The organism is Bradyrhizobium sp. LA6.8, from assembly GCF_040547935.1.
GTDB lineage: Bacteria > Pseudomonadota > Alphaproteobacteria > Rhizobiales > Xanthobacteraceae > Bradyrhizobium > Bradyrhizobium barranii.
Genome location: NZ_JBEPQQ010000006.1, coordinates 57,672 through 508,315 on the forward strand (window position 1 = coordinate 57,672; position 450,644 = coordinate 508,315).

419 protein-coding genes, 2 tRNA genes, 2 pseudogenes and 1 riboswitch (1 of these 424 only partly in view) are annotated in these 450,644 nt (G+C 64.2%); of the genes and pseudogenes, 240 read left to right on the top strand and 183 right to left on the bottom strand.

Going from position 1 to position 450,644, the window contains the following annotated elements; genetic code table 11:
* Both rfbF and rfbG read left to right on the top strand, forming a co-directional pair.
* Window positions 1–27, top strand: partial view of a glucose-1-phosphate cytidylyltransferase gene (rfbF, locus tag ABIA90_RS26795; RefSeq protein WP_354121806.1) — the end only. It extends 744 nt beyond the left edge of the window; only the last 27 of its 771 coding nucleotides appear in the window; its start codon lies off the left edge, out of view; its stop codon occupies window positions 25–27.
* On the top strand, window positions 24–1,097 hold the full coding sequence (rfbG, locus tag ABIA90_RS26800; RefSeq protein ID WP_354121805.1) for a CDP-glucose 4,6-dehydratase: 1,074 nt from the start codon (window positions 24–26) through the stop codon (window positions 1,095–1,097). The genes rfbF and rfbG overlap by 4 nt, the downstream gene beginning before the upstream one ends.
* A gap of 324 nt (window positions 1,098–1,421) precedes the next feature.
* Here the strand turns inward: rfbG and ABIA90_RS45630 are convergent.
* Window positions 1,422–1,905, bottom strand: a pseudogene (locus tag ABIA90_RS45630) (chloride channel protein); the annotation flags it as partial.
* Window positions 1,906–2,738: 833 nt separating this feature from the next.
* On the opposite strand from ABIA90_RS45630, the gene ABIA90_RS26810 reads away from it, so the two are divergent.
* The 8 genes from ABIA90_RS26810 to ABIA90_RS26845 all read left to right on the top strand — a co-directional run bounded on the left by ABIA90_RS26810 (window position 2,739) and on the right by ABIA90_RS26845 (window position 12,973).
* Window positions 2,739–4,928, top strand: a complete 2,190-nt coding sequence (locus tag ABIA90_RS26810) for a hypothetical protein (protein ID WP_354121804.1) — start codon at window positions 2,739–2,741, stop codon at window positions 4,926–4,928.
* A 177-nt stretch (window positions 4,929–5,105) separates the two neighbouring features.
* On the top strand, window positions 5,106–6,338 hold the full coding sequence (locus ABIA90_RS26815) for a class I SAM-dependent methyltransferase (RefSeq protein WP_354121803.1): 1,233 nt from the start codon (window positions 5,106–5,108) through the stop codon (window positions 6,336–6,338).
* Window positions 6,339–6,421: 83 nt separating this feature from the next.
* Window positions 6,422–7,396 carry a glycosyltransferase family 2 protein gene (locus ABIA90_RS26820; RefSeq protein ID WP_354121802.1) on the top strand — a complete coding sequence of 325 codons (975 nt, stop codon included), beginning with the start codon at window positions 6,422–6,424 and terminating at the stop codon, window positions 7,394–7,396.
* Window positions 7,393–7,857, top strand: a complete 465-nt coding sequence (locus ABIA90_RS26825; RefSeq protein WP_354121801.1) for a GtrA family protein — start codon at window positions 7,393–7,395, stop codon at window positions 7,855–7,857. Before ABIA90_RS26820 ends, ABIA90_RS26825 begins: the two co-directional genes overlap by 4 nt.
* A complete protein-coding gene (locus ABIA90_RS26830) occupies window positions 7,854–8,588 on the top strand; it encodes a class I SAM-dependent methyltransferase (protein WP_354121800.1) in 735 nt (244 codons plus the stop codon). The genes ABIA90_RS26825 and ABIA90_RS26830 overlap by 4 nt, the downstream gene beginning before the upstream one ends.
* Window positions 8,589–8,652: 64 nt before the next feature.
* On the top strand, window positions 8,653–9,618 hold the full coding sequence (locus tag ABIA90_RS26835) for a Gfo/Idh/MocA family protein (RefSeq protein WP_354121799.1): 966 nt from the start codon (window positions 8,653–8,655) through the stop codon (window positions 9,616–9,618).
* A gap of 146 nt (window positions 9,619–9,764) precedes the next feature.
* Complete coding sequence (locus ABIA90_RS26840; protein ID WP_354121798.1) at window positions 9,765–11,618, top strand: hypothetical protein; 1,854 nt, start codon at window positions 9,765–9,767, stop codon at window positions 11,616–11,618.
* 29 nt (window positions 11,619–11,647) lie between these two features.
* Entirely contained in the window at window positions 11,648–12,973 is a 1,326-nt protein-coding gene (locus ABIA90_RS26845) for a hypothetical protein (RefSeq protein WP_354121797.1), read from the top strand.
* 69 nt (window positions 12,974–13,042) lie between these two features.
* On the opposite strand, the gene ABIA90_RS26850 is transcribed toward ABIA90_RS26845, so the two are convergent.
* Window positions 13,043–14,359 (bottom strand): hypothetical protein, encoded by a 1,317-nt coding sequence (locus ABIA90_RS26850; RefSeq protein WP_354121796.1) that lies wholly within the window; start codon window positions 14,357–14,359, stop codon window positions 13,043–13,045.
* Window positions 14,360–14,909: 550 nt separating this feature from the next.
* Between ABIA90_RS26850 and ABIA90_RS26855 the strand changes: the two genes are divergently transcribed.
* The 4 genes from ABIA90_RS26855 to ABIA90_RS26870 are packed head-to-tail and all read left to right on the top strand — an operon-like array spanning window position 14,910 to window position 21,897.
* The gene (locus tag ABIA90_RS26855; protein WP_354121795.1) at window positions 14,910–16,604 is read left to right on the top strand and encodes a glycosyltransferase; all 1,695 of its coding nucleotides are present in this window, start codon (window positions 14,910–14,912) and stop codon (window positions 16,602–16,604) included.
* A 31-nt stretch (window positions 16,605–16,635) separates the two neighbouring features.
* Window positions 16,636–18,678, top strand: coding sequence for an asparagine synthase (glutamine-hydrolyzing) (asnB, locus tag ABIA90_RS26860; RefSeq protein WP_354121794.1), 2,043 nt, complete (start codon window positions 16,636–16,638; stop codon window positions 18,676–18,678).
* Window positions 18,665–20,689, top strand: a complete 2,025-nt coding sequence (locus ABIA90_RS26865) for a heparinase II/III domain-containing protein (protein ID WP_354121793.1) — start codon at window positions 18,665–18,667, stop codon at window positions 20,687–20,689. Before asnB ends, ABIA90_RS26865 begins: the two co-directional genes overlap by 14 nt.
* Complete coding sequence (locus tag ABIA90_RS26870) at window positions 20,677–21,897, top strand: oligosaccharide flippase family protein (protein WP_354121792.1); 1,221 nt, start codon at window positions 20,677–20,679, stop codon at window positions 21,895–21,897. The genes ABIA90_RS26865 and ABIA90_RS26870 overlap by 13 nt, the downstream gene beginning before the upstream one ends.
* 106 nt (window positions 21,898–22,003) lie before the next feature.
* Here the strand turns inward: ABIA90_RS26870 and ABIA90_RS26875 are convergent, their stop codons facing one another.
* Entirely contained in the window at window positions 22,004–22,813 is an 810-nt protein-coding gene (locus tag ABIA90_RS26875; protein WP_354121791.1) for a class I SAM-dependent methyltransferase, read from the bottom strand.
* Between the two features lie 455 nt (window positions 22,814–23,268).
* On the opposite strand from ABIA90_RS26875, the gene ABIA90_RS26880 reads away from it, so the two are divergent.
* The 9 genes from ABIA90_RS26880 to ABIA90_RS26920 all read left to right on the top strand — a co-directional run bounded on the left by ABIA90_RS26880 (window position 23,269) and on the right by ABIA90_RS26920 (window position 34,146).
* Entirely contained in the window at window positions 23,269–24,702 is a 1,434-nt protein-coding gene (locus ABIA90_RS26880; protein WP_354121790.1) for a heparinase II/III family protein, read from the top strand.
* Between the two features lies 1 nt (window position 24,703).
* Window positions 24,704–25,978 (top strand): glycosyltransferase family 4 protein, encoded by a 1,275-nt coding sequence (locus ABIA90_RS26885; RefSeq protein ID WP_354121789.1) that lies wholly within the window; start codon window positions 24,704–24,706, stop codon window positions 25,976–25,978.
* A 183-nt stretch (window positions 25,979–26,161) separates the two neighbouring features.
* A complete protein-coding gene (wecB, locus tag ABIA90_RS26890) occupies window positions 26,162–27,283 on the top strand; it encodes a non-hydrolyzing UDP-N-acetylglucosamine 2-epimerase (RefSeq protein WP_354121788.1) in 1,122 nt (373 codons plus the stop codon).
* The gene (wecC, locus tag ABIA90_RS26895; protein ID WP_354121787.1) at window positions 27,280–28,545 is read left to right on the top strand and encodes a UDP-N-acetyl-D-mannosamine dehydrogenase; all 1,266 of its coding nucleotides are present in this window, start codon (window positions 27,280–27,282) and stop codon (window positions 28,543–28,545) included. The genes wecB and wecC overlap by 4 nt, the downstream gene beginning before the upstream one ends.
* The gene (locus tag ABIA90_RS26900; RefSeq protein ID WP_354121786.1) at window positions 28,542–30,668 is read left to right on the top strand and encodes a bi-domain-containing oxidoreductase; all 2,127 of its coding nucleotides are present in this window, start codon (window positions 28,542–28,544) and stop codon (window positions 30,666–30,668) included. The genes wecC and ABIA90_RS26900 overlap by 4 nt, the downstream gene beginning before the upstream one ends.
* Before the next feature lie 340 nt (window positions 30,669–31,008).
* On the top strand, window positions 31,009–32,646 hold the full coding sequence (locus tag ABIA90_RS26905) for a carbamoyltransferase family protein (protein WP_354121785.1): 1,638 nt from the start codon (window positions 31,009–31,011) through the stop codon (window positions 32,644–32,646).
* Window positions 32,647–32,785: 139 nt separating this feature from the next.
* On the top strand, window positions 32,786–33,193 hold the full coding sequence (locus tag ABIA90_RS26910) for a hypothetical protein (protein ID WP_354121784.1): 408 nt from the start codon (window positions 32,786–32,788) through the stop codon (window positions 33,191–33,193).
* 52 nt (window positions 33,194–33,245) lie between these two features.
* A complete protein-coding gene (locus ABIA90_RS26915) occupies window positions 33,246–33,947 on the top strand; it encodes a hypothetical protein (protein ID WP_354121783.1) in 702 nt (233 codons plus the stop codon).
* A 34-nt stretch (window positions 33,948–33,981) separates the two neighbouring features.
* The gene (locus ABIA90_RS26920) at window positions 33,982–34,146 is read left to right on the top strand and encodes a hypothetical protein (protein ID WP_354121782.1); all 165 of its coding nucleotides are present in this window, start codon (window positions 33,982–33,984) and stop codon (window positions 34,144–34,146) included.
* Window positions 34,147–34,230: 84 nt separating this feature from the next.
* Here the strand turns inward: ABIA90_RS26920 and ABIA90_RS26925 are convergent, their stop codons facing one another.
* From ABIA90_RS26925 to ABIA90_RS26935, 3 genes are all read right to left on the bottom strand, one after another.
* A complete protein-coding gene (locus ABIA90_RS26925) occupies window positions 34,231–34,737 on the bottom strand; it encodes a D-glycero-alpha-D-manno-heptose-1,7-bisphosphate 7-phosphatase (RefSeq protein WP_354121781.1) in 507 nt (168 codons plus the stop codon).
* A 100-nt stretch (window positions 34,738–34,837) separates the two neighbouring features.
* On the bottom strand, window positions 34,838–35,458 hold the full coding sequence (locus ABIA90_RS26930; RefSeq protein WP_354121780.1) for a TVP38/TMEM64 family protein: 621 nt from the start codon (window positions 35,456–35,458) through the stop codon (window positions 34,838–34,840).
* A 522-nt stretch (window positions 35,459–35,980) separates the two neighbouring features.
* On the bottom strand, window positions 35,981–37,204 hold the full coding sequence (locus tag ABIA90_RS26935) for a phenylacetate--CoA ligase family protein (RefSeq protein ID WP_354121779.1): 1,224 nt from the start codon (window positions 37,202–37,204) through the stop codon (window positions 35,981–35,983).
* 86 nt (window positions 37,205–37,290) lie between these two features.
* On the opposite strand from ABIA90_RS26935, the gene ABIA90_RS26940 reads away from it, so the two are divergent.
* Entirely contained in the window at window positions 37,291–38,442 is a 1,152-nt protein-coding gene (locus ABIA90_RS26940; RefSeq protein WP_354121778.1) for an AGE family epimerase/isomerase, read from the top strand.
* A gap of 3 nt (window positions 38,443–38,445) precedes the next feature.
* Here the strand turns inward: ABIA90_RS26940 and ABIA90_RS26945 are convergent, their stop codons facing one another.
* The 6 genes from ABIA90_RS26945 to ABIA90_RS26970 form a co-directional block, all read right to left on the bottom strand.
* On the bottom strand, window positions 38,446–39,285 hold the full coding sequence (locus tag ABIA90_RS26945) for an ABC transporter ATP-binding protein (protein ID WP_354121777.1): 840 nt from the start codon (window positions 39,283–39,285) through the stop codon (window positions 38,446–38,448).
* A gap of 146 nt (window positions 39,286–39,431) precedes the next feature.
* Window positions 39,432–40,715 carry an ABC transporter substrate-binding protein gene (locus tag ABIA90_RS26950; protein ID WP_354121776.1) on the bottom strand — a complete coding sequence of 428 codons (1,284 nt, stop codon included), beginning with the start codon at window positions 40,713–40,715 and terminating at the stop codon, window positions 39,432–39,434.
* Between the two features lie 46 nt (window positions 40,716–40,761).
* Window positions 40,762–41,835: a branched-chain amino acid ABC transporter permease gene (locus ABIA90_RS26955; RefSeq protein WP_041960455.1), complete on the bottom strand. Its 1,074-nt coding sequence runs from the start codon at window positions 41,833–41,835 to the stop codon at window positions 40,762–40,764.
* A 3-nt stretch (window positions 41,836–41,838) separates the two neighbouring features.
* Window positions 41,839–42,732, bottom strand: coding sequence for a branched-chain amino acid ABC transporter permease (locus ABIA90_RS26960; RefSeq protein ID WP_354121775.1), 894 nt, complete (start codon window positions 42,730–42,732; stop codon window positions 41,839–41,841).
* A gap of 223 nt (window positions 42,733–42,955) precedes the next feature.
* A complete protein-coding gene (locus ABIA90_RS26965; RefSeq protein ID WP_354121774.1) occupies window positions 42,956–44,887 on the bottom strand; it encodes a long-chain fatty acid--CoA ligase in 1,932 nt (643 codons plus the stop codon).
* Complete coding sequence (locus tag ABIA90_RS26970; protein ID WP_063986231.1) at window positions 44,884–45,705, bottom strand: ABC transporter ATP-binding protein; 822 nt, start codon at window positions 45,703–45,705, stop codon at window positions 44,884–44,886. The genes ABIA90_RS26965 and ABIA90_RS26970 overlap by 4 nt, the downstream gene beginning before the upstream one ends.
* Window positions 45,706–46,042: 337 nt before the next feature.
* On the opposite strand from ABIA90_RS26970, the gene ABIA90_RS26975 reads away from it, so the two are divergent.
* Window positions 46,043–46,717, top strand: a complete 675-nt coding sequence (locus ABIA90_RS26975) for a Crp/Fnr family transcriptional regulator (RefSeq protein WP_028152011.1) — start codon at window positions 46,043–46,045, stop codon at window positions 46,715–46,717.
* On the opposite strand, the gene ABIA90_RS26980 is transcribed toward ABIA90_RS26975, so the two are convergent.
* Complete coding sequence (locus tag ABIA90_RS26980; protein WP_354121773.1) at window positions 46,714–47,964, bottom strand: MFS transporter; 1,251 nt, start codon at window positions 47,962–47,964, stop codon at window positions 46,714–46,716. The two genes, ABIA90_RS26975 and ABIA90_RS26980, sit on opposite strands and share 4 nt — an antisense overlap.
* 290 nt (window positions 47,965–48,254) lie before the next feature.
* On the opposite strand from ABIA90_RS26980, the gene ABIA90_RS26985 reads away from it, so the two are divergent.
* Window positions 48,255–51,575 carry an adenylate/guanylate cyclase domain-containing protein gene (locus ABIA90_RS26985; protein ID WP_354121772.1) on the top strand — a complete coding sequence of 1,107 codons (3,321 nt, stop codon included), beginning with the start codon at window positions 48,255–48,257 and terminating at the stop codon, window positions 51,573–51,575.
* Between the two features lie 21 nt (window positions 51,576–51,596).
* Window positions 51,597–52,277: a redoxin family protein gene (locus ABIA90_RS26990; RefSeq protein WP_071912035.1), complete on the top strand. Its 681-nt coding sequence runs from the start codon at window positions 51,597–51,599 to the stop codon at window positions 52,275–52,277.
* A 17-nt stretch (window positions 52,278–52,294) separates the two neighbouring features.
* On the opposite strand, the gene ABIA90_RS26995 is transcribed toward ABIA90_RS26990, so the two are convergent.
* The gene (locus ABIA90_RS26995) at window positions 52,295–53,134 is read right to left on the bottom strand and encodes a uroporphyrinogen-III synthase (RefSeq protein WP_354121771.1); all 840 of its coding nucleotides are present in this window, start codon (window positions 53,132–53,134) and stop codon (window positions 52,295–52,297) included.
* A 186-nt stretch (window positions 53,135–53,320) separates the two neighbouring features.
* Between ABIA90_RS26995 and purU the strand changes: the two genes are divergently transcribed.
* Complete coding sequence (gene purU / locus ABIA90_RS27000) at window positions 53,321–54,184, top strand: formyltetrahydrofolate deformylase (protein ID WP_028152006.1); 864 nt, start codon at window positions 53,321–53,323, stop codon at window positions 54,182–54,184.
* A gap of 73 nt (window positions 54,185–54,257) precedes the next feature.
* Here purU and ABIA90_RS27005 read toward each other — a convergent pair whose 3' ends face one another.
* Window positions 54,258–54,542 (bottom strand): hypothetical protein, encoded by a 285-nt coding sequence (locus ABIA90_RS27005; protein ID WP_354121770.1) that lies wholly within the window; start codon window positions 54,540–54,542, stop codon window positions 54,258–54,260.
* 523 nt (window positions 54,543–55,065) lie between these two features.
* Here ABIA90_RS27005 and ABIA90_RS27010 point away from each other — a divergent pair.
* The 6 genes from ABIA90_RS27010 (at window position 55,066) to ABIA90_RS27035 (ending at window position 60,897) form a co-directional block, all read left to right on the top strand.
* A complete protein-coding gene (locus tag ABIA90_RS27010; protein ID WP_063982179.1) occupies window positions 55,066–56,256 on the top strand; it encodes an ABC transporter substrate-binding protein in 1,191 nt (396 codons plus the stop codon).
* Window positions 56,257–56,390: 134 nt separating this feature from the next.
* The gene (locus tag ABIA90_RS27015; RefSeq protein ID WP_246918974.1) at window positions 56,391–57,260 is read left to right on the top strand and encodes a branched-chain amino acid ABC transporter permease; all 870 of its coding nucleotides are present in this window, start codon (window positions 56,391–56,393) and stop codon (window positions 57,258–57,260) included.
* Window positions 57,261–57,268: 8 nt separating this feature from the next.
* Window positions 57,269–58,297, top strand: coding sequence for a branched-chain amino acid ABC transporter permease (locus ABIA90_RS27020; protein ID WP_354121769.1), 1,029 nt, complete (start codon window positions 57,269–57,271; stop codon window positions 58,295–58,297).
* On the top strand, window positions 58,294–59,049 hold the full coding sequence (locus ABIA90_RS27025; protein ID WP_071912046.1) for an ABC transporter ATP-binding protein: 756 nt from the start codon (window positions 58,294–58,296) through the stop codon (window positions 59,047–59,049). The genes ABIA90_RS27020 and ABIA90_RS27025 overlap by 4 nt, the downstream gene beginning before the upstream one ends.
* A complete protein-coding gene (locus tag ABIA90_RS27030) occupies window positions 59,042–59,758 on the top strand; it encodes an ABC transporter ATP-binding protein (RefSeq protein WP_063982182.1) in 717 nt (238 codons plus the stop codon). Before ABIA90_RS27025 ends, ABIA90_RS27030 begins: the two co-directional genes overlap by 8 nt.
* 20 nt (window positions 59,759–59,778) lie before the next feature.
* Window positions 59,779–60,897: a cobalamin-independent methionine synthase II family protein gene (locus tag ABIA90_RS27035; RefSeq protein ID WP_028151999.1), complete on the top strand. Its 1,119-nt coding sequence runs from the start codon at window positions 59,779–59,781 to the stop codon at window positions 60,895–60,897.
* Between the two features lie 210 nt (window positions 60,898–61,107).
* Here ABIA90_RS27035 and ABIA90_RS27040 read toward each other — a convergent pair whose 3' ends face one another.
* From ABIA90_RS27040 to ABIA90_RS27050, 3 genes are all read right to left on the bottom strand, one after another.
* Complete coding sequence (locus tag ABIA90_RS27040) at window positions 61,108–61,836, bottom strand: site-2 protease family protein (protein WP_354121768.1); 729 nt, start codon at window positions 61,834–61,836, stop codon at window positions 61,108–61,110.
* Window positions 61,833–62,762, bottom strand: coding sequence for a DUF2167 domain-containing protein (locus ABIA90_RS27045; RefSeq protein ID WP_354121767.1), 930 nt, complete (start codon window positions 62,760–62,762; stop codon window positions 61,833–61,835). The genes ABIA90_RS27040 and ABIA90_RS27045 overlap by 4 nt, the downstream gene beginning before the upstream one ends.
* Before the next feature lie 314 nt (window positions 62,763–63,076).
* Window positions 63,077–64,783 carry a caspase family protein gene (locus tag ABIA90_RS27050; protein WP_354121766.1) on the bottom strand — a complete coding sequence of 569 codons (1,707 nt, stop codon included), beginning with the start codon at window positions 64,781–64,783 and terminating at the stop codon, window positions 63,077–63,079.
* A 166-nt stretch (window positions 64,784–64,949) separates the two neighbouring features.
* On the opposite strand from ABIA90_RS27050, the gene ABIA90_RS27055 reads away from it, so the two are divergent.
* The 5 genes from ABIA90_RS27055 (at window position 64,950) to ABIA90_RS27075 (ending at window position 71,208) form a co-directional block, all read left to right on the top strand.
* Window positions 64,950–66,305 (top strand): hypothetical protein, encoded by a 1,356-nt coding sequence (locus tag ABIA90_RS27055; RefSeq protein WP_038957543.1) that lies wholly within the window; start codon window positions 64,950–64,952, stop codon window positions 66,303–66,305.
* Window positions 66,306–66,367: 62 nt separating this feature from the next.
* Window positions 66,368–67,564 (top strand): methionine adenosyltransferase, encoded by a 1,197-nt coding sequence (metK, locus tag ABIA90_RS27060; RefSeq protein ID WP_166099577.1) that lies wholly within the window; start codon window positions 66,368–66,370, stop codon window positions 67,562–67,564.
* 126 nt (window positions 67,565–67,690) lie between these two features.
* Window positions 67,691–69,112, top strand: a complete 1,422-nt coding sequence (gene ahcY, locus ABIA90_RS27065; protein ID WP_063982186.1) for an adenosylhomocysteinase — start codon at window positions 67,691–67,693, stop codon at window positions 69,110–69,112.
* A 162-nt stretch (window positions 69,113–69,274) separates the two neighbouring features.
* Window positions 69,275–69,592: a nuclear transport factor 2 family protein gene (locus tag ABIA90_RS27070; RefSeq protein WP_354121765.1), complete on the top strand. Its 318-nt coding sequence runs from the start codon at window positions 69,275–69,277 to the stop codon at window positions 69,590–69,592.
* Window positions 69,593–69,741: 149 nt separating this feature from the next.
* On the top strand, window positions 69,742–71,208 hold the full coding sequence (locus ABIA90_RS27075) for a flavin-containing monooxygenase (RefSeq protein ID WP_354121764.1): 1,467 nt from the start codon (window positions 69,742–69,744) through the stop codon (window positions 71,206–71,208).
* Between the two features lie 17 nt (window positions 71,209–71,225).
* On the opposite strand, the gene ABIA90_RS27080 is transcribed toward ABIA90_RS27075, so the two are convergent.
* Genes ABIA90_RS27080 through ABIA90_RS27090 form a run of 3 tightly spaced genes read right to left on the bottom strand, consistent with a single transcriptional unit; the run spans window position 71,226 to window position 73,462 of the window.
* A complete protein-coding gene (locus ABIA90_RS27080; RefSeq protein ID WP_354121763.1) occupies window positions 71,226–72,467 on the bottom strand; it encodes an MFS transporter in 1,242 nt (413 codons plus the stop codon).
* Between the two features lie 32 nt (window positions 72,468–72,499).
* Window positions 72,500–72,736: a tautomerase family protein gene (locus tag ABIA90_RS27085; RefSeq protein ID WP_354121762.1), complete on the bottom strand. Its 237-nt coding sequence runs from the start codon at window positions 72,734–72,736 to the stop codon at window positions 72,500–72,502.
* A 15-nt stretch (window positions 72,737–72,751) separates the two neighbouring features.
* Window positions 72,752–73,462 carry an SDR family NAD(P)-dependent oxidoreductase gene (locus tag ABIA90_RS27090; protein WP_028154477.1) on the bottom strand — a complete coding sequence of 237 codons (711 nt, stop codon included), beginning with the start codon at window positions 73,460–73,462 and terminating at the stop codon, window positions 72,752–72,754.
* A 213-nt stretch (window positions 73,463–73,675) separates the two neighbouring features.
* Between ABIA90_RS27090 and ABIA90_RS27095 the strand changes: the two genes are divergently transcribed.
* Together ABIA90_RS27095 and ABIA90_RS27100 are read left to right on the top strand one after the other, a co-directional pair.
* Window positions 73,676–74,599, top strand: a complete 924-nt coding sequence (locus tag ABIA90_RS27095; RefSeq protein WP_354121761.1) for a LysR family transcriptional regulator — start codon at window positions 73,676–73,678, stop codon at window positions 74,597–74,599.
* A gap of 153 nt (window positions 74,600–74,752) precedes the next feature.
* Window positions 74,753–74,908 (top strand): hypothetical protein, encoded by a 156-nt coding sequence (locus ABIA90_RS27100; RefSeq protein WP_014493894.1) that lies wholly within the window; start codon window positions 74,753–74,755, stop codon window positions 74,906–74,908.
* 16 nt (window positions 74,909–74,924) lie between these two features.
* On the opposite strand, the gene ABIA90_RS27105 is transcribed toward ABIA90_RS27100, so the two are convergent.
* Window positions 74,925–75,533 (bottom strand): hypothetical protein, encoded by a 609-nt coding sequence (locus tag ABIA90_RS27105; protein ID WP_354121760.1) that lies wholly within the window; start codon window positions 75,531–75,533, stop codon window positions 74,925–74,927.
* A 245-nt stretch (window positions 75,534–75,778) separates the two neighbouring features.
* On the opposite strand from ABIA90_RS27105, the gene ABIA90_RS27110 reads away from it, so the two are divergent.
* On the top strand, window positions 75,779–76,708 hold the full coding sequence (locus ABIA90_RS27110; RefSeq protein WP_354121759.1) for an aspartyl/asparaginyl beta-hydroxylase domain-containing protein: 930 nt from the start codon (window positions 75,779–75,781) through the stop codon (window positions 76,706–76,708).
* 64 nt (window positions 76,709–76,772) lie between these two features.
* Here ABIA90_RS27110 and ABIA90_RS27115 read toward each other — a convergent pair whose 3' ends face one another.
* Entirely contained in the window at window positions 76,773–77,600 is an 828-nt protein-coding gene (locus ABIA90_RS27115; protein ID WP_354121758.1) for an amino acid kinase family protein, read from the bottom strand.
* A gap of 13 nt (window positions 77,601–77,613) precedes the next feature.
* Complete coding sequence (locus ABIA90_RS27120) at window positions 77,614–78,426, bottom strand: amino acid kinase family protein (RefSeq protein WP_259256748.1); 813 nt, start codon at window positions 78,424–78,426, stop codon at window positions 77,614–77,616.
* A 131-nt stretch (window positions 78,427–78,557) separates the two neighbouring features.
* Here ABIA90_RS27120 and ABIA90_RS27125 point away from each other — a divergent pair, with 131 nt between their 5' ends.
* On the top strand, window positions 78,558–79,016 hold the full coding sequence (locus ABIA90_RS27125) for a YybH family protein (protein ID WP_354121757.1): 459 nt from the start codon (window positions 78,558–78,560) through the stop codon (window positions 79,014–79,016).
* A 57-nt stretch (window positions 79,017–79,073) separates the two neighbouring features.
* Here the strand turns inward: ABIA90_RS27125 and ABIA90_RS27130 are convergent, their stop codons facing one another.
* From ABIA90_RS27130 to galE, 3 genes are all read right to left on the bottom strand, one after another.
* Window positions 79,074–79,775, bottom strand: coding sequence for a fumarylacetoacetate hydrolase family protein (locus tag ABIA90_RS27130; protein WP_071912070.1), 702 nt, complete (start codon window positions 79,773–79,775; stop codon window positions 79,074–79,076).
* A 37-nt stretch (window positions 79,776–79,812) separates the two neighbouring features.
* On the bottom strand, window positions 79,813–81,615 hold the full coding sequence (locus ABIA90_RS27135; RefSeq protein WP_354121756.1) for an ABC transporter ATP-binding protein: 1,803 nt from the start codon (window positions 81,613–81,615) through the stop codon (window positions 79,813–79,815).
* A 118-nt stretch (window positions 81,616–81,733) separates the two neighbouring features.
* Window positions 81,734–82,747, bottom strand: coding sequence for a UDP-glucose 4-epimerase GalE (gene galE / locus ABIA90_RS27140; protein WP_354121755.1), 1,014 nt, complete (start codon window positions 82,745–82,747; stop codon window positions 81,734–81,736).
* A 126-nt stretch (window positions 82,748–82,873) separates the two neighbouring features.
* On the opposite strand from galE, the gene ABIA90_RS27145 reads away from it, so the two are divergent.
* Window positions 82,874–83,911: a glycosyltransferase family 4 protein gene (locus ABIA90_RS27145; RefSeq protein ID WP_354121754.1), complete on the top strand. Its 1,038-nt coding sequence runs from the start codon at window positions 82,874–82,876 to the stop codon at window positions 83,909–83,911.
* A 219-nt stretch (window positions 83,912–84,130) separates the two neighbouring features.
* On the opposite strand, the gene ABIA90_RS27150 is transcribed toward ABIA90_RS27145, so the two are convergent.
* From ABIA90_RS27150 to waaF, 3 genes are all read right to left on the bottom strand, one after another.
* Entirely contained in the window at window positions 84,131–84,529 is a 399-nt protein-coding gene (locus ABIA90_RS27150) for a hypothetical protein (protein WP_283017097.1), read from the bottom strand.
* Window positions 84,530–84,809: 280 nt separating this feature from the next.
* Window positions 84,810–85,109, bottom strand: a complete 300-nt coding sequence (locus ABIA90_RS27155; protein ID WP_028153513.1) for a hypothetical protein — start codon at window positions 85,107–85,109, stop codon at window positions 84,810–84,812.
* Between the two features lie 254 nt (window positions 85,110–85,363).
* Window positions 85,364–86,413 (bottom strand): lipopolysaccharide heptosyltransferase II, encoded by a 1,050-nt coding sequence (gene waaF, locus ABIA90_RS27160; RefSeq protein WP_354121753.1) that lies wholly within the window; start codon window positions 86,411–86,413, stop codon window positions 85,364–85,366.
* Window positions 86,414–86,587: 174 nt separating this feature from the next.
* Between waaF and rfaD the strand changes: the two genes are divergently transcribed.
* From rfaD to ABIA90_RS27190, 6 genes are all read left to right on the top strand, one after another.
* A complete protein-coding gene (gene rfaD, locus ABIA90_RS27165) occupies window positions 86,588–87,568 on the top strand; it encodes an ADP-glyceromanno-heptose 6-epimerase (RefSeq protein WP_354121752.1) in 981 nt (326 codons plus the stop codon).
* A gap of 13 nt (window positions 87,569–87,581) precedes the next feature.
* A complete protein-coding gene (gene rfaE1 / locus ABIA90_RS27170; RefSeq protein WP_354121751.1) occupies window positions 87,582–89,066 on the top strand; it encodes a D-glycero-beta-D-manno-heptose-7-phosphate kinase in 1,485 nt (494 codons plus the stop codon).
* A gap of 41 nt (window positions 89,067–89,107) precedes the next feature.
* Window positions 89,108–90,358, top strand: coding sequence for an O-antigen ligase family protein (locus ABIA90_RS27175; protein ID WP_354121845.1), 1,251 nt, complete (start codon window positions 89,108–89,110; stop codon window positions 90,356–90,358).
* 97 nt (window positions 90,359–90,455) lie between these two features.
* Entirely contained in the window at window positions 90,456–92,369 is a 1,914-nt protein-coding gene (locus tag ABIA90_RS27180) for an SDR family NAD(P)-dependent oxidoreductase (RefSeq protein WP_354121750.1), read from the top strand.
* Between the two features lie 2 nt (window positions 92,370–92,371).
* Window positions 92,372–93,592 carry a glycosyltransferase family 4 protein gene (locus ABIA90_RS27185; protein WP_354121749.1) on the top strand — a complete coding sequence of 407 codons (1,221 nt, stop codon included), beginning with the start codon at window positions 92,372–92,374 and terminating at the stop codon, window positions 93,590–93,592.
* Window positions 93,589–94,536: an NAD-dependent epimerase/dehydratase family protein gene (locus tag ABIA90_RS27190; RefSeq protein ID WP_354121748.1), complete on the top strand. Its 948-nt coding sequence runs from the start codon at window positions 93,589–93,591 to the stop codon at window positions 94,534–94,536. Before ABIA90_RS27185 ends, ABIA90_RS27190 begins: the two co-directional genes overlap by 4 nt.
* On the opposite strand, the gene ABIA90_RS27195 is transcribed toward ABIA90_RS27190, so the two are convergent.
* Complete coding sequence (locus tag ABIA90_RS27195) at window positions 94,524–95,552, bottom strand: MraY family glycosyltransferase (protein WP_354121747.1); 1,029 nt, start codon at window positions 95,550–95,552, stop codon at window positions 94,524–94,526. The genes ABIA90_RS27190 and ABIA90_RS27195 overlap by 13 nt on opposite strands.
* A gap of 2 nt (window positions 95,553–95,554) precedes the next feature.
* Entirely contained in the window at window positions 95,555–96,514 is a 960-nt protein-coding gene (locus ABIA90_RS27200) for a lysylphosphatidylglycerol synthase transmembrane domain-containing protein (RefSeq protein WP_354121746.1), read from the bottom strand.
* Between the two features lie 221 nt (window positions 96,515–96,735).
* Here ABIA90_RS27200 and ABIA90_RS27205 point away from each other — a divergent pair, with 221 nt between their 5' ends.
* From ABIA90_RS27205 to ABIA90_RS27255, 11 genes are all read left to right on the top strand, one after another.
* Window positions 96,736–97,725 carry an SDR family NAD(P)-dependent oxidoreductase gene (locus tag ABIA90_RS27205; protein WP_354121745.1) on the top strand — a complete coding sequence of 330 codons (990 nt, stop codon included), beginning with the start codon at window positions 96,736–96,738 and terminating at the stop codon, window positions 97,723–97,725.
* A gap of 7 nt (window positions 97,726–97,732) precedes the next feature.
* Window positions 97,733–99,145 (top strand): mannose-1-phosphate guanylyltransferase/mannose-6-phosphate isomerase, encoded by a 1,413-nt coding sequence (locus ABIA90_RS27210; protein WP_354121744.1) that lies wholly within the window; start codon window positions 97,733–97,735, stop codon window positions 99,143–99,145.
* A 181-nt stretch (window positions 99,146–99,326) separates the two neighbouring features.
* Entirely contained in the window at window positions 99,327–100,331 is a 1,005-nt protein-coding gene (locus ABIA90_RS27215; protein ID WP_028153038.1) for a Gfo/Idh/MocA family protein, read from the top strand.
* A 40-nt stretch (window positions 100,332–100,371) separates the two neighbouring features.
* Window positions 100,372–101,523 carry a DegT/DnrJ/EryC1/StrS family aminotransferase gene (locus ABIA90_RS27220; RefSeq protein WP_502916681.1) on the top strand — a complete coding sequence of 384 codons (1,152 nt, stop codon included), beginning with the start codon at window positions 100,372–100,374 and terminating at the stop codon, window positions 101,521–101,523.
* A gap of 230 nt (window positions 101,524–101,753) precedes the next feature.
* Window positions 101,754–103,280, top strand: a complete 1,527-nt coding sequence (murJ, locus tag ABIA90_RS27225) for a murein biosynthesis integral membrane protein MurJ (protein ID WP_354121742.1) — start codon at window positions 101,754–101,756, stop codon at window positions 103,278–103,280.
* A gap of 154 nt (window positions 103,281–103,434) precedes the next feature.
* On the top strand, window positions 103,435–106,242 hold the full coding sequence (locus tag ABIA90_RS27230; protein ID WP_354121741.1) for a helix-turn-helix transcriptional regulator: 2,808 nt from the start codon (window positions 103,435–103,437) through the stop codon (window positions 106,240–106,242).
* 146 nt (window positions 106,243–106,388) lie between these two features.
* A complete protein-coding gene (locus ABIA90_RS27235; protein WP_354121740.1) occupies window positions 106,389–107,375 on the top strand; it encodes an alpha/beta hydrolase in 987 nt (328 codons plus the stop codon).
* A 438-nt stretch (window positions 107,376–107,813) separates the two neighbouring features.
* Window positions 107,814–108,731 (top strand): NADP-dependent oxidoreductase, encoded by a 918-nt coding sequence (locus ABIA90_RS27240; protein ID WP_354121739.1) that lies wholly within the window; start codon window positions 107,814–107,816, stop codon window positions 108,729–108,731.
* 431 nt (window positions 108,732–109,162) lie between these two features.
* Window positions 109,163–109,438: a YjiS-like domain-containing protein gene (locus tag ABIA90_RS27245; RefSeq protein WP_354121738.1), complete on the top strand. Its 276-nt coding sequence runs from the start codon at window positions 109,163–109,165 to the stop codon at window positions 109,436–109,438.
* A 283-nt stretch (window positions 109,439–109,721) separates the two neighbouring features.
* Window positions 109,722–112,031, top strand: coding sequence for a xanthine dehydrogenase family protein molybdopterin-binding subunit (locus tag ABIA90_RS27250; protein ID WP_354121737.1), 2,310 nt, complete (start codon window positions 109,722–109,724; stop codon window positions 112,029–112,031).
* 131 nt (window positions 112,032–112,162) lie between these two features.
* Complete coding sequence (locus ABIA90_RS27255) at window positions 112,163–112,609, top strand: c-type cytochrome (RefSeq protein WP_028153044.1); 447 nt, start codon at window positions 112,163–112,165, stop codon at window positions 112,607–112,609.
* Between the two features lie 135 nt (window positions 112,610–112,744).
* Here the strand turns inward: ABIA90_RS27255 and ABIA90_RS27260 are convergent, their stop codons facing one another.
* Window positions 112,745–113,023 (bottom strand): hypothetical protein, encoded by a 279-nt coding sequence (locus ABIA90_RS27260; protein ID WP_354121736.1) that lies wholly within the window; start codon window positions 113,021–113,023, stop codon window positions 112,745–112,747.
* A 368-nt stretch (window positions 113,024–113,391) separates the two neighbouring features.
* On the opposite strand from ABIA90_RS27260, the gene ABIA90_RS27265 reads away from it, so the two are divergent.
* The 3 genes from ABIA90_RS27265 to ABIA90_RS27275 all read left to right on the top strand — a co-directional run bounded on the left by ABIA90_RS27265 (window position 113,392) and on the right by ABIA90_RS27275 (window position 117,880).
* On the top strand, window positions 113,392–114,675 hold the full coding sequence (locus tag ABIA90_RS27265) for a cystathionine gamma-synthase family protein (protein WP_354121735.1): 1,284 nt from the start codon (window positions 113,392–113,394) through the stop codon (window positions 114,673–114,675).
* A gap of 351 nt (window positions 114,676–115,026) precedes the next feature.
* Entirely contained in the window at window positions 115,027–117,543 is a 2,517-nt protein-coding gene (locus ABIA90_RS27270; RefSeq protein ID WP_354121734.1) for a CHAT domain-containing protein, read from the top strand.
* A gap of 25 nt (window positions 117,544–117,568) precedes the next feature.
* Window positions 117,569–117,880 carry a hypothetical protein gene (locus ABIA90_RS27275; protein ID WP_354121733.1) on the top strand — a complete coding sequence of 104 codons (312 nt, stop codon included), beginning with the start codon at window positions 117,569–117,571 and terminating at the stop codon, window positions 117,878–117,880.
* A 117-nt stretch (window positions 117,881–117,997) separates the two neighbouring features.
* Here ABIA90_RS27275 and ABIA90_RS27280 read toward each other — a convergent pair whose 3' ends face one another.
* Window positions 117,998–118,249, bottom strand: a complete 252-nt coding sequence (locus tag ABIA90_RS27280; RefSeq protein WP_085405857.1) for a DUF1127 domain-containing protein — start codon at window positions 118,247–118,249, stop codon at window positions 117,998–118,000.
* A gap of 170 nt (window positions 118,250–118,419) precedes the next feature.
* Here ABIA90_RS27280 and ABIA90_RS27285 point away from each other — a divergent pair, with 170 nt between their 5' ends.
* Entirely contained in the window at window positions 118,420–119,988 is a 1,569-nt protein-coding gene (locus ABIA90_RS27285) for a winged helix-turn-helix domain-containing tetratricopeptide repeat protein (protein WP_354121732.1), read from the top strand.
* Window positions 119,989–120,077: 89 nt separating this feature from the next.
* Here the strand turns inward: ABIA90_RS27285 and ABIA90_RS27290 are convergent, their stop codons facing one another.
* Window positions 120,078–120,494 carry a CHRD domain-containing protein gene (locus ABIA90_RS27290; protein WP_014493929.1) on the bottom strand — a complete coding sequence of 139 codons (417 nt, stop codon included), beginning with the start codon at window positions 120,492–120,494 and terminating at the stop codon, window positions 120,078–120,080.
* 154 nt (window positions 120,495–120,648) lie between these two features.
* On the opposite strand from ABIA90_RS27290, the gene ABIA90_RS27295 reads away from it, so the two are divergent.
* Together ABIA90_RS27295 and ABIA90_RS27300 are read left to right on the top strand one after the other, a co-directional pair.
* Window positions 120,649–121,578, top strand: coding sequence for a c-type cytochrome (locus tag ABIA90_RS27295; RefSeq protein WP_038944560.1), 930 nt, complete (start codon window positions 120,649–120,651; stop codon window positions 121,576–121,578).
* 245 nt (window positions 121,579–121,823) lie between these two features.
* The gene (locus tag ABIA90_RS27300) at window positions 121,824–122,270 is read left to right on the top strand and encodes an SgcJ/EcaC family oxidoreductase (protein WP_354120707.1); all 447 of its coding nucleotides are present in this window, start codon (window positions 121,824–121,826) and stop codon (window positions 122,268–122,270) included.
* 204 nt (window positions 122,271–122,474) lie between these two features.
* Here ABIA90_RS27300 and ABIA90_RS27305 read toward each other — a convergent pair whose 3' ends face one another.
* The 3 genes from ABIA90_RS27305 to ABIA90_RS27315 form a co-directional block, all read right to left on the bottom strand.
* Entirely contained in the window at window positions 122,475–124,040 is a 1,566-nt protein-coding gene (locus ABIA90_RS27305) for an alpha/beta hydrolase (RefSeq protein WP_354120706.1), read from the bottom strand.
* Between the two features lie 148 nt (window positions 124,041–124,188).
* Entirely contained in the window at window positions 124,189–125,223 is a 1,035-nt protein-coding gene (gene ypfJ, locus ABIA90_RS27310; RefSeq protein WP_354120705.1) for a KPN_02809 family neutral zinc metallopeptidase, read from the bottom strand.
* 378 nt (window positions 125,224–125,601) lie between these two features.
* Entirely contained in the window at window positions 125,602–125,847 is a 246-nt protein-coding gene (locus ABIA90_RS27315) for an Lrp/AsnC ligand binding domain-containing protein (RefSeq protein ID WP_014493934.1), read from the bottom strand.
* Window positions 125,848–125,975: 128 nt separating this feature from the next.
* On the opposite strand from ABIA90_RS27315, the gene thiD reads away from it, so the two are divergent.
* From thiD to ABIA90_RS27335, 4 genes are all read left to right on the top strand, one after another.
* Window positions 125,976–126,776 (top strand): bifunctional hydroxymethylpyrimidine kinase/phosphomethylpyrimidine kinase, encoded by an 801-nt coding sequence (gene thiD, locus ABIA90_RS27320; protein WP_354120704.1) that lies wholly within the window; start codon window positions 125,976–125,978, stop codon window positions 126,774–126,776.
* A 215-nt stretch (window positions 126,777–126,991) separates the two neighbouring features.
* Window positions 126,992–127,804 (top strand): UDP-2,3-diacylglucosamine diphosphatase, encoded by an 813-nt coding sequence (locus tag ABIA90_RS27325; protein ID WP_028153339.1) that lies wholly within the window; start codon window positions 126,992–126,994, stop codon window positions 127,802–127,804.
* Complete coding sequence (locus ABIA90_RS27330; protein ID WP_354120703.1) at window positions 127,804–128,877, top strand: glycosyltransferase family 4 protein; 1,074 nt, start codon at window positions 127,804–127,806, stop codon at window positions 128,875–128,877. Before ABIA90_RS27325 ends, ABIA90_RS27330 begins: the two co-directional genes overlap by 1 nt.
* A gap of 64 nt (window positions 128,878–128,941) precedes the next feature.
* The gene (locus ABIA90_RS27335; RefSeq protein WP_028153337.1) at window positions 128,942–129,925 is read left to right on the top strand and encodes a threonine/serine dehydratase family protein; all 984 of its coding nucleotides are present in this window, start codon (window positions 128,942–128,944) and stop codon (window positions 129,923–129,925) included.
* A 73-nt stretch (window positions 129,926–129,998) separates the two neighbouring features.
* Here ABIA90_RS27335 and ABIA90_RS27340 read toward each other — a convergent pair whose 3' ends face one another.
* Window positions 129,999–131,807: a caspase family protein gene (locus ABIA90_RS27340; RefSeq protein WP_354120702.1), complete on the bottom strand. Its 1,809-nt coding sequence runs from the start codon at window positions 131,805–131,807 to the stop codon at window positions 129,999–130,001.
* Between the two features lie 147 nt (window positions 131,808–131,954).
* Here ABIA90_RS27340 and ABIA90_RS27345 point away from each other — a divergent pair, with 147 nt between their 5' ends.
* Window positions 131,955–132,164, top strand: coding sequence for an RbsD/FucU domain-containing protein (locus tag ABIA90_RS27345; protein ID WP_354120701.1), 210 nt, complete (start codon window positions 131,955–131,957; stop codon window positions 132,162–132,164).
* Here the strand turns inward: ABIA90_RS27345 and ABIA90_RS27350 are convergent.
* Window positions 132,157–132,540 (bottom strand): VOC family protein, encoded by a 384-nt coding sequence (locus tag ABIA90_RS27350; RefSeq protein WP_354120700.1) that lies wholly within the window; start codon window positions 132,538–132,540, stop codon window positions 132,157–132,159. The two genes, ABIA90_RS27345 and ABIA90_RS27350, sit on opposite strands and share 8 nt — an antisense overlap.
* 151 nt (window positions 132,541–132,691) lie before the next feature.
* Here ABIA90_RS27350 and ABIA90_RS27355 point away from each other — a divergent pair, with 151 nt between their 5' ends.
* On the top strand, window positions 132,692–133,051 hold the full coding sequence (locus ABIA90_RS27355) for a hypothetical protein (RefSeq protein ID WP_247309142.1): 360 nt from the start codon (window positions 132,692–132,694) through the stop codon (window positions 133,049–133,051).
* A 138-nt stretch (window positions 133,052–133,189) separates the two neighbouring features.
* Window positions 133,190–133,960: a meso-2,3-butanediol dehydrogenase gene (gene budC / locus ABIA90_RS27360; RefSeq protein ID WP_354120699.1), complete on the top strand. Its 771-nt coding sequence runs from the start codon at window positions 133,190–133,192 to the stop codon at window positions 133,958–133,960.
* A 218-nt stretch (window positions 133,961–134,178) separates the two neighbouring features.
* Here the strand turns inward: budC and ABIA90_RS27365 are convergent, their stop codons facing one another.
* The gene (locus ABIA90_RS27365; protein WP_354120698.1) at window positions 134,179–135,543 is read right to left on the bottom strand and encodes a hypothetical protein; all 1,365 of its coding nucleotides are present in this window, start codon (window positions 135,541–135,543) and stop codon (window positions 134,179–134,181) included.
* Window positions 135,544–135,618: 75 nt separating this feature from the next.
* On the opposite strand from ABIA90_RS27365, the gene ABIA90_RS27370 reads away from it, so the two are divergent.
* A complete protein-coding gene (locus ABIA90_RS27370) occupies window positions 135,619–136,815 on the top strand; it encodes an MFS transporter (RefSeq protein WP_354120697.1) in 1,197 nt (398 codons plus the stop codon).
* Here ABIA90_RS27370 and dgcA read toward each other — a convergent pair.
* Entirely contained in the window at window positions 136,785–137,780 is a 996-nt protein-coding gene (gene dgcA / locus ABIA90_RS27375; RefSeq protein ID WP_354120696.1) for an N-acetyl-D-Glu racemase DgcA, read from the bottom strand. The two genes, ABIA90_RS27370 and dgcA, sit on opposite strands and share 31 nt — an antisense overlap.
* 143 nt (window positions 137,781–137,923) lie before the next feature.
* Here dgcA and ABIA90_RS27380 point away from each other — a divergent pair, with 143 nt between their 5' ends.
* Genes ABIA90_RS27380 through ABIA90_RS27390 form a run of 3 tightly spaced genes read left to right on the top strand, consistent with a single transcriptional unit; the run spans window position 137,924 to window position 140,740 of the window.
* On the top strand, window positions 137,924–139,057 hold the full coding sequence (locus tag ABIA90_RS27380; RefSeq protein WP_354120695.1) for an MlaE family ABC transporter permease: 1,134 nt from the start codon (window positions 137,924–137,926) through the stop codon (window positions 139,055–139,057).
* 2 nt (window positions 139,058–139,059) lie between these two features.
* Window positions 139,060–139,842, top strand: a complete 783-nt coding sequence (locus ABIA90_RS27385; RefSeq protein ID WP_208087736.1) for an ABC transporter ATP-binding protein — start codon at window positions 139,060–139,062, stop codon at window positions 139,840–139,842.
* 16 nt (window positions 139,843–139,858) lie between these two features.
* Window positions 139,859–140,740, top strand: coding sequence for an MlaD family protein (locus ABIA90_RS27390; RefSeq protein WP_354120694.1), 882 nt, complete (start codon window positions 139,859–139,861; stop codon window positions 140,738–140,740).
* 179 nt (window positions 140,741–140,919) lie between these two features.
* Here ABIA90_RS27390 and ABIA90_RS27395 read toward each other — a convergent pair whose 3' ends face one another.
* Window positions 140,920–146,628, bottom strand: a complete 5,709-nt coding sequence (locus ABIA90_RS27395) for an apolipoprotein A-IV repeat region-like domain-containing protein (protein ID WP_354120693.1) — start codon at window positions 146,626–146,628, stop codon at window positions 140,920–140,922.
* A 395-nt stretch (window positions 146,629–147,023) separates the two neighbouring features.
* On the opposite strand from ABIA90_RS27395, the gene ABIA90_RS27400 reads away from it, so the two are divergent.
* Window positions 147,024–147,398 (top strand): Hpt domain-containing protein, encoded by a 375-nt coding sequence (locus ABIA90_RS27400; protein ID WP_354120692.1) that lies wholly within the window; start codon window positions 147,024–147,026, stop codon window positions 147,396–147,398.
* Window positions 147,399–147,564: 166 nt separating this feature from the next.
* Window positions 147,565–147,885 carry a 2Fe-2S iron-sulfur cluster-binding protein gene (locus ABIA90_RS27405; protein WP_014493954.1) on the top strand — a complete coding sequence of 107 codons (321 nt, stop codon included), beginning with the start codon at window positions 147,565–147,567 and terminating at the stop codon, window positions 147,883–147,885.
* A gap of 15 nt (window positions 147,886–147,900) precedes the next feature.
* Here ABIA90_RS27405 and ABIA90_RS27410 read toward each other — a convergent pair whose 3' ends face one another.
* The gene (locus ABIA90_RS27410) at window positions 147,901–148,368 is read right to left on the bottom strand and encodes an acyl-CoA thioesterase (protein ID WP_063982232.1); all 468 of its coding nucleotides are present in this window, start codon (window positions 148,366–148,368) and stop codon (window positions 147,901–147,903) included.
* A gap of 181 nt (window positions 148,369–148,549) precedes the next feature.
* On the opposite strand from ABIA90_RS27410, the gene ABIA90_RS27415 reads away from it, so the two are divergent.
* Window positions 148,550–149,578 (top strand): NAD(P)/FAD-dependent oxidoreductase, encoded by a 1,029-nt coding sequence (locus ABIA90_RS27415; RefSeq protein WP_354120691.1) that lies wholly within the window; start codon window positions 148,550–148,552, stop codon window positions 149,576–149,578.
* A 107-nt stretch (window positions 149,579–149,685) separates the two neighbouring features.
* A complete protein-coding gene (locus tag ABIA90_RS27420) occupies window positions 149,686–150,297 on the top strand; it encodes a DUF2147 domain-containing protein (RefSeq protein WP_028148559.1) in 612 nt (203 codons plus the stop codon).
* Window positions 150,298–150,412: 115 nt separating this feature from the next.
* On the opposite strand, the gene ABIA90_RS27425 is transcribed toward ABIA90_RS27420, so the two are convergent.
* Window positions 150,413–151,513: a hypothetical protein gene (locus ABIA90_RS27425; RefSeq protein WP_354120690.1), complete on the bottom strand. Its 1,101-nt coding sequence runs from the start codon at window positions 151,511–151,513 to the stop codon at window positions 150,413–150,415.
* A 399-nt stretch (window positions 151,514–151,912) separates the two neighbouring features.
* Between ABIA90_RS27425 and ABIA90_RS27430 the strand changes: the two genes are divergently transcribed.
* Window positions 151,913–152,269 carry a hypothetical protein gene (locus tag ABIA90_RS27430; RefSeq protein ID WP_259256789.1) on the top strand — a complete coding sequence of 119 codons (357 nt, stop codon included), beginning with the start codon at window positions 151,913–151,915 and terminating at the stop codon, window positions 152,267–152,269.
* 110 nt (window positions 152,270–152,379) lie between these two features.
* On the opposite strand, the gene ABIA90_RS27435 is transcribed toward ABIA90_RS27430, so the two are convergent.
* Together ABIA90_RS27435 and ABIA90_RS27440 are read right to left on the bottom strand one after the other, a co-directional pair.
* A complete protein-coding gene (locus tag ABIA90_RS27435) occupies window positions 152,380–154,644 on the bottom strand; it encodes a TonB-dependent siderophore receptor (protein ID WP_354120689.1) in 2,265 nt (754 codons plus the stop codon).
* Window positions 154,645–154,911: 267 nt separating this feature from the next.
* The gene (locus ABIA90_RS27440) at window positions 154,912–155,328 is read right to left on the bottom strand and encodes a winged helix-turn-helix transcriptional regulator (protein ID WP_080583959.1); all 417 of its coding nucleotides are present in this window, start codon (window positions 155,326–155,328) and stop codon (window positions 154,912–154,914) included.
* A gap of 230 nt (window positions 155,329–155,558) precedes the next feature.
* Between ABIA90_RS27440 and ABIA90_RS27445 the strand changes: the two genes are divergently transcribed.
* A complete protein-coding gene (locus ABIA90_RS27445) occupies window positions 155,559–156,680 on the top strand; it encodes an L-dopachrome tautomerase-related protein (protein WP_354120688.1) in 1,122 nt (373 codons plus the stop codon).
* Window positions 156,681–156,728: 48 nt separating this feature from the next.
* Here the strand turns inward: ABIA90_RS27445 and ABIA90_RS27450 are convergent, their stop codons facing one another.
* From ABIA90_RS27450 to ABIA90_RS27460, 3 genes are all read right to left on the bottom strand, one after another.
* A complete protein-coding gene (locus tag ABIA90_RS27450; protein ID WP_354120687.1) occupies window positions 156,729–156,998 on the bottom strand; it encodes a hypothetical protein in 270 nt (89 codons plus the stop codon).
* 192 nt (window positions 156,999–157,190) lie between these two features.
* On the bottom strand, window positions 157,191–158,555 hold the full coding sequence (locus ABIA90_RS27455; protein ID WP_354120686.1) for a sensor histidine kinase: 1,365 nt from the start codon (window positions 158,553–158,555) through the stop codon (window positions 157,191–157,193).
* Window positions 158,552–159,232 carry a response regulator transcription factor gene (locus ABIA90_RS27460; RefSeq protein WP_354120685.1) on the bottom strand — a complete coding sequence of 227 codons (681 nt, stop codon included), beginning with the start codon at window positions 159,230–159,232 and terminating at the stop codon, window positions 158,552–158,554. The genes ABIA90_RS27455 and ABIA90_RS27460 overlap by 4 nt, the downstream gene beginning before the upstream one ends.
* Before the next feature lie 348 nt (window positions 159,233–159,580).
* On the opposite strand from ABIA90_RS27460, the gene ABIA90_RS27465 reads away from it, so the two are divergent.
* Window positions 159,581–160,474, top strand: coding sequence for a MipA/OmpV family protein (locus ABIA90_RS27465; RefSeq protein ID WP_354120684.1), 894 nt, complete (start codon window positions 159,581–159,583; stop codon window positions 160,472–160,474).
* Between the two features lie 6 nt (window positions 160,475–160,480).
* The gene (locus tag ABIA90_RS27470) at window positions 160,481–161,221 is read left to right on the top strand and encodes a hypothetical protein (RefSeq protein ID WP_135214561.1); all 741 of its coding nucleotides are present in this window, start codon (window positions 160,481–160,483) and stop codon (window positions 161,219–161,221) included.
* A gap of 17 nt (window positions 161,222–161,238) precedes the next feature.
* On the opposite strand, the gene garD is transcribed toward ABIA90_RS27470, so the two are convergent.
* The 8 genes from garD to ABIA90_RS27510 form a co-directional block, all read right to left on the bottom strand.
* On the bottom strand, window positions 161,239–162,780 hold the full coding sequence (gene garD, locus ABIA90_RS27475) for a galactarate dehydratase (RefSeq protein WP_354120683.1): 1,542 nt from the start codon (window positions 162,778–162,780) through the stop codon (window positions 161,239–161,241).
* 130 nt (window positions 162,781–162,910) lie between these two features.
* A complete protein-coding gene (locus ABIA90_RS27480; RefSeq protein WP_354120682.1) occupies window positions 162,911–164,359 on the bottom strand; it encodes an aldehyde dehydrogenase family protein in 1,449 nt (482 codons plus the stop codon).
* 19 nt (window positions 164,360–164,378) lie between these two features.
* Window positions 164,379–165,722 (bottom strand): glucarate dehydratase, encoded by a 1,344-nt coding sequence (gene gudD / locus ABIA90_RS27485; RefSeq protein ID WP_354120681.1) that lies wholly within the window; start codon window positions 165,720–165,722, stop codon window positions 164,379–164,381.
* A 26-nt stretch (window positions 165,723–165,748) separates the two neighbouring features.
* Window positions 165,749–166,693 carry a 5-dehydro-4-deoxyglucarate dehydratase gene (gene kdgD, locus ABIA90_RS27490; protein WP_063982245.1) on the bottom strand — a complete coding sequence of 315 codons (945 nt, stop codon included), beginning with the start codon at window positions 166,691–166,693 and terminating at the stop codon, window positions 165,749–165,751.
* 131 nt (window positions 166,694–166,824) lie between these two features.
* Window positions 166,825–167,730, bottom strand: coding sequence for a LysR family transcriptional regulator (locus tag ABIA90_RS27495; protein ID WP_354099787.1), 906 nt, complete (start codon window positions 167,728–167,730; stop codon window positions 166,825–166,827).
* 122 nt (window positions 167,731–167,852) lie between these two features.
* Complete coding sequence (locus ABIA90_RS27500; RefSeq protein ID WP_166342637.1) at window positions 167,853–169,208, bottom strand: MFS transporter; 1,356 nt, start codon at window positions 169,206–169,208, stop codon at window positions 167,853–167,855.
* Window positions 169,209–169,526: 318 nt separating this feature from the next.
* Complete coding sequence (locus tag ABIA90_RS27505) at window positions 169,527–171,476, bottom strand: SGNH/GDSL hydrolase family protein (RefSeq protein ID WP_354120680.1); 1,950 nt, start codon at window positions 171,474–171,476, stop codon at window positions 169,527–169,529.
* A 90-nt stretch (window positions 171,477–171,566) separates the two neighbouring features.
* On the bottom strand, window positions 171,567–172,649 hold the full coding sequence (locus tag ABIA90_RS27510) for a lysylphosphatidylglycerol synthase transmembrane domain-containing protein (RefSeq protein ID WP_063982249.1): 1,083 nt from the start codon (window positions 172,647–172,649) through the stop codon (window positions 171,567–171,569).
* Between the two features lie 444 nt (window positions 172,650–173,093).
* On the opposite strand from ABIA90_RS27510, the gene ABIA90_RS27515 reads away from it, so the two are divergent.
* The 3 genes from ABIA90_RS27515 (at window position 173,094) to ABIA90_RS27525 (ending at window position 177,679) form a co-directional block, all read left to right on the top strand.
* A complete protein-coding gene (locus ABIA90_RS27515) occupies window positions 173,094–173,600 on the top strand; it encodes a YciE/YciF ferroxidase family protein (protein ID WP_354120679.1) in 507 nt (168 codons plus the stop codon).
* A gap of 141 nt (window positions 173,601–173,741) precedes the next feature.
* Window positions 173,742–175,160, top strand: coding sequence for an MFS transporter (locus ABIA90_RS27520; protein WP_354120678.1), 1,419 nt, complete (start codon window positions 173,742–173,744; stop codon window positions 175,158–175,160).
* 119 nt (window positions 175,161–175,279) lie between these two features.
* Entirely contained in the window at window positions 175,280–177,679 is a 2,400-nt protein-coding gene (locus tag ABIA90_RS27525; protein WP_354120677.1) for a bifunctional diguanylate cyclase/phosphodiesterase, read from the top strand.
* 3 nt (window positions 177,680–177,682) lie between these two features.
* On the opposite strand, the gene ABIA90_RS27530 is transcribed toward ABIA90_RS27525, so the two are convergent.
* Window positions 177,683–178,117: a hypothetical protein gene (locus ABIA90_RS27530; protein ID WP_166090408.1), complete on the bottom strand. Its 435-nt coding sequence runs from the start codon at window positions 178,115–178,117 to the stop codon at window positions 177,683–177,685.
* A gap of 79 nt (window positions 178,118–178,196) precedes the next feature.
* Between ABIA90_RS27530 and ABIA90_RS27535 the strand changes: the two genes are divergently transcribed.
* Window positions 178,197–178,784 carry a hypothetical protein gene (locus tag ABIA90_RS27535; RefSeq protein ID WP_354120676.1) on the top strand — a complete coding sequence of 196 codons (588 nt, stop codon included), beginning with the start codon at window positions 178,197–178,199 and terminating at the stop codon, window positions 178,782–178,784.
* Between the two features lie 62 nt (window positions 178,785–178,846).
* Window positions 178,847–179,446, top strand: a complete 600-nt coding sequence (locus tag ABIA90_RS27540; protein ID WP_354120675.1) for a YdcF family protein — start codon at window positions 178,847–178,849, stop codon at window positions 179,444–179,446.
* Window positions 179,447–179,516: 70 nt separating this feature from the next.
* Here ABIA90_RS27540 and ABIA90_RS27545 read toward each other — a convergent pair whose 3' ends face one another.
* On the bottom strand, window positions 179,517–180,860 hold the full coding sequence (locus tag ABIA90_RS27545) for an aminotransferase-like domain-containing protein (protein WP_354120674.1): 1,344 nt from the start codon (window positions 180,858–180,860) through the stop codon (window positions 179,517–179,519).
* Between the two features lie 185 nt (window positions 180,861–181,045).
* On the opposite strand from ABIA90_RS27545, the gene ABIA90_RS27550 reads away from it, so the two are divergent.
* Entirely contained in the window at window positions 181,046–181,282 is a 237-nt protein-coding gene (locus tag ABIA90_RS27550) for a DUF1127 domain-containing protein (RefSeq protein WP_038933822.1), read from the top strand.
* Window positions 181,283–181,432: 150 nt separating this feature from the next.
* On the opposite strand, the gene ABIA90_RS27555 is transcribed toward ABIA90_RS27550, so the two are convergent.
* On the bottom strand, window positions 181,433–181,858 hold the full coding sequence (locus ABIA90_RS27555; protein WP_071917342.1) for a universal stress protein: 426 nt from the start codon (window positions 181,856–181,858) through the stop codon (window positions 181,433–181,435).
* Between the two features lie 60 nt (window positions 181,859–181,918).
* Window positions 181,919–182,455 (bottom strand): SixA phosphatase family protein, encoded by a 537-nt coding sequence (locus tag ABIA90_RS27560; protein WP_354097383.1) that lies wholly within the window; start codon window positions 182,453–182,455, stop codon window positions 181,919–181,921.
* 93 nt (window positions 182,456–182,548) lie between these two features.
* Here ABIA90_RS27560 and ABIA90_RS27565 point away from each other — a divergent pair, with 93 nt between their 5' ends.
* The 9 genes from ABIA90_RS27565 to ABIA90_RS27605 all read left to right on the top strand — a co-directional run bounded on the left by ABIA90_RS27565 (window position 182,549) and on the right by ABIA90_RS27605 (window position 196,234).
* The gene (locus tag ABIA90_RS27565; protein WP_354120673.1) at window positions 182,549–183,985 is read left to right on the top strand and encodes an NAD(P)/FAD-dependent oxidoreductase; all 1,437 of its coding nucleotides are present in this window, start codon (window positions 182,549–182,551) and stop codon (window positions 183,983–183,985) included.
* 107 nt (window positions 183,986–184,092) lie between these two features.
* The gene (msrB, locus tag ABIA90_RS27570) at window positions 184,093–184,605 is read left to right on the top strand and encodes a peptide-methionine (R)-S-oxide reductase MsrB (protein WP_071912177.1); all 513 of its coding nucleotides are present in this window, start codon (window positions 184,093–184,095) and stop codon (window positions 184,603–184,605) included.
* 291 nt (window positions 184,606–184,896) lie between these two features.
* Window positions 184,897–187,176: a flagellar hook-basal body complex protein gene (locus tag ABIA90_RS27575; protein WP_354120672.1), complete on the top strand. Its 2,280-nt coding sequence runs from the start codon at window positions 184,897–184,899 to the stop codon at window positions 187,174–187,176.
* A 34-nt stretch (window positions 187,177–187,210) separates the two neighbouring features.
* Window positions 187,211–189,094 carry a flagellar hook-associated protein FlgK gene (gene flgK / locus ABIA90_RS27580; RefSeq protein WP_354120671.1) on the top strand — a complete coding sequence of 628 codons (1,884 nt, stop codon included), beginning with the start codon at window positions 187,211–187,213 and terminating at the stop codon, window positions 189,092–189,094.
* Between the two features lie 20 nt (window positions 189,095–189,114).
* Entirely contained in the window at window positions 189,115–190,989 is a 1,875-nt protein-coding gene (locus ABIA90_RS27585; RefSeq protein WP_354120670.1) for a flagellar protein, read from the top strand.
* Window positions 190,990–191,061: 72 nt separating this feature from the next.
* The gene (locus ABIA90_RS27590) at window positions 191,062–191,844 is read left to right on the top strand and encodes a methylenetetrahydrofolate reductase (protein WP_063982262.1); all 783 of its coding nucleotides are present in this window, start codon (window positions 191,062–191,064) and stop codon (window positions 191,842–191,844) included.
* Complete coding sequence (locus tag ABIA90_RS27595) at window positions 191,834–193,483, top strand: hypothetical protein (RefSeq protein WP_354120669.1); 1,650 nt, start codon at window positions 191,834–191,836, stop codon at window positions 193,481–193,483. The genes ABIA90_RS27590 and ABIA90_RS27595 overlap by 11 nt, the downstream gene beginning before the upstream one ends.
* Before the next feature lies 1 nt (window position 193,484).
* A complete protein-coding gene (locus ABIA90_RS27600) occupies window positions 193,485–194,738 on the top strand; it encodes an ATP-grasp domain-containing protein (RefSeq protein WP_354120668.1) in 1,254 nt (417 codons plus the stop codon).
* The gene (locus ABIA90_RS27605; RefSeq protein ID WP_354120667.1) at window positions 194,735–196,234 is read left to right on the top strand and encodes a pyridoxal phosphate-dependent decarboxylase family protein; all 1,500 of its coding nucleotides are present in this window, start codon (window positions 194,735–194,737) and stop codon (window positions 196,232–196,234) included. Before ABIA90_RS27600 ends, ABIA90_RS27605 begins: the two co-directional genes overlap by 4 nt.
* A gap of 79 nt (window positions 196,235–196,313) precedes the next feature.
* Here the strand turns inward: ABIA90_RS27605 and flbT are convergent, their stop codons facing one another.
* The gene (flbT, locus tag ABIA90_RS27610) at window positions 196,314–196,739 is read right to left on the bottom strand and encodes a flagellar biosynthesis repressor FlbT (protein WP_071912194.1); all 426 of its coding nucleotides are present in this window, start codon (window positions 196,737–196,739) and stop codon (window positions 196,314–196,316) included.
* 322 nt (window positions 196,740–197,061) lie between these two features.
* Between flbT and ABIA90_RS27615 the strand changes: the two genes are divergently transcribed.
* From ABIA90_RS27615 to flaF, 3 genes are all read left to right on the top strand, one after another.
* Window positions 197,062–198,666, top strand: coding sequence for a DUF1522 domain-containing protein (locus ABIA90_RS27615; protein ID WP_354120666.1), 1,605 nt, complete (start codon window positions 197,062–197,064; stop codon window positions 198,664–198,666).
* 244 nt (window positions 198,667–198,910) lie between these two features.
* Window positions 198,911–200,518, top strand: coding sequence for a DUF1522 domain-containing protein (locus ABIA90_RS27620; protein WP_354120665.1), 1,608 nt, complete (start codon window positions 198,911–198,913; stop codon window positions 200,516–200,518).
* 290 nt (window positions 200,519–200,808) lie between these two features.
* A complete protein-coding gene (gene flaF, locus ABIA90_RS27625) occupies window positions 200,809–201,177 on the top strand; it encodes a flagellar biosynthesis regulator FlaF (protein ID WP_014493991.1) in 369 nt (122 codons plus the stop codon).
* A 53-nt stretch (window positions 201,178–201,230) separates the two neighbouring features.
* Here the strand turns inward: flaF and ABIA90_RS27630 are convergent, their stop codons facing one another.
* The 4 genes from ABIA90_RS27630 to ABIA90_RS27645 all read right to left on the bottom strand — a co-directional run bounded on the left by ABIA90_RS27630 (window position 201,231) and on the right by ABIA90_RS27645 (window position 203,754).
* On the bottom strand, window positions 201,231–201,593 hold the full coding sequence (locus ABIA90_RS27630; protein WP_354112780.1) for a hypothetical protein: 363 nt from the start codon (window positions 201,591–201,593) through the stop codon (window positions 201,231–201,233).
* Between the two features lie 159 nt (window positions 201,594–201,752).
* Entirely contained in the window at window positions 201,753–202,250 is a 498-nt protein-coding gene (locus tag ABIA90_RS27635; protein ID WP_028158316.1) for a hypothetical protein, read from the bottom strand.
* Between the two features lie 11 nt (window positions 202,251–202,261).
* Entirely contained in the window at window positions 202,262–202,630 is a 369-nt protein-coding gene (gene flgJ / locus ABIA90_RS27640; protein WP_354120663.1) for a flagellar assembly peptidoglycan hydrolase FlgJ, read from the bottom strand.
* A complete protein-coding gene (locus ABIA90_RS27645) occupies window positions 202,630–203,754 on the bottom strand; it encodes a flagellar basal body P-ring protein FlgI (RefSeq protein WP_354120662.1) in 1,125 nt (374 codons plus the stop codon). Before ABIA90_RS27645 ends, flgJ begins: the two co-directional genes overlap by 1 nt.
* Before the next feature lie 270 nt (window positions 203,755–204,024).
* Here ABIA90_RS27645 and ABIA90_RS27650 point away from each other — a divergent pair, with 270 nt between their 5' ends.
* Window positions 204,025–204,438, top strand: a complete 414-nt coding sequence (locus ABIA90_RS27650) for a flagellar assembly protein FliX (protein WP_063982271.1) — start codon at window positions 204,025–204,027, stop codon at window positions 204,436–204,438.
* Here the strand turns inward: ABIA90_RS27650 and ABIA90_RS27655 are convergent.
* Window positions 204,435–204,806, bottom strand: coding sequence for a winged helix-turn-helix transcriptional regulator (locus ABIA90_RS27655; protein ID WP_071912203.1), 372 nt, complete (start codon window positions 204,804–204,806; stop codon window positions 204,435–204,437). The genes ABIA90_RS27650 and ABIA90_RS27655 overlap by 4 nt on opposite strands.
* A 164-nt stretch (window positions 204,807–204,970) precedes the next feature.
* On the opposite strand from ABIA90_RS27655, the gene ABIA90_RS27660 reads away from it, so the two are divergent.
* Window positions 204,971–205,582: an NAD(P)-dependent oxidoreductase gene (locus ABIA90_RS27660; protein WP_354120661.1), complete on the top strand. Its 612-nt coding sequence runs from the start codon at window positions 204,971–204,973 to the stop codon at window positions 205,580–205,582.
* A gap of 213 nt (window positions 205,583–205,795) precedes the next feature.
* Window positions 205,796–206,161, top strand: coding sequence for an RNA polymerase-binding protein DksA (dksA, locus tag ABIA90_RS27665; protein ID WP_008554760.1), 366 nt, complete (start codon window positions 205,796–205,798; stop codon window positions 206,159–206,161).
* Window positions 206,162–206,458: 297 nt separating this feature from the next.
* On the opposite strand, the gene ABIA90_RS27670 is transcribed toward dksA, so the two are convergent.
* Window positions 206,459–206,857: a winged helix-turn-helix transcriptional regulator gene (locus ABIA90_RS27670; RefSeq protein ID WP_354120660.1), complete on the bottom strand. Its 399-nt coding sequence runs from the start codon at window positions 206,855–206,857 to the stop codon at window positions 206,459–206,461.
* A 93-nt stretch (window positions 206,858–206,950) separates the two neighbouring features.
* On the opposite strand from ABIA90_RS27670, the gene ABIA90_RS27675 reads away from it, so the two are divergent.
* Window positions 206,951–207,979, top strand: a complete 1,029-nt coding sequence (locus tag ABIA90_RS27675) for an SDR family oxidoreductase (RefSeq protein WP_354120659.1) — start codon at window positions 206,951–206,953, stop codon at window positions 207,977–207,979.
* Window positions 207,980–208,075: 96 nt separating this feature from the next.
* Window positions 208,076–208,855, top strand: coding sequence for a 2-keto-4-pentenoate hydratase (locus ABIA90_RS27680; protein ID WP_354120658.1), 780 nt, complete (start codon window positions 208,076–208,078; stop codon window positions 208,853–208,855).
* 147 nt (window positions 208,856–209,002) lie between these two features.
* Here ABIA90_RS27680 and flgH read toward each other — a convergent pair whose 3' ends face one another.
* From flgH to flgF, 4 genes are read right to left on the bottom strand one after another with little or no spacing between them, the layout of a single operon-like run.
* Window positions 209,003–209,767, bottom strand: coding sequence for a flagellar basal body L-ring protein FlgH (gene flgH, locus ABIA90_RS27685; RefSeq protein WP_063982276.1), 765 nt, complete (start codon window positions 209,765–209,767; stop codon window positions 209,003–209,005).
* 3 nt (window positions 209,768–209,770) lie between these two features.
* A complete protein-coding gene (gene flgA / locus ABIA90_RS27690) occupies window positions 209,771–210,913 on the bottom strand; it encodes a flagellar basal body P-ring formation chaperone FlgA (protein WP_354120657.1) in 1,143 nt (380 codons plus the stop codon).
* A 10-nt stretch (window positions 210,914–210,923) separates the two neighbouring features.
* On the bottom strand, window positions 210,924–211,712 hold the full coding sequence (gene flgG, locus ABIA90_RS27695) for a flagellar basal-body rod protein FlgG (RefSeq protein WP_014494004.1): 789 nt from the start codon (window positions 211,710–211,712) through the stop codon (window positions 210,924–210,926).
* Between the two features lie 16 nt (window positions 211,713–211,728).
* Window positions 211,729–212,490 (bottom strand): flagellar basal-body rod protein FlgF, encoded by a 762-nt coding sequence (flgF, locus tag ABIA90_RS27700; RefSeq protein ID WP_135214589.1) that lies wholly within the window; start codon window positions 212,488–212,490, stop codon window positions 211,729–211,731.
* Between the two features lie 381 nt (window positions 212,491–212,871).
* On the opposite strand from flgF, the gene fliL reads away from it, so the two are divergent.
* From fliL to ABIA90_RS27725, 5 genes are all read left to right on the top strand, one after another.
* Window positions 212,872–213,372, top strand: a complete 501-nt coding sequence (fliL, locus tag ABIA90_RS27705; protein WP_208087697.1) for a flagellar basal body-associated protein FliL — start codon at window positions 212,872–212,874, stop codon at window positions 213,370–213,372.
* A 19-nt stretch (window positions 213,373–213,391) separates the two neighbouring features.
* On the top strand, window positions 213,392–214,594 hold the full coding sequence (gene fliM / locus ABIA90_RS27710) for a flagellar motor switch protein FliM (protein WP_071912214.1): 1,203 nt from the start codon (window positions 213,392–213,394) through the stop codon (window positions 214,592–214,594).
* Entirely contained in the window at window positions 214,591–215,037 is a 447-nt protein-coding gene (locus ABIA90_RS27715) for a DUF6468 domain-containing protein (protein ID WP_063982280.1), read from the top strand. Before fliM ends, ABIA90_RS27715 begins: the two co-directional genes overlap by 4 nt.
* A gap of 9 nt (window positions 215,038–215,046) precedes the next feature.
* Window positions 215,047–215,808: a MotE family protein gene (locus ABIA90_RS27720; protein ID WP_014494009.1), complete on the top strand. Its 762-nt coding sequence runs from the start codon at window positions 215,047–215,049 to the stop codon at window positions 215,806–215,808.
* Between the two features lie 663 nt (window positions 215,809–216,471).
* The gene (locus tag ABIA90_RS27725) at window positions 216,472–216,669 is read left to right on the top strand and encodes a hypothetical protein (protein WP_166342607.1); all 198 of its coding nucleotides are present in this window, start codon (window positions 216,472–216,474) and stop codon (window positions 216,667–216,669) included.
* Window positions 216,670–216,691: 22 nt separating this feature from the next.
* Here the strand turns inward: ABIA90_RS27725 and ABIA90_RS27730 are convergent, their stop codons facing one another.
* Complete coding sequence (locus tag ABIA90_RS27730) at window positions 216,692–220,114, bottom strand: VCBS domain-containing protein (RefSeq protein ID WP_354120656.1); 3,423 nt, start codon at window positions 220,112–220,114, stop codon at window positions 216,692–216,694.
* 75 nt (window positions 220,115–220,189) lie between these two features.
* A complete protein-coding gene (locus ABIA90_RS27735; protein ID WP_354120655.1) occupies window positions 220,190–220,372 on the bottom strand; it encodes a hypothetical protein in 183 nt (60 codons plus the stop codon).
* A gap of 80 nt (window positions 220,373–220,452) precedes the next feature.
* On the opposite strand from ABIA90_RS27735, the gene ABIA90_RS27740 reads away from it, so the two are divergent.
* The 5 genes from ABIA90_RS27740 to ABIA90_RS27760 all read left to right on the top strand — a co-directional run bounded on the left by ABIA90_RS27740 (window position 220,453) and on the right by ABIA90_RS27760 (window position 226,623).
* On the top strand, window positions 220,453–221,178 hold the full coding sequence (locus ABIA90_RS27740) for a FecR family protein (protein ID WP_502916667.1): 726 nt from the start codon (window positions 220,453–220,455) through the stop codon (window positions 221,176–221,178).
* A 144-nt stretch (window positions 221,179–221,322) separates the two neighbouring features.
* A complete protein-coding gene (locus ABIA90_RS27745; RefSeq protein ID WP_354120654.1) occupies window positions 221,323–222,096 on the top strand; it encodes a tetratricopeptide repeat protein in 774 nt (257 codons plus the stop codon).
* Window positions 222,097–222,132: 36 nt separating this feature from the next.
* Window positions 222,133–222,327 carry a hypothetical protein gene (locus ABIA90_RS27750; RefSeq protein WP_135214595.1) on the top strand — a complete coding sequence of 65 codons (195 nt, stop codon included), beginning with the start codon at window positions 222,133–222,135 and terminating at the stop codon, window positions 222,325–222,327.
* Between the two features lie 231 nt (window positions 222,328–222,558).
* On the top strand, window positions 222,559–226,305 hold the full coding sequence (locus ABIA90_RS27755; RefSeq protein ID WP_354120653.1) for a tetratricopeptide repeat protein: 3,747 nt from the start codon (window positions 222,559–222,561) through the stop codon (window positions 226,303–226,305).
* Window positions 226,306–226,386: 81 nt separating this feature from the next.
* Window positions 226,387–226,623: a hypothetical protein gene (locus tag ABIA90_RS27760; protein WP_028148501.1), complete on the top strand. Its 237-nt coding sequence runs from the start codon at window positions 226,387–226,389 to the stop codon at window positions 226,621–226,623.
* Between the two features lie 161 nt (window positions 226,624–226,784).
* Here the strand turns inward: ABIA90_RS27760 and fliP are convergent, their stop codons facing one another.
* Entirely contained in the window at window positions 226,785–227,540 is a 756-nt protein-coding gene (gene fliP / locus ABIA90_RS27765; RefSeq protein WP_354120652.1) for a flagellar type III secretion system pore protein FliP, read from the bottom strand.
* Window positions 227,537–228,517, bottom strand: coding sequence for a flagellar biosynthetic protein FliO (locus ABIA90_RS27770; protein ID WP_354102234.1), 981 nt, complete (start codon window positions 228,515–228,517; stop codon window positions 227,537–227,539). Before ABIA90_RS27770 ends, fliP begins: the two co-directional genes overlap by 4 nt.
* 350 nt (window positions 228,518–228,867) lie before the next feature.
* On the opposite strand from ABIA90_RS27770, the gene flgB reads away from it, so the two are divergent.
* From flgB to atzF, 9 genes are all read left to right on the top strand, one after another.
* Window positions 228,868–229,272 (top strand): flagellar basal body rod protein FlgB, encoded by a 405-nt coding sequence (gene flgB / locus ABIA90_RS27775; protein ID WP_063195431.1) that lies wholly within the window; start codon window positions 228,868–228,870, stop codon window positions 229,270–229,272.
* Between the two features lie 94 nt (window positions 229,273–229,366).
* Entirely contained in the window at window positions 229,367–229,792 is a 426-nt protein-coding gene (gene flgC / locus ABIA90_RS27780) for a flagellar basal body rod protein FlgC (protein WP_028148498.1), read from the top strand.
* 16 nt (window positions 229,793–229,808) lie between these two features.
* Window positions 229,809–230,117, top strand: coding sequence for a flagellar hook-basal body complex protein FliE (gene fliE / locus ABIA90_RS27785; RefSeq protein WP_008142413.1), 309 nt, complete (start codon window positions 229,809–229,811; stop codon window positions 230,115–230,117).
* A gap of 172 nt (window positions 230,118–230,289) precedes the next feature.
* Window positions 230,290–230,553 (top strand): flagellar biosynthesis protein FliQ, encoded by a 264-nt coding sequence (gene fliQ / locus ABIA90_RS27790; RefSeq protein ID WP_014494021.1) that lies wholly within the window; start codon window positions 230,290–230,292, stop codon window positions 230,551–230,553.
* 17 nt (window positions 230,554–230,570) lie between these two features.
* Complete coding sequence (gene fliR, locus ABIA90_RS27795) at window positions 230,571–231,341, top strand: flagellar biosynthetic protein FliR (protein WP_028148497.1); 771 nt, start codon at window positions 230,571–230,573, stop codon at window positions 231,339–231,341.
* 7 nt (window positions 231,342–231,348) lie between these two features.
* The gene (gene flhB, locus ABIA90_RS27800; protein ID WP_063982289.1) at window positions 231,349–232,428 is read left to right on the top strand and encodes a flagellar biosynthesis protein FlhB; all 1,080 of its coding nucleotides are present in this window, start codon (window positions 231,349–231,351) and stop codon (window positions 232,426–232,428) included.
* A gap of 154 nt (window positions 232,429–232,582) precedes the next feature.
* Window positions 232,583–235,165: a cell cycle histidine kinase CckA gene (cckA, locus tag ABIA90_RS27805; RefSeq protein ID WP_354120651.1), complete on the top strand. Its 2,583-nt coding sequence runs from the start codon at window positions 232,583–232,585 to the stop codon at window positions 235,163–235,165.
* A gap of 229 nt (window positions 235,166–235,394) precedes the next feature.
* A complete protein-coding gene (locus tag ABIA90_RS27810; protein ID WP_354120650.1) occupies window positions 235,395–236,426 on the top strand; it encodes a Tim44 domain-containing protein in 1,032 nt (343 codons plus the stop codon).
* A 169-nt stretch (window positions 236,427–236,595) separates the two neighbouring features.
* The gene (gene atzF / locus ABIA90_RS27815) at window positions 236,596–237,981 is read left to right on the top strand and encodes an allophanate hydrolase (protein ID WP_354120649.1); all 1,386 of its coding nucleotides are present in this window, start codon (window positions 236,596–236,598) and stop codon (window positions 237,979–237,981) included.
* Window positions 237,982–237,991: 10 nt separating this feature from the next.
* Here atzF and ABIA90_RS27820 read toward each other — a convergent pair whose 3' ends face one another.
* The 4 genes from ABIA90_RS27820 to ABIA90_RS27835 form a co-directional block, all read right to left on the bottom strand.
* On the bottom strand, window positions 237,992–238,717 hold the full coding sequence (locus ABIA90_RS27820; RefSeq protein WP_071917346.1) for a Crp/Fnr family transcriptional regulator: 726 nt from the start codon (window positions 238,715–238,717) through the stop codon (window positions 237,992–237,994).
* Between the two features lie 90 nt (window positions 238,718–238,807).
* On the bottom strand, window positions 238,808–239,647 hold the full coding sequence (locus tag ABIA90_RS27825) for an ABC transporter ATP-binding protein (protein ID WP_354112796.1): 840 nt from the start codon (window positions 239,645–239,647) through the stop codon (window positions 238,808–238,810).
* 20 nt (window positions 239,648–239,667) lie between these two features.
* Window positions 239,668–240,492, bottom strand: coding sequence for an ABC transporter permease (locus ABIA90_RS27830; RefSeq protein WP_354112797.1), 825 nt, complete (start codon window positions 240,490–240,492; stop codon window positions 239,668–239,670).
* A gap of 14 nt (window positions 240,493–240,506) precedes the next feature.
* Window positions 240,507–241,508: an NrtA/SsuA/CpmA family ABC transporter substrate-binding protein gene (locus tag ABIA90_RS27835; RefSeq protein ID WP_354120648.1), complete on the bottom strand. Its 1,002-nt coding sequence runs from the start codon at window positions 241,506–241,508 to the stop codon at window positions 240,507–240,509.
* A 323-nt stretch (window positions 241,509–241,831) separates the two neighbouring features.
* On the opposite strand from ABIA90_RS27835, the gene ABIA90_RS27840 reads away from it, so the two are divergent.
* Window positions 241,832–242,506, top strand: coding sequence for a lectin (locus ABIA90_RS27840; RefSeq protein ID WP_063982296.1), 675 nt, complete (start codon window positions 241,832–241,834; stop codon window positions 242,504–242,506).
* A gap of 200 nt (window positions 242,507–242,706) precedes the next feature.
* Window positions 242,707–243,414, top strand: coding sequence for a glutathione S-transferase (locus ABIA90_RS27845; protein WP_354120647.1), 708 nt, complete (start codon window positions 242,707–242,709; stop codon window positions 243,412–243,414).
* A 17-nt stretch (window positions 243,415–243,431) separates the two neighbouring features.
* On the opposite strand, the gene ABIA90_RS27850 is transcribed toward ABIA90_RS27845, so the two are convergent.
* The 3 genes from ABIA90_RS27850 to ABIA90_RS27860 all read right to left on the bottom strand — a co-directional run bounded on the left by ABIA90_RS27850 (window position 243,432) and on the right by ABIA90_RS27860 (window position 245,173).
* Window positions 243,432–244,106, bottom strand: a complete 675-nt coding sequence (locus ABIA90_RS27850; RefSeq protein ID WP_354120646.1) for a methyltransferase family protein — start codon at window positions 244,104–244,106, stop codon at window positions 243,432–243,434.
* 116 nt (window positions 244,107–244,222) lie between these two features.
* Window positions 244,223–244,393 (bottom strand): hypothetical protein, encoded by a 171-nt coding sequence (locus ABIA90_RS27855; RefSeq protein ID WP_014494035.1) that lies wholly within the window; start codon window positions 244,391–244,393, stop codon window positions 244,223–244,225.
* A gap of 306 nt (window positions 244,394–244,699) precedes the next feature.
* Window positions 244,700–245,173 (bottom strand): hypothetical protein, encoded by a 474-nt coding sequence (locus ABIA90_RS27860; RefSeq protein ID WP_071912253.1) that lies wholly within the window; start codon window positions 245,171–245,173, stop codon window positions 244,700–244,702.
* A 246-nt stretch (window positions 245,174–245,419) separates the two neighbouring features.
* On the opposite strand from ABIA90_RS27860, the gene ABIA90_RS27865 reads away from it, so the two are divergent.
* Window positions 245,420–247,075 (top strand): fumarate hydratase, encoded by a 1,656-nt coding sequence (locus ABIA90_RS27865; RefSeq protein ID WP_354120645.1) that lies wholly within the window; start codon window positions 245,420–245,422, stop codon window positions 247,073–247,075.
* A gap of 43 nt (window positions 247,076–247,118) precedes the next feature.
* Here the strand turns inward: ABIA90_RS27865 and ABIA90_RS27870 are convergent, their stop codons facing one another.
* From ABIA90_RS27870 to ABIA90_RS27900, 7 genes are all read right to left on the bottom strand, one after another.
* On the bottom strand, window positions 247,119–248,138 hold the full coding sequence (locus tag ABIA90_RS27870; RefSeq protein WP_354120644.1) for a DUF3616 domain-containing protein: 1,020 nt from the start codon (window positions 248,136–248,138) through the stop codon (window positions 247,119–247,121).
* A gap of 143 nt (window positions 248,139–248,281) precedes the next feature.
* Window positions 248,282–249,202 (bottom strand): SH3 domain-containing protein, encoded by a 921-nt coding sequence (locus tag ABIA90_RS27875; protein ID WP_354120643.1) that lies wholly within the window; start codon window positions 249,200–249,202, stop codon window positions 248,282–248,284.
* Window positions 249,203–249,216: 14 nt separating this feature from the next.
* Complete coding sequence (locus ABIA90_RS27880) at window positions 249,217–249,513, bottom strand: hypothetical protein (RefSeq protein ID WP_071912259.1); 297 nt, start codon at window positions 249,511–249,513, stop codon at window positions 249,217–249,219.
* Window positions 249,514–249,618: 105 nt separating this feature from the next.
* Window positions 249,619–250,173, bottom strand: a complete 555-nt coding sequence (locus ABIA90_RS27885; protein ID WP_014494042.1) for an inner membrane-spanning protein YciB — start codon at window positions 250,171–250,173, stop codon at window positions 249,619–249,621.
* 12 nt (window positions 250,174–250,185) lie between these two features.
* Entirely contained in the window at window positions 250,186–250,761 is a 576-nt protein-coding gene (locus tag ABIA90_RS27890) for a hypothetical protein (RefSeq protein ID WP_354120642.1), read from the bottom strand.
* Window positions 250,762–250,837: 76 nt separating this feature from the next.
* Window positions 250,838–251,101, bottom strand: coding sequence for a hypothetical protein (locus ABIA90_RS27895; protein ID WP_071912263.1), 264 nt, complete (start codon window positions 251,099–251,101; stop codon window positions 250,838–250,840).
* A gap of 74 nt (window positions 251,102–251,175) precedes the next feature.
* The gene (locus ABIA90_RS27900; RefSeq protein ID WP_354120641.1) at window positions 251,176–252,573 is read right to left on the bottom strand and encodes a carotenoid oxygenase family protein; all 1,398 of its coding nucleotides are present in this window, start codon (window positions 252,571–252,573) and stop codon (window positions 251,176–251,178) included.
* Between the two features lie 106 nt (window positions 252,574–252,679).
* Between ABIA90_RS27900 and ABIA90_RS27905 the strand changes: the two genes are divergently transcribed.
* Entirely contained in the window at window positions 252,680–253,414 is a 735-nt protein-coding gene (locus ABIA90_RS27905) for a TetR/AcrR family transcriptional regulator (RefSeq protein ID WP_354120640.1), read from the top strand.
* Window positions 253,415–253,435: 21 nt separating this feature from the next.
* On the opposite strand, the gene ABIA90_RS27910 is transcribed toward ABIA90_RS27905, so the two are convergent.
* Window positions 253,436–254,041 (bottom strand): hypothetical protein, encoded by a 606-nt coding sequence (locus ABIA90_RS27910; protein WP_502916666.1) that lies wholly within the window; start codon window positions 254,039–254,041, stop codon window positions 253,436–253,438.
* A gap of 161 nt (window positions 254,042–254,202) precedes the next feature.
* Here ABIA90_RS27910 and ABIA90_RS27915 point away from each other — a divergent pair, with 161 nt between their 5' ends.
* Complete coding sequence (locus ABIA90_RS27915) at window positions 254,203–254,757, top strand: SET domain-containing protein (protein WP_354120639.1); 555 nt, start codon at window positions 254,203–254,205, stop codon at window positions 254,755–254,757.
* 150 nt (window positions 254,758–254,907) lie between these two features.
* Here ABIA90_RS27915 and ABIA90_RS27920 read toward each other — a convergent pair whose 3' ends face one another.
* The 10 genes from ABIA90_RS27920 to ABIA90_RS27965 all read right to left on the bottom strand — a co-directional run bounded on the left by ABIA90_RS27920 (window position 254,908) and on the right by ABIA90_RS27965 (window position 264,385).
* Complete coding sequence (locus ABIA90_RS27920) at window positions 254,908–255,306, bottom strand: hypothetical protein (protein WP_354120638.1); 399 nt, start codon at window positions 255,304–255,306, stop codon at window positions 254,908–254,910.
* Between the two features lie 37 nt (window positions 255,307–255,343).
* Entirely contained in the window at window positions 255,344–255,574 is a 231-nt protein-coding gene (locus ABIA90_RS27925) for a hypothetical protein (RefSeq protein ID WP_354120637.1), read from the bottom strand.
* Between the two features lie 384 nt (window positions 255,575–255,958).
* Window positions 255,959–257,014, bottom strand: a complete 1,056-nt coding sequence (locus ABIA90_RS27930; protein ID WP_354120636.1) for a threonine aldolase family protein — start codon at window positions 257,012–257,014, stop codon at window positions 255,959–255,961.
* A 17-nt stretch (window positions 257,015–257,031) separates the two neighbouring features.
* Window positions 257,032–258,669, bottom strand: a complete 1,638-nt coding sequence (locus tag ABIA90_RS27935; protein ID WP_354120635.1) for an ABC transporter permease — start codon at window positions 258,667–258,669, stop codon at window positions 257,032–257,034.
* Window positions 258,666–259,727 carry an ABC transporter ATP-binding protein gene (locus tag ABIA90_RS27940; RefSeq protein ID WP_354120634.1) on the bottom strand — a complete coding sequence of 354 codons (1,062 nt, stop codon included), beginning with the start codon at window positions 259,725–259,727 and terminating at the stop codon, window positions 258,666–258,668. The genes ABIA90_RS27935 and ABIA90_RS27940 overlap by 4 nt, the downstream gene beginning before the upstream one ends.
* Before the next feature lie 4 nt (window positions 259,728–259,731).
* On the bottom strand, window positions 259,732–260,739 hold the full coding sequence (locus ABIA90_RS27945; protein WP_080703959.1) for an extracellular solute-binding protein: 1,008 nt from the start codon (window positions 260,737–260,739) through the stop codon (window positions 259,732–259,734).
* 31 nt (window positions 260,740–260,770) lie between these two features.
* Window positions 260,771–261,949, bottom strand: coding sequence for a pyridoxal-phosphate-dependent aminotransferase family protein (locus ABIA90_RS27950; protein ID WP_354122487.1), 1,179 nt, complete (start codon window positions 261,947–261,949; stop codon window positions 260,771–260,773).
* Window positions 261,946–262,443: a LeuD/DmdB family oxidoreductase small subunit gene (locus tag ABIA90_RS27955; RefSeq protein WP_354120633.1), complete on the bottom strand. Its 498-nt coding sequence runs from the start codon at window positions 262,441–262,443 to the stop codon at window positions 261,946–261,948. The genes ABIA90_RS27950 and ABIA90_RS27955 overlap by 4 nt, the downstream gene beginning before the upstream one ends.
* Entirely contained in the window at window positions 262,440–263,702 is a 1,263-nt protein-coding gene (locus tag ABIA90_RS27960; protein ID WP_354120632.1) for a 3-isopropylmalate dehydratase large subunit, read from the bottom strand. Before ABIA90_RS27960 ends, ABIA90_RS27955 begins: the two co-directional genes overlap by 4 nt.
* A 2-nt stretch (window positions 263,703–263,704) precedes the next feature.
* Complete coding sequence (locus ABIA90_RS27965; protein WP_208087662.1) at window positions 263,705–264,385, bottom strand: RraA family protein; 681 nt, start codon at window positions 264,383–264,385, stop codon at window positions 263,705–263,707.
* Window positions 264,386–264,475: 90 nt separating this feature from the next.
* On the opposite strand from ABIA90_RS27965, the gene ABIA90_RS27970 reads away from it, so the two are divergent.
* On the top strand, window positions 264,476–265,210 hold the full coding sequence (locus ABIA90_RS27970) for an IclR family transcriptional regulator (protein WP_049807412.1): 735 nt from the start codon (window positions 264,476–264,478) through the stop codon (window positions 265,208–265,210).
* Between the two features lie 329 nt (window positions 265,211–265,539).
* On the opposite strand, the gene ABIA90_RS27975 is transcribed toward ABIA90_RS27970, so the two are convergent.
* Together ABIA90_RS27975 and ABIA90_RS27980 are read right to left on the bottom strand one after the other, a co-directional pair.
* Window positions 265,540–266,127 (bottom strand): ANTAR domain-containing response regulator, encoded by a 588-nt coding sequence (locus ABIA90_RS27975; protein ID WP_354120631.1) that lies wholly within the window; start codon window positions 266,125–266,127, stop codon window positions 265,540–265,542.
* On the bottom strand, window positions 266,124–267,299 hold the full coding sequence (locus ABIA90_RS27980) for a transporter substrate-binding domain-containing protein (protein WP_028151205.1): 1,176 nt from the start codon (window positions 267,297–267,299) through the stop codon (window positions 266,124–266,126). Before ABIA90_RS27980 ends, ABIA90_RS27975 begins: the two co-directional genes overlap by 4 nt.
* 409 nt (window positions 267,300–267,708) lie before the next feature.
* Here ABIA90_RS27980 and ABIA90_RS27985 point away from each other — a divergent pair, with 409 nt between their 5' ends.
* The 9 genes from ABIA90_RS27985 (at window position 267,709) to ABIA90_RS28025 (ending at window position 277,188) form a co-directional block, all read left to right on the top strand.
* Complete coding sequence (locus ABIA90_RS27985; protein ID WP_354120630.1) at window positions 267,709–269,109, top strand: amidase; 1,401 nt, start codon at window positions 267,709–267,711, stop codon at window positions 269,107–269,109.
* 17 nt (window positions 269,110–269,126) lie between these two features.
* Window positions 269,127–270,125: an acetamidase/formamidase family protein gene (locus tag ABIA90_RS27990; protein WP_208087657.1), complete on the top strand. Its 999-nt coding sequence runs from the start codon at window positions 269,127–269,129 to the stop codon at window positions 270,123–270,125.
* Window positions 270,126–270,183: 58 nt separating this feature from the next.
* Window positions 270,184–271,401, top strand: coding sequence for an urea ABC transporter substrate-binding protein (locus ABIA90_RS27995; protein WP_084795064.1), 1,218 nt, complete (start codon window positions 270,184–270,186; stop codon window positions 271,399–271,401).
* 98 nt (window positions 271,402–271,499) lie between these two features.
* Complete coding sequence (locus ABIA90_RS28000; RefSeq protein WP_135214630.1) at window positions 271,500–272,366, top strand: ABC transporter permease subunit; 867 nt, start codon at window positions 271,500–271,502, stop codon at window positions 272,364–272,366.
* A gap of 12 nt (window positions 272,367–272,378) precedes the next feature.
* The gene (locus ABIA90_RS28005; RefSeq protein WP_354120629.1) at window positions 272,379–273,452 is read left to right on the top strand and encodes a branched-chain amino acid ABC transporter permease; all 1,074 of its coding nucleotides are present in this window, start codon (window positions 272,379–272,381) and stop codon (window positions 273,450–273,452) included.
* 2 nt (window positions 273,453–273,454) lie between these two features.
* Complete coding sequence (locus ABIA90_RS28010; RefSeq protein ID WP_135214632.1) at window positions 273,455–274,174, top strand: ABC transporter ATP-binding protein; 720 nt, start codon at window positions 273,455–273,457, stop codon at window positions 274,172–274,174.
* Complete coding sequence (locus ABIA90_RS28015; RefSeq protein ID WP_038942017.1) at window positions 274,164–274,889, top strand: ABC transporter ATP-binding protein; 726 nt, start codon at window positions 274,164–274,166, stop codon at window positions 274,887–274,889. Before ABIA90_RS28010 ends, ABIA90_RS28015 begins: the two co-directional genes overlap by 11 nt.
* Window positions 274,890–274,936: 47 nt before the next feature.
* Window positions 274,937–275,698, top strand: a complete 762-nt coding sequence (locus ABIA90_RS28020; RefSeq protein WP_028151197.1) for an SDR family NAD(P)-dependent oxidoreductase — start codon at window positions 274,937–274,939, stop codon at window positions 275,696–275,698.
* Window positions 275,699–275,784: 86 nt separating this feature from the next.
* The gene (locus ABIA90_RS28025) at window positions 275,785–277,188 is read left to right on the top strand and encodes an amidase (RefSeq protein ID WP_354120628.1); all 1,404 of its coding nucleotides are present in this window, start codon (window positions 275,785–275,787) and stop codon (window positions 277,186–277,188) included.
* A gap of 6 nt (window positions 277,189–277,194) precedes the next feature.
* Here ABIA90_RS28025 and ABIA90_RS28030 read toward each other — a convergent pair.
* Window positions 277,195–277,627 (bottom strand): annotated as a pseudogene (locus ABIA90_RS28030) (hypothetical protein).
* A gap of 370 nt (window positions 277,628–277,997) precedes the next feature.
* Between ABIA90_RS28030 and ABIA90_RS28035 the strand changes: the two are divergent.
* From ABIA90_RS28035 to ABIA90_RS28045, 3 genes are all read left to right on the top strand, one after another.
* Window positions 277,998–279,623 (top strand): sugar ABC transporter ATP-binding protein, encoded by a 1,626-nt coding sequence (locus ABIA90_RS28035; protein WP_502916665.1) that lies wholly within the window; start codon window positions 277,998–278,000, stop codon window positions 279,621–279,623.
* The gene (locus ABIA90_RS28040; RefSeq protein ID WP_354120626.1) at window positions 279,620–280,612 is read left to right on the top strand and encodes an ABC transporter permease; all 993 of its coding nucleotides are present in this window, start codon (window positions 279,620–279,622) and stop codon (window positions 280,610–280,612) included. Before ABIA90_RS28035 ends, ABIA90_RS28040 begins: the two co-directional genes overlap by 4 nt.
* Window positions 280,613–280,717: 105 nt before the next feature.
* Window positions 280,718–281,869, top strand: a complete 1,152-nt coding sequence (locus ABIA90_RS28045) for a substrate-binding domain-containing protein (RefSeq protein WP_354120625.1) — start codon at window positions 280,718–280,720, stop codon at window positions 281,867–281,869.
* Window positions 281,870–281,949: 80 nt separating this feature from the next.
* On the opposite strand, the gene ABIA90_RS28050 is transcribed toward ABIA90_RS28045, so the two are convergent.
* On the bottom strand, window positions 281,950–282,744 hold the full coding sequence (locus ABIA90_RS28050) for a DeoR/GlpR family DNA-binding transcription regulator (RefSeq protein WP_085404259.1): 795 nt from the start codon (window positions 282,742–282,744) through the stop codon (window positions 281,950–281,952).
* A 339-nt stretch (window positions 282,745–283,083) separates the two neighbouring features.
* Between ABIA90_RS28050 and deoC the strand changes: the two genes are divergently transcribed.
* From deoC to ABIA90_RS28100, 10 genes are all read left to right on the top strand, one after another.
* Window positions 283,084–284,001, top strand: coding sequence for a deoxyribose-phosphate aldolase (gene deoC / locus ABIA90_RS28055; RefSeq protein ID WP_354120716.1), 918 nt, complete (start codon window positions 283,084–283,086; stop codon window positions 283,999–284,001).
* Window positions 284,002–284,003: 2 nt separating this feature from the next.
* Window positions 284,004–286,394 carry an aldehyde dehydrogenase family protein gene (locus ABIA90_RS28060; protein ID WP_354120624.1) on the top strand — a complete coding sequence of 797 codons (2,391 nt, stop codon included), beginning with the start codon at window positions 284,004–284,006 and terminating at the stop codon, window positions 286,392–286,394.
* 83 nt (window positions 286,395–286,477) lie between these two features.
* Complete coding sequence (locus ABIA90_RS28065) at window positions 286,478–286,933, top strand: RbsD/FucU family protein (protein WP_014494077.1); 456 nt, start codon at window positions 286,478–286,480, stop codon at window positions 286,931–286,933.
* A gap of 5 nt (window positions 286,934–286,938) precedes the next feature.
* Window positions 286,939–287,862 (top strand): ribokinase, encoded by a 924-nt coding sequence (gene rbsK, locus ABIA90_RS28070; protein WP_354120623.1) that lies wholly within the window; start codon window positions 286,939–286,941, stop codon window positions 287,860–287,862.
* A gap of 7 nt (window positions 287,863–287,869) precedes the next feature.
* Entirely contained in the window at window positions 287,870–288,745 is an 876-nt protein-coding gene (locus ABIA90_RS28075; protein WP_063982329.1) for a carbohydrate ABC transporter permease, read from the top strand.
* A complete protein-coding gene (locus tag ABIA90_RS28080; protein ID WP_014494080.1) occupies window positions 288,742–289,779 on the top strand; it encodes a carbohydrate ABC transporter permease in 1,038 nt (345 codons plus the stop codon). The genes ABIA90_RS28075 and ABIA90_RS28080 overlap by 4 nt, the downstream gene beginning before the upstream one ends.
* A gap of 49 nt (window positions 289,780–289,828) precedes the next feature.
* Window positions 289,829–291,268 carry an extracellular solute-binding protein gene (locus ABIA90_RS28085; RefSeq protein WP_321576352.1) on the top strand — a complete coding sequence of 480 codons (1,440 nt, stop codon included), beginning with the start codon at window positions 289,829–289,831 and terminating at the stop codon, window positions 291,266–291,268.
* A gap of 85 nt (window positions 291,269–291,353) precedes the next feature.
* Window positions 291,354–292,445 carry an ABC transporter ATP-binding protein gene (locus ABIA90_RS28090; RefSeq protein WP_354120622.1) on the top strand — a complete coding sequence of 364 codons (1,092 nt, stop codon included), beginning with the start codon at window positions 291,354–291,356 and terminating at the stop codon, window positions 292,443–292,445.
* Between the two features lie 259 nt (window positions 292,446–292,704).
* The gene (locus ABIA90_RS28095) at window positions 292,705–293,526 is read left to right on the top strand and encodes a helix-turn-helix domain-containing protein (RefSeq protein WP_354120621.1); all 822 of its coding nucleotides are present in this window, start codon (window positions 292,705–292,707) and stop codon (window positions 293,524–293,526) included.
* A gap of 65 nt (window positions 293,527–293,591) precedes the next feature.
* Entirely contained in the window at window positions 293,592–294,257 is a 666-nt protein-coding gene (locus tag ABIA90_RS28100) for a DsbA family oxidoreductase (RefSeq protein WP_354120620.1), read from the top strand.
* A 7-nt stretch (window positions 294,258–294,264) separates the two neighbouring features.
* Here ABIA90_RS28100 and ABIA90_RS28105 read toward each other — a convergent pair whose 3' ends face one another.
* On the bottom strand, window positions 294,265–295,434 hold the full coding sequence (locus ABIA90_RS28105; RefSeq protein ID WP_354120619.1) for a GNAT family N-acetyltransferase: 1,170 nt from the start codon (window positions 295,432–295,434) through the stop codon (window positions 294,265–294,267).
* A 157-nt stretch (window positions 295,435–295,591) separates the two neighbouring features.
* Between ABIA90_RS28105 and ABIA90_RS28110 the strand changes: the two genes are divergently transcribed.
* Both ABIA90_RS28110 and ABIA90_RS28115 read left to right on the top strand, forming a co-directional pair.
* Window positions 295,592–296,020: a YeeE/YedE family protein gene (locus tag ABIA90_RS28110; protein WP_039157451.1), complete on the top strand. Its 429-nt coding sequence runs from the start codon at window positions 295,592–295,594 to the stop codon at window positions 296,018–296,020.
* 5 nt (window positions 296,021–296,025) lie between these two features.
* Window positions 296,026–296,493 carry a DUF6691 family protein gene (locus tag ABIA90_RS28115; protein WP_354099762.1) on the top strand — a complete coding sequence of 156 codons (468 nt, stop codon included), beginning with the start codon at window positions 296,026–296,028 and terminating at the stop codon, window positions 296,491–296,493.
* Window positions 296,494–296,552: 59 nt separating this feature from the next.
* Here ABIA90_RS28115 and ABIA90_RS28120 read toward each other — a convergent pair whose 3' ends face one another.
* The gene (locus tag ABIA90_RS28120; protein ID WP_028152664.1) at window positions 296,553–296,882 is read right to left on the bottom strand and encodes a hypothetical protein; all 330 of its coding nucleotides are present in this window, start codon (window positions 296,880–296,882) and stop codon (window positions 296,553–296,555) included.
* A 114-nt stretch (window positions 296,883–296,996) separates the two neighbouring features.
* Window positions 296,997–297,401, bottom strand: a complete 405-nt coding sequence (locus tag ABIA90_RS28125; RefSeq protein ID WP_354120618.1) for a hypothetical protein — start codon at window positions 297,399–297,401, stop codon at window positions 296,997–296,999.
* Between the two features lie 151 nt (window positions 297,402–297,552).
* Between ABIA90_RS28125 and ABIA90_RS28130 the strand changes: the two genes are divergently transcribed.
* Window positions 297,553–297,777, top strand: a complete 225-nt coding sequence (locus ABIA90_RS28130; protein ID WP_085404269.1) for a hypothetical protein — start codon at window positions 297,553–297,555, stop codon at window positions 297,775–297,777.
* The gene (locus tag ABIA90_RS28135) at window positions 297,778–299,826 is read left to right on the top strand and encodes a pyrroloquinoline quinone-dependent dehydrogenase (RefSeq protein WP_354076204.1); all 2,049 of its coding nucleotides are present in this window, start codon (window positions 297,778–297,780) and stop codon (window positions 299,824–299,826) included. It begins immediately after the preceding gene.
* Between the two features lie 48 nt (window positions 299,827–299,874).
* On the opposite strand, the gene ABIA90_RS28140 is transcribed toward ABIA90_RS28135, so the two are convergent.
* Window positions 299,875–300,117 carry a PilZ domain-containing protein gene (locus ABIA90_RS28140; RefSeq protein WP_071917354.1) on the bottom strand — a complete coding sequence of 81 codons (243 nt, stop codon included), beginning with the start codon at window positions 300,115–300,117 and terminating at the stop codon, window positions 299,875–299,877.
* 184 nt (window positions 300,118–300,301) lie between these two features.
* Between ABIA90_RS28140 and ABIA90_RS28145 the strand changes: the two genes are divergently transcribed.
* A complete protein-coding gene (locus ABIA90_RS28145) occupies window positions 300,302–300,595 on the top strand; it encodes an HdeA family protein (RefSeq protein ID WP_014494092.1) in 294 nt (97 codons plus the stop codon).
* A gap of 123 nt (window positions 300,596–300,718) precedes the next feature.
* On the opposite strand, the gene ABIA90_RS28150 is transcribed toward ABIA90_RS28145, so the two are convergent.
* Complete coding sequence (locus tag ABIA90_RS28150) at window positions 300,719–301,183, bottom strand: PaaI family thioesterase (protein ID WP_071912331.1); 465 nt, start codon at window positions 301,181–301,183, stop codon at window positions 300,719–300,721.
* Between the two features lie 363 nt (window positions 301,184–301,546).
* On the opposite strand from ABIA90_RS28150, the gene ABIA90_RS28155 reads away from it, so the two are divergent.
* Both ABIA90_RS28155 and ABIA90_RS28160 read left to right on the top strand, forming a co-directional pair.
* Window positions 301,547–301,843, top strand: a complete 297-nt coding sequence (locus ABIA90_RS28155) for a hypothetical protein (protein WP_081369444.1) — start codon at window positions 301,547–301,549, stop codon at window positions 301,841–301,843.
* 103 nt (window positions 301,844–301,946) lie between these two features.
* Entirely contained in the window at window positions 301,947–302,201 is a 255-nt protein-coding gene (locus ABIA90_RS28160) for a hypothetical protein (protein WP_014494095.1), read from the top strand.
* 3 nt (window positions 302,202–302,204) lie between these two features.
* On the opposite strand, the gene ABIA90_RS28165 is transcribed toward ABIA90_RS28160, so the two are convergent.
* Both ABIA90_RS28165 and ABIA90_RS28170 read right to left on the bottom strand, forming a co-directional pair.
* On the bottom strand, window positions 302,205–302,444 hold the full coding sequence (locus tag ABIA90_RS28165) for a DUF6894 family protein (RefSeq protein WP_028152656.1): 240 nt from the start codon (window positions 302,442–302,444) through the stop codon (window positions 302,205–302,207).
* Window positions 302,445–302,592: 148 nt separating this feature from the next.
* Window positions 302,593–302,781 carry a hypothetical protein gene (locus tag ABIA90_RS28170; protein ID WP_071917357.1) on the bottom strand — a complete coding sequence of 63 codons (189 nt, stop codon included), beginning with the start codon at window positions 302,779–302,781 and terminating at the stop codon, window positions 302,593–302,595.
* Between the two features lie 454 nt (window positions 302,782–303,235).
* On the opposite strand from ABIA90_RS28170, the gene ABIA90_RS28175 reads away from it, so the two are divergent.
* Both ABIA90_RS28175 and ABIA90_RS28180 read left to right on the top strand, forming a co-directional pair.
* Window positions 303,236–303,487, top strand: coding sequence for a hypothetical protein (locus ABIA90_RS28175; protein ID WP_148312138.1), 252 nt, complete (start codon window positions 303,236–303,238; stop codon window positions 303,485–303,487).
* Between the two features lie 93 nt (window positions 303,488–303,580).
* Complete coding sequence (locus ABIA90_RS28180) at window positions 303,581–303,820, top strand: DUF2798 domain-containing protein (RefSeq protein ID WP_247309305.1); 240 nt, start codon at window positions 303,581–303,583, stop codon at window positions 303,818–303,820.
* Window positions 303,821–304,709: 889 nt separating this feature from the next.
* Here ABIA90_RS28180 and ABIA90_RS28185 read toward each other — a convergent pair.
* The 6 genes from ABIA90_RS28185 to ABIA90_RS28210 all read right to left on the bottom strand — a co-directional run bounded on the left by ABIA90_RS28185 (window position 304,710) and on the right by ABIA90_RS28210 (window position 309,823).
* Complete coding sequence (locus ABIA90_RS28185; RefSeq protein WP_354120617.1) at window positions 304,710–304,877, bottom strand: hypothetical protein; 168 nt, start codon at window positions 304,875–304,877, stop codon at window positions 304,710–304,712.
* 248 nt (window positions 304,878–305,125) lie between these two features.
* Complete coding sequence (locus tag ABIA90_RS28190; protein ID WP_085404274.1) at window positions 305,126–305,317, bottom strand: hypothetical protein; 192 nt, start codon at window positions 305,315–305,317, stop codon at window positions 305,126–305,128.
* A gap of 246 nt (window positions 305,318–305,563) precedes the next feature.
* Complete coding sequence (locus ABIA90_RS28195; protein WP_349642920.1) at window positions 305,564–306,001, bottom strand: DUF6894 family protein; 438 nt, start codon at window positions 305,999–306,001, stop codon at window positions 305,564–305,566.
* Between the two features lie 986 nt (window positions 306,002–306,987).
* Window positions 306,988–308,001, bottom strand: coding sequence for a glycosyltransferase family 2 protein (locus ABIA90_RS28200; protein ID WP_063982345.1), 1,014 nt, complete (start codon window positions 307,999–308,001; stop codon window positions 306,988–306,990).
* Window positions 308,002–308,880: 879 nt separating this feature from the next.
* Entirely contained in the window at window positions 308,881–309,084 is a 204-nt protein-coding gene (locus tag ABIA90_RS28205; protein ID WP_354120616.1) for a hypothetical protein, read from the bottom strand.
* Window positions 309,085–309,658: 574 nt separating this feature from the next.
* Window positions 309,659–309,823 carry a hypothetical protein gene (locus tag ABIA90_RS28210; RefSeq protein WP_354120615.1) on the bottom strand — a complete coding sequence of 55 codons (165 nt, stop codon included), beginning with the start codon at window positions 309,821–309,823 and terminating at the stop codon, window positions 309,659–309,661.
* A gap of 783 nt (window positions 309,824–310,606) precedes the next feature.
* Here ABIA90_RS28210 and recA point away from each other — a divergent pair.
* The gene (gene recA, locus ABIA90_RS28215; protein WP_085404279.1) at window positions 310,607–311,695 is read left to right on the top strand and encodes a recombinase RecA; all 1,089 of its coding nucleotides are present in this window, start codon (window positions 310,607–310,609) and stop codon (window positions 311,693–311,695) included.
* A 96-nt stretch (window positions 311,696–311,791) separates the two neighbouring features.
* A complete protein-coding gene (locus ABIA90_RS28220) occupies window positions 311,792–312,787 on the top strand; it encodes a hypothetical protein (protein WP_354120614.1) in 996 nt (331 codons plus the stop codon).
* 152 nt (window positions 312,788–312,939) lie between these two features.
* Here the strand turns inward: ABIA90_RS28220 and gcvP are convergent, their stop codons facing one another.
* The 3 genes from gcvP to gcvT form a co-directional block, all read right to left on the bottom strand.
* Window positions 312,940–315,807 carry an aminomethyl-transferring glycine dehydrogenase gene (gcvP, locus tag ABIA90_RS28225; protein ID WP_354120715.1) on the bottom strand — a complete coding sequence of 956 codons (2,868 nt, stop codon included), beginning with the start codon at window positions 315,805–315,807 and terminating at the stop codon, window positions 312,940–312,942.
* 180 nt (window positions 315,808–315,987) lie between these two features.
* Entirely contained in the window at window positions 315,988–316,356 is a 369-nt protein-coding gene (gene gcvH / locus ABIA90_RS28230; protein WP_247309315.1) for a glycine cleavage system protein GcvH, read from the bottom strand.
* A gap of 11 nt (window positions 316,357–316,367) precedes the next feature.
* Entirely contained in the window at window positions 316,368–317,516 is a 1,149-nt protein-coding gene (gene gcvT / locus ABIA90_RS28235) for a glycine cleavage system aminomethyltransferase GcvT (protein WP_354120714.1), read from the bottom strand.
* A 145-nt stretch (window positions 317,517–317,661) separates the two neighbouring features.
* Window positions 317,662–317,750, bottom strand: a riboswitch (glycine riboswitch).
* Between the two features lie 233 nt (window positions 317,751–317,983).
* On the opposite strand from gcvT, the gene alaS reads away from it, so the two are divergent.
* The gene (gene alaS / locus ABIA90_RS28240; protein ID WP_283017007.1) at window positions 317,984–320,662 is read left to right on the top strand and encodes an alanine--tRNA ligase; all 2,679 of its coding nucleotides are present in this window, start codon (window positions 317,984–317,986) and stop codon (window positions 320,660–320,662) included.
* A 6-nt stretch (window positions 320,663–320,668) separates the two neighbouring features.
* A complete protein-coding gene (locus tag ABIA90_RS28245) occupies window positions 320,669–321,895 on the top strand; it encodes a cyclic nucleotide-gated ion channel (RefSeq protein ID WP_166342523.1) in 1,227 nt (408 codons plus the stop codon).
* 4 nt (window positions 321,896–321,899) lie between these two features.
* Here the strand turns inward: ABIA90_RS28245 and ABIA90_RS28250 are convergent, their stop codons facing one another.
* A complete protein-coding gene (locus tag ABIA90_RS28250) occupies window positions 321,900–322,442 on the bottom strand; it encodes a DUF3455 domain-containing protein (RefSeq protein ID WP_166342522.1) in 543 nt (180 codons plus the stop codon).
* A 97-nt stretch (window positions 322,443–322,539) separates the two neighbouring features.
* On the bottom strand, window positions 322,540–323,751 hold the full coding sequence (locus ABIA90_RS28255) for an NADP-dependent isocitrate dehydrogenase (protein WP_166342521.1): 1,212 nt from the start codon (window positions 323,749–323,751) through the stop codon (window positions 322,540–322,542).
* Between the two features lie 348 nt (window positions 323,752–324,099).
* Between ABIA90_RS28255 and ABIA90_RS28260 the strand changes: the two genes are divergently transcribed.
* Together ABIA90_RS28260 and ABIA90_RS28265 are read left to right on the top strand one after the other, a co-directional pair.
* Complete coding sequence (locus ABIA90_RS28260; RefSeq protein WP_354120613.1) at window positions 324,100–325,299, top strand: TrmJ/YjtD family RNA methyltransferase; 1,200 nt, start codon at window positions 324,100–324,102, stop codon at window positions 325,297–325,299.
* A gap of 140 nt (window positions 325,300–325,439) precedes the next feature.
* On the top strand, window positions 325,440–326,648 hold the full coding sequence (locus tag ABIA90_RS28265) for a tetratricopeptide repeat protein (RefSeq protein WP_354120612.1): 1,209 nt from the start codon (window positions 325,440–325,442) through the stop codon (window positions 326,646–326,648).
* A 165-nt stretch (window positions 326,649–326,813) separates the two neighbouring features.
* Here the strand turns inward: ABIA90_RS28265 and ABIA90_RS28270 are convergent, their stop codons facing one another.
* From ABIA90_RS28270 to mddA, 4 genes are all read right to left on the bottom strand, one after another.
* On the bottom strand, window positions 326,814–328,022 hold the full coding sequence (locus ABIA90_RS28270) for a GGDEF domain-containing protein (RefSeq protein WP_071912364.1): 1,209 nt from the start codon (window positions 328,020–328,022) through the stop codon (window positions 326,814–326,816).
* A 339-nt stretch (window positions 328,023–328,361) separates the two neighbouring features.
* On the bottom strand, window positions 328,362–329,117 hold the full coding sequence (locus ABIA90_RS28275) for a PaaI family thioesterase (RefSeq protein WP_354120611.1): 756 nt from the start codon (window positions 329,115–329,117) through the stop codon (window positions 328,362–328,364).
* Window positions 329,118–329,150: 33 nt separating this feature from the next.
* Window positions 329,151–330,128: an NADPH:quinone oxidoreductase family protein gene (locus ABIA90_RS28280; protein WP_354120610.1), complete on the bottom strand. Its 978-nt coding sequence runs from the start codon at window positions 330,126–330,128 to the stop codon at window positions 329,151–329,153.
* A complete protein-coding gene (gene mddA / locus ABIA90_RS28285; RefSeq protein WP_354120609.1) occupies window positions 330,125–330,874 on the bottom strand; it encodes a methanethiol S-methyltransferase in 750 nt (249 codons plus the stop codon). The genes ABIA90_RS28280 and mddA overlap by 4 nt, the downstream gene beginning before the upstream one ends.
* A gap of 148 nt (window positions 330,875–331,022) precedes the next feature.
* Here mddA and ABIA90_RS28290 point away from each other — a divergent pair, with 148 nt between their 5' ends.
* Both ABIA90_RS28290 and cynS read left to right on the top strand, forming a co-directional pair.
* Entirely contained in the window at window positions 331,023–332,591 is a 1,569-nt protein-coding gene (locus tag ABIA90_RS28290; RefSeq protein WP_354120608.1) for a bifunctional AfsR/SARP family transcriptional regulator/alpha/beta hydrolase, read from the top strand.
* 89 nt (window positions 332,592–332,680) lie between these two features.
* Entirely contained in the window at window positions 332,681–333,169 is a 489-nt protein-coding gene (gene cynS, locus ABIA90_RS28295; protein WP_014494123.1) for a cyanase, read from the top strand.
* Window positions 333,170–333,235: 66 nt separating this feature from the next.
* On the opposite strand, the gene ABIA90_RS28300 is transcribed toward cynS, so the two are convergent.
* Window positions 333,236–333,559, bottom strand: a complete 324-nt coding sequence (locus ABIA90_RS28300; protein WP_014494124.1) for a DUF1476 domain-containing protein — start codon at window positions 333,557–333,559, stop codon at window positions 333,236–333,238.
* A gap of 319 nt (window positions 333,560–333,878) precedes the next feature.
* On the opposite strand from ABIA90_RS28300, the gene purC reads away from it, so the two are divergent.
* Together purC and purS are read left to right on the top strand one after the other, a co-directional pair.
* Entirely contained in the window at window positions 333,879–334,646 is a 768-nt protein-coding gene (gene purC / locus ABIA90_RS28305; RefSeq protein ID WP_172782948.1) for a phosphoribosylaminoimidazolesuccinocarboxamide synthase, read from the top strand.
* 12 nt (window positions 334,647–334,658) lie between these two features.
* Window positions 334,659–334,898 carry a phosphoribosylformylglycinamidine synthase subunit PurS gene (gene purS, locus ABIA90_RS28310; protein ID WP_014494125.1) on the top strand — a complete coding sequence of 80 codons (240 nt, stop codon included), beginning with the start codon at window positions 334,659–334,661 and terminating at the stop codon, window positions 334,896–334,898.
* A 13-nt stretch (window positions 334,899–334,911) separates the two neighbouring features.
* On the opposite strand, the gene ABIA90_RS28315 is transcribed toward purS, so the two are convergent.
* Complete coding sequence (locus ABIA90_RS28315; protein WP_071912382.1) at window positions 334,912–335,928, bottom strand: magnesium and cobalt transport protein CorA; 1,017 nt, start codon at window positions 335,926–335,928, stop codon at window positions 334,912–334,914.
* 167 nt (window positions 335,929–336,095) lie between these two features.
* Here ABIA90_RS28315 and purQ point away from each other — a divergent pair, with 167 nt between their 5' ends.
* From purQ to ABIA90_RS28330, 3 genes are all read left to right on the top strand, one after another.
* Window positions 336,096–336,797 (top strand): phosphoribosylformylglycinamidine synthase subunit PurQ, encoded by a 702-nt coding sequence (gene purQ / locus ABIA90_RS28320; RefSeq protein ID WP_135215410.1) that lies wholly within the window; start codon window positions 336,096–336,098, stop codon window positions 336,795–336,797.
* A complete protein-coding gene (locus ABIA90_RS28325) occupies window positions 336,794–337,780 on the top strand; it encodes a tripartite tricarboxylate transporter substrate binding protein BugD (RefSeq protein WP_354120607.1) in 987 nt (328 codons plus the stop codon). The genes purQ and ABIA90_RS28325 overlap by 4 nt, the downstream gene beginning before the upstream one ends.
* A gap of 212 nt (window positions 337,781–337,992) precedes the next feature.
* Entirely contained in the window at window positions 337,993–338,730 is a 738-nt protein-coding gene (locus ABIA90_RS28330; RefSeq protein ID WP_063982362.1) for a tetratricopeptide repeat protein, read from the top strand.
* Between the two features lie 56 nt (window positions 338,731–338,786).
* On the opposite strand, the gene ABIA90_RS28335 is transcribed toward ABIA90_RS28330, so the two are convergent.
* Window positions 338,787–339,752: a DMT family transporter gene (locus tag ABIA90_RS28335; RefSeq protein ID WP_354120606.1), complete on the bottom strand. Its 966-nt coding sequence runs from the start codon at window positions 339,750–339,752 to the stop codon at window positions 338,787–338,789.
* Between the two features lie 75 nt (window positions 339,753–339,827).
* On the bottom strand, window positions 339,828–340,307 hold the full coding sequence (locus ABIA90_RS28340; protein WP_354120605.1) for a PaaI family thioesterase: 480 nt from the start codon (window positions 340,305–340,307) through the stop codon (window positions 339,828–339,830).
* A 185-nt stretch (window positions 340,308–340,492) separates the two neighbouring features.
* Between ABIA90_RS28340 and purL the strand changes: the two genes are divergently transcribed.
* Window positions 340,493–342,703 carry a phosphoribosylformylglycinamidine synthase subunit PurL gene (purL, locus tag ABIA90_RS28345; protein WP_354120604.1) on the top strand — a complete coding sequence of 737 codons (2,211 nt, stop codon included), beginning with the start codon at window positions 340,493–340,495 and terminating at the stop codon, window positions 342,701–342,703.
* Between the two features lie 121 nt (window positions 342,704–342,824).
* Here purL and ABIA90_RS28350 read toward each other — a convergent pair whose 3' ends face one another.
* On the bottom strand, window positions 342,825–344,012 hold the full coding sequence (locus ABIA90_RS28350) for an acyltransferase family protein (protein WP_354120603.1): 1,188 nt from the start codon (window positions 344,010–344,012) through the stop codon (window positions 342,825–342,827).
* A gap of 180 nt (window positions 344,013–344,192) precedes the next feature.
* Between ABIA90_RS28350 and ABIA90_RS28355 the strand changes: the two genes are divergently transcribed.
* Window positions 344,193–344,366 carry a DUF1328 domain-containing protein gene (locus ABIA90_RS28355; RefSeq protein ID WP_028158427.1) on the top strand — a complete coding sequence of 58 codons (174 nt, stop codon included), beginning with the start codon at window positions 344,193–344,195 and terminating at the stop codon, window positions 344,364–344,366.
* Between the two features lie 36 nt (window positions 344,367–344,402).
* Here ABIA90_RS28355 and ABIA90_RS28360 read toward each other — a convergent pair whose 3' ends face one another.
* Window positions 344,403–345,506 (bottom strand): alpha/beta fold hydrolase, encoded by a 1,104-nt coding sequence (locus ABIA90_RS28360; RefSeq protein WP_354120602.1) that lies wholly within the window; start codon window positions 345,504–345,506, stop codon window positions 344,403–344,405.
* A 58-nt stretch (window positions 345,507–345,564) separates the two neighbouring features.
* Window positions 345,565–345,924 carry a DUF427 domain-containing protein gene (locus ABIA90_RS28365; protein ID WP_014494138.1) on the bottom strand — a complete coding sequence of 120 codons (360 nt, stop codon included), beginning with the start codon at window positions 345,922–345,924 and terminating at the stop codon, window positions 345,565–345,567.
* Between the two features lie 179 nt (window positions 345,925–346,103).
* On the opposite strand from ABIA90_RS28365, the gene ABIA90_RS28370 reads away from it, so the two are divergent.
* Together ABIA90_RS28370 and ABIA90_RS28375 are read left to right on the top strand one after the other, a co-directional pair.
* Window positions 346,104–346,340, top strand: a complete 237-nt coding sequence (locus ABIA90_RS28370) for a BolA/IbaG family iron-sulfur metabolism protein (RefSeq protein ID WP_028147489.1) — start codon at window positions 346,104–346,106, stop codon at window positions 346,338–346,340.
* Between the two features lie 26 nt (window positions 346,341–346,366).
* Window positions 346,367–347,560, top strand: a complete 1,194-nt coding sequence (locus tag ABIA90_RS28375; protein WP_354120601.1) for a low temperature requirement protein A — start codon at window positions 346,367–346,369, stop codon at window positions 347,558–347,560.
* A gap of 226 nt (window positions 347,561–347,786) precedes the next feature.
* Here the strand turns inward: ABIA90_RS28375 and egtD are convergent, their stop codons facing one another.
* Window positions 347,787–348,758, bottom strand: a complete 972-nt coding sequence (egtD, locus tag ABIA90_RS28380; protein WP_063982369.1) for an L-histidine N(alpha)-methyltransferase — start codon at window positions 348,756–348,758, stop codon at window positions 347,787–347,789.
* A 50-nt stretch (window positions 348,759–348,808) separates the two neighbouring features.
* Window positions 348,809–350,107, bottom strand: a complete 1,299-nt coding sequence (gene egtB / locus ABIA90_RS28385) for an ergothioneine biosynthesis protein EgtB (protein ID WP_354120600.1) — start codon at window positions 350,105–350,107, stop codon at window positions 348,809–348,811.
* Between the two features lie 239 nt (window positions 350,108–350,346).
* Between egtB and grxD the strand changes: the two genes are divergently transcribed.
* Genes grxD through ABIA90_RS28405 form a run of 4 tightly spaced genes read left to right on the top strand, consistent with a single transcriptional unit; the run spans window position 350,347 to window position 353,825 of the window.
* Window positions 350,347–350,673 carry a Grx4 family monothiol glutaredoxin gene (gene grxD / locus ABIA90_RS28390; protein ID WP_175618047.1) on the top strand — a complete coding sequence of 109 codons (327 nt, stop codon included), beginning with the start codon at window positions 350,347–350,349 and terminating at the stop codon, window positions 350,671–350,673.
* Between the two features lie 3 nt (window positions 350,674–350,676).
* Window positions 350,677–351,228, top strand: a complete 552-nt coding sequence (locus tag ABIA90_RS28395; RefSeq protein WP_208072079.1) for an O-acetyl-ADP-ribose deacetylase — start codon at window positions 350,677–350,679, stop codon at window positions 351,226–351,228.
* A 46-nt stretch (window positions 351,229–351,274) separates the two neighbouring features.
* Window positions 351,275–352,561, top strand: a complete 1,287-nt coding sequence (locus ABIA90_RS28400; protein WP_354120599.1) for a serine hydrolase domain-containing protein — start codon at window positions 351,275–351,277, stop codon at window positions 352,559–352,561.
* Window position 352,562: 1 nt separating this feature from the next.
* A complete protein-coding gene (locus ABIA90_RS28405) occupies window positions 352,563–353,825 on the top strand; it encodes a serine hydrolase domain-containing protein (protein WP_354120598.1) in 1,263 nt (420 codons plus the stop codon).
* 138 nt (window positions 353,826–353,963) lie between these two features.
* On the opposite strand, the gene ABIA90_RS28410 is transcribed toward ABIA90_RS28405, so the two are convergent.
* The 8 genes from ABIA90_RS28410 to murI form a co-directional block, all read right to left on the bottom strand.
* Window positions 353,964–355,031 (bottom strand): threonine aldolase family protein, encoded by a 1,068-nt coding sequence (locus ABIA90_RS28410; RefSeq protein WP_354120597.1) that lies wholly within the window; start codon window positions 355,029–355,031, stop codon window positions 353,964–353,966.
* 37 nt (window positions 355,032–355,068) lie between these two features.
* Complete coding sequence (locus ABIA90_RS28415; protein ID WP_354120713.1) at window positions 355,069–355,296, bottom strand: type II toxin-antitoxin system RelE/ParE family toxin; 228 nt, start codon at window positions 355,294–355,296, stop codon at window positions 355,069–355,071.
* A gap of 53 nt (window positions 355,297–355,349) precedes the next feature.
* Window positions 355,350–355,577, bottom strand: a complete 228-nt coding sequence (locus tag ABIA90_RS28420) for a hypothetical protein (protein WP_354120596.1) — start codon at window positions 355,575–355,577, stop codon at window positions 355,350–355,352.
* A gap of 114 nt (window positions 355,578–355,691) precedes the next feature.
* Window positions 355,692–356,309 carry a 30S ribosomal protein S4 gene (rpsD, locus tag ABIA90_RS28425; protein ID WP_071912408.1) on the bottom strand — a complete coding sequence of 206 codons (618 nt, stop codon included), beginning with the start codon at window positions 356,307–356,309 and terminating at the stop codon, window positions 355,692–355,694.
* Between the two features lie 199 nt (window positions 356,310–356,508).
* Complete coding sequence (locus ABIA90_RS28430) at window positions 356,509–357,276, bottom strand: acyltransferase (RefSeq protein ID WP_354120595.1); 768 nt, start codon at window positions 357,274–357,276, stop codon at window positions 356,509–356,511.
* 106 nt (window positions 357,277–357,382) lie between these two features.
* Entirely contained in the window at window positions 357,383–357,766 is a 384-nt protein-coding gene (locus ABIA90_RS28435; RefSeq protein ID WP_354120594.1) for a cupin domain-containing protein, read from the bottom strand.
* Between the two features lie 69 nt (window positions 357,767–357,835).
* Entirely contained in the window at window positions 357,836–358,609 is a 774-nt protein-coding gene (locus ABIA90_RS28440) for an HpcH/HpaI aldolase family protein (protein WP_283016989.1), read from the bottom strand.
* A gap of 61 nt (window positions 358,610–358,670) precedes the next feature.
* Window positions 358,671–359,468, bottom strand: a complete 798-nt coding sequence (murI, locus tag ABIA90_RS28445) for a glutamate racemase (protein WP_354120593.1) — start codon at window positions 359,466–359,468, stop codon at window positions 358,671–358,673.
* A 170-nt stretch (window positions 359,469–359,638) separates the two neighbouring features.
* On the opposite strand from murI, the gene ABIA90_RS28450 reads away from it, so the two are divergent.
* Both ABIA90_RS28450 and ABIA90_RS28455 read left to right on the top strand, forming a co-directional pair.
* Window positions 359,639–360,190: a cytochrome b gene (locus ABIA90_RS28450; RefSeq protein WP_354120592.1), complete on the top strand. Its 552-nt coding sequence runs from the start codon at window positions 359,639–359,641 to the stop codon at window positions 360,188–360,190.
* Between the two features lie 148 nt (window positions 360,191–360,338).
* On the top strand, window positions 360,339–360,980 hold the full coding sequence (locus tag ABIA90_RS28455) for a glutathione S-transferase family protein (protein ID WP_354120591.1): 642 nt from the start codon (window positions 360,339–360,341) through the stop codon (window positions 360,978–360,980).
* A gap of 13 nt (window positions 360,981–360,993) precedes the next feature.
* On the opposite strand, the gene ABIA90_RS28460 is transcribed toward ABIA90_RS28455, so the two are convergent.
* Together ABIA90_RS28460 and ABIA90_RS28465 are read right to left on the bottom strand one after the other, a co-directional pair.
* Window positions 360,994–361,800 carry a Crp/Fnr family transcriptional regulator gene (locus ABIA90_RS28460; RefSeq protein WP_071912420.1) on the bottom strand — a complete coding sequence of 269 codons (807 nt, stop codon included), beginning with the start codon at window positions 361,798–361,800 and terminating at the stop codon, window positions 360,994–360,996.
* Window positions 361,801–362,062: 262 nt separating this feature from the next.
* Entirely contained in the window at window positions 362,063–363,175 is a 1,113-nt protein-coding gene (locus ABIA90_RS28465; protein ID WP_354120590.1) for a SecDF P1 head subdomain-containing protein, read from the bottom strand.
* Window positions 363,176–363,423: 248 nt separating this feature from the next.
* On the opposite strand from ABIA90_RS28465, the gene ABIA90_RS28470 reads away from it, so the two are divergent.
* Together ABIA90_RS28470 and ABIA90_RS28475 are read left to right on the top strand one after the other, a co-directional pair.
* Window positions 363,424–365,331 (top strand): acyl-CoA synthetase, encoded by a 1,908-nt coding sequence (locus tag ABIA90_RS28470; protein WP_354120589.1) that lies wholly within the window; start codon window positions 363,424–363,426, stop codon window positions 365,329–365,331.
* A 71-nt stretch (window positions 365,332–365,402) separates the two neighbouring features.
* Window positions 365,403–366,728, top strand: a complete 1,326-nt coding sequence (locus tag ABIA90_RS28475; protein WP_354120588.1) for an LVIVD repeat-containing protein — start codon at window positions 365,403–365,405, stop codon at window positions 366,726–366,728.
* A gap of 69 nt (window positions 366,729–366,797) precedes the next feature.
* Here ABIA90_RS28475 and ABIA90_RS28480 read toward each other — a convergent pair whose 3' ends face one another.
* Complete coding sequence (locus tag ABIA90_RS28480; protein ID WP_354120587.1) at window positions 366,798–368,159, bottom strand: ABC transporter substrate-binding protein; 1,362 nt, start codon at window positions 368,157–368,159, stop codon at window positions 366,798–366,800.
* Window positions 368,160–368,360: 201 nt separating this feature from the next.
* On the opposite strand from ABIA90_RS28480, the gene ABIA90_RS28485 reads away from it, so the two are divergent.
* Window positions 368,361–370,214, top strand: a complete 1,854-nt coding sequence (locus ABIA90_RS28485) for an ATP-binding protein (protein WP_354120586.1) — start codon at window positions 368,361–368,363, stop codon at window positions 370,212–370,214.
* A gap of 67 nt (window positions 370,215–370,281) precedes the next feature.
* On the opposite strand, the gene ABIA90_RS28490 is transcribed toward ABIA90_RS28485, so the two are convergent.
* Together ABIA90_RS28490 and purB are read right to left on the bottom strand one after the other, a co-directional pair.
* The gene (locus ABIA90_RS28490; protein ID WP_085404318.1) at window positions 370,282–371,454 is read right to left on the bottom strand and encodes a M20 aminoacylase family protein; all 1,173 of its coding nucleotides are present in this window, start codon (window positions 371,452–371,454) and stop codon (window positions 370,282–370,284) included.
* Between the two features lie 118 nt (window positions 371,455–371,572).
* Window positions 371,573–372,880: an adenylosuccinate lyase gene (gene purB, locus ABIA90_RS28495; RefSeq protein ID WP_014494164.1), complete on the bottom strand. Its 1,308-nt coding sequence runs from the start codon at window positions 372,878–372,880 to the stop codon at window positions 371,573–371,575.
* A gap of 561 nt (window positions 372,881–373,441) precedes the next feature.
* On the opposite strand from purB, the gene ABIA90_RS28500 reads away from it, so the two are divergent.
* A complete protein-coding gene (locus ABIA90_RS28500; protein WP_354120585.1) occupies window positions 373,442–374,029 on the top strand; it encodes a TetR/AcrR family transcriptional regulator in 588 nt (195 codons plus the stop codon).
* Window positions 374,030–374,453: 424 nt separating this feature from the next.
* On the opposite strand, the gene ABIA90_RS28505 is transcribed toward ABIA90_RS28500, so the two are convergent.
* From ABIA90_RS28505 to ABIA90_RS28515, 3 genes are all read right to left on the bottom strand, one after another.
* Entirely contained in the window at window positions 374,454–375,485 is a 1,032-nt protein-coding gene (locus tag ABIA90_RS28505) for an MBL fold metallo-hydrolase (RefSeq protein WP_354120712.1), read from the bottom strand.
* A 223-nt stretch (window positions 375,486–375,708) separates the two neighbouring features.
* Window positions 375,709–376,359, bottom strand: coding sequence for a response regulator (locus ABIA90_RS28510; protein ID WP_014494168.1), 651 nt, complete (start codon window positions 376,357–376,359; stop codon window positions 375,709–375,711).
* 7 nt (window positions 376,360–376,366) lie between these two features.
* Entirely contained in the window at window positions 376,367–377,737 is a 1,371-nt protein-coding gene (locus ABIA90_RS28515) for a sensor histidine kinase (RefSeq protein ID WP_166342493.1), read from the bottom strand.
* A gap of 200 nt (window positions 377,738–377,937) precedes the next feature.
* Here ABIA90_RS28515 and ABIA90_RS28520 point away from each other — a divergent pair, with 200 nt between their 5' ends.
* The 5 genes from ABIA90_RS28520 (at window position 377,938) to ABIA90_RS28540 (ending at window position 382,286) form a co-directional block, all read left to right on the top strand.
* On the top strand, window positions 377,938–378,708 hold the full coding sequence (locus ABIA90_RS28520) for a MotA/TolQ/ExbB proton channel family protein (protein WP_063982393.1): 771 nt from the start codon (window positions 377,938–377,940) through the stop codon (window positions 378,706–378,708).
* A complete protein-coding gene (locus tag ABIA90_RS28525; RefSeq protein WP_028147462.1) occupies window positions 378,705–379,391 on the top strand; it encodes a DUF2135 domain-containing protein in 687 nt (228 codons plus the stop codon). Before ABIA90_RS28520 ends, ABIA90_RS28525 begins: the two co-directional genes overlap by 4 nt.
* Complete coding sequence (locus tag ABIA90_RS28530) at window positions 379,384–379,989, top strand: hypothetical protein (protein ID WP_354120584.1); 606 nt, start codon at window positions 379,384–379,386, stop codon at window positions 379,987–379,989. The genes ABIA90_RS28525 and ABIA90_RS28530 overlap by 8 nt, the downstream gene beginning before the upstream one ends.
* Window positions 379,990–380,106: 117 nt before the next feature.
* Window positions 380,107–380,847, top strand: coding sequence for a metallophosphoesterase family protein (locus ABIA90_RS28535; protein WP_354120583.1), 741 nt, complete (start codon window positions 380,107–380,109; stop codon window positions 380,845–380,847).
* A gap of 5 nt (window positions 380,848–380,852) precedes the next feature.
* The gene (locus ABIA90_RS28540) at window positions 380,853–382,286 is read left to right on the top strand and encodes a serine/threonine protein kinase (RefSeq protein ID WP_231142281.1); all 1,434 of its coding nucleotides are present in this window, start codon (window positions 380,853–380,855) and stop codon (window positions 382,284–382,286) included.
* Between the two features lie 6 nt (window positions 382,287–382,292).
* On the opposite strand, the gene ABIA90_RS28545 is transcribed toward ABIA90_RS28540, so the two are convergent.
* Window positions 382,293–382,484 carry a hypothetical protein gene (locus tag ABIA90_RS28545; protein ID WP_014494175.1) on the bottom strand — a complete coding sequence of 64 codons (192 nt, stop codon included), beginning with the start codon at window positions 382,482–382,484 and terminating at the stop codon, window positions 382,293–382,295.
* Between the two features lie 500 nt (window positions 382,485–382,984).
* On the bottom strand, window positions 382,985–383,686 hold the full coding sequence (gene rpe, locus ABIA90_RS28550; RefSeq protein ID WP_248878613.1) for a ribulose-phosphate 3-epimerase: 702 nt from the start codon (window positions 383,684–383,686) through the stop codon (window positions 382,985–382,987).
* A 251-nt stretch (window positions 383,687–383,937) separates the two neighbouring features.
* Between rpe and ABIA90_RS28555 the strand changes: the two genes are divergently transcribed.
* Complete coding sequence (locus ABIA90_RS28555; RefSeq protein WP_354120582.1) at window positions 383,938–384,726, top strand: EF-hand domain-containing protein; 789 nt, start codon at window positions 383,938–383,940, stop codon at window positions 384,724–384,726.
* A 213-nt stretch (window positions 384,727–384,939) separates the two neighbouring features.
* Here ABIA90_RS28555 and ABIA90_RS28560 read toward each other — a convergent pair whose 3' ends face one another.
* Window positions 384,940–385,938, bottom strand: coding sequence for a P1 family peptidase (locus ABIA90_RS28560; RefSeq protein WP_354120581.1), 999 nt, complete (start codon window positions 385,936–385,938; stop codon window positions 384,940–384,942).
* A gap of 54 nt (window positions 385,939–385,992) precedes the next feature.
* Window positions 385,993–388,845, bottom strand: a complete 2,853-nt coding sequence (locus ABIA90_RS28565) for a PAS domain S-box protein (RefSeq protein ID WP_354120580.1) — start codon at window positions 388,843–388,845, stop codon at window positions 385,993–385,995.
* A gap of 195 nt (window positions 388,846–389,040) precedes the next feature.
* On the opposite strand from ABIA90_RS28565, the gene ABIA90_RS28570 reads away from it, so the two are divergent.
* Window positions 389,041–389,427: a response regulator gene (locus tag ABIA90_RS28570; RefSeq protein ID WP_354120579.1), complete on the top strand. Its 387-nt coding sequence runs from the start codon at window positions 389,041–389,043 to the stop codon at window positions 389,425–389,427.
* A 74-nt stretch (window positions 389,428–389,501) separates the two neighbouring features.
* On the opposite strand, the gene ABIA90_RS28575 is transcribed toward ABIA90_RS28570, so the two are convergent.
* The 5 genes from ABIA90_RS28575 to ABIA90_RS28595 form a co-directional block, all read right to left on the bottom strand.
* Window positions 389,502–390,620 carry a branched-chain amino acid ABC transporter substrate-binding protein gene (locus ABIA90_RS28575; RefSeq protein WP_028147453.1) on the bottom strand — a complete coding sequence of 373 codons (1,119 nt, stop codon included), beginning with the start codon at window positions 390,618–390,620 and terminating at the stop codon, window positions 389,502–389,504.
* A gap of 159 nt (window positions 390,621–390,779) precedes the next feature.
* Window positions 390,780–391,523: an ABC transporter ATP-binding protein gene (locus ABIA90_RS28580; protein ID WP_247309389.1), complete on the bottom strand. Its 744-nt coding sequence runs from the start codon at window positions 391,521–391,523 to the stop codon at window positions 390,780–390,782.
* Complete coding sequence (locus ABIA90_RS28585) at window positions 391,520–392,365, bottom strand: ABC transporter ATP-binding protein (RefSeq protein ID WP_208072043.1); 846 nt, start codon at window positions 392,363–392,365, stop codon at window positions 391,520–391,522. Before ABIA90_RS28585 ends, ABIA90_RS28580 begins: the two co-directional genes overlap by 4 nt.
* Complete coding sequence (livM, locus tag ABIA90_RS28590; RefSeq protein WP_166091443.1) at window positions 392,362–393,681, bottom strand: high-affinity branched-chain amino acid ABC transporter permease LivM; 1,320 nt, start codon at window positions 393,679–393,681, stop codon at window positions 392,362–392,364. The genes ABIA90_RS28585 and livM overlap by 4 nt, the downstream gene beginning before the upstream one ends.
* A gap of 10 nt (window positions 393,682–393,691) precedes the next feature.
* Window positions 393,692–394,609 carry an ABC transporter permease subunit gene (locus ABIA90_RS28595; RefSeq protein WP_028147449.1) on the bottom strand — a complete coding sequence of 306 codons (918 nt, stop codon included), beginning with the start codon at window positions 394,607–394,609 and terminating at the stop codon, window positions 393,692–393,694.
* Window positions 394,610–394,898: 289 nt separating this feature from the next.
* On the opposite strand from ABIA90_RS28595, the gene ABIA90_RS28600 reads away from it, so the two are divergent.
* Both ABIA90_RS28600 and ABIA90_RS28605 read left to right on the top strand, forming a co-directional pair.
* Entirely contained in the window at window positions 394,899–395,057 is a 159-nt protein-coding gene (locus tag ABIA90_RS28600) for a hypothetical protein (protein WP_166091448.1), read from the top strand.
* A gap of 182 nt (window positions 395,058–395,239) precedes the next feature.
* Window positions 395,240–395,776 carry a hypothetical protein gene (locus tag ABIA90_RS28605; RefSeq protein ID WP_354120578.1) on the top strand — a complete coding sequence of 179 codons (537 nt, stop codon included), beginning with the start codon at window positions 395,240–395,242 and terminating at the stop codon, window positions 395,774–395,776.
* Here the strand turns inward: ABIA90_RS28605 and ABIA90_RS28610 are convergent.
* The 3 genes from ABIA90_RS28610 to ABIA90_RS28620 all read right to left on the bottom strand — a co-directional run bounded on the left by ABIA90_RS28610 (window position 395,738) and on the right by ABIA90_RS28620 (window position 398,357).
* Window positions 395,738–396,130, bottom strand: a complete 393-nt coding sequence (locus ABIA90_RS28610) for a carboxymuconolactone decarboxylase family protein (RefSeq protein WP_039152041.1) — start codon at window positions 396,128–396,130, stop codon at window positions 395,738–395,740. The genes ABIA90_RS28605 and ABIA90_RS28610 overlap by 39 nt on opposite strands.
* Window positions 396,131–396,143: 13 nt before the next feature.
* Window positions 396,144–396,926: a 3-oxoadipate enol-lactonase gene (gene pcaD, locus ABIA90_RS28615; protein ID WP_166091455.1), complete on the bottom strand. Its 783-nt coding sequence runs from the start codon at window positions 396,924–396,926 to the stop codon at window positions 396,144–396,146.
* 75 nt (window positions 396,927–397,001) lie between these two features.
* Window positions 397,002–398,357, bottom strand: a complete 1,356-nt coding sequence (locus tag ABIA90_RS28620; RefSeq protein ID WP_354120577.1) for a 3-carboxy-cis,cis-muconate cycloisomerase — start codon at window positions 398,355–398,357, stop codon at window positions 397,002–397,004.
* Between the two features lie 169 nt (window positions 398,358–398,526).
* Here ABIA90_RS28620 and ABIA90_RS28625 point away from each other — a divergent pair, with 169 nt between their 5' ends.
* The 9 genes from ABIA90_RS28625 to ABIA90_RS28665 all read left to right on the top strand — a co-directional run bounded on the left by ABIA90_RS28625 (window position 398,527) and on the right by ABIA90_RS28665 (window position 406,023).
* Window positions 398,527–398,973: an SRPBCC family protein gene (locus tag ABIA90_RS28625; protein ID WP_063982407.1), complete on the top strand. Its 447-nt coding sequence runs from the start codon at window positions 398,527–398,529 to the stop codon at window positions 398,971–398,973.
* Window positions 398,974–399,122: 149 nt separating this feature from the next.
* Entirely contained in the window at window positions 399,123–399,608 is a 486-nt protein-coding gene (locus ABIA90_RS28630) for a (2Fe-2S)-binding protein (protein ID WP_014494194.1), read from the top strand.
* 32 nt (window positions 399,609–399,640) lie between these two features.
* Window positions 399,641–400,447 (top strand): FAD binding domain-containing protein, encoded by an 807-nt coding sequence (locus ABIA90_RS28635; RefSeq protein WP_014494195.1) that lies wholly within the window; start codon window positions 399,641–399,643, stop codon window positions 400,445–400,447.
* 62 nt (window positions 400,448–400,509) lie between these two features.
* Entirely contained in the window at window positions 400,510–401,418 is a 909-nt protein-coding gene (locus ABIA90_RS28640) for an AAA family ATPase (protein ID WP_014494196.1), read from the top strand.
* Between the two features lie 146 nt (window positions 401,419–401,564).
* Window positions 401,565–402,767 carry a vWA domain-containing protein gene (locus ABIA90_RS28645; protein ID WP_071912469.1) on the top strand — a complete coding sequence of 401 codons (1,203 nt, stop codon included), beginning with the start codon at window positions 401,565–401,567 and terminating at the stop codon, window positions 402,765–402,767.
* Between the two features lie 11 nt (window positions 402,768–402,778).
* Window positions 402,779–403,102, top strand: a complete 324-nt coding sequence (locus ABIA90_RS28650) for an XdhC family protein (RefSeq protein WP_007602422.1) — start codon at window positions 402,779–402,781, stop codon at window positions 403,100–403,102.
* 2 nt (window positions 403,103–403,104) lie between these two features.
* Window positions 403,105–403,806 (top strand): XdhC family protein, encoded by a 702-nt coding sequence (locus ABIA90_RS28655; RefSeq protein ID WP_354076312.1) that lies wholly within the window; start codon window positions 403,105–403,107, stop codon window positions 403,804–403,806.
* Window positions 403,803–405,407, top strand: a complete 1,605-nt coding sequence (locus ABIA90_RS28660) for an NTP transferase domain-containing protein (RefSeq protein WP_354120576.1) — start codon at window positions 403,803–403,805, stop codon at window positions 405,405–405,407. The genes ABIA90_RS28655 and ABIA90_RS28660 overlap by 4 nt, the downstream gene beginning before the upstream one ends.
* A gap of 226 nt (window positions 405,408–405,633) precedes the next feature.
* Window positions 405,634–406,023: a DUF4189 domain-containing protein gene (locus ABIA90_RS28665; RefSeq protein ID WP_071912475.1), complete on the top strand. Its 390-nt coding sequence runs from the start codon at window positions 405,634–405,636 to the stop codon at window positions 406,021–406,023.
* A gap of 130 nt (window positions 406,024–406,153) precedes the next feature.
* On the opposite strand, the gene ABIA90_RS28670 is transcribed toward ABIA90_RS28665, so the two are convergent.
* Genes ABIA90_RS28670 through ABIA90_RS28680 form a run of 3 tightly spaced genes read right to left on the bottom strand, consistent with a single transcriptional unit; the run spans window position 406,154 to window position 407,388 of the window.
* On the bottom strand, window positions 406,154–406,567 hold the full coding sequence (locus ABIA90_RS28670; protein ID WP_354120575.1) for a GFA family protein: 414 nt from the start codon (window positions 406,565–406,567) through the stop codon (window positions 406,154–406,156).
* Window positions 406,568–406,582: 15 nt separating this feature from the next.
* Window positions 406,583–407,056 (bottom strand): SRPBCC family protein, encoded by a 474-nt coding sequence (locus ABIA90_RS28675; protein ID WP_354120574.1) that lies wholly within the window; start codon window positions 407,054–407,056, stop codon window positions 406,583–406,585.
* A complete protein-coding gene (locus ABIA90_RS28680; protein ID WP_011088398.1) occupies window positions 407,053–407,388 on the bottom strand; it encodes an ArsR/SmtB family transcription factor in 336 nt (111 codons plus the stop codon). Before ABIA90_RS28680 ends, ABIA90_RS28675 begins: the two co-directional genes overlap by 4 nt.
* Before the next feature lie 101 nt (window positions 407,389–407,489).
* On the opposite strand from ABIA90_RS28680, the gene ABIA90_RS28685 reads away from it, so the two are divergent.
* The 10 genes from ABIA90_RS28685 (at window position 407,490) to ABIA90_RS28730 (ending at window position 416,940) form a co-directional block, all read left to right on the top strand.
* Complete coding sequence (locus ABIA90_RS28685; protein WP_354120573.1) at window positions 407,490–408,179, top strand: TetR/AcrR family transcriptional regulator; 690 nt, start codon at window positions 407,490–407,492, stop codon at window positions 408,177–408,179.
* Entirely contained in the window at window positions 408,176–409,093 is a 918-nt protein-coding gene (locus tag ABIA90_RS28690; protein WP_354120572.1) for an HlyD family secretion protein, read from the top strand. The genes ABIA90_RS28685 and ABIA90_RS28690 overlap by 4 nt, the downstream gene beginning before the upstream one ends.
* A complete protein-coding gene (locus tag ABIA90_RS28695) occupies window positions 409,090–410,022 on the top strand; it encodes an ABC transporter ATP-binding protein (RefSeq protein WP_208087582.1) in 933 nt (310 codons plus the stop codon). The genes ABIA90_RS28690 and ABIA90_RS28695 overlap by 4 nt, the downstream gene beginning before the upstream one ends.
* Window positions 410,019–411,182, top strand: a complete 1,164-nt coding sequence (locus tag ABIA90_RS28700; protein WP_354120571.1) for an ABC transporter permease — start codon at window positions 410,019–410,021, stop codon at window positions 411,180–411,182. Before ABIA90_RS28695 ends, ABIA90_RS28700 begins: the two co-directional genes overlap by 4 nt.
* Window positions 411,183–411,211: 29 nt before the next feature.
* Window positions 411,212–412,519, top strand: coding sequence for an adenylate/guanylate cyclase domain-containing protein (locus tag ABIA90_RS28705; RefSeq protein WP_354120570.1), 1,308 nt, complete (start codon window positions 411,212–411,214; stop codon window positions 412,517–412,519).
* Between the two features lie 112 nt (window positions 412,520–412,631).
* On the top strand, window positions 412,632–412,829 hold the full coding sequence (locus ABIA90_RS28710; protein ID WP_354120569.1) for a hypothetical protein: 198 nt from the start codon (window positions 412,632–412,634) through the stop codon (window positions 412,827–412,829).
* 119 nt (window positions 412,830–412,948) lie between these two features.
* Window positions 412,949–413,680 (top strand): GntR family transcriptional regulator, encoded by a 732-nt coding sequence (locus tag ABIA90_RS28715; RefSeq protein WP_135215459.1) that lies wholly within the window; start codon window positions 412,949–412,951, stop codon window positions 413,678–413,680.
* A 49-nt stretch (window positions 413,681–413,729) separates the two neighbouring features.
* A complete protein-coding gene (locus tag ABIA90_RS28720; protein WP_085404342.1) occupies window positions 413,730–414,971 on the top strand; it encodes an MFS transporter in 1,242 nt (413 codons plus the stop codon).
* Between the two features lie 22 nt (window positions 414,972–414,993).
* Window positions 414,994–415,893 carry an amidohydrolase family protein gene (locus ABIA90_RS28725; RefSeq protein WP_354120568.1) on the top strand — a complete coding sequence of 300 codons (900 nt, stop codon included), beginning with the start codon at window positions 414,994–414,996 and terminating at the stop codon, window positions 415,891–415,893.
* Between the two features lie 132 nt (window positions 415,894–416,025).
* Entirely contained in the window at window positions 416,026–416,940 is a 915-nt protein-coding gene (locus ABIA90_RS28730) for a PhzF family phenazine biosynthesis protein (protein WP_354120567.1), read from the top strand.
* Window positions 416,941–416,976: 36 nt separating this feature from the next.
* Here ABIA90_RS28730 and ABIA90_RS28735 read toward each other — a convergent pair whose 3' ends face one another.
* Window positions 416,977–417,438 (bottom strand): DUF488 domain-containing protein, encoded by a 462-nt coding sequence (locus ABIA90_RS28735; protein ID WP_354120566.1) that lies wholly within the window; start codon window positions 417,436–417,438, stop codon window positions 416,977–416,979.
* Between the two features lie 9 nt (window positions 417,439–417,447).
* Window positions 417,448–418,284: a DUF72 domain-containing protein gene (locus tag ABIA90_RS28740; RefSeq protein ID WP_354120565.1), complete on the bottom strand. Its 837-nt coding sequence runs from the start codon at window positions 418,282–418,284 to the stop codon at window positions 417,448–417,450.
* Between the two features lie 100 nt (window positions 418,285–418,384).
* Here ABIA90_RS28740 and ABIA90_RS28745 point away from each other — a divergent pair, with 100 nt between their 5' ends.
* The 4 genes from ABIA90_RS28745 (at window position 418,385) to ABIA90_RS28760 (ending at window position 422,031) form a co-directional block, all read left to right on the top strand.
* The gene (locus ABIA90_RS28745; RefSeq protein WP_071912497.1) at window positions 418,385–418,768 is read left to right on the top strand and encodes a hypothetical protein; all 384 of its coding nucleotides are present in this window, start codon (window positions 418,385–418,387) and stop codon (window positions 418,766–418,768) included.
* 148 nt (window positions 418,769–418,916) lie between these two features.
* Window positions 418,917–419,117 (top strand): hypothetical protein, encoded by a 201-nt coding sequence (locus ABIA90_RS28750; protein ID WP_354120564.1) that lies wholly within the window; start codon window positions 418,917–418,919, stop codon window positions 419,115–419,117.
* A 271-nt stretch (window positions 419,118–419,388) separates the two neighbouring features.
* The gene (locus ABIA90_RS28755) at window positions 419,389–420,522 is read left to right on the top strand and encodes a glycosyltransferase family 2 protein (protein ID WP_354120563.1); all 1,134 of its coding nucleotides are present in this window, start codon (window positions 419,389–419,391) and stop codon (window positions 420,520–420,522) included.
* A 6-nt stretch (window positions 420,523–420,528) separates the two neighbouring features.
* The gene (locus ABIA90_RS28760; RefSeq protein ID WP_354120562.1) at window positions 420,529–422,031 is read left to right on the top strand and encodes a glycosyltransferase family 39 protein; all 1,503 of its coding nucleotides are present in this window, start codon (window positions 420,529–420,531) and stop codon (window positions 422,029–422,031) included.
* 199 nt (window positions 422,032–422,230) lie between these two features.
* Here the strand turns inward: ABIA90_RS28760 and ABIA90_RS28765 are convergent, their stop codons facing one another.
* Both ABIA90_RS28765 and ABIA90_RS28770 read right to left on the bottom strand, forming a co-directional pair.
* On the bottom strand, window positions 422,231–424,117 hold the full coding sequence (locus ABIA90_RS28765; RefSeq protein ID WP_354120561.1) for a CHASE2 domain-containing protein: 1,887 nt from the start codon (window positions 424,115–424,117) through the stop codon (window positions 422,231–422,233).
* A gap of 61 nt (window positions 424,118–424,178) precedes the next feature.
* Window positions 424,179–424,703, bottom strand: a complete 525-nt coding sequence (locus tag ABIA90_RS28770) for a FecR domain-containing protein (RefSeq protein WP_063982428.1) — start codon at window positions 424,701–424,703, stop codon at window positions 424,179–424,181.
* A 657-nt stretch (window positions 424,704–425,360) separates the two neighbouring features.
* Here ABIA90_RS28770 and ABIA90_RS28775 point away from each other — a divergent pair.
* The gene (locus ABIA90_RS28775; RefSeq protein WP_354120560.1) at window positions 425,361–426,443 is read left to right on the top strand and encodes a DUF2778 domain-containing protein; all 1,083 of its coding nucleotides are present in this window, start codon (window positions 425,361–425,363) and stop codon (window positions 426,441–426,443) included.
* Between the two features lie 65 nt (window positions 426,444–426,508).
* On the opposite strand, the gene ABIA90_RS28780 is transcribed toward ABIA90_RS28775, so the two are convergent.
* Both ABIA90_RS28780 and ABIA90_RS28785 read right to left on the bottom strand, forming a co-directional pair.
* A complete protein-coding gene (locus ABIA90_RS28780; RefSeq protein ID WP_354120559.1) occupies window positions 426,509–427,330 on the bottom strand; it encodes an SDR family NAD(P)-dependent oxidoreductase in 822 nt (273 codons plus the stop codon).
* Window positions 427,331–427,352: 22 nt separating this feature from the next.
* Window positions 427,353–428,186 (bottom strand): MurR/RpiR family transcriptional regulator, encoded by an 834-nt coding sequence (locus ABIA90_RS28785; RefSeq protein WP_071912511.1) that lies wholly within the window; start codon window positions 428,184–428,186, stop codon window positions 427,353–427,355.
* A 136-nt stretch (window positions 428,187–428,322) separates the two neighbouring features.
* Between ABIA90_RS28785 and ABIA90_RS28790 the strand changes: the two genes are divergently transcribed.
* From ABIA90_RS28790 to ABIA90_RS28820, 7 genes are all read left to right on the top strand, one after another.
* The gene (locus ABIA90_RS28790; protein ID WP_354120558.1) at window positions 428,323–429,615 is read left to right on the top strand and encodes an ABC transporter substrate-binding protein; all 1,293 of its coding nucleotides are present in this window, start codon (window positions 428,323–428,325) and stop codon (window positions 429,613–429,615) included.
* Window positions 429,616–429,718: 103 nt separating this feature from the next.
* A complete protein-coding gene (locus ABIA90_RS28795) occupies window positions 429,719–430,639 on the top strand; it encodes a branched-chain amino acid ABC transporter permease (protein WP_166091617.1) in 921 nt (306 codons plus the stop codon).
* A gap of 3 nt (window positions 430,640–430,642) precedes the next feature.
* Complete coding sequence (locus ABIA90_RS28800) at window positions 430,643–431,686, top strand: branched-chain amino acid ABC transporter permease (RefSeq protein WP_028147413.1); 1,044 nt, start codon at window positions 430,643–430,645, stop codon at window positions 431,684–431,686.
* Window positions 431,683–432,426 carry an ABC transporter ATP-binding protein gene (locus ABIA90_RS28805; RefSeq protein WP_071912517.1) on the top strand — a complete coding sequence of 248 codons (744 nt, stop codon included), beginning with the start codon at window positions 431,683–431,685 and terminating at the stop codon, window positions 432,424–432,426. The genes ABIA90_RS28800 and ABIA90_RS28805 overlap by 4 nt, the downstream gene beginning before the upstream one ends.
* The gene (locus tag ABIA90_RS28810) at window positions 432,423–433,124 is read left to right on the top strand and encodes an ABC transporter ATP-binding protein (RefSeq protein ID WP_354120557.1); all 702 of its coding nucleotides are present in this window, start codon (window positions 432,423–432,425) and stop codon (window positions 433,122–433,124) included. The genes ABIA90_RS28805 and ABIA90_RS28810 overlap by 4 nt, the downstream gene beginning before the upstream one ends.
* Window positions 433,125–433,772 (top strand): ATP-binding cassette domain-containing protein, encoded by a 648-nt coding sequence (locus ABIA90_RS28815; protein ID WP_354120556.1) that lies wholly within the window; start codon window positions 433,125–433,127, stop codon window positions 433,770–433,772. It abuts the gene before it with no gap.
* Between the two features lie 12 nt (window positions 433,773–433,784).
* Entirely contained in the window at window positions 433,785–435,221 is a 1,437-nt protein-coding gene (locus tag ABIA90_RS28820) for an NAD-dependent succinate-semialdehyde dehydrogenase (protein ID WP_354120555.1), read from the top strand.
* A gap of 39 nt (window positions 435,222–435,260) precedes the next feature.
* Here the strand turns inward: ABIA90_RS28820 and ABIA90_RS28825 are convergent, their stop codons facing one another.
* The 3 genes from ABIA90_RS28825 to ABIA90_RS28835 all read right to left on the bottom strand — a co-directional run bounded on the left by ABIA90_RS28825 (window position 435,261) and on the right by ABIA90_RS28835 (window position 437,980).
* Window positions 435,261–436,625, bottom strand: a complete 1,365-nt coding sequence (locus ABIA90_RS28825; protein WP_354120554.1) for a caspase family protein — start codon at window positions 436,623–436,625, stop codon at window positions 435,261–435,263.
* Between the two features lie 110 nt (window positions 436,626–436,735).
* Complete coding sequence (locus ABIA90_RS28830; protein WP_354120553.1) at window positions 436,736–437,374, bottom strand: glutathione binding-like protein; 639 nt, start codon at window positions 437,372–437,374, stop codon at window positions 436,736–436,738.
* A gap of 12 nt (window positions 437,375–437,386) precedes the next feature.
* Window positions 437,387–437,980, bottom strand: coding sequence for a cysteine hydrolase family protein (locus ABIA90_RS28835; RefSeq protein WP_085404362.1), 594 nt, complete (start codon window positions 437,978–437,980; stop codon window positions 437,387–437,389).
* A 127-nt stretch (window positions 437,981–438,107) separates the two neighbouring features.
* Here ABIA90_RS28835 and ABIA90_RS28840 point away from each other — a divergent pair, with 127 nt between their 5' ends.
* The 5 genes from ABIA90_RS28840 to lepB all read left to right on the top strand — a co-directional run bounded on the left by ABIA90_RS28840 (window position 438,108) and on the right by lepB (window position 441,674).
* Window positions 438,108–438,941: a LysR family transcriptional regulator gene (locus ABIA90_RS28840; RefSeq protein ID WP_071912531.1), complete on the top strand. Its 834-nt coding sequence runs from the start codon at window positions 438,108–438,110 to the stop codon at window positions 438,939–438,941.
* Between the two features lie 193 nt (window positions 438,942–439,134).
* A tRNA-Phe gene (locus ABIA90_RS28845) sits at window positions 439,135–439,204 on the top strand.
* A gap of 4 nt (window positions 439,205–439,208) precedes the next feature.
* Window positions 439,209–439,274 (top strand) — tRNA-Asn (locus tag ABIA90_RS28850).
* Window positions 439,275–439,613: 339 nt separating this feature from the next.
* Window positions 439,614–440,765, top strand: coding sequence for a slipin family protein (locus ABIA90_RS28855; protein ID WP_354120552.1), 1,152 nt, complete (start codon window positions 439,614–439,616; stop codon window positions 440,763–440,765).
* A gap of 162 nt (window positions 440,766–440,927) precedes the next feature.
* Window positions 440,928–441,674, top strand: coding sequence for a signal peptidase I (gene lepB / locus ABIA90_RS28860; RefSeq protein ID WP_354120551.1), 747 nt, complete (start codon window positions 440,928–440,930; stop codon window positions 441,672–441,674).
* 175 nt (window positions 441,675–441,849) lie between these two features.
* On the opposite strand, the gene groL is transcribed toward lepB, so the two are convergent.
* Together groL and ABIA90_RS28870 are read right to left on the bottom strand one after the other, a co-directional pair.
* The gene (gene groL / locus ABIA90_RS28865; RefSeq protein ID WP_071912538.1) at window positions 441,850–443,490 is read right to left on the bottom strand and encodes a chaperonin GroEL; all 1,641 of its coding nucleotides are present in this window, start codon (window positions 443,488–443,490) and stop codon (window positions 441,850–441,852) included.
* A 44-nt stretch (window positions 443,491–443,534) separates the two neighbouring features.
* Window positions 443,535–443,849 carry a co-chaperone GroES gene (locus tag ABIA90_RS28870; RefSeq protein WP_008139213.1) on the bottom strand — a complete coding sequence of 105 codons (315 nt, stop codon included), beginning with the start codon at window positions 443,847–443,849 and terminating at the stop codon, window positions 443,535–443,537.
* Between the two features lie 378 nt (window positions 443,850–444,227).
* On the opposite strand from ABIA90_RS28870, the gene ABIA90_RS28875 reads away from it, so the two are divergent.
* Together ABIA90_RS28875 and ABIA90_RS28880 are read left to right on the top strand one after the other, a co-directional pair.
* Window positions 444,228–444,515, top strand: coding sequence for an usg protein (locus ABIA90_RS28875; RefSeq protein ID WP_014494242.1), 288 nt, complete (start codon window positions 444,228–444,230; stop codon window positions 444,513–444,515).
* A 163-nt stretch (window positions 444,516–444,678) separates the two neighbouring features.
* A complete protein-coding gene (locus ABIA90_RS28880; protein ID WP_071912540.1) occupies window positions 444,679–445,218 on the top strand; it encodes a cupin domain-containing protein in 540 nt (179 codons plus the stop codon).
* Window positions 445,219–445,360: 142 nt separating this feature from the next.
* On the opposite strand, the gene ABIA90_RS28885 is transcribed toward ABIA90_RS28880, so the two are convergent.
* Complete coding sequence (locus ABIA90_RS28885; protein ID WP_354120550.1) at window positions 445,361–446,611, bottom strand: NupC/NupG family nucleoside CNT transporter; 1,251 nt, start codon at window positions 446,609–446,611, stop codon at window positions 445,361–445,363.
* Window positions 446,612–446,770: 159 nt separating this feature from the next.
* Between ABIA90_RS28885 and ABIA90_RS28890 the strand changes: the two genes are divergently transcribed.
* Window positions 446,771–448,009 (top strand): MFS transporter, encoded by a 1,239-nt coding sequence (locus ABIA90_RS28890; RefSeq protein ID WP_354120549.1) that lies wholly within the window; start codon window positions 446,771–446,773, stop codon window positions 448,007–448,009.
* 75 nt (window positions 448,010–448,084) lie between these two features.
* Here ABIA90_RS28890 and ABIA90_RS28895 read toward each other — a convergent pair whose 3' ends face one another.
* The 3 genes from ABIA90_RS28895 to ABIA90_RS28905 form a co-directional block, all read right to left on the bottom strand.
* The gene (locus tag ABIA90_RS28895; protein ID WP_354120548.1) at window positions 448,085–448,696 is read right to left on the bottom strand and encodes a hypothetical protein; all 612 of its coding nucleotides are present in this window, start codon (window positions 448,694–448,696) and stop codon (window positions 448,085–448,087) included.
* Window positions 448,697–448,981: 285 nt separating this feature from the next.
* Complete coding sequence (locus tag ABIA90_RS28900) at window positions 448,982–449,740, bottom strand: SDR family oxidoreductase (protein WP_028150002.1); 759 nt, start codon at window positions 449,738–449,740, stop codon at window positions 448,982–448,984.
* Window positions 449,741–449,773: 33 nt separating this feature from the next.
* Window positions 449,774–450,532, bottom strand: coding sequence for a proteasome-type protease (locus ABIA90_RS28905; protein WP_028154691.1), 759 nt, complete (start codon window positions 450,530–450,532; stop codon window positions 449,774–449,776).
* Window positions 450,533–450,644: the final 112 nt, after the last annotated feature.

Here is a 450,644-nt window from a genome sequence, read left to right on the forward strand (position 1 = left end):
AACCGCGCCAAATGGAGGGTCTGGTGACGGATCCGGCATTCTGGCGCGGCAAGAAGGTCTTTCTGACCGGGCATACCGGCTTCAAGGGTGCGTGGGCCTCGCTGCTGCTGCGTCGTCTCGGCGCCACTGTCTACGGCTATGCACTGCCGCCAACGCATCAATCCGCGCTGTTCGTGACGGCGCGCATCGCCGACGACATCAAGCACCGCGTGGCCGACATCCGCGATCTCTCAGCCTTGCGCGGCGCAATGGCAGAGGCCGATCCCGACATCGTCATCCACATGGCCGCGCAGGCGCTGGTGCGCCCGTCCTATGAGGAGCCGGTCGAGACGTTTGCGACCAACGTGATGGGCACGGTGCACGTGCTGGAGGCGGCACGGCAGTTGCGCTCGCTTCAGGCGATGCTGATCGTCACCACCGACAAATGCTACGAGAACAACGGCACGGGCGCGGCCTTCCGCGAGAGCGATCGTCTCGGCGGCGACGATCCCTATAGCAACAGCAAGGCCTGCGCCGAGCTCGTGACGCACTCCTATCGCCACAGCTTCTTCAATGCGAAGGACGCGGCGCGTGTCGCGACTGCGCGCGCCGGCAACGTCTTCGGCGGCGGCGACTGGGCGCGCGACCGTCTGGTGCCCGACGCGATGCAGGCCTTCCTCGCGGGCGAGGCGCTGCGCATCCGCAATCCCAATTCGGTGCGGCCGTGGCAGCACGCGCTCGATCCGGTGCTCGGCTACCTCAAGCTGGTCGAGCGGCTGGCGGGCGACGAGCACTTCATCGGCGGCTGGAATTTCGGGCCCGATGCGGCAAGCGAGGTGCCGGTCGGGACCGTGGTCGAACATCTGATCGCGCTGTGGGGCGACGGCGCCCGCTGGACGGCCGATGCCGGCCCGCATCCGCACGAAGCCGCCTATCTCAGGCTCGACTGCGCCAAGGCGCGCGGCGAGCTCGGCTGGACCCCGCGGCTCGACCTGGCCCAGGGCCTGCGCCTCACCGTCGACTGGTACAAGGCGCTGCGCGAGGGCCGGGACCTGCGCAAATTCTCGCTCGACCAGCTCGATCAGGTTGTCGGCGCGTCGTCGAGGACGGTCGCGTGATGTGACGGCTCGCGGCGGCCGGCGCCGAAGAAAGCGGACCGCCGCGTCTCGACCGATCTTGCGGTGGCGCGAATTCGCAGGAGATCCCTGCGGGCAACCAGGCCGACGAGATGCCCGGTCGCGCGCTCGACGATTTGGCACCCGCCCGACGTCGGCCAGAACCATCCGATCGGCAACATGCGACACGGGCTCGTCGGGATAGCCGAGTGTGAGCGAGCGGTCTGAGGCGCAGTCGAACAGGGTGTCGCGGCCGTTGGCGCTTTCCGCGCGCCACCGCAGGACGTCCGAGCGGCCAACGAGACCGGAGACCCGCCCGCCGGCGTAGATCAACGGATAGGACTTGTGACGTCGTTCTCCGCCGGAGAAGAACGATACCGCTTCGCCGACGGTCATCGTTGCGGGCAGAGTATCGACATCCTTCACCATCACGTCGTTGACGCGAAGCAGGTCGAACGGGTCGATGCCGTATTCGCGCACGACGTGCTGGCCGCGCCGCGCGATCTTTTCGGTGAGGATCGAGCGCTTGAGCAGCAACACGGTGAGCGCATAAGCCGCACTCGTGGCAATCAGAAGCGGTCCAAGCATCGCAAAGTCGCCGGTCAGCTCGACGGCGAACAGGATCGCAGTCAGCGGTGAGCGCATGGTGCCGCCGATCATTGCGGCCATGCCGATGAGCGCCCACGTGCCATGCGCGCCCGGCAGCATGTCCTTCGAGCCAGCCGGCGCAGCCGCCGAAAATGAGAAGCGGCGCCAGGACGCCGCCGGAGGTGCCCGATGCCAGGGCAACGATCCAGATCGCCGACTTCACGAGCAGGATCAGGACCGTCGTGGCGTGGTGTTCGCTCCATCAGATGGGCTTTAAACCAAAGCATGAATCACATAGGATGAGAGATGGACAGCAAGGAATGTCGAGGCAAACGCTTTGACCAGATGCAGGCGTTCCCAATGGCCGCAAGCCTGAAGGCAACTAGGCTCATTGCGCCGCCGATTCTGGGCGGTTTGTCCTCTTGCGTGAACTTAACCCAAGTCACCTCGACTTCGAATGTTCGAACCGGTGCTCCCTGCGCTCGAGACCTCAGTGAGCCACTGCCGACCCGAGAGCCGGTGGGTTCGCCCCGCGTCAGCTGATTCCCGAGCTACGAGCGAAAAAGCATCACGGTAGCGCGGAGTTGCCGGGTGCGCACGCATTTTGTCGTCTCGCTTACCTCGGCGATTAGTCGAAGGTCACACGACCATCGCGGCCTTTAGAGTTGCAATTTCTTCTTGATCAAAGCCGAACTCGGCGAGGAGCTTCGTTGGTCCGCTCGCCGACTTGCGGCGGCGGCGCTACGATCTTGCTCGGCGTGCGCGACAGTGTGACGGACTGGCCGACCGGGCGGATGTCACGATTGTCCGTGGTTGGCACGTCCTGCGCGATGCCTGACCTGCGCGTCCTCGAACTTGGTCGTGGATCGGTCCGCAGGGCACGTCGGCCTCGTTGAGCTCCCTGCCAAGTTTCTGGATGTAACGGCGACCGACAAGACAGCGCATCCCATCGCAATCGTCCTAATACACATGAATAGATCGGGTGCGATCTTGTCGTCGAGGTGTGCTTGACCATTGAGGTATCCTCGACCATTCAGCAGGTTTACCGAGATCAAGGTGAGTATCGAACAGATCGCAAGTCACTACAGTGAACTATGCCGAGAGAGTTATGGTTATGCAATAGCCGCGGCGGACCTTGCATTTTCGCGTGGAAACATCCCATTCTGCCTGTACCAGGGCTTTCACCGACGCATTGAACCAGCCGTGATGAGCCCGGACGAGCGCCAATCTGAGCAGATCTTGTTTGATGTACTTCGCTTCAGCGTATACAGACGCCCGTGGCTCAGAGAGGGTGGTTTAGTGCGCCGATTTTCCTTTTCGTTATCGGTATTCTGGTTGCTTTGTGCAGCCATGGTCCTGATTGGGTACGCTCTTCGGGCGGTGGCTCCCCCAGTGAATCCTGATGTCATTGAGTTGTCGCGCTCGTTGTTGTTGCCCAACACGGCAGGTGTGTTTCCGGAGCCTCAGGATCCATTCCTGTTTGTCGGACTAACTTTGACAGCGGTGCTTCTATTGATCGGCGTTGCGACGGCGTCCGCGCGCTGTCATGGATTTGCCGTTGATCCCTCATCAGTGTTTTGGTCGATCCTGATTGTTGCCGGCGTTGTCCTGATTTCGGAGCGTGCATTTGGGGATAGGCAAAAAATCATCGGTACCGTGCTAGCTCTCATTCTTGCCGGAGCGGCTTACGCGCTTAAGATACCACTGCAAGCGCGATGGGCCCGTCTTGCCATGGCCGCATTACTCTTTGTCGCGGCAGCGCTAATCCTGCTTCAGCGGGTGTGGACCGAGGCCAGCCTCCTTTATAGCGGTCCGATCAGTTCGCACTATGAAGCCGTCACTTCGTCCGTCATCAGAATCGCAGGTGGGAGCACCTGTTTGGCCGAAGTGCTCCCTCAATATGGTTGCTACGGTGAGTTCTTGGCTCCGCTGCTCAAGATGTTTGGTAGCACCATCCCGGTGGTGACTGCCGTTTTTGCACTAGTCCTGATAGTGGCCCTGTGGGCGTTATTTCATTTCGTCGCTGATCTCATTCGTAGTCCGCTGATTCTGGTGGGATGTTCGATATGTCTTGTGATGGCGGCAGCGTTCAATCTGCAGTTCGACAATGTGGATCCTGTTCTTCAGTACTTTCCGCTGCGTTTCTTTTTTCCGGCGCTCAGCCTTCTCGTCGCGGCATGGGTTCAAAGAGTATCGTCGCCTGCCTCCGCGTTTGCTGCCGGAGCTTTCGCTGGCGCAGCACTCGCGTGGAATTTGGAAAGCGGCATTGCTGTCGTGTTGTCCCTGGCCGCGTTCGTGACCCTCGATAGATTTACGGCGAGGCGTTGGCGAGAGCGAGCTGAACTGTTGAGCTCGGCAATGAACCTGACGAGCTACATCGCTGGCGGCGTGCTCTTCGTTGTCGTCTTCATCGCCTACCTTCATCTCAAGGCCGGCAGACCGGTCGAACTGAGCAATCTTGTTGTATTTCAGCAAGTGTTCGCGATGACAGGCTTCGGCATGATTCCTATACCGGCTTTTCCTAGTTATTGGACGATTCACGCCGTCACCCTGTTCGGGACATTGTTTCTCGCCGCCGTTGCGGCAGGACGGGGAGAAACCCGCGACCCCGGCCTGGAGCTGGCGGCCTATCTCGCCACTCTCGGAATTTGCTTGGCCGTCTACTTCGTCGGACGCTCGCACATCTTGGTTCTGCGTCTGGTGATGTGGCCGAGCATCATTCTGATCTTCTTTCTCCTGGATCGAACGCTTCTTTCGGCGTACGGGCAGCTGCAACGTCGCGTCGTTGATGGGGTGGCGTTGCTGTCGGTTGCGATGTCCACCGTCTTTTTTGGAGCATCGCTACCCGGAATCGCCGGAAATGTGATGCGGGCGAGGTCTGCTCCATTGCAGGCGAACAAGGATATCCTGGCAGACATTCAATTCGTTCGTTCAAAAAGCTCTCCTGGCGAACATGTTGGGATCGTGGCCGTGGATCAAGGTGTTCTTTACGGGCAAACGGCCACGAGAGCGGCGCTCGAAGGGCCAGGGGTTGCTGAACTCATCCGCCGCGTCGACCTGGAACGGTTGATGGTGTTCCTGGTGACCCGAGGCCCCAAGAAGCTCTTCATCGGGACGACGCTCGGAAACGCAGCGGAGACTGGCCTGCTGGGAACCAATATTGCGATCGACCTGAGTGCTTTGGAGCGCAGCTACGTCGCGGAAGTCGCTCCTGGCGGCCGATTGATTTATTTGCAACGTCGCTGATGCGGGCAAGAGGGCGCCCAGCGCGGTGCCCGCGACTGCGTCGTCTCGCGGCGGTGTCAGCCGCGCCTTGACGACGCGCTGGTTTTACCGGGGCGGCGATGATATCGAATGGTACGTTTGCAATGTCGCGGACTTCACTTATAAGGCGGCATTCTTCCCCCCGATTTGGAACTGCAGATGGATCGTACAATTAGAGGTTGCGAGGTGTGCGGCGGATCTGAACTCAAGGACGTTCTGGATCTTGGACGCCATCCGCTGTGCGACGATCTCGTGCCGGTCGGGAATCCGGCGATTCCTGAAACATATCCGATAGATATCGTATTCTGTCCGACCTGTAAGACGGCTCACCAGGCGTATCAGGTTCCGAAGCGGACGTTGTTTCCGAGTACATACCACTACAGGGCACGGCATACCGCAGATGTGCTGAACGGAATGCGTCAACTGGTGGAGCGATGCGAAAAGCAGGTCGGTTCACTCAAAGATCTGTTGGTGCTCGACGTGGGGTGCAACGACGGCAGCCTGTTGTCGATCTTCAGGGAGCGAGGAGCGAGAACCGTTGGCGTCGAGCCGACCGGCGCCGCCGCCGACGCGAAGCAGGCCGGCCACACAGTCTATCAAGACTACTTCGCGCCTTCGCTGGCTGAAAAGATTGCGGCGAGCGGCGGTCTGCCCGACATCATCACGTTCACCAACGTTTTCGCGCATATCGAGGATCTGCGCAGCGTTCTCTCGGCCGTCGGCGCATTGATGGGGCCGAACACGCTGCTGGTCATCGAGAACCACTATCTCGGCTCCGTGCTCGACCGCTATCAATTCGATACGTTCTATCACGAGCATCCGCGCACCTATAGTTTGACGTCTTTCCGGTACATCGCCAAATCGCTTCAGGCGCGGATCGAGGCGCTGGAGTTCCCGGCACGCTATGGCGGCAACATCCGCGTCATGATGCGGCGAGGTGACGGTGAGGCACAGGCTGCTCCCGAACTCGCCAAGGTGGACGCCGCGGAGGGCGGTTTCGAGCAGCGCCTGCTCGACATGGCAAAGCGGATACCTGCGTGGCAGAAGAGCAAGCGTGCCGAAATCGAAGCGGCAGTTTCTCGCCCTGGTCCACTCGTCGGCAAGGCCTTTCCGGGTCGCGCGGCTATCCTCGTGAAGTTGCTCGATCTCGATCAGTCCATCCTGCAAGGGGTCTACGAGAAGCCGGGCTCGATGAAGATCGGAAACTACATCCCGGGCACCCGCATCCCGATTCTCTCCGACGACGACTTCGACAAGCGCCCGAACCGGGATGTGCCGCTTCTCAATCTGGCCTGGCACATCTCCGGTGAAATTCACGGGTACATGCGCAAGCAGGGATATGACGGCCAGATCATCGACCTATTTTCGCCAGAGGAGTTTGAGCGGGCCTAGTGCTGCGCGCGACGGGAATGGCTTTGATGGCTGAGACGACGTCAGGGGTGAATGCCGAATCCGCGAATGGGGGACCTGACTCCTTGAGCAGGCCCCTCATTTCGATCATCGTTCCCGTGTTCAATGAAGAAGACAACGTCGACCGGACATATTCGGAGTTGAAGCGGGTTACGGCAGAGCTGAAGGACTATCAGTTCGAATTTCTGTTCACCGACAATCACTCCACCGACTCCACCTTCAGGAAGCTCTCCAGCATTGCCGCCAACGATCCGAGCGTGCGGATCGCCCGCTTTTCAAGGAATTTCGGTTTTCAGCAGTCCGTTCTGACCGGCTATCGGCTGGCGCGCGGAGCGGCCGCGATCCAGATCGACGCGGATCTCCAGGACCCGCCGTCGATGTTCGCTCCCTTTCTGCAGAAATGGCGCGAAGGTTTTGACGTCGTGGTCGGCGTGCGCAGGAGCCGGAAAGAGACTTTGCTCCTGCGGCGCGCCAGGCGGGCCTATTACCGCTTCATGCGGCGGATTGGCGGGCCTCATCTCATTCCGGATGGCGGCGATTTTCGCCTGATCGACCGGTCCGTGATCGAGCGACTCCGTCCGATTCACGAGCCGCATATGTATCTGCGCGGACTCATTTCCTCGCTCGCCAGGCGCCAGACCGGCATTCCCTTCGATCGCGCTGCGCGGTTGCACAACGAGAGCAAGTTTCGATTTGGAAGCCTGGTGCGTCTGGCCATGGACGGCATCATCGCGCACTCGAGCCTGCCTCTGCGGGTATCCTTCTATATCGGACTGGTGATCGCGCTGGCTGCTGTCCTGCTCGCGACTTTCTATCTCATCGTCAGGTTGTTCTCTCACCAGATCGTTCCGCCGGGATTCACGACCACGCAGATCCTCATCCTGTTCGGGATAGGGTTGAACAGCCTTTTTCTCGGCGTGCTGGGTATCTATGTCGGGCGAATTTACGATCAGGTCCGGATGCGGCCGCCGACGATCATTTCCGACCTGATCAATTTCAACGAGCAGATCGACAGCGTCGAACGGAATTTGCTCCGATGAACGGCACCGGCACCACGTCCGGCTTATTCGCGTTGATGACGTCATCCTCCATGCGCCTGATCATGCGCTTTGGCGTGTCGGGGGTGACGACGACGCTCGCGTATTTCGTGCTTACGAACGCGTTCGTGCTCTCGCGCATGATGACGCCGGTCCTCTCGTCGGTGTGCGCGTACGTCATATCGGTCGCCATCTCGTACCTGATGCAAAGCCGCTTCACCTTCCGGGTCGATGGCCATTCCTTTGACCAGGTTGCTCGCTTCGTGGTGATGTCCCTGACCGGCCTTGTGGTTTCCTGGTGCGTGATGGCGCTTAGCGTCGACCTACTGCATTGGCCCTACCTGACCGGTGCAATTGGCGTTTGCGTGATCATACCCGTGCTGAATTTCTTCCTGCTACGCGGCTGGGTGTTCGCCGTCCGCGGCAGGCGCGAGCAGACTGTTGCAACGGGAGAGTCGGAATGACCGAACAGAAGACCTCTCAGGTGACGCAGGCACAGGTCGCGACGGATTTTGACAACGTCGCCGGCGGCTACGAGGACAAGATCAATTCGGCGCTTGCCTTTGCCGGGCGTGAGCACTCGTTCTACATCGACATCAAGCGCGAGCATATCTTGCGGCTCGGCAGGGAGCATTTTCCCGATCTGACAGAGCTGGATGTGCTGGACCTCGGCTGCGGGCTCGGCGCATACCATCCCGGTCTAGAAGGCAAATTCCGTGAGCTGCACGGCATCGACGTCTCGGCGCAAAGCGTCGAGCTGGCGGCAGCCCGGCATCCTTTCGTGCGCTATTCGACCTTTGACGGTGTCCGGCTGCCTTATCGCGACGGGCAATTCTCCATCGTGTTCACCGTCTGCGTCATGCATCATGTGCCGCCGCCGCAATGGACCGAGTTCGTCGCCGACATGTTTCGCGTGACGAAGCCTGGCGGGCTGGTGCTCGTGTTCGAGCACAATCCCTATAACCCCGCGACCCAGTACATTGTGAAGAGTTGCGACATCGACAAGGACGCGGTGCTGTTGCGGCCGGGGCAGCTGCGGCGAATGTTTGCGGATGCCGGCTTTGCCAACGTCGAAACGAAGACGATCATTTCTGTGCCGCCCGCCAATCCATTTCTCAGCCGCCTCGACTCGTTTCTGGGGCATCTTCCGTTCGGTGCCCAATATTATCTCAGCGGCGTAAAACCGTCGTCCTGAACCGGGAGGGACGCATCTGACCGCGATCGCTCTGCAACTGGCCGATTTCTGGCGTGCGGCGGCCTTGCCCATTCCGCTTGTGGTCGTTGGCGGCGGTCGCTGGGGCCGGACTTGGCTTTCGGTCGTCGTCGCCGCGCGCGGTTCTGCGGAAGGTGTCGTTCTGGCTGCCCGCAGCCGGCCCGACGAAGTGCGGACATGGGCCGCCGCGCGCTCCGAGCTTGCAGGCCTGACGGTCCTGCCGACCGTTGCCGAGGCCATGCTTGCCGATCGGCAGCTGCAAGCGGCGATCATATCGAGCCGGCCACGCGATCACATACGCGACGGGATGGACGCGCTCGAACATGGTCTGCACGTTCTTGTCGAAAAGCCGGTCGGCGTCGATCCGGAAAGCGGACGGGCGCTGGTGGCAGCAGCTCAGCACAGGAAGCGTATTCTCGCGGTGGGCACGGAATTCGCCTACCTTCCGGCCTTTCATCAATTGTCTGAGGAATTCGCCGGCGCCGACGGCGCAGATATGACGCTGATATGGGAAGACGTCGAAAACGAAGTGCGACATGGCGCGACGAAGGCCCGGCACGAGGAGACGGGGTTGCTGTACGACTTGATGCCTCATGCCCTTTCGATCTTCCGGGTCTTTGTCCCGAAGGCCGATCTTTGGATTGGTGCAGCGCAGGAAAGTCCGGATGGCTGTCGGGGACATATCGAATTCCGCGACGACCAGGGAGGGCGCCACGAATTTCGCTGTGACACCAAAGCGACAGCGCGTCGGCGGGTGCTGAAGATTCGGACCAAATCCGGTCACGCGTCGGTCGACTTTAGCGGCGCCCATGGGCTGATGACGATCAACGGCCAGCCGCACGCGCTTGATCCGCGTATGTCGATGATGACCAGCACCTTGCGACTGGAGCTTGGAGCGTTCCTGTCTCAGGTGACGGGGGCGACGGACGCAGCGTTACCGGGGTGGGACGTCGCGGGCTTGCTTGCGGTGCAGGAGGACCTGAAACGGGCGCTCGCAACGGCCGGCATCTGACCGGTCTACCACGGCTTGCGATTTATTGATGCAAATGTACTAAGTTCGGCGAAAGGGCCTGTGCACGGGCGATCGCTGCAGAAGAGCCGAATTGATCGACAGTCCGCATTCGCCTCCAACGCTCTTGCCTTCAACTGGAAGTCGACGTGACAAAGAACCGTCCATTGCCTTGCGCTTTGTCGCGAGCTGATTTGTTGGCAGCCGGCCTGGTAGCGACGTTCGTCGGACTCCTGGGGCTTTGGCCGCACCTGCAATTCGCCAGCGAGATTGGCGAGTTTCGGTATTTTCACGGTGCCTATGACGAGGACACCTACGTTCTGAGCTGGTTGCTGGGAACGTTGAGGTCGACGCGCGCTCTGTCCGGCTTTGCGCTCAGCGCCATTTATCGCATCTGCGGATCCTCGCTGGACGCGACGCTGGCCGCATCGGATTTTGTATTTCCGTTCCTGGCGAGCTGCGCCGCCTATTTCGCCGTCAGCCAGGTCGTGTCGAGCCGCCCCGCGAGGGTGCTGGCGGCACTGCTGCTCGTTTTTGCGAATGACCTGTTTTCGCTGGGCAATCTGGTTCTCTGGACGTCGGGCCAGTTCAATGTCTCGCGGTTTTCCCAGGTCGTGGGGTTGGTGCATCCCACGCTTGTCCCGTCCTATGAGACGAGCTTTCTCGCAATCCTCAGGACGCCGGAGCCGCAGGTCAGCTTTGTGCTCATGTTCCTGAGCCTTGGGCTTCTCGCGCGTTTCGCCGTCGTCACTGGACTCCGAGAACGGGCAGCTCTTGTGGCCGCGGTCATGACGTTGTCGCTGCTTCCGATCGGGTACACGTTCGTGACCCTGCCGGTGGCGGCGATCGCCGGCGGATTCCTGCTGGTGCAGGGATATTTCAGGCAGATCTCGGCCATCCCGATTGCAGCCGGTTTGCTCGGAGCGGCACTGGTGTCGCTCAGCGCAGTCTATTGGGATCACAATGGCGGTCAGACAACGACGGGCATGCTCACCGGCCTTACTTACTCGACGCGTCTGCCGATCATAACGCCTGCGGTTATGGGCAGCCTCGTCTTCAGCGCCGCCTTCGGCTTCTGGATGATCTTGCGAGGATGCAGGGAGCCACTGGCTTTTCTGACCTTGGGTTGTCTGGCCATCCCCCTGGTGTTGAGCAATCAGCAGATCGTGACCGGGGTGATGTTCAGCGCTCGGGATTGGGAGCGCACGGTCAGCTATCCGGTACTGCTGTTCGGCGTTGTCGCGGCCCTTTCCGTCATCGCGCCGTCTTACGCCAAGCGGCTGTCACTTCCTGCACCGGCGCTGTGGATAGGCTCGGCTCTCATTGTTCTCGTCGTCGTGCGAGCGGAGCGGACCGCGTTCTCTACCTGGCGGGCCTACAACATGGAGTCCATCGCCATTGTCCGGGCGTTGCAGGCTGTCGACGCCGATACGGCGAGCCGCGCGAGCCTGGTATTGGATGACGCGGGCATTGCGCCGATGCTGCAGGTCAGAACGAACAACCGCTACGATGTCGTTCTGACTTTCTACCGGGTTGCCATGAGCTTCATTCCGAACATGGCGCCGGAGGCCAGGAGCGCCGATCCCAGCCGGTACGAGAATGAGCTGTTCGAGCACTGGTTCCGGACGGACGTGAATCCCGAGATGGCAGAGCAGTTGCTGAGCGCAGAAATCCAGCAGCGGGCCGGACCAAATCTCAGCTACCTGTTCAGCTTTCGCGATGCATGGTATCCGGCAAGCGACAATCGCAGGGTGCGTCAGGCAGAGCTCGCGCAAAGTGTCGGTCCGATCATCGAACGCTATCGGGCGTATCTCGCGTCACCTGCACGATGCAAGGTCTTCGAACGTCCTGCATTGCGGGTACGAACGCGACCACCGCGCGAGATCGTGTCCGGGCCGAGAATCGACAATCAGTATGTTGCGGACGGCAGCGCGGGAGGCGTTATCGCCTACGTCTATCGTCAAAGCAGCCGCGAGCTGCAGTGCGGCGCCAGTCATCAATAGTGTATTTTGAACGGAGAGGGGCTGAACCGTTGCGCGAGGTCATTGCACGACTGGACCGCAGGCCGATCCAGGTCAGGCTGCTCCTGGCGGCTCTGGTGCTGTTTTCCTTTCCGGCCTTCTTTCTTTCCTTGAACAAGGCCGGCAAGCTCGATCATTCCTGGTCCTCTGCCACCATATGGGTGAAAAGCGCCGATTGCGCGCGAACAACGAAGGCGATCCTGGCGATTTGTCAGGGGGACCGTCTCCTGCCTATCGCGGAACTCTCGGCGGGGGATGATCCGGGACCGCCTCTGGTTCTGGATCTCTATGCTGCCCTCAGCGGTGCGGTCGTAACCGAAAACGACGTCTCGAGAGTGAATACGATCCTGAACTATGTCGGACTTGTAGGTCTGGCGGGTCTGCTTTTTCGTCTGCGGTTGCCGTTTCTCTCGTTTCTCGTCCTGACCGTCGGGGCCGTGATCGCCAACAAGCATCATTCGCTTGGGCCACATCCAGGCCACCTGGGTGTCGCCTGTCTGGTGGCATTGCTGCCGTTGGCGATTCTCGGAATTTCATCCACCGGCCCATCGCGCACCAGCTGGTGGCTATGGATGATCGCCGGTCTGCTTGGTCTGGCTGTCGGAATGGTTTTCCGCGAGGCGATCGGGCTTATGGGGGGTGTGGCCGCTCTTCTCGCCCTTGGCGTCAGCTATTTTTGTTCGCTCGTGAAGATGCGGCATGCGGGGCTGGCCCATCTCGTCGTTCTCGTCGCAACCGTTCTGACGATCTCGACCCCATACTCCATCCTTCGCGCTCGCGATGCGGCCTTCGATATCGCGCCGTCCACCCGGATGGAGCAGCACGGTGCGTGGCACAATCTGTATATCGGTCTAGGTGTCGTCGAGAACCCATTCGGAATCGTGTGGAACGATGACGACGGTGTCCGGGCCGTCAAGGAGGTCAGCCCCGGCACGCTGTATCTGTCGGCTGAATATTATTCGATACTGAAGCGGAAGTATTTCGAGATTGTCCTTCACCATCCGATCGAAGTGATCACGATCTATCTGAAGAAGGTGATGAAGGCGCTCACCACCTACAATATGATCTACCTTCTTATAATCGTCTCTGGCGTTTTCGCCTGGGCGCGGCTTTCACTTGCGCGCTACTCTACAGGCTGGTCTTCCTACGATGCGGTATTCAGCGTGAGTGCCGTGTTTGTTGCCACTTTTCTCGGGCAGGCGGCTCTCTTTCACTACACGGAGCTCTATCTTTTTCCGGTGAAGATTTTTCTTGTCTTGCTGTTTGGCGTCATGGTCGAGATTCTTCTCGCCCTGGCAAGAGCCGGCAGGTTCGAGCCGGCCAGCCGACAAGCCTAGATTGCTACGAAGGTTTTTCCCGCTTCAGCGATTTCGCCATGGCGAATCGAGCTTGGGCGCGACCGGGCGTCAATGTTCGGCAGAACCGCCGAACAGCGTTCGCGGGGTCAAGTACCAGAGCAGGAACAGAAGCCAGAGGCCGTGGGTCAGCATCAGCGTCGAGAACGGGACGTTTGTGATGACCTGGGGCACGATGGCCGCGGATATGAGGATGAAACGCTCCGACAGGCCTGCAGATAGCCGGTTGCCGAAACCAATGACCAGCCCGCAGGCGAATGTCACCAGGGGAGCTGCCCAAAGGCCGACGGATGCGATGCCCTCCGTGGCGAACAAGGAAGCATTGAGGAAACCCAGCGGGTAGGTGCTGTTCATCTCGACGGAGATCTGCTGTTTCAGTGCGCAGCTAACGAAGGGCTTCAGGAGCCAGATCTGACAAAAATGGGTCAGCTCGTGCTGGGCGAAGTATTCGTTGTAGACATCCATTGCTACCGACGGAACGCTCAGCATTCTGGCATTGACGATGCCGAAATAGCGCCTCATCGGCTCGCCGATTGTGATGATGAGAAGCACGCCGGCGAGAACCGGCAGAAACAGGGACAGGATCGTTGCGATCCGTCCGAGGAGTATCGAAAGCAGCGTCATGCAAAGCAGCCATGCCGGCGTGAACAGCGCGATCTTGGTGAACGTGCTCGGATAAAATGAGATCGCGATAGCGAGCATCGCCGCTGCCATCCAGTATCGACGCCGCAGGGCGAAGCACGCATAGGCGAACGGGATCAGTACGGTCATGGTCGATGCGATGGCGTAGTTCAGCGCAGTCGGAAACTGCAGCTCGGCGCGATATTGGTAGATGTCGTTGATCGCGACGACGCGGAAGCCGTATGTGGCCGCTGCTATCGACGTTGCGAGACAGAACGCGACGATGACGTAGAGGATGCGCTCGAAGCTTCGCTCCGAGATCTCGATAGGGTGGCCGATCCGGGAGGTGATGAGAAGGGCAGGCAGCAGGAAGGTCAGGCAAGACAAGCCCGCGGAGATACCTGCAGCGACATGGTCGTACTGAAGCTTCGAGAACGAGTTCAGCCAGAGAAAGCCCGCCACCATGGTGAACAGGTAGAATCCGCAGAGATAACCGAAGCTGAAGCGGGTAAAGACGAAGAGCGGAGCAATGAGGCAGAAGATCGCGGTCGCCGCTATCGCGTTTGCGAGCCCCGCCGGGTCGTACATCACATATTCCGATCGATAGAACGGAAATGATATGCGAAGTGAGGCGGCGCAGATGACGATATGAAGACAGATCAGAAGCCCGAGCAGTAGCGGACGCTTTTGCTCTCGATCGAACAGGCCGGCAAGCCCGCGATGCACTGAATTGACGGACTCGGCCATTACTCCCGATCTCACTTCTTCAACAACCCCAAAGCAACGTATCCTGAGAGCTAGGGAAGTTCAACGCGTGCGGCTGTTGAGGTGGTTTGCTGAAGACCTCGTCAACAGCCGCGCAAAGTTGCCGGTCATTTGTCGCGATCGCGGTCAGGATCTGCGGAACAGCACGGCCTGGTGCACTGGCGTCGACGTGCGTCACGATATCCAGGCAATGGCGGGGCAACTCAATTGCCTGGCGTCCGGCTGTTCGCACGATGGCTTGATGTCGTTTCGCCAATACCAGCGATGGCGCGAGACAGTGCGTCTCGGCGACCAAGGGGGACGGCAAGCACGTGGACCGTATTGGCTGCGCTTTAGCGGGGGCGGGCGGGCCTTCGGAGTCCCGGTAGAGTGACGGGAACTGAATGGCTTGGGCCTGCGGTGCGCGAACCTCGCGGGAGGCTCCTGGGCGCTGGTCTTGACGCTCTATTGCTAGTATAGCCTGACTCAGATGTCCAACCCGTCCGCGAAACTAATGCGTCCTGACCTTTCCACAAGACCCAAGCTGATCGTCATGAGCTTCCATCCCGTGACGAGATCGTTTGCCGATCGAATCACGGAGGTCTGCGGACCGGTGGACAGCTACTATGACGCGGCGAACCTGCGCAAATTGTCGCCCGTCGCGGCGATTCGGCAGTTGCGCAGTCTCCGTGCCGATAAGCTGGTCATCGCGCTGGAAAGCGAGGTTTCCACGGCACTGATTGCACCGCTCTCGATCGCGGCTGCATTGACCCGGGTAGGCTCACTTGCGGTTGTCTGGCCCGATTTGCGGGTCGAGGCTCTCGGGCGGCTTGGCGGGCTGCAGAACCTGCTGCAGCTCGGCGTCGATACCCTGTCGTCCCGCCGTGCTCTTGTCCGCCGTTTGCGCAAGGGAGAGGCGATGAGACGGTTGCCGATGCCCCGCCGGGTCCCACCCAGCCGCGGCGCGCGCATTCTCTATCTCGATGCCAACATCTCGCTGGGCGCGGCCGTCGGCGGCTCGGTCGGTCACACGGCTGGCGTCATCGGAGGGTTTCTCGACAACGCCTTCGAGGTGGACTACGCAAGTCTCAAGTCGCTGCCCACGGATCGCGCGGGCGCTCGCTGGCTGAAGTTGCAGCCCGATGGGCTGCTTGCGATGCCGGCAGAGCTGAATTTCTATCCGTATGCGGAGGCGATCGAGAAAAGAATCGTTCCGCTGCACAGCTCCGATCCATGGTCGTTCATCTATCAACGGTTTTCTCTGCACGATTTCACCGGGCCTCACCTGGGGCGCCGCTTGAATGTGCCGGTCGTCGTCGAATTCAACGGATCCGAGGCCTGGGCGTCCGCAAATTGGGGAACGCGGCTCCGCCTGCACGGGGCCGCAGAGAAGGCAGAAGCGGTCGCGCTGGACGCTGCGGATTTGATCGTCACCGTTTCGGACGAGTTGGGGGATGAGCTGAAGCGGCGAGGAATTCCCGATAGCCGGATTCTCGTCTACCCCAACTGTGTCGATCCGGCCGCTTTTGATTCCACGAAATTCTCGACGGGCGATCTCGCCGACCTGAAGCGGCAGTATGGCATCCCGAAAGAAGCGCTGGTCGCTGGGTTCATCGGAACGTTTGGGCAGTGGCATGGCATCGAGTTTCTCGCCGAATGCATCAGTGACCTCGCGCGCAACGACGCCGCCTGGCTCGAGCGGAGCAAGGTGCATTTCATGCTGGTGGGCGACGGTCTGAAGATGCCCGAGGTGCGTCGGCTGGTCGGACCGCCCGAGGTCGCGCGCTTTGTCACACTGACGGGTCTGGTGGCGCAATCGGAGGCCCCCAGATTTCTCGCCTGCGCGGACCTGCTGCTCTCGCCTCACGTGCCGAACGCGGACGGCTCCGGATTTTTTGGATCGCCGACCAAATTGTTCGAGTATATGGCGATGGAGAAGCCGATCGTCGCATCGGCGCTCGGCCAGATCGAGGATGTCATCGCCGGACGCGGTGCCACGCGGCTGGGGGCGTTGCCGCCAGGGGCGGGAGCACCTTGCGGATTCCTTTACGAGCCGGGCAATGCGCAGGCCTTCAAGGACACGTTTCGGCGGGTCGTGGACGACATGCCGGCGGCCGCCGGGGTGGCGAAGGCGGCCCGCGCCGAGGTCCTGAATCGCTATACCTGGAAGCGGCATGTGGATGCTATTCTCGCCGCGATGGCCCGTAACGGGTTGCTCGTGCGCCGGCCGGATCGCGACGCGGCATGATCTCGTCTCCGAACCAAGGGGATTGTTCTGAATGTGCGGAATAGTGGGTTTGCTGTCTTACGGCGACGCCGGCAGGGTCGATCGCACCGTCCTGGATCGCATGCGCGACGCCATGGCGCATCGCGGGCCGGACGGCGGAGACGGCTGGGTTTCGGACGACCGCAGAATTGGGCTCGGTCACCGCCGCCTCTCGATCGTCGACCTCAACGTCGCTGCGACGCAGCCGATGCGCAACGAGGACGGCGCGGTCATCATCACCTTCAACGGTGAAATCTACAATCACGCCAAGTTCAGGCGCGAACTCGTCGCCCGCGGGCACAAGTTCCGTACCGATCACAGTGACACCGAGGTGCTGGTCCACGGCTACGAGGAGTGGGGCCTCGACGGCCTGCTCGAGCGGATCGAAGGCGATTACGCCTTCGGGATCTGGGACGAGCGCAAGGGGCTGCTGTCGCTGGCGCGAGACCGCATCGGCGTCAAACCGCTCTATTTCGCCCGGATTAAGGGATGCTTCGCCTTCGCATCGGAGATGAAGGCGCTGGTGGAGCATCCCGACTTCGTGCGCGAGATCGACCCCTACGCGATGTACCACTACCTTTCGTTCCTGACGACACCGGCGCCGCTGACGATGATGCGCGGCATCTACAAGCTGCCGGCCGGATGCAGCATGACGATCGATCGTTCCGGCAAGGCGACGATCTCGCGATACTGGGACGCGGTGCCCGGACGCGGCATCGACCCGGGCGAGACCGCCAATCTTTCGGAGGCGGCGCTCGAGGAGTTCTACGTCAGCGGCATTCGCGACCGGCTCCGCGCCAGCGTGGAGAAGCGGATGATGTCGGACGTGCCGATGGGCGTGTTCCTGTCGGGCGGCGTCGATTCATCGACCAACGTGGCGTTGATGAGCGAATTCTCCAGCCGCCCCGTTGAGACCTTCACGATCGGATTCAGCGACTACAAGCATCTGAACGAATACGAGCAGGCCAATCAGATCGCACGTCAGTTCGGCACCAATCATCATGAGATTGGGATCAGCAAGAAGGACATGATCAACTACCTGCCGCAGATGCTGCACTCGCAGGACGAGCCGATCGCCGACTGGGTGTGCATCCCGCTCTATTTCGTCTCCAAGCTCGCGCACGACAACGGCATGAAGGTGGTCCAGGTCGGCGAAGGCTCGGACGAGCAGTTCTGCGGCTATTCGGGCTACATGACGTACCTGAAGATGTATCACAAATACTGGGCGCCGTTCCGCAAGTATCTGCCGCGGCCGGCACAGCGCCTTGCGGCGGGCACTGCCAATCTGCTTTCGGGGATTCATCCGAAGCTACCGGTCTATGCTGACGTCATCGATCGCGCGGCCCGAAGCCGCGAGCATTTCTGGTCCGGCGCGATGGTGTTCCCCGATCTGATGAAGAGCCAGCTCGTTGACTCCGCCGCCATCGCGGCCGCCAACGACGATCACGCGGACGCGGCGGGGTTGCTCGATCCCGAATATCTGAAGCTCGACAGCTTCAATATCGTCCGCAGCTTCATGGATCCCCTGGATGCCAAGCTCCCCAACCTTGATCCGCTGACGCGCATGATCCACAGCGAGTTCAGGCTGCGCTTGCCCGAGCTACTGCTGATGCGGGTCGACAAGATCGGTATGTCGGAGTCGCTGGAAGCTCGCGTCCCCTTCCTCGACCACAAGCTCGTCGAGTTCTCGATGGACATTCCCGAGGAATGGAAGACCAAGGGCGGCGAGCCGAAATATCTTCTGAAGAAGGCCGTCGAGGGCCTGATTCCCGACAACATCATCTATCGCAAGAAGATGGGCTTCGGCGCGCCGATGAGTGACTGGATGCGAAGCGATTTCGGCCGCGCGGTCCGTGCGTCGGTGTTCTCGTCAGGGTTGATGCGGCGCGGCTTCCTGAATGCCTCCTATATCGAGAAGCTGTTCGACTGGCACTTCACCGGGCGGACCGATACCAGCCTGTATCTCTGGGCGATCTACAATCTGACCGCCTGGTATGATTTGTGGATCGATCGCAAGGCGGTCGATACGTCGCAGTTGTCCGATGCGGTTGCTTGACGCGGCGCGCCGCGCCAGGAGGATTCTCGGCAAATCTCCGGCCTACGTTGCCAGCCGCGCCTTGCAGGAGGGGGAGCGCGAGCTCGACCGCTGGCTCGCGCCGATGCGGGAGCGAAGCCTCTCGCGCGGGCGGCTGCTTGCGATGGCGCGGGCCTCCTCCATCGATGAATTGTGGACACGGCTGCGCCAGCGCCCCTATCCGGCCTGGACATCGGCGATGGATCCCGCGGCGCTCGACCGCGTCGAGCCGGGCGAGAGCGCGCGGATTCGCGACGCCGCACGCCTTGCTTGCGCACGAACAGTCGACCTGCTCGGGACCGGGCCGGTCGCGCTCGGCAGGCCGATCGACTGGGCCCGCGATTACCGGGTGGGGATGGGGTGGCCGGGAGGCTTCGCGCGATCGATCGACTACGTGAACCGCGATCGTCCCAGCGACGTCAAGGTGCCCTGGGAGATTTCGCGACTGCAATGGCTGATTCCGGCGGGACAGGCCTACCTGCTGGATGCCGACGAGCAATATGCGGTCGCCGCACGCGATATCCTGCAGGAGTGGATTGGCGGCAATCCGCTCGGCTACACCGTGAACTGGTCCTGCACGATGGAAGCCGCGATGCGCCTCTTCACCTGGACCTGGCTGTTTCATGTGTTCGCGAACAGCCCCTCATGGCGTGACGAGGACTTTCGCGCGAAGTTTCTCGCCTGCCTTTACCTCCACGGCGACTTCACGCTCAGGCACATCGAGAACGCCGACGTTAACGGCAACCACTACACCGCGGATCTTGCAGGCTTGGTGATGGCCGGCCACTTTTTCGGCGACGTGGGGAATGCCGGTCGTTGGCAAGATGCCGGCTGGAGCGGGCTACAAGAGGAAATCGAAAAACAGGTCTTCGCCGACGGGGTCGATTTCGAAGCGTCGGTGCCCTATCACCGGTTGGTCTGCGAACTCTTCGTGTGGCCGGCACTGTTCCGCAAGGCCTGCGGCGCCAGCCTGTCGGACAGTTACGTCCAGCGGTTGCGCGCGATGGCGCGATTTGCCGCGGCCTATTCGCGCCCCGACGGCACCAGCCCGCTGTGGGGTGATGCCGACGACGCAAGAGCGTTGCCATTCGGTGGACAGAAACTCGGCGACCATCGCTATCTGGTCAGCCTGATTGCACTCGCATTCGGCGATAGCGATCTGGCGGCGCAAGCGGAGGGGCCTCGCTCCGAACTCGTCTGGGTGGTCGGGCCCGAGTTGGCCGCATCATTCGCGCCAGCCGTTCGCTCGCCGGCGTCGTCCATGGCATTCCCGCACGGCGGTGCGTATGTCCTGCGCGCCGGGGATCATCACGTATTCGTCGATTGCGGCCCGGTCGGCCTCGCCGGCCGCGGCGGCCACGGACACAACGACGCGCTGTCGTTCGAAGCCTGGCTCGCCGGCGCGCCGGTCGTCGTCGACCGCGGCTCGTTCGTCTATACGGCCTCGTTCGAGAAGCGGAACGAGTTTCGTTCGACCTCGTCCCACAACACGCCCGGGATCGATGGCGCGGAGATGAACCGCTTCGACCCCGGCAATCTCTGGAATCTCCAGGACGATGCGCAGGCCGAATGCACGACCTGGCGGACCGGCGACGAGCAGGACCTGTTTGCCGGCAGGCACAAGGGCTACCGGCGCCTCGGCGTCGACGTTGCGCGGGAAATCAGCCTGGACAGGCGATCGGGCCGTGTCGAGATCGTCGATACCATCGACGGCGAAGGCGAACACGAGATCGTCGTACCTTTGCATCTGGCGCCTTCCGTCCGCGTCGACCGCAGCGGAGCCGCGGTCCGCCTTGCTTCAGCGGGACGCCTGTTCTCCCTTTCGGCATACGGTGACGGTTGGGAGCTGACCATCGAGCCCACGTCGATCTCGCCGAGCTACGGCGTTGTCGAGCCATCGCATCGGCTGGTGTGGCGCAGGCAGGGAGCCTTGCCGGCGAGGCTGGCGGTAACGATCATGCCGGAGGGGAACGATATCTCGTGCCCTCCCTGATCCATACCTACGCCGAGATGCTGCTGGCGCGGGGCCTCGCTATCCTCGGCTCGTTCGGCGTGGCGATCCTGACGGCGCGCATGCTCGGTCCCGCCGAGCGCGGGCACTATTACTACATCGTGACGCTCGCTGCGATTGCCCTGCAGATCGCCTCCCTCGGCATTCAGTCGAGCAACACGTACTTGATTGCGCGGACGCCGGCGCTGCTCGCTCAGATCATGGCCAACTCGTTGTGGCTTGCGATCCTGGCCGGGGTTGCGGCGGCGGCGGGCGTCCTTGCAGTCGATCTGGCGATCGGCGGTCCCGAACAAAACGTCATGTTCGTCGCCATCGTGACGGCGCTGACACCGTCGCTGCTCCTGTTCCTTTACCTGTCCAACATCGCGGTCGCTCTTAATCGCCCCAGGACCTTCAACGGTCTGATCATCCTCAACGGCGTCGTTGCCATCGGTGCGGCGCTGCTCGCATGCTGGCTTGCTCCACGGCTTGGGGGCTTCCTGGTTGCTGCGGTCATCGCCTCGCTCGTCGCCTGCGTCGCCGCCTGGGCCGTCCTGGCGAAGGGCGTCGACATTCCGCGGCGCTTCGACTTCGGCCTGTTCCGGGACGGTATCGCATTTGCGCTGCGGGCTCATATCGCGACTCTGCTGGGCTTCGTCATGGGCCGCATGAGCGTCCTGGTGCTCAGGCAATTCGGCGAGTTTGCGGATATTGGTTACTGGTCGATTGCGGCGCAGATCGCCGACGCGTTGCTGATCCTGCCCTCGACGATCGGCCTTCTGCTGTTTCCCGCGCTCGTACGTGCGAAAGGTGCGGCGCGCATGCAGCAGTACAAGGTCGCGTTGCTACAGATCACCTTGCTGATGGCGCTGGTCTGCACAGCCAGCGCCGTGCTGGCGAGCCCGATCGTCACAATCATATTCGGGAAAGCGTACGAGCCGGCCGTGGCCATCATCCTCGCGCTGCTTCCCGGTGTATTCTTCATCGGCGTCGCCTCCGCAGCCTCCCAGTTCCTGTCGGCGAGCGGATTTCCCTGGTCGCAGGTCATGGCCTGGCTCTGCGGGGCGACCCTGCAGGCCGCGCTCTCGGTTGCGCTGTTCGGACAGTTCGGTGCCGTTGGTCTGGCGTGGATTCAGAGTGCGAGTGCCGGATTTGTCTGTGTCTGGCTGCTTCTCAACAGCCTCAGGTCCGGCCTTTCCGCCGATCTCTGACGCAACGAACCGGAGCGAGGCACTTCGGCGCCGTCCGTCTTCCGGATGGCCCGCGGAACCGGCGCTCCAATTCCGACGAAGGCCGCGAGCAAAATATTCCGGCAACCTATTCTGAGGGGCGGATCGCTTCGATCATGAGGTAGAGGCCGAGCTGGCGCGCCACAGCAAGCAGGAGCGCACGCGGCCAAAGGCGCCGGGCGATCGACAGAAGACGTCCGCGATGACGCTGGCCCGTTGCGGCGGAGAGCAAGTCACCCGGGCTCAGTTCGACTTCCATCTTGACCATCTGCAAGCCGCTGGCCTCGACGATCGCGGCCGCCTCCTTCGTCGAGTAGGCCTTGGTGCCGGGGCTTTCGAGGTGGTTCGCATAGATCGAGGCAAGGCTGGACGACAATCGTCCATAGCGAAGCCAGAGCATGAGACCGACGATCGACCACTTGTGGTAGATCATGATCCGCGCAGTGCCCCCGGGCTTCAGCACACGGGCAACCTCCTTGAACGCCTGCGTTGTATCGGCACTGTGGTGCAGAACGCCCCAGCTGTAGACGATATCGAACGTCGCATCCGGAAAAGGAAGCCGTTCCCCGTCGGCCACTCGGAGCTCGGACTCAAGGTGGGCGAGGGCGAGGCGTTCGCGCGTCAGGTCGACGGCGCGAGGGGTCAAGTCAATGCCGCAAAGGCGGGCGGGTCCGCTGCGCGCCCATTGTTCATGGTCGGCACCCATGCCAACGCCGATTTCGAGTACAGCCTGCTCGTGTCCCTCTTCGAAGCGGGCGAAGGGCTTGATGAAGGGCTCGAGCTCGTACCTCGTCTCGCGTTGGCTGGAGAAGCGATTTGAGGCGTCGATGCCGACGGCATAAGCGGCCTCGCCGCAGGCGGCCTCGTTCCAAAAATCGCGGACAACCCTATTGTTCATGGGAGCACTCTCATCATGGCACAACTGTACCGCCCCCATGAGCCTGGCACAAGAATAGGCGCCCGCGATTGCCGATCTGCCGGAGTTCCGCAGCCTCCGGACCGGCAGGGCAAGGCTCCCTCGGCCTTCAAAATCTACCGGCAAGCCGCAAGCGCACTGTCTCGTGCAGGCCGAGCTATTGAACTCGGCACCGGAAATGGTATCAGCGCTTGGGCGAAACACAACCGGAACATGGAATGTTTGGGAAACGATGGGGGGATCCCGCGCGCCTAATCCGAACAGTGCGCCACTTGCGTTCCGAACAGATCATCAATCGCGTCAAGCGCCGAATTCTTCCGCCCAGCATCGCGCATGGACCCGCACCAGGTTTGCGCACGCCGACGGCGAGATGGCGGAATGCTGCGGGCCGGCCGGCCACCATGGTGTCCCCCCGACGCTTCCGGATTCTTGGGCAGGTGGCGGAGCTGCTGGACGGTGCCGGCTGGAACAATCCGGCAATGCCGAAGCTGTGGCTGTACAACCTGCACTATTTCGACGATTTGCGCGCTGAGGCAAGCGAGGCCCGTGCGTCATGGCATCGCGACCTGATCGACGCCTGGATCGCCGAAAATCGTCCCATGACGGGAAACGGCTGGGAACCGTATCCGATATCGCTGCGCATCGTGAACTGGGTCGCATGGGCGCTGGCGGGCAACGACCTGGGCTCCGCCGTGCGCGACAGCTTGGCAACGCAGGCGCGCGCGCTGAACTCCTCGCTCGAGTATCACCTGCTGGGCAACCATCTGCTCGCGAACGCGAAAGCCCTTGTGTTCGCGGGTTGCTATTTCTCGGGAGTCGAAGCAGACCGATGGCGACGCACCGGCCTGGATCTGCTGCAACGGGAGTGGCGCGAACAGGTGCTGTCGGACGGCGGCCACTTTGAGCTTAGTCCGATGTATCACGCCATCCTGCTCGAGGATGTCCTGGATCTCATTCAGCTTTCGAGGATCTATCCGCGCGAGCTTGCTGAAGCGGCGGCGCAATGGCCGGCCTTGGCCGCGCGTATGCTGGCCTGGCTGGGTGAAATGGTCCATCCGGACGGGGAAATCGCCTTCTTCAACGACGCGGCTTTAGGCATCGCGAGGACTTACGGGCAGCTTGCTGACTATGGGGAATCGCTGCACGTCTTGTCGAGCGCGGACGACACTACCGGTCGGCTGGCTGACAGCGGGTATGTGCGGCTGCGCTCCGGTCCCTGGCTCGCGATCCTCGATGCGGCCGAAGTCGGCCCCTCCTATCTGCCGGGACATGCGCATGCAGACACCCTCTCGCTCGAAGTGTCGTTTGGCGATCGTCGGTTGATCACCAACTCCGGGACTTCGTCTTACGCCCACGATGCAATTCGAGATGAAGAGCGTTCAACCGGCGCCCACGCGACTGTCGAGATCGATGCAGAGAATTCAACCGAAGTGTGGGCCAGCTTTCGCGTCGGGCGGCGCGCGCATCCATTCGGCAGATCGGTATCCGTGACCGGCCACATCCAGTCGGCCTCCGCCAGTCACGATGGGTACCGCTGGCTCCCTGGCCGGCCAGTCCACTGCCGCAGCGTCACGGTGTCGCCGACTTCGCTAGTTGTTCGGGACCGCGTCACGGGCGAGGGAAGCCACACGATCATCGGTCGTTTTCCGCTGCACCCGCTGGTCGGTCGTATTTGCCCGGACGGGCAAGGCTGGTCGATCGAGGTGCCAGGGGAGCCGCGGCTTCGTGTGTCAGCGAGGGGAGCGTCGCAATTCCTGCTGAACGACGGGTACTACGCGCCGAGTTTTGGGCAACGAATCTTGCGACCGGTCCTTGCCTGGAGCTATACGGGCGGGCTACCCATGGAAGTCGAAACCCGGTTCGAGCTCTGATTTGCGTATCCTCTTCGTCACCGATCACTATCCGCCTGAGGCGAGTGCGCCTTCCATCCGCTGCAGCACGCACGCGAAGCGTTGGATCGAGCGCGGCCATCAGGTCACCATGCTGACCAATTTTCCAAACCACCCGGATGGCAAGGTGTTCGGCGGCTATCGGCAATCGCTCTACAAACGTGAAATGTACGACAACGTAGACGTTTTACGCGTCCCGACGCTGGTGTTTCCCAATCGTGGCGCAATTTTGCGAATTCTCGACTACCTGAGCTTTGTGCTGACGGCGAGCCTTGCATCGCCTTTTGTCGCCCGGCCGGACGTCGTTATTGCGACGTCGCCACACATATTTGCCGCCATCGCGGGATGGATTGCGAGCCGCGTTCACCGCAGGCCGTTCGTGTTCGAAGTGCGCGATCTCTGGCCAGACTCGATTGTCGCCGTTGGCGCCATGAAGGAAGGACGGGTGGTCAATCTTGTCCGGCGTGTGGAGCGCTTTCTCTACAGGCACTCGGATCTCATCGTTACGGTCACCCATACGACCCGCGACGTGCTGATGTCGCGGGGAATCGATGCCGACAAGATCGTCGTAGTCACCAATGGTGCAGACACATCCAAACTCGCCCCCGGATGCGCGCCATCGTCGTTGCGCGAGAGGCTTGGAACCGAGAACAAGGTAGTCGTTTCATACATCGGCACTGTCGGCATGGCGCATGGGCTACAGCTCATCCTCGACGCGGCAGACGAGTGCCTGACCCGCGTTCCCGAGGCGCAATTTATCATCGTCGGGTCCGGTGCGGAGCGCGAGGAGTTGCAACAACAGGCCCAACGTCGGGGACTGCGGAATGTGCTGTTTGTCGGTCCCGTGTCGCACGATGAGACCATCGACTATTGGCATTTGAGCGACTTCACGCTGGTATTGCTGAAGAACACCCCATTGTTCAGGACAGTGTTGCCATCGAAGGTTTTTGAGGCCTTGGCGACCGGCACGCCAATCATCGCGAACGTACGGGGCGAGCTGGAGCGTCTACTCGAGCCGCTGGATGCAGCGAAGATCATCGAGCCCGACAGCGTGGAGGAGTTGGTGCGCGCCATCGCGGAGCTCGCACGAGATCCGGCACGCCGGCGTTTGCTTGCGGCAAACGCCGCTACCGGGAGCAAACGCTACGAGCGCACAGCGCTGGCCGATAGCATGCTGGAAGCTTTGCAACGCTTGTGCCCTGGGAAACACGAATCGGACCGGTCGGATCGCGATCTCGCTCAGGACAAGACGGGCTAACTGCGCAGGCTGCCGCAACGCTTCTCCAACTGTTTGGAATTTAAAGCTTTTTTGGGGTGGTCGATTCCGGGCGATTCGCCCGGTTCCGGCCCCCTTTGAGTTTGTATATTTCCGCGTGACTGGTTACACAGCGCCGCCGGGGGCTCCCCGGGGTGAGCGTTGAGGCGGACAGCAAACCCGACGATGCGAAAAGTCATTGCAATATTTGGAACGCGTCCGGAGGCCATCAAGATGGCGCCGGTCGTGACCGAGCTGCGGCGCAGCCAAAGCCTCGATCTGCGGGTCTGTGTGACGGGTCAGCATCGGGGCATGCTGGATCAGGTGCTGGATCTCTTCGCAATCAAGCCCGACCACGACCTCAACCTGATGTCGCCCAACCAGGCGTTGGACCAACTTACCGCCAAGCTTCTCACCGGGATCGGGCAGGTGCTGGATCAGGAGAAGCCAAACCTGGTCCTGGTCCACGGCGATACCTCGACCACGCTCGCCGGTTCGCTGGCTGCGTTCTACCGCAGGCTGCCCGTGGGGCATGTGGAAGCAGGTCTGCGATCCGGCTCGCTGTCCGCGCCGTGGCCGGAAGAGATGAACCGCCGGGTCGCAACCCTTGCGACCCGGTTTCACTTCGCGCCAACCGAGCGGTCGCGGCAAAATCTCCTCGCGGAAGCGGTCGATCCTTTCCATATCCACCTGACCGGCAACACCGTCATCGATGCGCTGATGGAAACCGTGGAGCGGCTGAGGAGTGCGCCCTCTGCGGGCGCCGAACTGCGAGGCCGGTTCAGCTACCTCGATCCCGATCTTCCGCTGATCCTCGTGACAGGACATCGGCGGGAGAACTTCGGTGACGGGTTCGAAAATATCTGCAATGCGCTGCTTGACATTGTCACACAGCATAACGTGCAGATCGTCTATCCTGTCCACCCCAATCCCAACGTTCTGGCGCCCGTCCAGCGCGTGCTCGGTGCACAGAAGCGGATTCATTTGATCGACCCGCTGGACTACGAACCATTCGTCTATCTGATGGAGCGTTCGCGTCTCATCATCACCGACTCCGGCGGCGTGCAGGAAGAGGCGCCGTCGCTGGGCAAGCCGGTCCTGGTGATGCGCGAAACCACCGAGCGTCCCGAGGCTGTCGACGCTGGAACCGTGATTCTCGTGGGCACGTCCCGGGAGCGTATTGTCGAAGAGACAACCAGGTTGTTGACCGACCGCGATCACTATGGGCGGATGGCGCAATCGATTAATCCTTACGGCGACGGCCTCGCCGCAAAGCGAATTCGCAAGGTGATCGAGGATCAACTGTGAGCGACGTAAAGCAAAAAGCGATTTGTGTGGTCGGGCTCGGCTATATAGGGCTCCCAACTGCGGTCGTACTCGCCTCGCGCGGTGTTTCGATCGTGGGTGTCGATGTCAGCGAGGCGGTCGTCGCCCAGATCAACCGTGGCCAGGTTCACATCGTGGAGCCCGACCTCGATGCGGTGACCGCGCGCGCGGTTCAGGTCGGAAAGTTGCGCGCGGCGACGAAGCCTGCGCCGGCGGATGCCTTCATCATTGCCGTCCCCACGCCATTTCATGATGGGAAGGCGGACCTCAGCTATGTCGAGGCCGCGGCTGCATCCATCGCGCCGGTCCTGAAGCGCGGCGATCTCGTCGTGCTGGAATCGACCTCTCCGCCAGGGACGACGGAACGGATGGCCGCGCAGCTTGCGGCTCTGCGCCCCGATCTGCAGATGCCCACTTCGGATGTCGAGGATTGCGACGTTCACATTGCCTATTGCCCCGAGCGTGTGTTGCCCGGACGCGTGCTGGTCGAGCTGGTCGAGAACGATCGGGTGATCGGCGGCATCACGACCAAATGCTCGGCGCGCGCCGAGGAGCTCTATCGCATCTTCTGCACCGGCAGCCTGCTGAAGACCAACGTCCGCACGGCGGAGATGTGCAAGCTGACCGAAAACTCGTTCCGCGACGTCGGCATTGCCTTCGCAAACGAGCTATCGATCGTCTGCGACAAGCTCGGCATCAACGTCTGGGAGCTGATCCGGCTCGCCAACCATCATCCGCGCGTCAATATTCTGCAGCCGGGCCCAGGCGTCGGCGGCCATTGTATCGCGGTGGATCCCTGGTTCATCGTCGAGGCGGCTCCACAGGAATCCCGCCTGATCCGCACCGCGCGTGAAGTCAACGACGGCAAGCCGTCTTACGTTCTCGAGAAGATCAAGACCGCCATCGCCGGCGCGCGGTCGGTGGGCGCCTACCCGAAGGTGCTGACGCTCGGTCTCGCCTTCAAGCCCGACGTCGACGATTTCCGCGAAAGCCCGGCGCTCGAGATCGCCGAAGAGGTGGCTGAGTGGAACAGCTGCGAACTGCTGGTGTCGGAACCCTTCGCCGAGCTGTTGCCGGGAAAGCTTGCCACGCACAAGAACGTGCGCATGGTGCATGACGTCGCCGAGGCGATCGCCGAGGCGCATATCGTCGTCATGCTGGTCAATCATCGTGCCTACAACGAAATCGCGCCGGCCGAACTGAACGGCAAGGTGGTAATCGACACGCGCGGAGTATGGTCGTGAAGCAGCTTCTGGTCCGGTCGGGTAAGGTCTTCCTGCAGGACGTCCCGGCGCCCGTCGCCGGCCCGAAGAACGTGCTGGTCCGGGTGGAGCGTTCGTGCGTGAGCGTCGGCACCGAGATGGCCGGCGTCAAGATGTCGGGCCTCCCGCTGTATCGCCGCGCCCTCAAGCAGCCGCACCATGTCAAGCGCGTGCTTCAACTCATGCGCGATCAGGGCGTGGCGCGCGTCTACAAGCAGGTCAAGGGCAAGCTCGATGCGGGACTGCCGACCGGGTACTCGGCCGCCGGCACAGTCATCGCTGTCGGATCGGAGGTCGACGGAATCGCGGTCGGCGATCGCGTTGCCTGCGCCGGCGCGGGCGTTGCCAACCACGCCGAGGTCATCGACGTCCCGGTCAATCTGTGCGTTCCCGTCCCGCAGCAGGTCTCCTTCGACGCGGCCGCCACGGTGACGCTCGGGGCCATCGCGATGCAGGGCGTGCGTCGCGCGCAGCCGACGCTTGGCGAGACAGTCGTCGTGATCGGGCTCGGAATTCTCGGGCAGATCACGGCGCAGCTCCTGACCGCCAATGGCTGCCGCGTCATCGGCACCGACGTGGACAACAAGCGCATTGCGACCGCGCTGGAAAATGGCCTCGATCACGGCATCAACCCGAACGACAGCAATCTGGTCGATAGCATTATCAAGCTGACCGATGGCTTCGGCGCCGACGTCGCGATCATCACGGCTGCCTCTGCCTCCAGCGATATTCTCGCTCAGGCTTTTCAGTCCTGCCGCAAGAAGGCGCGCGTGGTGATTGTCGGCGACGTCGGCCTGAACATGGCGCGATCGGACATCTACACCAAGGAGCTCGATGTCCTGATCTCCTGCTCCTACGGACCCGGACGCTACGATCCCGTCTATGAGGAGGAGGGCGGAGACTACCCGCTCGCCTATGTCCGCTGGACCGAGAACCGCAACATGGGCGAATATCTCCGGCTGCTCGCGGCTGGGCGCGTTCGGCTCGACAACATGTTGCGGGAGCCCTATCCGATCGACCGTGCCGAAGAGGCGTATGGCCGGCTGGCGGGCGAGGGTGAGAAGCCGCTGCTGGTTCTGCTGCAGTATCCGCACCGCGAAGAGGCCGTGCGGTCCGTGCTGCAGATTGCCCCTCCGAAGCCCGTCGATGGCCGCATCAAGATCGCGGTCGTCGGGGCCGGCAGCTTTGCGCAGGGCATGCACCTGCCGAACCTGAAGAAGCTTGCCGACAAGTTCGACCTTCGCAGTGTCGTGAGCCGCACCGGCCTGTCTGCGCGCACGGCCGCCGAGCGCTTTGGTTTCAGCACCGCGAGCACCGATTTTCAGGCTGTTCTCGATGACCCGCAGGTCGATCTCGTCCTCATCGCAACACGGCACGACCTGCACGCCGAAATGACCTTGGCGGCGCTGAAGGCCGGCAAGCATGTCTTCGTCGAGAAACCGACGTCGATGACCGAAGAGGGCTTGGACGCGATCGAGGCGTTCTACGCGGACAACCCGAATGGACCGCTCCTGATGACGGGATTCAACCGGCGGTTCGCGCCGGCTGTCACCGCGGCCCGCGAAGCGATCAAGGGGCGCCTGTCGCCGATGATTGTGAACTACCGCATGAATGCCGGCTACATTCCCTCCGATCATTGGGTGCATGGCCCGCATGGGGGAGGCCGCAACATCGGCGAAGCCTGCCACATCTACGATCTCTTCAATGCGCTCACCGGCAGCCAGCCCGTCGAGGTTCAGGCCCGGTCGATTGTACCGGCCAGCGGCCATTGGCGCCGCGACGACAATTTCGTCGCCACGGTGCGTTACGCCGATGGCTCGCTATGCACGCTGACCTATACCTCGCTGGGCTCGAAGGAGTTCCCCAAGGAGCGCTTCGATATCTTTGTGGACGGGAAAGTTCTCGTGCTCGACGACTACAAGCGATTGGAGGTCACCGGCGCAAAGGGGGGCTGGAAGGGCCTGACCATTGAAAAGGGACAGCTCGAGGAGTTGGTGGCGCTCGCCGAAGCCTTCAAACCGGGCGGCGAATGGCCGATCTCGCTCGCCAATCAGCTGTCGGCGACGCGGGTCAGTTTCGCGGTCGAGAAACAGCTCGCTGAGTGAGGCAGTGCGTTCCGTTGCAGTGCTCGGGACATAGTCGAACGATCGATGTATGCCCCGCGCTCTCCAATTTGGGAATTTCGAAGACGCAGCCCGATCCTTTAGCTCTCGATACGCGCCAAAAGACGGCGGATTTGCGCCCTTGCAGGCTCGAAGCCTCGTTGGTAACTATGCAACCCGCTAGGCCGTTTTCGTCCCATCTCGGTCGCAAGCGGTTCTCGCCTCGGTCTGGAAGGCGAGCACGTCGCGGTAGAACTCGACCATACCATCCGCAGGATCTGAGTTTCTTGTCGGTCTTCTTTGCAGGGGGACTTCTTGAGAAGCGTTTTCGAGGTGTGAACTAATGTACGTGATCGGAATCAGCTCGGGGATCAAGCATGGTCACCATGATGGCGCTGCCGTGTTGTTGCGCGACGGTGAGCTGATTGCTGCCGCGGAAGAGGAAAGGTTCACACTTGCCAAGCACGCGCGCGGCGAGCTGCCGCGTGGGGCGATCGGCTTCTGCCTGAAGCAGGCCGGCATCACCATGCGCGACGTCGACTGGATCTGCTCGCCGCTGAAGACCTACACGAACTACACGCAGCGCCTCACAGAATATTTCAGGTACCAGTTCGGTCACAGCCCGAAGATCGAGCTCTACGACCATCACCTCTGTCACGCCGCGAGCTCGTTCTACGGATCCGGTTTTTCTGAGGCGACCGTCGCCTGCTTCGATTTCTCCGGCGATTCCAGCTCCGGTCTCGTCGCCCATGCCCGCGGTAACGACTTCCGCGTGCTGACGCGGTTCGGCCGCAACAACAGTCTCGGGCTCTATTACGGGATGCTGACCCAGTATCTCGGCTATCAGATGACCAATGACGAGTACAAGGTCATGGGCCTGTCGTCCTATGGCAGCCCCGACTATCTCGACAAGTTTGCGAAATTATTGCGCCCGGCCGGCATCAATTACGAGCTCGATCCCGAGCTCGACAAGCGCCGGCGCGACGCAGAAATCTTCAGCAGCGATTTCTCGACGCGGCAGGAGCGCATCTTCACCGAGAAGATGGAGGAGATTCTGGGGCCGCGGCGCCTGCGTGGTGCGCCGCTCGACCAGCGGTTCACCAACATCGCAGCCAGCGGCCAGAAGCAGCTCGAGATCGTCACCACCGAGGTGATCCGCTCCGCGATCGCCGAGACCGGTTGCGGCGACGTCTGCATCGCCGGCGGCGTCGGCCTGAACTGCAAGATGAACATGGAGATCGCGGCCGAGCCGTCCGTGAAGCGTCTCTACGTTCCGCCGGTGCCGCATGATGCGGGCGTGGCGCTGGGCGCCGCGATGATGAAATGCGCGGAAGCTGGCCACACGATCGCACCGCTGACCCATGCCTATTGGGGACCGGAATATTCCAACGACACGATCAAGGAGACGCTGGACAAGATCGGCGCGCGGTTTGAGCTGCTCGACGATCCCGTGTCGCGCTGCGTCGCCGACCTGACGGAGCAGAGAACTGTCGGCTGGTTCCAGGGGCGCATGGAGTACGGTCCGCGCGCGCTCGGCAACCGCTCGATCCTGGCCGATCCGCGCCATACGGGCATGAAGGACCGCATCAACCTCACCATCAAATATCGCGAGGAGTTCCGCCCGTTCTGCCCGTCGGTGCTTTACGAGCGCCAGGCCGAATATTTCGAGGACACATTCGACGCGCCCTTCATGGTGGTGACGTTCCCGGTTAACGATAAAGTCGCAGAGACCATGCCTGCGGTGGTCCATGTCGACAACACCGCGCGCATCCAGAGCGTCCATGCGGACAGCAATCCGCTCTACAGCCGACTGATCGGCGAGTTCGCGAAAGCCACTTCGTTACCGGTTCTGATCAACACCAGCCTGAACATCAACGAGCAACCGACCGTGAACGCGCCGCTGGAAGCGCTGCACACCTATTTCTGCTCGGGTCTGGACGTGCTGTATCTCGGGCCCTACCGACTATCGAAGCCGCACTAAGCAAGTGGATCGGTCCGGGGGAGCTCAACGGACCGATGATGCAGTTCGTCCGTTGTGGTCGGGGCTTCTCGCGAACCCGCCCGAATTGATGAAGGATCTGACGCCGTTTGTCCGACGAATGTAGTGCTAGAGCGATTTCATGAACTTCAGGAAGATGCGACGGGGCAATCTGGCCGTCGGTGTGGCGGTCTCCGCCTACATCGCGACCTCGGGTACCGCTGCGCTAATTCCGTTTCCTGTTGGACAAGAACAGTTCGGCCAATTGTTCTTTCCTCAGGAAGTTCCTTACGCGTGGATGACCACGCTCGGATCTCCAACTTACTGGCTTTTGTTTCTACTGACGCTCGTCGTTCTGCCGATTGCTGCGATCGCTACCGAGAAGGTCATTGCGTCAGCAACCCTCTCATTTTCCGACGAGGTGCCCCTGTGGATTCCGCTGGTGTTGGCGGGCGCCATGATCGCTTTCTGCGTTTACAGGCTTGCGCAGGCGGGCGGCTTGTGCGCGGCGAGGCGTGGGATCAGAGCCTGTGCTACGAGAAGATCCTGAGGCGGGTCGAATTGTTCAGGCTGCTTGGTAACAAGTACTATTCGTTCGTCTATTGCCCATCATCGGTTGCTATCTGCTGGCGCGGGGATTGCTCAAGCGTGAAAAGGTCAGCCTCGGGGCCTGCGCGGCGCTGAGCGTGATCGTTCTTTGGCTTGATGTCGCAACTATTCAGAAAGCACCGGCGCTTCTCTATGTGCTGGTGCTCGGATGGATGTTGGCGCTCTCTGGATTCGGCCTCGTGCGCAGCGCGGTCGTGACGATCGCGGCAGGAGCAACGATCTACCTGGCCCTGGCTCTGAGCCAATTTTGCGAAGTTAAGAGCCCCGGCCAGACGCTTGTGAGTCCCCCGGGACCGTCGCTCGCGGTTCCGCTGCCTGGTTCGGACTCATCGTCCCCGCTTGGCTCGCCATCAACCGCCGATGGAGAGCCGTCGGAGAGCGGACTCAGTGGAGTGTTGAAGAAGGCAATTTGGATCGTGCGAACGGGCGTATTCAGGATGGCGGTTGGAATTCCATACTATGTGCAGATATTTTCGGATCCCGATCAACGTTGCGGCATAGTGCGGCCGACCTTCAGCGGACTTCTTGCTCCGCAGCCTTGCTATCCGGCCACGAAAGTGTTCGCAGTGATCTATCCCGTCATCACATACACGACGGGTTCGCAACCGGCCGGTGTGAGCCTGTCAGGCTATGCTGAGGGGGGGGGGACTCTTTTACGCTGTCTTGGCGACCGTGATCGCCGGTTCACTAATTAGTTCAATTTCAATCCTTGCGAGAGGCAACGATCCCATGAACATTGCCACGCAGGTGGCAGGCTGCCTCTACGCGTATTACGTGACTCAGGTGCCTCTAACGGCGACGCTGCTGGATAGCTACGGCCTCGTTTGGTTGATGGCTCCGCTTGCCGCAATGCGTGCGCTGACATGGATGATCAGCATCACTCTCCGAAAATGACGCGCCTTGCGTCGCAAGCTGCTTGATGTCGGTCACCTCGATCAGCTTTGTCGGCGTGCTAGACTTGAGTTGAATCGCTCACGCTCAGCGCAAGGAGAGCGCTTGCCGCACGAACGCTTCGAGGTTTCCATTTTGAAACAATAGGCCCCGAATGCCCGCAGATTCGGCCGCCTCCATGTCGCTTGGCTTGTCGCCGATCAGGATGCTTCTGTCGGCGGCCACCGGAAAGCGCTTGAGGAGATCGGTGATCATGCCGGGCGCGGGCTTGCGACGGTCGCTTACGCGTCGATAGCGCTCGATGGCGGCTTCGGGATGGTCGGGACAGTATTCAAATGCGTCGATGTGCGCGCCGATCACCGCCAGCTCCTTCGCGATCCAGCGATGGAGAGTCTGGACGTCGCTCTCCTCGAAGAACCCGCGCGCCACACCCGACTGGTTGGTGACGACAAAGGCAAAATAGCCCGCCTCGTTGACGAGCTTGACCGCTTCACGGGCGCCGTCTTTCCACTCGAACTTGGTCGCCTCGAAGACGTAGCCGTGATCGTGATTGAGTACGCCATCGCGGTCGAAAAAGACCGCCGGGCGCGCCATTGTCACTGTCATCCGCCGCCCCTGAAAAGTTGATATCTCTCCTCACAGCCCTTCAAGTGGTTTGTCAAGGATCCGAAGCAGAGTTGCGCCCCTCTCGATGCTAGCGGATGGAATGACTGCCCTTGTTGGGGCCTTCCGATCGACCGCGCAATCTCAGCAGTTTTTGGACGCGCCACGAAATAAGGGCGATGATCGCAACTGTCACCAAGATTGGCACAACCGTGAGTTCGACGGGCTTGTCCTCGAGTAAGGACGCTCGGCCGGTGGCGCCGAGGAAGGTGAACAGGAAGACCTGCGGGGCACTGAATACCAAAGTGGCCAAGATGAACGACACCAGATGGATTTTTGTAAGTCCGAAAAGATAGTTTTGTAACGCGCTTGGCACCGGGGCACCGAGTCGCATGAGAGCGACGATGCGCCATCCTTCCTTGTCGACAGCTTCGGCTATCGCTTCCAATCTAGATCGTTGTTCGAGCTTTCGTCGTAACCACTCGGACGCGATATGGCGGGCTAGCAGAAACGCCAGCGTTCCTCCCGTTGTGCCGGCCACCAGGATGATGGGAGCCGCACCAATCCCAAATGATGCGCCGGCCGCAACGATAAGGATCGTCCGAGGAAAGACTATCAGCGCCGCCAACCCAAAGAACAGCGCGAGAACGGCACCCGATGTGACGGAAAGATGCCCCAACCCCTCGAATGCCTCGATGATATAATCTGTCATAGGAGTTGCTTTGCGCCATCTGTGCAGACCAATCAACCCACCCAAAAGCCACAAGTGGGTGTATCCGGACCTTAGGCGAGGCCTACTTCTTGATTGACCCCAGCCGTCGCTTAGGGCAGGAGTAGCAACTCACGGTAGTGCATTTTTTGGATAGTAGTGAATTATCGTGGGTAAGGAATTTTCCCGTGCGTGGCAGGTGCGGCGCGCAGCAATTTATTCGGTCGGGATAGCGGGCGGTGTGGGGCTCGCGCTACTCGCCATTTTCGGCCTTTTCGACGATGCGCTTGAGAGCCGAATGTACAGGAATTGCCTGGCGGGCCACGCCGACAGGCCGTTCTTATGCCTAACCGAGGAACGCGCACTACGGCTAAGATTCTACGTGCCTTAATATCCCCGCCGCCAACAACGACCGACGCGCGTCCATGCCAGCAAGGGACCGCGAGAGCATATGCCGTCGCGCCTGCCTATTTGCACCGATTTCGTGCAGAATTCCCTACTACCAGGGAATTGGGGTTTGAGCGCTTACCGCTCGTCCGCGATCACCTTGCCGTCGTTCGGCAGCGCGCCCGGGCTGACCAGCTCGACGTTGCCGCCGAGTTTCGTCACCGCGCGCAAGGTGCCTGCAATTTCCTCGCGCAAGGCGTCGCTCGCGGCCGCAGTTTCCGCTCGCAGCGTCATCGCATCGGCCTCGCCCTGGCGCATGACGACGAGGCGCAGGCGCCCGAGCGCGGCATGGCGCTTGCCGATCTCGGCGACCTGCTCCGGTCGGACGAACATGCCCTTGACCTTGGTGGTCTGGTCGGCGCGGCCCATCCAGCCCTTGATGCGCATGTTGGTGCGGCCGCATTTGCTCGGACCCGGCAACACCGCGGTAAGGTCGCCGAGCGCGAGACGGATCCAGGGATGGTGCGGATCGAGCGAGGTCACTACGATCTCGCCGACGTCGCCCGGCGCGACGGGATCGCCGGTGCCGGGTTTGACGATCTCCATGATGAGATCCTCGTTCACCACCATGCCCTCGCGCGCCTCGGTCTCGAAGGCGATGAGGCCGAGGTCGGCGGTGCCGAAGGCCTGGTAGGCGTCGATGCCGCGTGCCTTGATTTCAGCCTGGAGCGAGGGCGGGAAGGCCGCACCCGAGACCAGCGCGCGCTTGATCGATGAGACGTCGCGCCCCGAGCTTGCTGCGGCATCGAGCAATATCTTCAGAAAGTCAGGTGTGCCGCTATAGCCGACCGGACGGTAGGCCTCGATCAGCTCGAATTGCTGCTCGGTATTGCCGGGACCGGCCGGGATCACCGCGCAGCCGAGCGCGCGGGCCGAGGCATCGAAGATGAAGCCGCCGGGGGTGAGGTGGTAGCTGAAGGTGTTGAGCACGATGTCATCGGGGCGGAACCCGGCCGCGAACAGCGCCCGCGCACCGCGCCAGGGATCGGCCTGCCGCCCTTCAGGCTCGAAGATCGGACCGGGAGAGGTGAAGAGGCGGGCGAACGACCCCGGGGCTGCCGGCACGAAGCCGCCGAAGGGCGCTGAGGCCTTGTGCAGGGCGGGGAGCTCCGACTTGCGCAGCACCGGCAGGCCCGCCAGCGCCGACCTGGAGGTCACGGCGGCCGGATCTATGCCCTTCAGCCGCTCGGCGTAGGCGGGTGCGGCCATCGCGCCGCGCAGCACGTCCGGCAGGCGGGAGAACAGCTCTGCCTCGCGCACGGCCGGTTCGCGCGTCTCGCGGGCGTCGTAATGGGCGGTCATGGCTGGTCTTTCCGGGTTGGCATCCGTTGCACGCCGCCGCTGGCATGGGTATCAGACGGCCAGTGTCGAGGCGTGGAGAGGACGCGATGGCGGACGAAGGCATCATTGCAGCGGGCGAGGCGGCAGACGTCGTCGCGCGCCTGAAGCGCCGCACGGTCGACGAGGCGCTGCCGCTGTGGTCGTCCGTCGGCTGGGACGATGCGGCAGGCGGTTTCGTCGACCGGCTGCACCGTGACGGCACGGCTGACACGGCCGCACCGCGGCGCGTGCTCGTGCAGGCGCGCCAGATCTATTGTTACGCCAAGGCGGCGCAGATGGGCTGGTACCCTGGGGGGCGCGCCATCGCGCTGAAGGGGCTGGAGCATCTGCTCAGCAAAGCGAAGGCGCCCGACGGCCGGCCTGGCTACGTGCACCGGCTGACGCCGGATGGCGCCGTGCTGGACGCCCGGCGCGATGCTTACGACCACGCCTTCATCCTGTTTGCGCTCGCGGCCGTCTACGGGCTCGACCAGGATGCGCAAATTCGCGCCGAGATCGACGCGCTGCTTGCCTTCCTCGACGGACATCTGCGCTCGCCGCATGGCGGTGTGCACGAAAGCCTGCCGGTCTCGCTGCCGCGCCGGCAGAACCCGCACATGCATCTGTTCGAGGCGATGATCGCGTGCTTCGATGCGACCCACGATCTGTCGTTCCAGAACCGCGCCGGCGAGTTCTTCGCGCTGTTCCTCGCCAATCTCTACGACAAGCAGAAGCGGATCCTGACGGAGTATTTCGAGGAGGACTGGTCCAAGATCGAGCCGGTCAGCGTCGAGCCCGGCCATCAGGCCGAGTGGGTCTGGCTGCTGAAAGGGTTTGAACGCATCACGGGTTGCCCGACCGGGCAACGTCGCGCCGAACTGCTCGCGACCGCGCTGCGCTATCGCGACGAGGCCACGGGGTGCCTGGTCGACGAGGGCGATGCCAGCGGCAACATCCGTCGCAGCACGCGCCGGCTGTGGCCGCAGACCGAGATGGCCAAGGCGTGGATCGCGCAGGCCGAGTCCGGCGAGGCGGGCGCTGCGGACGAGGCGCGCGCGGCGCTGGTGCGGCTCGAACGGCATTATCTCAGCCATCCCGTGAAGGGCGGCTGGTACGACCAGTTCGATCGCGACGGCAAATCGCTGGTCGACACCATTCCTGCGTCGTCGTTCTATCATGTTCTCTGTGCAGTCACGGAAGCGGAGCAGGTGCTGAGCTGAGTTTCACAGCCACCGTTTGCGCCGCTTGAAACTCTTGAGGTTCTTGAAGCTCTTGCGCTGATCGCCGGCGCCGCCGAGGTAGAACTCCTTGACGTCCTCGTTGTCGCGCAGCTCGTCCGCGGTGCCGTCGAGCACCACCTTGCCCTGCTCCATGATGTAGCCGTGGCTCGCCACCGACAGCGCGGCGCGGGCGTTCTGCTCGACCAGCAGGATGGTGACGCCGAGGTCGCGGTTGATCTTCTGGATGATCGAGAACACCTCTTTCACCAGCAGCGGCGACAGGCCCATCGAGGGCTCGTCCATCAGGATCATCTTCGGGCGCGCCATCAGAGCGCGGCCGATCGCAAGCATCTGCTGCTCGCCGCCTGAGAGATAACCGGCAAGGCCGGTGCGCTCCTTCAGGCGCGGGAAATAGTTGAAGACCATGTCGAGATCGGCATCGACCTCGCGATCCCTGCGGGTGAAGGCGCCGAGCTTGAGGTTTTCGAGCGACGTCATGTCGGCGACGATGCGCCGGCCCTCCATCACCTGGAAGATGCCACGACGCACGATCTTGTCGGGATCGATGCCGGCGATGGCGGAGCCCTCGAACAGGATCTCGCCACGCGTGACCTCGCCGTCCTCGGTCTTGAGCAGCCCCGAGATCGCCTTCAGCGTCGTCGACTTGCCGGCGCCGTTGGCGCCCAACAGCGCCACGATCGCGCCTTTGGGCACGTCGAGGCTGAGGCCGCGCAGCACCAGGATGACGTCGTCGTAGACGACTTCGATGTTGCGGACGGCGAGGAGGGGCGGTGCGGGCACGGCGCTGGGGGAGGGACGCTCGATGTGAGCCGGTTCACTCATGGCTAGTTACTCTCTCGGTGTCGTCGCCCGGCTTGCCCGGGCGACCCAGTATTCCAGAGACGTCGAAGCTTCACCGAGAGGCCGCGGCGTACTGGATCCCCCGCTTTCGCGGGGGATGACGGTTGTGTGTGTAGGAATAGCCGGGCTCACCACCCCAGCAATTCCGGCTTGCGCGGCAGCTCGACGGTCTTGACCTTCTCGAGCTTGATCGTGCCCTTGGCCATGAGATCATTGAGGTCGCCGTCGGTCGCACCCGCGATCTTGGTGCGATAGAGGTCGACCTTCAGCGTGCCGCGGTGGTCCTTGTCGGTCCAGGTCGAGGCATTGCAGACGCCGTCCATTCCGGCCGGCACCCAGTCCTTCTTCTGGTAGAAGCCCTTGGCGACGTTCTCGCCGGTCGCCCCGCCGTTCTTGGCAGCCCAGTCGAGCGCCTCCCTCATGTAGAGCGCCGAGCAGACCGCCGCGATGTAATGCACGGGCCGGTAGACCTTGCCGGTGGGGTCGGACATCTTGGAGATCTCCATCACCGTCTTCATGCCGGGCGCATCGCCGCCCCAGCTCACTGCGGTGCGCAGCGGGAAGATCACGCCGTTGGCGGCATCGCCGGCGGTCTTGGCGGCGTTCTCGTCCATGCCCCAGACATTGCCGAGGAACTGGATCTCGACGCCGGCGGTCTTGCAAGCCTTCAGGACGGAGATGTTGGAAGCCGCGGTGTTGCCGAGATAGGCGTAGTTGGCACCGGAGGATTTCAGGCTCAGGCACTGCGCGCTGTAGTCACCCGGTGTGAGCGCGAACACCAGCGGCGGCAGCACCTCGAAGCCGAGCTCCTGCGCCATGGCTTCGCCTGCGGCCTTCGGCGCGTTCGGATAGGGGTGGTTGGCGCCCATGTGCACGAACTTCGGCTTGCCGGCCTTGCCCTTGGCCTTCCAGTCCTCGGCCGCCCACATCAACATCGCGCGCAGCGAGTCCGAATAGCTCGGGCCGTAGAAGAAATTATAAGGCGCAGGCTTGGCCTTGCCGCTCACGCCCTCGGGATCGGTGAGGGCTGCGGCATAGGAGCCGGAGAGGTCGGGGATCTTGTCCTGGGCGAGGAAGCCGGTCAGCGCTTCGGTGTCCGCGGTGCCCCAGCCCATGATCGCGGCGACCTTGGAGTCCGGCGCCGACCATTTCTTGTAGAGCGCGATCGCGCGCGGCACCTGGTAGCCGTAGTCGTTGGTATCGACGTTGAGCTGCTTGCCGCCGACGCCGCCGTTCTTGTTGACCCAGGCGAAGGTGTCGGCGACGGCCTGGCCGTAGGGCGTGCCGACGTCGGAGGTGCCGCCGGAATAATCGGCGAGATGGCCGATCGCGATCTGCGCCTGCGCGCCGGCCGAGAATGCGGCGATCGCCAGCGCGAGCGATGCAGTGCTCAAAATGGATTTTGTCTTCATTGGTTGCCTCCTCCTGTTTTTTCGTTGGTTAGAGAGTTGCCCGCGCTCAATGCGAGAACGGGTAGAGTTTCCAGTACGCCTTGATCTGCCGCCAGCGATGCGCGAGCCCGTCCGGCTCGAACATCAGGAACGCGATGATGATCACCCCGATCGCGATCTCGCGCAGGAAGGTGATGTTGGTGTTGAGGGACAGCGCCTTGTCGATCGCGCCGCCCTTCAGGTAGAGGCTGATGAATTCCATCGTCTCAGGCAGCAGCACCACGAAGGCGGTGCCCATCAGCGTGCCCATGATCGAGCCGGTGCCGCCGATGATGATCATGGCGAGGAACAGGATCGAGCGCTCGATGCCGAAACCCTCCTGCGAGACGACGAGCTGGTAGTGGGCATAAAGCGCGCCGGCGATGCCGGCGAAGAAGGCGGCCAGCCCGAACGACAGCGTGCGGTATTTGGTGAGGTTGATGCCCATGATCTCGGCGGAGAGATAATGGTCGCGGATCGCCACCAGCGCGCGGCCATCGCGCGTGCGCATCAGATTGGTGACGAGGACGTAGCTCGCGACCACATAGGCCAGCACGACATAGAAATATTGTCGGTCGCCGCGCAGCGTGAAGCCGAAGATCGAGAACGGATTGGCGCTGGCGGGCACCGAGCCCCCGGTGAACCACTCTGCGCGGGAGAAGAAGTCGAGCAGGATGTATTGCGCCGCCAGCGTTGCGATGACGAGGTAGAGCCCCTTCAGTCGCGCCGCCGGGATGCCGAAGATCAGCCCGACCAGCGCGGTGACGACGCCCGCAAGCGGGATCGCGAAGAACACCGGGATCGGCGCGTTGTTGGAGATGTAGGCCGAGGTAAAGGCGCCGAGCAGGAAAAAGGCGGCATGGCCGATCGAGATCTGGCCGGTGAAGCCCACCAGGATGTTGAGACCGAGCGCTGCGATCGAAAAGATGCCGATCTGGATCAGGATGCTGAGCCAGTACCCGCCAAGGAATTGCGGCACGAGGCAGAGCAACAGCACGCCGATGATCGCAAAGTTGCGGCTGGTCGTGGTCGGGAAGATCGTGGTGTCCGCCGCGTAGGAGGTGCGGAAATCACCAGCAGGGATGAGGGCAGGGCCGGCCATGGATCAGATCCGCTCGATGTCGTGGGTGCCGAACAGGCCGTAGGGCTTGATCATCAGCACGATGATGAGGACGTAGAACGGTGCGATCTCGTAGAGATTGCCCCAGTGCAGATACTCGCTGTCGACATATTGCGCGATGTTCTCGAGCAAGCCGATGATGATGCCGCCGAGCACGGCGCCGCCGACGGAATCGAGCCCGCCGAGGATCGCCGCCGGGAACACCTTGATGCCGTAGGCCGCAAGTCCCGAGGACACGCCGTTGACGACGGCGACCACCACGCCCGCGACCGCCGACACTGTCGCGGAGATCGCCCACGCCATCGCGAACACGCTCTTGACGGAGATGCCGAGCGACTGCGCGACCTGCTGGTTGAACGCGGTGGCGCGCATCGCGAGGCCGTATTTGGAGGCGCGGAAGAACCAGGCCATGCCGATCATCATCGCGACCGAGACCACGAGGCTCATGACATAGACGGTCTGGATCTGAAGCCCGAGCAGGCTGACCGACTGGCTCTCGAACACGCGCGGGAACGGTTGCGGATTGACGCCGAACATCCATTTCAGCGTGGCCTGGAGCACGGTCGAGAGGCCGATCGTCACCATGATCACCGAGATGATGGGTTCGCCGATCATCGGTCTCAGGATCAGCACCTGGATCGCGATGCCGAATATGAACATGAACACCAGCGTCATCGGCATGCCGATCCAGAACGGCACCTGGTACTTCGCAAGCAGCGCCCAGCACACCCAGGCGCCGACCAGCAGCAGTTCGCCTTGCGCGAAGTTGACGACCTGTGTCGCCTTGTAGATCAGCACGAACGACATCGCGACCACGCCATAGAGCGTGCCGACCACGAGGCCGTTGACCAGGAGCTGGATGAGGAAGGCGGTGTTCATGTCGATGCCAGCGCAAAATGCAGAAGCGATGACGGTGCACCCTCTCCCCTTGTGGGAGAGGGTGGCCTCGCGAAGCGAAGCCGGGTGAGGGGTTCTCTCGGCAGCGACGGTGCTGAGAGGGGACCCCTCACCCGGGCGAGGGTGTGGCCAGCGGCGGAGATGCCCTCTCCCACAAGGGGAGAGGGCGCATCGGCTGGCAGCGCGGTCTCGGTTCGAAGCAGGCTCACTCCGCGGCCTCCGCCATATGCCCATGTCCGCCGAGATCCACCACGCGCAGCGTCGTTCGCACGCGCTGCGTGGTGCCGTCCTGGAAGCGGATCACGGTGTCGACGGGGATGTCGGCATCGCCGCGGTAGATCGCGTTGATGATGCCTTCGTATTTCTCGTTGATGACGCTGCGGCGCACCTTTCGGGTGCGGGTGAGCTCGCCGTCGTCGGCGTCCAGCTCCTTGTAGAGCAGCAGGAAGCGCGAGATGCGTTGCGCCGGCGGCAATGTGGCGTTGACGGTCTCGACTTCCTTCTTGAGCAGGGCGTAGACCTCGGGCCGCGAGGCGAGGTCGCTGTAGGTCGTGAACGAGAGCCGGCTCTTCTCCGCCCATTTCGAGATGATGGAGTAACGGATGCAGATCATCGCCGCGAGCGCGTCGCGGCCGGCGCCTAACACCACGGCCTCCGCGATATAGGGCGAGAACTTCAGCTTGTTCTCGATGAACTGCGGCGAGAAGCGCTCGCCGCGCGAGGTCTCGGCGAGGTCCTTGATGCGGTCGATGACGACGAGCTGGCGGTTCGCGTTGAAATAGCCGGCATCGCCCGACAGCATCCAGCCGTCCCTGATGTCGGCAACGCTTGCTTCGGGGCTCTTGTAGTAGCCGAGAAACATGTTGGGGTGCCGCACCACGATCTCGCCGACGCCGTGGACGTCGGCATTGTCGATGCGGATCTCGACGCTGTCGGCCATCGGCACGCCCGTCGTGTCGGGATCGACCTTGCCCTCGGGATGCAGAGTGTAGGCCCCTAGCAGTTCGGTCTGGCCGTAGAGCGTGCGCAGCGGCACGCCCATGGCCTGGAAGAACTTGAAGGTATCAGGGCCGAGTGCCGCGCCGCCGGTCGCGGCCGAACGCAGGCGGGTAAAGCCGAGGCGGTCGCGCAGCGCGCGGAACAGGATTGCGTCGGCAAAGCTCGAACGTTTGCCGTCTGCGAGCGCGGCGAGTCCGCTTTTCATGCCGATGTCGAACAGGCGCTGCTTGAAAGGCGTCGCGTCCATCACCTTGGCGCGAACGTCGGCAGCGATGGATTCCCAGACGCGCGGCGCAAACAGCACGAACGTCGGCGCGATTTCGCGCAGATCGTTCATCATCGTATCAGGCTCTTCGACGAAGTTGATCTTCATCCGGCACAAGAGGCCTTTGCCGAGCACATAGACCTGCTCCATGATCCACGGTAGCGGCAGCACGGAGACGTATTCGTCGTCCGGCCCTTTCGGATCGAAGGCGAGATAGGTCGCGCAATGGCCGAGCACGCGGCCGGCGGCGAGCATGGCGAGCTTCGGGTGCGAGGTGGTGCCCGACGTGGTGCAGAGAATCGCGACATCCTCGCCCTTGGTGGCATCGACGAGGCGATCGTAGAGCTCCGGCTCACGCGTGGCGCGGCCGCGGCCGAGCTCGGCGAACGCTTCCGCCGACATCAGTCTGGGATCGTCGTATTTCCGCATGCCGCGCGGATCGGAATAGATGATGTGCTTCAACCGCGGCACACGCTCGGCAAGCACGAGCAGCTTGTCGACCTGCTCTTCGTCCTCGGCGAAAACGACCTGCGCCTCGCCATAGTTGAGGAGGTAGGAGGCTTCCTCGTCCAGCACGTCGCGATAGAGCCCAAGGCTCAAGCCGCCGATGGCGTGGGTCGCCACTTCCGCCGCGACCCAGTCCGGCCGGTTGTCGCCGATGATGCCGATGACGTCCTCTCGACCCAAGCCCAATTCGATGAGGCCGAGCGCAAAGTCGCGTACGCGGGTGTGGTAATCATTCCAGGTGAAGACGCGCCAGAGCCCGAGATCCTTTTCGCGCAACGCGATCTCGTTGCCGTGCTCCCTGGCATTGAGCCGCAGCATCTTCGGATAGGTGTCGGCCTGCGCGACGCGGCCCGCGTAATCCATCATGCCGCACTCTCCTGTGCTGGCGGAGCATCGTCCGGATCGACCAGCACCTCGTCCTCCTCGCCGAGATAGGCGCGCCTGACGTGGGGATCGGCGAGCACGGCGGCCGGATCGCCCTCGGCGATCTTGCGGCCGAAATCGAGCACCATGACGCGGTGGGAGATGTCCATCACCACGCCCATGTCGTGCTCGATCATCACCACCGTCATCCCGAACTCCTCGTTGAGGTCGACGATGTAGCGCGCCATGTCCTCCTTCTCCTCGAAGTTCATGCCGGCCATCGGCTCGTCGAGGAGAATGAGGCGCGGTTCCAGCGCCATGGCACGGGCGAGTTCGACGCGTTTGCGCAGGCCGTAGGAGAGGGTGCCGGCTTGCGCCTTTCGCACCGACTGGAGATCGAGGAAGTCGATGATCTCCTCGACCTTGCGGCGGTGCTCGAGTTCCTCCTTGCGCGCGCCGGTGAGCCAGTACAGCGATCCCGTGAGGAAATTGTTGTTCAGGAGGTGATGGCGCCCGACCATGATGTTGTCGAGCACGCTCATGTGGTGGAACAGCGCCAGATTCTGGAAGGTGCGGCCGATGCCGAGCGTGGGGCGCGCGTTCGGCGTCAGCCCTGTGATGTCGCGGCCGCGGTAGAACAGCTGGCCTTCGGTCGGCTTGTAGCGGCCGGAAATACAATTCACGATCGAGGTCTTGCCGGCGCCGTTGGGGCCGATGATCGAGAACAGCTCGCCGTCATTGATGGCAAAGCTGACATCGGTCAGCGCACGGACGCCGCCGAATCGCAAGGACACGCCGCGCACTTCGAGACTGGTAGCCACCAAACAAATCCCTCCCGGTGATGGCGCATTCAGCGGCGCTCTTCGTCCGTTCCTGTCGGGCGATCCTAGTACGGCCGTGCCGGTGAGGCCATGCAGCTATTGGTCTCGACCGGCGCCGCGCCACTCTTGCTCCCGATCGGGATCAAAAGCCGCATCGCCCAAGGTGGTCCTCAATAGGGGAAAGCGCTATTTTGAAATGTCTCCCGCCTGACAATTCTGCGACAAAGTTTTTTCAGACGGGAGTGGCCTTCATCTTTCGTCGGATGGTGGTCGAAGTGATCGTGTTGCAGTGCAGCAGAGAGATTGGGTGGCGAACGGTGCGGCTGGCTTCAGCATCATGATTTCAGAGGATCAACTGAAGCGGGTCGCCGCTTGGTCGCGCGAGCTCACGGACGCGGAGATCGAGGTCGCCCGCACCGGGATCACGGAACGGTCCTACCGCACCGGCGAGACCGTGTTCATGCGCGGCGATACGTTCAGCTATTGGGCAGGCATGGTGAGCGGCCTGGCACGGATGGGCGGGGTCTCGCGCGACGGCAAGGAGACGAGCCTTGCGGGGCTGACGGCCGGGGCCTGGTTCGGCGAGGGCAGCGTGCTCAAGAACGAGCCTCGTCGCTACGACGTGGTCGCGCTGCGCGACAGCCGCGTCGCGCTGATGGAACGCAGCGCATTCATGTGGCTGTTCGAGAACAGCGTCGGCTTCAACCGCTTCCTGGTGCGCCAGCTCAACGAGCGGCTCGGCCAGTTCATCGGCATGCTCGAGGTCAACCGCACGCTGGATGCCACCGCACGCCTCGCGCGCAGCATCGCCTCGCTGTTCAATCCGATCCTCTATCCCGAGTCGACCGCGCATCTGGAAATCACCCAGGAGGAGATCGGGGCGCTCTCGGGCATGTCACGGCAGAACGCCAACCGCGCGCTGAACCGGCTGGAGAAGGAGGGGCTGCTGCGGCTCGAATATGGCGGCGTCACCATTCTCGATGTCGAGCGGCTGCGTGGCTACGGGGACTAGCGCGCGTTGGCGGGGGCGTGGACCGGCCAGAGGTCGGCGCGCCAGCGGACCGCGATCGCCAGCATCGCGATGAAGCCCGCGGCGGCGTAGAGCGAGCCCGTCGCGGAATAGCCGATGATGTCGATCAAGCTACCGGCCGCGAGCAATCCGAGTGGCAGGCCGTAGATCACCATCATGCGCACGCCCATCACACGGCCGCGCAGGTGCGCGCTCGCCGTCCGCATCAGGATCACGGCAGCTGATATCATTGACATGCTCTGGGCGATGCCGGCGAGAACGAGGCAGGCCATCGCCACCGGCATAGTCCTGATCTCGACGAACACCAGCAGCATGGCGTACCAGGCCAGCGTCGCGCCGATGAGAAGCCGGGCAATGCGTAGTCCGCTCACCAGGCTGAGCGTGATGGAGCCGATCAGCGAGCCCACGGCGAAGCTCGCCGAGAGATAGCCGAGGCCGGTCTGGTCGGTATGAAAGATGTCCCGCGCGATGTAGGGCAATAGTCCGCCGGTGAAGGGAAAGGCGGTGAGATTGGCCAGGAAGGCGACGCACAGCGCCGCGCGCATTCCCGGGCCGTTCCAGGCATAGACGATCCCTTCCTTGAGGTCGCCCAGCAATCGCGAGACCGCGTGGCTGTTCGCCGGAAGATCGCTCGTCGTGACGGTCCTCTTCGGCCGGGTCAGGCAGAGCATGAGAAGTGCGGCCGCGAAGTAAAGGCAGGCGATCGCCACGTAAACGAGGCCGATGCCGAGGACGGCGAACAGGCTTGCACCCGTCAACGCTCCGGCGATGCGGGCGCTGTCCTGGGTCGTGCGCGCAACGCTGATGGCGCCCACCAGTTGCTCGGGCGGCATGATCTCGGCAAGCAGTGCGCCGCGGACGCCGAGATCCGAGGGGCGGATCAGGCCCATGAGCGCAACGATGATCATCACGCTCAGCGGCGACAAATGACCGGTCAGCGCCAGAACCATGATGGTCGACGAGAGCGCCGTATAGGCAAGGCGCATCACGACCAGGAGATCGCGATGACCCATCCGGTCGCCGATCATGCCGAGCACCGGCGCGACCAGGGTCCCGACGAACTGCAGCGACGCAAGCACGGTGAGCAGCAGCACGGAGCCTGTCTCGACCATGATGTACCAGCCGAGCACCAACGTCTCCACTTCGAACGCCCACGAGGTGAGCAGATCGGACGGCCACTGGAAGCGATAGTTGCGGATGCGGAACGGCGCGAGTGCGGATGTGCTCAAGATGCGATGACGGGTTTCACGGCGATTCCCCCTTGTTTTTGTTCTTCTGTTGGCAGGGTAGCCCCGGCCATGCCCCTGTCAATTGGCGCTACCGCATGCCGCCATGCTTGCCGACGATTTGCGGTGCGCCAGTGCGCCCACAGCATCGCTTCGTCGCCCGGCCGATACGGAGAGGCTGACCAACCGCCGCTTGCTCTTCCCGTGCGACGAGCCCATGCTTGCCAGGTTCCTGGGTCCATCCGGCAGGTCCAGGAGCTCGCGCCATCGCGGCTTCCGCGAGGTCCTGACCCATGAACTGCTCTTGCTGTGGTTTAGAGGTCCAGAGCGGCTTTGCCTTCTGCCCGAAGTGCGGCACGAAGCAGCCGAACGCGTGCCCAGGCTGCGGGTTTCCATGCGCGCCGGATTTCGCCTATTGCCCGAAATGCGGTGCCTTCGTCGCTGAGGTCCCCACCGGCGGGCAGGCATCGACGCGGGCGAGCCCGACGACGCTCCCGATCCGGTCCTCCTCTCCGCCGCTCGTGCCGGCGGAGGAGGCTCAAGCCGCATTTCGAGCTCCGTCGGACAAGATCGACAGCGAGGCGAACCGCCGGACCATCACCGTGCTGTTTGCCGACCTGAGCGGCTTCACTGCGATGAGCGAGCGGCTCGACCCCGAGGTCATGCAGACGCTTCAAAACGAATTGTTCGAGGAGTTGACGGCCGCGGTGCAAAGCTTTGGCGGCTTCGTGGACAAATTCATCGGCGATGCGCTGCTGGCTCTGTTTGGTGCGCCGGCGGCGCACGAGGACGACCCGGAGCGGGCGGTGCGCGCTGCCCTCGACATGATCGGCCGGACGGCGCGCCTCAGCGAACGCGCGAAGGCGTATGCCGGTTCACCGCTGCTGCTCCATGTCGGCATCAACACCGGGCACGTCGTCGCGGGCGGGCTCGGTGCGGGTGTTTCCAAATCCTATTCGGTGACCGGCGACACGGTGAATACCGCCCAGCGGCTACAGTCGATGGCGGCTTCGGGCGAGGTGCTGGTCGGGCCGTTGACCCACCGTCTGACGCGGCATGCGTTCTCCTATGACTCGCTTGGCGAGGTCTCGCTGAAGGGCAAGATGGGCAGCGTGCTGGTCCACCGTCTGAAGGAGCCGCTCGACACGCCCCGTGCGGCGCGCGGTCTCGACACGCTGGGCCTCAATGCGCCGTTGATCGGGCGCGACGCCGAGCTTGCGCGCCTGATCGGCAGCCTTGATCGCGCGTGCGGCGGCGCGGCTCAACTGGTGCGGCTGGTCGGCGAAGCCGGCATCGGGAAAACGCGCCTGGTCAGCGAGTTCGTCGCGCGCATCCGCGACCAGGATCGATTCGCCGGCGTGGCGATCCGGCAGGCGGCGTGCTCGCCGCTCGGCGAACAATCCTACGGCACTCTCGCCGCGGTGCTGCGCAGCGCCTATGGCATCGCGCAGAAGGCGGGCGCCGCAGAAGCGGAGGCGAAGGTCGCAGAAGCGCTGTCGGAGCTTGGCCTCGCGACCGACGAGGCCGACCGCCTGATGCCCCTCTATCTGCACGTACTCGGCCTCGGCGACCCCAACGCCGTGCTCAGGCATGTCGAGCCCGAACAGCTCCGCCGGCAGATATTCTTCGCGATTCGCACCGTGTTCGAACGCCGCCTGGCACTGTCGCCACTGCTGATCATCGTCGAGGATCTGCATTGGGCCGATGCGGTGTCGCTTGAAGCGTTGCGGTTCCTGATGGACCGACTGGAGCGGACGCGGCTGATGCTGCTGTTTACGCATCGGCCGATGCTGGAACTGGACCAGTTCGGTTCGAGCAGGATCAGTCACACAACCCTCCGGCTGCCCCCGCTTGGCGACGCCGACGGACAAAGGCTGCTCGCGGCCTATTTCAGTCACGGTTGGCGTGAACCGCCGGGAGCTCTGTTCGGTCGAATCCTCGATCGCGCCGGCGGCAATCCGCTTTTCCTTGAGGAGATCATACGCGGCCTGATCGAAGCCGGCACCCTGGAGCGCGACGGCGCGCAGTGGCGGATGAAGTCGGATGAAGCCGCCGCCGATATCCCGGCAAGCATTCAGGCGTTGTTGCTGGCGCGTCTCGACCGGTTGCCGCATCAGGTGCGCCGCTTGGCACAGGAGGCTGCGGTAATCGGCCCGCGTTTTGATGCGGCTGCTCTCGGTGCGGCGGCAACCGAGCCGGCAAGGGTTGAAGCAGGGCTCGAACTTCTGTGCGACGCGGAGATCATCGAGGAGATCGCGGGCGCGAACTCGATTTCGCTGCGGACCTACCGCTTCACGCAAACCATGCTTCAGGACGTGATCTATCAAAACCTGCTTCTGCAGCGCCGGATCGAGCTTCATGGACGGATCGGCGGGGCGCTCGAGAGGCTCTATGGCGATGAGCCCGAGCGCCTCGAAGATCTCATATTGCTCGGACATCACTTCAGTCTGAGCGCGAGCAAGCCGAAAGGCGCGCGCTATCTGCGCGCAGCCGGCGATCGCGCACGCGCCAGCTATGCCAACGACGATGCCATCCGTCTCTACCAACAGGCCCTCGCCGTGCTGTTGACCGGCGGCGAACGGGAGCCGGAACGTCTGGTCCTGTACGAGCGGATTGCGGACCTCTGTGCCGCGGCTGGCCGCCGGAACACGGCCGAGGAGCACTATCAGAGCGCGTTGGAGGGGCACCGCGCCATCCAGGACCGGATCGGCGAAGCGCGAATTCTTCGCAAGCTTGGACGATTGCTGTGGGACGCCGGCAAGCGGATCAGGGCAGAGACGCATTACGCCGAGGCGGCCAAACTGCTTGGAGGGACCGACGCGCCCATCGAGTGGGCGCATCTCCTGCAGGAGCGCGGCCGTCTCGCGTTTCGGACCGGCGATCACGTGGCCGCCGCAAGATGGGCAGACGAGGCGCTCGCCTATGCACGGTCCGTACCGGCGGCCGCGGACGAGCAGGCCGGTCTCGAGGCGGCACGCGCCATTGCGGAGGCCCTCAACACCAAGGGCGTTGCGCTGGCGCGGCTTGGACGACACGAGGAGGCGGTGCGCGAGGTGGAGCAAAGTGTTGCAGCCGCCGAAACCGCCGGCCTCCTCAATGTAGCCTGCCGCGGCTACACCAATCTCGGTGTGCTCTACACGATCGTCGACCCGGCGAAAGCCGTGGAGGTCTGCCGGCGTGGACTCGATGTCGCGCGTCGGATCGGGGATCTCGGCTTCCAGGCGCGCCTCCTTGCCAATTTTGCCGTTGCCTGTTGCACCTTCACGGACAGATGTACCGAGGAAGGGGTACCGGCCGCCGAAAAGGCGATCGAAATCGACCGTGCACTCGATCAGCGCGAGCATCTCTCCGTGCCCCTGATCGTTCTCGGGCAAATCCATCAATGCCACTTCCGCCCCGATCTGGCCGCCCTCTGCTACAATGAGGCAATCGAGGTGGCGAACGAAACCGGTGAGCCGCAGCAGCTGTTTCCATGCTATGATGGTCTCGCCACGCTGAGCCTTGATCGAGGCGACATGCCCGAGGCCGACCGATATTTCGCGCTGGCCCATGATGTCTGCGCCCGCCATGGGCTCGATCCCGCCGGGCTGATCGTACTGCCATTTCTTGACTAGGTCATATGAAGGAGTTCAACCATGCCAGAACTTCATGTCGACGGACCGCTTCAGCCGGGCGATCGCGCACCGAACATCGTGCTGGACGCGATCACACGCGATGGGACGATCGCGCTCCAGGATTTTCGCGGGCACAGTCCGATACTGATCGGCTTGTTTCGCGGGCTACACTGCCCGTTCTGTCGGCGCCATATCGCGGCACAGGCGCAACTTGACGCAGCCCTGCGCGACAAGGGCGTCGAAAGTCTCACGGTCGTGAATACGCCCATCGAGCGCGCGCGGCTCTACTTCCGCTATCATCCCTTGCCCAATCTGCTCGCCGCGTCCGACCCCGAGCGGGTCTCGCACCGCGCGTTCGGCCTGCCCACTATCGAGTTTACGGAGAACGAAACCGAGTGGCCGCGCAAGGTGGGTATGAACGTCGTCAAGAGCATGCAGGTGGATGTGCCCGGCGAAACGTCGGGGCCGATGAATCGGCTGGCGGCTTCCGAGTACCTCAACAACAAGGACGGCTACGAGATGATGGAGGCCGATCAGCGCATGGCGGCAACCGGCCAGGGCCAGCTGTTCGGCCAGTTCCTGCTCGATCGCGAGGGGATCGTGCGCTGGACCTTTACCGAGGTTCCTGAAGGCGGCCACCGCATGTTCGGGGCTCCGAGCCCGCAGGAGTTGATGTCGGCCGCCTCGCAGGTGGCGAGCTAGGCATCGTCGGCCGGTGATTAACCCGCCACCTTCGGCCGTTTCTCGGCGAGCGCTGCCGCCATCGCCGAGATCAGCGGGCGCATGAAATAGTGGTCTTCCGCCGGCGCGATGTCCGTGCGCAGGCCATGCGCGGCGAGCTCTCCCGACACCGCGGGGCCCACTGACGCAATCAGCGTCCGCTCCAACCCCGCGCGCAATTTCGCCTCACTGCCATGTGCCTTCGCGGCCTCCACGAGGCGGCGGACCTGGCCAAGATTGGTCAGCGCGATGGAATCGATCCGCCCCTCGGCCACGTCGTCGATGGCGGCGACGATGTTGGCATCCGCTGCCTTGGAATCGTAGGCATAAGGCAGCACGGTATCGACATCTGCGCCTTGTGCGGCAAGCGCGCCGGTCAGTGCGCTGTGGTCCTTGTCTGGATAAAGCTGAAGGCCGACGCGTCGCCCCTTCAGATCGAGCCGGCCCAGCATTTCGATCACGCCCTCGGTGGTCGGCTTCTCCGTGGTCTGCTGCGCATCGAGGGAGATCTCGCGCAACGCCTTACCGGGCTTCGGGCCGCGGGTGAATTTTCGCGATTTGGCGAGGGCTGCGACCAGAGCCTGGTCGAGGCCACGGGTCCGCGCGAGCTTCATGATCCGCCGCAGGCCTTCGCCCGTCATCAGCACGAGGTCGTCAAGGGGCTGGTCGATGGCGCGGCGGATCCAGGCCTCGACCGGGGCGGGATCGGGCGCGTCGTGAATGGTGAACATCGGGCACTGCACGACATCGGCACCTTGCTCCGCCAGAAGCTTTGAAAACTGCGCCTCCTCGCGCGTCTCCAGGATCAGGATGCGGTAGCCGTTCAAGCGGTCGGCCATGGGTGTGCTCCGGTGGTAAATTGCAATGGTCCGTTCATCCTGACTCCGCGCTTTATGCTGACGCAAGTCTTGGGATCACGTCTTGCGATCAAGTCTTGGGATTGGCGGGAGGGCGGGGTCGGTGATAGAGCAGGGCGCAAATCGCGGGTCGTTCCGCAGTCGCTGCCCAAACCTTCATCAAGAGCCATGCCCGATCATCAATATGTCCTGACCCTGTCCTGTCCGGATCGTCCCGGCATCGTCTCGGCGGTGTCGACCTTCCTGGCCCACAACGGACAGAACATTCTCGACGCCCAGCAGTTCGACGACGTCGAGACCAAGAAGTTCTTCATGCGCGTGGTGTTCACAGCGGCCGATCTCGCCGTTGAGTTGTCGGCGCTCCAGACCGGCTTTGCCGCGATCGCGGAGCGTTTCGGCATGGAGTGGCAGATGCGCGACCGTGCTGCGCATCGCAAGGTGATGCTGCTGGTGTCGAAGTCCGACCATTGCCTGGTCGACATCCTCTATCGCTGGCGCACCGGCGAGCTGCCGATGGTCCCGACCGCAATCGTCTCCAACCATCCGCGCGAGGTCTATGCCGGGCTCGATTTCGGCGGCATCCCGTTCCACCATCTGCCCGTCACCAAGGAGACCAAGCGCGAACAGGAGGCGCAGATCCTCGATCTCGTCGCCGAGACCGGCACCGATCTCGTCGTGCTCGCGCGCTACATGCAGATATTGTCGGATGATCTGTCTGCCAAGCTTTCCGGCCGCTGCATCAACATCCACCACTCGTTCCTGCCGGGGTTCAAGGGCGCAAAGCCCTATCACCAGGCCCATGAGCGCGGCGTCAAGCTGATCGGCGCCACCGCCCATTACGTCACGCGCGATCTCGACGAAGGTCCGATCGTCGATCAGGACGTCGAGCGCATCAGCCACCGCGACACCCCGGAGGATCTCGTCCGCAAGGGCCGCGATATCGAGCGGCGCGTGCTGGCCCGCGCGATCCGCTACCACCTCGACGACCGCGTCATCCTCAACGGCCGCAAGACCGTGGTGTTTATGGATTAGCGAATAGTGGAGTGGCGAGTAGCGAATGGAGAGGGTGGCGATATTCGCCACTCCCTATTCGCCATTCGCTCCCCTAGCGCACCGCGCCGCCCGACGTAGTCCCCGTCGCACCCTTCTGCGCCTGCTCTTCCTTCTCGCGATCGGCCGCCGGCAGCAGCCGCTTGCGTTCGCGCTCTTTCATGTAGGCGTCGTATTGGGGCGTGCCGGGCCGCGGCGGTGCGTCGGCTGGCAGGCCGCCGGCCCATTGCGGGACGTAGTCGCCCATGCCGGCGGAGAGCTTTTCGTTGACGGTGCCGCAGCCGGACAGCCCCGCGGCGAGCGCTACGAGGGTGAGGACGGAGCGGAAGGACTTGAGCATTGTGCGCGCGCGAATTCAGTCAGGGTTGGACGCCGGGTTAGGCTGGCGCGGGAAGAGTAGTCTTCAACAAGGTAAAATAGACTTATTCGAGGTAGGTAATCAGCTACCGATTTGCGGGGAACCGAAGCCTCGCCGGTGTCCGAATTTTGCAAAAGAAAGACGAAATTCTCCATCCACGCGGCCGGTCGCTTTCTAGACTGTGGCAAGGGGCACGCGACAAACTGGCTTGGTCGGCGGCGAGGCTTTTTCGTTGACAGGTCCATTTTATTTGTACAATCGTACAAATAGGAGCGACCAGGATGGGGATGCTCGGGTTACCCGGACGTAACCACGGCATCGCTCCCGTCGTCGGCAATCGGGACGCGCGGCTTGCGCCGAATGGTCGCCAAACGTCCGATTGACAATAAGGGCGCGAAAGACGCCATGTGGCGCGACATCGCGCGTGCGTGAGCTAAGGTTGAGCCAAGGACCGGGCACTCGGTCCGGCGCACAAGAGGTCAGGAATGAAGGGGAGGGACATCTGATGTTCGAACGGAAGACGTTTTCTTACAAGGTCTCTTGGACCGCAGCAGCGGCCGCCATCGCGGGCCTTGCGGCCATCGTGCCGGCCAAGGCCGAGGACACCGTCAAGGTCGGCCTGATCCTGCCGATGACCGGCGGCCAGGCCTCGACCGGCAAGCAGATCGAGAACGCGATCAAGCTCTACATGCAGCAGAAGGGCGACACCGTCGCCGGCAAGAAGATCGAGATCATCCTCAAGGACGACGCCGCGATTCCGGACAAGACCAAGACGGCCGCGCAGGAGCTGATCGTCAACGACAAGGTCAATTTCATCGCCGGCTTCGGCGTGACGCCGGCCGCGCTCGCGGCCGCGCCGCTCGCAACCCAGGCCAAGATCCCGGAAGTCGTGATGGCGGCCGGCACCTCCATCATCACCGAGCGCTCGCCCTACATCGTGCGCACCAGCTTCACGCTGGCGCAGTCCTCGACCATCATCGCCGACTGGGCGGTGAAGAACGGCATCAAGAAGGTCGCGACGCTCACCTCCGACTACGCGCCGGGCAACGACGCGCTGAACTTCTTCAAGCAGAACTTCACCGCCGGCGGCGGTGAGGTGGTCGAAGAGGTGAAGACGCCGCTCGCCAATCCCGATTTCGCGCCGTTCCTCCAGCGCATGAAGGACGCCAAGCCCGACGCGATCTTCGTGTTCGTGCCGGCCGGCCAGGGCGGCAACTTCATGAAGCAGTATGCCGAGCGTGGCCTCGACAAGGCCGGCATCAAGGTGATCGGACCGGGCGACGTCACCGACGACGACCTGCTCAACAACATGGGCGACGCCGTGCTCGGCACGGTCACCGCGCATCTGTATTCCGCGGCGCATCCCTCGCAGATGAACAAGGATTTCGTCGCGGCCTACAAGAAGGCCTACGGCAACCGTCCGGGCTTCATGGCCGTGAGCGGCTATGACGGCATCCACCTCATCTACGAGGCGCTGAAGAAGACCAATGGTGACACCGACGGCACCAAGCTGGTCGAAGCCATGAAGGGCCAGAAGTGGGAAAGCCCGCGCGGCCCGATCTCGATCGACCCCGAGACCCGCGACATCGTGCAGAACATCTACATCCGCAAGGTCGAGAAGGTCGACGGCGAACTCTACAATGTCGAGTTCGCGACCTTCGAAGCCGTCAAGGATCTCGGCAAGACCAAGAAGTGACGCGCGAAAAGCGCGTCATCCCCGAGCGCGCTTAGCGCGCATCGGGGATCTCGACGTGATGGAAATGGATTCCGGGTTCAGCGCTGCGCGCTGCCCCGGAATGACGAATGATTACCAGGGTTCACCCGCTTCCGATGACCTCTATCCTCACCAACCTGTTCGATGGCGTTGCCTACGGCATGCTGCTGTTCGTGCTCGCTTGCGGGCTTGCGGTCACGCTCGGCCTGATGAACTTCGTCAACCTCGCCCACGGCGCCTTCGCCATGGCCGGCGGCTATGTCTGCATGGTCCTGGTCAACCGGATGGGCTGGCCGTTCTTCGCCGCGCTGCCGCTCGCCTTCGTCTCGTCGGCTGCGATCGGCATCGTGCTGGAGCGAACGCTTTACCGCCATCTCTATACGCGCAGCCATCTCGATCAGGTGCTGTTCACGATCGGTCTCACGTTCATGTCGGTCGCGGCCGTCGACTACATCCAGGGCTCGTCGCGGGTGTTCATCAATTTGCCGGCTGCGCTCCAGGGCCAGTTCGACCTGTTCGGCGTCGGCATCGGCCGCTACCGGTTGATGATCATCGTGATCTGCGGCCTGCTCACCATTGCTCTCCAGATGGTGCTGGCCAAGACCCGTTTCGGCAGCCGGCTGCGCGCCGCGGTCGATGATCCCCGTGCCGCGAGCGGCCTCGGCATCAACGTGCCGCAGGTGTTCGCCTTCACCTTTGCTTTCGGCTGCGGGCTCGCCGGTCTCGGTGGTGCACTGAGCGCCGAGATCCTCGGCCTCGATCCGTATTTCCCGCTGAAGTTCATGATCTACTTCCTGATCGTGGTCACCGTCGGCGGCTCGTCCTCGATCACCGGGCCGTTCCTGGCCTCGCTCCTGCTCGGCATCGGCGACGTCGCCGGCAAATATTACGTGCCGAAGATGGGCCCCTTCGTGATCTACACCATGATGATCGTGATCCTGATCTGGCGCCCGAACGGCCTGTTCGGCCGCACGGCCGCGCGTTGAGGCCACCGATGAGCGCTTCTTCCGACGTCGGTTATCACGCCCAGCGCCAGGCGCGCTGGCACTATGGCGAAGTCGCCTTCTGGCTCGTCGTGCTGGCCTGCGGCTTCGCATTTCCCACGCGCTATCTGATCATGACCGACATCCTGCGGCTGGCGCTGTTCGCGATGTCGCTCGATCTCATCCTCGGTTATGCCGGCATCGTCTCGCTCGGCCATGCCGCTTTCTTCGGCGTCGGCGCCTACGCCGCGGGGCTTCTCGCCTTGCATGGGATCATCAACGAGCCCGTGCTCGCGCTGATCGTCGCCGGCCTTGCCGCGATGGTGCTGGGTTTCGCCACCAGCTTCCTGGTGATCCGCGGCGTCGATCTGACCCGGCTGATGGTCACGCTCGGCATCGCGCTGCTGCTCGAGGCACTCGCCGAACGCTTCTCCAACGTCACCGGCGGCACTGACGGCCTTCAGGGCATCGAGATGCAGCCGATCCTCGGCGAGATCCCGTTCGACATGTTCGGCAAGACCGGCTTCTTCTACACGCTGGCCGTGCTGTTCCTGTTGTTCCTGTTCGCTCGCCGCGTCGTGCATTCGCCGTTCGGTCTGTCGCTGCGCGCGATCAAGAATAATCCGCTGCGCGCAGCCGCCATCGGCATCCCCGTCAACCGCCGCCTGATCGCGATCTACACGCTCGCGGCGTTCTATGCCGGCGTCGCGGGCGCGCTGTTCACCCAGACCACGGCGATCGCCTCCCTCGACGTGTTCGCCTTCGAGCGTTCGGCCGATTTGATGCTGGTGCTCGTCATCGGCGGGACCGGCTATCTCTATGGCGGACTGGTCGGCGCGGTGATCTTCCGGATGCTCCAGGAAGTGTTCTCCACCATCACCCCGCAATACTGGCAGTTCTGGATCGGCCTCGTGCTGGTCGTGATCGTGCTGGTCGGCCGCCAGCGCCTGCACCGCTGGGTGCTCTATGTGCCGAACCTGATCATCAAGCAGGTTGCCGGACGCAAGGCCGTCGTCGCCGTGCCGGAGAGCGACGCATGACCATCGCGCTCGAAACCCAGAACCTCGAAAAGACCTTTGGCGGCCTCCGCGTCACCCGCGATCTGTCGCTCAAGATCGAGCAGGGCGCCCGCCACGCGCTGATCGGCCCGAACGGCGCCGGCAAGACCACGGTCATCAACCAGCTCACCGGCGTGCTCAAGCCGAACTCGGGCCGGATCCTGCTCGAAGGCCAGGACATTACCGATCTGCCCGTGCACAAGCGCGTGCTGCGCGGCCTGTCGCGCACCTTCCAGATCAACCAGCTCTATCCCGACCTGACCCCGCTCGAGACCATCGGCCTCGCCGTCTCCGAGCGCCTCGGCCATGGCGGCGACTGGTGGCGGCGGATGGGCACGCGGAGCGACGTCAATGGCGAGATCGCCGATCTCCTGAGGCGCTTCCATCTGCTCGACGTCATGAACGAAGAGACCGTGACGCTGCCTTACGGCAAGCAGCGCCTGCTCGAGATCGCGGTCGCGATCGCCGCCAAGCCCCGCGTGCTGCTGCTCGACGAGCCCGCCGCCGGCGTTCCGGAGAGCGAACGCCACGACATTCTCGCCGTCGTAGGCAGCCTGCCGCGCGACGTCACCGTGCTCCTGATCGAGCACGACATGGACCTCGTCTTTTCCTTCGCCGACCGCATCTCGGTATTGGTCTCGGGCGCGCTGCTCACCGAAGGTCCGCCCGACGTGGTCGCGCGCGACCCGCAGGTCAAGGCCGTCTATCTCGGCGAGGAGGCGGTCAATGTCTGACCTGCTCGCGATCGACGCACTTCGCGCCGGCTATGGCGAGGCGGTGGTGCTGCCCAACATGTCCCTGCGCCTCGCCGAGGGGCAGGTGCTTGCGCTGCTGGGCCGCAACGGGACCGGCAAGACCACGCTGATCAACTCCATCGTCGGCGTGACCCGCCGCTTCTCCGGCTCCGTCGCGCTGGCCGGCACCGATGTCACCTCGCTCCGGCCTGACCAGCGGGCGCGCGCCGGCATCGGCTGGGTGCCGCAGGAGCGCAACATCTTCCGCTCGCTGACGGTGGAAGAGAACATGACCGCGGTGGCGCAGCCCGGCCCCTGGACGGTCGAGAGGGTCTACGAGATGTTCCCGCGGCTGAAGGAGCGGCGGAGCAATTTTGGCAACCAGCTCTCCGGCGGCGAGCAGCAGATGCTGGCGATCGGCCGGGCGCTGACCCTCAACCCCAAGGTCCTGCTGCTGGACGAGCCGACGGAGGGCCTCGCCCCCATCATCGTCGAGGAGCTGCTGAAGGCGATCGGCACCATCACCCGGGCGGGCGGCATCTGCTCGATCATCGTCGAGCAGAACGCGCAAAAGATTCTGGGGCTCGCCGACCGTGTTGTGATATTGGAGCGCGGAACGATCGTCCACGACGCCCCGAGCGCCGCGCTGAAGGCCGACCCGTCGGTCCTCGAGCGCCACCTCGGCGTCGCAGGGGCGGCGGCCCACTAGAAATACGGGAGAGACAAGAAATGCAGCGAACCAAAGCCCCCTTCCGCGCCGACGAGGTCGGCAGTCTCCTGCGTCCGGCCAAGATCAAGGAAGCCCGCGTCAGGCTCGAGAAGGGCGAGATCTCGGCTGACGATCTGCGCAAGATCGAGGACATGGAGATCGAGAAGGTCGTGCACAAGCAGGCCTCGATCGGCCTGAAGCTCGCGACCGACGGCGAATTCCGCCGCTCCTGGTGGCACTTTGACTTCCTGGCCAAGCTCACCGGCTGCGAAATGTTTCACCCGGACACGGGCATCCAGTTCGCGGGCGTCGAGACGCGGCATGATGCGGTCCGCGTGATCGGCAAGCTCGATTTCCCCGACGACCATCCGATGCTGGATCACTTCCGCTTCCTGAAGAAGTCCGCCGACCAGGCCCACGTCACCGCCAAGATGACGATTCCCTCGCCGGCCGTGCTGCACTTCCGCGGCGGCCGCAAGGCAATCTCCAAGGACGTCTATCCCGATCTCGACGCGTTCTACGAAGACCTCGGCAAGACCTACCGCAAGGCCGTGAAGGCGTTTTACGATGCCGGCTGCCGCTATCTTCAGTTCGACGACACCGTGTGGGCCTATCTCTGTTCGCAGGACGAATTGAAGAAGGCGCGCGAGCGCGGCGACAATCCCGAGGGTCTCCAGCAGATCTATGCGCGCGTCATCAACTACGCGCTGGCCGAGAAGCCGGCCGACATGGTGGTGACGACGCATGTCTGCCGCGGCAATTTCCGCTCGACCTGGATTTCTTCGGGCGGCTACGAGCCCGTGGCCGAGACCATGCTGGCCGGCACCAATTACGATGGCTACTTCCTCGAATACGACAGCGACCGCGCTGGCGGCTTCGAGCCGCTGCGCTTCCTGCCCAAGGGCAACAAGGTCGTCGTGGTCGGCGTCATCACCTCGAAGTTCGGCGAGCTCGAGAAAAAGGACGACATCAAGCGTCGCCTCGAAGAGGCCGCCAAATTCGCGCCGCTGGAGCAGCTCGCGCTGTCCCCGCAGTGCGGCTTTGCCTCGACCGAGGAAGGCAACATCCTCTCCGAGGAAGAGCAGTGGGCGAAGCTCGGCCTTGCGGTCGAGATCGCCAAGGAAGTGTGGGGCAACTAAGTTTGCCACGTGGCTGCTGTCATTCCCCGCGACCCGGCTACGCCAAGGCTTCGCCGGGGCTTCAGTCTAGCGGCGCCGAAGCTTCAGCGTAGGCGGCAAGCGGGGAATCCAGTGCGCCGGCCCCTCCGTATCTCACCGCTGTCTCTGGAATACTGGATCGCCCGGTCAAGCCGGGCGATGACAGCTGGGGCGAACTCGCGGCGAGCTTGACTACGGCGTCGTCCGCATCATCGGCCCCAGCATCTCGTGCACGTCATAGGTCATGACCGCGAGCAGGGCTGCGAGCGCGAGATAGGCGCCGCCATATTCGAGCTTGGTCTGGAGCGGCACGCCGTAATAGGCGACGTTCTCCGGCGCGTGCGGATCGTATCGCCAGGCGCTGATCAGCTGCGGGGCCGCCAGGATCGCCACGATGAGCAGCATCGGGCTCGGCCGATACAGCATCAAGGCAACCAGGATCGGCACCCCGACGAACCAGATTCGCGGGCCGAGGACGGCCGTCACCCGGCCGCCATCGAGCGGTGAGATCGGCAGCAGGTTGAAGAGATTGAGGAACAGCCCCGCATAGGAGATCGCGAGCAGGAGGGCGCTGTCCTCCGATCTCGCCCACAGATAGACCGCGAGCGCCGCCACTGTACCGACCACCGGACCCGCGATCGCCACATAGGCTTCCGTCTCGACATCGACAGGCTTGTCCTTGAGCGCGATCCAGGCACCGACGAATGGAATGAAGGTCGGCGCGCCGACGTCGAGGCCGCGCTGCCGCGCGGCGACGTAGTGCCCCATTTCGTGCGCGAACAAGAGTGCGATGATGCCCGCGGCGTAGCGCCAGCCCCAGATCGTCGCGTAGACCGCCAGAGACAGCAGCATGGTGCCGCCGCTGGTGGCGAGCTTTCCCCATTTCAGTCCGGAGAACAGCAGCAGGAAAAGCGTCTTCATGCGGCGCCGCCGGCGGAATCGTCGCGCGGCTTGCGGCGGAAGAATTTCATGACGCCGGCACCGGCCACTGCGAGGCCGAAGATGATGACTTTCGCGAATTTCAGCACGAAGGCGAGCGCCAGGGCAAACAGGCCGAGCTTCTTGGCGGCGACGCCGCCGACCAGCGCGAGCAGTCCGTATTCGGCGATGCGGTCGGTCGAGGCGCTGAAATCCTCGTAACGCTTACCGGATTGATAGGAGAGGTTGGCGAGCAGCTCGTGCGCCGCCCCCTTGTCTGTTGCGATCCGGCTCGAGTCCGACAGCAGGTTCAGGCTGAAATACCCGTCGCGCCCCAAAGCGTAGGTGTTGTAGTTGACGTCCTTGCGCGCGTCGTCCGGTGCGCCCTTGTCCTTGCCGAGGATCGACCAGACCAGTCGATGCGCCACGGCATCATATTTCGGCGGCTCGATCCAGCCGATCACCTCCATCTCGGGAAATCCGCGGGCGGCGCGGTCCTTGTTGGACTCTTCGACACCTTCCTTCAGGTTCTTGAGGAGATCGTCGGCGTTCCAGTCCTTGGCGGCATCATCCTTGATGTAGCCTTCCTTGATATAGTTGATCACCACCAGCCAGCGGTCGTTCTGACGGGTGCCGAGCACGAGGCCAACAAAATTCGTTTCGTGAACCGTGTTGCCGAGCGCGCGCATCACCCGCGCCGCTTCGGCCTTCGGCACGAAGAAGTCGCCGGCCGGGATTTTCAGCGTCGCCTGGTCGATCAGGGGAATGTCGGCGGGGCCGGCCGTGCCCGCATTGCCGGCCGCCTGCCATGCGGCGGCCAGCTCTGCTTTGCGCGCTGCCTCGCTGGACGGAGCGTTTTGCGAGAGGCCGGGCTGTGCCCCGAATATGACGGACAGAATGATGCCGACAGCGGCGATGAATTTTCTCACAAGATTCCCCAGCGATCAGTGCACCGATTCTCGGTGTTGCCGGCACTGTAGGATAACGATATGCGACAAAATAGCGCAGCCGTAGGTTGCGGTCGACTATCTCGCGGGTTGTTGCAAATTTGGCGCGTTGGGGCGATGGCAGATGCTTCGTCCTCCGCAGTCATTCCCCGCGAAAGCGGGGAATCCAGTACGCCGCGGCTTCTCGGTGAATCACTGGTGTCTCGGATTACTGGATCGCCGGTCGAGCCGGGCGATGACACCGAGTGAGTGGCGGGCAGCGTCGCACCCTTGAAAGCCAGTGCGCTCACCCGCCCTCACTTCTCCGCCAGGTAAACCTCGCCCAGAAGCGACGAGTTCGACCACGGCACCTGCTTGTTCTTCGTGCTCGAGACCACTTCCGCCCGCACGCGCGTCAGCATCTGCTGCACCTCCAGCCCCGGCGTGCCGAGATGGCGGGAGAGGGCGGCGGAGAACGGCGAGTTGGCGCCTTCGCCGTCGAGCGCGACCTGGCCCGGCGCGGTGGCGAACGCGATCAGCGTGCCCGCGCCTAGCGTTGCACCGGCGCCCAGGCTCGTTGGCGCTGCGAGGCCCGAAGCGCCCTCGATGCCTCGGTTGGTGCCGGCGGCTGCGACCTGCTGCGCCATCGGGTTGTTGCGGCAGGCATCGAAGATCAAAATGTTGGTGCGGACCTGGTCGTCGAGGCCGGCCATGATCGTGTCCATGTCGATCATCGCCTCCGTCATGCCCGCGCCGGGCTTGAGCTCGACGTCGACGGGGATGAGATAGTTGCGGCCGTCGACCTGCACGCCGTGGCCGGCATAGTACATCAACGCGACCTGTGCCCGCGCCGCCTCGCGCAGGAAGTCGCGCGTCACTTTCTGCATCGCTGCGCGGTCGAGATCGATGCCCTCGGACACCGTGAAGCCGATGTCGCGCAGGCTCCTGGCGACGGCGCGCGCATCGTTGGCCGGATTGGGCAGCGCCTTGACATGCGCGTAGGCGCCATTGCCGATCACCAGTGCCAGGCGCTTGCCAGGCGTCGCCGGGGTAGGCGAGGGCGCAGGTGCCGCGCTCGTTTGTTGCGGGGCCGGCTGCGTCACCGGTGACGGCGCATCGCGCGGGATGGGGGTGAGCGCATCCGTCACCAGCGACAGCCGCACCTTGGCGGTCGCCTGGTTGGCCTTGCTGCCGGCATCGGACGCCACGATCGCCAGCGTCGCCTTGTAGTCGTCGCGCGCATGGGCGTAGTCGCCCTTCGCCTCATAGGCCAGCGCGCGGTGGATATAGCCTGATATCAGCACGCTGTTCGGCGGCGTCATGATGTTGGCGGGCGGTTTCTCTTTCGCAAGCCGAATTGCCTCGCTGCTATCGGCAATGGCGCGATCGAGATCGCCCCGCACGCGCCAGATCGCGGTGCGGTTGATCAGCGGCTGCGGCAGTGTCGGGTCGAGCCGGATCGCCTGGTTGATGTCGGCAAGCGCGCCGTCGAGATCGCCGAGCGCCTCCTTCGCAATGCCGCGATTCTGGAACGAGAACGTCGATTTGGGCTGCAGCTTGATCGTGGCATCGTAGTCGGCGATCGCCTTGGCGTAGTCGCCCTTGCCGCGCCAGGCGTTGCCGCGATTGTGGAAGATGGTGCCATCAGGCGGGCCGAGCTTCAGCGCATCGTCGAAATCGGCGATCGCGATGTCGTAGTCGCCCTTGTCGTAATAGGCCGATCCCCTGAGATTGTAGACCGCCTGGCTCGGCTGGAGCCGGATCGCCTCGGTGGTGTCGGCGATCACCTTCGAATAGTCGCCCTTCTTGTTCCAGCCCACCGCGCGCCAGAAATAGATCGTCGCGAGCTGCTCGCCTTTGAACACCTTCAGCGCGACGATCTTGTTGCAGGCGTCGATCATCTGGTCCGGCGGCGTGGTGTCGGTCGTGCAGAGCGGCCCGAGCTGGCTGCGCGCCTGCGCGAAGGCGGGCGCGGCCCACTGGATTGCAGTGAGCAGGCAGAGCGCGACAAGCAGGCGGCGCATGGCGGTGGTCCCATGAAGGAGAGGCGCTTGTTTGTTGTCCGGCGGTGCGCCGGGGTTCACGCGCTCGTCATTGGACGTGGGGTAAAGCCAAGAGAGGGTATTCCCTCAGTGGGCAGATTTTGCTACGACGCTGGTCCCAACAGTTCTGCCCACCGCTTTCCCACTCATGAAGAACGACGAAATCCTCAGCCAAATCACCGAGTTCTGCCGCAAGGCGGACATGGCGGAATCGACGTTTGGCCGGCGCGCGGTGAACGATGGGAAGCTGGTCCATCGCCTGCGCGAGGGAAAGCGCATCACGATCGACACGCTGGAGCGGATCCAGGCCTATATCGCCGCATCGACGACCGGCGGCCTGCCGCCGCCGCGGGGGCTCCAGGTGCCGCCGGAAAAACGCGATCCGCGCGGCAATTTCCGTTTCTTCGAGAACCGGCAAAAATACCTGCTGTTCGTCCATACCTGCAGCGAGAAGCGGGTGGTCGCCGAGCGCGTCGCGCTGGAGCTCGCCAGCATCCATCCGCGCCCGCCGGCGCTGCGCATCTTCGACGCAGGCGTTGGCGACGGCACGGTGCTGGCCCGGGTGCTGCGCGCAACGCACCAGCGCTACCCGCACATGCCGTTCTACGTCGCCGGCAAGGAGCTCAGCCTCGAGGACTTGCGGCTGACGCTGGAGAGGGTCCCGGACCGCATTTTCGAGCATCCGGCGTCGGTGTTCGTGTTCACCAACATGTTCTACTCCGAGGCGCCCTGGCTCACGCCGGCATCGCCCGCGGCGGCGGCGGCCACCGTCTGGCACGAGGTTCCGCTACGGGGCGCCTCATCAGGCGAGTTCGAGCAGCAGATCGCCGAGTTGAGGCCGTTCCTGGAGCAGAACTGGCGCGCCGCGATCAGCCCGCGCACGGCGATGCCACTCTACGAGCGGCCCGTCGTGCTGGTGCTCTACCGCGAGGACCACAGGTTCCTGCTGGATTCGACCATTCCGCGGCCGGGCCAGACCGAGGCCAATTTCGACCTGGTCATTGCATCCCAGCCCTACCGCGCCCTGTCCTCGGTCAATTTCCGGGCAAAGCGGATCATTGCACCGCTGGCGCGGGCGCTTCGGCCGGGCGGGCGCCTGATCGGTATCCACTCCCACGGTCACGATCCCGGCATGGAAATGATCCAGGCGATCTGGCCTGGAGAAAATCCTTTCGCGGTCAGCCGTCATGAGCTATTGCGCGCGGTAAAGTATGAGCTCGGGTCGTTGGGCCGCGACCTAAATTTTAATGCTTATGCGGACAACCGTTCGATCTTCAGGTATGATATGGAAGCGCTGCCCAACGAGGTGACGGGTACCATCGGAACCTCGACGGCCTTTGCAGCGTGGAATGCGGCGGTGTATGTGGCGCAGATCGAGGACGACCGATTGACAGAAATGACTCAAAACGGCCGCACTCTGGATGCCGCCCGGGACGTGCTGCGGAAGTACAACGGGCTCTGGTTTCTCGACGAGTCCTACGTCATCTCGCGACGGCGTGATTGACATAATCCAAGGTTAAACATCGCAAACGCCCGCCAGGTTAACGGCGGAACAAGGGGTTACTGATGCGCGCGTCCTATCTCTTCACCAGCGAATCCGTGTCCGAGGGTCATCCCGACAAGGTCTGTGACCGGATCTCCGATGAAATCGTCGATCTGTTCTACCGCGAAGGGCCGAAAGCCGGCATCGATCCGTGGCAGATCCGTGCGGCCTGCGAGACGCTCGCGACCACCAACAAGGTGGTGATCGCCGGCGAGACCCGAGGTCCCGCATCCGTCACCAACGAGCAGATCGAAGGCGTCGTGCGCGCCGCGATCAAGGACATCGGCTACGAGCAGGACGGCTTCCACTGGGAGAAGGCCGACATCGAAATCCTGCTGCATCCGCAGTCGGCCGACATCGCGCAGGGCGTCGATGCGCTGCAGCCGGGCGAGGTCAAGGAAGAGGGCGCAGGCGACCAGGGCATCATGTTCGGTTACGCCACCAACGAGACGCCTGATCTGATGCCGGCGCCGATCTTCTATGCCCACAAGATCCTGCGCCTCATCTCGGAAGCGCGTCACTCCGGCCGCGAGAAGGTGCTGGGTCCGGACTCCAAGAGCCAGGTCACCGTGCAGTACGAGAACGGCAAGCCGGTCGGCGTGCGCGAGATCGTCGTGTCGCACCAGCATCTGGTCGAGGACATCTCGTCGAAGCAGATCCGCGACATCGTCGAGCCCTATGTCCGCGAGGCGCTGCCGAAGGACTGGATCACGCCGAAGACCATCTGGCACATCAATCCGACCGGCAAGTTCTACATCGGCGGTCCGGACGGCGATTCCGGCCTGACCGGCCGCAAGATCATCGTCGACACCTATGGTGGCGCGGCCCCGCATGGCGGCGGTGCGTTCTCCGGCAAGGATCCGACCAAGGTCGACCGTTCGGCGGCTTACGCGGCGCGCTACGTCGCCAAGAACATCGTCGCGGCCGGTCTCGCCGATCGCTGCACCCTCCAGCTCGCCTACGCCATCGGCGTCGCGCGTCCGCTGTCGATCTACATCGACACCCACGGCACCGGTAAGGTGTCGGAGGACCAGCTCGAGATGGCCGCCGCCAAGGCGATGGATCTCACCCCGCGCGGCATCCGCAGCCATCTCGACCTCAACCGCCCGATCTACGCGCGCACCTCGGCCTACGGCCATTTCGGCCGCACGCCCGACAACGAGGGCGGCTTCTCCTGGGAGAAGACCGACCTGGTCGAAGCGCTCAAGCGCGCGCTCTGATCACCAACGTCGTTCCGGGGCGCCGCGACAGCGGCGAACCCGGGATCCTTATCCATCATGTCGAGATTCCGGGTTCGCCTTTCTAAGGCGACCCGGAACGACCAATTCAACAACAGGACCTCCGCTATGAATGCGAAGCCCGGCTTCACCGACTACATCGTCAAGGACATTTCGCTCGCCGACTTCGGCCGCAAGGAACTCTCGCTGGCCGAGACCGAGATGCCCGGCCTGATGGCCACCCGCGAGGAGTTCGGCCCGAAGCAGCCGCTGAAGGGCGCGCGCATCGCCGGCTCGCTGCACATGACGATCCAGACCGGCGTGCTGATCGAGACGCTGGCAGCCCTCGGCGCCGACATTCGCTGGGTCTCCTGCAACATCTATTCGACGCAGGACCACGCCGCCGCGGCGATCGCGGCCGCCGGCATTCCCGTCTTCGCGGTCAAGGGCGAGACGCTCGCCGAATACTGGGACTACACCGCAAAACTGTTCGACTGGCACGGCGGCGGTCACCCGAACATGATCCTCGATGACGGCGGCGATGCCACCATGTACGTCCATCTCGGTCTGCGCGCCGAGAACGGCGACACCGCGTTCCTCGACAAGCCCGGCTCCGAGGAAGAGGAAGTCTTCTTCGCGCTCCTGAAGAAGCAGCTCAAGGAGAAGCCGAAGGGCTACTTCGCCGAGATCGCCAAGAGCATCAAGGGCGTTTCCGAAGAGACCACCACGGGCGTGCATCGTCTCTATGACATGCAGAAGGCCGGCACGCTGCTGTGGCCGGCGATCAACGTCAACGACAGCGTCACCAAGTCGAAGTTCGACAACCTCTATGGCTGCCGTGAATCGCTGGTCGACGGCATCCGTCGCGGCACCGACGTGATGATGTCGGGCAAGGTCGCGATGGTCGCGGGCTTCGGCGATGTCGGCAAGGGCTCGGCCGCGTCGCTGCGCCAGGCCGGCTGCCGCGTGATGGTGTCGGAAGTCGATCCGATCTGCGCGCTGCAGGCCGCGATGGAGGGCTACGAGGTCGTGACCATGGAAGACGCCGCCCCGCGCGCCGACATCTTCGTCACCGCGACCGGCAACAAGGACATCATCACGATCGAGCACATGCGCGCGATGAAGGATCGCGCCATCGTCTGCAACATCGGCCACTTCGACAACGAGATCCAGATCGCGGGTCTGCGTAACCTGAAGTGGACCAACATCAAGCCGCAGGTCGACGAGATCGAATTCCCCGACAAGCACCGCATCATCATGCTGTCGGAAGGCCGCCTCGTGAACCTCGGCAACGCGATGGGCCATCCGTCCTTCGTGATGTCGGCCTCCTTCACCAACCAGACGCTGGCGCAGATCGAGCTGTTCGCCAACAACAAGGACGGCAAGTACAAGAAGGAAGTGTACGTGCTGCCGAAGTCGCTGGACGAGAAGGTCGCGCGCCTGCACCTCGCCAAGATCGGCGTCAAGCTCACCGAGCTGCGCAAGGACCAGGCCGACTACATCGGCGTGAAGCAGGAAGGTCCGTACAAGTCGGACCACTACCGCTACTGAGATCGCATCCAGCTGCAACACGAAGGCCCCGGAGCGATCCGGGGCCTTTTTTGTAGACTCATTGTGCTACGCTCGGAGGTAGAGCCAAAACAAGCCCGCCACTTCTGAAGCGGGTGGCCGCGTTTCCCACGTTCATTGTCAAATGCATATGGAGGGAATGCGATGTCCAGCGAAGCCAACGTTCAGTTGCTCAAAGAAGCCTATCATCGGTGGAACGACAGCAAAGGCGGGAGCGTCGACTATTGGTTCGACAGCGTCATCGGCCCGCAGATCAAATTCGACTCGCTTCCGCAGGGGGCTCCGGCGGTGCCCTTTGCCAAGTGTTATGACGACCGCGCGCAGCTGCGTGGCTATTTCGACGGTCTGCTGGCTGACTGGAGCATGCAGCACTACACCATGAATGAATACGTCGCGCAGGGCGACGCTGTTTTCGCGCGCGGCTCATGTGCCTGGACCAACAAACGGACCGGGAATCGCTGAGACCCCGAAGGTCGATTTCTGGCGTTTCAAGGATGGCAAGGCAGTGGAATTCTACGAGTATTTCGACACAGCCCTTGTCTACGGTGCTGCCACCGCCTGACGGTTGCAATTCGGCACGGCGTCGCCCATCCTGTGCCGGGGAGAACGCCATGGCTAAAGCCGCAGAACATTTCGACGTCCTGATCGTCGGTGCCGGCCTGTCCGGCATCGGCGCGGGCTATCATCTTCAGAGCAAGTGCCCGGACAAGAGCTACGTCATCCTCGAAGGCCGCGACTGTATCGGCGGCACCTGGGACCTGTTCCGCTATCCCGGCGTCCGCTCCGACAGCGACATGTTCACGCTCGGCTACTCCTTCAAGCCGTGGACCGATCCGAAGGCGATCGCGGACGGGCCGCAGATCCTGAACTACGTGCGCGAGACAGCAGCCGAGAACGGCATCGAGAAGCACATCCGCTTCCGTCATCGCGTCAAGCGCGCGGCGTGGTCGACGCCGGACGCGCGCTGGACCGTCGAGGCCGAGCGCATTACGGGCGAGGGCGCAACCGAGCTCGTGCGCTTCACCTGCAATTTCCTGTTCATGTGCTCGGGCTATTACAAATACGAGGCGGGCTACACGCCGGAGTTTGCGGGCGTGGCGGATTTCGCCGGCCGCATCGTGCATCCGCAGAAATGGACCGAGGACATCGACTACGCGGGAAAACGCGTCGTCGTGATCGGCTCGGGCGCAACCGCAGTGACGCTGGTGCCCGAGCTCGCCAAGAAGGCGGTGCAGGTCACCATGCTCCAGCGCTCGCCGACCTACGTGGTGTCGCGTCCGGCGCAGGACCCCGTCGCCAACAAATTGCGCCGCAATCTGCCGACGCGGCTTGCCTATCATGTCATCCGCTGGCGCAACGTGATGTGGGGGATGTTCTTCTTCCAGCTCAGCCGGCGCCGCCCTGCCAAGGTCAAGGAGCTGGTGCTCAAAGGCGTGCAGATGGCGCTCGGCCCCGACTACGACGTCGCGACCCATTTCACGCCGCGCTACAATCCCTGGGACCAGCGGCTCTGCCTCGTGCCCGACGGCGATCTGTTCAAGGCGATCCGCGAGCAGCGCGCCGCCGTCGTCACCAACGAGATCGACACGTTTACGCGCGACGGCATTCGCCTGAAGGATGGCCGCGAGCTTGCGGCCGACATCATCGTCACCGCGACGGGGCTGGTGCTCCAGGTCGTCGGCGGTCTCGAAATCAGCGTCGACGGCCGCGCCATCGATTTCGCCAACACGCTGACCTACAAGGGCATGATGTATGCCGACGTGCCGAACATGGCGTCGGCCTTCGGCTATACCAACGCGTCCTGGACGCTGAAATGCGATCTCACCTGCGAATATGTCTGCCGTCTCATCAACTACATGGACCGGCACAATTTCCGTCAGTGCATGCCGCACAATGACGATCCTGAAATCACCGCGCAGCCGTCGCTCGATTTCACCTCGGGCTATGTGCAGCGCTCGGTCGCGAAGATGCCGAAGCAGGGCTCGAAGCAGCCATGGCGGCTGTACCAGAACTACGCGCTCGACATCGTCTCCTTGCGCTTCGGCAAAATCGACGACGGCGTGATGCAGTATTCCTGATCACGCAGCCGCCCGCTTTATGCCTTGCGCGTGGTGAGCGCGAGCCCAAGATCGATCGCAAGCGCGAGCACCACGGCGGCGCCGCCAAGTCCGAACAGGACCAGATAGTCGCCGCCGGTCTGCGCGTAGATCCAGGAGAAGCCGTAGGCTGCCGCCGCCTGGAACAGCGCAAAGCTGGTTGTGGCGTGGCTCCATGTCGCGCGCTGCTGCTCGGTCGAGTGCGGCACGAGCTCATGAATGCGCCCGAGCACCAGCGGCACGATACCAGGGGTGAAGCCGCCGACCACCACGCTCGACACGATCAGCGAGAGAGGCGCGGTGCTGACGGTGGGCAGCAGCACGGCGGCCGCCTCGATCAGGAAGGCCGCGCGCAAGGCCGGTCCAAATCCCGAGCGGTCACCGAGATGGCCGGTGACGAGCGGGCCGACGATGGCGCCGAGACCGTACAGCACCCAGTAGCGCGAGCCCGCGGCAATGCCCTGGCCGAGGCCACGCGCCACGAAGTCGACGATGAAGACCATGTGCGGCACCAGGGCCACCGCGTTGAGGCCATACTGGACCAGAAGCGCGCGGACGGCGGGCGAGGCCTGATGGGACTTCGCGTGATACGAAGGCGCGGCATCGCTCCTGGGCTCCGCAGGCCAGTTCCACCAGCTCGCGAGCGTGAGCACGGCGGAGAGCACGCCGAGGCCATACCAGCTCTGCTGCAAGCCCTGTTGAAGGAGCAACGGCACCAGCGTGCCCGATGCCGCGACGCCAAGGCCGACGCCGGCAAAGATCACGCCGCCGACGATGCCGCGCCTCGCGGCCGATACGTGCGGCAGAATGACGGAGGCCGCCAACACCATGATGATTCCGCCGGTGAGGCCCGACAGAAAGCGCCAGGCGAAAAACCAGGTGAACGACACCGGGGTAGAGCTCGCGAAGAAGGAGAGGGTGGCAAGCAGCATCATCGCCCGCAGCGCGCGGACGGCGCCGATGCGGGTGGCCAAGGCGCGTGCGGCGAGCGCGCCGGCGAGGTAACCGGCGAGGTTGGCAGCGCCGAGATAAACGACGTCGGATGCGCTGAACCATTTGGCGGCGATCAGCGCCGGGATCAGCGGCGTGTAAGAAAAGCGGGCGAGGCCGAGCCCGACCAGTGATGCGGACATTCCCGCCACGGCGTATCGCCAAGCCTGCCGCGAAGTCGATTGCGATTCCGATCCCGGCCGCTGATGCGGCCGGGCGTGGTGCCCAGTGTTTGCATTGAGTTCTGTCATGTCATCCTCCTGCGCACACAATGGCGCGCGGATCATCCTGTCTTTGCGGCGCGCTGGCGCCGGAAGTCCTGCACGGGCAGGCCGCCCCAGCCCCAATTGTCGGTGTCGACTTCCTCGATCACGACGAAGGTGGACTCGAGCGGCTTGCCGAGCACATCGAGCAGCAACTGGCTCGATCCCCTGATCAGCGCGGCCTTCTCCTCCGCCGTGAGCGACGCCGCTCCCGGCGTCGTTCCTTCGCGGGTCACTTGAATGGTGACGATCGGCATGGTGTTTCTCCGCGCTCAGTGGCCGGCGCTCTGGCCGCCGTCGACGTGCAGGATCTCGCCGGTGACGAAGCTTGCCTGCTCGAGATAGAGCACGGCACCGACGATGTCGGACATCTCGCCCATGTGGCCGACCGGATGCAGCGCGCCGAGCTGGGCGTGCGTCGCAACGGGATGCATCGGCGACTTGATGATGCCGGGCGCCACCGCGTTCACGCGGATGCCGCGCCTGGCGTATTCGATCGCGAGCGACTTGGTCGCGGCGTTCAGCCCGCCCTTGCTCAGCGAGGCCAGCACCGACGGCACGTTCGAATTGGCCTGATCGGCCAGGGTGGTCGTGATCTGGACGACGTGACCCGAACCCTGCTTCTCCATCTCCGCAATGGCGAGCTGCGTGATGTGGAAAAAGCCTGCGACGTTGGTGCCCATCACCGCCGCATAGTCCTCGGCCGTGTATTGGGTGAACGGCTTTGCGACGAAGATGCCGGCATTGTTGACCAGCGTGTCGACACGGCCAAAGCGCGCGACGGCCTGCGAGACCACGCGTTCGGCGGTGGCGCGGTCGGCGATGTCGCCGGGAACGGCGAGGATGTCATCGTCGCCCGACGGCTTTATGGAGCGCGCCGTTGCGACGACGCGATAGTTGCGATCGCGAAAACCCTGAACCAGGGCGGCGCCGATGCCCTGCGATGCACCGGTGATGATGGCGACCTTCTGCTCGATACCCATGGCGGACTCCTGTTGTTGGCTTTCAGAACCTGCGCCAGCAGCGGCTGGCTCGCGTACTGAGGTACGCCGCGGCGGCCCGGCTGCGAATACACGTTGTCCGGCAGACACTGTTACGTGGTGCGAACGAATGCCGGACCGGCCTTTGGCGGCGGTTGTCGCGGCGGGGGCGAGCGCCTAGCTTGTCACTGGAATTTGATGGGGCGACGGGTAGGCATGGATCGTCTGGATGCGATGAAGGTGTTCGTCCTTGCGGTGGACGAGGGCAGCTTGGCCGCCGCAGGACGCAAGCTCGGCCGCTCGCCGGCTGCGGTCAGCCGCGCCATCGCCTTCCTGGAGGAGCGGGTCGGCGCCGAGCTGCTGCACCGGACGACGCGATCGATCAAGCTGAGCGAGGAGGGCGAGCGCTATGTTGCGATATGCCGCCGCGTGCTCACCGAGCTGGAGGAGGCCGACGACATCGCGGCCGGACCGCGCACGGCACCGCGCGGCCTGCTCACGATCACGGCGCCGGTGGTCTCGGGCGAGATGGTGCTGCGGCCGATCCTCGATGCATTTCTCGATGCCTATCCGACGGTGTCGGCGAAGCTCCTGCTGTTCGACCGTTCGGTCAATCTGATCGAGGAGGGCGTCGACATCGCGCTTCGCATCGGACCTCTCGCGGATTCGGCGATGGTGGCGATGCGGGTCGGCGAGATCAGCCGCGTCGTCGTCGCAGCGCCGCGCTACCTGAAGCAGCACCCGCGCATCGCTGAACCCGGCGATCTCGCCAAGCACCAGATCGTGGCGATGGCGCATCTTCCCAATTCCTGGACCTTTGCGCCACCGGCCGGCTCATCGGCAGCCAGGACAGTCCAGTTCACGCCGCGGCTCGTCGTCAACAGCACCTATGCGGCGGTGGCGTCAGCGGTCGCCGGGCGCGGCGTGGCGCGGATGTATTCGTATCAGGTGGCCGAGCAGGTCGGGCGCGGCGAGCTCGAGATCGTGCTGGCCGGCGATGAGGATCCGGAGATGCCCGCGCATTTGATCTGCCCGCAGGGCCGGCTCTCGGTGCCCAAGGTACGGGCCTTCACCGACTTCGCCGTGCCCCGGCTGAAGAAGCACTTTGCGCAGCTCAAGAAGAGCCTCGGTGCACGCTAGACATTGCGGCGGCACAGCGACTGCCAATGCGTTGTTTTGCGTATACGGCCGCCGGGGTGAATCGGCGATGGTTCCAGAACGGTTAACGCCGATTTAACGGATGAGTCCTAGCCTGTCTCGGCCGGGGTTACTCGCAAGGCCGAGGTGAGCCCAATGGAAGCCCAGAAGATTGCGGTCGACGCCGTCGTCGCGCTGACCGATTGCGACCGCGACGCCGTCATCGCCTTCATCCGCCGGCTCTATCTCGCCGGCGTCACCGACCCGAAGCGCCTGACCTTCAAGGGTCTCCAGGCGCTGTCGCGGGCTTGATCGAACACAATCGAATCTACTTGATGGTCGGATCGCTGATCCGGATCGAGGTGACGCGGTCCTGCCGCACCTCGAATGAGAAGGGCCATGGCTCGTACATCCAGAGCTCCGTTTTCTCCAGCCCGCTAGGCCCGACGTGGAATGGGCCGCCGAACTGCGCCATCAGTTTGTCGGTGCTGTCGCCGAGATTGACCCGGTTGAAGCTGTACGCGGCGACCGGTGCCTCGCCGCTGATCTGGAGCGCGACGGTGCGGTTCGCTTTCACGATGGCGGCAAGATAGGGAAACTCGCCGGTCTTGCCGAGGAAGTAGACATAGGCCGTCGCGTTGTTCGGTTGCGGCAGCCTGCGGTGCGGCTCGCCGAGCACGGCCTTGAGCGAGGTCTCCGAGATGCCGACGCCGAGCGCGCCCATGCGCTGGCAGGCAAAGCTAAGCACGTCGGGATCGGGCGGGGTGATGCGCTTACCGGCTTCGACCTTGCAGGCGAATGTCTGCCCGACCCGTAGCCACTGGCCGCGCAGCTCCGGATCCGGAGGCTTGCCGGCTTGGGGTGACGGCGAAGTGCCTTGGCCGTTCACGGGTGCGAATATTCCAAGCAGAACCAGCGCGAGCGCGGAGCCCGTCAACGACCGCCACATCCCCAAGACGCACCCCGATTTTCCAACCCTGGAACCAGGATAGCACGCCGCAAACCGACCGCAACGCGGGGATTGGCGGCGGGTCAGCTACGATTTCAAATTGTGCGCGGCACGGCCCAAGACGGCCCAATCACAACCTGCGGAACAGCCTCAGGATGCACGCCAATATCTTGCAGCTCGGGCCGGGTCGGAGTAGATCACGTCCCCGGCTGGGTCACTCGGGATTTGGGGAAATGCTGAAACAGCTTTTTGCGCCGCAACTCGTCATTCTCTATGTGCTCGCGGCTTCGACCATTTACGTTCACTTCCGCGGCAAGCAGCGGCTGCGCTTCGCGCGCCAGCTCGGCGATCACTCGACCTATCTCGCGCCCTACAACGTGCTGATGTATGCGGGCTCGGCCGTGCCGAACAAGCCGGTGATCTCGGTCGATCAGTTTCCGGAGTTGAAGCCACTCAGCGAGAATTGGGAGACCATTCGCGACGAGGCGGTGCGGCTGTTCGACGAAGGTTTTATTCGCGCGGCCGCGAAGAACAACGATTGGGGCTTCTACTCCTTCTTCAAGAGCGGCTGGAAGCGGTTTTACCTGAAATGGTATGACGACTTCCTGCCGTCGGCGAACACGCTGTGCCCGAAGACGGTGGAGCTACTCAAGTCGATCCCGAGCGTGCACGGCGCGATGTTCGCGATGCTGCCGCCGGGCGGCAAGCTTGGCGCGCACCGCGATCCGTTCGCCGGCTCGCTGCGTTATCACCTCGGCCTCGTCACGCCGAACTCGAACAAGTGCCGCATCCTCGTCGACGGCGTCGAATGCGTCTGGCGCGACGGCGAGGCCTTCATGTTCGACGAGACCTTCATCCACAGCGCCGAGAATGCGACCGACGTCAACCGCATCATCCTGTTCTGCGACGTCGAGCGCCCGATGAAGTTCGGCTTCATGACCGCGATCAACCGCTGGGTCAGCCATCACATCGTCAAGGCCTCGGCGACCCAGAACGTGGACGGCGAGAGCGTCGGCGTGCTCAACAAGGTGTTCGGCAAGCTCCACGAGATCCATCTCGGCAGCCGCAAGGTCAAGGAGTGGAACCGCAACGTCTACTACACGCTGAAATATTCGCTGACGGCGCTGATCCTCGGTCTCATCGTGATGTCGGCGCTGCGCTAATCCGCCCTACGAAAAACCCCGGAGCAGGCTCCGGGGTTTTGTTTTTGCGGACGTTGCTGCGGCCTCACACCGGCTTCGCGCCAGTGTTGATGATCGACCCCACATGCTGCCCGCGCAGCGCCGCCGCGATCCGGCCGGGAACGAGACCGTTGACGACCTGCACGCGCGTGATGTGCCGCGCGTTGGCCATCACCTCGAGCAGCGCCGGATCGAACGGCAGCGTACCCTTCAGCTTCGCAAGCTCGGCAAAGCTCATCTCTTTCAGCAGCTCGGCCTTCTTGCCATCCGCGCCATTGGGATCGGTCGTGTAAACGCCGTCAACGTCCTCCACGATCGTGAGCCCGGCAGCGCCAAGCGCGTCGGCGAGCAGGAAGGCGCCGGTATCGGCCCGATGCAACGGGATGCGCGCGGTCGGGAATTCATGATGGTGGTAGGGCGGGAACGCGCTGCCGACGACCGCGCGCGCGGCCGTGAGGTGGATGGCGAGCTGGCTCGCGATGGTGGGATGCTCGATGTAGGAGACACCCTCCGGCGCGAGCAGGCTTGCCAGGATGTGGCCGTTTTGGCCGGCCTCGCTGGCGGCGAGCGGTGCGAGCGAACCCACGGGAAGGCCGAGATCGAGGCCGACGCTGTAGAGATGGCGGGCGCGGATGCCGGCGCCGGTCAGGATGAGCAGGCGATGCTCCGGCAAGAGCGACCGCAGCTCGTCGACGAGCGGGAGGATCGCTTCGTGACCGCGGTCCATGATGCGGCCGCCGATCTTGATGACCTGCAGCCAGGGCAGCAGCTTGATCGGACGATTGCCGGCAACGGGGCGGGTGAGATCGCTGTCGAGCAGAGTCTGGCGCGCGAGCGGCGAGGCGACGTGCTTGATCTGGTTGGTATCAGCCATGACGGTGCTCTCTTCAGCTCGCGGTGATGATGGTGCCGACATGCTCGCCCGCAAGCGCGCGGGTGAGATTGCCGGGGACGAGGCCGTTGATGATCTGCACCTGCCGGACATGGCGCGCCGAGGTGAGGAGATCGAGCACCGGGAATTCGAGGATCGAATCCTGTAGGCCCTTGGCCTTCATCTCCGCCACCGAGATCTTCGGGATGAAGGTCGCGTTCTTCGACGTCTTCGGGTTCGCGGTGTAGAGGCCGTTCTCGTCCTTCACATAGATCATCGCTTTGCAGCCGAACTGCTCGGCGACGAGGAAGCATCCGGCGTCGGTCCGGTAAGGCGGAATCACGCCCTCGGCCGCGGGCCGCATCCACAGGCTATAGGGCGGCATGCCGCTGAAGATCACCGCACTCACCTCGGCGAGGAACAGCGGCACGGACGACAGCCCGGCGCTGGAGACGGCGGAGATACCGTGCTTGGCCAGCAGCTGCCCGAGCATCGCGGCGTTCTGGTCGGCGACGGAAGCCCCGAGCTGCGACAGCACGCCGGCGGGCAGGCGGAGCCCGGCCGCGATCGAATACAGATGCCGCGCACGGGTGCCGGCGCCGGTTCCGATCAGGAGCTTGTGCGCCTTGCGGGCGGCGACGATCTCTTCGACGATTGGATAGACCGCGGCACGGCCGCGATCGATCATGCTCTGGCCGCCGATCTTGATGACGGTTGCATCGGGGAGGATGCGGAAGTCCGCTGCCTTCTCCGCTGCGGCCACAAGCTGTGGGTCGGTGAGCGAGCGCTGCATCAGCAGCCCCTCGAGCTCCGTGATCGTGTTCGACATCCGAGACATCCTCTCGTTTTCTGATGCAGTCTCTGCGGCGGACCCTTCAGCCTCGACCGCGAATCTTGCCGCACACTTCAGTCCATGGCAACAAGGTGGCCGCGATTTAGCGGCCAAACATGGAGCAGGCAATGGCCCCGTTGCCACTTGCGAACACCGAGATCGTGCAATTCTTCCGCGCGTGGTTGGATACCTTCTCAGGCTATGTCCGCGAGGTCGACTACGCCTCGGCGCGGCCGCTGTTTCACCCGGACGTGCTCGCTTTCGGCACGCATAACGACGTCATCCCGGGGCTCGACCAGTGGGTTACGACGCAATGGAATAACGTCTGGCCGAAGACGACCGACTTCCGCTTCGTCCTCGACCAGGTCTCGATCCTGGCATCCCCCGACGGCACGATGGCGACGGTGGTCGTGCCGTGGACGAGCACGGGCTACCATCCCGATGGCAGCGCGTTTCCGCGCCCCGGCCGCGCGACGATGGTGTTTTCAAAAAATGGCGACAGCTGGCTGTGCGTGCATTCGCACATGTCGCTCAATCGCGGTGTGCCGCAGGCAAGCCACGCCAATCGGCCGGTGAAGGCCTGGTAGAAATGCAAAAGGCCCCGGACATGTCCGGGGCCTTTCAATTTCCAGATGTCGTTCAGCCTACTCCGGCTGGCCGATGCTCACCTTCAGCGTGCCGACACCGTCGACGCCGCATTCGAGCTTGTCGCCCGGCTGGAGCTGCGACACGCCGGCCGGCGTGCCCGTCATGATGATGTCGCCGGCGGCGAGCTTCACCTGCTGGGAGAGCTGCCAGATGATCTCGGGCACGTTCCAGATCAGCTCGGTGAGATCGCCCTTCTGGGCTTCCTTGCCGTTGACGGTCAGCCAGATCTTGCCCTTGGCGGGATGGCCGATCTTCGAGGCCGGCTGCACTGCGGAGCAGGGCGCAGAGCCGTCGAACGACTTGCCGATCTCCCAGGGGCGCTCCTTCTTGCGCGAGGCGATCTGGAGGTCGCGGCGGGTGAGGTCGATGCCGACGGCATAGCCGTAGACATGGTCGAGTGCCTTGTCGGCGGGGATGTTGAGGCCGCCGCTCTTCATCGCGACGATCAGCTCGACCTCGTGATGCAGATCCTTGGTCAGCGGCGGATAGGGAATGGTGGCGCCGTCGGGCACCAGCATGTCGGCGTGCTTGGCGAAGAAGAACGGCGGGGCGCGCTCGTCGTTGCCCATCTCGCGGATGTGCTCGAGATAGTTGCGGCCGACGCACCAGATGCGGCGCACCGGGTAACGGCCGCTCTCTCCGACGACGGGAAGCGAAGCCTGGGGCGGAAGCGGGATGACGTAGGAGGCGGCGTTCATGGAGCGATCTCGCTGCTCTTGAGGTTGATGAGGAACTCTATGCGGTTGCGCTGATCGGCGCCAGAGCGCCGGCGTCGTGATGTTGCAGGCGGAAGAACGAGGCGTAGCGACCGGAGCTGCGGAGCAATTCGTCGTGCCGGCCCTGTTCGACGATCTCGCCGCCCTCGACCACCAGGATCGCATCGGCGTGCATGATGGTGTGCAGGCGGTGCGCGATCACGATGGTGGTGCGGTTCTGGCAGAGATGCTCGATCGCCTCCTGCACCTGCCGCTCGGACTCGGAATCAAGCGCGGCGGTGGCCTCGTCCAACAGGATGATCGGCGCGTTCTTGATCAGCGCGCGCGCCACCGCGATGCGCTGGCGCTGGCCACCGGAAAGCTGCGTGCCGTGCTCGCCGACCGGCGTATCGTAGCCGAGCGGGAAGCTCATGATGAAATCATGCGCGCAGGCGGCTTTCGCGGCATCAATGATTTGCTCTTCGGTCGCGCCGGGCTTGCCGAAGGCGATGTTGCTGCGGATGGTGTCGCGGAACAGATACACGTCCTGGCCGACATAGGCGGTCTGCGCGCGCAGCGATTTGCGCGAGACCGCGCCGATCGACTGGCCGTCGATCACGATGTCGCCTTGCGTCACCTCGTAGAAGCGCAGCAGCAGCCCCAGCACGGTCGATTTGCCGCCGCCGGAGGGGCCGACCAGGGCGGTGACTTTTCCGGGCTCGGCAACGAAGGACATGCGGTTGAGGACGGTCTCGCCGGTCCGGTAGGAGAAGCTGACGTCGCGCAGCTCGATCTTCGCTTCGGACAGCTTCAGCGCCGGCTTGTCGTCGTCGGAATGTTCGCTCGCCGGGCTGTCGACGACCTCGAGCAGCATGCGGGCGCCGACGAGCTGGCTGTTGAGGTCGATGTTGAGCCGCGCCAGCCGCTTGGCCGGCTCGGTTGCCATCAGGAACGCGGTCATGAAGGAGAAGAACGCGCCGGGCGTGGCGTTGAGCGCAACCACGCTGTAGCCGCCGTAGAGCAGGCAGCCGGCGACCGCGAAGCCGCCGAGCATTTCCATCAGCGGGTTGGAGCGGTTGGCGACGCGGGCCATCTTGTTGGCGTTGCGCTCGACGATCGCGATGTTCTCGTCGATGCGCTTCTGCATCGTGTCTTCGAGCGTGAATGCCTTCACCGTGCGGATGCCCTGGAGCGATTCCTGCATCGTCTCCAAGATGTCGGCGGTGCCGGTGAACTGGTTGAAGGCGAGGCCCTTGATGCGCTTGACCAGCTTGCGCAGCACCAGCATCGCCGGCGGCACCACGACGAGGCCGATGAACGACATCACCGGGTCCTGCCACACCATCACGCCGATCATCGCGAGCAGCATCATGAGGTCGCGTCCGACAGCGTTGACCAGCATGTTAAGCACGTCGGTGATGGATTTGGCGCCGGCCGTCAGCCGCGCCAAAAATTCCGACGAATGCCGTTCGGAGAAGAAGCCGACGCTCTCGCGCATCAGCTTGGCGAACAGCTGGCGCTGGTTGGTGGCGAGGATCGCGTTGGAGATCTTGGTCAGGATCACCATGTGGCCGTAGGTCGCCACGCCCTTGATGAACAGCAGGATCACCGTGATGCCCGAGAACATCGCGATGCCCGGGATGTTCTTGTCGACATAGGCTTGGTTGATGACCTGGCCGAGCACGTAGGTCGCGCCCGCGGTCGATCCGGCGGCAAGCGCCATCAGCGCGAAGGCGACGAGGTAACGCCGCCAGTAGATGATCCCCTGTTCCGTGACCAGGCGGCGAATCAGGATTGCCGCCGTATAGGGATCGTCGGTGATTTTCTTTGGAAACTGGGCCATCCGGTGTCCATTGACGGGGCAAGGAAAAGCCTGCCCGCGCGTCAGGGATCGAAGGGCCTCTGTGCCCGCTAAAGCCGCGCTTTTCAAGCCCAATTAAGGGCTTGCGCTGGGATGGAATCTAGGCCGAGACGGCGTGGCGGAGCTCGCCATGGCGCTCGCGGAACAACTTGTCCTCCCAGGCCAGCGCGTGGGCCGCAATGGTCTCGAGGTCGTCGTATTGCGGCTTCCAGTCGAGCAGGCCGCGGATGCGGCTGGTGTCGGCAACCATGGTCATGATGTCGCCGGGCCGGCGCGGGGCGTATTGCACGGCGAAGCTGCGCCCCGAAACCCGGCGCACCGCGTCGATGGTTTGCAGCACCGAATAGCCGCGGCCATAGCCGCAATTCAGCGTCGTCGAGGCGCCGCCATTGCGCAGGTAAGCGAGTGCCGAGCGATGGGCCTGCGAGAGGTCCGAGACGTGGATGAAGTCGCGGATGCAGCTGCCGTCCTGGGTCGGATAGTCGGTGCCGAACACGTCGATCTTGGCGCGCTGGCCGGTCGCGGCCTCGACCGCGATCTTGAGCAGATGCGTGGCGCCGACGGTGGCCAGCCCGATGCGCGCCTGCGGATCGGCGCCGGCGACGTTGAAATAGCGCAAGGTCACGTATTGCATGCCGTAGGCGGCGGCGACGTCGTGCAGCATGATCTCGGTCATCAGCTTCGACGAGCCGTAGGGCGACAGCGGCCGCGTCGGCGCGTGCTCGGGCACCGGTACCAGGTCCGGATTGCCGTAGACGGCCGCGGTCGAGGAGAAGATGAAACGGCTGATGCCGCGCTTGACGGCGACGTTGAGCAAATTGCGCGCGGTCATGAAGTTGTTGCGGTAGTAGCCGAGCGGATCGCGCATCGACTCCGGCACGACGACGGAGCCCGCGAAATGGATGATGCTCTCGATGTTGTGCTGGGCGATCACGCCTTCGACCAGGTTCTCGTCGCCGGCGTCGCCAATGAACAGCGGCACGCCCTCGGGCAGATAGGCCGAGAAACCGGTGGAGAGATCGTCGATCACGACGACGTCCTCGCCGGCTTCCGCCAGCGCCAGGACCGTGTGACTTCCGATATAGCCGGCGCCGCCGGTGACTAGCACAGTCATGATCTCACCCGTCTTCGATCAACGCGCCACGTTAACGTTTGCGCGGTGAAGAGGGGGTTTCGGCAGCCCTGAACTGGTCACTATGCTTAATGTTGCGTATAGGGGGCTTCCGTAACGGAGCATGACGTGGCGAATTCCCCCGGCGATCTCGAAGTGATCGTGCCAAATCTGCACAGGCGCTATTCCGGGGTCACCGCGACCAACCGGATGGTGGCGCCACGGCTGGCAAAGCTCTATCGCGCGGCGTGGTTCGGCTCGGACGCGCCGGAGGGGATTTCGCGACTGAGCGCTGCCGATTTCCTCAGGCTATGGGGCCGCAAGACGCCATTGATCTGGCATGCGCGGCGCAACAACGAGATGATCGCGGGCGTGCTCCTGCGCGCGCTCGGCTGGCCATTGAAACTCGTGTTCACGTCGGCAGCGCAGCGCCATCACAGCTGGATCACGCGCTGGCTGATCCGGCGCATGGACGCGATCATCGCGACTTCAGACATCTCGGCCTCGTTCCTGAAGGTGAAGGCGACGGTGATCCCGCATGGCGTCGACACTGATGTCTATGCGCCGCCGCCAGATCGCGCCGTGGCCTTCGCGGAAGCCGCGCTGCCGGGCCGCTATGCGATCGGCTGCTTCGGTCGTGTGCGCGCGCAGAAGGGCACGGATGTGTTCGTCGATGCGATGTGCGGGCTGCTGCCGCGCTATCCGGATTTCACCGCAGTCATCGTCGGACAGGTCACGCCGGAGCAGACTCCCTTTGCGAACGATCTGAAGAAACGGATCGAGGCCGCCGGCCTGCAGTCGCGCATCGTCATCACCGGTGAACTGCCGATCGAAGCGGTGCAGCGCTGGTACCAGCGGCTGACGATCTACGCCTTCACCTCGCGCAACGAAGGTTTTGGTTTGACGCTGATCGAGGCGATGGCGGCCGGCAGCGCGCTCGTCGCCACGCGCGCCGGTGCGGCCGCGCTCGTGGTCGAGGACGGCTCGACAGGTGTGCTGATCCCGACTGGTGACGCTGATGCGTTGGCCGCCGCGCTCGAACCGCTGATGCGCGACCCGGACGCCGCGCTCGCCATGGGCGCGCGGGGGCGGGCACGGGTGCTGGCGAAGTTCAGCCTCGATGCCGAAGCGGCGCGGATCGGCGACGTTTATCGACCGCTGCTCTGAACTGCCGCTTTCGCGACCGCAAACAAAAATCTCGAAAACAACCCCATGCAAAGTAGCCGGTGCCAGCGGAATCAACGGGTTGACGGCCGGTGCGATGCGTTGCGGATTTTACGAGGCCGTTTGACACGTCGGGCAAAACAGCGGCACGATGTCATCATCGGCCGCAGTTGCGATACCCGGATCATCCATCCAGGTTCCTTCAAACCGTCGCGGTCGACTTCACATTGGGCAGCGCACATACGGCATTTGCACTGGCACCGGCTCCTTGGAGCTGAGTGTGATATTATTCTCTCCGGAGAATGTCAGGTCGAATGCGACGTCTGAAATCGAGACGCCGTCCGAGCACGACGCGATTATTCGCATATTCGGCCCGTCATCGCGCAACGATTTGACCGTGCATTTTTCAAATGTGCCGGTGACTTGCCTTCCCTGGACGATTAAACCGCCCGCGTGGAGATCAGCATCTTTCTTGAAGGCAAGCCTGTTGTTCTCTTTGGTGAATATTTGGCCACAGGCCGAGGCGTCGATTGTCCAAGCTCCGTTCAAATCCGCAGCCTGAATCGAGGCCGATTGCGTCACGAGAAGTACCAACGTCACCAAAGGATTGAAGGTCCTCATGAAACTCTCCGACTAAATGGTCAATACTGCCAAATCAGCCTCTTCGACGCCGATGGGGGCGCAGCAAGACGCGCCTTCGTATCGGTCTTGAGCAGTATTTGGGTGCGGCGAACTGGCGAAGCTGTTGTTGATCTAAGTCAATAGGCTCTGCAGAGCGCTCGTCTGCTTGAGGCAAAGCGCAGCGTAGCGTGATGACGAGTGCGATCTGTCAGAGCTGGAAAGGCCGCCGCATTTGTCCGGCGGCCTCCGCGCTTGAGTGGCTTGCGGGGCGGCGCCCCAGCTAGAGATCGATGCTAACGGCGATGTTGCGGCCCTGTAGTTGGGAAATCTTCATTCCGTCAGCCTGCACTTGCGCGAACTCCGGGTCGTTTGCCACGGCTTCCTGCACTTTGCCGTAAACTTCCCAATTGGAATAGCGCGTCGCAACCAGCAACTCTCCTGCCCACTGGCCAGTGTGGAAGCGGGAGAGCCGAAGAAATTCGGCGCCGTGTTTCTCAAAGATTTTCTTCGCCTGCCTGACGATCTTGATCATTTCCTCGGGCTTGTCGGTCTTGAAGCGAGTGAATTGAACGATCGGCATGGGGCTACCTCCATAACTGTGTAAAATGTCCAAGAGGCATGTATCGAGCGACGTTTGAGGAGCGAACCTCTTGTTCGAATCTCGATGACGATTCGTCTTTGTCGACGTGATCTTGGTTCAGCCTTCACAAGCGGCAGCGACGCAGCCTTATCCCGCGAATGAACTGACAACGTCACTGACTAAAGCTGGCGGACGGAAAGACCTGCTGTTGGATTCGCTGCCAGTTGCCCGACCAACGCATGGCGTCAATGAGTTCACACTCCGAGCACCCGCTGCGCGATCGCCACGACCTCGGAAGCCGCGATATCCCGCATGCAGCGGTGGTCGTTCATCTTGCAGATAGTGCTCTGGCAGGGCTGGCATGAGAGCACGCTCTTGTCCTGGACCACGGTCGCGGCGAGGCCGTTGAGGGGAGCCCAGAGATAGGGGCTGGTCGGGCCGAAAATGCCCATGGTGGGCGTGCCGAGCGCGGCTGCGATGTGCATCAGGCCGGAATCGTTGGAGATGGCGACGCCGGCCGCGGCCATGGCAAGGACGCCGTTGCGCAGATCGGTGCCGGTGAGGTCCCGCACGCCTGGGCCGCCGGCGGCGACGATCTCCTGGGCGAGGCCCTTTTCGGCGGGGCCGCCGACCACCCAGACCTCCAGGCCGCGCTCGGCCAGCAGGCGGGCAGCCTCCGGATAGTAGGTCCAGCGCTTTGAGACGCCGACTGAGCCGGGAGCCAGCGCGACCGCCGCCCCGGCGCTGAGGCCATTGGCCTGCCGCCAGCGGACGATGTCCTCGGCCGGGACCCGCAATTGCGGCACCGGCCATTCCGGGGGCAGGGGGGCGCCATCGGGCTGGGCCAGGGCGGCGTTCTTGTCGATGAAGCGGGGTAGCTTCTTCTCGCCCCAGCGCCAGCGGTTGAGCAGGCCGAACCGGAACTCGCCGACGAAGCCGACCCTTTCCGGAATCCCGGCCAGGGCGGGCGCGATGGCCGCCTTCCAGGTCCGGGGCAGCACCAGAGCTGTCCCGTAATTCCGCTCGCGCAGGAGCTTCGCCAGGCCGAACTGGCGACCCACGGCGAGCCGGCTGCGCGGCAGGTCCCACACGATGCCATCGCGCACGCCGGGCATGTAGTCGACCAGGGGGGCGCAGAGGGAGGTGGTGAGGAGATCGACCGGCCGGTTGGGCCAGCGTTCGTTCAGGACCCGGACAACGGTGTGATTCCGGACGAAATCGCCGATCCACATATAGGGGACGATCAGGATCGGGCGTGTGTCGCTCCGATCTGCATCTCGACCAAATTGCGAATCTTGGTTCATTGGTTAATAGGACCGGGAACGTGCTGATGTGGCGGTTCGGTTACCCGCTCCGGACCTGCAGGTAAAGCCGGGACAGCGCCGATCCCAAAACCGCTTACACTTTGGCGGATCATGCGCTAGGGCAGGACCGGGCCGTGAAAATCGGGCAGGGCAAAACCTGGCAGGGTAGGTGGAATGTTGCTGGTGACCGGTGGGGCCGGTTTTATCGGATCGAATGTCGTCGCCGCGCTGAACGAGACCGGTCGCAGCGATGTCGTCGTCTGCGATCTCCTCGGGACTGAGGGCAAGTGGCGAAACCTCGCCAAGCGCCAGCTTGTGGATATCGTCCCGCCGGCCGAGCTGCTCGACTGGCTGAAGGGCCGCAAGCTCGACGCCGTGATCCATCTCGGGGCGATTTCCGAGACCACCGCGACCGACGGCGACCTCGTGATCGAGACCAATTTTCGCCTGTCGATGCGTCTGCTGGACTGGTGCACGGCGGATGCGGTGCCGTTCATCTACGCCTCGTCGGCCGCGACCTATGGCGATGGTGCCGACGGTTTTGACGACGACGCCTCGCTGTCGGCATTGAAGAAGCTGCGGCCGATGAATCTCTACGGCTGGAGCAAGCACCTGTTCGATCTCACGGTCGCCGAGCGCGTCGCGCGCGGCGAGAAGCTGCCGCCGCAATGGGCCGGCCTGAAATTCTTCAACGTGTTCGGCCCCAACGAATACCACAAGGGCTCCATGATGAGCGTGCTGGCGCGCCGCTTCGATGATGTGAGGGCGGGCCGTGTCGTGCAATTGTTCAAGTCGCACCGCGAGGGCATCGCCGACGGCGATCAGCGCCGCGATTTCATCTATGTCGACGACGTCGTCCGCGTCGTCATGTGGCTGCTTGCGACGCCGTCGGTGTCCGGTCTCTTCAACGTCGGCACCGGCAAGGCGCGCAGCTTCAGGGATCTGATGCTCGCTGCCTATGCCGCGCTCGGCACCAGGCCCAACATCGAATATGTCGACATGCCCGAGCAGATCCGCGGCAGCTATCAATACTTCACCCAGAGCGAGGTCGATCGCCTGCACCGCGCCGGCTATAACGGCGGCTTCACGACGCTCGAGGATGCGGTGAAAGCCTATGTCGGCGATTATCTCGACCGGCCAGACCGCTTCCGCTGAGGCTTCAAGGACCATGCCGACCCCCATTCTCGATTTCGACGCTCTCGCGCAAGCCATCGCAGACCGTACGGTGCTGTGCATCGGCGACATCATGCTGGACGAGTTCGTCTATGGCGAGGTGTCGCGGATCTCTCCGGAAGCGCCGGCGCCTGTGATCGCCGCCCAGCGCAGCGAGATCCATATCGGCGGCGCCGGCAATGTCGCGCGCAATATCGCCTCCCTCGGGGCGCGCTGCATCTTCGTCGGCCTCGTCGGCGAGGACGATGCGGGCAAGCGGCTCGAAGCGGCACTTGCGGAGCATGCCGGCATCGAAAGCGCGCTGGTGTGCGATCCGTCGCGGCCGACCACGCGAAAAGTCCGCTTCGTCTCCGAGCATTTTTCCACGCACATGCTGCGCGCGGATTGGGAGCAGGCGGTGCCTGCCTCCGACGACATCGAGACCAGGCTGATCGACGCAATCCTGCCGCAGATCGCGCGCGCCGACATCGTGCTGCTCTCCGACTACGCCAAGGGCGTGCTGACCGCGCGCGTGATCCGCCACACCATCGACGCCGCGCGAACGCTAGGCAAGCCCGTGATCGTCGATCCCAAGAGCCTGAACTGGGCGATCTATCGCGGCGCCACGCTGCTCACGCCCAATCGCAAGGAATTTTCGGAGGCGACCCGCAGCCGCGCCGACACGCCGCAGAGCATCGTCGATGCCAGCGAGGACGTGATGCGGCTCGCCGATTGCGAGGCGATCCTGGTCACGCAGGGCGAGCACGGCATGACGCTGGTGCCGCGCAATGGCGAAGCCGTTCACGTTCCGGCTGTCCCCGTGAAGGTGCGCGACGTCTCCGGCGCCGGTGACACCGTCGCCGCGGCGCTTGCGGTGTCGCTCGCGGCGGGTGCGGACTGGGACACGGCCTTGCGGATGGCCAATGCGGCCGCTGCCGTCGCCGTCGGCAAGCAAGGCACGGCCAGCGTGAGCGCGGCCGAGCTGCGGCGGAAGATCCTTCCGCATGCTTATCTCGCGGCCGAGGAGAAGATCGTGCTCGAGCCTGATACGCTCGACGCACAGCTCGCGGAATGGCGCCGGCAGGACCTGCGCGTCGGCTTCACCAATGGCTGCTTCGACATCCTGCATCCCGGCCACGTCAAGGTGTTGACCGCGGCGCGCAGAGCCTGCGATCGCCTGATCGTCGGCCTCAACAGCGATGCCTCGGTGCGGCGGCTGAAGGGCGCCGATCGTCCGGTTCAGGACGAGCGGGCGCGTGCGGAAGTGCTCGCGGCGCTCGAAGCCGTCGATCTCGTCGTCATCTTCGAGGAGGATACGCCGATCGATTTGATCACCCGGATCAAGCCGAGCGCGCTGGTGAAGGGGGGCGACTACACCCGCGAGCAGGTGGTTGGCCACGAGGTCGTCGAGGCCGCCGGCGGAATCGTCGTGCTGGTCGACATCCTCCAGGGCTTCAGCACGACCGCGCTGGTCCATCGCGCGCGGGGAGGGGGCAAGTGACGGACCAAGCGACGACGCTCGCCCGGGAGACGACCGCCCAGATGCTGTGGCGGCGCTTTCGCAGCCCGGCGGCGTGGTGCGAGACGGCCGACCTGTTCGCGATCCTGACCGTGGCCTCGCTGCCCTGGTCGACCTCGCTCGCGGCGATCTTCAACGCTCTGTTCCTAGTCTGCATGGTGCCGTTTCTCGACGTCCGCGCATTCCTGCAATCGCTGAAGCGCCCCATCGCGGCCGCGCCGATCGCGCTGGTCCTGCTCGCGCTGGTGGGCACGCTGTGGTCGGATGCGGCCTGGGGCGCGCGCGTCTATGCGGTCAACCCGACCGTCAAGTTGCTCGTGCTGCCGGTCTTCCTCTATCATTTCGAGCGCTCGTCGCGCGGGCACTGGATGTTCATCGCGTTCCTGGTGTCCTGCGCGCTGCTCTCGGTGATGTCGTGGCTGGTGGCCTTCTATCCCAACCTGACGCTCAAGCCCGATCACCTCGAGCGCGGCATCTTCGTCAAGAACTACATCGACCAGAGCCAGGAATTCGCGCTGTGCGCGGTCGCGCTCGCCTATCCCATCGTGATGCTGCTGCGCGAGAAGCGCTATTGGTTCGCGGGACTATTGATCGCGCTGGCTCTGAGCTTCTTCGTCAACATGGCCTTCGTGGTGGTGTCGCGCACCGCGCTGGTCACCGTTCCGATCATGTTCGGCGTGTTCGCACTGCTGCACCTGCGCTGGCGCAGCATCGCGATCATCTCGGCCGCTCTGCTCGCCGGCGCCGCTCTCGCCTGGCAGGCCTCGCCGCAATTGCGCAAGACCGCGGACACCTTCGCCAGCGACTACACGCGCTATGTCGAAAAGGGCGAGCCGACCTCGCTGGGCCTGCGGCTCGAATTCTGGCGGAAATCGCTCGGCTTCTTCGCGGAGGCGCCGATCAAGGGGCACGGCACCGGCTCGACGCGTGGGTTGTTCGAGCAGGTCAAGACCGGCAGCGGCTACCAGGCCTCCGCCGAGGTGATCGGCAATCCGCATAACCAGACGCTCAATGTCGCCGTGCAATGGGGCGTCATCGGCATCGCCGTTCTCTACGCGACCTGGATCCTGCATCTCCTGTTGTTCCGCGGCGATGGGCTGGCCCATTGGGTTGGCCTGCTGGTCGTGGTGCAGAACGTCTTCACCTCGCTGTTCAACTCCCATCTGTTCGACTTCCACGAGGGCTGGATGTATGTCATCGGCGTCGGCGTTGCCGGCGGCATGGTGATCCGGGCCAGACGCGTCGATGCGAAGGTGGGGGAAGCTGGTTCCTGAACGGCCGCGGCTGGCAAGTCTTGTACTGGCAAGTCTTGTCGAGATGGGCTATCAGCGCGGTCAGGTTGCATCTAACTGGGATTTCATCGGTCGGCGGATGACGCGTCTTTCGCATCTCACCTTGCGCAATTTCCTGATCGCGCTCCACGACCTGCTGGCGACCACGGCGGCGCTGTTCGCAGCCTTCTACCTGCGTTTCGAGGGCGGCGACGGCTTCTTCGATCGCTTGCCGCTGCTGTTCCAGATCCTGCCCTACTTCCTCGCCTTCAGCGTGGTCGTGTTCTTCGTCTTCAACCTGACCACGACGAAATGGCGCTTCATCTCGCTGCCTGACGCGCTGAACATCATCCGGGTCGCGACCGTGCTGACGGTTGCCCTCCTGGCGCTCGACTACATCTTCGTCGCCCCCAACGTCCGCGGCGCCTTCTTCCTCGGCAAGGTGACGATCGTCCTCTACTGGTTCCTCGAGATCGCCTCCCTCAGCGCGTTGCGCATGGCCTATCGCTATTTCCGCTATACGCGGGTGCGGCGGCATGCGAGGGGCGAGGATGCCGCGCCGACGCTGCTGATCGGCCGCGCCGCGGATGCCGAGGTGCTGCTGCGCGGCATCGAGAGCGGGGCGATCAAGCGCATCTGGCCGGTGGGCGTGCTGTCGCCGTCGAGATCCGATCGCGGCCAGTTCATCCGCAACGTGCCGGTGCTGGGCGACTTCGACGACATCGAGGACGTCGTCGGCGACTTCGCCAAACGCGACAAGCCGATCGCACGCCTGGTGATGACGCCGTCCGCGTTCGAGCCGGATGCTCATCCGGAATCGATCCTGATGCGCGCGCGCAAGCTGGGCGTGATCGTCAACCGCATGCCCTCGCTGGAGAGCGGCGACGCGCCGCGCCTCACGGCCGTCGCGGTCGAGGATCTCCTGCTGCGGCCGAGCGAAAAGATCGACTATGCGCGGCTCGAAGCGCTGATCAAGGGCAAGGCTGTCATCGTCACCGGCGGCGGCGGATCGATCGGGTCCGAGATCTGCGAGCGCGTCGTCGTCTTCGGCGCCGCGCGCCTCCTGATCGTGGAAAATTCCGAGCCGGCGCTCTATGCGGTCACGGAAGCGCTCGCTGCGCACGCCGCGGCGGCCGCGATCGAAGGGCGAATCGCCGACATCCGCGACCGCGAGCGCATCATCCGCCTGATGGCGGAGTTCAAGCCGGACATCGTGTTCCATGCCGCCGCGCTCAAGCACGTGCCGATCCTGGAGCGCGACTGGAGCGAGGGCGTCAAGACCAACATCTTCGGCTCGATCAACGTTGCCGATGCGGCGCACGGCGCCGGCGCCGAAGCCATGGTGATGATCTCGACCGACAAGGCGATCGAGCCGGTGTCGATGCTCGGCCTCACCAAGCGCTTCGCCGAGATGTACTGCCAGGCGCTGGACCACGATCTTGCCGCAGCTAGCGGCAGTGCCAGGCCGCCGATGCGGTTGATCTCGGTCCGGTTCGGCAACGTGCTGGCGTCGAACGGCTCGGTGGTGCCGAAGTTCAAGGCCCAGATCGAGGCCGGCGGCCCCGTGACGGTGACGCATCCCGACATGGTCCGCTACTTCATGACCATCCGCGAGGCCTGCGATCTCGTCATCACGGCGGCAACGCATGCGCTCGGAACGCAGCGTCCCGACGTCTCGGTCTACGTGCTCAACATGGGCCAGCCGGTGAAGATCGTCGATCTCGCCGAGCGCATGATCCGCCTCTCGGGCCTCCAGCCCGGCTACGACATCGAGATCGTGTTCACCGGCATGCGGCCGGGCGAGCGCCTGCACGAGATCCTGTTCGCCTCCGAGGAGCCGACCCGCGAGATCGGTGTCGCCGGCATCATGGCCGCGCAGCCGAACGAGCCGCCGATGCAGACGCTGCGCAAATGGATCGCGGCGCTGGAGCAGGCGATCGCGCGGGACGATCGGGCCACGATCAAGACCATCCTGAAGGATGCGGTTCCGGAATTCGGGTCGACCGCGGCCTGACCATGCAGTCTCAAGGCAAGATCGTCGTCGCGAGCCAGCACTATCCGCCTGATCCGAGCACGACCGCCGCGATCATGGCAGAGATCGCCTGCCGCGTCGCCGTCGACCACGAGGTCATCGTGCTGTCGGGCTCGCCCGGCGAATTGCCGGCCTCGCAAACCGGCCCGGGCAAGCCGCGCGTAATTGCCATCAAGAACCGGATGGCGGGAAAGGCGGCGCTGGTGCGACGTGGATTGTCCGAGCTGCTGTTCGCGGCGCGCACATTCTTCGCGCTGATCCGGGAGCTTAAGTCAGGTGACGTCGTGGTCACCGTCACCGCGCCGTTCATGCTGCCTTACGCGGTCGCGGCCGCGGCAAGATGCAAGGGCGCGCGCTCGGCGCTGATCATGCACGACCTCTTCCCCGATGTTCTCGTGATGGCGGAAATCCTGAAGCCCGGCTCGTTGGTGACGCGAACGATGCGCGCGGCCAACAGCCTGATGTTCCGCGCGCTCAATGCCGTCATCACCATCGGCCGCGATGCGGAGCGGCCGCTCTTGAGCTATTCCGGCATGACGCGGAACAAGATCCGCTTCATCCCGAACTGGGCGACGCTCGTACCCGCGGCACGTCCCCTGGCGCAGGACAATCCGTTCCGCAAATCGCTTTCCGCGCGATTCATTGTCGGCCTGTCGGGCAATCTCGGCTTCACCCATGATCCGGAGATCGTGTTCGAGGCGGCACGCCTTTTGAAAGACGAGCCGGACATCCACTTCCTGCTGTCCGGCTGGGGTATCGGCTTCAAGCGGCTGAAGCAGTTGCAGGCCGAAGCGAATTTGCCCAATGTGTCCTTCGTGGCGCGGGTCGCGGATGCCGAGCTCGAGGCGTTCCTGGCGGCAGCCAATCTCTGGATCATTCCGTACCGGAAGGACGTGGCGGGGGTGTCGGTGCCGAGCCGGTTCTACAATCTGCTGGCGGTCGGCCGTCCCGTGGCGCTGGTCTCCGAGCCGGAGGCCGAGGCTGCGTTGACGGTGGTGGAGAACGGGCTCGGCTGGGTCGTGACGCCGGGCCGTGCCGATCAGCTCGCCGACGCAATCCGCGCGGCATCCCGCTGCGACGCCGCCGCCATGGCCGAACGCGCGGTGAAGGCGGCAGCGAGATTCGACCGGACGATCGCGATGAACGCCTATGCCGGGCTCATCGACGAATTGTTGCGCAACCCTGATCTGGCGGAGCAACGATGAGCGAGCGGAAACCGGTCGTGCTGGTGACAGGGGCGAGCGGCTTCGTCGGCCGTGACGTCGCGCCTGAGCTCGCGCGCGAGGGATGGTCGGTCCGCCGCGCGGTGCGCAGCCCGGAGGGAATCGAGGACGAGGTCGTGATCGGATCGATCGGGCCCGATACCGATTGGGAGGCGGCGCTCGAAGGCGTCGACGCCGTGGTCCATCTCGCCGCGCGCGTGCATCACAAGCACGAGGAGCACGCGGTCCAGCTCTACCGCAACGTCAACATCGCCGGCACGCTGCACCTGGCGCGCTCCGCGGCAACGGCGGGCGTTCGCCAGTTCATCTTCGTCAGCACCGTTCTCGTGCACGGCCGCAGCAATGATGGCCGCGCGCCGTTCAGCGAAGAGGACATCCTCACGCCGCGTGGCCTCTACGGCATGTCCAAGGCCGCCGCCGAGGCGGGCTTGAGGACGCTGGCGCGCGACAGCGACATGAAGATCTCGGTGATCAGGCCGCCACTGGTCTATGGCGCGGGCGCCAAGGGCAATTTCGCGCTGCTGACGCGTGCGGTGAATCTGGGACTGCCGCTGCCCTTTGGCGCGATCCGCAATCAGCGCGCGTTCCTGGCCGTGCAGAATCTGTCGTCGTTCATCCTGCGCCGGCTGGCTCACCCCGATCCCACGAGCAATTTCGAGATCTTCCTGGTCGCCGACACGGAACAGGTCTCGACGCCCGAATTCATCGAGCGGCTGGCAAAGGCTGCCGGCAAGACCCCGCGGCTGTTCGGCATGCCGCCGGACCTGCTCTCAACGCTGCTCAGCGTGATGGGCCGGCAGGATACTCATGACAGCCTGATCGGCTCGCTCGAGCTCAACCTCGCCAAGGCAATGGCGACCGGCTGGCAGCCGCAGGTCTCCCTCGACGAGGGCCTGCGGCTCGCACTGTCGGCTCAGGACGCCTGAGGGCGGGAGAAGCGGCGCAGGACGAATCCGATCGCGATCGCGCCCGCGCCGAGCGCGAGCCATGTGACCGAGGTCGAGCTCGCGCGAATGGTGACGATGGCAAGCACAGCCAGCAATAGATTGAGCGCGAACACGTCGCCGATCACGCGGCGGACCGTGAAGCCGTTGTCGGTGGCACGCTGGTAGAAGTGCGAGCGGTGTGCCGACCAGAATTGTTCGCGCCGCGCGATGCGCCGAAACAACGTGACGGTGGAATCCACGAGGTAATAGGCCGGCAGCAGCAGTGCCGCGGCGGGCTGCCCTTGCCAGGCGAGCTCCAGCAGGCACCAGCCGAGCAAGAGTCCGATCGGCAGGCTGCCGACGTCGCCCAAAAACACTTTTGCGACCGGACGGTTGAACGGCGCAAAGCCGAGCATGGCGCCGCACAGCGCCGTGGCGATCAGCGCGGCGGATGGAGAGAGGTCACCCCACCATCCGAGCAACCCGAGCGTGGCCGTTACAGGGACCACCTCCGCCACCGTCATGAGGTCGAGCCCGTCCATGAAATTGACGAGGTTCACGAACCAGACGCCGCCGATGAGAATGAGGGTGCGTTCAACCGCAAGCGGCAGAGCCGGAACGATCCGCAGCGCCTCCGGTGTCGTGAAGACGACGGCGGCCACAGCGCCCGCCTGCAACAGGAGCCGGAGCACGACCGGCAGAGGCCTGACGTCGTCGACGAGCCCAACCAGTGCGATCAGCAGGGCGGAGCCGATCAGAGGCAGCGGAATCGCGCCATGGATCCAGGCGGCCCAGGGCGCCGCGACCAGCAGGGTCGCCGCGATAACCGCGATACCCGCGCCCTGTGGCGTCGGAATGCGATGCGAGGACCGAGCGTTTGGACGCGCCAGCGCATAACGTTGCAGCAGCGGCATGCTCCACCGGGTGATGCACGCCGAAATCGGTGCAGCCAGCACGGCCGGCGCAAGCGCGAACAGCACCAGCCCGGCTGCAACGCCCGGACTCGAGGCGTACATCGTCACTCCGGTACCCCGAGCGACGCCGACCCTTTCGCGGCCTTCTCCGCGCTGAGGATCCAGACCAGGCCGCCGATCGCGCCAACGATGAAGAGCACGGCGCCGAACAGCAGCGAGATGTTGACGCCTTCATTGGCGGAAAGCCCGGCGAAACCGAAGGCCAGGCCCATCGTCGCCTCGCGCACGCCCCAGCCGGCGATCGAGATCGGCATCAGGGTGATTAGCATGATCGGCGGAATGAGGAGGAATGTCTGGCCGAAGCTGACGGGTGCGGCGATCGACTGCACCACGCACCACGCAATGACGACGGCGAGCACGTGAACGAGAAGCGACAGAATTGCGACGATCGGTCCGCGCTTGGCGTTGAAGATCACGCGGTTGGCAATCACGGCGCAGGCGTGGATGTGATGGGTGGCCCACCAGGTCTTCAGCCACGACCATTTCAGCGCGCCGAAGATCAGGAAACCGACGCCGCCCGCGAGCGCGGCGAAATCGACGAGCAGCAGCGCCGAGCGTCCGTGCGGATCGGTGATGAGCTCGTAGCTCCAGGGCAGGCTCGCGACGACGACGATCGCCAGCGCGACGAGGCCGATCGCGCGGTCGACGAAGATCGAGTAGGTGGCCGCGCGCCATCCGGCGCCGGCGCGCGCGACCAGCCACAGCCGGACCGCATCGCCGCCGATCGCGGAGGGCAGCGTCTGGTTGAAGAACGCGCCGATCACGTTGTAGCGCATGGCGCGGCCGAGCTCGAGCGGCGCGCCGCATTCGGCGCTGATCTCGCGCCAGCGGACCACGCCGACGAAGATTTGCAGGAACGTGACCGCGATCGCCACGGCGATCCAGAGCAGGCTGGTCGCGGTGAGGCGCGAAAACAGTTCGGACAGATCGACCTTGCGCAGCGCCAGGTAGAGCAGCGCTCCGGAAATCAGGATTTTGGCCGTCGACAGCAGGATTCGGCGCATCTCGCCCGCATGAACAGGGTTTGCGAAGATTTGAGGCAACCCGACGCGAGGCGTCGAATTCGGCCGCTTTGGTATGGTTTTGGCGCCGATCTTGCAATAGCGCTTATCTGGAGCGGTGATGAATAGCCGCGGGGCTATTGCGACGGCCTCGATACCGCGGCTAAAGAGGCGCCGCGGGGCCGGCTTGGGGACCGCGTGGCAACAGATCGCTTGGGAACAGGATGACGGATCAGGCGATTTTGGTCACGGGAGCCGCCGGGTTCATCGGCTTTCACGTCGCCCGGCAGCTGCTGGCCGAGGGCCGGCCCGTGGTCGGGCTCGACAATCTCAACAGCTATTACGATCCGGCGCTGAAACAGGCGCGCTTGGCGCTGCTTCGGAGCGATTCCCGCTTCACCTTCGTCGAGGCCGATCTCGCCGACCGCGAGACCATCGCGGCGCTGTTCGCGCGACATCGATTTGACAAAGTCGTGCATCTCGCGGCCCAGGCCGGCGTGCGCTACTCGATCGACCATCCGCACACTTACGCCGATTCCAATCTCCAGGGCTTTCTCAACGTGCTGGAGGGCTGCCGCAACAATTCTTGTCGTCATCTCGTCTACGCCTCGTCATCCTCCGTTTATGGCGCCAACACTAAACTGCCATTTGCTGTGCAGGACCGGACCGACCATCCCGTGAGCTTCTATGCCGCGACCAAGAAGGCGAACGAATTGATGGCGCAGTCCTACAGCCATCTCTACCGGCTGCCGGTCACGGGCCTGCGCTTCTTCACCATCTACGGCCCGTGGGGCCGGCCCGACATGGCCCTGTTTCTGTTCGTGAACGCCATCTTGGCGGAGCGTCCGATCCGGCTCTTTAACCATGGCAAAATGCGTCGCGACTTCACCTATATTGACGACGTCACCCGTGTAGTATCCAAGCTCATCGACCGGGTGCCCGCGGATGACCCGGCTGCCGCAAATGCGCCGTCTAAGGTCTACAATGTCGGCAACCACCATCCGGAAGAGCTGATGCATGTCGTCGGGCTTCTGGAGCAGGAGCTGGGTCGGACGGCAATCAAAGAATTGCTGCCGATGCAGCCGGGAGACGTCTTGGAAACGTTCGCGGATGTCGAGGATCTGACGCGCGACACCGGCTTTGCACCGTCAACGCCGATCGCGCTCGGGGTCCGCAATTTTGTCACCTGGTATCGGGACTACTTCAAGGTTTGAAATGACGATGGACAAACGCATTATCCCCCTGATCATGTGCGGCGGTGCCGGCACGCGGCTGTGGCCGGCTTCGCGCGAGGTGCGCCCAAAACAGTTCCTGCCGCTGTTCGGCACGCGCTCGACCTTCCAGGACACGCTGCTGCGCGTGTCGGATGCCTCGCTGTTCGATCGTCCGATCGTCATCACCAATGCGTCCTATCGCTTCATGGTGCTGGAGCAGCTCGCCGAGATCGGCATCGAGGCCGACGTGATCCTCGAGCCGATGCGGCGCGATTCCGGTCCCGCGATCGCTGCGGGCGCGGTGTTCGCGCAGAACCGCGCCAGTGACGCGATCGTGCTCGCGCTCGCCGCCGACCACGTGGTGCAGGACAATGCCGTCTTCGTCGCGGCGTGCCGCGAGGGCCTCACCGCCGCGAGCGCCGGGCGCATCGTCACCTTCGGCGTCAAGCCGGAGCGGCCGGCGACTGAATACGGCTATATCAGCCCGGGCGAGGTGATCTCCGGCGAGGTGCACGCCGTCGCGCGCTTCGTCGAAAAGCCTGATGCCGTGAAGGCGGCCGACTACCTCAGTTCGGGCTATCTCTGGAACAGCGGCAACTTCATGTTCCCGGCCACTGTCCTGCTCGACGAATACCGCAGGGTCGACGCGGCGAGCGTCGAGGCGATCTCCAATGCGGTGAGCAATGCCGGCCGCGATCTCGGCTTCGTGACGCTGGAGCCCGAGGCGTTCGGCGCGGCGAAGGCGATCTCGATCGACTATGCGGTGATGGAGAAGACCTCGCGCGCAGCGGTCGTGCCGGTGTCCTGCGGCTGGTCCGACGTCGGCTCCTGGCACGCGGTGTGGGAGTTGTCGGAGAAGGACGCGCAAGGCAATGCTTCGCACGGCAGCGCGGTGTTCGAAGACTCGCGCAACTGCAACGTCACCACAGATGCAGCGCTGGTCGCGCTCGAAGGCGTCGACGATCTCGTTGTGGTCGCCACCGCGGATGCGGTGCTGGTCTCGCGCCAGAAGGATGCCAACGGCCTGAAGCGCCTCGTGACCAAGCTGAAGGCGGTCGCACCGAAGGTCACTGAGGAGCATCTCAAGGTGCACCGGCCCTGGGGCAGCTACCAGTCCGTCGACAATGGCGAGCGCCACCAGGTCAAGCGCATCGTGGTCAAGCCGGGCGGGCGGCTGTCGCTGCAGAAGCATCATCATCGCGCCGAGCACTGGATCGTCGTCCGCGGCGCCGCCCGGGTGACCGTCAACGAGACCGTCAAGACGGTGCACGAGAACGAGTCCATCTACATCCCGATGGGCGCGGTGCATCGGATGGAGAATCCCGGCAAGATCATGCTGGAACTCATCGAGGTCCAGACCGGAAGCTATCTCGGGGAAGACGACATCATCCGGATTGAAGACGACTATCAAAGGTCGTAACCAGCAAGCTCCGAATCACGCGACCCGGGCCGGAAGGCGCAAGCTTTTGGCGCTAAGGCCCGGGGAACGTGTAACTTTTTGAATCAAATCGTGTCCGGTCAATTCGGCTGACATTCGCCACAAATGTGGCGCCCGTGCTAGAAGCGGCCCGGGGATTTGCGTTGAATCGGGGTTTACTCAGATGAGTTCCAAAGGGTTTGCACCGGCAAAGGCCGGCTTGCGCGTTGGCGTCGTTGGCGCGGGCGTGATGGGCAGCAACCATGCGCGCGTGCTCGCGGGTCTTCCAGGCGTCAGCCTCGTCGGTGTGGTCGATCCGTCGCCAGCGCATCTGACCCGCACCACCGAGCTTGCCAGCTGCCAGGGTTTCGAGACGCTCGACCAGCTCCTCGCCGAAGGCGTCGACGCCGTCACCATCGCCGCGCCGACCCATCTGCATCACGAGGTCGCGCTCGCCTGCATCGCCAGGAACGTTCATGTGCTGGTGGAGAAGCCGATCGCCTCCACGGTCGCGGAAGGTCGCGAGATCGTCGCCGCCGCGCAAAAGGCCGGCGTGACGCTGATGATCGGCCATGTCGAGCGCTTCAATCCGGCGGTTGCCGCCGTCAAGCAGGCGATCGCAGGCGAAGATATTCTCTCCATCGCGATCACCCGCGTCGGCCCGTTCCCGCCGCGCATGTCCAATGTCGGCGTCGTCATCGACCTCGCCGTGCACGACATCGATCTGATCCGCTGGTTCACCGAATCCGACATCGTCGAGGTGCAGCCGCAATTGTCGAGCGCGGTCGCCGAGCGCGAGGACATCGCGCTCTTGCAGTTCCGCACCGCCAACGGCGTGCTCGCGCACATCAACACCAACTGGCTGACGCCGTTCAAGGCGCGCAGCGTCACGGTCGCGACGCGCGGCAAATACGTGATGGGCGATCTGTTGACGCGCCAGGTCACCGAGTGCTTCGGCTTCAAGCCGGACGGCAGCTATTCGATGCGGCATCTGCCGGTCGGCCACGACGAGCCGCTCCGCGCCGAGTTGATCGCGTTCCTGAAGGCCGTCCGCAACGGCGAGACGCCGGCGGTCACCGGCGACGAGGGCGTCGCCAGTCTCGAGATCGCCACGCAGTGCCTGGAAACACCGTCCCGGCCCGCAGCCACGTCGTCCGCCCGCAAGGGTCCGCGCCGCGTCGCGGGCTGATCTCTTCTCCATGTCGACCGCTCAAAACCCGCAAGGCGCCATGAACCAGCATCTGCGTTCCGAACCCATTCCCTTCGTCGACGTCGCCTCGCAGCGCCGCCGGCTCGGCGCCTCGCTCGATGCCGCCGTCAAGCGCGTCCTCGACCATTGCCAGTTCGTCAATGGTCCTGAAGTCGCCGAGCTCGAGAAGCAGCTTGCGGCCTATAGCGGCGCCAAGCACGTGATCGGCTGCGCCAGCGGCACCGATGCGATCCTGATGGTCATGATGGCGAAAAATGTCGGCCCCGGCGATGCCGTGCTGTGCCCGTCCTTCACCTTCATCGCAACCGCGTCGCCGGTGGCGCGCACCGGCGCGACGCCTGTTTACGTCGATGTCGATGAAGCCACCTTCAACATGAGCCCGGAGTCGCTGAAGCGCGGCATCGCGACCGCCCGCAAGGCCGGCCTGAAGCCGGTCGCGGTGATTCCGGTCGACTTGTTCGGCCAGCCCGCCGACCACGATTCCATCGCCGAGATCGCCAGGGCGGAAGGTCTGTTCGTGCTCGACGACGCCGCACAGGGGTTTGGTGCGAGCTACAAGGGCCGCAGGCTCGGCACCTTCGGGCTCGCCACCGCGACCAGCTTCTTCCCGGCCAAACCGCTCGGCTGCTTCGGCGACGGCGGCGCGATCTTCACCGATGACGACGAACTCGCCGCGACGCTGCGCAGCATCCGCGTGCACGGGCAGGGCGTGGACAAATACGACAACGTCCGCCTCGGCCTGACCGGCCGGCTCGACACGATGCAGGCCGCGATCCTGATCGAGAAGCTGAAGATTTTTGACGACGAGATCGCCGCCCGCAAAAAGGTTGCGGAGCGTTACGCGCGTGGCCTGTCGAACGTGGTCACCGTGCCGCGGCTTGCGCCGGGCAACACCTCGGTTTGGGCGCAGTACACGATCCGTCTCCCTGAGGGCACCGACCGCGACGGCTTCGCCGCCGCGCTGAAGGCCCAGGGCGTGCCGACCGCGATCTATTACGGCAAGTCGATGCATCAGCAGACCGCCTACAAGCAGTATCCGGTCGCCGACGGCGGCCTGCCGGGCTGCGAGAACCTGTCGCAGGACGTCATCAGCCTGCCGATGCACGCCTACCTGACGGAAGCCGACCAGGAGCGAATCATCGCCGCAGTCCGCGGCGCGATCGCGGGCTGATTTCGCTGTTTTGCCGCGCTGGTCGTCATGCCCGGGCTTGTCCCGGGCATCCACGTTCTTTGTGTGCGTGGCAAGGCGTGGATGGCCGGGACAAGCCCGGCCATGACGCTGTGGAGACTGTCGGCGCTCCTGGCGCACACCTCATGTGCGATTGCCCTCTCCCGGGAGGGGGCACACCTCTGCCGCGGCTTGCACCTAGACCTAATCGCGCCATGCTCTAAAACAGACGCATGCTCGGACGCATCTTCACAGTTGGTGGTTACACGCTGCTCTCGCGGCTGACGGGATTCGCCCGCGACATCATGCTTGCGGCGATCCTGGGCGCCGGCCCCGTGGCCGACGCCTTTTTCGTGGCGCTGCGGCTGCCCAATCATTTCCGCGCGATCTTTGCCGAGGGCGCCTTCAATGCCGCCTGGGTGCCGGCCTATGCGCATGTCCATGGCGAGCGCGGGGAGGGGGCGGCAAGACTGTTCGCCGATCGCATCTTCACGCTGCTGCTGGCCTCGCAGGTGCTGCTGCTGATCATCGCCTGGCTGTTCATGCCGCAGGCCATGAGCATTCTGGCGCCGGGCTTTTCCGAGGATGCCGAGCAGCGCAAGCTCGCGATCGAGCTGACCCGGATCACCTTTCCCTATCTGCTGCTGATCACGCTGGTGACGCTCTATGGCGGCATGCTCAACGTGATGCAGCGCTTTGCCAGTGCCGCGGCGGCATCGATCTTCCTCAACATCTCCATGATGATGACGCTGGCGCTCGCCGCCTGGTTTCCCAGCGCGGGCCACGCCGCCGCCTGGGGCGTCCTGATTTCCGGCTTCCTGCAATATTTCCTGCTCGCGGGCGATCTCGCGCGCCATGGCGGCCTGCCGCGCTTTGCGCCGCTGAAGCTCGACGAAGACGTCCGCAGCTTCTTCAAGGCGCTTGGGCCGGCGACGCTGGGATCGATGGGCACGCAGGTCGCGCTGTTTGCCGACACCATCATCGCGACCTTTCTGCCGGCAGGCGCGCTGTCCGCGCTCTATTATGCCGACCGCCTCAACCAGCTGCCGATCGGTGTGATCGGCATCGCGATCGGCACGGTGCTGCTGCCCGAGATGTCGCGGCGGATCACCGCCAACGATCATGACGGCGCGATGAAGGCGCAGCGCCGCGCCTTCGATTTCACGCTGCTGTTCTCGGTGCCGTTCGTGGCGGCCTTCATCACCGTGCCCGACGCGATCATGCGTGCGCTGTTCGCCCGCGGGGCGTTCTCGAAGGCCGATGCCGCCGCCGCCGGCGCCACGCTCGCGGCCTATGCCATCGGCCTGATCCCCTTCGTGCTGATCCGCAGCGCGGTCGCGACCTTCTATGCGCGCAAGGACACCGCAACGCCGGTTCGCGCCTCGCTAACCGGCATCGCGGTCAATGTCGCCCTGAAGGTCGCGCTGATGGGATCGCTCGCCCAGATCGGTTTGGCGCTGGCAACAGCCGTCGGTGTCTGGACCAATCTGCTGCTGGTGCTCTTCTTCGCCGTGCGGCGAGGCTTTCTCGTGCTGGACCGCGCCTGGTTGATGTCGCTCGCCAAATTCCTGCTGACCGGACTGATCCTCGCCGCCACGTTCTGGCTGATCGCGCGCTTCAGCGGTTCTATGCTGGGCTCGATGCACTTCCGCGATGAGCTGATGCTGGTGCTGCTGGCCGTCGGAGGCACCATCGTCTACGCGCTCGCGATCCTCATCCTGTTTGGTCGCCGCTGGTTGGTCTCGCTGGTGCGTGGCTAGGCCTGTATCAATCCGACGGGCCAAAGCCTGCTGCAGCAGGCGAGACACGCCGGAAGGAGCCATCACGTATATGGCTCTCCTCTGGTTCCCGGTACATGGTAACGTTTAACCTCGGTCGAGTTCGAAAGGGTGCGGTCTCACCAACGGTTTTGCGATGACCAGACGGGCGAAAAAGGCGACCTCGCCGCGGAAAGGGCGGGTTGGTGCTACCCTTGCGTCCCCCAGTTTGCAGGGTCGCGCGCAGGACATTGCGCTGATCGATCACCTGATCGAACGGATCGACCAAGGTGGATCCACGCTTGTTATCAGCGGTGAGCCCGGCATCGGAAAATCTGCGCTCCTCGATGTTGCCAGGCACAGAGCCAGTGAACGCGGCTTCTCCGTCTTGAGCATGACCGGCGTCCTCGCCGAAGTCCATTTGCCGTTTGCAGCACTTGAACAGGCCTTGCGTCCGCTGATGAAAGGGGCCGAGGGCCTTGTCCCTCGCCAGCGATCGGCCTTGCTGGCCGCTTTTGGCATGCATGACGACGCTGGGCCGCCCGATATCTTCCTGGTTGCGCTCGCGACGCTGTCTCTTCTGAGCGAAAGGGCGACGCGCGAGCCTCTGCTGCTTGTTGCCGACGATGCCCAATGGCTGGATCAGGCGACCTTTGAGGTGCTGGCCTTCGTCTCACGCAGGCTGAGCTCGGACCCGATCGTTCTCGTGGTCGCCATGCGCGACGACTTCAAGAGTTCGCTTGGCGACGCCTCCACCCTGAGGCTGCGCCTTTCAGGGCTCGATCAAGCCGACGCCGAGCATTTGCTGGACGCCAACGCGCCGGGCCTTCCGGCGGAGCTGCGCAGCCGCTTCCTTCGGGAGGCCTCGGGCAATCCGCTGGCCCTTGTGGAACTGCCCCGCGGAGAACGAGCCGCTGGAGATGCGCCGTGGCTTCCGCTGACCGACCGGCTCGAGCGCGCCTTCTCCAGTCGCTTGTCCGACCTCCCGCACATCGCGCAATTGCTGTTGTTCGTGACGGCGGAGAACGACGGGACATCGCTCCACGAAATCCTTTCCGCCGCCGAAGCCGTGTTGGGCGAGCACGTGGGTATCGCTGCCATCGCGCCCGCGGTCGCCGCGAAACTCATCGAGATCAACGGGACGGAGGTGAGGTTTCGGCATCCGCTCGTTCGCTCCGCCATGCACCAGGCCGCCGACCCGGCGACCCGCCAAAGGATCCACGCCGCGCTTGCTGCCGTGATTCACGATCAGCTCGACCGCCAATTGTGGCATCGTGCCGCAGCAACGATCGGACCTGACGACGAACTCGCCGGCGAATACGACCTGATGGCGGCGCGCGCGTTGCGGCGCGGCGCCGTGGCGATGGCGATCGAGGTTCTGGAAAGCGCGGCACGGCTGAGCAGCACGGCGAAGGCGAGAGGCGACCGGCTGTTGCGGGCAGCCGAACTCGCCGCCGATCTGGGGCAGCCGGAGCTCATGGAGCGCCTGCTGCGGCAGGCCGACATCGACGAGACGAACCAGTTGGCGCTGGTCCGGATCGCCTGGTGCCGTGAGATCAGCCAGCCCCCGGCGGTCAACGATCCCGCGAAGATTCTCGCATTGATTGGGTTTGCCGCGAAAGCCCACGCCGCCGGCGCGATCGATCTGGCCGCCAATCTTCTTTGGCGAGCCGCGCAACGTTGCTGGTGGAGCAGCGCAAGCGATGAACTCTGCGCAAGGGTTCACGATGCGGCCGCGCGGCTGGAATTGCCTGACGGGGACCCCCGCCTGATCGCGATATCCGCTTACGTCGAGCCGCTGCGGCGGGGGGCGGACTTGTACCTCAAGCTTCAGGGGCTTGCGGGAACGGCGCACAGCGACTCCACCGTTGCGAGCATCCTCGGCAGCACCGCCAATGTCATCGGGACCTTCGACATCGGCGTGAACTTTCTCGCCGAGTCCAGTGCCGTGCTGCGCATGCAGGGACGGCTCAGCGATCTCGCCCGGGTGCTTTTCGCCCAAGGGTGGGCGGAAATGGAAGTCGGTGACTGGCGGGGCGCCATGAGGGAGGCCGAGGAATCCGCCCGGCTTGCCGAAGAGACCGGCGGGCTTCCGTGGATTGCCGCAGCCACGATCCTGAAAGCCAGGCTCGCAGGAATGCAGGGCAATCTGGAGCAATCCGAAGCGTATGCGGCGCAGGCGGAAGCCCTGGCCCTGTCCATCGGCGCGAGTTTCCTGCTGGCCATGTTGCAGATCGCACGAGGCGTATCCGCAATCGGCGCGGGCCGTCATTGGGAGGCCTTTGAGCATCTGCGACGCCTGTTCACGCCGGCCGATCCCGCTTTCAATTTCGGCCTTCAGTTCTTTGGCCTCGCGGATTTCGTGGAGGCCGCCGTGTCGTCCGGCAATGCGGACGAGGCGAGCCGCGTGCTTGATGAGATCGAGCGCGCCTCGGCTCCGACGCCGGTGCCGTGGGTCGGGACGATGCTGCAATATGGCAAGGCGTTCCTCGCTGCGCCGGAAGACGCCGAGCCGTTCTTCCTGCAAGGTCTTGGACTGCAAGGTCCTGGGCCGGCCGCGAAGAAATGGCCGTTCCTGCGAGCCCGTTTTCTCCTGGCCTATGGCGGATGGCTGCGCCGCCAGCGCAGATCCGCCAATGCGAGGGCTCCGTTGCGCGAGGCACGCGACATGTTCGATGCGCTCGGCGCTTCGCCCTGGAGCGATCGGGCCCGCGAGGAACTGCGAGCGTCGGGCGAAACCAGCCGCCGGCGAACCGAACAGGTGTGGGACACGCTGACCCCGCAGGAGCTTCACATCGCGCAACTCGCCGCTGAAGGTCTCTCGAACAAGGAGATCGGCGCCAGACTGTATCTGTCCCACAGAACTGTCGGATACCACCTGCACCGGATATTTTCGAAGGCCGGAATCACCTCGCGGTCCGGGCTACGCCCCGTTCTCGCAAGCATCAGCCGCCCCGCGGACTGATCGCCGTCCCGTCATCGGACTGGTCATTTGACAGAAGCGGCAGCCCCTCCGCGCGGGCTAGCTGTGCGAGTGCGTCTACCCCCAAGCAAAAGTTGACCATGAAACTGTTCTCTTCACTCGCAATCCTCAGCCTCGGAGCAATCCTCATGACCCAAGCCGCCGACGCGGCCCCAGACGCCGGGACCGACCCCCGGATCGATCCCCAGGTTCGCGCCTTCCTGCGCGAGATCAACAAGGATCCGAGCCCGTTCTGGGAGCTGCCCCAGCCCAAGCCGCAGGACATCCTGACCGAGCTTCAGAACAAGACGCCAGTCGACATGTCGGGGGTGAACACGACCGAGCAGACCATCAGCCAGGATGGTCAGTCCGTGAAAATCTACATCATGAAGCCCGAGCACATGACCGGAAAGCCCGGCGTACTGCTGTTCATTCACGGCGGCGTCTGGATCGTCGGCAATTTCCAGAACCATCAGCGTCTGTTGCGCGACCTGGTGGTCGGCTCCGGCCAGATCGGTGTTTTCGTTGAGTACACGTCCCTGCCGAAGGCGCGCTTCCCCACGCAGCTCGACCAGTCCTATGCGGTGCTGAAATGGGTGGCGAGCCACGCCGAAGAGTTCGGCGCGGACGGTAGCCGGATCGCGGTGGCCGGCAATTCGGTTGGCGGCAACATGACCGCGGCATTGTCGCTGATGGCCAAAGACCGCAGCGGACCCAAGATCAGCTATCAGGTCATGATGATCCCGGCGACCGACGCCAGCGTCGACACCGCATCCTACCACGAATATGGCACGGGACGATTTCTCGCCCGCGCCTTCATGAAATACGGCTGGGATCTGTACGCGCCGGACGCAGCGACGCGCAACAACCCCTACGTCTCGCCGCTGCGCGCCAGCCTGCAGCAATTGAAGGGGCTTCCCCCGGCTCTTGTCATCACCGCAGAGAACGATCCGCTGCGCGACGAAGGCGAGGCTTACGCGCGCAAGCTCAAGGAGGCCGGCGTGTCCGTGATCGCGACCCGCTACAACGGGATGATCCACGACTTCGTCCTGCTGAACGGCATCCAGAGCGACCCCGAGCCCCAGGCCGCGATTCGGCAGATGTCGGCGGAGATCAAGGCACATCTCGCGCCTTGATCTGCCTTGGAAGAGCAGGCGGCGACATTGTCGCCGCCTGCTGTTTGCCGGCCGATCCCGAATTGATGATTGCCGCGCTTTCGCGCAATGCCCCGCTGACTGAATAAGTCCAGTCGGGTGGCGTCTGCAGCAACTTGCCAAGCCCAGTTTTGCGATTCTCGTCGGCTCACAGTCTCAAGGCCGACATCACGGCATCGGTTGGTACAGCCAGAATCCTCAATCTTGGTACTTTTTTATAGCCAGGCGCAACGCATCTACTCGCTACGACCATGGATCGGAGCGAGCCCGATCCATCGGGCTTGGCGGGAGTTCCGATCAGTGCAGACAACTCAATCGCCGACACGGAGACAGGAGTTCCACACTGCCTGGCATTTTGTGGAAAGCCGGCGCGTGCGCGCTCCCTCACATTTCCACCGAAGAGACCAAGGAGAAAATCCCATGAAGGCGATCGTTGTAACGGAGCAAGCCGCGGGAACGGGCGGCATGAAGCTGGTGAACCGGCCCGAGCCGCAGGCAGCGATAAACGATGTCGTCGTCCAGGTTCATGCGTCGAGATTTATCCCGACTGAACTTGCGTGGCCCTCGAGCTGGGCCGATCGTCTTGATCGCGACCGAACGCCGTCGATCCCTGGGCACGAGCTGGCCGGAGTGGTCTCTGCCCTTGGATATGGAACGACGGGGCTGTCGGTGGGACAACGGGTGTTCGGCCTCGCGGACTGGTATCGCGACGGCACGCTGGCCGAGTACGTGGCAATCGAGGCGCGCAACCTTGCGCCGTTGCCGGGCGACGTCGACTTTACCGTGGGCGCGAGCCTGCCGATCTCGGGCCTCACCGCGTGGCAAGGGCTGTTCCAGCACGGTCGCCTTCAGGCGGGGCAGAGCGTGCTGGCACACGGGGCGGCAGGCGCAGTCGGGTCTATGGTGACGCAACTCGCACGAGCGGCCGGAGCTTATGTCATCGGCTCCGGACGTGCCGCCGATCGTCAGACAGTGCTCGACCTCGGCGCGAAGGAGTTCGTCGACCTCGACAACGACGCACTGGAGGACATCGGCGAAGTCGATCTGGTGTTCGATGTCATCGGTGGTGAGATCCAGAAGCGGTCCACAGGACTCATTCGAGCCGGGGGAACACTGGTGTCCATCGTCGGGCCGGTGGAAGCGCGGCCTTCCAACGGGCTGGCGATCGACTTCGTCGTCGAGGCTGATCGTGCCCAACTGAGTGAGATCGTTCAGCGGGTGCGGGACGGACGACTGCGGACTAACATCGGCAACGTCTCGACCCTCGACGATGCCGTCGCCGCCTTAAATCCGACCGAGCGAGGCAAGGGGAATACGATTATCCGCGTTCGTCCCTGAGCGACGCACGTCCGTTGATGCGCGCAGCCGGCCGGCTCGTCCAGGTCGGCCGGCTGTTGAGCATGTCCCCGCGGGTCAATAGCCGCCCTCGCAGAGCGGCCCGCAAACGTCCGCTTTGGAATGCCCCTCGCGTAGGGGGCATGAACCGTCGCGTCGAATGAGCGAATTCGTCGGAGCGAGGGACTCGCCTCCAAGGTGCAACCGACCTCCGCACATCCCTTGATTTTGCACGATTGCCGTGGTATTGGCGCCGCATGATCAAATCGTCGCGCCAATTCAACCGCAACCACATGACCCGCTTCGGCTGGGCCGTGGAAGGAGTCGCGCGCTAGGAATTCGACGACGACATCTTTTCCACCAGGCCCCGCCGGCATCGGACGGGGCCTTTTGTTTGGCCACGCTCCCTGCCGGCACAACAGCAGGAGCATCCGATGCCACCCCAACAGACGGACATCTCATCCGAGATTGAGCGCGATGCCGCGAGGCTTCGGCTCGACCTCTCCATCGTCTTGAGACTGATCAAGCGATACTGGCGTGCGTTTCAGGAGCTGCGGCAGCGCCCGCAGGTCGCATTGCAGGACCTGAGTGACAGGGAGCTGATGGATATCGGCTTGACGCGTAGCGAGATCGACTACATCACGCCTGAACGCGCTATCGATACGCTGAGAGATCGCGCCACGGATCTTTGGAGGCGGGGCGTGATATAGGTGATCAACCGTCAGAAGCGGAGATACGCTTTGCGAACAAGCGGCAGTCAGCACGACTACTTCTTAGGAGTGCACCGCGGGACGAGTTCGGCAACTATCGTGCCATCAACCGGACCGTTCCTCACAGGGAAATGACCAGGCTGCGGCGTTTTCGTCGCATCCCGCTCTGACAGGCGAGGCGCCGGGCGAGTCTTCGCGGCCTGTGCACGCCTAAAGCCGTTTGCCTTGCCACTTTTTCCACGGCAATATGCCCGCAAAACAACCATGAGGACGGGATAAGAAAATGGCGGCTCCCATCAAGTTCGGCGTTGGCCAAAGCGTGCTGCGCAAGGAGGATGACGCGCTCATCCGCGGCAAGGGCCGCTATACCGACGATTATGCGCCGCAGGCCGCGCTTCGCTGCCTGATGCTGCGCTCGCCGCACGCGCATGCCAAGTACACCATCGATGCGAGCCGGGCCCGCACGCTGCCGGGCGTTGCGCTGATCCTGACCGCCGATGATGTGAAGGATCTCGGCAATCTGCCCTGCCTGTTCAATCTCGAGACCGATCCCTTCACCGGCCCGCCTTACCCGATCCTCGCCAAAGACGAGGTGCGCCATGTCGGCGATTCCATCGCCTTCGTGGTCGCCGAGACCATCGACCAGGCCCGCGACGCGATCGAGGCGATCGAGGTCAAGTGGAGCCCGCTACCGGCGGTGACCGGCGTCGTCAACGCGGTCAAGAAGGGCGCGCCGCAGGTCTGGCCGGACAAGGCCGGCAACGTGCTGTTCGACGTCTCGATCGGCGACAAGGCGGCGACCGAGGCTGCCTTTGCGAAGGCGCATGCGGTGGCCGAAATCAACATCGTCAATCCGCGCGTGGTCGCGAGCTTCATGGAGGCGCGCGCGGCCGTCTGCGAATACGACGCCAAGCGCGATCATCTGACGCTGACTGTCGGCAGCCAGGGCAGCCATCGCCTGCGCGACATCCTCTGCCAGAACGTGCTCAACATCCCCACCGAGAAGATGCGGGTGATCTGCCCCGACGTCGGCGGCGGTTTCGGCACCAAGCTGTTTCCGTACCGCGAATACGCCTTGATGGCGGTCGCCGCGCGGCAGCTCAAGAAAGCCGTGAAATGGGCGGCCGACCGCACCGAGCACTTCATGGGCGATGCGCAGGGCCGCGACAACGTCACCACCGCCAAGATGGCGCTGGCCGAGGACGGAAAATTCCTCGCGATGGATTGCGACCTGATGGGCGACATGGGCGCGTATCTGTCGACCTTCGGGCCCTACATTCCGCATGGCGGCGCCGGCATGCTGCCGGGCCTCTACGACATCCAGGCCTTCCACTGCCGGGTGCGCACCATCTTCACCAACAGCGTGCCGGTCGATGCCTATCGCGGCGCGGGGCGGCCCGAGGCCGCTTACGTCATCGAACGCCTCGTGGACGCCTGTGCGCGAAAACTCGACATGACGCCGGACGCCATCCGCCGCAAGAATTTCATTCCGCCGAAGGCGCTGCCGTACAAGACCGCAACGGGCAAGGTCTACGATTCCGGCGACTTCGCCGCGCATCTCAAGCGCGCGATGGAGATCGGCGAGTGGAAGGAATTTCCTAAGCGTGCCAAGGCGGCGAAGAAGAATGGCCTGATCCGCGGCATTGGCCTTGCGAGCTATGTCGAGATCTGCGGCGTGATGGGCGAGGAGACCGCCAATGTGCGGCTCGATCCCAACGGCGACGTCACCGTCCTGATCGGCACACAGTCGAGCGGGCAGGGCCACCAGACGGCTTATGCGCAGATTGTCGCCGAGCAGTTCGGCCTGCCCCCGGAGCGCGTGCACGTGCGCCAGGGCGACACCGAAGAGATCGCCACGGGGCTCGGCACCGGCGGCTCGGCCTCGATCCCGTCAGGCGGCGTCAGCGTCGAGCGCGCCACGCGTGAGCTCGGGCAAAAGCTGAAGGAGATCGCGGCGCAGGCGCTGGAAGCCAGTGCCGGCGACCTCGAGCTCTCCGAAGGCGTCGTGCGGATCGCCGGCACCGACCGTTCGATGTCGTTTGCCGATCTCGCCAAGCGCGGGAGCGCCGATCCATCGAAGCTTAACGGCAGCGCCACCTTTGCCAGCGCCGACGGCACCTATCCGAACGGCACGCATCTGGCGGAAGTCGAGATCGATCCGGCCACCGGCATCATCAAGATCGTCAACTACGTGATCGTCGACGATTTCGGCAAGACGCTCAATCCGCTGCTTTTGGCGGGCCAGGTGCATGGCGGCGCCATGCAGGGCATCGGCCAGGCGCTGATGGAGCAGGTGGTCTACGGCGCCACTGACGGGCAGCTGATCACCGCGACCTTCATGGACTACGCGCTGCCGCGCGCGGCGGATGGTCCGGACTTCGTGTTCGAGACCAGCAACGTTCCCTGCACGACCAATCCGCTGGGCGTGAAGGGGGCGGGCGAGGCCGGCGCGATCGGCTCCTGTCCGGCCGTCGTCAACGCCATCGTCGACGGGCTCTGGCGCGAATACAAGATCGACCACATCGACATGCCGGCCACCCCGGAGCGGGTGTGGATCGCCGTCAACGAGCACCACCGCCGTCACAGCCTTTAATCTCGAGCTCGACCAAATAATCCATAGTGCGACGATCTATCGCCGCGCTTTGGATGGAATGAACTCTGCCAATCGGTGTTGGCCCAATGTGGGGTCAGCACGATCCTGTCTCAGGGAAAGGGATTTTGCGAATGAAGCGAGTGTTGGTTGTTGGGGGCGCGCTGCTGCTCGGCATGGGCGCGGTTTGGGCGCAGCAGGACTCCGTCAAGGAGGTCCAGACCCTCATGAAGGGCAACGGCAAGAACGCCGGCGCGGTTGCGGCGATCGTCAAGGGCGAGAAGCCTTACGACCAGGCCACGGTGGATAGCGCGCTGGCGCAGTTCGCGGATACTGCCAAGAAGCTGCCGAACCTGTTCCCGGCGAGCGCAAAGGGCCAGAAGCCCGAGGGCGACTACAGCGCCTCGCCGAAGATCTGGGAGGACAAGGCCGGCTTCGACGCCAAGATCGCAAGTTTCGCCAAGGTCGTCGGCGAGGCCAAGGGCAAGATCAAGGACCTGGATTCGCTCAAGGCGACTTTTCCCGCGGTCGGCAAGGAATGCGGCGGCTGTCACGAGACCTTTCGTGTGAAGAACAGCTGACGCGGAGCCGGCAAAAAGTGAGGGCGGATGCGCACGGCATCCGCCCTTTTTGCGTTGTATGCGGGCGCCTCGGTTGACTCGTACGCCTTTTCGGTCGGACGCGCATCTGGGCGGATCGAAGGCGAGCGCAATTGCTCAGCCGGCTCCCGAAGCTTTTCGAGCGGCAGGCTTGCGAGTCTCTTTTTCGAGTAACCACCCCAAAGCCTTGGCTGGGTTCAACCAGCGTGCCTCATCGATCTGTTCGGCGAGCGTCAGCGCATGAACGGTCAGTACCTCAATGTCCTGAGGATCGACGTCCGCCTTTTCCAGCACGTGTATGCACCGGTTGATCGCCGCCAGATCGAGCTGAAGTTGCTCGACACTTGAGTGGTGATGTTTGGCCCCCACGACTTTCCATGGTCTCCTTGCGCGCACTTTTTTCTCCCCATACGCGGTCACGCCTTCGTGAGTGCTGTTTGTGGCGGCAACACGAAAATGGATGGACGGAATCGGGGATGTTTGCGGGCGGCCCGTCAAAGGTAGGGCCGCAGCGGGGGAGGCTCGGACCATTGCGTTGAGGTGCCTCGGTGACCGAGGCATCGATTCGTCGAACCACACCAAGGGCAAAATTTGTTGGCGAGGCCTGGCTGATCGCTGTCGGGGCGCCACGTATGAGCTTATCTTCAACCGCAGCCGCTGCGACGTTGACGAGAGTTGTTGGATGCAGGCGCATCCGAGTCGTGTGCTCGATCGCAGAGTTCCAATTCGCGGCGAGAATCTGAATCAAAACAGCGAGGCAGGCCATGGTCAAACCGTTCCCGTCGAAGACGCACATCGGCAACCATATGCTGCATCCTGAAACGCTGATGCTGACCTATGGCTATGATCCGCAATTGTCGGAAGGCGCCATCAAGCCGCCGGTGTTCCTGACCTCCACCTTCGTGTTCAAGACGGCCGACGACGGGCAGGACTTCTTCGATTTCGTCGCCGGCCGGCGCGAGCCGCCGGAAGGGATGGGCGCGGGGCTGGTCTATTCCCGCTTCAACCACCCCAACAGCGAAATCGTCGAGGACAGGCTCGCGATCTACGAGCGCACCGAGAGCTGTGCGCTGTTCTCATCCGGCATGGCGGCCATCGCAACCACGATCCTGGCGTTCGTCCGCCCCGGCGACGTCATCCTGCACTCGCAGCCGCTCTATGGCGGGACGGAAACCCTGCTGACGAACACGCTTGCGCGCCTGTCGATCGGCGCCGTCGGCTTCGCCGATGGCGTTGATGAAGCGGCGGTCAGCCAGGCCTCGGAGGAGGCCATGCGCAAGGGCCGGGTCTCGATGATTCTGATCGAGACTCCGGCCAACCCGACCAACGGGCTGGTCGACGTCGCGATGATGCGCCGCGTCGCCGAAGCCATCGGAAAGACCCAGGGACACATTCCAATCATCGCCTGCGACAATACGCTGCTCGGACCGGTGTTTCAGCGGCCGATCGAGCATGGTGCGGACATTTCCCTGTCCTCGCTTACGAAATATGTCGGCGGTCATTCGGACCTGATCGCGGGTGCCGCGCTCGGCGCGAAGGCGATCGTGAAGGGCATCAAGGCGCTCCGTGGCGCCATCGGCACCCAGCTCGATCCGCATTCCTGCTGGATGATCAACCGCTCGCTCGAGACGCTGAGCCTGCGCATGGAGAAGGCCGACAGCAACGCGCGCCTCGTGGCGGACTATTTGCGCGATCACCCCAAGGTGGCCAAGGTCCACTATCTCGGCCATCTCGAAGAGGCTTCGCCGGCCGGAATGGTGTTCGCGCGGCAATGCCTGGGGGCGGGCTCCACCTTCTCGTTCGACATCGTCGGCGGCAAGGAAGCGGCGGTGAAATTTCTCAACGCGCTGCAAATCCTCAAGCTGGCGGTGAGTCTTGGCGGAACGGAGTCGCTTGCGAGCCTGCCTGCGACCATGACCCATTCCGGTGTTCCCGCCGACATCCGCATGAAAATCGGCGTGCTCGATTCCACGATCCGGCTGTCGATCGGCATCGAAAACCCGACGGACCTGATCGCCGATCTCGCGCAGGCGCTGAGTGGAGCTTAAAGGCGATGGGGTAGCGCAGGGTGCGCACACTGTCCGACGTCAGGGAGCTATGACGGATTCGGCGTCGGGCACCTAGAGATGATTGCCATGGCAGGTTCGTTGGAAATTGTGCGGCGCCAAATGAAGCAAGCAGCTGCTGTTGCAATTGGGCTTTCAGAGCGATCGATGGGTATCGTCTGGTCCGTCCGTCCTCGTAAAGGCGTCCGAGGCTGTCAGGTTACAATCGAGCGGTGAGGGACGACAGGCAGCCATCGTAATAATCAAAAAGCACCGCTCTCCGCCTCATCAGGAGTTTTCTTGCATCCTAAAGTTGCGTATATTCGTACCGCTTCATGAGATTGGGCAATTGCGATGCAAATCCATATTTCCTGGCAACTCCCAGCTTCTTTGGCCAGCGAATTGGGACGGCTAAGCTGGGATGGCCAAATCTATGTTCGATGTTCGCAGTGCCAATTTGAGAGCCGATGCGATCCGGCGTTCATTTCCGAAGACACCAGCATGGAGTTGCGTTGTCCGGGGTGTTCGAAGGAAAAGGTGCTTGAGACAGTCGTACATGCCGTGCTGATCGAAGCAATCTGCAATGATTGCGGTTTCGCCGACGAATACAAGAGTATCGAGTTCGGCTTGGTACGTTGCAGTCGTTGCTTGTCACAGAACGTCTTCGCGTTTCGACGAGGATTTCATCCGTCGTTTCCAAAGGTGTTCTGCGATCTTCTTACTGGTGAGAGGATGGGCGAAGACGCGTCGGCAGATTTGAAGAGGGTGCTCGAAGAACTACAGTCAGTGCAAATACTGCCGGACGGCGTGCAGTACATGCTCGTTGGGGCTCGTTTCATCGAGCGCCTCGCCGACACCAGTTATCACGACGATCGGAGATCGCTCTTCTTCCTGGAGAACGTAAGGGGAAATCTGTATCGAGACTACTTTCGGCGCACTTTTGTTCTGGAGGCAGGGCTTAGAGCCGTTCGATGTTTTGAATCCGCGATTGAGCTCGCTCCAGAGGACGAGATGAAAGCTCCGGTCGAACACAACGTCGCGATGGCCGTCTATAGCTTGATTGCAAAGTACCCAGACGAGGTTGTGGAACTGCTCGACAATCGGACGAAGATACGAGAGCTTGGCATTGAGGCGGCAAATCGAGCCTTGGCTGGATACGCGCGCCAGGTGGATTTGGAAACGCGCTCAAGGGAGCTGGGACGAGTTCATCATCTTCTTGGCGACTTGTTGGCCGCGGGACTCGAGCGTAGCGAAGCTGACCTGCGCGCGTCGATTGTGCATTATAGCCGGGCGCTCGCCTTTTTTCCCGATGGCTCTCGCTTCGCCGTCAATGTGCGAGTCTCCCGTGCAAATGCAATCTGGGAGCTGCCCCAGGCGACCGCAGAAGAAACCCAAACGGCTATCGATGATCTGGAGGCGGGACTGGCGCAGCCTGATGTGCGGCTCTGGCCAGAGCAGCATCTGCCAAGATACATGTTGGGCGCATATTATGCTAAGAACGGAAGAGTTGGCGCAGCTATTCGCGAGCTTGAAAAGGCCTCAGCGCTTGTGTTGTCCGATGCCGGTCGCATGCTGGATGAAGCTCTACTTTATGCGCGCGTCAGAGAATATGTTCCGGTCCTTTCGTGCCTGGCCTGGCTCTATGGAAAAGAGCAGCGGGCGGAGGATGCTTTGCGTGCGACCGAAGCGCTGCGAGCGGCAACTATACATGCAAACACAATGTCGGCCGCCGAAAAGGCGACCCGTTCAGGGCAGGCCATCGAACGGTCGATCGAGCACCTGCTCGGCCTTTATCGTCCGTCAACGCTCAAGCTGCCTAAGGTGAACCAGCAATTGAAACGGTTGCGTTCCTCGTACCCTCAGGCGTCCTACGTCACACTCGACATATACGAAGGAAAAATCACGTGCGTGGCGGATGCTCCAGGGCGATTTTGGCGTCGTCTTCGGTTGATCGAGCAGCAAATTACGGGTGACAGGAAATACATTATTGACATCCTGAAGAAATATCGCCTGGCTTGGGGGGAGCCAAGCGCCTTCCGAGAAAGGAGGCTTTCGAAATTCTTCAGGGAGATGAATCAGTACGTGCTCGGTCCGCTTCGCGACGAATTGATGAGCTTCGGACTTAAGGACCTGATCGTCACGGCCCCTGGTCCACTTTATGGAATCCCCTTAGATGTCCTGGAAAGACCGAACGGTTCCGGTTATCTCGCCTCTGCTGATTTGCGGACCCGATTTGTGCCCTCTCTCTCGGTGGCTTGCGACATTGCCGCGCGGCAGATTTCCGGCACCGGAAAGCTTCTTGCAATTGGTTATTTGGGCACCGACCTTCCAAACGTTAGGAGCGAGATCGGCGCGATCAGGAATGCCTGGGGGAAGAACGCCACCGTGATAGAGGGGACAGGGCTCAACAAGCGCGATGTGCTGGCTGAATTGACCCGAGGCTATGATTTCATCCACTTCGCATGTCACGCGACATTTGATGAACTCGCACCTGCGCAATCTGCGCTACACTTGCTTGCCGATAGCGATAACGACGCGATGCGGATCACGGCTGAAGATCTGCGAGGGCTCAAGCTGGAGACGAACCCGTTGATTACCTTATCGGCATGTTCATCTGGGGTAGCTTCCAGTGATGTAGGCAACGACCTTATTGGACTAAGTGGAGGCTTTCTCAGAGCTGGAGCTGGTGCGGTGATCGGAAGCCGCTGGCCGGTTTACGACGATTTTTCAAGGGCGTTCATGTCCGAGCTCTACGCCGCCTTTAAGAAAAGTCCGCTCGATCCCTCCGGTGCATTCCATGAAGTTAGAAACCGACGAAGCCTGTCGGATCCTTTGGAAAACTGGTGTGCTTTCAGCTACCTGGGACTTTGAAAAGGGCAATACAGGGAGGAGTGCTATGACCGAAGTGAAAGAAATCGAACTCGTTCTACATACCCAAGATGAGCGAATTGTGCAGTCTGCCCAGAGCGCATTGCCGGAAACCGTCACCACGGAGCGTGTGCCGACGGTTCGCATGCTCGACATCGTCTCAATTCTCGTGACTGCCACTGCGGCCGTCAAATTGCTGTCAGCGCTGATTGAACTCAAGAATAAATGGAAGGCGCGCAATGAGACGACGAAGATCGAGGTCAAGAACGAGGTGGGGGATGTGCTGGATTTACTTGATGCGTCAGAGGAGGCGATCAAGCAATTCGTGGGTGCGCCCTAGGAAGTTAGCTGATCGCGCAGCTCTTTTCAGAGAGCAGATCAGCGGCCTGCGCGTCGGCGAGCGTTGCGCAGCTTTCGGTCAGGCTGGTATCCCCTGGCAGGCCGAATGGCTCCGGACTTACGCTCCGCGCGAATGGCTCACGATGTCTCGCGGGTCGATATCGCGGCTGGAGGCAACGTAGTCGATCTCGCCGCGCGTCGTGCCGATGTCCATCAACTCCCGGTCACTCAAGCCGGACAAGGTGCCGCGCAATCGCTGGCGATCGCGACGTGCCTGAAAGACATCCCAGTACTTCCGGATCAGGCTGCGGACATGCCGGGACGATATGGACGCCCGTTCCGGCCACATTGTACCTTGGATCAGGGTCATTGCAGTGCCTTCGGAGGGTGTTTTTCACACCGAGAAGGTGCCCGAAGACCGACGCGCGTGCTTGACCGACAGCTTACATTTTTCCTACCGGCAGCTTATTCTTGCGACGTCCAGCGGGCCCAAAAGCCCACCCCGGTCGCCCCGGAGGGCTCACCCAAGGGATTCGCACCGTGCGCTATCTCTTTGAGGAGTATGCATTCGACGCCGGTCGGCGAGAGCTGCATCGCGGAGCGGATCGGATCTCAGTTACGCCACTGGTGTTCGATCTCCTCGATTACCTGATCCGCAACCGGGAGCGCGTCGTAGGCAAGGATGAACTCATCGATGCCATTTGGCAGGGGCGCTGCGTGTCCGATGCTGCGCTGACGACCCGCCTCAACAGTGCGCGATGCGCGATCGGGGATTCTGGCGAAGAGCAGCGGCTGATAAGAACACTGCCACGCAGAGGCTTCCGCTTCGTGGGTCAGGTCCGGGAAACGCTTGCCGCCGAGGGCGCAGCGGCCGCCGACGGCGGAGCCGAGACGCCGAAACCAGCGCTCTCGCTTCCCGACAAACCCTCGATCGCGGTCCTTCCATTCGCCAACCTGTGCCCGGATCCGGAGCAGGACTATTTTGCCGACGGTATGGTCGAGGACATCATTTCGGGACTGTCGCGTTCGAAGTCTCTTTTCGTCATCGCGCGACATTCGACTCTGGCCTACAAGGGCAGGGCGATCGACGTCAAACAGATCGGTCATGAGCTGGGCGTTCGCTACGTGCTCGAAGGCAGTGTGCGCAAGGCCGGCAATCGAGTCCGAATCGCCGGTCAGTTGATCGACGCGACGACCGGCCTGAATCTCTGGACGGACCGGTTTGACAGCGAGATCGAAGATCTTTTCGACCTGCAGGATCGGCTGACGAGCAGCGTCATCGGCGCAATCTCCCCGCGACTGGAGCGCGCCGAAATCGAGCGCGCCCAACGCCAGCCGACCGACAACCTTCAGGCTTACGACTATTATCTTCGGGCATTTGCCTCCTTCTTCAAATTCACCGAGGAAGCAAGCATCGAGGCTATAGAGCTCGCAAAAACTGCCCGCGAGATCGATCCCGAATTCGCGCGTGCATACGCGCTCGGCGCCCGTTGCTATGTCCTGAGGAATGTTTTCGACTGGATCACTGATGAAGCCCATGAACACAGTGAAGCCGCGCGGCTGGCGAGGCGGGCGGTCGAGCTTGACCCGAATGATCCGTCGGTGCTTGCGATGGCCGGACACGCGCTCTCCCAGGTGGCAGGCGAGGTCGAGGAAGGCGATGCTCTTCTCGTGCGCGCGATAAAGCTGGACCCAAACCTCGTCATCGCACGACATTGGAACGGTTGGAGCCAACTCTGGCTTGGTCGTGGTGACGCCGCAATCGAGCAATTCAACACCGCATTGCGTTTGAACCCGCTTCATCCGCACGGGGGCGCCAATGCCCAGACGGGCTTGGCTTACGCTCATTTTCTTGCTGACCGTCATGATGACGCCTTGGCTTGCGCGGCAGCCGCCATCAGGCTGATACCGATCTTTCCGCCTGCGCAATTCATTCTGGCGGCATGCCATGCGGCGTCAGACCGGGTTGGGGAAGCCCGGCGGATTTGCGACCGTGCGATGCAACTATGTCCCAATAAGCGTATCGATGCGTACACACGGCGATACCGCCGACGGGACGATGTCGAAAAGCTGACGCAAGCGCTCCGGGTTGCCGGCATGCCGGAATGAGCGTGCGCGGCCACCTCGCGGCGTGCGGAATCGAAAAGGCCGGACGCTCCCTCCGGCGCCCGGCCTTCGCGTACGAAGCAGCCTTGAGGTTACTTCGTCACCTGGCCGCGGATCTCGCCGCCCGGATTGGCCGCGGTGTGGATGTTGACGTAGAGCTTGCCGGCGAGCAGATCGGCGGCCTGCGCATCGGTCAGCGTCGCCGAGCCCTCGACCGGGCTGGAGGTTGCATTCGGAATCGCGACCGCGACGCCGGCGTTCTTGCCGGCCTCGGCCGGCCCGTGGAAGTGGGCGGCCGTTGCCGGGCCGGACAGACCGGAATAGGTGACCTTCCAGGACAGCTTCTTGCTGGCGGCATCATAGTCCAGATCGGCGGTTCCGGTGCCGCTGGTGGTGGTCGCGGGTACCTCGGACTTGCCGTCGAGCGTTGCTTTCAGCTTTTCGGCGCCGGCGGGGGCTGCAAAAGCTGCGGCGCCCAGCGCGACCATGGCGATGACGGTCTTGTTCATGACATTCTCCCTGAGGCCTCGTTGGCCCTGCCAACCTTCCAACATTGGCCGTTTCAGTTTATTCCCGAATCCGGCCGGGGCGGGCTAAATTCTTCGTGGCTGGAGCCGCGTGGACATCGGTCATAAGTTCGCGGCAAGCAATGAATGGATCTGCATGTTGCAACGAACAATTGTCGTGGCGCTGCTTGCCGCGGTCGCTGCTGCGGGCGTCTATTGGTGGCTCAGCGCGCCGGTGGTGGCGGCCGGTGCCGCCGCCGCGCCTGCCCATGTCCCCAATCTCGCCAATGGCGAGGTGATGTTCAACGCCGGCGGATGCGCGTCCTGCCATGCCGTCCCCGACCAGCCCGATCGCACCAGGCTCGGCGGCGGCGTCGCGATCAAGTCGCCGTTCGGAACGTTCTACGCGCCGAACATCTCCTCCGATCCGACCTACGGCATCGGCAAATGGACCGACGCCGATTTCGTCAACGCGGTCATGCACGGGGTCTCGCCGGACGGACAGCATTATTTCCCGGCGTTTCCCTACACGTCCTATCAGCACGCCAGGCGCGAGGACGTGCTCGACCTCTTCGCCTATCTGAAAACGCTGCCGCCCGTTGCAGGTAAGGTGCGTGACCACGACGTGCGCTTTCCGTTCGACATCCGGCGCAACATCGGCATCTGGAAATTCCTGTTTATGGACGGAAAGCCCTTCGTCGCCGACGGCACGAAGTCGCCGCAATGGAATCGCGGCGCCTATCTCGTCAACAGTTTCGGCCATTGCGCCGAATGCCACAGCCCGCGCAATGCGCTTGGCGGCATCATCTCCGGAGAACGCTTTGCCGGCGGCCCCAATCCGGAAGGCGAGGGCTGGGTGCCCAACATCACACAGAAGCGTCTCGGCGAGTGGAGCGCGAAGGATATTGCCTATTTCCTCAAGACCGGCGAATTGCCCGACGGCGACAGTGTCGGCGGCGCGATGACGCGCGTGATCAAGAACACCTCGCAATTGCCGGACGAGGATCTCGCGGCGATGGCGGATTACATCAAATCGCTGCCGCCGGTGGACGGGCCGCCGCGGCCGAAACGCAAGGAAGCCAGCTAGGGCGTGTATTCCTAAGGCGATAAATATCGCCCCATTAGGCCGCAGCCGCCGAGTGCCGTATTCATGTCCGCTATTGGAGAACAGGCTGACCAATTTCAAACGCCAACGCACTTCCGAATCTGACGACCCAAAGCTGTCGTCGGACAGGGCAACGGTTTACGACCGCTACTGACCTTCCATACCTGTGGTGCAAGGCGAACGTTGTTCAAGTATGTTACAGAACTCGATGAAACCTGGAGGCTATGATGAAATTTCTGGCGCTGGCGTTTTGTTTCATGTTTGGTGCTTCTGGAACGGTTGCGTTTGCGGGGCCCGCAGAAGAGGCCAACGCTGTGATCGATCAATGGTCAGCGACGTATAGTGCAAACGACCGCGACGCGCTCGTAGGTCTATACGCCCCCGACGCGGTTCTGCTTGGAACCACAAGCCCAGTAATTTCCGAAGGAACAGAGGGGATACGGAAGTATTTTCAGGAATTGCCGGGAAGCGGTCGCAAGAACTCGATTGTCGAGAGACGAACGCTCGTTCTCAGCGAGACATCCGTCTTGGGAATCGGATTTTACAATTTTGCTCGAACTGCAGAGAACGATACACCCCGGCCATCACGCTTTACTTTCATGCTTGTGAAGCGCGACGGTCGATGGATGATCGCGCACCACCATTCGTCACCGCTGTCGGCCGCACGTCAGTAGCTATCGGAATTTTGGGAGACATCCTGCAACGATAGCAAGCGTGTGCTCATGGCCCGTAACGGGTTCGGCCGCGGTTCGGACCGATGTCAGCTAATGGCCCCAACTCGGACCATAAGTGAATCCGCCTTTGCGCCGCTGCCGAGCCATAGCGGACATCGAAGGGGACTGATCTACGCGTCGCGATTTATGAAAACGCGCCCTAGTCTAGGGTATGTAGCGGAAGTACGCGGCTTTTTGGGGAGGCTCAGGGAAGCCCCGGATTTCAATTAGCCGTGGTGGAGGCTTGCCTTCCATAAGTAGTATCGCAAGATCGTTAAGCACATTTCGTGTTGTGGCAAACGTGTTATGATTTAGTCCGAACAGTTCATCTCCAATTAGACTGACATCAATCGTCCAAAGTCCAGGCAAAACAACTGGCCCGGCATCAGGTACATCTCCCGCGCGCGGGATACCTCCGGCAATACGCTTCGATAGCTGCAAGGCCTTGTCGTTCTTGGATGCGTAAAGTGTAAGCCCCTTAGTGACCTTTGCAACGCCGGAAATGTCTTGAACAAACATGTCTCGGTCCACATCGGGGGCGACCATGATCAACTGCGCGATAGCCGTGGGTGATCGTGTCGCGGCGCTATTTGATAGGGCCTCAACTGCGATCAAGTTCCCCATACTGTGAGCTATCACATCGATGTTGTCATATCCGGCTTTGTAAAGATCGTCGATCACGCGAAGAAAGGCCGTGCGCGAAGCCAACGCGCTTTCTTTGTCATAGAGATAGTCCGCGATATCCCCGCGAGACGGCCATGAGAATAAGATTGTGGTGCCTCTGAACTGAAGATCCCAAGTTATCTGCGCTGCCCGGAAGACGGCGTCGCGGAATTTGGTATTGAAGCCATGGACAAACACGAGAGCCTTTTTCTTCTTCGTTGACGCTAGCGTTTTTATCCATTTCGCTTCGTCTGTTTTCTCGATGCTGCGAATAGTAAAATGCTTCGTTGGGTCAAGTGTGTCTCTTCTCAACTCAAATCCGAAGAGCTTAAGGCTCGGGGGCAATTCTATGTTTCCGATGTGGTGTCCTTCAGGCACCCGGACGCGAACGACCCCGACACTCAGATCAGGGTTGCGCTCGCCTGTGTAGCCGCTGACAGCAGTCCAGCCGTTCAAGCTGTAGACAGGAGGTCCATCGCTTGTGAGTGCGGGCTGGGGATGGCCTTCGACATCGGGGGGAGTGTCCGACTGTTTGCGGTTCGTTGCATAGAAAAACTCAACGATACGTGTGTCGATTCTGGAGTCTTGAATCGCGCCGCCTTGGATATCCGGGTCTATTTTGGTGCCGCCGGGTTTAATCGTTGGCCTGATCGGGGCTGCTGTCACATCAAAAGGCGCGCGCCATGGCTCATCATCTGCCAGCGTGACGGGCCTAAACCTCTCGATAGAAATCCATTGAACTGAGTCGGAATCAGTGAGGAACTTCCAGTAACTCTCGTACTGTGTGTTCTGAATCAAAAAAGTCACGCTATTTGGCTCGCGCTCGCGCTCCGATGCCGATAGGCAGCCTCGTAGCCGGTCCGAAAAGCGAGCGTATCTCCCAACGAAATTTTTGGCAGCTTCCGGCTGAACAATTGCCGGCATTCGCTCTGGGGCCTTCCGCGAAAACGCTTCGCAGATCTGAAGGACGTCTCGCTCGGCGACGATCGGTTGCGCGTAGCTGCTCCCGAAGCTCGTTGCGAAAGCAATTGACCAAACAGCCAAGTATTTTAACCAATGCTGGGGCACGGCACTCCCCTCAAAATGAAAATGCAAGGGACCGAGCAGGCGTTCGTCGCGGAGTTTCTCTTCGTCCAGTGGGGCTCCCCGGCGGCCCCGCTCGGTAGTATGCAGTCGTCGTCGGACTTCGGCTGTTGAGAGTTGGGAAGGTCGGGCCTCATTGCCGCGCTCCAGCAAAGGTGTTGCAGCTCTTCACCAATCCAGTTGCGTAACCGACATCGAACCAATGATGGCGCTGCGCGGCGCTGCCATGAGTGAACGAGTCAGGCACTACGTACCCCAAGGCACTTTTCTGCAGGGTGTCATTGCCCAGTGCTTCTGTCGTTCGAATTGCCGCTGCTATGTCGCTCGCGTTGATCTTCGCTTTCTCTTTAATTTTATGCGCCCAAATGCCGGCGAGACAATCGGCCTGCAACTCGAGAAGAACTTGTAACCGGTTTCTCTCCGCCTCCGTTTCCAAGCTCCCTTGAAGCTCGCGCACTTTTGGCATAATTCCCAGCAAGTTCTGAACGTGGTGTCCGATTTCGTGGGCTATCACATAGGCCTGAGGAAGTTGACAGTCGGCACCGCTCGAATCGCAGGCGTGAAGTTCAGTCTGCATCTCTTGGAAGAACGAAAGGTCGAGGTAGACTTTCTGATCATCAGGACAATAGAATGGTCCCATGATTTTCTCGGCTAATCCGCAGGCTGCGTAGGTGGCGCTTGTGTACAGGACGAGACGGGGTGGCCGATAAGTTAGGCGATCGGATGCGAAGATTGCCTGCCAGACCTCCTCCGTGCTGCCCAGAACTCGCGAAACGAAGAGATACATCTTGTCGCGCGGTGCACCGGTCTGGTCGCCCGACTTCGCTGGAAGCTCAGCATAAAGCCGCTCGGCTTGCGCGTCATCGCTACTCGTTGTTGCCGTGAATCCTTCACCGAATAGGCGGGCCCGCATGAAGCTGCCAACCTCGATCTGTTCAGTTTGAGCCACGCCATGACGTTGGTGCGGCCGGACGGTTATTGGCTCCTGATAGCCGACCGTCATTTCCGTCGGAGGATTAAAGACAACTGAACCCGGACCAATCTTGTCGACTTGGTTACGGAGGATGGCAGCGGGGTCTATCGCTGCTGGGCGAACCGCCCAGGCTAAGCCGCCTGTGCAAAGCACCCAGACAGCCACTGCTATCGAAACAAGCGGTCCTTTGGGCATTGCCGGCCCCCGGCGCTCACGATCCGTGCGAAAAGAGCATTCCAGGGTTGTATGTTCAATGAAATATTTCACACTTTGCGCGCGGCATAGGTGCAAGCGATCGGGCCGCCGAATTGTTCCTCCGCGGACCTAAGCGCGTGGGCTACGATGCAAAGGCCCCAACCACTTGGAGACTATCCGTTTTTTGACCGGACATTGGCGCGATGTCGACGCGGCCGTCATCGATGAAGCGCGTTGGGCCTTGCCAGCGCGAGAGGGTGTCGAGCGCTGGATGATGTGCGCGATGGTCAAAATCCGAAGAACTCACTTTGAGCACAATTGGTCCGCTGCGCTGTCTCGGAAGCGGACTTCCCATCCGGCCCTCTGTGAGTGCACACCCTAGCTCGCGCCAAACGCCTTGAAGGTGATGATGGTCAGGGTGTCTTGGATGCCCGGCAGCACCTGCACCTTCTCGTTGATGAAGTGGCCGATGTCGGTGTCCTTGTCGACGTAGAACTTCACCAGCAAATCGTAATGGCCGGCCGTGGAGTAGATCTCGGAGGCGATCTCGGCTTCGGCAAGCGCGTTGGCGACCGTGTAGGACTGGCCGAGCTTGCATTTGATCTGGACGAAAAAAGGAACCATTGCAGTCACTCCGAAGCTTATCTGGCGGATAATAGGCCAAAATCGGCCGGATTTAGCAAGCGAACTTGCGGGCCACCGGGGTGCGCGCTAGGACGGGCGATGGTCTCAAAAACGCGGAAAATCGCCCCATGACGACGCCCGTGGCGCTCACCATCGCCGGCTCCGATTCGAGCGGCGGCGCCGGCATCCAGGCCGACCTGAAGACCTTTGCCGCGCTCGGCGTCTATGGCGCCTCCGCGATCACGGCCCTGACCGCGCAGAACACGCGCGGCGTCACCGGCATCCACGCGGTGCCCGCCGACTTCGTCACCGCGCAGATCGATGCCGTGTTTTCCGATCTCGAGGTTGGTGCGGTGAAGATCGGCATGGTGGCGCAGGCCGCCAGCATCGATGCGATTGCAGCGGCGCTGTCGCGCTGGAAGCCCGAGCATATCGTGCTCGATCCCGTGATGGTCGCAACCTCCGGCGATCGCCTGCTCGCCGCGGAGGCGGTGGAAGCCCTGCGCAAGAAACTGATGCCGCTGGCGTCGGTGATCACGCCTAATCTGCCCGAGGCCGCGGCTCTGCTCGACGAGCCCGTCGCGACACGCGAGGCCGAGATCGAGAGCCAGGGACGCCGGCTGCTGGCGCTGGGCTGCCGCGCGGTCCTGATCAAGGGCGGGCACGGCGAGGGCGCCGAAAGCATCGACTATCTCGTCGAGGCCGAGAACACGATCGCGCTTGCGGCGCCGCGCGTCGCCACCCGCAACACCCACGGCACGGGGTGCTCGCTGTCCTCGGCCGTCGCGGCGGGGCTTGCCCGGGGCGAGGATCTCGAGCGGGCCGTGCGGAGCGCCAAGGCCTGGATCAGCGCAGCGATCGCGGCCGCCGACCGCTTCAGCGTCGGCCACGGCCACGGGCCGATCCATCATTTCCACAAATTTTACTGATCCGGGCCGCCAGCGGCGCGCGGGACCGCTGCCGTTAACCTGATCAGCCATCGGTTCCGGGGTCTTGCGGAGGCCGTTGCGGCGTCATGTCGCCTGATTGTCGCATGCGACTGATATTCGCGGGACGGGCGAGGCGAGGTTTGATTCGTATCCGAGGGTGCCTCAAAGGTTCATTGGTCATCCCCCTGTCACGGGATATTGTTACAGGCTGTCGCATGGGAAGTTACGATGTGAGTGACGAGAGCCCTGAAAGGCGCTTTCGCACGTTGTTCATCTCCGACGTTCATCTCGGAGCCCGCGGTTCTCAAGCCGACCTGCTGCTCGACTTCCTGCGATACCACGATGCCGACACGATCTATCTCGTCGGAGACATCGTCGACGGCTGGGCGCTGAAATCGAGCTGGCACTGGCCGCAATCGCATAACGACCTGGTCCAGAAGCTGCTGCGCAAGGCGCGCAAGGGCGCCAAGGTCATCTACATTCCCGGCAATCACGACGAGTTCCTGCGCAACTATTACGGCACGCATTTCGGCGGCATCGACGTGGTCGAGAACACCGTCCACACCGGCGTGGACGGCAAGCGCTATCTCGTCATCCACGGCGACATCTTCGACCTCGTGGTGCAGAACGCGCGCTGGCTCGCCCATCTCGGCGACAAGGCCTATGACTTCGCGATCCAAATGAATCGCTTCGTCAACTTCTTCCGGCGCATGTTCAAAGTGCCGTATTGGTCACTGTCGCAATGGGCCAAGCAGAAGGTCAAGAACGCCGTCAACTATATCGGCGCGTTCGAGCAGGCGCTCGCCGCCGAGGCGCGGCGTCACGACGCCGACGGCGTGATCTGCGGCCACATCCACTATGCCGTGATCCGCGACGAGGGCGGCATCCGCTACATGAATTGCGGCGACTGGGTCGAGAGCTGCACGGCGCTGGTCGAGCATGACGATGGTCATTTCGAGATCATCACCTGGGCGGATCAGGCGCGGAAGCCGGCACAAGTCCCGCAGGTCGCAGCAAGGGCCGCTTGATGCGCATCCTGGTCGCGACCGACGCCTGGCACCCGCAAGTCAACGGTGTGGTTCGGACGCTGACCAAGCTCGCAGACGCCGCCAAGGGGCTTAGCGTTGAAGGTCTTAGCGTTGAAGGTCTTGGCGTCGAGTTCACGTTCCTGACGCCGCAATCGTTCCGCACCTTCGCAATGCCGAGCTATCGCGACGTGCGGCTCGCCATGCCGCGCCCGGCGCGAATCGCGAAGCTGATCGAAGAGGCGCGCCCTGACAGCATCCACATCGCGACGGAGGGGCCAATCGGCCTGATGGTCCGCCGCTACTGCCGCCAGCGCAAGCTGCCGTTCACGTCCAGCTTCCACACCCGCTTTCCCGAATATGTCCGCGCCCGCGTGCCGGTTCCGGAATCCCTGATCTGGCGGGCGCTGCGCCGATTTCACGCGCCCAGCCGCGCCGTGATGGCGGCAACGCCTGCGCTCGCCCGCGAGCTTGGCGAACGTGGTTTCGACAATGTCGTGCTGTGGCCGCGCGGCGTCGACACCAGCCTGTTCCACCCCCGCGCCGTCGATCTCTGCTTCCCGGCGCCGGTGTTTCTCTCGGTCGGCCGGGTGGCGGTAGAGAAGAATCTCGAGGCGTTTCTCGATCTCGATCTGCCCGGCACCAAGGTGATCGTCGGCGACGGCCCGGCGCGGGTCGCGCTGGAAGAAGCCTATCCGGATGCGATCTTCCTGGGCGAGAAGCACGGCGAGGCGCTGGCGGCAATCTATGCTGCGGCCGACGTGTTCGTGTTCCCCAGCAAGACCGACACGTTCGGCCTGGTCCTGCTGGAAGCGCTCGCCAGCGGCCTGCCGGTTGCGGCCTTCCCGGTGAAGGGCCCCCGCGACGTGATCGGCGATGCACCGGTCGGCGCCCTCGATCACGATCTGCGCAACGCCTGCTTCGCGGCGCTCGACGTGTCCCGGCAGGACTGCGTCGAATTCGCCGCCAATTACACCTGGGAGGCCTCGGCGAGGGCATTTGTGGACAGCATCAAGGCGGTTGGCGCGGTGCTTCCAGGCAGGAATGGGGCGGAGCCGGTTAGTTTCGTAGCCTGAAAACCAAGGTTCATCGCGCGCAGGTGTCTTGCCCCGCGCCTCGTCCGGCGCGATAACATTAGGCATGACCGAACAGCTCCTCCCGATCGGCCCTGCCGATATCGATGCAGCAGCACGCGTGATCGCGCCCTTCGCCATCCGCACCCCGCTGTTGTCCTTTCCCGTGCTCAACGAGCGCGTCGGCGCAAAGGTCTTCCTGAAGCCGGAGATGCTCCAGCGCACCGGCTCCTTCAAGTTCCGCGGCGCCTTCAACAAGGTCGCCTCGATCCCGCAGGACAAGCGCGCCGGCGGCGTCGTCGCGTTCTCGTCCGGCAACCACGCCCAGGGCGTGGCGGCGGCTGCAAAGATCCTCGACATGCACGCGACCATCGTGATGCCTGCGGATGCGCCGCTGTCGAAGCGAGAGCGCACCAAATCCTACGGCGCCGAGGTCGTGCTGTACGATCGCGACCGCGACGACCGCGAGGCGATCTCGCGCGGCATCGCCGAGAAGCGCGGCGCGACGCTGGTCAGGCCCTATGACGATCCCTTCGTGATCGCGGGGCAGGGCACCGCAGGTCGTGAGATCGCGGAGGACATGGCTGCGCTCGGCCTCAGCCCCGACATCGTGGTGGCGCCGGCCTCCGGCGGCGGCCTGATCGCGGGTGTCGCCACGGCCGTGAAGGCGCGCTATCCGCTCGCCGAGATCGTGGTGGCCGAGCCCGAGGCGTTCGACGATCACGGCATTTCGCTGACCGCCGGCCACCGCGAGCCGCACGGGCCCGCGGGCCGCACCATCTGCGATGCGCTGATGGCCCTGATCCCCGGCGAGATGACCTTTGCGATCAACAGCAAGCTCTTGGCGCGCGGCGTGACGGCATCGGACAAGGAAGTCGGCGCGGCCGTGGCGTTCGCCTATCGCGAGCTGAAGCTGGTGGTCGAGCCGGGCGGTGCTGTCGGTCTTGCTGCGCTGCTTGCCGGCCGCCTCGACGTCGCCGGGAAGAACGTCGTCATCGTGCTCTCCGGCGGCAATGTCGATGCGGATCTGTTTGCCGAGCTGGTTGCTTAGGTTTCGGACCTTCTAACATGAGGAAGGGGCAGAGCGTCGCCGCTCCGCCCCTTTGTCGTTTCGCTTGTGGCGATCAGCGCATGAAGCCGCGGTGGTTGTTGCCGCCGCCCATGGAGGGCGCCTGGTTCATCGACTGCCGGAAGTTGTTGCCGCCGTTGTTGACCATTCGGTTGGTCGTATTGAATTGCGGGCGGTTGTTCTGCTGGTTGTTCTGGACCTGCACCTTGTTCACCGGGTTGTTGTTGAGCTTCACGCCGTTGTTGACCCGGATCGGGTTGTTCTGCGTCTGAACGACCGGCTTCGTATCGACAGTCGTGCCACCCTTGCCGACATTCACCGGCATGCTCACGATCTTGCCAGGCGTGCCTTTGGTCGTGCCGTTATTGTTGCTGCCGCCGTTCTGCGTATTGTTGGTCGCGGGCAGGGTGACGATCTTGCCGATGCCGCCATTGGTGTTGGTCGTGTTGGTCGGCGCAGGCAGGGTGACGATCTTGCCCGGGGTCTGCGACGGCGTGCCGTTCGGCTGGTTGTTGCCCGCCGGCAGGTTGACGACCTGACCGCCATTGCCGAGCTTGCCGATGACGTTGCTGTCCACCGGCTTCTGCACGACCGGCAGATTGCCATTCATCTGCCCACCGCCATTGCCCTGCTGCATCAGCGGCATGTATTTGGGCTGGCCGAGATTGCCGATCTTGAACGTCGGGGCAATGTTTTGCGGCGCCAGGAACTTGGTCGCCTGCATCAGGGGGATCAGCTTCGGCTGGGCCTGCAGCTTCAGCGCGGATTGCGCATAAGGGCTGTTGCCGTAGCTGTCATAGAAGCTCTTGTAGCCGAGCGGGGAGTTCGCGAGCACCGCCTTGTGCCAGGCCTGCGTGATCAGCAGGTTGTTGAGCAGCCAGCGGATGTGGTCGCACAGCGGGTCGTGCGGGTACATCTGGATGAACTCCTGATAGTACTCCGGACGTCCCTCGGACACGACGTAGTCATAGGCCTGGCGCGTCGAACGGCCCGGCAGGTTGGAGGCCAACTGCACGACAGGCGCATTCACCGGCGCGCGGGTGGCGGCGACAGCGGTGTCGCCGAAGAAGGTGAAGTCCGAGGTCAGCGACGAGCTTTCCCACGGGATCTGCGCGCCGCTGGTGGTCTGGTTCACTTCCAGACGCACGCGCTTGAACAGCTGCTCGATCGGCACGTTGGGTTCGCGCGCGACGTTGAGGAAGGCCTGGGTGTAGGGGCTGTGGCCGTTGGTGCCGTCCTGAGCTTCCGCACCCGGCGCGGTCGAGTAGCCGACGATCGAGCCGTTCGGCGCATCGACGATGGCCAAGCCGCGGCCGGCGTCGTTGACATCAGGGAACGGATTGTTGCGGCAGGCATCGAGGATGACGATGCGCATGCGGCTCGGGATCGTCTCCAGCGTCGACATCACGTCGACGAGGCGCACCGAGTTGCTCACGAGCTCGGTGGGGTTCGAAACCTTGGCATCGACGGGAACGAGATAGTTCTCGCCGGCGAGCTGCACGCCGTGACCGGCGTAGTAGACCATGGCGACTGTGTTCCGACCCCGCGCGGAAACCTTGGCGGAAAAGTCTTGGACGACGCGGAGCATGTCGTTCTGGGTCAGGTCGGTCGCGGCGACCACCTCGAAGCCGGCGGAGTTCAGGAACTGCGCCATCGACTCCGCGTCATTGTCGGGATTTCGGAGCTGCGGCGCGTTCTTGTAGTTGGAATTGCCGATCACCAGCGCCACGCGCTGCTCCGGGCCTTGCAGCGCGGTCGGGGCAGACTGGACCGGGGCGACCTGCGCGGAAGCAGGGCCGCAGGCGAAGCCGAACAGGCTTCCCACGAGGCTAGCCGTCATCAGGAAAGGCTTTAGGCGGAACATGGCGTGCTCCTCTGGCACTCATCTCGATGCGAGATTGGTTGCGAGGAAGCTTGGCCGCGTTCGAGCCCGTGGTCCGTGATCGCAATCACTAGCGTAGGCTGCGTGATCTGAATCACGCTTGGAACCGATCCCGATCCGGTGCGCGTGATGGCGCCGGTCGACGATCCCGATCGCGTCCCCGACGTGCAGCGCGCGGTGTTGGCGGAGATCGAACGCGCGGTCGGCCGCGCCGTTGCTCCCGGCAAGCTCTCGCGCCCGGAATTCTATCGCGCGGCGGCGGCGAGCTTTGGCGTCGTGCAGGTCGGCGACAGCAGGGGTTATGGATGCTTCCTGATCCGGAAGGGCGTGATCAGCTAGGGCGATGCATCAGCCCTGACGGCCAGCCGATCCTGACGAGAAGACCGTCAGGTCCGTTGATGCCCACCTCATACATCCCCCATTCGCGGTGACGCAGCACGCCACCGGGGCGAATGATCAGATCGTCCACGCGCGCGGCGATGGCCTCGACGTCGGGCGTGCGAATGAAGACGCCGAAGGGATTGTGCTCGGGCACGCGCCACGGGCCATCGCCGGCTTGCGTGAGATGCACTTCGCAGCCCCAACCGGTCATGATCACGTAGCCGGCGTCACCGCCCGCGCGCGCAAAGCCGAGGCGCTCCCAGAACGGAATCGCTGCGGCAAGGTCGTTGCTGGGAACGATGGCGAAAGCGCCGACGCGCGGGGTTTCAGACATTTTGCTAAGTCCGGAGTATGCAAATTTCCCGCGCAGCTCTCATGCTGCGCTTTCGCGAGCTTATCGGGAGAAGCCAATGAATCGAAGCGGCGAAAAGTCTCGCACTCGGATTTGAATGGCCTTCTCGCAAGCGCCTGTTTATGGTCGGTTCATGTCGCGCCTTATGTGTCTATCTATTGCTGTCATCCTGTCCCTGCTGCCCGCCGTCGCGCCGGCTGCCTCAGTTCAAAAACGCCCCAAACAGGCCTGGCATGGCTACGGCTTCCTGCCGGGCTATCGCCAGCCGCTGAGCAACAGCATTCCGCTCTACAAGCAGAAGGAAGCGATGCGGCGCCTGTCACGCAGCGACCGCCGCCATTGGTACATCGACCCGGTGCCCCAATATTACGGCTGGGATGGCGAATGGCGCTATTTCGGCCGGCCCGGCTTCGGCGGCGGCCGCTACAATGGCGGCAGCTTCGGGCCGTGCTGGACGCGGACCCCGATCGGCGCGGTCTGGAATTGCGGCTGATCGGCCTCGCATCGCCTCGCGGAACGCTTCGCGCGATAGATTTCAATCGTAACCGAATCCGGTTCGGCTGAAACCGGGCTGTCTTTCCGGTGTCCTAGCTCTTGTCCGGACCTCGCGGTTTCGGATGGAGTTATTGGCATGAATGATCGGTTCAAGGATAAAGTCGTCATCGTTACGGGCGCCGGCAGCGGCATCGGCGCCGCAGCCGCAAGGCGCTTTCACGGCGAAGGCGCCATTGTCGTGCTGAACGGGCGCCGGGAAGTCAAGCTGGCTGAAGTCGCTGCCGAACTCGGCACCGATCGCTGCATGATCCGATCCGCCGACGTTTCGATCGCCGCAGATGTCGAGCGCCTGGTCGCCGACGTGGTCCTTCAATTCGGCAGGATCGACATCCTCGTCAACAATGCCGGGACGGGTGCACTGATAGATTTCCTGGGCTCGCCGGTCCAGCTGTGGCGAGATCTCTTCGCGGTCAATGTCGACGGTGTCCTCTACATGACGCGCGCCGCGCTTCCGCATCTGATCGAAAGCGGCGGCTCGATCGTCAACGTGTCGTCTCTCAGCGGGCTTGGCGGCGATCGGGGTTTGAGCTTCTACAACGCCACGAAGGGTGCCGTCAGCAATCTCACACGCAGCCTGGCGCTCGACTTTGGCCCGAGAGGCGTGCGCATCAATGCGGTGTGCCCATCATTGACCCTCACCGACCTGACGACGCCGATCATGGAGCAATATCCGGAATTGTTCGCGAAGCTGGTGGAACGTATCCCCCTGGGGCGCGGAGCCCGACCCGAGGAAGTCGCGAGCGTCATCGCATTTCTCGCAAGCGACGACGCCAGCTTCGTGAATGGGGTGAACCTGCCGGTCGACGGCGGCGTCGACGCATCGACCGGGCAGGCCCCCTTCGCGTAGCGCGGTTAGGTTTGCGAGAACACCCGTGCAACAGCCTGGGTCCCGGCTCTGCGCCGCAACGCCTACGCGTTGCAGCTTGTCCGGGACACGAGAGAGGGCGCGGTGATTCACCTTGCTCCGTCATTGCGAGCGTAGCGAAGCAATCCAGAATCCCTCCGCGGAACGCCCCTGGATTGCTTCGCTGCGCTCGCAATGACGATGTGGAGCGAGCGTGCCCCTTACGAGAAGAACGCGATCTTCTCGGCCTGGGTCATGCGGCGGATTGGCGCCATGGGGTCGTTGGCCGCCGCGCGGGGCTTTTGCAGGATGCCGCTGGCGAGGATGGTGGCCCCGAGCGAGGGCTCGGGCAAGGAGGCAGACAAGGGCGAGGGCATCGGAAGCGTCGCGGTCGGGGCTGCGCCGAATGTCGCGGCGGCCGCCATGGCCGGAGCCGGCTGCTCCATCACTTCGGCGGCGGCCTCCGCAATGGCGTCGGTGAGGCGCGCGAGCGAGTCCATCGCGATCGGCGCGTCTTCGGCGGGCTCCTCCGCGACTGCGGTGGCGGCCGGCTCGGCTGCGACCGGCTCCGGAAGCTCTGCCGCAATCGGGGCTGCGACCTCCGCAGCCATCGGCGCCGGAATGGCCGCTTCCAGCTCGACCGGTTCGGTGATCTCGTCGTACTCCGGATCGGGCGCGGCCATTTCCAGCGCGATGGCATCGAGTATGGCTTCGTCCTCGGCTTCCGCGGCCGCGTCGAGCGAGGCCCCGTCAGTCACCTCAGTGAAGGCGGCGGCCTCTGCGACCTCCTCTTCGGGTCCGACGTGATGGCCGGCGATGAGCTCCGGCTCGGTGGCAACGTCCAATGCCTCCTCGCCAACGGCGCGTGCTTCGGCGGCGCTGGCCTCGATCGCTGCTTCAGGCGCGGGAGTCGCTGCGATGTCCTGCGGCGCCCCCGTAAAAGCCACGGGTGCTTCAGTGGCCATCGCGGCAGGCACAGCCTCTGCGACGGGCGCTTCCTGCACCGGCACAGGCGCGGGATGCACCGCCGCTTGCGGCGCTGTGTCGCCGTCACCATCGAGCTGCTCGACCCGATCCCTGAGCAGATCGAATGCGGCCTTGAGCTCGACGCGGGGGTCGACGGTCGATAGCTGCCCGCAAGCCGCCTCGATGGAGGCGAGCTGCGAATCAATGAGATCGCAGATTCGCCCGTCGGCGCCGATCTCGCGCCAGCGCCAGGAGATCTCCTTGATGATGCGCACGCCGCGCGGAATCGGCGCGAGGCTGGCCTCGATCGCCGCGGGATCGAAGGCGGCGATCGCGATGGTCTCGGCTTCGCGGATGGCGCGGCGGATCTCGACCAGCGCCTCGGGCAGGCGATCCTCGACGACCGGTAGTCGCTGTGCCGCAAGGGTTTCTTCGATTTTCGCGACCGCATCGAGCACCATGCGGGTATCCGCATTGCGGTTGCGCTTGGCATATTCGCCGAGGAACCAGCGGCCGCGCGCGGTCTCCATGAAGGCTTCGCGGATCGCGTCGTAATCCTGCTCGTTCGGCTCGGCCGCACGGGCAGACATAGGCGAGAGGGCGAATGCTTCGTTGGCCATGACAATCTCGTCGCGCAAATCACTACGCGTTACTGTAACGATCACCACGATATCGACCGAATCGCAATTGGTTTGATGGCAGGCGAATCACAAATCCCCACGCAAGCCGCCGTGAAGCGGCGATTCGCCGTGAGTCTGGCGCTGTTCTATTCGGCGGTGTTCGCGGTGTCGGGCACGCATCTGCCGTTCTTTCCGCTCTGGCTGAAGGCGATCGGCATCGACGCAAGCTGGATCGGCCTCATCAACGCGCTGCCGGCGATCACGCGCTTCACCACGCTGCCGCAGATCACCGCACTTGCCGAAAGGCGACATGCCATTCGCGCCGGCATGATGGTCTCGGTGCTGGCGACTGCGATAGGGTTCACGGCGGTCGGCCTGCAGCAGCAGCCGCTGGCGCTGTTCCTGATCTATGCGCTGACCTGTATGATGTGGACGCCGACGACCCCGCTGACCGATGCCTATGCGCTGCGCGGCGTCGCCCGCTACGGGCTCGACTACGGACCGTTGCGGTTGTGGGGGTCGGCGGCCTTCGCCGCGGGCTCGCTCGCCTGCGGCTTTCTCGTCGACCACATCGCGGCGCGCGATCTGATCTGGATCATCGTCGCGTGGGCCGTCGTTGCGGTCGCCGCCAGCCTGCTGCTTCAGCCGCTCGACGATGTCAGGCGAAGGACGACCGAGACGCATGCCGGCAAGGCCTTGCTGCGTGATGGCGGCTTCTGGGCCGTCATCGCGTCGGCCGCACTGATCCAGGGCAGCCACGTCGCCTATTACACGTTCTCGGCCATCAACTGGCAGCTCCACGGCTTCGGCGGGCTGACGATCGCGGGCCTCTGGACGCTGGGCGTGATCGCCGAGATCGTCGTCTTCGCGCTGTCGCCGCGGTTCTCGCTGCATCCGTCCACGCTGATCGCGATCGGCGGTGTGAGCGCCGTGGTGCGCTGGATCGTCACCGCGCAGGAGCCGCCGCTCGCGCTGCTCGTGATCGTGCAGCTCGGCCACGGCCTCACCTTCGGCATGACCATCGTCGGCACCATGAATCTGCTGGTGCAGCGCGTGCCATCGCATCAGATCGCACGGGGGCAGGGCTATTACGCCGCGTGCAACGGGCTGCTGGGTGCAGCGACATCGATCGCGTCAGGTGCGATCTACGCCCGCATCGGCGACAGCTTGTACTACGTCATGGCGGCGATGGCCGCGGCCGGCGCGCTCGTGATCTGGTCGGCGCGGCATCGACTCATCGCTCATCCCCAGAGCGAAGAAGCCGGCGGATAGACCAGGCTGTCGTCGTAGCGCAGCCCGTGATCGCGATCGCGCGCCAGCAGCAGCGGGCCGTCGAGATCGACGAAGCGCGCCTGCGGCGTCACCAGCATTGCGGGGGCCATCGACAGCGAGGTTGCCACCATGCAGCCGATCATGATCTCGAAGCCGAGCGCCTGCGCCGCATCGGCCATCGCCAGCGCCTCGGTGAGCCCGCCGGTCTTGTCGAGCTTGATGTTCACGGCGTCGTAGCGCTCGCGGAGCGGCGCGAGCGAAGGGCGGTCATGCACGCTCTCGTCGGCGCAGACCGCGAGTGGCCGCCTGATCCGCGCCAGCGCGCCATCCTTCCCGGCCGGCAGCGGCTGCTCGACCAGGGTGACGCCGACGGCGTCGCAGGCGGCGAGATTCTGCTCCAGATTGGCCTCGGTCCAGGCCTCGTTGGCATCCACGATCAGCTCGGATTCGGGGGCGGCCTTCCGAACCGCCGCGATCCGCTCCGGATCGCCGTCGCCGCCGAGCTTGATCTTGAGCAGGGGGCGGTGCGCCGCCCTGGCGGTCGCCGCCGCCATGGCCTCGGGGGTGCCCAACGAAATCGTGAAGGCGGTGGTGCGCTCGCCCGGCACGGGGCGGTCCAGCAGGTTCCAGGCCCGCAGGCCGGTCGCCTTGGCCTCGAGGTCGATCAGGGCGCAATCCAGCGCGTTGCGGGCGGCACCCGGCGGCATGGCGGCCTGCAGGGCCTCCCGCGAGAGGCCGCCCGCGACGGCCGCCTGCATGGCCTGGATGGCCGCAAGGGTCGCCTCGGGGGTCTCGCCATAGCGCGGATAGGGGACGCATTCGCCGCGGCCGGTGAGGCCGTTCCGGCTCACTTCGGCCACGACGGTCACGGCCTCGGTCTTGGCGCCCCGGCTGATGGTGAAACTGCCGGCGATGGGAAATCGCTCGATTCGCGCCGCGAGGGCCGGAACTTTGCTGGAAGTCATTTTGAACTCTGGCGAAATCTGAACCTGCTAGTTACCTCTAGCAACTAACATTAACCAGTTGGGGATACCTTCTCCGGGTAAGGGCGTGTGCGCAACCATCTGATTCTACCCGTTTCTCGCGCCCCGGCACGGGAGCGGACACATTGAGCGGCGATCCGAAGCTGGAACGGATTGCCAGGGGCAACGCGCTGGCACTCTGCGCCACCGGAACCTGGACCGCGAGCTTCGCGCCGGTCCTGGAGCGGATGGTGGCTGACGCTGAAAAGCTCGCCGGCAGTTCGCAAAGCATCTTCATCGACGTCTCCGAGGTCGCCAAGCTCGACACCTTCGGCGCCTGGCTGATCGAGCGGCTGCGCCGCAGCCTGACCCAGGGCGCCGTCGAGGCGCAGATCGCGGGGCTCTCCGCCAATTATTCGAGCCTCGTGGACGAGGTGAGGCGGGTCAGGGCGACGCCGGTCGTCGACAGCAGCGCGGTCACCATCACCGGCATGCTGGAGCAGATCGGCCGGGCCGTGGCCGGGGTCGCTGGCACGGTTGCGGGCCTCGTCGACATGCTCGGCGCGGTGCTCGCGGCGGGGTTTCGCGTCTTGATCCACCCGCGCTCGTTCCGCCTGACCTCGACCGTGCACCACATGGAGCAGGTCTGCTGGCGTGCGGTGCCGATCATCGTGCTGATCACGTTCCTGATCGGCTGCATCATCGCCCAGCAGGGCATTTTTCATTTCCGCCGGTTCGGCGCCGACATCTTCGTCGTCGACATGCTCGGCGTGCTGGTGCTGCGCGAGATCGGCGTCCTCCTGGTCGCGATCATGGTCGCGGGTCGCTCGGGCAGCGCCTACACGGCCGAGCTCGGCTCGATGAAGATGCGCGAGGAGATCGATGCGCTGCGCACGATGGGTTTCGACCCGATCGAGGTCCTGGTGCTGCCGCGCATGCTGGCACTGGTGCTGGCGCTGCCGATCCTCGCCTTCCTCGGCGCCATGGCCGCGCTCTATGGCGGCGGCCTCGTCGCCTGGCTCTATGGCGGCGTCGATCCCGAAGCCTTCCTGCTGCGCCTGCGCGACGCCATCTCGATCGACCATTTCATCGTCGGCATCGTCAAGGCACCGGTGATGGCGGCCGTGATCGGCATCGTCGCCTGCGTCGAGGGGCTCGCCGTGCAGGGCAGCGCGGAATCGCTCGGACAGCACACCACGGCCTCCGTGGTGAAGGGCATCTTCTTCGTCATCGTCATGGACGGCGTGTTCGCCATCTTCTTCGCCTCGATCGGGATGTGACGATGGCGCAAGAAACTCAAAACGCGATTCAAGATCCGATCATCCGCGTCCGCGACATCACCGTGCAGTTCGGCGCGACGCGCGTGCTCGATGGCCTCAACCTCGACGTCAAGCGCGGCGAAATCCTCGGCTTCGTCGGCCCATCCGGTGCCGGCAAGTCGGTGCTGACGCGCACCATCATCGGCCTCGTGCCGAAGGTCGCGGGCTCCATCGAGGTGTTCGGCGTCGACCTCGATTCCTCCAGCACCGCGCAGCGCCGCAGCGTCGAGCGCCGCTGGGGCGTGCTGTTTCAGCAGGGCGCGCTGTTCTCCTCGTTGACCGTGCGGCAGAACATCCAGTTTCCGATGCGCGAATATCTCCGGGTCTCGCAGCGGCTGATGGACGAGATCACACTGGCCAAGCTCACCATGGTCGGGCTCAAGCCGGAAGTCGCGGATCGCTTTCCCTCGGAACTGTCGGGCGGCATGATCAAGCGCGTGGCGCTGGCGCGCGCGCTGTCGCTCGATCCCGATCTCGTGTTCCTCGACGAGCCGACCTCGGGCCTCGATCCGATCGGCGCCGGCGATTTCGACGAGCTGGTCAGGACGCTGCAGCGTACTTTGGGCCTGACCGTTTTCATGGTAACGCACGACCTCGACAGCCTTTACACAGCCTGCGACCGCATCGCCGTTTTAGGGAACGGTAAGATCATTGCGGCAGGGTCGATCGCCGACATGCAGGCCTCGCAGCATCCCTGGCTGAGACAATATTTCCACGGCAAGCGCGCCCGTGCGGTGATGGGCTGAGGTGCCGGAGTAGCTGATGGAAACGCGGGCCAATTACGTACTGATCGGATCGTTCACGCTGGCGGTGATCGCCGCGGCGATCGGCTTCGTGCTGTGGTTCCAGTCGCTGCACACCACCAAGCAGCGCAGCCCCCTGCGCGTCGTGTTCGAGGGCCCGGCGGCGGGCCTGCGCAACGGCGGCAGCGTCAACTTCAACGGTATCCGGGTAGGTGAGGTGGTCTCGGTGAAGCTCGACAACCCGCGGCGGGTTGTCGCACTCGCCATGGTCGAGAACAACACCCCGCTCCGCAAGGACACCCTGGTCGGCCTCGAATTCCAGGGCCTGACCGGCGTCGCCGCGATCTCGCTCAAGGGCGGCGAGGAGGCGGCCCCTCCGCCGCCGCTCGACGAGGACGGCATCCCGTCGCTGACGGCCGATCCCAACAAGCTCCAGGACGTCACCGAGGCGATCCGCGGCACGCTCCAGAACATCAACAAGATCGTCGCGGACAACCAGGAGTCGGTGAAGAATTCGCTGAAGAACCTCGAGACCTTCACCAACTCGCTCGCGCGCAACTCCGAGAAGATCGACGGTGTGATGGCCAAGGTCGACGGCGTCATGCACAAGGCCGACAGCCTCATGCTCGGCCTCAACACGCTCGCCGGCGGCAAGGACGGCGGCGAGCTGTTCCAGGCGGTGAAGTCGATCCGCGAGCTGGCCGATGATTTCGACAAACGCTCCGGCGCATTGATGACCGACGGCCGCCGCACGCTCGGCGACATCAGCCGCGCCGTGAACAATTTCGACCGCAACCCGACCCGCGTGCTGTTCGGCGCCAGCAACAGCGCCCCGGCCGCCGCGCCGTCGCCCGCAGAGCCGCCAAGGCCGGCGCCCGCCGCGAGCGGCAGGCGGCAGTAGGCGTTTAGTACACGGACCTCACCTCGTCATTGCGAGCGTAGCGAAGCAATCCAGATCGTCTCCGCGGAAGCAGTCTGGATTGCTTCGTCGCAAGGACTCCTCGCAATGACGGGCTCAAATGAAAACGGAGGCCGTGAGGCCTCCGTTCTCATTCGCTGTTCGTTGTCGCTACGGGCTGATCACCCCAGCCGACCCGCCGCGTGCGCGAGCAGGGTGTAGACCAGACCCGTTTCCGAGGTCAGGTGGCTGCGCAGCTCCTGCGGACCGCGGCCGTCGCGGGCGACTTCGTCGAGCAGACGCTCGAACTCGGCGACGTAGCGGTCGACCGTGCCCTTGAAGTTGCGGTCGGCGCGGTACTTGCGAGCGACCTCGTCAAAGGCCTTCTGGCCGGCGGGCGTGTAGAGACGCTTGGTGAAGGCCTTGTTCTCGCCGCGCTGGTAGCGGTCCCACATCTCGGCGGCGAGGTTGCGGTCCATCAGGCGGCCGATGTCGAGCGACAGCGACTCCAGCGGATTGCTGCCACCCTGCGGAGCCTGCGGCTGCGGCGCGGGTGTCGCGCGGCCACGCGGGGCCTCACGTCCGGTCGGAGCGCCCTGGTTGGCGTCCGTGCGGTTCAGGAGGTCCGACAGCCAGCCGTCGCGGCCCTGGTCGTTGCCCGCGGGCGCGACCGGCGGCGCTTCGGTGCGGCGCGAGGGGGCGGGCATGCCGAGGTCCGGCGGCGGCAGCGTCGAGGCGCTGCCGGTGTCGCGGCCACGAGTCTCGGTGTTGCGCGTGCCGACGGCTGCCAGCAACGGCTCTTCCTGGCGCTGCGCGCTGGCGCGGCCCGTCGTGGAGACGTCGAGGCCACGGCCATGCTGGGCCACGATGCGGTTGAGCTCGGCGAGGGCCTCGATCTGGTCGACGATCACCTTGCGCATCTGCGCAGTGCTCTCGGCGGCCTCCTGCGGCATCTCGAGCACGCCGCGGCGCAGCTCATTGCGGGTGGCTTCGAGCTCGTTGTGCATCTCGAACGCCATCTGCTTCATGCTGGAGACGAGGTTGGTGAACTTCTCGGTCGACTGCTTGAACATCGTATCCGCCTCGTCCGTGGTCTGGCGGTAGATGTCGTGCATGGCCTCGATGGTCTGGCGGTGCTCCTCCTCGGACGCCACGCGCACCGCCTCGAACTGGCGGGTGATCGCGGCGGAACCTGCGCCGGCGGTCTCCGCGACGACGCGGGCAATGTCGCGGGCACGCTCTTCGGCGGCGGCCAGCGATTCATCGAGCAGGCCGGTGAAGCGCGACAGACGCTGGTCGAGATCGGCCGTGCGCAGGTCGATGGTCGTGACGAGCGATTCCAGCGCCTGCTTGCGTTCGGCGAGGGAAGCGGTGGTGTTCTTGTTGCTCACCTCGACGACCTGCGCGGCCTCGACCAGCGCCTTGCCGTGCGCGTCGAACTGGGTCGACAGCTCGCCGAGGTCCTGCAGCGCCCGTGTGGTCTTCGTGTTGAAGACGTTGAGCTGGTCTTCCAGGTTCTGCGTTGCAGCGCCGTTGCGCGAGGTGACGTCGTTCATCGCCGAGACGAAGTCGGCGACGCGAGTCACCAGCGCCCGCTCGAGCGAGTTGAGGTTGTCGTGCGCACCGGTCAGCACCTCCTGGAGCAGGATATTGCCTTCGCGCAGACGCTCGAACAGGGCCACCGTGTCGGTACGCAGGATCTTGCTGGTCTCCTGCATCTCGGTGACGGCCGCGATCGAGACCTGGCGCGACTGGTCGATCGCCGAGCGGGAGGCCTGCTCGAGGTCCTTGAGCGACTTGCCGACCGCGCCGGTGGCCATCTCGCTCGCCGCGTTGATGGTGCGGGCGACTTCGGAGCCGTTGCCCATCATCGTCTGCGAGAACGCATGGCCGCGCGTCTCGATCGACTTCAGCGCATCCGAGGTGACGCGGTCGATGTCGAGCGTGAGCTGGCTGGTCTTCGAGCCGATCGCATCGACCAGCGCGCCGCGCTTGGAGTCGATCATGTTCGACAGACGGTCGGCCTGCTGCTGCACGTAGGTGACGATCTCGTCGGTCTTGCCGGTCATGGCCTGGCCGAAGCTGCTGCTGGCGGCGAGCACCGAACGCTCGACGTCGGCCGAGCTCGACTTGACGCGCGAGCTTGCCTCGTTGGAGGCGTTGATCAGCGCGTTCTGGGCGTTGAGCGCGCTGGTCTGGATGTCGTTGGTGGCGTTGGTCGTGGCCGTGCTCAATACGCGCTCGATCTCGGTCGAGATCGTGCGGATCTGGCTTGCGGCATCCGCCGACGTCGACGTCAGCGAGGTCTGTGCCTCACGCGCGCTGTTGAGGATGGTCGAGGCGGTGTCGGCGCCGACCGAGGTCAGCGTGCGCTCGATGTCCGTGGTCAGCGACTTGATCTGGCTTGCCGCGTCCGTCGAGGCGGTGATCAGCGTGCCCTGGGCCTCGCGCACGCCGCTGGTGAGCGCCTCGATGGTGGCGCCGCCGGCCGTCGCCAGCGCGCGCTGCATCTCGGCCGCCAGCGAACGGACCTGGCTGGTCTGTTCGGCCGAGACGGAGAGCAGGGTGCTCTGGGCGTCGCGGGCGCTGGTCGTGATCGTCTCGGCGGTCGACTGGCCGACCTGCGAGAGCGACCGATGCACTTCGACCGCGAGCGACTTGACCTGGGTCGCCGCATCCGAGGACGCGTTGACGAGCGTGGTCTGGGCTTCGCGGGCGCCGGTCATGATGGTCTCGGCCGTCGAGGTGCCGGCCATCGAGAGCGAGCGCTGCACGTCCGAGGACAGCGCCTTGATCTGGTTGGCGGTCTCGGTCGAGGCCGCGATCAGCGCGCTCTGCGCATCGCGGGCGCCGGCGGTGATCGATTCCGCCGTGGTGGCGCCGGCCAGCGACAGCGAACGCTGCACGTCGGCGGTGAGGGTCTTGACGTGGTTGGCCGCGTCCGAAGACGCCGTGACGAGCGTGGTCTGCACCTCGCGGGCGCCGGCCAGGATCGAGGCCGCGGTGGCAGAACCGGCCGCCGACAGCGTGCGTTCGACGTCGACCGCGAGCCCCTTGATCTGGTTGGAGGCATCGCCCGAGGCCGCGACCAGGGTCGACTGCGCCTCGCGGGCGCTGCTCAGGATCGAGTTCGCAGCACCGGTGCCGACCGCGGTCAGCGCGCGCTCGACCTCGGTGGAGGTCATCTTGAGCTGGGCGTTGACGTCGGAGGAGACCGTCATCAGCGACTGCTGGGCGGTACGCGCACCGGTCTGGATCGTTTCGCTGGTGTTGACGACGAGGTTGGTGAGCGAGCGTTCGGCGTCCTCGACATGCGAGCGGATCGCGGTCGAGATCATCTCGGCGCGGGACATCATGTCCTCGCTGGCCTGACGGCCGCTGCTTTCGATGCGGCCGGCGACGGCTTCGACACGCGAGCCGAGCAGGTCCTCGAACTGCGCCACGCGCACGTCGATGTCGTTGGCGACCGAGCCGACCTTGGTCTCGATGGCCTGGTGGATGTCCTGGAAGCGCGCCGTGACCGTGTCGGTCAGGTGCGTGCTGCGGCCGTCGATCATCTCGGCGACGCCGGTGATGCGGCGGTCGACCGCCTCGATCGCCTGCGCGGTGCCGTCCGTGAGCGTCGACGTCAGCAGGGTGAGGCGCGTGTCGATCGACTGCACGGCCTGCGAGGCGCCGTTCGTCACCGCAGTCGTCAGGTAGGTGAGGCGCGTGTCGATGGATTCGAGCGCCTGCGAGGCGCCGCCCGAGAGCGTCGTCGTGAGGTGCGTCAGCCGCGTATCGATCGACTGGATGGTCTGCGATGCGCCATCGGTGAGCGAGGTCGCGAGATAGTTGAGGCGGGTATCGATCGTCTCGATGGCCTGCGATGCGCCGTCAGTGAGCGACGTCGTGAGGTGAGTGAGGCGGGAGTCGATCGACTGGATCGCCTGCGCGGCACCGTCGGTCAGCGACGAGGCGAGGGTGTTGAGGCGTCCGTCGATGGTTTCGGTCACCGACTTGGCGCGGGTGTCGAACGACTGCTCGAGCGCGGCGACGCGGCCGACGAGCTGGTCGTCGAAAGTCTTGATGTGGCCTTCGATCGTGCCGTCGAGGCTGACGATCTTGTCGTTCAGCGAGGCGTCGAGGTTGGTGACACGTTCGCCGACCGTGGTCTCGAACTGCACCAGGCGCTGGTCGAGCACGGCCGTGATCGCCCCGCCGTTCGAGGTGAAGCGGGTATCGAAATTGTCGACATAGGTCTTCAGGCTCTCGGCGATGTCCTGGGTGCGCTGGCCCATGCGATCGACGATATCACCGCCGAACGTCTTCACGGTGCGGTCGAACTCGGAGATGTGGCGGGTGATCAGCGCGCCGAGCGTGCCGGAGTCGCGGGCGAACCTCTCGACCAGCTCGGTGCCCTGGTTCTTCACCAGCTCGTCGAACGCGCTCATCTGCAGCGACAGCGAGTCGTGCGCGGTCTCGGTCTGGCTGACCACCTTGGCGACGAGCGTGTTGACGGTGGCGTCGAGCGCCTCGCTCGCCTTGTCGCCGGAGGTCATGATGTGGCCGGCGAGCCGGTTGCCGGCATCGTCGATCTTGGCGGAGAGGTCGTTGGAGCGTAGCTCGAGCTCGAGCAGCAGCGAGTCCGACGAATTCTTCAGGCTGTCGTGCACCTGCTCGGTGCGCTCGGAGATGCCGTCGACGATCGCGGCGGAGCGCTGCTCGAACTCGCCGGTGATGCGGTCGATACGCTCGTTCAGCATCTCGTGGACGCGGTCGGCGAGGTCGACGAACTCGTCGTGGACGTGGCCGGTCTTGAAGTTGAGGCTGGTGGTCAGCCGCTCGCTGGCGTCGAGCACGGCGCGCGTGGTCTCGTTGCTGGCCTCCTCGAGGCGGTCGAGCAGGTCGCCGCCGCGCTCACCGAGCGCGAGGATCATGTTGTCGCCGGCGTTGCTCAGTGCGCCAGTGATGTGGGCGCCGCGCTCTTCCAGCGCGCCGGTGATGCTCTTGGCAACCTCGTCGACGCGCGAGGCGATCGCGTCCGAGATCAGCGCGATGTCGTGGCGCAGATCGATCTGCACGCCGGAGATGGCGCTGCGGACCTGCTCGGCCTGGCCGACCAGATTGTCGCGCTGGTGCGCGATGTCCTGGAGCAGCGAGCGGATGCGCACTTCGTTGTCCGAATAGGCGCGCTCGAGCGCCGCAACCTCGTTGGCGACCAGCGTCTCGAGCTCGCCGGCGCGCGCGATGGCGCGCTCGATGCCGTCGCCCATCGCCGCGACCTCGCGGCGGATGGCCTGGCCGACGGTGACCATGGAATCGGACGCCGAGCCCTCGGGCTCGGAGAAGCGGATAGCGACCTGCGCCATCGCCTGCGCGATCATGCGCATTTCCTGGCCGCGCCAGACGAGGCTCGCCAGGAAGTAGAACAGCATGATCGGCGCGAAGAACATCGCGATCAGGCCGGCGATGACGAGCACGCCGCCGCTCTGGCCCATGGCGGCCTGGATCGAGGGCAGGAAGCCGACGGTGAGCGCGGCGCAGGCTGCGAGCCAGACGCCGGCGAAGATGGTGGCGAAGGTGTAGACGCTGCGGGCAGGGCGGCCCTTCTGAAGCGCCTGGAGCAACTGGCCGATGGTCTCGCGGTCGTCGTTGGCGGCACGGCGCGAGCTGCGCGGCTCTTCGATCGTATCGAACACGGTGGCGCGCTCGTTGGCGGCAGGACGCGGCTCGAAGGTCGGCTCGTCGAAGATCGGGGGAGCCGGCGGCCCCACCGGAGACGACGTTTCGTTGCGCATCGAGGCGTTGCGGCTGGTGTCCGCGGCCGTGTCGCTGATGTTCAGGGCTTCCTGGATCGCAGAAAGCGCAACTTCTGTCGGGTCTTTGACCTTTTTCGGAGTGTTCGCCATGTTCAGTCCGAGCCCTCGTTACTTGTACGCGTCCCCCCGCGAGCCCAGCGCGCTACGCAAGCCCACAGACCGGATCATGCCGCTTACGCGGATTCCCAGCCGTCCCCACCCGGACGGCTTGTCCGCCAATTTCCGCAACATCCTATTGGCAGAGCGTCGCGAATGAAATGCCCGGGATTAAGACAATCTTAATCATCGTTAACAGGATAGCGCCGTAACGCCTTAGCAATAAATGGAATTCTCCACCGGACTCGCCGGATTGCGGCAACTTTTCGTCAATAAACGGGCGGATTTGCGTAAAACGGCCCAAACACTTCGTTAACCATTTCCATGCTTCGGTGGGGGGAACTTGACCGCCGGATCGGCGGACATCGCGCGATGCCGGGGCCTGCGCCATGACGCCTGAACTGCAACGGATGGACTGGATGCCTTCGCCCCCGCTTGCACCCATCGACAGCCCGCTCGACCTCGATCACCTCTCGCGCATGACGCTCGGGGACACTGAGCTGGAACAGGAAGTGCTCGCGATGTTCGCCGAGCAGGCGGTCCGCCTGGTCGCGGCGATGGCAGCACTGCCGGCCGAGGCCGGCGCACTCGCCCACAAGCTCAACGGCTCGGCGCGCGGAATCGGCGCCTTTGCGGTGGCCGATGCCGCGGCCAGCCTCGAGACCGCGGTCCGGACCGGCCATGGCCAGCCCCACGCCTTCGCCGCGCTGAAAGAGGCGGTGACCGAGGCTCGCGCCGCCATCGAGGCGATCCTGAAGCCCTAGGGCGACAGGGCGAGAAACCGCGCTCTAGTCTTTTGTTTTGACGCGTTTTCTTCCCGCGAAGCGGGATTCACGTCGCTTCAAAACCCTATGGCGCCGGGCGGATCGACCCGTTATAGGACAGCCCGGACCCTCCTTCATTCGCAACATCGCGGCAGCACGAGCACACATGGCCAAGATTAACTTTGTCGACCACAAGGGCGAAACCCGTACGGTGGAAGTCGAGAACGGCGCGACCGTGATGGAAGCCGCCATCCGCAACAGCATTCCCGGCATCGAGGCCGAATGCGGCGGCGCCTGTGCCTGCGCAACCTGTCATGTCTATGTCGACGAAGCCTGGCGCGAGAAGGTCGGCAGCCCGACGCCGATGGAAGAGGACATGCTCGATTTCGGTTTCGACGTGCGCCCGAACTCGCGGCTGTCCTGCCAGATCAAGGTCTCCGACGAACTCGACGGGCTCGTCGTGGCGACGCCGGAACGGCAGGCCTGATCGTCCCTCACTATACTAGATGCTCGGCGGCGCGACCTCGATACCGCGCTTGTGCCAGGGCCTGAGCTTCTCGATGATCTCAGCGGTGAGCGGTGCGGGCCGCCGCGTCGCCTCGTCGAGCATGACGCCGACCGACATCGCCGATGCGATGCACTTTCCTTCCGAAAACACCACCTGTTCGAAGGTCACCGACGTCCGTCCCAGCTTGACCACGCCGAGGCCGAGCTCGATCGTGTTCGGCCAGTGCAGCTCGGCGCGGAAATGGATGTCGAGCCGCACCATGATCCAGGCGAGGCCCGGCGGCGTCAGCCCGTATTCCGGGCTCTTCATCAGCGTGACACGGCCGGTCTCGAAATAAGTGGCGTAGACCGCGTTGTTGACGTGCTGGTTCGGATCGAGATCGCCGAAGCGGACATTGTCGCCGAGGCGATAGGGATAGTCCTCCAGGCGCGGCGTCGTATCGAGGCGGCTTGGTGCGTTCACCGATTGATCTCCGTCATATAGCATCCCGTTACAGCCCAGTTATCCTGACCCGGCAAGTGGGCGCGGCTGCGGGGTGCTCCCGCTTTTATGCCTTCCCTGATCCATCCCCGTTGGCTAGACAGGCAGGGTCACTTCTGCCCCCGGGCGGCGTCCAACCGATAACGATCGATAAAGAGACGACATGAGCGACGTGATCAAAACCGATGTGCTGATTATTGGCGCCGGCCCCTGTGGTCTGTTCGCCGCCTTCGAGCTTGGCCTTCTCGACATGAAGGCGCATTTCATCGACATCCTCGACAAGGTCGGCGGCCAGTGCGCCGAGCTCTATCCGGAAAAGCCGATTTACGACATTCCCGGCATTCCGCACGTTTCGGGGCAGGGCCTCACCGACGCGCTGATGGAGCAGATCAAGCCGTTCCATCCGACCTTCCATCTCGGCGAGATGGTGGAGACGGTGGAGAAGATCGGCGATCCCTTGTTTCGCTGCACCACCGACGCGGGCAAGGTGTTCGAATGCAAGGTGGTGGTGATCGCGGCCGGCGGCGGCTCGTTCCAGCCCAAGCGCCCGCCGGTGCCGGGCATCGAGGCCTATGAAGGCACCTCGGTGCACTACGCCGTGCGCAAGATGGAGACGTTCCGCGACAAGAGCGTTCTGATCGTCGGCGGCGGCGATTCCGCGCTCGACTGGACGCTCAATCTGCATCCGCTCGCCAAGCGCATCACGCTGCTGCACCGGCGCGACGATTTTCGCGCCGCGCCCCACAGCGTCGAGCAGATGCGCGCGCTGGTGGCCGACGGAAAGATGGATCTGCGACTCGGGCAGGTCACCGCGCTGTCCGGCACCGAGGGCAAGCTGACCGGCGCCACCGTCAAGGGCAACGACAACAGCGTGAGCGAAATTTCCTGCGATACCATGCTGCCGTTCTTCGGGCTGACCATGAAGCTCGGTCCGGTCGCGAACTGGGGCATCGCGCTCGAGAACAATCTGGTGCCGGTCGAGACGTCCGCGTTCGAGACCAACGTATCCGGCATCTTCGCCATCGGCGACATCAACACCTACCCCGGCAAGATCAAGCTGATCCTGTGCGGCTTCCACGAGGGCGCGCTGATGTCGCAAAAAGCCCATCGCTACGTCTATCCGGAGAAGCGGCTCGTGTTCCAGTACACGACCTCGTCCTCCAGTCTGCAAAAGAAGCTCGGTGTCAACTGACGGCACCGGGTTCGGCAGGCCATGCCCCATGTTTCTGGCGCTGGAACCGTTCGCGAAATCGCCGTAGTCTGCGGCCATTGCAGTGGCGGCTTAGCAAGGTGATCATAATGCGGACTCTCTTTTCCAGCTTTCGGCTGCTCTCGCTCCTCGCGCTCGCTGTTGCGCTGACGCTTGGCGCGGTTGGGCCGGTAGCCGCTCAGGCGCAGCAGCCAACCGCCGCGGGTCTTTGGCAGAAGATCGAGGACGGCAAGACGGTGGGATGGTTTCTCTTCGTCGACCACAACGGCATCTTCGAAGGCGTGATCGCAAAAACCTTTCCGCGCCCCGGCGACGACCCGAACGAGGTCTGTGCGAAATGCACGGACGATCGCAAGAACGCGCCGGTGCTCGGGCTCTCCTTCATCCGCGACATGAAGCGCGACGGCCTGAAGTATGACGGCGGCAACGTGGTCAATCCGCGCGACGGCAACATCTGGAAGGCCAAGATGTCGGTCAGCGCGGACGGGCAGACGCTGACCATGCGCGGCTTCCTCGGCATCTCCCTGTTTGGCAAGGACGAGACCTGGACGCGTCTTCCCGACGCCTACATCGCCCAGGTCGATCCTGCCATCGTCGCCAAATATCTTCCGGCACAGGCGACCGCCGCGACGACGAAGCCTGCGCCCGCGCCTGCGGCGAAGAAGGGCGGCGCGATGATGGCGCCGGCGCCGAAGCAGTAGGGCTCCTCCGTATCCTCGCGCTGTCTCTGGAATACTGGATCGCCCGATCAAGTCGGGCGATGACAGTTGAGTGTGTGGCTCGGGCGTGCCTCAGCAACGACGGTCTCGACGACCGTCAATACGTCCGTGCCTTCTTGCAAGGCGCGTAGAACGTGCCGTTGCCGGCGACGACCCGCTCGAGGCATTGCCGGGGATCGGTGATCTCGCCGTCGACCTGGAAATAATAGGCCTGCGATCCCAGGCTCAGGACGTAATGTCCCGGCGCAAGCTCGAGCCCTGAATCGCCAGTGTGTAGCTCGTACATCTCGGGCTTCCCCGGGATCGGCGACACCCGGAACGGATAGGCGAAGTTTCGGATCACCCCGACGTCTTCTCCGCCGCCCAGATTTTTGCCTGCAGCATCGGTCGAAAACTCTCTGGCGATCTTCGCGACGACCCGAACCTCGACGCGCTCCGGGATCACGTTCGCGGCGTCCCGCCGAAACACGATGAATTTGACGCGGCCGTTCGGCAGATGCGGGCGATCGGGCTTCTTGAACTCCGGTGAAATCGCGATGCGCATGTCCGGCGCCATCACGCCGGTCGCATTCAATTCCGCCAGCGATTTGTCGTCGATCAATGCGTAGATGCCGTAGTCGGTTGGCAATACGCGCGTCGGGGGAGGCGGAGCGGGGGCGACCATCTCCGGCTTGGCGACCGTGATCGTCGCCTCCGGCTTGGGCGATACCTGCGCGATCTCCTGGGCCTGGGACGAAATCTGCCGGCGCAGCGCGGCGATGTTGTCTCGCTGCGAGACGATCAGGATGACGGCGCCAACGGCAAGCAGGATGGCCGCCGTACGCTTGATCACCGGTAGGAGCGAGCCCGAGATCGCAGGCAGCTTGTTGCGGGATATCTCGATCCTCGATCGCAAAACGGTCGCGTCGCCGGACACCAGGAGGCCGCCTGTCTCAGTCGCCTTTGACGACGTGAGCTGTTGTGACGGCAAGCGCTCCAGCGGCGCCTCGTCGCGCGAGAATTTTTCGACCTCCTCGATCGCGACCTCGAGCGCCCGCTTCATCTGGTCGATGTTCCGGGCGTCGGCGTAGGTGAACTGCTCCTGGAGCTTGTAGCGGGCAAGGTCGTAGACCATCTGCCGCCTGGCATCCGCGTCGTCCTTCACCGTCTCGAGCATGCGCGAAATCACGAGCGCAAACTGCACTTCGCTTGCGGGCAAGTCGGTCGAATCCTGCTGGCCAGGAAGCAACTCTCTCGAACTCATAGCGCTGACGGTCCAATGCCAGTCACGCCAACACCTGATTTCTCTAATTGAAACAGTTGATTAAACGATGCGGCGCGCGTCCGCGGCCGTTTCGTACACGTCCTCGCGGAACAAGGAAAGCCTCCAAAACAGCTGCGGCAAATTGCCGGCGCGTTCGACATGCAGGACGTGCGCGCCGGCCGGGGCAACACCGTGCGGCCGTAGTTCTCCGGAATGCACGCTGGCGCCGGATTTGCATAGCTGTCGCAAAGCCGCTGGGGAGCGAGTCGCCGTCTCCACGCCCGCCGCCACCGTGCGGAAGGCGGACGGCGGTGTCTGTCCCTCGCGGCGCTGATCGCGATCCGCGGAGACGACATGCGACTTGCCAGACTATGTGCGGCGGCGCTGCTAGGGGCGACGGCGCTGCTTGCGACCTCGGCGCTGGCGCGCGACGACGGCCGCTATGCCAACTCGCCGCTAAAACCCTGGTTCGAGAGCCTGCACAGCAAATACGGGCAATGCTGCTCGGATGCCGACGGCTACGTCATAGCCGACGTCGACTGGGAATCCGATAGCGGCCACTACCGCGTACGCATCGACGACGAATGGGTCGTCGTGCCCGACGGCGCGGTGATCACCGAGCCGAACAAGATCGGTCGAACCATGGTGTGGAAACACTATGTCGACGGCCATCCCCGCGTGCGCTGCTTCATGCCCGGCAGCATGACTTAGCGGTCGTTCCTAAAGCGCGATGAGATTGGGATGAATCGTCATCGCGCTTTAGATTATTGTTTGAGCATGATCTGTGCGGAAAACCGCTACACACTTTTCCGGATCATGCTCTAGAATTTGTACGTCACGCTGCCGAGCACCGTGCGGCCGATACCGAGAAAGCAGTCGCCGCCGATCCGGCAGGTGGTGAGGTGACGCTTGTCAAAGAGGTTGCTGGCATTGACCTGAAGTCGCCAGGGGCCGTTGTCATAGCGGACCATGGCGTCGAACAAAGTGTAGTCCGGCGTGCGGATGGTGTCGGTGCCGTCCCAGGATTGGCCGATGTAACGCACGCCGCCGCCAACGGTGACGCCCGGCAGGCCAAACCAGGCGAGGCGGTATTTCGCCCATAGCGAGGCCTGGTGATCCGGTACGGTCTCGACATGCTTGCCGGCATTGTCGCCGCTCTCCACGCGGGCATCGATATAGGTGTAGGCGGCGATCAGGTCGAGATCCGGAGTCAGGCTCGTGAGCACCTCGAGCTCGGCGCCCCGGATACGGACCTTGCCGGTCTGGATCGAGAGCAGGGGATTGTCAGGATCGCTCGCCAGCCGGTTCTTCTCGGTGATGTCGAAGATCGCGCCGTTGATCGCATTGCGCGGTGTCGGATTGTACTTGAAGCCGAGCTCGACCATTTCGCCACGCTGAGGCGCGCATACCGTGGCGCAGATTCCAGCGCCGAAGATCGGGTTGAACGATTGCGCGTAGGTGACGTAGGGCGTGAGGCCGAACGGCAGTTCGTACATCAGCGCGGCACGGCCGGTTGTCGCCTGATAGTTCTCGACCGGAGATCCCTGCGTGTCACTCGTGACGTAGTCGTGGCGCAGGCCGAGGACCGCGAGCCACGGTCCGAGCCGCAACTGGTCCTGAGCGTAGAGGCCGAACTGGCTCTGACGGAGGTTCGGTTCGGGTGACATCGCCGGGGCGGTCACGCCGTTGTAGACCGGCGTGTAGAGATCGAAAGGTGTCGGGTCAGTAGCGAAGCCGGATTGCGCGCGCTCCCTGGCCTCGCGGTAGTCGGCCCCGAGCAACACCTTGTGTGCGACCGCCCCGGTCTGCAATTTCAGCTCGGCATTGCTGTCCGAGGTCAGGCTATCCTTGACCGTCTCCCGGCTCCACACGCTGCGCGCCATGGTGCGCCTGCCGGAATCGAGAAACGGATAGTTCGGATCGCTCGGATCGACAAAATTCAGATCCGGCCACATCGACCGATAAATGCCTTCGACATGGGCGTAACGCAGGTTCTGCCGGATCTTCAGGCCATCGCTGAAACTGTGCTCGAACAGGCTGCTGATCGCGCCGGTCTCGGTCTGGTATTTGTCAAAGCCAGGCTCGCTGGCAAAACGCTGCACCGGAATGAAGCCGTTGGGGCCGGGATAGAGCGTGCCCTCATGCGGCAGAAACGCCGTGGAGGAGCCCGTGGTGTCCTTCTGATAGGTGCCGAGCACGGTCCAGCTGGTGTTGTTGGTCGGCCGCCAGGTCAGCGACGGTGCGAGCACGATGCGGTCGTCCTTGACGTAGTCGGTCTGCATGTTGCTGTCGCGGAACACGCCGATGAAGCGATAGAGCCACTCGCCGTCCTTGGTCAGCTTGCCCGTCGAGTCGAGCTGCAGCTGCTTGCGGTTGAAGCTGCCGTATTGGACGCCGATCTCATTGGCGGATTCGGCCTGCGGGCGCTTCGAGACCAGGTTCAAAAGGCCTGCGGTCGAGGTGTCGCCGTAAAGCACCGAGGAGGGACCGCGCAGCACCTCGATGCGCTCCAGCGTATACGGCTCCGGCCGCCACTCATTGAAGTTCCAGGTGTTCACCACACGGGTGCCGTCGAGATAGATGTTCGGGTCCTGGCCACGGATGCGCGGATAGTCGCCGCGCGAGTCCGCGCCGTAGGCGTCCGCGAACACGCCCGGAACGTAGCGCAGCGCATCCTGCACTGTGGTCGCGCCTTGGTCGATGATGCGGTCGGCGGTGACCACGGTGATCGACTGCGGCGTCTCGCGCAGCGGCGTGTCGGTCTTCGTGCCGGTGCCGCTGCGGGTCGCGACATAGCCGCGGACGGGGCCTGTCGCGGTCTCTGCGCCCGTGCTCGCGCCGGCCGCCTGTGTATCGGCGTTCGATGGTGCGCGCTCGGCCTGACGACGGCGGCTCGCGGCTTGCGCTGCCTGCCGGGAGCTAGATGGACGTGTGCGCGCTGCCGGCCGCGACGATTGCTCGACCACGACGGCGGGCAATTCCTGCGACGATGATTGCGCCTCGGCCGGCGCCGCATCCATCAGGCCTGCCAACAGCGGCAGCGCGCCGCCGATCAATCCTGCCGTCGTTCTGAGATATGTAGTCATTCGCGACCCCATCATTTGCGGGGCGGACGACTAACAAGCGCAGTCGAAGGCTTGAAGTGCGGGAGGGGCGCAATGGTGCCTCCATCATCAGATTTGGAATTAGTATTTATATAAGTAGAGCGCGCGCCGCTTGATGGCGGTGCGCGGATGGCCTCATGTGAGGATGGAGAATCGTGTCTCGTCGCGGCGTAGACCGATGCCGTCTTGATCGGCGAGTGCGATTTACTTGCCGTCGCCGCAAGGCATCGTGGAAACGCAGAGGACCGCCTACGCGCGGCCTGCCGGCAGGCTCCGTCTGACCCGCGGCGAGAGCGAAACGGCGCCGTTGACCGCGCCGGCACGGGCAGCTTCCGTCGCGAGATACTGATTGCCCCATGTCCAGAGCATGCGAACGACCGGTTCGAGCGAGCGCCCAAGCGCCGTCAGGGAATACTCGACCCGCGGCGGGACCTCCGCATAGATCTCGCGATGAATGAGGCCGTCCGCCTCGAGCTCGCGGAGCTGGCGCGTCAGCATGCGCTGCGTGATCCGGGACAGGCGCCGCTTGAGCTCGTTGAAGCGAATCGTATCGTCGAGCAGGTGATAGAGAATCACGCCCTTCCACTTGCCGTCGATCAGATCGAGGGTGGCCTCCACGGGGCATCCCACGGCACAATCATACGTCTTGCTGCCGAGCTTCTGCATGGTTCACTCCGTGATACTAGAGGCCTGGCCTGTGCGTAATTGTCAGTCCCCAAATTAGCGCGCATCGTGGCTCTCGCAAAGATCGATATCGGCGAGGCGGTGATGAACGAGCGACCGCTTCGGCTCGCATTGGGTCTCTGCATTCAAATCCTGCGGCGGTTGCCGGCGCGGACCGGGCGCACGCGCGCCGGAATAACCGTAGAAAACAAATGGAGGGAGCGGTGCGAAGCGTGAGGAGAGGAATTCGACTCGTCATTTTTCTGTCGGCGGCAATCGTCACGGGCGCAGCCTGTGCGGAGAGCGGAGGCGGCAACGCGGAAGTCTTCGCGAAGCTCCCTCAGTCGGTCGGCAACATTGCGTTTACGCCGGACAATCAGCTGATCTTCAGTCACCATCCATTCTTCAGTCCCGACGTTCGTGTGGCGCGGCTGACATCGCCGACGACGTTCGAGCCGTTTCCAAATGCGGAATGGAATACGCCACGAAAAGGCACCGATCAGTACCTGGATAACGTCCTGGGTCTTCGTTCCGACGAAAGCGGTGTCGTGTGGATCATCGACATGGGATTCCGGACGCAGATCACGCCGAAGCTGGTCGGCTGGAACACGCGCGCGAACAGGCTGGAGCGCATCTACTACATGCCGGAGCCCGTGACCGTGAAAGGCTCGCAGCCGCAGGACATCGTGATCGACCAGAAGAACCGGAAATTCTACATCGCCGACGAAAACATCGGGCCCGGTGGCGATGGCTCTCACGCTGCGATCATCGTCATCGACATGGATACGGGTGCCGCCCGGCGCGTGCCGGATGGCGATCGATCCACCGTCCCGGAAAATGTGCCGATCACCGTGGATGGCAATGATCTGACGGTGCCTGGCAAGGACGGCAAGCCTTCACTCATCAAGGTCGGCTGCGACGGCATCACGATGGATGCCAGGTCCGAATGGGTCTATTTCGCGCCACTCAGCGGCCGGTCGCTGTACCGCATCAAGGCCACCGACCTCGGCAACGAGAAGCTGCCCGCCGAAGAGCTGAGCGCGAGGGTGGAACGCTACTCGGACAAGCCGAACAATGGCGGCCTGTCGATCGACTATGCGGGCAACATCTACCTGACTGCGGTCGAGACCAAATCGATTGGAATCATAGGAGCCGACCGGAAGTTTCGCACTTATTTGAGCGATCCGGACATGGTGTGGCCGGACGGGATTACTGCCTCTCCCGACGGGTACATGTACGTGTCCGCGTCTCGGGTCTCCGCAGCCGCCATGTTCCATGGCGGCAAGGCGGAAAACAAGACGCCGTATCTGATCTATCGGTTCAAGCCGATCGCAGCAGGCTACATCTCACGCTGACGGCGGGAGCGACGACCCCGGCAAGGCCAGCCGGGGTCGAAAACTGTCTCAGCGTTCTTCGCTCGTGGCGTTGGCGCTCGCCAGCCGCTTTACGCGCGGCGACAGCACCGACATCTGCGCGGGCGAGGCGGGCATGCCGGCGACGATCATCGCGGGCGCGGCCGACTGCTCCTCGACTCCGGCGCCGCCGAGAACCTGCACTTGGGTCGTCGAAATCGGAAACGACTTCACTTCGTAAGAGGGAAGCTCTCCGGCAAATGCACCGGCCGAGCTCGCAATCAGGGCGCCGGCGACGGCAATCATTGAAAGAACGCGCATTGGAAAATCTCCGTGGAAGATGGCAATCGGAGGTTTGGTCGCGGCGATACCGCGCCAGGTTCGCTTGTGTGCCAACATTCGACCGCCGCCGGCGGATCTATTTGATTGCGTGATGCGACCGACGTGAAACGCGGAAGAAGTTTTCTACGCCAATGTTTCCGGACGGTTTCGCCGAAGGCTCGAAACGACTCGTCAGCCCGTTTGCAGATCGAGGTGCGGCGATCTGGTCGTCGCGGTGGCCTCGGGAAAGCGCAAGCTCATCGTCGTACCGCGACCCGGCGCGGAGGAGATGACCAGCTCGCCGCCGTGCGCGGCCATGATCTCGCGGACGATCGACAGGCCGAGGCCGGCGCCGTCGCCCGCGCTGTTGCCGGTCTGAAATGGCTCGAGCAGCCTGTGCTCCGCACCGTCGGGCAGGCCCGCGCCGTCATCGTCGATCGAGATGTCGCCGCGGCTGAGCGTGGCGACGATGCGCCGCGCACCGTGGGCGTGGATGAGGGCGTTGCCGACGAGATTGGCAAGCGCGCTGCGTACCGCGGCGTCGACGCCCTGCACCAGGAACGGACCTTCTTCGGCGTGCTCCAGCGCAAGCTCTATGTCGGCGTCCAGCGCCGAGGGGCTGAAATCGGCCAGCACGTCCAGCGTGATCTCGGCAAGATCGATCGGTCGCTTCTCGATCGCGTGATTTTGCAATCGCGCGAGGTCAAGCATGGCGGAGACCAGCGACGTCAAGCGGCGGACGTCGCGCACCAATTCCACCTTCAGCGCCGGCTCGGGCACGTCCTCGATTTTCGCGCGCAGCAGGGTGAGCGGCGTGCGCAGCTGATGGGCGGCGTTGCCGAGAAAGCGGCGTTGCATCCTGATGTAGGCGTCGATCTCGCCGAAGGCGCGGTTCAGCGCCGCGACCAGCGGCTTCAGCTCGGTGGGGACTTCGGACAGGGATATCAGGCCCTGCGGGGCCGATGGGTCGATCGCGAGCGCGCGACGCGCCACCCGTTCGATGCCGCGCGAGACGAAACGTGCGGCCAGCATTGAGCCGATGGCGACCGTCGCCGCAAAGGCCAGCGCCAGCGTGATGATCGCGAAAATGCTGCGGACAAGGAAGTTCCTGGCAATCCGGCCGAAGCGGACCTTGGGTTCGCCGACCATCATCGTAAGCTGCAACGAGCCCCGTTGCGCGACGGCGAGACAAAAGGTGTTCTTCTGGTCGAGTGTGCTGAAGACGGACGAGCCGATCGGCCCGTGATAGGGAAACGCGAAGGGGAGGGTGGGCCGGCGTTCGCTCCCGTATTCGCTGACCAGATCGCCCGCGGACACGACGTACCAGAGGTTCGGGCTGTCCGCTTTGAGCTCCTCGAGGGCCGGAGTCGGGCGTACCGTCAGGTTTTGCCCTTCGATCACCGTAGCGCGATCGAGAACTGCGACCACAATGCGGCAAGCCCTGAACTCGCGCTCCTCCATCGGGTAGCGCCAGATGAAGACACCGAGCATGATCAGGAAGATCGTCGTCGCGGCGATGCCAAGCGACAGCGCAAACGTTCGGGCAATCGACGTCATCGCGGTGTTGCCAGCCGCAGGATGTAGCCGATGCCCCGCATGCTGCGGATCTCGACATCGCCGCCGAGCTCGGTCAGTTTCTTCCGCAAGCGCGAGACCTGCGCTTCGAGCGTGTTGGATTCGATCTCGTCGTCGAAGCCGTAGATCTCCTCGATCAGGGCGGCGCGGGTGATGACGCGGTCGCGGCGCATCAGGAGCGCTCCGAGGATCAGCGCCTCGCGCCGGCGCAGCAGGATTTTCGTGTCGGCGACCACCGCCTCGTTGCTGCCGAGATGCAGCTCGACATTGCCGAGCGACAGCACCGAGGGCGCGAGCTGCCGGGGGCGCCGCAACACAGCGCGCACCCGCGCAATGAGCTCCTGCGGCTCGAACGGCTTGCCGAGATAGTCGTCGGCGCCGCCATTGAGACCGTCGACGACATCCTCCTTGGCGTCCTTGGAGGTCAGCATGATGATCGCGGGACGGTCCGCCGATCGGCTCAGCGCCGTCACCACCTGGAGCGCATCTCCATCGGGCAGCATCCGGTCGATGATCGCGAGATCATATTTGAAATTGTTCAGCGCCTGACGGGCATCGGCAATCGAGCCGACGACGTCGACAATGCCGTGCAATTGTCCGAGCAGGCGGCTGACATAGGCGCCGATCTGCGGTTCGTCTTCGATTACGAGGGAGCGCACGGGACGTCCTTGACTCTGCTGGGGCAACAAGACCCTGAGCGTGACGCCCCCTGGCCGAAGTCTGGCGTTCCGGCTCGTGCGCAGGGTTCCCATTAAGGCAGCGAGCTTGGCGAATAAAAGGCAGGAACGCGGGCGCCGACCGGCCCTAGCGCGCAAAGTTTGCGAGCGCGAGCGCGGCCCGGCAATGTTCGGGCAACATTGATCCGGCGGCGCGCCCGGCATGCGCCGCGAATGGATCGGGGCGCTGCTTGCCCCTTGCAATCTTGGGGCAATTTTGCCGGACCACATGCTGTGGCTCCTAACCACACGAGTCGACCAGGCCAGCAAGGCCGGTCCGGGGCCCCGTAAATGAAGCATTTTGACGAAGCTGCTCTCGATCCTGCGGCGAGAGCGCAGCAAACCTTGCTGACCGCCTTCCTCGCCGCGTTCGGCGCGATCCTGGCAATCCCGCCGTCGGCATCGGCGCAGACGGCGTTCACACTGCCAGCCCCGCCGTTCGACGTGCCGATGCTGCCGTCACCTTCCGGCAACTGGACCGTCATGGTCGGTATCGGCGGAGAGTACACGCCGGATTTCGTCGGATCGAAGAACGGGAAGCTCATGCCGATCCCAATCTTCTCCATTCGCCGTGCCGGATCGGTCGACCAGTTTCGCGGGCCCCGCGACAGTGCCAGCATCGCGCTGCTCGACGTCGGAAATTTTCGCGCCGGCCCCGCGTTCAAATACGTCGCGTCGCGCAAGAGCGACAAATATGCCGAGCTGACCGGCCTTGGCGACGTCAAGGCCGCATACGAGCTCGGTGGGTTCGTCGAATATTTTCCGGTCGACTGGCTGCGCCTGCGCAGTGAATTGCGCCAGGGCATGGGCGGTCATACCGGCACGGTCGCCGATGTCTCCGCCGACGTCATCGTGCCGCTGATCCAAAGGCTCACGATCTCGGCCGGCCCGCGCTTCACCTGGAAAAGCACCAAGGCGACCGCGCCCTATTTCGGCGTCGACGCCACGCAGGCGATGGCGTCGGGACTGCCGATGTACGACGCTAGGGGCGGTGCGCATTCGGTCGGCTTCGGCAGCCAGATCTCCTATCGCATCAATCCGCAGTGGGAAGTCCATGCCTATATCGAGTATGAGAAGCTGCTGGGCGACGCCGCAGACAGCCCGCTCGTGAAGCTGCGGGGATCGTCGAACCAGACGACGATCGGCCTCGGTGCGTCCTATTCGTTCGATTTCAGGATTCGATAGGTCACCATGCGCCGCATTGCTTTTCTATGGGTTGGCCTGGCGATCGCTTGCATCGCCCTCGGCGCGGCCGCGGCGTTCGAGACGCGCGCGACCCGGCTCCAGGCGATCAAGACCGTCGGCATCGTCTCGGCCATCGGCGAGGAGATGAGCCTGACGCAAGCCGGCCTGATTGCGCTCGGCAACGCCGGGCAAAGCCTCTCGATCAGCGCATGGGGGCTGGACGAACTGATCGTCCAGCAGGCGACGAAGCTGCTCGGCGGACGCTTTCGCGTGCAGGCGGTGAGTTACCGGCGCGCGGCGTTTGCCGCGATCAGGGATTCGGCGGTTGCGCCCGTCAATCTCCTGCGCAGCGATCCGTTCAAGGAGCTGGTTCGCAGCGATGTCGCGCCGCAGGGGTTGGATGCGTACATCGTCATCACCCGGGCCAGATCGAAGCTCGGCAACGGCCGCAACGTCGAGGGCATCGGGCTCGCCCAATATCGGACGCTGCTTGCGGACTACGGCCTGATCCACGCGCTCTACGAGGTGCGCGTGATCGACGGCAAGTCGTTCGACGTGATCGAGAAGCGGGCAGCCGCGCCGCTCGATAACACGGGGACCATGCGGCTCGCCGGACCCAGCGGGCCGATCGACGCGACGTTCGAGGGGCCGGCTGCGAGCGAACGGCTACGCGCGGCGATCACGGATCTCATCACGCGCAGCTTGCCCGTCACGCTGGGCGACATGCACCTGATCGACGGTCAGTGAGGCCGGTTGGCCCGGCCTCAGGTCACCGGCGCCGGATTGAACAGCGTGAGGTCGTTGTGGATGCCCCAACGGTCCGACCACGGTTTCGTGCGGCCAGAGGCAACGTCGAGGATCAGGCGGAACAGGTCCCAGCCGGTTTCCTCGATGGTCTTCTCGCCGGTGGCGATGCCGCCGGCATCGAAATCGATCAGGTCCTTCCAGCGGCGTGCGAGCTCGGTGCGGGTCGCAACCTTGATCACGGGCGCGGCCGCAAGGCCATAGGGCGTGCCGCGGCCGGTGGTGAACACCTGCAGCGTCATGCCGGAAGCGAGCTGCAGCGTGCCGCAGATGAAGTCGGACGCGGGCGTTGCTGCGAACAGCATGCCTTTCTGCGTCGCCTTCTCGCCGGGCGAGAGCACGCCGGTGATGGCGGACGAGCCGGACTTGACGATCGAGCCGAGTGACTTTTCGACGATGTTGGCGAGGCCGCCCTTCTTGTTGCCGGGCGTGGTGTTGGCGCTGCGATCGGCGCCGCCGCGGGCGAGATAAGAGTCGTACCAGGCCATCTCGCGCACCAGCGCGCGGCCGACGTCCTCGTTGATGGCGCGGCGGGTGAGCAGCTGGATGGCGTCGCGCACCTCGGTCACTTCCGAGAACATCACGGTCGCGCCGGCACGCACCAGGAGATCGGCGGCGAAGCCGAGTGCAGGGTTGGCCGTGACACCGGAAAACGCGTCGCTGCCGCCGCATTGCAGGCCGATGACGAGATCGGCCGCGGGGCAGGTCTCACGGGTGCGCTTGTTGAGGATCTTCAGGCGAGCCTCAGCCTGGGTCATGATCGCATCGACGATGGCGCCAAAACCGTCGAAGGCTTCGTCCTGCATGCGCACGATGGCATCGCTGACGCCTTCCGGCACCAGCCGCTCGGGCGCGAGCTTTTCGCATCCAAGGCTGATGACCAAAATCTCGCCGCCGAAATTCGGGTTCTGCGCGATGTTCTGCAGCGTGCGGATCGGAACGACCGCGTCGGGGGCATTGATGGCGACGCCGCAGCCATAGGCGTGCGTCAACGGCACGACGTCGTCGACGTTCGGGTATTTCGGCAGCAGTTCGGCACGGATGCGCTTCACGGCGTATTCCATCGTGCCCTTGACGCATTGCACGGAGGAGGAGATGCCGAGGATGTTCTTGGTGCCGACCGAGCCGTCGGTGTTGCGAAAGCCTTCGAAGGTGAAGCCTTCGAGCGGCGGCAGCGGCGCGGGGACGGCGGTCGAGATTTCCAGCCTGTCGAGGGCAGGGGCCTCGGGCATGCGGATGCGCGCTTCGTCGACCCATTCGCCGGCCAGGATCGGCGAGAGCGCGTAGCCGATCACCTCACCGTAGCGGATGATCGGCTGATCTTGCGCGATATCGACCAGTGCCGTCTTGTGCCCCTGCGGCACGAAGGCGCGCAGCGTCAGCCCGCTGGCGAAGCGGGAGCCGGCGGGAAGCCCGAAATCATTGACCACGATCGCGACATTGTCGCGCTCGTTGAGCTTGATGTAGCGGGGCTGCTCTTTCGCTGCGACGTCCTGGTCCATCTGCTTTGCCTCAGAAGCTGAAGTCGTAGGGTGGGCAAAGGCGCAACGCGCCGTGCCCACCATGCTTCACACCGAAGGGTAAGCGGTGGGCACGCTTCGCTTTGCCCACCCTACGATATCTTCCCCGTGGTTAGCCCGGATAGGTATAGGCGGTCTTCACCGTGGTGTAGAACTCGCGCGCATAGGAGCCCTGCTCGCGGGCGCCGTAGCTCGAACCCTTCCGGCCGCCGAACGGCACGTGATAGTCGACGCCGGCGGTCGGCAGATTGACCATCACCATGCCGGACTCGCTGTTGCGCTTGTAGTGCGAGGCGTATTTCAGGCTGCTCGTGCAGATGCCCGAGGCGAGGCCGAACTCGGTGTCGTTGGAGATCGCCAGCGCCTCGTCGTAGTTCTTGGCGCGAATGACGGCGGCGACGGGGCCGAAGACCTCCTCGCGCGAGATGCGCATGTTGTTGTTGGCTTCGGTGAACAGCGCCGGCTGGAGGTAGTGGCCGGGCGTCTCGCGCTTGAGCAGCTCACCACCCCACGCGAGCTTGGCGCCCTCGTCCTGGCCGATCTTGATGTAGCGCAGGTCCTGGTCGAGCTGGCTCTGGTCGACGACGGGGCCGATGTGCACGCCGGCCTTGAGCGCGTCGTCCACCGTCAAGCCCTTCAGGCGCTCGGTCATTGCAGCTACGAAGCTGTCGTGGATGCCTTCGGTGACGATCAGGCGGGAGGAGGCGGTGCAGCGCTGGCCGGTCGAGAAATAGGCGCCGTTGACGGCGACTTCGACGGCGGTCTTGAGGTCGGCATCGTCGAGCACGACCAGCGGATTCTTGCCGCCCATCTCGAGCTGGAACTTCTTCATCGGGTTCGAGAGCACGCAGGCCTGCGCGATCTTGCGACCAGTCTGCACCGAGCCGGTGAAGGAGATCGCCGCGACATCCGGGTGCTCAAGGAGCGTCTGGCCGACGACGGAGCCGGAGCCGACCACGAGGTTGAAGACGCCGGCCGGAATGCCGGAGCGAGTGATGATCTCGGACAGCGCATGCGCGGAGCCCGGCACCAGCTCGGCCGGCTTGAACACCACCGTGTTGCCGTAGCAGAGCGCGGGCGCGATCTTCCAGGCGGGAATCGCGATCGGGAAATTCCAGGGCGTGATCATGCCGATGACGCCGACCGGCTCGCGGGTCAGCTCGACGTCGAGGCCGGGACGCACCGAGGCGCCCTTTTCGCCGATCAGGCGCAGCGCCTCGCCGGCGAAGAACGCAAAGATCTGGCCGGCACGGGCGACCTCGCCGATGCCCTCGGGGAGCGTCTTGCCTTCCTCACGGGCGAGCAGGCGGCCGAGCTCTTCCTTGCGGGCGATGATTTCGAGAGAAATCTTGTTCAGCGCATCATAGCGCACCTGCGGCGTCGACTGCGCCCAGGCGGGGAAGGCGGCCTTGGCTGCCGCGATCGCCTTTTCGGTCTGCGCCTTGTCGGCCTTGGCGTACTCGCCGACGAGATCGTTGGTGTTGGAGGGGTTGATGTTCTTGGTGACGCCGGAGCCGTCGACCCATTCGCCGCCGATGAAGTTCTTCAGGATCGCAGTCATGTAGTCCTCCGAGATTTTCTTAACGCACGAGGCAGGGACGCTTGTCGTCAAAGGTCCAGCCGGGGATCAGGTCCTGCATGGCAGTAGCGTCATCGCGGGCGCCGAGTCCATGCTTCTTGTAAAGCTCATGCGCGGCTTCGATGGCCGGGCGGTCGATTTCGATGCCGAGGCCCGGCCGCTCGGGCACGGCGATCTTGCCGTCCTTGATCTGGAGCGGCTCCTTGGTCAGCGCCTGGCCGTCCTGCCAGATCCAGTGGGTGTCGATCGCGGTGACCTTGCCGGGCGCGGCGGCGCCGACATGGGTGAACATCGCGAGCGAAATGTCAAAGTGATTGTTGGAGTGCGAGCCCCAGGTCAGGCCGTTGTCGCGGCAGGTCTGGGCGACGCGCACCGAGCCCTGCAGGGTCCAGAAGTGGGGATCGGCCAGCGGAATGTCCACTGCCCCCAGGCGCAGCGCATGGGAGAGCTGGCGCCAATCGGTTGCGATCATGTTGGTCGCGGTCGGCAGGCCCGTGGCACGGCGGAACTCGGCCATGATCTCGCGACCCGAGAAGCCGGCTTCGGCGCCGCAGGGATCCTCGGCATAGGCAAGAATGCCGTGCATGTCCTTGCAGAGGCTGATCGCCTCGTCGAGCGACCATGCGCCGTTGGGGTCGAGCGTGACGCGTGCGTCGGGGAAGCGTTTTGCGATGGCGGTGACGGCCTCGATCTCCTGCTCGCCGCGGAGCACGCCGCCCTTGAGCTTGAAGTCGGCGAAGCCATAATGGTCGTGGGTGGCTTCCGCGAGCCGCACCACGGTCTCCGGCGTCATCGCCTCCTGGTGGCGCAGGTTGAACCATTCGGGCTTGCCGGTCTCGCCCTTGGTGTAATCGAGCTTCGACCTGCGGCGATCGCCGACGAAGAAGAGATAGCCGAGCGTCTCGACGCTCTTGCGCTGCTGGCCTTCGCCGAGCAGCGCCGCGACGGGCAGGTTGAGGTGCTGGCCGAGCAGGTCGAGCAGTGCGGACTCGATCGCCGTGACCGCATGGATCATCACGCGAAGATCAAACGTCTGCTTGCCGCGGCCGCCGGCGTCGCGATCGGCGAACGCCGTGCGGGCGTCGGCAAGGATGTTGTTCATCGCGCCGACGGTCTTGCCGATCACGAGATCGCGGGCATCCTGGAGCGTCTGCCAGATCTTTTGCCCGCCCGGCACCTCGCCGACGCCGGTGTGTCCGGAATTGTCGGTGAGGATGACGATGTTGCGGGTGAAGAACGGCGCGTGTGCGCCGCTCAGGTTGAGGAGCATGCTGTCGCGGCCCGCGACCGGGATCACCTGCATCGATGTGACGACCGGTGCGCCAGAAACCTCAGTCTGGGCCATTGCACGCTCCTCCCTGTTGTTGTCTGTTATTCTGCAGCTTGTTGTGACGATCGGATGGCGGGGAGATTCTTCACCAGCGCGGTCAGCTCCGCGACCTCCTGCTCGGTGAGATCGGTCAGCGGCGGGCGGACCGGGCCGGAATCGCGGCCGATCACCTTCATGCCGGCCTTGATGATCGAGACCGCATAGCCCTTCTTGCGGTTGCGGATTGCGATCAGCGGCAGGATGAAGTTCTTCAGGCCGGCATGGATCGTCTCATGGTCGCGCTTGCGCACCGCGGCGTAGAAATTGGTGGCGAATTCCGGAACGAAATTGAACACGGCCGAGGAATAGGTCGTCACGCCCATGTCGAGATAGGGCAGCGCGAAGGTTTCCGCGGTCGGCAGGCCGCCGATATAGGTGAGGCGGTCGCCGAGCTTGGTGTAGACGCGGGTCATCAGCTCGATGTCGCCGATGCCGTCCTTGTAGCCGACGAGGTTCGGGCAGCGCTCGGCGAGGCGCGCCAGCGTATCGGGCTGCAGGATGGCGTTGTCGCGGTTGTAGACGATGACGCCGATCTTCACGGACGCGCACACCGCTTCCACGTGGGCGGCAAGGCCGTCCTGCTCGGAATGGGTCAGATAGGGCGGCAGCAGCAGCAGGCCGTCGGCGCCGGCCTTTTCCGCGCCGATCGCGATCTCGCGCGCGGTGGCGGTGCCGTAGCCGGTGCCGGCGAGCACGGGCACGCGGCCCTTGGTCTCGTCGACGGCGATCTTGACCACCTGCGGAACCTCGGTCGGCGTCAGCGAGAAGAACTCACCGGTACCGCCGGCGGCGAACAGGCCGGCAACGTCATAGCCGCACAGCCAGTCCATATTGGCGCGGTAGGTCGCCTCATCGAACGAATAGTCCGCCTTGAAGGGCGTGACGGGGAAGGACAGGAGGCCCGATCCGATCTTCTGGGCCATTTCCTGCGGGGTCATTTTGCTCATGGGCGCTGCTCCCTTAATTGCGTGTTGTGGAGGACGCGGGCCGAAGGCCTGCGCGTCCATGCGCCGTTGTTTAGGAGACCGTTCGATGCGCGTCCAAGCCAAAGCCTATATCGACCGATGCGGATTGAGCATCAATCGTCCGCCACCTCCGCGGAGGACAATTCGCCTGCGATTTTGACCAGAGCGGAGAGAAGCGGATTCTCGTCGTCGCGGCGCCAGACCATGAACAGCTCGACAGGAACGCGCGTGCGCAGCTTCAGCGGCCGCAGCCGCACGTCGGCGATCTTCAGGCTCGCAGCCGCGGCCGGCACGATGGCAAGGCCGAGCCCGGCGCGGACCATAGCGAGGATCGAATGGATCTGGCTCAGATGCTGGACGTAGCGCGGCAGCACGTCGGCGCGGGTGAACAGCGCCACCAGGAGATCGTGGAAATACCGGCTCTCATAGGGCGAGTACATCACGAAGGGCTGGTCGTCGAAGTCCTTGATGGTGATGGTCTCGGCATTCGCCAGCGGATGCTTCTTCGGGATCGCGGCGAGCAGGGGTTCGGCGACGACACGGCGGCTGGCCACTTCGGGGCGCGCTATCGGCGGCCGCAACAGCCCGGCGTCGATCTGGCCGGAGCTGAGCGCCTCGAACTGATCACCGGATACCATCTCCTTCAGCGAGAAATCGACCTCGGGCAGCTTGGCGCGGCAGGCGGCGACGAGCTCCGGGAGGAAGCCGTAGGCGGCAGCCGCCGTGAAGCCGATTTTCAGCGAGCCGGTTTTGCCGAGCGCAATGCGGCGGGCGACCTGCGAGGCGCTTTCGGCGAGCTTCAGGATGCGCCGCGCCTCCGGCAGGAAGCTGCGCCCAGCCGGGGTCAGGCGCACCGAGCGGCTGGTGCGTTCGAGCAAGGGCGCGTCGATGATGTGCTCGAGCACCTGGATCTGCCGTGACAGCGGCGGCTGGGTCATGTTCAGCCGCGCGGCGGCGCGGCCGAAATGCAGTTCTTCGGCCACCGTGACGAAACAGCGGAGCTGGTTGAGGTCGAACATCAATACATGCCTTAGATGGATAAGGCGTTTCCCCGGCGCTTCTAGCATCGATCATCCCCAAAACAAAGACGGCGGCTGAGGAGCCGCCGTTGAGTTGCCTGGTCAAGCTCCCGTGGGAGCCCTCAGGAGGAACGTTTGAGCACCACCCGCTCGATCTTGCCGACCACCACGAGATAGGCGAACGCGGCCACCAGCGCATTGGCGCCGACGAACAGCAGTGCGCCGTTGAATGAGCCGGTCGCGGCCAGGATGTAGCCGATCACGATCGGGGTGCTGATCGAGGAGAGGTTGCCGAAGGTGTTGAACAGGCCGCCGGAGACGCCGCCGGCTTCCTTGGGCGAGGTGTCGGAGACGACCGCCCAGCCGAGCGCGCCGATGCCCTTGCCGAAGAAGGCGAGCGCCATGAAACCGACCACAAGCGCCTGTCCGTCGACATAGTTGCAGGCGATGATCGACATCGACAGCAGCATGCCGCCGACGATCGGGATCTTGCGCGCCATCGTCAGTGAGCCGGTCTTGCGCAGAATGGCGTCGGAGATGACGCCGCCGAGCACGCCGCCGATGAAGCCGCACAGCGCCGGCAGCGTCGCGACGAAGCCAGCTTGCAGGATCGACAGGCCGCGCTCCTTGACGAGGTAGACCGGGAACCAGGTCAGGAAGAAATAGGTCAGCGTGTTGATGCAATACTGGCCGAGATAGACGCCGAGCATCATGCGGTTGGAGAGCAACTGGCGGATGTGATCCCACCCGGAGCCGGACTCGGGCGCACGCTCCTGCATCAGATCGTTTTTGGGCGCATCGAGATCGACCAGCGCGCCGCCTTCCTTGATGTAGTCGAACTCGGCCTCGTTGATGCCGGGATGCTCCTTCGGGCCGTAGACGGTCTTGATCCAGACCAGGCCCATGATGACGCCGAGCCCACCCATCACGAAGAACACGAAGCGCCAGCCGTAATCATGCGCGATCCAGCCCATCAGCGGCGCGAAGATCACGGTGGCGAAATACTGTCCCGAATTGAAGAAGGCCGATGCGGTGCCGCGCTCATTGCCGGGAAACCAGGCGGCGACGATGCGGGCGTTGGCGGGGAAGGACGGCGCTTCCGCGACGCCGACGAGGAGGCGAAGCGCGAACAGCACGATGATGGCAGCGCCGGCGCTGAGGAAGCCGACCCAGCCCTGCATCATCGTGAACAGCGACCAGACGATGATGCTGAAGGCATAGACGAGGCGCGAGCCGTAGCGGTCGAGCAGCCAGCCGCCCGGCACCTGCGCCGCGACATAGGACCAGCCGAAGGCCGAGAAGATCCAGCCCATGGCGACGGGATCGAGATGAAGCTCCTTCGAGAGCGCGGGGCCCGCGATCGACAGCGTGGCGCGGTCGGCATAGTTCACGGTCGTGACCAGGAACAACATGGTCACGATGAACAGCCTGACGCGAGACCTCCTCACGTCCGCTGCGGACGACACCACTGCGCTCATCACGCGCCTCCTTAGAACTCGAAATGTTTCCTCACTGCGACTCCTAGAGGCGCGCGCGGCAAAGTGTCCAAGTTCAAGGGAGTATCGATCGATGCCGTTTTTGGATCGATGGAACGGCAGGTGCGGGGAACGATCACGAGGTGACGAGAATGTGCGATCGTGATGCGCGAGGTCGTGCTCCGCACACCACTGTCATTCCCCGCGAAAGCGGGGAATCCAGTACGCCGCAGCCTCTCGATTCAATCACCGCTGTCACGGAGTACTGGATCGCCCGCTTTCGCCGGGCGATGACACCGAGTATGTGGGAGCAGTGTCGTGCTATTGCTGCGTGCCCAGCAGCGGCGCCAACAGTCCGCGTGTCACGCCGGGCGGCACGGCATCGAGGCCGAGCACGCTGCTCGCGGCCGGCAGTGCGGCGTCCGCCATCGCGGCGTGGCCTTCCGCGCTTGGATGCACGGCGCCGCCGTAGACGGCGGAGAGCACGCCCCAGGTGGCGTCGTGGATGTCGGTCGGCTGGCTCGCCGCCGGCAGGCCTTGCGGATAGGTCATCGCGGCAAAATAGCTGTCATTGGCATCGCGGATCCAGCGCGCGCGCGGCAGGTAGGCGCGATACTCCGAGGCGCCGCGGCCGCACAGCATCGGCTGGCTCGCCGCGCTCACGATATCGGGATTGAAGCTCTGGCCGTTCTCGGCGAAACACGTGCGGTCGAATTCGGGATCGTTGCCCGCATGGGCGCAGAAGCCGTGATCGGCGAACACTGCCTGGTGCGAGTCCACGAAGGTCATGCGATCGGCTTCGGGATCGCGGCACAGTGCGCCGCGCGTGCAGGTGGCGAGCCCCTTCAGCTGCGGCAGGAATTCGGTGTCGACGAAGGTCGACACGCGAGCGAGGCGCTGCGGATCGGCGTTGAAGGACGGATGGATGTCGAACCCGGCGCGGCCGCCGCGGCAGGGCACGCCGCCATCGGCGAGCGCGGGATTGGCGTAGGAGACATAGACCACGTGCGAGAGGTCGCCGCCGACGAGCGGCTTCAGCGCCTCGCGCAGCTTGGCGAAATTCTGCGGCAGCTCGCGCGCCAGTGCATCGCGGGAATCGTCGACGCTCGCCATCACGCCGGAACGGCGGAACAGCGCGCGCTCAGTCGCGGTGTCGACGATGACGTCGGCGACGAGGCCGGAGAAATAGACGTCGTTCGCGCCGACCGAGAGCAGCACGAGATCGAGCGTGCGGTCCGGCTGGCGCTTTTTCGCCGCGGTGAGCGCCTCGCGCAGCTCGGCGACCTGGGCGTTCACGCTGGTGTTGCAGACGCCCGTCTTGCCGGGCGGGCATTCGCGGGCGCGCTGCGAGCCCAGCAGACCGTCGCCGATGCTGGCGCCGGTGCAGGCGAGTGGCAGAAAGGTCACCGCGATGTGGGTGTAGCGCACCGCGAGCGCGAGAGCCGTGCGGGCCTGGTAGCTGTAGAGCGAGCGGTGGCAGGGCGAGTTGAACCAGAGCGCGCCGTAATGCTGCCAGTTGGCGAGCGTGTCGGGTGCTTCGCAGGCGCGGCCACCTTTATAGCCGGCACGGCTCGGCCGGTAGTATTGCGCACCGGCGGTACCGAGATAGGAGCGGAAGCAGAAGCCGTCGTCCGACAGCGCCAGCGGCCGGTCGGGATTGCCTTCGCCGGAGGCGATGCTGTCGCCGAGCCCGGCGACGAAGATGTCGCGGACCTGGATCTCGGCCTGGACGCGCTGGGTCGGATCGGAGCCGGAGGAGACGTCGACGCTCGCGACCGTCTGCTTGCCGTAGCGGACGCGCAGGTTGATCGGCTCGGCGCAATCGAAAGTCGAGGTCTGCGGCCCGTCGCCGTCGTCGAACGACCAGGCGCAGGTGGCGCCGACCGGCACTGCGCCGGTCAGGCGCACGGTCACCGGATGATCGGTCGGGGTGAGGTAATTCTCTTTGACGTTGTCGCGGGTGCAGGGCTGGTTGACCCGGCCTTGGAGGTCGATGCAGAGCCGGTTGACCATGTTGCGGGCCCAGCCGCGGCCCTCGCTCTGGAGCTCCAGCGACTGCTCGGCGGCGAGGATGCTGCGGTTACGCGCGTTCTCGACATGAAGCAGGAAGTCGCGCTCCTCGCGGAACAGGCGGAAGCGGTTGCGCACCTCCCAGGATATCTGCATCGCACCGGCGTCCTGCGCGGCGGCGCGCTCGAGCGGCAAAGACGTCAGAATCCCGGCAAGCAGCAGGAGGCCCGCGGGAAGGGTACGAAAGGAAAAAGGGATCATGGCCCGCGTGTTCAACGGCAAAGTTGAGGCGGAAATAAGAGAGCATTGCTGCCCCGCCCGCAACCTCTGTCTGACGGTCGCCCGCCCGCCTTACCGCTTGCTGGCCTGTCGCAACGACCGCTCGCGTTCCATCGCTGCTACCTGCTTGGGTAGGTTGCCTTGCGCGCAGGCCTCGGCCAGCCGCCGCCGCTCCTGCCAGGGCTCGACCACGTTCATCCAGAGCTCGCGCGCGCCCATGATGGAGATGGCGAGGCCGAACGGGATCACGAAATAGAGAATGCGGAAGACCAGCAGGGTCGCCAGAAGCTGCTCGCGGCCGAATTCGGGCAGCGCGACCAGCATGGCGACATCGAACACGCCGATCGAGCCGGGCGCGTGGCTGGCAAAGCCGATCAGCGTCGCCAGGATGAACACCACCGCCAGCGACATGAAGTCGATCGACGGATTGGCCGGCATCAGCAGGTACATCGCCGTGGCGCAGAAGCCGAGATCGACCACGCCGATCAGGATCTGGACCAGCGTCAGCGGCGCCGAGGGCAGCACCACCTTCCAGCCCTTCTGGCCGAGCTCGCGGCGCTTCTCGCCCATGCAGAGCCAGACCAGATAGGCGCCGATCGAGGCGAGGCCGCCGAGCCCGATCAGCCGGTTGATCGACGACGGCAGTTGATCCATCGATGAGGCGGCATCCGGATGGATGACCATGCCGATCGAGAGCACGAAGATGTTACCGAGCCAGAAGGTCAGGCCCGACAGGAAACAGATCTTCGCGACGTCGATCGCGTTCAGCCCGTAGTCCGAATAGATCCGGAAGCGGATCGCGCCGCCGGTAAAAACGGTGGCGCCGATGTTGTGGCCGATCGAATAGGACGTGAAGCTGGAGAGTGCTGCGATGCGATAGGGCACATGCTTCTTGCCGATCGTTCGCAGTGCAAAATAGTCGTAGAAGGTCAGCGTACAGAACGCGAAGACGACGCAGATCGCCGCCAGCCCGATATTCCCGCGGGGAATCTCGGTCAACGCGGTCAGGATGACGCCGGTATCGATGTCCTTGAGAGTGCGCGCAAGCGTGGTGATCGCGAAGGCGATGATGAAGACGCTCGCAGCAACACCGAGCCGTCGCCAGCCGATCCATCTCTTGAAGCCGCGCTTCAGCGCGGGCAGCAGTCCGTGCATTCATCCTCCCGGCGGGGGGCAAGACCGATCGGCCAGACATTGGCCGGTCGGGTGCGATCACTGCCCGAAATGGGCTTCGACCGCTAGGCATGATGTAGCTCATTTAAGGCAAAAACAGCGACTTGTGCAGCCCTTGACAACGATAGGTTCTGCGTTCGACCGATAGGTTCTGCGGTGGACCGCCGCTTTTGTCATATGTGGTTCATATCGGGCGCGCGTTAAGCATATGAGTCGGGGCACCTGCCTGGAACGCGCGTCCGCATCTTGACATGATTTCGTGTCCGCCCGCAGTCGGCATTGTTCCAACGCAAGCGATGCGAGCTTTTTGGGAACGTCGGTACCGTGCGCCGGTTAGCGCTCCATCAGCAATCGAACACGGCGGAATCATCGGCTTTTCGTGCGAGCCGACGCCTCCGTGTTCCCGAAACTGCGAGGATCGGAACGATGGGACTGTTCACAAAAGACATCAAGACCATGAACGACCTGTTCGTGCACCAGCTTCAGGACATCTATTACGCCGAGCAGCAGCTCACCAAGGCGCTGCCGAAAATGGCAGATAAGGCCACCGATCCGCAGCTGAAGCAGGGCTTTTTGACGCACCTCGAAGAAACCAGGCAGCACGTCAAGCGGCTCGAGGAAGTATTCAAGATGCACGGCACGCAGGTAAAGGCGGTCGACTGCCCGGCGATCGACGGCATCATCGAGGAGGCCGACGAGACCGCCGGTGAAGTCGCCGACAAGGCGGTGCTGGACGCCGCCCTGATCAATGCGGCCCAGGCCGCGGAGCATTACGAGATCGTCCGCTACGGCAGCCTGATCGCCTGGGCTAGGCAGCTCGGCCGCAACGACTGCGCCACTGTGCTCGCCAAGACGCTGGAAGAAGAGAAGGCGACCGACAGGAAGCTGACCACGCTCGCCGAGAGCAAGGTCAACCTGCGCGCGGCGAGCTAGGGCCGGCGTTGCTGCGCAAGGCGTCGCGCGGTCATCCCGCGCGGCGCTCGCGTATGACGCATCCATCATTCGGTCATTGTCGAAGCATGACGGCGGGCTGGAAGCGTATGTTTCGCATGGGGCTGCAACCGAGGCGGCAACATGCGAGCCAGCACCATCAAATATGAACCTCTCGACGGCGGAGCCAGTGCGCAGCGTGCCGGCTCGCGCCTTGCAACCTCCCTCACGCTTGCCGCGATGAGCCTCGGCTATGGCGTGGTCCAGCTCGACGTCACCATCGTCAACACCGCGCTGGATGCGATGGGCAAATCGCTCGGCGGCGGCGTCGCCGAGCTGCAATGGGTGGTCAGCGCCTACACCATCGCCTTTGCCGCTTTCATTCTGACCGCCGGTGCGCTCGGCGACCGCATCGGCGCCAAGCGCATCTTCATGGCGGGGTTCGCCATCTTCACCGCAGCCTCGCTCGCCTGCGCGATGTCGCCCAATGCGGCCGTGCTGATCGCAGCGCGGCTGGTCCAGGGGCTGGCGGCGGCGATCCTGGTGCCGAATTCCCTGGCGCTGCTCAATCATGCCTATGTGGACGCCCGCGAGCGTGGCCGCGCCGTGGCGGTCTGGGCCGCCGGAGCGAGCCTGGCACTGACTGCCGGTCCCTTCGTCGGCGGCGCGCTGATCACGCTGGTCGGCTGGCGCGCGATCTTCCTGGTCAATCTGCCGATCGGTCTTACCGGCTTGTGGCTGAGCTGGCGCTACGCCAGCGAGACCACGCGGTCGCGCGCGCGCGAGATCGATCTGCCCGGCCAGCTCGCCGCGATCGCCGCGTTGGGCACGCTTGCCGGCGCGATCATCGAAGCTGGCGCGCTCGGCTGGAGCCATCCAGCCGTGATCGCAGCATTCGTCGCCTCAGCCGCATTCGCGGTGCTCTTCGTCTGGCGCGAGAGCCGCACCGTGCAGCCGATGCTGCCGCTGTCGCTGTTCGGTCACCGGCTGTTTACCCTGACCACGATCGTCGGCCTCCTCGTCAACATCGCGATCTACGGCCTGATCTTCGTGCTGAGCCTGTATTTCCAGAGGATCAACGGGCTGTCGGCCTGGTGGACCGGGCTCGCCTTCGTGCCGATGATGGGGGCGGTGCTGCCCGTCAACCTGCTGGCGCCGCGTGTGGCCGAGCGCATCGGCTCGTGCCCGACCATCGTGGTCGGCGCCTGTATCTCGGCGCTCGGCTGTCTCGGGCTGCTCTGGACCGAAGCCGGGACCAGCTACTGGGCGATCTTTGCGCAGATGATCGCGATCAGCGGTGGACTTGGCCTGCTGGTGCCGCCGCTGACCTCCACCTTGCTCGGCAGCGTCGACAAGGCGCGCTCCGGCATCGCCGCCGGCGTCCTGAACGCGACGCGGCAGACCGGCAGCGTGCTCGGCGTCGCGCTGTTCGGCTCGCTGGTGGCCTCGGACAGTGCATTCATGATGGGCCTTCACCAGTCGCTAATCATATCGGCGGCCGTCCTGCTGCTCGCCGCCGCCGTGATCGGCCTCGGCGCAAATGCACCTGACGCAAGGACGTAAGGGCACTCAATGTGAGCGATCCCACACATTCTCTGTTCACCATTCCCGAAACCGGCACATAGCCGGTTACCGACTGTCCATCTCTGCCGGCTCTAGTGCGGCTGGAATAGGGGCCGGCAATGTATCAAGTTCTTTACTGCCTGACGGATCAGCATGATTGGCGTCTGGTCGCACTCGGCGGAGCGGTGTGTCTGCTCGCCAGCGCGGCGGCGATCAGCCTGTTCCACCGCGCGCGTGCGGCGCGCGGGGGAGCTCGCGTATCGTGGGTCGCGCTTGATGCCGTCGTCGCCGGCGGCGGCATCTGGGCAACCCATTTCATCGCGATGCAGGCTTACGGTCCTGGTGCGGGCGGCGCTTACAACATTCCGTTGACGGTCCTGTCGCTGATCTTCGCGATCGCGGTCACCTTCATCGGGCTGAGCATCTCGGTGTCGGTGACGCGGGCGGGCCTGGTTGCGCTCGGCGGCGCCGTCGTTGGTGGCGGCGTTGCCGCCATGCATTACACCGGCATGATGGCGCTCGAAATTCCCGCGCACATCGGCTGGACGACCGGCACAGTGACGGTCTCGATCGTGCTCGGCATCGTTCTCGGGTCGCTTGCCCTGGTGGTTGCGGGCCGGCGCGACAGCCTTGCGGGCGCGCTCGGCGCGACGGTGCTGCTGACGCTTGCCATCGTCTCGCATCATTTCACCGCCATGGGCGCCGTGGAGCTGACGCCGGATCCTGCGGTCGTGATCAGCGGCCTGTCGATCCCGCCGGCCTCATTGTCCATCCTCACCGCCAGCGCCGCCGCTGCGATCATCGCGATCGCGCTCGCGGCGGCTCTGCTCGACCGCCGCGCCAAGGGCGAACTGGGACGCCAGCAGGTCGTGCTGGATACCGCGCTCGAGAACATGTCGCAGGGACTGTGCATGTTCGATGCGGACGGCAAGATCCAGCTCTTCAACGAGCGCTACGCAGCGTTGCTCGGCCGCACCGACATTCTGCTCGCCGGCCGCCTGCTCGTCGACGTGTTGCGGGAAGAGCAGGCCAAGGGCCAGTGGCAGGGCGATGCGGGCGAATTCTTCGCGCGCCTCGTGGCCGACGCGCGCGAGGGCCGCACGACCAGCCAGGTCGTCACCCGGTTCGGTCGCTCCATCCGCGTCGTCAACCAGCCGATGCAGGGTGGCGGCTGGGTCGCGACTTTCGAGGACATCACCGAATGGCTGGAGGCGCAGGCCAAGATCTCGCACATGGCGCGCCATGACGCGCTGACCAATCTGCCGAACCGCGTGCTGTTCCACGAGCAGCTCGAGCAGGGACTGGGCCGGGCGAAGTCGGGCGACCAGCTCGCGGTGCTGTGCCTCGATCTCGATCACTTCAAGGACATCAACGACTCGCTCGGCCATCCCATCGGCGATGCGTTGCTCAAGGAAGTCGGTCGCAGGCTGAAGGCCACTGTCGGCGCGAGCGACACCGTGGCGCGGCTCGGTGGCGACGAGTTCGCCGTGGTCCAGATCGGGCGCTCCGAGGAAGCCGCGGCGCGAGCCCTTGCCGGCCGCCTCGTCGAGGTGATCTCTGCGCCTTATGAGATCGACGACCATCAGATCGTGATCGGCGTCTCGATCGGCATCTCGCTGTCGCCGCAGGACAGCGATAATCCGGACGAGCTGTTGAAGAACGCCGACCTCGCGCTGTACCGCGCCAAGGCGGACGGCCGCGGCACCTATCGCTTCTTCGAGACCGGCATGGATGCGCGCGCGCAGGCGCGGCGGCTGCTGGAGATGGACTTGCGGGCGGCGTTGCTGCGCGACGAGTTCGAGGCGTACTACCAGCCGATCCGCGACGTCGCCAGCGGTCGCGTCGTCGCCTTCGAGGCGCTGTTGCGCTGGAACCATCCGCAGCGCGGCCTGATCGCCCCCATCAACTTCATTCCGGTGGCCGAGGAGACCGGCCTCATCGTCCAGCTCGGCGAGTTCGTGCTGCGCAGCGCCTGCAGTGACGCCGCCACCTGGCCGGACGATGTCGATGTCGCCGTCAACCTGTCGCCGGTGCAGTTCAAGAGTCAGAACCTGATCGCATCCGTGACCGATGCGCTGGCCGCCTCAGGGCTCGCAGCGCGGCGGCTCGAGCTCGAGATCACCGAATCGGTGCTGCTCCAGAACAGCGAGGCGACGCTGACCACCCTGCACGAGCTGCGCGCCATGGGCGTGCGGATCTCGCTCGACGATTTCGGCACCGGCTATTCGTCGCTGAGCTACCTGCGCAGCTTCCCGTTCGACAAGATCAAGATCGACCGCTCCTTCGTGTCGGAGCTTGCGACGCGCGAGGATTCCATGGCGATCATCCGCGCCGTGACCGGCCTCGGGCGCAGCCTCGGCATCGTCACCACGGCGGAAGGCGTCGAGAACGACGCGCAGCTCGAGCTGCTGCGGCGCGAGGGCTGCACCCAGGCGCAGGGCTATCTTTTCAGCAAGCCGCGGCCCGCATCCGATGTCGCGTTGATGCTGAACCGGCCGCGGCTGCTCGCCTCGGCCTGATGTCTAGCCGCGGCGCAGCGCGAAGTGCGCGCCGCAAAACGCCATCACGGCGCCAAGACATAGCGCGGCGAGCCCGGCGAGCACGCCCGAGACGGACGGGATCGGGCTCGGCGCCGAGGCCACCTGGCCCGCACCGGCAAGCAGCAGCACGCCGACCGCGATCAGGAACTGCCGCATCCGCTGCGGGATCTGCCCGGAGACGGCGCTCTGCATCAATGTCGCCGTGAAATAGCCGCCGGAGAAACCGACCGTGGCAATCAACCACCAGGCGATCGCTGCGCCCGCGGGTATGAATTCATGCGAGTCGGAATGCCAGAGCCCGCCGAGGTCGAGCCCGTAGCGCGCGCCCAGCATGTGCACCGCGAGCGCGAGCAGCACGCCGGAGATCACGGCGGCGCCGAGAATCAGGCGGCGCGGAAAAAAGGTCGTCTCAGCCATGCCCCGCTTGTAGGATGGGCGAGGGCGATCGCGCAAGCCGATCGCAGGCGGGATTGCGCAGACGGGATTGATTGTGGGGATGCAGGTTTCGGGAGCGCAAGGCCCGTCGGTCACGAGCTACGCCTACAAGGCGTCGCTGATCGGCTCGGCGCATCGTTTCGATCTGACGGACGAGGGCCTGTCCTGGCACATCGCCGGCCGCTCCGGCCTGTGGCGCTATGACGAGATCTCGGCGATCCGGCTGTCGTTTCGCCCGGTGTCGATGCAGCAGCACCGCTTTCGCGCCGATGTCAGCCACACCGGCGGCGGCCGCATCAGGATCCTGTCGACGAGCTGGCAGACCGCGGCGCTGATGGCGCCGCAGGACAACGGTTTTCGCGATTTCATCATGGAATTGCACGCGCGGATGGCGCAAGCCGGCAGCCGCGCCGAATTGACCGCAGGCCTCGGCCGCAAGACTTATGCGGCGGTGCTGGCCTTCCTGGCGGTGCTGACGGTGGCGATGACGGGGCTTCTGATCCGCGCGCTCATGATCGGGGAGTTCGCCGGCGCCCTGTTCATCATCGGCTTTGCCGCGCTGTTCGCCTGGCAGGTCGGCGGCTTCGTGCGGCGCAACCAGCCGCACAGCTACAGTTTTGATCGTGTGCCGAGGGCGTTGCTGCCTTAGGTGCAATCGGCCGCAATCAAACGTGACTTCGCGCTCCTGCGCCGGTGTCGCATCGTGCTGTAATGCCAACCATGGATCGCAACAGGCGCCAGCCTACAGCGGATGAGATCGTCGAAATCAACCGCACGCATCTGATCGATACGCCGCTGCGGCCGGCCGATCTGTTGTTCATGTTCGGCACCCGCGAGGACGTTGGCTTGCGCGCCGACACCGCCGCGAGGCTGTGGCGCGAGGGCCTTTTCCGCTGGTCGATTGTCAGCGGTGGTGTGACGCCGGGCTCGGAGCAATCTGAGTGCACCATCATCAAGGCAGCGATGGTCGCGGCCGGCATTCCGGCGGACCTCATCCTCGAGGAACATCGCGCAATGAACACCGGCGAGAACGTGATCTTCTCGCTGCCGATCGTTGATGCAGCGCTTGGACTGCGAAACATCCGGAGCGTGATCTGCCTCGGCAACACCTGGACGGCGCGCCGCTACCCGATGACGCTGCACCGGCACTGGCCTGAAGCCGAGAAGATGCTGCTCACCGTCGACAGCTTTGCGACGCCGCGCGCGCTCTGGCACACCGATGTCGAGTTTCGCCGGCGTGTCCTGCACGAATGGGACAAGATCGAGCCGTACAAAGCGAAAGGCTTTATCGCGGAATGGCCGGCGGCCTGAGCAGCGAAGGGCCGGATCTTTGTCGTGACGCGTTTTCGAACCGGTATCACTTCGCTCGCAACGCTCTGGCTTACTCCGTCGATTCGAAATCCTCTTCCTTGGTGCCGAGCAGCGACACGAGCGTGCGCAGGCCGGAATCGAGCTGCTCGAGCGAGGGCGGGGCGAGCGCGAGCCGCACCGCGTTCGGTGCATGTCCGTGGGCAATTGCAAACGTCGAGGATGGCGTCAGTGCGATGCCGCGCCGGGCTGCTGCGGCGACGAAGGTCTGCGAGCGCCAGTGTGGTGGCAGCGTCAGCCACAAATGATAGGAGCGGGCGTCGGCCGCGATCTGGTAGCCGGCAAGCAGCCTTGCCGCGGTCTGCTGCCGGCGCGCAGCGTCGATCCGTTTCAGCCGCGTCAGCTCGGCGACGGTGCCGTCGGCCATCAGCCGCTGCCCGGACGCCAGCGCGTGGCCCGAGGCGATCCAGCCGCCGGTCCGGACTGCGCTCATCACGCTCTCGCGCAGATGCGGCGGGGTGACGAGGATGCCGAGCGCGAGGCCCGGTGCGACCTTCTTGGACAGGCTGTCGATCACGATGCAACGGTCCGGCCCGAGCGCTGCCAGCGGCGTGTCGTCGGCGAGGAAGCCGTAGACGGCGTCCTCGATGATGGTGAGATCGAGCTTCTCGGCGACGCGCATGATGTCGGCGCGCCGCGTCGCGTTCATCGTGACGCCGAGCGGGTTCTGGATGATGGGCTGGAGATACAGCGCCGACAGATGCGCTTCGCGATGCGCCTTCTGGATCGCATCGGGCCTCGCGCCGTATTCGTCCATCGGAATCGGGACCAGCGTCACGCCGAGCCGCGCGGCGATGCTCTTGACGTAAGGGTAGGTCAGCGCCTCGACGCCGCAGCGGCCGCCGGTGGGAACGAGGGCGGCGAGCGCGGCGGCGAGCGACTGCTTGCCGTTGGCGGTGAAGACGATCTGCTCGGCCTGCGGCGTGAAATCCTTGCGCGCGAGATAGGCGACGGCCGCATTGCGCGCGCTCTTGGTGCCGGTGCTGGTCGAGACGCGCAGGGCGGATTCGAGCGCGTCGACGCGCTCGAGCCCGGCAAGGCTCTTGGCGATCATGGCCCATTGCTGCGGCAATAACGGATAATTGACCTCGAAATCGATCCGCGCGTCGCGCGGCTCGCTCAACGCCTCGACCTCGCGCTTGATGTCGCCGGAGATGAAGGTGCCGCGGCCGACCTCGCCGACGACAAGCCCGCGGCGAAGCAACTCCGTATAAACCCGGCTCGCGGTCGAGACCGCGATGCCGCGGTCATAGGCAAAGTTGCGCTGTGGCGGCAGCCGGTCGCCGGGCCTTAACGTGCCTTTAGTGATATCGGCCGCAATGGCATCGGCAAGCTTCACGTATTCGAACTTGGACATTATTGCACCGAGAGCAATGTTTTACTTGCTCCGAGTAGTGTACTGGAGCATTTAAGTTCCATCAAGTTCCGCGATTGAGCCGAGGAGAGCGAGAGCAATCCGATGGCAAATGAGGTGCAGGCGCTCACAGCGTCCGCGCCAACGGCACCTGCTTCGCTGCGCGGACAATAGGCCGGAGAAGAAAAATGACCACGATCTCGCAAACTGCCGGGCGGAGTTTACGCCCATCCTCGTCGGGCGGATTTTTCAGCACGCTCGCCAACGCCGCCCATGCGCTGTTCGATCGCCTGGAGCGCCGCTCTGCCGTCAAGACGCTGAACGAGCTCGACGACCACGCCTTGCGCGACATCGGGATCACGCGCAGCCAGATCGAGGACGCCGTCTACGGGCAGTTCAAGGCCGAGCTGACGCGGTATCTGTGAGTTCATTCGGCCGCCACGCCCGCAAGTCCGGGCGTGGTGACAATGCCTCCGCGTCGTCATTGCGAGCGGAGCGAAGCAATCCAGACTGCCACCGCGGAAAGACTCTGGATTGCTTCGCTGCGTTCGCAATGACAGCGTTTGTTGTGGAGCTCAGTGCCTGACCACCAGCACCGAGCACTTGGCGTAGCGCACGACGTGCCCGGCATTGGAGCCGAGGAAATAGGTGCGCATCGCCGGCCGGTGCGAGGTCATCACGATCAGGTCGGCCTTCATGTGCATGGCCTCCTCCAGGATCTCATGATAGATGCCGCCCTGTCGCACCACGCTGGAAATGCGCCCCGTCTCGATGCCTGACTCCCGCGCGACGATGGCGAGCGCTTCCTCGGAGGTCTGGCGCTGCTGCTCGTCGAAATCGGCCGGGACGTATTCGGCGAGCATCACCGGCGTCATCGGCAGCACGTTGAGCAGTCGTATCGATCCGCTCCAGGTCTGCGACAGCGTTATCGCGGTCGCGAGCGCCGGCTTGGCCAGATCGGTGTCGGCGAGGTCGATGGGCACGAGGATGGACTTGAACATCTGCGCCTCCCAATTGACCAAGCTAGGATCAACCGGTCGAGACGGCGCGCCCCGCGCGTCTCAACCCGATCGAAGCAGCTTGGGGCTGACGAACAGCACCAGTTTGCCGCGGCGGTAGGCCACGTCACCCCAATCCTTGACGTCAAAGTCGAAGACCGCAAGCCCCGACGTGGGCAGATTGTGAGCGAGCGCCTTGGCGCCGGCCGGATCGCCGCCGCCCATCAGCATCAGCGCGGCCTCGTGCATGCCGGGATTGTGGCCCACCAGCAGCAACTGCTTCGGGTTGGCCGGAACGGTTGCAGTGCGAATGGATTCCAGGATCTGGGCGGGATCGGCGCCGTAGAGTTCGGGCAGGACCTCCACCTGCGGCGCTGCGACGCGGTCCTTCATCGTCTCCCAGGCAATGTCCCAGGTCTGCCGGGCCCGGACGGCGTGCGACACCAGCACGGCCTTGGGGAAGGGGGGATGGGTGGCGAGCCAATCCCCGATCTGCGCGGCATCCTTGTGGCCGCGGTCGTCGAGGCGACGATCCTGGTCACGGCCGCTCGGCGCGTCAGTCTCGGTCTTGGCGTGACGCAGCAGCATCAAACGGCGCATGGCATTCTCGAATCGTTACGCGTCCAGAATAATCTACAGGCGCCGGTTGAGGACAAGGTGACAAGGGCCCGATCGGTCCTTTAAGGAAACGACATGAGCGAGACTTTCACAAGCGTGTCCCAGGAAGAAGCCGGCTTTCGTGAACGTACGCGACTGTCGTTTGATCTCGACGCCGACATCTGCGTGATCGGGGCCGGGCTTGCCGGGCTCTCCATCGCGCTGGAGGCAGCCCGGCTCGGAGCCAGCGTCGCGGTGCTCGAGGGCCGCCATGTCGGCTGGAACGCCTCCGGAAACCAGCTCGGCACCGTGATGCCGGGCTTTGCGCTGCCGCTCGCCGATCTGATCGAGCGCATCGGCTTCGAGGACGCGCGCGAATTGTGGACGCTGGCGAAGGAGGGCGCCGAGTTCGTCCGGGCCAACGCCACCGAAGAGAACATGCCCGGCATTGGCCCGAGCGATGGCGTGCTGGAGGTCTCCAACGTCGATGCCGGCGACCGGCTGATCAGCCGGTTGCAGATGCTCCACGAGGATTTCGACACGGAGGTCGAGGGCTGGCAGGTGGATCGCGTCCGCGAGGCGCTCAAGACCGACCGTTACTTCCACGGCGTCTATTATCCCCGGGCGTTCCAGGTTGACGGCCGCAAATATGTGCACGGCCTCGCGGCGCTGGCGCGGCGAGCGGGAGCGCGCATATTCGAGGATACGCCGGTCGTCAGCATCGATCATTCCGGCATCCGCAAGCGCATCGTCACACCCTCGGCGCGGCTGCGCGCCACCCACATCGTGCTCGCCGGCAACATCCACCTCGGCGCGCCCTTGAAGCGCCTGTCGGAGACGCTGCTGCCGGTCTGGCGCTATGCCGGGATTACCGCGCCGCTCGGCGAGCGCGTGCACGAGATCGTGGCGTTCAAGGGATCGGTGATGGATTCCGACGGGATCGACCATTTCCGTGTCGTCGACGGCGACCGGCTGATGTGGGAAAGCCCCGAGACCACCTGGGCCGCGCGTCCGCAGCGCTTTGCGGGCGCGGTCAGGCGGCGGATCAGATCGATTTTCCCCCAGTTCGGCGATGTCGAGATTACCGACATGTTCGGCGGTGTCACCGGCCAGACCGTGCACGGCATGCCGCAGATCGGCCAGTTGCGCAAAGGCCTGTGGGTGGCGAGCGGGTTCGGCCGCCAGGGCATGAACACCTCGGCCATGGCCGGACAGCTGATCGCGCGCAGCATTTTGTGGGGTGACGACCGCTGGAAGCTGTTCTCGCCATTCGAGCTGGTCTGGGCGGGCGGCACGACCGGACGGGGCGCGGGCCAATTGGTGGGAGTCTGGGGCAGGGCAAGTTCCGCCGCCGCAGGCTCTCTCGCCCGCTACCGCGAGCGTGCCCGAGTCAAGGACTGGGAACGCGAGGCGCGCCTCGCTGAAGCCAACCGGGCCGCCGGCACTGGTCCTCGCCGTCCGCCGCCCAGCGTCCGGCCGCAGCCGGCCCCTCCGCCGAAACCTGTGGCCGAGGATGTGGAACCGGCCTCGTAGGACCAGGGTGTCTCGCGATAAGTTGAGAAAAACCCGCCCGGACGTGTAACGTCGGCCGTTAGAGCCCGTATCTCAGAGCGTGGACTCCCCCGCGCACGGAGAATCAGATGTTTGACCGCCGCATCCTGCTGACAACTGTTGCCGGCCTGTTCGGCCTTTCGGCCTTCCGCTGGTTGAGAGGAACGCCCGCCGAGGCTGGAGAGAAGGCCGCGCAAAAATTCGAGATCGAGAAGACGGACGCCGAGTGGCGCGCCCAGCTCACGCCGCAGCAATATGAAATCCTCCGTAAGGAGGGCACCGAGAGGCCAGGCTCCAGCCCGCTGCTCAAGGAACACCGCAAGGGCATCTTCGCCTGCGCCGGCTGCGACCTGCCGCTGTTCTCGTCCGAGACCAAGTTCGAGAGCGGCACGGGTTGGCCGAGCTTCTACCAGCCGATCGAAGGCAATGTCGGCAAGACCGAGGATCGCACCTTCGGCATGGTGCGCACCGAAGTGCATTGCCGGCGCTGCGGCGGCCATCTCGGCCACGTCTTCGACGACGGTCCGAAGCCGACCGGATTGCGCTATTGCATCGACGGTTTCGGGCTGGTCTTCCACCCGGCCGCCGCGTCGGCAACGTAGGTCTCGCTGGAGACATTCCGAAGCGATGCGTGAGCATCGAATCCGGAATCTCGAGCTTCTCAGGTGCGCAATTGCGCACCTGAGTTCGGTGCTGCGGGCCGCCCCGGAATGACCCGATGCCCCGGCAATTGTTGCCGGCCCGGCAATTGTGCCCCGGTCATCGGACCTGGGCTTGCCCATTCAAGTCATTGATTTCCTGAGAATACCCGCATTGGCATAGCCCTTGCGACTGTCTCTTCCGACTGCGGCCATGGTCGACCGGCCGCCGAGATCGGATCTGGAGACAAAGTTATGGGTATCTTCGATGCAATGAACACCTCGGTGGGTGGCCTGCAGGCGCAGTCCTACGCGCTGCAGAACATTTCAGGCAACATCGCGAACTCATCCACCACCGGTTACAAGGGCATCGGCACCAGCTTCGTCGATCTCATCCCCGACGCTTCGGTCCCGAGCAAGCAGGTCGCGGGTGGTGTGACGGCCAACGCCAAGGCGACCATCACCACCCAGGGTACGATCTCGTCCTCCTCCGTCGCGACCAACATGGCGATCACCGGCGACGGCTTCTTCTCGATCCAGAAGGCGACTAACGTCGTCGACAACTTGCCGCAGTTCAGCGGCGTCACCTACTACACCCGCCGCGGCGACTTCCAGCTCAATTCCAACGGCAATCTCGTCAATGGCGCCGGCTACTACCTGATGGGCGTCACGGTCGACCCCAAGACCGGCAACCCGACCGGCAATGTGGCGTCCGTCCTGAAATTCCAGAACAACTTCATCCCGGCACAGGCGACAACCTCGATCCAGTACGCCGCGAACCTGCCGAGCGTGCCGAACACGGGGGCGAGCTCGACCGCGGCGAGCGGCACGCTGCTGGCGGCCGGCGGCCTGAACCCGTCCGATTTCGCCGCCAACCCGCTGATCGTCGGCACGCCGCCGCCGCCTTATTCGAATGCGACGGTCTCCGGCGCGGCGGCCACCGGCAATCTGCGCTCGGCCTATACGGCGACGACTGCGACCGGCACGGTGGCGCTGCAGGACAGCGCTTCGGCGGTGGCAACTGGCAGCACGTCTCTCGATGCGGGCTTGGGCACGCATCTCAACACCAGCCTTCTCACCAACCTGGCCGGCAAGTCGTTGACGGTCAACGGCCAAACAATCAACTTCGACAACACGGTCTCGGGCGTTTCGACGGTTGCGGGCCCCCCGGCGGTCACTACGATTGGTCTGAAGTCGCCCACCAGCGCACTGATGTCGGATGTCCTCAGCGCGATCGCGTCTGGAGCCGGCGTTCCCGCCTCCAGCGTGACTATGAATGCCAGCGGCAACATCCAGATCACGACCAGCACCACGGCCGACGTGACGATCGGCGGCACTGCGGCAGGATTGCTCGGCGTCAGCAGCGTGACGCGCGGCGGTAACGTGCTGTCCACTCCCGCGATTACGAGTGGTACACAGCTCGGCGGCACCGCGACGCCCGGCGGGGCGGAAGTCCTCTCGACGCCCTTCGTGGTCGGCAACACGATCCAGGTCAACGGCACGGGAGCTGCCAATACGATCACCTTCGTGGCCTCCGGCGCTACCCCTCCGAACCAGATCAACATCACCGACTCCATAGCGACTCTGCTCAGCCAGATCGACACGCTCAGCGGTGCGAGCGGTTCTTCGATCAGCAACGGCGTGATCACCCTGAATACCGGTATCGCCAATCCCACCTTGACGGTGACGAGCCCCAACAACAGCAGCGCCTTCGCCGCGCTCGGCTTCACGTCGTCCATCTCCAAGAACCGCGGCGGTGGCGGCACTGCCGGCACCGGCGGCGTGATCGGCAACGACATCGCCACGTTCACCAAGGAATCGATCAGCGGCGGTGCGGTCACCGCCTATAACGCCGCGGGCACGCCGGTGAACCTGCAGCTGCGTTGGGCCAAGACCGACAGCGCCTCGCTGGGTACCGGCCATTCCGACACCTGGAACTTGTTCTACCAGACCGATCCGAATGCGACCGGCACGACGGTCGGCTGGGTCAACACCGGGCAGGCCTTCACCTTTGCCAGCGACGGCTCGCTGACCTCGCCGAGCGGATCGGGCATCACCATCAACAACGTCAGCGTCGGCGGCCAGTCGCTCGGCTCGGTCGCCTTCAACATGTCCTCGGGCGGGCTGACGCAATATGCCAGCACCAGCGGCGCGGTGACGATCAACACCATCACGCAGAACGGCTACGCTGCCGGTCAGCTCCGCTCGGTCGCCGTCAACAACAGCGGCCTCGTGGTCGGCACCTTCTCCAACGGCCAGAACCTCAACCTCGCCCAGGTGACGCTGTCGCACTTCAACGGCACCAATTACCTCAAGGCCCTCGACGGCGGCGCTTACGCCGCGACCGAACAGTCGGGCACAGCGATCGACGGCGCGTCGGGCAGCATCAGCGGCTCGTCGCTGGAAGGCTCGAACACCGACATCGCCGACGAATTCACCAAGCTGATCGTGACCCAGCAGGCCTATTCGGCCAACACCAAGGTGATCACGACAGCGAATTCGATGGTGCAGGATCTCTTGAACGTGTTGCGCTGATCGGCGCGTGACGTAACCAAAGGCGGCTAGTGATATGGGTTTGAGTTCAGCCCTCGCCAGTGCGATGAGCGGTCTGCGTGCCAACCAGGCCGCGCTCTCGATCGTCTCCTCGAACGTCGCCAACTCGCAGACGCCGGGTTACGTCGTCCAGAGGCCGAACCAGATCGAGGTCACCACCGGCGATTTCGGCTCGACGGCGATGACGACCGGCGTCAGCCGGGAGCTCGACACCTTTGTGCAGAACCAGCTGCGCACCGAGACCGGCGGCAGCGGTTACGCCGACCAGATGGCCAACATCCTGAAGCAGCTTCAGAGTGTCTACGGCACGCCCGGCAACAGCGGCACGCTCGAAACCGCGCTGAACAAATTCACCACGGCGTTGCAGGCGCTGTCGACCAGCGCCGGCTCGTCGTCGGCGCAGACGGTTGCCCTCGGCGCGGCGCAGGCGTTGGCGAAGCAGCTCAACGTCACCACCAACGGCATCCAGTCGCTGCGCTCCAATGTCGAGCAGGATCTCGGCACGTCGGCACAGCAGGCCAACGCGGCGATGCAGAAGGTCGCCGACATCAACACCAAGCTTCAGGGCTTGTCGGCAAACGACCCATCCGCCGCGACGCTGATGGACCAGCGCGACCAGGCCATCAACACGCTGTCGAAATATGTCGACGTTCGCGTCACAACCGACGGTTCGAACCAGGCCAACATCTACACCACGACAGGCGTCCAGCTGGTCGGCGCCGGGCTCGCCTCGCAATTCACCTTTGCCTCCGCCGGCGCGCTGTCGGCGACCTCGCTCTACAACGCCGACCCGGCCAAGTCCGGTGTCGGCGCGCTCAACATCAAGCTGCCGAACGGGTCGCAGGTCGACGTCGTCGCCAACAACGTGGTCTCCTCCGGCCAGATCGCGGCTGATCTCAAGCTGCGCGACCAGACGCTGGTGCAGGCGCAGAACCAGATCGACCAGCTCGCCGCGACGATGTCGAGCGCGCTGTCGGACAAGACCACGGCCGGCAGCACGGTCTCGGGCCCGCCGGCCGGATTCGATCTCGACCTTGCCGGTGCGCAGCCGGGCAATACGGTCAACATCACCTACAAAGACACGGCGACCAACACCCAGCGCCAGATCACGCTCGTCAACGTGACCGACCCGGCGGCGCTGCCGCTCCAGAACGCCACCAATGCCAACCCGATGCGGGTGGGCGTCAATTTCTCCGGCGGCATGAATGCGATCGCCGCTGCGCTCAACACCGCGCTCTCAGGCTCGCACCTGACGTTCTCCGCCGCTCCGTCGCCGGCGACGGCCACGACGCTGCGGGTGACCGATGACAATACCGGCCTTGCCCAGGTCAATTCGGCCTCGAGCACCAAGACGATCTCGTCGCTGACCTCGGGCAGCCCGCAGCTGGCGGTGTTCACCGACGGCGGGCAGGCGCTCTACACCGGTGCGATCACCGCCTCGGGCTCGCAGATGACCGGCCTTGCCGGGCGCATCGCCGTGAACACGCAGCTGGTCAGCGATCCCACGCGGCTGTCCGTCTACAACACCTCGCCGGTGACGCCCGCCGGCGATACCACGCGCTCGGACTATCTCTATTCGCAGCTCACCAATGCGGTGTTTTCCTATTCGCCGACGACCGGCCTCGGCTCGGCGAACCAGCCCTTCACCGGCAGCGTCTCGAACTACCTCCAGCAGTTCCTGAGCGTCCAGGCCAACGCCTCGACCCAGGCCACCCAGCTCCAGCAGGGCCAGAGCGTCGTGGTCTCGACGCTCCAGGCCAAGTTCGACTCGACCTCCAGCGTCAATCTGGACTCGGAGATGTCGAACCTGATCCAGCTTCAGAATGCCTATGCCGCCAACGCCCACGTCATGTCGGTGGTGCAGAGCATGATGAACACGTTGATCCAGGCTCAAGTGTAACCAGTACAGGGTTCTGAAAGATGTCGATCAGCAGCATCAACTACTCTTCGTCGGTCCTCGGCGCGCAGATCCGCAACATCAATCAGCAGCTTACCGACCTGTCGACGCAGCTCGCAACCGGCAAGCTGTCGCAGAACTATTCCGGGATGGGCACCAACGAGGGCTTTGCGATCGCCGGGCGTTCGCAGCTCTCCAACATCGCCGCCTATACCGACACGATCACGAACGTGAACGTGAACATCAACCTCGCCAATACCGCGCTCCAGTCGCTCACGACGATCCGCAACACGGTGCAGACCGGCTCCGCAAGCACCGCGCAGGATCTCAACGTCAACGGACAGACCGTCGCGCAGAACACAGCCGCTTCGCAGTTCGGCTCGATGGTCGGCGTTCTCAACACGCAGTCGGGCAACCGCTATCTGTTCTCCGGGACGGCGTTCAACACGCAGTCGGTTGCCAATGCCGGCGACATCATCAACGGCACGACCACGCAGGCGGGCTTCAAGACCGTCATGGCGGAACGCCAGGCCGCCGACCTCGGTGCCAACGGCATGGGACGGCTGGTGCAAACGCAGCCGACGCCGAGCTCGGTGCGGGTATCCGAGGACGTCGCCGGATCGCCGTTCGGAATGAAGATCGCGGCGGTGTCCTCGACGCTGACGGGTGCGACGGTCACCGGCCCGAGCGGCTCGCCGGTGTCGTTCTCGGTCGATCTCAACGGCCTCAACCCGAACGACGGCGACAAGCTGAGCGTCCAGTTCACGCTGCCGGACGGCACCACCGGGCAGGTCGACCTGACCGCGTCCTCGGCCACGCCGACGCCGATCGGCAGCTTCGCGATTGACGCGACGACTCCCGGCAACACCGCCACGAATCTCAACACGGCATTGAACACCGCGATCACGAAGCTCGCCAACACCTCGCTTGTCGCGGCATCCGCGATCACGGCCGGCGACAATTTCTTCAACACTGCAAGCTCCGCGATCGGTGCGCCCGCCAACAACCAGGCGGCACCGCCGGCGCCGGTCAGCGGAGCAACGGCGCTGTCCGGCGCGAGCCCCTCGAACTCGATCTCGCCGGGCTTCGTCGCCGGCGACACCATCACCGTGAACGGCACCACGCTGACCTTCGTCAGTTCGGGCGCGACCGGCAACCAGCTCAATGTCGGCGACAGCATCCAGACGCTGATGAGCAAGATCGACCAGATCACGGGCACGTCGAAGCCTTCGACGGTGCATGGCGGCTCGATCACGATCAACACGGACGACGCGGCGAGCCTCAACATCACGACCTCAAACACGGGCGCACTCAACGCGCTCGGTTTCGGCTCGACGCCGGTCACCGCGACGCAGCCGCCATTGCGCGTCGGTTCTTCACCGGCAAGTTCGGCGACGACGCTGGTCAACGGCTCGGCCAATACCGTGAAATGGTACACCGGCAATGACGGGCCCGGCTCGCCGCGCTCCACGGCGATGGCGCGGGTCGATGATTCAGTCACGGTGCAATATGGCGCGCAGGCCAACGAGGACGCGATCCGCCAGCAATTGCAGGCGATCGCCGTGTTCGGGACGTTCTCGACCTCGCCGACCAGCCAGTATGCGGGCGGGCAGGTCTCCGCGCTGAGCCTGCGGGTGACGCAGTCGCTGACGAAGCAGCCCGGTCAGCAGCACATCGAGGACATCCAGACGGACCTCGCGATGGCCCAGAACACGATGAAGGACGCAGGCACGCGCCAGACCCAGGCCAAGGCGCAGCTCCAGTCCATCATCGACCAGGCGGAATCGGCCTCGCCGGACCAGGTGGCGAGCGAGCTCCTGTCGCTCCAGAATGCGCTTCAGGCGTCCTACCAGGTTACCTCGAAACTCGCGCAGCTGTCGCTCGTCAAGTTCCTGTAACGGCGTATTAAGACGCCGTTAACCATGCCTCTTTACCTTTTGGTGAGGAGTTGAGCGGGGCGGGGGCCGTCGATGTCGGACAAGATGCAGCTGGTGGTGGCCACGCCGTGCTTCGGCGGGCAGGTCTCGAGCATCTATGCGAGCTCGATCTTCGCGCTCCAGCGCGCCGTGCACGGCATGTCCAATCTCGAGCTCAAGGTGCTCCTGCGTGACGGCGATGCGCTGATCACGCGCGCGCGGGCCAATCTGGCCGCGATGTTTCTCGACGATCCAAAGGCGACCCATTTCCTGTTCATCGATGCCGACATCGGCTTCAAGCCCGAGCAGGTGTTCAGGCTGATCGAATGCGGCGCGGATGTCGTCGCCGGCTGTTATCCGATCAAGCGGGTCAACTGGGACAAGGCGAGGCGGGCGATCGAGTCCGGCCGCGCGGATGTGCCGGCGGCCGCGCTCGATTATGTGCTCGAGATCGAGGATCCCGACCGCATCGTGGTGGTCAACGGTTTTACCCGCGTGCGCTACGCCGGCACCGGCTTCCTGATGATCCGCCGCCACGTGCTGGAGGCGATGTGCCGCCATCCCAACTACGCCGGTCTGCAATTCTTCCGTGAGCATTCGCACGACACGCTGGCGGCGAGCCAGAACCGCTTCGCGCTGTTCGAATGCATGATCGATCCGGCGACGGGGACTTATCTTTCCGAGGACTTCGCCTTCTGCAAGCGCTGGACCGACATCGGCGGCGAGATCTGGGCCGACATCGAGAGCTCGCTGGATCACGTCGGGCCGTCGGTGTTCCACGGCGACATCGCCTCGCAATTCGCAGCCGCGCCCGCGGCAGCTGCCGATGCGGCGTGAGCCTTCCGGGATGAGCGCCGGCGCATCCGGTCTGTCAGTCCCCGAGCGCACATTCGACGGCGGCTCGCGCTACCGCCTGCGCGATCTCTTCACGCCATTGGACACGCTGCTCGTCTCCGGCGGAGATCCGCGGCTGGCGCTCGACGCTGGGGATCGCGTCAATGCCTATGGCTGTGCGGCCTCGCCGGAGCCGGAGATCTGGAATTTCGCCTCATCGACGGCATCGACGATCTCGCAACTCGCCTATGACCGCGCCGCGCTGGCGCGCGAAGAGCTGATGCACAGGTGCCTGTTCGACGAGGTCGAGATCGCCTTCGATGCGCGCTGCGAGGACATGCGCGAGGAGTTGCGCGGCCATCTCCAGCTCTCGCCGCGGGTCGACGTCGTGTTCTCGCCGTCTGGCACCGATTCCCAGCTTCACGCCCTGTTCCTGGCGCGCGCGGTGCTCGGCGCGCCGCCAGTGACGATCGTGGTCGGCGCCGACCAGACCGGTAGCGGCACGGCCCATACCGCGCGCGGTCACCATTTCAGCTCCATGACGGCGAGCGGCCTTGCCGTGCGCAAGGACGGCGCGGTTGCCGGACTCGCCGGCGCCAGTGTGCCGTTGCCGCTGCTTCGCGCCGGGCCGGGGATCGCGATGCGCGCCGACACCGATGCCGCGGTGCTGGGTGCGATCGAAGCGACGATCGCGCAAGGTGCGCCCGTGCTGCTTCAGATCATGGATTCCTCGAAGCTCGGCTGGCACGCGCCGGGCGTGGCCTGTCTCGACGAGATCGCGCGGCGCTGGCCGCGCAAGGTTCAGGTCGTCGTCGACGCCTGTCAGGCGCGGCTCGGCCGCCGCCGGCTGCGCTCCTATCTCGACCGCGGCTACATGGTGCTGATCACCGGCTCGAAATTCTTCGGCGGCCCTGCCTTTAGCGGTGCGCTGCTGGTGCCGAAAGGGTTTTCGCGGTCGCTCGACCGGATTGAGGGGATTGCGCCGGGCTTCTTCGACTATGCCGGCCGCTGCGATTGGCCGGTGGCCTGGACGGCGCTGCGCTCACGCTTCGAGCGCCGGCCGAATTTTGGACAATGGCTGCGCTGGGAGGCGGCGCTTGCGGAGATCGGCAGCTACTACGCCGTGCCCGGAGCTTTCCGCGTCAGGGCGCTGGCCGAGCTTGCCGCCGGCATCGACAGCATGATCGCGCTGTCCCCGTCGCTTCAACCCGTTCCAACGGCGACCGAGAAGACTGCCGGAGACGACGAGGAGTTCGCGTACGCCACGATCTTTCCGTTCATGCTGCTGCGCGACGGCAAGCCGGTCTCGATGGCCGAGACCGGCGCCGTCCATCGGGCGCTGCGGCGTGACATGAACGACGAGATCAGCGGCAGCGCGGCGGACCGGCAGGTCGCCGTCCAGCGTAGCCTGATCGGCCAGCCGGTCCGGCTGGAGCGGCTGGACGACGCGCCGCAGGCCGTGCTGCGCCTCTGCGTCGGCGCCCGGCTCGTGACCGAGGCCTGGTCGCCGGATATGGCGCAGGCACGACGCAATGTGCAGCACCTGCTTGATCGCATCGCCCATGTCCTGGTGAAGATCGAGCTGCTGCTTGACCGCGGCGCAGCCGCAACCGCACCGGAAAAGTCCGCGTTCGAGGTATGAGATGCAGCATCCAGTTTCCGCGCCGATCGGCGTGACCGTGCCGAACTATGCCGACCGCATCGGCTTCGCGCAGCTGACGCGCCAGGCCTTCGAAGGTGTCGATCTGCAGCCACTGCGCGATCAGCTCGTCACGCGGATCACGGAAGGAGCAGCGCACGCGGGCGAAGGCCTTGACCTATCGCTGATCGTCCAGCTACTCGGCGACAAGGCGGCGGGGCTGGCGATCCAGTCGGAGGTGCTGACCTTCCATCAATTGTTTCGCACGCCCGCTGCGGCTCCGAAGCCCGGCTTGCGCGTGCTCGCCCTTGCGGCCGACATCGACATGGGCGGCAACACGCCGATCGAATTCCTGCTCGAAGGCTCCGATTTCGAGCTGCTGACGCTCTATGTGACCAAGGATGTCGGCTTGCCTGAAACGTTGCCCGATCACGACGTTGCCATCGTGGTTGCATCCGATTCCGAGGAATGCCGGGAAACACTGGCCCTGATCGAAAAGGCTGCGCCGCGCTGGCCGCGGCCGCTGCTCAATCGCCCCGATCTCATCGGCAACCTCGATCGCGACAAGCTGTATCGGCTGCTGGCGGGCATCCCTGGTCTCGAGATTCCATCGACCATCCACGCCACGCGAGTGCAATTGACGGATCTCGCGCAGGGCCGGATCGCTTGCGAGGACATCGCCGGCGAATTACGCTTTCCGATGATCGCGCGGCCGCGCGGCACGCATGCCGGTGTCGGGCTCGCGAAGCTCGACGATGCGCCGGCACTCGCGGCCTATCTCGCCGAGCGCGAGGAGCAGGATTTCTTTGTCGCGCGCTTCGTCGATTATGCGAGCCCCGACGGGCTCTATCGCAAATATCGTCTCGCAATGGTCGACGGCAAGCCCTACGCCTGCCACATGGCGATCGCCGATCGCTGGGACATCTGGTATCTCAACGCCTACATGGCGTTCAGCGAGGAGAAGCGGGCTGAAGAGGCCGTCTTCATGCTGGACTTCGACCACGCCTTCGCCGCGCGCCATAAGGCCGCGCTCGACGAGATGAGCCGGCGCGTCGGCCTCGATTATTTCATCGTCGATTGCGCCGAGAACCAGAACCGCGAGCTGCTGGTCTTCGAAGCCGACAACACCGCCGTCGTGCACAACATGGATCCGCCGGTCGTGTTTCCGTACAAGCCGCCGCAGATGCGCAAGATCTTTGCCGCGTTCACGGCGATGCTGTCGCGGCACGTAGGAGAGGGCAAGGCGAGCGCAGCATGAACGAGATCATCCGCAACGCGCAAAGCTCCGTCGCGCAGGCTTCGCTTGATCCGCAGGACTGGAGCGAATTTCGCACGCTCGCCCATCGCATGCTGGACGAGGCGATCGACGGCATCGCCAATGTCCGCGCGCGGCCGGTGTGGCAGCCGATTCCCGACGGCATCCGCGCGGCATTGAAGGCCGACGTGCCGCGCGAGGCGAGCGACCTTGCCGATGTCTATCGCGAATTCGCCGAGCATGTGGCGCCCTATGCGACCGGCAATGTCCATCCCGGGTTCATGGGCTGGGTGCATGGCGGCGGCACCGCGGTCGGCATGCTCGCGGAGATGCTCGCAGCTGGCCTCAATGCCAATCTCGGCGGACGCGATCACATGCCGATCGAAGTCGAGCGCCAGATCGTCGCGTGGATGCGGCGCCTGTTTGATTTCCCGGAGAGTGCGAGCGGCATCTTCGTCACGGGCACGTCGATGGCCAATTTGATGGCGGTGCTGGTGGCGCGTACGAGCGCGCTCGGCACGCTCGCGCGGCAGCACGGCATCGGCAATGACGGCGCGCTGCTCACGGCCTACACGTCGCAGGCCGCGCATGGCTGTGTCTCCAGGGCGATGGACATCGCCGGGATCGGCACCGATGCGCTGCGCAAGATCGATGTCGATGCTGATCATCGCATCGACCTCGATGCGCTACGCGCGCAGATCGCGATCGATCGCGAAGTCGGCTTCAAGCCGTTCCTGGTGGTCGCTTCCGCCGGCACGGTCGATATCGGCGCGATCGACGACCTCAAGGCGATCGCTGCGCTGTGCCGCGAGGAAGGAATCTGGTTTCACGTCGATGGCGCCTTCGGGGCGCTCGCGATCTTCTCGCCCGAGCTCGCGCCCATGCTCGGCGGCATCGAGCTCGCCGATTCCATTGCGCTCGACTTCCACAAATGGGGGCAGGTGCCCTACGACGCCGGCTTCCTGCTGGTGCGCGACGGCGAGCAGCACCGGCAGGCCTTTGCGCAGCCGGCGGCCTATCTGCGCCGCGAGGCGAGGGGGCTTGCGGCGGGTGCAGTCTGGCCCTGCGATCTCGGCCCCGACCTGTCGCGCGGCTTCCGCGCGCTGAAGACCTGGTTCACGCTGAAGACGTTCGGCACCGACCGGCTGGGTGCGGTGATCGCGCGAAGCTGCGCGCTGGCGAAGTATCTGGAGACGCGCGTGCTGGCCGAGCCGCGGCTGGAATTGCTGGCACCGGTGAACCTCAACATCGTCTGCTTCCGTTACCGCGCCGACGATGCGGTCAATCGCGAGATCGTCGCCGATGTCCAGGAGTCCGGCGTTGCGGCGCCCTCGAGCACGACGCTGGACGGCAGGTTCGCGATCCGCGCTGCCATCGTCAATCACCGTACCGACGAGACGGACATCGACGCGCTTGTGGCTGCGGTGCTCGAGTTCGGCGCGCGGCGGACCGGCGATGGTCTGATCGAGATCGAGGCGCCGCCGCTGGCGGCGCAGTGACCAGGAACGCAGGTGAAACGACAACGGCCCCGGAGATGATCCGGGGCCGTTGTCGTTTGGGCAGGCTGATGCGTGCCGATCAGGCGGCCGAGCTGACGTCGCCCTTGGGATGCGTCGCTTGGTACTGGTCCCGCAGCTTCTCTTCATAGGCGATCAGCTTGCGGGCATCCTTCAGCGCCCGGTAGAGATCGCCGCTCATGATGTTGTTGTTGATGCTTTCGATGATCGGCCAGGCGCTCGGCACCGCGGTGACGATGTCGCGCACCAGGTTGAAGTAGGTGCCGTGCTGGCTCTGCGGATCCGGCGAGATGTACATGAGCTGGACCGCGAGATAGACGAGCTTGGCCGGCGTGTCGGCGGTCTCCGGCGTGAGGATGTCGCGCTCGCGCAGGATCGGCACGTTGTCGCCGTCGATCAGGAGGCGGGCGCGCTGGTCGGTGTTGGTGATCACCGAATTGCCGACGATGATGCGTTCGTGCGGTTTGAGCTCAACCTTGAGAGCCATGCCTGTTCTCCATCAACCCTTTTACAACGATCCGTCGCGGCGTTCGTGCGATGAGGGCGATCGTTCGTGATTTGGAGCCGATCCTTGCGCAACATGGTTAACAGGTCGTAAACGACGGCGCCGGGGACGGAAAATGCAACAATTTCAAGGCCGATAGCGGCATGTCCAGCCGTCTGCCGCGGCCTCGAAGGGGGCTTCCGGCGTCGCGGCGGGAAAAACTGCGGGTTTCATTTCACGGATTGTTAGAGGCTTGGACGCACGGTCCGGCGGTCGTCTGATCAATTGGTCAGATAGGACGCGTAGCTACCAGAAAGGTAACAGTATGTCCGTCGTTCTCTCCGCATCGGTTCGCCAGAACCTGCTCTCCCTCCAGTCCACCGCCGACCTCCTCGCCACCACCCAGTCCCGTCTGTCGACTGGCCGCAAGGTGAACTCGGCTCTGGATAATCCCACCAACTTCTTCACCGCCCAGGGCCTTGATAACCGCGCCAGCGACATCGGCAATCTGCTCGATGGCATCGGCAACGGCGTTCAGGTTCTCCAGGCAGCCAACACCGGCATCACCTCGCTGCAGAAGCTGGTGGACAGCGCCAAGTCGATCGCCAACCAGGTGCTGCAGAGCCCGACGGGCTACTCCACCAAGTCGACCGTGACCTCGACCGCCATCACCGGCGCGACCGCTAGCAACCTGCTGGGTACCGCTTATACCAACAGCACCGTCGCCGGCACCGCCGTGCTGAACGACAACACCGGCACTGCGGTCAACATCACCGCTTCCACCCAGCTGGTTGGCACCGCGGGCGCGACGTCCGACGACCTTGCTACGGCCATCACCAACGGCTCGGTCCTGACGGTCAACGGCAAGAACATCACGTTCTCGACCGCGCAGACCACTTCGACCACCGACACCGCCGGCAACGTCACCATCGGCATCGGCACGGGCAGCACCTTGACGGTGCAGAGCGTGCTGAGTGCGATCGACGGCATCACCGGCGCCGGCACCGCCTCGACTGTCGCCGCTGGTAAGCTCACGCTGAGCACCGGCACGACCTCGGATCTCACGATCGCGGGTTCGGGCAACGTGCTCGCCGCGCTCGGTCTCACCGCCGGCACGACCGCCCGCGTCCCGCCCGCCATCTCGGGCCAGACGCTGACGATCGCCGCCACCGGTGGCGGCACCGCGAGCAGCATCACCTTCGGCACCGGCGCTGGCCAGGTCAACACGCTGAACGGGCTCAATTCGGCGCTGGCGGCCAACAACCTGCAGGCCTCGATCGACTCGACCGGCGTGATCTCCATCACGACCACGAACGACGCGGCCTCCTCGACGATCGGCACGCTCGGCGGCTCGGCCTTTACCGCCACCGGTCCGTTCCACAGCGTTGCCATCGGGGCTCCGGTTGCCGATCCGACCTCGCAGACCCAGCGTGCTGGCCTGGTTGCGCAGTACAACAACGTGCTCGCGCAGATCAACACGACCGCGCAGGATGCCTCCTTCAACGGCGTCAACCTGCTCAACGGCGACACGCTGAAGCTGACGTTCAACGAAACCGGCAAGTCGACGCTGAGCATCACCGGTGTGACCTTCAACACCGCGGGTCTCAACATCTCGACCCTCGCCTCGGGCACCGACTTCCTGGACAACGCCTCGGCCAACAAGGTCCTGACCACGCTCAATGCCGCCAGCAGCACGCTGCGTTCGGAAGCATCGACGCTGGGTTCGAACCTGTCGGTCGTGCAGATCCGCCAGGACTTCAACAAGAACCTGATCAACGTCCTGCAGACCGGTTCGTCCAACCTGACGCTGGCCGACACCAACGAGGAAGCGGCCAACAGCCAGGCGCTGTCGACCCGCCAGTCGATCGCGGTCTCGGCGCTGTCGCTGGCCAACCAGTCGCAGCAGAGCGTGTTGCAGCTCCTGCGCTGATACGCGGCGAAAATCGTCAAACAAGGCATTACGGCGGGGCTTTTGCCCCGCCGTTTTTTTGCGCGTGATGCGGCGTGAGCCGGGTTTCAGGGAACCCTGACCGGTTAATACCTTGTTAACCCTGTGGCTTAAGCGGCCATTAACCTTAATTTAAAGGAGTGCGCCTAGAACTAGACAAAAGCCCATTTGCCAGACCGGCGGGCTCCGATTCGTACGCGTCGCGCTCCAAGAGGAAGATCTGCCAATGTCCAACATCGTTCTCTCGGCATCAGTCCGCCAGAACCTGTTGTCGCTGCAGTCGACAGCCGACCTGCTCGCTACCACGCAGGAACGTCTTGCAACCGGCAAGAAGGTCAACACGGCGCTGGACAATCCGACCAACTTCTTCACCGCACAGGGGCTCGACAATCGCGCCAGCGACATCAGCAATCTCCTGGATGGCATCAGCAACGGTGTGCAGGTGCTGCAGGCCGCGAACACCGGCATCACCTCGCTGCAAAAGCTGGTCGACAGCGCCAAATCGATCGCCAGCCAGGTGCTGCAGAGCCCGACAGGGTACTCGCCCAAGTCCAACGTGACGGCGGCCGCGGTCCCCGGTGCGACCGCCAACAACCTGCTGGGCACGGCATACACGAACAACACGGTCACCGGCACCGTCGTTAACAATGACGATACGGGCGGCGCGCAGCCGATTACGGGCGCGACCAAGCTGGTCGGTACCGCCGGTGCGGGTTCGGACGATCTCGGTACGACGATCACCAACGGTTCAGTCCTGACTGTCGACGGCAAGACGATCACCTTCTCGACCTCGCAAACCACCTCGACCACCGACTCGTTCGGCAACGTCACGATCGGCATCGGTGTCGGCAGCACACTCTCGGTGCAGACGGTACTGAGCGCGATCGACGGCATCACGGGTACGGGCACGGCCTCGACCGTTTCCGGCGGCAAGCTCGTGCTCAGCACCGGCACGAGCCAGGATCTGGCGATCTCCGGCTCGGGCAACGTGCTCACGGCGCTCGGCCTCACTGCCGGCACCACCGCCCGCGTTCCGCCCCCGCTCAGCGGCAAGACGTTGACGATCGGTGCGACCGGTGGCGGCACCGCCACCAGCATCACCTTCGGCGCCGGCGCCGGGCAGGTTTCCACGCTCAATCAGCTCAACGCGGCGCTGGCGGCGAACAACCTGCAGGCGACGATCGACACGACCGGTCATCTCAACATCGTGACCTCCAACGACTCGGCGTCCTCGACGATCGGCGCAATCGGCGGCACGGCCGCGGCGAGCGGCCAGCCCTTCTATGGCCTGATCGCGCAGGCGCCCACCGTCGACCCGGATTCGCAAGCCACGCGCGCCAATCTGGTCGGGCAGTACAACAACGTGCTCGCGCAAATCAACACCACGGCGCAGGACTCTTCCTACAACGGCGTGAATCTGCTGAACGGCGATACGCTCAAGCTCGTGTTCAACGAAACCGGGCGTTCGACGCTGAACATTCAGGGCGTCACCTTCAACGACGCCGGCCTCAACCTTGCTCCCTTGACCTCGGGCGTTGATTTCCTGGACTCGAAATCGGCGAACGCCATTCTGACTTCGCTCAACTCGGCCAGCACCACGCTGCGTGCCGAGGCGTCGACGCTCGGTTCGAACCTGTCGATCGTGCAGATCCGTCAGGACTTCAGCAAGAACCTGATCAACGTGCTGCAGACCGGCTCGTCGAGCCTGACGCTTGCGGACACCAACGAGGAAGCGGCCAACAGCCAGGCGCTCTCGACGCGCCAGTCGATCGCAGTCTCCGCGCTGTCGCTCGCCAACCAGTCGCAGCAGAGTGTGCTTCAGCTTCTCCGCTAAGCGCGACGCTGACGTACACGATGAATCATTCAACGGCGAAGCCTAGGCTTCGCCGTTGTTTTGAGCGAGATCGCTAACTGTCGATTAGCTCAGATCAGCGCATGATGGATGCAATCGTTTACAGTGCGCGCACTCGGATTTAGCCTTGAGGTGAAGGTGGATGCCGCGACCCGTAATTGTCCGGAGATCGTCCGCACTCTCACGTAAGCAAATCTTAAGCGGTGCTGCCTAGGGTTGGGAAAGAAATCCTTAAGCCTGTACAACGGGCGAGGAAACCTCCAGGGTGATCGATGTCGAGTTCTGCTGCTTCGGCCTACGCGCGTGTAGCCACGACCACTGCGTCTCCTCGCGATATCGAGGCGCAGACGCTCCTGAAGGCCGCCAACAAGCTGCAGGACGCCATCAACAGTGCCGATCCCTTCAACGAGCAGACGACGCAGGCGTTGATGTTCAACCGCAAGCTCTGGACCATCTTCCTGAGCGAGGCGATGCGCGACACCAATCCGCAGCCGCTCGACGTTCGGCAGAGGATCGCCAATATCAGCGTGTTCGTGCTGAGCCAGACTGCTGCGCTGTTGATGAGCCCGCAGCTCGATCACTTCCGCCCGCTGATCGAGATCAATCGCAATATCGCGGCCGGTCTTTCGGGACGGTCGTAACGCGACCGGTTCGAACGACCTCGATACGGCCGTCGCGACCCCCGGCGTGAACGTCAGGCGCTGCGATCGGTGCTGAGTGGACGCGGGGGCTCGGACTTCATGTCCAGTGCGTGGAAATAGGCCCGCCGCCGCAGCATCGCTTCGTCCGGAAACTGATCGACAACCGCATCGGTCCTTTCGTTCACGACCTGGAACACGAAGGACGCGGCGGGCTGGTTGAAAACGACCTGGCGTGAAACGCTGTCGTTGGTGCTCTGCAAATCATTGCGCGCAGCCGCGCTCGTATCGCTCGCGGCGACCGTCTGGCTCGCCGGCAAATCAGTTTGCACGGCCTCGTTCGCCGCCGCATTGGACGTCGTTATGATCTGCACGGGGGCCGGTATCCCCACCGGCCTGATGCTGAAATCTGTACTCATGGCAGCCTCCTGGTTGCCTCGTCTGAGTCAAATCCCAACCCCTCTCAATACGCAACCATGGAACACCAGGATTGAAGACCGGGTAAGCAAACGTGACTAACCGCGCGACGATATCGCCGCGCGGTTTTTCGTAAAATTGCAGGGAGTTTTCGCGTGCGCTCAGAGCGAGCGGCTGACCGCGAGCGGGGTGATGTGGCGTGGGCCTGGAGCCGCGCGGCGTCCCGCCGCCGTGTAGGTATTCGGCACGTTGCGCTTCTGGATCTCGGCGTTGACGCCGCGCACCACGCTCTCGGAGACCGCGTGTGCGGTCGCGAGCACGGTGAGATTGACCTGGAGCATCGCGCGGAACGCATCGTGATGCCGATGCAGCGTCGAGAGCAGCTCGGGCGCGGATTTCGCGAGCTGGGCCTGGTTCGTCTTCAATTCGCTGACGGCGCTGACATAGTTGCGCGACAGCTCCTGCTTCTTGCTCTCGAGCGTCATCGCTTCGCGGACCTGGCCGGCGCGAACGAGCTCGGTCTCGCGCTCGACCAGTCCGAGCAGGGCGTTCATCGCATCCATCAGCTGCTCCGCGACCTTGCGCGCCTCGGCGTTGCCGGGTGCGGTGTTGGGGCGCTGCGCTTGCACCGGCTGACGTGAGGCGTTGAAATGGTTCATCTTGGTTGACCTTATGCCGTGCGGATCGTTTTCGCCTGCTGCATGATGAGGGTGCGGTAGACTTCTGTGGCGACACCGACACCGCCGGCCTTGGCGAAGTTCTTGGAATATTGCTCGGTCAGCATCGAACGCCACACGCCGGTGCCCGGGGTGTCGCCGAACGGGCCTTCGCCCTTCAGGCCCGAAGTCATCTGCGAGAACATGCTGTTGAGGAACATCGCCTCGAAATCGGTGGCGGTCTTCTGCGCCTTCGACTGCCGCTGCGGCGAGACCTTCTGCAACGCGGCGGCGAGCTCGAAGTCGGGCCGGCCGTTGCGGCTCTCCACCGAGAAGGCCGAGGAGGTGACGACGTGCGGGGTATTGATCATGCTGGTCTGCATCACATCACCTCGATGTCGGCTTCGATGGCGCCGGCGGCCTTGATCGCCTGGAGGATGCTGATGAGGTCGCGCGGGCCGATGCCGAGGCCGTTGAGGCCGTCGACGAGCTGCTGAAGCGAGACGCCGTCCTTGACGACGGCGAACTTCTTGCCGTCCTCGACGACGCTGACGCCGGTGCGCGGCGTGACCACCGTGCGCCCGCGTGACAGCGGGTTGGGCTGGCTGACCTGCGGGCTCTCGGAGATGGTGACGGTGAGGTTGCCTTGCGCCACCGCGACGGTGGCGACGCGGACGTCGCGGCCCATCACGATGATGCCGCTGCGTTCGTCGATGACGATCTTGGCGGCGAGATCAGGATCGACCTGGAGCTGCTCGATCTCGGTGAGGAAGGCGACGACGTTGCCCTTGAACTCCGGCGGGATCGAAAGCTGCACCGTCGAGGGATCGATCGGTTCGGCGGTCTTGACGCCGAGATAGTCGTTGATCGCGGCCGCGATCCGCTTGGCCGTGGTGAAGTCGGCGTTACGCAGCGCGAGCCGCACGTTCGGCAGCCGATTGAGCGCGAACTCGATCTCGCGCTCGATGATGGCGCCGTTGGCGATGCGGCCGACGGTCGGAACGCCGCGCACGATTTTCGCGGCTTCGCCTTCGGCCTGGAAGCCGGAGATCGCGAGCGAGCCCTGTCCGACCGCGTAGACATTGCCGTCGGCGCCGAGCAGGGGCGTGACCAGCAGGGTGCCGCCGCGCAGATCCTTGGCGTCGCCCAGCGCGGAGACGGTGACGTCCATGCGCGTGCCCTGGGTGGCGAAGGCCGGCAGATTGCCCGTGACCATCACGGCGGCGACGTTGCCGGTGCGGATGGTGGCACCGCGGATGTTGACGCCCATGCGCTCGAGCATCGCTTGCAGCGACTGCTTGGTGAAAGGGATGTTGTTGAGCGTATCGCCGGTGCCGTTGAGGCCGACGACGAGGCCGTAGCCGATGAGCTGGTTCTGCCGCACGCCCTCGATATTGGCGAGGTCCTTGATGCGCGACGTCGCGCTTGCGGACGCGACCGAGAGCGCCAGCGCTGACAGCGCGGCGCAGGCCACCCCAACAATCCTCACCCAACGAACGCCTGGCATCCTCTGCTCCCCGAGGCTCCTCACATCTCGGACCATCCTCGACACTCCCATGACGAGCTGGTCCGACGCTTTCCTTGCGAGTGCTGTGCCAACGCGGGGCAGCGGGGTTACGCGATTGAATAGGTTGAATAAACCTGTTTCCACCGGTGTCAGGGAGCGTTCTCCCTGAGGAGCGAAACTGCCGCCTCTCGGCAGATTTTGCCGGGCCGTTTACGCGCCGTTAACCATAAGACGGCGAAGGTGACGGCATCGATCACCCGGATTCCTGCGATGCGCATCTACGGACCGAACGGCACCACGCTTGGTACGCCGGCCAGCCAGGCCAGGCGGACGAGCTCCGGCACCTTCGTGCTGCCCGACACCTCGTCGGCGCAGGAGACGCGGGGCGCTGCCGCACCGAAGGCGGCCGCGAACATCGATGGGCTGCTCGCACTGCAAGGCATCGAGGAAGATCCGGTCGAGCGCCGCAAGCGCTCGGTTGCCCGTGGCAGGACCGCGCTCGACGTGCTCGACGATCTCAAGATGGGATTACTGTCCGGCAATCTCGACGCCTCGACCGTGATGCGGCTGCGCGATGCCGCGGCGAACCTGAAATCATCCTCGGGCGATCCTGGTTTGGATTCCCTGCTGTCCGAGATCGAGCTGCGCGTCGAGGTCGAGCTGGCCAAGGCCGGGCAGGCTTAGGCCGCTTCGTCCTTCTGCTGCGTGTCGTAGCGGCGCTGGGCGGCGAGCACGTCCTTCAGGTTTTGCTCGGCCCAATCGCGCAGGGGATCGACGGCGGCCGCGAGCGTCACCCCGAGCTGCGTGATCGAATACTCCACCGTCACCGGTACAGTTGCGATGGCGTGACGCTTGATCAGGCCGTCGCGCTCGAGCGACTTGAGAACCTGGCTCAACATCTTCTGCGAAATGCCTTCAATCGTTCTGCGCAACTGATTGAAGCGCATCGGCTCCTCGCGCAGCAGCAGCAGGATCAGCACCGCCCATTTGTCGCCGACGCGGTCGAGGATCTGGCGCGTGGGGCAGTTCGCAGCATAGACGTCTGGCTTCATCGTCAACTCCTCACGATCCGTTTGGCCCCTTGCCGGCTCGCGCGCCGGTGACGGGTCCCGGTTACTCTTGCGTAATCAGGTAAGCACAAAGTGCTCTCTTAACACCAGCATCCTTTGCGATATCTAGTAACCGATAGTTACCAAAAGAAGCAAAGGAGCCTTCCATGAAAATCGCAGTCGCCGGCGCCTCGGGCCGGGCCGGGTCGGAGATCACCAAGGAACTGTCGCGCCGCGGCCATGCCGTCACGGCAATCGCTCGGAACCCCGAGAAGATCGCGACCCTGCCGAACGTCACGTCCACCAAGGGCGACGTGCTCGACCAGGCCGGCCTTGCCAAGCTGTGGGCCGGGCATAACGTCGCCGTGAGTTCCGTGCACTTCCTGGCCAGCGACCCGCTCAAGCTGATCGGCGCGGCGAAGGCGTCCGGCGTTGGTCGCTACCTCGTTGTCGGCGGTGCCGGCAGCCTGGAAGTCGCTCCCGGCGTCAAACTGGTTACAACCCCGGGTTTTCCCGCCCAATACAAGGCCGAAGCGGAAGCGGGCGGGGCTTTCCTTGACCTGCTGCGACAGGAAAAGGACCTGAACTGGACCTTCATCTCGCCGTCGGCCCTCTTCATCGAGGGCGAGCGAACCGGCAAGTTCCGGCTCGGGACCGATCAGCTTCTCGCAGATGCGAACGGGAAAAGCTGGATCAGCTTCGCCGACTACGCCATTGCGCTCGTCGACGAGATCGAGCGGCCGGCCCATCCGAAGCAGCGTTTCACGGTCGGTTACTAGGCCTTCGGCCGCCCCCGGGTTCTCCAGGATAAACCTTCCTGTGCAAGGGCTTGGGGGCGCTAACCGAACGATCAGGGAAATATTGTCTGTCACAGGAGGCCGCTATATAAGCCCGGCTTAACGGACCCCGTTCCGTTGCGAGTCGTTGCTTAGACAGATAGGCCGCCCTTGGAAAAGTTGAAAAACTACCGACCGACCGAAAAAGAGCCTTTCATGAACGACCGGCAGAAGGAGTACTTCCGTTTGAAGCTCCTCGCCTGGAAGGATGAGATCCTCAAAGAGTCCAAGCTCACGCTGCAGGCTCTGCAGGAGGAGAACGTGAACCACCCCGATCTCGCCGATCGGGCATCGTCCGAAACCGACCGCGCCATCGAACTCCGCGCCCGCGACCGCCAGCGCAAGTTGATCGCCAAGATCGACGCCGCGCTCCAGCGTATCGAGGACAACACCTACGGCTATTGCGAGGACACCGGCGAGCCGATCTCTTTGAAGCGGCTCGAAGCCCGGCCCATCGCGACGCTCTCGGTGGAAGCGCAGGAGCGCCACGAGAAACGCGAGAAGGTCTACCGCGACGAATAGAGTCCGAGCCGCAGCGATGCGGCTCTTTGTTTTTGGACTCACGGTGCCGCTTGAGCGCCGTGATCAGCATTTTGTCTGCCGCTTGCCGTGATGCGCATAAGCGCAGGCGCGATCACGAAAAGTGAATCGCGATCAATGGGCTAGAGTCACTTCCTCCGAGCTCACGTAAGTTCGGATGAGAAACAGCCTTCACTTCAGGTGCGGGAGGTTTTGCGAGTCGCATCAACGAGATCGACTCGAAGGCTGAGGCAACGATCCGGCAGCTTCACACATCGCTGCAATCAGGCTTGGCTGCAATCAGGCTTGCTGCGACGCCACAAGGCGCGCATCGCCATAAAGCCTGGACCAGCTCAATATTTCCTTAAACGCCGGCAACAGGCCGTAGGCCGCATCCGTCAACTCGTACTCGACCCTCAAAGGTTTCTCCGCGAAGACGGTTCGCGACACCAGGCCGTCCTGCTCGAGCTCGCGCAGCTGCGTGGTCAGCACGTGCTGGGTGATGCCGCCGATCGCTCGCCGCAACGCACCGAAGCGAACGGCGCCGTTCATCAGCGCGAACAGGATCTCCAGCTTCCACTTGCCGCCAAGCGCATGAATGGCCCGCTTGAAGTCGGCGAGCAGGGCAGGGTCGGGGCTGCAATCGCAGTCGCCGTCGCAAAGGATGGTCAGGTTTTCCATACCGGTCTCGAAATCCATTCTACTTGTTCCCCGGGAGATAGTGACCAGATGCGGCCTTGAGCAGGGTGGCGGAACCAATTCGCCCGCCTGCGCAAGGAGGGGAATTCGGCAATGAGCATTGTTCTGGTCACCGGCGGGTCCGGCTTCGTCGGCGTCCATGTCGTCCTGCAGCTTCTGGCCGCCGGCCATCAGGTGCGGACCACGGTGCGCCGCCCGGACCGGCAGGCCGACGTGCTGGCGATGTTGCGCGAGGGTGGGGCTGCGTCGCCTGAAAGCCTGTCCTTTTTCACCGCCGATCTCACTGCGGACGACGGCTGGCGCGACGCCATCGCCGGCTGTGATTACGTGCTCCATGTCGCCTCGCCATTGTCGACCAGTGTTCCCAAGGACGAGAACGAGATGATCATCCCGGCCCGCGACGGCACGCTGCGGGTGCTGCGTGCCGCGCGCGAGGCCGGTGTCAGGCGGGCCGTCGTCACCTCGTCGCTGGGCGCGATCGGCTATGGCCATCCGGCGCGCGACAGGCCGTTCGACGAGACCGACTGGACCAATCTCGACGGCGCCGACGTGCAGCCCTACATCAAATCCAAGACACTGGCCGAGCAGGCGGCCTGGGATTTCGTCGCGCGCGAGGGCGGTGGGCTCGAATTGTCCGTCGTCAATCCCGCCGGCATTTTTGGCCCCGTGCTGGGGCCGGACTTCTCCGGCTCGATCGAGATCGTCAAATCGCTGCTCGACGGCGCCATGCCGGCGGTGCCGCGGGTCTATTTCGGCGTGGTCGACGTGCGCGACGTGGCCGATTTGCACCTGCGCGCGATGACGGCGCCCGAAGCGAAAGGCGAGCGCTTCATCGCGGTCTCGGGTGAGACGATGTCGATCCTCGATATCGCCAGGGTGCTGCGGCGGGAACTCGGACCCAGGGCGCGCCGGGTTCCGCGGCTCCAGGCCCCGGACTGGCTGGTGCGGCTGGCCGCGAACCGGATTCCGCTGCTGCGCGCGGTCGTGCCGATGCTTGGAAGGGTTCGGCATTCCACCAGCGCCAAGGCGAGGTCGCTGCTCGGCTGGCAGGCCCGTTCCAACACTGAGGCGATCCTCGCGACGGCCGAAAGCCTGATCCGGCTCGGCCTCGTGAAGCGCTGAGGGCGCCCCGTGGGCCGCCTTTGGTCCGCGCTTGTCACGCCCCGGCGGGAATGCTGAACTGCCGACCTCAATTGCGTAGCGTGGGAGCCGGCGCCGATGGACAAGATTCTCAAAGCCGCAAAGGCGATTGCGCTCGCGCGCCGTAACCGCGCGCCGCTCGCGGCCCTGGACCATCCGCCGGCCGACGAGGCCGAGGGCTATCAGGTCCAGCGCGCGCTGCACGATCTGCTGCTGCCGCATGTCGGGCCGCTGGTCGGCTACAAGATCGGCTGCACCAGCCAGGTGATGCAGGACTATATCGGCATCCCGCATCCCTGCGGCGGCAGCGTGTTCCAGAAGGGCGTGCACGAGAGCGGGGCCAAGCTCGCGGCTGCCGACTATGTCCGTGTCGGCGTCGAGTGCGAGATCGCGGTGCGATTGAAGCGCGACCTCGCCGCCGGCGAGGCGCCGTTCACGGCCGAATGGGTCGGCGAGGCCGTTGAGTTCTATCATCCCGCGATCGAGATCGTCGACGACCGCTATGTGAAGTGGGAGTCGATGGGTGCGCCGACGTTGATCGCCGACGATTTCTTCGCCGCCGGCTGCGTGCTGGGTGAGGCGGTGCCGCGCTCGTCGGTGCCGGATCTGAAGGCGGTCAAGGGCCGCGCCATCGTCAATGGCGAAGAGGTCAGCCACGGCACCGGCGCCGATGTGCTCGGCCATCCCCACAATGCACTCGCCTGGCTCGCCAACCACCTCGCCGCCGAAGGCAAGGGTCTGCACGCGGGGCAACTCGTGCTGACGGGGAGCCTGGTGAAGACGCTGTGGCTGAAGGCCGGCGACAAGGTGCGGATGGAGCTGGACGGGCTGGGCGTGGTGGAGGCGGAGTTTACGTGAGGCTCCTACGGCAATCCCCGCCGTCAGTCGTCCCAATCGGCTTTACAAAATACATGCGGCCCTCGCCAGGGGAGCTAGCGAGGGCCGCGTAGTACATCGTCGTTCGCGCCTAGGTTCGCGAACACGATGTGGGAGCTCGGGAGAGGCTTAGAAGGGCAACAGCACGTCCATGACCTGCTGACCGTAGCGCGGCTGCTGCACGTCCGTGATCTGGCCGCGGCCGCCATAGGCGATGCGGGCCTGTGCGATCTTGCTGGAATCGATGGTGTTGTCGCTCTGGATGTCTTCGGGGCGGACGATGCCGGCGACGATGAGTTCGCGGATCTCGTAGTTGACGCGGATCTCCTGCTTGCCTTCGACGACGAGGTTGCCGTTCGGCAGCACCTGGGTCACGACCGCGGCGACGTTGGTCTGCAAGGCCTCCGTGCGATTGACCGAGCCCTTGCCGTCGGCGGAGGATGTCGAGTCGGTGGTGAGAAGGCGGCCGGGCAGGATCTTGAGCGGCTGCGTGACCGTCTTGCTGCCGATGAAATCGGTAATCCCCGAATCCTCCTTGGCGGTTCGGCTGCGCTGGGTCTCGTTGGCGATGTTGGCCTTGTCGGTGATGTTCACGGTCACGGTCAGGAGGTCGCCGACATGGGTCGCGCGCTGGTCCTTGAAGAAGGCGCGGCTGCCGTTGCGCCACAATGAGTTCGGATTGTAGGAGGCGACTTCCGGCTTCGGCATCGGCATCTGCACCGGCTTGTAGCCGGGCTGCGTCGTCGGATTGTCGATCGCCGACAATTTCGGTTGCTCGCCGATCTGCGACAGGCGGTCGATCGAGGAGCAGCCGCTCGCCAGCGCGCAAACTGCCAGCAGCAGACCAGAGATCGCGACGCGACGAAGACGGGAAGCCGAACTGAACCTGGACATAACTTACTCTGACTTGGCTGGAGCTTGCGGGACGCGAACTTGCGGAATATGGGCTTGGGCGATCTGAGCAGGAGACGCGGGGGCCTGGACCAGGCTCTGTGCGAGCGCTGCAGCAGCGGCCGCGGGGGTGGGCGTTTCGTCGCGCTTGAGCGAGGAGGTCTGCTCGACCGCAGGCGCCATCGGCGCGGACTGGCTCGCGCCCTGGATCGTCACCTGGCCGCGACCGGTGACAATGCCTGCCAGCGTGCGCTTGGTCTGGAGATTGAGCACGCTCACGGTGTCGCCCTCGGCGCCGCTCTCGAGCGCCTTGCCGCGCGTGGTGAGGTAGATCCCGGGGACCTGGTAGATGACGGTGACGCTCTGGTCGCGCGACACGAAGTCCGGCTTGACGATGTCGGCGACGCGGATCGGCATGCCCGCCCGCATCGGCCGGCGGAGCTGCATGCCAATGGTGCGGTCGCGCGAGGCGGGCTCACCGGTGACCTCGGCCTTGGGCCGGCGCTCCAGCGTGACGTCGGAGGATTTCAGGAGGTCGGCGCGGTCGATGTCGCGCGTCAGCACGGCCACTTCCACCGTCTCGATCGCGATGCCGGTGAAGCGCAGCTTGGTCGGCGTCGGATTGTTGTCGTTGTTGATCTCGAAGGCGATGTCGAAACGGCCGTTGCGGGCGTCATAGCGGGTTGCGACTGGCTGGAGCGCACCGGTGTTGGAGGCATCGAGCCGCATGTCGGCGACGCCGCGGTCGAACGTGACGGCGATGTTGGCGGCTTCCCCAAGGCCGAAGCGGCGCTCGAGCGCCGAGGCCACCGCGGTTTCGAGGTCCTTGTTGGCGAGCGTGCGGGCGAGGCGGGTGACCTGGACTTCCTTGATGTCGCCGGTCATCACGCCGATCACCTGTTTTGCGCGCAGCACCGACAGCACATGGGCGACCGGCAGCGCGCCGGTGGTACCGAGATCGGGCGAGCGGTAGACCGGGATCAGCGCGGCCGAGCCGGCATTGTCGATGAGATCGCCGACCCGCACCACGTCCGAGGTCACGGTGACGCTCGCGCGCAGCGTCGGCGCTGCGATGAAATCGTCGGCGGCCTGCGCCGGCAGCGCCAGCAGCAGGAGAGCGGAGATCGTGGCGAGGGTGGTGCGGATCATCGTCATCACCTCAGCGGAACAACGCCGTGGTCGATTGCATCATCTGGTCGGCGGCGCTGATGACCTTGGCGTTCATCTCGTAGGCGCGCTGTGCGGCGATCAGGTCGCTCATCTCCGAGACGACGTCGACATTGGCCTGCTCCAGGCTGCCCTGCGTGACCTTGCCGTAGCCTTCGGAGTTCGCGGTGCCGTCCTGCGGCGGGCCGGAAGAGGGCGTCTCGACGAACTGATTGTTGCCGACGGGCTGGAGGCCCGCCTTGTTGATGAAGCGGGTCACGCCGATCTGGCCCTGAACGGCCGACGTCGACGAACCCGGCAGCGTCACCGAGACCTGGCCCTGCTCGTTGACGGCGAGGCCGGAGGCGTTGTTCGGGATGGTGATGGTCGGCTGCACCGGGTTGCCCTGCGCGGTGACGACGCGGCCCTGGTTGTCCATCTGGAAGGTGCCGTCGCGGGTGTACTGGAAGGTGCCGTCGGGCATCAGGATCTTGAAGAAGCCTTCGCCCGAGATCGCGAGGTCGAGGTCGTTGCCGGTCTGCGACAGCGTGCCCTGTGTCATGCTGCGCGGCGTGCCGACGGTCTTGACGCCGCCGCCGATGTCGACGCCGACAGGCACGATGGTGCCCTGGTCCGAGGCCTGCGCGCCGACGCGGCGGACGTGCTCGTAGATCAGGTCCTGGAACGCGGCCGTCTGCTTCTTGAAACCGGTGGTGCGCAGGTTGGCGATGTTGTTGGAGATGACCTGGACGTTGAGTTCCTGGGCCGCCATTCCGGTCGCAGCGGTGTGGAGCGCTTGCATGTCAATGATCCCCTAATCAGGCCGGAACGTCGGCGAGCTTCTCGATCGCCGATTTGTGGAGGTCGCTCTGCTGCTGGAGCAGGTTGGCGATGGCGGTGTAGCTGCGCATGACTTCGACCATGCGGCTCATCTCGCCGACCGAGTTCACGTTGGACTTCTCGATGTAGCCCTGGCGCACGGTCGACCTGGTGATGGCCTGCGGGGTCGCGGAGCCGACGTCGTAGAGGTTGGCGCCGAGCTTGGTCAGCTTCGCCGCGTCGTCGAACGCAGCCATGCGGATCTTGCCGCGGATCGAGTCGGTCTTGGCGGTGCCCTCGAGCACCGTGACGGTGCCGTCGGGCGCGACGTTGATGTCGTGGTCGGTGGGCTGGAAGGTGATCGGGCCGCCGGTGCCGAGCACGAGATTGCCGTCGGAGGTGACGAGCTGGCCGGTGCTGTTGAGCGAGAATTTGCCGTCGCGGGTGTAGCGTTCGCCACCATTGGCCTGCACCGCGAAGAAGGCGTTGCCGTCGATCGCCATGTCGAGCGGGTTGTTGGTCGGCTCCATCGGCCCCTGGCCGACGTCGCGGAAGGTGCCGCGGTCCTGCACATAGGAGACCCGGCGGTCGGACGCGATGAAATTGTCCTCACGCGCGTTCGAGTTGAGAAACTCCTCGAACAGCGAATGGTCGGCCTTGAAGCCGTTGGTGTTGGCATTGGCGACGTTGTTGGCGATGACATCCATCTGCCGTTCCAACGTCATCTGCCGTGACAAGCCGATCAGAAGCGCGTTCTGCATCGGAAATCTCCCCTGAGTGAGCCTGCCACCTCGCTCTCCCAAGCGCCTTGGCCGACCCGTGAACGAGACCGCCAGGTTCTCCCAAACCCTCCGGCCTCGGTCCTCTCTCAGCGAAAGCCGTGCCAACTCGAAAAAATACGTAATTTCAATGTCTTGTCGATTTTTGAGGGGCGCCGGGAGGCGGCAGAAAGGTTCTGTTAGCCATGTTTGCCCGGCAGATTTTTCCTAGTGGAGGCCCAATCGAAAGATTCCGTTAACCATTATTACCGTAGCGTTTGCGTGTAAGAGGAGCGCACTGCGCTGGGGCATTTGTATCGCGTCACTGTCTGCCAGGAGGCTTCGCTCTTTCGACCCCTTATGAGATGAGCGAGCCTATCGACCATGGCAGACAATGAAGCGGAAGGCGGCGGAGCCGCCGAAGGCGCGGAAGCCGCCCCGCCGAAGAACAAGCTCAAGCTCATCATCATGGCCGTCGGCCTGCTCGCCGTCCTCGGCGGCGGTGCCGCGACCTGGTTCTTCTTCTTCCGTCATGGCGACGACGAGCATCACGCCGAGGCGGCGCCGCCGCCGAAGCCGCCGGCCTTCGTCGACGTGCCCGACATCATGGTCAACCTCGCCGGCGCGCCCGGTGAGCGCGTGCAATATCTCAAGCTCAAGATCGTGCTGGAGCTCAAGGAAGAGAAGCAGATCGAGGCGATCAAGCCGACGATGCCGCGCATCACCGACATCTTCCAGACCTATGTGCGCGAGCTGCGCTCCTCCGACCTCAACGGGTCCGCCGGCGTCTTCCGCCTCAAGGAAGAGCTGACCAAGCGCGTCAACGCGGCGGTCGCCCCGGTCCAGGTCAGCGCAGTGCTGTTCAAGGAAGTCGTGATCCAGTGAGCATGACGGGCTAGGGATCATGGCAGGCACCGACCAACCAGACCAGGATGCAATTGCCGCCCAATGGGAGGCCTCGCTTGATTCCGAGGATCCCGCGGAGGCCGCGAAGGCTGCTGCCGAAAACGAACTATCCGAGACCATGGCCCTGCAATGGGCGGCCATGGTCGAGGACGGCAGCCGCGATCTCGGCGCCGGCAAGAATTCCGGCGAGCGGGTGCTGTCGCAGGAGGAGATCGACAATCTTCTCGGCTTCGCGGTCGGCGACGTCACGCTCGACGACCATTCCGGCATTCGCGCGATCATCGATTCAGCGATGGTCTCCTACGAGCGTCTGCCGATGCTCGAAATCGTCTTCGACCGCCTGGTGCGGTTGCTGACGACCTCCTTGCGCAATTTCACCTCCGACAACGTCGAAGTCTCGCTCGACCGCATCACGTCGGTGCGCTTCGGCGACTACATGAACTCGATCCCGCTGCCGGCCGTTCTCTCGGTGTTCAAGGCCGAGGAGTGGGAAAACTTCGGCATGGCGGTGGTCGATTCCAGCCTGATCTATTCGATGATCGACGTGCTGCTCGGCGGCCGCCGCGGCGCGAGCCAGCTCCGCATCGAGGGCCGGCCCTACACCACGATCGAGACCGAGCTGGTCAAGCGGCTGGTCGAGGTGGTGCTGGTCGACGCCGAGCAGGCGTTCCGGCCGCTGTCGCCGGTCACCTTCACGATCGACCGGCTCGAGACCAATCCGCGTTTCGCCGCGATCAGCCGTCCCGCCAACGCCGCGATCCTGGTGCGCCTGCGCATCGACATGGAAGATCGCGGCGGCAACATCGAGCTGCTGCTGCCTTACGCGACCATCGAGCCGATCCGGGGCGTCCTGCTCCAGATGTTCATGGGCGAAAAATTCGGCCGCGACACGATCTGGGAGGGCCATTTCGCCACCGAGATCAACCAGGCCGAGATCGCGGTCGATGCCGTGCTCTACGAGGCCGAAATCCCGCTCAAGCAGCTGATGCGGCTCAAGGTCGGCGACACCCTGCCGCTCGACATGCGCGCGGATGCCAACGTGACCGTGCGTTGCGGCGACGTCACCCTGACCGAGGGGCGGATGGGCCGGGTCGGCGACCGCGTCGCGATACGGGTGACGAAACCCCTGCGCAAGCCAAGTACGACACTTGCGATGTTCGAGAAGGTGGACGAGCAGAACAAGATGATGGAGGCCCCATGAACCACTCCCTGGGAATGGCGATCGAGACGCTGGTGGCTATCCTGCTGATGCTGACCATCGTCTACTGTGTCATGCTCAACAAGCGGCTGACGCGGCTGAAGGCGGACGAGCATTCGCTGAAGGCGGTCATCGGCGAGCTGATCACCGCCACCGAGATCGCCGAGCGCGCGATCGGCGGGCTGAAGCTCGCCGTGCGCGACGTCAACGAGAACCTCGGCAGCCAGCTGGCGGCGGCGACGCAGATGTCGGACCAGCTCTACAAGCAGCTCGGCGAAGCCGACAACGTGGTGCGGCGCCTGTCCAAGATCGCGATCGCCGCGCGCCCTGCGGCGAGCCCGGAAGCGGCCGCGGTGCCCGCGGCCAAGCCGTCATCGGCGAAGGCGGTGGCGGCTGCGGCCGAAGCCTTCTCCGAGCGACGACGATCCAACGGCCTTGCGGCATAAAGTCAGGGTATGAAATCCTTTCGTAACATCCGCGTCATTCCAGTCGTCCTGGTCGCCGTCGCAGGGCTCGCCACGCTCAAGGTCGTGGGCCTCGTGATCAATGGCGGCTATGTCTTCGACTACCAGCCGAGCCAGATCAAAAAATCCTGGGCGCAGGAGAATCTGAACTTTCCGACGGGGCGGGAAGACCCCGATATCACGGGATCTACCCACGGCGCGCCGAAGGAGGCGCCGAAGCCCGCCGCGCCCGAGACCAAGCCCGAGGGCACCGTGGTCAAGATGGACGAGGCCCAGCCGCAGGTCTCGGCCTCCGAGCGCGCGATCCTGGAGCGCTTGCAGGCACGCCGCCAGGAGATCGAGTCCCGCCAGCGCGAGATCGACATCCGCGAGAGCCTGCTCAAGTCGGCCGAGAAGCGCATCGAAAACAAGGTCGAGGAGATGAAGGCGGTGGAATCCCGCATCTCCGCGACCCAGGCCGAGCAGAAGGCCGCCGAAGCCCAGCGCATGAAGGGCCTCGTGACCATGTATGAGGGCATGAAGCCCAAGGACGCCGCACGGGTGTTCGACCGGCTCGAGATGGGCGTGCTGATCGAGATCGCCTCGCAGATCGCGCCGCGAAAGATGTCGGACATCATGGGCGTGATGTCGCCGGAGGCCGCCGAGCGGCTGACGGTCGAGATGGCCCGCCGGGCCAATGGCGGCGGCGATCAATCGGCCGCGGCCGGCGACCTCCCCAAGATCGACGGCAAGCCGACGCAAAAGCCGAATTGAAGGCTCCGGAGGCGCGGCGCGCTGCGGCAGCCTGCGCGCAATCGCGCGGTCGTTCGGCCTGTACGCGGCTGGACGCCTTGCGTGTCTAGTTCGCGAACCGCTGTTGAACCCTGGGACCCGTCGCGCTCAGCGGCTTCTCGACGGGAAGGAGGGTCTCGCAGTGCTGCCTGATCAGCGCAGCCTTCGTCGTGCGAGTCACGAGATGAAGGGTGCTGTGGCAGCAGGAACACTCGTATACCTTTAGTGCATAGCCCCGCGCGATTGGAAAGACGGCTACGACCGCTCTTGCCTGGCTACATACAATGCAGTTGGCTTCTCCGCTCATTGATTGCTCCCCCAAAAAAGTTGACCAATCGCATTCGCATCGCAATGATCACATTTGATTCAGAGTCGTTGATGGACCGCAACACCTCTGAGGTTGTGCGAGCCTACTCGGCAACCAAGTACGCAGATCAAACGCGCCGGGGAGTGGGGTAATCGCCACGAGCTTGACGTCTTTGCCGCACGAAGCTCGTCGGCTCGCGTTGCAGATGCAGCTGAAGCAAGCGGCATCTTCTAAGGCTGCGATGAGTTGACGCGTGCAACTGTGAACTGGAGTACAGTGGTGCTGGAGAGTTCGTCCTAGGCTTCCGCCATCGGCAATCAGCCGCGCGGGCGGAAGCCATGAATTACTCGTCCGTAGCAGAACGCGCAATCGAAGCCGTCAATCGGCTGCTCATCGCGGCGATGACGTTGGCCTGGACATCCGCGCTTGACCATCAGCATGCATTGCCGCCGCAAGAAGAGGATGGCGACACTGACGATGTTTGTCCCGAGCGGGACAGCTCCGCCGCATCGGATGGCACCGGAAAACAACACTGAAGATCCAGTTGCCCTGCGGACATCACACGATCAGATCGTGGGGCACGTGGGCGTGAGCTGAGCCTGCGCCGTGAGCCGGATCAATATGCGGCGGGGACGGCTCAGGCATCGACGCCGCCCTGAATCCGTGGACGACGCCAGCATGTTCGTGATGACCGGACGGGTCCGAAGGATCGTCCCATCCTGCGCTGAGCTCTGAATGGTGGCCATGCACAGCGCCATCCTTGATGGCGTAGGGTTCGACTGCCGCGTGCCAGGGCACGGGCGCAATGTCACCCGAACCGTCAGAGCCCTGCTGCTTGAAATGAAATGAGTCCCCGAGGTGAACCGAAGCAACTCGAGGAAGGCCGTTCTCGGCTATCGGGTCCCCATGATGATGCTCGCGCAAGTGATTTTCGTGGTGTGACGCCTCGATGGAGTCTGGGCCGGACTCGATGCTTGGGTCGACCGTGGACGGTATGACCGGGCCGCTGTCCTTGGCGGCCACGCTCTCTGGAACGGGCGCGATCTCCTTGCCGTTGTCGAACGGTGTCAACTTGTCGAATACGAACCTATTCTCCGCGACTGCCGTGGGATGAAGCTGGTTGACGGGCTGCACGTGGCTCACCGCGGAGGCCACGTTCCCGCCGGTGGGCGCGTCCGATCGCGTGTTCGTATCGTCGGGCTGAACGAACTGGGTGTGCCCGACCCGGACAACCCGTTCGCAATCGGCATCGAATGTGCACCCGCTCGCCTTCGCAGCTTGCCCGGGCCCGTTTCCGTCGATCAGGGCGGCTCGCTCATGGACGGTTTCGCCTGATGAGGGGCTGGTCGCCGTCGTCGGGCTACCGGTCGCGTCGTTGCCCGCGCCCGGTTCCAGATTGGCCGGCGCGGCTGCCATTGCATGACCCGACGTTTCCAGCGCGAGCATGAAATCCGACGTCTGGACGGTGGAGAAGCCATCGAGATGGATTTCCACCAGACTGGAATCGCCGATGCTCAGGCTTTGATCCGTCGGATTGACGTAAACGATGGTCTGGTTCGCCGAGCTGTCGTAGAGCCAGGCGATCGTATGTGCGGGCACTGTCGTGCTGGAGGGGTCGAGTGCCAGAACGGAGAGGGTGAGCGCGCCGAGCGCTATCAGGTCGCCCCGCTCAGAGTCTGCCTTGAAGCCAGAGATGATATCAGGGCGCGCTGCACTGGAATTTGACGTCGAGGCAAAGACGAAATGATCGTCTCTGGAGCCGCCGGCAAGAAGGGTCTGTTCGTGCCCGTCGTGAGAGGTGTCGCGACCGCCGTTTGTGCCGATCTTGCCATGATCCGGACTTTCGCCGGAGGCGCCGATGCCATCCGTGTTCGCGTCATGGGTGCTCGCAGCCACCGTCGGACCGGCGGCAAAGGCTCTCGCAGCCGCATTGTCTTCGGGGGGCGCGGTGGCGTGGGGCGGATCGGCGGCATTGAGAGCTGCCGCGTGGCCGAAATGGTCGCGATCGTCGGCGCCGTGGATTGTGATGGCTATGGTCTGTTCCGTCCCATCGATGGTCGTGACCGTGAAGGTGTCGGTCAAAGTCTCGCAGGAAGGAAGCGCCTGCACGGCACAGTTGGTGGTGTCGAGCGTGTAGGTCCACACACCGGCGGCGGTCATCGTGAAAGCGCCGTAGCCGCCCGCGCTCCGTGTCGCGCAAGTGACCGGCGTGAATGTGTTCGGCGTGTTGTCGACGTCGGTGTCAGTCAGTCTGCCGCTCGCCGTCGGCTTGCCGTGTTCCCTGCAATCGGGCTCGGTCACCGAGCCGGTGATGCAGCCGTGGATGATGGCCGGATCGTTCGTGCCGTGGATGGTGATCGTCACCACCTGCGCGGTGCCGTCGATGGTGGTCACGGTGAAGGTGTCGGTCAGGGTGTCGTAGACGTTCAGCGCCTGGACGACGCAATTGGTGTTATCGAGCGTGTAGGTCCAGACGCCGTCAGCCGTCATCCGGAAGCAGCCGTAACCATGGTCGCTCGCCCTTGGCGAGGTCACCGGCGTGAAGCTGTCGGGAGTATTGTCGACATCCGTATCTGCAAGCTTGCCGGTCGCGATCGGAGTCCCGGGCTTCCAACATGCGGCTTCCGTCACGGTGCCGGTCGTTGTCCCGGAAATGATGGCAGCGTCGTTGGAGCCGTTGATCGTGATGGTAATCAACTGCGGGGTCCCGCCGATGCTGGTCACCGTGAAGGTGTCGGTCAGCGTCTGGCCGACGTTCAGAGCCTGCACTGCGCTGTTGGATTGATCGAGCGTGTAGCTCCAGACGCCGTCGGCGGTCATGGTGAAAGTGCCGTAACCGTGTGCACTCTTCGTCGGGGAATTGACGGCCGAGAAAGTGTTGGCGGGGTCGTCGACGTCGATATCCGAAAGCTTGCCGGTTGTGACAGGTGGGCCGGTTGTGACAGGTGGGCCGGATGGGGCATTGGCGACGCCGCCGGATTCGATTGACAAGCCGGTCGTCGTGCCGGAGATGATCGCCGCGTCGTCGGCTCCGTTGATGTTGATCGTGAAGGCCTGTTGAGCCGAAAGCGATCCGTCGGACACGGTGATCACAAAGCTATCGGTGGTCGGCGTCTTCAGCGCGTTGATCGCGCCACTGTTGGGAACGAAGGCATAGGCGCCAGTCGAGCTGTTCAGATAAAGCGTGCCATAAGAGCTGGTCTTCGATACGTCGTAGATCGCTCCCTCCAGCGCGGTAGCGCCCGTAGCGCCTCCGCTGATGCCGAAAGTCAGCGCGGCGCTGGAGCTGCTGGCGCTGAAGGTTCCCCTCGTTGCGGCGAAGACGTCGAACGCGACCGTGTCGAGTTCAAGCGGGCCCGCCTGCACATTCAAGATCGGCGGCGTCCGCACGGGTGTCACGGGTGTGATGATGTCGGGCACCGTGACGATGATCGGCTGCAACGGTAGCAGTGCGTTTGGCGCCGCGGGCGCTATGAAATTGGTCGGCTCTAGCGGCAGAGATTCGACGAACGGAGGCGTGCCGGACCCGTTCTTGCCAAATCCCTTCGAGAAATTTTCGAGCGCCTCCTGCTGGGCCACCCGCAGCTCCTCCATGCGGGTCGCGCTGTTGTCGAGCTGATTCATGGTAAGCCCGGAGCCGACCTTGCTCAGCACGACCGTTTGTCCGGGGTCCTCGACGATGATGTGCCGCGGGGTTGATTCCTTGGTCGTGAGCTCGAACGTGCCGTGTGCAAAGTCCTTGTATGTAATCGTATCGTCGTCCAGGAACGTTGCGTTCGGGTCTGCGGCCCTGACCTCTTTGATCATCGAGAAGAGCAATGCGGTGAGCGACAGCATCCCGAAACGGCCGGCAGAGGCTCGCTCATGAGATTGAATAGCGGGTACATCAGGAGGATTGCTCTTCGCCGTCTTCACGCGGGGATGCAGGCCCGCAGCGGCTTCGCGCTCGCCCCCGTGCTCTGCAGTGGACGTGACGGCCATTTTTTAACCTCGATTGCCCTAGCGGTCGGCCTCAGGCGTCGCCCTATGCCGCCGCTTCTTGGCCGGCTTGCCGCGTCACGCGATCGGGAACAATTTTGTGCCGGCAACCTCAGCCATGCCCGCTAAAAAGTTGTCGTTTCTGAGAATTCCGCCCAGGCTGATCACGGCAGAATTGCTGTCGTTTCGCCTGACGATACCGCTTTCAGCGCTAAAAGCTGTTTGAAATTGCCTGGCGCGGATAGTGACTCTTTTGGACACGGCGATCAGCCATTCGGATTACCCCGGAATAACCATTTTGGCTGTCGTGGTTTGCTGTGGCTGGTCTGCCATTATCCCCGATGGCTTTCGTCGGCGCTGTCGGGGCCGTTCGGATGCTCGAGGATCATATCTTCGAAAAGGAGGAAGCCATGGGCACTCGTGCAGCGATTGTTCTCGTGGCAGGTCTCGTCCTTGCGCTGGCCGCTTCGTCACCCCGCCCGGTTCAGGCGCAGGACGATTCCCCGCGGCGTGCCGTGCTGGACTCGTCGTCAAAGCCGATCGGGAAAGTTGTGACAGCCGATGGCTCGGTCATCATCGAGCATGCGGGCGCCGCCATTGTCCAGGCAAACGTCGGGGGCGAATCCATCCAGACGAAGATCGGTGATCTCGTCTATTTGGGCGATTTGGTTCGAACCGGTGCCGACAGTCGGGTCGGCATCAACTTTGTCGATGGAACTTCGTTCAACTTGTCGAGCAACGCCCGCATGACATTGGACGAATACGTCTACGAGCCGGGTGGAAAGTCCAATTCGACAGTCATCAACCTGACCAAGGGTACGTTCGTTTTTGTTGCCGGCCAGGTTGCGAAGACCGGCGACATGAAGATCGAAACGCCGGTCGCGACGATGGGCATTCGAGGCACCACACCTCACGTCGAAATCTCGGACGACGGAACCACCAGGTTTTCCACTCTCATCGAAGAGGGCAAGAACAAATATACGAAGAAGCCCGGCGCTGCGGGGACACGCCAACCCGAGCAAAGGGCCGAGCAAAGGCTCAATCTGAACATCTGCCGCGGCTGCTAGAGAATTGGTCCGAGCCCGTGCAATCGCCAGATCTCAGAAGATCGGGAGCCTGACATGAAACCAGGATCCTCCGTTGCCGAAGGCGGACTGGCGCTTGTCGTCCTGATGTTGGTCGGCTTGCCGGTCGTGGCCCAGAACTCCAGCGTGAAGGACAGCTATCTCAGCAATATCGAACTGTGCAACGGAACGGGTACCACCTCGCTCGATGCCCGGATCGGTGCCTGCACGACTTTCATACAGGCGCGGCCAGATTCGACGGCAGCTCTGGCAATCGCGTACAACAATCGCGGCAACGCCTACACGGCAAAGGGCGACTACGACAGCGCCATCAGCGATTTCGATCAGTCGATCGCACTCAATCCGACATACGCAAAGGCCTTCAACAACCGCGGCGTGGCTCACTTGAGGAGACGCGAATATGAGCTCGCGATCGAAGCCTTTGATAATGCGATCAAGCTCGATCCCGGCTATGGCGCTGCCTTCGTCAACCGCGCCGGAGCCTACCTGAAGAAAAACGACCACCAGCGCGCGGCGCAGGATTATGACGAGGCAATCCGTCTCCAGCCCGCCTCGCAGGCGGCATGGAGCGGACGATGTTGGACCCGTGCGGTTCTCGGTGCCTCGCGAGAAGCGCTGGAGGATTGCGACCGAGCGCTTCAATCGGGATCGACCCGCGCTGCCGTGTACGACTCGCGTGGGCTGATCCACCTGAAGATGGGTGAGTTCGGTGCGGCGATCGATGACTACAATTCTGCCCTGCGAGCCGCCCCGGAATTGGCGAGCGCGCTGTTTGGCCGCGGGCTTGCCAAGCTGAAGCAAGGCGATGCGATCGGCGGAAAATCTGACATTTCGACTGCAAGGACAATTCAGAAGAACATCGGCGACGAGTTCGCGCGTTATGGCGTCGATTACGACTGAGTTGGCTCGGTGAGGCGGAACGAATCGGAGGTGAATATGGATGCAAGGTTCGCGCTCATTCAAGCTCACGACGATAGCATTCGCCGCTATCAGCGGTTGTTGAACACACAGCTGACCGATCTCGAGCGTGAGTACATCGAGAGCCGAATCTCGGAAAAGCGATTGACCTTGCAGTCAATTCGCGAAGCGCGAGGCAAGTTGAATGCCTTGCCGGCCAATCGCGGGGTTTGATTGGCATTCCTGACGGGTGCGGACGACGAGGTGTTAACACCTCCTTAACCACTTGCTCTCCAGATTTCGAAGCACGAACGCCCGCGCCCGCAAGCAGGCGTCGCGACGCACTGTGCCGGATGAATTCGTCATTACAGCATTAACAAGTCCTTAATTGGCAAAACCTACAGTCGACGGCACGGGCCGGCGCCAGTGCCGGCATGGACCGCCGAATTGGAAGAAACGCCGCCAATGGCGCAGAAGGCTGCCGCTGGATTTATGTCGCGAGCCCGCGCTTTGGCGCGAGGGCTGTCGCGTCATGTCCGCAAGGCACCCGCGCTGGCGGCCTGCCTGCTCATCGGCCTCGGTGCGCCCGCCCGCGCCGCCGATGTGGTCCGGGGCGAGGCGACTTTCTCGGCCGGTGGCGGCTTTGCCCGTCTGGTGATCAAGCTCGGCGAGGACGTTCCCTCCGAGGTGACGACGGCCGGCTCCATTCTCATCATTCGCTTCGACCGGGCGGTCGACGTTCCCGTCGATCGCGTTCCGGAAGGTGCGCCCGACTACGTCAATTCTGCCCGCCGCGATCCCGACGGCAGCGCCATCCGCCTGTCGCTGGCGCGGCGCGTCACCGTCAACACCATGAATGCCGGCGAGCGCACCTTCATCGACCTCTTGCCGGAGGGCTGGAAGGGACCGCCGCCAAGCCTGCCCATGGACGTGGTCAAGGAACTGGCCGAGCGCGCGCGCGTCGCCGAACGGGCCTTGCGAGCCCAGCGCGCCGCGGCAGAGACCAAGAAGCGTCCGCAGATCCGCGTGCGCGCCTCGGTGCAGCCGACTTTCGTGCGCTTCGTGTTCGAGATGCCCGACGGCGTCGGCGTGTCCTCCGTGCTCAATGAGCAGAAGCTCACGCTCGCGTTCAATGCCGGCCTCAATTTCGATCTGGCGGACGCCGTCGTCGCCGCGCCCCCGAATGTCGCCTCGATCAAGCAGAAGTCCGACATCGACCAGACCAGTGTCGAGATCGCGCTGATCGGCGATTCGGACGTGCACTCCTTCCGCGACGAGAAGAATTACGTCGTCGACGTCTCCTTCCAACCCGACAAGGGCAAGACCGCCGCGACGGCTGAGGCGGTGATCGCGCAGGCGAAGCCTGCGGCCCAAGGCCATGGACCGGCTCCGGAAAAGCCGGCGGCCGAGAAGCCGAAGGAGGTCCATCGCGAGATCGCACCGCCGACGTCCGAGACGATCGCGCGCGAAGCCAGGATCGAAGCCAAGATCGAAGCGAAGCCCGAGGTGAAGCCGGAAGCTCCGGCGGCGATGCCGCCGGCCGAAGCACCGAAGCCTGCGCCGGCTCCAGCGGCCGAAGCACCGCATGCCGCGGAACCGCCCAAGGACGTGTCGAAGCCTGCGGCGCCGGCAACGGAAGCTGTGGTCGCGCCCGTCAAGCCCGCTATGTCCGAAGCGCCCAAGGAGGTCGTGAAGGAGGCTGCGAAAGAGCCGGTCAAGGACAGCGTCAAGGCCGCACCTGCCGAGGCGCCGGCCGCGCCGCAGCCCACCGTGGCCAGCGTCGATGTCCGCCGCGACAGCGATGGCTTGCGCGTGATCTTCCCGCTTCAGGTGGCAACGCCTGCGGCGGCGTTCCGCCGCGGCGATACGGTGTGGCTGGTGTTCGATACGCCGAAGCCGATCGACGTCGAGGCGATCCGCAGTCGGGGCGGTGCGATGATCGGCGAGGTCAGTCGCATGCCGCTCGACAAGGGGCAGGCGGTCCGCATCCGTCTCACCCGGCCGCTGGTCTACTCGCTGACGAGCGAGGAGGTCGGCAAGGAGACCAATTGGCTCCTGACGCTCGCCGACAAGATCCAGGCGACGCCGCTGCCGCTGATGATGTCGCGCAACATCACCGACCCTGCGCTCGCCAATATCGCGATCCCCTTCGCCAATCCGGGCCTGTTGCACAAGCTGACCGATCCCGACGCCGGCGACACGCTCTATGTCGTGACCGGGCAACGGCCGGTGCGCGGCTTCATCAAGCGGCAGGATCTCGTCGATCTCTCGCTGCTGGAATCCGCGCACGGCATCGCGATCCGGCCGAACTCCGACGAGGTCGGCGTCGAGGTCGGATCCGACAAGGTCATTCTCGGCAAGAAGGGCGGACTGACGCTGTCGCCGGTCGATATCTCCGCCGAGCGCGCGCCGACCGCGGTGCGGCCGGTCTTCAGTCCGGAAGGCTGGCGCAAGGGCCAGTCGGAGGATTTTTGGACGCGCCAGGGCAGTTTGATCACGGCGATCGCAGCCGTCGAGCCGGCACAGCGCTCGCTGCCGCGGCTCGATCTCGCGCAGTTCTACATGTCGCGCGCCATGTACCACGAAGCCAAGTCGGTGACCGATCTGATGCTGGCCGATCCCCTCAACAAGGAGGAGAGCGGCGCGCTGATCATGCACGCGATCGCGAACATCTTGATCGGCCGGCCAGCGCAGGGCTTGAAGGACCTCGCCAATCCCGTGATCGGCAACAGCCACGATTCCCAGCTCTGGAAGGCGCTCGCCTATGCGCGCCAGGGCAAGTGGGCGGATGCGCGTGAGAAGTTCAAGAACGTCGAATTCGCCATCGCCTCGCTGCCGATCGACATCCAGCGCATCGTGACGATGGAAGCGATGCGTGCCTCGCTCGAGGTGAAGGATTATGCCGGCGCCTCCAAGCGCCGCAGCGAGATCGAGGTGGTCGGCATATCGCCAGAGGCGGCGCCTGGCTTCGCCGTGCTGCGCGGCCGGCTCGCCGAGGCGCTCGGCCACGACAAGGACGCGCTCGACGACTACAAATTCGCGGTCGCGTCGACCGATCGTCAGGCGGCGGCCGAGGCGAAGCAGCTCGAAGTGGCGCTGCGGCAGAAGCGCGACGAGATCAGCAAGGAAGACGCGCTGCGTGAGCTCGAGACGCTGTCGATGACCTGGCGGGGCGACTCGATCGAGGTCAAGACGCTCCAGATGCTGTCGCAGATATATGCCGAGAACGGGCGCTACCGTGACGCGCTCAGGGCGGCGCGCACCGCGACAAGGCTCCAGCCGAACGCCGAGGCCTCGCGTCAGGCGCAGGACCTCGCCTCCGACCTGTTCACGCAGATCTTCCTGGGGCCCAAGGGCGACGAGCTGCCGCCGGTCGAGGCGCTCGGGATGTTCTACGAGTTCCGCGAGCTGACGCCGATCGGCCGCCGCGGCGACGAGCTGATCCGCCGCCTTGCCGACCGTCTCGCCTCGATCGACCTGCTCGACCAGGCCGCCGAGCTGTTGCAGTACCAAGTCGACCATCGCCTCGAAGGTGCAGCCCGCGCCCAGGTCGCCGCGCGCCTGTCCATGATCTACCTCGCCAACCGCAAGCCCGACATGGCGATCTCGGCGCTGCGCGCGAGCCGCATCAGCGATCTCTCCGGCGAGCTGCGGCAGCAGCGGCTGCTGCTGGAGGCGCGCGCGCAGAGCGACGTCGGCCGCCACGATCTCGCGCTCGACATCGTCTCCAACGTTTCCGGACGCGAGGTGCTCCGCCTGCGCTCCGACATCTTCTGGGCGGCGCGGCGCTGGCGCGAATCCGCCGAGCAGATCGAGCTCTATTACGGCGACCGCTTCCGCGACTTCAAGCCGCTCAACGCGGTCGAGAAGAGCGACATCATCCGCGCCGCCGTCGGCTATGCGCTCGCTGACGACTCGATCGGCCTGTCGCGCTTCCGCGAGAAATATGCGCCGCTGATGAGCGAGAGTGCGGACCGGGTCGCCTTCGACATCGCGAGCAAGCCGGCAGCGTCCTCCAGCGCCGAATTCGCCGAGATCGCCAAGCTCGCTGCCAGCGTCGACACGCTCGACGGCTTCCTGCGCGAGATGAAGCAGCGCTTCCCCGACGCAACCGCCCGCGCGCCCGCCTCGCCGCAAGCCAAGGACGAGGCCGACCACACCGGCTCGCTGCCCACGATCCCCGTCGTGCGGCAGATCAAGATGACGCGATAGGAACCCTGCTACCACGAGGCCTCTCGACAGGTGCCCGTTGAAGCGGCAACCTGCGCGTCTTCATGCCGGGAGAGCGTCGATATGAGCAAGCCTGCCAAGACCGAAGCCGAACTCATCGCCATGGCGCGGGCCGAATTGAAGGTGCATGCCGATGGTCCGGATGACCTCGTCATCTCGATTGTCCGCGACGGCGACAGCTGGGAATTCCGCGCCGATGCCGACCAGGCCGCGACGGATAAGCCGGGCTTCCCCGAAAGCGTCGCCATGTTGGTGCAGATCGGCGATCACCTCAGCAAGCAGTATGACGTGAAGGGGTAGGGCGCTGTCGACGCCGTCTCACTGTACGCCACGTTCTCGGTGTCATCGCCCGACTTGATCGGGCGATCCAGTATTCCAGAGACCGCAGTGATGAAATCGAAAGGCTGCGGCGTACTGGATGCCCCGGTCAAGCCGGGGCATGACGGCGGATGGAGCCGCAGTTATCCGCCCCCGTAACTCTGCACCAGGCTTCCCGCCACCAGCGACCAGCCATCGACCAGCACGAAAAAGATCAGCTTGAACGGCAGCGAGATCGTTGCGGGCGGCAGCATCATCATGCCCATCGACATCAGCACGGAGGCGACGACGAGGTCGATGATCAGGAAGGGGAGAAACAGCAGGAAGCCGATTTCGAAGGCGCGCTTCAACTCGGAGATCATAAAGGCGGGGACGAGGATGCGCAGGGCGAGGTCATCCGGCGTGGCCGGCGGCGGCTCGCCGGAGAGATCCAGGAACAGCTTGAGGTCCTTCTCGCGCACGTTCTTCTGCATGAAGCCGCGCAAGGGGACGGAAGCGCGCTGGAGTGCGTCCTCGACGCCAAGCTGGTTGGCGACGAGCGGGCGGATGCCTTCGTCGTAGGACTTCTGCAGCACAGGTCCCATCACGAAGAAGGTAAGGAACATCGCGAGCGCGATGATCACCGAGTTCGGCGGCGCGGTCGCCGTGCCCATCGCGGTGCGCAGCAGCGACAAGACGACCACGATGCGCGTGAATGACGTCATCATGATCAGGATCGACGGCGCGATCGACAGCACCGTGAGCAGCGCGATGAGCTGGATCGCGCGCTCGGTGACGCCGCCCCCCTGGCCGCCGAGATTGATGCTGATGTCCTGCGCATGCGCAGGCATCGCGAGCAAAGCCGCGGCGATCAGGACAGAAAGAAAAACAACTCTACGCGGGAGGGCCGGCAGCCTCACGAAGACGGCTTCGGACGGCCGAGCAGCGAGGCCATCTCGTCTTCGAGATTTTCAAAGCTGGTCTTCTCCGCGGCCGGCTTTGCGGGCGGAGCCGGGGGGGCCGGCGGCTCGCTGCGTGCGGCTCGGGGCGGCGGTGGCGCGGGCGGCTCGGGCGCAACCGGAGGCGCGACCGTCTCGCCGGCGGGGCGGCGCAGCGCGGCTTCGAGCCGCTGCGCCATCTCGGCGAGATTCTGCTCGGCGTTCGAGGGCGCGGCAGGAGCGGGGGCCGGCGGCGGAACTGGCGGAGCCTGCGGCACGGGCGGAGGAGGCGGTGGCGCGGCCGCGCGCTCGGCGCGCACCGGGGGCACTTTCACCGGCTCGGTCTGCCGCGGGGGACGTGGCATCAGCGGAGGCTCGTTGCGGGCGATGCGCGGCGGAACCGGCTCGGGGCGTGCCTCGCGCTCGGGGCGCGGCGGCAGGATCGGCTCAGGCGGAAAGCCGGCCAGTGGCGGTTCGTTGCGGCGCTCGGCCAGCGCGGGAGCGGGCCGGCGTACCTCGTCGGCGAAGGAGGGACGCGGCCGCGGCGGCGGCTCGGGCATTTGCGGTTCGGGATGATCGAGCAGTTCGGGCCGCGGAGCTTCGTCGGTCCAGCTGCTGGTATCGGGCATCGGGGCAAGGCGCGGCGGCTCGGCGGCATTGGAACGCTGCGGAAGCTGGTCGCGGCCGGGCGCGGCGCGCACGATATTGGGCTCGACGACGATGTCGGTGGGGCCGCCAATCATCAGGAGATGCTCGACATTGTCACGCCGGACCAGCACCAGGCGGCGCCGGCCATCGACCGCGGCGGCATCGATCACGGCAAGCCGGGGCATCCGGCCGCGCTGGGTGTTGGCACCGAGCCGGCTGCTGGCGAATCGGCGAACCAACCATGCGGCGACGCCGATCAACGCCAGAACGACGATGAACGCCACGATGAAGGTGATTGGGCTGCCTTGCATACTTGTCCCCGACAAATGGCGCTTTTCTCGTGCCCATGGTCAGACGCGCCAACCATCGGCGTGGGATGCCCCAAACTGCGATTTCTTAACGTCCCACGGCAAGTTTTGCCGTCCCCAGCTCTTAATAACCTATGAATCGCTCGATCCAAAACGACTTCTTGGCCTGTGCATGGCTCGCCAAACGGTTGGGTTAATGCCGCTTTTGGATGCGTAGAATCACGGGGGGCGCAAAGTGGTGTTCCATCAAGGGACATGCATCGACGCCATCTTTAACCACCTGTTAACCATACACGCGGCAAATTCTGCCTAGCTACGGGCCTCTGGTCCGAGAGGCGGAAGGAGCCGCAACGATGTCCATCAACGACCTCCCGGTGCTGTCGGCGCTTCGCACCAAGATGCAGTGGCACCAGGAACGCCAGCGCGTCCTGTCCGAGAACGTCTCCAATTCCGACACGCCCAAATTCCGGCCGCGCGACCTGGTCGAGCCGAAGCTCGACAAGGCGGGAGCGGTCACGGGCTCGATGGGCCCCCTGGCGCTCACCCGCACCAGCGGCTCCCACATGACGCCATCCGGCGCGGCCTCGGGCTTCGACCAGAACAGGAATGCGGGTTTCGAGACCCGTCCCGCGGGCAACGCCGTCAATCTCGAGGAGGAGATGATGAAGGCCGCCAGCAACCAGATGGACTACGCGGCGGCGACCTCGCTCTATTCCAAGAGCCTGCATCTGCTCAAGACCGCGATCGGCAAAGGCTAGAGCATGATCCGGAAAAGTGTGCGGCGGTTTTCCCTCGCGACAAACGCGGAGCGTTTGCGCGGAGATCATGCTCAAGAGCTAAGGGAAGCGCATCATGGCGAATGACAGCAGCGACTTTGCCCGCTCGATGGCGATCGCGACCTCCGGCCTGCGCGCGCAGGCCGGGCGCATGCGGGTGATCTCGGAGAACATCGCGAACGCGGATTCGACCTCGCAGACATCAGGCGGCGATCCCTACCGGCGCAAGGTGCCGACCTTCTCCTCCGCGCTCGACCGCACGCTCGACGCGCAGGTCGTCACCCTCGGCAGGATCAAGCCGGACCAGTCGAACTTCCGCACCAAATACGAACCGAGCAATCCGGCCGCCGATGCGACCGGCAACGTCAAATATCCCAACGTGAACTCGGTGGTCGAGATGACCGACATGCGCGACGCGCAGCGGTCCTACGAGGCCAATCTCAACATCATCAGTGCGACGCGCCGGATGATCCAGCGCACGCTCGACATCCTCAAGAGCTGAACAGGACAATTAAGCCATGGCATCACCGACAATCGCAGCCAATGCTTATGCCAACCTCGCCCGCGTGCTGGAGAACAGCGGCGCCGGCAAGGGCAGCGAAGCGAGCGGGCAGTCCTTCGCGTCGCTCCTGAAAGACGCTGTCGGCAGCGTCATGGAGTCCGGCCGCAAGTCCGACGCGCAGACGGTGGCGATGGCCGCCGGCAAGGCCAACGTGATGGACGTGGTGACGGCGGTCGCCGACACCGACGTCGCGGTGTCCACGCTGGTCTCGGTCCGCGACCGCGTGATCGCGGCATATGAAGACATCATGAAGATGCCGATCTGATTTTTGGCGCCCGCGCTCGCCCCAATCGTCTTTGCGAGCGCAGCGAAGCAATCCAGAAACTTTCCGCTGGCGGCAGTCTGGATTGCTTCGCTGCACTCGCAAAGACGGGGATAGGCCTTTGCTTCGCTCGGAACAGCGGTGAGGAGGCGAGAGATGAACAAGGAATTCTGCAATGACCGGACCTGAAACCCTCGACGTCGCGCGTGACGCGATCTGGACCATCGTGATCGTGTCGTCGCCGCTGATGGTGGTCGGCCTCGTGGTCGGCGTCGTCGTGTCGCTGTTCCAGGCGCTGACGCAGATCCAGGAGCAGACGCTGATCTACGTGCCGAAGATCCTGGCCATCTTCGCCACGATGCTGCTGGCGCTGCCGTTCATGGCCGACGCACTCCATTCCCACATGATGCGGATCTCGTCGCGAATCATCGGCGGCTGAGGCACAATGCGCCCGTCATGCGCATCGACGTCTCGCTGCTGCCGGCGCTCGCCGCTTCCTTCATGCTCGCCTTCGCCCGGGTCGGTGCGATGGTGATGCTGTTGCCGGGGCTGGGCGAGACCAACATTCCGACGCGGATCAAGCTGGCGATCGCGCTGCTGCTGACGCTGATCATCCTGCCGCTGCATCGCAACGCCTACCACGTCGACATGGGCTCGATCGCGCCGCTGCTGGTCATGATGCTGCATGAGATCGTGATCGGCATCGTGCTGGGGGCGACCGCGCGCGTGACGTTGTCGGCGCTTCAGGTCGCGGGCGCCGTGATTGCGCAGCAGATGGGGCTCGGCTTCGTCACTTCGGTCGATCCGACACAGGGACAGCAGGGCGTGCTGGTCGGCAATTTCCTGACCATGCTCGGGGTGACGCTGCTGTTTGCCACCGACAGCCATCATCTGGTGATCGCCGCGCTGAACGACAGCTACACGATCTTCGCGCCCGGCGAGACCGTATCGAGCGGCGACGTCGCTTCGCTGGCGACGCGCGCCTTTGCCGCCGCGTTCAGCCTGGGCTTGCAACTTTCCGGACCGTTCCTTGTGTTCGGCCTCGTCTTCAACATCGGGCTCGGCGTGCTGGCGCGGCTGATGCCGCAGATGCAGGTCTATTTCGTGGGCGTGCCGCTGTCGATCTTCGTGGGCTTCCTGGTGCTCGCCGTGGTGCTCACCGCGATGATGGGCACGTATCTCGACTATTTCATCGGTGTGATGCACCAGATGATGCCGCTCAAATAGGTGATCGATGGCAGACGACAACGATCCCGACAGTCAAACAGAAGACCCGACACAAAAGCGTCTCGAAGAGGCGCTCGAACGCGGCGACGTCGCCAAGAGCCAGGAGATCAACACCTGGTTCATGATCGCGGGCGGCACGCTCGTGGTCTCCACCTTCTCGGGCTCGGTGGGCAGCGGGCTGGTGACGCCGATGCGCAACCTGCTTGCCAATTCCTGGATGATCAAGACCGACGGCAGGGCTCTGCTCGCGCTGATGCAGCAGATCGAGGTCGCCGTGCTCGCGGCGATCGGCGTGCCCCTGCTGATGCTGGTGCTGGCGGCGATTGCCGGCAACGTGCTCCAGCACCGCCTGGTCTGGTCGGCCGAATCCCTGAAACCCAAATTCAGCAAACTGTCGCCGGCCGAGGGCCTCAAGCGGATCTTCGGCAAGCAGGCGGCCGCGAACTTTCTCAAGGGGCTCGGCAAGCTGATCGTGCTCGGCGCGGTCATGACCGTAGTCCTGTGGCCGGAGCGTCATCGCATGGAGGCGATGGTCAGGCTCGATCCGGCCGCCATGCTGGGCGCCAGCACCAGCCTGACCATTCATCTGCTCGGCGCGGTGGTCGCGGCGCTCGCGATCATCGCCATTGGCGACTATTTCTTCCAGTATCGCAGCTGGTTCCAGCGGCAGAAGATGTCGCTCCAGGAGATCAAGGAAGAGTTCAAGCAGTCCGAAGGCGACCCGCACATCAAGGGCAAGCTCCGGCAATTGCGCCAGCAGCGCTCCAAGAAGCGCATGATGGCGGCGGTTCCCAAGGCCTCCGTGATTATCACCAACCCGACCCACTATTCGATCGCGCTGTCCTACGAGCGCGGCATGTCTGCGCCGATCTGCGTCGCCAAGGGCGTCGACAACCTCGCCTTCAAGATCCGGGAGATCGCGCGCGAGCACGACATCCCGATCGTCGAGAACGTGCCGCTCGCCCGCGCGCTCTACGCCACCGTCGAAATCGACCAGGAAATCCCGACCGAGCACTACCATGCAGTCGCCGAGGTCATCGGTTACGTCATGCGGCTGAAGCAGGGATTCGGCGCCGGACGCGGATAAAATGCCCGAAAAGTACCGGAAATGGCCGTAATCTGGGAATCAGCGTACCTTTCGCCCTTGCTGCCCTTGCGCCTGCGGGTCCGATTCAGGCAGGGAGGACCCCACGCGCCCCGTAGCGCGTTGATTCTCTGCCGACAGGCTGTGCCAGCTTGAAATGACTGCCGAGACCGACCACGACCTCACACGCGAGCCCGTTGCGGCGCACGAGCCGTCGCCGCGCTCGGGCAGCATTGCGCTGGTGCTGCTGGTGGCCGCCGGCCTCGTCGCCGTCGCCGTCGGGCTGATGACGCTTGGGCGCGCGCAGGCGCAGCCCTATATCCTCGGCATCCTCGCTGTGCTGGCGATGGTCGGCCTGTTCAACCTGTTCGCCTTCGCCGCCGGCATCATCCGCTTCGTCGACCGCAGTCTCGACGATCCCGTGATGGGGCGCATTGCCGACCACGCCTTCGACGGCCTGGCCGTGACCGATCCCCGCGGCCACGTGGTCTATTCCAACGCCGCCTATCTGACGCTCACCGGCGCCAGCGGACCGCAGGAGGTGCGGCCCGTCGAGCGCGTCTTCATCGGCAACCCCGACGTCTCCGAAGCCGTGTTCCGCCTGCTCAAGGCCGCGCGCGAAGGAAAACGGCAGCAGGAAGAGGTGCGCATCTCCGGCCATGACGGCAGCCAGGGCCGCTGGCTGCGCATGCGGGTGCGCCCGCTTGGCACCGGAAAGCGCGAGGCGAAATACGCGGTGTGGTCGATCTCCGACATCACCCGCGACCGCGAGCGCCAGGAGGACGTGTTCCAGGAACTCCAGCACGCGATCGAATATCTCGATCACGCGCCCTGCGGCTTCTTCTCGGTCAATCCGGCAGGCGAGCTTGCCTATGTCAACGCGACGCTGGCGAACTGGCTCGATTACGATCTCGCCGAGATCGGCTCGGGCGGGCTGAAGCTCACCGACATCGTCTCCGGCGATGGCGCCTCGCTGCTTACCGGCATCGTGGCGGTGCCGGGCGAGGTGAAGACGGAAGTCTTCGACATCGACCTGCGCATGCGCACCGGCAAGACCATGCCGGTGCGGCTCTATCACAAGCTCGCCTTCGGCGCCGACGGCGCGCCGGGGCCGTCGCGCACGCTCGTCATCAGCCGCGCCCGCGACGAGCGCAGCGATCCAGATCGCGCCGCCGAAGTGCGCTTCATGCGCTTCTTCGACCATACGCCGATGGCGATCGCGACCGTCGACCGTGGCGGCAACGTCGTCCGCGCCAACGCGCGCTACGCCAAGCTCGGGCAGGCTCTCGGGCTCGACAGCGCCAGCAAGTCGATCTTCCGCGCGGTCAATTCGCGCGACCGGCAACTTTTGATCGCGGCCATCAACCAGGCCGCGGAGGGCCAGGCCGACGTCGCGCCGGTCGAGGTGGCGCTTGAAGGAACCAAGGAGCGCTGGGGCCAGTTCTTCGTCACGCCGGTGGATGCGGCCGAGAACGACGCCGAAGCCGCCATCGTGCACATGCTCGAGACCACCGAGCGGCGCGCGCTGGAGAACCAGATCAACCAGTCGCAGAAGATGGAGACGGTCGGCCAGCTCGCCGGCGGCATCGCCCACGACTTCAACAACGTGCTCTCCGCCATCATGATGGCGAACGACTTCCTGCTGAACGCGCACAAGCCGACCGATCCGTCGTTCCAGGACATCATGCAGATCAAGCAGAACGCGACGCGCGCGGCGACGCTGGTGCGGCAGTTGCTGGCGTTCTCGCGGCGGCAGACGTTGCGGCCGCAGGTGCTCGACCTCGGCGATGCGCTGTCCGATCTCGCCATGCTGCTGCGCCGGCTGATCGGCGAGAAGGTCAAGCACGAGACCATCCACGGCCGCGATCTCTGGCCGGTGAAGGTCGACGTCTCCCAGTTCGAGCAGGTAATCGTCAACTTGGCGGTGAACGCGCGCGACGCCATGCCCGACGGCGGCAAGCTGATCATCCGCACCGCCAACGTCACCGCGGAAGAAGCGGCCAAGCTCGCCTACAAGGGCATGCCGGCCGCGGACTATGTGCGGATCGAGGTCGCCGACACCGGCACCGGCATCCCCGCCGATATCCGCGACAAGATCTTCGAGCCGTTCTTCTCGACCAAGGAAGTGGGCAAGGGAACCGGCCTCGGGCTCTCCACCGTCTACGGCATCGTCAAGCAGACCGGCGGCTTCATTTACGTGGACTCGGAACCGGGGCAGGGGACTTCGTTCCATATCTTCCTGCCGCGCCATCACGCCGAGCCCGAGGTGCAGGAGCAGCCCGCAGCAGTGGTCGGCGCGGCCAATGGCGCCGCGAAGGAGACCGCACCTGCGGCGGCGGAGGCCAAGCCGCGGACCGATCTCACCGGACAGGGCACCATCCTTCTCGTCGAGGACGAAGAGGGCCTGCGCGCGCTGAACGCACGCGGCCTGCGCTCGCGCGGCTACACCGTGGTCGAGGCCGAGAACGGCGTCGAGGCCATGGAGGTCCTGGAGGAACAGAGCGGTGCGATCGATCTCGTCGTCTCCGACGTCGTGATGCCCGAGATGGACGGCCCGACGCTGCTGAAGGCGATGCGCGAGAAGAATCCCGACATCAAGTTCATCTTCGTCTCCGGCTACGCCGAGGACGCCTTCGAGAAGAGCCTGCCCGAAGGCCAGCAATTCGACTTCCTGCCAAAGCCGTTCACGCTCAGCCAGCTCGTGGCGGCCGTAAAGGAGACGATGGCAAAGGCGGGATGACGGCGACTACCACTGTCGATTTGCGAGAGTTCCTCGAAATGACGAGGAAAAAGCGGCATTCCTGTCGTAAACCCGCCGGTAACCCGCGACCGCAGTTCCTCCGACTCCCCGGCCAAACCCCCGCCAAATATGGGCTTTTGCCACATCCCCGCGACTGAGGGCCGCAGCCATAAGTTCCGAAACCGGCTTCACTTTTCGGGAAGTCTGCCCATCTTAGGAGCACGTCCCCATGCCGGGGATTTGGGAAACGCACATGACTTTCTCGCAACGCTCCCGCACTCTCTTCAAGACCCTCGCCGTCATGCTGGCGCTTGCGCTGCCGACTGCGCTGGTGATTTCGTCCGCCGACGCCCGCGTCGGTGGTGGCATGTCGTCGGGTTCGCGCGGTTCGCGCACCTATTCGGCGCCGCCGTCGACCACGACCGCGCCGGGCTCGACCTCGCAGTTCAACCGCACCTATACCCAGCCGGGTGCCGGCATGAATTCGGCTGCCGCCGCACCCGCGCGTGGCGGCCTGTTCGGCCGCGCCGGCGGCTTCATGGGCGGCCTTGCGGCCGGCTTCCTCGGCGCAGGCCTGCTCGGCATGCTGTTCGGCGGCGGCCTGTTCGGTGGCCTCGGCGGCCTGTCGTCAATCATTGGCCTGATCATCCAGATCGCGCTCGTGGTGTTGGTGGTGCGGCTGGCGATGTCCTGGTGGCAGCGCCGCCACTCGCAGCAGGCGGCCTATGCCAATGCTGATGCAGGCAGCGGTCAGGGACCGCAGCCGAACTATCGCAGCGGCCTCGGTGGCGGTAGCGTCGGTGGTGGAATTGGCGGTGGTCTCGGCGGCTTCGGCTTCGGCGGCGCCAACAACGCGCCGCTCGAGATCAAGCCGGATGACTATGAGGCGTTCGAGCGCCTGCTCGGCGATGTCCAGGCCGCCTGGTCGAACGAGGACGTGGCCAAGCTGCACACGCTCGCGACGCCGGAAATGGTCTCCTATTTCGAGCAGGACCTCGGCCAGAACCGCGCGCGCAACGTCGTCAACAAGGTGACCAACGTCAAGCTGTTGCAGGGCGACCTCGCGGAAGCCTGGCGCGAAGGCGAGACCGAATACGCCACGGTGGCGCTGCGCTTCGCCCTCACCGACAAGACGCTGGACCGCAACAGCGGTGCGGTTGTCGCCGGCAGCGAGCAGCCGGGCGAGGCGACCGAGATCTGGACCTTCGCCCGCCGCCCGGGCAGCGGCTGGGAATTGTCGGCGATCCAGCAGACCAACTGATCGTACGCAGATTAAAGACCAGGGCGTCGTGCTTCGGCACGGCGCCCTTTTTCTTTGAGCCGCTTATATCCTGATACGGCCGACCATTTTGCGCGAAGCACTTAATTGCTTGTTGCCCGCGCAGAGCTCCCGCAATTTCGCGCCTGCCGGTTAGAGAGGGAGATATTCGGTGAGCCAGTCTGTCGCGCGCTCCAGGACAAATCACGAAACCATTGCCAGGAATTCGTCCCTGCCGCTGGAGGCGATCGAAACGGCGTATGACCGGATCGAGGCCGAGCGCGATCGCAATTGCTGGATCTATCTCCGCCCCCGGGAGGAGGCGCTCGAAGCATGCCGGAAGCTCGTGGCGCGGGCGCGGACGGGCGAAAATCTTCCGCTGCTCGGCATTCCCTTTGGTGTGAAGGACAATATCGATGTCGAGGGAATGCCAACCACCGCCGCATGCCCGGCGTTCAGCTACACGCCCTGGCATTCCGCGCACAGCGTCGAACGCCTCACCGCAGCCGGCGCAATTTGCCTCGGAAAGACCAATCTCGATCAGTTCGCCACAGGCCTGTCCGGCGCGCGTTCGCCCTATGGCCCCTGCGCGTCGGTTGCCGATGCGCGCTATATTGCGGGCGGCTCCAGTTCCGGGTCCGCGGTCGCCGTCGCGGCCGGGCACGTCGCGTTCGCGCTCGGCACCGATACCGGCGGATCCGGCCGCATACCTGCCGGCTTCAACAACATCGTCGGAATCAAGCCGACCGTTGGGCTGGTGTCATCACGCGGGCTGGTGCCGAATTGCCCGACGATCGATTGCGTTTCGGTGTTCTGCAACACCGTCAGCGACGGCGAGGCGATCATCGAAATCATCGAAGGGTTCGATTTCGAAGATCCCTACAGCCGCTTGCCCCGGGCCTTTTCTTTCGCCACAGGGACGGTGCCATCCTTCCGCTTCGGCCGTATCGCGTCCGCCGATCTCGAATGCTTTGGCATGCCGGAATGCGGCGAGCTCTATGAGCGCGCCTGCGAGCGTTTCACGCAGATCGGGGGAACGGCGATCGAGGTGGACTTCGCGCCGTTCCGCCAGGCCGGGGAGTTGATGTTCAGCGGGCCCTGGGTCGCGGAGCGGCACTCGGCCATCGCTTCGCTGATGGACATCGATTCCGGCTCCCTGCTTGATGTCACGAGGACCGTGCTGGGCTCGGCCGCCGGCTATTCAGCGATCGATACATTTGGTGCCATTCACCGGCTGCACCGGCTTCGCCGCGACGCCGAGGCGATCTTTGCGGGTATCGATGCGCTGGTGGTCCCGACCGCACCGCGGCCGTTCACGCTGGAGGAGATGGATCGCGATCCGATCACCCTCAACAATCGCCTCGGCTACTACTCGTACTTTGCCAATCTGCTCGATCTCTGCGGCGTGGCGGTCCCGAACGCGACATTGCCGAACGGCATGCCCATGGGCGTGACCCTGCTGGCGCCGGCCTGGCATGATCGCGCGCTGATCGGACTGGCGCGGCGGTTCGAGGCCAGTGCAGGCCGAGCGGCGTTCGAATTGAAGCCTGGCGGCTGACGGACGGAATTTATTCCATCTCTTGCTCGAGCGTCGAAAGATCCAGGATCGAAATCACGGATCTGTCGTACTTGATCACGCCGTCCTCCTGGAGCCGCGCGAGCTGTACTGTCACCCATTGGCGGGTGGATCCGATGAGATTGGCGAGATCGCCGTGGGTAAACGGCATCCCGATGACGACCTCGCCGTCGCGCTTCACGCCGTAGACATGCGACAGGAAGATCAACAGGCTATGCAGCCGCTCGGTCACCGAGCGCGTCCCGAGCATCTGGGCCATCGCCGAATAGCATCGCGCCTTGAATGCCAGGGCATCCAGCAAGGCGACGGCGATCGCCGGCGATTCCAGCGCAAGCCGCCGCAGCGCCAGTCCCGGCATGAACGTCAACAGGCTGGGTTCGGCCGCAACCGATGACCACATGTGCGGGCCCGTTCCGAATATATCGGGGCCGCCGACGAAGTTGCCGGGAAACCAGTAGGCGAGCGTGACCTCGCGCCCCGACGGCGCCGCATAGTAGCTGCGTATGCGTCCCTCGCTGATCAGGTAGATCCCAGCCTGTGTGTCGCCCTGAGACCAAACCAGTTGGCCGGCTTCCAGGGCCTTCTCGCGTCCGATCGCGCGCAGCCGATTGCAATCAGCCCGGTTGAGACCATCCAGCAAGCCGGGCAGCGGCCTGACGAGATTGTCCGACTCGGCCAGCATCACGCCTGCCGCTATCGCGCTATTCGCCCTGTGCATCGCCGGCTCCACGGTGAGACCCGGCATCGATTATTCAAGAACCATGCCAGCGCGCTGCGGGCTGCTTCGCGATTTCCAAGTTCTGGGGGATCAGCTCGCGTCCGACTGATTGAACGCCCGCAACCCTTCCGCGCGGATGACGTCGAGACAATCCTTCTTGAGGGAAAGATAGGTTGGCTCGACCATGACAGAACTCGATCGCGGGCGCGGCAGCTTGACCGCGACTTCGCGCAGGATGCGGCCGGGTCCCGCGCTCATGATGAGAACACGGTCGGCCAGCACGATGGCCTCATCTATGTCATGCGTGACGAACACGATCGTCGCCTTGATCCGGTCGCGCAGCTCCAGCAGATTGTCTTGCATCACCGCCCGGGTCTGCGCATCGAGGGCCCCGAAGGGCTCGTCCATCAGCAGCACGCGGGGCTGATTGGCCAACGCTCGCGCGATCGCCACGCGCTGTTGCATGCCCCCGGACAGCGTGTTCGGATATGCGTCGGCGAAACGCTTGAGACCGACCATCGCGATCAGATCGTCGGCGATGGCATTCGCTTCCGTCCTGGACTTCCCAAGCATCCTGGGGCCGTGGGCGATGTTCCTGCGGACAGACTTCCATGGGAAAAGATGCGGCTGCTGGAACACCATGCCGACATCGGGTCGCGGGCTGTAGACACGCGAGCCCTCCACCAGGATGTCGCCTTCAAACGGCACCTCCAGTCCGGCGATCGTATTGAGCACCGTCGACTTGCCGCAACCGGAGGGCCCGACGATGCAAACGAACTCGCCAGGTGCCACGTCGAAGGAAACGCGATCCACCGCGATGGTCTGCCCGCGGCGGGTGTCAAAAACGATGCTCAGGTCTGAGACTTGAATGGCCGGTTGTTTCCGCGCCGATTCGACGGGGGCTGGCGAACTTGCCAGAGCCAGTTTCATGATCGATCGAGCTCCCGACATCAACGCCACCAGACAGTACGTTCTGCAAGAGCCGAAAACAGCCGGTCGGCAATGAACGAAATCAACCCGAGCGCTGCGAGCCCGCCCATGACCTGGCCCGTTTGCAAATTCTGCTGCGCAATCTCGATCCTGTAGACGATGCCGGCGAAAGCGCCTGCGAGTTCGGCGGCGACAAGCGTGTAAAACGAGATGCTGACGGCGGTGCGCAACCCGACCACGATGTAGGGAAGCGCGCCCAGCAGCACGATCTCCTGGAGCATCTGCCGCCGGGGCGTGCCGAGCATCAACGCCGCCCGAATCAGGCCGCGATCGACCTTCTGCACGCCGATGTGGGTCGAAAGCCAAACCGTGAAGAACACGCCCCATACGACGAGGAACAGTTTTCCCGCCTCCGACAGGCCGAACCACAGGATGACAATCGGCACGAAAGCAATCGGCGGAATTGGCCGCAGGATGTGGAATAGCGGGGACAGCAAGCTCGAAACAACAGGGAATTGGCCGGTAAGGATACCGAGCAGGATGCCGAGCGCGCCGCCTAAGATGAACCCCGTGGTGACACGAAAGAGGCTGGCCAGCAGATCGCCAAGGAACTGTCCGCTTCGTATCCACTCAAGGACCGCTGCAGCAACCACCGTCGGCGGCGGAAACAGCACCATGTTGACGGCCCCGGAACGAGAGACCAGTTCCCAGAGGCCGATGAACAGGGGAAGCGAAAGCGCCCCGACCAGAATATTGAGGCGGCGAAGACGAGCTGAATCCGGCCGCCGACCGCGACCGTCGGTGCGGAGAGCAATTTCTTGTCCTGCTGAAGTGCCGTCCTGCATGGCTGTGCGGGTGCCTATTTCCACGAGAGCGTGACGCGTGCGGGGTCGACCTTCTTCAGCGGCTCGGCGACGACGACCTTGCTGAAGTCGGGCATCACCGCTCCCGGAGGATGGTTGCCGCTCTCGAGGCGCCATGCGGAGTGGGTCTTGAGAATCTCGATCAGCCGGTCGTCGAGACGCACCCGGTAAACATAGTCGGCCCAGATCGGAGCGAGGTCGTCCCGCTTCATGCCGACCGCGTCCGCCACGACCGTGATCGCTTCATCCGGGTGTGCTTTCATCCAGACCTCGGCGTCGATCAGCGCGGCGATGAACTTCTCAACCAGCGCAGGGTTGGCATCCAGATAGGGTCTCGTGACGACGATGTTGAACGTCTCGGAGTAAGTGCCCGTTGTATCGAGCTCAGCGACGGCTTCGCCGAGGGCCTTCTTGGCGTTGGCGATGTGGGGTTCCCAAGTGTCGATCGCGTCGATGCTTCCTGCTGCAAGTGCCGGCAGCATCTCCTGCGGCCGCAGGTTGACGAGGGTGACATCCTTGGGAGTCAATCCCGCCGACTTCAGCAAAGTCGCCGTGTAGACCTCGCTGCCGGTGCCGGCAGTGAATCCGATTCGCTTGCCGCGAAGATCTGCCTTGGTCTTGACGCCGGCCTTGGCCACGACGACCGTCTTGAGGTCGGAATATTCCATGCCGGCGACGAAGGCGATGGGCTGGTTTGCCATCGCCGAAGCGGTGACCGGCGCCTCCGCCGTCGTCGCGATGTCGGCGCCGCCCCCGATCACGGTGTCCAGGCACTGCTTGCCGGACGTGAAGTTCGAGACGGTGATGTCCAGTCCGTTCTTTTCGAAAATCCCCTTCGATTTGGCGACGATCGCAAGGCCGGAGATCGGTCCGAGGTTTTGCGCAAGCCGGGCTTTGAGCAATTCCGCGGCCGAGGCGCGGCCCGGACTGATGGCAAGGCAGCAAAGCGCGGCATAGCCGGCAATTGCCGCGATTGGGCGGACGGTGTTCCAGTGCATGACGATCTCCCCTCGCGCCGCGCCCGGCGGCAGCCCCGATGTGATCGCGGATGCCGCCCTGAACGGCCCCACAGCAGACTCCCGCGTCCTCTCCTGGGCGATCTCTTGAGGATCGGCCCCACGTTGGTATGCTCGCCCGGCGCTACGGTCTCGGGAAGCAATTAATCGACATGGCCCCCGGGGCGACCGGTCGTGCGCCGCCGCTCGAGGTGATGCGCGTGCGGCGGATGGCCGCTGGAATAATGTCTGTCGTGACGGGTTCATGTCAGCGGATCAAAGACCGTCCAGCGAGGCGCAATCGCAGGAACAATCGGGAGGATAGGATGAGCATTCTTGCCAGGGTCATCGTGCCAGCAGGCGTTGCGTTCGCGGTCTTCGCAAGTCCATCGGTGTGGGCGCAGTCAGCCGACATGACCTTCTTCGTGACTTCGAGCGGGCCGGGCAAGGGCGCCGATCTCGGCGGCCTGGAGGGAGCCGATGCGCAGTGCCAGAAGCTGGCGCAGGCCGGCGGCGCCGGCGGCAAGACCTGGCGCGCCTATCTCTCGACGCAGGCCGCCGACGGCAAGCCCGCCGTCAATGCCAAGGACCGCATTGGCAAGGGACCGTGGCAGAATGCCAAGGGTGCGGTGATTGCCAAGGACGTTGCCGACCTGCACGGCGCGGCCAATAACCTCACCAAGCAGACCGCGCTCAGCGAGAAGGGCGAGGTCATCAACGGCGCCGGCGACACGCCGAACCGGCACGATATCCTCACGGGATCGCAACCGGACGGCACCGCTTTTGCCGCGGGCGACGACAAGACCTGCAGGAACTGGACGTCGAGCACGCAGGGCGCGGCGGTCGTCGGCCATGCCGATCGTAAGGGCCTGCGCGACGACGAGCCGTCAAAGTCCTGGAACAGCTCTCACCCCTCGCGCGGCCCTGACGGCGGCTGCTCGCAGGCCGATCTGAAGAGCACCGGCGGCGACGGCCTGCTGTTTTGTTTCGCGGCGAATTGAGTTAGGGCGCGCAGCTCTCTCCCCGCGACATTGCGAGCGTAGCGAAGCAATCCAGACTGTCTCCGCGGAAAGATTCTGGATTGCTTCGCTTGTGCTCGCAATGACGGGGTATGTGGTGCCGCCGTTCCGTCTCGCTCTCACGGAACCTTCGGCCTCATGTTACATTGGTCCGACCGCTTCCACGCTCACGGACCCCTCCCATGAAATACGAGCTCTACTACTGGCCCGAGATCCAGGGCCGCGGCGAATATGTGCGGCTGGCGCTGGAGGAGGCGGGGGCGGCTTACGTCGACGTCGCGCGGGGGGCGCGCGGCACCAGCGCCATGATGAAGATGATGGACGCGCATGGCGGTACGCCGCCCTTCGCGCCGCCGTTCCTGAAAGCGGGCAAGCTCGTCATCGGCCAGACCGCCAACATCCTGCTCTATCTCGGCGCCCGTCATGGGCTCGCGCCGAAGACGGAAGCGGGCAAGCTTTGGGTGCACCAGCTTCAGCTCACCATCACCGACCTCGTAACCGAGATCCACGACACCCATCACCCGCTCGGGCCTTCGATGTACTATGAAGATCAGAAGGCGCCGGCGAAGAAGCGCACGGCCGAGTTTTGGGACGAGCGCGTGCCGAAATATCTCGGCTATTTCGAGGAGCTTCTCGCCGGCAATGGGGGTGCCTATGTCACCGGTCGCAGGCTGACTTACGTCGATCTCTCGCTGTTCCAGATCGTCGATGGGCTGCGCTACGCCTTCCCCAAGCGCATGAAGGCGTTCGAGGGAAATATCCCGGGCCTCGTCGATCTGCATGACCGCATCGCCGCGCGGCCGAACATCAAGGCCTATCTCGAAAGTGAGCGCCGCATTCCCTTCAACGAGCAAGGCATTTTCCGCCGCTACAAGGAATTGGACAATTAGCCGGTCCGGATAGCGGCTCACCACACGCCGGGCAGCAGGCGATAGCGCACGCGCGTCATATAGTCGGAATAGCCCGGCAGGCCCTCACGCAGCGTGCGCTCCTCGATGCCGATGCGGACAGCAAACAAAACGACGATGACCGGCGCCATAACGAGGCCCCACCACGAGCCCAGCAGCAGCGGCACGCCGGCGAAGAACAGGATCATGCCGCTGTACATGGGATGGCGCACGTGCGCGTAAGGCCCCGTCGAGACCACGCGTTGTGCGCGGTCGGCCTGGAGCTTCACCACGGGCGCGGCGAACGAGTTCTCGCGGAACACCCACAGGATGAACAGCGTCGAGAGGACGAACAGCACGAGACCGAGCGCCTGCAACGCAACCGGCATGTCGGAGGATTGCGTGCGCCGGTCGAGCCCCATCGCGGCCAGCCAGGCCAGCATCGCAATGACGAAGACGATCATGAAGGCCTTGTCGGCGGCAGGCTGGTCCCTTTGCAGGACCGGCCGCAGACGTTCGGCGAGCAGCGCCGGATCGACCCGATAAAGCCACCAGCCGCAGAGCGGGCCGAGCAGGGCGCAGGTGGCGAGGAACACCCAGGCCGAAGGCCAATGCATCGTCCCGGCGCAAGCGAACAGCAGCGCGCTCATGCCGGCGGTGGTGATCGTGTTCTGCAACAGCAGTTTTGCGATCATGCGCAGGTCCCGGGTCAGCCGCGCACGATATTGGTCCCGCTATCCGGCGAAGATGCGGCCGGACACGCGAAAAGCCCGATCGACCGGATCGGGCGTTTCATCTTTGACCGGCCTGATCAGGCGAGCTGATCGATCCGCGTGCCCTGACCCGGCGGAAGCGGCGCGGGCGGCGGCGGCTTGTAGGTCGGGTCGTTGTCCTTGGTCTTCTGGTCGTCCTGCTGCTTGGTCGTGTCGTAGCTCGGCACCACGATCGCGATCGGCGGCGGCGCAACGGTAGAAACGCTCATCCACAAATCCTCACACATGGAAACGATTGACCTTGCGCTGTGAGGAGCGAAGCTTCCGTCAAGCCAATCGTTAAAATGCGAAGGAGTTGGTGCGGTGGGATGCGCTGTTTTCGTGTCGGGTATCGCTCGATGTGGGGGAAGCCGAATCTCTCCTCGTCATTGCGAGCGCAGCGAAGCAATCCAGAGTACCTCGGCAGAGACAGACTGGATTGCTTCGCTACGCTCGCAATGACGAAGTGTGTGGCGGGCGGCGTCGCGATGCTTGCGTCGCCCCGTGCGTGGAAAGAGCGCGAAAAAGTACCCCGTCTATTCGTCCTTGCCGCGCGTGATCGCGATGGATGCGTCCGTCTTGGTGCGGGTGCATTCCATGTTGAGGCGGCGGTAGCGCATGACGACCTTGTCGCCGCGCAACAGTCCCATCCGCTTCAGGCAGCGTGTCGCGCCCGTCGTAGTGTCGTCCTTCGTCACGGTGAAGACGATCGCCGCCATCGACCCCACCAGTGAAAAGAACTCCGGTGTCGGCTTGCGATCGCCCTTGGCATAGAGCTCGATGGAATATTTGTCGCCGCGGCAACCCACGGACAGCTCCTTGGCCGCGGGGTGCGAGAGGTAGACGATGTTGGCGGCCCGGAAATTCACCTTGAGGCGCTCGACCTGGTTCGTCAGCTCCTTGGCGCTGTCATCGCAGCGATCCGCGCGGGCAGGCGAGGCGAGGGTCACAAGGCCGGTGATGGCGGCGGCGACCAGGATCGCGCCGCGGACGTTCAGTTTGAAAATCATGATGAAAAGCCCCTTAGGCCGCGCATTCAACCTTCGTCGCGCGCCGAGCGCAAGGGGTGCACCCAGGGCTTGCCGGGGACGGTCATCGCCACCTTGCGTCCGGCCGACGGCAACCAAAAAGGGCCGTCGTGACGCCGAATCGGGATGCCTCGGCCGCGCCAGAACGCCTTCCATTCGCGGCAAAAAAGCTTAGAACGCTTCTACGCTTAGAGGCCCGCGAGGGCTCCAAAACCCCGAGATTTGCCCATGAACGCTCCCACCGCCTTCCCCGATCCCGCAAAACCCGTTCCGCCCTACAAGCACACCCCGCTGTTCCCGCTGGGCAAGGACGAGACGCCCTACAAGAAGGTCACGGCCGAGGGTATCAGGGTCGAGAAGGTCCTGGGGAAGGACATGCTGGTGGTGTCGCGCGAGGCGCTGCGGGCGCTGTCGGAGGCGGCCTTTGGCGACATCAATCATTATCTGCGCCCCGGCCATCTGAAGCAACTCCGCGCGATCCTGGAGGACGGCGAGGCGAGCCCCAACGACAAGTTCGTCGCGCTGGACTTCCTGAAGAATGCCAACATCGCGGCCGGCGGCGTGCTGCCGATGTGCCAGGACACCGGCACCGCGATCATCATGGGCAAGAAGGGCTGCAACGTCATCACCGATGGTGACGACGAGGCGGCGCTGTCGGAAGGCGCGCGCGACGCTTACCTGCGCCGCAATCTGCGCTACTCGCAGGTCGCGCCCTTGTCGATGTACGAGGAGAAGAACACCGCCAACAACATGCCGGCGCAGTGCGAGATCTACGCCGAGGGCGACGACGCCTACAAGTTCATGTTCATGGCGAAGGGCGGCGGCTCAGCCAATAAAAGCTTCCTGTTCCAGGCCACGCCCTCGGTGCTGACCAAGGACCGGCTGCTCGCCTTCCTGAAGGAGAAGATCCTGACGCTGGGCACCGCGGCGTGCCCGCCCTATCACCTCGCCATCGTGATCGGCGGCACCTCGGCCGAGCTGTGCATGAAGACGGTGAAGCTGGCATCGGCCCGCTATCTTGATGCGCTGCCGACCCACGGCTCGCCCGACGGCAACGCCTTCCGCGACGTCGAAATGGAGCAGGAAATTCACAAGATGACGCAGTCGCTCGGCGTCGGCGCGCAGTTCGGTGGAAAATATTTCTGCCACGACGTGCGCGTGATCCGCATGCCGCGCCACGGCGCCTCGCTGCCGATCGGGCTCGGCGTGTCGTGCTCGGCCGACCGCCAGGTACTCGGCAAGATCACCAGGGATGGCGTCTATCTCGAGGAGCTCGAGCACAATCCGGCGCAGTATCTGCCGCAGGTCGAGCAGTCGCTCGGCGGCGAGGTCGTCAAGATCGACCTCAACCAGCCGATGAAGGACATCCTGGCGACGTTCTCGAAGTACCCGACCAAGACGCGGGTCTCGATGACCGGCACCATGATCGTCGCGCGCGACTCCGCGCACGCCAAGCTGCGCGAGCGCCTCGAGAGGGGCGAGCCGCTGCCGGACTATTTCAAGAACCATCCGGTCTACTACGCCGGTCCCGCCAAGACGCCCGAGGGCTACGCCTCCGGCGCGTTCGGCCCGACCACCGCGGGCCGCATGGATTCCTTCGTCGACCAGTTCCAGGCCGCCGGCGGTTCAATGGTGATGGTGGCGAAGGGCAACCGCGCGCCTGCCGTGCGCGAGGCCTGCAAGAAGTATGGCGGCTTCTATCTCGGCTCGATCGGCGGTGCGGCTGCGAACCTCGCCGAGCACTGCATCAAGAAGGTCGAGGTGCTCGAATATCCCGAGCTCGGCATGGAAGCGATCTGGCGCATCGAAGTCGTCGACTTCCCGGCGTTCATCATCATCGACGACAAGGGGAACGACTTCTTCAAGGAATTGAATCTGGGCTAGCGCTCCGCGCAGTTGAACGGCGGTCCGCCGCTGATGGTGCGCTTTAGCGCGGCACCAGATACTGCGTCGGCGCGCCATTTTCGGGCCGATCGAACATTACGAGCACGCGCCATGGCTCGCCGCTGATGTCGCTGAGCACCAGAAGGGTCTCTGCCTTGGCGGTGCTGTCGGCGACGCTGAGCGTGTGGCTCGGTCCAAGCTTGCCGCTGCTGGTATCGTAGAAGACGACGGCGGGCGCGATCTGCTGTTCGTTGACCGGCCCGGTCAGGAGAAGCAAGCCGCCTGACACGGCGGCGATGTCCCTGATACCGGTCGTTGTGCCAAGCGGCAGCGGAGGGTCGATGAGCTTGGCCTTGAGCGGCATGTTCTCGGTGAAGACGGCCTTTGCGTCGACCGTGAGAATATAAGCATTGCCGCCTTTGGAGGGACCACGGAAACCAAGATACATCAGGTCCGCCTTGACCGCGATGCCCTCGATGTTGGCGCCGTTGTCGCCGAGGGGCTTGTCGTAATCCGCGGGCAGTGCGTCCTTGATTGCACCGCGTAGGCGCGTCACGGATGCTTCGACGCCGATCACCTCGTCCGCGGAGATCGGGAAGGGCGGCTCTCCAGTGACCTTGTCGACGGGAAAGCGAAAGAGGTGATAGCTCGTCGGATTGCTGTCGTCGGGATCATGACGTTTGCGGCCGTGCGATCCGACCACGTAGAAATAACCGTCATCGTAAGCGGCGCCCTCGGCATCCGGATCGCCGCTGGCCTGATCGCTCAGCAGGCGGATCACCTTGCCGGGATTGATCGTCGTGCCTTCGATCGCAAAGAACTGCGCGTATTTCTTTTCGTCGTTGACGACGAGGCAGGATTTGAGGGGCGGGGATGTGGTCGCGCACGCCGCTCCGCTGATGTTGGTGCGGGCATCCGCGCTCTTCTTGAACGGCTCGCTCAGTTGCCACGCTGGCGACTGCGGCTCGAGCACATCGGCACTCGCCGGCGCTGCTCCGGCAAGTGCGGCGACGGCGGAGGCCAGGAACAGGTGGATGCGATTGCGAGCGGGGAGGGAGACCATGCAAATTCCCCTTCTGCTGAAAGTGTGTTGAGATCAATAAAAATCTTTAGTTGTATGCTTTATCCTGCTCGTGAAGCCGGCTGTGGTCAACGACCTGAGCGCCTTGGTCCCGTGGCCAATGACCGCAGATCGACAGCAGCCCGTCAGCTACAATTCGTAACCTGGTTCGAGCACAGCGAGCGCCACCAGCCGCGGACGCCGTCCTGGCTCTCGACGAGGCCCCAGAGCCCGCTACAGGCAAAGATGCGCTTCGGACCGCCGTCGGTGTCGATTGGGCCGCCGAGCTCGCGCTGGGCCGGCATCCATTTGGCATCGACGAACGGCGCCTGGAAAAGTCCGCCCACGCGCGTCGCGCCGTTGGCGTAGGATGCGCCGACCTTGTTGGACGCGACCCAGCCGCGCCCCGCATAGGGTTTTGGCGCGCTGCGCGGATATCTCTTCTCGTCCTCGTAGTCCTTGCCCGGCGGTTTTGCGCCTTCGATCAGAAACCAGCCATCCTTGAAGCCGATGATGCGGAATTCGGTGAGCCAGCCGCCGTCGGGCGTGTTCTCAGCACCGCCAAGCTTCAGCCGGTAGGGCGGCGGCAGCGAGCCGAGCACGCGCGCTTTCGCCGAGGGCTCGGGGCGCACGTTGAGGCCATCAGGATCCTTGTCGATGGACCAGGCGCCGAGATCACACGGCTCGGTCCCATCGGGCAGCGTTGCGCGCTTGGCGGAGAGATCGGCGTGGAGCTTTGCGAAGTCAGTGTCGTCGTTATCAGGGTCCGGCCCGCTGCGCGGCTTCAATTCGGCCGAGACCGCGCGCGTCGCATCCGGTGTCAGCGTGACGACGAGGGCCTGGCGTGCAGCGAACACGCTTGCCGGTGTCTTCGGATCGTTCGACGAGGCCGGATAGACGGCGAGGGTGCCGGTCGATCCTTCGGTCCGGTAGGCCGTGCCGGCGACATAGCCCGCCGGCACCATGGCGAGCGCGCTTGCGCGCCACGCCGGTTCGGTGTCATCCGCGCGCGCCGCTTGCGTCGCGACACACAGGATCGCTGCCGCGATGAGACGGAGCACGCGCATGGTTCGCAACGTGCCTACGCGCGCGCGCCCGTGAACGGAAAGCTGCCCATCGGGCCGATGCCCATCTCGCCGCTCATGCTGTCGCCAGAGACCGTTCCGATGAACTCGAGCGTCAACGGCATCGGATTGGTGATCGAGACTTTCCAGTTGACGGCGTCGCCGCTGATGGTGCCGTCGAAGATCTCGGCCGAATTGCCGTCGGCGCCCTGCGTTCCGGTCAGTGTGCCGCCGGAGTTCAGCAAGGTCAGCGTGGCCTTGCGCTCGCCCATGGGCGTCGTCATGGTCAGAGTCCAGTTGCCGTCCACGGCCATTCGTGTCTCCCATAAATCCCGGCGGGCAGCGACGATCCGCGGCCCGTCCCTGGCCGAGCGTATAGCGCAACTCGCAGCAGCTGCCTAACCCTCCCTTGGAGGCATTTAGGCGCGGGCGGCGGCACGGCGCCGGCTGGTGACAATGAGGCGAAGCACGACATACTGCACGGCAAAGGCGAGGATCTTGGCGCCGCCTGCGACCACCGTGATGTAGAACGCCCATAGCTTCAGATCGCCGGTGGAGGCGACCGCGATCATGCCGGCGCCGATCACGAACATCAGCAACGCCCAGGCATAGCCCGCGGCCGTCACATATTCCGGAACGGTCTCGACGACGATCGGCGGCATGTAGCGCAGCATCCAGCCGCGCTTGAGCATGATGGCGCCGATGGCGAAGTGCGCGATCGAGGGCTTTGCCAGCATGAAGCGGGGATCATTGGTCAGCAGGGTGACCGTGCCCAGCACGACGACGAGCGCGAGGCTCGCATAGGTCATGTAATTGAGCTGCTGCCCCTTCACGCGCGCGTAGATCACCTGCGCGATCGCTCCGGCAATCGCCACCGACGTAGCCAGGACGACGTTGTCGGTGATGAGGTAGATGACCAGGAAAACGATGGCGGAGAGGAAGTCGGAGGCGAGGCGGGCGAATACGTCCTTCATCGTCTGTCCTGTTCAGCGAGTGTTGGGCATTGCGCTGGCCGGCGCACCGTACTTGATCTGGCGATACTCGGGATACCATTTTGTGAAGTAGATCGCGCTGTTGCGGGCGGCGAAGGCGACCGCAAGGCCCGACCAGAGCGGCAGGCCGGGGACGTAGAGCAGCGCGATGTTGGCGGCCATCATCAACAGCGCGGCGGTGGTCCAGGCGCCGGTGATGACGTAGTTGGCGGTGAGGAAGCCGGGCATCGCCGCCGTCTCGGCCGGGACCGTTTCAACCGCATATTGCAGCGTGAACGGGTGGCGGACCAGCATCGAGCCGAGCGAGATGACGAAGATGCCGATGTCGACCGACAGCTTGACTCCCAGCGTGCTGAGCTTCGGGTCGATCAGCGCGAGGTAGAGGCCGATTGCGGCGAATACGATCGCCGAGCCCGTCGCCAGGATCTTCACGGAGCGGCCGCGCGCGACATCGACCGTGATGGTGGCGAGGCAGATCGCAGACGCGGCAAACACGCTGATCGTGGCCGACGTCACCAGCATCAGGAAAGTGTAGGCGCCGTAGGGCGCGAGGATCAGGAAAATCGCCATGAGCCGCCTCGGTCTGGCTAATCTTTACGATGTAAAGATCAATAATTCAGGAGCGATGCTGGGTCAAGCGAAATCTTTACAGTGTCAAAATAACGTAGGTGACTTCCAAAAAGTGAAGGGCAGCAATGGCTTGGTCGGACGCCTCGTCGGCGAATTCCGCCCAGGGCAGGCGCGACAGGATCGGCAGCGCGGCGGCGAGCAGGAGGCCGACCGAGAGCAAGATGCCGCCGTTGAAAATGACATGGCCGCTCCGTCGCAGCCGGATCATCCGGAGTGCGAGCGCTGCGCAGGCCAGGGCGAGGACGGCAAGGCAATCTGCGGTGATCGAGGGCATATGCATGCGAGGCCTCTTTGGTGACATCCGCGATGTCATTCCGGGGCTCGCGACGTCGTCGCGCCCCGGAATGACAAGAGTTACTGCGCGCCCACCCAATTGCCGTGAAAGCCGTCGGGCACGCGGTGGCCGAGCTGCACCAGCGCAACGGGGCCGGCTTCGACATCGGTGGCGTTGAACACCGCGAGGTCGCTGCGGTTCTCCCGCGCGCGCCAGACCACCGCCAACAGCCAGCCGTCGCCTTCCGTGGCATCCGTCGCGCGCTCGACGAACACCGGCTCGGAGATGGTATCGCCGGCCGGCAGCAGATAATGACCGAGCCGTCTGCCGTTGCCGTCGACATGGACGACGCCCGACAGCGCGCCGAACATCGGCAGCCGCGGATTGGCGCAGGCGTACCAGCCGTGACGGCTTTTCAATCCGGCGCGGCGGTCGTCGATGCGGGGGAATTCGCCCGTGAGATCGTCGAGGTAGGTCTGCTGGAAGCGGTCGGTCTTCCCTGAGAGATCGAACGTCCAGCGGCAATGGCGGGCGCGTGATTTCTCCGGATCCGTCGGCCGGCCATCGGGATGCGGAAACAGCGGCGCTTCCTCGAACTGCATGACGTCGGCGATGATGCGGTTGCCGTCCTCCCACGCATTCATGATGTGGAAGACATAGCAGGTTTCACCGCGGAACCAGACGATGTCCTTCGCCGTGCCGTTGCGCTTCATCACGCCGACATAAGCGCCCTTGTCCGGCTCCCAGGCATAGGGCGGCCGTCCGCTCATCGCGCGCTCCATGCTGCCGGTGATCGGGAGGATCGGAAACAGCGCGTGGTTCTCGGTGACGATGAAGTCGTGCACCATGCTGGCGTAGGGCGCCTCGAAACGTTCGAAGCGCGTGGCCTTGCCGGAGGCGTCGATCGATCCGTAGGAGAGGGCAGGGGTCAGCGGACCCGCGGCGTTGTAGCCAAAGAACACGAGCTCGCCGGTGACCGGGTCGACCTTCGGATGCGCCGTGAAGCTGCCGGCGACACGACCCTGATAATCGTGATAGCCGCGCGTCGCCAGCGTGCCCGGCTCGATCTCGGTCGGCAGATGCGCTTCTTCCAGCGCCAAGAGCTTGCCGGCATGAAAGATGATGTTGGTGTTGGCGACGCCGCCGTCGGTGAGGTTTTGTGGCGCATCCGGCAGCTTGCGGCCGAAGCCGCCGAACAGCGCGCGGCCGGCATCGTGCTCGGCCAGCCATTTCGGCGTGCGGACCCAGCGGTTGCGATAGCTGGCGCGGCCGTTCTCGAGGTGGAAGGCGTGCAGCATGCCGTCGCCGACGAACCAGTGCGCACCGGGCGCATCGAACTGCGGATTGGGACCGTTGCGATAGAGCACGCCATTCAGATCGCGCGGCAATTCCCCGACGATTTTGAGGAATGGCGCGTCGGCTTCGAATGGAATCGGACCGAGGTTATGGCGGCGCTCGGTGACGGCGTCGTGCTGCACGGCGTATCCCTCCCTATCTTTACATCGTAAAGATCGAATAATGCCGATCACCGCATTCGTCAAGTGAAATCTTTACACTGTCAATATTGCGTCATATAGCTTGCAAATGGCCAAAAGCGACACCAGGAGCGAAACAGCGCGCAAGCCGCGTACCCCGAGCAAGACATCGTCGGCCGCGAGCGCGCAGGCGCGTTCCGCACGCCGTCCGGCAGTAGCGAAGACGGAGACGCCGTATCATCACGGCGCCCTGCGCGAGGCGCTGCTCCAGGCCGCCGAACGGGTGCTGGAGCGCGACGGGCTCTCCGGCCTGACCTTGCGCGCGGTGGCGCGGGAGGCGGGCGTCTCGCATGCCGCGCCGACCCATCATTTCGGCGATCTCACCGGTCTGCTCAGCGAGCTCGCGGCCGTCGGCTTCCGCCAGTTTAACGCGGCGATGGCCTCGTCCTGCGACGCCGCCACCACGCCGCTGGAGCGCGCGCTGGCGCGGCCGAAGGCCTATGTCGCCTATGCGCAGGCCCATCCCGGCATGTACGGCATCATGTTCCGCACCGAACGGCTGGACTATTCCAGGCCCTCGCTGCACGAGGCGGCCGAAGCCTCCTTCGCCGGGCTCGCCAATGCCATCGGCATGATGCGTCAGGAGCAGATCAGCGAAGATTCGCTGACGCTGAACCAGGGCGCCGCGATCGCGCGCGCCTGGTCGATGGTGCACGGCTTCACCATGCTGTTGCTCGACGGCCGTCTCGAGGACATTTTGGGACGGCTGCCCGAGGGGACGACGGCCGAACAGTTGCTCGAGGCGATGCTGACGGCGCCTATCACGGCGAAGCTGCCGGCATAGCGCCTTCGGGCGGGCGCGGCCCTAGCGCATCGTCGCGAGTTCGACCGCACGTCCACGCGTGCCGACAATCTTCACCTCGTCCTTGCCGCAAGTGAAGCTGCGGGCGAAATCGTCCGCCGCCTTGCGCGCGAGCTCATTGGCGGTGGGGTTGGCGATGGGATCGACATAGGCGACGTGGCAGACCGGCCCCGGCGGCAGCCGCGTCACCACGAGCATGGCCTTGGTGTTCGGCCGTCCCTGCTTGTCGGGATCGGTGCCATCGGCGATGTGCCAGCGCTGGATCATGGCAATCGGCTTGGTGCCCGCGCTACGCCATTCGACGGTGGCCTCCGACGAATTGAATGGCGCGAACCAGACCTTTGCCGCCGGTTCCTCCGCTGCGGCCTTGCGGTTGCGGCCGACCGAGACGATTTCGCGCAGATCATCCTCGGCGATCAGCACGATCAGGCCGTTTTTTCCCGGGCAGACCCGTGTGGTGCTGCCGTCGAGCTCGCTGGGCTTGCCGATCTGGCGGCAGTCTTTTGGCGCCGTGGAGGAATAGGTGCTGCCCATGGATTGGGCGGCGACGTGACCCGCGCTCAGGCAAGTCAGCAGCACGGTCAGACAAAGGAACGCGATACGCCTCATGACGACGCCTTATACAGAGGGAACTCCCTCCATCAGACGTCTTCATTGTGGGCAAGGTTCAAACAGAGGCGGGATGTACCTGACAGCGGCGCGGAATCGTTCTAGAAGGGCGCCTTCCGCTGCGCCTACCGCGCTTCGTCCGCGACATATCTCATTCGATCATGCCAGCCATCGCTTCCAGCAAATCCTATCGCGTCGGCCGTTCCAAGACCGGACTTGGCCTCTTCGCCACCATGCCGATCAAGAAGGGGACCCGGATCATCCGTTATTTCGGACCGATCCTGGACTCCAGAATTCCCGCGCATGACGAGATCGAGAACAAATATCTGTTCGAGCTCAACAACCGCTGGACCATCGACGGGTCGGTGCGCAAGAACCTCGCCCGCTACATCAACCATTCCTGCCGCCCCAACGCCGAGTCCGACGTCCGGCCGCGCGAGCGCAAGGTCTTCATCCGCGCCATCAGGAACATCGAGCCGGGCGACGAGATCAACTACGATTACGGCACCGACTACTTCAAAGCCTATCTGAAGCCGATTGGCTGCAAATGCCCTTCCTGCGAGGCCAAGCGCAAGAAGCTGCGCGCCGAGGCCCGCGCCGAACGCACCAAGGTGAAGGCGCGCACGGAAGCCAAGGCCAAAAAGGCGGGCGCGAAGGCCGGCAAGAAGAAGCTCAACGGCCATGCCGTTGGCAAGAACGGTCGCGCGCGAGCATAGCACGAGGTCGAGCCCCATCTCCGCTGTCATGCCCCGGCCTTGACCGGGGCATCCAGTACGCCGCAGCCATACGCCTACTTTCTCTGGAATGCTGCGTCGCCCGGCCAGGCCGGACGACGACTGCGCGTGGTGTGCCGGTCGAGCCGAACCTCACACCGCCACCACACTCCCGCTCTTCCGCAATCCCACATATTGCAGCTCGGCAAACACGCCGGTCGCAATCGCCTGCGCGACGACCATGAGCTCGCCGCTGATGTTCGGCGACACCGCGCCCGAGAACAGCAGCGCGATGCTGCCGACCGTCCAGGCCGCGTTGCCGACCACGACCAGCAGCACGAGCGACCTCGCCATGGAGGCACGCGAGGCAAGCCAGCCGACCAGCGCGGTGTAGGCGATCAGGAACAGGCCGGTCTCGCGCAGCAGCGCTTCAGGCAGGTTGAACAGCGATGCGAACGCGCCGGCGCCGAAGGTGAAGCCGAGGGCGGCGACGCCGCTGAAGATGGCGTCGGCGAGAAGCGCGCGGCGCAGGAAGGTGGATGCGTCGATCATCGTGGTCTCCATGGTTGGGTTGGGCTTGGGGGTGAATTCAGTGCCGTCCGTGCCACCAGGCGCGGAGCAGGCGGGCGATGCGGAACGGGCAGAGGCTCTTGCCGACGCCGTGCTCGAAGGCTGTGACCTGCGCGACGACATAGTCGCCGGTCGAATGCACCAGCGGCTCGGGCATGTTGAGGCTGCGTGCCAGCATGCGGGTCGCGAGCGTCACGGCCCAGGGAACAAGGTGGTCTGCGATGGTCCGGTAGATCAGCAGCGCGATCATGGTCATCTCCTGTTGCGACCGAAGATGCGCCATGGCGGGGGCCAATTCGATTACCTCGCGGGTAAAGAATGCGCCCGTTCGCGACAGTCCTAAGGTGTTCGATGCAGTTCGCGAGGCGCGCGCAGGCTGGTCACCGTGCGCAGTCCCGAGACCATCGCTCTACTAGAAAGATGGGCCGGTTATTTGAAGAAGCGTTTCGGCAGGCTCTACCGGCAAGACATCACGCGCCCTAACGGGCGTGGCAGTTGGTTGAGCGTGTGTCGCTTGCCAAGCGATGCTCTTGTTGCGCAGGAGCTGCAATCGAAAATTGGAAGGCTGTAGACGCGTGGGTGACGGTGGGCGGGGCAACTATCTGCAGAATGATCGATTAAGGAATGATCGCTCTCAGCCTCCTGCGATCGCGCGATGGACGAGCGCGATGACCTCGTCGGCTTCCTGTTCGGTGCTGTCAAAGCGAGCCACGAACCGGATTACGTCCTGGCCCCGTCGCGCGAATTGCAGCCCGCTCGCTGCAAGACGGTTGATGGCCAAAGCGGGCAGGTTGATGAAAACCAGATTGGCTTCCACTGGCGCAATGAGCTGAACGTCGGGTAGCGCAGCGAGACCCGCTCCAAGACGCGCGGCCACGGCATTGGCCTTCGCCGCGAGCCGCAGATAAAGGCGATCCTCGACGTAGGCGAGCAGCTGTGCAGACGCAAAGCGCATCTTCGACGAGGTCTGGCCGGCGCGGCGAAGCCGATAGGACAGGGATTCGACGAGATCCTGGTCGAACACCACGATCGCATCCGCCGACATCGCCCCGTTCTTCGTCGCCCCGAAGGACAGGATGTCGACGCCAGCGCGCCAGGTCATGTCGGCCGGGCTGCAATCGAGCCGCGCCAGCGCGTTGGCGAACCGGGCGCCATCCATGTGCAGCGACAGATTCCTGTCGTGGGCGATTGCTCCGATTTCGGCGATCTCGGCGAGGGGATAGATTGTTCCATATTCGCTGGCCTGAGTGATCGACACCGCATCGGGCTGGGAGCGATTGCGGACTCCCCAGGCCGCCTGGCCCAGCGCCTGGCGCAGGCTCGACGGCTCGATCCGAAAGTTTCGGCCGGACATGGCGACGAGCTTCGCGCCGCCTGTGAAGGCTTCGGTCGCGCCGCCTTCCGCGGTGTGGATATGCGCCTCTTCGTGACAATAGATGGCGCCATAGGGCCGCGCACAGCTCGCGAGTGACAAGGCGTTGGCCGCCGTACCGGTCGAGACCGGGAACACGGTGACCGCGGTCTCGAACAGCTCCGAGAAGCGCGCATTCAACAATCTCGAATAATCGTCGTCCCCATAGGCGGCGGCCGGGCCGCGATTGGCCTCGGCGATCGCTCGCAGAATCTCGGGGCAGACCGGCGCGACATTGTCGCTGCGGAAATTCGGGAGCGTCGGGGCTGCTTCGTTCATACCGTCCTGTCCTGCCGTCATATCACGGTTGATTCCTGCTTGTTGATGCGCCGATTGATCAGGAGCAACGGGATTGCGGTGACGAGGATAAGCACCGCGGCCGCGGCGGCCGCTAGACCCGCGCCGGTGCCCTCGATGGCATGGTACATCACGACGGTCGTGGTCACCCAGCCGCTCGCATAGAGCACAATGGTCGCGCTCAATTCGGATGCCGCCGTGATCCAGACGAGCACCAGCCCGCCGACAAGGCCGCTCGTCATCAACGGCACCGTCAGGGTCGCGAAGGTTTTGCTCGGCGAGACCCCGAGATTGATCGAGGCCTCCTCGAGCGAGGGATCGAGCTGGTGCACGATTGCCGAGGACGACCGGATCGCGAAGGGGAGCTTGCGGACGACATAGGCGATGACCAGGATCAGCCAGCCGCCGGTCAGAATCAAGGGACCGCTGTTGAACGCGATGATGAGCCCGATCGCCAGGATCGTGCCCGAGACCGCAAACGGCACCATGCCGACGAAATCGAGCAATCCCGACAGGCGCGAGCGGTGCCGGGCCACGACATAGCCGATCGGGGCGCCGATCAGCATGGTGGCGACGGCCGCGATGCTGGCGAGCGTCAGCGTGTTGAGCAGCGGCCGATAGGAGCCCGACAATAGGGTGGCGTAATTGCCCAATCCGAACTCCCAGGTCAGGACAGGGCCGCGAAAGCGCAGGAGGGAGATCATCAACACGGCCGCGAACGGCAGCAGCGAAGCAATCACAATGCCCCAACTCACGATCGTGGCCGTGAGCCGCAGTCCCGGCGTCAGAGGCAGCTTCGCGGGCGCGCTGCGGGCATTGGTCGAAAACCGGCGCTTGCCGAGGTAGTGCCGCTGAACGAGCAGCGCGATCGCCGTGCAGGCGATCAGGAGCACGCTGAGTGCGCCCGCCGCGGCCGGGTTGGCATCAGATTCGCCGGCGAACAGCTTGAAGATGTCGACGGCCAGGAACGGCCGGTCCTCAGCCAGCACCGCTGGCACGCCGAAATTCTCCAGTGCCTCAATGAACACCAATAGTCCGCCGGCAAGGATCGCCGGCATCACGATGGGCAGCAGCACGGTGCGGATCACATAGGGCCGTGAGCCGCCGAGATTGCGGGCTGCCTCCTCCATCGAGGCGTCGACGGCCTGGAAGCCGGCCAGCACGGGCATGACGACGTATGGATAGAGCGTCAACGTGAACACGATGACGATGCCGGGCACGCCGTAGATCGATCCGATCGGGATGCCGATCCCGCGCAGAGCGGTGGTGACGACGCCAGCATGGCCGAACAGCAGCACGAGGGCGTAGGCGCTGACGAACGAGGGCAGGACTAGCGGCAAGGACGCAAGCGTCAGCAGCAGCGCGCGGCCCGGTATGTCGATCCGGGCAAGACAGAAGGCGAGCGGGATGCCGATCGCGCATGCGAAGGCCGTCGCGAGCGCGGCGCAAAGCAGACTGTTGCCGATGCTGCCGAGATAGTAGCGGCTCTTCACAATCGCCGCATAGTTCCCAAGTGTCAGGCCGCCCGTGCCGTCGATCCGAAAGCTTGCATCCAGGACGAGCGCCAGCGGGTAGAGCAGAAACACCGCGAGCAGCACCAACGCCGCCAGCGTCACGATGGTGGCGAAGCGTTTCATTGCGCTGGATACGCCGTGATCTGGGCAGGGTCGTAGGCAAGGGTGAGCGGTGCGCCGGGCAAGAGATCGAGCGCCTGGCCGCCGAGCGCCGAGATCCGAATCTGGGTGCCGTCCGGCAGGGTTGCGTGGAGGCGTTGTACCGGGCCGAGAAATTCACGCAGCGCCAGACGCGCATGCACAAGCGAGCCACCGGAACCGTCTCGCAGCTGCAGGGCCTCCGGCCTGACCGACAGCAACACCGGCGCGCCCGGCGCTGCGACCTCGCCTCTGACCGTGAATTCCGTTCCGGCTGCTGCGACAGGAGTGTTACGGCCGTCGAAAGCTCCCGCGATGCCCGGCACCATATTGGTCGAGCCGAGGAATTCGGCGACGAAGGCAGTCTGCGGCATCCGATAGATGCGCTCCGGCGTGTCCACTTGCTCGATCTTGCCGTGACGCAAGACGGCGATGCGATCGGAGATGGCGAGTGCCTCCTCCTGATCATGCGTCACGTAGATCGCAGTCAGGCCGAGCGCCTGCTGCAGCTGTCGGACCTCGATCCGCATTTCGGTGCGCAACTGCGCGTCGAGGTTGGACAGCGGCTCGTCGAACAGGAGCACGGCGGGCTCGATCACGAGTGCGCGGGCGATTGCCACGCGTTGCAGCTGACCGCCGGAGAGCTGGTGTGGTGACCGCGGACCGTAACCTGCAAGGCGCACCCGCTCGAGCGCCTTGTCGACGCGCGATGCGATCTCGGCAGCCGGAACCTTCCTGGCCTTCAGCCCGTAGGCCACGTTTTCGGCGACGGTGTGGTTCGGGAAGATCGCGTAGTTCTGAAACACCATGCCGGTGTCGCGGCGATGCGCGGGCAGAGCATCGATGCGCCGGCCGTCGAAGCAAATGGAGCCGGATTCGACGTCGATGAAGCCTGCGATCATGCGCAGCAACGTCGTCTTCCCGCAGCCTGACGGCCCAAGCAGCGTGAACAGCTCGCCATGCTTGATGTCGAGCGAGATGTCGTCCACGGCCCGCACCGCGCCGAAGGTGCGGGTCAGGTTTTCAATCCGGATCGCGGTCATCGGATCAGCGCGTGTTCTGGATCGTGGTCTTCAGCCGCGCGAGGGTGTCGCGACGGGCCGCTTCCCATTTGGTGTCGTCATAGGGCAGCACCTTGACCGCCGAGAACGGCAGCATCCCCGGTGCGACTGCCTCGAGCTCGATATCCTGACGGGCAGGGCGCCGGAACGTCGCCTTCAGCAACATCTCCTGGACTTCCTTGCTGGCCAGATAGTCGACCAGCCGTTTGGCGGGCTCGGGGTTCGGTCCGCCTTTCAGGATGGCCGCGCCCTCGACGCCCGCATAGGTGCCCTCGGCCGGATAGGCGACGCTCACCGGCGCACCGTTATGGGCCCACAGGAAGCCGGCATATTCGAGCGTGATGCCAAGCGGATATTCGCCGCTGCCGATCCCGTCGAAGACCTGGGTCGAGCGGTTGAGCACCTTCGCATTCGCAAGCAGCCCGTCCATCTTGGTCCAGGCTGCGTCGTCCGCGCCCCACAGCGAGAGAAGCGTGGTCGCGGCCGCGTATGAGAATCCGGAATTGGCAGGGTCGGTAAAGGCGAGCTTGCCTTTCCATTTCGGATCGAGGAGGTCTGCCCAGGCTTTGGGCCCGCTGGCCTTGTCGATCGCCTTGGTGTTCTGGCCGATCACCACGACCTGGATGTTGGTGCCCAGCCAAAGGTCGTTTGGATCGCGAAATTGCGCCGGCACGGCTTCGCGGCCCTTCGCCGCGTAAGCCTGAAGGTGCGGGCTCGCCAGCCGCAGCAGCGTCGCACTGACGCCCCAGATCACGTCGCCCTGCGGATTGGCGGCCTCGGACGCGACGCGGCGCACCAGCACACCTGATCCGGTCGAGACCACGTCCACCTTGATTCCGGTCGCCTTGGCGAAGCCTTCGGCTACAAGCTTGTTCACGGTGTCGTCGTTGGCCGAATAGAGCACGACGCTCTGCTGGGCCGAGGCCAGCCCGGCCGCGAACAGCGATGCCGCGAGCGTCACGACTCGGGCGAGGATGGAGGCAGGAGATCTCATCGTGGTTCGCCCTCGTGGTTTCAGCGATTGCTCATGCGGTTGCGGCGAGGTACTCGGTGGCCGCCTTGAGCCCGGCGCCGGGTTCGATCGGCAGGCCGAACTTCGTGAGTGCGTCCTCGAGATGCAGAAGGTCGGTCAGAATGGTCCCCGCGCTCAAAGCACCCATCGTGCCAAACCGGATGACACGGCCGGAGAGACGGTTGCGGGCGCCTGCGATCACCGTGCGGTGATCCTGGTAGAGCTGCCGCACGATGGCTCCGCCTTCGAGCCCGTCGGGGACTTTGAAAACCACGACCGTGTTCGAGCGTGGCTCATCGCGGCAAAAATCTGCGAGTCCGAGCGCCGCGCCGCCGGCGCGCAACGCGGCGGAGAGCTTCTTGTGGCGCGCGAGCACATTGGCGAAGCCTTCCTCGTGCATCATCGTCAAGGCCTCACGCAGGCCATAGATGAGGCTCACCGGTGCCGTGAACGCGGTCTCGTTCTGCTCTGCGGATTTCAGCGCGCGACGGAAATCCCAGTAGAAGGCCGATCGCTGCTCGTCCTGCCCGATCACGCGCCACGCCTTGGCGCTGACGCTGGCAAGTGCGAGGCCGGGCGGGCACATCAAGGCCTTTTGCGAGGCCGAGACAACGATGTCGACGCCCCATTCGTCCTGCCGCATCGCGATGCCGCCGAGACCGCTGACGGAGTCTGCGATGAGCAGCGTTGGCCGGTCGCGCACCAGTGCGCCAAGCGCCGCGAGATCGGCCACGATCCCGGTCGAGCTCTCATTGTGCACGACGACGACGGCGCGATAGGTGTGCTCGCGCAATCGGGCTTCCACCGCGGCGACATCGATCGCCTGGCCCCATTCGATTGCGACCGTGTCGACGGTGATGTTCATGGCCTTGGCGATCGTGGTGAAACGCTCACCGAACTGACCATGCTCGACTACGAGGATCCGATGGCCCGGTCCGGCCACGTTGACGAGCGCAGCCTCCATACCGCCGGTTCCGGAGCTCGCAAAGAACAGGATGCGGTTCGTCGTGCCTAAAATCGGGCGGATCATCTCCTCCGCCTCGCCGATTGCAGTCCGGCATTCGGGTCCGCGATGGTTGACCATCACCCGAGCCATCGCCAGCCGCACCCGCTCGGGCACTTCGGTTGGACCGGGAAGCCGAAGACGGTATCCCGTCGAAGCAATGGCGCTCGGAGTGTCTGTGGTCGTCATAGCTTGAAGTCACCGTTTTGACGCATGTAGGGAACGAGGCCGCCCGCGTGCAGGATCGCCAGCATGATCGGCGGCAGCGGCTCCGGGCTGAGCGTCTCGCCGCTGCGTTCGTTGCGGATTGCGCCGGTGCCGTCGGAGATCAGGATGTCGCCCTCGCGAATCTCGCCGGTTTCGCAGACAAGCGGCAGCAGGCCGTTGTTGATCGCGTTGCGGTAGTAGGTGCGCGAGAAGCTTCGCGCCATCACCGCCGGAATGCCGGCCCCGAGCACGGTCGTGACGGCAACCTCCATCGCCGAGCCGCAACCGAAATTCTTGCCCGCCACCAGGATGTCTCCGGGTTGCACAGAGGCTGCAAATGTCGGATCGACATGCTCGAACAGGAATTGCCTGAGAACGGCGGGGTCGAGGCTCTCCCGCTTGCGGGTCGAGCTGATGATGGAGTCGGTGTTGACGTCGTCGCCGACGAGTCGCGCGCGTCCTCGCAGGGCTGTCATCGCGACACCTCGCGAGGATCGGTTACGGCACCGCGGGTCGCGGCGGCTGCGCAAGCTGCCGGGGAGGCGAGATAGATCGATGCCTTGGCGTTGCCCATGCGGCCTTTGAAGTTGCGGTTGGCGGTCGAGATCACCGAAACCCCGTCTGCGGGGATCACCCCGCAGGTCCCGCAGCAGGAGCCGCAGCCCGGCTCGACCACGGTGGCGCCGAAGCCGATCAGGGCGTCGAGCGTGCCATCGCCCGCCATGGCGTCGCGGACCTCGCGCGATGCCGGCGTGACCACGAGCTGCACGCCGGGCGCGACGCCTCCACCCGCCTCGAGCACGGCGAGGGCTTGATGGAAGTCGCGTAACCTGCCGCCGGTGCAGGTGCCGAGATAGACCATCTGTACCGGCGTGCCGGCCGCATCCTCGAGCGCCACGACCTGATCCACCAGGTGCGGCAACGCGATCCGCGGCGTGAGGGCGTCGAGCGCGATCTTCACGGTCCGGCTGTAGTGCGCATCCGGATCCGCTGCGACCGGTTCGAAAGCCCGGCCGGTGCGGCCCTGCAGATAGGCGACGGTTTCAGCATCGGCCGGGAAGATGCCGGTCTTCGCGCCCATCTCGACTGCAAGATTGCTCAGGACGAGGCGGTCCTCCAGCGCGAGGGTGGCGACACCCGGTCCTGCGAATTCGAGTGCCTGATAGGCGGCACCGTCAGCGCCGAGCATGCCCGCGAGGGCCAGTGCGATATCCTTCGCATAGACGCCGCTCGGCAGTTGTCCGGTCAGGACGACGCGGATCGAATCCGGCACGCGCAGCCAGATCCGGCCACACAGCATGACCGCGGCGAGATCGGACGAGCCGATCCCGGTCGCAAAGCAATTCAGTGCCCCGTATGTCACGGCATGGCTGTCGGCTCCGACGACCAGACCACCCGGCAGAGCGCGGCCCGTCTCCACGATGAGCTGGTGACCGATTCCTTCACCGGCTTCATGCAGCGTGACGCTGAACCGCCTGGCGAAGTCCCGCATCACGCGGTGCAGCTCGATCGTCTGCGGGCTTGTCGGCGGCACGTAATGGTCGAGCGCAAAGACCAATCGGGCGGCATCGCGCACGTTCTCTCCGCCCATCGCCTTGAAATAGTCGAGCGCCATCGGGACCGAACCGTCGGTGCCGAGCGCGCAATCGACCTCGCAGACCACGAGGTCCCCGGCGTGCGCATCCTGCCCGGATTTTCGAGCGAGGATCTTCTCGGAGATCGTACGCCCGGCCATCGCTAGACCTCTGGCATCTCGCAGCCGAGACGTCGGAGCGAGGCGTCGACCCAGCTACGATCGAGCGTACCGGCTTCGATCGCCGCCATTTGCTTGGTCTCGGCAGACTGCTTGGCTTCGGCTGCCTCGATCACCGCTCGGCAATCGTCGATGGCGACGGCTAGCACGCCGTCGTCGTCGCCCAGCACCAAATCGCCGGACTGGATGACCATGCCGCCGATCGCGATCGGTCCGTTGATCTCGCCCGGACCGTCCTTGTAGGGACCGCGATGGGTGACACCCGCCGCGAAAACGGGAAGGGGGTTTGCCCGGATCGCAGCGGCATCGCGGATCGCGCCATGGATAACGATGCCGGCGACGCCGCGCCGGGCGGCCTGCGCGAGCATCATCTCGCCGAAGATTGCGTTGCTGAGGTCGCCGCCCGCATCGACCACGATGACGTCGCCGGCAACCGCGATGTCGAGCGCTTTGTGGACCATCAGATTGTCGCCGGGGCGCGTCTTCACGGTCAAAGCGGGACCGGCCATGCCGCCAGCCGCATGCATCGGCCGGAGCGTGGCGCCGCCCGCGGCCATACGCGACATCACATCGCTGATGTTGGCGACCGGAAGGGCGCGAGCCCGTTCGACCCATTCGCCTGCGACAACACGCTTGCGGGAAAGGATCCTGAACCCTACGGCCATATCAACCCCATTGAAAATGGAACGGCGTTACGCATAGTGTAACGGTGACGAGCCGAGGTCAACCGAAAATCGGCAGGACAGGGATTTTCGATGCCCAAGACGCAAGGGGTCGCCGCCGTGCAACGGGCGTTGGCGATCCTGGATACCTTCGCTGGAGCCGGGTCGCGCAGCCTGGCCGACATCGCCAAGATCACGGGCTTGGCGAAACCGACCGTGATGCGCTCGCTGGTGTCGCTGGATGAAGCCGGCTACGTCGTCCGCCTCAGCGACGGCCGCTACGCGCTCGGCGCAAAGACATTCCAGCTCGGCACCACCTATCGGGCCAATTTCAATCTCGAACAGCATGTGCTGCCGGTCCTTCAGCGGCTAAGCCAGGAGACGTTGGAGAGCAGTGCGTTCCACGTGCGCGAACGCGATAGCCGGCTCTGTCTGTTTCGGGTGGATTCGCCGCAGCTCGTGCGCGACGTCGCGCGGCCCACAAATCTCGCGCCACTCGATTTGACCTCGACGGGACAAGTGCTGCGGACGGCGCGCTGGGCAGACCGCACGGATGGCGGCGTGCAGGTCTTCGTCAGTTCCGGAATCTACGACGCTGTGACGGCCTCCCTCTCCACCGCCGTTTTCGGCCACGACGGAGCGCTGGTGGGCGCCATGACCGTGAGCGGCCCAATCGAACGCATCCGTCAGGCCGACCTCCAGGCGCTGGCGTCCCGGCTCACCGACGCCTCGTATCGGCTCTCACTTGTGCTCGGCGCGCCATTGCCCCGCGAGGTCGGCGCGCCGCGGATCATCAGTCTGCCGTCGGCCGAAACAGGCTCTCCCTGACGCCGCTCCGTTCTCCATCAATCCTGATGGTTCTCACGATCATCCGCCCGAGACGCTCGTGCGGCGGCACAGGGCCGGCTTTCGCTGCTACTGGCGTTGGAAGTCGCATAGAGGGAGATCGGCCGATTAAAGCCGCCCCTGCGGAGGGGCTCGGCGTCTTTCTCGGGGGCGTTGTGGGTGGTAGGGCTTCCGCCCTCCTCGGAGGATGGAATCGAAGTGAAATTCTTTCCTAATTCTCGCTCGGGCAAATTTCTGCGAGGCGCGGCCGCCGCGTCCGACGATACGCGGTTTTGCCGAGGCGGTGAGGAATACACACGTATGGAAGTGAGCTAGCCGGTTGCGCGCGGGAGCATGCCCTTGGCGGTAATCTCCGCCGAAAGCTCTTCGATCGTCTTGCGTTGTTCCATGGCGGCTTTGCGGATCAGCGCAAAGGCGGCTGGTTCTGCGAGCGCGTGCGAGTGCATCACCTGGAGAACGGCGGCGAGCACGACGCGACGCGACCGAAGACGCTGCTCGAGCTTAAGCACCTGCTGCTTCAATTCGCTGGTGCGTTCGCTTCGCTCGATTGCCATGACGAGCGCCGCGTAGATGCCGGCCGAGCGCAACGGCTTGACCAGGAACGAGGCTGGATCGAGCTCGAACACTAGCTTCAGCCGGCTCGGCGTTTCGGTGCCGAGCAGGGCGATGACCGGGCAGCGTCCCGAGAACGCGCGTCGTGCCGGTTGCGTCAAAGGCAGGAACTCGTCATCGATCAACGCCAGATCCGGCGCGAAGTCGATCGCCTCTGTCGGCTCCCACGCGATGCTGTCGACCCCAAGACGCTCGAACTGGCGTCGCACGATGGTTGCGTCGCGTTCGTCCTTGATGGCGACGATTGCCTTACGCCCGCGCAGCGAAAATGAAGACGGTCTGCTCATTTTACAACCCGCAAATGCGGCGCATTCGGCAATGCGCCGCCCGCCGAGGTCTCCCTCGAAGGGCTGACGGCAACGTCGAGCTGCGTCAGGTAAGGATCAGGCTTAACAGGCGCGTCGGCTTCCCAGAAGATATCAAACTGTCCTCGCGGATTGGAAACGGCAAGCCGCGGTGTAAGGACGCAATGATTGTTGCCGCCGTCGATCCAGACCGGTCCTTGCGGCGAATTGTAGCGATGGCCGGCCGCGGCGCGCCGCACCTCGGCGATACTCGATGTGCCAGCGCGCTGCAACGCGCGCGCCAGCAGATAGACGGCGACATAGGCGGACTGCCCGTCGACCGAAGGGCTGCTGTCGTCGCCATAGCGCGCCTTCCAGCGTGCAACGAATGCGCGGTTCTCCGGCAGGCGGATGCTCTCGAAATAGGCCGATGACGTGATGCAGCCGGCCGACGCCGGTCCGACGATCGACAGTTCCGGTTCGCACAGGCTGCAGCTCAGCATCGGAATCTCGAGCCCGGCGGCCTTGGTGCCGGCGTGGAAGGCGCGAATGAAGTCGTAGCTCGAGCTTCCGACCAACGTGTTGAAGACGATCGGCGGCTTGCGGCGGACGATCTCGTCGACGATGTGCCCTACGGCGCTTTCGCCGAGTTCGAGCAGCCGTTCGGCCAGGATGTGGCCGTCTGCCGCGCTGACCAACTCCCGGGTGACGCGATTGGTCTCCCATGTCCAAACGTAGTTGGAGCCGACGCAGAAGATCTCCCGGGACAGATTGTCGAGCACGTACCGGACGAGCGGCAGGACGTTGTGATTGGGCGAGGCGCCGACATAAATGACGTTGTCGGAGCACTCGAAGCCCTCGTAGCGCGCAGGATACCAGAGCAGGCGATCGGTGCGCTCCACGATCGGCAGAACTTGTTTGCGCGACGCCGACGTGTAGCAGCCGATGATGTGCTCGACGCCGACATTGCGGATGAGATCGTCGCAGACCGTATGGTATTCGGAGATGATGCCGCGAGGATCGCGGATATGAGCGGCAATCGAGAAGCCGAACTCCGTCTGGTTGTTGATCTCGTCGACCGCCATCATCGCGCTCTTGAGGATCTCGCGGCCCATAGCCTGATATGGCCCGGACTGCGAGCAGATGATGCCAACGGGAACAGACGGTTTTGTCATTGACGACTTTCGGTAGTGCAACGCGAAGATGAAATCATCATCGGCGATGACAGTGCAAGTGGCTTGCCGTTTTGCTGCGCAGCACTATCGAAATTTAGGCAGAGAGCATCGTTGACAATGCGATGGGCAGTTACTTAGACTTTTCTCCTACAGGGCTACCTGTCGAACCTCGCGTGCGCCGATCTGGCCGATGACGTCCAGCTCCTTGCACTAAGTGCTTCGTTCGATTGCGGCCCCTAAGCGATAGATCATAGCCGCGGCATTTGAGCCATTCGTCGCCTCATTCGGGAGGGACGGGTGGCTTTTTTCGTTTGCCGCCAAGGAAGCTGGCGATGCGTCCGCGTCGCCAGAACGGTGACGCATGCGCGGAGACGACCGCGCGTCACATCGAGTGCGAGGATGAAGAACGATGGCGGCAACAGATCTCCACTATCTCGGACTCGTCGACGTCGGGCGGAAGATCCAGGCGAAGGAGCTGTCGCCGGTCGAAGCAACCAAAGCGATGCTCGGGCGGATCGAGAAGCTCGACGGCAAGCTCAAGAGTTTCGCTTATGTGATGGCTGACTCGGCGCTCGCGGACGCTGCCGTGGCCGAGAAGGAGATCGCTTCCGGCAAGATCAAGGGGCCGCTGCATGGTGTGCCAGTGGCGGTCAAGGATCTCTGCTGGGCCAAGGGCGCGCCGGCGGCCCATGGCATGACCATTCATCGAGATTTCCGTCCCTCCGAGGATGCAACGGTAGTCGCGCGGTTGAAGGATGCCGGCGCCATCATCCTCGGCAAGCTGCAGCAAACCGAGGGCGCCTACGCCGATCATCACCCGAAGATCGACCCACCGAAGAACCCGTGGAACGCGGATCTCTGGCCCGGCGCATCCTCGAGCGGCTCCGGCGTCGCTACTGCGGCGGGCCTCTGCTTCGGCTCGCTCGGCACCGATACGGGCGGATCAATCCGCTTTCCGTCCGCGGCTAACGGCGTCACCGGGCTCAAGCCGACCTGGGGACGCGTCAGCCGCTACGGCGCATTCGAGCTTGCGGCGACGCTGGATCATATCGGCCCGATGGCAAGGAGCGCGGTCGATTGCGGCGCCATCCTCGGCGTGATCGCGGGGCAGGACCCCAAGGACACGACGTCGGTTCCGCTGCCCGTGCCTGACTATCTCGCCAGTTTGTCCGGCGACCTTCGCGGCGTGACGATCGGCGTCGACCGGCGCTGGACCAGCGAAGGCACCGATGGCGATGCGGCCAAGGTGTTGACCGAGGGTCTGCGTGTAGCGGCCGATCTCGGCGCGAAGATCAAGGAGATCACGTTCCCAGATCCCAAGGCGGTCATCGACGACTGGTTCCCGCTCTGCGGCATCGAGGTCGCCGTCGCGCACGAGGACACCTATCCCGCGCGCAAGGACGAGTACGGCCCGGCGCTCGCTGGCCTGCTCGATCTCGGTCGGCAGCAGTCCGGCATGGACTATCAGAAGATCGTGCTCCGGCGCGAGGCGTTTCGTGGCGCCGTCCGCCTTCTGTTCGAATCGGTCGATCTCCTGGCAGTGCCGGCCCAGGCATTCGCCGCGCCCACGCTCGCCAAGATGGCGTCGCTTGGCGAGGACGCCTCGCTGATCGCAGGCCTGCTTCGCTTCACATGCCCATTCGACATGACGGGAAGCCCGACCGTAACGCTTCCCGGCGGCTTCGCTGCGAATGGCGGTCCGGTCGGCTTCCAGTTCGTCGGTCGTCATTTCGATGAGGCCGGCCTCGTTCGCGCGGGCGATGCGTTCCAGCGCGTCACCGACTGGCACAAGCGTCATCCCGGGATCTGAGTTGAGGAGCCAATCATATGCCCGCAGAAGACTGGTTGAAGAATTCCATCATGGCCAAGCGTGCGGTTGCCAAAGGCGCGACCGGGGCGACGCATAGCCTGACGATCGAAGAGCAGGGCGGCTTCCACTACGTCTACGGTCCCTATGCAAAGCCGACCCTGTCGATCGACCCCGGCGGAGTGGTGGTTGTCGAGACGGAGGATGCGTTCGGCGGTGTGCTCACCAGCGAGAGCGACAGCCCCACCGCCAAACTGAACTTTCCCTATCTGAATCCGCAATGCGGACCGATCGCGGTTAAGGGCGCCAAGAAGGGCGATTGCCTCGCGATCTACATCCGCGACGTCGAGACCCGCGGCGAGCAGCCGGCCGGCACGACCTGCATTATTCCTGAGTTCGGCGGACTCGTCGGGACAAGCTCGACGGCACTGCTCAATCCGCCATTGCCGGAGCGCGTGAAAAAGCTGCATGTCGACAGGAACGGCGTGCGCTGGAACGACAAGATTACGCTGCCCTACGAGCCGTTCATCGGTACCATTGGCGTCTCGCCGGAGATCGAGGCGATCTCCTCGCTGCAGCCGGATTACCACGGCGGCAACATGGATCTGCCCGACGTCGCCCCCGGCGCGATCATCTATTTCCCGGTGCATACCGACGGCGGGATGCTCTACGTCGGCGACTGTCACGCGACGCAAGGCGACGGCGAACTCTCCGGCGTGGCGCTGGAGCAGCGCGCGACCGTCACGTTGCAGGTCGACCTGATCAAGAACTGGAGCTTCGCCTGGCCGCGGCTCGAGACAAAGGACTTCATCATGACGATCGGCAGCGCCCGCCCGCTCGAAGACGCGGCCCGTATCGCCTATCGCGAGCTCGTGCGGTGGATGGCGGCCGACTACGGCTTCGACGAGATCGACGCCTACATGCTGCTCAGCCAGGCCGGCCGCATGCGCCTCGGCAACATGGTCGACCCTAAATACACGATGGGAGCATCGATCCTGAAGAATTACCTCAAGCCATGACATCCAGTCGCTTTCAGAAACAGGGGATATCACGATGAGTTCGGGACGCAAGTTAGGGATGGTTTTGCTCGGCGCCATGCTCGGTACCGCAGCGGCAATGACCGTTGCTCGGGCCGCGGAACCACCGTTGAAGGTGGGTCTGCTCGAGGACGTGTCGGGCGATCTCGCCTTCATGGGCATGCCGAAGCTGCACGGCTCGCAGCTGGCCGTCGAAGAGATCAACAAGAGCGGCGGCATCCTGGGGCGGCAGATCGAGCTGATCCATCTCGATCCGCAGGGCGACAACGCCCGTTATCAGGAATTCGGCCGACGTCTGCTCAATCGCGACAAGGTCGACGTGCTGATCGGCGGCATCACATCGGCCTCGCGCGAGGCGCTGCGTCCCATCGTCGACCGCACCTCGACGCCTTATTTCTACACCAACCAGTATGAAGGCGGTGTCTGCGACGCCAGCATGATCAGCATGGGCGCGGTGCCGGAGCAGCAATTCTCGACGCTGATTCCATGGATGGTCGAGAAGTTCGGCAAGAAGGTCTATGTCATCGCCGCCGATTACAATTTCGGTCAGATTTCGGCGGAGTGGAACCGCAAGATCATGAAGGATCTCGGCGGCGAGGTCGTCGGCGAGGAGTTCATTCCGCTCGGCGTGTCGCAGTTCGCGCAGACCATCCAGAATATCCAGAAGGCGAAGCCGGATTGGTTGCTCACGATCAATGTCGGCGCTGCCCAGGATTCATTCTTCGAGCAGGCGGCTGCGGCCAACCTCAATCTGCCGATGGGATCGTCGATCAAGGTCATGCTCGGCTTCGAGCACAAGCGGTTCAAGCCGCCGGCGCTCAACAACATGCATGCGACTGCGAATTGGTTCGAGGAGATCGACACGCCAGAGGCTACCGAGTTCAAGAAGCGCTGGCACGCGAAATTCCCTGACGAGCTCTACATCAACGACATGGGCTACAATGCCTATAATGCGCTCTACATGTACAAGGCGCTGGTCGAGAAGGCGAAGTCGATCAAGCTCGACGACATGCGCAAGGTCATCGCGACCGGCGATGCATGCATCGACGCTCCCGAAGGCAAGGTGTGCATCGATCCGAAGAGCCAGCACACCTCGCACCGCATGCGCCTGATCTCGGTCGGGCCGAAGCATGAGGTGAAGGTCGAGAAGGACTATGGGACGATCCAGCCGTACTGGCTTGGCGAAATCGGTTGCGATCTCACCAAGAAGAACGACAAGGACCAGTACACGCCGAGCCATCTCCCGAAGAAATCGTGACGCCTGGCGGGCACGGATTTTGCTCGTATTGAGAGTTGCGCACTTGAACAAGGCCGGCGCCGCAACGATGCGGCGCCGGGATCGACAAAGGGACCAAGATGTCGGCTGAAGTATTCTCGGTATTCTATCAGTTCGCCGACGTGTTCGCGTTCCTCATTCTCTCGGCCGCAGGTCTCGCTATCGTGTTCGGCATGATGGGCGTCATCAACATGGCGCATGGCGAGTTCATCATGTGCGGCGCCTATGTCACCGTCGGCCTGGTGAATCTGGGCGTTCCGCTCGCGATTGCCCAGATCCTGGCCGCGCTGACGGCGGGGCTCATCGGTGTCGCCGTCGAGTTCCTGATCGTGCGGCGCTTCTACAAGCGGCCGCTGGATTCTCTGCTCGCCACTTGGGGGCTCAGCCTCATCGTGACGCAATCGATGCTCCTGATTGTCGGTTCAGCCGTGCGGGGCATCGGAACGCCCGAAGGAAGCTTCGCAATCGGCGGCTACACGTTTTCGACCTATCGTCTGGTTCTGTTCGGTTGCGCGGTGGCCGTGCTGGGCGGTCTCTACATCGTTTTCATGAAGACGCGCTTTGGTGTGATCGCCCGGGCGACGATGCAGAATGCGGCGATGGCGAAGGCGCTGGGCGCGCGAACGGGCCGAATCTATTCGATCAGTTTCGGGATCGGCACCGGCCTTGCCGGACTTTGTGGGGCGCTCTACGCGCCAACGATGACGCTGATCCCGACCATGGGGGCGACCTTCGTGGTCGAAAGCTTCGTTACGGTCGTCATTGGAGGGGCAAACGTGCTGCTCGGAACAGCGCCGGCCGCTGTGTTCCTGGCGATAATCCGGATGGCGCTAAACGCGAGCTACGGCCAGATCATCGGACAGATTGGCATGCTGGTCGCCGTTATTTTGATCATTCGGGTGTTGCCCGAGGGGCTCTCCAGCGTTCTGGTTCGTCGTGGGCGCTAAAGGGAATTTGTGATGTTCAAGCTGCTGGAAGGTCCGCAGACGCTCGGACGTGGCAAGGTCTTCTGGTCCTGCTTCCTTGCAGTGCTCGCGGGCGCACTGACATATCCGCTGTTCGCCGACTCCTATGATGTGGGGAATTTCGCCTATTTCCTGATCTGGATATTCATGGCGCTCGGCCTCTGCCTGATGTGGGGCTATGGCGGGATGCTGTCGTTCGGCCAGACCTTGTTCTTCGGCATCGCCGGTTACGGTTATGGCGTGCTCGCGATTAACATGGGCGGCGGCACCGCAACGATCGCCGCGCTTGCGCTGTCCGTTGTCCTTGCGATGGTGGCGGCCGGCATCCTCGGCTATTTCATGATCTGGGGTGGCATCAACGGCATCTTCTTCGGGATCGTGACGCTGTCTGCGACGCTGGTGCTTGCCTTCTTCCTCGGCCAGACGGCGGGGCCGGAATGGCACATCGGCCCGGCGCGGCTGAATGGCTTCAACGGCATGAAGGGCATGGACCCGCTCGCCGTCGGCGACTTCTATATCGAGGGATCGGCGCTCTACTACGTCATGATCGCGCTGATCGTGATCGTCTATCTCGCGCTGCGCATGCTGGTGAATTCGGGCATCGGCAACGTCATCGTGGCGACGCGCGAGAACCCGCAGCGCGCCGAGATGCTGGGTTATGACGTCCGGAAATACCAGCTCCTGACCTTCGTGATCGGCAGCGGCCTCGCAGGGCTGAGTGGTGCGCTGTATACGTCCTGGGGCCAATTCATCACGCCGTCCAGCATCGGCCTGCCTGCGGCGGCGATGCCCATCGTATGGGTGGCTTTCTCCGGACGGAGCGATCTGACCGCAACTCTGGTCGGATCGTTCCTGCTACTGTTCGGCTTTCAGACCATCACGGTCTACAGCCAGCAGGCAGCACTCGTGCTGATGGGGGCGCTGCTGCTCGCCACGGTGATGCTGGCACCGCAGGGTTTCGTGCTCGGCATCGGCAAGCTTGCTGCCGACTGGTGGAGCGGGCGTCGGCGGCGCGATGATAGCCCCGTCATGGCGGAGGCTGGTCGCTTGCAGTCGGAAGAGCCCTGATCATGGCGCTGGTCGAAGTCAAAGGCGTATCCAAGCGTTTTGGCGGATTGACCGCAGTCGCCGACGTCGACCTCACGGTCAACGCCGGCGAGGTCCACTGCCTGATCGGACCCAATGGCGCCGGCAAGAGCACATTGTTCAAGCTGATCGTGGGTCTCTACCCGCCGAGCCAGGGCAGCATCCTGTTCGATACCGTCGACATCACCAAGGAGCGTCCCTACGCACGCGTGCAGCGAGGCATGAGCATCAAGATGCAGGCTCCGAGCGTGTTCAAGGAGCTGCCGGTTCGGCAAAACATCCAGACTGCGCTCCAGGCACGACTGTCCGGCGCGGAACGCATCGCCGAGGAGGATCGCCTGCTGACTCTGCTCAACCTGGGGCCGGACAGCGATAAGCTCGCGGGTGCGCTGTCGCATGGCCAGCAGCAATGGCTTGAGATCGGGATGGCGCTGGCTCTGAAGCCGCAGCTCCTGCTGCTGGACGAGCCGACTGCCGGCATGTCGCCGGAGGAAACCTTCAAGACCGGCGAGCTGATCAAGTCGTTCAATGCAGAGGGCATGACGGTCCTTGTCGTCGAGCATGACATGGCCTTCGTGCGCCAGGTCGCCCAGCGCGTCACGGTGCTGCATCTCGGCAAGATTTTCGCACGCGGCGATCTCGAAAGCATTTTGCAGGACGCGAAAGTCGCGGAAATTTATCTCGGTAAGACGCATGCTCACTGAACCCAATCCTACGGACCGGATTTTGGACGTATCGGAATTATGGGCGGGATACGGTGCGACGCCGATTCTGCAGGGCGTCACCATGTCGGTCTCCCGCGGCGAGATTGTCGGCGTGATCGGCCGTAACGGTGTCGGCAAGTCGACTCTGATGCGGTGCCTGATCGGTTTGCTGCAAACCTGGCGTGGCACGATCAGCTTCATGGAGCAGGACGTAACAAAGCTCGAAGCCGACGCGCGGGCGAGGGCGGGCTTCGGCTATATCCCGCAGGGACGCGATGTCTTTCCGCAGATGACCGTCGAGGAAAACCTGCAGGTCGGCGAGTTGATCGGCGGTCCCGGCGGCAAGAAGCTGCCTGAACTCGTCTATGAGTATTTTCCGCGACTGAAGGAACGCCGGCGGCAGGCCGCAGGCACGATGTCGGGCGGCGAGCAGCAACAGCTCGCCATAGGCCGCGCGCTGATCGGCAATCCGTCCTTGATGATCCTGGACGAGCCGTCCGAGGGTATCCAGCCCTCGATCGTCCAGCACATCTGCGAGGCGCTGAGATCGTTCCGGAACGAGCTCGGGACCACCATCATCTTCGTCGAGCAGAACCTCGACACGATCCTGGCAATCGCCGAGCGTTGTTACATCATGGAGAAGGGCAAGATCGCGCAGTCGCTGGCGGGTGGCGAGGTTAACGAGGACAATGTCCGCGAGCAGCTCCTGCTCTGAACGGCCGCATGGCATGTTTTCAAGTCGTCAATAGGGAGGGAATGGACATGGATCTGGGACTCAAGGGAGCAAAGGTTCTCGTCACCGGCAGCACCAAGGGGATCGGCAGGGCGATCGCCGACACATTCGCGGCGGAAGGCGCGGATGTCGGCATCTGCGCGCGCAACCAGGCCGACGTCGATAGCGCAGTCGCCGCGATCAAGGCGAAGGGCGTCGCTGCCTTTGGTCGTTCGGTCGATGTCTCCAACGGCCCGGCGCTCAAGGCCTGGGTCGAGGACATGGCCTCGAAGCTTGGCGGCATCGACGTCGTGGTCGCCAATGTCAGTGCGCTGTCGATCGGACAGGACGAGGAGAGCTGGGAGAAGGAATTCTCCACCGACATGATGGGCACCGTGCGGCTGGTCAATGCGGCGATGCCGTATCTCGAGAAGAGCAAGGCCGCGGCGATCGTGACCATCTCCAGCGTTTCAGGGCGGGAGGTTGACTTCGCGAGCGGCCCCTACGGCACGTTCAAGGCCGCGATCATCCACTATACGCAAGGTCTCGCCTTCCAGCTTGCCAGCAAAGGCATCCGCGCCAATTCGGTGTCGCCGGGCAACACCTATTTCGAGGGCGGTGTCTGGAATCAGATCAAGGACGGCAATCCCGAGCTGTACAAGACCGCGCTGGCGCTGAATCCGACCGGCCGCATGGGCACGCCGCAGGAAATGGCGAACGGTGCGGTGTTCCTTGCCAGCAAGGCAGCGAGTTTCATCACGGGGACCAACCTCGTGGTCGACGGTGCCCTCACGCGCGGCGTGCAGTTCTAGGCGCTCCCTGAGTAGCACAGTCACGAAACCGGGCCGTCTGCGGTGCCGGTGGGCGAAGCCGTTTCCGACGACAGCAGGACAGTCAGATGTCAGCAGATCCAATTCACTACAAGTCGATCATCGAAATCTCCGAGCTGTTCCGCCGCGGCGAGCTTCTACCTTCGAAAGTGACCGAGGTGATGCTGGGCCGGATCGCGAAGCTCGATCAGAAGTTTCACGGCTACGCGCTCGTCCTCGCCGAGCGAGCCATGGCGCAGGCGAAGCGCTGTGACGCCGAGCTTGCCAAGGGCATCTGGCGCGGGCCGCTGCACGGCGTGCCGATCGGATTGAAGGATCTCTGCTACACCACTTTCGCGCCGACCGCTGGAGGTACCACGATCCACGCTAGGTTCGTCCCCTCCTTCAACGCGACGATCGTGGACCGGCTCGAACACGCCGGCGCCGTCACGCTCGGCAAGCTAAAAATGACCGAGGGCGCCTATACGAGCCATCATCCCGACGACCAGGCGCCGCTCAATCCCTGGGGGACCGATTACTGGGTCGGCTCCTCCTCAAGCGGATCGGGCGTGGCCACTTCGGCGGGACTTTGCTTTGGCTCGATCGGCAGCGACACCGGCGGCTCGATCCGGTTTCCGTCGGCGACGTGCGGGCTGACCGGGATCAAGCCCACCTGGGGACGTGTCAGCCGCCACGGCGTCTTCCCGCTGGCTGACTCTCTCGACCATGTCGGGCCGATGTGCCGGAGCGTAGCCGATGCCGCGGCCATGCTCGGCGCCATCGCGGGCGCAGACGTCAATGATCCGACCGCCCTTCAGGCGCCGGTGCCGAACTATCTGGCGGGGATCGGTGAGGGCGTGCGGGGCTTACGGATTGGCGTGGACCGCAGCTACACGCAGGACGGGATCGATCCGCAGGTGGTCGCCGCCTTGCTGGAAGCAGAGCGTACGTTTGCGGACCTCGGCGCCGATATTCGTGAGGTCAAGTTCCCAGCTTACGAGAAGCTCGTAAGCATGTGGATTCCGATGTGCTCCATCGAGACCGCAGAGGCGCATCTCGAGACCTATCCGTCGCGGAAGTCGGAATACGGTCCCGATCTGGCGCAGCTGATCGAGCAGGGCAGATCGATCAGCGGCCTCGAGATCGCTCAGATCCATCATGAGCGGTTGAAGTTCTGCGGCAGCCTCGCGGCGCTGTTCGGCGATATTGACCTGCTCCTGATTCCCACCATGCCCGTGCCGATCCCAACGCTGACCAAGATGGGCGAATACGGCGCCGATCCGAACGTGCTGCTCAGCATCCTGCGCTTCACCGCGGTGTTCGACTTCTCGGGCAGCCCGACCATCACGCTGCCGAGCGGCATGGCGTCGGACCGATTGCCGCTCAGCATGCAGCTCGTCGGTCCGCATCTGTCCGAAGATACGCTTGCTCGCGCCGCGTATGCCTTCCAGTCAGTGACGGATTGGCACACGCAGCGTGCTTCCATCGAATGAAGGACATCAAAAGGCATTGTAACGTGTCTGAAGTCGAAGGCGCAGCGCTGGCTGCATGCCGAAGCGCTTTCTGGCGTTAGCGGCGATGAAGTCCTGCAGTGCCGACGAGATCTCAGCGTCGGTGTCGGCTGCACGCCGAGCCAGTGCGTCGGCGACCTCGGAAGTCGCATCCCGCGACTACCCCTGGACGGGATTGAAGGATACAATTCGGACCGGATAGGCGTACTGGCCGGACCGCAGATTTTGCAGGATGATCTCGAGGTTGGTGTCAGCCTCGTCGGTCTCGCGCCGGGCGCAACCAGCTCGCGCCGACGTCTTCAAGCACCAGATAGATGTCGCGGTCGATGCGGTCGGCCGGCACGATCGAGGGCGAGGAACGTAATCCTGCGCGGCAGGAATGACGCGACGAGCACGACGTATCGCAGGGATTGTCATCCACAGAATTGGAGCGAAGTGTCGCGCGCGGTCTAGTGTGCTTGGCTAAGGCCGCCTCATCGCCATGGCTGTCACGCGTCGCCTATGCGTCTACCTTTCTGTCGGCACACGCTTGCGCTGATCGATCGCGGGGCCTGCCTCCTCTAGCTTGGATGATCGGGTGCTTGCCGCCAGGACCGAATGGAGCGCGTCGTGAAGCCTTGGTCCGTTCCTGATGTTGAACAGATCCGCGCTGGGAAGGTCGGCTGTCTGACGTTCGCAACCGCACAAATCGAGATAGGGCAGGGCTAGATCCGGCCCCGCGACGTGATCCGCCATTGACAGGTCGGCGGAGATGATAGAATTATAACAGGATAAGTTGCAAAAATAACAATATGTCACCATCGTACCAGCGTCTTGCGGGGCGACGGGAGGAAAGTTTGGAACTGTCCGGTTCGGTTGCAGCAGAACCTCGGTCGTCGACCTCGCTTGTGATGGTCAGTGGCATCAACAAGCGCTTCGGCGGCGTGCGAGCGCTGCGTGACGTCAACCTCGAGGTTCGCGCCGGCGAGGTCCATGCGCTACTGGGCGAGAACGGCGCGGGAAAATCTACCCTGATCAAGATTCTCAGTGGTGTTCATGCCCTCGACAGCGGCACGATCGAGATCGCCGGCAGGCCGGTGGAATTCGACAGCCCGGCGAAGTCGCGCGAGGCGGGGATCGCTGTCGTTTATCAGGATCTCAGCCTCGTCGAATCCTTGAGCGTTGCGGACAATCTGTTGCTCGGCCGTGAGCCGCGTGCGCGTTTCGGCTTCGTCCGGCAGCGCGCGCTGATGGCCAGGGCCGAGGCGTTCCTGAACGCGCTCGGCATTCCCCTGGATGCGAGTGCGGCTGTCGGCTCGCTGCCTTTCGCCTATCGCCAGATGACGGAGATCGCCAAGGCGCTGATGGGCGAGGTTCGGCTTCTGATCCTCGACGAGCCGACCTCCTCGCTGACATCGGATGAGGTCCAGATTCTGTTCGATGCGATCGGGAAGGCGACGCGCCGCGGAGTCGGCGTGATCTATGTGACCCATCGGCTCAACGAGGTGTTCGAGATCTCGCAGCGCGTCACGGTGCTGCGCGATGGCGCTAACGCGGGCACGTTTGTCACAGCCGAGACCGACATGAAGCGGCTGGTGAACGCGATCGTCGGAACCGATCGATCGGCACCCACGGGCCCGCGCACCGAACCCGTCGCGAAGCGTGAATTGGATCCGTCGCCGGTTCTGTCGCTGTCCGATGTATCCAACGACCGGCTTCGCGCCGTCGATCTGTCCGTGCTGAAGGGCGAGATCCATGGCCTCGCCGGATTGATCGGCAGCGGCCGCACGGAGATTTTGGAGACAGTGTTTGGCCTCCGGCCGCTCGAGAGCGGCGCAATCGAGATCGAGGGCCGGCGATGGCTGCCGAGAGGGCCTGCCGATGCGATCGAGCAGGGCATCGCGCTGGTGCCGGAAGACCGGCATGTGCAGGGTCTGGTCCTGGACCATTCGATCGAGCGAAACGTCACCTTGCCGCGAATTCCCCATTTCTCGCGCTGGGGCTGGATGCAGCAACGCGCCGCCGCCAGGCGTGCGGAAACCGCGGTCGCCAGGCTTTCGGTGAAAGCGCCAGGCGCGTTCAGCCTGGTCAGGACGCTCTCCGGCGGCAACCAGCAAAAGGTCGTGTTCGGAAAATGGAATGATCCGCGGCCGCGCGTGCTGCTCCTGGATGAACCGACGGTCGGCGTCGACGTGGGCGCACGCGAGGAAATCTATGCCGTGATCCGGAATGCCGTCCGCGACGGCAGCGGGGTCCTGGTCGTCTCGTCCGATCTCGTCGAATTGATCGAGCTCTGCGACCGCATCTCCGTGATCGTCAACGGGCGTGTAGCTCGTACGCTGTCGCGCGGCGAGATCGATGATGCCGAAGAGCTGCATCATCTCCTCCAGATGTACCAGGCCTCCGGGCCGGGCCACTTGCAAGAGCTTCCCGCATGACCGAACTGACTGCTCCCAACGTGGTCGCCTCGTCGACCCGATCTGATCGCCGCCGCAAGATTCTCCAGAATTTGCTGCGGGGCGAGCGGCCGTACATGCTGTACATCGCCTTCGTGATCCTGTTGGTCGTGTTCAGCCTGTCTTCGCCCTGGTTTCTCTCGGTCGACAATTTCCTGAACATCGGGCGCCAGACCACGCTGGTGTCGATCATCGCAGTCGGCATGACCTTTATTATCATCGCGCGTCAGATCGATCTGTCGGTTGCCTCGACGCTGGCGCTGTCGGGCATGGCGGCTGCTCTCGCGATGAGCCAGATCAACAACAGCTGGATCGTGGGCGCCGCGGCCGGGCTCGGTACCGGCGCGCTGGTCGGGCTGCTCAATGGCATCCTGACCACGCAGCTATCGATCCCGTCATTCCTGGTGACGCTGGGCTCACTGAGCATGGCGCGGGGACTGGCGATGATGGTGACCAACACCAAGCCGGTGATCATCACCAACGAGACCTATTTCGCGATCTTTGGCGAAGGCACGTTCCTCGGCATACCGGTTCCGATCGCCTGGACTATGGCGGCGATGATTATCGGCATCCTGCTGCTGCACTATAATGTGTTCGGCCGGCGCATCTATGCGGTCGGCGGCAACCCGACCGCGGCGCTCTATTCCGGCATCAACACCAAACGGATCACGACTGCGGCCTTTGTCCTGACCGGCACGCTGGCCGGATTAGCGGCGCTGGTGCTGTCGGCGCGTTCACATGCAGCGCGGCCAGATGTCGTGCAGGGCATGGAGCTCGACGTCATCGCCGCGGTGATCCTCGGCGGCTGCAGCCTGTTCGGCGGGCGCGGCTACATCCTGGGAACACTGTTCGGCAGCTTGATCATCGGCACGCTCAACAACGGCCTTGTTCTGCTCGGCGTGAGCTCGCCGATGCAGCTCGTGATCAAGGGCGCGATCATCGTGGCCGCGGTTGCTTTCACGAAACGCTAGTCGACGTCAGGCGCGGCGCATGAACAAAAAGTTCATTGCGCTGCGTGGGTAGGGGCAAGGTCGCTGGCCCTCCGGTGAATCGGCGACCGAAAAATGGAGGAAACAATGAAGCCAATCTTGCGACAAACCTTGCCTTTGACTGCGTTGGTGGCCGCTGCCGCCCTCTCGATGATCCCGTCGGCTCGCGCCGAAGTGCCCGCGACCTGCGTCAAGGGTGTCGATCTCGCGAAGCTCGGGCCGAAGTCGATCGTCGGCCAGGGACCCCACGGCGAAAAGGCGGCTTCCCCCGAGGTGCTCGCGCTGTCGGAAGCCGACGCCGCCAAGATCAAGGAGAAGAACTTCAAGGTCGGCATCTCCATGCAGACGGTCAACCTCGACTGGTCGCAGCTCCAGATCCAGGGCATCACCGATACGCTGAAGAAGTACGGCGTGACGGTGACGGGCGTCGCGTCCGCCGAATATCAGGTGGACAAGCAGATCGCCGATATCGAGAACACGATCCAGCAGCATCCGGACGGCATCATTTCGATTCCGGTCGATTTCACCGCGACCGCGCCGACCTACAAGAAGATCGCCAAAGCCGGCATCAAGCTCGTGCTGATGGACAGCATCCCGACTGGTCTGAAGCATCCCGAGGAATATGCGACGATGGTCTCGGCCGATAGCCAGGGCAATGGCCAGATCGCGGCACAGATCCTGGCATCCTGCGTGGCGCAGGCCGGCACCATCGGTCTCGTCAATTTCGGCGTCGACTATTTCAGCACCAACGAGCGCACCAAGGGCGTGCGGGAGTGGATGAAAGCAAACCGCCCTGACATCAAGATGAAGCAGGTCGACTTCACCGATCCGCCGAAGGTCTCGCAGATCGCGGGCGACTTCCTGACCGGCAATCCCGACGTCAAGGGACTGTACGCGGTGTGGGATCAACCGGCGCTCGACACGCTGAGCTCGATGCGGGCTCAGGGCATCGATATTCCCATGACGACGGTCGACCTCGGTCTGCAATCGGCGATCGAGATTGCCAAGGGCGGGCCGCTGAAGGCGACCGGCTCGCAGCGTCCCTACGACCAGGGCGTCGCGGAGGCGATGGCGATGATGAACGCGCTGCTGGGTAAGGAAACGCCTGGCTGGGTAGGTGTGCAGTCGCTGCCGGTGACGCAGTCGAATGTGCTGGAGTCCTACAAGACCGTATTCAAGAAGGACCCGCCGGCCGAGCTGACGGATGCCTGCAACAAGGCGAAGCCCGCCTGCAACTAGCCTGAAACAGCGATGCGCGATCCACCGAGACCGCGCATCGTTCAGTCAGCCTGATCCGGGCGAACCAGCCCCCGTCCGGATCAGGCTGTGCTGGTGACGTATTCGACGGGAAGGCTGCGGAAGTGCTTGCGCGTGTCTGCCGACACGGAGCCACCGACGATGATCCGCGAGAATGAGCTGACGTCGGAGAAGAACGCCGGCTTGAGGCTGCCGAGCTTGCTGGCGTCGACCACGAGGATGCTCTCCATCGCGGTAGCGATGACGGCCTGCTTGATGGCGACTTCGTGAAAATTCGAGCAGCTGGCGCCGCGGGTCCAGTGCAGGCCGCCGGCCGAGATGAAAGCCTTGTTGACCCCGAGCCGCCGCAGGTAGGACAGGCCGTCATCCGACGAGAAAGACTGCGACGACGGATGGTAGAGCCCGCCCATCAACATCACCTGCGTCGCTGGCCGGTGGGTGACGATCGAGGCGACGTTCAGCGAATAGCAGATCACCGAAAGAGGCATGTCCTCAGGCAGGCAATCCGCCAGCGACTGCATCGTGGTGCCGCAGTCGATGAAGATGGTATCACCTTCCTTGATCGAGGCGGCTGCGGATCGGCAGGCGAGGCGCTTGTCCTGTGTGTGCTGGTCGATTTCCTGTTCGAATGTGTACTTGATCCCGGTCGGCGACGCCGCGTTGACGACGTAGCCGCCGAGCAGGGCGAGCGCCGCCTCGGGCCCGGCAAGGTCGCGCCTGACCGTCATCTCCGACACCTTCAGCAGCTCTGCGGCGTCCTTCAGATGCAGTGCGCCGCTCGTCTCGACGGCGCGTCGCAGCCGTTGCAGTCGTTGGACGCGGGTCTCGCTGGGGCGTGCGGTCGGTGTTTCAGTCATTTTCGTCACCGAGCTTGCTTATCCGGTTGACAATGATCTTACAATGATGTGAGTTTAGCAACGTCAATCTGTTACAATAATAACATTTGGCCCGAAAGGCGTTTCGCTGTCGGCGACGGGAGCAGCAGAAGCGCCGGCGGCCAAGGGATGGGAGGATCGCATGTTGCAATCGGCACATTCAGTCTATCTGCCGTTTCAGCCGATTCGCTAGCATTGCGCGGCGTACCGATGGCGCGGGGCGTCTTGATATCAAATCCATCCGCGGTGCCGGCGCAGCCCCATGCGCGGGATCACAATCATCCGCATCCGATCGCGCGCAACAGCGGCCGCGCGCTCGAGATGGACTGGGTCGATGATATCCGGATCAATCTGTCCGCCGCCGAGCGCCGCGTTGCGAGCCTGCCGGGCCGGCGCACCGTCAAGAATGACGCGCAGGCGGCGTGGTTGCTCAAGGCGATCACCTGCATCGACCTGACGACACTCAACGGCGACGATACGGCCGAACGGGTGAAGCGCCTCTGTGCCAAGGCGAGGGCCCCGATACGAAGAGACCTCCTCGAGGCACTCGGCTTTGCCGGGCGCGGGCTGCACACGGGCGCGATCTGCGTCTATCACCGCTTCGTCGCAACCGCGGTCGAAGCGCTCGATGGGCATGACATCCCGGTCGCTGCGGTTTCGACTGGATTTCCGGCAGGCCTCGTGCCTCACGATCTGAAACTCAAGGAGATCGAGGCGTCCGTCAGGGACGGTGCGCAGGAGATCGACATCGTCATCACGCGTGAGCATGTGCTGACCGGAGATTGGCGCGCTCTCTACGCCGAGGTCCGGGATTTCCGCGCAGCCTGCGGCGATGCGCATCTGAAGACGATCCTCGCAACCGGCGACCTCAAAACGCTGCGCAACGTCGCCAAGGCGTCGATGGTCTGCATGATGGCCGGCGCTGACTTCATCAAGACCTCCACCGGCAAGGAAGGCGTCAATGCCACGCTGCCGGTGACGCTGGCGATGCTGCGCATGATCAGGGTCTATGAGGAGCGCACGGGCTTCAAGATCGGCTTCAAGCCGGCCGGCGGAATCTCGACGGCGAAGGATGTGCTCAACTACCAGTTCCTGATGAAGGAGGAGTTGGGACGCGATTGGCTCGAGCCGGATCTGTTCCGCGTCGGCGCCTCGAGCCTGCTCGCCGACATCGAGCGCCAGCTCGAGCATCACGTCACCGGCCGCTACTCGGCCTTCAACCGTCATCCCGTGGGCTGAGCATGAGTATCGCACATTACTTTGAGACCATGGATTATGGTCCCGCTCCCGAGGCGGACGGCGAGGCGCGCGCCTGGCTGAAGCGGCACGACGCGACGTTTGGGCATTTCATTGCCGGTAAATTCGTCGCGCCGGCTTCGGGCAAGCATCTGGCAACGATCGAGCCGGCCACCGGAAAGACGCTGGCCAAGATCGCGCAAGGCATCGCAGCGGATGTCGAGGCCGCCGTCGGCGCCGCGCGATCGGCGCAGTCGTCATGGGCAAAGCTCGGTGGTCACGGTCGTGCCCGTCATCTCTATGCGCTGGCGCGCATGCTGCAACGTCATGCTCGTCTGTTCGCGGTATTGGAAGCGATCGACAATGGCAAACCGATCAGGGAAACCCGCGATCTCGACGTGCCGCTCGCCGCGCGCCACTTCCTGTATCACGCCGGCTGGGCACAATTGCAGGACCGCGAATTCGCCGACCATGTCCCGGTCGGTGTGATCGGCCAGATCATCCCATGGAACTTTCCGCTGCTGATGCTGGCCTGGAAGATCGCGCCCGCGCTGGCGACCGGCAACACCGTGGTGCTGAAACCGGCAGAGTTCACCTCACTCACCGCGCTGCTGTTCGCCGAGCTCGCGGCGGAAGCCGGCCTGCCGCCCGGCGTGTTGAATGTGGTGACGGGTGATGGCGCCACCGGCGCGTTGCTGGTCGAAAATCCCGGTGTCGACAAGATCGCCTTCACGGGGTCGACCGAGGTCGGGCGGTTGATCCGTCAGTCGACCGCAGGCAGCGGGAAGTCGCTGACGCTCGAGCTCGGCGGCAAGTCACCGTTCATCGTGTTCGACGACGCCGACATCGATGGCGCCGTGGAAGGCGTGGTCGATGCGATCTGGTTCAACCAGGGCCAGGTCTGTTGTGCCGGATCGCGGCTTCTGCTGCAGGAAGGGATCGCAGAGACATTCCGCAAGCGCCTCATCCGCCGCATGGAGACGCTGCGCGTGGGGCCGCCGCTCGACAAGGCGATCGACATGGGCGCGGTGGTCGCACCGGTGCAGCTCGAGCGGATCAAGGCGCTGGTCGAAACCGGCGTCAAGGAGGGCGCCGAGAAGTATCAGGCGCCGGGGCCGATCCCCGCTGAGGGATGCTTCTATCCCCCGACCTTGCTTTGGAACGTACATCCGTCATCGACCGTGGCGATCGAGGAGATCTTTGGCCCGGTGCTGGTTGCGATGACGTTCCGCACGCCGGACGAGGCGGTGATGCTCGCCAACAACACGCGTTATGGCCTTGCCGCCAGCGTGTGGAGCGAGACTATCGGGCTGGCGCTCGATATCGCGCCGAAGCTTCAGGCCGGCGTGGTCTGGGTCAATGCGACCAATTTGTTCGATGCCAGCGTCGGCTTCGGCGGCTATCGCGAGTCCGGCTTCGGTCGCGAGGGCGGCCGGGAAGGTCTCTACGAATATCTCAAGCCGAAAGCCTGGAGCGGGCGGAAGGCGCGGGCGAAGGTGCCGCCGCCGTCCCCGGCGGCTTCTAACGACGGCGCCGGATTTGGCACGCCGTCGATCGACCGGACCGCCAAGCTGTTCGTCGGCGGCAAGCAGGTTCGTCCCGACGGAAATTATTCGCGCGCGGTGCTGTCGCCGAAGGGGAAGCACCTCGGCGAAGCCGGCGAGGGCAATCGCAAGGATATCCGCAACGCGGTGGCCGCCGCGCGCTCGGCCGAGGGTTGGGCGCGGGCGACGACGCATAATCGCGCCCAAATCCTCTACTACCTTGCCGAGAATCTGTCCGCGCGTGGCGACGAGTTCGCCCGGCGCATCGGGGATATGACCGGCGTTTCGCCCGCCAAGGCGCGCGCGGAGGTCGAGGCGAGTATCGAACGGCTGTTCAGCTATGGGGCCTGGGCCGACAAATACGAGGGGACGATCCATGCACCGCCGTTGCGCGGCGTGGCGCTTGCCATGCACGAGCCGATCGGCGTGGTCGGGGTGGCCTGTCCAGACGAGGCCCCGTTGCTGGGCTTCATCAGCCTGGTGGCGCCGTTGATCGCGATGGGCAACCGCGTCGTCGCCGTCCCAAGCGAGCGGCATCCGCTTGCAGCGACCGATTTTTATCAGGTGCTGGAGACGTCGGATGTGCCGGCAGGCGTCGTCAATATCGTCACCGGCGAGCGCGATGCGCTCGCAAAGGTCCTTGCCGAGCATGACGACGTCGATGCGCTCTGGGTGTTCGGCTCGCAGGAGGCCTCGACTGCTGCGGAGCGGCTGTCGATCGGCAACCTCAAGCGCACGCTGGTCGACCACGGGCTGGCGCTCGATTGGTACGACCGGGTGGCGAGCGAGGGGCCGATTCTGCTCCGCCACGCGGTGCAGGTGAAGAACATCTGGATTCCCTATGGGGACTAAAGACGTCACCTTGCGGTGATACGGGTTGGCATCCGGACCATCAGAGTTCGGGCGATTTTTTGAAGACAAGGGAGGGACGGAACATGCTCAAGGGCATCAATCCACTGCTCAATGCCGACGTGCTTTATGCCTTGCGCGCAATGGGGCACGGGGACCGCCTCGTGGTGTGCGACACCAATTTTCCTGCCGACTCCATTGCGCGCCAGACCGTGTTCGGCGAGCTGCTTCGCATCGACAACGTCAGTACGGCAAAGGCGATCGAAGCCATTCTCTCGGTGCTGCCGCTCGATACGTTCGTCGACGATGCCGCAATCCGCATGGAGATCGTTGGCCAGCCCCAGGAGGTGCCGCCCGTGCAGCGCGAGGTGCAGGCCGCGATCGACCGCGCCGAGGGACGCTCCTGGCCGCTGGTCGGGGTCGAGCGCCATGCCTTCTATGAAAAGGCCAAGACGGCCTACTGCGTGATCGCCACGGGAGAGCGGCGCTTCTACGGCTGCTTCCTGTTTTCCAAGGGCGTCATCGCGCCGGACGGAGAGTGACGACCATGAGCAAGACTGGCGTCGCAGTGCTCGGCATCTTCGTCGTCGATCTGGCCTTCCGGGCCGGCAACATGCCCGCGATCGGTGAAACGGTCGCCGGCTCGGGATTTGCCATGGGACCAGGCGGCAAGGGGTCGAACCAGGCCGTGGCCGCTGCGCGCGCAGGCGCAGATGTGACCTTCATCTCCCGGATCGGCCGCGACGCCTTCGGTGATCTTGCCATCAAGACGTGGGAAACCGAGGGCATTCGACCGCGCGTCGCCAGGACTGCGGAGGCGCCGACCGGCGCGGCCTTCATCTATGTCCACGAGACACGCGGCGACAACGCCATCATCGTGGTGAGCGGAGCGGCCGACGGTCTCAGCCCCACCGACGTCGATGCGGCGGCGGATGCGATCCGCGCCAGCCGCGTCTTCGTGACCCAGCTCGAGCAACCGGTCGCGGCCGCGCAGCGCGGGCTCGAGATCGCGCGCGCTGCGGGCAGCATCACCGTGTTCAACCCGGCACCTGCGGTCAAATTCGACGATGGCCTGTTTGCCTTGTGCGACTACGTCGTTCCCAATGAGACCGAGGCGGAAGCGCTGACGGGGATCGCGGTGAGCGATCTTGCCGGCGCCCGCCGCGCCGGCGAAGCGTTGGTGGCCAAGGGAGCGGGCACCGCGCTGATCACGCTCGGCGAACGCGGGGCGCTGTTTCACGGGCGAGACCGCTCGCTACACGTGCCCCCGTTCGCCGCCGGCAAGGTGGTCGAAACCGCGGGCGCGGGCGACGCATTCGTCGGCGGCTTCGCTGCAGCGCTTGCGGGCGGCGCCGATCCCCTGGAAGCGGCGCGCTTCGGTTCCGCTACGGCGGGGATTTCCGTGACGCGCGCGGGGACTGCGCCTGCCATGCCGCGGCGCGCTGAGATTGAAGCCCTGTTGAAGGGATGATCTGCTCATGATGCGGAACGATCCGATCAAGCATGTCTTCATCTGGCCGGCGGTGCTCGTCGTGCTGGCGATCTCGATCTTTCCGCTGATCTATTCGTTGACCACGAGCTTCCTCAGCTATCGCCTGGTTCCGCCGATCCCGCCGCGGGTCGTGTGGTTCGGCAATTATGCTACGCTCCTGCAAGAGCCGCGCTTCTGGAATGCGATCTTCACGACGACGCTGATCGCGTTTATTGCCGTCGGGTTGCAATACGTGATCGGGTTTGGCGTTGCGCTCGCGCTGAACGCGCGCGTTCCGGGCGAACGGCTATTTCGCGTGGCCTTGCTGCTGCCCATGCTTCTGGCCCCGGTTGCCGTCGCGCTTGTTGCTCGCATGATCTTCAATCCGACCATGGGGCCGCTCAACCAGTTCCTGTCCATGTTCGGCATGGCGAACCTGCCGTTCCTCACCAACGGTCATTGGGCGCTCGCCTGCATCATCGCTGTCGAGATCTGGCAGTGGACCCCGTTCGTCATCCTGATGATGCTGGCTGGCCTGCAAACGCTCCCCGAAGATGTCTACGAGGCGGCCGAGCTCGAGAACGCCAGCGCCTGGCAACAGTTCTGGGGCATCACCTTTCCGATGATGCTGCCGATCTCCGCCGCGGTCGTCTTCATCCGCCTGATCGAGAGCTACAAGATCATGGACACCGTATTCGTGATGACGGGCGGCGGACCGGGTGTGGACACCGAGACCCTGACCTTGTTCGCCTATCAGGAGGGTTTCAAGAAGTTCAATCTCGGCTACACGTCGGCGCTCAGCTTCCTGTTCCTGATCGCCATCACGATCATTGGCGTCACTTATCTGGCGCTGCTGCGGCCGCATCTGGAGAAGCGCCGATGAGCGGGCAGGGCCTTACCGGACTGTCGCGCTGGAGCCGCCGCCTGGTCGCGGCCGGTGTCTTCGCATGGTGCCTGATCACGGCGTTTCCGCTCTATTGGGTGGTCGTGACGGCGTTCAAGACCCCGCCGGGCGTGGTCGGCGGCCCGACCTATATTCCGTTCGTCGATTTCACGCCGACCCTGCAGCCCTTCATTGATCTCTATCAGGGTATCCGTGGCGAGTTCTTCCGGACCTTTTTGAACTCGACAATCGTTGGCTTGTCGGCGGCAGCGATCGCGACTGCCGTCGGGGCAATGGCGGCCTATGCGCTGGTGCGGTTCGAATTCAGGGTGCGCTTCGGCGCCGGCCTGATCTTCTTCCTGCTCGCGCTCGGCGGCTATCTGCTGTTCAACAATTCGCTCGGATTCACCCGCGCGCAGGCGCTGCTGCTGGCGTTCCCGATCGCGCTTGCCGCTGCAATCCTGGCCAACCGCCTGCCGCTGCCGGGGCCGATCCTCGGCAATGAAGACATCCTGTTCTGGTTCGTCAGCCAGCGCATGTTTCCGCCGATCGTCACGGCCTTCGCGCTGTATCTCCTCTACAGCGAAATCGGCCGGCTCGGCTTCCAGCTCATCGACAGCTATGTCGGCCTGACGCTGTGCTACGTCGCATTCTCGCTGCCGATCGTGGTCTGGCTGATGCGCGACTTCTTCGAGGCCATTCCGATCGAGGTCGAAGAAGCCGCGATGGTCGACAACGTGCCAAGTTGGCGCATCTTCCTCGGCATCGTGGTGCCAATGTCGATGAACGGACTGCTGGCGACTTTCATGATCACGCTCGCCTTCGTCTGGAACGAGTTCCTGTTCGCGCTGTTCCTGACCAATTCCAGATGGCAGACGCTGCCGATCCTGGTGGCGGGACAGAACAGCCAGCGCGGCGACGAATGGTGGGCGATCTCGGCCGCGGCGCTCGTCGCCATCATTCCGATGATGATCATGGCAGGTCTGCTCAGCCGCATGATGCGGTCGGGCCTGCTGCTCGGAGCGATCAAATAGCAAAAACCTATGTAGGGAGGACTGGACGATGTTGCGACGGACGTTTCTGATGCTGACCACCTCGCTCGCGATGGCTTGCACCGCGAGCCAGGCGAACGCTGCTTGTAGCCCGGATTACTCCGGCGTCACCCTGACTGTGGCGTCGCAGACCGGACCGTATATCGCCTCCGCGCTCAAGCTCGGCGCGGACGAATGGACCAAGAAGACCTGCGGCAAGGTCAATGTGGTCGAGTTCCCCTGGTCGGAGCTCTACCCGAAGATCGTTACATCGCTTACCGGATCGGACGCGGCGTTCGATCTGGTCAGCTTTGCGCCGGCCTGGCTACCCGACTTCGTCACCTATCTCAGCGAGATGCCGAAAGAGATGCAGTCCGGCAAGGATTGGGACGATGTCGAGCCGGCCTACCGTGAGCGCCTGATGGTGTGGGAAGGCAAGATCTATTCGCAATCGATGGACGGCGACGTTCACACCTACACCTATCGCACCGACCTGTTCAGCGATCCAAAGGAGAAGGACGCCTTCAAGGCCAAGTACGGCTACGACCTGGCGCCACCAAAGACCTGGAAGCAATATCTCGACATCGCGGAGTTCTTTCAGCGCCCCGACAAGGGACTCTGGGGCACGGCGGAGGCCTTCCGTCGCGGTGGCCAGCAATTCTGGTTCTTCTTCAGCCACGCGGCGGCCTATACCAACAACCCGAACTATCCGGGCGCGATGTTCTTCGACCCCGAAACGATGGATGCCCAGATCAACAATCCGGGCTGGGTGAAGGGATTGGAGGAATATATTCGCGCTTCCAAGCTTGGCCCGCCCAATGCGCTGAACTTTTCGTTCGGCGAGGTCAATGCCGCCGTGGCCGGCGGCCAGGTGGCCGAATCGATCGGTTGGGGCGACACCGGCGTGATCGCCGCCGACCCCAAGCAATCGAAGATTTCCGGCAAGGTGGGCTCTGCAGTGCTGCCCGGCTCTGACGAGATATGGAACGCCAAAACCAAGAAGTGGGACAAGTTTCCGGCAGTGCTGCCGGCACCCTTCATGGCGTTCGGAGGCTGGCAGATTGCCGTGCCAAAGGTGGGCAAGAACCAGCAGGCGGCATGGGATTTCGTCAAGACGCTGACAAGCCCTGAAGTCTCCGGCAAGGCCGCGATTACCGGTGGCACGGGTGTCAACCCATACCGCAAGTCGCACACCACGAATCTGGAGTTGTGGAGCAAGATCTTCTCGCCGACGGAAGCCAAGGAATATCTCGGCGCCCAGGCCGACTCCATTAACGGCAAGAACGTTGCGCTCGACATGCGTTTGCCCGGCTATTTCTCCTACACCGAGGTTGTGGAGATTGAGCTTGGCAAGGCACTGGCCGGCCAGACCACGCCGCAGGCCGCGCTGGACGCGGTCGCGAAGGAATGGAATCGCCTGACCGATGAGTTCGGCCGCGCGAAGCAGCTCGCCGCCTATCGCGCGGCGATGGGCCTCTCACCGAAGAACTAGCTTCCCGCGGAGACTGCCCCGGATGATGCGTGAGCATCATCCGGGCTTTGTTGGCCGTCGATATAGGGGACGGAAAAAGGAATCCATGGCGCACGTCGAGATCGAGAACGTCAGCAAGGCATATGGGCCCTATAAGATCATCGAGGGGCTCAATCTGAGTGTGGCCGACGAGGAGTTTGTCGTGCTTGTCGGACCGTCCGGCTGCGGCAAGACCACGACGTTGCGCATGATAGCGGGACTGGAGACGGTCACCAGCGGAACCATTCGTATCGGTAATCGCGATGTGACGCAGCTGCGCCCAGGCTTGCGTAATTGCGCGATGGTGTTCCAGAATTATGCGCTCTATCCGCATATGACTGTTGGTGAGAATATCGGCTACGGCATGAAGGCGCGGGGCGAGTCGCGCGCCAATATCGCGAAAGCCGTCGAGGACGTGGCGCGGGTTCTCGACCTCGAGCAATACGTGGACCGTCGGCCCAAGCAGCTCTCCGGTGGGCAGCGTCAGCGCGTGGCGATCGGCCGTGCCATCGTGCGCAGCCCGGACGTGTTTCTGTTCGACGAGCCATTGTCAAACCTCGACGCCAAACTCCGCATCGAGATGCGGACCGAGATCAAGGCATTGCATCGCCGTCTCGCCAAGACGATCGTTTATGTCACACACGATCAGGTCGAAGCTATGACCATGGCCGATCGGGTCGTGGTGATGAATCGCGGCCGCATCGAGCAGGCGGCTGATCCGATCACGATCTATGAGAAACCAAGCAATCTCTTCGTCGCGGGCTTCATGGGCGCGCCCAGCATGAATTTCATCCACGGGGAGATTGCCGCTCGCGACGGTGTACTGATCTTCACCGAACCCTCGGGTACGGCGTTGAGATTGCCGAAATCCCGAGAGGCGGCCTATGCAGGGAGCATCGGCAAGCCGGTTGTGCTCGGCGTGCGGCCCGACCACGTGCTGCGGCAAGATGCGCCATCGGGCTCCTCCGTCCGCATGATGGTGAAAGACGTGGAGCCGCTCGGGCCGCATACTCTCGTGATTGGAACCGTGGGCGCATTTCCATTCACGGCGCAGATGCAAGTCGGTGTTTCTGCGGCGCCGGATTGCCCAATAGATGTCGCCATCGATCTGGAGCGAACGCACCTTTTCGACAAGGTTTCCGGGGCGGCCGTTTCATAGCCGGCGGTCCTCTGGCGGTGCAGGTCATCCCTAATCTTTACTTCCAGCGTGCGCATGCCTCATCGCAGTCACTTGCGCTGCGGCGAGCTCGCACGTGATGCGGGCGACGTTGCACCCTTCTTCGCAAATTTTGCTCGTCCGGTATTGGTGTCGAGCAGAGTCTGCGAAAAGAGATTAAGCGATTTCAGATGGTTACATCCAATATTCATTACCTCGCGGGTAATGGAAGGGCTGAAATCCGCATGCTAGGTTTTCAAGCATGAACGCACATGCATCCACGGCACAGGCCGAACGCAGCCAGCCCGTCCATATCGGCGACCATTTGCGCGAATGGCGGCAGCGTCGCCGCATGAGCCAGCTCGATCTGGCGGGCGAGGCCGAGATTTCCGCGCGGCATTTGAGCTTCGTCGAGACCGGCCGCGCTGCGCCCTCGCGCGACATGGTGCTCAGGCTCGCCGAACGTCTCGAGGTGCCCTTGCGCGAACGCAACGTGCTGCTGGTCGCGGCCGGCTATGCGCCGGCGTTTCCGCAGCGCCCGCTGGAGGATCCCGCCTTGAAATCAGCTCGCCAGGCGATCGACCTCGTTCTCAGGGCGCATGAGCCCAATCCGGCGCTGGCCTATGACCGGCACTGGAATCTTGTGTCCGCCAACCGCATGGTGGCGCCGCTGCTCGACGGCATCCCGCAGCGGCTGCTCGGCCAGCCCTTCAACGTGCTGCGGCTCGCGTTTCACCCTGAAGCGCTGGCGCCGCGCACGGTCAATCTCGCGGAATGGTGCGGGCACCTGCTGGAGCGGCTGCACCGGCAATGCGAGGCAACGGCCGATCCCGAGCTGATCAAGCTCTATAACGACCTCAAGAGCTATCCCATCCCGGCGCGCTCGGGGCCGCTGTCGAGCGATAATGTCGCGATTCCCTTCAAGCTGCGCCATGGCGGAGAGATACTAAGTTTCTTCTCCACCACCATGGTGTTCGGCACACCTGTCGACATCACGCTGTCGGAGCTGGCGCTGGAGACATTCTTCCCGGCGGACGAGCGCACCGCCGAGCGGCTGAAGCAGATGGCAGCAGCTATGACCTAGCGCCCTTGCCTCGGGGCGGGTTCTGCTTATCTTGGGACAAACCCGCATCGCCCGAAGGAGGCGCTATGAGCACGTTGAAACCGCTCCAGATCGATGTCGTCTCCGACGTGGTGTGCCCCTGGTGCTATATCGGCAAGCACCGGATCGAGAGCGCGCTGGCGCTCGTTCCCGACGTTCCCGTCAAACTCAATTTCCGTCCCTTTTTCCTCAATCCCTGGGTGCCGCGCGAGGGCATCAGCCGCGAGGACTATCTCACCACCAAGTTCGGCTCGGTCGAGGCCTATAAGGGCATTGCCGGCCGCGTCGTCGCGGCTGCAAGCGAGGAGGGCCTCGTCTACAAGCCCGAGCTGGTCGCGCGCCAGCCCAACACGACCGACTGTCACCGCCTGATCCTCTGGGCCGAGGCGATCGGCAAGGCGCCCGAGATGAAGCAGCGGCTGATGGAGCTGTATTTCCGCGACGGCGGCGACCTCACTGACGTGAACGTGCTGGTGCAGGCGGCCGTCGATGTCGGCCTCGATGCCGACGACGTGCGCAAGCGCCTCGCCACCGACGAGGACGTCGCGCGCGTGTCGGCTGATGCGCAAGAGGCCGCCGAGAAGGGCATCTCTGGCGTACCGACCTACGTGTTCGCGCAGAAATACGCCGTCTCCGGCGCGCAGGATCCGAACCTGCTCGCCCGCGCCATTCGCGAGGTCTCGGCGGAGATCAACGCGCAGGCGGCAGAGTAGCTTTTGCTTATTTGCGGAGCAGACGCACCACGCGTCGCGCGCCGTCGTGCGCGACGTTGAGGCCAACCAGCGCCGCGTGAATGAGCGCGACGACCGGATCGTGACGCCGCAGCGGAATCAGCACGTCGCCGATGGCGAAGCGTCCGCGCCAGATCGGGTTGATCATGGGGTGGTCGGCGCTCGCCGTGGAATCCGCGCTGGCGATAGCCGGATCGGCGCAGAGATGCCGCGTGAGGTCGAGCGTGAGCTGCACGCCTGGCGAATATCTCGCAAAGCGTTCGTCGATACCGAGCTTGAAGAAGAAGGCGCGGTCCTGGTGGCGTAGCACGATGCCGGCTGCCACCGGCGTCGTGCCGGCGCGCAGCGTGATGACCTCGCACTGCGCGGTCTCTGCCAGCGCAAGAACCGCGCGGCGAATGAAGGTCGCATCGCCCGCATGCTGGATCAGCGCGGTGCCGCGTTTGCCTTTCCAGCCACTGGCCTCGAGTTGCAGGAATGTTTCGAGTGCCGGCCCGATCTCGTCGGGCTTGCGCGCGACCTCGAAGGCGACGGGCCCGTGCTCTTCGAGGCGATGGCGCTGGCGACGCAGCTCCTTGAGTTTTTTGGCGCCGAGCGCGCCATGCAACAGCGTTTCACCATCCTGTGTCGCGTCGAGGCTGGCGCGGATGTAGGAGGAGAGGATACGCGGCCTCAGTCCGTCGCGATTGAGAACCTCATTGAGCGAACTCATCGCCGCGCCGTCGAGCGCAACGTCGTTGAGCACGAGCGCATGCGCGCCGGCCTCGCGCGCCTGCTGCAACAGGCGCGTGGCCGCTTCGATCGGCGCGTCGCGGTCGATCAGCGGGCTGCACAGGGTGCCGTAGGGATGCGCGCTCACCAGCGCGGGCAGGGGGATCTTCCAGGCGCGCCAGAGCGAGACCACCGGCATCAGCCCGATCAGCCGCGCCGACGCGCCGTCGAATGCGGGTAGCGCCGAGGCGTCCGTGCGGCCGCGTGCGGCCTCGCTCACGGCGAGCTCCCAGCCCGGCAGGTAATAGCCGTTCGGCTCGATCACGCGCTGGGCGAGCGCGCGCCATTGGCCGGGATCGATGGACGTGAGGGGGACGAGCGCGCGCGTTGCCGCGGCAGCCCTTGCCGATGCCGGATTGATCGCTGCCTGATGCGCGATATCGACCACGTCCCGTCGTTCCCCGTTCAGAAGGTCATGCTTAGCGCAAAGATTGGAAAATTCCGTTGGGACGCCGCTTCAATTCGAATGGTAATATTAACGTCTCATTGAGCATTCGGGCCGCCGCGGCGTGCCATGATGGAAGCTCTCGACCTGGAGGATCACAATGATCGCCACACCTTTCACGCCGATGGCGTCGCTCCTTGGTGGCGCGTTGATCGGACTGTCCGCCGTGCTGCTGATGTGGGCGACGGGGCGGATCGCCGGTGTCAGCGGCATCGCGGCGCGGCTGTTTCCGCCTTACGAGGATCGCGAGTTCGCCGGCCGGCTCGCTTTCGTCGCTGGCCTCGTCGCCGCGCCCATCCTGGTGCGCATTGTCAGCGGAAGCCTGCCGGTGCAAACGATCGCGGCGGGAACGCCGGTGCTGATCGTCGCCGGATTGCTCACGGGCTTCGGTGCGGTCTGGGGCAGCGGCTGCACCTCCGGCCATGGCGTCTGTGGCCTGTCGCGGCTGTCGCTGCGGTCGTTGGTCGCGACCATCTCCTTCATGTCGGCGGGCATCGCCACTGTCTTCGTGATGCGGCACTGGGGCTGACGACGATGGCAATCCTCATTCAATTCGCGATCGGCCTCGTCTTCGGTATCGGGCTCATCGTCTCCGGCATGTCGAATCCGGCAAAGGTGCTGAACTTCTTGGACGTCGCCGGCATTCCCGCCGGAACGTGGGATGCGAGCCTCGCCTTCGTGATGGCAGGTGCGGTCGCGGTGACCTTCATCGGATTCAGCCGTGTCTTGAAACTCGCGCGACCGTTTTTCGCGGACCGCTTTTACCTTCCGACGCGAAAGGACATCGATCCGAGAATTATCGCCGGTCCCGCCATCTTCGGCATCGGATGGGGGCTCGCAGGCTTTTGTCCGGGCCCTGCGCTCACTGCGCTCGGATTCGGCTCGGCGTCCGCTTTCATCTTCGTCGCCGCGATGTTTGCCGGCATGGTGCTCGCCCGCTTCATCGCGCAGCTCCCGTCGTCAACGCGCTTCGTCGCGCCGGCCGATCCGCTCGAAACCTGACATGGACGGGACCGGGCGAGTGGATCTCGTCCGGTCCTGCCTTGTGACAGCTTCAGTGACTACCAGCGGTCGCCGCCGACACCGACGCCGACACTGACTCCGGGCGCCCGAATGCCGACGCCGCCGCGCGGACCATCGTCCCAGTCGCGATAGGTGCGACGCTCGTAATAGCGATCGCGCGGCATGGCGTTGTAGGAGTCGCGCACGATCACGCGCGAGCCGCCACGGGTGCGATAGCAATTGCCAGCATCATCGCAGACAAGCCGGACTTCCTGAACGAGCTCAGGGTTGGCGTATTCGCTGGTCGTATAGATGTCCGCGGCCTTCGCGCCGCTCGCCGCAGCGAGGGCGCCGACGCCAGCCAGTAGTGCGATCGTGAATGTCCTCATCGTGTCCTCCTCCGAAACTGCCCTCGGGGGTAACAAGAAGGGGAGGCGGTGATCGTTCCGGGTCGAACTACAGGTTTTTCCCGGAACCGGAGCGCGTGTCGGCGTGATTTGTTCCTAGATCGGCTCGTAGGTTTCCGTCCCGCAGATGTCGTCCGCTTCCGCGCGGCGGCGATCGACCACCTTTCCCCCTGAGATCGTCACGATGTAAATCTGGGTGCCGAGCGTGGAGCCGGTGGCGGAGGTGAGCTGCGCGCTGACGCAGGCGGTCCAGCCCGGTCCCCGCACCTCCCGATGGGGCGGGGCGACGTGCACCTCCCGCGGATAGGACGTGTTGAGGAAGACCACGTTGATCTGCTCGCGGACCACGCGCTTGACGTCAGGGGCCGCTTCGGGAGGCGGCTGCTCGGTTTCCTTCAGGCGCATGAACTCGGGCACCGGCGCGCGGCTGTCGGCGAAGCCGCAAGAACCGAGTGCGAGGGCGCTGGCCAGCAGCGCCGCATGAGCAACAATCCGCAACATCCGTGAAGGTCCCCTGCGGGCCAACAGATAGGCAGGAATGCGATCCGGCAAAGTCCCGGCCGATCAAGATTTGCTGAAATCCCGGCCCCCCGGCATTTGCTATTACGGGATTGCAGGCTAATTTGTGCCCCAGACGAGGGGGATTGCATCAATGCGGATTTTGGTCATCGCGGCCGCCGTGCTCGCACTAACGGCTGCGTCGGCGCAGGCGCAGGGCCGCAGCAGAGGCCAGCCGAACGAAGCGAAGTCGGACAATAAGCCCAAGGTCGACGAAAAGGCCTACAAGGCCGCGCTCGAGCGCATTCCGGAGCCCAAGGAGAAGTACGACCCGTGGGGCGGAGCCCGTCCGGCTGAACCTGCCAAGAAGCCCAAATAAATGAGGGGGGCGTTGGCGAGCCGTCTGTGTCAGTCGGCCGCCGCCATCGTGCTCCTCCTGTTTTCCTCGTGGCCAGGCATCGCCTGGGAGAGCTGGGGTGGCGATCCCGGCGGCTCACGCTTCTCGCCTTTGCGGGAGGTCACGCCCGACAATGTCGGCAATCTGGTTCGGGCCTTCGAATTCCATACCGGCGATCTCGCGGCGCGGCCGCCCGAGGTGATGCGGCGAACCAAATTCCAGGCGACACCGTTGTTCGTCGAGGACAGCCTGATCTTCTGCTCGCCCTTCAATGAGGTGATCGCGCTCGATCCCGGCACGGGCGCGCAGAAATGGCGCTTCGATCCAAAGATCGCGACCAATCAGCGGCCCGCCAACCGCTATGTTTGCCGCGGCGTGACCCATTGGATCGACGATGAGGCGCCCGCGAATGCCGCCTGCCGATCGCGCATCTTCATGGGCACGAACGATGTCCGCCTGATCGCGCTCGATGCAAAGACCGGGATTCCCTGCGCCGGTTTCGGCACTGGCGGTGAGGTCAGGCCGGATATCGGCATGAAGCTGGACTGGCCCGGCGAATTCCAGATCACCTCGCCGCCGGCGGTCGGCCGCGGTGTCGTCGTGATCGGCTCCGCGATCGGCGACAACCGCCGCGTCGACGCGCCAAGCGGCGTGGTGCGCGCGTTCGATGCGCGCAGCGGCCAGCCGCGCTGGACCTTCGAGCCGCTCAAGCGCGACGGTGTCGAAGCTGGTCACGCCAATGTCTGGGCGCCGATGTCGGTCGACGCGGCCCGCGGGCTGGTTTTCCTGCCGACATCCTCGCCGTCGCCGGACTTTTGGGGCGGCAAGCGGCCGGGCAACAACGAACACGCCAATTCGGTGGTCGCGCTGCGCATCGAGACCGGCGAGCTCGTGTGGGCATTCCAGACCGTGCATCACGACGTCTGGGATTACGACCTGGCGTCGCAGCCGACGCTGACGCGTATCGACACCGGAGACGGCCAGCGCGATGTCGTGATTCAGCCGACCAAGCAGGGATTTGTCTTCGTGCTCGACCGCGATACCGGCAAGCCGGTGTGGCCGGTGGAAGAGCGCGTGGTGCCGCAAGGCGGCGCGGAAGGTGAACGACTGTCGCCGACGCAGCCATTCCCGACGCATGTGCCGCCGCTGACATCGCAAAGAATCTCGACTGAGGATGCGCTCTCGCTCCTCCCTGGCCTGGGTCGCTCCGCTTGCGAAAGGCAGTTCGCGGAGGCACGTAACGAGGGGTTGTTCACCCCACCCTCGACGCAAGGCACGGCGGAGTTTCCCTTCACCGGCGGCGGCGTCAACTGGGGTAGCGCAGCCTTCGACCCGGTCAACCAGATCCTCTACGCCAACACCGCCCGCGCCGTTCATCTCATCAAGCTGATCCCGCGTGCGGAGGCGGCTGGATTCGATCCGCCTCCCGGTCATGATTTCGGCCAGCAGAAGGGCGCGCCGTTCGCGATGTCGCGCGCGGTGGTGATGTCGCCGCTCGGGCTTCTTTGCAACAAGCCGCCTTGGGGCGAGATGGTCGCGGTCGATCTGAAAGCCGGCAAGATCCTCTGGCGTTCGACGGTCGGTACCACGGAAGACCTTGCGCCGCTCGGCGTGCCGCTGCCGTGGGGCGCGCCGCTCGTCAACGGGCTCGCGGTCACCGCAGGCGGTCTCGTCTTCACCGGCGCGATGGATGCCTATCTGCGCGCCTTCGATGCGCGAAGCGGCCGGGAGTTGTGGCAAGGCCGGCTGCCGGTGCCCGGCGTCGCCAACCCCATGACCTATCTCTGGAAGGGCGAGCAGTATGTCGCGATCGGCGCGGGCGGCCACTCCGAGGTCGGCACCTCGATCGGCGACAGCGTCGTTGCATTTCGCCTAGCGCGGCCGGGTGAAGGGCCGTCGCTGTGGTCGCGCACCATCGATCGTCCGGGCGGACGATTTTGGGTGTCGTCGTCAGCAATTGTGTTCGCGATCATCCTGTTGATCATCGCGAGCCTGCGCTGGCGTCGTCGACGTCGTATAAAGCAAGCATGATGCTGCGTTGTGTATGCGATGCGAACGGTTGTTCACATCGCGCGCGCGCTATCGTACGAAAGCGAGGCCTATGCGCCTGTCATTGCGCCATACGGTGCGGCAATTCCGTACGAAATTGTCGCGCGCGATCGAGAGCGTGAATGATTTCGGCAATATGACGGGGGAATCGAGCTCGATCGCCGCGCCGCCTTCCGACATGTTTCGCACCGTGCACGCGATGCCGCTGCTTTCAAAGGTGATCGTTCCACCCTTGAAAACACGGTAACGCTGCGCTGCACGTTTCTCGATCATCCGCATTAATCCATAACGATGATTGTGAAGTAGTGCATAGAAATTACGTTGAAATAAACTCAATACTGGCGCTACTTGCACAGCGCTTCAGACTTCGTTTACGACGTTGGAGCGGTGAGTCACTTCCCGCCGACTTCCCTCACAAGCCCTTCCTTTATGGCGTTACGCGCCGATGGAGATATTGATGAAGACCACGCTTTCGCTTCTGTTCGCCGCAGCGCTCTCGCTGTCATCGATGCCCGCCCACGCCGTCAAGTGGGACCTCTCGACCATGACCTGCAAACAGTTCCTCGAGAGCGGCGAAGACAACATCGCGGTCGTGCTGACCTGGATGGACGGCTGGTACAAGGGCGACGAGGACAACGCGATCATCGACACAGAGGTGTTCATCGAGAACGCGAAGAAGTTCGGTGCCTATTGCGGAAAGAATCCGACCGTCAGCGTCGTCACCGCGGCTGACGAAATTCTCGGCAAGTAATTCCTGAAGCTGACCGAAGCGCGGACGCAATCGCGCTTCGGTCCCTCGCTTCGATGCGAAATTGATTGGAGAGCCGCGGAGCGCCTTGCGCGCTCACGCGGCTCTCTTCCTTTTGGATGATGCTCAGCCCGGCAGCATCGCGAACGCGCTCGACACCATCGCCACCTGTTTGTTGTCGGTGGCCGAGAGCAGCGTGACGCGGCCAAAGCTCATGGTGCGTCCGAGCCGCACCACGCGGGCGTCGGCGAGCACATCCGAGGAGGAGACCGCGCGCATGAAATGCGTGGTCTGGTCGACCGTCGTCATCGGACGATAGCCGCGATTGGCGGCGAGGTTCGCGATCACCATCGCGGTATCGGCAAGCGCCATCAGCGCCTGGCCGCACACCACGCCGCCGTTGCGGCACAGCCGCTCCGAGAATGGCATGCGCAGGAGCGCGCCCGGCTGCCAGTCCGCCACGTCCGACGGCGGCAGGTGCTCGAGGCGCTCGACGGCGAGGTTGAGATCCTGGACCCAGGGCGCAAAGACCTCGCCGAGTATGCGTCTGGCCTCAGCGATGCCGAACCCGGCTTCTGGCTGCGATGGCATTGCTGTTGGTCCCCCCTGTGTTGCTGGATGTTTCGGCTATTCTGCGCGCATCGGCGCGGCAAAGTCACCCGGTCTTCGGTCGGCTCTGTCGGCTTGAAAATGCCTGACTTGGCCCGATATGATACCGGGCTTGGGAACGGGTGGGCGATGTTGCGTCGGTGTGTCCTTGTGTTTGGGTTGATAGCGCTGGGTCTCGCGCTGGACGGGTGCACCAGATGCGGCCCGATTTGGGACGACTGGCTGCAGGCGCCGAAATCGTGCAGATCGGACCGGCTCTAGCGCGCCATTCGGCCCTGGCGGGCCGTTGACAAGAACGACAAGGCGCGGTTGACCCGCCCTTCATGGATGATCAAGGAGTCAATGATGAAGCTCTTCCGTATGGCGGCGGTGCTGCTGGCCGTGCTGGCGGGACCGGCCTACGCGCAAATGCCCAATCTCAATTTGCTGCAGGAAGGTCCAGGCAAGACCCCCGAGGAAAAGGCCGCGGAAGCCGAGCGTGACAAGGCCTACAAGGAAACGCTGAAGAAGATTCCGGACTCCAAGGCGTCCAACGATCCCTGGGGCAACATGCGTTCCGACCCGCCGAAGCAGGCGGCTGCGCCGAAGGCATCGGCCGCAACCAGCGCGCCCAAGAAGAAGTCCGGCACGACCGCCAATTGACCTTGTCCCCGATCGGAGGCGGCTGATGCCTCCGGCCGGGACTCCTCTTCTGCCGGCCTGCTTCCTACATCTCCGAGAGCGTATTGCGTTGAGGAGGAACGGCATGGCCGATCGTCCGCGGGATCTCGCCGAGCGGATGGCGCGCCGGCGCAAGATGGGCGGCAAGCCGGGCGAGCGCGGCGGCGACGGCTTCTTGCGTGAGACTTTCACCCTGCCGCGCCCGGCGGCGCGGGCGAGGGCGGAGGCTTTCTTCGCCCGCTACCCCAAGGCCGGCTATATGAGCGCGGTCGAGACCTGGCGCGAACTGCCGGGCGGCGAGATCGAATTCACCATGCGGCGGCTGCCCAGCGCCGACTAGGCCTCAAGTCTCCTCGAAGGATTCCGCGATGATGCGGATCCGGAACACGGGCTCCTTGGCCTCGTCCAGCAGCTCCATGTGCCATTCGGAATTTTCGTTGAGCTTGCGCGCGAGGCCGGCGGCCATGTCGGCGCAGATGCTGGTCATCATCTTCCAGGCCGCATCGCGATCGGCAAATTCCGTCGCCTGGTCCGCGCAGCCGGAATAGCGGCCGTTCCGAATTCGAAAGAAGTAGAGCGGCATGGCTGGCACCGGTCACATGATGGTCCCGCCTCCCGGGCCATGGGCGCGCGCAGTGCAGTCCCAAACCAGGGACAGATCAATTCCGGGCCGCTACGGACGAGACCTCGCGGGGCGCGGGTGGCTCCGGCATCCGGCTCGGGTCGTTTATTCATGCGGTCTTGCGCCCGATCGCCTTCAGCTCCCGATCGATGCGCAGCTGCACGCGCCGGATCGCCAACAGATCGATCTTCGTCTCGGTCTTGCCCGTCCTGATCTCGTCACCGATGCGGAACTGCCACTGCCAGACTCCGGGAAGCGCCGTCGTGGCAACTGTGAACTCAACGCCCCTGTGATTCATGGTCACCTCCACGATTCACCCTCCATCACCGGTGAACATGTTGGGCGTCGCCCTATTCCTGCGACAAGCGAAATTTGGCGGTAAGCCTTGGATAATTCACGGTAATCTTTGGAACCGCGCGCGGTCCGAAACAAACGAAATTAGGTTCCGAAAACCGTGCACGGAATCCGGGCAAGGCATCGCAAATTCACCCGGTCTTGCCGTGCAACGGTCCGAACCGCGGAACCCTGTTCATGGTCGGAGAACCCCGGAACGCGAGATCCGCGCATTTGACACGTCGCTGCGAAGCGCGGTCCGGATTCCATCCCGCATCTTGTGGAACCCAAAGCGGCGCGCGTTGCTGCCGCCATTCGAAGCGAACAGGTGCGGTGGATACTTTTCCACTTTTGCGTGTCATGTATCTATGCTCTGCTTGTGAACGACGGTTCGAACGCGATGTCACGAAGGGGAAGGTGTGAGCTGGCTGAGACATCTTGTGCTGCGCTGGGGTGCACGGAATTTCTCGCTGACCTGTCCCCATTGCCGGCATCCCGCGTCCTCATCGAGCTTCAAGCGCGCGCGTTTCATGCTCGGTGACGAGAAGCTCGTCTGCGAAGAGTGCGGCGAGACCAGCGTCGTCACGTTCTGGCGTTTCGAAGGACTATCGAGCCGGCCCGATTGCACTGAAGCGAGGCGACGCGCGCCGCTGTCCGATTCGCGGCACTGATCCAACGCCGGCGGTGTGCGTCGAAGTCCACTCCTTGCGTGCTGCGGCACATGCCTTGCTTGGCCTCATGACGGCAAACAACATGGGCGCGTCATGCTCGGCATTCCCCGCCGCTACTCCCATTTCGTCTTCGGTGTCATCCAGTCCGGCCTGACCTCGCTGATCGCCGCGGGCATCGCCAGCTTTCCCGCTCCTGGCGCGACGGTCTTCCTCGCGCACTGGATGATGTCGTGGCTGATCGCGTGGGCCGCGATGCTGCCGATCGTGCTGCTCGCAGCGCCTGCGATCCGCGCCTTCTCGCTGCGGCTGACGCGAGAGGAGAGGGCTCGGTGAGGCGGCCGGCAAGCATGAAAAAAACCCGCTTGGGGAGAGCCAAGCGGGCGAAAGGTTATTGGAGGCTGAGGTGCTGGGCTGCAACACCGTAGCCCCACGACCCTAGCCGGTTGAGCTTACGACAGCCTGACAGGGCCGGCAGATCGGCTTTCAACCTGCCGCACCTCCGTGCCTGCAAACAGAAAACCCCGCTCGGGGCAGAGCGGGGTCCTCGACTGTGTATGGAGGCCCGGTGTTGGTCCACCGGGCACAGCCAGACTAGGAGACCAGGCTTACGGGTGCCTGACGGTCGGCACCGAAATCCGCGTCGGGAGGCCGCAGACTGGCCCCGCACGCGTCCCAATTTGGCCACCCGATCGCACCACTGGAGCCACACCCCTCGGCGAGATTTCGTATCGTCGGCGACGCCATGGGGGAAACGTGGTGCGCCGGCAGCGGGGTGGCATCATGGATAACGTAGAGCGGTCATTCGCCGCCGCCACGGCGGCTGGCTTCGTCGTGCTGGTGATCGGCCTCGTGCTGCTGGCGCTGCTGTAAGGCGTACCGGCGGACGGCAGCCAAGGCCGGACCGGGCTAAAGCAGGCGCTTCGATCCTGGGTGGGCACCCAGGACGCCGCCGCGCCCTTTCAAAACATGGAAAACAACCCCATGCACAGTAGGGGGTCGGGCGATTTCGTTGTGCGATCAATGGCTTATTTGTGGTATTTAGATACCTTAAATGCCACGCAACGGCTCCGGGGCGCACCCCGAGCGCAATGCCGGATCCTCGACATGAACAGGGGCTGGCTCTGCCGGCCCAATCCTGCGACGCGCATTCCCGACGGCCGGTACGGCGGCTAGCCGCCCATCGCGGCGCAGCCTTGGTCAGATCGGAAGCCCGTCGGCAGGCTCAGTGGACCTTGATCTCACCGAGGGGAAGGCGGAGTTCGGCGGCGCGCTCTTCGCGGTCCTTCTTGCGAAACTCGTTTTCCTTCCGCTCGAACTTCACCATCTCCTCGTGCGCCGCCTCCAGGAGGTGAGTGCGCCTGACAGCACCGGCGTGCGTGTCTTCCGTCATGTTCCAGGTCCCCATCGTTGCGATCGCATCCCGAAGAAAGCCGGACACCGCAGAATGGTTCGATGCCGCAGGATTGCGGAATTATGACGGCGCACGGCGGCCGCGTCTTTGATGCGCGTCATCTTCAGTCGAAGGGTGACGAATGCGGAGGATCGGCAAAAATCAAAAAGGCCGCCAACCGAGGCGGCCTCTCATCATCTTTGAATCACTTGATCTTTGAATCGGTTGCCGCGCTAGCGGCAGGGCCTCTAGCGGCAGGGCTTGCCAATCATCTGGGCGTGCCGGCTGTGGCAGCCGTCGTGCAACTGAGACTTCCTCGTCACCTTTGCGCCGACCTTCGGGGCGCCCGATGCCGTCGCGGCATTCGATATCTGGGCTTGCGCCGGCACCGAGCCGGCGAGGACAGACAGCGCCAGAGCGATCTTGAGGATTGCCTTCATCGTGCCTCCTGAGGTTGTTCGAACGGTACGCAGAGTAACGCTACTTATATTAGCGTTACACACTGTAGCGTTCAATTCAAGTTCGATCGGAGGCATGACGACGAACCGCCGTCCTCGCGGCGGACCGAGATGGGGCAAAGTGAGGTAGATCGCAGATGAGGCGGGGCGAGCGCTCCGCGGAATGGACCGATCAGGCGGCCTCGGTCCGTCGCGACGTGCACGCCCAATGTGGCGAGCCGTGGTGGCCTATTGCTTCGTTGTCGGCGGCTCGAAGATGAGGGCGGCTTGGAACACCCGCCCGGCGTCGGTGCGGACTTCGATCGCAACGTCTGTTCGATCCTCGTGTCCCGCCAGGTCGCGCGCAAGGCCGCTCAATGTCTGCGTCGCCTCGATCTCTGCTTCGCGCTGGGTTCGAAACTCCAGTCCCTCATCGTCGGCATAGAGGCCGGTGTCGTCTCGGATATCGAAAAAGTACCGGACCATGGCGCCGCCTCTCAGAGAGAGTATCGCCGCCAACCCCGCCTTGGGAGGACCGTTCCTAATTATTTCGGCGGCTGGAATCCGGGTACTGTCCCAATCCCCGGGCGTGGTTGGCGTCCCGTTGGCCGGCGAGAATGCCAGGACCGCCGCTTGCAGGTTGGGCAATCGTAGACCTGGACGCCGAGCGCCGTTGAACCAGGTCAATCATAGCTGTCTTTACGGACGGTCTCGATCCGCCTTGCGTCCGCCTACATCTGTGGCGGCGTGACCCTTGCTTCGTCTCTCGTCAGGGCGGCAAGCCTGTCCAATTGGCTAGCCACGCCAGTGAGGCTCCGGGCGATGTTCTTCAACAGGAAGGCCCTGTCCGCCGAAACCCCGGACGATTGAGAGAGGACCTTGTAATGATTTGCGAGTTCCTCGCATTTAGCAGCGTCGATCATAATTGAGCCCATCTATGAAACAGGTCAACAGCTCAACCCTAATACGGTTCCCACGCGGGGCGCTGACGACCCTTGGCGTTGCAATGCCTCGCATCCTACCACAGCTATTCGTCGTCAGGTTGTGTTCTGCGCCACAAATCGCGTCACTCCCGAAATCAAAGGCCACCACGCCAGGAAACAGGCTCGTCCCTGAAGACGGCCCCGGCCGGTGGGGCTTGATAGGGGTGAAGGCCGGGGCCGCTTGGGGATGCTTGGCCCTTGGCAAAGACCAAGCGAATCCGAGTTTAGTCGACCCTCACCGCGCCTCTGTTCGTTTCAGCACATAATTGCCAAATTTTCCTGCCCCGCATTCGCATGCGCAAATGCATCTCGAGGCCGGCACGGTTTCCTTATCGTCTTGGATTGGCAGACCACGGAGACGTGCGTATTGCCTGACCGGCACCCTCGCAGGGCAGATTTTTTCATTCGGATAGGTGGCGTCGGTTGGATGATGTCCGACCGAGAGCGCAAGGGCCTGGCGATCATCGAAACAGCTGCGCCCGATGTCTATGCGGGCGCGCGGCAGTCAAGTCCGCCGCATTGCCAAAAATTCCCGCGACCGATGGGCCGCGGCATACTCCCGTCCGGCTTCCTCGGTGCGCTCCGGATCGGGAGACGGGAGCGGCTTTGGGAGGGACTGATTTTCGGTCACCTATCTCGGTGTCTCAAACGCACCTGTGGCAACTCTGACACCGGGACTGCCGAATGAGCTCACAGGAAATCCGTGCAATGAGCGATCCCCGGTAAGGTTGCAATCGCACCCGGTGCGCGCGCCCAGGCTCGGATCGCCAGGTTGGCCGCCTTCAAAACCGAGGGGCGCAAGATTTGAAGCGCATCGCGGATCGTTGCGCTCAGGGGCTGCTGACGGATCCGTGTGCGCAGCCGGGCAACCCGCAATGCACGCACCATCGTTTCAGGATCGGGAAGTCCGCGCTTATCCTCCAGAAGGCTCCAGGCGAGGTGCTTGAGTTCGATGGTCTCCTGGTCAATCTGAGGGAACGATCCCAATGCCGTGATGCTCGCGTGGTTGGTCGTGTCGTAGAACACAAGACCGTCGTCGATCGCCACCATGTCGCCCTGGCAGGCGAGATCGAGAAAGAACAGTTGGTCGACGCCCCAACTGATCGACTTGTAGTTTCGCATCAGGCAACCGGCCCGGATGACCTTGCCGTTGATCAGCAGGGTCGACGGGACAATCCCAAGCAATCGGGTCTTGCCCGCCAGATAGAGATCCGCCAGGCACTGCTGGCCCGAATACAGATAAACCTGGCGTCCTCGCCGGTACCTTATGCCGCTGTCCTGAACGAGATGAGATGTGGAGGTCATGAACGCAGCGGCGGGGTACGTCCTCGCCAATTCCGCAAAAGTCGCAAGCGATCCTGGCGTGAGCCAGTCGTCATCGTGCAGCACTTTGATCCAGTCGCCGCGACATGCGAGCATCGCGTTGTTGGTATTCTCAACCTGGCCCCGGCCGCGGTGGTTCTCGATAACGCGAATGCGCGGGTCGCTCCGCGCGTGCTCGGACAGGATACTCCAAGTCGCGCCTTCCGGACCTTCGTCGTCGCTGATCACCATTTCCCAGTCGGCGTGCTCCTGCTGCAGCACGCTTTCAATCGCACGGCGCACCATCTCCGGTCGGCGGAAGGTGGGTATTGCCACCGAAATGAATGGGCGGTGTTCCGAACTCTGGGAGCTATCGAACCGCTCGGCGTACAATTGATCCATTCATCGTACCTCGTTGATCGAAGCGGTCGTGGCTGGAAGTGGCAGACCCTTCTTCGGTTTGAGCCTGTTCGCAGAACATCTTGAATCGAACCGAGCGAACGAGGCGCGTGAATGCTAGCGAGACGATCTCGATGCGGTCATCGTCCATTCGCATGAACTTTGTTCCCGCAGGCCGCGACGTTTCGAAGCGGCCGCTTGTCCGCCTTGGTGAAAGAGTGTTCTGGTTCCTCTCGGTTTCTGTCGCCGCAGCAGCCGTGCCAACGCGGTGACGGGTCAAGACGGGGGCGGCCAATCGAGGCGGCGTTGGTTCAGTTTCTTGCGGAGCGCCTGAAGGATTTCGCGAAGCTCTGCCACGTTGCTTCTTTCCAAGAGGGAAGCGAGGCGCGAGCGTGATGGCGTTTTCAATCACCGGTAGATTGCCAAGGGCCGCTCGGTGACAGGTGGAGGGTGACTGCGTCCTGCCGCGACGTGCTGTCTCACCTCGCGACAATTGAACGACTTCAAATCCGGCCACGGCTCGTTTCAAAGGCTCGTTTCAAAATCGGACAGTGAGGTCGGAAACAGACCACGCCCAAACCCGGGTGCTGTCCCAATTGGGACACTCGGAACATCAAGTCAGGACAGGTTGCTTGTTGGGCTTCAGAAGCAAGAACGCCGTCCGCTTAAATGAAGCGCGGACGGCGGCTTTCCAGCCCCGGGAGGGAAATTGTAAAATCCCGATACCGTTATGTCAGCACGTCCCGTGCCAAGGTTCATCGGGACACCCGCAGAATTGGGAAAACCTTCATCCTGAAGCGTTGGTGCCGCCAACGTGAATGACCACGCCGGGACGACTCCGGATCAATGCCGGCAACGCGATACCTCAGGCGCCGTCTGCTTCTAGGCTGGCTTTGGCGGTTGAAGCCCCGGCGATCTCAGCCACTCGCTCATGTGCGAGCCGGTCTCGGCTTGGCGCGCTTTGCGTAGGAGGATTTCGCGCTCAGCCCCGGCGGGGAGCTTCCTGGCTTGCTCTCTGAGACGTTCGGCTTCTTGGGCAAGGCGTTCTTCGAGGGATTGAGTTTGCTTGAACCGGCGGCGCTCCATGACACAACCTCGTCTTACGGGTCCTAACCGCAGGGTTTGAGTTCCAATGAACTTAGTATGCCGACGGGCCACCTTCAGTTCTAAAGTGAACTTTCAAGATCAAGCCGCTTCGAAATTCACTTGGGCCAGGAGGTCGGAAACAGGCCAGTACCAAAATCCGGGTGCTGTCCTAATTGGGACAGCGGGGCTATCAGATTGCGACATCAATAAAAACGCCGCCCGCTTAAATGTTGCGCGGGCGGCGGCTTTCCAGCCCCGGAGAGGTGGATGCAAAACCCCGGTGATGATGAGTGTGCACAACCTGTGCCAAGGTTTTATGTCACGCTGCGGGACACCTCAGAGGGGAGAGGGGATCGGGTCACCGCCTGCAACGGCCGCGATCTTCTGATCATCAGAATATCCGGATGAAAGGACGTTGTGGGCCGGGCGTGCCGCGATGGCTCGGGAGGTCGGCGAGCTCTCCGCCCATCTGGTGGTCTAGGCCGAGGTTGGACGGAGAGCCGCGCGCCGGACCCCCGTCGCGTGACAATGCTAGGAACGTGCCATGACACTCGTGTGAAACTGTCGGCGCCGCTCAGTGGACGTTGATCTTATCCAGAGGCAGACGAAGCTCCGCCGCGCGCTCCTCGCGATCTCGCCTGCGGAACTCATTTTCCTTCTGTTCGAATTTGATCATTTCGTGCGCGGCGGCTTCCAAGAGCCGATTGCGCCTGTCCGCCTGCTGCGTGTTTTCCGTCATCACCCAGACTCCCTCAACAACTGGCGGCGCCATCCTCAGACAGGCCAGACACCGCAAAAGATTCGCTGGTGATTGCGGATTTATGACGGCGACGTTCCGCTCGCGGATACACCGCATGGCTGGCCCAGAACAAAACAGGCCACGTGTCATTTCAAACTAGGCCAATGTCGCCAGAAACAGGCCAGCGTCCGATCCCGCCGCCACCCGGCGACGCCGAATATCGCAAGGCCAACGGGTTGCCACCGCGCGAAGACGTCATGAAATGAAAGAGGCCGCCAACTGAGGCGGCCTTACTCTCTCACGGGGTGCAAGTCGGAAGGCTGCACAGTGAGCCGATAGGCGATCTCCCGGGAGCCGTCGAAGATCTCTAGGACACGTTCACAGATTAGGCATTTGTAATGCCCGGTCTTGCCCTTGCGGGATTCAAGCTCAATCCGCCGGTAGCCAGCGAAGCAGTCAGGGCAAGTAACGTCGCCTTTCTTCATGTGGACAGTTATGAGGCAGGCCGCCGGAAGGGTCAAAGACGTTCGTCTGACGGAACGCTCGTTCTCTAAGCGTTCGATGGGTCCAAATTCCTTGATTCATCTCATGAGCGGCCGTTGTGGAAATTAGGCCACTGCGGAATTCAATTTAGGCCACTGGGGGTTAAACAGGCCAGCGCCCAAATCCGCGAAAGAACATATTGCGAACCTGGAACAAATAGGGTACATTGTTTTTATCGCCGGCCCGCCCCGCCAATCGTTTGTCCCTCTAGCGAATCCTCGCCATAAGGAGCACGACCCAATGTCCAACACTGCCCTGCGTATCGTCGAAGGATCTTCCATGGACAAGAGTAAAGCTCTGGCCGCCGCGCTCTCCCAGATCGAGCGCCAGTTCGGCAAGGGCTCGGTGATGAAGCTCGGCAAGAACGACCGGTCGATGGATGTCGAGGCGGTGTCCTCGGGTTCCCTCGGGCTCGACATTGCGCTCGGGATCGGTGGTCTGCCGAAGGGGCGCGTCGTGGAAATCTACGGGCCGGAATCCTCGGGCAAGACCACGCTGGCGCTGCACACGGTGGCGGAAGCGCAGAAGAAGGGCGGAATCTGCGCCTTCATCGACGCCGAGCACGCGCTCGACCCGGTCTATGCGCGCAAGCTGGGCGTCAACATCGACGAGCTCCTGATTTCGCAGCCGGACACGGGCGAGCAGGCGCTGGAAATCTGCGACACGCTGGTGCGCTCGGGTGCGGTGGACGTGCTGGTGGTCGATTCGGTCGCGGCTCTGGTGCCGAAGGCCGAGCTCGAAGGCGAGATGGGCGATGCGCTGCCGGGTCTCCAGGCCCGTCTGATGAGCCAGGCGCTGCGCAAGCTGACGGCCTCCATCAACAAATCCAACACCATGGTGATCTTCATCAACCAGATCCGCATGAAGATCGGTGTGATGTACGGCTCGCCGGAAACCACGACCGGCGGCAACGCGCTGAAATTCTATGCCTCCGTCCGTCTCGACATCCGCCGCATCGGCGCGATCAAGGAGCGCGACGAAGTGGTTGGCAACACGACGCGCGTCAAGGTGGTGAAGAACAAGCTGGCGCCGCCCTTCAAGCAGGTCGAATTCGACATCATGTACGGCGAGGGCGTCTCCAAGATGGGCGAGATCCTCGATCTCGGCGTCAAGGCCGGCATCGTCGAAAAGTCCGGCGCCTGGTTCTCCTATGACAGCCAGCGCCTCGGCCAGGGCCGCGAGAACTCGAAAGCGTTTTTGAAAGCCAACCCCGACATCACCGCCAAGATCGAGACCTCGATCCGCCAGAACTCCGGCCTGATCGCCGAGCAGATTCTCGCCGGTGCACCGGAGCGTGACGCCGACGGCGAGGAGCCGGCGGACGAGTAAGGCCTAACGCGAAGAACTTTCGCGAGGAGCGGGCGCTGAGGACGTTGAGTTGCCGACGTCGTCAGTGCCCGTTTCGTTTTGTGGGGCGCGTCGGCAATGAAGCGTGTGATCCTGACCAGTTCGTCCGGCGTTGGTCTTGCCCATGCGGATCGCGCCGACATGGTCGTCCCGTTCATCTTTCGCTTCGTTTCGGGGCCACTGCCTACCTCGCATCACCTCGAGCAATACCTGACGGGAGGCTATGTCAGAGGCGATCCGGAGGTGCGTTGGTCCGATCTTGTTGGCCGGTTGCCTCAGACCGGTCTCGCGCACAAGGAGACAGGCCTGATTTGGTTTTGCGAGACCTATGGCGTCGATCTCATCGAGCTGTGGTTCGACCCTGAGCCCAATAGTCAGTTGCAACTGATCTGGATCCTCGATTATTTGCGGTCCCATCCATCGATCACCGATCGTCTGAGATTGCGACGTGTCAATTTCGATCTGCGCGGAGCGGACGGCACAGAGCTTCGCGATCGTATGGTGCGGGAATTGGAGGTCGCGGACTGCGACTTCGAGATCGCCAACATGGCCTGGGAAGCCTACCGGGCGCCAACGCCGGAGCTCTGTTTCGGATTGCTCGGCAGGGATTTCCCCAGGCTGCCCTTCCTGAAGCCTGCGATGGAACAATTGCTGGCAGAACTGCCATCACCAATCACCGGACTAGGTACGACGGAAGCGCGGCTTCTCGACCTGATTGCGCGGGGGCACAACCGTACCAAGGAGCTGTTTCAACCGGACGGTCCGCTGCAAACGCGCGTGTTCGATCAATGGGAATTGGGCCCGCTGCTCGAAGGGCTTGGGTCCGGCCCAATGCCGGTGATCACGGGTCTCGATCCGAAACTCGCGACGCTGGCCCCGCACGATGCGCGAGGCCGCAACGCGGCCTTTCGCCGAAGCCGGCTATCGCTCACCGAATTTGGGGAAGCGGTCCTTGAAGGCCGGGAGGATTTCCGCCGTCAAAACCCGATCAGACGCTGGTGGGGCGGTACGCTTCTCACCAACGAACGGCTTTGGCGGTGGGACCGTAAGAACCGTTCGCTCCTTGCACCCTAGATACGCGTTCGGGGCCGTAGGGTGGGCAAAGGCGCGCAAGCGCCGTGCCCACCATATTCCAACGCGCACAAAGGTGGTGGGCACGCTTCCGCCTTCGCTCTTCGAGCTACGGCGGACAAGTCGCTTTGCCCAGCCTACGAAGCTACGATCCCTTACTCCGCGGCCTCCGCGTAATCGCTCACCGGCGGGCACGAGCACACCAGGTTGCGGTCGCCGTAGACGTTGTCGACGCGGCCGACCGGGCACCAATATTTGTCGGTGCGCGAGGTGCCCGCGGGGAAGCAGCCCTCGGCGCGGGTGTAGGCGCGCTTCCAGTCGTCATCCGCGATGTCGTGCACGGTGTGCGGGGCGTGGCGCAAAGGCGAAGCCTCGATCTTGAAGCGGCCGGCCTCGACCTCGGCGATCTCCTTCCGGATCGCGATCATGGCGTCGCAGAACCGATCCAGCTCCGCCTTCGATTCCGATTCGGTCGGCTCGATCATCAGCGTGCCCGGCACCGGAAAGCTCATGGTGGGGGCGTGGAAGCCGTAATCGATCAGGCGCTTGGCGATGTCGTCCACGGTGACGCCTGAGGTCGTCTTCAGCGGGCGGGGATCGACGATGCACTCATGTGCGACGCGGCCCTTCGCGTTCTTGTAGAGCACCGGGAAGTGCGCATCGAGGCGCGCGGCAATGTAGTTGGCGTTGAGGATCGCGATTTCGGTTGCGCGCTTCAAGCCGTCGCCGCCCATCATCAGAATGTAGATGTAGGAGATGGTGAGGATCGACGCCGAGCCGAACGGCGCGGCCGAGACCGGGCCGACCGGAGCTTCGGCTTGCGTCGCCGGGTGACCGGGCAGGAACGGCGCGAGATGCGCCTTCACGCCGATCGGGCCCATGCCGGGGCCGCCGCCGCCATGCGGGATGCAGAAGGTCTTGTGCAGGTTGAGATGGCTGACGTCGGCGCCGTAATCGCCGGGCCGGGATAGGCCGACCTGCGCATTGAGGTTGGCGCCGTCCAGATAGACCTGGCCGCCATGGCCGTGGACGATGTCGCAGATCTCGCGGATGTGCTCCTCGAACACGCCATGCGTCGAGGGATAGGTGATCATGACCGCGGCGAGATCCTTCGAATGCTTTTCCGCCTTGGCGCGGAGGTCATTGACGTCGACGTCGCCGTTCTTCTCGCAGGCGACCACCACCACGTCCATGCCGACCATCGCGGCCGAAGCCGGATTGGTGCCGTGGGCGGAGGAGGGGATCAGGCAGATTTTTCGGTGCGTCTCGCCGCGCGCGGCATGATAGCCGCGGACCGCGAGCAGTCCGGCATACTCTCCTTGCGCGCCCGAATTCGGCTGCAGCGAGATCGCGTCATAGCCGGTGATGTCGCACAGCCATTTCTCCAGCCGCGCGAACAGCGCGTGATAGCCCTTGGCCTGCTCGCGCGGCGCGAACGGATGCAAGGACCCGAACTCCGGCCAGGTCAGCGGCATCATCTCGGTGGTCGCGTTCAGCTTCATGGTGCAGGAGCCGAGCGGGATCATGGCGCGGTCGAGCGCGAGGTCGCGATCGCTGAGCTTGCGCATGTAGCGCAGCATCTCGGTCTCCGAGCGATGCGCGTGGAACACGGGATGGGTGAGGAAGGCGGTGGTGCGCTTCAGCGACTCCGGCAGCGCCTCGCGCGTGGTGGCGTCGATTTCGGCGTAAACAAGGGTGCCGCCGAACGCGCGCCAGACCGCCTCGACGGTCGCCGGGGTCGTGGTCTCGTCGAGCGCGATGCGGAGCGCGGTTTCGCCAACGCCGAGGTTGATCTTCTCGGCGGTAGCGCGCGCGACGATCTCGGCGCGCTTGGCACCGGCGTCCACGCTGAGCGTGTCGAAGAAGCTTTCGGACTGCGGCGCGAAGCCGAGCTTGCGTAGGCCGGCGGCAAGCACGGCGGCGCGGCGATGCACGTTGCGCGCGATCTGCGCAAGCCCCTCGGGGCCGTGATAGACCGCGTACATCGAGGCGATCACGGCGAGCAGCACCTGCGCGGTGCAGATGTTGGAGGTCGCCTTCTCGCGGCGAATGTGCTGCTCGCGGGTCTGCAGCGCGAGGCGATAGGCCGGCATCCCGCGCGAGTCCACGGAGAGGCCGACGATGCGGCCGGGCAGCGAGCGCTTCAGCGCATCGCGCACCGCCATATAGGCCGCGTGCGGCCCGCCATAGCCCATCGGCACGCCAAAACGCTGCGCCGAGCCGATCGCGATGTCCGCGCCGAGCTCGCCGGGCGAGGCGAGCAGCGTCAGGGCCAAGAGATCGGCGGCAACGATCGCGAGTGCGCCCTTGGCCTTCAACGTCGCGATCGCGGGCCTGAGGTCGCGCACGGCGCCCGAGGAGCCCGGATATTGCAGCAGCGCGCCGAGCACGTCTGATTTGTCGAGATCGGCGAGGGGATCGCCGACGATCAGGGTCCAGCCCAGCGGCTCGGCGCGGGTGCGCATCACCGCCAGCGTCTGCGGATGCACGTCCTTGTCGACGAAGAAGGCTTTTGCTTCGACCCGCGAGTGGCGCTCGGCGAGCGCCATGGCTTCGGCCGCGGCGGTCGCCTCGTCGAGCAGCGAGGCGTTGGCGACGTCGAGCCCGGTGAGGTCGCAGATCATGGTCTGGAAGTTGAGCAGCGCCTCCAGCCGGCCCTGGCTGATCTCGGGCTGGTAGGGCGTGTAGGCCGTGTACCAGGCGGGATTCTCCAGAATGTTGCGCTGGATCACCGCGGGCAAAACCGTGCCGGAATAGCCTTGGCCGATCAGCGAGGTGAAGACCTGGTTCTCGCGCGCGAGCTCGGCCATGTGTGCGATCGCCTCGGTCTCGCTCAAGGGCTTGCCGAGATCGAGCGGGGCGGTCTGCCGGATCGAGGCCGGCAGCGTCTCCGCCATCAGGGCGTCGACGCTCTTGGCGCCGACGGCCTCCAGCATTGCGGTGACGTCGCGTGCCGACGGGCCGATGTGGCGGCGAACGAAGGTGGCGGCGGTATCGCCGTTGGATTTGCGGTGCGCGGTCATCATGGGTCCTCGCTTTAGATTTCGCTGTCGCCGTCATGCCCCGCGAAGGCGGGGCATCCAGTAAACGCAGGCGTCACGGCTTGAGCCGAGAAGCCGCGGCGTACTGGATCACCCGCCCCAGTGCGCAGTGCGCACAAGGCGGGTGATGACACCGAATATGAGGTCAGAGTTCGCTTCATCTCACGCCGTATGTGCCTTGTAGGCGGCTTCATCCATGAGGCCGCCGAGCTCGCTCTTGTCGGCAATTTTGATCTTGAAGAACCACGCCTTGCCTTGCGCGTCCGAGTTCACCAGTGCCGGCTCGGCGGCGAGCGCGTCGTTGGTCTCGAGCACTTCGCCCGTAACAGGCGCGTAGACGTCGGAGGCGGCCTTCACCGATTCCACGACGGCGGCGGCTTCCGCCTTCTTCAGGGCACGGCCGGCTTTGGGCAGCTCGACGAACACGACGTCGCCGAGCTGGGACTGCGCGTAGTCGGTGATGCCGACGGTGGCGACGTCGCCGTCGATGGCCAGCCATTCGTGGTCGGAGGTGTACAGCGTCGTGGTCATTTTCTCAGTCCTCAGCGTTTGTAGGTGTTTTTCACGAAAGGCATGGCGGCGACGGTGAGCGGCAGGCGCTGGCCGCGCACTTCGGCGAAGAGTTTTGTATCGAGCGCGCTCGATGCCGTGGGCACATAGCCCATCGCGACCGGCGCGTTCAGGCTCGGGCCGAAACCGCCCGAGGTGACCTTTCCGATCGGCTCGCCGCCGGCGTCATCCGCAAACAGCAGCGCGCCCTCGCGCACCGGCGCGCGGCCATCCGTGCGCAGGCCGACCCGGCGGCGGCTCGCGCCGTTGTCGAAATGGCCGAGGATCGCATCAGCGCCGGGAAAACCACCGGCGCGGGCGCCGCCGCTGCGGCGGCTCTTCTGCACCGACCATTCCAGCGCAGCCTCGACCGGCGTGGTCGCGGTGTCGATGTCGTGGCCGTAGAGGCAGAGCCCGGCTTCCAGCCGCAGGCTGTCCCGGGCCCCTAAGCCGATCGGCATCACGTCGGGATTGTCCAGCAGCGTTTTTGCCAGGCGCTCGGCATCGGCCGCGGGGACCGAAATCTCGAACCCGTCCTCGCCGGTGTAGCCGGAGCGCGAGACGAAGCAGTCGAGACCGGCGACCTTGTGCGGGCCGGCGTCCATGAACTTCATGGCGGGGGCCTCTGCACACAATTTCGCCAGCACCGCTTCCGCCTTCGGGCCCTGCAGCGCGATCAGCGCACGGTCTTGAAGCGAATCGATGATGCAGTCGTCCGCGAGATGCGCGCGCAGATGCGCCTCGTCCGCTTCCTTGCAGGCCGCGTTGACGACCAGGAACAGGTGATCGCCGAAATTGGCGACCATCAGATCGTCGAGAATGCCGCCGTCCGGATTGGTGAACTGGGCATAGCGCTGCCGTCCCGGGGCAATCGCCACGATATCCTGCGGCACCAGCCGTTCCAGCGCGCGGGCAGCGTCCTCGACCTTGCCCGACTTCGGCCGAAGCGCGAGCTGGCCCATATGGGAGACGTCGAACAGGCCGGCCTGGCTGCGGGTATGGAGGTGCTCTTTCAAGACGCCCGCAGGGTACTGCACCGGCATGTCATAGCCCGCGAACGGCACCATCTTGCCGCCGAGGGAGACATGAAGCCCGTGAAGGGGCGTACGTTTGAGGGAATCTTGGTCGTCGCGCGCAAGCATCACGGGGCCCTCGGCGGTTCCCCGGGGACGATTCCCCGGTAGCAACCAGTCGAAGCCCCATCTGTCGCTGTGCCTGAGAGTATTATCCCGTCGGCGGACGCAGTCCGGGTTTTATGCCCGTCGGCGCCTCTTTCCAGATGTCGTCAAAGCCACGCGGTCCTTTTGCCTGAGAGTTTCCGGGGCGGTTGCTCCTTCGGCGCCGGCACCAAAGCCGGTCTCTCCCGACGTGGCCGTACGATACAGATGGGTACAGACCACAGGCCGGCCAAGCCTGTCAACGCGCACCTGGCGGCTTTCAACGGGATTGCAAACGGGATTGCGCGCCTGCGGCAACTCACTGATCTCCTTGCACAGTTTCTGGACAGCGCAGCTGGCCTTGTCTAAAAGCGCTTTGACCCGCAGATATCAGCCCAAATGCCCGGTTTGGATGGCGTATCGCGGGTCCAAGCACACCCGATTGGATGAACATGAGCGGCGTCAACGAGATCAGGTCGACCTTTCTGAACTTCTTTGCCGAGAACGGCCACGAGATCGTGTCGTCCTCGCCATTGGTGCCGCGCAACGATCCGACGTTGATGTTCACCAATGCCGGCATGGTGCAGTTCAAGAACGTCTTCACCGGCGTCGAGAAGCGGCCGTACCAGCGCGCCACCACGTCGCAGAAATGCGTGCGCGCCGGCGGCAAGCACAACGACCTCGACAATGTCGGCTACACCGCGCGCCATCTCACCTTCTTTGAGATGCTCGGCAATTTTTCGTTCGGCGACTATTTCAAGGAGCGCGCGATCGAGCTGGCCTGGACCCTGATCACGCGGGAGTTCGGGCTGAAGAAGGACAAGCTGCTCGTCACCGTCTACCACACCGACGACGAGGCGGCCGGGCTGTGGAAGAAGATCGCGGGCTTCTCCGACGACCGCATCATCCGCATCCCGACCTCGGACAATTTCTGGGCGATGGGCGACACCGGGCCGTGCGGGCCGTGCTCGGAAATCTTCATCGATCGCGGCGATCACATCTGGGGCGGACCTCCGGGCTCGCCGGAAGAGGACGGCGACCGCTTCCTCGAATTCTGGAACCTGGTGTTCATGCAGTACGAGCAGGTGACGAAGGAGGAGCGCGTGGATCTGCCGCGTCCCTCAATCGACACCGGCATGGGGCTCGAGCGCATGGCCTGCATCATGCAAGGCGTCGACAGCGTGTTCGAGACCGACCTGTTCCGCCATCTGATCGACGCGACCGCGTCCGCGCTCGGCAGCGGGCCGAACGAGCAGACCGTCGCCTCGTTCCGCGTCATTGCCGACCATCTGCGCTCCTCGGCCTTCCTCGTCTCCGACGGCGTGCTGCCCTCGAACGAGGGTCGCGGCTATGTGCTGCGCCGGATCATGCGCCGCGCGATGCGCCATGCGCAGCTGCTCGGCGCGAAAGAGCCGCTGATGCATCGCCTGGTCTGGGCGCTGGTCCGCGAGATGGGCCAGGCCTATCCCGACCTGATGCGCGCGGAAAACCTGATCGAGGAAACGCTGCGGCTGGAAGAGACCCGCTTCCGCAAGACGCTGGTGCGCGGCCTTGCCATCCTCGACGAGAAGAGCGCGTCGCTGAAAAAGGGCGACATGTTCGACGGCGACGTCGCCTTCACCCTGTACGACACCTACGGCTTCCCGCTGGATCTGACGCAGGACGCGCTGAAGTCGCGCGGCATCGGCGTGGATCAAGCTTCGTTTACCGACGCGATGGAGCGCCAGAAGGCCAAGGCGCGCGAATCCTGGAAGGGTTCTGGCGAGGCAGCTTCCGAAGCGATCTGGTTCCCGCTGCGCGAGAAGCTCGGGGCCACCGAATTTCTGGGCTATGAGACCGAGAGCGCCGAAGGCGTGGTCTCCGCGCTGGTGAAGGACGGCCAGGAAACCCCGAGCCTCAAGGCCGGGGAGACCGGCGCGATCGTACTCAACCAGACGCCGTTCTACGCGGAGTCCGGCGGCCAGGTCGGCGACACCGGCGTGCTGACCGGTGAAGGCGGAATCAAGTTCCGCGTCACCGACACGCAGAAGAAGCTCGGCGATCTCTTCGTTCACGTCGGCACGGTGGAGAGCGGCGAGCTGAAGCTCGGCACCGCGCTCCAGCTCGAGGTCGATCACGGCAGGCGCTCCTCGATCCGCGCGCACCATTCGGCAACGCATCTCATCCACGAGGCGCTGCGCCAGGTGCTCGGCGATCACATCGCCCAGCGCGGCTCGATGGTCGCGCCCGACCGCCTGCGTTTCGACTTCGTGCATCCGAAGCCGATCACGGCGGAAGAGCTTGCCCGTGTCGAGGACATTGCCAACGACGTGGTGCTGGAGAATGACGAGGTCACCACCCGCGTTATGGGCGTGGACGAGGCCCGCGAGGCCGGCGCACGCGCGCTGTTCGGCGAAAAGTATGGCGACGAGGTCCGCGTCGTCTCGATGGGCCGGACCGCGCGTGAGCGCGGCGCCAACGCGCTCGGCTGGTCGGTCGAGCTCTGCGGCGGCACCCATGTGAAGCGCACCGGCGACATCGGCCTGATCACGCTGACCGGCGAGAGCGCGGTCGCCTCCGGCGTGCGCCGCATCGAGGCGCTGACCGGCAATTATGCGCGCAGGCACGCCAACGACACCATGGCGCTGGCGAAGACCGCGGCCAACGAGCTGCGCACCTCGATCGACGACGTCCCGGCGCGCATCACAGCCCTGATGGAGGAGCGCAAGAAGCTCGAGCGCGAGCTCTCCGACGCCCGCAAGAAGCTCGCGATGGGCGGCGGTACATCCGTCGGGAACGGCGCAGCCGCAGGCGTGCGCGAGGTCGGCGACGTCAAGCTGATGGCGCGCGCGGTCGAGGGCATCGAGATGAAGGATCTCAAGAGCCTTGCGGACGACGGCAAGAAGCAGATCGGCTCCGGCGTGGTCGCCATCGTCGGCGTCACCGAGGACGGCAAGGCCGGGATCGTGGTCGGCGTCACCGCCGATCTCACCGCGCGCTTCAATGCCGTGAACCTGGTGCGCGTCGCCTCCGAGGCGCTCGGCGGCAAGGGCGGCGGCGGCCGGCCGGACATGGCGCAGGCTGGCGGTCCCGATGGCGCCAAGGCGCCCGAGGCGCTCGCGGCGATCGAAAAAGCGATGGCAGGCGCGTAAACGGCCATGCGCCTCGTTCCGCGAGGACGTGGCTCGGCCGATCCCAACCTAAGGGATCGCCTGTACGAATTGCTGGAGCACGATCCGCTCGCCTACTCGATCGGGTCGCGCTTCATCCAGGTGATCATCAGCGTCATCGTGCTCGACGTGGTCGCGATGATCCTCGCCTCGGTGCCGGAGCTCGACGCGCGGTTCGACACGCTGTTCAGCGCGGTCGCCGTCCTCGCCGTCATCGTGTTCGCGCTCGAATATCTGGCGCGGCTGTGGACCGTGGCGGGGCACACCCAGCGCAACGGCTCCGCGCTGTCCGACCGGCTCTCTTATGCCTTCTCCGCGCTCGGCATCATCGACCTCATGGCGTTCCTGCCGGCCGCGATCGTGCTGGCCACCGGCCGGCACGCGACGCTGGCTGGGCTCGGCGTGCTGCCGTTCTTCAAGCTGATCCGTTATTCGCCGGCGATGCGCTCGCTGCTCGCGGCCATCCATGCCGAGCGGCGTGCGCTGATCGGCTGCATCGTCATCCTGATCGGTGTGGTACTGACCTTCGCCTCGCTGCTCTACGCCATCGAGCGTGATGTGCAGCCCAGCAAGCTCGGCACCATTCCGGACGCGATGTGGTGGGCAATCGTGACGCTCGGCACCGTCGGCTATGGCGACGTCGTGCCGGTGACGCCGCTCGGTAAATTCATCTCGGTGTTCGCGATCATCTCAGGCTTCGCCATGATCGCGCTGCCGGTCGCGATCATCTCGACCGCCTTCGCCGAGGAGGTGAGGCGGCGCGACTTCGTGGTGACCTGGGGCATGCTGGCGCGGGTGCCGCTGTTCTCGCATCTTTCGGCCGCGGAGATCGCCGACATCATGCGGTTGCTCCGGGCCCGCACCATCGAGCAGGGCGAAATATTGGTGCGCCGTGGCGATACCGCCTCGTCGATGTATTTCATCACTGCCGGCGAGGTCGAGATCGCGCTGCCGAGCCAGCAGGTGCGCCTCACCGACGGCACCTTCTTCGGCGAGATCGCGCTGCTACATAAGACCAAGCGCAGCGGCACGGTGACGGCGACGCGCAAGACGCGGCTGCTGGTGCTCGACGCCCAGGATTTTCACGCGCTGATCGAGCGCATGCCGACGCTCGCCGCCCACGTCCACCAGACCGCGAAGGCACGGCTCGAGGAGACCGGCGATCTTGCGGCGGCAGAATTGGCGCAGGCGGAGCGCGACGACACCGCCCCCTAAGCGGTCAGCCCTTCTTCAGGAAAATGTAGTCGGCCGAGTAGGGCGCGCTTTTGAAATCGCCGGCCTTGTCGCAAGAACCCTCGAGCTTGCCGCCGTGGGTGTTGATGCGCTGGACGGTGGTGACCGGCGTCAGGATGCCGCTGCCGCGGCGGGAGGCGACTTCCAGCTTGAGCCAGGGGATATCGGCGGCGGTTGCGCCCGGCGCGTTGCCAATGGCCTTGCCGACCACGGCGCTGCTGTCGGCCAGCTCCCAGTTCGGACCGGCGTAGTGACGGCCGACGGTCTTGCCCTCGGACAGCAACGTCGCGACCGGTTCGCGGAAGGCCCAGGCGAGCTTGCCGTCGGCGGCGGCCTTGCACTCATAGACTTGCGCGCCCTCGGCGTGGACGCTGAGCACGGCGGTCTCGCCGAGGGCCAGGATCGCTGCTGGCAGAGTGTAAAGCTTGAGTTGTCCGCGTGGCGCCTCGGTCGATTCGGGCTCCGCAGCTCCGGCCGGTCCGATCAGGGCCGCTAGCAGCAGGGTGGAGGCAGCAAGCTTGATGAACATGATGGTCTCCGCAAAAGCTCTCAAAAAGAAACGGGCCGCGCTTTGGCGCGGCCCGTGATGATGTCTGGCCCAGTCGGGCGAAATTGCGGACGATGGCTTACGCCAACGCTTTCGTGAGATTCTCCGCGACCTTGTCCAGGAAGCCGGTGGTCGAGAGCCAGCGCTGGTCGGCACCGACCAGCAGTGCGAGGTCCTTGGTCATGTAGCCTTCCTCGACGGTGTCGACGCAGACCTTCTCCAGGGTGCTCGCGAACTTGGCGAGCTCGGCATTGTTGTCGAGCTTGGCGCGATGCGACAGGCCGCGGGTCCAGGCGAAGATCGACGCGATCGAGTTGGTCGAGGTCTCCTTGCCCTTCTGGTGCTCGCGGTAGTGGCGGGTCACCGTGCCGTGGGCGGCTTCGGCTTCCACGGTCTTGCCGTCGGGGGTGAGCAGCACCGAGGTCATCAGGCCGAGCGAGCCGTAGCCCTGCGCGACCGTGTCGGACTGCACGTCGCCGTCGTAGTTCTTACAGGCCCAGACATAGCCGCCGGACCATTTCAGCGCCGAGGCCACCATGTCGTCGATCAGGCGGTGCTCGTAGGTCAGGCCCTTGGCCTCGAATTCCTTTTTGAACTCGCGGTCGTAGATGTCCTGGAAGATGTCCTTGAAGCGGCCGTCATAGACCTTGAGGATGGTGTTCTTGGTCGAGAGGTAGACCGGGTAGTTGCGCAGCAGCCCGTAGTTCAACGAGGCGCGGGCGAAGTCGATGATGGAATCGTCGAGATTGTACATCTGCATCGCGACGCCGGCGCCCGGGGTCTTGAACACTTCCTTCTCGATGACGGTGCCGTCCTCGCCGACGAACTTCATCGTCAGCGTGCCCTTGCCGGGGAACTTGATGTCGGTGGCGCGATACTGGTCGCCATAGGCGTGGCGGCCGATGATGATCGGCTTGGTCCAGCCGGGAACGAGGCGCGGCACGTTCTTGCAGATGATCGGCTCGCGGAAGATCACGCCGCCGAGAATGTTGCGGATGGTGCCGTTCGGCGACTTCCACATCTGCTTGAGGTTGAACTCCTTCACCCGGGCCTCGTCCGGGGTGATGGTGGCGCACTTGACGCCGACGCCGACCTTCTTGATGGCCTCGGCGGCGTCGATGGTCACCTGATCGTTGGTTTCGTCGCGGTACTCCATGCCCAGGTCGAAATAGAGCAGCTCGACATCGAGGTACGGGTTGATCAGCTTGTCCTTGATGTACTGCCAGATGATCCGGGTCATCTCGTCGCCATCGAGTTCGACGACGGGGTTGGACACCTTGATTTTTGCCATGATCGGGGAAGCCTCTTGGGAACGGCGCTTTGGCGCGCCACGGGAATATCCGCCGCCTCTTAGCACCGGACTGCAGCGGGCGAAAGCCAAGGGATTATGCACTTTTAGCTCATCCAGCTTGCCCAGATGGGGGGCGGGGCGGGCCCTGCCGCGGGGGCGGGCCTCAGGCTTCAGAAGAGATTCAAAAGTCGAATCCAACCCGTTATTTCCCTTGAGAATTTCGTCAGGACAGGCAAACGACAGGCGAACGGGCAGCCGGCCCCAACGGATCGGGGCAGGCCGGCTTTGAATCAATTCCTGAAGAGCGCCTTGCCAAGGCCTTGAGAACCAGTGTGAAAGCGAAGCGAGATGTCGGGGACTGACAAGAGCAAGGCGGGCCTTTCCCTCGACGGTCCCATCGTGATCCTGGTCGAGCCGCAGCTCGGCGAAAACATCGGGATGGCCGCGCGCGCCATGGGCAATTTTGCGCTCAGCCGATTGCGCATCGTCAATCCCCGCGACGGCTGGCCCAACATCGCCGCCCAGCGCGCCGCGGCCGGCGCCGACTATATTCTGGAAAAGGTCGAATTGTTCGACACGGTCGGCGAGGCGGTCGCGGACCTCGACCTGCTGTTCGCCACCACTGCGCGCCCCCATGACCAGGCCAAGCCGGTGGTCGGGCCGGAGGCGGCCGCGGCCGAGATCTCAGGGCACGTCGCGACCGGGGGCAAGGCGGGCATCCTGTTCGGCCGCGAGCGCTGGGGGCTGACCAACGAGGAGGTCGGGCTCTCGAATCGCATCATCACCTTCCCGGTCAATCCGGGCTTTGCCTCGCTCAACCTCGCCCAGGCCGTGCTGCTGATAGGCTATGAATGGTTCAAGCGGGCAACGTCAGGCGAGCTGCCGCACAGCATGCCCGAGCGGTCCGAGCGCGCCTCGCAGCACCAGATGCAGGCCTTCTTCGACAACCTCATCCGCGAGCTCGACCGGGTCGAATTCCTGCGCCCGGCCGAGAAGCGCGACACCATGCTGGTCAACCTGCGCAACATCTTCAGCCGGATGGAGCCGACCAAGCAGGACATGCACACCCTGCACGGGGTGGTGATGGCGATCGCGGAAGGGCGCAAGGGCCCGGCCAAGGGCGGCGTGCTCGACGGCGAGCAGGCCACGCGCCTGCGCGCGTTGCTGGCCGAGCACGGCCAGGGCGGCGGCGTGCCCGACAGCGGCTCGACGGTGCGCGGGCTCGCCCGCCTGCTCCGCCGCAATCCGACCGATGCCGAGCGCCTGCTTTGGCAGGCGCTGACCCGCGACCGCCGCTTCGCAGGAGGGTTCAAGCGCCAGACCCCGGTCGGCCGGCACATTCCCGATTTCGTCTCGTTCCCGCACCGGATCGCGGTCGAACTGGTGAACCCGGGCGAGGGTGAAGCCATCGCCGCCGACCGCGCGTCGCGGCGAGCCTGGCTCGAGGCGCGCGACTATCAGGTGATAGAGATCCGAGCGGCGGATGTGGAGCGGGATATCGAGGCGGAGCTGGTGCGGTTGCAGGGGATGATCGAGGGAATGACCTGACCTCGATCTGGCTGGGTTTTTGCAACCAAGAGCTGTGCAAGAGCCCTTCCGATTGCTATGACGAACTGCTTGATATCATCGGGGGCTCCATGATCGGAAGGGTAGGCCGCGTGCTCTCGAGTACGGTAGCGACGTTGGCAATGATCGCGCTTGTTTCGCCTGCGGCTGCAAACTCTGCTGACGAACAGAAGTGCAGCGCCCAGACCGAAGTCTCGCCCGACGAACGAATTGCGGCCTGTACTTCGCTACTGCGGCTGGGCGAGTACGATCGGCAGAACATTGCTCGGATTTATTTCAATCGAGGCAGTGCTAACAACATCAAGGGTGAGTACGAGCTCGCCATTGCAGACTACAGCGCTGCAATCGAAGCCGATCCGACGGCCGAACGCGCTTACTACTGCCGAGCCGTCGCGCATTATCATCTCGGAGATTTTGACCGCGCTCTCGCCGATCTCGACCGCACGATTCAGCTGAACTCAAGGAATCGCATTGCCCACTACGCCCGAGGTCTCATCTATTCAAGGAAGGGAGACTATGAAAGGGCGATTGGCGACTACACCCGGTCGGTGCAACTCACATCTCAGGATCAGGCGCTTCAAAAGAATCAAAATGAGCCAAATCGCAAGGGCGACGATCTTGCCGCTCCCGTCGGCGGAGACGCCGCCGCGAGCGAGCCGGAAGGAATTGATGGCCGTATATTTCTGGCGCGCGGCGCCACGTACTATGAAAAGGGGGACATCGATCACGCTATTGATGACTACGATCAAGCGCTTCGGATCAACGCAAGAGATAAGGACGCGTTTGATTACCGAGCCAGAGCTTACAACGCAAAGGGCGACTTCGCCCGCGCAATCGTCGACGCCGACCGGGCAATCCAATTGGACCCAAAAGATGCGTTGGCCCATCGGTCACGGGCGCTCGCTTACTTCCAGAGCGGCTCACTGACCAAAGCTCTCGCGGATTTCGATCGAGCAACGTCGCTCGATCCCAGCGATGTCTACGCAGCGTTGTGGCGAGAGATCGTAAGCATGCGCAGCGGAGCGCCGAGCCGGCTTGCGGCCGCGACGATGAAGCTCGATATGACTGCTTGGCCTGCTCCCATTGTCCGACTATTTCTTGGAGAAGTGACGGCAGAGGAGGTGTTGCGAGCAGCCAACGATCCGCTTCCTGCTAAGCGGTCTGGCCAAATATGTGAGGCGAACTTCTACTCCGCCGAGTTCGCCCTGCAACGCGGTGCGAAAGAGCAGGCGCGGCGGCTTTTCGGACTGGCGCTTGCCGATTGCCCGCCGACCTTCGTTGAAACACACGCCGCCACGGCGCAGCTCAAGGCGCTCGGTGCGAGTCCCTAGCGACGTTTGGGCACGGTCCAGTCTGGTTTAGACGACAGCGTAGGGTGGGCAAAACGGAAGCGTGCCCACCATCAATCGACGTGCCGGGACAGCAGTGGTGGGCACGTCGCTACGCGCCTTTGCCCACCCGAGATCGCGTTTGTGGGGTGGGTTAGTCGTACTGCGTCAGGCGGCGCTTGCGACCGGGGCTTTCGGGCCGCTCTGCTGGAGGCGACGTAACGCGGCGAGGTTGGTCTCGACCGAGGCCAGGCAGCAACGCGATTTGCCGCCTGACTTCGCCTCGTAAAGTGCTGCATCGGCGACCGCGAGCAATTCCTCGACTTCGGCGCCATGATCCGGCGACATCGCAATGCCGACGCTGGCGCCGACACCGGCGCGCACCTCGCCGCCGAGCTCATAGGAGACGGCAACCTCGCTGATGAGGCGGTATCCCGCCTCCTGGGCCATTTCGGCCGTGACGCCGTCGACGAGCACGACGAACTCGTCGCCGCCCATCCGGGCGACCACGGCGCCGTCCGGCAGCGCCCGGCGCACGCGCCCGGCCACCGCTTTCAGCACCTCGTCGCCCGCCGCGTGTCCGAACGTGTCGTTGACCGGTTTGAAGTCGTCGAGATCGAAGAACATCACAGCGAACCGTCGTTCGGCGTGGGCGCCAAGTCTGGCGCTAAGTGCCTCGACGAAGCCCGCGCGATTGAGCAGCCCCGTGAGTGCATCATGATGCGCGCGATGGCTGTTCTCGCGTTCGGCGCGCATGGTGGTGATCAGCATCCGATTGAGGCGGAAGGCGGCGGCCGTCATCGCGGCCAGATACATCGGCACCTGGAGGTAGACGATGTAGAACAGCGGCTCGCCCGCGAACGCGGCGCCGGGGATGATGGGACCGAGGCTCAGCAGGATCATGGTCCCGGCCAGCCGCGGCGCGCCGAAATTGCGGAAGCAGATGCCGCCGACCATCGCCGCCGCCGAGAGCGAGGCCAGCATGGCGACGACCCAGTCCCCGCTGGCCAGGCTGGCAACGACGCCAAATCCAACGCTGGCGCTCCAGGCGACCGCGAGCAGGAGATGAAGGTCGGTCGGCGTCGGGCGGTGGGCACGCGCCCTGCGATGCGCGCTGACGAGCACGGCGAGGCGGGCCAGGCAGATCGCGATCTCCATGACCAGCCAGACAATGAATGGTGCAGTCTGCTTGCGGCCAGCGATCACGGCGGCGACGGCAATGGTGTTGACGGCGCCGGCAGCAAAAACCGGCAGCGATCCATAGAGCTGGACAATGAGCGCGGCGCGGATGTCGTCGGGAACACCTAGCCCCGGCTCGGCGAGCCAGCGTGTCAGGCGCCAGCGTGGCGCACTGTAGAGTCCCTCGTCCGATTGCATTGCAGAGCGTCCCCGTATGCCGGGCGCCAACAACGATGACCGCTCCTAACAAGCCTTTTAAGACAGCCATCGATTGCCGGGCGTGCTTGACGCAAGGTAAACCGTCGCAAGCGCGGCCGCGGGCGTGCAGGAGAATGCGGATTGGTGCAGGCCGAAGGTGCGGCGACGGATGTGTTGCGTTATTAGAGGCAGGGAGGGCAAAGCGACTTGTCCGCCGTAGCTCGAAGAGCGCAGGCGGAAGCATGCCCACCATGTCGCTCAACGGAGCTGAGACAGAAGTGGTGGGCACGGCGCTGCGCGCCTTTGCCCACCCTACGAGAGGTGCTCCGCTAATCCACCCTACGAAATACGCCCGAGCTGCACGTTGCGGTCGACCGCAATCCACGTCGCCCTTGCCACCGCCAGCAACCTCCCGGCTTCATCGTGCGCGGCAGCCTCGGCGATGCGCTTGCGGCCGTCGCGGCCGGTGGGCCAGGCAGTGATGATGCAGCGTTCGCCGGGACGCGGGCGAGACTCGATCCGGGCCGACATTCGTCCCAGCAGGAGCGGGGCCTGGTCGAAGCCATCGGTCTCCTGATTGTAGTTGCAGGCATAGCCGGTGGGGCAATCGAGCGCTGACCAGAGAAATTCGGGGGCGACCAAGCCATCCTCGGCGACCAAATTCGGATCCGGTGTCCAGCTCGCTGCGAGGACGGCGTTTCGCGAATGACGCCCGAGCGGCCCGGCAAAAATGCGCAGACCATCCCCTTTCGCCCGTGCAGGTCCGCAGACGAAGCATGTCGGCAGCGGATGCTCGTGCGGTTTCACAGGCGTCAGCAATTCTGCGGCGCAGGCTTCCTCAAAACTGGCTGTCTCTACGAGCGTGAGTTCAACGCTCGTCGCGCGCCCCGTCGCGACGACCTTGGCGCCGTCGCGAAGCTCCCATGTGCCGTCGTCCGTAGCGACAGCATCGAGCGGCTTGTCCAGGGGAGGCGGTGCGCGCAGCGTCACCTCCGCGCCGCCGGAAATGTGGCGGGCCAGCCGGCCGCAGACATAGCCGCCGTTCCCGGAGTTCGGAGGACCGCAAAAGCGCTTGTCGATGATGATCTCGGTCATCGGTTCTGTCCAATCTTCCTCGTCGGGCCCAGCCTACCTGATCTTGAGGACAATTCGTCCCTGAACCGTGCGATCGGCCACGGCGCGCATGGCGTCGCCGGCCTCCTCCAAAGGGAGGACGCGATCGATGTGCGGGCGGATCTTTCCGTCGGCCAGCAATTGCATCAGCGTGTCATTCATGCGCGCGGCTTCCGCGGAGAATTTCTCCGCCCAGGCGCCGACAAAGACGCCGATGATGGCGTAATTTTTCAGGAGAGGCAGGTTCATCGGGATCTGCGGAATCTCGCCGCCGGTGAAGCCGATCGGCATCAGCCGTCCGTCCCATCTCATCAGCCGGGCCATCTGTTCGAAGATAGCGCCGCCGACGTTGTCGAGGCCGACATCGATGCCTTCTCCCGATGTGATCGACTTGATCCGATCGCGCAGATCTTCGCTGCGATAGTTGACGACATCGCTGGCCCCGTAACGCCGCACCAGGGCGGCCTTGTCGTCGGAGCCGACACCGGCGACGACGCGCAGGCCGAGATGACGGCCGAGGTCGACGGCGGCAAGGCCAACCCCGCCGGCTGCGCCGGTGACGAACAGCGTTTCGCCGCGTTGCGCCCGTGCCCGCTCGACCAGCGCATAATAGGCCGTGCCGTAATTGTGCAGCACCGTCGCCCCGGCTTCGAACGCGACGCCATCCGGCAGCCGCACGCTCTTCGATTCCTTCGCAATCATCCGTTCGGCGTAGCCGCCGGTCCAGGCACTGCACGCCACACGATCGCCGGGGGCGAATGTCGTGACCTTGTCGCCGACCGCGACGACGACGCCGGACGCTTCAGTGCCGGGCACGAAGGGTGTCGCCGGCCGCATCTGGTAGAGGCCCGAGACCAGCAACTGGTCCATGAAGCTCACGGACGCCGCATGGACGTCGATGAGGATCTCGTCGCCGGCAGGCCGCGGCGCATCGATCTCACCGAGGCGCAGATCCGCAGGGCCCGTGAACGAATTGCACAGAATCGCTTTCATCGGGGCGCTCCGAAAATGCGCGGCAACAGCATCGGAACGCGTCGGCGATAGTCCTGGTAGGTCGCGCCGAACTCGGCGATCAGGTCCCGCTCCTCGAACTGCAGGGCGACCAGGATGTAGGCCGTGTTCGCGATCGCGAACAGCAGATGGCCCGCGGTCATCTCGGGCGTCGCCCAGAACGCGAGCAGAAAGCCCAGCATGAGCGGATGCCGCACGATCTTGTAGAGCAGCGGCGCCCGGAAGGATTGACCTGATATCTCGGCTCCGCGCAACGCGACGAGAGCCTGGCGCAGGCCGAACAGATCGAAATGATCGATCATGTAGGTCGAGGCGAACGCAATCAGCCAGCCGAGCCAATGTACGCCGGTCAGGAGCCACGCCGTAATGCCGCTGGCCTGCCAGATCGGCGCCGGGATCGGACGCCACTGCCAGAACAGCAGCAGGAGGATCAGGCTGGAGAGCAGCACATAGGTGCTGCGCTGGCAGGCGATGGGAAGGCTTCCCGCCCACCAGCGTTTGAAGGCCGGGCGTGCCATGACGCTGTGCTGGATGGCAAACAGGCCCATCAGCAGCAGGTTGACGACGATGGCCTCACCCAAATTCGCAGGCGCGCCGACGTCGATCGACGTGTCGATTGACTTGGGCACGACATAATTGCCGACGAAACCGAGCGCGTAGAGGAATGAAGCCGTGAAGACGGCGTAGCTCACGATGGCGTAGAGCAGGATTGCGAGGCGCGCGAACATGGTTTTTCCTATTGTGCCGATGGCGGCGGTGCCGCATTCAGGAACCTGAGCTGCTCGCTGGCGAGTGGGCTCGATCTGGCCTGACTGCTATCGCTGGACCGTCCCCTGCGCGTCCCCCGGGGGCGCCGACCGGGGAGGGAGGATCTCCATGACGGCCTTTTCGCTGGGGACGTTCGGGTTCCCCGAGGTCCATGCCGATGACCGCCCGATCAAGCTGGCCTTGCGCAAGGGGCTTGCGCTGCTGGTCTATCTCGCGGAAGCCAAAGGTCCCGTGGCGCGCGACGTCATCGCCACGCTGCTGTGGCCCGAGACGTCCCGCGAGACGGGCCTTGCGCGATTGCGGCGTCTGCTTCACCGCGTCGAACTCACGCTCGGCCAGGCGGTTTTCGAGACCGACCGCACAAGCTTGCGTTGGTCTCCGGAGGTCGAGCTGAAGATCGACTCGCTTCAGTTCGAGCGCGCCTGCGATCGCGGCGACTTTGAAAAGGCCTGCCGGATTTATCGCGGCGACTTCCTGGCGGGCTTTTCTCCGGACGACTGTCCTGAGTTCGACGATTGGGCGTTCTTTCGCCGCGAGGCGTTGCGGGGACGGCTCGTGCAGGCGCTCGAGCGTCTGGTGCAGGACAGGAATGCCGCGGGCGATCATCTCGCCGCGACAGTGCATGCGGGCCGTCTGGTCGAGCTCGATCCGCTCAGCGAGGTGTATGGCCGGCATCTGATCCGCAGCCTGCTGCTCGCGGGAGACCGAAGCGCGGCGGAACGGCGTCACGCTGCACTGGCGCAGCGGCTGCGCGACGAGCTTGGCATCGCGCCGGAAGCCGAGACTGAGGCGCTCATGAGCCGCGCGGCCGCGCCGCTGCGCGATGCTCTTCCAGCGACACGCTACGTGAAGGGCGCCGGCGTGCATCTGGCCTATCAGACCTATGGCAGCGGTCCGCTCGATATCCTGGTCATGCCCGGCTTCGTGTCGCATGTGGAGCGCGCCTGGGAGCATCCGGCGAGCCGGACGTTTCTGGCCTCATTGATGAGGCTTGGGCGTCTCATCGTTTTCGATCGCCGCGGCATCGGGCTGTCCGACCGGGTCGGATCGGCCCCCGGCATCGACGTCACCGCGGAAGATATCGGCACCGTGCTACGGGCGGCCGACTCGCGCCGCGTCGTGCTGTTTGGCGCATCCGAATGTGGGCCGGCCTGCATCAAATTTGCGGTCGAGGAATCCCGCCATGTGGCCGGACTCATTCTGTTCGGTGCACTGGCCAAGGGCTGCTGGTCGGAGGACTATCCGCATGCGCTGCGCGCCAGCCAGTATGACGCCTGGAGCAAGCACCTGATTGCGCAATGGGGCGGCCCGGTCGGGATCGAAGCCTTCGCGCCGAGCCTGGCCAATGATCCGCAGGCGCGCGCCTGGTGGGCGGGGCTGTTGCGCGCGGCGTCCAGTCCCGGCGGAATCTCCGCCGTGCTCGAGGCCTTTCGCGACGCCGACGTGCGACACCTTCTGGCGCAAATTGCGGTGCCAACGCTGGTGCTGCATCGGCGGGACGACAAGGCCGTGCGGATTGCGGCCGGGCGCGACATCGCGAGCCGGATCGCCGGTGCAGAATTCGTCGAGCTCGACGGCAATGACCATTGGTTCTTTGCCGGCGATCAGCAGCCGGTGCTCGAGGCGATCAAGCGGTTCACGGAGGCTTTACCGCGTGAGGGGAGGTCGAGGCGATGACGCCTCAAGCCTCATTTATTGGCACGTTTCGTGCCTCCCAAAGCGGCACAAACGACGTGACACGATGCCTGGCCAAGGGAGACCCTGACATGAAACGCGAAGACCTCACCGAAAAGCTGCTCGACATCAAGCGCGAGAACGGCTGGAGCTGGAAACACATCTGCGACAAGGTCGGCGGCTATTCCGAGGTGCTGATCGTCGGTGCGATTCTCGGCCAGATGAAGCTGACGAAACCGCAGGCCGCCAATGCCGGCGAGCTGTTCGGCCTGTCGAAGGCAGAGACCGCGATGCTCAACGAGGTGCCGATGCGCGGCACCGGCACGCCGATGCCGCCGACCGATCCCCTGATCTATCGCTTCTACGAGATGGTGATGGTCAACGGTCCGGCGTGGAAGGCGTTGATCGAGGAGGAGTTCGGCGACGGCATCATGTCGGCGATCGACTTCGACATGGCCATGGAACGCGTTGCCAACCCGAAGGGCGACCGCGTCAAGATCACCATGAGCGGCAAGTTCCTGCCGTACAAATATTACGGCGCCAGCGGCAACGTGCCGGAATACGGCTTCAAGGAGGGGTGAGGGACGCGAATGGCGAATCGCGAGTAGCGAATGGGGTTCATTCGCTACTCGCCGCTCCCTATTCGCCTATTTGCCGGCCTTCACCTCGGCCGCTGCCACGGCGATCAATTCGCTCATCTTGGCGCGAATCGCCTGCTCGGTGATGGCGACGTTCTTGGCGGCGAAATCGGCCATGACCTTGCGCAGGACGTCGGCGTCGCCGGCCTCCTCGAAATCGGCCGCGACCACTTCCTTGGCGTAGGCGGTGGCGGCCTCGCCGGTGATGCCGAGCTTCTCGGCGGCCCAAAGGCCGAGCAGCCGGTTGCGGCGGGCTTCCGCCTTGAATTTCTGCTCCTCGTCGAGGGCGAACTTCTTCTCGAAGCCTTCCTCGCGCTTGTCCAAACTGCTCATGCCTTTTCCAATTCCCTGCTGACTGGATCCGGTGGCCGTCGTTGCGACGGCCCCGGCGCATGCCTAGATAGGGGGCACGAATCGGCAAAACAACGAGCCGTTAAGCCGCAGGCAAGACGGTATAAGTTGATGCCGGGCGGCCGGATCGATTGTGCTGGGACAGCCAATCGGATAGGTTGCCTGAAGGCTTGGTTCCCGTTCTGTTTCCAAGGGGTTATAGACGGGTTCCCAGCCGTTCACGGCAGCTCCGCTGTGGGTCGTAACCTGGTAACCGGAGCACACCAAATACATGGATTTCAACAAAACACGGTACATCCCCATGAGCCGTCGGCGTCGTATTTATGAAGGCAAGGCAAAGGTTCTTTACGAAGGCCCGGAGCCCGGTACCCTGATCCAGCACTTCAAGGATGACGCGACCGCGTTCAATGCGAAAAAGCATCAGGTGATCGAGGGCAAGGGTGTCCTCAACAACCGGATCTCGGAGTACCTGTTTCAGCACCTCAACGACATCGGGGTGCCGACCCATTTCATCCGCCGCCTCAACATGCGCGAGCAGTTGATTCGCGAGGTCGAGATCGTGCCGCTGGAAGTGGTGGTGCGGAACGTCGCCGCCGGCTCGCTGTCGCAGCGCCTCGGCATCGAGGAGGGCACGCAGCTGCCCCGTTCGATCATCGAATTCTACTACAAGAACGACCAGCTCAACGACCCCATGGTGTCGGAAGAGCACATCACCGCGTTCGGCTGGGCCACCCCGCAGGAGATCGACGACATCATGGCGCTCGCCATCCGTGTCAACGACTTCCTCACCGGCCTCTTCCTCGGCATCGGCATCCGCCTCGTCGACTTCAAGATGGAGTGCGGCCGGCTGTTCGAGAACGAGATGATGCGGATCATCGTCGCCGACGAGATCTCGCCGGATAGCTGCCGTCTGTGGGACATCAAGTCGAACGAGAAGCTCGACAAGGACCGTTTCCGCAGGGACCTCGGCGGCCTGCTCGAGGCCTACACCGAAGTCGCAAAACGCCTCGGCATCCTCATGGAGAATGAGCGTCCGCAGGGCACTGGCCCGGTGCTGGTGAAGAGCTAAGAGGGATTTGACGTGAAGGCACGTGTTACCGTTACCCTGAAAACGGGCATCCTCGATCCGCAGGGCAAGGCCATCGAAGGCGCGCTGAAGTCGCTCGGCGTCGACGGCGTCGCCAGCGTCCGCCAGGGCAAGGTGTTCGACATCGAGCTTGCCGGCGCCGACAAGGCCAAGGCCGAAGCGGCGCTGAAGGAGGCCGCCGACAAGCTCCTGGCGAACACCGTGATCGAGAACTATCGCGTCGAGATCGTCTAACCCGCGCGGCGCTTCACAGCCATCCGACGCGGTGGAAGCGCCAGTACAATGCGAGGCAGGCGAGCGCCATCATCCCCATGACGACGAAATAGCTGTACTCCCATTGCAGCTCGGGGATGTACTTGAAGTTCATCCCGTAGATGCCTGCGACTGCGGTGGGCACGGCGAGGATCGCCAGCCACGAGGCGAGCTTCTTGGAGACCGCGGTCTCCTGCGCCTGTCCGACCAGCAGGCTCGCCTCGAAGGCGAAGGCCAGCACCTCGCGCATGGAATCGATGCGCTCCTGGATGTTCCTGACGTGGTCGGTGACGTCGCGGAACAGCGGCTGCATCGTCGCACGCACCATCGCAAGCTCGTCATGCTCGAGGCGGCGGCAGACTTCCACCAGCGGGCCGATCGCGGTCCTGAGCCGCAACAGGTCGCGGCGCAGCATGTAGAGCCGCTCGATCTGCGCCTTGCTGATCGGCTTTGAGAGCACGTCGTCCTCGATGCCCTCGACCTCCTCGTGGATGCTCTCCAGCACGGGCGAGTAGTTGTCGACGATGAAATCGAGGATGGCGTAGAGGATGTAGTCCTCGCCGCGCGCGAGCGCCCGTGGGCAGCTTTCGCAGCGTTCGCGCACCGGCGTGTAGGATGTCGAGGCGCCATGGCGCACCGAGACCAGATAGCCTTCGCCGACGAATATGTGCGTCTCGCCGAAGGCGATCCGGCCCTCGAACAATTGCGCCGTCCGCGCCACGATGAACAGGGCCTCGCCATATTGCTCGATCTTCGGCCGTTGATGGGCGTTGTTGGCGTCCTCGATGGCAAGGTCGTGCAGGTCGAACTGCTTCTGCACGGCGCCGAGCAGCGCCATGTCAGGCTCGTGCAGCCCGATCCACACCACGTGGCCGGGCTTGGCCCGCCAGCTCGAAGCCTCGCTGATGGCGATATTGGCGACACGCCGGCCGTCGACATAGGCGCCGGCAGCGATGACGCCCTGAGTGGACACCGGTTCGGAGAGGGAGGCGGGCAGCGACGGGACGTTCATGGCTTCAATCCCGGGCAAAATCGTCAGGCAAAATTGCCGTGGCTATGGCCTGTGTACAAGGCCGCCCGGCGAGGCTAGCACTGGTAAAATCCCCGTCAAATGGCTATGTCTCCTGACGAATTGGCCCTTTGGCCAGCCCGATTCCCAGCACCGTCGGAACCCGAACCATGAAAGCCGCCATCCTCGTCTTTCCCGGAATCAACCGCGAGCGCGACATGGCGCGCGCCTTGAGGCTGATCTCCGGCAGCGAGCCCGCGATGGTCTGGCACGCCGAGACGTCGCTGCCCGCGGGCACCGACCTCGTCGTGGTGCCCGGCGGCTTCTCCTACGGCGACTATCTGCGCTGCGGCGCGATCGCGGCGCGGTCGCCGGTGATGGACGCGGTGCGCGACTATGCGGCCAAGGGCGGTCTCGTGCTCGGCGTCTGCAATGGTTTTCAGATCCTCTGCGAGTCCGGCCTGCTGCCCGGCGTCCTGATGCGCAACGCACGGCTGAAATTCATCTGTCACGACGTGCATCTGCGCGTCGAGCGCTCCGACACGCCGTTCACCCGCGGCTATAATGCGGGCCAGGTGATCCGCGTGCCGGTCGCCCATGGCGAGGGCAATTACGAGGCGGATGAAGAGACCATCAAGCGGCTCGAAGGCGAGGGGCGGGTGCTCTATCGCTACTGCTCGGCCGACGGCGTGGTTGACGAGGCCCATAACATTAACGGCGCGGCGCAATCCATCGCCGGAATCGTCAACGACAGGGGCAACGTGCTCGGCATGATGCCGCACCCGGAGAACCACGTCGAAGACATCATGGGCTGCACCGATGGCCGCGGCCTGTTCGCCGGCCTTACTGCCCATCTGGAAAAGGCCGCGTGATCTCGTTCGTGGGGAAGCGGGCTCTCGCCGCGATCGCGGCGCTGTCGCTCGCGACATTTTCGCTCGCGACCGCAGCCTTCGCGCAGGATTTCCCCAAGCGCCCGCTCACGATGATCGTGCCGTTCGCGGCCGGCGGCACGTCGGACGTGATCGCGCGCACGGTCGCCGAGCAGATGGGCATCGCGCTCGGCCAGACCATCGTGATCGAGAACGTCGCCGGCGCCGGGGGCTCGACCGCGCTGGCGCGCGCCTCCCGCGCCGAGCCTGACGGCTACACCATCGCGATCGGCAATGCCGGCACCAACGCCGCAACCTACACGATCTATCCAAAACTGCCGTTCACACCTGAATCCTTCGTGCCGATCGCCATGGTCGCGAAGACGTTCGGCATCATCGCGCTGCGCAAGGATTTCCCGGCGAAGGACCTGAAAGAGTTCGTCGCCTACGCCAAGGCGAACCCCGGCAAGATCAATCTCGGCCACGCCGGTGTCGGCTCGTCGAATTACCTCATTTGCAAGAGCTTCGTGACGGCCGCCGGGATCGATGCGACGCTGGTCGGCTATCGCGGCGCGGCGCCTGCGCTCACCGACGCGGTCGGCAGCCAGATCGACGGCGTCTGCGATGCTGCGGCCTCCGTCTCGCAGTCGATCAACGAGAAGCTGGTGAGGGGCCTCGTGGTCGGCTCGACCGTGCGGCTGGCCACGCTGCCCGATCTGCCGACGTCTGCCGAGGCGGGCCTGCCGGACTTCGAGGCGCAGGGCTGGAATGGCCTGTTCGCACCCAAGGGCACGCCGCAGGCCGTCATCGCCAAGCTGAATGCCGCCGCGCGCACGGCTGTCGAGACCGACGCGGTGAAGAAGCGTTTTGCCGACCTGTCGACCGTTGCGCCTGATGACAACGAGCATACGCCCGAGCTGCTCCAGCAACTCGTGACGCGCGACGTCGAGAAATACCGGAAGATGCTGGCGGACGACGCCAAGTAGCAGCCGCCCAAGGCACAGCAAGTCATGGCGGTTTTGGGCTTGCTGTCTCATGAACCTCAATCGCGTTTGAGACGACTGACTCCTCGTCGCCATCAAGGCGCGCGCGTCCGGGGTCGCTGATTTCCGCGCGGATGGAAGCAACTCAAAGTTGTTTCGCCGCGCAAGTTGCGATATCAGGAAGCGTGTGCTGTCGTTGTGCTCCCGGATGTCACATGCCCGTCGCTTTGGTCGTTCTGCTGCTCGATATCACACTGATTTACCACGCGTCGCGAACCGGGCGGTTGCAGCCCTGGGCCTTCATCATCCTGATGGTGCCGCTGATCGGCGCGCTCGCCTACATCGCGGTCGAACTCGTCCCTGAATGGTTTTCCAGCCCCGGTGCGCGACAGGCGCGTCAGCGCGTTGCCAATCGGCTCGATCCGGAGAAGCGTTATCGCGAGCTGTGCGACCGGCTGGCGGCCACCGACACCATCGCCAACCGTGCGGCGCTGGCCGAGGAATGCGCGAAGGTCGGCCGCTTCAGCGAGGCCGAGCAGCATTACGGTCACATCCTGAGCCTGCCGATGGGCCACGACCCCGCTTATGCCTTCGGCAAGGCGCAGGCCGAGTTTTCCGCCAAGCGTCCGGCCGATGCGCTGGCGACGCTGGACGATCTTCAGAAGCAATGGCCGGACTTCGATTCCGCCGACGCGCATCTGCTCTACGCCCGCGCGCTCGCCGAGGTCGGCCGGCTCGACGAGGCGCTGGAGGAATATCACGCCGTCGCCGGCTATTTCCCCGGCGCCGAGGCGCGGGTGCGCTACGGCATGCTGCTCCAGATGGTCGGCCGCAGCGCCGAGGCGCGCGTGGTCTTCAACGAGCTCCTGATCCAGATGCGGCGCGCGCCCAAATATCTGCGCGACGCCCAGGCCGATTGGCTCTCGATCGCCGAGAAGCAGATTTCGACCTGAGCGGTCTTATTGTTTGAGCATGATCTTATCGGAAAACTGCTGCGCACTTTTCCGGATCATGCTTTGCGCAGCTTGAACTTCTCCGCCGGCACCGTCATCGCGGCGACGCCGGCCATGACCAGCAGAAGTCCCAGCGCGAGGTTCGACGGCACGCTCTCGCCGAGCAGCAGCACGGACAATCCGACGCCGATCGGAATGCGCAGATAGCCTTGTGCGTTCGTGGTCAGCGTGCCGAGCCGGCCGAGGCAGACGTAGAACAGCATCAATCCCAGCGCGCTGGAGACGATGCCCATGACGATGGTGGCGACGATCGCCGTCGGCGTCGGGTGCAGCGTCCAGGGCTGGTCGATGATCAGCGAGGGCGGCAGCAGCACGAGGCCGCCGAACAGCAGCGAGCCGGTCGCCACCACCATCGGATCGTATTCGGAGAGCCGCAGGCCAAAGATCGTCGCGCAGGCAAAGGAGATGGTGGCGAGCAGGATCGCGATCTCGGCAATGATCTCGCTGCCGAAGCCGCGTAGCGCGTCGAGACCGACGATGGCGATGGTGCCGGCGAGGCCGAGAATTGCGCCCGCGAACTTCAGCAGTGTCGCCGGCTCGTGCCGTGTGATCAGCGACGTGATCAGGAAGGCGAAAATCGGCGTCGTCGAGGCCAGCACCACCGTGTTCGAGGCCGGGACATATTGCTGCGACCAGGTGATGACCAGGAACGGAAAGGTCGAGTTGATCAGCTGCTGGGTCGCGAACAGCTTCCAGGCCTTCGCATCCGTCGGGAGTTTGAGGCCGCGCATCCACAGGATGGCAAACAGGAAGGCGAACGCGATCAGCGAGCGCGCCGAGATGAAGGTGATGGGCGGGATCGTGGGAAGCGCGAGCTTGGCCAGCGGATAGGTCGAGCTCCAGCAGCAGGCGAGCGCGAACAGCAGCGCATAGTCGCGCCAGTTGCGCGCGCCGGTGGCGATGATGGATGGCGACGATGATGCGGCGGCCGCCGTGCGGCCCGACGATGTGCTCTTCGGCACCTTGTTCCTGCTCCCCCGCGCCAACGCGCTTGTCGCAAGTCTGGGCGAGGGGGCGCGAAAAGGGAAGGCGTCGAGCTATGCGTTTGCCTGGAGTGCAGGCTTCCGCTTCACCCGCTTGATCGTGCCGGAGAAGGTAAACAGCGGCCGCCCGGCCGAGGTCAGCTTGCCCCGCAGGAAGATCAGCGAGCCGCCGGCGCGGGACACTTCGCCGATGCATTCGACCAGCTCGCCCTCGCGGGCCGCGTCGAGGAAATCACAGGCGAAATTCGTTGTCACGGCCGGGCCATCCAGCTCGTGGGTGGCGATCGCGAACAGGCAATAGTCGGCGAAGGCCATGAAGCAGCCGCCATGGACGTTTCCGGAGCCGTTGAGGTGCTTTTTCTCGACTCGGAACGCCGAGCGGACGCTGCCGTCGTCCTCGATTTTGTGCCAGAACGGGCCGATATGGCTCTCAAAACTGTCGCGAATCCAGGTCCGCCAGCCCGTGAACTCGCCATCGGTGGCGACGTGCAGGTCCGGGCGACGGGTGGAGGGGACTTTGGTCAATTCGTGCAAGGAAATGGGCCTTCAATTACGGGTCTTTAGTCCTTAAATCCGATCCGTCAGCGCCTTGCAATTCCCGTTCCCGCCGACCGCCTGCCCGCAAAACGTGGGACAGCGGGAAAATGGGCCATAAAGGGCTTTTCGTAGGCCCCCGATCTTCCTAAGAACGGCAAAACGCCGCCGAAAGCCCCGAATCCATGAAGAACGAACCCAAGATCACCCCCGAACTGGTTGCCGCCCACGGGCTCAAGCCCGACGAGTACGAGCGCATCCTGAAGCTGATCGGGCGGGAGCCGACCTTCACCGAGCTCGGCATCTTCTCGGCGATGTGGAACGAGCACTGCTCGTACAAATCCTCGCGCATCCATCTGCGCGGCCTGCCGACCAAGGCGCCCTGGGTGATCCAGGGCCCCGGCGAGAATGCCGGCGTGATCGACATCGGCGACGGCCAGGCCGTGGTCTTCAAGATGGAGAGCCACAACCACCCGAGCTACATCGAGCCCTATCAGGGCGCGACCACCGGCGTCGGCGGCATTCTGCGCGACGTCTTCACCATGGGCGCGCGTCCTATCGCCTGCCTCAATGCGCTGAGCTTCGGCGCGCCCGAGCATGCCAGGACACGGCATCTCGTCTCCGGCGTAGTGGCCGGCGTCGGCGGCTATGGCAATTCCTTCGGCGTGCCGACGGTCGGCGGCCAGGTGCGCTTTCACACCCGCTATGACGGCAACATCCTCGTCAACGCAATGGCGGTCGGCCTCGCCGATGCCGACAAGATTTTCTATGCTGCCGCCTCCGGCGTGAACATGCCGATCGTCTATCTCGGCTCCAAGACCGGCCGCGATGGCATTCACGGTGCCTCGATGGCCTCGGCGGAGTTCGACGACAAGTCCGAGGAGAAGCGCCCGACCGTGCAGGTCGGCGATCCCTTCGCCGAAAAACTGCTGCTCGAGGCCTGCCTCGAGATCATGGAGAAGGGCTGCGTCATCGCGATCCAGGACATGGGCGCGGCGGGCCTGACCTGCTCGGCGGTCGAGATGGGCGCCAAGGGCGACCTCGGCGTCGACCTCGATCTCGACGCGGTGCCGACCCGCGAGACCGGCATGAGCGCCTACGAGATGATGCTCTCGGAAAGCCAGGAGCGCATGCTCATGGTGCTCAAGCCCGAGAAGGAAAAGGAAGCGGAGGCGATCTTCAAGAAGTGGGGCCTCGACTTTGCGGTCGTCGGCTACACCACGCCGAGCAAGCGTTTCGTCGTCAAGCATGGCGGCGACGTGATGGCCGACCTGCCGATCAAGGAGCTCGGTGACGAGGCGCCGCTCTACGACCGTCCGCACGTTCCCTCCGCCGCGCTGCCTGTGGTGCACGCGCGCGAGGTGCCGGCGCCGATGGGCGTCGGTGCCGCGCTGGAGAAGCTGATCGGCACGCCCGACATGTGCAGCAAGCGCTGGGTCTGGGAGCAATACGACCACGTCATCCTCGGCAACACCTTGCAGCGTCCCGGCGGCGATGCCGCCGTGGTGCGCGTGCAGGACGGGCCGAAGGGTCTGGCGCTGACCGTCGACGTCACGCCGCGCTATTGCGAAGCTGACCCGTTCGAGGGCGGCAAGCAGGCGGTGGCGGAAGCCTGGCGCAACATCACCGCGGTCGGCGGCAAGCCGCTCGCGATCACCGACAATCTCAATTTCGGCAATCCTGAACGGCCCGAGATCATGGGCCAGTTCGTCGGCTGCCTGAAGGGCATCTCGGAGGCCTGCCGCACGCTCGACTTCCCGGTCGTGTCCGGCAACGTCTCGCTCTACAACGAGACCAACGGCCGCGCGATCCTGCCGACACCTTCGATCGGCGGCGTCGGCCTGCTCGACGATTTCACCAAGTCCGCTTCACTGGCCTTCAAGGCCGAGGGCGAGGCGATCCTCCTGGTCGGCGAAACCCACGGCTGGCTCGGCCAGTCGGTCTACCTGCGCGACATCTGCGGTCGCGAGGAGGGCGCGCCGCCGCCGGTCGACCTCGCGGCCGAGAAGCGCAACGGCGACTGCGTGCGCGGCATGATCCATGCGGGCACCGCGACCGCGGTGCACGATCTCTCCGACGGTGGCCTCCTGATCGCGCTCGCCGAGATGGCAATGGCGAGCGGCATCGGCGCAAAACTGCTGGCGGCGCCGGCGGCGCTCGTGCCGCAGGCCTATTGGTTCGGCGAGGACCAGGCGCGCTATCTCGTCACCGTGCCGGAAACTGAAGCCGGCCGCGTGCTGGCCAAGATGCGCGGCTGCGAGGTGCCCTGCGTGCGCATCGGCACCACCGGCGGCGATGCGATCGCGATCGCGGGCGAGGCGCCGGTCACGATCGATAGCCTGCGGAAATCGTTCGAGCGCTGGCTGCCGGAATATATGAGCGGGAAGGCGGCGTAAGGCGCCGCCACACACTCCGTCATTGCGAAGAGCAAAGCGACGAAGCAATCCAGACTGTCTCCGCGGAGAGGCTCTGGATTGCTTCGCTACGCTCGCAATGACGGGCGGAGAGACCTCGGCCTTACAAAACGTGTGACGCGCCCGGAATCTTCCGCAACATTGCCGTCAGTCCCCAGCTCAGCATCACCGTGAGCACGAAGCCGATCGCGGCCTTGAAGATCGCAGGCCACGAATAGTCGAACAGCACATACTGGATCCACAGCGCGATCGGGTAGTGGACCAGGAACATGCCGTAGGCGTCCGCCTGCATGCGGTCGAGCAGGTTCGGCCCCGGCGACTTCTGGTGCAGGAAGAAGGCGAGGATCGCGAGCAGGATCGCGGCCGAGAACAGCACGACGAACGTGCCGTAGATCGCCTGATACCAGTCCGGCAGCACGTTGGGATTCCCGAGGATTGCGCGCTTGATGTAGATCATGCACCACATCAGGCAGTAAGGGACCAGCGTGGCGATCACCCATATCCATCGGTTCTTCGGCAACTGGCCCTCGGCGCTGAGGATACCGCGATCGAAGTTGGCGGCACCGACGCTGACGCCAATGAAGAAATAGGCGAAGTAGAGCAGGACGCGGCTCGCCTGCACCGAAAACGGTCCGAACTCGAACCATTTGTTGGCCCCGAAATGGACCAGCGCGGGCACGTAGACGACGGCAGTGACGACGGCGAGCAGCAGCCAGAACACGGCCGGCTGGTCAAAACCGCGCAGCGAAACGCGGTTGACCGGATCGACCAGGTGGGCTGAGACCCGGTAGAGCAGGCTCGCGGTCAGGTCGAACGCCAGCAGCACCCACACGAACCAGATCGGCCCGCTCGGCCACGGCCCGACGGTGATCGTCTTCCACCAGAACGAAGCGAAGGTCAGCTCGGGATCGTGCCGCAGCGCGATCGCGTAATAGGCGATCGGGATGACCGTGAAGGCCGCGATCACGAACGGCAGCCCGAGCCGCAACAGGCGGTCGCGCAGGAAAACCTGTGGCGCCTTGCGCGCGATGCCGGACCACGTGAACAGTCCCGACAGGAAGAAGAACATCGCCATGAAGAAGCTGTCGGTGCAGAGCACGACGACGTCGAAGCCGATCCAGGACGCCGGATCGGTGTGACCGAAATAGGTGTAGGGAATGACGGCGTGGTGCAGCAGCACCACCAGCGTGAGGAAGGTGCGGGTCCGATCGAGCGACAGATTGCGCGTCTTGGCTTTCGGCGCGGCGTGCGCCTCCGCGCCGATCGTCGCGGAATGTGACATCGTCATCATGGTCGCCCCGATTGCGCTCCTGCCCTGGCCGGACTGTGCCGCCGGGAACCGGATTCAGCAAGCGCCGTTTGTGCCGCGCCTTGCCCGCGGAGCGCCCTCAGGAACCAGTTCCGCGCAGCGAAGTTAGCGTTCGCGAATAGGTTGAGGGCCGCACGTGCGGCATTTTAGTCGGAGTTGGTTATGACGATCCTGAAATGGGCGCTGATCTTTCTCCTGGTCTCGATCGTGGCCGGCGTGCTCGGCTTCACCGGCCTCTCGGCCGCCTCGGCCGATGTCGCTCGCTTCCTGTTCTATATCTTCGTCGTGATCTTCCTGGTGCTGCTGATACTGGGGCTCACGATCTTCAGGGCGTAGCCGGGCTGCCGAATCGGACGGCCGGCGCGCCGGCCCTCAATTGCCTGCGAATGGCATGACGCGGGCCATCAGCTCGGCCAGGAACTCATCAGGACGATCGAACGGAATGAAATGATCGCCGCCGCGAACCCACACAAATTCCTTATGCGGGGCCGTGATCTCCTTGAAATATTGCTCGGCGGGTTCGCCCGGCGTCACGCCGTCCGCGTCGCCCTCGATGAAGAACATGGGGATCGAAGATCTGAATCCCATCGAGGCCATGTCGCTCTGAAACATCGGCCCGTTCCGTCCGGTCAGATATTTGGCCGAGAAGGCAACGCCCTTGCGCCAGTTGTACAAGTCGAGCAGCGAGACATCCGGCATGAAGAGCGGCGGGATGGGGCCGGCGAGCTGGAAGCCGCCGGCGGGCGGCAGACCCAGCGCGTTGCTCCATCTGTCCGCAACCAGGCGATTTTCCGGGGTGAGGGTCGGCTGTGATGCGACCGGCGCCAATTCCGCCAGGGCTTCACGATTGTTGGCGGATGCCGCAAGCCGTTGCAGGCGTGCGATCGTGAGCTCGAATGCCTTCTCGAAGGTCGTCCTGCCAACCACCTGGCCTGTGCCGACATAGGCCGAGAACAGATCCGGGCGTTGCTTCACCATGTGAATTCCCAGGAACGAGCCCCACGAATGCCCGACCAGGACGATCCTGTCCTTGTGCAGATGCGTGCGCAGATGCTCGGCCAGCTCGACGCCATCCTGCGTCATGCGCTCCAGTGTCATGGTTGGCGCCAGCGTGTCTCCGGCGGCGCCATACGTGCGGCCGGTGCCGCGCTGGTCCCATTGCACGATGGTGAAGTGCTTCTCCCAGGGGCGCCAACCCGACGACATTGGCCAGCTGGAGCCTCCGGGCCCGCCGTGGACGAACAGGAGGACCGGGTTATCCCGATCCTCGCCGCGGATTTGAATCCATTGCTTGATTCCGCCGATGTCGACGAACCCTCCCTCCTGCACGCCCTTCGGTGAGCGGATCGCGAGGGTTTCGGCAGCAAGATGCTGGCGATAGGCGCGAAAACCCAGTCCGGCGGCGGCCACCACAATGAGGATACCGGCCACGCCCAGCAACGAGACCCCAATCAGTCTTGCGGCTTTGCGCGGCATCCTGAGCCTTGTGTCGACTGAGAGGAAGCGACCTGCGATCGCCCCCGGCGCGATGAGCCTACCCCACTTCCTCGATCTTCACCTTGTCCGGATAGAAGGCGAGATGGCCGGAAATCTCCGTCATCGCGGGGAAGGGCGTCTCGTAGGTCCAGATCGCGTTGTCGAGCGTCTTGCCGTCGGCCTTGACGCTGTAATAGCTCGCGTCCCCTTTGTAGGGGCAATGGGTGACGCGGTCGGTGCGCTCCAGCAGCGCCATGTTGGCGTCCTCCCGCGGCACATATTGCACCGCCGGATATTTGGCCTCCTTCAAGATCAGTGCCTTGCTGGTCTCGGCGATCACGATGTCGCCGGCCGTGACGCGGACGCGTCGGGGATTTTGGGTAATGGTGATGGGGTGGTCGGGCCCTGGAAGCTTCATGATTTCACGCCTTTTCGATCAATCTTGCGCGCGCGGCACTTTGTCGTGCCTTTATCCGGATGGGATCAGGGATATAGTGCCGGAATGCGTGACGTAGAAGGCCGTTCACGCTAAGTTTGGCCCTGCCGGTCCGGGGACCCCGGCAAGCGATTCGAAGCCGAGACAGGAGCAAGACCCGAATGCCCATGGACGCCCACGATATCGAGGCGATGATCAAGGCAGCGATCCCCGATGCCGAGGTGACGATCCGTGACCTCGCCGGCGATGGCGACCACTATGCCGCGACCGTGATCTCGGAATCCTTCCGCGGCAAGTCCCGCGTCCAACAGCACCAGATCGTCTATCAGTCCCTGCAAGGCCAGATGGGCGGCGTGTTGCATGCTCTGGCGCTGCAAACCGGGGTACCGGGGGCCTGATCTGATCGCGTGACGGGGGGATGACGATGGCTGCGGACAATCCTCGCGGCGCGATGTTTCGCGTCATCGCTCCGAACCAGCACAGCCGCGTCACCAATGCCGAGCTGTTCTTCGACCTCGTCTTCGTCTTCGCCGTCACGCAGGTCTCGCATACGCTGCTGCACCATTTCACGCCGCTCGGCGCGGTGCACGTCACGGTGCTGTTCCTCGCGGTGTGGTGGGTGTGGGTCTACACCGCCTGGGTCACCAACTGGCTCAATCCCGAGCTGACCCCGGTCCGCATCCTGATCTTCCTGATGATGCTGGGCGGCCTCGTGCTGTCGACGACGATCCCGACCGCCTTCGAGGGGCGGGGCCTGTGGTTCGCGATCGCCTACGCGACCATGCAGGTCGGACGCACCGCCTTCTGGCTGCTCGCGACCCCGCGCCATCGAACGGCCGTCCGGCACAACGCGATCCGCATTCTGGTCTGGCTCTCTGGCTCCGCGATCTTCTGGATCCTCGGCGGTCTCGCCCATGACGAGGCGCGGCTGTGGTTCTGGATCGCGGCGCTCGCGATCGAATACGTCTCGCCCGCGGTGCGCTTCTGGGTCCCGAAGCTCGGCTTCTCGTCGGTCGAAGCCTGGGCCGTCGAAGGCGGGCACATGGCCGAGCGCTGCGCCGGCTTCATCATCATCGCACTCGGTGAAGCCGTCGTCGTCAACGGCGCCACCTTTGCCGAACTGGACTGGACCGCGGACAACATCCTGGCCTTCGTCTCGGCGCTGGCCGGGGCCATCGCGATGTGGTGGGTCTATTTCCACAAGGGCGCGGAGGCCGGCTCCGAGCGGCTCTCGAAATCCACCGAATCCGGCCGGCTGGCACGGATGGCCTATACCTATCTGCACATGCCGATCGTCGCCGGCATCATCCTGACCGCGGTGTCGGACGAGCTGGTGCTGAAGCATCCGACCGGCCATTCCGATATCAGGACCATCGTGAGCACGGTCGGTGGTCCCTTGGTGTTCCTGGTCGGCACCATCCTGTTCAAGCACGCGATCCGCGGCTTCCTCCAGCTCTCCCACGGCATCGGCATCATCCTGCTACTGGTGCTGTGGTGGTTCGCCGCCGATCTCTCACCGCTCTGGCTGTCGGTCGCGTCGACCGTGATCATGATCGTGGTCGCGGTATGGGAGTCGGTGTCGCTGGGATCGAAGGCGGAGGAGGCAGAGCAGCATTGAATTTGGAGCGGTCTGAGCAAGCGCCTCGTCCTTCGAGACGACCGCTGCGCGGTCTCCTCAGGATGAGGCTAATCGGCATAGGCGCCCGCTGAAACTGCTGCCGCGCGCTCCGCCCTCATCCTGAGGAGCCCGCCGAAGGCGGGCGTCTCGAAGGATGTGCCGCAGGAAAACGCTCTGAAATACATAGCTCTCTGGACGGCCAGTCGAGCGGGAAGCGCCGGAGCGTTTACTCCGCCGCCTCCAGCGCGTGCACCGAAAACATCTTCGCCGCGTCCGTCCAGCTTTCGCGAACCTGCCAGCCCGCGCCCTGCGCCAGCGCAGCAAAACGCTCGAGGCTGTATTTGTAGCTGTTCTCGGTGTGGATGCTCTCGCCGGGACGGAACGAGAAGCTGGTGCCGAGCAGGCGCACGGTCTGGCTCTTCTTGCTGATCAGATGCATCTCGATCCGGTGCCGCTCGCGGTTGTAGATCGCGCGATGGGTGAAGGCGGACAGGTCGAAATTGCCGCCGAGCTCGCGGTTGATGCGCACGAGCACATTGAGGTTGAAGCGGGCGGTGACGCCGGCGGCATCATTGTAGGCGTCGTGGAGGACGCGCTCTTCCTTCTCGAGGTCGGCGCCGATGATCATCTGCGCGCCCTTGCCCAGGATCTTGCGGGCGCTCTTCAGGAAGGCCTGTGCCTCATGCGGCTCGAAATTTCCGATGGTCGAGCCGGGGAAGAAGCCGACCTTGGGCATCGATGCGACGGCCTTGGGCAACTCGAACGGCGTGGTGAAGTCGGCCGCCACCGGATAGATGCCGAGCGTCGGGAAGTCTCGCTTCAGGCCGTTGGCCTGCGCCTTCAGGAAGTCGCCGGAGATGTCGACGGGTACATAGGCCGCGAACTTGCAGTGATCGAGCAGCAGGCGGACTTTCGTGGTTGCTCCGGCGCCGAACTCGACCAGCGCCGCATGCTGCGGAATGATCTTCGCGATCTCGCTGCCGCGCTCCTTCAGGATCGCAAGCTCGGTGCGCGTCGGGTAATATTCCGGCAGGCGCGTGATTGCCTCGAACAGCTCCGAGCCGGTCGCGTCGTAGAAATATTTCGGCGACAGCTTTTTCGGCTGCTGCGAAAGGTCCTCGATGGCCTCGCGGGCGAAGGCGGTGGTCTGCTCGTCGGGGAGATGGGCTTCGGCCAAAGCGCTGGCGTGCACATTCATGATACTCTCCTGAACGCGCTGTCCGGCGCGCATTTATCGTCGGATGAAAACTAGACGTAATCGGCGAGCCGCAGTCCGGTGAACTGCCAGCGATGGTGCGGATAGAAGAAATTGCGATAGGTGATACGGCTGTGGCCCTCGGGAGTTGCAAGCGAGGAGCCGCGCAGCACTAACTGATTGATCATGAACTTGCCGTTGTACTCCCCGAGCGCGCCTTCGATGGCGCGGTAGCCGGGGTAGGGCGAATATGAAGAACGCGTCCACTGCCAGACGATGCCGAAGGCGTCGTTGAGCTGGCCGGCACGCGCAGCAACCTCCCATTCCATCTCGGTCGGCAGATGCTTTCCGGCCCAGCGCGCAAACGCATCGGCCTCGTAATAGCTGACGTGGCAGACCGGCGCGTCCAGATCGACCGGCTTGAGGCCGGCGAGCGTCATCGTGTGCCACTGGCCGTCGATCTCGCGCCAATGGCCGGGGGCGTCCCAGCCTTCGTTGTTGACGGTGGCAAAGCCGTCCATCAGCCACAGCGTTGCGGTCCGGTAGCCACCGTCGCGCATGAAGGCGAGCCACTCGGCGTTGGTGACGAGGTTGCGTGCGACCCTGACCGGACCGACGAGGGCGCGATGTGCCGGCTTCTCGTTGTCGAAATGAAAACTGTCGTCGACATGACCGACGGTGTGGATACCCTCGTTCAGCGTCAGCCAATCCTCCCCCGCGCGTGTCGAAGCCGGGAAGCGCCAGTCCGGATCATAGGCCGGCGGGATCGGGTTCTGCGCGAAGGCATGCAGGATGTCGGTGAACATCAATTCCTGATGCTGCTGCTCGTGATTGAGCCCGACCTCGACCAGCGGCGCGATCTCGCGAAGCTTGTCCGGGCCGACCTCGCGGAAGAATTTGACGACGGCCGCATCGACATATGTTCGATAAGCGCCGACCTGATCGGCGCTGGGGCGGGTGATGTCGCCGCGGTGATTGCGGGAATGACGCGGGCCGGCGCTGACGTAATAAGAATTGAACAGGAAAGCGAAATCAGGGTGGAAGGGCCGGTAGCCGGGACAGTGCTCGCCGAGCAGAAATTGCTCCCAGAACCAGGTGGTATGGGCCCGATGCCATTTCGTGGGGCTCGCATCCGGCATGGATTGAATCTGCTGGTCTTCAGGCGACAGCGGCGCGGCCCAGCGCTCGGTCTCGTTGCGGACGGCGAGAAACGCCTCTTCCAGCCCCTGGGCGAGGCCGCGCGGGTCGGCCGACGGTGACGAAAGCGGCGGGGTGGCCGTAGCGGAGGCTTGTTTCGTCACGTTTTTCTCCAGACAGGACAAGAGAACGTTGTTGGCGTTGCCCGGTTCCAAAACCTGGGTTCGTCCTAGATAGGGGCTCCGTTACGGTATGAAAGTCCTCCCCGGCGATGATATTCGTGGCATCATGTAATGGGGCCGGCGTGGCCTGGACCGGCCCCAAGGGGCTGTTCGCCGCCATTTTACTTTGGATGCACAACGGTTTGGGCTACATATATAGGCAGGTATCGGGTTAAATCGGCTGGGCCGGCCCGAGGGAATCGTTGAGGGCTCCGCCCCGGAAGGACATGGATATGAGCATCGAGGAATTCATCGCCAACGAAGTGAAGTCGAACGACGTGGTTCTGTTTATGAAGGGTACGCCGCAATTTCCGCAGTGCGGTTTCTCCGGCCAGGTCGTCCAGATCCTCGACCACATCGGCGTTGGTTATAAGGGCCTCAACGTCCTCGAATCCGCCGAACTGCGTAACGGCATCAAGGAATATTCGAACTGGCCGACCATTCCGCAGCTCTATGTGAAGGGCGAGTTCGTCGGCGGCTGCGACATCATCCGTGAGATGTTCCAGGCCGGCGAACTGCAGCAGCTGCTCTCCGAGAAGGGCGTCGCCGTCGCGGCCTGACACGTGACCCAGCTGACGCGCCGCATTGGCGGCGCCGAGCTCGAGGTTATCGTCGCTGACATCACGACACTCGGCGTTGACGCCATCGTCAACGCCGCAAATTCGTCTCTCCTTGGCGGAGGCGGCGTTGATGGCGCAATCCACGACGCTGCCGGTCCCGAGCTTCTGGCCGAGTGCCGGACGCTCGGGGGATGTCCGACCGGCGATGCCAAGATCACGAAGGGCTACCGTCTGCGCGCGCGACATGTGATCCACGCAGTCGGCCCCGTCTGGCACGGCGGCAGCCGCGGCGAGGCGGATTCGCTGCGTTCCTGTTATCGCCGTGCGCTTGAGCTCTCCCAGGCCAATAGACTGAACTCTCTAGCCTTCTCCGCGATCTCGACCGGGGTATATCGCTTTCCGGCCGACCAGGCCGCGAAGATTGCGGTCCACACGACCATTGAAGCCCTGCCGGCTACGCCGCTGGTCACCCACGTCATATTCTGTTGTTTCTCGGAGACAAGCGCCGCGCTCCACACGGACGTTCTGGCGCGGTACAGCAGCCCTTGTGCCTGATGACGTGGTCAGTACACTCCGCTCGGCCACCTTCCGGGGAGGGGATATGAATTCACATTTCGGACTGCGTGCGTTGATTTGCGGCGCACTGGTGTCGCTGGGTGCGATGTCGCTCGCGCGCGCCGAAGGCACCTACGAGATTCCGGCCGGCGCGCATTTCAATCAGGACAAGCTCGCCAAGGTCAGCGAGTTCTTCAAGAACGAGGTCGCGACCGGCAAGATCGCCGGCGCGACAGTGCTGATCAAGCAGCACGGCAAGCCCGTCTTCCGCGAAGCCTTCGGCGTGCAGGACGTGGTGAGCAAGGCGCCGATTACGGACCAGACCATCTTCCGCCTGTTCTCGATGAGCAAGGCGATCAACTCCGTCGTTGCGGTGCAGTTGATCGAGGACGGCAAGATCAAGCTCGACGATCCCGTCTCGAAATACATCCCGTCCTTCGCCAATGTGAAGGTCGGCGTCGAGAAGAAGGCCGACGACGGCACCAAGTCGCTCGAACTCGCGCCGCTGAGCCGGCCGATGACGGTGAAGGATCTGATGACGCACACGTCTGGCGTCACCTATGGCTTCTACGGCGACAGCCTGGTCCGCAAGGCCTATCGCGACGCCAAGATCTACGACGGCGATTTCGATCTCGCCGAGTTCGCCGAGCGCATCGCAAAACTGCCGCTGCACAACCAGCCGGGCGCGCTGTGGCAATACGGCCATTCCACCGACATTCTGGCGCGAGTTATGGAGGTCGCAACCGGCAAGCCGTTGCTCGAGATCGAGCGGGAGAAGCTGCTCGATCCGCTCGGCATGGTCGACACCGGTTTCTTCGTCACCGCGCCCGAGAAGCAGAAGCTTCTGGCGCAGCCGGTGCCGAATGACGCCGATTTTCGCGTCGGCCGCATCAACGATCCGACGGTTGTCAAAAAAATTCAATTCGCCAGCGGCGGCATGGTTACGACCATGGCGGACTATGAGCGCTTTGCGCAGATGCTGCTCAATGGCGGCAGCCTCGACGGCAAGACCATCCTCAAGCCCGAGACGTTCAAGCTGATGGTGACCGATCAAATCGGCCCGACCTCGGGGGTCGGTCGCGACTATTTCTATTTCCCCGGCGACGGTTTCGGCTTCGGTCTTGGCCTTGCGGTCCGCACCGATCCCGGCAACGCCAAGCCGCCACCGCCCGGCGATCTCGGGGAATTGAAGTGGGACGGCGCCTCCGGTTGCTATTTCGTCATCGACCCCAAGCAGGACATGTTCTTCGTGCTGCTGGAGCAGACCCCGACCGAGCGCCAGCGCGTGCAGCGGACATTGAAGCAGTTGGTCTATGAAGCCATGGAGAAGTGACATGTTCGGGCGCCGCGCGCTGATTGCGGCGCTCGTTCTCTTGTTCGGTGCAGGTGGTGCGCAAGCGGGCTCCGAGGCGCGCGCCCACACTTTCTCGCCAGAAGGTCTGGCAAAGGTTTCCGACTACATCAGGGGCGAGGTCGCAGCCGGTACGTTTCCGGGCGCGATCCTGCTGCTCCAGCAGCACGGCAAGCCGGTCTACTACGAGAATTTCGGCGTCCGCGATGTCACCACCGAGATCTCGATGAGCGCGGACACGATCTTCCGGCTCTATTCGATGTCGAAGCCGGTCACGACAGTCATGGCGATGATGCTGGTCGAGGAGGGCAAGCTCTCGCTCGACGATCCCGTCGCAAAGTACATTCCGGCCTTTGGCGCGATGAAGGTCGGTGTCGAGACGAAGGCCGAGGACGGCAAGGCTGCGCTGGCGCTGGAGCCGCTCAGTCGCCCCGTGACGATCAAGGATTTGATGCGCCACACTGCCGGGCTGCCCTACGGCTATTATGGCGGGGGCTTGGTGAACAAGCTCTATGCCGACGCCGGTCTCTTCGACAACAAGGCTTTGACCAACGCCGAACTCGTTGCGAAGATCACCACGCTTCCGCTCGCCGAACAGCCCGGCACGAACTGGGACTATGGCCACTCCACGGACGTGCTCGGCCGCATCGTCGAGGTCATATCGGGGAAATCGCTGTTCGCGTTCGAGAAGGAGCGGCTGCTCGATCCGCTCGGGATGACGGACACTGCATACTATGTCGCTGATCCTGCCAAGTGGCCGCGCATCGCCGAGCCGATGCCGCAGGATCGCGCGATCAGCCCGATGACGCAGATCCGCGATCCCAGGAAACCGCTGAGGTGGGAGTCGGGCGGCGGCGGCCTTGTCGGTACGGTCGGTGACTACGCGCGCTTCTCGCAGATGCTGCTCAACGGCGGCAGCTATGAAGGCCGGCGCTATCTCAAGCCGGAGACCATCGCGCTGATGGCGTCGGATCATATCGGCCCGGAGACGAAGATCGCGCGCGATCAGAATTACTATCCGGGCGGAAGCTCCGGCTTCGGCCTCGGCTTCGCGGTGCGCACCTCGGTGCCATCAGGGACATCGTGGCCGCTTGGCGAATATCGCTGGGACGGCGTCGGCGGCACCTTCTTCTTCATCGATCCCGAAGACGATCTGTTCGGGATCTTCATGGTGCAGACCCCGTCGCAGCGTGGCCGGATTCAGCTGGCGCTGAAGACGCTGATCTATCAGGCGATGGGGCGGTAGCTAGCCGCCTTCGTAGCCCGGATGGAGCCAACGGGGCGGCGCGAAGCGCCGCCCGATGACAGGCTCCGCGCAATCCGGGAAAATCTTTCCGCGAGGCGAGGACCCCGGATTTCGCTGCGCTCCATCCGGGCTACGGACTTACGCCCCGCGCACGATCTCTCTGATGTACCCGATCGTTTCCTCGACCTGGGCCGCATTGACGTCGAGATGGGTGCAGGCGCGGATGCGGCCGTCCATCATCGCGAGCGTCACGCCGCGCTGGCGCAGTGCAGCGACCATCTTGTCGCCGGCAATTCCGGCGCCATCAGGCTTGAAGAACACGAGATTGGTCTCGGGCTCCTGCACCTCGACGCCTGCGATCTGCGACAGCCCGCGGGCGAGCGCGCGCGCATTGGCGTGGTCGTCGGCGAGGCGATCGACGTGATGATCGAGTGCGTAGATGCAGGCGGCCGCGCAGACGCCGGCCTGCCGCATCGAGCCGCCGAGGCGCTGCTTCCACTGCCACACCGCATCGATGAAGGCGCGGGTGCCCGCGAGCACGCCGCCGATCGGCGCGCCCAGGCCCTTGGAGAAATCGATCCAGGCCGAATCCCACCCCGCGGTCATGTCGCGCGGGGAGATGCCGCTTGCGACGGTGGCGTTGAGCAGGCGCGCACCGTCCATGTGGGTGACGAGGCCGTGCTGCTTGGCGATCGCGACGATCTCGTCGAGCGCCGCCTTCTTCCAGATCGTGCCGCCGCCGATATTGGCGGTCTGCTCGACGCTGACGACGGTCTGCGGCGGCTGGTAGCGCGTGCGCGGATGCAGTGCCTTGCGAAAGGTCTCCGGCGTGAACTGGCCGTCAGGTCCCTTGAGCTGGGTGACTTGGAAGCCGCCGATCGCGGCATGCGCGCCGCCTTCGCGGGCGATGATATGTGCGCTCTCGTGGGCGAGGATCTCGTCGCCGGGACGGCAATGCACCAGCGTCGCGGTGACGTTGCACATCGTGCCTGAGGGCATGTAGACCGCGGCCTCCTTGCCGAGCAGCGCGGCAACGCGCTCGCACAGCGCATTCACGGTCGGATCGTCGCCGACCTGCTCGTCGCCGACCTCTGCCCGCGCCATCGCCTCGCGCATCGCAGCCGTCGGCTTGGTCTGCGTGTCCGAAAGCAGATTGATGCGCACCGGCGGCGCCTTGGGATCGATCGGGGGAGGGGTATAGAGCATCAACTTGCTCCCTGAGGGGAATGGCACTCGCTCGCGGTCAGCGAGCTCTGGGTGGACGCCGGGCGGCGTGACGAAACCGCATAATAACGATTTCTGTCTCGGTCACACGATAATCGATCAGATAGGGATAAGGGTTGACCGGCAAGCGACGGACGTATGCACGCGTAGTCGTTCGCCCTGCGTGGGGGTAGGTCTCTAGCAATGCTATGAGAGCGACAATGCGGCCGCGCACGTGGCCTGCGCCTTGGGGCGAGTGCGCCTCGATCTAGGTCAGAATTTGGTCGATTTGGGCGAGCGCCCGCTTCGTATAGCGGACCTTCACAGCCCGTGCTTAGCCCACATCGCGCGGACTTCGTCGGCGCTGGTCAGCTCGCCGCGGGCGATTTCGGCTTCGGCCTCGGCGAGATCTGCCTCTTCCGCCGCCGTCAGCTGGATTGGTGGCTGATCGACCCCGGCAAGCTCAAGCAGGGTCCGCGCCAGTTCGTCCTGCTCTGAATCGGGCAGGCCGGAAACTTTGCTGAAGGCCTCTTCCAGAAGACGAGTCATGCTCAACTCCGCGATGTGCAATCATAGCACAGATGGCCTGAGACATGGGAATCGCCGGCTCAAACAAAAAGGCCCCGGTGAACCGGGGCCTTTGAATGTCGTTCTGCCGAACTGTTAGCGCGAATAGAATTCGACGACCAGATGCGGCTCCATCTGCACCGGGAACGGCACGTCGGAGAGGCCGGGGATGCGCACATACTTGGCGGTCATCTTGCCGTGGTCGACTTCGAGATAGTCGGGGGTGTCGCGCTCTGGGAGCTGGCTGGCTTCGAGCACGTGGGCGAGCTGCTTGGAGGCTTCCTTGACCTCGATCACGTCGCCGATCTTGAGCTGGTAGCTCGAGATGTTCACCTTGCGGCCGTTCACCTTGACGTGGCCGTGGTTGATGAACTGGCGCGCGGCGAAGATCGTGGAGACGAACTTGGCGCGGTACACGACCGCGTCGAGACGACGCTCCAGGAGACCGATCAGGTTCTCGCCGGTGTCACCCTTGAGGCGGCTCGCCTCGACATAGATGCCGTGGAACTGACGCTCGGAAATGTTGGCGTAATAGCCCTTCAGCTTCTGCTTGGCGCGCAGCTGCACGCCGAAGTCGGAGAGCTTGCCCTTGCGGCGCTGGCCGTGCTGGCCGGGGCCGTACTCGCGGCGATTGACGGGGCTCTTCGGGCGGCCCCAGATGTTCTGGCCCATACGGCGATCGAGTTTGTACTTCGCCTCACTGCGCTTAGTCATCGCGTCCTCTTCAGGTACATGGTTTGAGGAAACGCGCCCTCCTGTGTGACGGGCTGGGCCCGGCACTGACAGGTCCGATCCCCAAAGCTTAAGGGAGAGGACCACGGGTCGCGAAACGCTTCGCGGGCCGAAATCGGCCCGCGAGCAGGCGGCTTTTAGGTGAGTTTGGGCCGTTCTGTCAATGCGAATAGCCCCGAAATCATGTCCGGACCGCCCGGATCGGCTTCGGCCCGGCCGCGCGCAATTCGGCAGCGATTTCAGTGTTCAGGACCTGTTCCAGCCGGGTCAGGACCCGGGCTATGGGGGCGGCGTCGGTCACCCGGTGGTCCCAGCGGATCACGACATGGATGGTTTGGTCGGGCTCGACCACCCCATAGCTGACGATGAATGGGCCCGGCGTGATGGGATGGAGCTCGCCACCGCCATAGGCGGCCACCGAGCTCACCGCAAAACTGCCGAACCAATTGCCGCGCTGTCGGCCGAAATTCAGCCCGACCGCCCAGCACAGCCGCCGCAGCGGCAGCGGCAGGCGGGTGGCCCGCATGATCTTGCGGAACATCGGGATATCGTCGATCGGGGCCGTCTTGGCACGCCGAATTTCGGCGTCCACCGCGGCCAGCGCCATGGCTTCGGGAGCCGCGATTCGCTGCGGCATCACGCATTCCTCGCCGTCTTGGACCCGGGCGATCGCCACCGACGCCACGCTATTGGGCAGCTCGTAAAGCATCGGCCAGGGCCATTTGGCGTAGACGGTGCGCAGGACCGGCTCGTCACTGGCGACCAGGGCAAAGGCCTTGACGAACATCGCGGCCCAGCCGGCGGGCGCCATCGCTCCGGCACGCGCCTCCAGCAGGGGGCGGATATTGAGGGGGCGGGAGAGCGAGACGAACGGCACGTCCATCGACGCCCGCATGAGGTCGCAAATCAGGCGGCGCGGCAGCGAAATGGTCTTGGGCGTCCCGCGCATGGGTCTTTCGGTTCCTGCGGACTAAAATATGTGCAGCGAGCGGGTGGCCCGCTCGCCGCGTGCTCTAGCACGAACCAACCCGCCTGGCGCCGGTCGGTTCGCCGCATCAGGGCGCCGGCGAGGCTAGCGGCTTGGTTTTGTCGACGATGTAAACCCCGAGTACTTTCATGGCCTTGTCGCCATGAGCCTTGGCGTCGTGCACGACGCCTGCCGGGATCTGGTAGGAATCCCCGGCTTTGAGGGTTTTCTCCGGCTGGCCGTCGATGAGGAGATTCAGCTCGCCTTCGAGCACGTAGCCGGTTTCGACCCCAGGATGGGTATGGCGTCCGGCCGCGCCGCCCGCCGGGACCTCTGCGATGGCGGTGATGGTGTTGTAACCGTCGGGAAATTCGACCTTCTGGAGCGGGGTCCGCTTGATGCCGGTCTGCTGGGCGAAGGCCGCAACGGCAAGGCTGGTAAAGGCGAGAGCGAGCAAAGTCTTTTTGAGCATGGTTCTTCCTCCCTAGAACCGCCGACCCTAGCAGCGCCGCAGTTCCGGGCAAGGCCGCGATCGGCTCGTTCAGCGCTTGATCCCCTCGAACGCCGCCATGATGCCGCGCTGGAACAGCGACCAGTCGAAACCCAGCGCGATCGCGCGATAGCCGCGATCGACCAGGGCGTTGGCCTGGTCTGCGGTGCGGGCCACGCCGCCGATCGGCACGCCGCTTTTGAGGATGCCGGCCTCGGCGCGGGCGACCAGCTCCAGCAATTCCGGATCGTCCATCTGCCCGCGCTTGTTGATGGACGTCGCGAGATCGCCGGGGCCGATCACCGCGACGTCGATGCCCGGCGTCGCCATGATCTCGTCGATGCGATTGACGGCCTCGACATGCTCGATGGTGATCATGCAGATCATCTCGTCGTCGGCACCGGCCATGTAGTCCGGCATCGACTGGCCCCAGCGGAACGGCGCGTGGAACGGACCCCAGAGACGATCGCCGCGCGGCGGATAGCGCACGCTGCGCACCGCCTTCTCAGCTTCGGCGCGATTGGTGATCATCGGGAAATTGATGCCGAAGGCGCCGATGTCCATCGGCGCTTTCGCAAGCCACGGCTCGTTCGCCGCGATCCGCACCAGGGGCGTGCACGGCGTGCCTGTCGTGGCGGCGATCATCGCATGCGCTTCGGTCAAGCCAATCGGGCCATGCTCGAGGTCGACGATGATCCAGTCGAGCGAGCGCGCCATGATCTGTACGGTCTGCACGCTCGGGATCGTCGCGATTGCGCCGAAGGCGGGGCGCCCTTCGCTCCAGAGCTGGCGGAGACGGTTGAGCGGCGCTGCGGGGACCGACATGGGGATGAACCTGCGAAGATGGCGACGGCGAAACCTAGCAGCGCGCCGTCGAGGCGCAAGGTCAGGCCAGTGCGCGTCCGCCGAAGAACGGCGTCAGCGTGGCCGAAAGCCCATGTACGCGGTTCGAGGTGAAGATCATCTCGGCGCCGGACTGCGCGATGCCGCCGATTTGCGTGCCGAGCAGGTCGGAGACGCGGCGGGCGATGGCCGGCGCGGGGTCGATCCATTCGACCGGCCAGGGCGCGAGCGTCTTCATCCGGTCGAGCAGCAGCGGATAGTGCGTGCAGGCGAGCACCACGGTGTCGGTGCGCGATGTCGCGTCCGCGGGATCACCGACGAAGCAGGGGGCGAGTTCGGCGAGGATGTCGCCGTCGCTGATCGGATGGCCGCTGAGCGCGGCTTCTGCCAGAGAGGCGAGCTCGGGCGAGCCGACCAATGTCACCTCGCAACCCAGCGCGAAATCGCGGATCAGTGCCTTGGTGTATTCGCGTTTCACCGTGCCCTTGGTGCCGAGCACCGAGACGCGGCGGCTCTTCGACTGCGCGCAGGCGGGCTTGATCGCCGGCACGGTGCCGACGAAGGGCAGGGAATAAGCGGCGCGCAAGTGAGATAGGACCAGGGTGGACGCCGTGTTGCAGGCGATGACGACGAGGTCAGGATCGTGCGTGCCGATCAGTTCGCCCATCAGAGGCACGACGCGGGCGATGATCTCGTCCTCGCTGTGGTGGCCATAGGGGAAGAAGGCATCGTCGGCGACATAGACGAAATGCGCGTCCGGGCGCGCAGCCACGACCTCGCGGAGCACCGTGAGTCCGCCAAGGCCAGAATCGAACACCAGGATCGTCGGGGAATAGGTCACGTCGCTACCTTAAGGGCACCATGGTTACCATTCGGTTTTTGGGGCGGTTTTGCGGCGGGGCCCGCTTGGGACCAGTTTGGAACGATTCAATTTCACGGTTGCCGCAAGTTCCCGCTATCAGCAGCTGCGCTGCGGACGGGGACATATCCGCAAAACTCCGGAGAGCCGACATGATCAGAAATACCAGTAGCGGCTGGGGCAGCGTTTCCCGGTGGCTGCACTGGATTTTGGCGCTGGCCATCCTCGCCATGATCGGCTTCGGCTGGTGGATGAACCACATCCCGGCGCGTCCCGACCGCTTCTTTTACCGCTCGATCCACGCCGATATCGGCTATGTGATCCTGCTGCTGACCGTGCTGCGCCTGGTCTGGCGCGCCGTCAACCCGACGCCCGTGATGCCGCCTGAAACCTCGCGCTGGCAGAAGATCGCGGCCCATGTCAGCCACGGCGTGCTCTATCTCGTGGTCATCCTGGTCGCGATGCTGGGCTGGGCGCATTCCGGCGCGCGTACGCCTGATTATTCCGATTTCTTCGGCCTGTTTCACGTGCCGCAATTCACCTCTCCCGACCGTGTGGCGGCGGGCGCCTATGAGGATCGCCACATCCTCTTTGCCTATGTGCTGCTGGCGCTGATCGCGATTCACGTGGTCGCTGCCCTCTGGCACCACTTCATCCGCCGCGACCGCGTCGTGGCGCGGATGGTGGCGGACGAGGCGGGGTAGGGCGGTCCCTCCACGTCGTCATTGCGAGCGCAGCGAAGCAATCCAGAGTCTTTCCGCGGTCGCAGTCTGGATTGCTTCGCTGCGCTCGCAATGACGGGTTAAGATGCGGACATCACGGCAGGTCCAACTCACGGTCGCAGGAGGCGCCATGCTCACCGTCCACCATCTCGGCAAGTCGCAATCCGAGCGCATCGTCTGGCTCTGCGAGGAACTGGGAATTCCCTACGAACTGAAGCGCTACACGCGCGATTCCGTCACCATGCTGGCGCCGCCCGACTACAAGGCGCTGCATCCGATCGGGAGCGCGCCCGTGATCACCGACGGCGACTTCGTGCTCGCCGAGTCCGGCGCCATCGTCGATTACATCATGGCCAGATACGGCGATGGGCGCCTTGCGCTCCGCCCTGATCATCCAGATTTCGCGCAGTTCCTGTACTGGTTTCACTTCGCCAACGGCACGCTGCAGGCCGGCATGGGCCGGCTGATGATCCTGAACCGGCTCAAGCTCGCCGAGGACAATCCGATGCTGGCCGCGAGCAGAGGGCGTACCGACCGCGCCTTCGACCTGGTCGATGCGCGCGTCCGCGACGCCGAATATCTGGCGGGCGACACCTTCACCACCGCCGACATCATGATGGGCTTCTCGCTCACCACGATGCGCTACTTCCAGCCCTATGACCTGTCGCGCTGCCCGAATGTGATCAAATATCTCGGCCGCGTCGGTGCCCGCCCGGCCTACCGGCGCGCGATGGAAAAGGGCGATCCGGGAATGGCGCTGCTGCTGAGCTGAGCCGCGGCGCCGGTCACGCGATCCGGTTCGTGGTCGTTGACCGCTCGCTCGCCAGCTGCTTCTGCAAGCGGTCGATGTTTTGCAGCAGGCGCTGGCTGGTCAGCACCAGGAAGTAATAGCCGAACTGCGGGTCCTGAAAATAGATCTCGAGCAAGCGGTCATAGGTGATCGTCAGCACCTGTCCGTCCTCGACGCATTCGATCGTTCCGGTGCGCCGGTTGTCCGGCGTGAGGAAGCCGAGCTCTCCCATGAGAGCTCCGGGCCCGATCTCCACATTGATCTCCTTGACCAGGAACTTGCCGGTGACCGTGAGGAGCATCTCCTTGGCCGGATCGCCCAGTTTGAAGAGCGTATCGCCACTGCGATATCTGCGCTCGGTCATGAACGGCTTGAGCCACTCGATCGACATGTCGCCTTCGGCCGCATGGCGCGCCTTCTTGACCAGCTTGAGCATCTGCCGCAGGCGCAGGGCGTTGATCGGAAGCAGCAACAGATAGAGGAGGAAGGTCGAGACGTTGGCCGAGAGCGCGCCGAAAACGGCGAAGAATGCACAGCCGACCATGTTGGCGACGCGCAGCGGCACCATCGTCCGCATCAGGAGGGTGGCGACGAAGAAGCCGGCGCCGACCGCGGCGAACAGATTGGCCAGCGTAATGTTTTGGACAAAGATCTCCAGCAGGCGGTTGAAGATCGCGTCGTAGGTGACGTTGTTGGGATCGAGGCCCATCTGGACCAGGATCTTTGCGATCCTGAGGTTGTCCGTCGCCGCATCGAGAATGCGGTCGAGGATCGAGGAAATGTCTGCGCTGCCGGACGGCATGTACTAACCCCGCGTAAGGCCTTCAGTCCTGGTCGGTATGCTCGACACGTATAGCCGAAATCGAATGACGACCGCTTGAAATGAAGCCTTCGGCCGCCATGCCGCAAGAGGCAAATTTTAGCCTGATCGGGCGTTTCGGCAATTGCCCGTTGGTTGTGCGCATGGCCGTGGCGCGCCCGTGATTCGGGGCCCCCGGGGGGCGCGGGCTTCGGCGTCGTGGACCGTGGCGCCCGACGGGGCGGGGGCGCAGGGCGACCGGCCCTTACGGCTTGGCGGCGGGCTGCACGACCTCCTGCTCGACGAGGTCGAGGTGTCCCGGCAGCGAACCGGCGCGCAGCAGCATCGCGACGCTATTGGCTTCCTCCAGGGTGAAATTGCCGGAGATCTGGCCCGAGCCGCCGGTGATGGGCTCGCGGATCACGGGGGCGGAGATCACCTTGCCGTCTAGCACGATGGCGAAGGGCCTTCCGATGTTCTCTTCGGTGACGTGGGCGAAGCGCCGCGTGCCGCGGCCGTTGAAGCGGAACGAGGCGATCGGGTCTTTCGTGCCGCTGGCAAATCCCGGGCCGGCATAGCTGATGTCGTCGCCGTCGAGCGCGCTGTCCTTGGCGACCAAGTAATGGCGCTCGTCCTTGAAGCCGGGCAGGACTTCGGTGCCCGTGGGCGGCGTACCGGATTGCGCCTGCTCCGCCGGCATCGAGACGTCGATCAGGCGGAAGCTGACCTTGACCTTCCTGGCGAAGACCGCGGTCACGCGGGCGGGCTCCATCATGCCCGGGATGAAAATGCGGATGCGATCCGTACCATCCGGCAGGACACTGGCGAGGTTGATGCCGGCATCCTTGAGGCGCTGCTCGATCATGGCGATGGAATCTTCGACGAGATCGCGCAGCCGGGCCGCGGATGCGGCATCGGTCGGAGCGAGCCTGACCAGTCCGTCGCCGCCATCGGTCACCGTGAGCGCATGCGACGGCAATCCCTCCGCGGCCGACGCGAGCTTGCGTGCGAGCTGTTCGCGGCCCTTGGCATCCGCGATCTTCACCTCCACGCCGGCGTCGCGGATCGCAAGACCGGAGAAGGCGATCTTGCCCTCGCGCAGGGTCTTGTAGACATCGTCGCGCAAATCCGTGACGACGCTTTCGCGCAAGCCGTCGGTATCGACCTTGTAGACGATGCGCGAGCCGCCCAGCTTCTCCATCTTGTCGGCGACGAAGGCGGCGATCCTGGCACGCATCTTGTCGAACTGGCCGTCCTCGGCGCGCGCCGCGCGAGGCAGGATGATCGCCGAAGTCATGATCGCTGAAGTCATGATCGCCGAGGTCACGGCGAGCGCGACAATCAGCCGTGTGACGCGATCCCGCGGGGGCGTGGTCATGATTTCCTCAAGTCTTGCGGCAGGACGCTGGCAGGGGAGTCCGATGCATGTTCTTGGTCCCCGGATCGGGCGGGGAGGTTCAATGGCCTCGAAGACGCGTGCTACGGCCGTAGCCGTTCGGCCATGGACGAACGCTCAATCATCCATCATTCTGTCCGCGCTCGACCGGCCATCGGCCGAGGCCTCGCCGACCAAAATGTCAAAAAGACAGGGGGCGGGGAAATGCATCTGAGGGAGGACGGAATTCCATGGCGGGCATCCACGCGCTCGATCGGTTCATCGGCAACGACTATCCGGACTTCGCGACGGACGCAGAGGTCCGGGCCTTCGAGCAGGTCCCTTACGCCGATCGCGTCGCGGCCGAGAGCACCTATGACGCCATCAGGCTCGGTGCGGCGCGCAATCCCGACGGCGCCGCGATCCAGTTCCTGCAAAATGCCGATCCGGCCGATACGCCTGTGATGGTCACCTATCGCGATTTCGTCGCGCGCGTCACGCAGGCCGCCAACATGTTTCACGCGCTCGGCGTCGAGAAGGGCGATGTCGTCAGCTTCATGCTGCCGCTGGTGCCCGACGCCTTCGTGACGCTGTTCGGCGCCGAGGCCGCGGGCATCGCCAATCCCGTCAATCCGCTGCTCGAGCCGCACCAGATCGCGGAGATCCTTGAGGCCGCGAACACCAAGATCCTGGTGGCGCTCGGGCCGATGCCGGGCACCGACATCTGGCAAAAGGTCGAGCAGATCCGCCCGCAGCTGAAACATCTCAAGGCGGTCGTGCAGGTGTTCGGCGGAGGCGATCCGGACAAGGGCATCTTCGCCTTCAACGACCTGATCAAGCAGCAGCCGTCCGACCGGCTTATCAGCGGGCGCAAGATTCTGGGTGGCGACATCGCCGCCTATTTCCACACCGGCGGCACCACCGGCACGCCGAAGCTTGTGCGGCACACCCACGCCAATCAGGTCTATCAGGCCTGGGCGCTCAATCTGCTGCTGAAGTCGAAGCCCGGCGCCAACATGCTGTTCGGCATGCCGCTATTCCATGTCGGAGGATCGCTGACGCAGGTGCTGCTGACGCTGTCCGCCGGCGGCTCATTGGTCGTGCTGTCGCCGAGCGGCTGGCGCAACCCGAATTCGGTGAAGAACATCTGGGGGCTGGTGGAGCGCTTCAAGCCCGAGGCGCTGTCGAGCGTGCCGACGGTGCTGGCGGCGACGCTTGCGGTGCCGCAAGGCAATGCGGACATCTCCAGCCTGAAATATGCCGCCGGCGGCGGCTCGGCGATTCCCGTCGCCGTCGGCTCGGCGATCCAGGAGAAGCTGGAGCTGCCGGTGGTCGAGGTCTACGGCATGACCGAGACCTCGAGCGTGCACACGCTCGCTTATCCCAGCCGGCCGATCCGGCTCGGCTCGGTCGGTCTTCCCATGCCTTACGCGCGCGTGCGCATCGTGCAGCTCGATGCCGACGGTCGCCTGATCCGCGACTGCGCAGCCGACGAGATCGGCGTCGTCATCATGGCCGGGCCCGGCGTGTTCGGCGGCTATCTCAACGACGAGCACAACAAGGGCGCGTTCGTCGACGAGGTCTGGGTCAACTCCGGCGACCTCGGACGTCTCGATGCCGACGGCTACCTCTGGATCACCGGCCGGGCCAAGGATCTCGTGATCCGCGGCGGCCACAATATCGATCCGGCGCCGATCGAAGAGATCATGTTTCGCCATCCCGCCGTCGGCTTCGCCGCCGTGGTTGGCCAGCCCGACGCCTATGCCGGTGAATTGCCGGTCGGTTATGTGCAGCTGAAGCCGGGCGCCACGGTCGAGCCGGGCGAGTTGGAAGCCTGGGTGCGCGAGCGGACGCCGGAGCGCGCCGCCGTTCCGGTGCAGGTCATTCCGATCGACCCGATGCCGGTGACGGGCGTCGGCAAGGTGTTCAAGCCGCAGCTGCGCTGGGACGCCGCGCAGCGGGTGTTCACCAAGGTGCTGTCGCCGATCATCGCGCGCGGCATCGACTGCAAGGTGAAGGTCGGCGCGCATGGCAGCCACGGCTCGATCGCCACTGTGACGCTCGCGGGCCTGCCGGCAGACCAGCGCGAACTAGTCGCTGGCGAGGTGCACACGCTGCTCGATCCGTTCGTGATGCGGCACGAGGTGGTGCAGGCGTAGGTAAGGGCACGCGAGGCTTGCGCGCCTCGCCGCGAGCGCGCATCATCTTCTCAAAAAATGGGGGGAAGCCGATGCCTGAACTCTCTCGCCGCCATCACCTTCAACAATTGTCGGCCGTGTTCGGATCCGCTGCGCTGTCCGGATTGTCACGGCCGGTATGGGCGTCAGAGCCGGACATTCCGCCGGAGGGCATCGGCAAGGGCATCAAGCATATCTCGTACAGCGACGTCGGCGGCCGGCCCGACACCGTGCAGGTGATGTTCAACCGGCAGCACGTCTATGTCGGACACATGTTCAGCGACGGCGTGACGGTCCTGGACGCGTCCGATCCGCGCGCACTGGAACCGGTCAATTTCTTCACTGCCGGGCAATACACCCGCACCCACCATCTGCAGGTGGCGGAAGACCTGCTGCTGCTTGCGAACGGCGCCAACATCGTCGCGATGCAGTCCTACGACAGCATGCGCGGCTATTTCGAGAATTCGCTCGCCGACAGCATCACCAAGGCCAAGAAATTCCGCTCCGGCCTGTCGATCCACGACATCTCGAAACCGGGCGAGATGCGCGAGGTCGCGTTCCTCGAAATGCCGGGCTTCGGCATCAACCGGCTGTGGTGGCCCGGCGGCCGCTATGCCTATGTGTCGGCGCATTTCGACGGCTTCACCGACCACATCCTTTGCGTGGTCGATCTCAAGACCATCACCAAGCCGGAGATCGTCGCGAAATGGTGGCTGCCGGGCATGAACCGCGCGGCCGGCGAGCCGGCGACGCCCAAGGGCAAGCGCTTTGCGCTGCATCACATGATCACGGCGGGCGATCGCGGCTATGCCGCCTGGCGCGACGGCGGCTTCACCATCCACGACATCGGCGATCCCGCCAATCCGAAGCTGCTCTCGCACATCAACTGGTCGCCGCCCTTCGCCGGCGGCACGCATACGCCGCTGCCGCTGCCCAAGCGTCAGCTCGCCATCGTCGCGGACGAAGCCAATGCGGATCAATGCGCCAAGGGCCTGTTTCATACATTCGTGCTTGACGTGCGCGCGCCGCAAAATCCGGTGCCGATCGCGACGCTGCCGACGCCACGCGATCGCGACTTCTGTGCGAAGGGCACCTTCGGTCCGCATAATCTGCATGAGAACCGCCCCGGCTCCTTCCAGAGCGAGGAGACGATTTTCGCGACCTACAACAATGCCGGCGTCAGGGTGTTTGACGTCAGGGATCAGTTTGCGCCGAAGGAGATCGCGTATTGGGTGCCGCCGGTACCGAAGAAGCTGATCGATCCCCGGCCGAACGTCGCGCTCGCGGCCAAGACCTGCGACGCCTATGTCCGGCCTGACGGGCTGATGTTCGTGTCGGACTGGAATGCCGGAATGCACGTGCTGCAATATCAGGGGTAATCGCCGCGCAGCGGGAGTCGGCGACTTGTCCGCCGTGGCCACCTCTTCCGATCGGGCGACGCCTCGCCGTTACCCGCGGATCGCCGCATTGGCCCTTTCGGCTGCGCCCGTCATCGCATCCTTGGCCGATTTCGCACCGTTGACCACTTCATTCACGCCGATCATGAAGGCGTCCAGGATCAGTCTTGATTGCGGATGGAAAAGAATCGCCTTGGCGCGGTCGACGTCGGCATTCTGCAAATTGATCAGCGCCGCCTCGGCGGCCTGCGAACCGAACGCCTTCCTGAAGCCCTCGCTCGACCAGGCCGACACGCGTGTCGTCGCCAGCCCTGCTGCAGCAGTCTGCAGCGAGGTCGCCTTGCTCGTCGCCCAGAGCAGGAACAGGAAAGCCGCGCGCTTGTTTCGCGATTTGGAATTGATGCACGCCTGCCAGTGCGACATGAAGGGGACGGGGCCGCGACCGGCGAGATGCGGAAAGGTTGCAAACCCGGCCTGCTTGGCGACACGGCTTTTCGCTGGATTGGAAATGTCGGTCGCGAAGTTGCTGCTGTCGATCGCCATGGCCGTCCGCCCCTGCAGGAAGTCGTCCAGCACGTGGTACCATTCGTAGCTGCCGACGCCGGCAGGCCCGGCCTGACCGAGCAACTGTCCGTACATCTCGACGGCCGCGATCCCCTCCGGGCTCGCGAAAACGACCCTGTTGTGCTCGACCATGGCCCCACCGTAGGAGAACAGGAAGCCCATGGCTGGCGGGGAGGAATTGCCGCTCGCCTGGGCCCGCATCGCGATCCCCGACATCCCGTTGCTCTTGACCGCCTTGGCGGTGACAAGCAGCTCGTCGAAAGTCTGGGGTACCGGCTGGTCCTTGGCTGCCAGCGCATCGCTGTTGATGAACAGGGTCGTCGCCTCTGAGGTAATCGGGACCGCGTACCGTTCGCCGTCCGACCACAGCGGGAAGGCGCGGGCCGTCTTGAGCAGGTCGCTCTCGTCATACCAGGCGGGGTCGGTCAGCGACTTCATGGAATAATAGCCGTTCAGTGGCTCCACCCATCCGTTCGTGATGCCCTGGCCATAGGTCGTGAACATGAAGACGTCGGGCGTGCTACTGCCGCGAGCGAGCCTGATCGGCAGCGCGCCGAGGTAGGTGGTTTCCAGCTGGAAATCGATGCTGACGTTGATGCCGGTGAGGATGGTGAACTCCGGCAACAGCGGCGCGATCGCATTCGACCACGGATGGATCGCACCCGAAAGTGCGATGGTCTGTCCCGCAAATTGCTTCCAGTCGATCGCGGCGTTGGCGTTAGCCGCAGCGGAATCCTCGGCAAAGCTCCATCGCGGCAGCGCGGTCAGGCCCGCGCCAGCCGCCCCCAGTCCCTTGATGAAACTGCGGCGGCTCGCCGGATGGCTCAATGAGTTTTCACCCTGTGCCATGATCATGCTCCTTGAATCAACCAAGGGCATTCATTCATAGCACACGAACGGGGCCGCAGCCCTGCGACATCACGGCCCGACCTCCGGCGTATCCGATGAATGTCGGGTTTCCGCCCTCTCTATCCGTGCTATTGTCCCATCATGCTCTGGCGTCGGCACCAGAACACGCGCGGTCACACGAGCATCGAAGACCCACGGTCAATGTCCGTTCCTGTTCGGACCCTGCCTCTGCGATGGTTTGCTCGTCCGCTGATCCTTGCGGTCGCAGTGCTTGTGACCCTGTTTGCCGCGACCAGCTTCCTCGGCCTGCAATATTGGCAGGAGCGGCAAGCAGCTCATCACTTCATCGAGCATAGCCGCCAGGTCCTCGAAACGCTTGATCGGCTGCGGGCGATCGTCGCGGAACTGGAGACTGAAAGGCGCGGGTATCTCATGACCCTCGACCCCGCCTATCTCAAGGCCTACGGCGTCTCTGATGAAAGTGTACGGCGGGAGGCTCAGGCGCTGCAGATGTTGGTGGCGGATGATCCGTTGCAGGGCCTTCGGGCCGGACATCTGGCGCTGACCGTTACTGCCACGCTGCGCGAGATCGACGAGCTGCTGAAGACGGCCGGCACGTCCGGGCTGGCCGCGCTGGCAATGATCCGCAGCATGGACGAGATCCGCTCGCAAATCGACCAGATGGTGGATCACGAGCGCTTTCGGCTCGCCGGCCGGGAGGCGCGCGCAGAAGCATTCGAGCAACGCTGGACCTGGCTGATCGCCGGCGCCGTTGTCCTCGTCGTCGCGCTGGCCGCAGCGGCGCTAGCGCTCGCGCGGCTCGAAGCGAAACGGCGGAGAGAGGCGACCGAGGAGAACATCCAGCTCCAGAGTGATGTTGCAGCACGGGATATCAAGATCAGGCGCCTGTTCGATGCCAACATCATCGGCATCATCATCTGGGAAGTCGAGGGGCGCATTCTCGAGGCCAACGATGCCTTCCTGCGCATCGTGGGATACGACCGGGAAGATCTCGCCGCAGGGCGCCTGCATCGGACCGACCTCACGCCGCCGGAATGGCGCGACCGCGACTTGCATACCGTGGCGGAACTGAAGCGGATCGGGACGGCCCAGCCATTCGAGAAGGAGTATGTGCGGAAGGACGGAAGCCGTGTTCCGGTGCTGATCGGCGGGACCATGTTCGGAGAAGGTACGGATCATGGCGTCGGCTTTGTCCTTGATCTGACGGCTCTCAAGAGGGCGGAAGCCGAAGGCCGCGAACACGAGCGGCGCTACCGTGAAGCGCTGATGGAGCTCGCGCACGCCAATCGCGTCACCACGATGGGACAGCTAACCGCTTCGATCGCCCATGAAGTCAACCAGCCGATCGCTGCGATCGTGGCGAACGCCGAGGCCGGGCTGAATTGGCTGGAGGCGCGACCGCCAAACCTGGAGCGGGTTCGACAGACCCTCGACTGGATCACCGGTGATGGTATGCGAGCCGGCGACATCATCGGCCGGATCCGGGCGCTCATCAGGAACGCGCCCCCGCAAAAAGAGACCCTGGAGATCAACCCGGCGGTGCTTGAGGTCATCGCGCTGACACGCAGCGAAGCGTTCAAGAACGGCGTCTCGGTGCGAATGCAATTTGCCGAGGGCTTGCCGCCGATTCAGGCCGACCGGGTTCAAGTTCAGCAAGTGGTGCTCAACCTGATCGTCAACGCGATCGAGGCGATGGCCGCGGTCGGCGAGGGGGGACGGGAGTTGCTGATCAGCACCGGTCGGGATGCATCCGACGGCGTCCACGTCACCTTGCGGGATTCCGGTCCGGGGCTGGATCCGAAGAACGTGGATCGCCTGTTCGAAGCCTTCTACACCACCAAGCCCACAGGCATGGGGATGGGTCTCGCCATCTGCCGCTCGATCATCGAGGCGCACGGCGGGCGGATGTGGGCCGGCGCAAACGAGCCGCGGGGCGCCTTCTTCCAGTTCACCCTGCCTCTCGCCTCAGACGAGACCGCATCTCGCCCGCTGGAGGCGGATGAGCCAACGGGCCAACGCTCTGCGGCTCGATGACCGGCTCCGCGTGGCCGTGGCCCTTTGGCGGGATTGTCGCCGGGGCCACGATTGCAGCGAAGCGGCGCTAGCCCGCCGGCATCCGCGTCTCCACCAGGCGCGCCCAGTAGGAGGCGCCGTGGCCGAGGATGTTGTCGTTGAAGACATAGGCCGGGTGATGGCACTCGTTGCCGTCGCCCATGCCGACCAGGATCATCGCGCCGGGACGCGCTTCCAGCATGAACGAGAAGTCCTCGGCGCCCATCATCGGGATGAACTTGTCGTTGACGCGCTCGGCACCGACGATGTCGCGGGCGACGTCGGCGGCGAGGCCGGCCTCGCGCGCATGGTTCATCGTCACCGGATACATCCGCGTGTACTTGGTCTCGGCCGAGCCGCCATACGCGCGGGCGACGCTTTCGGCGACCTCGCCGATGCGGCGCTCGACGAGATCGCGTACTTCAGGATCGAGCGTGCGGACGGTGCCGCCGAGCTCGGCGACTTCAGGGATGATGTTGAAGGCCGTGCCGGAGTGGAATTGCGTGATCGAGATGACGGCGGACTTCAGCGGATCGACGTTGCGCGCGACGATTGACTGCAGCGCGTTGACGATCTGCGAGCCGATCAGCACGCTGTCGACGGATTTGTGCGGACCGGCGCCGGCGTGGCCGCCCTTGCCGTGGACGGTGATCTGGATGTTGTCGGACGAGGCCAGCATCGCGCCGGGCGTGGTCGCGAAATGGCCCTCGGGCAGGCCCGGCATGTTGTGCATGCCGTAGACCTCCTGGATGTTCCAGCGCGTCATCAAGCCGTCCTCGACCATCGCCTTGCCGCCGCCGCCGCCTTCTTCCGCAGGCTGGAAGATCATGATCGCGGTGCCGTCGAAATTGCGCGTCTCGGCGAGATATTTGGCGGCACCGAGCAGCATGGCGGTGTGGCCGTCATGGCCGCAGGCGTGCATCTTGCCGGGGACCTTGGAGGCGTAGGCGACGCCCGACGTCTCCATGATCGGCAGCGCGTCCATGTCGGCACGCAGCCCGATGGTCTTGCCGGAGGCGGACTTGCGGCCGCGGATCACGCCGACGACGCCGGTGCGGCCGATGCCGGTTACCACCTCGTCGCAGCCGAATTCGCGCAAGCGATCAGCGACGATGCCGGCGGTGCGATGGACCTCGTAGAGCAGCTCCGGGTTCTCATGGAAGTCATGGCGCCAGGCGGCCATTTCGTCGGAGAGGGCGGCAACGCGGTTGACGATGGGCATGAGGGGATCCGTTTCTTGTTCGTGGGGTGGGTTAGCGTAGCGTAACCCACCGCCGTGTCACGAGGAATGGTGGGTGATGCCTGCGGCTAACCACCCGGCAGCTTCTACGGACGCGCGCTCAGCTCTCGCCGAACACGCGCTTGAAGATCGTATCGACGTGCTTGAGGTGATAGCCGAGGTCGAACTGCTCCTCGATCTCGGCGTCGGTGAGATACTTCTTCACTTCAGTGTCCTTCTTCAGGAGCTGGAGGAAGTCGCCTTCGCCGCGCCAGACCGGCATCGCGTTGCGCTGCACCAGCTTGTAGGCGTCCTCGCGGCTTGCGCCCTTCTGGGTCAGTGCCAGCAGCACGCGCTGCGAATGCACGAGACCGCCGAGGCGGTCGAGGTTCTTCTGCATGTTGGCGGGGTACACCAGCAGCTTGTCGATCAGGCCGGCGAGGCGCACCAGCGCGAAGTCGAGCGTCACGGTCGCATCCGGGCCCATCATGCGCTCGGCGGAGGAGTGCGAGATGTCGCGCTCGTGCCAGAGCACGACGTTTTCCAGGGCCGGCGTCACATAGGCGCGGACCATGCGGGAGAGGCCGGTGAGGTTTTCCGACAGCACCGGGTTGCGCTTGTGCGGCATCGCGGACGAGCCCTTCTGTCCTTCCGAGAAGAACTCCTCGGCCTCTAGCACCTCGGTGCGCTGCATGTGGCGGATCTCCACCGCGATACGCTCGACCGAGGAGGCGATCACGCCAAGCGTCGAGAAATACATCGCGTGGCGGTCGCGCGGGATGACCTGAGTGGAGATCGGCTCGGGGACGAGGCCCATCGCCTTGGCGACGTGCTCTTCGACGCGCGGGTCGATCTGCGCGAAGGTGCCGACGGCGCCGGAGATGGCGCAGGTCGCGACTTCCTTGCGCGCCGCGATCAGGCGCTCCTTGGCGCGCGAGAATTCGGCATAGGCATAAGCGAGCTTGAGGCCGAAGGTCACAGGCTCGGCGTGGATGCCGTGGCTGCGGCCGATCGTCGGCGTCATCTTGTGCTCGAAGGCACGCTTCTTCAGCGCGGCCAGCACCTTGTCGAGATCGGCGAGCAGGAGGTCGGCGGCGCGGGTGAGCTGGACGTTGAGGCAGGTGTCGAGCACATCGGAGGAGGTCATGCCCTGGTGCACGAAGCGCGCCTCGGGGCCGACGATTTCGGCAAGGTGAGTCAGGAAGGCGATGACGTCGTGCTTGGTCTCGCGCTCGATCTCATCGATGCGGGCGACGTCGAAAGTGGCGTCCTTGGCCTTGGCCCAGACCGTCTTCGCGGCCTCCTTGGGGATCGTTCCGAGCTCGGCGAGAGCGTCCGCCGCGTGCGCCTCGATCTCGAACCAGATCTTGAACCGGGTCTGCGGCTCCCAGATCGAGGCCATTTCCGGGCGGGTATAGCGGGGGATCATCAGACTGCTCCAGGAAGGTGGGCGGGCGGCCCAAGGGGGCGGCGACCGGCCAAAATGCTTTTTACGCCGTGATTTAGCAGAGCGGGCAGGGCGAAACAAACGATCTGGACCCCAGGCGAGGGGGATCGGCGAGCTATCCACCGCCCCTGGACCAGCCCAAGCTGAGGAGACGCCGCCCACAAAAATTAACTGTCAATCACGGATCATTGACTGACAGATATTGAAATCTGTCAGCGAGACGTGTATATCCGTTCTCGGACGCTCCGATTGGGCGTCCCGCGGCGACCCGCCCGGGGAGCCCGAGGTCCGAAACAGTTGCGGATCGCGGGACATAAGGAGGTTGGGACCGCGGACGAATGGAGACTTAAGACAATGACGACCGAAATCATCAACTTCACCGGAACGATTGGGCATTGGCTCAATTTACTGGTTGCGCGCCAGATCGCGGCGCAGGCTGCAAAACTGCCTCATTAAGGCGAGAGCTTTCCGAAACGACCGGCACGGGCGCTTCGGAAGCAGCTCCATCGCCGGGTGAACCCTGAACGGGAACAAGGTGCTGGCATGAATGAAGCCGTTGTATTGACGCCGGAGCGGATCCTCGAAGTCACCGAGGACGTTCTGCGGCGCTACGGACTCGCCAAGGCCACCGTGGTTGACGTTGCCCGTGCGCTCGATGTGAGCCACGGCAGCGTCTATCGCCATTTCCCGAGCAAGGCCTCGCTGCGCGAGGCCGTCGCCAAACGCTGGCTGGATCGCATCGACGCGCCGTTGCTGGCGATCGCAGAGGAGCAGGGGCCGGCGCCGGCGCGACTCGACCGCTGGCTGCGCACACTGTTCGCCGCCAAGCGCTCGCGCGTGCTCGACGATCCCGAGATGTTCGACACCTATCTGACGCTGGCGCGCGAAGCTTGCGCTGCCGTCAAGTGCCATAAGGACACCATGATCGACCAGATCGCGTCGATCCTGACCGACGGCGTGAAGCAGGGCGTGTTCGAGGTGGGCGACGTCAAGGCCACCGCCCGCGCCATCTTCGATGCCACCGTCCGCTTCCACCACCCGGCACATGCCGACGAGTGGAAGGACGCCGATCTGCCCGCTCGTGTCGATGCGACCCTGGCGCTGGTGCTGCGCGGGTTGAAGGCGGCCTAGACCGACACGGTCCCGCCAAAGCGTGTAACTGTCGATTCAGCCTTTCGCCTTGTGCAAAAGGGCCTCCTCGCGAAGGGCAGGCGAGTGGGTCGATTGCCTTCCGTTGGAAGATGGGACAACCGGCGGGCTCTCCGGATATCTGTTCACCGCGATTTCGACAGCGTCCTTCGACCGCTTCCGAATGCGGTAGAATGTAAGCTCCTGATCGAGTGCGGGGCAGCGGAAGTGGACGACGGCCGTATCCGGCAAGCGGCAGAGTTCGTCGATGAGTTCGCCCACGGTGAGGAGCGGAGGATCGACGACCGTTCGGTGCATGGCCTTACTCATGGCGCAACTCCCTTCACTCTGCTGCTAACCAAAGCGCGACGGTGTCGGTTCCATTCCGCTCGCCTCACGCGCTGGATAAAGGCGCGAACCGCGCGCGCTAGAGCGCGGATCCCGACCGCTGGCTGCGCGACCGCAAGATGCCGAACGGGTCTTCGCGCCCGGCCAGTTTCCGATATGTCGCAAGGTCGTCAAGCGTTGGACCTTCCCCGCGTCTGGCATTCCCACTCGTTCCAACCGGAATCGACGTGCCGAGGCCGGCATAGAGATAGCTGTCGCCGAACGCCTTCTTGAGCGCGGCAAAAGTCGGCTCACCGGTGCAATGCCCCGGTGCTACGGCGTCGACCTTGAACCTGTCCTTGAGAGCGGTAACGACTTTCGCGATTGCATCGTCAGGCGCCACGACCAGATGAAATCCGCCGGCGATGAGATGAATCCTGGGATTGATACCGGTCGCCGCTTCGACAATGCGCTCGATTCCGGGGTGCGAACAACCGACCAGAAGGACTACGCCTTCTGCGGTGTTGACGGCCAGAGACAGCTCCTTGAGCTCTCTTGTTCCGGGCGCGTCGGAGATCAGCGAAATCAGCGTGATCCCAGGAGCAATCTCGGTCGTCTGATCGATCAGTTCGAAGTTTGCGTTGGCCCATGCCGAGCCGAACTTCATCACCGCTGGGGGCTTGCCTCCGTAGTACCGCATCTCCGGCGGCAAGGCCTCGTCCTTCCGGAAGAAGCCGGAGGGCAGCGAAGAGCCGTAGATGCCAAATCCTTCCTTCGGCGCGTAGATCTTGACGGTCGGATTGACGCTCAGGACGTAGGACAAGCCCGCCATATGATCGGAGTGGCGGTGCGAAAGAACGACAAAGTCGAGGTCCGAGAGGTTGACGCCCCTGGCCTTCACGTTTGCCGCGAAGATCTCGGGGTCGTTACCCGTGTCGAACAAGATGCGTTTTCCCGCGACTTCGACAAGGGCGGAAAAACCCCAGTCCTTTGTCATCGCGTCATTTGTGCCGAAGGCGTCATAAAGAATGGTGATCTGGTCTTTCGCCTCGGCTGCTGCGCACTCGGCAGTTCCGATCGCGAAAACGTTGAAGGCGATCAGTGCGGCAAGAAGACTGTCCCTGATCTTCATGGAAGCGTCTCCTGTTGTCGTGCGAAACATACAACGGGAACGAGGGCGGCTTCGAAAGAGCCGGGCCAAAAGGCTCGCGTCAAGATCGGAGCCCAACAGACATACACCGGCGGTCTCGCGCCGGATGCCGTGGCTGCGATCGAGCCTAGCACAATCCGAGAGCGACTGGAGACCTTCGTTGGGGCGGTCGGCCGGAACCGGATAGGCGTCCAGCCGCGAAGCTCTAGATCCTCGTCAGCCCGCAGCTCGCTGCCAGCCGCACCAGTTGCGCGTCGGTGCGCGCGCCGGTCTTGGTCTTGATCAAATAGTGATAGTTCTGCACCGTCTTGACGCTGAGATTGAGATGCGCAGCAATCTGCTCGGTCGTCGCGCCGCCGGCGAATTGGCGCAGGATCTCGATCTCGCGCTCACCCAGTTGGTCCAGCGCCGAGCCCGCCGACAGGCTGTCCTCGGCCAGGATATGTGCGATGTCGTCGCTCATGGCGCGCTCGCCGCGCGCAACGCTACGGATCGCGGTGACGACTGCGGAGGGTTCGCTGCTCTTGGTGACGAAGCCGCTGGCGCCGGCGCTGAAGGCGGCTTTCACCAGCACGGCTTCGTTGTGCATGGTGAAGACGAGGATGCGGGCCCGCGGGCTGCGCGCGCGGATGTTGCGGATCGCCTCCAGCCCGCTCGCGCCGGGCATCGAGATATCCAGCAAGACGACATCAGGGTCGTGCGCCTTGAAGGCGCCGTAGGCGTCGGCCGCGTTGTCGGCTTCCGCCACGACATGGAGATCGCCCTGGCTCTCCAGCACGCGCCGGTAGCCTTGCCGCACGATCGGATGATCGTCGACCAGCAGCACGGAGATGCCTGTTGCCGCAACATCGCTCATGTCGGCCTCATGCGGCGAGCGGGATGGTGGCGGCGACGCTGAGGCCTCCTCGCGCAGGCAGGATCGACAGCGATCCGCCGGCCGCCGCGACCCGCTCGCGGATGCCGGTGAGGCCGAAGCCGGCCGACTGCGCCACGCGCGCGGCGTCGCCGCCGCCGTCGTCCTCGACACGGATCAGCAACGCGTCGTCGTCACCGGCGCGCCGCTCGATGCGCAAGGAGATCTCGCGCGCCGAGCTGTGGCGCAGTGCGTTGGTCAGGCATTCCTGCGCCACGCGATAGGCGGTGGTGGCGGCCGGGCCGCTGATGTCGGTGAGGTCGCCCCTGAGATCGAGCCGGATGGTCGGCTGCGCTGCGCTTTGCGAGCGCCAGCTGTCCACCAAATTGACCAGGCTGGCCTCGAGCCCGAGCTCCTCGGGCAGGGGATTGCGCAGGCGTTTGAGCGCATCACGCAGCGAGGCCATCAGATGATGGGTGGCCTGCGAGATCATGCGCGCGTCCTGCGCGATTGCGTTATCCTTGCTCTCCTTCGCGCTTGCGGTCTCGATCGTGTTGGCGAAGGCGAGGATGGCGGAGAGATTTTGGCCGAACTCGTCGTGCAGCTCGCGGGCGAGCGCGCGGCGTTCGTCGTCACGGATCTCGATCAGCCGCCTTGTCAGCGCCGCGCGCTGTTCGGTGGCTTCCTCCAGCCGGCCGCCGAGCTCGCCGACGGCGCTGCCGATCATCGCCAGCTCCATGGAGCGGAAGCGCGGCAGTTTCGTGCGATACTGGCCCCGCGCCATGCGCTGGAGCGCGGCGACGATGGTGCGCGCCGGTGCCAGCGCGTGCGCGATGGCGAGCGACGCCAGCAGCGCGATCGCCGCCGCCATCAGAAGCGCGACATCGACCACGTTGAGGAGATACTCCCAGGCAAGCGAGATGGCCGCTGCCGCATCCGGCGTCGCGACGACCGTTCCGGCGGCTGCCGCGCGGGGACTGACGGGCCTTATCACTTCGGCGTGGCTGCCGAGGAAGATGGGTACGATCGCGGTGAACCAGTGCGGCGGCGTCTTGCCTAGCCCCACGCTCTGGCCGCAGAGCGGCCTTTCGAATGCGATGGCCGGCTGGAACTCGACGCAGACGCCGGGCGAGATCAGCTTCATCGTCTCCAGGGTGCGCCACTCCGGAACCGGCAAGAGCTGCTCGCGCGTTCTGCTGCTGCGCAACAAGAACTCGTGCCAGTACAGCGCCTGAAGCGCCTGTGCGACCCGCTGCGCCGAGGCCGCGGTCGCCCGGTCGACGCTGCGATAGGCGTCGAACGTGGCCCAGACGGTCGCAGCGCCAAGGCAGAGCGCGACAATGAGAAGCAGACGGGCGACAAGCTGAAGCACGAGGCGCATGCGATCACCCTCAACGTTTGGTAGGGTCAGCCTAACAACGCCGCCGCGCCTTGCCAATTGCGGGGTTTGGGCCGGATTGCAGTTCGGGCAAATTTCCCAAGCCGGATTGGGCATGGCTCTTTGGACCGCGCGCGGCGGCTTTGATCTAATCGGGGTGGAATCGTTGCAGGCCAATCCCTGCAAGCCAGGAGCAGTGCAGCATGAGTTCGATGACGATTGGACCGATCGCGGGGTCTGCTGCCGACCCATCCGAGCGCAGCGCGCTGCTGTTCTGGATGATCTTCACCGGACTGTCGATCTTCGCCGTCGTGCTGCTGTGGCGCTTCGGCCTGATCCGCCTGATGCTGACCTCGGACCGCACCTACATTTCCAGCGTGATCGCGCTGCTCTATGTCCTTACCTGCGGCCACTGCTTCCTGCGGACACGGGCGATCGCCCGTGAAGGCGCGGCGGCGCGGCGGTGCCGGGCGGTGCTCGCGGCGCCCGGGGGCAGCAAGGTGCTCGACGGCAGCGCGGCCGCGCTGCCACGCGGGCTGGTGCGGGACCACATCGAGAGCCTCGTGACGAAAGCGTCCGCGCAGGACTACCGGGCGGTCGACCAGACGCTGCTGCTGCGGACGCTGGCCGACCGGCTGCGCGGCTCCAACGGGTTCGGTGCCTTCGTCTCGGACACGCTGATGAAGCTCGGCCTGCTCGGCACCATCATCGGCTTCATCATCATGCTGGCGCCGATCGCGGGGCTGGACGCCGCCGACAAGGTCGCGATGCGTTCCTCGATGGGGCTGATGAGCGACGGCATGGCGGTCGCGATGTACACGACGCTGGCGGGCCTCGTCGGCTCGATCCTGGTGCGCATCCAGTATTACATGCTGGATGCCGCGACCCAGCGGGTGTTCTCGGACGCGGTGGTGCTGACCGAGACCTATGTGACACCGGTGCTGGAGCGCAAAGGCACTGGAACCGCGTCATGATGGATGACTTTGGTCTCTATCCGCGCGAGGAGCCGTTCGATCCGCTGGGCGTGATGCTGTTCAAGGCGCTCCAGGTGATCGCTTTCCTGTTCTTCCTCGCGCTCCTCGCGGTGTCGCCCGATGCCAAGGACGGCAAGATCGATTCCAAGGCCGAGTTCATGATCACGCTGGACTGGCCGGACAGCCATCCAGACGATCTCGACCTGTTCGTGCAGGATCCCGCCGGCAACATCGCCTGGTATCGCCACCGCGAAGCCGGCTTCCTCACGCTCGATCGCGACGACCGGGGCGGGGCCAACGACTTCATCATGGTCAACGGCAAGAAGATCGCCTCGCCGATCCGCGAGGAGATCGTCACGGTGCGCGGCATCCTCGCCGGCGAATACACCGTCAACGTCTCGCATTTCGTGGCGACGACCGGCGAACCGGTCCAGGCCAATGTGAAGGTGCAGAAGCTCAATCCGACCGCGCAGGTGGTCTTCGACAACAAATTCACGCTCGATCACACCGGCGACGAGAAGACCGCGGTGCGGTTCCGGCTCGATGCCGAGGGCAAGGTCGTCAATGTGGACCAGCGGCCGAAATCGCTGCTGGAGACGTTCCGCAGCAGTTGGCGCAACGGCGCCGATCTCGACCCGCGGACGGGGGTGAGCAAGAACGCTGTGAGGGTGCGCCGTGACTAGCCTGCAAACGGTCATCCTCACGCTGTCGGTCGCCTACGCCGTCATCGGCGCGTTGTTGCTGGTCGTGCTGGTCTATGCGCGGCTGCACTGGTCGTTCAAGGCGGTCGCAGTGGTCGTGACCAGCGCCTTTTATGTCGTCAGCTTCACCGAGATGCGCGGACTGCTCGGCTGGGCCAGCGCCGACCGGCTGCCGGCGACCTTCAAGCTGCTGAAGGCCCGCATCGTCGAGCCGCATTCGCTGGAAGGCGATCCCGGCTCGATCTATCTCTGGGTCGAGCAGCTCGACGAGGACAATCGCCCGAGCGGCATCCCGCGCGCCTTTCGTGTGCCCTACAATGACAGGCTGGCCGACAAGACCCATGCGGCGGAGAACGAGATCGCGTTGGGACATCCGCAAGGCGGCCGTGCCGCCGATTTCGGCGGCGGTGATGGCAGTCTCATTGACATGGTCCGGGAATATGTGACGCCGAAGACCATTTTGGAGACCACCGGCGGCGATTCCTCGACCGGCGAATTTCTGGTACCACCCGCCGGCGCGCAAGGCGCGGTGTTCACCCCGATTCCGCCGCCCCGGATGCCGCCGAAGGACGAGCAATAGGCTCTTCACCATCGCGACAGGGGCACGCTGGAAAACGCACCCGCACTGGCGCATCTTCTTGACGTCCCTCAATTTGGCCTTATCGGCTTCCGATAAGGCCTTTGGGGTGGAGGGTGCGTGCTTCTCGCTGTCTTCTCGGATATCCACGGCAACCGGCAGGCGTTCGAGGCCTGCCTGAAGGTTGCCCGCGCGAAGGGCGCGGAGCGGTTCGTCCTGCTCGGCGACTTCGTCGGCTATGGCGCCGATCCGGAATGGGTCGTGGATACCGTGATGGGTCTGGTCCGGGAGGGCGCCATCGTCGTCCGCGGCAATCATGACGAGGCGGTCAACACCACGACCGAAGCCATGAATGCGGAGGCGCAGATCGCGATCGAATGGACGCGCGGGCGGCTCGACGTCGCGCAGCGGCGATTCCTCGCCGAGCTGCCGATGCTGGTGGACGAGAAGGAGCGCCTTTACGTCCACTCGGAGGCCTCGAGCCCGCAGCGCTGGCACTATGTCCGTTCGACGGCGGATGCCGCCAAGAGCCTGATAGCGACGCCCGCCCATGTCACCTTCTGCGGCCACATCCATCGCCCGGCGCTCTATTCGATGTCGGTGACGGCGAAGATGACGGGCCTCGTGCCCAAGACCGACGTTTCCGTGCCGCTGCTGCGCGGGCGGCAATGGCTGGCCGTGCTCGGCTCGGTCGGCCAGCCTCGCGATGGCGATCCATCCGCAGCCTTCGTGCTGTTCGACACCGTGTCGTGCCAGATCACCTATTGCCGCGCGCCCTATGACATCGCGAGCGCGGCGAACAAGATTCGCGAGAACGGCCTGCCGCCCTGGCTCGCCGACCGGCTGTCGCAGGGACGCTAACGGCGATGCCGCAATCCCTGGTCAAATCAGGCGCCGAGATCGACGGCTACACCATCGGTGAATGCGTCCATGCCGGCGGCATGGCGACGCTGTGGACCGTCACCCATCCCGGCATCGACGTGCCGCTGCTGATGAAGATTCCGCGGGTGTCGGAGGGCGAGGACCCCGCCGCGATCGTCTCGTTCGAGATGGAGATGATGATCTTGCCGCGGCTCGCCGGGCCGCACGTGCCCTCATGTTTCGGCACCGGCGACTTCGCGCACCAGGCCTACGCCGTGATCGAGCGCATTCCCGGGACCACGCTCTACAAGCGGCTGCCCGACCTGCCGCTCCCATACGAGGAGGCGCGGCAGCTCGTCGCGAAGATCGCCGCCGCGCTGGCCGATCTGCACCGGCAGAACGTGATCCATCACGACATCAAGCCGAGCAGCATCATGTTCCGCGATAGCGGCGAGGCGGTCCTGATCGATTACGGCCTGTCGCACCACAACCATCTGCCGGACCTGTTGCAGGAAGAATTCCGCCTGCCTTACGGCACCGCGCCCTACATGGCGCCCGAGCGGCTGTTGGGAGTACGCGACGATCCGCGCAGCGATCTGTTTTCGCTGGGCGTGCTGCTCTATTTCTTCACCACCGGCGAGCGTCCCTTCGGCGAGGGCGAGACGCTGCGCGCGATGCGTCGCCGGCTGTGGCGCGATCCGCACCCGCCGCGCGAATTGCGCGCGGACTATCCGCCCTGGCTTCAGGAGGTGGTGCTGCGCTGTCTCGAGATCGAGCCGGTGCGGCGCTATCCGACCGCGTCCCAGCTCGCCTTCGATCTCGCTCATCCGGACCAGGTCAGGCTCACCGCGCGTTCGGAACGGCTGAAGCGCGACCCCTTGAGCGTCGCCTGGCGGCGGCGCTTCAACCTGGGTGTCATGGCGCCGCGCGCGAAATCGGACGTCGCCGCGCAAATCGCCTCCAGCCCGATCCTCGCGGTCGCGCTCGACACGGTGGAAGGCGCGGGCGAGCTGAACGAGGCGCTGCGCGTGACGACCGAGCGCATTCTCGCGACGCTGCCGTCGGCGCGGCTTGCCTGCGTCAACGTGCTCAAGCTCAACCGCATCGCGATCGACCGGACGCTCGACGAGCAGGGCTCCAACAAGCATATCGACCGCCTGGTCGCGCTCCGGCATTGGGCGACGCCGCTCAAGCTGGACGAGAGCCGGCTGTCGGTTCACGTGCTGGAGGCCGTCGACCCCGCCGCGGCGCTGTTGGAATTCGCCGAGATCAATCAGGTCGACCACGTCATCATCGGCGCACGGCAGAGCTCGTTCCGCCGCACGCTGCTCGGCAGCGTCTCGGCCAAGGTGGCCTCGGAGGCGGCCTGCACCGTCACCGTGGTGCGGCCGCCGCGGATGGCTGCGGCGAAACCGGACGCCGGCGTCGTGTGGGGCTAGGAAAGATCACGCCGCGTGGGCGGCGTGGACGGAGCGCTTGCGGCGGATCGGCCAGCAGAATTGCGGGCCGGGCTCGCCGTGATCCGCGCCGCCGCCGAAATACTGGATGATCTCGCGGCAGGGCTCGCAATTGAAGAGGTTACGCGACGCGGATGCCTTGGTCATTTCCTTCAGGCAGTTCGGGCAGTGCGGTTTCATCGGGCGTGGTCCAGAACAGAATTCAATGCCGGCGCGGTGACCGGAGCGGGTGATCCGGGTCCGCCATCTCGGGCCCGGTGTCGTCGCGCCTCTCGTCTTCGGTGCGTTCGAGCCGACCGAAGAAATAGTCGAGGTCAGGATGCGGGCGCCGCGGGATGCGGCACCTGCGCTTCGCTTGACGCTTCACGAGCGCGATCTGAATGGGCTCAGGCCCGATACCAGTCGCGACGGACGATGCGGGCCGAACGTGCCGGCACCCTCGCCGGTCCGGCCGATGGGCCAAACACAACAAACGCACTGAAACCAAGCCACAACGCCACGCCAGTCCAAACCAGGGTCGTCGTCATGATGTGCTCCCGCGAAAACAGGCAGGAATCACTAGCGGTGATTTGCACGAATCAGGGAAGCCCGGAGGAGTACGGATCAAGGTGCAATTTAGGCATTGCGCGTCGCAACGCCCGTAAGACCCGCAGCTTTTCAGCAAATATGTTGCTTGTGCTTCAGATCGCCTCGCCGCGTGCGCCTGCGGCGGCGTTGCGGATCGCGGCGATGTTGGTCTTGTACGCTTCCTGCGTGCCGCCCCTGAACACGGAGGTGCCGGCGACGAAGGCGTTGGCGCCCGCCGCGGCCAGGGGACCCGCGACATCGGGACCGACGCCGCCATCGACCTCGATGTCGATCGGACGTCCCGCCGTCATCGCGCGGATGTCGCGGATCTTGCCGATCGCAGACGGGATGAAGGCCTGGCCGCCGAAGCCGGGATTGACCGACATCACCAGCACGAGGTCGACGAGGTCGATGACGTATTCGAGCACGCTGATCGGCGTGCCCGGGTTGAGCGAGACACCGGCCTTCTTGCCGAGCGCGCGGATCGCCTGGAGCGAGCGGTGCAGATGGGGACCTGCTTCCGCATGCACGGTGATGTGGTCACAGCCGGCTTTGGCGAAGGCCTCGAGATAGGGGTCGCAGGGCGAGATCATCAGATGCGCGTCGAAGATCTTCTTGGTGTGCGGGCGCATCGCCTTGATGACGTCGGGGCCGTAGGAGATGTTGGGCACAAAATGTCCGTCCATCACGTCGAGATGGATCCAGTCGGCGCCGGCCGCGTCCACCGCGCGCACCTCTTCGCCGAGCCTGGAGAAGTCCGAGGCCAGGATCGAGGGCGCGATGGCCAGGGGGCGGGGAGTGAAGGCTTGGGTCATGGCGCGGTGTCCCGTGGCGGCCGTGAAAGATGATGCTCGCCTAACATGGGCCTCTCAGCCGGGCAATGCAGGGGTGGTGTGCTTCCTGTGGGCGGAAATTTCTGCCGCGACCGGCATGAATTGCCGGTGTTCCCGAGCCGCGCCAGGCGTCGCGAACGCAGATTTCATTGGGCTTTTTGCGCTGGCACGACGCTTGCTGACATCACCGGCAGAACATTGGCTGCGGCGTGCCGCATCGTTGGAGTTGTGCAATGTTGTTTGCCCTTGGTGCCGTATCGAGCGCGCTCGACGCGATCCAGTCGCTGACGAACTCGAAATCGTCCTCGTCGACCCAGAAGTCGGGGTCTTCGCAGAGCGCGCCGACCAATCCGTTCGCGATCGACAGCGGCAGCAGCACGACCAGCGGCGCGACCTCGTTGGTCAATGCGGGCAAAACTCCGCAGATCTCGCCGGAGACGATGAACGCGCTGTTCGCCGCGCAGAGCCAGTCGTCCAGCGGCACCGGCAGCACGGCCAGCTCGACCTCGTCGAGCTCGACGTCTTCGACCTCGACGAGCCGCGACGCCGCGCTGAAGGACTTGTTCTCCCAGATCGACGGGGACGGCGACGGCAAGATCACCAAGTCCGAATTCGAGAACGCGCTCGGGGCCGGCGGCACCAACCTCGCGCAGGCCGATGACGTGTTCTCGAAGATGGATACGAATTCCGACGGCAGCGTCAGCCTGGATGAGATGTCGAAGGCGCTGAAGAGCGGCCATCACGGCCATGCCCACGGTGCCAGCGGCTCCGGCGATGGATCGGATTCCGCCTCGAAGTCGAGCGGCGGATCGACCTCGACCACGACGACCGCTGCCGACGGCTCGACCACCACCACCGTCACCTATGCCGACGGCTTCAAGATGTCGACGACGGTCCCGGGCGCCTCCAGCGCCTCTCGCAATTCGGCCTACGATCTGTTCGCGCAGTTGATGCAGCGGCAAGGCGGGCAGGGCCAAGGCACCTCAGCGACCGCCGGCTCGTCGATGTCGATGAGCGTCTGACGCCCACTCGCTGTCATGCGCCGGCTTGCCGCCTTAGCTAAAGCTTCGGCGGCCGAGCACCCTTGTGGCCCCGGCGTAGCCTTGGCGGAGCCGGGACCGGGGCATCCGGTACGCCGCGGCTCCTCGGTTCAATCACAACTGTCTCTGGAATACTGGATCGCCCGGTCTTCGCCGGGCGATGACGCGCGATATGTGATGGGAGGCGCGTGCGCCTTACGCGCCAAACCGATCCTTCCACGCCGGCAGCGCACCGGGAAACGGCAGCGACGTCGCGCTGTAGACGCCGCGCGCGATCGCGCGCGCGACCACGTTGGCGGCGACCGTGCCGAGTTCGGTGAGGCCGACCAGCGGCTCGATCGGCTTCTCACAGGTCGCAGCCGCAAACAGCACGTCGCCGTCGGTCGGGGCATGCACGGGATAGATGGCGCGGGCAAATCCGGTGTGCGCGATCATCGCCAGCCGCTTGGCCTGGGCCTTGGTCAGCGTGGCATCGGTGACGACGAGGCCGATCGTGGTGTTCTCGCGCGCGCTTGCGGCCGGGCCGCCCTTGATGCGCATCGCCAGCATGTCAGGCGTGAATTTGGATGGCAGGCCGCGCCCGCCGAACTCGCCGTTCTCCTCGAACGGCGCCGCCCAGAACCACGGTCCCTCGCCGACGGTTGCGCTGCCGACCGCGTTGACGACCATGATGGCGGCCACCTTGATGCCGTTGGGCAGGACCGCTGAAGCCGAGCCGAGCCCGCCCTTGAAGGTCGCGGTGGTACAGCCGAGGCCTGCGCCGACGCTGCCCAGCGCGAAGTCGTGGCCCGCGGCCACAGCTGCTGCGTAACCGAGATCGCGATAGGGCGCGAAGCGACCCCAGGCCTTGTCGCCGCCGTTGAGCAGATCGAACACGATGGCGCCCGGCACGATCGGGATCACCGCCTCGCGAATCCGGAAACCGCGGCCCTGTTCCGCAAGCCAGGCCTGGACGCCGCCGCCGGTCTCGATGCCGAAGGCGGAGCCGCCGGACAGCGCGATCGCATCGATGCGCTCGACCGTGCTGGCAAGATCGAGCAGCGCATCCTCGCGCGTGCCGGGCCCGCCGCCGCGCACGTCGATCGCCGCGACCGCCGGGGCATCGAAGATGATCGCTGTCGTGCCGGAGGCGACTTTCGCATCCTCGGCATGGCCGACGCGGACGCCGGCGATATCGGTAAGCAGGTTTTTCAAGGCCGGCACTCCATGCGCTTCAGGCATCAGCGATAGCGCACCGATGCCGCGCGCTCAACTCGCCAGCGCCGTCCTGAGCATCTTGGCAAGCTCGGATTTGCGGTAGGGCTTGGCCAGCAGCAGCACGCCGGAATCGAGCCGGCCGTGATGGACGATGGCGTTCTCGGTGTAGCCCGAGGTGAACAGCGTCTTCAGGTCGGGACGCCGCCGTACCGCCTCGTCCGCGAGCTGGCGGCCGTTCATGTGGCCCGGCATGATGATGTCGGTGAAGAGCAGGTCGATGCCCTTGTCGGCATCGATGATGGTGAGGGCTTCGGCGGCGTTGGCGGCTTCGAGCGCGGCATAGCCGAGGCTCTTGATCTGGGTCACGACATATTGCCGTACCAGCGCGTCGTCCTCGACGATCAGGATCTTCTCGTCGCCGCCGGCGATGGGCACGTTCTGGAGCGACTCGTACTCGCTCTCCTGCACGCCGCTCGAGCGCGGCAGGTAGATCTTCACGCTCGTGCCGTGGCCTTCCTCGCTGTAGATCTTGATGTGGCCGCCGGACTGCTTGACGAAGCCGAACACCATGCTGAGCCCGAGCCCGGTGCCCTTGCCGACCTCCTTGGTGGTGAAGAACGGGTCGAACACCCGCTCCATCAGGTCCGGTGGAATGCCGGTGCCGGTGTCGCTGACCGCGATCATCACATAGCTGCCGGCGACGACGTCGGGATTCATGCTGGCATAGCCGTCGTCGAGGAAGATGTTGCGGGTCTCCAGCACCAATGTGCCGCCGTCCGGCATGGCGTCGCGCGCGTTCAGCGCGAGATTGAGGATCGCGGTGGAAAGCTGGCCCGGGTCGACCAGCGCCGGCCAGGCATCCTCGGTGAGCTGCGGCATGATGGTGATCTGCTCGCCGAGGGTCGGGTGCAGCAGCTTGGCGGCCTCGAGCGCCAGCGCATTGACGTCGATCTCGCGCGGCTGGAGCGGCTGCTTGCGGGCAAAGGCAAGCAGGTGCTTGGTCAGTTGCGCGCCGCGCTCGGCGGCGTCGTCGATCAGCTTGGTGATGGCGGCGAGCTCAGGACGGTCGGCCACCGCATCCGCGAGGATGCCGATCGTGCCGGTGATGACGGTCAGCACGTTGTTGAAATCGTGGGCGACGCCGCCGGTCAGCTGGCCGATGGAGTCCATTTTCTGGACCTGCCTGAGCTGGGCCTCCGCGGCCTGCTTCTCGGTGAGGTCGCGGCCGATGAAGAAATGGCGCTTCACAGGCTCCGACCAGGTGCCCATCCAGTTCAGCGTCACCTCGTGACCGTCGTAGTGGTAGTAGCGCGCCTCGAAGCTGCGCTTGACCGCGCCACGCCGCGCCGCGCGCATCTCGCTGCGGGTGTTGTCGAGGTCATCGGGGTGAATGAACTCGATGGCGCTGTGCCCGATCATGTCCTCCGGCTTGTACCCGAGGATGTCCTTCACGCTCGGGCTGATCTGGATGAAATTGCCGTAACCGTCCGTCACGAGGATCAGGTCCTGCGAGGTCTCGAAGATGCGCTGGCGCTCCTCGATCTCGCGGTTGAGGGCGGATTCCGCCCGCTTCCGCTCGGTGATGTCGCGAGCGACCTTGGAGGCGCCGATGATCTTGCCGTCGGTCGATCGCAGCGGGACCTGGCTCAGCAGGACGTCGATCGGCTGGCCACTCTTGTGCAGCCGCACGGTCTCGTGCTGGTCGATGACCTCGCCGTTGCGGGTGCGGGCCAGCATTTCGGCGACTTCCTCGCGCTGCCCCTCGGGCATGATGATATCGACCTGGCGGCCGATCGCCTCGCTGGCGGAGTAGCCGAAGACGCGCTCGGCCGCCTTGTTCCAGGACGTGATGGTGCCGTCGAGCGACTTCGTGATGATGGCGTCGTTGGAGGACTCGACGACGGCGCTGAACAGCCGCTCGCGCTCGGCATAATAGTTCCGCTCCGAGCTCGACTGCCGCTGCAGCGCGCCGACCATTCCTGCGGTGTTGGCCTGGAGACGCACGTTCTCGATCAGCAGCACCGCGAGCACGAAACTCGACGCACCGAGGCCGTAGAGCCGGCCGGCATAGAAGCCGAGGTCGAAACGCGCGACGTTGACGATCGCCGACAGCGCGATGTCGAACAGCCAGGCGCACATCGTGACCATGAGCCAGATGTCGATCACCGTGTGCGGCTTGCGAAACCACAGCGTGACCAGCGCCGCGAAGCTGAGGGACCACACGAACGACACCACGCCGATCATGGTGGGGGTGTAGTGGCCGTCCTTGAGCAGGACCGGCAGCAGGCCGTGCTGCGCAGTCACCAGCCAGGCGAAGACGGTCAACGCGACGAACACGCCGGCGACGGAAAGTGCGATCGCGGGAGCCGTCGCGCCCGCAACCCTGTTGCCGCCGTTGCCGTCCTTGAGCCAGGCATAGGCCAGCACGAACAGCGGGAAACCGGCGTGCCAGATCATGTAGAGCCAGACTGTGGTCTGCGGGCCTGCACCGAACAATCCGGCCGGGGCGAACAGCCCGGGGAAGGTGAGGGCGTGGGTCACCGCGGCGCCCGCCGTGAACATATAGCCGATCGACAGCAGCAGCAGCGCGCGGCTGCGCAGCACGGCGAACTGCGACAGCAGCAAAACGGCGGTGATGATGTCGCTGACCGCGAGCGCCGACTGGTAGCTCGCCACGAAGGCCGGCACCTGTGCGAGCGGCAAGCCCGCAAACGGTACCGCCAGTGCGAACAGGATCGCGGAGATGCCGACGATCGCCAACGCAGCCCTGCGATCGCTTCGCGTAGCCGGCAAGGTCGACAGGAATGTGCTTCGGTCGTTAGGCGCTAGCACGTCGATCTCTCGTAAGCCGGCATGATGACCTCCTACGTCAATCTCTTCCGGCCGGGAAGCCGCTACCCGCATGGTAGCCCGCTCCGGGCGCGCATCCTGACAGAAAGCGCATGCGACTCAACCGAAGGTTACAGCTTGTTTAACTTGGGGTGGGACTTGGAACAGGTAGCTGGTAAGAGGTGATTTACCGGGACAGACCCATACTGCCTTGCCGGGCACTTGCGGTGAATTGAACCAAATAATGATACGTATCCGGGAGTTGTTCCCATGCGCCGTGTTCTCGTTGTCGACGACCAGAAGGAGGTCCGCGCCATGGTCGCGATCGTGCTTCGGGTCAACCGCTTTGACGTCGTCGAAGCCGAGAGCGGCGCAGCGGGCCTGAAAGCCTTCAGCGAGAGCGCTTTCGATGCCGCGATCGTCGATATTTTCCTGGCCGACACCAGCGGCGTTGACGTCATGGCGGCCATTCGCGAGCGAGTTCCCGGGTTCCCGATCGTCGCGGTCTCCGGCATGACCGCGCTGGATTTCATGGGCGAGGCGCCTGGTCTGGCCGACGTGGTATGCCTGCAAAAGCCATTTCGGCCGAACGATCTCCTGCAAGCGCTCCACAAGGCCCAGGCTGCGGCGGGCGGCGAGCTCTCCGCAGCCGTGTGACCGCACGGCGAAAGAAAACGCCCCGGCGAACCGGGGCGTTGGATTGATCCGGTTAAAAGGTCAGGCATCCTGTCTCAGGTGCCGTTGCCCTTGATCTCGGCGTAGCCGCCCTTGGCGTCCCATTTGTAGACGACATAGTCGAGCTGCTTGATGTCGCCCTTGGCGTCATACTCGATCGGGCCGATCACGGTGTCCCACTTGCCGGCCTTGATCGCCGCCATGACCTTCTTGGCGTCCGTGGTGCCGGCCTTCTTTGCCGCCTGCGACCAGACCTGCATCGCCGCGTAGGTGTAGAGCGTATAGCCCTCGGGGTCGATGTTCTTGGCCTTGAACGCGTCGACGATCTTCTTCGCGGTCGGCTTGTTGCGCGGATCGGGGCCGAAGGTGAACAACGTGCCTTCGCCGGCCGGACCGGTGATGGAGGCGTACTCCTTGTCGGCGAGCGCGTCGCCGGCCATCAGGATCGTCTTGAGGCCCTGGTCACGCATCTGGCGCAGGATCAGGCCGCTCTCCTGATGATAGCCGCCGACATAGACGAGGTCGATGTTGTCGCGCTTCAGGCGCGAGACGATCGCGTTGAAGTCCTTGTCGCCCTTGTTGTAGGACTCGTACATCTTCTCGGTGATGCCGGCCTTGTTGAGCGCCTTCTTGGTCTCGTCGGCGAGACCCTTGCCGTAGGTGGTCTTGTCGTTGAGGATCGCGATGTTCTTGCCCTTGTAGTTCTTGGCGATGTACTGCGCCGCGACCAGGCCCTGCTGGTCGTCACGGCCGCAGACGCGCGCCACGTTCCAGAGTCCGCTATCGGTGAACTTCGGATTGGTCGAGGCGGGGGTAATCTGGAGCACGTTGCCGTCGGCATAGGCTTCGGAGGCGGGGATCGACGACGACGAGCAATAGTGCCCGGCCACGAACGGGATTTTTGCGCCGGCGATCTTTTCGGCGATCGAGCGCGCCTGCTTCGGGTCGCAGGCGTCGTCCTCGACGTTGAGCGCGAGCTTCTTGCCGTTGACGCCGCCGGCGGCGTTGATGTCAGCCACGGCCATCTCGGCGCCGTTCTTCATCTGGCGGCCGAAGGCGGATTCTCCGCCGGTCATCGGGCCTGCGACTGCGACGGTGACATCCTGCGCGAAAGCCGCGCTCGATAGCGCGATCGACGCGCCGAATGCCAGACCGATGAGCTTCAGTGATTTCATGAGATACCTCGCGGGTGGTCGACTGTGGAAGTTGCCGGGTACGCCCGGTCTAAACCGGCGCCATTCTTGAATGAATCTCGGGAGAAGTCACCGGCAAAATACGGGCATTGGCGGAGATATCTCGCCACATTCGGCCGCACGCGCTCCCCGTCGGCAACCTCAGCCGTGCCGGCCGCCCTCCAGGTAGGCGGCGCGAATCTCGGGGCGCTGCAACAACTCGGCGCCGGTCCCGGCCAGCGTGATCAGGCCGTTGACCATGACGTAACCGCGATGGGCGAGCTTCAGCGCATGGTTGGCGTTCTGCTCGACGATCAGGACCGTCAGGCCGTCCTGGCGGTTCAGGGTGCGGATCGCATCGAAAATCTGGCGCGCGATCAGCGGCGCCAGCCCGAGCGAGGGCTCGTCGAGCAGAAGCAGGCGGGGGCGGCTCATCAGAGCGCGGCCGATTGCCAGCATCTGCTGCTCGCCGCCGGACAGCGTTCCGCCGCGCTGGGCGTAGCGCTCCTTCAGGCGCGGGAACAGCGTGAACACGCGTTGCAGCGTGGCCTCGCGTTCGGCGTCGGTGCATCCGGTGGCATCCGCCCCCATCTGGAGGTTTTCCGCGACGCTCATGCGCGGGAAGATGCGGCGGCCTTCCGGCGATTGCGCGATGCGCAAATGGGCGATCTCATGGGTGGGAACGTCGGTGATGTCTCGGCCTTCGTACAGGATCTGGCCGGCGCGGGCGCGCGGCTTGCCGAAGATCGTCATCATCAGCGTCGACTTGCCGGCGCCGTTGGCGCCGATCAGCGCGACGATCTCGCCGGCGCTGATCTCGACATCGACGCCCTTTAGCGCCTCGATCTTGCCGTAGGCGGCGCGCAGGCCCCGGATCGAGAGGAGGGGAGTGGACGCCGACGTCACGACCCGCTCTCCATCACCGCCACGGCCTCTTCCTCGTCGGTGCCGAGATAGGCGGCGATCACCTTGGGATCGTCGCGGATCTCGCGCGGAGAGCCTTCCGCGATCTTGACGCCATGGTCCATCACCACGATGTGGTCGGAGATCTCCATCACGACCGACATATCGTGCTCGATCAGCAGGATCGAGGTGCCGAGCTCGTTGCGGATCGAGAGCAGGAGCTCGCTCAAGGCTGCGCTCTCGCGCGCGTTGAGACCCGCGGCGGGTTCGTCCAGGCACAATAGCGCGGGCTCGGTGCACATCGCGCGCGCAATCTCGAGCCGGCGCTGGTCGCCATAGGCGAAATTGCCGGCGGCATCGTCGGCGCGGTCGAGCAGATTGACCCGCTTCAGCCAGTCGGTGGCGAGGTCGATCGCGCGCTTTTCGGCGTCGCGGTAGCCGGGCGCGCCGATGAGGCCGAGAAAAGTGAAGCCGGAGGCGCGCATCAACGCGTTGTGCTGCGCCACCATCAGGTTTTCCAGCGCGGTCATGCCGGGAAACAGGCGGATGTTCTGGAAGGTGCGCGCGACCTTGGCCTGCTTGGCGATGCGGAAATCGTTCAGCCGCTCCAGCGCAATCACCTTGCCGTCGTCATGGGTGAGGCGAATGGCGCCGCCGCTCGGCTTGTAGAAGCCGGTGATGCAGTTGAACACGGTGGTCTTGCCGGCGCCGTTCGGTCCGATCAGCGCGGTGATCTTCTTCCGTTCGGCCGCAAACGACAGGTCCTGCACGGCGACGATGCCACCGAAGCGCATGGTCAGCCGATCGACGCCAAGAATCTTGTCGCTAATCTTGTCGGCGCTCATCCGTGCCCTTCCTTGACGAGGTCGGAAGAGATCGCCTGCGCCTTGGTCAGATACACGGTCGGCGCGCGATGGCCGATCAGGCCGCGCGGCCGCCAGATCATGATCAGCACCATGGCCATGCCGAACACCAGCATGCGGTAGGTCTCGAGGCTGCGGAACAGCTCGAAGCCGCCGATCATGGCGAGCGCGGCGAGCGCGACGCCGAGTTGCGAGCCCATGCCGCCGAGCACGACGATGGCGAGCACCAGCGCCGATTCCTGGAAGGTGAAGGATTCCGGACTGATGAAGCCCTGGCGCGTCGCGAAGAACGCACCGGCAAAGCCGCCGAACATGGCGCCGGTCGCGAACGCCGTGAGCTTGGTGGTCGTGGTGTTGATGCCGAGCGCGCGGCAGGCGACCTCGTCCTCGCGCAAGGCCTCCCAGGCGCGGCCGATCGGCAGGCGGCGCAGCCGGATCGTCACCCAGTTGGTGAGCAGCGCAAGCGCCAGGATCAGGTAGAACAGGAAGACGATGCGCTGGGTCGGCGAATATTCGATGCCGAGCCTGGCGGCGAGCCCGTTGTCGCTGTTGTCCAGCGGGATGCCGAAGAACGAGGGACGGGGAATGCTGGAGACGCCGTTGGGGCCGCCGGTGAGGCTCTGCCAGTTGATGATGACGAGGCGGATGATCTCGCCGAAGGCGAGCGTCACGATGGCGAGATAGTCGCCGCGCAGGCGCAGCACGGGGAAGCCGAGCAGCACGCCCCAGAACGCGGCGAGGATGCCGGCGAGCGGCAGGCAGACCCAGAACGACCAGCCGAAATTGGTCGCCAGCAGCGCGTAGGAATAGGCGCCGACCGCATAGAAGGCGACGTAGCCGAGGTCGAGCAGGCCGGCGAGCCCGACCACGACGTTCAGCCCCCAGCCGAGCATGACATAGGTGAGCACGAGGATCGCGAGGTCGAGGATATAGCGCTGATCATAGAAGATCACCGGCACAAGCACCGTGAAGATCAGAAGTGCGGGCGCCAAGTAACGGCCCAGAAACGACATGCCGCTGCGTATAGCCGGCGGCACCAGCTTGTCGGTGCCGCTGGAACCGATCCACTGTCGCAACAGCCCGAGCACGATCGAGCCGCCGAACACGGCGGCAACGAGGGAGGCGACCTCGCCGAAGCGGGTCCAATAGGTGAGCTGGCCGTCGGAACCCGCTTCGGTGCGGACGCCGACCATCAGCGAGAACAGCACCAGCGCGATCAGGGCGTTGACGAAGGCCGTCTTCAGCAGAGCGGGGATGTCCGTTGCAGGTTTGGCCGTATTGCTCGAGAGAATTGTCACGCGGCGACCGTCAGACTTTTTCGACTTCGGGACGGCCGAGCAGGCCGGTCGGCATGAAGATCAGCACGACGATCAGGATCGAGAACGCCGCGACGTCCTTGTACTCGACCGAGAAATAGGCCGACCAGAACGTCTCGATCAGGCCGATCGCGAGACCGCCCAGCATGGCGCCAGGCAGCGAGCCGATGCCGCCGAGCACCGCCGCGGTGAACGCCTTGATGCCGGCGACGAAGCCCATGAAGAAATCCACCAGGCCGTAATAGAGCAGGTACATCAGGCCCGCGACCGCGGCGAGTGCGGCGCCGATCACGAAGGTCATGGAGATGGTGCGGTCGACGTTGACGCCGAGCAGCGCCGCCATGGTCTGGTCCTGCTCGCAGGCCCGCATGTCGCGGCCGAGCCGGGTGCGCGACACCAGCCAGGTGAAGATCCCAAGCAGCACGATGGTGGTGAGAACCACCATGATCTGGATGTTGGAGAGCTGGATCACAAAACCGTCCGCGCTTTCGTGCAGCGTATAGCCGCCGGTGATGAAGGGCGGGATCGGCTTGACGCGGGCGCCCTGCGCGACCTGCGAGTAATTCGTCAGCACGAAGGACATGCCGATCGCCGACAGCATCGGGGCGAGGCGGAAGGAATGGCGCAGGGGCCGGTAGGCAATGCGCTCGATGGTCCAGCCGTAGAGCGCGGTGATCGCCATCGACACCAGCAGCACCACCAGCAGGATCACCGGGATCGCGGTCAGGCCGAGCGAGATCAGGATCAGGAAGGTGATCAGGGCGATGAAGCCGCCGATCATGAAGACATCGCCATGGGCGAAATTGATCATGCCGACGATGCCGTAGACCATCGTATAGCCGATGGCGATCAGGCCGTAGATCGAGCCCAGAACGAGACCGTTGATGAGCTGCTGGGCGAAATAATCCATGGGCTGCCGTTACCAAACCTGACGCGGCTCAAAGGGAGCTCTTCGAGAGAAAGTGTGATTGAGTTTCTTCTCGGGCCCCGGCAGCCCCTAAGCATTCTTCCCGTTTTGTAACAGGAGGGAACTGGTGGCTGCAACTGGCCATGCCTCGACACAAAGGCTTGTACAGAGGTCATTTCGCTACGGATGTCATTTCGGTTCCGCAGGTGCGAGGAACCGGGTTCCGCAAAGCAACCAAACTGAATCCCGGCCGTTGTCTCTCCTCTGAGGTCCAACTAGGGAGTTCCCCCAAATGTCGAAGCAGCAAGATCAGAATCCGGGCCAGCAGACTCAGAAACCCGGGCAGCAGCAGGGTGGCGGGCAGAAACCCGGACAGCAGCAGCAGGATCCGCAGCGCCAGGGCGAGAAGCCCGGCCAGCAACAGGGCGGCCAGCACGGTCAGGACAAGTAGTTTCGGAGCCTAGACGTGAAGAGGGCCCCGCCCGGAGGCGGGGCCTTTTTTCGTGGGCGCGCCGCCCGGCGGGCCGGTTAAGGTAAACAAAGGGTTTAAATTGCCGCCATACTCTGATGCGAGTTAGCTCCTCGGCAAAGCCTTCCCATGGAAGGCGCGCAGCGAGCGAAGCGGGAAGCGGCATGTTCAGGAATTGGCGGATCGGTTCGGTCAACGGCGCCCTGCTGGCGGCCTATTTCATCCCGGCCTGGACGCTCGTGGCCTTCAACATCATGGTGGCACCGGTGCATGGCCTCTACGAGCGGCCGAGTGTCGCGGTGGCGCTGTTCCTCAGCGATCATCTTCAGATGGCGGGGATGAGCACTGTGCGTGCCGCCTGGCTGCTGGCACTGGGCCGGCTGACGGTGGTGGCGTTCTTTGCCATCTATCTCGCGCTTCTTTGCATTCCGCGCGTCCGCAAGAATGGCGGCAGCGACGAGGCGCTCGGCATTGCGCTTGCGATCGGCAGCCTCATCTCGTTTACAAGCATGTTGATGGCCTCGAAGGTCGGCGAGATGGCCGCGCTCCGGCTGCATGCCACCGAGCTCCTGCTGCTGCTCGGCGCTGCCATCGTGGTGGTGATCGAACGGCCCGCGCCGGCGCCCAAGAACGTTCGGGAGACCGTCGAGACCGACGCGCCACTAGCTCTTGAGCAGGCCGAGCTCCTGCACAATGGCTGAGGCTTCCTTGACGGCGTGGTTCGCCGCCGGCACGCCGCAATAGATTGCCTGCTGAAGCAGGATTTCCTTGATGTCGTCGGGGGTGAAGCCGCCCTCGGCGAGCGCCGCGCGCACATGCAGGCGGAATTCGTCCCATTGCCCCAGCGCGACCATGGTGCCGATCACGAGCACGCGCCGCGTGCGCTCGTCGAAATGCGGCCGCGTCCAGATCTCGCCCCAGGCATAGCGCGTGATCATGTCCTGGAAGTCGGTGTTGAAGGCATTGCGGCCTGCGATCGACTTGTCGACCCAGGCATTGCCCAAAACCTTCCGGCGCACGTTCATGCCGGCATCGCGGCGCTTCTGGTCGTCCATGTTTTTTCTCCGGCTAGCGCTGCGTCAGGAAACCCACCACCGCGTCGGTGAACGCGTGCGGCTGCTCGACATTGGAAATGTGCGCGGCGTCGATGATGGTCATGCTGGCGCCGGGAATGTTGGAGCGGATCAATTCACCCGCCGAGATCGGCGTCGCCATGTCGTGGCGGCCGGCGATCACCAGCGTCGGGCTCTTGATCTTGGCGAGCATCTCGCGCTGATCGAGCGTCGACAGCGCCTCGCAGCAGGCGAGATAGCCCTCGACGGGGGAGGCGAGCAGCATCGACTTCATCTTCGCCGTGATCTGCGGCTCACGCTCGCGGAAATCCTGGGTCAGCCAGCCCGCGATCACGGCATCGGCCACCGCGGCGATGCCGCCCTTCTTTACTGCGTCGATGCGCTCCAGCCATTTGGTCGGCTCGGCGTAGTAGCAGGAGGTGTTGGCGAGGATGAGCTTGCCGAAGCGCTCCGGCGCATTGGCCCCTAGCCATTGCCCGACCATGCCGCCCATCGACAGGCCGCACCAATGCACCTTCTCGATGTTGAGGTCGTCGAGGATTGCCAGCACGTCGCGGCCGAAGCGCTCCATCGTATAGGGGGCAGGCGGAACGTTGGACTTGCCGTGGCCGCGGCGGTCGTAGCGGATGACGCGGAACACCTGCGTCAACGCCTTCATCTGCGGCTCCCACATCTGCAGCGTGCAGCCGAGCGAATTGGACAGCATCAGCGTCGGCCCGCCGTCGCGGCCCTCGACGGAGACGTTGATCAGGCAACCGTCGGCATCGATCATGGGCATGCTGGGCGTCTCCGTTCTGGAGCATGATCCGGAAAAGTGTGGAGCGGTTTTCCGAAAAAGATCATGCTCAAACAATTAATCGCGCTCGAGGCTGTCGAGCAGCCGGTCGATCAGGGCTTGGGAAGCCCCTTGATAGGCCATCGGCTCGAACAATGCCGCAATTTTTTCCGGCGAAAGATGCGCCGTGACCTGCGAATCGGCCGCGAGAACCTCGCGCAAATGCTTCTTTTCGGCGACCGCGCGCTTGCTCGCGGCCTCGATCAGTTGATGCGCATCGCTCTTGCCGATCTTGTCGGCCAGCGCAAACGTAACGGCTTCCGCCATGATCAGGCCGTGGGTCGCATCGAGATTGCTGCGCATGCGCGCGGTATCGACGTCGAGGCCCTCCGCGATGTCGACGATGGCGGCGAGCGCGCCCGAGGTTACCAGCATCAATTGCGGCAGCGTCGGCCATTCCGCGTGCCAGGGGCCAGCGCTGCGCTCGTGGTCCTGCACCTGGGCTGCAAAGATCGTCGCGGCGAGCTGCGGCGCCATGGTCGCGCAGCCCAGCGCGCTCGCGGCCGCGACCGGGTTGCGCTTGTGCGGCATGGTCGAGGAGCCGCCGCGGCCTTCGCCGGCAGGCTCGAACGCTTCGCCAACATCGGTCTGCATCATCAGCGAGACGTCGCGCGCGATCTTGCCGCAGCTTCCGGCGAGAATCGCAAAGCATGATGCGGCTTCCGCGATCCGGTCGCGATGGGTGTGCCAGGGCGCTTCCGGCAGGGGCAGGTTGAGTTCCTGCGCCAATCGCTCTGCAACAACGAGCCCCTTGTCGCCGAGAGCCGCGAGCGTGCCGGCCGCGCCGCCGAATTGCAGCGCAAGGCCCTCGCGGGAGAGCCGCCGCAGGCGGCAGCGGGCGCGGGCGAGGCTTGATGCGTATTCCGCGGCCTTGAGCCCGAACGGCATCGGCAGCGCGTGCTGGAGCCAGGTCCGCGCCACCATGGCGGTGTTGCGATGGCTCCGTGCCAGGGCGGCGAAGCCCCTGATGGCGCGGCTGAGATCGGCATCGAGTGCATGGACGCCGGCGCGAAGTGTGAGCATGGTCGCGGTGTCGATGACATCCTGGCTCGTCGCGCCCCAATGGACGTAGCGCGCGGCCTCCGCATCGGCCTTGCCGACATTGGCCGTGAGCGCCTTGACCAGGGGAATCGCGAGATTGCCGGATCGCGTCGCGGCCTCGCCCAGAGCGGCCATGTCAAAGCTATCGGCCTTGCACGCGGCTTCGATCGGGCCCACCGCGGATGCGGGAATCACATCCGTGGCGGCCTCGGCGCGTGCCAGGGCTGCCTCAAAATCGAGCATGTTCTGGAGGGTCGACCGGTCGTCGCAGACCGCGCGCATGGCTGGGCTCGACAGCATCGGCGCGAGCAGGGGGGAGAGGGCTGTGCTCATGTTGCGCGGGACCTAATCACCATGCCCCGGCTCTGCCAATCCCAAACCATCAGCGCAAAGCTTTTTGCAGTTGCGAATATGCATTGCACGTGGCCGGGGGCTGCCCTTTCCTTTGCGGCCTCCGTGCGTTACTTGAGCAGCGTATAGCGAAGCATCCGGGAGGTACCCCATGGCCATGACGATGAACGGCGAAGTCCAGCTTGCGGCGCCGCGCGAGGCCGTGTGGGAGAAGCTCAACAATCCCGAGGTGCTGAAGGCCTGCATCCCCGGCTGCGAGGAGCTGGAGAAGACCGACGACGGCGGCTTTCGCGCGACGGCGAAAATGAAGGTCGGGCCGGTGTCGGCGCGCTTCAAGGGCAAGGTGACACTGAGTGATCTCGACCCGCCGAACGGCTACAAGATCTCTGGCGAAGGCGAGGGTGGGGTGGCCGGCTTCGCCAAGGGCGGCGCCGTGGTCAAGCTCGCGGAGAAGGACGGCGGTACGCTGCTCTCCTACGAGGTCGAGGCGCAGATCGGCGGCAAGTTGGCGCAGCTCGGCCAGCGCCTCATCAACGGCGCCGCCAAGAAGCTGGCCGACGAATTTTTCGCGAACTTCGCCAAAGCGGTACAGGGCTAGCGGTACAGGGCTGAAGGCTATCGCCTTTCGGCATGGCGCCTTGCGTCCGGGGCGATGTTGCCCCGGGGCATAATGGCCCATATGATGGGTTGGAATAATTATAAGAACCGCTTCGACGGGACCCGTCGGGGCGCTGATAGAGAGTGCTTATGGCAAAAATCTCCCTCATCGTGAACGGCAATCCTGTCACGGCCAACGTCGATCCCCGCACGCTTCTGGTGCAGTTCCTGCGCGAGAATCTGCGCCTGACCGGCACCCATGTCGGCTGCGACACCTCGCAGTGCGGCGCCTGTGTCGTGCATCTCGACGGCAAGGCCGTGAAGTCCTGCACCACCCTGGCCGTGATGGCCGACGGCCACGAGGTCAAGACGATCGAGGGACTGGCCGCCGACGGCGCTCCGCTGCATCCGATGCAGGAGGCCTTCCGCGAGCACCATGGCCTGCAGTGCGGCTTCTGCACGCCGGGCATGATCATGACGGCGATCGACATCGTCCATCGTAAGGGTCACGAGCTCGACGATCACACCATCCGCGAGGAGCTGGAAGGCAATCTCTGCCGTTGCACCGGCTACCAGAACATCGTCGCTTCGATCTCCGCCGGCGCCAAGGCGATGGCGAAATCCGATCTCGCCTAACCGCGCGCGCATTCTGCGATCAGGACATTCAGATGTACGAATTCAAATACCATCGCCCTGGGACCGTTCGCCAGGCGGCCAACCTCCTGGTGAAGAACGAAGACGCCAAGGTGATCGCCGGCGGCCACACGCTGATTCCCGTCATGAAGCAGCGTCTCGCCAGCCCCCCGCATCTGGTCGACCTCTCCCACATCGAGGGGCTCAACACGATCGAGATGAAGGGCCGCGCGCTCGTGATCGGCGCCACCGCCAGGCATGCCGAGGTCGCAAGCTCTGCGATCGTCGGTGAGGCGATCCCGGCGCTGGCCAATCTTGCCAGCCAGATCGGCGACCCGGCCGTACGCCACAAGGGCACGATCGGCGGCTCGCTCGCCAACAACGATCCGACCGCGGACTATCCGGCCGCGGTGCTCGCGCTCGGCGCCACCATCGTCACCAACAAGCGCCGCCTCAAGGCGGAAGAGTATTTCCAGGGCCTGTTCACGACGGCGCTCGAAGCCGACGAGATCATCACCAAGGTGATGTTCCCGCTGCCGAAGAAGGCGGCCTACATCAAGTTCCGCAACCAGGCTTCTCGCTATGCGCTGGTCGGCGTGTTCGTGGCGCGGCGTCCTTCGGACGTGCGCGTCGCCGTCACCGGCGCCGGCTCCGAAGGCGTGTTCCGCGTCACCGCGTTCGAGGAAGCCCTGAAGAAGCGCTTCGCCGCGAAGGCGCTCGACGGCATCGAGGTGCCGGCGGAAGGCCTCAACAGCGACATCCACGGCAGCGCCGAATACCGTGCGCATCTCATCGGGGTGCTGACGCGGCGTGCCCTCGATGCCGCCAACGCCAAGGAGTGAGTGAACCTCACGCCTCGGCCCAAACTTGTCCCCGGTGAGGGCGTAGCGAGACTGGCATTTTCATGACTCTCACGGCCCTGCCGGCATCGGTCGATGCGATGCTCGAACTTTTGACTTCGCGCGGTTATCTCGCGGAGCGATCGCTGGCGACGGTGACCTATCTGTCGCTGCGCATGGGCCGGCCGCTGTTCCTCGAGGGCGAAGCCGGCGTCGGCAAGACCGAGATCGCAAAGGTGCTGTCGGCGGCGCTGGGGCGGAAGCTGATCCGCCTGCAGTGCTACGAGGGCCTCGACGTCTCCTCTGCCGTCTACGAGTGGAACAGCGCCGCACAGATGATCGCGATCCGGATGGCGGAAGCCGCCGGCGACACCGACCGCGATCAGCTCTCGTCCGACATCTTCGCCGACCGCTACATGATCAAGCGGCCGTTGCTTCAGGCGCTGGAGCCCGACGTCGCCGGGCCGCCGGTGCTGCTGATCGACGAGCTCGACCGCGCCGACGAGGCGTTCGAGGCATACCTGCTCGAAATCCTCAGCGACTTCCAGGTGACCATTCCCGAATTCGGCACCGTGAAGGCGCCGCATCCGCCGATCGTCATCATCACCTCCAACCGCACCCGCGAGATCCATGACGCGCTGAAGCGGCGCTGTCTCTATCACTGGGTCGACTATCCCGAAGCCGAGCGCGAGCTCGCGATCGTCAAGACGCGTGTACCCGGAATCTCCGCCAAGCTGTCGCAGCAGGTCGTGCGTTTCGTCCAGGCGCTGCGCAACCAGGATTTCTACAAGTCGCCTGGCGTCGCCGAGACCATCGACTGGGCCACAGCGCTGTCGGAGCTCGATGCCCGGTCGCTGACCCCGCAAGTGGTCGGCGACACGCTGGGGGCGCTGCTCAAGTACCAGGACGATATCACCCGGATGCAGGGCGATACCTTGCAAAAGGTGCTGAAGGAAGCGACGAGCGAGAATTGATCTCGCGTCAAATTGCGCTCGTCATTCCGGGGCGCGCGTAGCGCGAACCCGGAATCCATCGGGCCGCACGTACTGCGGATAAATGGATTCCGGGCTCGCGCCCAAGCGGGCGCGCCCCGGAATGACGAGAGGATGGATACGAGACCATGGCCATCAACCACCTTGCGCCCGACCAGACCGAGCAGTTCGCCGACAACATCGTCGGCTTTGCCCGCGCGTTGCGTGCAGCCAGCATGCCGGTCGGGCCGGGCGCCGTCATCGATGCCATGAGCGCGCTCCAGGTGATCGACATCGGCAACCGCGCCGACGTCTTCACCACGCTGGAGGCGATCTTCGTCAAGCGCCACGAGCATGCGCTGATCTTCAGGCAGGCCTTCAACTTGTTCTTCCGCGCCTCGGAAGAGTGGAAGCACATGCTGGATTCGGTGCCGTTGCCGGAGCAGGCCAAGAAGAAGCCGCAGGCCGGCTCCCGCCGCGTGCAGGAGGCGATGTCGCAGCCGCGGATGACGGAGACGCCGCAGCACCAGGAGCAGGATTTGCGCCTGTCGGTCTCCGACAAGGAGATCCTTCAGAAGAAGGATTTTGCGCAGATGAGCGCGGCTGAGATCACCGAAGCGCTCCGCGCCGTCGAGCGGATGCGGCTGCCGCAGGCCGAGCTTCTGACGCGCCGGCACCGGCCCGATCCCCGCGGGCTTCGTCTCGATTTGCGCCGCACGCTGCGCGCGTCCTTGCGCACCGGCGGCGACATCATCGACATCCATCGCCTCGGGCGCATCGAAAAGCCGGCGCCGATCGTCGCGTTGCTCGATATCTCGGGCTCGATGAGCGAGTACACCCGCCTGTTCCTGCATTTCCTGCACGCCATCGGGGATGCGCGAAAGCGCGTCTCGGTGTTCCTGTTCGGCACGCGGCTGACCAACGTCACCCGGGCGCTGCGCCAGCGCGACCCCGATGAGGCGCTGGCGAGCTGCTCGGCCTCGGTCGAGGACTGGGCCGGCGGCACCCGGATTTCGGCCTCGCTGCACAACTTCAACAAATTGTGGGCGCGGCGCGTGCTGAGCCAGGGCGCCATCGTGCTGCTGATCTCCGACGGGCTGGAGCGGGAGGCCGATTCCAGGCTCGCGTTCGAGATGGACCGGCTGCACCGGTCCTGCCGCCGGCTGATCTGGCTCAACCCGCTTCTGCGGTTCGGCGGCTTCGAGGCCAAGGCGCAGGGCATCAAAATGATGCTGCCGCACGTTGACGAATTCCGCCCGGTACATAATTTGAGTTCGATCCAGGAGCTGATCACGACGCTCTCCCGGCCGCTGCCGCCGCATCACCGCAGCCTGATCCGTTCCGCAGCTTGAGAGGTTAAGCCATGCTCGATCGCGACGAGGATATTCTGAAGGCGGCAGAGGATTGGCAGAAGGCCGGCCGGGGCGTCGCGCTGGCCACCGTTGTCGAGACCTGGGGCTCGGCGCCGCGCCCGGCGGGCTCGAGCCTCGTCATCAACGATGAGGGCACGTTTCTGGGGTCGGTCTCCGGCGGCTGCGTCGAGGGCGCCGTGGTCACCGAGGCCATGGACGTGATCCAGAGCGGTAAGCCCAGGATGCTGGAGTTCGGCGTTGCCGATGAGACGGCCTGGAATGTCGGGCTGTCCTGCGGCGGCACCATTCGCGTCTTCGTCGAGAAGGTCGGTTAGCCGTGAAGCTCGCAATCCTGCACGAACTCAATGCCGAGCGCGCCGCGCGCCGGCCGGCGATTTTGGTGACCGACACCGAGAGCGGCGAGCAGCGTCTGGTGAAATCCGCGGATTTCGCCAAGGACCCGTTGCGTGCCGAACTGGACAAGCAGCTTCGCATGGGTAAGAGCGCCAGTGTCGAGGCCGGCGGCAAAAAGCTGTTCCTCAACGTCTATGCGCCGACCGCAAAGCTCGTCATCGTCGGCGCGGTCCATATCAGCCAGGCCCTGGCGCCGCTGGCGCGCTCGCTCGGCTACGACGTCACCGTGGTCGATCCCCGCACGGCGTTTGCGAGCGCGGAGCGCTTCCCTGACATTCCCCTGGTCGCCGAATGGCCCGACACGGCGCTGCCGCCGCTCAATGTCGATGCCTACACGGCTTTCGTCGCGGTGACGCACGATCCGAAGATCGACGATCCCGCGCTGCTGCACGCCTTCGAGCGCAACTGCTTCTATATCGGCGCGCTCGGCTCGCGAAAGACGCATGCCAAGCGCGGCGACCGGCTGCGCGCGCAGGGCGCCAAGGACAGCGACATCGCGCGCATCCACGCGCCGATTGGGCTGGCGATCGGCGCTGTCTCGCCGTCCGAGATCGCGGTGTCGATCATGGCCGAGATCACGGCGGTGCTGCGCCTGCCTCCAAAAGAAAAAGAAGAAGCGGCATGAAATTCGGACCGGCGAGCCCCAAGGATGCGATCGGCGGGGTGACCGTCCACACCCTGCGCCAGGGTCCGCTGGTGCTCAAGAAAGGCACGACGATCGGCCCGGCCGAGGTCGAGGCGCTGGAGCGCGCCGGCATCAAGGACGTCGTGGTGGTGCGCATGGAGGAGGGCGACGTCTCCGAGGATGTCGCCGCCGCCAGCATCGCGTTGGCCGTCGGCGGCGAGGGCATTCATGTCGAGCGCGCCTTCACCGGCCGCGCCAATCTGTTTGCCGCGCGCCCGGGCGTGCTGGTGATCGACCGCGCCGCGGTCGACCGCATCAACAATATCGACGAGGCCATTACCTTCGCGACGCTCACCGCCTACAAGCCGGTGGTCGAGGGCGAGATGGTCGGCACCGTCAAGATCATCCCGTTCGGCGTCGAAGGCAATTTGCGCGATGCCGCGGTGAAGGCGGCGGGCAGGGACGTGCTGAAGATCGCGCCCTACGTCGTCAAGCGCGTCGGCGTGGTCTCGACGCTGCTGCCGGGCCTCTCGTCGAAGGTGATCGACAAGACGCTGCGCGTTACCGCCGAGCGGCTCGCGCCGGCCGGCGCCAGCATCATTGCCGAGCGGCGCGTCCAACATGAGGAACGTGCGCTGTCCGCGGCGATCAAGGAATTGCTCGGCCTCGGCGCCGAGCTCGTGATCGTGTTCGGCGCATCCGCGATCGCCGATCGCCGCGACGTGATCCCGGCGGCCGTCACCGGGATCGGCGGTGAGATCGAACATTTCGGCATGCCGGTCGATCCCGGCAATTTGCTGTTGATCGCGCGGGCCGGCGGGGTGCCGGTGCTGGGCGCGCCGGGCTGCGCACGCTCGCCGGTCGAGAATGGTTTCGACTGGGTGCTGATGCGGCTGCTCGCCGGCATCAAGGTGACGCGTTCCGAGCTGATGGGTATGGGCGTCGGCGGCCTCCTGATGGAGATCGTCACGCGGCCGCAGCCGCGCGCAGAACCCGCGATCGAGGGCAACAGCCAGGTCGCGGCCATCGTGCTCGCGGCGGGCCGTTCGACCCGCATGGGCGGACCGAACAAGCTGCTCGCCGAGCTCGACGGCAAGAAGCTGGTGCGGATCGCGACCGAGCAGGCGCTGGCCTCCAAGGCCTCCGAGGTGATCGTCGTCACCGGCCATCAGACCGAGCTGGTCGAGCAGGCGCTGCAAGGCTTGAAGGTGAAGTTCGTCCGCAACCCGGATTTCGCCGGCGGCATCGCGAGCTCGGTCAAGGCGGGCATCGCGGCCGTGCCCGAGGCTTGCGACGGCGCCGTGGTCTGTTTGGGCGACATGCCACTGATCGATGCCGGCCTGATCGACCGTCTCATCGACGGCTTTGCGCCGGACCGCGGCAATCTCATCGTCGTGCCCGTCAGTGACGGGCGCCGCGGCAATCCCGTGCTGTGGTCGCGCCGCTTCTTCAAGGAATTGATGACGCTCGACGGCGACGTCGGCGCGCGCCATCTGATCGCCAAGCACACCGAGGCGGTGGCCGAAGTCCCCGTGGATGGCGAGAGCGCCTTCCTCGACATCGACACGCCGCAGGCGCTGGAAGCGGCACGGCGGGGATAGTGCCATAGGGTGGGCAAAGCGACTTGTCCGCCGTAGCTCGTAGAGCGAAGGCGGAAGCGTGCCCACCAATTTTGAATGATGGTGTGGATGGATGGTGGACACGGCGCTTTGCGCCTTTGCCCACCCTACGGCACTCTCATTCGTTCGATTTCACCCCTCGTTCACCATCTGGAAACGTCCACCGCCTAGAGTCCTCTCCACCTGCCTTGGGGGGAGGGGTTTTTCCATGGCTTCGAATGTCGTCGCGCGCCGTTGCGCGATGTTTTTCTTTGCGCTGTCGGTTTGTGTCGCCGGCGCTCGCTACATCACGGATGCGCATGCCGCCGGTGCGTTTGCGGTCGGCAAGTGCGGGGCCTATGGCCAGGCTTTTGATTACGGCGCCGAGCGCGAGGCCCGTGCAGCGGCACAGAAGCAGTGCAAGGGCGACTGCACGACGGTGACCATGAAGCGCGCCTGCGCCGCGATGTCGGTCGATATGTCTAACCCTTGCGGCGCCTATGGCTATGCCGTCAAGCCGAAGATCTCCGCCTCGCTCAATGCCGCAACGCGCGAGTGCTACAAATACGGCGGCAAGGAATGCGTGATCCGCGCCTGGGCCTGCGACGCCAAGGGGTAATCCTCCTGCTGTCATTGGCGATGCAACGGGAGCCGCGCGATGCGCGGACCGGAGCATTGCGTCAGGAATGACATTCGGGACAGTCCGGCCATGACGATACCGAGACTTCGACACTCCAAATACCGCCGCCTCACCCCGGCGGCATGCCTGCGAACTTCGGCAGGTCTGGATCGAGACGATCCCAATCGTACCCGCGCGCCGCGTAGGTCACCACCTGCGGCTTGTAGCGGGCGGGCTCGTCGAGGCTTGCGGCGCGGATGGTGAAGATGTCGGGCATTGCGGCGAAGGTCATGTAGACCGGCAAGCCGCACTGCGTGCAGAAACCGCGCGTCTTCACGTTGCCGCTGTCGCCGACCATGTCCCAATGCTTCGCCTCGCCAGTTAGCGTGACACCTTCGCGCGCGAAGGTCATGTACGAGCCGTGACCGCCGCCGCTTTCCCGCTGGCAATCCCGGCACTGGCAGTGATTGCTGAACAGCGGCTCACCGAGAATCGAATAGCGGATCGCGCCGCAGGCGCAGCCGCCGGTAAAAGGCCTGGTCATCGAAATATCTCCCACTCACTTCTCGCCACTGATCTCGTCGAGCTGGCGCACGACCTTCTTCCAGCCGCCGCTCATGACCGTGTAGGCGGACTCGTTCCTCGGCATGACGAAGCCCGCATGCACCAGGCGGATCCGCGTGCCGGCTTCGACCGGGGTGAGGGACCACGTCACGACCGTATCGAGCGGCGCGCCGTAGCCGGTGTTGCGTTCGTCGCCGCCCTTCCAGGCATAGACGAGGCGCCGGTTCGGTACGACTTCGAGAACGCGGCAATGGATAACGCCGTCCCAGTTGCCGCCCGGCGTTGTCTGGAAGGTGAAGGCCTTGCCTTCGACGGCTTCGAAGCCGGTCGGCTGCATCAGCCAGCGCGCGATCAACTGGGCGCTGGTCAGCGTCTTCCAGATCGTCTCGGGCGCGTGAGGGAAGACCTCCTCCAAAACGATGTCTTGGACGATGTCTTTTGTCTCGGCTTTGAACTCGGCTGCACTCACGGATCGATCTCCTTCAAGAGGTCACGCAGATTCTGGAAGCGCTCGCGCCAGAACACGCCGTAATGGTCCATCCAGGTGACCAGCGGCTCGAGTCCTTGCGGCGCGGCGCGGTAATAGACGTTGCGGCCCTCGGCGCGCTCGGCGACGAGGCCGGCCTGCTTCAGCGACTTCAAATGCTGCGAGATCGCGCCCTGCGTCACGCCGCTGCCGCGGGTGAGCTCGGCCACGCTGATCTCCTTGCTCTCGAACACGCGCTCGAACACGGCACGGCGGGTCGGATCGGCGAGGGCACGCATCACGGTGGTGACGGGATTTGGGGCAGCTTCGATCATGGATATTCGATTAGCAGGTGCTAATGCATTAGTAAATACTAATTCGTTGCTTGGGTTGGATCTATCTTGATTATGACTGACCGGTCAGTCATAAATGGGGAATGACAAAGAAGCCAACCAAAGCAGCCACGCCAACCACAGCTCGCGCCGATGCGAAGGGCCGTGCGCCCGCCGACGCTGCGCCCACTTCGAACCGTGCCACGCGTGCGGCCGAGCGTCGGTCAGCCATCGTGGAAGCGGCGATGGAGGAGTTCATCGCGCGTGGCTTTGCCGCGACGCGGCTCGACGACATCGCCAAGCGGGCGGGCGTGGCCAAGGGCACGATCTACCTGCACTTCAAGGACAAGGAATCGATGTTCGAGGAGCTGGTGCGCACGGTGATCGTGCCTGTGGTGGCGAAGCTGAATGCGCTGCCGCCGCCGACGGGCTCGGTGCGCGATCTCGTCGAGGCCTTTGCCGGTAACTTCCTCAAGGAGGTCATCGGCACGAGGCGCGGCGATCTCGTGCGATTGATCGTGGCGGAAGGGCCGCGCTTTCCGTCCGTCGCCGATTTCTACTATCGCGAGGTCGTCTCGCGCGGGATCGCCGGCATGCGCGCGCTGATCGAACTCGGCATTGCCCGCGGCGAGATCCGCGAGAAGAACCTCGCGCGCTATCCGCAGATCCTGGTCGCACCCGCGATGATCGCGGTGATCTGGCAGAGCCTGTTTGCGCGGCACGCGCCGCTTGACGCCCAGGACATGCTGCGCGTCCATCTCGATTTGATTTTTGGCGAACGGAGGACGACATGAGGTCGTCGCAAACCATCTCTCACCTCATCCTGAGGAGCGCGGAACGCGCGTCTCGAAGGATGCAGGCCCGGCTGTGGCTCCTCGCCCTTCGAGACGCCGCTTCGCGGCTCCTCAGGGTGAGGGGTCGACAGCAGCATCTGCCGCGCCTCTGTGCGATCGCGGCCCTCGTCCTTGCAACCGTCCTTGCCGGCTGCAAGGACAAGCGCGATCCCGGATTTCAGGGTTGGGTCGAGGCCGACATGATCTTCGTCAGCCCGGACGAAGCGGGCCGGGTGACGAAGCTCAATGTCCGCGAGGGCGACGAGGTGAAGGTCGGCGATCCCCTCTATTCCGTCGACGACGATCTCCAGCTTGCCGACCTCAACCAGAACAAGGCGACACTGGCCAATGCGCAGCAGACCTATGATCGCGCGGCCTCGCTGAACAAGACTGGCTCCGGTACGCAGGCCAATCTCGATTCCGCCGTGTCGTCCTTGCGTGTCGCCGAAGCGCGGGTCGCGACGTCGGAGACGCGAATGGCGCGGCGCAGGGGCTTTGCGCCCGTTGCCGGCACCATCCAGCAGATCTATTTCCGCGAGGGCGAGATGGTGGCGGCGCAGCGGCCGGTGCTCTCGATCATGCCGCCCGGCAACATGAAGCTGCGCTTCTTCGTTCCGGAGACCGAGTTGCCGAAGCTTGCGATCGGCGACACGGTGCGCATCTCTTGCGACAATTGCGCGGCGGATCTCACCGCAAAGATCTATTTCATCGCGACCTCGGCCGAATACACTCCGCCTGTCATCTACAGCCTCGATGAGCGCAACAAGCTGGTCTATTTGATCCAGGCGCGCCCCTCGCGGCCCGATGCCCTGCGGGTCGGACAGCCGATCGACGTCTATCTCCATCCAAAAACGCCGGTGGCGGACAAGCGATGAGCGGCGGCAACGGCATCGCGATCGACGTCAAGGGCCTGACCAAGTCGTTTGGCGGCCGCGAGGTCGTGCACGATCTGTCGATGCAGGTGAAGCGCGGCTCGATCTACGGCTTCCTCGGGCCGAACGGCTCGGGCAAGACCACCACCATCCGTATCCTCTGCGGCCTGCTCACGCCCGACAGCGGCGAGGGCACCTGCCTCGGCTACGACATCAGGCGCGATGCCGAAAAGATCAAGCGCCAGGTCGGCTACATGACCCAGCGCTTCAGCCTGTACCAGGACCTCTCGGTGCGCGAGAACCTCGAATTCGTCGCGCGGCTCTATGGCCTCGCCGATGCACGCGGTGCCGCGCGCGACATGATCAAGCGGCTCGGGCTGTCGGGGCGCGAGGAGCAGCTCGCGGGCGAGCTCTCCGGTGGCTGGAAGCAGCGGCTCGCGCTCGGGGCCTGCACGCTGCCCAGTCCGAAACTGCTGCTGCTGGACGAGCCCACCGCCGGGGTCGATCCCAAGGCGCGGCGCGACTTCTGGAACGAGATTCATGCGCTCGCGGCCGACGGCCTCACCGTCCTGGTCTCGACCCACTACATGGACGAGGCCGAGCGCTGCCACGAGATCGCCTATATCGCCTACGGCCATCTGCTGGCGCACGGCACGGTGGAGGAGGTGATCGCGAAGTCCGCCCTGACGACCTACACCGTGACGGGCGAGGAGCTCAACGGGCTCACGGCCGCGCTCACCGGCAAGCCCGGCGTGGACATGGTGGCGCCGTTCGGTACTTCGCTGCACGTTTCCGGGCGCGACGTCGCCGCGCTCGAGGCCAGCATCGCGCCGTGGCGCGAGAAGGGCGGCCTGCACTGGCACAAATCATCGCCCTCGCTCGAAGACGTGTTCATCGAATTGATGAGCCGTTCCAAGGACAATTTCCAGTGAGCGCCGCCGATCATCCCGCACCCGCGCGCGAGATCAGCGAGCGCTTCGGCTTCTGGAAGCGCTCCTATGCGATGCTGGTCAAGGAGTTCATCCAGCTCAAGCGCGACCGTGTGTCGTTCGCGATGATCGTGATGCTGCCGGTGATGCAGCTTCTGCTGTTTGGCTATGCCATCAACACCACGCCGCACCATCTGCCGAGCGCGGTGCTGCTCCAGGAGGATTCGGATCTTGCCCGCTCGGTGTTGAAGGCGCTGGAGAACACCGCCTATTTCCGCTTCATCTACGAGGTGCACGATGTCGACGATTTCGACAACCTGCTGAAATCGGGCAAGGTGCTGTTCGGCGTCGAGATTCCGCGCGGCTTCGAGCGGGCGGTCCGGCGCGGCGACCGGCCGGCGCTGCTGGTTGCGGCCGACGCCACCGATCCCGTTGCGGCCAGCGCCGCGCTCGGCTCGCTCGGCATGGTCGTGCAGACCGCGCTTGCGCACGATCTCTATATCGGCAATCCGCCCGAGATGCCGTTCGAGATCCGCGCGCATGCGCGCTACAATCCGGCCGCGTCGTCCAGCCTCAATATCGTGCCGGGCCTCGTCGGCACCATCCTCACCATGACCATGCTGATCTTCACCGCGCTCTCGGTCACCCGCGAGGTCGAGCGGGGCACCATGGAGAGCCTGCTGTCGATGCCGATCAAGCCGGTCGAGGTGATGTTCGGCAAGATCGTTCCTTATGTGCTGGTTGGCTTCCTTCAGGCCTTCCTCATCATCGGCATCGGTGTCGGCTTGTTCGGCGTGCCCTTGCTCGGCAATCTGTTCCTGCTCGCGCTGCTGTCGACCTTGTTCATCGCTACAAATCTGTCGATTGGCTACACCATCTCGACCGTGGTGCAGAACCAGCTCCAGGCCATGCAGATGGCCATGATGTTCTTCCTGCCGAGCATTCTGCTCTCCGGATTCATGTTCCCGTTCGCCGGCATGCCGGTCTGGGCGCAATATCTCGGTGAATGCCTGCCGCTGACCCACTACTTGCGGATCGTCCGCGCCATCATGCTGAAGGGCGCGACCATGCAGAATTTGCACTTCGACGCGCTGGCGCTGGCGATCCTGATGCTGGTCGCCATGACCATCGCAGTGACGCGCTTCCGCCGTACGCTGGATTGAGGCACAATGCCCCGGAATCGAGGGGTGGAATGGTCAGGTTTGCCAGCAGGAAGACCCGGCAACATACCGTGATGTCGGAGGAGTTCGAGCGCGAGCTGACGCGAGAAGTGCTGCGCACCGAGCTGTTGCGGGTGAGGGCGCTGATCACGACGGGCTGCGTCATGATCCTGTTCCTCACCGCAACCTACCTGATCGACCCTGCCATCGTGAACCGGGTCTGGCGCGGGACGGAGGGCTTGGTCCGCGAATACATGCTCTTGGGGGGCTTCATCCTCTTCGAGGTCTGGGTCCACAGCCAGATCAGGCGAAACCTCAAGCTCGATCGCGACCTGCCGGTGATCAGGCGCTATATCGGCGCTCTCATCGAAACGTCGCTGCCGACGATCATCCTGATTCTGCAGATTCGCAGCATGGGCGCTGGGCCCGCGCTCGGTTTCGTGCTGCCACTGGCCTATTTCATCTTCATCATTCTTTCGACGCTGCGGCTCGATTTCTGGCTGTCCACCTTCACGGGATTTGTGGCCGCAGCCGAACTCCTGGCCGTCGCGCTGTACTACAATTCGGTCAGCGAGGCTGGCGAACCGCTGATCTACTTTCACGCTGTGCGCAGCACCATCATCCTGATCTGCGGCGTGCTCGCCGGCTCCGTCGGCGCGCGGCTGCGGCGGCAATTTGCCGCGAGCATCGCGGCCGCCACCGCGCGTGATCGCGTCACCAACCTGTTCGGCCAGCACGTCTCGCCGCAGGTGGTGGAACGGCTGATGGCGGCGGGGCCCAGCGCGGGCGGCGACCTTCGCCGCGTCGCGGTGATGTTCGTCGATTTCCGCGGCTTCACCGCCAGCGCGCGGTTGCGCACCCCGCAGGAGGTGGTTGACCGGCTCGACGGTGCGTTCGCCGTGCTGGTCGACATCCTCGATCGTCAGGGCGGCATCGTAAACAAGTTTTTGGGCGATGGCTTCCTCGCCCTGTTCGGGGCGCCGCTGGAGGCCTCCGACGCCGCGCACCGCGCGGTTGCCGCGGGCCGCGAGATGCTGGCCGCGATGGACCGCATCAACGCGCAAACGAGCTGGCCGCTGCGGATCGGCATCGGCATCCATTTCGGCGAGGTCGTTGCCGGCAATATCGGCTCGCCCCGGCGCAAGGAGTACACGGTCATCGGCGACACCGTGAATTTCGCCTCGCGGCTGGAGGCACTCAACAAGGAGTTCGGCTCGCACCTGCTGATCTCCGCGTCCGTGCGCGAGGCGCTTGGCGACGACGGTGAGGACGCCGTCGCGCTCGGCGAGGTCGCGGTTCGCGGCTACGAGCACAAGGTGGCGGTGTTTCAACTGGGGTGAGGGTGCTCGCGTTTCGTTGAAGGCGCGTGATGAAATATCTCACGGCGATTTCCGCTCATATTGTCAGGACGCCGAAACCTCTCGGCTTCCGTTTGCCACGCGGAGAGAACCCATGACCCGATTGACCCTTGTCTCGGCCGCCCTGATCGCCGCCGCCGTCTATCAAACCCAGACCGCAGCCGCCCGCGACGTCGCCCCGCGGCGCGCCTCGCCTCAGGCGGCTGCGGATTGCGTAAGGGCTCCAGCAGAGGGCGCGTTTGCCTCAGCGCCCTACAAGCAGCCGCCCTGCACGCCGAAGGGAGCGAATTAACGCGCAAGGCGAGGTCGGGTTGGCAACGTCCGCCGGCCCGACCTCGCGTCGCCGGTCTCGCAATCGCGGTACCTTGGTAGTGCTTGACTCCTATCTCATCTAGTCATCTATATGACTATATGAATGCAGCTCCGCACGACGACCGCCTGCCACGCTACCAGCGCCTGCGCGACGACCTCGCCGCGCGGATCAACCGCAATGAATGGCGGCCGGGCGAGCCGATCCCGTCGGAGGCCGAGCTTGCGGCGCATTACGGCGTCGCCATCGGCACCGTGCGCAAAGCGATCGATCAGCTCGTTGCGGATGCCGTGCTGGAGCGCCAGCAGGGCCGCGGCACCTTCGTGCGGCGGGCGCGCTTCAACTCCTCGCTATTCCGTTTCTTCCGCTTCCAGTCCGAGAGCGGCGAGCGGCGCGTGCCGAAGAGCCGCATCATCCGGCGCAAGAGCGTTCCGGCGAATTCGGCCGTTGCGTCGGCGCTGCGCATCCCTGTCGGCGAGCCCGTGATCAGCCTGTCGCGTCTGCGCCTGATCGACGATGTACCGCTGCTCGCCGAAGAAATCTGGCTCCAGCAATCGCGCTTCGCGCCGATCCTGGAGATCGACACCGCCGAATTCGGCGACCTGCTTTATCCGCTCTACGAGGAGCGCTGCGGGGAGGTGGTGGTGTCGGCCGAGGAAATTCTGACGGTCGAAATGGCCAACGAGATGCAGGCGCGGCTGCTGCGCCTCGAAGCGCACGCACCATTGATCGTGATCGAGCGCCTCGCGCTCGATCTGGAGCGGCGGCCGATCGAATGGCGCAGGTCGCGGGGGCCGGCCGACCGGTTCCGCTACCACGCCGAGATCAGGTGAGAGCGACCTTTCAACGACATCAAGCAATAACGAATTCAAGGGAGAAACAATGTCAAACTGGTACAGCGAAAGCTCGCCGCTGGAGCGGCGCACGTTCTGGGCAAGCTTTGGCGGCTGGGCGCTGGATGCGCTCGACGTCCAGATGTTCGGCCTTGCCATTCCAGCGCTGATCGCCGCCTTCGGCATCAGCAAGGCCGATGCGGGCCTGCTCGGCTCGGTCACGCTGTTCTTCGGCGCGTTCGGCGGCTGGCTCGGCGGCGCGCTCGGCGACCGTTTTGGCCGCGTCAAGGCGCTTCAGATTACCGTTGCGACCTTTGCGCTCGCGACCTTCGCCTGCGCGTTCGCGATGACTTACAACCAGCTCCTGATCCTGAAGGCGATTCAGGGCCTCGGCTTCGGCGCCGAATGGGCTTGCGGCGCGGTGCTGATGGCCGAGATCATTCGCCCCGAGCATCGCGGCAAGGCGCTGGGCTCGGTGCAGAGCGCCTGGGCCGTGGGGTGGGGCGCAGCTGTGCTGCTCTCGGCCCTCGTGTTCACTTATGCACCCGCCGACATCGCCTGGCGGCTGCTGTTTGCGCTGGGGCTGTTGCCCGCGCTCCTCATCATCTTCATCCGCCGCGGCTTGAAGGAGCCGCCGCGCGCGGTCGCAGCCGACAAGACGCCATTCTTCGCCACGCTCTCGGGCATCTTCCATCGCGACGTGTTGCGCTCGACGCTGATCGGGGGCCTGTTTGGCATCGGCGCCCACGGCGGTTACGCGGCCCTGACCACGTTCCTGCCGACATACTTGCGCGAAGTGCGGCATCTGTCGGTGCTGGGCTCCAGCGGCTATCTCGCAGTCATCATCGTTGCCTTCTTCTGCGGCTGCATCGCGAGCGGCATCATCAGCGACCGCATCGGCCGCAGGGCCAATGTCACCTTCTTCGCCAGCGCCTGCATCGTCACCGTGCTGATCTACATCTTCGCGCCGCTGACCAACGGCGAGATGCTGGTGCTCGGCTTTCCGCTCGGCTTCTTCTCGGCCGGCATTCCCGCCAGCATGGCGGCGCTTTTCAGCGAGCTCTATCCGGCCGGCGTGCGCGGCACCGGTGTCGGCTTCTGCTACAATTTCGGCCGCATCGTCTCCGCCGCGTTCCCCTTCCTCGTGGGCTATCTCAGCGACCATATCGGGCTCGGACCGGCGATCGGCATCGATGCGGCCTTCGCCTATTCGCTGGTGCTGATCGCGGTGGTGCTGCTGCCCGAAACCCGCGGCAAGGTTTTCGAACAAGCCGCGGCGACGCGCGCCTGACGCCGGATGGGGAGCAGTCACCATGATATCCCGCGAGCGTGGCCTGACGCGCCGCCAATTCGGCACAGGCCTTGTATCCCTCGTGTCGGCCACGGCCGTCGCGAGCCGAGCGAAGAGTGAGACGAGCTTGCCAACAATCGATACCCATGCCCATGTCTTCCACCGCGGCCTCAAGCTCGCGCCCGGCCGGCGCTATGCCCCCGATTACGATGCGCCGCTGGCGCTCTATCTGGAGCAGCTCGACCGCAATGGCATGAGCAATGGCGTGCTGGTGCAGCCGAGCTTTCTCGGCACCGACAATTCCTATCTGGTCGAGAGCCTGAAGACTTCCGGCGGACGCCTGCGTGGCATCGCGGTCGTCGATCCTTCCGTGACCGCGGACGAACTACGCGCGCTTGATCGCGCCGGCGTCGTCGGCATCCGCCTCAATCTCGTCGGCCAGCCCTTGCCCGATCTCGCTGCCGGCGAATGGAAGGCGCTGCTCGGAAACGTGAAATCGATGGGCTGGCAAGTCGAGCTCCAGCGCAACGCGTCCGACCTCGCACTGCTGGCGCCGCAGCTGCTCGATCATGGCGTCACCGTCGTGCTCGATCACTATGCGCTGCCGGACCCGAAACTCGGTGTCGCCGATCCCGGCTTCCAGTCGGTGCTGAAGCTCGGCGCGACGCGAAATGTCTGGGTCAAGATCTCGGCGCCGTATCGCAACGGCGCGAGCGGCGAGAGTTTTGCGAGGGAGGCCTATCCGCTGCTGCGCAAGGCTTACGGCCTCGACCGCCTGCTGTGGGGAAGCGACTGGCCGCACACGCAGTTCGAGGCGTCGCAGGCTTACGCGAAAAACCGGCAGTTTCTCGATGCGCTGATCGTCGATGACAGCGCGCGCGTTCAGGTTCTCGCATCGCCGCATCAGCTGTTCCGCTTCTGAGTTTCCCTTCTGATCTCCTCGCGCGATTGCTCCGAATGCTCCGAATTTTGGGGCATGACGAGCGATGTCGTCGGCCTGTAGACTGCCGGCGATGCGGCCGGTTGAGGCCGCGACTTTCATGAGGAAGTGAAGATGCAGCGCCGCTACATCACCGTCGACGTGTTCACCGACCGCGCCTTCGGCGGCAACCAGCTCGCCGTGGTGCTCGATGCCGGCGGGCTCACGACGCAGCAGATGCAGGCGATCGCGACCGAGTTCAACTATTCCGAGACGACCTTCGTGCTGCCACCGCACAACCCCGGCCACGACGCGGAGGTCCGCATCTTCACGCCGGTGAGGGAGCTTCCCTTCGCGGGTCATCCCAATGTCGGCACCGCTTTCGTGCTGGCCCGGCGCAGCAATGAGCCCTGGCCGCGGTTGTTGTTCGAAGAGAAAGCCGGGATCGTGCCGGTCGAGATCTGGCGGGAGCAGGGCAAGGTCGTCGGCGCCGAGCTGACCGCGCCGCAGCCGCTGGCGCGACTTGCAAAGCTGTCCGCCGCCGAGGTCGCCGCGTGCCTGTCATTGACCGCGGACGACATCAGGACCGATCGTCATGTGCCGGAGGTCGTCGGCGTCGGCACGCCGTTCGTCGTCGCGGAATTGCATTCGCGCGACGCGCTGCGGCGGGCGGCGCCCGATGCTGCGGCGTTCGGCCGGACACTGCCGCGCGACGGCGCGTTCTCGATCTATTTCTACACGCGCGATATCCCGGCGGCGCAGGCGCCTTGCGACCTCCAGGCACGGATGTTCATGCGCGGTGCCAGCGGTTTCGCCGAGGATCCGGCCACCGGCAGCGCAACGGTCGCCGCCGCCGCGCTGCTCGCCACGCTCGATCCACTCCGCGACGGCGAGCTGAAGCTCACCATCGGCCAGGGTTTTGACATGGGCCGGCCGAGCATCCTGCGGACGACAGTGGAAAAGGAGGGCGGCGCCCTTCTTGATGCCTATGTCGGCGGCCATTGCGTACAGATGATGGAGGGGACGTTCGAGCTGGCGGGAGAGGGGTAGGGTCTCTCCGCCATGCCCGGGACAAGCCCGTGACGATCACACCTGCCGCCCCGCCAAATTCCTCACCGCCACGCCATCACGCTCCTCGATGATCTCCGCGATCATCTGGCGGTGGCAATGGGTGTGATCGCGCTCGTAGCAGAGCAGGCAGACCGGTCCGGCCTTCATCACCAGCGCCGAGAGCTCGTCCAGCTCTTCCCTGGCCTGCGGCGTCTTCAGGTGCTTTGAATAGATCTTCTCCAGCACATCGTATTGGCCGCTGCGCGCGGCGAGGCGGCCTTCCTTCGGCGTGCCGAGCGCGGCGAGATGGACATAGGCGATCCCGCGCTCATCGAGGCCCGCGGACAGCTGCTTCTTCGAAAAGCCGGGCCGGCGCGAAGAGGTCACCGCGCGCACGTCGACCACGAGCTTGACGCCGGCCTCTACCAGCTCGTCGAGCACCGCCTTGGGCGGCGTCTGTTCATAACCGATGGTGAAGAGCTTTTTCGCCTTTGCCATGAACCATCCTCAGCTCACCCGTGCGATCAGTTCCATGGCGCCGGCCGGTGCGCGCACCTTGCCCTCGTGGATGACATAGGCGAACACGTCACGCGGCTCCTTCTTCGGCTTGGCCTTGTCGACCTTCGGCAGATCGTCGGGTTCACTTCCCTCGGCCCAGTCCTGAAGGCGCTTGGCCCAGGCATCGAGCTGTTTCGGCGGATAGCAGGTCTTGATCTCGTCATTGCCCTTCTGGAGCCGTGCATAGACGAAATCGCCGGCGACGTCGGCGATCGCCGGATATTTGCCGTGCTCGGCGAACACGACAGGCGTCTCGAACTCGCGGATCAGCGCGACGAAGTCCGGCGCGCAAAAGCTGTCGTGGCGGACCTCGACGACATGGCGCAGCGCGCGCCCCTCGAGCTTGCGCGGCAGCAGCTCCAGGAACTTGCCGAAATCGGCGCCGTCGAATTTTTTCGTCGGCGCGAACTGCCACAACACCGGTCCGAGATGGTCGCCGAGTTCCAGCACGCCGGAATCATAGAACCGCTTGATGGAATCGCCGGCCTCGGCGAGCACGCGGCGGTTGGTGGCGAAGCGGGGTCCCTTCACCGAGAACACGAAACCATCGGGCACTTCGCTGGCCCATTTGCGAAAGCTCTCCGGCTTCTGCGAGCCGTAATAGGTGCCGTTGATCTCGATCGAGGTCAGCTTCGAGGCGGCATAGGACAGCTCCTTGGCCTGTGTGAGCTTCTCCGGGTAGAACACGCCGCGCCAGGGCTCGAAGGTCCAGCCGCCGACGCCGATGAAGATGTTGCCGGATTTTTTGGACACGGTTTTTGCTTTGGCCACGGGAGGGTCTCGCATCGACGGGGAGGGACCTCATCCTAATCAAACCAGATGTGATTGGCCAGTTGCGCTGTCCCGTCTAAGGTCGCAACGGGACCCGCGCAAAAGGAGAACAAGAATGCGGATGCTGATGGTGGGAGCGGCGCTCGTCATGATGACATCTGCTGCCATGACGTTTGGTGCCATGGCCGACGATGACGACGATGCCAAGGGCGCGCAGAAGCTCGCCATGCAGGGCCGCGACGATTACTGGCATTGCCTGGCGCGGGAATATTCGCGCGACTCCAATCAGGGAATGTCGGAACAGGATTTCGGCCGCTCGGTCGCGGGCGCCTGTCCGTCGGAGCGGCAATATTACCGGGTGGCGTTGCTCGACTATCTCACCACGCAATATCCGAACATCGATGCCGGCGCCCATCTCGCCACCGCGAACAGAGCGGTCGAGTCGGCGCAGAAGGACATCGTGACGGCCTTCGTCAAGCACAGGCCGCCGACGAAGTAGGGGAGTGGCGAATGGCCAATAGCGAATAGGGCACGAAAGCCAGCGCTCTTCATTCGCTACTCGCCATTCGCTCCTCCGCGGAGGGCTCTTCCAGCTCCGCGCGCATCCATGGTATTGCTGGACGCATCTGGAACAGGGATGGGCTTCCATGTCGTCTGAGTCGGTGGGTGGCATTCTGGGCGCGATCGTCGCGGCGGTCGTGCTTGCGATCGCCGTCGTATTGGGGCCGATCGGCCAGTACGGCAAGCCGCCCAGGCCGGCAAAGGCCGAGCCGGCTCCGGCCGCAGCGCCCGCTGTCCCGGCCGCCCCCGTGCCGCGTGGGCCGGTGATCAAGGAAGTCCCGAACTAGCAAGGGTCTGAAAAAGAGCCGCTATGCCCCCTTGCGAAGCGGTTTTGCCGTACCTATCTAGCTTCTAACGGCGACGTTGAGTGAAACCTCCGGCGCTGGAACGACCTTGGAATAGCTTGGGCTTGCGCCGGATGTACGCGCGGTCCGCCGTTCCGGGGTCGTTGGCATTTTTGGGCCCTTTTTGGGCCTTTCCCCAAAGACCCCCGGCTCGGTAGATCTTGGCAGCGCAACGTCTTGGCAGCGCAGGACGCGGCGGATATACGCTGCCGTCATGAATGAAGCGATCAGACCGGGCTCCGGCACTCCCCCGCAGGCTCAAGAGGCGCCGGAACTGTCGGTCATCGTCCCGACGTTCAACGAGCGCGACAACGTCACGGTGCTGTACCGGCGGCTGGAGGCGACGCTCGCCAACGTCGCCTGGGAAGTCGTGTTCGTCGACGATAATTCGCCCGACGGCACCTGGGACGTCGTGCGCGCGCTGGCGCAGCGCGACAACCGCGTGCGCTGTGTCCGTCGCATCGGCCGCCGCGGCCTGTCGGGCGCCTGCATCGAGGGCATCCTGGCCTCCAGCGCGCCCTATGTGGCCGTGATCGATGCCGACCTCCAGCACGACGAGACGCAACTGCCGAAGATGCTGTTGCTGCTCGCAAGCGACCAGGCCGATCTCGTCGTCGGCAGCCGCTACATCGAGGGCTACAAGAGCGAAGGCTTCAACAAGCAGCGCGCCGGCGCCAGCGCGCTTGCGACCGAACTCGCCAGGAAGGCGCTGCGGGTCGAGATCGCCGATCCCATGAGCGGCTTCTTCATGGTTCGCCGCGACCGTTTCGAGGACTTGGCTCCGAAACTGTCGGTGCACGGCTTCAAGATCCTGCTCGACCTCGTCGCGAGCGCGAACGGTAGCTTGCGAGCCGTTGAAATTCCCTACACGTTCGGCGAGCGCCAGCACGGCGAGAGCAAGCTCGATTCCATGGTCGCGCTGGATTTTCTCGGCCTGGTGCTGGCCAAGTTCACCAACGATGCCGTCTCGCTGCGCTTCATCCTGTTCGCGATGGTCGGCGGCGTCGGCCTCGTGGTGCATCTGACGACGCTGTTCATCGCCCTTCAGCTGTTCAAGGCGCCGTTCGCGGAGGCGCAGGCCGCGGGCGCCGTCGTCGCCATGACCAGCAACTTCGTCCTCAACAACTTCCTCACCTATCGCGACCAGCGGCTGAAGGGCTTTGCGCTGCTGCGCGGCCTGATCGCCTTCTACATCGTGTGCAGTGTCGGCCTGCTCGCCAATGTCGGCGTCGCCTTCTCGGTCTACGACCAGGAGCCGATCTGGTGGCTGGCCGGCATGGCCGGCGCCCTGATGGGCGTGGTGTGGAACTACGCGATGTCCGGACTGTTCGTCTGGCGCAAGAAATAGCTCGACATGGGCGGGGCTGACGCGCGGATTGTCCGCAATACCGCGCTGGTGATCGTTGCGCTGGTCGGCTTGCGGCTGGTCGCGGCCGCGTTCACGCCGATCACCTTCGATGAAGCCTATTACTGGATGTGGTCGAAGAACCTCGCCGGGGGATATTACGACCATCCGCCGATGGTCGCCTATGTGATCCGCGCCGGCACCATGATCGCCGGCGACACCGAGCTCGGCGTCCGCGTGTTCTCGATCCTGCTCGCGCTGCCGATGAGCTACGCGATCTACCGCTCCGCCGCCATCCTGTTTGGTGGCGCGCGGGTGGCGGCGACCAGCGCCATCCTGCTCAACGTGACCATGATGGCCTCGGTCGGCACGCTGATCGTCACGCCCGATGCGCCGCTGTTGGTTGCCTCCAGCTTCGTGCTGTTCTTCCTCGCCAAGGTGCTGGAGACCGGCCGCGGCGTCTGGTGGCTCGCCGTCGGCGCGGCGGTCGGCGCGGCGCTGCTGTCGAAATACACCGCGATGTTCTTTGGCGCCGCGATCCTGATTTGGCTTGCGGCCGTGCCGAAACTGCGGCGCTGGTTCCTCTCGCCCTGGCCCTATCTCGGCGGTCTCGTTGCGTTCGCGCTGTTCTCACCGGTGATCCTGTGGAATGCGGATCATCAATGGGTCTCGTTCGTAAAGCAGCTCGGCCGCGCGAAGATCGAGGACTTCCGTCCCGTCTTCATCGCCGAGCTGATCCCGACCCAGATCGCCTTCGCAACGCCGCTCGTCTTCATCCTCGGCGCGATGGGCCTGCACGCGCTGACCTGGCGCCGTGCCGGCGCGCTGGCCTCGCGTGTGCTGATCGAGACGCTGTTCTGGACCATCGTCGTCTATTTCGTCTGGCATTCGCTGCATGCCCGCGTCGAGGCCAACTGGTTCGCGCCGGTCTATCCGCCCTTCATCGTTGCCGCGGCCGCCGCCGCCAATCTCGTACAGTGGCAACCACGCGCGCGCCGCATCGCGGATTTCTGCCTGCGCTGGGCCGCGCCCGTGGGCATCGTGATGTTTGCGGCGCTGATCGTGCAGGCCAACACCGGCTGGCTGTCGGGCTATCGCCGCGACGCGACGGTGCGCAGCGTCGGCGTCGGCTGGCGCGAGCTCGCCGCCGAGATCGAGGCGGTGCGCGCGCGCAGTGGCGCGACCTGCGTGCTCGCGCAGGACTACGGCACCACGGGCTGGCTCGCCTTTTACCTGCCGCGCGGCACCTGCGTGCTGCAGCAGAACCAGCGCATCCGCTGGGTCAACATGCCCGAGCCCGATCCAAAGCTGCTTGCCGGCAAGCTGATCTCTGTCGACGAGCTGCGCCCGGACGGCCATACCGGCCTCGACGAGCTCTTCGCGAAGGTGACGCAAATTGCGCAATTGCAGCGCAAGCGCGGGCCGCTCGTGATCGAGACCTACGGCATTGATCTGCTCGAAGGCGCCAAGGGCGACGTGCTCGACCGCTCGCCGCCGCCCGAGGCGAGGTAGCTCTCGACCGTCGTCCCCCGCGAACGCGGGGACCCATACCGCGTGATCTGTCGATGAGCGCAGGGGCCTGTACCGCGCGAAAAAGCCGCTCACTAGCAGCCTTCGCCAAACTTCTCCCTGTGGGTATGGGTCCCCGCGCCCCGTGCGCAATTGCGCACTAGGCGGGGACGACGGCGGAGCGCGTGGCGTGCCGCATCGGCTAGTCGATCATCTCGGCCCTGGCGGTGGCCTGGCTCGGCCCGTTCTGGTCGCGCCAGAACCAGACGGTCACGACGCCGGAGCGGCCGCGGACCTGCGTGAGCAGGGGACCCGACAGAATGCCGTCGGGAGCGCCGTGGAAGTCGGCCGCATCAAGCAGCGTATCGGTCAGCGCGAGCCGCGCACAGTTCTGGGCGGCAACCTCCATCAAGCGGTTCGCGACGTTGACCGTGTCGCCCGTCGCCGTGATGTGCTGGTGGCTTTCGCCGAGGCGGGAGGCGATGATCGGGCCGAAATGCGCGCCGATCTTGAAACCAAGCTGGCCGCGAAGGGCAGGCGGCAGCGAAGCGATCCAGCGATCGACGCTGCGATACAGGTCGATCGAGCATTGCAGCGCGCGCGCCGCGTCGTCGGGCATCGCGTGTGGCAGTCCGAACAGGATCATGGCGCCGTCGCCGAGAAAGCCGGTGATCAGGCCGCCGCAATCGACCGCGGCCTTGTCGATCAGCGCGTGAAATGCCCTCAGCAGATGCTGCAGCTCGTCCGGATCGATCCGTTCGCTGAGCGTCGTGAAACCGGAGAGATCGATGAAGACGACGGCCGCATCCTGCCGGACCGGCCTGGACAGGAAATTCGGATCGCGCGTCAGCCATTCCTGCACGGCGGGCGCCTGGAATTGCGCCAGCGACCTGCTCTTGGCGGCAAAATATTGCGTGCGGCGGCCGCCGGCCCACAGCTGCACGCCGGCAAAGACCGCGACCGGCGGCACCGCGGCGGCAAGTGTCGTCGCGGCGTTCAGCCAAACGCCGTGCGTGAAGGCGAACAGATTGAGCCCGGCCCAGGCGATCATCACCGCGGCGGCCGCGACGATGCCGGGCGCGCTGCGCCGCCAGGCGAGCAGGCCGACCAGCAGCATCGGCAAAAGGATCGCGAAAAGCGCGTCGGCGATGTGGACCTTGCGGTCGCGCACGATGCCGTCACCGGCGACGAGATGGGTGATCGCGGTCGAGATCACCTCGACGCCGGGCATCAGGGAATCGAACGGTGTTGGATAGAAGTCGCCGCCGCCGGCGACCGCGGCGCCGATCACGACGATGCGGTTCTCGATCGCCGCGCGATTGAGCGTACCGTCGAAGATGCTCTGCGCGCTGACGGTGCGGATGGTGCGGCGCGGGCCGTAATAGGTGATCGGCAGCGCGAAATCGCTGTCAGTCGACACCGCGCGATCGCCGAGCATGAGGTGATCAGGCGCGATCGTCAGCGGCTTGTCGAGCGCGCGCGTCGCGACGCGCAAGGGAAACGACAGCTCGACCTTGTCGCGGGTCCGGAACAGCATCGGCACCGAAAGCGGCGAGCCCGACTGCCCCGTCGCGACGTTGACGACGCCGACCTCGGCGTGATCGGCGAAGGCGGGCAGCGGCAGCAGGAATCGCTCGGCCTGTGGCAGCGCGGCGAGGGGACCTTGGGTGCCCGGCTCCACGGTCTCGCTGGCGGTCGGGAAGATCGCCGCGGCGGCGAGCACCATGGGACCGGTGGCGAGCGTGTTGGCCAGCGTCGCGTCGCCGATCGCCGCGCTGCGGTCGACCAGCAGCAGGTCGATCGCGACGACCTTCGGCTTGAACTGCACGATGGTGTCGACGACGCGCGCGAGATCGGCGCGCGGCAGCGGATAGCTGCCGCCGCGTTTCACGACGGTGTCGTCGATGGCGACGATGGTGACGAGATCGGGCGGAGCCTGCACGCCGCGGACCTGGGTCCGCCAATCCGTCAGGGTCGCCTCGAGCCGATCAAGAAAGCGCAGATGACCGTTGGCGTGGCCGGCATAGATGCCGGCACCCCACAGCGCGGTGAGGACGAGTGCCACCAGAATCTGAACGCGTCTAGTCATTACGTAATGCAATCTTCTTTGTCGCCCGGGCGTTGCTGCGCGGGCCTTAATTGTCCAGACCTTATTGACCCAGTCTTGCCATCAGCGCGTCGACGCGCGGCTGGCCCCAGGTCTTGACGGTCAACGGGCCCGTTGCCTCGACATCGACGCCTTGGCCCGGTCCGAGCACGACGCCGCGTCCACGAGCCCTGCGGCTCACACCGACACGGCCGTCAGCAACGAAGACCGCGGTCTTGGCCTCAGCGACATCGACGGCCCATTTGGTCCCGCGCACTGCGGCGATCGCCTGCGGCGTCAGCACCTTGAAGGGATTGCCGCCGGGCTTCTTGGGCACCTCGATCAGCAGCGCCTTGCTGCTCAACTCCACGGAGTCAATATGTCCGTCGCGGTTGGCGTCCTTAAGTTCAAATCTGGCGCCGTTTTCCGCAACGATGGTGATGCCGTTGTCGCAGCGCCACACTTGCGTGCCCGCAGCCGATGGCGATGCCGTGCAGCCGACATTGACAGCCGGCTGTGCATTCGCAGACCCGATCAACTGAAACAACCACGCCAGAGCGAAAATACCGGCGCCCGCGATCCCTCTCATGCCAGCCTCCGTTTGCGTGCTTGGCACAGTTCAAAGCGATGTTGATACGGTACCGTATCACACGCAGAGGCTGCTGAAAAGTGCCGCTCTCGGAGCTATTTCCTCGGTGCGGTCTTTTCCAGTCCGGCGCGATCAACTTTCGGTCAGGGCGCCGTGCTGCGTGAGCACTCTGTGCGCGATGTGTGATGTGGGACGGGCTCTGCCGCCACCCTGCTGACACCCGCTGGAGAGGGCAGCGCGCACCAGCCTCGCGCAACGCTTCCCCGCTATTGTCCGGGTATTGAAGACCACGAAAACGACTTGGTTGGATGGCCTTAGAGGGGCGGCCTGTGACGTCCGTCGAACGCGCCGAACCGGCCGAGAATTATAGTTAACAGATGCTGCTAAGTCCGTAGTTCTGCGGACTTTTTTCTCGAAATGGGACAGCGTTAACGCGGTGCCTCACATCTGCCCGAACTTAATCTGCATTTAACTAAAAGTCGCCTTAATGACGCTCCGACCTCCTGCGAGATGCTGTTCCCGGATCGTGACCAGCGGCACTTCGAAGGGGGACTGAGTGACACCGTCCTGGACGCAAGGCGAATGAGTACGAGTATCGCTGCGCAGAGTAACGCGGCACGGAAGTCCAAGAATTCTCTTCGGAAGCCTTCCCGGAAAATGACCACCACCAATTGGCTGGGCGCCGCGGCGATCGGCTGCGTCGTGATGGGCGCCGGCTGGACCATCTACAGCAACGTCCTCGGCGCCAGCGTCTATCCGACCGTCGGCAGCATTGGCTACGACGAGCCCGTGATCAAGCGCGCGCCCAGGGTGGCGCTGCGTGAGGCCGGCGAGGCCATCAGGGACACCTTTGCGCTGCTGCCCGACCGGCTCCAGGTCGCAGCCCCGATCTCGCGCGAGATGTTCAACGAGCGCTTTGCCGCGGCCGCGACCGAGGGCGTGGCGTCGAATGCGGCGAGCGCTGCGCCCGCAACCCAGGTCGCCGTCGTCAAGGACGCCCCCAAGCAGAGCGTGATCGCGAAGGTCGCGGACGCGCTGAAGCCGGCGGCACCGGCCAAGATTGCCGACAAGTCTGCGGACAAGGCCAAGCGCGCGCCGGATGCGCAGATGCAACTGGCTTCGGCCGATCCGGCCGAGATCGTGCCGGCGCCTGAGGCGAAGCCGAAATCGTTTGCCGATCGCGCCAAGGCCGCGGTGATGTCGATCACCGGTCCGCGCCAGTCGATGGTCGAGAAGCTCTGGGGCAAGCGCGAGCCGTCCGGCGGGCTGCTGGCCTATGCCTCGGCCGATGCCAGCGTGACCGCGTCCATCGCGCCGAGGGAGCAGAACCCCATGCTCGGCGGTTCGGCGCCCTATGAGCGCGACACGGCGGTCTACGACATCACCGCCAAGATGGTTTACCTGCCCGACGGCACCAAGCTCGAGGCGCATTCCGGCCTCGGCTCCAATCTCGACGATCCGCGCTCCTCGCGTGTCCGCATGCGCGGCGTGACGCCGCCGCACATCTACACGCTGAAGCCGCGCGAAGCGCTGTTCCATGGCGTGCCGGCGCTGCGCCTGACCCCGATCGGCGGCGAGAGCGCGATCTACGGCCGCGACGGCCTGCTCGCCCACACCTTCATGCTCGGGCCGAACGGCGATTCCAACGGCTGCGTGTCGTTCAAGGACTATTACGCGTTCCTCGACGCCTACCGTAACAAGGGCATCCGCAAGCTCGCGGTGCTGTCGCGGGTCGAGTGAGCTCAGTCAATTCGCGATGATCTCAAAGGGCCGCTTGCAGCGGCCCTTTTCTTTTCTTCTCTGCTTCAACCCGGCCAGCACTGTCCGCCGCCGTCGATCCTCAGCACCTGGCCCGAGACGAAGGCGCCCATGGGACCGGCGAAGAACTCGACGACGCGCGCGACCTCATCGACGGTCGCGATGCGGTCGAGCGTGCCGGTCTCGACCATCCTGTCGGGGTCCACCGCGCGCGTGCCGAGGAAACGGCCGGTGCGGGTATCGCCGGGCGCGATGCAGTTGACGGCGATGTCGTAGGCGCGGAGCTGGTCGGCCAGGCATCGCGTGTAGTGGGTCACGCCGGCCTTCGACACCGCGTAGATCGAGCCTTGGGTGCGGCCCTTGAACGCGGCGACCGAACCGAGCGTGACGATGCGGCCGCGGCGCCGCTCCATCATGCCCTTCGCAACCGCCTGGCAGGTCAGGATGGTCGAGAGCAGATTGCGCTCCAGCACCGCGCGCACATCGGCCTCCTTGATATTTACCGCATCGTTCGGATCGGGCTTGCCGCCGGCGGCTGCGATGTCGCCGCCGGCATTGTGCACGAGAATATCGATCGGGCCGAGGGCTGCTTCCGTCTCGGCAATCACGCGCGCGATGTCATCGCCTTTGGTGAGATCGCCGAGCACGCGCTGGCTGCGGACGCCGAATTGCTGGCCGATCTCTGCGGCGACCGCGGTGAGGGTGGTGCCCTCGCCATATTCCGCCGGCCCGTTCTCGCGCATGCCGTGGATGGCGACATCGGCGCCGAGCGCGGCGAGCTTCTCTGCAAAGGCGCGTCCGAGCCCGCGTCCCGCGCCGGTCACCAGCGCCACCTGTCCTGACAATACTTTCCCGTCATGTGCAGCCATGATCTTCTCCTGTTGTGAAACGTCAGTCCGCCGCGAGATCGAGCCCGATCGCCATCGCCTGCACGAGGCACATCGGTGCGACCAGCGTGCGCAGCGCCGGCTCGGGCATGTCCTGGATCTCGAACACGACGCTCGCGCCTTCGACGATCGGGCTCAAGAGGCTATCGGTGATGGAAATCGTGGGCACGCCTCGCGCAACGAGTTCGGGAAACAGCCGCGCCGTATCCGGATAGTAGTTCCGGAAGCTGATCGCGACCAGCGCGTCCTCCGTGGTTGCGGCATGCGACTGCTCGTGGATGCTGCCGCCCGTGCCGTCGAGCAGGACGACGCGGCGTCCGAGCTTGCGCAGCACGTAGGCGAGGTGGGTCGCAACCGGAAACGAGCCGCCGAGGCCGAGCAGATAGATGTCGCGCGCTTTCGCAAGGATCGCAGTTGCCGCGTCGAGCTCGCGCGCATGCACGGACTGGCTCAGCGTCACCAGCGACGATTGCGCCTCCGAGACGAAGCGGGACAGCACCGCGGCCGGCTGGCGGCCGAGTACCGATTTCTCCTCGCTCTTCATGCGGGCGAGCCGCGCCTTGTAGCTTGGTGCTACGCCGGCAACGAGGCGTGAGCGGAATACCTGCTGCATCTCGGTGAAGCCGCCGAAGCCGAGCGCATGGGCGAAGCGAACGATCGCCGAGGGCGGCACGCCCGAGCGCTGCGCCACCTCCGCGACGGTGCCGAGCGCGACATCGGTCGGGTGATCGAGCACGAACTCCGCGATCTGCTGCAGCCGGCCGGACAGCGCCCGGTGCCGCTGCGCAATGGCGCCGCGCAGCTCGTCGTAGCTCATCGCGCCTTGTGCCTTGTTCATCGTCTCGGGTCTCCAGATCGGTCGCCTGTTTAACGGCATTTCACCGTTTGGACCAAATATTCCACTTTACATCATAAATGGAATGAATATTCTAATTGCACAAAAAAGCAAAAGACTTCGAAAACGGGAGGAAACGATGAGAGGGCGTCAGATCTCACGGCGAAGCGTTCTGAAGGGCAGCTTGATGGCGAGCGTCATCGGTGGCACCGGCAGCTTCTTCGGGCCTTGGAAAGAGAATCACGCGTGGGCGCAAGGCGCGAAGCCGATCAAGCTCGGCCTGACCTGCGACGCCAGCGGCCAATACGGCAACAGCGGCCAGGATGATTTCCGCGGCATCAAGATGGCGATCGACGAGGTCAACGCCAAAGGCGGCGTGCTCGGCCGCCAGGTCTCGTTCATCACCGCGGATACCGAGACGACGCCGGCCACAGGCAGCCGCGTCGCCGAACGCTTCATCACCCGCGAGGACTGCACCATCCTGATCGGCGCGCTGCATTCCGGCGTCGCTAACGCCATCACCCAGGTCGCCAGCAAATACGGCGTGATCTACATGAACACCAATTCCTCCGCGCCGAGCGAGGCCGGGGAGAATTGCTCGCGTGTGAAATTCGTCTGGGACGGCAACGGCACCAATTTCTCCAAGGCATCGGTCAAGAACGCAGTCGATTCCATCGGCAAGAACTGGATGCTGCTGACCAATGACTACGTCTGGGGTCACACCACGTCTGCCGCGACCAAAGCGCAGGTCGAGGCTGCCGGCGGCAAGATCATCGATAATCTGCTGGTGCCGCAGAACACCCGCGACTTCACCGCCTACCTCCTGAAGATCCAGCAAGCAAAACCCGACGTGGTCGCGACTGCGATCGGCGGCGACGACATCAAGGCACTGCGCGAGCAGGTGGCGCAGCTCAAGCTCGACGGCAAGCCCGCCTGGATCAACAACCAGCAGGACTGGCCCGACGTCTGGGGCGCGCCCGACAGCCTGTTCGGCGTGTTCGGCACCACCTGGTATCACAAGCTGCAGCTGCCCGGCGTCGCCGACTTCGTCAAGAAATGGCAGGCCGCCAACAAGGACGGCCCGATCCCGGTGCCGGGCAACGTCTCCTACAACGGCTACATGAGCACGCGCGAATTGCTCCGTGCGATCGAGCGGGCAGGGTCGACCAACAACGTCAAGATCATCAAGGAGATCGAGAACCTCAAGGTCTCGGCGACCGACCGCATGCAGCATTTCGACGCCTACATGGATCCCGTGACGCATCAGATGCAGCAGACGATCTATCTGGCGCGGCGCAACGCCAAGCCGGCCGACAACACCGATCTGTTCGAGATCATCAGCTGGACCGAGCCGAAATCGGCAGCCGATGACGCTGCTCCCGGCAAGTGCAAGCTCACGCCCTACGAGCAGGTGCCGACCGTCGACTCCTAGAGACGGTGCTTCGCGTCGTGGAACGAGCGGCGCGCATGTCGCGCGCCGCAGCCCGGGCCTTCGAGGACTTGGGGGAGCAATGCCAGTTGCGAGAGTCAAAACCTTGTTCGACCTTCTTCCGCATCTCCTGAATGGCCTGACGCTTGGCCTGTTGTTCGCGCTGATCGCGCTCGGCTTCATGCTCATTGTCGGGCTGATGGAGCAGATCAACCTTGCGCATGGGTCCCTGTTCGCGCTCGGCGCGTATGTCGCCATGCAGCTCACCGGACCGCGCCCGCCATTGCCGGCCGATCTTGCGAAAGTGTGGCTCGCGCTGCCGCTGGGCTGGCGCTATGCCGCGACGCTCGTGATCGCGCCCGTGATCGTGAGCCTCGTCGGCATGCTGATCGAGCTCTGCATGCGGCGGACCTACGGCAAGGATCCGCTATACGGACTGCTCCTGACCTTCGGCGCGGCGATGGTGATCGAGGAGCTGATCCGCCTTGTCTGGGGGACGCGGGACTATGTGCTGCAGGTTCCGTCCGCCATCAACGGCGGCTTCCTGTTCGGCGATCTGATCTGGTCGACCTATCGCTTCTACGCGGCGGGCATCGCGGCCGGAATCATCGGCCTGGTCTGGCTGTTGATCGAAAAGACTTCTTTCGGCGCAACCGTCAAGGCCGGCGCCCATGACAGCGAGATCGTCCGTGCGCTTGGCATCAACCTGTCGCGCTTGCGGCTGCTGGTCTTCGTGTTCGGCACGATGCTGGCCGCGATCGCGGGCATTATCGTTGCGCCGATCTGGGGCATTCGTCCGCATATGGGCGTCGATGCCGTCATTCCCGCGTTCCTGGTGATCGTGCTCGGCGGCGTCGGAAGTTTCTGGGGCGCGGTCGTGGCGGGGCTTCTGGTCGGACTGTGTGTCGGCCTTGCCGGCGCTTACGCGTCCGAATGGTCGCTGTTGTCGATGTACATCCTGCTCGTTGCCGTCGTGACGTTCCGTGCACGCGGCCTGTGGGGCAAGAAAAGCGTGCTCGAGGCCTAGGGAATGATTGTGGGATCAAATTCTTCATCCGATGCCGCGCGCCTCGTCACGCCGACGATGCTGGTGCTCTGGCTGGTGCTTGCAACGGTGCCGCTCTGGATCACGCGGATCGGGCTCTATCCTTATCTCGGGATCGAGATCCTGATCTGGTCGCTCTATGCGCTTGCGTTCAACCTGGTGCTGGGCACGGCCGGACTTCCCTCGTTCGGACATGGCGCCTATTTCGGCATCGGCGCCTATGCGTTCGGGCTCTGCCAGTTCGACATTGTCGCCAATCTCTGGATCTGTCTCGCTGCCGCGGCCGTGGTCGCGGGGCTTGCCGGCGTGCTGGTGGCGCTGTTCATCTCGCACCGGCGCGGCATCTATTATGCCTTCATGACCATCGCGTTCGGCCAGATCTTCTGGACGCTGGCGATCAAATCGCACCGGATCACCGGCGGTGAGGATGGGCTTCTCAAGATCAAGCGGCTGCCGGCCGATTTCGGGCTGGTGTCGTTCGATCTCACCGACAATGTCGCATTCTACTATTTCGTGCTCGCGGTGTTCGCGGTCGGTACCGCCGTCTTGTGGCGGCTGGTGCACTCGCCCTATGGCCGCGTGGTCGCTGCGATCAGGCAGAGCGAGGTTCGCGCCGCCCATCTCGGCTATAACGTGTGGCTCTACAAGGCGTCTGTGTTTGCGCTGTCGGCGGCCGTGTCCGGCTTTGCCGGCGGACTGTTCGCGATGGCGCAGCTCGCCGCATTCCCTGACGTCATGAGCCTGCATCAATCCGGCTACGTCGTGATGATGACGCTGGTCGGTGGCGGGCTCGTGAGCTTCTGGGGGCCGGTGATCGGCGTGTTTCTCTTCCTCACCGCGCGCGACGTGATCGGCGCGCTGACCAATGCCTGGATGCTCTATTTCGGTCTGCTGTTCATTGCGATCGTGCTGTTCCGCCCGGAAGGCATCGCGGGCGCGCTCTCGGCCGCCGTGCAGCAGCATTCACTCAACGCGTTGCGGCGGCGCGGCACGTCCGCGATGCGTCTGCTGGTCGGGGGCGGGCGATGAGCATGATCGAGGCCGCGGGTGTGCACGTTCGCTTCGGCGATCGCGTCGTGCTGGAAAGCGTCGATCTCGCGGTGGCCGAGGGCGAGTTTCACGGCGTGATGGGTCCCAACGGCGCGGGCAAGACCACCTTCTTCAACGTCCTCACCGGCAGGGTGAAACCGAGTCGCGGCCGAGTCCTGCTCGGCGGCGAGGATGTCACGGGATTGAGCCCGCACCGCATCGCCGCCAAGGGCATCGCCCGCTCGTTTCAGATCATGACCCTGTTCGACGAATTCTCCGCCCGCGACAACGTCATGATGGGCTTGCCCGCATTTCGCGCCCGTGGCCTCGATATCGCGCGGGCGGCGGCTGGAGACCGCAGGTTTGCCGAGCAGGCGTCCGAAGCGCTTGCTGCGGTGGGGCTTGCCGACAAGGGCGATATCCGCGCCAAGGACCTGTCCTATGGGGACCGCCGCGCGCTGGAGATCGCGGTCGCGCTGGCGCAGGCCCCGCGCGTTCTGTGCCTGGACGAGCCGACCTCCGGCCTCGGCTCCGACGGCGTGCAGCGGCTGGCCGCTCTGGTGGCGCGCCTGAAGGGCCGGCTGACCATCGTCGCCATCGAGCACGACATGGAATTCCTGTTCTCGCTCGCCGATCGCATCTCGGTCATCCATTGGGGCCAGGTGGTGGCGCGCGGCACGCCGCACGAGCTGCAGCAGAACGAATGGGTACGTCGCTCCAATCTCGGGAAGTTCGCATGATCCTCGAAGTGGATGGGGTCGATACCTTCTACGGCGAGACCCAGGCGCTGTTCGGCGCCTCGCTCGCCATCGATCATGCCAAGGTGTTTGCGCTGCTCGGGCCCAACGGCGCCGGCAAGACCACCATGCTCCGTTCGATTCTCGGCCTGACCCGCCCGCGCCGCGGCGCGGTTCGCTTCGACGGGCATGACGTGACGCGCGATCCGACCCACGAGATCGCGCGCGCCGGCATCGGCTGGGTGCCCGACGACCGGCGGCTGTGCCCGACCTTGTCGGTGGCGAGCAACCTCACGATCGCGCAGAAGCGCACGCGCTTTCGCAATTGGAGCGTCAAGGAGGCGGCCGCGATCTTCTCGCCACTCGAATATCTCATGGAGCGTGACTGCGAGAACCTGTCGGGCGGCGAGATGCAGATGGTTGCCATTGCGCGCGCGCTGGTCGGCTCGCCGGGACTGGTCCTGTTCGACGAGCCGAGCCAGGGTCTTGCGCCAAAGATCGTCGGCGACGTGCTCGCCACCATTTTGCGCATGAAGAACGAAGGCATTGCCTCGCTGGTCGTGGAACAGAATGCGGAGATTGCGCTGTCGGTCGCGGACCATGCTGCGGTGATCGATCGCGGCCGGATCGTCTGGACCGGCGAGGCCGCCGTCTTGCGCGATGACCGCGCCCTTCGTCAGCGCTTGCTGGGAGTACAATAGGTGGCCGCACCGCTGCTCGTTCTCGATGACGTTCGCAAGGTCTACACCAGGGGCCGCGTCATCCGCCGTCCGACGTTCACGCTTCAGGCAAACCTGTCGCTGGAAGAGCCGGGCATCGTTGGCGTGGTCGGGCCGAACGGCGCCGGCAAGACGACGCTGTTCGAGATGATGACCGGTTCCAACGCGCCGACCGCGGGCCGCGTGCTGGTCGCGGGCACCGATATCCACCATGTCAAATACCGCGAGCGCGACCGGCTCGCGATCCACTATCACCAGTCCTATCAGGTCAGGCGGTTCCGTAAGCGCATTCCGTCCGCCTTGCTGGCGCCGTCGCCGACCCGGACGCCGCTGGTTCATTTGTTCGACGAACCGCAGTTCAACCTGCAGGACGGCTATATCGGCTTCATGCTCGATTTCTTCCGCAAGCTGCGCGACGAGGGCAGGCTGGTGATCCTCTGCATGCATCCGACAGCCAGCTGGCACCTCGACATCCTCGCCGAGATCGCCGGGCAATTCCTGTTCGTCGCCGGCGGCGGGGTGACGCGGATGGCGGACTTCCGCACGCTCGCCGCCGAGCCGCGCTTCCGCCTCTATCTCGGACCGGAGATGACGCGCGCCGCGGACGCCATCTGTCACAGCTCGACGTAAAAGGAGACTCCATTGGCCTATTCGAACACGCAGCTTTTCATTGCCGGCAAATGGCGCCCGGCCCATTCGGGCAAAGTGATCGAGGTGCGCAATCCCGCGACCGAGGAGGTAATCGGCACCGTCGCTCATGCGGGCCAGTCCGATCTCGACGAGGCGCTGGCCGCCGCTTCTGCCGGCTTCAAGGTCTGGCGCAATGTCGCGCCGTTCGAGCGCTGCCGGATCATGCGCAAGGCCGCCGCGATCATGCGCGAGCGCAATGACGAGATCGCGCCGCTGCTGACGATGGAGCAGGGCAAGACGCTGGGCGAGGCCAGGATGGAGGCAATGGCCGCCGCTGACGTGATCGAGTGGTTCGCGGAGGAGGCCAAGCGCGCCTATGGCCGGTTGATCCCCGCGCGCGGCCCCGGCATCTACCAGATCGCGATGAAGGAGCCGGTCGGCCCGGTCGCCGCGTTCACGCCGTGGAATTTCCCGATCAACCAGGTCGTGCGCAAGCTTTCCGCAGCGCTCGCTGCCGGTTGCTCGATCATCGTCAAGGCGCCGGAGGAGACACCAGCTTCGCCTGCGCAGTTGATCCGAGCGTTTGCGGACGCGGGCGTGCCCGATGGCGTCATCAACCTCGTCTACGGGGTGCCGTCGGAAATCTCCGAATATCTGATCCCGCATCCGGTGATCCGGAAAATATCGTTCACCGGCTCGACCCATGTCGGCAAGCAGCTCAATGCGCTTGCGGGCCTGCACATGAAGCGCGCCACCATGGAGCTCGGCGGCCATGCGCCGGCGATCGTCTTTGGGGATGCCGACGTCACGTCGGCCGCGAAGATCCTGGCGGCGGCAAAATATCGCAACGCCGGCCAGGTCTGCATCTCGCCGACGCGGATGCTGGTGCAGGACGATGTGTTCCGCGAATTCGTCGACAAATTCGTCGACAGCGCCAAGGCGTTCAAAGTCGGCAACGGCCTCGATCCCGAGTCCAAAATGGGCTCGCTCGCCAATCCGCGCCGCGTCACCGCCATCGAAGGCATGGTGCAGGATGCCGTCGGCAAGGGCGCCAGGCTCGAGACCGGTGGCAAGCGCGTCGGCAACAAGGGCCATTTCTTCGAGCCGACCGTGGTGAGCGATGTACCGAAGGATGCGCGCGCGATGAACGAGGAGCCGTTCGGCCCGCTCGCCCTGATCTCCCGCTTCTCGTCATTCGACGACGTAGTCGAGGAGGCAAACCGGCTGCCCTTTGGCCTTGCTTCCTACGCCTTCACCAGCTCGGCCAAGACGGCGGCTGCGATCGGCTCGGCGGTCGAGGCCGGCATGATGTCGATCAACAGCTTTGGTCTGGCGCTGCCCGAAGTGCCGTTCGGCGGCATCAAGGATTCCGGCTATGGCTCGGAAGGCGGCACCGAGGCGATGGAGGGCTACTTCAACACCAAGTTCATCAGCCAGACGGGCGTGTGAGAAGGCGTTGTACGCGAGGCCGCGCGATGATCGCGCGGCTTAGCGCTTGACGAAAACCAGGTTGCAGGCACGCGCCTCGTTGCGCTTGCCGCTGCCGCGGGTGCGATCGAACTGCGCGTCGACCGTAAAGGCGTAAGGCGAGCCGGGTGCGAGGTTGTTGAGTGTGTAGGTGCTCGCCCCCGTCGTGCCGCGCGCGCTCAACGTCGTCTTGCCGTCCGCGGGGATCTGGCCGTCGATCTCCAGCCGATTGACACCGCCCGGACCCTGCACCTCGGCGTGAAACACGCCATTGGTCACGGTGGCGACCAGGGGCCTGGTGAAGCCCTGCGCCTTGCCGGAAGCCGGGCAGTTCAACGTCACGTCCCAGCTGCCGTCGAAATCCTTGCTTCCCGTGGTTCTGGCGTTGCCGGAAGGCGCCACCGCCACTTTCTGCTTCAGGCCTTCAATGCGTGCCTTGGCGAGGGTGGCGAAGATGCAGTTCGGGAATCTCGCGAGATGATCCTCAAAGGCACCCAGCGTGCCGATGCCCTCAGCAGCCTTCCAGTGCGCCTCGGCGGCCGAGCAGGGATCGGCCTTCGGTGCAGCTTGGGGGGCCGCCGGCGCGACCGTGACCGTTACAGGCCCGTTCAGGTAGAACTTGCCGATGATCGACAGCGACAGCTCCGGCAGCTGGGTCTTGCCGCTGGAGTCATAGACGTCGCTGCTGATGTCGCGAAAGACGTCGCCGATTTCCTGCGGCTCCTCGATGTGCTTGAGGAACGCGGTCGTGTAGGGGCTGTTGCGGCCGGTGCCGTCGGCGGCAACCTGGCCTGATTGCGTCGAGAATGACACGATCGTGCCGCGCGGCGCCTCGACTTTCGACAGGCCACGTCCGATCGAGGCGGCGCGGGTCGAGCCGGCAGAGCGCTTCAAGGTTTCGGCCAGCGGATTGTCGCGGCAGGAATCGAGCACGAGGATGCGCAAATTCTTGGCCTGCTGCAAATCGTTCACGATGTCGTCGACACGTACGAAGCGTTTCAGGTCCGCCTCATCCGTCAGCACGGCGTCGACAGGCATCAGATAGTTGACGCCGTTGTACTGCATCGCATGGCCGCTGTAATAGAACATCGCAACATCGGCCCGGCTGGCGGCGCGCGCGAAGCGGATGGTCAGGTCCTGCATGTCGGCCTGACGCAGGTCGATACCCTGGAACACCTCGAAACCGCTGCGCTTGAGCGAGGCTGCGACGTCTTCGGCGTCATGCGACGGGTTGGGAAGCTGCGCCGTAGAGACATAAGCGCCGTTGCCGATCACCAGCGCGACCCGCGTGTCCGCCGATGCGGGGGCAAGGCTCAGTCCAAGGCTCAGCCAGAGGGCGAGGAGGGTCAGGAAAAACTGACGCAAAATTCCAGAAGGAGCACGCATGAATGCCTTCCAGGGGAAATATCGAAAAATATCCCCCAGATTAGCGCATGCCGCGTCGGTATCAATGCCCTCGCTGTGGGCCCGTCAGATTTGGCGACCGTGACATCCTGTCACGCCGGGTTTGCCGCCACCGTCTTGCGCAGCTCCATCTCGGTCGCAATCGCCTCCCGCACGCTGGGCCGCGCCTGCATGCGCGCAAGATAGGCCGACAGGCGTGGCCATTGCGCGATGTCGACGCCCGCGGGACGGAGCAGCAGCAAGGCCCAGGTGAGGTGGGCGTCCGCGACGGTGAAACGGTCACCGACGAGGAATTCGCGGTCCGCGAGATGCGCCGATGGCACCGCCAATGTCTGCGTGATCCTTGCACGCGGCTTGGCGAGTGAGCCGTCGTCCTTGTACCAGAAGGTCGGAAACAGGAATGCCTTGTGGATCTCGGTGCCGACGAAGCTCAGCCATTCCTGCAGGCGGTAGCGGTCGGGATCGCCGAACCGGGGCGCAAGGCCCGCCTCCGGCTTCGCATCGGCGATGTATTGCAGCACGGCCGCGCTTTCGGTCAGCCGTTCGCCGTTCTCCAGCACCAGGACCGGCACCGCGGCCTTCGGCGACACCTCGCGGAAATCGCCGTCGTCGTCCGCGACCGTCTTGGTCCGGAGATGCACCAGATGATAGCGCGCATCGAGGCCGGCTTCCATCAGCGCGATGCGGCTCGCAAGCGAGCACGCCATCGGCGAGAAATAGAGCTGCAGCATCGCGTTGCTCCGTTATTTCAGCGCATCGCCGCGCGCGATGATCGCGAAGCGGTCGGATAGCTCGGCGAGCGCAACCTCGTGGATGGTCCGGGCGTCCAGCGTGCCGCCGCGGCCGTCGGGCAGGTCGCGCGTGGCGCAGGCATCGGCGTCAACAGTCGTGCGAAAGCCGAGGTCGAGCGCGGCGCGGGCGGTGGAGCTGACGCACATATGCGTCATGAAGCCGGCCAGTACGATGTTCTTCCTGTCGGTTGCGGCAAGGCGCGCCTGCAGATCAGTGCCGGCAAACGCATTCGGCAACTCCTTCTCGATCACCAGCTCGCCGGCACGGGGGCTCAGCTCGGCGACGATGGCGCCGCGGTCGGCGCCGCGATCGAACAGGCTGCCGGCCTTGCCGCGATGGGCGATATGGATGATCGCGGCTCCGCTCTCGCGTGCCCGTGCCAGGAGCGCAGCCGCCCGCGCGATCGCGGGCCGGGCGTCGGGCAAAGCGAGGGGGCCTGCGAGATATTCGTTCTGGATATCGATCAGCACCAGCGCGGCGTCGCCAAGACGCGGCGGGTCGAGATCGGCACCGGCGAGCTGCAGCAGGGTCTTTGCGGTCGTCATGGTCTGGAAATCTCCGGGGCAAAAGGCTGCACGAACATAGCTCCGGGAATGCCTGCCGATATGCAGGGATATTGCAGCGGGTGGCTGCGATATTGCAGGCTGCTCCCGGCCGGTATAACCTGACGCAATGAACTGGGACGATCTGCGCATCATCGCCGCCGTCAGGGACGAGGGCACCTATGCGGGCGCCAGCGCGCGGCTGCGCATCGACGAGACGACGGTCGGGCGCAGGCTGTCGCGCATCGAGCGTGCGCTCGGTTTGCGTCTGTTCGAGGCCGCCGACGGCGTCCGCAGGCCGACGCGGAGTTGCGAGGCGGTGCTGGCGCATGTCGAGGCGATGGCCGCACATGCCGCCGAGATCGGTCGCGTCGGCGCGAGCCTGGCAGGTCCGGTGGGACGCCTGCGCATCGCCTCCACCAACACGTTTGCCGAGGAGGTGCTGTCGCCGCGCGCGAGCGACTTCCTGCGCGCCAATCCCGGCCTGACGCTGCAATTCCTCACCTCGAGCGAGAACGTCAAGTTCTCGCGCTGGGAGGCCGATCTCGCCATCCGGTTGCGCAAACCCGACAAGGGTGACTTCGCGATCTCCAGGCTCGGCGAGATCCGCATTTATTATTTCGAGCCTGTCGCGACCGAGGGCGAGCCGGTGCTGTGCGCCTATCCGGACGAACTCGGTGCCATTCCCGAGATGCAATTCCTGCGCATGAAGCAAGCCCGCGCGCGCTGCGTCACCGACAACGTTCGCGTCATCCGTAACCTGATCCGCGCGCATCGGGCCGCCGGCGTGTTGCCGGAGTATGTTTGCGCGGACTTGCTCGGCGATCGCCGCCTGCGCGCCACGCTGCTGCCGAAGCGGCGCGACGCCTGGCTGCTGGTGCAAAACCACCTCAAGCGCGATCCCGCGACGCGTGTGACGATCGACTGGGTGAGGGCGTGTTTTCAGGAAACGTCGCGCGGTTGACGTCACATCGCATTGTGATCATCGCGTCACAGTGCGGAGTGCGTGACGAAAAATCTTGGCATTCCCCCTTGCAACCCGAACGTGCTTCGTCTATTAGCGCCCTCCTTCGCTAGGCCATGGGTTCGGGCTCCCTGAGATCCCGACTGGCGCGGGCCGCTCTGCGGTTTCGTGTTCCGCCGAATGAAGGGCAAACGCAGGACGTAGCTCATGGAGAGCGTCGGGCTGAACACCCGAAGGCATCGGTTCGATTCCGGTCTCTTGCACAAAGGATAGCTCAGTTTGGTAGAGCAGATGACTGTTACTCATCCTGTCGCGGGTTCGAATCCCGCTCCAGCGCTCCGTTTCAGCCTGAAAAGCTGATACCTCTGACGAGGACCGGACGCGCGCTTCAGTCGCAGTCCGGCCGTTTTGCCGAAAGGCTTTCCGTCCGAACCTAGACACTGTGAGACCGGCTTTGCGCCGCGGGTCGATACCGCTTGCGCTGATGCCGGGTGGCTCCGCATGACCGCTCGACACGCGTCGAGCGATCGCGCGCGTGCGCCCGTCATCGCGCAAGCTCAAGCCCCGGCCCGCCGATTTCCCAGGAAGCGTCGTCCGCGTCCTCACGTCCTTTGCGAACGAAACCCGCTATCCGGCCGCGTGCGGCCGGAGGCAACATGATGGAGGCGTGCCATGACCTGGCACTTGCTGATGCTGAACGTGACGGTGAAGGATGGCGAGCGCGCGTTGCTCACGCGCAACGGACAGCTCGTGCGCGTGCTCGCGCCCGGCAAGCATCGCCTGTTCGATCCCCTGCACGAGCTGAAGGCCGAGGTGCTCGACGTGGTGCGCAGCGAATTCCCCGCGGATCGCTACGCGGTACTGAAGGCTGCGCGGCCTGATCTGGCCGCGGAGCTGTTCGAGGCGATCGAGACCAAGGCGGACGAGATCGCCATCGTCAGCCTCGACGGCCGGCCCGTGCATCTGATGACGCCCTGGCAGGCGCGCGTCTACTGGAAGGTCGCGACCCGCATCGATGTCGAGCGCATCGATGTGTCCGCCGATCCCCGGGTTGGCGCGCGGCACCTGACCATGATCGAGCGCAACCGCTCGACCGTCGTGATGGAAGCGGTGGTCGAGAACCACGAGGCGGGCCTGCTCTATGTCGAGGGCCGGCTCGTGGAGCGGCTTGCGCCCGGCCGGCACGCCTTCTGGACCGTCGGCCGCAAGATCGAGGTGAAGCGCCTCGACCTGCGGCCCCAGGCGGTCGAGATCACCGCGCAGGAGATGCTGACCAAGGATCGCATCGCGCTGCGGGTGACGCTGACGGCGTTCCGCAGGATCGTCGATCCCGAGCGCACGGTTGCGACCGTGCCCGACGTGGATGCGTGGCTGTACCGCCTGGTGCAGTTCGCGATCCGCGAGGCGGTGGCGGGCCGGACGCTGGACGAGGTGCTGTCTGCGAAGGCGGCGCTGGATGCGGAGCTGCGCGACTATGTGCGGGCACGCGTTGCAGAGTCCGGCGTGGAGGTAACCGAGCTCGGCGTCAAGGACGTGATCCTGCCCGGCGAGATCCGGGAGCTGGTGAACAAGGTGGTGGAGGCGGAGCGGGTCGCGAAGGCGAACCTGATCCGCCGGCAGGAGGAGACCGCGGCAACGCGTTCGCTCCTGAACACCGCCCGCCTGATGGAGGAGAACCCCCTGCTGCTGCGGCTCAAGGAGCTGGAGTCGCTGGAGCGGCTGGTCGAGAAGGTCGGCCGCATCGACCTCCATGCCGGCAACGGCGAGGGCCTCGATGCCCTCCTGACCCGGCTCGTGCGCCTGAAGGCGCCCGAGAGCGCATGAAGCAGAAGGGCCGCCCACGGGCGGCCCTTCACATCTCCATTGTCGACGCTTGCGATGAACGCGTGCGCGCGCCCGTGCGACCAAACCATGAGTGGGTATTGCACGCGCGCGAAGGTTGCGTAATCTCACGGTGACGACCACAATCTCGATCATGGCAAGCGAATGACCACTCTTCAGCAAACGATCCGCCCTACGGCCCGGCCGCGGGAATGGAAAGCGATCGTCGTCCTGATCCTGTTGATCCCGGTGCTGTGGTCGCCGCCGTTCCTGTTTCGCTTCTTCCTGTATCAGCCCTTCAACATTCCTTCCGGCTCGATGACCCCGACGCTGGTCGTCGGCGACTACGTCTTCGCCGCAAAATATGCCTATGGCTACGGCCGCTATTCCTTCCCTTTCGCGCCGTCCTGGATCTCGGGCCGTGTCTTTGCCGCCGAGCCCGAGCACGGTGACGTCGTCGTGTTTCGCGCGCCAAAGGACACCTCGGTCGACTACGTCAAGCGCGTGGTCGGGCTGCCCGGCGACCGCATCCAGATGCGGCAGGGACAGCTTTTCCTCAATGACAGACCGGTGACGCGCGTCGCACTCGCAAACGGGCTCGCCGGCACCGCCTGCGGTCTGGATGGCAGCGTCAAGGTCAAGCGCTGGCGCGAGACGCTGCCCAATGGCAATTCCTACATCACCTACGACTGCGTCGAGAACGGCTACTACGACAACACCAATGTCTACACCGTGCCGCCCGGCCATTTCTTCGTGCTGGGCGACAACCGCGACAACTCGAGCGACAGCCGCGTGATGGCAACGATGGGTTTCATCCCGATGGACAACCTCGTCGGGCGGGTGACGCGGATCTTCTGGTCGCTCGATGAAGACGGCGAGCCGCACATGGAGCGGCTGGGGAAGGTGTGGTGAGGGGCGCCGCCCCCGTCATTCCGGGGCGCGCCCTCTTGGGCGCGAGCTTTGGTGCGCAATCGCGCACCAAAGCTCGCGCTCCGCGCGCCCCGGAATGACGGGGGGAGAGAGTTTGCCCAAAACAGAAACCCCGGCATCGCTGCCGGGGTTTCGTAGTCCTTGAGGTGGTTGGACCTTAGAAGTCCATGCCGCCCATGCCGCCGCCCGGGGGCATCGCCGGACCGGCGCCGCCCTTCTTGGGCAGCTCGGCGACCATGGCTTCCGTGGTGATCAGGAGCGCGGCAACCGAGGCTGCGTTCTGGATCGCGGTACGGACCACCTTGGTCGGGTCGATGATGCCCTTGGTGACCAGGTTGACGTACTCGCCGGTCTGGGAGTCGAAGCCGTAAGCGTAGGTCTTGTTCTCCAGGATCTTGCCGACGATCACCGAACCGTCTTCACCGGCGTTGATCGCGATCTGGCGAGCGGGAGCCGACAGCGCCTTGCGCACGATCTCGACGCCGGTCTTCTGGTCGTCGTTCTTGGTGCGCAGACCCTTGAGCTGCTCGGAGGCACGGAGCAGGGCGACGCCGCCGCCCGGGACGATGCCTTCCTCGACCGCCGCGCGGGTCGCATGCATCGCGTCATCAACGCGATCCTTGCGCTCCTTCACCTCGACCTCGGTCGCGCCGCCGACGCGGATCACCGCGACGCCGCCTGCGAGCTTGGCGAGACGCTCCTGGAGCTTCTCACGGTCGTAGTCCGAGGTGGTCTCCTCGATCTGCGCCTTGATCTGGGCCACGCGCGCCTCGATGTCGGCCTTCTTGCCGGCGCCGTTGACGATCGTGGTGTTCTCCTTGTCGATCATCACCTTCTTGGCGCGACCGAGCATGTTGAGCGTGACGTTCTCGAGCTTGATGCCGAGATCTTCCGAGATCGCCTGGCCGCCGGTCAGGATCGCGATGTCCTGCAGCATGGCCTTGCGGCGATCGCCGAAGCCCGGAGCCTTGACGGCCGCGACCTTCAGACCACCGCGCAGACGGTTCACGACGAGGGTCGCAAGCGCTTCGCCTTCGACGTCCTCGGCGACGATGACCAGCGGCTTGCCGGTCTGCACCACGGCCTCGAGCAGCGGCAGCAGCTCGTTCAGCGAGGAGAGCTTCTTCTCGTTGATGAGGATGTAGGCGTCGTCCATCTCAACGCGCATCTTGTCGGCGTTGGTGACGAAGTAGGGCGAGATGTAGCCGCGGTCGAACTGCATGCCCTCGACGACGTCGAGCTCGGTCTCGAGCGACTTGGCTTCCTCGACGGTGATGACACCCTCGTTGCCGACCTTCTTCATGGCGTCGGAGAGGAACTTGCCGATTTCGGCATCGCCGTTGGCGGAGATGGTGCCGACCTGGGCGATCTCGTCGTTCGAGGTGACCTTCTTGGAGTTCTTGACGAGGTCGGCGACCACGGCTTCCACGGCCAGGTCGATACCACGCTTCAGGTCCATCGGGTTCATGCCGGCGGCAACCGACTTTGCGCCTTCACGAACGATCGCAGCCGCGAGCACGGTTGCGGTGGTGGTGCCGTCGCCGGCCGCGTCAGCCGACTTGGAGGCGACTTCGCGCACCATCTGCGCGCCCATGTTCTCGAACTTGTCGTCGAGCTCGATCTCCTTGGCGACGGTGACGCCGTCCTTGGTGATGCGGGGAGCGCCGAACGACTTGTCGAGGACGACGTTGCGGCCCTTGGGGCCGAGCGTCACCTTGACGGCGTTGGCGAGGATGTCGACGCCACGCAGCATCTTGTCGCGTGCATCGACGCCGAATTTGACTTCTTTAGCTGACATCTGGATTTTTCCTTAGGTGTTTAGCTGGTGGGGAGAGGGGGCTCTTAGGCCGCCTTCTTCTTGGAAGCGGGGACGTCGAGGACGCCCATGATGTCGCTTTCCTTCATGATCAGCAGGTCGACGTTGTCGATCTTGACTTCAGTGCCGGACCACTTGCCGAACAGCACGCGGTCGCCGACCTTCAGGTCGATCGGGATCAGCTTGCCAGCTTCGTCGCGGCCACCGGGGCCGACGGCGACGACTTCGCCCTGCGAGGGCTTTTCCTTGGCAGTGTCGGGAATGATGATGCCGCCGGCGGTCTTCTCTTCTGCGTCGATACGCTTGACCACGACGCGGTCGTGAAGCGGACGGAATTTCATGCAGTCCTCCTAAGTAGTTGCACGGTATGGGAATTTTTTGGCGTTAGCAGTCTGTGCCAGCGAGTGCTAGCACAGGCGAGGCTGAAATAGGACAGGAATTTTGCGGGGGCAAGGGCTTCTAGCAGAAAATTCGGCACTCTGAAGGCCCGGGTGCCAGAATCTCTTTACCATCGTTAACCCGCCCGGTGACCGTATTAGCACGGAGCCCTCTCTGCTGCTAAAGCATTGAATTTCAACAGCTTGTTAAACTTTTAGGCTTGAGATGGATTGTCAGTTTGCGTCACATTTCTCTCATGTGAGCGCATCAGTACCGGGTGGCTCGTAAGGCGCACACCGACCAAGCCGCCCCTTGAATGCGCTCCTGCAAAGGAGGTTGGCATGGGCTTGCGGAGTGGGGGCGTTTCCGAAGATTTCCGGAAACAGCTTTTGGGTTACGGGCTGACGACGGCGCAAATTCTCTATCGGATGCCCGATCATCCCTCGCTTCTCCAGACCTACGTCTGGCAGAACTACGACATGTTTCCGAAATTTCCGGCGCTGAAGGATTTCCTGGCGTTCTGGCAGGAGAAGCTCGACGGTCCGCTCCATTCGGTGACCGTCGCGCATTCCAAGCTGATCAAGCCGGCCGAGCTGCGCGCCGTGGATGGCGTGTTCCGGCTGCATTGAACAGCGCGCCGCCGGCATCGTAGAGTGGGCAAAGGCGCGCTCGCGCCGTGCCTACCATCTCTCCACGATTGCATCTGGCAATGGTGGGCACGCTTTCGCTTTGCCCACCCTACGATATCTCGTTCTGTGCTAGCCTCCGCCTATAACAACAGGGAGGCGGCCCATGGCCAAGAAAACAAAATCGCGCAGTGCAGCCCAGGCCGCGGTGAAGAAGCGGAGCGGAGCCAAGGCCGTGGCACGATCCTCGGCGCGCAAGGCGGTGAAGGCAAAGGCGCGCACGACACCGGCGAAGGCCGCTCCGAAAAAGCCCGCGCGTCCCAAGCAGCGCATCGCCATCAGCCATCACCGCGAGGAAGACTTCAAGGCCGACGGCCTGCGCGCCTACGCCAAGTATCGCGACCTCGGCATCGCCGAAGCCAGCCACGGCCTCGCGCAAGCCCACGTGATCCGCCTGCAAGGCCCCTGCGATCCGAACGAGGTGTCGAAGCTGCACTTCCACGACGTCGAATTCCAAATGGTCTACGTGCTCAAGGGCTGGGTGAAGACCTACATGGACGGCCAGGGCGAGACCTTGATGAAGGAAGGCAGCGCCTGGACCCAGCCGCCGAAGATCAAGCACATGATCCTGGATTATTCGGATGACGTGGAGCTGCTGGAGGTGATCCTGCCGGCGGAGTTCAGGACGGTGGAGTTGAAGGCGTAGGCGCGGTCTCTCCGCCGTCATTGCCCGCAATGACGGCTCTCTTGTAGCCCGGATGGAGCGAAGCGAAATCCGGGGCCACCGCCTGCGACAGCACACGCTGTCCCGGATTGCGCTACGCTCCATCCGGGCTACGGAGCCGCCGCTACGTCAACACCCCCACCACCGCGCCCATCAAACACGTCGTCAGCGTCCCCGACACGATCGACTTCAATCCCAGCGCGTTGATCTCCTCGCGCCGCTCCGGCGCCATCACGCCTAAGCCGCCGATCATGATGCCGAGGCTGGCGAAATTGGCGAAGCCGCACATTGCGTAGAGCATGATCAGGCGCGAGCGCGGATCGAGCGTATCGGGCGGCAGTTTTGAGAAGTCGACATAAGCGATCAGCTCGTTGAGCACGGTCTTGGTGCCCATCAGGCCGCCGGCGGTCACCGCCTGGTCCCAGGGCAATCCCATCAGCCAGCACACCGGCGCCATCACGAGGCCCAGCAGCCGCTGCAGCGAGATCGCGGCGCCGCCGATATTTGGCAGCAGGCCGAGGATGGCGTTGACGAGATAGACCAGCGCCACCAGCACCAGCAGCATGGCGACGATGTTGATCAGCAGTTCGATCCCCGCGCTCGTCCCCTTCACGATCGCATCCATCGGGCCGGAGACATCCATCTCGGGATCCTCCAGCGCGCCGCCGGTGCGCTTGTCTGAAGTCTCCGGCACCATGATCAGGCTGACGAGGATCGCGGCCGGCGCACCCAGCACCGAGGCGATGACGAAATGGGCGGCGGCATCGGGAATGAGCGGCGCCAGCAGCGTCGCATAGAGCACCAGCACCGTGCCGGCGATGCCGGCCATGCCGCCGGTCATCACCAGGAACAATTCGCTGCGCGTCATCTGCGCCAGGTACGGCCGCACGAACAGCGGTGCCTCGACCATGCCGAGGAAGATGTTGGCCGCGGTCGAGAGCCCGACTGCGCCGCCGACGCCCAGCGTCCGCTCCAGCAGCCAGGCCATGCCGCGCACGACCGGCGGCAGCACGCGCCAATAGAACAAGAGCGTCGTCAGCACGCTCATGACCAGCACGATCGGCAGCGCCTGGAACGCCAGGATGAAATCGGCGCCCGGCACCTTCAGATCGAAGGGCAGGGGACCGCCCCCGACATAGCCGAACACGAAGGAGGAGCCGGCGCGCGAGGCCGCGGAGATCGCGCCGACCGCGTCGTTGATGGCGCCGAAGGCGCGCGCGACGACGGGCACCTTTAGGAGCACGACCGCGGTGACGAAGGTTGCGACAAGCCCGATCGCTGCTTGGCGAGCCGAGGCCGCGCGGCGATTCTCGCTCAGCACCCAAGCGATCAATAGCAATGCGAAAACGCCGAGTGCCGATTGCAGCCGAAGCATGATGTCCCCAAACCCTCAATGATTATGGCCGCGCGTGCGTTGCAAACGCAATGCCGGAAGGCCGCCGGATCCGCCCGCTGTTGACAAGCAGGTCTGCGTCAGCCACGCGGGGCGGGTCGAAATCAGGGGGCGGACGGTCCAAGCGTGACCCAAGGGGCGATGACAGAGCAGCCGATATCCTCGAATCCGCCGGTCACCGCCCGCGCACTTCTCTCCCACCGCGCATTCCTGTTCTTCCTGCTCTCGCGCAGCCTGTCGCGCTTCTCCAGCCAGATCGCGGCGGTCGCGATCGGCTGGCAGATCTACGATCTCACCGGCTCGGCCTTCGATCTCGGCATGGTCGGCCTCGTGCAGTTCCTGCCCACCGCGCTTCTGGTGTTCGTCGCCGGCCACGCCGCCGATCGTTTCGAGCGCAAGCGCGTGGTCCAGCTCTGCCAGCTCGTGGAGGCCGCGACCGCGCTCTATCTCGTGATCATCACCTATCTCGGCCTGGTCAGCGAGGTGCAGATCTTCATCGCGACCTTCGTGCTCGGCATTGCCGGCGCCTTCGAGAGCCCGACCACCGCGGCTCTCTTGCCGCTGATCGCGCCGCAGGGATCGCTCCAGCGCGCAACCGCAGTCGCGAGCGGCGCGGGGCAGGTCGCAACCATCACCGGGCCGGCGCTCGGCGGCTTTGCCTACGCGGTCGCGCCGCATCTTGCCTATGCCGTGATGCTGCTGTTCTGGATTCTCGGGATGATTTTGACCGGCTTCATCCGGCCGCGTCCGCAGGCGGTCTCCAAGGAGGGGACGGACGCCGACAACATCTTCGCCGGCGTTCGTTTCATCCGCAGCAACCCGGCGATCCTCGGTACCATCTCGCTCGATCTGTTTGCCGTGCTGTTCGGCGGCGTCACCGCGCTGTTGCCGATCTATGCCCGCGACATCCTCCAGACCGGCCCGATGGGGCTCGGGATCTTGCGCGCCGCGCCCGCGGTCGGTGCGCTGCTGATGACCATGGTGCTCGCGCGTCACGCCATCTCTCGGCATGTGGGCCTGCGCATGTTCCAGGCTGTGATCGTGTTCGGCGTCGCCACGGTCGTGTTCGCGCTGTCGTCCTGGATGTGGCTGTCGGTGCTCTCGCTCGCGGTTCTCGGCGCCGCCGACACGATCAGCGTCGTGATCCGCTTCTCGCTGGTGCAGCTCTCAACCCCCGACGAGATGCGCGGCCGGGTCGGCGCGGTGAACTTCCTCTTCATCAACGCCTCCAACCAGCTAGGCCAGTTCGAGAGCGGCGTCGCAGCCGCGCTGCTCGGCGTCATGCCTGCGGCCGTGCTCGGCGGCGTCTGCACCGTCGCGGTCGCGCTGCTGTGGATGAAGCTGTTTCCGGCGCTACGGCAGGTGGAGAGCTTGGAGTAGGGGCTCCGCTCTCTCCCTCTCGTCATTGCGAGCGCAGCGAAGCAATCCAGAATCTTGCCGTGGAGGCGTGATCTCTCACCAGGAGACCACGACGAGACTGCGTTGGTCGTCCCAGTTGTCGAGAAAGCTGGTTCGGAAATTCTGCTGTGCCTCAGCGATCGTTAGTTCGAATATTCTCTGCGCGTACGACTTTTCAACGAACATCCCGTCCGGGAGGAATTCATTGAAAAAGGCGTCGGCGACAGCGTTTCTTTGATACCCGATCTGCTTGGTGTAGACGACATCCTCCAATCGATCGACCATCGGATACTGCTTGATCTTGAAGGTCTTCAATCTCTTCAAGACATTTGGCGGCAGTTGCGGCTTCGGCGCGAAAAAGCTTCTCTTGTCGGTAAAGTATAGACCCGTCTGGGTCGGGTTCATCGGATCCGATTCGCCTGTGGGGCAGAAATAAAAGCTGTCGGAGAATTTTCCGATCCCTGACAGCTCCCGTTGATGAAGGGCTTGATAGTAGTCTCGCGCGGAGAATCCGTGATCGGAAAGAAGCCGCTCAAAGTCGATATACTGATTTGTTTTCTTGCGGCTGAATTGAACGATCTTCTGAAGTTGAGCCTGCTCGACGTCGATGATGACAGGAAAATCAGTGACGTCATCGTCGATGTGAAGATGATATATGTCCAAACCCATTTGTACCGTTCCGAACGATTTGCGGAGCCGCCGGGCAATGGCCGGGATTATGGCTCTACCCTAGGTGGCTCATACCTTAGTTCGGGATTGTGACATGCTTTCTCGCCGTTGCCCGCCTCTTCGCGCGTGTAAGGACGATTGTCGAGGCGGGGCCAGGACTTATTCCGTCTCACCCCGCTTGCGGGGAGACTTCGCGGCGCCTTGACGCCTACTGTGCATGGGGTTGTTTTTCAGTTTTTTGAGTCAGGCCCTCTCCCCGCAAGCGAGGAGAGGGAAGAGAGGTCTTCAGCCCCGTCCGACAAACGGCATCTTGGTGGCCATCACTGTCATCGTCAGCACGTTGGCATCGAGCGGCAGGCCGGCCATGTAGGCGACGGCGTCGCCGACCGCCTTGGCGTCCATGCGCGGCTCATGCTTGGTGGTGCCATCGGGCTGCAGCACGCCGGGACCGTTGACCATGCGATCGGTCATGGGCGTCGCGGCATTGCCGATGTCGACCTGGCCGACCGCGATGTCGTACATGCGGCCGTCGAGGTTGGAGGCCTTGGTGAGGCCCGTGATGGCGTGCTTGGTCGAGGTGTAAGCCGCCGAGAACGGACGCGGCGCGTGCGCCGAGATCGAGCCGTTGTTGATGATGCGGCCGCCGCGCGGGCTCTGGTCCTTCATGATGCGGAAGGCGTGCTGGGTGCACAGGAACGGGCCGGTGAGGTTGGTGTTCACCACCGCCTGCCACTGCTCGAGGCTAAGATCCTCGAAGTTCACCGCCGGCGCGCCCATGCCGGCATTGTTGAACAGCACGTCGAGCCGGCCGTAGGTCGCCTTCACCTTGTCGAACAGCGCGGCAATGGAGTCCGGCTTGGTCATGTCGGCGGTGACGCACAGGCTCTTGCCCGCGGGGCCGAGCTTCGCGGTCTCCTCGAGCATGTCGAGCCGGCGCCCGACCAGCACCACGGTGAAGCCGATGTTCATCAACGCCAGCGACGCCGCGCGCCCGACACCGGTGCCCGCGCCCGTCACCACTGCGATCTTGTTTGCTTCACTCATCGTTTCCTGCCTTTTCTCTCTTCAAGTTGGCTGTCAGGTTTTTGGTTCTTTTTCGTTCTTGTACGGCGGCCGCGGAATGTTCTGATGCGCCGCGCGCAACGCCGCCGACCAGCGCGAACGGAGGTCGTGGAAATAGGGCTCGCCCGCCTCGATGCGGTGGTTGAGATCGGCATCGCAGGCATCGCTGCGCACCACCAGCACGTCGATCGGCAGCCCAACGCCGAGATTGGAGCGCATGGTCGAGTCCATCGAGATCAGGCCGGTCTTCAGCGCCTCGTACAGCTCGACGTCGTAGTGCATGGCGCGGTCGAGCACCGGCTTGCCGTATTTGTGCTCGCCGATCTGCAGGTAGGGCGTGTCCGTGGTGCACTCGATGAAATTGCCGGCGGTGTAGACCATGAACAGGCGCATGCGCGCGCCCTTGATCTGGCCGCCGAACAGGAAGGAGACGTCGAAGGAGACGTCTTCGGATCGCAGCGCCGGTCCTTCGGTCGCGTGCACAGCCCGGATCGCCCGGCCGATGCGCTGAGCGGCCTGGAACATGGTCGGTGCGTTCATCAGCGTCTCGACCTCGCCCGTGGTGGGGTCCTCCAGGCCTTCGGTCAGCGTCGACAGCACCGACTGGCTGATGGCGAGGTTGCCGGCGCTGGCGATCGCCATGATGCGGTCGCCGGGTTTCGAGAAGATGTGGAGCTTGCGGAAGGTCGAGACGTTGTCGAGCCCGGCATTGGTTCGGGTGTCGGCGATCATCACCAGACCGTCCCGAACCAGGATTCCGCAACAATAGGTCATTTCCCGTCCCCGAACGCGTTTGCGCGGAATTACTAGCCAATTTCGGGGAGGCATGAAACCCCCGATTCCCCGGGGGAGGTCGTCATTCTCCGGCGAAACAGCTATCTCTGCC

What these genes read in the sequence shown, in the direction of transcription:
- ABIA90_RS28460 (WP_071912420.1), bottom strand. Translation starts at nt 361,800, where the DNA reads ATGCCGTCCGGCAGCGCAGACATTTCCTCGATCCTCGACCGCATTCTC.
- wecB (WP_354121788.1), top strand. Translation starts at nt 26,162, where the DNA reads ATGCGAAAAGTCATTGCAATATTTGGAACGCGTCCGGAGGCCATCAAG.
- flgH (WP_063982276.1), bottom strand. Translation starts at nt 209,767, where the DNA reads ATGTCCAGGTTCAGTTCGGCTTCCCGTCTTCGTCGCGTCGCGATCTCT.
- ABIA90_RS28545 (WP_014494175.1), bottom strand. Translation starts at nt 382,484, where the DNA reads ATGAAACCGCACTGCCCGAACTGCCTGAAGGAAATGACCAAGGCATCC.
- ABIA90_RS28730 (WP_354120567.1), top strand. Translation starts at nt 416,026, where the DNA reads ATGCAGCGCCGCTACATCACCGTCGACGTGTTCACCGACCGCGCCTTC.
- ABIA90_RS28430 (WP_354120595.1), bottom strand. Translation starts at nt 357,276, where the DNA reads ATGCGCGGGACGCCCAAGACCATTTCGCTGCCGCGCCGCCTGATTTGC.
- mddA (WP_354120609.1), bottom strand. Translation starts at nt 330,874, where the DNA reads ATGTTCGCGCGCCTCGCAATCCTGCTCTACGCCATCGTGAGCTACGCC.
- ABIA90_RS28610 (WP_039152041.1), bottom strand. Translation starts at nt 396,130, where the DNA reads ATGGACGACCAGAAGCGCCGCGATGCCGGCATGAACGTGCGCCGGAAG.
- ABIA90_RS27245 (WP_354121738.1), top strand. Translation starts at nt 109,163, where the DNA reads ATGCCACCCCAACAGACGGACATCTCATCCGAGATTGAGCGCGATGCC.
- ABIA90_RS27755 (WP_354120653.1), top strand. Translation starts at nt 222,559, where the DNA reads ATGGCGCAGAAGGCTGCCGCTGGATTTATGTCGCGAGCCCGCGCTTTG.
- ABIA90_RS27355 (WP_247309142.1), top strand. Translation starts at nt 132,692, where the DNA reads ATGTCGCGCCTTATGTGTCTATCTATTGCTGTCATCCTGTCCCTGCTG.
- ABIA90_RS27660 (WP_354120661.1), top strand. Translation starts at nt 204,971, where the DNA reads ATGAAAATCGCAGTCGCCGGCGCCTCGGGCCGGGCCGGGTCGGAGATC.
- ABIA90_RS28065 (WP_014494077.1), top strand. Translation starts at nt 286,478, where the DNA reads ATGCTCAAGGGCATCAATCCACTGCTCAATGCCGACGTGCTTTATGCC.
- ABIA90_RS27935 (WP_354120635.1), bottom strand. Translation starts at nt 258,669, where the DNA reads ATGAAACGCTTCGCCACCATCGTGACGCTGGCGGCGTTGGTGCTGCTC.
- ABIA90_RS28605 (WP_354120578.1), top strand. Translation starts at nt 395,240, where the DNA reads ATGTTCAGGAATTGGCGGATCGGTTCGGTCAACGGCGCCCTGCTGGCG.
- ABIA90_RS28250 (WP_166342522.1), bottom strand. Translation starts at nt 322,442, where the DNA reads ATGTTCATCAAGCTTGCTGCCTCCACCCTGCTGCTAGCGGCCCTGATC.
- ABIA90_RS28765 (WP_354120561.1), bottom strand. Translation starts at nt 424,117, where the DNA reads ATGACTAGACGCGTTCAGATTCTGGTGGCACTCGTCCTCACCGCGCTG.
- groL (WP_071912538.1), bottom strand. Translation starts at nt 443,490, where the DNA reads ATGTCAGCTAAAGAAGTCAAATTCGGCGTCGATGCACGCGACAAGATG.
- ABIA90_RS27275 (WP_354121733.1), top strand. Translation starts at nt 117,569, where the DNA reads ATGACCGAAGTGAAAGAAATCGAACTCGTTCTACATACCCAAGATGAG.
- egtD (WP_063982369.1), bottom strand. Translation starts at nt 348,758, where the DNA reads ATGAATGTGCACGCCAGCGCTTTGGCCGAAGCCCATCTCCCCGACGAG.
- fliE (WP_008142413.1), top strand. Translation starts at nt 229,809, where the DNA reads ATGGCATCACCGACAATCGCAGCCAATGCTTATGCCAACCTCGCCCGC.
- ABIA90_RS27020 (WP_354121769.1), top strand. Translation starts at nt 57,269, where the DNA reads ATGAGCGCTTCTTCCGACGTCGGTTATCACGCCCAGCGCCAGGCGCGC.
- ABIA90_RS28160 (WP_014494095.1), top strand. Translation starts at nt 301,947, where the DNA reads ATGGCCGATCGTCCGCGGGATCTCGCCGAGCGGATGGCGCGCCGGCGC.
- ABIA90_RS28745 (WP_071912497.1), top strand. Translation starts at nt 418,385, where the DNA reads ATGCGGATGCTGATGGTGGGAGCGGCGCTCGTCATGATGACATCTGCT.
- ABIA90_RS27200 (WP_354121746.1), bottom strand. Translation starts at nt 96,514, where the DNA reads ATGCGCCGAATCCTGCTGTCGACGGCCAAAATCCTGATTTCCGGAGCG.
- ABIA90_RS26825 (WP_354121801.1), top strand. Translation starts at nt 7,393, where the DNA reads ATGAACGGCACCGGCACCACGTCCGGCTTATTCGCGTTGATGACGTCA.
- ABIA90_RS28755 (WP_354120563.1), top strand. Translation starts at nt 419,389, where the DNA reads ATGAATGAAGCGATCAGACCGGGCTCCGGCACTCCCCCGCAGGCTCAA.
- fliR (WP_028148497.1), top strand. Translation starts at nt 230,571, where the DNA reads ATGCGCATCGACGTCTCGCTGCTGCCGGCGCTCGCCGCTTCCTTCATG.
- ABIA90_RS27505 (WP_354120680.1), bottom strand. Translation starts at nt 171,476, where the DNA reads ATGATCCCTTTTTCCTTTCGTACCCTTCCCGCGGGCCTCCTGCTGCTT.
- ABIA90_RS27340 (WP_354120702.1), bottom strand. Translation starts at nt 131,807, where the DNA reads ATGTTCCGCCTAAAGCCTTTCCTGATGACGGCTAGCCTCGTGGGAAGC.
- ABIA90_RS28115 (WP_354099762.1), top strand. Translation starts at nt 296,026, where the DNA reads ATGGCAATCCTCATTCAATTCGCGATCGGCCTCGTCTTCGGTATCGGG.
- ABIA90_RS28575 (WP_028147453.1), bottom strand. Translation starts at nt 390,620, where the DNA reads ATGAAATCACTGAAGCTCATCGGTCTGGCATTCGGCGCGTCGATCGCG.
- ABIA90_RS27960 (WP_354120632.1), bottom strand. Translation starts at nt 263,702, where the DNA reads ATGGCCGGGCGTACGATCTCCGAGAAGATCCTCGCTCGAAAATCCGGG.
- rbsK (WP_354120623.1), top strand. Translation starts at nt 286,939, where the DNA reads ATGAGCAAGACTGGCGTCGCAGTGCTCGGCATCTTCGTCGTCGATCTG.
- ABIA90_RS28650 (WP_007602422.1), top strand. Translation starts at nt 402,779, where the DNA reads ATGCTCGATCGCGACGAGGATATTCTGAAGGCGGCAGAGGATTGGCAG.
- ABIA90_RS27875 (WP_354120643.1), bottom strand. Translation starts at nt 249,202, where the DNA reads ATGCGCGTGCTCCGTCTCATCGCGGCAGCGATCCTGTGTGTCGCGACG.
- ABIA90_RS27535 (WP_354120676.1), top strand. Translation starts at nt 178,197, where the DNA reads ATGCAGGTTTCGGGAGCGCAAGGCCCGTCGGTCACGAGCTACGCCTAC.
- ABIA90_RS28355 (WP_028158427.1), top strand. Translation starts at nt 344,193, where the DNA reads ATGACGATCCTGAAATGGGCGCTGATCTTTCTCCTGGTCTCGATCGTG.
- ABIA90_RS28270 (WP_071912364.1), bottom strand. Translation starts at nt 328,022, where the DNA reads ATGCAATCGGACGAGGGACTCTACAGTGCGCCACGCTGGCGCCTGACA.
- ABIA90_RS28760 (WP_354120562.1), top strand. Translation starts at nt 420,529, where the DNA reads ATGGGCGGGGCTGACGCGCGGATTGTCCGCAATACCGCGCTGGTGATC.
- ABIA90_RS28245 (WP_166342523.1), top strand. Translation starts at nt 320,669, where the DNA reads ATGCGCCTCGTTCCGCGAGGACGTGGCTCGGCCGATCCCAACCTAAGG.
- ABIA90_RS27095 (WP_354121761.1), top strand. Translation starts at nt 73,676, where the DNA reads ATGGATCGTCTGGATGCGATGAAGGTGTTCGTCCTTGCGGTGGACGAG.
- ABIA90_RS27345 (WP_354120701.1), top strand. Translation starts at nt 131,955, where the DNA reads ATGGCGCCGGTCGACGATCCCGATCGCGTCCCCGACGTGCAGCGCGCG.
- flbT (WP_071912194.1), bottom strand. Translation starts at nt 196,739, where the DNA reads ATGGCTCTCAAGGTTGAGCTCAAACCGCACGAACGCATCATCGTCGGC.
- ABIA90_RS28880 (WP_071912540.1), top strand. Translation starts at nt 444,679, where the DNA reads ATGGCCAAGAAAACAAAATCGCGCAGTGCAGCCCAGGCCGCGGTGAAG.
- ABIA90_RS28515 (WP_166342493.1), bottom strand. Translation starts at nt 377,737, where the DNA reads ATGCGCCTCGTGCTTCAGCTTGTCGCCCGTCTGCTTCTCATTGTCGCG.
- ABIA90_RS27565 (WP_354120673.1), top strand. Translation starts at nt 182,549, where the DNA reads ATGAGCGAGACTTTCACAAGCGTGTCCCAGGAAGAAGCCGGCTTTCGT.
- ABIA90_RS28505 (WP_354120712.1), bottom strand. Translation starts at nt 375,485, where the DNA reads ATGAAGATCAGGGACAGTCTTCTTGCCGCACTGATCGCCTTCAACGTT.
- ABIA90_RS26990 (WP_071912035.1), top strand. Translation starts at nt 51,597, where the DNA reads ATGCCAGAACTTCATGTCGACGGACCGCTTCAGCCGGGCGATCGCGCA.
- ABIA90_RS27205 (WP_354121745.1), top strand. Translation starts at nt 96,736, where the DNA reads ATGACGGATCAGGCGATTTTGGTCACGGGAGCCGCCGGGTTCATCGGC.
- rfaE1 (WP_354121751.1), top strand. Translation starts at nt 87,582, where the DNA reads ATGCCGACCCCCATTCTCGATTTCGACGCTCTCGCGCAAGCCATCGCA.
- ABIA90_RS28490 (WP_085404318.1), bottom strand. Translation starts at nt 371,454, where the DNA reads ATGCCCATCGTCAACCGCGTTGCCGCCCTCTCCGACGAAATGGCCGCC.
- flaF (WP_014493991.1), top strand. Translation starts at nt 200,809, where the DNA reads ATGTCGAGTTCTGCTGCTTCGGCCTACGCGCGTGTAGCCACGACCACT.
- ABIA90_RS27440 (WP_080583959.1), bottom strand. Translation starts at nt 155,328, where the DNA reads ATGCAGAAGCTCGGCAGCAAGACGTATGATTGTGCCGTGGGATGCCCC.
- ABIA90_RS26910 (WP_354121784.1), top strand. Translation starts at nt 32,786, where the DNA reads ATGAACTTCAGGAAGATGCGACGGGGCAATCTGGCCGTCGGTGTGGCG.
- ABIA90_RS28855 (WP_354120552.1), top strand. Translation starts at nt 439,614, where the DNA reads ATGACCTGGCACTTGCTGATGCTGAACGTGACGGTGAAGGATGGCGAG.
- ABIA90_RS27895 (WP_071912263.1), bottom strand. Translation starts at nt 251,101, where the DNA reads ATGCATATGCCCTCGATCACCGCAGATTGCCTTGCCGTCCTCGCCCTG.
- ABIA90_RS27590 (WP_063982262.1), top strand. Translation starts at nt 191,062, where the DNA reads ATGTCGGACAAGATGCAGCTGGTGGTGGCCACGCCGTGCTTCGGCGGG.
- ABIA90_RS27050 (WP_354121766.1), bottom strand. Translation starts at nt 64,783, where the DNA reads ATGCGCCGCCTGCTTGTCGCGCTCTGCCTGCTCACTGCAATCCAGTGG.
- ABIA90_RS27980 (WP_028151205.1), bottom strand. Translation starts at nt 267,299, where the DNA reads ATGACAAAACCGTCTGTTCCCGTTGGCATCATCTGCTCGCAGTCCGGG.
- ABIA90_RS27720 (WP_014494009.1), top strand. Translation starts at nt 215,047, where the DNA reads ATGAAATCCTTTCGTAACATCCGCGTCATTCCAGTCGTCCTGGTCGCC.
- ABIA90_RS28685 (WP_354120573.1), top strand. Translation starts at nt 407,490, where the DNA reads ATGACAAAGAAGCCAACCAAAGCAGCCACGCCAACCACAGCTCGCGCC.
- grxD (WP_175618047.1), top strand. Translation starts at nt 350,347, where the DNA reads ATGAGCATCGAGGAATTCATCGCCAACGAAGTGAAGTCGAACGACGTG.
- ABIA90_RS27075 (WP_354121764.1), top strand. Translation starts at nt 69,742, where the DNA reads ATGGCTAAAGCCGCAGAACATTTCGACGTCCTGATCGTCGGTGCCGGC.
- ABIA90_RS28485 (WP_354120586.1), top strand. Translation starts at nt 368,361, where the DNA reads ATGTCCGTTCCTGTTCGGACCCTGCCTCTGCGATGGTTTGCTCGTCCG.
- ABIA90_RS27520 (WP_354120678.1), top strand. Translation starts at nt 173,742, where the DNA reads ATGCGAGCCAGCACCATCAAATATGAACCTCTCGACGGCGGAGCCAGT.
- dgcA (WP_354120696.1), bottom strand. Translation starts at nt 137,780, where the DNA reads ATGACTTCCAGCAAAGTTCCGGCCCTCGCGGCGCGAATCGAGCGATTT.
- metK (WP_166099577.1), top strand. Translation starts at nt 66,368, where the DNA reads ATGCGCGCGTCCTATCTCTTCACCAGCGAATCCGTGTCCGAGGGTCAT.
- ABIA90_RS28555 (WP_354120582.1), top strand. Translation starts at nt 383,938, where the DNA reads ATGTTGTTTGCCCTTGGTGCCGTATCGAGCGCGCTCGACGCGATCCAG.
- ABIA90_RS26945 (WP_354121777.1), bottom strand. Translation starts at nt 39,285, where the DNA reads ATGAGTGAACCGGCTCACATCGAGCGTCCCTCCCCCAGCGCCGTGCCC.
- ABIA90_RS26930 (WP_354121780.1), bottom strand. Translation starts at nt 35,458, where the DNA reads ATGACAGATTATATCATCGAGGCATTCGAGGGGTTGGGGCATCTTTCC.
- ABIA90_RS28695 (WP_208087582.1), top strand. Translation starts at nt 409,090, where the DNA reads ATGAGCGGCGGCAACGGCATCGCGATCGACGTCAAGGGCCTGACCAAG.
- ABIA90_RS27240 (WP_354121739.1), top strand. Translation starts at nt 107,814, where the DNA reads ATGAAGGCGATCGTTGTAACGGAGCAAGCCGCGGGAACGGGCGGCATG.
- ABIA90_RS27015 (WP_246918974.1), top strand. Translation starts at nt 56,391, where the DNA reads ATGACCTCTATCCTCACCAACCTGTTCGATGGCGTTGCCTACGGCATG.
- rfaD (WP_354121752.1), top strand. Translation starts at nt 86,588, where the DNA reads ATGTTGCTGGTGACCGGTGGGGCCGGTTTTATCGGATCGAATGTCGTC.
- ABIA90_RS28000 (WP_135214630.1), top strand. Translation starts at nt 271,500, where the DNA reads ATGTCGGCTGAAGTATTCTCGGTATTCTATCAGTTCGCCGACGTGTTC.
- ABIA90_RS28045 (WP_354120625.1), top strand. Translation starts at nt 280,718, where the DNA reads ATGAAGCCAATCTTGCGACAAACCTTGCCTTTGACTGCGTTGGTGGCC.
- dksA (WP_008554760.1), top strand. Translation starts at nt 205,796, where the DNA reads ATGAACGACCGGCAGAAGGAGTACTTCCGTTTGAAGCTCCTCGCCTGG.
- ABIA90_RS28050 (WP_085404259.1), bottom strand. Translation starts at nt 282,744, where the DNA reads ATGACTGAAACACCGACCGCACGCCCCAGCGAGACCCGCGTCCAACGA.
- ABIA90_RS27595 (WP_354120669.1), top strand. Translation starts at nt 191,834, where the DNA reads ATGCGGCGTGAGCCTTCCGGGATGAGCGCCGGCGCATCCGGTCTGTCA.
- ABIA90_RS28185 (WP_354120617.1), bottom strand. Translation starts at nt 304,877, where the DNA reads ATGACGGAAGACACGCACGCCGGTGCTGTCAGGCGCACTCACCTCCTG.
- ABIA90_RS27855 (WP_014494035.1), bottom strand. Translation starts at nt 244,393, where the DNA reads ATGAGCGTTTCTACCGTTGCGCCGCCGCCGATCGCGATCGTGGTGCCG.
- ABIA90_RS27325 (WP_028153339.1), top strand. Translation starts at nt 126,992, where the DNA reads ATGGGAAGTTACGATGTGAGTGACGAGAGCCCTGAAAGGCGCTTTCGC.
- thiD (WP_354120704.1), top strand. Translation starts at nt 125,976, where the DNA reads ATGACGACGCCCGTGGCGCTCACCATCGCCGGCTCCGATTCGAGCGGC.
- ABIA90_RS28260 (WP_354120613.1), top strand. Translation starts at nt 324,100, where the DNA reads ATGTCGGGGACTGACAAGAGCAAGGCGGGCCTTTCCCTCGACGGTCCC.
- ABIA90_RS28145 (WP_014494092.1), top strand. Translation starts at nt 300,302, where the DNA reads ATGAAGACCACGCTTTCGCTTCTGTTCGCCGCAGCGCTCTCGCTGTCA.
- ABIA90_RS28570 (WP_354120579.1), top strand. Translation starts at nt 389,041, where the DNA reads ATGCGCCGTGTTCTCGTTGTCGACGACCAGAAGGAGGTCCGCGCCATG.
- ABIA90_RS27840 (WP_063982296.1), top strand. Translation starts at nt 241,832, where the DNA reads ATGAGCATTCTTGCCAGGGTCATCGTGCCAGCAGGCGTTGCGTTCGCG.
- ABIA90_RS27740 (WP_502916667.1), top strand. Translation starts at nt 220,453, where the DNA reads ATGGCTTTCGTCGGCGCTGTCGGGGCCGTTCGGATGCTCGAGGATCAT.
- ABIA90_RS28775 (WP_354120560.1), top strand. Translation starts at nt 425,361, where the DNA reads ATGACCACCACCAATTGGCTGGGCGCCGCGGCGATCGGCTGCGTCGTG.
- ABIA90_RS28075 (WP_063982329.1), top strand. Translation starts at nt 287,870, where the DNA reads ATGATGCGGAACGATCCGATCAAGCATGTCTTCATCTGGCCGGCGGTG.
- murJ (WP_354121742.1), top strand. Translation starts at nt 101,754, where the DNA reads ATGCTCGGACGCATCTTCACAGTTGGTGGTTACACGCTGCTCTCGCGG.
- ABIA90_RS28040 (WP_354120626.1), top strand. Translation starts at nt 279,620, where the DNA reads ATGACCGAACTGACTGCTCCCAACGTGGTCGCCTCGTCGACCCGATCT.
- ABIA90_RS27970 (WP_049807412.1), top strand. Translation starts at nt 264,476, where the DNA reads ATGCCCAAGACGCAAGGGGTCGCCGCCGTGCAACGGGCGTTGGCGATC.
- ABIA90_RS27130 (WP_071912070.1), bottom strand. Translation starts at nt 79,775, where the DNA reads ATGAACGCCGCCTCCTACGTCATCCCGCTTCCGCCCCAGGCTTCGCTT.
- ABIA90_RS26940 (WP_354121778.1), top strand. Translation starts at nt 37,291, where the DNA reads ATGGCGGACGAAGGCATCATTGCAGCGGGCGAGGCGGCAGACGTCGTC.
- ABIA90_RS28585 (WP_208072043.1), bottom strand. Translation starts at nt 392,365, where the DNA reads ATGAGCGCCGACAAGATTAGCGACAAGATTCTTGGCGTCGATCGGCTG.
- ABIA90_RS27540 (WP_354120675.1), top strand. Translation starts at nt 178,847, where the DNA reads ATGCCAACCATGGATCGCAACAGGCGCCAGCCTACAGCGGATGAGATC.
- ABIA90_RS28210 (WP_354120615.1), bottom strand. Translation starts at nt 309,823, where the DNA reads ATGACGGAAAACACGCAGCAGGCGGACAGGCGCAATCGGCTCTTGGAA.
- ABIA90_RS26985 (WP_354121772.1), top strand. Translation starts at nt 48,255, where the DNA reads ATGAACTGCTCTTGCTGTGGTTTAGAGGTCCAGAGCGGCTTTGCCTTC.
- ABIA90_RS28750 (WP_354120564.1), top strand. Translation starts at nt 418,917, where the DNA reads ATGTCGTCTGAGTCGGTGGGTGGCATTCTGGGCGCGATCGTCGCGGCG.
- ABIA90_RS27965 (WP_208087662.1), bottom strand. Translation starts at nt 264,385, where the DNA reads ATGGCCGTAGGGTTCAGGATCCTTTCCCGCAAGCGTGTTGTCGCAGGC.
- ABIA90_RS27155 (WP_028153513.1), bottom strand. Translation starts at nt 85,109, where the DNA reads ATGCCGATCGTTCAATTCACTCGCTTCAAGACCGACAAGCCCGAGGAA.
- ABIA90_RS28630 (WP_014494194.1), top strand. Translation starts at nt 399,123, where the DNA reads ATGGCAAAAATCTCCCTCATCGTGAACGGCAATCCTGTCACGGCCAAC.
- ABIA90_RS26850 (WP_354121796.1), bottom strand. Translation starts at nt 14,359, where the DNA reads ATGGCCGAGTCCGTCAATTCAGTGCATCGCGGGCTTGCCGGCCTGTTC.
- lepB (WP_354120551.1), top strand. Translation starts at nt 440,928, where the DNA reads ATGACCACTCTTCAGCAAACGATCCGCCCTACGGCCCGGCCGCGGGAA.
- ABIA90_RS28710 (WP_354120569.1), top strand. Translation starts at nt 412,632, where the DNA reads ATGACCCGATTGACCCTTGTCTCGGCCGCCCTGATCGCCGCCGCCGTC.
- ABIA90_RS26965 (WP_354121774.1), bottom strand. Translation starts at nt 44,887, where the DNA reads ATGATGGATTACGCGGGCCGCGTCGCGCAGGCCGACACCTATCCGAAG.
- ABIA90_RS27730 (WP_354120656.1), bottom strand. Translation starts at nt 220,114, where the DNA reads ATGGCCGTCACGTCCACTGCAGAGCACGGGGGCGAGCGCGAAGCCGCT.
- ABIA90_RS26955 (WP_041960455.1), bottom strand. Translation starts at nt 41,835, where the DNA reads ATGGCCGGCCCTGCCCTCATCCCTGCTGGTGATTTCCGCACCTCCTAC.
- ABIA90_RS28690 (WP_354120572.1), top strand. Translation starts at nt 408,176, where the DNA reads ATGAGGTCGTCGCAAACCATCTCTCACCTCATCCTGAGGAGCGCGGAA.
- ABIA90_RS27100 (WP_014493894.1), top strand. Translation starts at nt 74,753, where the DNA reads ATGGAAGCCCAGAAGATTGCGGTCGACGCCGTCGTCGCGCTGACCGAT.
- ABIA90_RS27645 (WP_354120662.1), bottom strand. Translation starts at nt 203,754, where the DNA reads ATGCCAGGCGTTCGTTGGGTGAGGATTGTTGGGGTGGCCTGCGCCGCG.
- ABIA90_RS28170 (WP_071917357.1), bottom strand. Translation starts at nt 302,781, where the DNA reads ATGAATCACAGGGGCGTTGAGTTCACAGTTGCCACGACGGCGCTTCCC.
- gcvH (WP_247309315.1), bottom strand. Translation starts at nt 316,356, where the DNA reads ATGACCACGACGCTGTACACCTCCGACCACGAATGGCTGGCCATCGAC.
- ABIA90_RS27185 (WP_354121749.1), top strand. Translation starts at nt 92,372, where the DNA reads ATGCAGTCTCAAGGCAAGATCGTCGTCGCGAGCCAGCACTATCCGCCT.
- gudD (WP_354120681.1), bottom strand. Translation starts at nt 165,722, where the DNA reads ATGGCCCAGACTGAGGTTTCTGGCGCACCGGTCGTCACATCGATGCAG.
- ABIA90_RS28330 (WP_063982362.1), top strand. Translation starts at nt 337,993, where the DNA reads ATGCCCGTCGCTTTGGTCGTTCTGCTGCTCGATATCACACTGATTTAC.
- ABIA90_RS27770 (WP_354102234.1), bottom strand. Translation starts at nt 228,517, where the DNA reads ATGCAAGGCAGCCCAATCACCTTCATCGTGGCGTTCATCGTCGTTCTG.
- ABIA90_RS28300 (WP_014494124.1), bottom strand. Translation starts at nt 333,559, where the DNA reads ATGAGCAGTTTGGACAAGCGCGAGGAAGGCTTCGAGAAGAAGTTCGCC.
- ABIA90_RS28805 (WP_071912517.1), top strand. Translation starts at nt 431,683, where the DNA reads ATGAGCATGATCGAGGCCGCGGGTGTGCACGTTCGCTTCGGCGATCGC.
- ABIA90_RS28220 (WP_354120614.1), top strand. Translation starts at nt 311,792, where the DNA reads ATGAAGCGTGTGATCCTGACCAGTTCGTCCGGCGTTGGTCTTGCCCAT.
- ABIA90_RS27525 (WP_354120677.1), top strand. Translation starts at nt 175,280, where the DNA reads ATGTATCAAGTTCTTTACTGCCTGACGGATCAGCATGATTGGCGTCTG.
- flgK (WP_354120671.1), top strand. Translation starts at nt 187,211, where the DNA reads ATGGGTTTGAGTTCAGCCCTCGCCAGTGCGATGAGCGGTCTGCGTGCC.
- ABIA90_RS27500 (WP_166342637.1), bottom strand. Translation starts at nt 169,208, where the DNA reads ATGAGCGCAGTGGTGTCGTCCGCAGCGGACGTGAGGAGGTCTCGCGTC.
- ABIA90_RS27405 (WP_014493954.1), top strand. Translation starts at nt 147,565, where the DNA reads ATGGCCAAGATTAACTTTGTCGACCACAAGGGCGAAACCCGTACGGTG.
- ABIA90_RS28525 (WP_028147462.1), top strand. Translation starts at nt 378,705, where the DNA reads ATGATGGATGACTTTGGTCTCTATCCGCGCGAGGAGCCGTTCGATCCG.
- ABIA90_RS27630 (WP_354112780.1), bottom strand. Translation starts at nt 201,593, where the DNA reads ATGAGTACAGATTTCAGCATCAGGCCGGTGGGGATACCGGCCCCCGTG.
- ABIA90_RS27180 (WP_354121750.1), top strand. Translation starts at nt 90,456, where the DNA reads ATGACGCGTCTTTCGCATCTCACCTTGCGCAATTTCCTGATCGCGCTC.
- ABIA90_RS28660 (WP_354120576.1), top strand. Translation starts at nt 403,803, where the DNA reads ATGAAATTCGGACCGGCGAGCCCCAAGGATGCGATCGGCGGGGTGACC.
- ABIA90_RS28370 (WP_028147489.1), top strand. Translation starts at nt 346,104, where the DNA reads ATGCCCATGGACGCCCACGATATCGAGGCGATGATCAAGGCAGCGATC.
- ABIA90_RS27870 (WP_354120644.1), bottom strand. Translation starts at nt 248,138, where the DNA reads ATGGTCTCCCTCCCCGCTCGCAATCGCATCCACCTGTTCCTGGCCTCC.
- ABIA90_RS27885 (WP_014494042.1), bottom strand. Translation starts at nt 250,173, where the DNA reads ATGAAGGACGTATTCGCCCGCCTCGCCTCCGACTTCCTCTCCGCCATC.
- ABIA90_RS27545 (WP_354120674.1), bottom strand. Translation starts at nt 180,860, where the DNA reads ATGTCCAAGTTCGAATACGTGAAGCTTGCCGATGCCATTGCGGCCGAT.
- ABIA90_RS27810 (WP_354120650.1), top strand. Translation starts at nt 235,395, where the DNA reads ATGCCGGGGATTTGGGAAACGCACATGACTTTCTCGCAACGCTCCCGC.
- rpsD (WP_071912408.1), bottom strand. Translation starts at nt 356,309, where the DNA reads ATGACTAAGCGCAGTGAGGCGAAGTACAAACTCGATCGCCGTATGGGC.
- ABIA90_RS27655 (WP_071912203.1), bottom strand. Translation starts at nt 204,806, where the DNA reads ATGAAGCCAGACGTCTATGCTGCGAACTGCCCCACGCGCCAGATCCTC.
- ABIA90_RS28885 (WP_354120550.1), bottom strand. Translation starts at nt 446,611, where the DNA reads ATGCTTCGGCTGCAATCGGCACTCGGCGTTTTCGCATTGCTATTGATC.
- ABIA90_RS27370 (WP_354120697.1), top strand. Translation starts at nt 135,619, where the DNA reads ATGGCAGGCGAATCACAAATCCCCACGCAAGCCGCCGTGAAGCGGCGA.
- deoC (WP_354120716.1), top strand. Translation starts at nt 283,084, where the DNA reads ATGGACTGGGTCGATGATATCCGGATCAATCTGTCCGCCGCCGAGCGC.
- budC (WP_354120699.1), top strand. Translation starts at nt 133,190, where the DNA reads ATGAATGATCGGTTCAAGGATAAAGTCGTCATCGTTACGGGCGCCGGC.
- ABIA90_RS28780 (WP_354120559.1), bottom strand. Translation starts at nt 427,330, where the DNA reads ATGGCTGCACATGACGGGAAAGTATTGTCAGGACAGGTGGCGCTGGTG.
- ABIA90_RS27125 (WP_354121757.1), top strand. Translation starts at nt 78,558, where the DNA reads ATGGCCCCGTTGCCACTTGCGAACACCGAGATCGTGCAATTCTTCCGC.
- ABIA90_RS26815 (WP_354121803.1), top strand. Translation starts at nt 5,106, where the DNA reads ATGGATCGTACAATTAGAGGTTGCGAGGTGTGCGGCGGATCTGAACTC.
- ABIA90_RS27070 (WP_354121765.1), top strand. Translation starts at nt 69,275, where the DNA reads ATGTCCAGCGAAGCCAACGTTCAGTTGCTCAAAGAAGCCTATCATCGG.
- ABIA90_RS28200 (WP_063982345.1), bottom strand. Translation starts at nt 308,001, where the DNA reads ATGGATCAATTGTACGCCGAGCGGTTCGATAGCTCCCAGAGTTCGGAA.
- ABIA90_RS26975 (WP_028152011.1), top strand. Translation starts at nt 46,043, where the DNA reads ATGATTTCAGAGGATCAACTGAAGCGGGTCGCCGCTTGGTCGCGCGAG.
- ABIA90_RS27550 (WP_038933822.1), top strand. Translation starts at nt 181,046, where the DNA reads ATGACCACGATCTCGCAAACTGCCGGGCGGAGTTTACGCCCATCCTCG.
- ABIA90_RS28680 (WP_011088398.1), bottom strand. Translation starts at nt 407,388, where the DNA reads ATGATCGAAGCTGCCCCAAATCCCGTCACCACCGTGATGCGTGCCCTC.
- ABIA90_RS28090 (WP_354120622.1), top strand. Translation starts at nt 291,354, where the DNA reads ATGGCGCACGTCGAGATCGAGAACGTCAGCAAGGCATATGGGCCCTAT.
- ABIA90_RS28125 (WP_354120618.1), bottom strand. Translation starts at nt 297,401, where the DNA reads ATGTTGCGGATTGTTGCTCATGCGGCGCTGCTGGCCAGCGCCCTCGCA.
- ABIA90_RS27010 (WP_063982179.1), top strand. Translation starts at nt 55,066, where the DNA reads ATGTTCGAACGGAAGACGTTTTCTTACAAGGTCTCTTGGACCGCAGCA.
- ABIA90_RS28640 (WP_014494196.1), top strand. Translation starts at nt 400,510, where the DNA reads ATGACTCTCACGGCCCTGCCGGCATCGGTCGATGCGATGCTCGAACTT.
- ABIA90_RS28265 (WP_354120612.1), top strand. Translation starts at nt 325,440, where the DNA reads ATGATCGCGCTTGTTTCGCCTGCGGCTGCAAACTCTGCTGACGAACAG.
- ABIA90_RS27025 (WP_071912046.1), top strand. Translation starts at nt 58,294, where the DNA reads ATGACCATCGCGCTCGAAACCCAGAACCTCGAAAAGACCTTTGGCGGC.
- ABIA90_RS27620 (WP_354120665.1), top strand. Translation starts at nt 198,911, where the DNA reads ATGTCCAACATCGTTCTCTCGGCATCAGTCCGCCAGAACCTGTTGTCG.
- ABIA90_RS27135 (WP_354121756.1), bottom strand. Translation starts at nt 81,615, where the DNA reads ATGGCCCAGTTTCCAAAGAAAATCACCGACGATCCCTATACGGCGGCA.
- ABIA90_RS27215 (WP_028153038.1), top strand. Translation starts at nt 99,327, where the DNA reads ATGAGTTCCAAAGGGTTTGCACCGGCAAAGGCCGGCTTGCGCGTTGGC.
- galE (WP_354121755.1), bottom strand. Translation starts at nt 82,747, where the DNA reads ATGACTGTGCTAGTCACCGGCGGCGCCGGCTATATCGGAAGTCACACG.
- ABIA90_RS28135 (WP_354076204.1), top strand. Translation starts at nt 297,778, where the DNA reads ATGAGGGGGGCGTTGGCGAGCCGTCTGTGTCAGTCGGCCGCCGCCATC.
- gcvT (WP_354120714.1), bottom strand. Translation starts at nt 317,516, where the DNA reads ATGCTTGCGCGCGACGACCAAGATTCCCTCAAACGTACGCCCCTTCAC.
- ABIA90_RS26865 (WP_354121793.1), top strand. Translation starts at nt 18,665, where the DNA reads ATGCGGTTGCTTGACGCGGCGCGCCGCGCCAGGAGGATTCTCGGCAAA.
- ABIA90_RS28020 (WP_028151197.1), top strand. Translation starts at nt 274,937, where the DNA reads ATGGATCTGGGACTCAAGGGAGCAAAGGTTCTCGTCACCGGCAGCACC.
- ABIA90_RS28875 (WP_014494242.1), top strand. Translation starts at nt 444,228, where the DNA reads ATGGGCTTGCGGAGTGGGGGCGTTTCCGAAGATTTCCGGAAACAGCTT.
- ABIA90_RS27195 (WP_354121747.1), bottom strand. Translation starts at nt 95,552, where the DNA reads ATGTACGCCTCGAGTCCGGGCGTTGCAGCCGGGCTGGTGCTGTTCGCG.
- ABIA90_RS28130 (WP_085404269.1), top strand. Translation starts at nt 297,553, where the DNA reads ATGCGGATTTTGGTCATCGCGGCCGCCGTGCTCGCACTAACGGCTGCG.
- ABIA90_RS27420 (WP_028148559.1), top strand. Translation starts at nt 149,686, where the DNA reads ATGCGGACTCTCTTTTCCAGCTTTCGGCTGCTCTCGCTCCTCGCGCTC.
- ABIA90_RS27750 (WP_135214595.1), top strand. Translation starts at nt 222,133, where the DNA reads ATGGATGCAAGGTTCGCGCTCATTCAAGCTCACGACGATAGCATTCGC.
- ABIA90_RS28205 (WP_354120616.1), bottom strand. Translation starts at nt 309,084, where the DNA reads ATGGAGCGCCGCCGGTTCAAGCAAACTCAATCCCTCGAAGAACGCCTT.
- ABIA90_RS27230 (WP_354121741.1), top strand. Translation starts at nt 103,435, where the DNA reads ATGACCAGACGGGCGAAAAAGGCGACCTCGCCGCGGAAAGGGCGGGTT.
- ABIA90_RS27465 (WP_354120684.1), top strand. Translation starts at nt 159,581, where the DNA reads ATGAAGCATTTTGACGAAGCTGCTCTCGATCCTGCGGCGAGAGCGCAG.
- flgC (WP_028148498.1), top strand. Translation starts at nt 229,367, where the DNA reads ATGGCGAATGACAGCAGCGACTTTGCCCGCTCGATGGCGATCGCGACC.
- ABIA90_RS28645 (WP_071912469.1), top strand. Translation starts at nt 401,565, where the DNA reads ATGGCCATCAACCACCTTGCGCCCGACCAGACCGAGCAGTTCGCCGAC.
- ABIA90_RS28025 (WP_354120628.1), top strand. Translation starts at nt 275,785, where the DNA reads ATGTCAGCAGATCCAATTCACTACAAGTCGATCATCGAAATCTCCGAG.
- ABIA90_RS28540 (WP_231142281.1), top strand. Translation starts at nt 380,853, where the DNA reads ATGCCGCAATCCCTGGTCAAATCAGGCGCCGAGATCGACGGCTACACC.
- ABIA90_RS28015 (WP_038942017.1), top strand. Translation starts at nt 274,164, where the DNA reads ATGCTCACTGAACCCAATCCTACGGACCGGATTTTGGACGTATCGGAA.
- ABIA90_RS27950 (WP_354122487.1), bottom strand. Translation starts at nt 261,949, where the DNA reads ATGACGACCACAGACACTCCGAGCGCCATTGCTTCGACGGGATACCGT.
- ABIA90_RS28595 (WP_028147449.1), bottom strand. Translation starts at nt 394,609, where the DNA reads ATGGATTATTTCGCCCAGCAGCTCATCAACGGTCTCGTTCTGGGCTCG.
- ABIA90_RS27415 (WP_354120691.1), top strand. Translation starts at nt 148,550, where the DNA reads ATGAGCGACGTGATCAAAACCGATGTGCTGATTATTGGCGCCGGCCCC.
- ABIA90_RS27510 (WP_063982249.1), bottom strand. Translation starts at nt 172,649, where the DNA reads ATGCACGGACTGCTGCCCGCGCTGAAGCGCGGCTTCAAGAGATGGATC.
- ABIA90_RS28510 (WP_014494168.1), bottom strand. Translation starts at nt 376,359, where the DNA reads ATGAGCGATGTTGCGGCAACAGGCATCTCCGTGCTGCTGGTCGACGAT.
- cckA (WP_354120651.1), top strand. Translation starts at nt 232,583, where the DNA reads ATGACTGCCGAGACCGACCACGACCTCACACGCGAGCCCGTTGCGGCG.
- ABIA90_RS28620 (WP_354120577.1), bottom strand. Translation starts at nt 398,357, where the DNA reads ATGAGCACAGCCCTCTCCCCCCTGCTCGCGCCGATGCTGTCGAGCCCA.
- ABIA90_RS28410 (WP_354120597.1), bottom strand. Translation starts at nt 355,031, where the DNA reads ATGCTCTATACCCCTCCCCCGATCGATCCCAAGGCGCCGCCGGTGCGC.
- ABIA90_RS27365 (WP_354120698.1), bottom strand. Translation starts at nt 135,543, where the DNA reads ATGGCCAACGAAGCATTCGCCCTCTCGCCTATGTCTGCCCGTGCGGCC.
- ABIA90_RS27865 (WP_354120645.1), top strand. Translation starts at nt 245,420, where the DNA reads ATGAACGCTCCCACCGCCTTCCCCGATCCCGCAAAACCCGTTCCGCCC.
- ABIA90_RS27995 (WP_084795064.1), top strand. Translation starts at nt 270,184, where the DNA reads ATGGTTTTGCTCGGCGCCATGCTCGGTACCGCAGCGGCAATGACCGTT.
- ABIA90_RS27650 (WP_063982271.1), top strand. Translation starts at nt 204,025, where the DNA reads ATGCGCATCTACGGACCGAACGGCACCACGCTTGGTACGCCGGCCAGC.
- ABIA90_RS28715 (WP_135215459.1), top strand. Translation starts at nt 412,949, where the DNA reads ATGAATGCAGCTCCGCACGACGACCGCCTGCCACGCTACCAGCGCCTG.
- ABIA90_RS27300 (WP_354120707.1), top strand. Translation starts at nt 121,824, where the DNA reads ATGAAATTTCTGGCGCTGGCGTTTTGTTTCATGTTTGGTGCTTCTGGA.
- alaS (WP_283017007.1), top strand. Translation starts at nt 317,984, where the DNA reads ATGAGCGGCGTCAACGAGATCAGGTCGACCTTTCTGAACTTCTTTGCC.
- ABIA90_RS27035 (WP_028151999.1), top strand. Translation starts at nt 59,779, where the DNA reads ATGCAGCGAACCAAAGCCCCCTTCCGCGCCGACGAGGTCGGCAGTCTC.
- ABIA90_RS27315 (WP_014493934.1), bottom strand. Translation starts at nt 125,847, where the DNA reads ATGGTTCCTTTTTTCGTCCAGATCAAATGCAAGCTCGGCCAGTCCTAC.
- ABIA90_RS28635 (WP_014494195.1), top strand. Translation starts at nt 399,641, where the DNA reads ATGTACGAATTCAAATACCATCGCCCTGGGACCGTTCGCCAGGCGGCC.
- ABIA90_RS27670 (WP_354120660.1), bottom strand. Translation starts at nt 206,857, where the DNA reads ATGGATTTCGAGACCGGTATGGAAAACCTGACCATCCTTTGCGACGGC.
- flgB (WP_063195431.1), top strand. Translation starts at nt 228,868, where the DNA reads ATGTCCATCAACGACCTCCCGGTGCTGTCGGCGCTTCGCACCAAGATG.
- ABIA90_RS27930 (WP_354120636.1), bottom strand. Translation starts at nt 257,014, where the DNA reads ATGAACGAAGCAGCCCCGACGCTCCCGAATTTCCGCAGCGACAATGTC.
- ABIA90_RS28785 (WP_071912511.1), bottom strand. Translation starts at nt 428,186, where the DNA reads ATGAACAAGGCACAAGGCGCGATGAGCTACGACGAGCTGCGCGGCGCC.
- ABIA90_RS28035 (WP_502916665.1), top strand. Translation starts at nt 277,998, where the DNA reads ATGTCACCATCGTACCAGCGTCTTGCGGGGCGACGGGAGGAAAGTTTG.
- ABIA90_RS27235 (WP_354121740.1), top strand. Translation starts at nt 106,389, where the DNA reads ATGACCCAAGCCGCCGACGCGGCCCCAGACGCCGGGACCGACCCCCGG.
- ABIA90_RS26855 (WP_354121795.1), top strand. Translation starts at nt 14,910, where the DNA reads ATGAGCTTCCATCCCGTGACGAGATCGTTTGCCGATCGAATCACGGAG.
- ABIA90_RS28360 (WP_354120602.1), bottom strand. Translation starts at nt 345,506, where the DNA reads ATGCCGCGCAAAGCCGCAAGACTGATTGGGGTCTCGTTGCTGGGCGTG.
- ABIA90_RS27680 (WP_354120658.1), top strand. Translation starts at nt 208,076, where the DNA reads ATGGACAAGATTCTCAAAGCCGCAAAGGCGATTGCGCTCGCGCGCCGT.
- ABIA90_RS28895 (WP_354120548.1), bottom strand. Translation starts at nt 448,696, where the DNA reads ATGGGTTTGGACATATATCATCTTCACATCGACGATGACGTCACTGAT.
- ABIA90_RS27270 (WP_354121734.1), top strand. Translation starts at nt 115,027, where the DNA reads ATGCAAATCCATATTTCCTGGCAACTCCCAGCTTCTTTGGCCAGCGAA.
- ABIA90_RS27830 (WP_354112797.1), bottom strand. Translation starts at nt 240,492, where the DNA reads ATGCAGGACGGCACTTCAGCAGGACAAGAAATTGCTCTCCGCACCGAC.
- ABIA90_RS27585 (WP_354120670.1), top strand. Translation starts at nt 189,115, where the DNA reads ATGTCGATCAGCAGCATCAACTACTCTTCGTCGGTCCTCGGCGCGCAG.
- ABIA90_RS28255 (WP_166342521.1), bottom strand. Translation starts at nt 323,751, where the DNA reads ATGGCAAAAATCAAGGTGTCCAACCCCGTCGTCGAACTCGATGGCGAC.
- ABIA90_RS27470 (WP_135214561.1), top strand. Translation starts at nt 160,481, where the DNA reads ATGCGCCGCATTGCTTTTCTATGGGTTGGCCTGGCGATCGCTTGCATC.
- ABIA90_RS28735 (WP_354120566.1), bottom strand. Translation starts at nt 417,438, where the DNA reads ATGGCAAAGGCGAAAAAGCTCTTCACCATCGGTTATGAACAGACGCCG.
- ABIA90_RS27820 (WP_071917346.1), bottom strand. Translation starts at nt 238,717, where the DNA reads ATGCACAGGGCGAATAGCGCGATAGCGGCAGGCGTGATGCTGGCCGAG.
- ABIA90_RS27435 (WP_354120689.1), bottom strand. Translation starts at nt 154,644, where the DNA reads ATGACTACATATCTCAGAACGACGGCAGGATTGATCGGCGGCGCGCTG.
- ABIA90_RS28085 (WP_321576352.1), top strand. Translation starts at nt 289,829, where the DNA reads ATGCTGACCACCTCGCTCGCGATGGCTTGCACCGCGAGCCAGGCGAAC.
- ABIA90_RS27515 (WP_354120679.1), top strand. Translation starts at nt 173,094, where the DNA reads ATGGGACTGTTCACAAAAGACATCAAGACCATGAACGACCTGTTCGTG.
- ABIA90_RS28005 (WP_354120629.1), top strand. Translation starts at nt 272,379, where the DNA reads ATGTTCAAGCTGCTGGAAGGTCCGCAGACGCTCGGACGTGGCAAGGTC.
- ABIA90_RS28905 (WP_028154691.1), bottom strand. Translation starts at nt 450,532, where the DNA reads ATGACCTATTGTTGCGGAATCCTGGTTCGGGACGGTCTGGTGATGATC.
- ABIA90_RS26920 (WP_354121782.1), top strand. Translation starts at nt 33,982, where the DNA reads ATGAACATTGCCACGCAGGTGGCAGGCTGCCTCTACGCGTATTACGTG.
- ABIA90_RS27295 (WP_038944560.1), top strand. Translation starts at nt 120,649, where the DNA reads ATGTTGCAACGAACAATTGTCGTGGCGCTGCTTGCCGCGGTCGCTGCT.
- ABIA90_RS28670 (WP_354120575.1), bottom strand. Translation starts at nt 406,567, where the DNA reads ATGACCAGGCCTTTTACCGGCGGCTGCGCCTGCGGCGCGATCCGCTAT.
- ABIA90_RS27430 (WP_259256789.1), top strand. Translation starts at nt 151,913, where the DNA reads ATGCGACTTGCCAGACTATGTGCGGCGGCGCTGCTAGGGGCGACGGCG.
- ABIA90_RS27255 (WP_028153044.1), top strand. Translation starts at nt 112,163, where the DNA reads ATGAAGCGAGTGTTGGTTGTTGGGGGCGCGCTGCTGCTCGGCATGGGC.
- ABIA90_RS27210 (WP_354121744.1), top strand. Translation starts at nt 97,733, where the DNA reads ATGGACAAACGCATTATCCCCCTGATCATGTGCGGCGGTGCCGGCACG.
- ABIA90_RS27390 (WP_354120694.1), top strand. Translation starts at nt 139,859, where the DNA reads ATGGAAACGCGGGCCAATTACGTACTGATCGGATCGTTCACGCTGGCG.
- ABIA90_RS28420 (WP_354120596.1), bottom strand. Translation starts at nt 355,577, where the DNA reads ATGACTCGTCTTCTGGAAGAGGCCTTCAGCAAAGTTTCCGGCCTGCCC.
- ABIA90_RS26960 (WP_354121775.1), bottom strand. Translation starts at nt 42,732, where the DNA reads ATGAACACCGCCTTCCTCATCCAGCTCCTGGTCAACGGCCTCGTGGTC.
- cynS (WP_014494123.1), top strand. Translation starts at nt 332,681, where the DNA reads ATGAAACGCGAAGACCTCACCGAAAAGCTGCTCGACATCAAGCGCGAG.
- ABIA90_RS27760 (WP_028148501.1), top strand. Translation starts at nt 226,387, where the DNA reads ATGAGCAAGCCTGCCAAGACCGAAGCCGAACTCATCGCCATGGCGCGG.
- ABIA90_RS28565 (WP_354120580.1), bottom strand. Translation starts at nt 388,845, where the DNA reads ATGCGGGTAGCGGCTTCCCGGCCGGAAGAGATTGACGTAGGAGGTCAT.
- ABIA90_RS28095 (WP_354120621.1), top strand. Translation starts at nt 292,705, where the DNA reads ATGAACGCACATGCATCCACGGCACAGGCCGAACGCAGCCAGCCCGTC.
- ABIA90_RS28835 (WP_085404362.1), bottom strand. Translation starts at nt 437,980, where the DNA reads ATGACGACCGCAAAGACCCTGCTGCAGCTCGCCGGTGCCGATCTCGAC.
- ABIA90_RS27055 (WP_038957543.1), top strand. Translation starts at nt 64,950, where the DNA reads ATGAAGAACGACGAAATCCTCAGCCAAATCACCGAGTTCTGCCGCAAG.
- fliQ (WP_014494021.1), top strand. Translation starts at nt 230,290, where the DNA reads ATGACCGGACCTGAAACCCTCGACGTCGCGCGTGACGCGATCTGGACC.
- flhB (WP_063982289.1), top strand. Translation starts at nt 231,349, where the DNA reads ATGGCAGACGACAACGATCCCGACAGTCAAACAGAAGACCCGACACAA.
- ABIA90_RS28140 (WP_071917354.1), bottom strand. Translation starts at nt 300,117, where the DNA reads ATGATCGAGAAACGTGCAGCGCAGCGTTACCGTGTTTTCAAGGGTGGA.
- ABIA90_RS27040 (WP_354121768.1), bottom strand. Translation starts at nt 61,836, where the DNA reads ATGAAGACGCTTTTCCTGCTGCTGTTCTCCGGACTGAAATGGGGAAAG.
- ABIA90_RS28060 (WP_354120624.1), top strand. Translation starts at nt 284,004, where the DNA reads ATGAGTATCGCACATTACTTTGAGACCATGGATTATGGTCCCGCTCCC.
- garD (WP_354120683.1), bottom strand. Translation starts at nt 162,780, where the DNA reads ATGGACCAGGACGTCGCAGCGAAAGAGCAGCCCCGCTACATCAAGCTC.
- ABIA90_RS28810 (WP_354120557.1), top strand. Translation starts at nt 432,423, where the DNA reads ATGATCCTCGAAGTGGATGGGGTCGATACCTTCTACGGCGAGACCCAG.
- ABIA90_RS27395 (WP_354120693.1), bottom strand. Translation starts at nt 146,628, where the DNA reads ATGGCGAACACTCCGAAAAAGGTCAAAGACCCGACAGAAGTTGCGCTT.
- waaF (WP_354121753.1), bottom strand. Translation starts at nt 86,413, where the DNA reads ATGAACCAAGATTCGCAATTTGGTCGAGATGCAGATCGGAGCGACACA.
- gcvP (WP_354120715.1), bottom strand. Translation starts at nt 315,807, where the DNA reads ATGACCGCGCACCGCAAATCCAACGGCGATACCGCCGCCACCTTCGTT.
- fliM (WP_071912214.1), top strand. Translation starts at nt 213,392, where the DNA reads ATGGCAGGCACCGACCAACCAGACCAGGATGCAATTGCCGCCCAATGG.
- ABIA90_RS28705 (WP_354120570.1), top strand. Translation starts at nt 411,212, where the DNA reads ATGGTCAGGTTTGCCAGCAGGAAGACCCGGCAACATACCGTGATGTCG.
- ABIA90_RS28830 (WP_354120553.1), bottom strand. Translation starts at nt 437,374, where the DNA reads ATGCTGCAGCTCTATTTCTCGCCGATGGCGTGCTCGCTTGCGAGCCGC.
- ABIA90_RS28120 (WP_028152664.1), bottom strand. Translation starts at nt 296,882, where the DNA reads ATGAGGACATTCACGATCGCACTACTGGCTGGCGTCGGCGCCCTCGCT.
- ABIA90_RS28440 (WP_283016989.1), bottom strand. Translation starts at nt 358,609, where the DNA reads ATGTCGGTCCCCGCAGCGCCGCTCAACCGTCTCCGCCAGCTCTGGAGC.
- ABIA90_RS28010 (WP_135214632.1), top strand. Translation starts at nt 273,455, where the DNA reads ATGGCGCTGGTCGAAGTCAAAGGCGTATCCAAGCGTTTTGGCGGATTG.
- ABIA90_RS27150 (WP_283017097.1), bottom strand. Translation starts at nt 84,529, where the DNA reads ATGAGGACCTTCAATCCTTTGGTGACGTTGGTACTTCTCGTGACGCAA.
- ABIA90_RS27290 (WP_014493929.1), bottom strand. Translation starts at nt 120,494, where the DNA reads ATGAACAAGACCGTCATCGCCATGGTCGCGCTGGGCGCCGCAGCTTTT.
- fliL (WP_208087697.1), top strand. Translation starts at nt 212,872, where the DNA reads ATGGCAGACAATGAAGCGGAAGGCGGCGGAGCCGCCGAAGGCGCGGAA.
- ABIA90_RS27715 (WP_063982280.1), top strand. Translation starts at nt 214,591, where the DNA reads ATGAACCACTCCCTGGGAATGGCGATCGAGACGCTGGTGGCTATCCTG.
- ABIA90_RS27890 (WP_354120642.1), bottom strand. Translation starts at nt 250,761, where the DNA reads ATGGCGATTTTCCTGATCCTCGCGCCCTACGGCGCCTACACTTTCCTG.
- asnB (WP_354121794.1), top strand. Translation starts at nt 16,636, where the DNA reads ATGTGCGGAATAGTGGGTTTGCTGTCTTACGGCGACGCCGGCAGGGTC.
- ABIA90_RS27280 (WP_085405857.1), bottom strand. Translation starts at nt 118,249, where the DNA reads ATGACCCTGATCCAAGGTACAATGTGGCCGGAACGGGCGTCCATATCG.
- ABIA90_RS28110 (WP_039157451.1), top strand. Translation starts at nt 295,592, where the DNA reads ATGATCGCCACACCTTTCACGCCGATGGCGTCGCTCCTTGGTGGCGCG.
- ABIA90_RS27945 (WP_080703959.1), bottom strand. Translation starts at nt 260,739, where the DNA reads ATGAGATCTCCTGCCTCCATCCTCGCCCGAGTCGTGACGCTCGCGGCA.
- ABIA90_RS27615 (WP_354120666.1), top strand. Translation starts at nt 197,062, where the DNA reads ATGTCCGTCGTTCTCTCCGCATCGGTTCGCCAGAACCTGCTCTCCCTC.
- ABIA90_RS28500 (WP_354120585.1), top strand. Translation starts at nt 373,442, where the DNA reads ATGAATGAAGCCGTTGTATTGACGCCGGAGCGGATCCTCGAAGTCACC.
- ABIA90_RS28625 (WP_063982407.1), top strand. Translation starts at nt 398,527, where the DNA reads ATGGCCATGACGATGAACGGCGAAGTCCAGCTTGCGGCGCCGCGCGAG.
- ABIA90_RS28600 (WP_166091448.1), top strand. Translation starts at nt 394,899, where the DNA reads ATGTCGAAGCAGCAAGATCAGAATCCGGGCCAGCAGACTCAGAAACCC.
- pcaD (WP_166091455.1), bottom strand. Translation starts at nt 396,926, where the DNA reads ATGCCCATGATCGATGCCGACGGTTGCCTGATCAACGTCTCCGTCGAG.
- flgF (WP_135214589.1), bottom strand. Translation starts at nt 212,490, where the DNA reads ATGCAGAACGCGCTTCTGATCGGCTTGTCACGGCAGATGACGTTGGAA.
- ABIA90_RS27005 (WP_354121770.1), bottom strand. Translation starts at nt 54,542, where the DNA reads ATGCTCAAGTCCTTCCGCTCCGTCCTCACCCTCGTAGCGCTCGCCGCG.
- ABIA90_RS27880 (WP_071912259.1), bottom strand. Translation starts at nt 249,513, where the DNA reads ATGGCCGTGGACGGCAACTGGACTCTGACCATGACGACGCCCATGGGC.
- kdgD (WP_063982245.1), bottom strand. Translation starts at nt 166,693, where the DNA reads ATGAGCAAAATGACCCCGCAGGAAATGGCCCAGAAGATCGGATCGGGC.
- ABIA90_RS27675 (WP_354120659.1), top strand. Translation starts at nt 206,951, where the DNA reads ATGAGCATTGTTCTGGTCACCGGCGGGTCCGGCTTCGTCGGCGTCCAT.
- ABIA90_RS27635 (WP_028158316.1), bottom strand. Translation starts at nt 202,250, where the DNA reads ATGAACCATTTCAACGCCTCACGTCAGCCGGTGCAAGCGCAGCGCCCC.
- ABIA90_RS28455 (WP_354120591.1), top strand. Translation starts at nt 360,339, where the DNA reads ATGCTCACCGTCCACCATCTCGGCAAGTCGCAATCCGAGCGCATCGTC.
- ABIA90_RS28315 (WP_071912382.1), bottom strand. Translation starts at nt 335,928, where the DNA reads ATGAACGTCCCGTCGCTGCCCGCCTCCCTCTCCGAACCGGTGTCCACT.
- ABIA90_RS28365 (WP_014494138.1), bottom strand. Translation starts at nt 345,924, where the DNA reads ATGAAGCTTCCAGGGCCCGACCACCCCATCACCATTACCCAAAATCCC.
- ABIA90_RS27725 (WP_166342607.1), top strand. Translation starts at nt 216,472, where the DNA reads ATGAATTACTCGTCCGTAGCAGAACGCGCAATCGAAGCCGTCAATCGG.
- ABIA90_RS28770 (WP_063982428.1), bottom strand. Translation starts at nt 424,703, where the DNA reads ATGAGAGGGATCGCGGGCGCCGGTATTTTCGCTCTGGCGTGGTTGTTT.
- ABIA90_RS28280 (WP_354120610.1), bottom strand. Translation starts at nt 330,128, where the DNA reads ATGAAAGCGATTCTGTGCAATTCGTTCACGGGCCCTGCGGATCTGCGC.
- ABIA90_RS27265 (WP_354121735.1), top strand. Translation starts at nt 113,392, where the DNA reads ATGGTCAAACCGTTCCCGTCGAAGACGCACATCGGCAACCATATGCTG.
- ABIA90_RS27530 (WP_166090408.1), bottom strand. Translation starts at nt 178,117, where the DNA reads ATGGCTGAGACGACCTTTTTTCCGCGCCGCCTGATTCTCGGCGCCGCC.
- ABIA90_RS27985 (WP_354120630.1), top strand. Translation starts at nt 267,709, where the DNA reads ATGGCGGCAACAGATCTCCACTATCTCGGACTCGTCGACGTCGGGCGG.
- ABIA90_RS28720 (WP_085404342.1), top strand. Translation starts at nt 413,730, where the DNA reads ATGTCAAACTGGTACAGCGAAAGCTCGCCGCTGGAGCGGCGCACGTTC.
- purU (WP_028152006.1), top strand. Translation starts at nt 53,321, where the DNA reads ATGCCCGATCATCAATATGTCCTGACCCTGTCCTGTCCGGATCGTCCC.
- ABIA90_RS26925 (WP_354121781.1), bottom strand. Translation starts at nt 34,737, where the DNA reads ATGGCGCGCCCGGCGGTCTTTTTCGACCGCGATGGCGTACTCAATCAC.
- ABIA90_RS27925 (WP_354120637.1), bottom strand. Translation starts at nt 255,574, where the DNA reads ATGATCGCGCTGCTGATCTACCGGACCATCGCAGACCACCTTGTTCCC.
- ABIA90_RS27080 (WP_354121763.1), bottom strand. Translation starts at nt 72,467, where the DNA reads ATGACAGAACTCAATGCAAACACTGGGCACCACGCCCGGCCGCATCAG.
- ABIA90_RS26995 (WP_354121771.1), bottom strand. Translation starts at nt 53,134, where the DNA reads ATGGCCGACCGCTTGAACGGCTACCGCATCCTGATCCTGGAGACGCGC.
- ABIA90_RS28290 (WP_354120608.1), top strand. Translation starts at nt 331,023, where the DNA reads ATGACGGCCTTTTCGCTGGGGACGTTCGGGTTCCCCGAGGTCCATGCC.
- ABIA90_RS27030 (WP_063982182.1), top strand. Translation starts at nt 59,042, where the DNA reads ATGTCTGACCTGCTCGCGATCGACGCACTTCGCGCCGGCTATGGCGAG.
- ABIA90_RS27480 (WP_354120682.1), bottom strand. Translation starts at nt 164,359, where the DNA reads ATGACTGCGATCCTGAAGAACTTCATCGGCGGCGAATGGGTCGACGGC.
- ABIA90_RS27600 (WP_354120668.1), top strand. Translation starts at nt 193,485, where the DNA reads ATGCAGCATCCAGTTTCCGCGCCGATCGGCGTGACCGTGCCGAACTAT.
- ABIA90_RS28400 (WP_354120599.1), top strand. Translation starts at nt 351,275, where the DNA reads ATGAATTCACATTTCGGACTGCGTGCGTTGATTTGCGGCGCACTGGTG.
- ABIA90_RS28350 (WP_354120603.1), bottom strand. Translation starts at nt 344,012, where the DNA reads ATGATGACGATGTCACATTCCGCGACGATCGGCGCGGAGGCGCACGCC.
- flgA (WP_354120657.1), bottom strand. Translation starts at nt 210,913, where the DNA reads ATGATCCGCACCACCCTCGCCACGATCTCCGCTCTCCTGCTGCTGGCG.
- ABIA90_RS28100 (WP_354120620.1), top strand. Translation starts at nt 293,592, where the DNA reads ATGAGCACGTTGAAACCGCTCCAGATCGATGTCGTCTCCGACGTGGTG.
- ABIA90_RS28900 (WP_028150002.1), bottom strand. Translation starts at nt 449,740, where the DNA reads ATGAGTGAAGCAAACAAGATCGCAGTGGTGACGGGCGCGGGCACCGGT.
- ABIA90_RS27220 (WP_502916681.1), top strand. Translation starts at nt 100,372, where the DNA reads ATGAACCAGCATCTGCGTTCCGAACCCATTCCCTTCGTCGACGTCGCC.
- ABIA90_RS27910 (WP_502916666.1), bottom strand. Translation starts at nt 254,041, where the DNA reads ATGAGGCGTATCGCGTTCCTTTGTCTGACCGTGCTGCTGACTTGCCTG.
- ABIA90_RS27455 (WP_354120686.1), bottom strand. Translation starts at nt 158,555, where the DNA reads ATGACGTCGATTGCCCGAACGTTTGCGCTGTCGCTTGGCATCGCCGCG.
- ABIA90_RS28825 (WP_354120554.1), bottom strand. Translation starts at nt 436,625, where the DNA reads ATGCGTGCTCCTTCTGGAATTTTGCGTCAGTTTTTCCTGACCCTCCTC.
- ABIA90_RS28155 (WP_081369444.1), top strand. Translation starts at nt 301,547, where the DNA reads ATGAAGCTCTTCCGTATGGCGGCGGTGCTGCTGGCCGTGCTGGCGGGA.
- ABIA90_RS26905 (WP_354121785.1), top strand. Translation starts at nt 31,009, where the DNA reads ATGTACGTGATCGGAATCAGCTCGGGGATCAAGCATGGTCACCATGAT.
- ABIA90_RS27940 (WP_354120634.1), bottom strand. Translation starts at nt 259,727, where the DNA reads ATGACCGCGATCCGGATTGAAAACCTGACCCGCACCTTCGGCGCGGTG.
- ABIA90_RS27120 (WP_259256748.1), bottom strand. Translation starts at nt 78,426, where the DNA reads ATGTCGAACACGATCACGGAGCTCGAGGGGCTGCTGATGCAGCGCTCG.
- ABIA90_RS28475 (WP_354120588.1), top strand. Translation starts at nt 365,403, where the DNA reads ATGCCTGAACTCTCTCGCCGCCATCACCTTCAACAATTGTCGGCCGTG.
- ABIA90_RS27955 (WP_354120633.1), bottom strand. Translation starts at nt 262,443, where the DNA reads ATGACAGCCCTGCGAGGACGCGCGCGACTCGTCGGCGACGACGTCAAC.
- ABIA90_RS28375 (WP_354120601.1), top strand. Translation starts at nt 346,367, where the DNA reads ATGGCTGCGGACAATCCTCGCGGCGCGATGTTTCGCGTCATCGCTCCG.
- ABIA90_RS28790 (WP_354120558.1), top strand. Translation starts at nt 428,323, where the DNA reads ATGAGAGGGCGTCAGATCTCACGGCGAAGCGTTCTGAAGGGCAGCTTG.
- ABIA90_RS28840 (WP_071912531.1), top strand. Translation starts at nt 438,108, where the DNA reads ATGAACTGGGACGATCTGCGCATCATCGCCGCCGTCAGGGACGAGGGC.
- ABIA90_RS26830 (WP_354121800.1), top strand. Translation starts at nt 7,854, where the DNA reads ATGACCGAACAGAAGACCTCTCAGGTGACGCAGGCACAGGTCGCGACG.
- ABIA90_RS28665 (WP_071912475.1), top strand. Translation starts at nt 405,634, where the DNA reads ATGGCTTCGAATGTCGTCGCGCGCCGTTGCGCGATGTTTTTCTTTGCG.
- flgJ (WP_354120663.1), bottom strand. Translation starts at nt 202,630, where the DNA reads ATGCAGACCAGCATGATCAATACCCCGCACGTCGTCACCTCCTCGGCC.
- ABIA90_RS28190 (WP_085404274.1), bottom strand. Translation starts at nt 305,317, where the DNA reads ATGAAGGCAATCCTCAAGATCGCTCTGGCGCTGTCTGTCCTCGCCGGC.
- ABIA90_RS27915 (WP_354120639.1), top strand. Translation starts at nt 254,203, where the DNA reads ATGCCAGCCATCGCTTCCAGCAAATCCTATCGCGTCGGCCGTTCCAAG.
- ABIA90_RS27090 (WP_028154477.1), bottom strand. Translation starts at nt 73,462, where the DNA reads ATGGGTATCGAGCAGAAGGTCGCCATCATCACCGGTGCATCGCAGGGC.
- ABIA90_RS28870 (WP_008139213.1), bottom strand. Translation starts at nt 443,849, where the DNA reads ATGAAATTCCGTCCGCTTCACGACCGCGTCGTGGTCAAGCGTATCGAC.
- ABIA90_RS28150 (WP_071912331.1), bottom strand. Translation starts at nt 301,183, where the DNA reads ATGCCATCGCAGCCAGAAGCCGGGTTCGGCATCGCTGAGGCCAGACGC.
- ABIA90_RS27605 (WP_354120667.1), top strand. Translation starts at nt 194,735, where the DNA reads ATGAACGAGATCATCCGCAACGCGCAAAGCTCCGTCGCGCAGGCTTCG.
- ABIA90_RS27085 (WP_354121762.1), bottom strand. Translation starts at nt 72,736, where the DNA reads ATGCCGATCGTCACCATTCAAGTGACCCGCGAAGGAACGACGCCGGGA.
- ABIA90_RS27190 (WP_354121748.1), top strand. Translation starts at nt 93,589, where the DNA reads ATGAGCGAGCGGAAACCGGTCGTGCTGGTGACAGGGGCGAGCGGCTTC.
- ABIA90_RS26875 (WP_354121791.1), bottom strand. Translation starts at nt 22,813, where the DNA reads ATGAACAATAGGGTTGTCCGCGATTTTTGGAACGAGGCCGCCTGCGGC.
- flgG (WP_014494004.1), bottom strand. Translation starts at nt 211,712, where the DNA reads ATGCAAGCGCTCCACACCGCTGCGACCGGAATGGCGGCCCAGGAACTC.
- ABIA90_RS28800 (WP_028147413.1), top strand. Translation starts at nt 430,643, where the DNA reads ATGATTGTGGGATCAAATTCTTCATCCGATGCCGCGCGCCTCGTCACG.
- ABIA90_RS27825 (WP_354112796.1), bottom strand. Translation starts at nt 239,647, where the DNA reads ATGAAACTGGCTCTGGCAAGTTCGCCAGCCCCCGTCGAATCGGCGCGG.
- ABIA90_RS26950 (WP_354121776.1), bottom strand. Translation starts at nt 40,715, where the DNA reads ATGAAGACAAAATCCATTTTGAGCACTGCATCGCTCGCGCTGGCGATC.
- ABIA90_RS27330 (WP_354120703.1), top strand. Translation starts at nt 127,804, where the DNA reads ATGCGCATCCTGGTCGCGACCGACGCCTGGCACCCGCAAGTCAACGGT.
- ABIA90_RS27845 (WP_354120647.1), top strand. Translation starts at nt 242,707, where the DNA reads ATGAAATACGAGCTCTACTACTGGCCCGAGATCCAGGGCCGCGGCGAA.
- ABIA90_RS27560 (WP_354097383.1), bottom strand. Translation starts at nt 182,455, where the DNA reads ATGCGCCGTTTGATGCTGCTGCGTCACGCCAAGACCGAGACTGACGCG.
- ABIA90_RS27975 (WP_354120631.1), bottom strand. Translation starts at nt 266,127, where the DNA reads ATGAGCAGACCGTCTTCATTTTCGCTGCGCGGGCGTAAGGCAATCGTC.
- ABIA90_RS28725 (WP_354120568.1), top strand. Translation starts at nt 414,994, where the DNA reads ATGATATCCCGCGAGCGTGGCCTGACGCGCCGCCAATTCGGCACAGGC.
- recA (WP_085404279.1), top strand. Translation starts at nt 310,607, where the DNA reads ATGTCCAACACTGCCCTGCGTATCGTCGAAGGATCTTCCATGGACAAG.
- purL (WP_354120604.1), top strand. Translation starts at nt 340,493, where the DNA reads ATGAAGAACGAACCCAAGATCACCCCCGAACTGGTTGCCGCCCACGGG.
- ABIA90_RS28890 (WP_354120549.1), top strand. Translation starts at nt 446,771, where the DNA reads ATGACAGAGCAGCCGATATCCTCGAATCCGCCGGTCACCGCCCGCGCA.
- msrB (WP_071912177.1), top strand. Translation starts at nt 184,093, where the DNA reads ATGTTTGACCGCCGCATCCTGCTGACAACTGTTGCCGGCCTGTTCGGC.
- ABIA90_RS27350 (WP_354120700.1), bottom strand. Translation starts at nt 132,540, where the DNA reads ATGTCTGAAACCCCGCGCGTCGGCGCTTTCGCCATCGTTCCCAGCAAC.
- ABIA90_RS27400 (WP_354120692.1), top strand. Translation starts at nt 147,024, where the DNA reads ATGACGCCTGAACTGCAACGGATGGACTGGATGCCTTCGCCCCCGCTT.
- purB (WP_014494164.1), bottom strand. Translation starts at nt 372,880, where the DNA reads ATGATCCCCCGCTATACCCGCCCGGAAATGGCCTCGATCTGGGAGCCG.
- ABIA90_RS28740 (WP_354120565.1), bottom strand. Translation starts at nt 418,284, where the DNA reads ATGCGAGACCCTCCCGTGGCCAAAGCAAAAACCGTGTCCAAAAAATCC.
- ABIA90_RS28465 (WP_354120590.1), bottom strand. Translation starts at nt 363,175, where the DNA reads ATGACCACGCCCCCGCGGGATCGCGTCACACGGCTGATTGTCGCGCTC.
- ABIA90_RS27115 (WP_354121758.1), bottom strand. Translation starts at nt 77,600, where the DNA reads ATGGCTGATACCAACCAGATCAAGCACGTCGCCTCGCCGCTCGCGCGC.
- ABIA90_RS28180 (WP_247309305.1), top strand. Translation starts at nt 303,581, where the DNA reads ATGCTCGGCATTCCCCGCCGCTACTCCCATTTCGTCTTCGGTGTCATC.
- ABIA90_RS27175 (WP_354121845.1), top strand. Translation starts at nt 89,108, where the DNA reads ATGCTGTGGCGGCGCTTTCGCAGCCCGGCGGCGTGGTGCGAGACGGCC.
- ahcY (WP_063982186.1), top strand. Translation starts at nt 67,691, where the DNA reads ATGAATGCGAAGCCCGGCTTCACCGACTACATCGTCAAGGACATTTCG.
- ABIA90_RS27250 (WP_354121737.1), top strand. Translation starts at nt 109,722, where the DNA reads ATGGCGGCTCCCATCAAGTTCGGCGTTGGCCAAAGCGTGCTGCGCAAG.
- ABIA90_RS28450 (WP_354120592.1), top strand. Translation starts at nt 359,639, where the DNA reads ATGATCAGAAATACCAGTAGCGGCTGGGGCAGCGTTTCCCGGTGGCTG.
- ABIA90_RS27555 (WP_071917342.1), bottom strand. Translation starts at nt 181,858, where the DNA reads ATGTTCAAGTCCATCCTCGTGCCCATCGACCTCGCCGACACCGATCTG.
- ABIA90_RS27850 (WP_354120646.1), bottom strand. Translation starts at nt 244,106, where the DNA reads ATGATCGCAAAACTGCTGTTGCAGAACACGATCACCACCGCCGGCATG.
- purQ (WP_135215410.1), top strand. Translation starts at nt 336,096, where the DNA reads ATGAAAGCCGCCATCCTCGTCTTTCCCGGAATCAACCGCGAGCGCGAC.
- ABIA90_RS27905 (WP_354120640.1), top strand. Translation starts at nt 252,680, where the DNA reads ATGGCCAAAAGCGACACCAGGAGCGAAACAGCGCGCAAGCCGCGTACC.
- ABIA90_RS26935 (WP_354121779.1), bottom strand. Translation starts at nt 37,204, where the DNA reads ATGACCGCCCATTACGACGCCCGCGAGACGCGCGAACCGGCCGTGCGC.
- ABIA90_RS28405 (WP_354120598.1), top strand. Translation starts at nt 352,563, where the DNA reads ATGTTCGGGCGCCGCGCGCTGATTGCGGCGCTCGTTCTCTTGTTCGGT.
- ABIA90_RS27860 (WP_071912253.1), bottom strand. Translation starts at nt 245,173, where the DNA reads ATGATTTTCAAACTGAACGTCCGCGGCGCGATCCTGGTCGCCGCCGCC.
- ABIA90_RS27335 (WP_028153337.1), top strand. Translation starts at nt 128,942, where the DNA reads ATGACCGAACAGCTCCTCCCGATCGGCCCTGCCGATATCGATGCAGCA.
- ABIA90_RS28470 (WP_354120589.1), top strand. Translation starts at nt 363,424, where the DNA reads ATGGCGGGCATCCACGCGCTCGATCGGTTCATCGGCAACGACTATCCG.
- ABIA90_RS27990 (WP_208087657.1), top strand. Translation starts at nt 269,127, where the DNA reads ATGCCCGCAGAAGACTGGTTGAAGAATTCCATCATGGCCAAGCGTGCG.
- ABIA90_RS28435 (WP_354120594.1), bottom strand. Translation starts at nt 357,766, where the DNA reads ATGCTCAAAAAGACTTTGCTCGCTCTCGCCTTTACCAGCCTTGCCGTT.
- rpe (WP_248878613.1), bottom strand. Translation starts at nt 383,686, where the DNA reads ATGACCCAAGCCTTCACTCCCCGCCCCCTGGCCATCGCGCCCTCGATC.
- ABIA90_RS28520 (WP_063982393.1), top strand. Translation starts at nt 377,938, where the DNA reads ATGAGTTCGATGACGATTGGACCGATCGCGGGGTCTGCTGCCGACCCA.
- ABIA90_RS28165 (WP_028152656.1), bottom strand. Translation starts at nt 302,444, where the DNA reads ATGCCGCTCTACTTCTTTCGAATTCGGAACGGCCGCTATTCCGGCTGC.
- purC (WP_172782948.1), top strand. Translation starts at nt 333,879, where the DNA reads ATGAGCCGTCGGCGTCGTATTTATGAAGGCAAGGCAAAGGTTCTTTAC.
- ABIA90_RS27495 (WP_354099787.1), bottom strand. Translation starts at nt 167,730, where the DNA reads ATGTTCGACCTCAACCAGCTCCGCTGTTTCGTCACGGTGGCCGAAGAA.
- ypfJ (WP_354120705.1), bottom strand. Translation starts at nt 125,223, where the DNA reads ATGCCCAAAGGACCGCTTGTTTCGATAGCAGTGGCTGTCTGGGTGCTT.
- ABIA90_RS28080 (WP_014494080.1), top strand. Translation starts at nt 288,742, where the DNA reads ATGAGCGGGCAGGGCCTTACCGGACTGTCGCGCTGGAGCCGCCGCCTG.
- ABIA90_RS28480 (WP_354120587.1), bottom strand. Translation starts at nt 368,159, where the DNA reads ATGGCACAGGGTGAAAACTCATTGAGCCATCCGGCGAGCCGCCGCAGT.
- ABIA90_RS27110 (WP_354121759.1), top strand. Translation starts at nt 75,779, where the DNA reads ATGCTGAAACAGCTTTTTGCGCCGCAACTCGTCATTCTCTATGTGCTC.
- ABIA90_RS27920 (WP_354120638.1), bottom strand. Translation starts at nt 255,306, where the DNA reads ATGATCGACGCATCCACCTTCCTGCGCCGCGCGCTTCTCGCCGACGCC.
- ABIA90_RS27450 (WP_354120687.1), bottom strand. Translation starts at nt 156,998, where the DNA reads ATGCGCGTTCTTTCAATGATTGCCGTCGCCGGCGCCCTGATTGCGAGC.
- ABIA90_RS27575 (WP_354120672.1), top strand. Translation starts at nt 184,897, where the DNA reads ATGGGTATCTTCGATGCAATGAACACCTCGGTGGGTGGCCTGCAGGCG.
- ABIA90_RS28275 (WP_354120611.1), bottom strand. Translation starts at nt 329,117, where the DNA reads ATGACCGAGATCATCATCGACAAGCGCTTTTGCGGTCCTCCGAACTCC.
- ABIA90_RS27835 (WP_354120648.1), bottom strand. Translation starts at nt 241,508, where the DNA reads ATGCACTGGAACACCGTCCGCCCAATCGCGGCAATTGCCGGCTATGCC.
- ABIA90_RS27385 (WP_208087736.1), top strand. Translation starts at nt 139,060, where the DNA reads ATGGCGCAAGAAACTCAAAACGCGATTCAAGATCCGATCATCCGCGTC.